Here is a 461,373-nt window from a genome sequence, read left to right on the forward strand (position 1 = left end):
CGCCCTGACCGCCCACTCGGTGGTCTTCCTCGACGAGGATCCGCTGTGGGTACGGAAGACACTGGCCGGGATCGCGGCGGACCCGCTCGCCGCGGCGATGAACCCGGCCTTCCTGGCCGCGCTGATGGCGCGTACCGGCCGCCGGATGAACACCATCGACCTGCTGACGGCCGCCCCCGCGCTGCCGGGCGAACCCCCCGTCGCACTGCGGGAGATCGAGGACCCGGACCACCCGAGGGTGGTCCGGTCCCGGACCTTCCGCGACGGCGTCCGGGTGTGGGCGGCGGACGGCGGGGTGCTGATCATGGGACGCGGGGTCGCGGGGCGCCAGGAGGCCGCCATCGAGGTGGACGAGGCGGCGCGCGGCCGGGGGCTGGGACCACGGCTGGCGGTGGCCGCCCGGCACCTCGTCGAGGGAGATGCCGTGTGGGCGCAGCAGTCGCCGGGCAACGCCCGCAGCGTGCGGGCGTTCCAGCGGGCGGGGTATCTGCCGGTGGGCTCGGAGGCACTGCTGGTGGCGGAGTGACCCCGCTCCCCGATCCGCCCCGATCCGGCCCGATCCGGCCTGATCCGGACGACAGGCCCTAACGGAAGATCCCGGTGTGCCCCAGCGAGTAGCGGCCGGGCTGCGGGTACACCGCGAGGCCGTGCGGGCCGCTGCCGACCGGGATACGGGCGAGCTGCTTGCCGCTGGTGGTGTCGATCGCGTACACCTCCGCGTTGTAACGCCCGGTCAGCCAGAGCACCTTGCCGTCCGCCGAGACACCGCCCATGTCGGGGCTGCCACCGCCGGGCAGGACCCACTTCTTGATGAGCTTGTTCTGCGCGAAGCCGAAGACCGAGATGGTGCCCTCACCCCGGTTGGAGATGTACATGTCCTTGGAGTCCCTGCTGATGTAGAGCCCGTGGCAGCCCTTGCCGGTGTGCACCAGCTTCGGGGTGGTGAACTTGTCCGCCGGGAGCACCCAGACCCCGTCGGCCACCATGTCGGCGATGTAGAAGGTCCGGCCGTCCGGCGAGATCTTCACGTCCTGCGGCATCGCCCCCTTGAAGGGCAGCTTCTGCTGGCCGACCACCTTCATCTTCTCGGTGTCGACCTTGAGCAGTTCGCCGGAGAACTCACAGGAGACGATGAAGTACCGCCCGTCGGCCGAGAAGTCCGCGTGGTTGACGCCGGAACACGTCACCGGGAGCGTCTTCCTGACCTTCATGGTGTGCGGGTCGCGGAAGACGAGCTGGCGGTCGAGCGAGGCCATGACGATGGCGTACTTGCCGTTGGGCGTGAAGTAGAGGTTGTACGGGTCGTGGACGGCGAGCGTCTTCCCGACCTTGCCGTTCGCCGGGTTGATCGGCGTGAGCGTGTTGCCGCGGTCGTTGTTGACCCAGAGCGTCTTCAGGTCCCAGGAGGGCACGACGTGCTGCGGCTGCACACCGACCGGGATGGTGCGGATGACCTTGTACGTCTTGGGGTTGATCACATTGACCGTGTTGGAGTTGGTGTTCGGAACGTAGACCAGGGACGGGAACTTCCGCACGACGGGCGAGAGTTTGCCCGGGCGGTCCGCCGCGTACAGGTCCTTGGGATTGAGGACCGGGGGCATACCGGCCAGCGGCGCGGGTTCCGCCGACTTCGCCATGGTGCCCCGCTGTGCGACGGCTGCGGTGGTAGCCCTGGTGTCGGCTGAGTGTGCACGGTGCCCGTGCCCGGTCCCGCCGGACGACCCGCAGCCGCCGAGTGCGACGGTGAGGCCGGTGGTGACGGTGGCGGCGAACAGCCCGGTGGTGCGTTTGGTGATCATGACGTCAGCAGCTCCGTAGTCGTCACCGCGTGCAGCCCGCGGCGGTCGAAGGCGTCGAGGATGGCGGGCAGCGCGGCGACCGTGTCCGCATAGCCGAAGTGCATCGAGACCACCGACCCCGGCTGGACCGCGCCGGTGACGTTGCGGACGACGGCCGCGCTGCCGGGCGAGGTGAAGTCCTTGGAGTCGGTGTCGTACGAGAGCACGTGCGGGTACCCCGCGCGTTTCGCGAGCCGCTGGACCAGGGGGGTCGCGTACTGGGTGCGCGAGGGGCGGAACCAGGTACCGATGGAGCCCGTGAGCCGCCGCAGCCGGTCGGCGCAGCCGGTGATCTCGGCGTACGCCTCCCGCTCGCCCATCGCCGAGATGGAGGTGTGGTGGAGGGTGTGGTTGCCCAGGTCGTGACCGCCGTCGAGGATCCGGCGGGCCATCGCGGGATACTCGTCGAGCCAGGTACCGACGGCGAGGACGGTGACCCGCGCTCCGGCCCGTTCCGCCTCGGCGAGTACGGACTTGGCGACTGCGGGGCTGCCCTGGCCGTGGAAGGTGAGCGCGACGCGGGGCCGGCCGCGGGGGCCGTGCGCGATCTGGGCCGGTTGCCCGGCGAAGGCGAGGGGGGCCGGGGCGTGGTGCGGGACCGGGGATTTCGCGGGACCGGAAGGGGAGCGTGCGGGGCGGGCCCCGGCCGGGGAAGGGGCCGCGGCGGGTGCGCCACCGCCGGAACAGCCCGCGGTGAACGCCCCGGCGACGGCCGCGCCGGCTCCTGCCCGCAGTGCGCTGCGGCGGCTTATGTCAGTCACGCGACCATTTAATGAGGAATCGCCCGGTCCGGCCTTTTTTGCCTCATTCCGTCCGGCGGCGGCACAAGGCCGCCAGAAGCGGCCGACCGCGTTCCTGATGCGGCAATCACCCGCCGGAACGCGCACTCACTCGCTGATTGCCAGGCGGGTCGACGGCTTCACCTGGGATTCACAGCAGCCACGCCGCGATCCGGATGGGTACAACCGGGTGGCATCCCGGCCGTACGGGGTCCCCTTTCACGGGTACGGACTTCCACCGGCGCGGCGTTCACCGGTAGGGACTTCGACCGGCGCGGCTTCGGCAGACACACAGCTTCGGCAGGCGCAGACCTCGGCAGGCGCAGGATTCGACAGGCACAGGCGTCACGAGGACTGACGGTCGGCGACCCTCATCTCGAACCAGGTGGTCTTGCCGCGCGGCAGCAGATCCACCCCCCAGCGGTCCGAGAGCTTGTCGACCAGGAAGAGGCCGCGGCCGCTGACGTCCATCGGCTGGACCGGCATCAGACAGGGCAGCCCGCGGGACGGATCGCGCACCTCCACCCGGATCCAGCCCCGGCGGCGCAGCATCCGGAGCCCGAAGACCCGGGCGCCGGTGTGGCGGACCGCATTGCCGACGAGCTCCGACACCAGTAACACCGCGTACTCGGCGGTCTGCGCGGAGAGCCCCCACTGACGCAGCACGACACCCCGGGTGAGCCGCCGCGCGGTCGCCGCCGACTCAGGACGGGACGCCAGGTGCACCTCCGCGTCCGTTGGACTGCCGAACAACTCCAGGGCTTTCAGAGCCTGTTCGTCCTCAACGGCCGGTACCCATCGCGCAGCATCCGCATGAACGCGCTGCCGCGGCTGCTCCACACCCTCCAGGCCCGCCATGCCCCCCATCATGGCTGCCCGAAGCGGCCTCCGGGGCCGTTCCGGGGGAATCCGCAGCCAGGGACCGGGGCCGGGCACCCCGCGTTTTGGCATATGCACTTGGCATTGCAGAGGCCGTGACACCCGCCCTGAGCTGCGAAGATTCCCTCCCCATGAACGAAATTCAAGAGCAGTGATCACTCACGCCTTAAGGCTCCCTTAAGGCGCGGCTAATCCACCCAACCGGGTGCCGCTCAGCGGAACTTGGCCTTGCCGGGACCCTCTTCGACGAAGCTGCGCATCCCCAGTTCGCGGTCCTCCGTCGCGAAGAGACCGGCGAACCAGGTGCGCTCGATCGCCAGTCCGGTGTCGAGGTCCGTCTCCAGACCCGCATCGACGGATTCCTTCGCGGCGCGCAGCGCGATGGCCGGTCCCTGGGCGAGCCGTGCCGCCCAGGCGTGCGCCTGCTCGTACACCTCGGCCGCCGGGACGACCCGGTCGACCAGGCCGAGGGCGAGCGCCTCGGGCGCCTTGACCTGACGGCCGGTGAAGATCAGGTCCTTGGCCTTGGAGGGGCCGATCAGCCGGGAGAGCCGCTGGGTGCCGCCGGCGCCGGGGATCAGGCCGAGCAGGATCTCGGGCTGGCCGAGCTTGGCGTTGTCGGCCGCGATACGGAAGTCGGCGCAGAGCGCCAGTTCGCAGCCGCCGCCCAGCGCGTATCCGGTGACCGCGGCCACCACGGGCTTGGGGATCCGGGCCACCGCGGTGAAGGAGTCCTGCAGGGCCCGGGAGCGTACGACCATCGCCGCGTGGTCCATGGCCTGCATCTCCTTGATGTCCGCCCCGGCCGCGAACACCTTCTCACCGCCGTAGAGCACCACGGCGCGTACGTCGTCGCGGTGGGACGCCTCTTCGGCGAGCTCGCGGAGCCGGTCCTGGATCGCGACGTTGAGCGCGTTCATCGGCGGGCGGTCCAGACGGATGGTGCCGACGCCTTCGGAGACTTCGAGGGTGACTGTCATGACAGCAGGTTAACGGCGGCTAACGCGGTGCGGCCCGGTGCACTTGGTCACAGTGCACCGGGCCGCAGAAGGCCGGACGGGAGGGCCGGTGTTACTTCTTCCAGTCCGCCCAGGACATGTTCCAGCCGTTGAGCCCGTTGTCCGGCTGGATCGTCTTGTCGTGCGAGTTCTTGACGATCACCACGTCACCGACGATCGACCTGTTGTAGTACCAGGCGGCCGGGGTCTCCTTGCTCCAGCCACCGCGCACATCGTGCAGACCGACACAGCCGTGGCTGGTGTTGGCGGCGCCGAACGTGCCGCTGGACGCCCAGTAGTTGCCGTGCACGAAGGTGCCGGAGTCGGACAGGCGCATCGCGTGCGGCACGTCCTTGATGTCGTACTCACCGCCGAACCCGACGGTGGCGCCGTTCATCCGGGTCACCGCGTACTTCTCGCTGATCACCATCTGGCCGTTGTACGTCGTGGTCGCCGGGGCGCCCGCGCTGATCGGGATGGTCCTGATCAGCTTGCCGTCCTTGACGACCTTCATGGTGTGGTTGTCCGCGTCCACCGTGGAGACCATCGAGCGGCCGACGGTGAACTTCACGGTCTTGGTCTGCTTCCCGTACACCCCGGGCCGGCCCTCGACCCCGTCGAGGTTCAGCTTCACCGTCACCTTGGTGCCGGCCGCCCAGTACTTCTCGGGGCGGATGTCGAGGCGGTCGTTGCCGAACCAGTGGCCCTCGACCGGTACGGCGGGGTCGGCGGTCACCTTGATCGCGTCCTCGACGTCCGCGGGATGGGTGATCCCACGGGTGAAGTGGATCGATACCGGCATACCGACACCGACGGTCGAGCCGTCCTCCGGTGTGTACTGGCCGAGGAAGGTGTTCTTCGGCACGAGCGTGGTGAAGGCCGTGTCCTTCGCGGACTCCCGGCCCTTGGCGTCCTTGGCGACCGCGTGCACCTTGAACTTGGTGGCTGCGGGCAGGTGCTGGAGCGGCTGCCAGCTGGCGCCGCCCGCCGCGATACGGCCGGCGACCTCGTCGCCCTTGGCGTCCTTGACCGTGACGGAGGTCAGTCTCCCCCGGTCCGCGGTGACCTTGAGCGCGTCGCTGGTGGCCACCGACTCGGCGCCGTCCCGCGGGGTCACGGTCACAACGGCCTGCGAGGCCGCGGGGCCGTCCCCCTTGCCCCCGCTCTGCTTCGCCTTCTCATCGCTGCCGCCGCTCCCCGAACCGCCGCACGCCGTGACGAGCAGCAGCAGCGCGCCCAGCAGGAGGGCCAGCAGGCCGGGCCCGCCGCGCCTCTGCCCGTGCGCAGGCCGGACCCCGGCCGATGTCCCCGATATCGGTCGCCCGTTCAAGATGGTGGTCTCCCCTCGCGCACATCCCGGCGCCGCCGGTGCACGTACCCCCGCGCGCCCTGTCCGCGCGCACTGTTCACAGAATAATCGCAGCGCGGGCCCGCCTGGCTCCCCGCCAATGTCACCGTTCCGTTCCAACCGGGCGCGGGCGCGCAGGTCATGGGGGCACGGCACGGCTCGTACGGGCAGGGCGGGCACAGCGGGAAGGCGGGGGTTCAAGCGGGAAGGCGGGGGTTCAGCCGAGCGCGGAGCCGGACTTCCAGTGGGCCCAGTCCAGGTTCCAGCCGCTGAGCCCGTTGTCCGGTGCGACCTTCGTGTCCGGTGAGTTGACGATCTCGACCACGTCCCCGATCAGTGTGTGGTCGAAGAGCCAGCCGGCCGGGGAGTCGGCGCTGCCGCCGCGCACGTCGCGCAGCCCGACGCAGCCGTGGCTGGTGTTGGACGCGCCGAACGTGTCGCCGGGCGCCCAGTAGTTGCCGTGCAGGAACGTCCCCGAGTTGGTCAGCCGCATCGCGTGCGGGACATCCGGGATGTCGTACTCACCGCCGAAGCCGACCGTCCGGCCGTTCATCCGGGTCACGGCGTGCTTCTCCATGACGACCATCCTGCCGTTGTACGTGGGGTGTTTCGCGGCGCCCGCGGTGACCGGCAGGGTTGCCAGGAGTTCGCCGTCACGGCGTACGGCCATGGTGTGCGCCGCCGTGTCGACCACGGACACCTGGGAGCGGCCCACCGTGAAGCCGATGGTCTTCTGCTGGGTCCCGTACACCCCCGGCGCCGCCTGCACGTCGCGCAGCCGCATCCCGACGGAGACCCGGGTGCCCGGCTTCCAGTACGCGCCCGGCCGGAAGTCCAGACGCCTGCTGCCGAACCAGTGGCCCCCGACCGGGACCGAAGGGGTGGCGGTGACACGGATCGCCCGCTCCACGGCCCGGCGGTTCTCGACGGGGCGGTTGAAGTTGAAGGAGACGATCATGCCGGTGCCGACGGTGGAGCCGTTCTCCGGTGTGAAGTACCCGATGAAGCGGTGCGGGGGAACGAACGTGGTGAAGGTGGTGTGGCGGGCGAGGGTGTGGCCGTCCCCGTCGGAGGCCACCGCGTCCACGGAGTACTCGGATGCGAGCCCCAGCCGGCCGCCGTCCGGCTTCCAGGTCCTGCCGTCGCCGGAGACACTGCCCGGAAGCACCTCGCGGTGTCCGTCGGTGCCGCTGTAGACCGTGACCTGTTCGAGCCGCTTCCCGTCCGGTACCCGCACCTCGACCTTGTCGTGCGCGCGGACGCCCTTCGCGCCGTCGTCCGGCACCACCCGGATCGCCTCTTCGGGGGCCCGCGGTTTTCCGTCCCAGCTGGACCCGCATCCGGTCAGTCCGGCCAGCAGTCCCGCCCATACCAGCGCGGCCGCGACGCCCGCCCGTGTCCGCTTTGTCAGTTGTCTCACAGAGCGCTCAACGACCACCCCCCTGCGGGGGAAACGTGAGATTGCCGGTTGTTGCGGGCAGAACAAGAGCGAGGACCATGCGAGGGAGCCGCGGCCGGGACGCCGGGGCCCGACGCGCCGCCGGTCCCGATGAGCCGCGGGAGGCCGACAGGTGTCGAGCGCAGCCGAGCAGGAGACCGCACCGGAAGCGGTGCAGGAAGCCGTGCCCGACGCGGTGCAGGAAGCCGTGCCGGGCGCCGTACCCGGGGCGGTGTCCGAAGCCGTACCGGACGCGGTGACCGTGTGGCCCGGTACGCCCATGCCGCTGGGGGCGCGGTACCGGGTCGGGCCGGACGGGGTCGCCGGTACCAACTTCGCGCTCTGGGCGGGCGGCGCCGAGGCCGTCGAGCTCTGCCTCTTCGACGGAGCAGGCCAGGAGACGCGCTGCGGACTGACCGAGCTGACCCATGAGATCTGGCACGGATTCCTGCCCGGGGTCCGGCCCGGACAGCGGTACGGCTACCGCGTCCGGGGCCGCTGGGACCCGTGGACGGGGGCCCGCTGGAACGCGGCGAAGCTGCTCCTCGACCCGTACGCGCGCGCCGTGGACGGGGAGTTCCGGCTGCCCCCCGAGGTGTACGGGCATGTCAGGGACTGGCCGGACCAGGGAGTCGCCGACACCGTGCGCGACGACCGGGACTCGGCGCCGTACGTCCCCAAGGGCGTCGTCGTCCACGACGACACCCCCGGCGACGAGTGGGCGGACGACCTGCGGCCCAAGACGCCGTGGGCGGACACCGTCATCTACGAGCTGCATGTGCGCGGCTTCACCATGCGGCACCCCGGGATCCCCGAGGAGCTGCGGGGGACATACGCGGGTCTGGCCCATCCGGCGGCGATCGGCCATCTCGTACGGCTCGGGGTGACGGCCGTCGAGCTGCTGCCGGTGCACCAGTTCGCGCATGAGGACCATCTGCTGCGGCGCGGGCTGCGGAACTACTGGGGCTACAACTCGGTCGGCTACTTCGCCCCGCACGCCGGGTACGCGGCGTCCGGGACCGGCGGCGAGCAGGTCGGCGAGTTCAAGCGGATGGTGCAGGCGCTGCACGCCGCCGGGATCGAGGTCATCCTCGACGTCGTCTACAACCACACGGCGGAGGCCGGTGAGCTGGGGCCGACGCTGTCGCTGCGCGGGGTCGACAACCGCGGCTACTACCGGCTCCAGGACGACCCGCGCCGGTACGCGGACTACACCGGCTGCGGCAACACTCTGCACGTGGTGCAGCCCCATGTGCTGCGGCTGATCACCGACTCGCTGCGGTACTGGGTCACCGAGATGGGCGTGGACGGCTTCCGCTTCGATCTGGCCGCCGCGCTGGCCCGGTCCTTCCACGACGTCGACATGCTCTCCCCCTTCCTGGCGGTGATCGCCCAGGACCCGGTGCTGCGGCGGATGAAGCTGATCGCCGAGCCCTGGGACGTGGGCAATGGCGGCTACCAGGTGGGCGCCTTCCCGCCGCTGTGGACGGAGTGGAACGACCGCTACCGGGATGCCGTACGGGACTTCTGGCGGGGTGCGCTGCCCGACGTACGCGATCTGGGGTACCGGCTCTCCGGTTCCAGCGACCTCTACGCCTGGGGCGGGCGGCGTCCGCAGGCATCCGTCAACTTCATCACGGCGCACGACGGTTTCACCCTGCGCGACCTGGTGTCCTATCAGCACAAGCACAACGAGGCCAACGGGGAGGACAACCGGGACGGCACCGACGACAACCGCTCGTGGAACTGCGGTGCGGAGGGCGGGACGGACGACCCCGGGGTCGGCGCGCTGCGCCGGAGGCAGCTGCGGTCGCTGCTCACGACGCTGCTGGTGTCGACCGGGGTGCCGATGATCGTCGCCGGTGACGAGATGGGGCGGACGCAGGGCGGCAACAACAACGCGTACTGCCAGGACAACGAGGTCAGCTGGGTCGACTGGACGCTGCTCGACGAACCGGGCCCGCGGATGCTGCTCGGCCTCACCTCCCGGCTGCTCGCGCTGCGCCATGCCCATCCGGTGCTGCGCCGCCGGGCGTTCTTCTCCGGGGCGCGCGCGGGCGACGGGCTGCGGGATCTCGCCTGGTTCACCCCGTACGGCCGGGAGATGACCGAGCAGGACTGGTACGCGCCGGCCGCCACGCTCGGGGTCTATCTCTCGGGGGCCGACATCCCCGGCCGGGACGCCAGGGGCGAGCGGATCACCGACGACAGCTTCCTGACGGTTCTGCACTCGGCGGAGCGGCCGGTGGACTTCCTGCTTCCCGGGGCCCCGTGGGCGGACACCTACGAACTGCTGGTCGACACCTCGCTGGAGGACCAGAGCGCGGCGCCGGGCACGCTGCACCGGGGCGGCGCCGTGCTCACGGTGCCGGCCCGGTCGGTGCTGCTGCTGAAGGTGCGGGCCTGAAAGCGGCTGGTGCGTGCCGGGCCCGCGTCAGCCGAGGATCTTGCGGTCGTACGCCACCGCGACCGCCGCTGCCCGGTCCTTGACGTCCAACTTCCCGTAGATATGGGTCAGATGGGTCTTGACCGTCGCCTCGCTGATGAAGAGCTCACGCGCGATGTCGCGGTTGGACGTACCCCTGGCGACCAGTACGAGCACCTCGCGTTCGCGGGCGCTGAGCGCGTCGCGGCCGGGCGCGAGCGGGGTGCGCACCCGCGAGACGAGCCGGGAGGCGACCGCCGGGGAGAGCACCGTACGGCCGTCCGCCGCGGCCCGTACCGCGGTGAAGAGCTCGTCGCGCGGGGCGTCCTTGAGCAGATAGCCGGTGGCGCCCGCCTCGATGGCCGGGAGGGTGTCGGAGTCCGTGTCGTACGTCGTGAGGACGAGCACCTTGGCCCGGCTGCCGCGGCGGGTCAGTTCGGCGATGGCGTCCACGCCGTTGCCGCCCGGCATCCGCAGGTCCATGAGGACCACATCGGGGTCGAGCCGGACGGCCAGCTCGACGCCCGCGACGCCGTCGGCGGCCTCGCCGAGCACCTGGAAGCCGGGGGCCTCGGTGAACATGCCGCGCAGACCGTCCCGGACCACGGGATGGTCGTCGACGATCAGCAGGGTGATGACATCAGAGTTCATGGCGGACCAAAGGTACGCGAGCCGACACCGCCGTGCCGTGCCCCGGCTCGGACTCGACCGCAACCGTGCCCGCGATCCGCTCGGCGCGGGCGCACATCCCACCGAGGCCGAAGCCGCCGTCGGTGCTGCGCGGCGGCAGCGCGAGCGGGTCGAAGCCGCGGCCGTCGTCGCGTACGTCCAGCGTCATCTCGTCGTCCATGTACGAGAGGGTGACCCCGACCCGGGAGGCCGCGGCGTGCCGTCCCGTGTTGGCGAGGGCCTCCTGGGCGATCCGCAGCAGGGTGGCCTCGACCTCGTCGTGCAGCGGCTCGGCGGTGCCGGTGACGGTGAACTCGGCGCGCACGCCGGCCTCCGCCGACCACTCGGCGACCAGCTTCTTCAGCGCCTCCGGGAGCGAGGCCTCGGCCAGGGCGACCGGGCTGAGGTTCTGCACCGAGCGCCGGGCCTCGCCCAGGCTGTGCCGGGCCAACTCCTGGGCGCGGGCCAGGTGTTCACGGGCGGCGTCCGGGGTCCTGGTGACGGCGACGACCTGGAGCTGGGTGATGATGCCCGCGAGCCCCTGCGCGATGGTGTCGTGGATCTCGGCGGCCAGCCTGCGGCGCTCGTCGGCGACCCCGGCCTCCCGCGCCTGGACGAGGAGCTGGGCGTGCAGGGCGGCGTTCTCGTCGAGCGCCTGCTGCAGGCGGACGTTGGTGCGCTCCAGCTCGCCGATGGTCTCGGTCTGCTGCGTCGCGCGCTCCCCCTCCAGATTGGCGAAGTGGGTGAAGACGGTGAGCAGGGTGACGTTGACGCCCAACAGCGCGGGGAACACCATCCAGCCGATGAGGCCGTCCGGTGGCAGCCCGCCGGCCTGGGAGCCCGACACGGTGACCGCGCTGGCGAGCAGCCCGATCCGTACCAGCCTGCGGGGCAGCAGCCTCTCGGCGCCGAAGTAGCCGGTGACCGCGTAGAACGCGTAGAAGGTGTTCAGCCAGGTCAGGGCGAAGGCGATCGCCCAGCGCAGTACGTAGTAGCAGATGCCCGCCGTCGAGGGGGCGGGCCGGGTGCGGACCGCGTTGCCCCACCACAGCTGGAGTACGGCCCCCGCCGCGGTGAGGACCGCCGCCGCGACCAGTTCGGACCGGGTCATGTGCAGCGCACCGGCGGTGGCGGCCGCGGCGAGGGTGCCGATGGCGAGCAGCGCGTAGGGGCCCCAGCGGTAGAAGGCCGCCCACCCGGCGCCGAGCCTGGAGCCGCCGATCACCGGCGCGACGGCCTCGCGGCCGGGCACCGGGCAGGCGGGGCCGGTCAGGTCCGTTGTCATCCATTCAGTCTGCCCGTACCGGCCCATGGTGGCGGTCACTCCCAGCGGAACCAGCGGTTGGCCGCGGCCGACAGCAGCAGCGCCCACAGGGCGAGCACGCCCAGGTGGGTCCAGCCGGGCCAGCTGCCCGTCGCCGCCGTGTTGAGGGCCTGCGCCGCGGCACCGAAGGGGGTCAGTTCGACGACGTGCGCCATGGCGTCCGGCATCGCCTGGACGGGCAGCCAGACCCCGGCGCAGAACATCATCGGGAAGAGGACGGCGGAGCCGACCGCGTTCGCGATCTTCTGGGTGCGTGACAGGGCGGTCACCACGGAGCCCAGGGCGAGCGCGGCGCAGATCGCCAGGACGAGCGAGAGCAGATAGCCGAAGATCTGCTGGGGCAGGGCGACCTTGAAGGCGATCCGCCCGACGACGAGCAGCAGCAGGGTCGAGACGAGTGCCGCGGCACCGTGCAGGCCCATCTGCGCGGTGAGCAGGGCGTGCGGCCTGACCGGTGTGGTGGACATCCGGCGCAGGATGCCGCGCTCGCGGTATCCGGTGATCACCTGGGGCATCGCCTGCAGCCCGGCCAGGATCATCGCGAGCAGCACGGTGACCGGGACGTACACGCTGATCATTGTCTGGCCCCCGATGGAGGAGTCGTGCTCCCGGAAGGACGGGATGGAGCCGAGGATCACCAGCAGGATGGTGGGGAACGCCATGACCCAGAAGAGGGTGGCCGGTTCACGGCGGAAGAGCCTGAACTCGGAGCGCAGGACTGCGGCGGAAGCGCCGGTCCCGGCGGTGGCCTTCGTACGGGTGGTCGCGGTCGCTGTGGTCATGCTGCGGCTCCCGTCAGGTCCAGGAACGCGTCGTCCAGCGTGGCGTCGGTGACCCGGAGTTGGTGTGCGGTGATGTGGTGCCTGGCGAGCAGGGTGATGACGGCGTTGACCGTCTCGTCGGTGCCTTCGATGACCAGCGCGCCGTCCCGGTGCTGTACGGAGGTGGCGCCGGGCAGTGCGTCCAGTTCACTGTCGTCGAGCGGCTGCGAGGGGGTGAAGGAGATGACCGTCGAGCTGGACGAGCGGCGGATGAGGCCCGCCGGTGTGTCGAGCGCGGCGACCCGGCCCCGGTCGATCACGGCGATGCGGTCGCAGAGGCGCTGGGCCTCCTCCATGAAGTGGGTGACGAGCAGGACGGTCACTCCGCTGTCCCTGACGTCCTCGATCAGCGCCCAGGTGTCGCGGCGGGCGCGCGGGTCGAGTCCGGTCGTCAGCTCGTCGAGTACGACCACCTTGGGGTTGCCGATCAGTGCCAGTGCGATGGAGAGCCGCTGCTTCTGGCCGCCGGACAGCTTGGCGAAGCGGGAGCCGGCCTTCTCGGCGAGGCCGAGCCGTTCGGCGAGCGGCCGCCAGTCGGCGGGGTGCGGATAGAAGGACGAGTAGAGCTCCAGCGCCTCACGGACGGTGATCTTCGGCTGGAGTTCGCTCTCCTGGAGCTGGGCGCCGAGGATCCGCGTCACCCTGTTGTGGTCGGCGACCGGATCGAATCCGGCCACCCGCACCACGCCCCCGTCGGGCACCCGCAGCCCCCCGATGCACTCGACTGTCGTGGTCTTCCCCGCGCCGTTCGGCCCGAGAATCCCGAAGATCTCCCCCACCTCGACGGCGAAGGACACGCCGTCGACGACGTGCTTGCCGCCGTATGCCTTACGCAGCCCGTCCACTTCGATGATTGCCATACCCACAGGCTCCCGGGGGACGGCGATCCGCGGCATCCGCCATCACGCTCGAACAGGCATCAGCCGATCGGCTGATGCCGGGGTACGACCTGACGCCGGATCCCCGCCGGGCGGCGCGGACTGCCGCGAAATCCGGTGGGCACTGTCAGTGCCGGACCGTAGGCTCCCGCCCGATGCCCGAAACACATGCAACAGACAGACAACTCTCCGGCGTGCGTTCACTGCTGCGGCTCTGGCCGTATGTGCGGCCGGTGCGAAGACGGCTGGCCGCAGCGGCTCTGGTGGGGATCATCGCCTCCTGTCTGAGCCTGGTCATCCCGCTCGTACTGAAGTGGATCGTCGACGGCCCGGTGTCCGACCGGGACACCCGCGGGGTCTGGGTCGGCGCGCTGATGCTGTTCGGATTCGGGGTCGCCGAGGCGCTGCTCTTCGGCCTGCGGCGGTGGCTGGTGGCCCGGCCGCTCTCCTGGGTCGAGGCGTCGATGCGGGCCGACCTCTACCGCCATCTGCAACGGCTTCCGGTGGCCTTCCACGACCGGTGGCCGTCCGGCCAGTTGCTCTCGCGCGGCACGACCGATCTGATGCTGGTGCGGATGTTCCTCGCCTTCCCGCTGACCTTCCTCCTGGTCAACGGGGTGACGATCGTGGTCGGCTTCGTCATCCTGCTGATGCAGCGGTGGACGCTGGGGCTGGTACTGCTGGCTCCCGCGATTCCGCTGATGATCCTCTGCAAGGTCTTCGAGGAGAAGTACTCCAAGGTCGCCAGGGTCTCCCAGGACCAGGTCGGCGACATCACCACGGTCGTCGAGGAGAGCGTGCTCGGCATCCGCATCATCAAGGGCTTCGGACGCCACCGCAGCCAGGCCCTGGCCTTCCGTGAGCTGTCGGGGCGGCTGCGCTCGACGGAGCTGGTCAAGGCGCGGCTCCTGGCGGGCATCTGGGCGGTGATCACCACCATTCCCGAGCTGGCGATCGGCGCGGCCCTCGTCCTCGGCACGGTCCAGGTCGCCGACGGGCATCTCTCCGCGGGCACCCTGGTCGCCTTCCTCTCCACCGCGCTCGCCCTGCGCTGGCCGGTGGAGTCGATCGGCTTCCTGCTGGCGATCACCCAGGACGCGTCGACCGCCACCCAGCGGTACTTCGAGGTGATCGACGTGGCCGAGGAGGCGGACGAAGCCGGTCCGGCCGCGCTCAGCCCCGGTGCCGGCGGTGCCGGTGACACCGGCGGCCTGCGCTTCGAGGACGTCGAGTTCCGGTATCCCGACGCCGCACCCGGCACCCCGCCCGTCCTCGACGGCATCGATCTGCACATCCGGCCGGGCGAGACGCTGGCCGTGGTGGGCGCCACCGGTTCGGGCAAGACCACGCTCACCGCGCTCGTACCGCGACTGCACGAGATCACCGGGGGCCGCATCACCCTCGACGGTCAGGACATCACCGCACTGCCCCGCGAGCAGCTGCGCGAGCTGGTGTCGGTGGCCTTCGAGGAGCCCACCCTCTTCTCCGCGAGCGTCGCCGAGAACGTCCGGATGGGCGCGGCGGGCGCCGACGACGACGCGCTGCTGCGCGCCCTGTCCACCGCCCAGGCCGACTTCGTGCACGAGCTGCCGCACGGCCCGGACACCCAGGTCGGCGAGCAGGGGCTGAGCCTGTCGGGCGGGCAGCGCCAGCGGCTCGCGCTGGCCCGGGCCGTCGTCGGGCAGCCGCGCTTCCTGGTGCTCGACGATCCGCTGTCCGCGCTGGACGTGCACACCGAGGCGCTGGTGGAGGCCGCCCTGCGCCGGGTGCTCGCGGAGACGACGGCCCTCGTCATCGCGCACCGGCCGTCGACCGTGCTGCTCGCCGACCGGGTCGCGCTGCTCTCCAACGGGCGTATCGACGCGGTGGGCACCCACCACGAACTTCTGCAGAGCAACGCCGAGTACGCCTGGCTGATGTCCGGCGCCGAAGGGGACGGGACCCGATGACCACCACCGTCGACGGCCGGGGGGCCGCGGAACCGGGCCCTGGTGAGGAGCCCGGCTCAGGACCCGCCGCAGGACCCGCGGCCGTACCGCAGAAGGCCGGTGACGACCCGTTCGACAAGGACGAGCTGCCGGCCCCGCCCGGCGCGACCGGCGCCCTGCTGCGCTCGCTCGTCGCGCCGCACCGGACGGCGGCGATCGTCTCCGCCGTGCTGATGCTGATCCAGCAGGCGGCGGTGCAGGCCGGGCCGCTGCTCGTCGCGTACGCCATCGACACCGGTGTCCCCGCCTTCCGCGACCACGACCACGGCCCGCTGATCGCCGTGGCCGTCGGCTACCTCGCCAGCGCGCTGCTCTCCGGCGGCCTGCAGTACGCGTTCGTCCAGGTGTCCGCCCGCGTCAACCAGGGCGCCCTGCTGGACCTGCGGGGCCGGATCTTCCGCCACGCGCAGGCCCTGAGCGTGGACTTCCACGAGCGCTACACGTCGGGCCGGCTGATCTCCCGCTCCACCAGCGATGTGGAGTCGCTGCGCGAACTGCTCAGCGACGGGCTCCAGGAGCTGATCGGCGTCGTGCTCTCCGCCGTCTACATCTGCGCGATGCTGCTGTATCTCGATGCCGGGCTGGGCGCCGTGGCCGTGCTGTCGTTCGCACCGCTGTACCTGCTGATCCGGCGCTACCGGCGGCGGGTCGGCGTCGTGTTCAGCCGGCGTTCCACCGCGGTCGCCGCCGTCATCGTGAAGTTCGCCGAGACGATGAACGGCATCCGGCCGGTGCGGGCCTTCCGCCGGGAGCGCGCCAACGACACCGAGTTCGACCGGCTCAACCACCGCCACGAGCGGGCCAACGGGGACTCCATGCTGGAGATGGCCCGCTATGTGACCGGCTCCCGCCTGATCGCCAACACCGCCGTCGCGTGCATCGTGCTGTGGGGCGCCTACCGGGTCACCCAGGGCGGGCTCGAACTCGGGGTGCTGGCGGCATCGGTGCTGTATCTGCGCAGGCTGTACGACCCGATCGACCGGCTCGGCATGTTCCTCAACTCGTATCAGTCGGCGGCCGCCTCGCTGGAGAAGATCGCCGGGCTGCTGGCCCAGGAGCCGACGGTCCCGGCGCCGGTGAATCCGCGTACGCTGCCCGCCCTCGCGTCCGAACACCCGGGCCGCGAAGTCGTGTTCGACGGCGTCCGGTTCGCGTACCGCACCGGCGGTGAGGTGCTGCCGCGCTTCGACCTCACCATCCCGGCGGGCCAGACCGTCGCGGTCGTCGGCTCGACCGGCGCGGGCAAGTCGACCCTCGCCAAGCTCCTCGCCCGGTTCTACGACCCGACCGAGGGGCAGGTCCGGCTCGACGGCGTCGGCCTGGGCGACCTGGACGTGCCCGAACTGCGGCGCGGGGTCGTCATGGTGACGCAGGAGGCGTTCCTCTTCTCCGGGACGATCGCCGAGAACATCGCCATCGGCCGCCCCGAGGCCACCCCTGCCGAGATCGAACGGGCGGCGAAGGCGATCGGCGCGCACGACTTCATCAGCGCGCTGCCGGACGGGTACGACACGGATGTACGCAAGCGCGGCGGCCGGATCTCCGCCGGCCAGCGGCAGTTGGTGGCGTTCGCCCGCGCGCTGCTCGCCGACCCGGCCGTACTGATCCTGGACGAGGCGACCAGCTCGCTGGACATCCCGGGCGAGCGGGCGGTGCAGCGCGCCATGGACACGGTGCTGCACGGCCGCACGGCCGTGGTCATCGCCCACCGGCTCTCCACGGTGGAGATCGCCGACCGGGTCCTGGTGATGGAGGACGGCCGGATCACCGAGGACGGCACCCCGGACTCGCTCATCGGCGGAAGCGGACAGTTCGCGGGGCTGCACCGGGCCTGGCGGGAGAGCGTGGTGGGGTGAACAGGCAGACAGTGCCGGGGCCGGCACGGTCTGCCTGCCCCGGCACCAGGATCCCGGCTTCGTGACGACGGAGGCGTCTCGTCCGGGCTGACGTGCTCAGCGCATGTCGGCCGGGCGCTCGGCCCCGTCGAAGGGGAAGCGGCTGCGGAAGTCGTCGGCCGCGTTCTCCAGCGTGCAGAGCTGACGCCGTCGTGCGAGGAGACGTAGTCGATGAAGCGCTCCAGCATCAGCAGCACCTGCGGGCGGCCGCTCACATCCGGGTGCAGCGTGATCGGCAGGACCGCGTAGTCCAGCTCCCGGTATACCCAGTCGAACTGGTCCTTCCAGTCCTGTTCCAGGGAGCGCGGGCTGACGTAGCCGTGGCTGTTGTGGGAGTGCTTGTTGAACATCATGGGCGGCAGGTCGTCGACGTACCAGTTGCCGCAGAACTCGACCCGGTCGACCTCGTTGCCGCTGACCCCGGACGGCTCGCCGTCCAGGCTGCAGACGACGCCCTCCCCTGCGTACGTCTCCACGATCCGTTCGGCCACATCGTGGGTGTAGGGCAGGGCGAGACCCAGCCGGGTCACCCCGTACGCGGCGCAGGCGTCGAGCAGCACGAGGGTGGAGGTGGTGGCCGGTACGCCGGTGGCACCTGTGATCGAGGCGCACACCTCGCGGTCGCGGTCGATACCGAGCCAGGAGCCCGAGGTGCCGTTCCAGGCGATCACATCGACCTTGGCATCGGCGAGCTGCCGGGCGCCGGCCAGCATCGGCGCGGTGTCGAACTGCGCGTCGGAGCCGCCGTCGAGGGCGATGCGGGTGACGGGCACGCGAGCGAAGTGCGCCGTCACGTCGGCGCCGGTGGAGCCGATGAGCCGGTACGTCAGCGGTTCCAGGCCGGTGTTGGAGTGCTCGTCAAGGGTGTTGAGGTGAAGGTCCGTTACCAGCCACCACAGGCCGGGCCGACGGCAGCCCCCACTCGCTCCAGGACCCGTCGTACACGGACAGGTCGCGATACCCGGCGAGTTCGGCCCCCAGGGCCAGGACGCAGGCGGTGACTCCCGATCCGCAGCTGAGGACCAACCGCTCGCGGCCGCCCGCGGCTGCGGCGAATGCGGTACGCAGCCGGGCCGCCGGGAGCATCCGGCCGCGGTGCTGGATCTCCCCGAAGGGCAGATTCGCCGCTCCCGGCATATGGCCGCCGCGCAGCCCCGGACGGGGTTCGGCGGCCTCGCCGGAGAACCGGCCGCGGGCCCGGGCGTCGAGGACGGCGGCACCCGGGTCGGCGAGCGCCGCGGCGACCTCGGCACCGTCGGCGAACAGGCCAGGGCGGGGCCGGGCGGTGAAGTCACCACGCAGGCACACGGGTTCGGGTCCATCGCTCACCACCGGCAGCCCCGCATCGGTCCAGGCGGGCAGCCCGCCGTCGAGTACGGCGGCCCGGTCGAAGCCCATCGCCCGCAGCATCCACCAGGCTCTGGCGCTGGAGTAGACGCCCACGGCGTCGTACACCACGACGGCGTCGGTGTCGTTCACGCCAAGGGCGCGCAGCTCGTCGGTGAAGTGACCGGCGCCCGGCATGGTGTGCGGCAGCGGACTCGTGCGGTCGGACAGCGCCCCGTCGATGTCGAAGATCCGGGCGCCCGGGATCGCCGTCCGGCCGTCCCGTACGCGGGGCGCGCCTCCGGGAGCATCCGGTTCGACGCGTCGGTGCGCGCCCACCGACGCGTCGAGCACCACGAGCCCCGGCCCACCGAGCCGGGGAGCGAGCCACTCGACGCCGACCAGCGGGCCGGGCAGCGCACCGGCCGACGGCCCGCCCGGAGTGCCACCACCGACCGGCAGACCGACCGGCGAAGGTGTCTCCCCCGGTGAGTTCCCCGCGCCCATCCGGCACCTCCGTGGATCAGGCAAGGGCCTGTGCGCCCTGCTCAGGGGTCAAGGCTGCCATCTCGCGTACACAGGCGCCCACTTGGACCTCCGCCGCACGCCGGCAAGGAGCAGCACACCAACCGTCAGCAAACATTCCGTATAGCGAACACGACCATGCGGACAACGGACGATTTCCAGCCAACCTTTTGACGCGGTCCTGACACAGGGTCCTCACAGATGTCACTCTCTCCCCGTTCTGCGCACTGCTTGCTCGTCAGAGCGGCCCATCAGGTCGCTCTGTCCACCCATGCAGAAGGAGTCCGCGTGAGACCCACGCACCGTCGTGCCACCGCCACCGGCGCACTCGTCGCCGCTGCGGCACTGCTCGCCGTAGGAGTACAGGCCGGCACAGCCTCCGCATCACCCGGGAACACCGCCGCTTCGGCCGCGATCACCGGCAAGTCCGTCCCCGGCGCCGCCCCGGCAGCCCTCTCGCCCTCCCAGCGGGCCGAGTTGCTGCGCCAGGCGAACGCCACCAAGGCGGACACCGCCCGGAATCTCGGTCTCGGAGCACATGAACAGCTCCAGGTCCACGACGTCACCAAGGACCGTGACGGCACCACGCACACCCGGTACGAGCGCACCTACGACGGACTTCCCGTCCTCGGCGGCGATCTGGTCGTCGACACCTCGAAGGCGGGAGCGACCGAGGGCGTCACCAAGGCGTCCCGCGCGGAACTGAAGAACGTGAACACCAGCGCGGCCGTCGCGCCGGCCACCGCCGAGAAGTCGGCAGTGAAGGCCGCTGCCGCGCAGGGGTCGGCGAAGACCTCGGCCGACCGGGCGCCCCGCAAGGTGGTCTGGATGGCGCAGGGCAAGCCGACGCTCGCCTACGAGACGGTCGTGGGCGGCTTCCAGGACGACGGCACCCCCAGCGAGCTGCACGTCATCACCGACGCCACCACCGGCAAGAAGCTCTTCGAGCGCCAGGCCGTCGAGACCGGCGTCGGCAACACCGAGTACAGCGGCCAGGTCACCCTCGGCACCACCCAGTCGGGGTCGAACTACACGCTGAACGACGGTGCCCGCGGCGGCCACATGACGTACAACCTGAACCACGGGAGCTCCGGCAAGGGCACCCTGTACACCAACACCACGGACACCTGGGGCAACGGCCTGGCCTCCAACTCGGAGACCGCGGCGGCCGACGCCCACTACGGGGCCGCGGAGACCTGGGACTTCTACAAGAACGTCTTCGGCCGCACCGGGATAGCGGGCGACGGCGTCGCCGCCTACTCCCGTGTGCACTACGGCAACGCGTACGTCAACGCCTTCTGGGACGACAGCTGCTTCTGCATGACGTACGGCGACGGCGAGGGCAACGCCGACCCGCTGACCGCTCTCGACGTCGCGGGCCACGAGATGTCGCACGGTGTCACAGCCGCCACCGCCGGACTCAACTACAGCGGTGAGTCCGGCGGGCTGAACGAGGCCACGTCCGACATCTTCGGTACGTCGGTCGAGTTCTACGCCAACAACGCATCGGACCCCGGTGACTACCTCATCGGCGAGAAGATCAACATCAACGGCGACGGCACCCCGCTGCGCTACATGGACAAGCCCAGCAAGGACGGCGCATCGGCCGACAACTGGTCGTCCAGCCTCGGCGGACTCGACGTCCACTACTCGTCGGGCCCGGCCAACCACTTCTTCTACCTGCTCAGCGAGGGCAGCGGCAAGAAGACCATCAACGGCGTCAACTACGACTCGCCGACATCCGACGGTCTGCCCGTGACCGGCATCGGCCGGGACAAGGCCCAGCTGATCTGGTACAAGGCGCTCACCGAGAAGTTCACGTCGACGACCAACTACGCGGCGGCCCGCACCGGGACGCTGGCGGTCGCGAGTGAGCTGTACGGCGCGACGAGTGCCGAGTACAAGTCGGTCGCGGACGCCTGGGCCGGCATCAACGTCGGCAGCAGGCCCGGCGGCGGAGACCCGGGCACGGGCACCGTCTTCCAGTCCACCACGAAGGTCGCCATCCCGGACGGCGGTCCGGCGATCAACTCGCCGATCGCAGTCACGGGCTTGACGGGCAAGGCTCCGGCCACGCTCAAGGTGGACGTCGACATCAGCCACACCTGGCGCGGCGACCTGGTCATCGACCTGGTCGGCCCGAGCGGGAAGACGTACCGGCTGAAGAACTCGAGCCCGTCCGACTCGGCGGACAACGTGGTGGCCTCGTACACGGTCAACGCGTCCACCGAGACGGCCAACGGCACCTGGAAGCTGAAGGTCCAGGATGTCGCCCGACAGGACACCGGAACGCTGAACAGCTGGAAACTGACCTTCTGATTTCCTGCCACAAAGCTGCCCGGCCGCACTAATGTTCCACCGAACGGCGTTTCACAGAAACATCGTTCGACCGCATGGCTGTTTCACAGGACAGTGCTGCCCGGGGGACCCCAATCTCCCCCGGGCGGCGCCACCACCCGCACGTCACCCGCATCTTTCCAACCCCCCACCTCTGAAAGGGAAAATCGAGTGACCTCTCACATATCGCGTTCCCAGCGCATCGCCGGTTCGATCGCCGTCGCGGCGCTGCTGGCCACCGGCCTCACCACCCTCTCCTCCGGCTCCGCGGGCGCGGCGCCCACGCCGGCCGCCTCCGGTGGGCAGGCCCTGGCCCTCTCCACCACCCAGCACGCGGCGCTGATGCGCACAGCGGCGGCCAACACCGCGAGCACCGCGGGCAAGCTCGGCCTGGGCAGCCAGGAGAAGCTCATCGTCCGGGACGTCATCAAGGACGCCAACGGCACGACGCACACGCGGTACGAGCGCACTTACGCCGGACTCCCGGTCCTCGGCGGCGACCTCGTCGTCCACACGCCGAAGTCGGGTGCCGCCACGGTCACCAAGGCGACCAAGGCGACCATCAAGGTCGCCGGCACCACCGCGGCCGTGAAGCCGGCCGCCGCCCAGCAGAAGGCGCTCAGCGCCGCCAAGTCCGCGGGCACCGCCAAGACTTCGGCCGAGAAGGCCCCGCGCAAGGTCATCTGGGCGGCCACTGGCAAGCCCACCCTGGCCTACGAGACCGTGGTCGGCGGCTTCCAGGACGACGGCACCCCCAGCGCGCTGCACGTCGTCACCGACGCCGCCACCGGCAAGAAGCTCTCCCAGTGGCAGGCCATCGAGACCGGCACCGGCACCAGCGAGTACAGCGGCAAGGTCACCCTGGGCACCACCCAGTCGGGGTCGAACTACACGCTCACCGACGGCGCCCGCGGCGGCCACCAGACGTTCAACCTGAACCACGGGACGTCCGGCAAGGGCACCCTGTTCAGCAAGAGCACCGACACCTGGGGCGACGGCACCGCCAAGAACCCGGAGACGGCGGCGGTGGACGCGCACTACGGCGCGGCCGAGACCTGGGACTTCTACAAGGACGTCCTCAAGCGCAACGGCATCGCCGGTGACGGCAAGGCGTCCTACAGCCGGGTGCACTACGGCGACTCGTACGTCAACGCCTTCTGGGACGACAGCTGCTTCTGCATGACGTACGGCGACGGCGAGGGCAACGCCGACCCGCTGACCGCCATCGACGTCGCGGGCCACGAGATGTCGCACGGCCTCACGGCGGCGACCGCCAACCTGGACTACACCGGTGAGTCCGGCGGGCTCAACGAGGCGACGTCGGACATCTTCGGCACCGCCGTCGAGTTCTACGCCAACAACACGTCGGACCCGGGCGACTACCTCATCGGCGAGAAGATCAACATCAACGGCGACGGCACCCCGCTGCGCTACATGGACAAGCCCAGCAAGGACGGCGCATCGGCCGACTACTGGTCCTCCAGCCTCGGCGACCTCGACGTCCACTACTCGTCGGGCCCGGCCAACCACTTCTTCTACCTGCTCAGCGAGGGCAGCGGCAAGAAGACCATCAACGGCGTCGACTACGACTCGCCCACGTCGGACGGCTCCACGGTCACCGGCATCGGCCGGGACAAGGCCATCCAGATCTGGTACAAGGCCCTGACGACGTACATGACGTCGACGACCGACTACGCGGCGGCCCGCACGGCGACGCTGAAGGCGGCGACCGACCTGTACGGCGCGGACAGCGCCGAGTACAAGGCGGTCGGCGCGGCCTGGACCGGCCTCAACGTGAAGTAACAGCCGGGCAGTTGCCCGACCATCCCGACTGCGAAGGCCCCGCTTCCCGCCGCACTCCGGCGGGCGGCGGGGCCTTCCGCGGTCCGGCCGGTCTGCGCGGGCCGGGTCCCCGTCATGCGCTCTCCGAAACAGAGAAGGAACAACCGGACTTTAGGCTGACGCCATGACGGAACCACGACCACGGATACGCGTCCTGCTCGCCGACGACGAGGCGCTGATCCGCGCGGGAATCCGGGCCGTCCTCGCCGCCGCCCCCTCCATCGAGGTCGTCGCGGAGGCGGCCGACGGACATGAGGCGGTCGAACTGGCCCTGAAACACCGGCCGGACGTCGCCCTGCTGGACATCCGGATGCCGCGCCTCGACGGCCTGCGGGCCGCCGGGGAACTACGGACGGCGGCACCGGACACCGCCCTGATCATGCTCACCACCTTCTCCGAGGACGAGTACATCGCGCGGGCACTCGACAGCGGTGTCAGCGGCTTTCTGCTGAAATCCGGCGATCCCCGGGAGCTGATCGCGGGGGTCCAGGCCGTCGCCGACGGCGCCGCTTTCCTCTCCCCCGAGGTGGCCCGGCGAGTCCTCACGCACCTCGGCACCGGGCGGCTCTCCCGCGCGACGGAGGCCCGCACCCGGCTGGACCCGCTCACCGGCCGGGAACGCGAGGTGGTGGCGCGCGTCGGTGCGGGGCTCTCCAACGCGGAGATCGGGGCGGAGCTGCACGTCGTCGAGGGCACCGTCAAAGCCCATGTGAGTTCCGTACTCGCCCGCCTGGAACTCAGGAACCGCGTCCAACTCGCCATCCTCGCCTACGAGGCCGGGCTGGTCACCGGTTCCGGCTGACGAGCCCGGTCCGCAGCCCCGGCACGCCGTGCAACCCGCCGATCCTCCACACCCGTGCGAGCAGCAGGAACACCAGCAGCATGGCTCCGCCGCCCGCGACCAGGGCGAGCGCGGCCGCCCCGGCGGGCGGGCCGGGCGGCACCGGGCAGAGCGCTGCCACCCCCCACCCGGTGACAGCGCCCGCAAGCGCCACCACAACCAGCTTTCCGTAGGTGCGGGCGACCCTCCCGCCGAAAAGCCGCCCACCGAGTCTCCGGCGCAGCAGCCGCGCGGTGACCAGCAGCCCGGCCGCGTAGGCGACCCCGTAGGCGGCCGCCATCCCGGTGACCGCCCACCGCGCGGGCAGCAGCAGATGGCAGCCGGTGGCCAGCGCGACCTGGACCGCGCCGATCCACAGCGCCGTCAGGAACGGGGTACGGGTGTCCCCGAAGGCGTAGAAGCCGCGCAGCAGCACGTACTGCGCGGAAAACGGAATCAGTCCGGGCCCGAACGCCTGGAGCATCTGCCCCAGCGGCCGGGTGGCGGCGGCGTCGGCGGCGCCGTGTGCGAAGAGCAGTTGCGCCAGCTGCGGGCCCAGCGCGAGAAAGAAGAAGGCAGCCGGGACGGTGACGGCGCCACTGGTCCGCAGGGCGTGGGAGAGGTCGCGGCGCAGGTCGTCGCCCCGGTGCTCGGCGACGGCCCGGCTCATCCGGGGCAGCAACGCGGTGACCAGCGTGACCGTGACGACGGACTGCGGCAGCGACCAGATGGTCTGCGCGTATGTGTACGCGGTGAAGCCCACACCGGCCCGGGGCAGTTCCCGGTCGGCCGCGGTGGCGTAGCGGGTCACCACCGTGGCCGCCGCCAGGTTGGCCAGGACGAACAGCAGAGTCCAGCGGGCCGCGCCGAGGCTCGCCCGCATCCCGGTCCCGCGCCAGTCGAAGCGCGGCCGGAAGCGGAATCCGGCGGCGCGGACGAACGGGACCAGGGCGAGGGCCTGGACCGCGAGGGCCGAGGTCGTGCCGGCGCCCAGCAGCGTTACCTGTGTCCTGCCGATGTCGTGCACCCCGTCCGCCGCCGTCATGACCCCGGCGTACCAGCCGAACACCGCGATCAGCAGAACGTTGTTGAGTACCGGCGTCCACATCATCGCGCCGAACCTGCCCCGCGCATTGAGCACTTGGCCGAGGATGCCGTACACCCCGTAGAAGAAGATCTGCGGAAGCAGGAAACGGGCGAAGACCACGGTCAGTTCGAAAGCCGCGTGGTTGCCGGGAGTGTCCCTCTGGTACACGCCGATGATCTGGGGCGCGGCCCACACGGCGAGCAGGGAACCCGTCCCGAGCACCGTCAGCGTGAGCGTCACCAGCCGCTGCTCGAAGGCGCGTCCGCCGTCCGGCTGCTCGACCCGGGCGCGGACCAGCTGCGGCACAAGGACGGAGTTCAGCGCCCCGCCGATGATGAGGAAGTACAGGCTCGCGGGGACGGTGTTGGCCTGGTTGTACGTGGTGGCGAGGAGTCCCGTACCGAGCGCCCCGGCCTGGAGCACCTGTCTGATCAGGCCGGTGGCTCTGGATGCCACGGTCCCCGCGGCCATCAGCAACGCGGGGCGCAGCAGCGCGCGTCGGGCCGGGCCCGGTTTCCTGGCAGCGGCGTGCCGGCCCCGGGCAGCCCTCCCGCGTGGCCGTGTCCCTGCCGCGGGCTCCGTCCCCTCCACGCTGTCTCCCCCGTGCTGCGCTGGTCCGTGCGTGCTGTGCTGCCCCGACGGTAGGCAGCGCGGCCGGCCGGGTTCATGGGGCGAAAGGCAGCCGCCGCCCCCGACTTTCGTCGGGGGCCGGACAGCGGCCGGGTCCGGCAAGCTGGGCGCATGGGGAGCGAGCGGAGAGAGCGGATCACCGACCTGGCACTCTGGGCGCTGATCTGCGCGCCCGTGGTGCTGAGAACCGTGGTGGACGGCGGGAGTACGTGGTGGCGGCCCGTGGCCGGGGTCGCGGTGCTGGGGGCGGGCGTCGGGCTGTCCCGCAGGTGGCCGCTGACCGCGCTGCTGATCGCGGTGGCGCTGGGCCTGACCGTCACGCCGAAGCTCTGGACCCCGGAGTACGCCGCTGCCCTGGCGGTCTTCGGCTATCTGGCCGGCCGGCGGACCGCACTCGCCCGGCCCGCGCTGCACGCCTTCGCGGGGACGGCCGCCGCCGGTCTGCTGATCACGCGGGCCGCGCACCTGGATCTCTGGGCCTGGCTCGTCGAGCTGTCCACCCTGGCCTTCGGGGTGATGGTCCCGTGGCTGCTCGGCCGGTATGTGCGGCAGTACGCCCAACTCGTCGACACCGGCTGGCTGCTGGCCGGCCGGCTGGAGCGCGAGCAGGCCGTCGCCGCGGACCGGGCACGGCTGCTGGAGCGCTCCAGGATCGCGGGCGACATGCACGATTCGCTGGGCCACGATCTGTCGCTGATCGCCGTACGGGCGGCGGCACTTGAGGTCGACCCGTCGCTGACCGGACGACAGCAGAGCGCGGCCGGTGAGCTGCGGGCCGCTGCGGGGGAGGCCACCGCACGGCTGCGCGACATCATCGGTGTCCTGCGGGAGAACGACGGGGCGGCGCCGGTCTCGCCGCCGGGCGAGACCGTGGCGGAACAAGTGGAGCGGGCCCGCAGGTCGGGGATGGACGTGGAGCTGACCGGCGAGGGAGCGGCGGGCGGTCTGGCCCCGATGACCGGCCGCGCGGTGCACCGGACCGTCCAGGAGTCGCTCACCAACGCGGCCGGACACGCGCCGGGCGCACCGGTGGCGGTACGGCTCGTACGGTCGGATTCGGCCCTGACGGTCACCGTCACCAGCGCGGCAGGACCGCCCGGCCTGCCTTCGGGCCCGCCGGCCGAGACCGGCTGGGCGGACGCGGCGGAACTGCCCGGCGGCCCGGGCGGCGGTACGGGGCTGGTCGGCCTGGACGAACGGATCCGTCTCGCAGGCGGGACCCTGCGCCACGGGCCGTTGCCCGGCGGCGGCTTCGAAGTGTCCGCGACCCTGCCTCCGGCGCCCGGCGCCCCTCCTGCGGCTCCCGGCGAAAAGTCCTCTTCCGCACAGGAGTTGGCCAGGGCAAGACAGCAGGTGCGGCGGCGTCTGAAGCAGGCGGTCTGGGTCCCGCTGGCCGCCACCGCCGCACTCGGGGTGCTGATCGGCGCCGTCGGCCTCGCCACCCGGTACGGAACGGTCCTCGACCGCGCCCAGTACGACCTGATCCGGGTCGGCGACCCCGCGGGCCCGGTCGGTGCGCGGCTCCCCCGGCATGCGATGGGCGGTGCGCCGGCGGGTGCGCCGCCCGTGCCTGCCGGTGCGGAGTGCCGGTACTACCGTGCCGGGCCGTTCTCCGGACTGCCTGCGTACCGGCTCTGCTTCAGCGGCGGCACCCTGACGTCCAAGGCGGTGCTCCGCTGACCGGCGGACGGCTCAGGGGCAGGCCGGAAGCCGGCTGTTCGGACGGTATGCGCGACAACCGGACGGGCCCGGCGCCGAAAAGGCGCCGGGCCCGTTCTGATCCTGTGCCGCCTCAGGGGTGTTGCCTCAGGAGACCTGCCTCAGGAGGGTCATCTCAGAAGTACGCCCGCGCCCTCCCCCGTCGCCGCGGTCGGCGCCGCCACGAGTCCCAGTTCGGCGGCGCTCGCCAGCAGGTGATGCGCCGGCAGGATACGGACCGTGTAGCCGTAGGGCCCCGTACGGTCCAGAGCGAGCGGGCCCTCGTACAGCCGCCGTCCGTCCAGGTCGGGGCCGCCCGCCGGTTTCAGTGCGACGGTCCGCGCTTCCGCGATGCGGTCCTGCTCGTCGACCCGGCCCGACACCGCCTGCACCTCCACGTCATCGGGCCCCAGTCCGCCGAGCGCGACCTGGACCCGCAGCGAGAGGGTGGAGCCGAGTTCGGCGGTGCCGTCGGCCGCGGTCGCCGCGACGGCCTCCACATGGTCGACGTGCACCTCCGGCCAGGCGGTCCGCACCCGCGTCTTCCAGCCCGCCAGCTCCCGGGCCGTGTCGGGCCCGAGTGAGCGGTGGGCGAGGGCGGCCGGCGCGTAGAGCCGCTCGACGTACTCGCGCACCATCCGCCCCGCCAAGACCTTCGGCCCCAGCGTTGCCAGCGTGGAGCGGACCATCCCGACCCAGCGCTCGGGCAGGCCGCCGGCCGTACGGTCGTAGAAGCGCGGCGCGACCCGGTCCTCGATCAGCGAGTACAGCGCCGCCGACTCCAGCTCGTCGCGCCGGTCCTCGTCCATCCCCGAGCCGTCCGCGGTGGGAATGGCCCAGCCGAAGTCCGGCTCGAACCACTCGTCCCACCAGCCGTCGAGCACCGAGAGGTTGAGGCAGCCGTTGAGCGCCGCCTTCATCCCGGACGTACCGCACGCCTCCAGCGGGCGCAGCGGGTTGTTCAGCCAGACGTCGCAGCCCGGGTAGAGCCGCTCGGCCATCGCCATGCCGTAGTCCGGCAGGAAGACGATGCGGTGGCGCACCCGCGGGTCGTCCGCGAACCGCACCAGCTCCTGCACCAGCCGCTTCCCGCCGTCGTCGGCCGGGTGCGCCTTGCCCGCGACCACGATCTGGATGGGCCTGTCCGGATGGAGCAGCAGCTCGGTCAGCCGGTCGCGGTCGCGCAGCATCAGTGTGAGGCGCTTGTACGAGGGGACGCGCCGGGCGAAACCGATGGTCAGCACCCCGGGGTCGAGCACCCCGTCGATCCAGCCCAGTTCGGCTTCGGACGCGCCGCGCCCGCGCCAGGAGGCGCGCAGCCGAGTCCGCACCTCGCCGACCAGCTGCTCGCGCAGGGTGCGGCGCAGTTCCCAGATCTCCGCGTCGGGAAAGTCGGCCACCGCGTCCCAGCGGTCGGCGACGCCCACCGACAGCGCGTGCTCGGTGCGTTCGGCGCCGATCCGGCGGACGGCGGTGCGGGTGAGCTCGGGCGCCACCCAGGTCGGGGCGTGTACCCCGTTGGTGATCGAGGTGATCGGCACCTCGTCGGGGTCGAATCCCGGCCACAGCCCGGCGAACATCTCCCGGCTGACGGCGCCGTGCAGAGTGGAGACCCCGTTGGCGCGCTGGGCGAGCCGCAGGCCCATCACCGCCATGTTGAAGAGGCGCGGTTCGCCGCCCGGGTAGGTCTCCCTGCCCAGCTGGAGCACGCGTCCGGCGTCGACGCCCGGCAGTTCGCCGTCGTCCCCGAAGTGCCGGGCGACCAGGTCGCGGTCGAACCGGTCGATCCCGGCGGGTACAGGGGTGTGGGTGGTGAAGACGGTTCCGGCGCGCACGGACTCCAGAGCGGCGTCGAAGTCCAGCCCCGCACCGGCGAGTTCGCGGATGCGCTCCAGTCCGAGGAAGCCCGCGTGCCCCTCGTTGGTGTGGAACACCTCGGGGTCCGGGTGCCCGGTGATCCGGCAGTACGAGCGCAGCGCCCGTACCCCGCCGATGCCGAGGAGCATCTCCTGGAGGAGCCGGTGCTCGCTGCCGCCGCCGTAGAGCCGGTCGGTGACAGCCCGCTCGCCCGGCTCGTTCTCCTCGACGTCGGAGTCGAGCATCAGCAGCGGGACGCGGCCGACCTGGGCCTGCCAGATGTGCGCGTGGAGCGAGCGGCCGCCGGGCAGCGTGAGGGTGACCCGGCAGGGTGAGCCGTCCGCCTCGCACAGCAGCGTGACCGGCAGCTCGTCGGGGTCGAGCACCGGGTAGTGCTCCTGCTGCCAGCCCTCGCGGGAGAGCGACTGCCGGAAGTATCCGTGCCGGTAGAGCAGGCCGACCCCGATGAGCGGTACGCCGAGGTCGCTGGCCGCCTTCAGATGGTCGCCGGCGAGGATGCCGAGGCCGCCGGAGTACTGCGGGAGCGCGGCGGTGACACCGAACTCGGGTGAGAAGTAGCCGATGGCGGCGGGCAGCCCGGCGGGCTGTTCCTGGTACCAGCGCGGTCCGTGCAGATAGGTGTCGAGGCCGTCGGCGGCCTCGGTCAGGGCGCGCAGGAAGCCGGGGTCGGCCGCCAGCTCGGCGAGCCGTGCGGCCGGCACTGTGCCGAGCAGCCGGACGGGGTCACCGCCGGCCGCCTGGAAGCCTTCGGGGTCGACGGCTCTGAACAGGTCCTTGGTCCCGGCGTGCCAGGACCAGCGGAGGTTGCGGGCGAGCTCACCCAGCGGGCGCAGCGGCTCGGGGAGGACGGGGCGGACGGTGAATCGACGAATGGCCTTCACGTGTTCCACCTTCGCAGGGGATGTGCGCATCCAGGGGACGCACAGCGGTGTGTACGTCCGCACTTCACCCCGAAGGTAACCGTCCGCGCTCCCCGCAACCACGGCGCGAGGCCGCGTCCGCGTGCGCCGGTGCGGCCCCGACGCGGAGTGCGCCGGTGCGTGTCACTCCGGGCGGTATGGCCGGTTCTCCCCCCTCGCGTGGGCTTGTGGCACTTCGCACCACGGGTGAGGCTGCTGTGTGACACCTCGCTGTGGCACACAGCGGTGACACCAGGAGCGGGAAGGAGTGTGCCCGGATGGAACGGACCGTCACCTGCCGGGAGGGGCCCTCCCCATGAGGCGCCGTCCGCACCTCCCGTACGCGGAGCACGACCGGCACCTCCCGTACGCGGTGCACGACCCGCGCCGGCCGTGCGCCGTGCGCGGCGCACGCCGCGTCCGGTCCGTCCGGTCCGGCCGGCCGCGGTGGAGCACGCCGGACTCTGCCAAAGGTGTGAAACCGCAGTCACCCGCACGGCCGGGCACGGCCCCTCCGCGACGCGCGGCCCACCTGGTCCTTGCCTTGCACATTACGCACGAGTACTTAACTCAGGAGCCGGATTGCCCACCAGAGGTGTGGGGGAAGGCTCCTCCGGTACCCGCCCGAGCTCACCCCCAGCCCTCACCACAGCCTGAGTGAAAGCGGACAGGAGCGGTCATGCCCGCAGCCCGCAAGCCATCATCGGACAAGCCGGCCAGAGGGACTCTCGCGACGTCCCCGCAGCCGCCGAAGTCCTCGAAGCCGCCGAAGCGGCCCCCCACCGGTCAGCTGATCGGCCGTATCCCGGTGCTCGATGTGCGCCCGCGCGTCGACGGTGGGCACAGGGCCGCCAAGGCTGTGACCGGTGAGACCTTCCAGGTCTCGGCGACGGTCTTCCGTGAGGGCCATGACGCGGTCGCCGCCAATGTCGTCCTGCGCGGCCCGCGCGGCAGAACGGCGCCCTGGGCGCCGATGCGGGAGCTGGCCCCCGGCACCGACCGCTGGGGCGCCGACGTCACCCCGGACCGCGAGGGCCGCTGGACCTACACGGTCGAGGCGTGGAGCGACCCCGTCACCACCTGGCTGCACACCGCCCGGATCAAGGTCCCGGCTGGCATCGACACGGAGCTGGTGCTCGCCGAGGGCGCCGGGCTGTATACGCGTGCGGCGGCCGGGGTGCCGAAGAGCAGGGGCCGCCGGGCGGTCCTCGCGGTGGCGGAGGCGCTGGGCGACACCGCGGCGCCCGCCGGCGACCGCCTCGCCGCCGCGCTCGCGCCGGACGTCATGGCGGCCCTCGCCCGGTATCCGCTGCGCGAACTGGTCAGCGCGTCGGAGCCGCTGCCGCTGCTTGTGGAGCGCGAGCGGGCGCTGTACGGATCCTGGTACGAGCTGTTCCCGCGCTCCGAGGGCGCCGTGGTCGAGGAGGGCAAGCCGCACGTCAGCGGCACCTTCAGGACGGCGGCGAAGCGGCTTTCGGCGGTCGCGGCCATGGGATTCGACGTGGTGTATCTGCCGCCGGTCCACCCCATCGGCACCACCCACCGCAAGGGCCCCAACAACGCGCTGACCGCCGGGCCCGACGACGTGGGGGTGCCGTGGGCCATCGGCTCACCGGCCGGCGGGCACGACGCCGTCCACCCGGACCTCGGCACCCTGGAGGACTTCGACGACTTCGTCGGGCGCGCCCGTGAGCTGGGCCTGGAGATCGCCCTCGACTTCGCACTGCAGTGCTCGCCCGACCACCCCTGGGTGACTCAGCACCCCGAGTGGTTCCACCACCGGCCGGACGGCACGATCGCGTACGCGGAGAACCCGCCGAAGAAGTATCAGGACATCTACCCGATCGCCTTCGACCAGGACATGGACGGCCTGGTCACGGAGACCGTCCGCATCCTGCGCTTCTGGATGGAGCACGGCGTACGGATCTTCCGCGTGGACAATCCGCACACCAAGCCGGTGGTCTTCTGGGAACGGGTCATCGCCGAGGTCAACGGCCGTGATCCGGACGTGGTCTTCCTGGCCGAGGCGTTCACCCGGCCCGCGATGATGCACACCCTGGGCGCCGTCGGGTTCCAGCAGTCGTACACGTACTTCACCTGGCGGACCGGCAAGCAGGAGCTGACCGACTACGTCACCGAGCTGGCCGGGGAGTCCGCCGCCGCCATGCGGCCCAACTTCTTCGTGAACACCCCTGACATCCTGCACGGGTACCTCCAGCACGGCGGCCGCCCCGCCTTCGAGGTCCGTGCGGTGCTCGCGGCGACGATGGCGCCGTCCTGGGGGGTGTACGCCGGGTACGAGCTGTGCGAGAACACCACGGCCCGGGCGGGCAGCGAGGACTACCTGGACTCGGAGAAGTACCAGCTGCGGCCGCGCGACTGGGAGTCCGCCGAGCGGGAGGGGCGGACCATCGCCCCGCTCATCACCACACTGAACGAGTTGCGGCGCCGCCATCCGGCGCTGCGGCAGCTGCGTTCGGTGCACTTCCACCACACCGACAACGACGCGGTGATCGCGTACTCGAAGTCGGTGTCCGTACCGGTCTCCCCAGAGGTCTCCGCAGATGCCTCCACAGTGGTCTCCGCAGAGGCATCCACAGAGGTCTCCACGCCGGACGGAGAGGCAGCCGGAGCCACGACCGGATCGAACACGGTTCTGATTGTCGTCAACCTTGACCCGCACCACACCCAGGAGGCCACGGTCTCGTTGGACATGCCGGATCTCGGCCTGGAATGGCACGAATCCGTCCCGGTGCGCGACGAGCTCACCGGCGAGACCTACCACTGGGGCAGGGCCAACTATGTGCGTCTGGAGCCGGGCAGTACGCCGGCGCACATCCTGGTGCTGCGACCGTCCCCGCCGATCGGAGGGTCACCCACATCATGATTGTCAATGAGCCCGTCCACGACAAATTCGAGGACACTCCCCCCAAGGACCGTGACCCCGACTGGTTCAAACGCGCCGTCTTCTACGAGGTCCTGGTCAGGTCGTTCCAGGACAGCAACGGGGACGGCGTCGGTGACCTCAAGGGCATCACCGCCAAACTGGACTACCTCCAGTGGCTCGGCGTCGACTGCCTCTGGCTGCCGCCGTTCTTCAAGTCGCCCCTGCGGGACGGCGGTTACGACGTGGCGGACTACACGTCCGTACTGCCGGAGTTCGGCGACCTCGCCGACTTCGTCGAGTTCGTCGACGCCACCCACCAGCGCGGGATGCGCGTGATCATCGACTTCGTGATGAACCACACGAGCGACCAGCACGAGTGGTTCCAGGAGTCGCGCAAGGACCCGGACGGCCCGTACGGCGACTACTACATCTGGGCCGACGACGACAAGCAGTTCGCGGACGCCCGGATCATCTTCGTCGACACGGAGAGCTCCAACTGGACCTTCGACCCGGTGCGCAAGCAGTACTACTGGCACCGGTTCTTCTCCCATCAGCCGGATCTCAACTACGAGAACCCGGTGGTGCAGGAGGAGATCATCTCGGCGCTGCGCTTCTGGCTCGACCTGGGCATCGACGGATTCCGCCTCGACGCGGTCCCGTACCTGTACCAGGTCGAGGGCACGAACTGCGAGAACCTCCCGCAGACCCACGCCTTCATGAAGCGGGTGCGCGCCGAGATCGACGCGAGCTACCCGGACACGGTGCTGCTCGCCGAGGCCAACCAGTGGCCGGAGGATGTCGTCGACTACTTCGGCGACTTCAAAAAGGGCGGCGACGAGTGCCACATGGCATTCCACTTCCCGGTGATGCCCCGCATCTTCATGGCCGTACGGCGGGAGTCCCGCTACCCCGTATCGGAGATCCTGGCCAAGACCCCGGCCATTCCGAAGAACGCCCAATGGGGCATCTTCCTGCGCAACCACGACGAGCTGACACTCGAAATGGTCACGGACGAAGAGCGCGACTACATGTACGCGGAGTACGCCAAGGATCCGCGGATGCGGGCGAACATCGGCATCCGCAGGCGGCTCGCGCCCCTGCTGGACAACGACCGCAACCAGATCGAACTGTTCACCGCGCTGCTGCTCTCCCTGCCCGGTTCGCCGATCCTCTACTACGGGGACGAGATCGGGATGGGCGACAACATCTGGCTCGGCGACCGGGACGCGGTCCGTACGCCGATGCAGTGGACCCCCGACCGGAACGCGGGCTTCTCGTCCAGCGACCCCGGGCGGCTCTATCTGCCGACCATCATGGACCCGGTCTACGGCTACCAGGTGACGAACGTCGAGGCCTCCATGGCCTCGCCCGCCTCACTGCTGCACTGGACCCGCCGGATGATCGAGATCCGCAAGCAGAACCCGGCCTTCGGCCTCGGTTCGTACACCGAACTCCCCTCGTCCAACCCGGCCGTCCTCGCCTTCCTCCGGGAGTACAAGGACGACCTGGTGCTGTGCGTGCACAACTTCTCGCGGTTCGCGCAGCCGACGGAGCTCGATCTCAACTCCTTCACCGGACGCCATCCCGTGGAGCTGATCGGCGGGGTGCGCTTCCCCCCGATCGGTGAACTGCCGTATCTGCTGACCCTCGCGGGCCACGGCTTCTACTGGTTCCGCTTGCGCAAGGACGCCCCCACCGTGTGACCACGGGCCCGGGACAGGACGGTTTCCGCCGCTCCGTCCCGGGCACCCTCACTGGTACCGCGGCACCAGCACCCGGCCCACTGAGCCCTGGGGCCTTTCGTTTGGATCAGGCCGGGCTCGTCCATCTGGTCCATCCTCACCCGCACAGTCCCGCACAGCCGGATTCCCGCCCCCATTGCGTTCAGCATGGGAGGCGACCCCACGCAATCCGGGACACTCTGCGCATCGTGTGGTGTGCCCGGGAAAGGACGCGATGCCATGTCCAAGGCTGCATCCACCCGGAACAGCGTGCGCTCCGCCGGGTCGTCCGGCCCCCTCCGCCTCCTCGACTCGCTCGCCCCCCTGCTGCACGAGTGGCTGCCCAGACAGCGCTGGTTCGCGGGCAAGGGGCGGCCCGTCACCGCCTTCTCGCTGGTCTCGGCCACCGAACTGCTGCCGGTCGGCGCGGCTCCGGGGCTGCTCCATCTACTGGTACGCGCCGAACAGGACTCCCCCGCCCCCGCCCATTCGACCGGCGACTGCTACCAGTTGCTGCTCGGCGTACGGACCTCGCTGCCGCCGCGCCTCGCCGCCGCGCTGATCGGCCGGGCCCGCACCGGACCGCTGGCCGGGTCCGTGCTGTACGACGCGCTGCTCGACCCGCGGCTGACCGGGCTGCTCATGGAACGGCTGCGCGCGCCCGGCCGGATCGGGGCGCTGCGCTTCGACCGCGACCCCGAAGCGGAGATTCCCGCCGGGCTGCCCGCACGGCCGCTGGGCGCGGAGCAGTCCAACACCTCGCTGGTCTATGGCGATACGTTCATCCTGAAGGTCTTCCGCCGGGTCCACCCGGGGTCGAACCCCGATCTGGAACTGCCGCTCGCGCTGGCCCAGGCCGGCTGCACCCGGGTGCCCGCACCCGTCGCCTGGTACGAGACGACGGAGCCCGAACCCGCCACGCTGGGTGTGCTCCAGCCGTACCTCGCGGGGTCCGAGGACGGCTGGCAGCTGGCCCTGCTCGCGCTCACCGACGGCCACGACTTCGCGGCGGGCGCGCGGGCGCTGGGCCGGGCGACCGCCGAGGTGCACGGGACGCTGGCGTGCGCTCTGCCCACCGCGGTGCTGCGCAAACAGCAGATACAGCATCTCGCCGCGGAGATGACGGAGCGTCTGGAGGCCACGGCCCAGGCCGTGCCCGCGCTCGCGCCCTACGTGGCGGGGCTGCGCACCGCCTTCGACGCGCTCGCCGACCTGGGCCACGCCGGCCGCACCTGGGCCGCCCAGCGCATCCACGGCGATCTGCATCTGGGCCAGAGCCTGCGGGCCAGGGACGGCGAGTGGTCCGTCATCGACTTCGAGGGCGAACCGGCCCGCCCGCTGGCCGAACGCACCCGCCCGCAGCCGGTGGTCCGCGATGTCGCGGGGATGCTGCGCTCCTTCGACTACGCGGCCCGCACCCACCGCCCCTGGTCCCCGAAGTGGGCGACCGGCTGCCGCGACGCGTACTGCGAGGGGTACGCGTCGGTGGCCGGCGCCGACCCGCGCGCGGAGCCGGAGCTGCTGCGCGCGTACGAGACCGACAAGGCGGTGTACGAGGTCCTCTACGAGGCCAGGAACCGCCCCGACTGGCTGCCCGTACCGATGGCCGCGATCGAGCGGCTGTCGCTTCCCGAACCCCCCGTTTTCCGTGCGTCGAAGCTGCCGAGGAGGCCGCCCCAGTGACCGCCCGTCCCCCGTCCCGCACTCCGTCGCCCGCCGAGCGCGAGCCCGCACCGACCGCACCGACCGCACCGACCGCACCGACCGCACCGACCGCACCGACCATGGATACCGCAGAGCCCGCAGCCGTCCTGCCCTCCCAGCCGGCGCCGGCCGGAGGTGCGCGGCCCCCGGAGACGCTCGGCGCCGGGGACCGCGAGCGGCTGCTCAGCGGCGGCCACCACGACCCGCACGCACTGCTCGGCGCCCATCCGGTCAGCGGTGGCATCGCCGTCCGGGCGCTGCGGCCGTACGCCAGGGCCGTGACCGTGGTCGCGAAGGGGCTCCGCGCCGAACTGCACGACGACGGCCAGGGTTTCTTCTCCGGGCTACTGCCGCTGCGCACCGTGCCGGAGTACGCGCTGCTCGTCACCTACGACGACAGCGAGATCGAGCTCCAGGACCCGTACCGCTTCCTGCCCACCCTCGGTGAGCTCGATCTGCATCTGATCGGCGAGGGCCGCCACGAGGAGCTGTGGAAGGCGCTCGGCGCGCAGCCGATGACCGTCCAGGGCGTCACCGGCACCCGCTTCACCGTCTGGGCACCGGACGCGCGCGGGGTACGGGTCAGCGGGGACTTCAACTACTGGGACGGCGCCGCGTATCCGATGCGTTCGCTCGGGTCGTCCGGTGTGTGGGAGCTGTTCGTGCCGGGCGTCGGCGAGGGCGCGCTCTACAAGTTCGACCTGATGCGCCCGGACGGCAGCCACACCCTGCGCGCCGACCCGATGGCACGGCGCACCGAGGTGCCGCCCGCCACCGCGTCGGTCGTGACGCAGCCGCACCACCGGTGGCAGGACCAGGAGTGGATGGCGCACCGCGCCGACCGGCCGGTCCATGAGGCACCCATGTCGGTGTACGAGGTCCATCTGCCGTCCTGGCGGCCGGGTCTGACGTATCGCCAGCTGGCGACGCAGCTCCCGGCGTACGTACAGGACCTGGGTTTCACGCATGTGGAGCTGATGCCGGTGTCCGAGCATCCCTTCGGCGGCTCGTGGGGGTACCAGGTCACCGGTTTCTACGCGCCGACGTCCCGGATGGGTACGCCCGACGACTTCCGGTATCTGGTGGACGCTCTGCACCGGGCGGGTATCGGCGTTCTGATGGACTGGGTGCCCGCGCACTTCCCGAAGGACGACTGGGCGCTGGCGCAGTTCGACGGGCGCCCGCTGTACGAGCACTCCGACCCGGCCCGCGCGGAACACCCCGACTGGGGCACCCTGGAGTTCGACTACGGGCGCACCGAGGTCCGTAACTTCCTTGTCGCCAACGCCACTTACTGGTGCGAGGAGTTCCACATCGACGGACTCCGGGTGGACGCCGTCGCCTCGATGCTCTACCTGGACTACTCCCGCGAGGAAGGGCAGTGGACGCCGAACGAGCACGGCGGCCGGGAGAACCCGGACGCGGTGGCCTTCCTCCAGGAGATGAACGCGACCGTCTACCGGCGCAACCCCGGCGTGGTGACGATCGCCGAGGAGTCGACCGCCTGGGACGGTGTCACCCGCGCCACCGACCAGGTCGGCGCGGGCGGCTACGGCGGGCTGGGCTTCGGGCTGAAGTGGAACATGGGGTGGATGCACGACTCGCTGGAGTACGTGGCCAAGGAGCCGGTGCACCGCAAGTACCACCACAACGAGATGACGTTCTCGATGGTGTACGCGTTCAGCGAGAACTACGTCCTGCCCATCTCGCACGACGAGGTGGTGCACGGCAAGCAGGCGCTGGTCTCGAAGATGCCGGGCGACTGGTGGCAGCAGCGCGCCACGCACCGCGCGTATCTGGGCTTCATGTGGGCCCACCCGGGCAAACAACTCCTCTTCATGGGGCAGGAGTTCGCACAGGGCGCCGAGTGGTCGGAGGCGCACGGCCCGGACTGGTGGCTGCTGGACCCCTCGTACGGTGCGGCGCACGACCACCGCGGGGTACGGGACCTGGTGCGCGACCTGAACGCGGTGTACACGGCGGCCCCCGCCCTGTGGCAGCGCGACACCGACCCGGGCGGCTTCGCCTGGGTGGCGGGTGACGCGGCGGAGGACAACGTCTTCGCGTTCCTGCGCTACGACGCGCACGGCGCCCCGCTCCTGTCGGTCTCCAACTTCTCGCCGGTGGTGCGGCACCAGTACCGGCTGGGGGTGCCGGAATCGGTGCCCGAGTGGCACGAGGTGCTCAACACCGACACCGGGCTCTACGGCGGTGGCGACATCCGCAACACGGATCCGCTGAAGCCCGAGCCGGTGCCGTACCACGGGCGCCCGTCCAGCATCGGGCTGACGCTGCCGCCGCTGGCGACGGTGTGGTTCAGGCCGGTCTGAGACATGAAGGTGCGGCGGCGTGCAGGTCACACGCCGCCGCACCTCCTCCGTGTCACGGGCGGAGATCCGCCGCGCCGCTGAGGCAGTCCGGCAGTGCGCCGCCGCTGTGCACGATGCCGGCCCGCTGGGTGGCCCGGGTCAGGGCCACGTACAGATCGCTCGTGCCGCGCGGCGAACCGGTCAGGATCAGGCCGGGCTCGACCACGATCACCGTGTCGAACTCAAGCCCCTTAGCCTGCCGGGGGTCGAGCAGGACGACGGGCCGGTGCAGGTCCGGCTCGCCGTCGTCGACGTCCGGGAGGACGGCGGCCAGTTCCCGGTGGAGCACGGCAGGGGCGATCACCGCGAGCCTGCGCTCGTCGGCGCGCTCGTCCGCGACGGCCTCGGCCACGGCGCCGGGCAGGTCGTCAGCGGCCCGCACCCACGGCGCCACCCCGGTGGAGCGGATGGAACGCGGCGGCCGGAACGTCGGGTCCGCTGCGCTCGGGACGGCCGCCGCGACCTCCATGATCTCGGCGGGGGTGCGGTAGTTGATGCCGAGGCGCACCTGCTCGTAGCGGTCCTCGACGTACGGGGCGAGCATCGTCGCCCAGTCGCCCACGCCGCCCGGCTCCGCGGTCTGGGCCGGGTCGCCGACCAGCGTCATCGAGCGGGTCGGGGAGCGCCGCATCAGCAGCCGCCACACCATCGGCGACAGCTCCTGCGCCTCGTCCACGATGATGTGCCCGAAGGCCCAGGTGCGGTCGGCCGCCGCGCGTTCGGCGGCGCTGCGGTGGTCGGCCTCCTCGTGGCGCTCGGCCATCCGCTCGGCGTCGATGATGTCGTGCGCCGCGAGCAGTTCGGACTCCTCGTCCTCGAACTCGAAGGACTCGGAGCCCAGCGACAGGTCGAGGACGCCCTGGGCGAACGCGACCTGCTCCTGACGGGCGGCCTCGGCCGCCGCGCGTACCGCGGAGTCGTCCTCACCGAGCAGTTCGGCGGCCTCGTCGAGCAGCGGGACGTCGGCCGCCGTCCAGTCGCCGCTCTTGCGGCGGATGGCGTCCGCGTCGGTGTCCGGCAGGTGCACCGGGTCGGTGAGGTAGTCGGCGACCACCTGCTGCGGGGTGAGGGTGGGCCACAACTCCTCGATGGCGGCGTGCACTTCGGGGCTGGACGCGACGCCCTTGCTGATCTGGGCGAGATCGTCGGGGCCGAGGAAGTTGGGCCCGCCGTAGGGGTCGGCGCCGAGCCGGTCGGCCAGCTGCGCGGTCAGGTCGTCGATGATCCGGAACGCGAAGTGCGGGCGCGCCAGATTGTGCGGCAGCAGCGTCGAGCGGGCCCGCTCACGGGCGGCGTCGGCGATGGTCCAGTCGAGCAGCAGATCGCCGTCGTCGTGCGGGATCACCAGCGGCCTGCCGGGCTCCGGCGTGCGCTGGAGATCGCGTACGAAGGCGGCCAGCGCCTCCGCCATCTCCGTACGCCCCTTGACGGCGGCGGCCGCCGGGGTGTCCGTGCCGGTGGCGGTCACGCCGGGGAAGAGCTCCGCCGGTGTGGCGAGCAGCACGCCCGTCTCGCCGAGCGAGGGCAGCACCTCGCCGATGTAGCCGAGGAAGGCCGGGTTGGGGCCGACGACGAGTACGGCGCGGCGGGCGAGCTGGTCGCGGTGCGCGTAGAGGAGGTACGCGGCGCGGTGCAGGGCGACCGCGGTCTTGCCGGTGCCGGGGCCGCCCTCGACGACGAGGATCCCGTGGTGCGGGGCCCGGATGATCTCGTCCTGTTCGGCCTGGATGGTCTGCACGATGTCGTGCATCCGGCCGGTGCGCGCGGAGTCCAGGGCCGCGAGGAGCACCGCGTCGGCGTCCGACCCCTCGTGTCCGGTCCGCTCGGTGTCGGTGAGGTCGAGGATCTCGTCGTGGAGCGCGGTGACGGTCCTTCCCTCGGTGGTGAGGTGCCGGCGGCGGCGCAGCCCCATCGGGGAATGTCCGGTGGCGAGGTAGAAAGGCCGCGCGATCCGCGCGCGCCAGTCGATCACCAGTGGGGTGCGTTCGTTGTTCTCGTCGGCCTCTTCGCGGATTCCGATACGGCCGATGTGGTAGCGGGATCCGTCGGTGAAATCAATACGGCCGAAGCAGAGTCCGGATTCCACCGAATTCAGCGCACTGAGCAGCCCGGACCGTTCGGCGACCAGCACATCGCGCTCGACACGCGCCTGCAGCCCCTTGCCCACCTGGGCGAACGAACCCTGGACGGCGGCTTCTGCGCGCTCCCGGAGCGCGTCCAGCCGCTCGTAGAGCCGTGAGACGAATTGCTGCTCGTTCTGCAATTCCTCGGTTGACAATGCAGCTCCTGACGCGATACGGTGCCGTTATAAGATTTCCTCTTGCTTTGCTCTGCGCAGAGACAAGAAGCTCCTACTGTACGCGCCGCAATACCCCGGACGTCAATTCGCCCGGGGTATTTTTGTGCTGTGTTTTCCGTACCGGGCGCCGACCCCCGTTCGCAACCTGGCACGACCACCGCGTCAGAGCACGTCGGCGAGTTCCTGGAGCAGCCGCCGCTTCGGGCGGGCACCCACCATCGACTTCACCGGCTCCCCGTCGCGGAAGACCATCAGTGTCGGCATCGACAGCACCCCGTACCGGACCATCACCTCCGGATTGCTGTCGACGTCGAGCTGGACGACCTTGAGGCGTCCGGCCTCCTCGCCCGCCACCGCGCTCAGCACGGGCGCGAGCTGCCGGCACGGCCCGCACCAGTCGGCGGTGAACTCGACCAGGACCGGCAGTCCTGCCGCGAGCACCTCGGTGTCGAAATCGGCGTCGGTCACAGTGTCGACGCCCTCTGCCTGGATCATCTCCGGTGTTCCTCCCACTCGTCCCACTCGTCCCCGTCGGACATTTCACAGCGCGGCTCCGGGCCGCCCGGCAACTCCGCCTCGGCGCGGGCCAGTTCCGCCCCCACCTGTCGGCGGACCCCCTGGAGCTGCCCGATCAGCGCGTCCAGTTCGGACAGCTTGCGCCGGTACACGGCGAGCGAGGCGGGGCAGACGTCACCGGCCGGGTGGCCGGCGCGCAGGCACTCGACGAACGGCCTGGTCTCCTCCAGGTCGAAACCGAAGTCCTGGAGCGTCCTGATCTGCTGGAGCAGCCGCAGATCGTCCTCGTCATAGGTGCGGTAGCCGTTCACCGCCCGCCGTGCGGGCAGCAGTTCCCGGGACTCGTAGTAGCGCAGAGCACGGGTGGTGGTGCCGGCCCGCTCCGCCAGCTCGCCGATTCGCATGCCTTGACGGTAATCCTTGACGTCGGCGTCAAGGCAAGGGCGAATCCGGCGGCCGGGCCGTACCGGGGTGTCCTGATACCTCAGGCCGCGGTGGTCACCGGCTCTTCCGCCGGTGCCGCCTCCGGCTCCGTACGCCGGCCGCGGCCCGGGATCAGGACGGCGACCAGCACCGTACCCACCCCGAGGATCACCGCGCCGACCAGGCTGGTGTGGGCGACCGCCTGCGAGAAGGCGCTGTTCACCGCGTCCACCAGGGCGTGCGCCTGCTCGGGCCCGGCCTTGGCGCCGACCTTCTCGGCGACCGCGAGCCCGGCACCCACCGAGTCCTGGGCGGTGCTCAGCGCACCGGCCGGCAGCTTGCCGCCGACCGCGTCCGCGAGGTGCGAGGAGTACGCGCCGGAGAGCACCGAGCCGAGAATCGCGATGCCCAGCGAGCCGCCCAGCTCGATCGAGGTGTCATTGACCGCGCCGCCGACACCGAGTTCGGACTCCGGGAACGCGCCCATGATCGCGTCGGTGCACGGCGAGAGGGCGAGGCCGATGGCCAGGCCGAGCAGGACCAGGGGAAGGACGAACTCCCCGTATCCCGAGCCCGCGTCGATCCGGGTGAGCAGCGCCAGCGAGGCCGTGCCGCCGACCATGCCCGCGGTGACCGTGACGCGCATCCCGAGCCGGGGCGTCAGGATCCCGGTCAGCGCGGAGCCGACGAAGACCGCACCGGCCAGCGGCAGCATCCGTACCCCGGTCTCGAAGGCGTTGAAGCCCAGGACGAACTGGAGGTGCTGGGTCAGGTAGTAGAAGGCGCCGAACACGGCCAGGAAGAAGAGCGCGACGGCGAGATTCGACCCGGCGAACCCCCGGTCGAGGTAGCGCCGTACGTCGAGCACCGGGCGCGGGTGCCGCAGCTCCCACAGCACGAACACGACGAATCCGGCGCCCGCCACGACGGCGGCGGTGACGGCCTTGGCGCCCCAGCCGAAGTGCGGACCTTCAATGATCATGTAGACGAGGGCGCCGACGGAGACCACCGAGAGCAGCCCGCCCACGTAGTCGATCCGGCCGTGGTGACCGGCCTTCGACGGGGGTACGAGGACGAAGGCGCCGATGATGGCGAGCACCGCGATCGGCACGTTGATCAGGAACGTCGAGGCCCAGCCGTGGTGCTGGAGCAGCGCCCCGGCGACCAGCGGTCCTGCCGCGATGGCGAGCCCGGCGGTGGCCGTCCACAGGACGATCGCCTTGGCCCGTTCGGCACGCGGGAAGCTCGCGGCGAGCAGTGACAGCGTGGCGGGCATGATCATCGCCGCGCCGATCCCCATGACCGCGCGGGCCGCGATGACGCCCGTCGCACTGCCGACCAGCGACCCGGCGACCGCTCCCCCGCCGAAGACGACGAGCCCCAGCACCAGGGCACCACGCCTGCTGTACTTGTCGCCGATGGCGCCGAGCAGCAGCATCAGTGCCGCGTACGGGACGGTGTAGCCGTCGATGACCCACTGGAGGTCCGCGCTGCTGAGCCCCAGGTCGCGCGTCATGTCGGGGGCCGCGACCGTCAGGGCGGTGTTCGCCATGACGATGATCAGCAGGCTCAGGCAGAGCACCAGCAGCGCCCACCAGCGGCGCCGGTACGGCCCTTCCATCTCCGCCACCGGTTGCTTCACCACGAGATTCATGACGTCCCACCACTCCGATCCACTGACACACGCCTGCTGGCGCATGCCCGCCGGCGCAGGCCCACTGGCGCGCGCCGCCTCACACATCGACTTGCACATCTTTGTGCAATTACACACTGCTGTGCAATTTAGCGCGCTTCCCGGCGCGGTGCAAAATGGGCCCGTGACTTCCGGACGAGCAGACGCCAACCGCCGCCGCATCCTGGATGTGGCGCTCACCGAGCTGCTGCACGACCCGGACGCCTCGATGGACCAGATCGCGCGCGCGGCCGGAGTCGTGCGCCGCACGGTGTACGGCCACTTCCCGAGCCGCGAGGCACTGATCGCCGCACTCGTCGACAACGCGACGGCTGCCGTGATCGAGGCCCACGCCACGGGCCGCGAAGGCGTCAGCGACCCCGCCGAAGCACTGGCCCGCGCGACACTGGCGGTCTGGGAGATCGCCGACCGCTACCGGCTGCTGGTCGCACTGGCTCAGCGAAGCGTCACGATGGCGGGCATCAAACAGCGCCTCACCCCGGTACGCGAGATCTGCACGGCGCTGATCCAACACGGCCTGGACGAGGGCGCGTTCACCTCACCTCTGAGCGCCGCCGCCCTGTCGTACGTCCATGAGCAGGCGCTGTTCGGCCTGATGGAGGCCGTCAACGAAGGGGCCCTCCCGGCGGAGGAGGGCGGAGCGGCGGCAGCCAGCACCCTGCTGATGACAGCGGGCGTACCGGCATCACGGGCGGCCACGGTGGTGCGCGCGGCGGTGGGGCGGGGAGACGGGGCGTGAGGGCCTCCGTCAGAGGACCATGGGGATCAGCAGCGACGGCAGCTCCCCGGCCTGGACAGCCTCCTGGTCGATGGACAGTTCGCAGTAGTTGCCGACGGCAGTGAACACAGCCGGGAAGAGCTTCTCCCGGTGCTCCTCGTAGTACGCCGCCACGATGGCTGCGTCCGTGTCCCCAATGGACGGGAAGACAGCGCCCGCTGCGTGAAGTGCCGCATCCAGGGCGGATCCCTGGCCGGCACCCTCCCCGAATTCGGCCCGCCAGACACACCCGTCACCGGGCGCATGGATGACCGTCCTCGGGGGGCACTCCCAGTTGAGCGTCACACAGACGACCTCCTCCGGGCCGGGCCGCATCGACTCCACCTCCCGGTATCCGGTGGACCAGGTCGCCATGCCCCAGTCCTCCAGCACGTACACCCAGTCCCCGCACGTCCCGTACATGACGGGGTTGATGTGGGGCAAGGCCCTGCCCCGCCGGTCCACCGGCAGGGCGAGATCCTTGTACGGGGTGCGCTCCGCAAGCTCGTCGAGGTCGGCGCCCAGCGCGATGAGGAACTCGTCCGCGTCGACGCCGCGGGCGCAGGTCAGCGATATCCCTCCGAGCATTCCGGACACGGAGGCGGATCTGTCGGTGGTGCTGTGTGCGCCTATCCAGGCGATCCCGTTGGACATGCCCGTCACAGTAATGGCGGATCAGGCAACGTTTGCTCGGTTCATGACTGTGGCTGAGCACGGCAGTCGGCCGCGAAGACGCTGCCTGATCCGAGAGGTTCTAGCGGCCCGTGGTGAGCACCATGCGGAAGCGTGCCGAACCCGACAGCATCCTGGTGAACGCCTCGTCCGCCTCCTCCAGTGGTGCCTCCTCGGTCCACGAGCGGACTCCGGTCTGCTCGGCGAAGCGCAGGGTGTCCTCGGTGTCCACGGCGGTGCCCGACGCGTGGCCGTAGACCTTCTTCGTGTCGGTGATGAACTGCAGGCCGGTGAAGGTCATTTCGTCGGGGGTGGCCCCGACCACGATGAGTTCGCCCCGCCGTCCCAGACCGTCGAAGGTCTCCGTCATCGCCGGGCCGTGGGTGACCGTGGCGAGGACGACCTTCGCGCCGCCCAGATTCTGCAGCGCGTCCGGGACGTTCCCGGCCGTGCTGTCGATGTAGTGCCTGGCCCCGAGGCCGTGCGCCAGCTTCGCCTTCTCCGCGCCACGGGCGATGGCCACCGTACGGAACCCCATCTTCGACGCGAACTGCACACCGAGGTGGCCCAGTCCGCCGATTCCGAGGATCGCGACCAGGTCGCCCGGGCCGGCCGCGCTGCGCCGCAGCGCGTTGAAGACCGTGACGCCCGCGCAGGCCAGCGGGGCCGCCTCGACGGAGGTCAGTGCGTCGGGGACGCGGGCCAGGGCGACCGCCGGTACGACGACCGTGTCGGCATACCCGCCGGGGTAGGCGGCACCGGGAATCTCCAGCCGGTCGCAGTTGACGCCGTCGCCCTCCCGGCATGCGTCGCAGTAGCCGCAGCTGCCGCCGTACCAGCCGACGGCGACCCGGTCCCCGGCCTCCCAGCCCTCGACACCCGCGCCGATCGCATCGATCCGGCCCGCGATCTCATGGCCGGTGGTCACGGGGAACGTCACCCCGGGCAGCATTCCGCCGGTGATCATCGCGTCGGAGTGGCAGATCCCGCACGCCTCCACCGCGATCCTGACGCGGCCAGGTCCCGGTTCCGGGAGTTCGGTCCGTACGAGCGTGAAGGGGCCGCCGGGCTCGGTGACCTGCATGGCGCGGGATGTGGGCGTGGATGTCATGGGGCCTTCCTTGCCTTCCGCGAGGTGGGGGTACGACGACTGCTCGGGGGCGTCGGTGGGCGTCGGTAGGCGTCGGCGTTGCGTCCGCCCCTCCCAGTGTGGGCATTCCGCGTCATATCGGCACGCGCGCCGGACGGCGTGGCTCCGTGCTGCGCGTTTTACCAGGTCAGCGGAGGTGCACGGGAGGGGGAGCCGGGTGTGAGCCGCCGAGATGGCTGTCACCACCGGGGTATGGGAGCGCCCCGGCGGACGAGAGCCGGCCGGTGGCTTTTCGCCCGCGTCTCACTCTCCGGTGGCGGTGCGCAGGCGTAGCAGGCGGTCGACCAGTTCGTCGGTGTAGGCGGGGGTGAGCGGGCCCGTTCCGAACAGGGCGCGGATGTACAGGGGGGACAGGATGAGATCGAGCACGTGGAGGACGTCCGGCGGGTGTTCGCCCCGGTCGCGGGCCCGGTCGAGCATGGCCTGCAGCTGGCTGGCGCGTTCCGCGAGGAACGCGTCGCGGGCCTCCAGGCCCGGCCGTCCCGAGTTGGACAGGGAGATGGCCAGGCGCAGTATCGCCATCCCGTCCGGCCCGGCGACATCGCGGGCGACGGTGGCCGCGTAGGTGCGCAGATCACCCTCCAGGCTGCCGGTGTCGGGGGCGGGAGAGGTGACGGCGAGCCGGGTGGAGGCCACGTCCGAGAGGAGGGCTTCCAGGTTTCCCCAGCGGCGGTAGATGCTCGTGTCGGCCACGCCCGCGCGGGTGGCGACATCACCGACGGTGAAGTTCCCGTATCCACGGTCGCCGACCAGGTCCGCGACCGCCTGATGCACTGCCGCGCGGACGCGGGCCGCACGGCCACCGGGCCGGCGGGCCGGCTCTCGTTCCTTCTCCATGCCCTCACCTTAACGCAGCCAGGAGTTGCGTTTGCCGTTTCGGTGACCCTACAGTGCCGCTAAACGCAGCCATCAACTGCTTTAGGAGTCCCAGTGGAGCCCCTGTTCTTCCCGCACAACCCCTCGTTCTGGTTCGAGACGCTCCGGGCCTTCGGCCACATCACCTACGGTGGCGCCGACTTCGGCGAGGTCGTGGTGACCACTCAGCGGATCACCGCCGGCGACTACGACAGCTGGCACGACGAGTGGCTCGCCACCGCCGACAGGGTGGCCGATGAGGGACGTACGGCCCTGGCCGGCGGTCACCGTGTCAGCGCCCGGGACGCCTTCCTGCGCGCTTCGAACTACTACCGAAGCGCCGAGTTCTTCCTGCACGGCGATGCCACGGACCCGCGCATCCTGCACGCGTACGACGCGTCGGTGAGGTGTTTCCGCCAGGCAGCCGCGCTGTTCACCCCGGCCATCGAGCCGGTGGAGATCCCCTACGAGAACACCACACTGCCCGGGTACCTGTACCGCGCCGACGACTCGGGCGCCGCCCGGCCGACCGTGGTCATGTTCAACGGATTCGACGGCACGGCCGAGGAAATGCACTTCGGCGGCGCCGCAGCGGCAGTCGAGCGCGGCTACAACGTCCTGTCCTTCGACGGCCCCGGCCAGCCGGGCACCCGCCACCACCACGGCCTGGTGTTCCGTCCCGACTGGGAGAACGTGGTCGGCCCCGTCCTCGACCACGTCCTCGCCCGCCCCGAAGTCGATCCCGCCCGGACCGCCCTGCTGGGCAACAGCATGGGCGGCCTGCTCGCGCCGCGTGCCGCGGCATTCGACCACCGCCTCGCCGCAGTCATCGCCCTCGACGGTGTCTACGACCTGGGCGACCTGTCCGCCGGCTTCCTGTCCCTCGACCGCACCGAAGCCGAACGGCGGCTGCGCGCCGGCCACGACCCCGAGCTCGACTCCGCCGTGGCGGCGGCCGTGGCCCGCGACCCCAAGATCCGCTGGCTCGTCGGGCAGGGCATGTACGTCATGGGCGCCGACACTCCGCGCGGGGTCTTCGCCGCCTTCCTCGACTACCACCTGCGCGACGGCGTCGCCCAGAAGGTCACGTGCCCCACCCTGGTGTGCTCGGCCCAGGACGACGTGTTCTTCGAGGGCCAGCCCGAACTGCTCCACTCGCAGCTGACCTGCCCGAAGACGCTGCTGGAGTTCACCGCCGAACTGGGCGCGGACGCGCACTGCCAGGCCGGCGCCCAGCGCCTGGCCTTCGCCCGCGTGTACGACTGGCTGGACGACGTCATGGCCGAAACCGCCTGAGCCCGTCCCGCCGTTCCAGTCCCCCGGCCGGTCCGCGCAGCCGTCAGGGTCTCCCGGCCCGTTCGCCGCGCCCCCGGGCGGCCGGTCCGGCGGGCCCGACCCGGCCTGTGCGGGCCCGACCCGGCCTGTCCCGCACCGCGCGCCTTCCGGACGCGACGGACCCGGAGAGTTGTCAGTGGTGGGTGGCAGCATGTGAACCGACCGCCTGTCCGCACTCCGCGACCCGACCGCACGCCCCGACCCGACCGCACCCGTATCCCGACCGCGCCTCCAGGGAATCCGTATGAAGCACGCCGAACACCGCTGCGTCTGGGCGGACAGCTCCGAGCTGATGGCCGCCTACCACGACGAGGAGTGGGGCCGTCCCTCGCACGACGACCGCTATCTCTTCGAGTTCCTCGTCCTGGAGGGCGCCCAGGCCGGGCTCTCCTGGTCGACCGTGCTCAACAAGCGGGCCAACTACCGGCGGCTGCTGGACGGGTTCGACCCGGTACGGATCGCCGGGTACGACGAGGACAAGCTGGCGGAGCTGCTCGGCGACCCGGGCATCGTACGGAACCGGCTGAAGGTCGCCTCGCTGGTCAAGAACGCCCGGGCCTTCCTCGCCGTACAGAAGGAGTTCGGCTCGTTCGACACGTACCTCTGGCAGTGGACCGACGGGAAGCCGGTCGTCAACCGGCCGGGGCCCGGCGACCCTCTTGCGACCAGCACCGAGCTCTCCGACCGGATCAGCAAGGACCTCAAGCGGCGCGGCTTCACCTTTGTCGGCACCACCATCGTCTACGCCTATCTCGAAGCCGTGGGCGTCGTCGACGACCACTGGACGGGCTGCCCGGCAGCGGTCGCGCCACTGCCGGGCTGAGCCGCCCCCGCGGCTGCCGCACGCGGGTGTCAGGCCCGGGGCGCCGCCTCCTTGCCGCCCTCCCGGGACACGGGCACGGGTACCTCCTGCGGCTCCCGGGATCCGTCGCCCTCTCCGTCACGGCCAGCACCGGCACCAGCAGCGCCATCGGCCTCAGCGCCCTCCGGCCGGTCGTCCATCAGCGTCGCCTCGTCGAACGGCAGCCGGCCGGACAGCACCTCCGCCGCCCGCGCCTTGTCGATCTCCTTCGTCCAGGTGCCCACCAGCACCGTCGCGACCGCGTTCCCCGCGAAGTTCGTCATCGCCCGCGCCTCACTCATGAAACGGTCGATGCCCACGATCAGGCCGACCCCGTCGACCAGGTCCGGGCGGTGCGACTGGAGACCTCCGGCCAGCGTGGCGAGGCCCGCGCCGGTAACACCCGCCGCGCCCTTCGACGCGACGATCATGAAGAGCAGGAGCGAGATCTGCTCGCCGCCGCTCAGCGGCTTGTCCATCGCGTTGGCGACGAAGAGGGACGACATCGTCAGATAGATCGCGGTGCCGTCGAGGTTGAAGGAGTACCCCGTCGGGACCGTGATCCCGGCGACCGGCCTGCTCACGCCCAGGTGCTCCATCTTCGCGATCAGCCGCGCCAGCGCCGACTCCGACGACGAGGTCGAGAGGATCAGCAGGAACTCGCGGCCCAGGTACTTCAGCAGCATGAAGATGTTCATGCCGGCGATCAGCCGCAGCAGCGCGCCGAGCACGACGAAGACGAAGAGCGCGCAGGTCAGATAGAAGCCGATCATGATGACGGCCAGCGACTTCAGCGCGTCGACGCCGGTCTCGCCGACCACCGCGGCCATCGCGCCGAACGCGCCCACCGGGGCCGCCCACATGATCATGGCGAGGATCCGGAACACCAGCCGCTGGATGTGCTCGATACCGCGCAGCACCGGCCGCCCCGCCGGGCCGATCGCCTGGAGGGCGAACCCGCAGAGCAGCGCGATCAGCAGGGTCTGCAGGACCTGGCCCTCGGTGAAGGCGGAGACCATCGTCGTCGGAATGATCCCGAGCAGGAAGTCCGCGGTGGAATCCCCTCCGCCGGTGGCCTGCGCGGCGCCCGCGTGCCGCACCGCCTCGGTCAGATGCAGCCCGGAGCCGGGCTCCAGCACGTTCCCGACGACGAGGCCGATGGCGAGCGCCACCGTCGACATCACCAGGAAGTAGCCGAGTGCCAGACCGCCGACCGCGCCGACCTTGGCCGCCTTGCGGACCGAGCCGACTCCCAGCACGATCGTGCAGAAGATGATCGGCGAGATCATCATCTTGATGAGATTCACGAACCCGGTGCCCAGCGGCTTGAGTTCGACGGCGACCCCGGGTGCGGCGAAGCCGACCACGATGCCGAGCACCACCGCGGCGATCACCGCGAGATACAGATAGTGCGTACGGTCCCGCTTCTTTGCGGACACGCTTGCCTCCTCGTACAGGTCTGGTCCAGGTCCGGTACAGGCCCGGGCCAGGTCCGATCCACGTCCGATCCACATCCCTGACCATCCCGGTGGATCCCCGCGACTCTCCAACAGCCTGTGACCGCGGTCACCCTTGCGTGCATTTCGTTCACACATTTCGCAGCGTGCAGACTGTCGGCCATGCACATACGCACCCCACGGCCCCGCAGCCTGGCCGGCCAGCTCTTCGCGATGCAGGTCGTGCTGGTCGCGGTGATCGTGGCCGGGTGCGCGGTGTTCAGCTATGTGTCGGACCAGCGCCAGGCCCGGGACGCCGCCCGGCGCCAGGCCACCGCCGCCGCGACCGCCGTGGCGCTCTCCCCCTCCGTGCGCCGGGCGACCGTCTCCGACGACCCGTCGGCGGTGCTGCAGCCGTACGCCGAGCAGGTGCGCCGCTCCACCGGAGTGGCCTTCGTGACGATCATGGACGTGCACGGGATCCGCTGGACGCACCCCGACCCGGCCCGGATCGGTGAGCACTATCTGGGCCACACCGCGGAGGCGCTGCACGGCAGGACGTACGCCGAGACGTACACCGGCACGCTCGGCCCGTCCGCCCGGGTCGTCACCCCGATCCGGGCCGACGGCAGCGCGCACGGCAAGGTCACCGGCCTGGTCAGCGCGGGCATCACCGTGGACCGGATCGACGCGCAGCTCCAGGCGCAGGTGAGTGTGCTGCTCTGGTTCGCGGGGGTCGCCCTCGCGCTGGGCGGCATCGGCACGTACGTCATCAACGCGCGGCTGCGCCGGCACACGCACGGGATGAACCCGGCCGAGCTGAGCCGGATGCACGACTACCACCAGGCCACCCTGCACGCCGTACGGGAGGGGCTGCTGATGCTGGACAGCGGCCGCCGTATCGCGCTCATCAACGACGGCGGCCGGGAACTGCTGGGGCTCAGCGGCGACGTGGTGGGCCGCAGCGCCGCCGAACTGGGGCTGCCCGCCCCGCTCACCGGGCTGCTGCTCGCCGACGGGCCCCGGGTGGACGAGGTGCATCTGACCGCCGACCGGGTCGTGGTCGTCAACAGCCGTCCGGTCTCGTCGGGCGAGCACCGGGGCACGGTGGTCACCCTGCGCGACCGCACCGAGCTGCAGGCGCTCGCCGGCGAGCTGGACTCGGAGCGCGGCTTCACCCAGGCGCTGCGCGCGCAGGCCCATGAGGCCGCCAACCGGCTGCACACGGTCGTCTCGCTGATCGAGCTGGGGCGGGCCGCGGAGGCGGTGGAGTTCGCCACCGGTGAGCTGGAGCTGGCGCAGACCCTCACCGACCGGGTGGTGGGCGCCGTGGACGAACCCGTGCTGGCCGCGCTGCTGCTCGGCAAGGCGGCGCAGGCCAACGAGCGCGGGGTCGAACTCGTGCTGGCCGATGACAGCGTCCTGGACGACGGGCTGCTGCCCGCCCGCGACCTGGTCACGGTCCTCGGCAACCTCATCGACAACGCGGTCGACGCCGCCCAGGGCAGCGACGGCGCCCGGGTCACCGTGACGGTGCGCGCCGCGGACGGCGAGCTACTGATCCGGGTCATCGACACCGGACCCGGCGTCACCCCTGGCGACGACGTCTTCCGGCTCGGCTGGTCGACGAAGAGCACCGGCCGGGGCCTCGGCCTGGCCCTGGTCAGGCAGACCGTCCAGCGAAGTGGGGGTACGGTCACGGCGGCGGGCTCCGAGTTCGTCGTACGGCTGCCGGTCCGACAGGAGGTGACCCCGGCGTGATCAGAGTGCTGGTGGTCGAGGACGACCCGGTCGCGGCGGACGCGCACGAGCTGTACGTGGGCCGGGTGCCCGGATTCACGGTGACCGGAAAGGCCCACTCCAGGGCGGAGGCCGTGCGGATCCTGGACCGCGCCCCCGTCGACCTGCTGCTGCTCGATCTGCATCTGCCCGACGGCCACGGCCTCCAGCTGGTCCGCTCGCTGCGCACCGCGGGGCACACCGCTGACGTCATCGCGGTGACCTCGGCGCGCGATCTGGCCGTCGTACGGGAGGGGGTCTCGCTCGGTGTCGTGCAGTACGTGCTGAAGCCGTTCACCTTCGCCACCCTGCGGGACCGCCTGGTGCGGTACGCCGACTTCCGGGGGGCGGCGGCGGGCGAGGCCAGCGGCCAGGAGGAGGTGGACCGGGCGCTCGCCACCCTGCGTACGCCCGAACCGGCCTCGCTTCCCAAGGGGTTGAGCGCGCCGACGCTGGAGGCCGTGACCCGCACGCTGCGGGCGGCGGCCGGCGGGACCACGGCCACCGCGACCGGGGAGGCGGTCGGTATCTCGCGGATCACCGCGCGCCGCTATCTGGAGCATCTGGTGACGACCGGCCGGGCCGAGCGCCGTCCGCAGTACGGGCAGATCGGGCGGCCGGAGCTGCAGTACCGCTGGCTGAGCAGCCCGTAGCGGCGCGTACCGGCCTTTCGCGCGGCGCGGCAACCAGCGGCTCAACAACGTTGTCATGCACGGGCATTGACCTTGAATTGCGGGCCGCCATACCTTCGCCGGGCAGCCGCTGACCGCGGTTCGCGCCAGAGGAGGTCGTGCCAGTGCGCCCCACCGCCCCGCTCATCCTCGCCGCCGCAGCCACCGTTCTCGCCGCGGGATCGCTCACCGCCTGCGGCAGCGGATCCGGCAGCGATCCAGACACCGTCAAGGTCGTCTACAACCGGTCGACGGACAACAACGTCCGCTTCAAGGACAAGTTCCTGCAGTCCATGAAGAAGCAGTTCGAGAAGGCACACCCCGGCAAGAAGATCGAACTCGTCCCCATCCAGGCGCCGGACGACGACTACGCGACCAAGGCGCAGCAGATGATGCGCTCCCCCAGGACGGCGCCCGACCTGGTCTACGAGGACACGTTCCGGATCAACTCCGACATCAAGGCGGGGTATCTGCGCCCGCTGGACGACTACCTGGCGAAGTGGCCGGCCTGGAGCCATTTCGTGGACACCGCGAAGTCGGCGGCGAAGGCCGGGGACGGGAAGACGTACGGCGTCCCGGACGGGACGGACACCCGCGGACTCTGGTTCAACAAGGACCTGTTCGCCAAGGCGGGGCTGCCCGCCGACTGGCACCCGAGGACCTGGGCGGACGTCCTGGACGCCGCCCGCACCATCAAGAAGAGGCTTCCGGGCGTCATCCCGCTGAACGTCTACACCGGCAAGGCGCCCGGCGAGGTCGCGGTGATGCAGGGCTTCGAGCCCCTGCTGTACGGGACCGGCGACAACCCGCTCTACGACCCGGCGGCGAAGAAGTGGGTCGCCGGGGGCAAGGGCTTCAAGGACGCGCTCGACTTCGTACACACGGTGTACGGCGAGAAGCTGGGCCCCGACCCGTCGGACGCCCTCGATCCCAACATCAGCACGACGGTGGGCACCGAGTGGCTGCCGCAGGGGAAGCTGGCCATCGATCTGGACGGCTCCTGGCTCGGGCAGTTCTGGCTCGCCAAGGGCACCAAGACGTGGCCGCAGTGGAGTACGACGCTCGGGCAGGCGCCGATGCCCACCCAGCACGGGCAGGCGCCGGGTGAGGTCTCGATGTCCGGCGGGTGGACCTGGGCGATCCCGCAGAAGTCCAGGAACGCCGCGCTCGCCTGGGAGTTCCTGCAGCAGATGCAGCAGAAGGAGAACGCCGTCCAGTGGGATGTGGCCGACGCGCAGATCGCGGTGCGCGACGACGTGGCGGCGGACCCGAAGTACCTGAACTCCATGCCGGGCATCAAGTTCTTCACCTCCCTGGTGAAGAACACCCACTACCGGCCCGCGCTGCCCGTCTATCCGCAGGTGTCGTCCGCGATCGGCGAGGCCCTGGAGTCGGTGACCACCGGTGACTCGACCCCGGCCGGTGCGGCGAAGTCGTACGACGACCAGCTGAAGTCGGTCACCGGCGGCGCGGTCGTCGACAGGACCGGATGAGCACCGCGAGCCGGACGAGCACCGTGACGGGAGGGCGGCGGCAGCCGGTCCGCTGGCTGCCGCTGGCCCCCGCCACGCTTCTGCTGGTGCTCTTCCTGGCGGGGCCCATCTGCTACTGCGTCTACATCGCCTTCACCAATATGCAGCTCACCGGCTCGTCCCATACGGATTTCGTGGGCCTGGCCAACTTCCGGCGGGCGCTCGCCGACGCGCGGTTCCGCAACGCCGTGTGGCTCACGCTGGTCTTCACCTTCGTCTCGTCGGTCGTCGGCCAGAACACGCTGGGGCTGGCGCTGGCCGGTCTGATGCGCCGCGCCTCGCGCACCGTCCGCACGCTGACGGGTGCGCTGGTCATCACGGCCTGGGTGCTGCCGGAGATCGTCGCGGCCTTTCTGCTGTACGCGTTCTTCCGCCGCGAGGGCACGCTCAACGCGGTGCTGGGCTGGCTCCATCTCCCGGGCCAGAACTGGCTGTTCACCCTGCCGATCCTCGCCGTGTCGTTCGCCAACGTCTGGCGCGGCACCGCCTTCTCGATGCTCATCTACTCGGCGGCGCTCGCCGAGATCCCCCAGGAGATCACCGAGGCCGCCGAGGTGGACGGCGCGAGCGGCCGGCGTGCGGTGTGGCACATCACGCTGCCGATGATCCGGCGTTCGATCGGCACCAATCTGATGCTCAACACCCTGCAGACGCTCTCGGTGTTCGGACTGATCTGGGCGATGACCCGCGGTGGCCCCGGCGACCGCAGCCAGACGCTGCCGGTCTTCATGTACGACCAGGCGTTCACCAAGAGCCTCATCGGCTACGGCACAGCGGTGGCGCTGCTGCTGCTCCTGGTGGGGTCGCTCTTCTCGGTCGTCTATCTCCGGCTGATGAAGGTGGAGGTCTGATGCGCCCGGTCCACACGGTGCTGACCCGCCGCACCAGGCGCAGGCTGGCCGCTGACGCGGCGCTGCTCGTGGTCGCCGCCGCGTTCGTGCTGCCGCTCGCCTGGCTGGTGCTGGCCTCGTTCGACACCGGGGCGAATCTGCGCGTACGGGTGCCGCCGTCACCGACCCTGGACAACTTCTCGGCGGTCCTCACCGACGAGATCACCTTCACCCCGATGCTCAACAGCCTGGTGCTCTGCGGCAGCGCGACGGTGCTGACGGTGGTCTGCGCGGCTCTCGCGGCGTATCCGCTCTCCCGCTACCGCTCGCGGTTCAACCGGCCGTACCTGCTCACGATCCTCTTCTCGACCTGTCTGCCGATCACCGCGGTCATGGTCCCGGTGTACGGACTCTTCGTCCAGGTCAACCTGATCGACACGATGTACGGCACCGCCCTCTTCCTCGCCACATCCCAGCTCCCGTTCGCCATCTGGCTCATGAAGAACTTCATGGACGGCGTACCGAAGGTGCTGGAGGAGGCGGCCTGGACCGACGGGGCGTCCATGGCGCAGACTCTGCGGCGGGTGGTGCTGCCGCTGATGGGGCCGGGGGCCACGGTCGTGATGATCTACACGTTCATCATGCTCTGGGGGAACTTCTTCGTCCCGTTCATGCTGCTGCTCAGCCCGGACCAACTGCCCGCGTCCGTCACGATCTTCACGCTCTTCGGCAACTACGGATCGGTGGCCTACGGTCAGCTGGCGGCCTTCTCGATCCTCTACTCCACGCCCGTTCTGGTGCTCTACATCCTGATCTCACGGCGGCTGGGCGGCGGCTTCGCACTGGGAGGGGCCGTCAAGGGGTGACCGGCGGCCGGGTGCGGGCGCCCGGCGTGCCCGCACCCCCGTACCTTTCTCCACATATCAAGACTGTGTGAACAAACCGTATTCGCGGACCCCTCCTTGCCCTTACCGTGTGCCCGTGCACCAGACCCCGCCCTTCGATGCTCCCGCCGCACGCCGCCTCCGCGAGGCGCTGGGCATGGCACCCGGCCACGTCGCCTACGGGCTCCGTGCCCAGTACGGACTGCTCGTCACCCCGGATGTGGTGGCCGCCTGGGAACGCGGCCTCCAGTCGCCGACCGCGCGGGAACTCACGGCGCTCGCCGGGGTGCTGTGGTGCTCCCCCGGGGACCTGCTGATGGAGGCGGTCACCCTGCGCGAGCACCGGCTGGCCCGCGGGATGGCCCCCGAGGACGTGGCACGGCAGGTCGGCATGGACACCGGGGCGTATCTCAAGGTCGAGGAGTCGGGCCGCTGGCGTGGCAACGAACGCCAGTCGGCGGCGCTCGCCGAAGCCCTCTCGCTGGCCCCGGCGGCGTTCCTGACGGCGACGGGCCGCGACGGCGAGCTGGCCGGGATCCTGACCAGCGCGGTGACGACCCGCTGGCAGGCCCACGTAAAGGCCACGGCCAAGCTGGTACCGCTGCACCGCCCCGCGCTGGAGCAAGTGCTCGAACGGCTGCACTCCGACTACCAGGCGCTGATGGTGACGACCCTCAACTGGGGGTCGACGGAGGCGGCCGGCACGGGCGACGCGGGGCAGGCGTTCCTGGACTCGATCGTGGTGCGGTTCTGGGAGCTCGCCGGGGACTGAAGCCGCGCGACCGGTGCGGCAGGGTGCACGTCCAGTCCGGGTCGATGTGATGCCGTGACCGCGACCGAGCGCCGGACAACCCGGACAACTCGGCGCCGGACAACTCAGAGCCGGACAACGACGAGGGCCGTGTCGTCGGTGGCGCCCCCGGGCGGGAGCAGGTCGAGGAGGATCGCGTCGGCCAGGGGTTCCGGGTCGGTGCCCCGGTGACGGACGAGGGCGTCGGCAAGGCGGGCGAGGCCGGTGTCGATGTCCTCGCGGCGGCGTTCGATGAGCCCGTCGGTGTAGAGGACGAGGGTGTCGCCCTCGGTGAAGGGGGTGGCGGCCTCGGGCCGTGCCGTGTGGTGGAGTCGGGCGCCGAGCGGGGGATCGGTGGCCTGGTCGAGGAACTCGACGCCGCCGTCGGTACGCAGCAGGGCGGGCGGGGGGTGGCCCGCGCAGCTGTAGGTGAGGGTGTGGGTGCCCCAGTCGACGTAGGCCTCGACCGCGGTGGTGTTCAGGGCACCGTCGACGGAGCGGGCGTACAGCCCGAGGACCTCCAGGGCCCGGGCCGGGCTGTCGGTGACCCGGGAGGCGGCGCTGAGGGCGCTGCGGAGCAGGCCCATGACGCCGGCGGCGCGCAGGCCGTGGCCGACCACGTCGCCGACGGCGATGCCGATGCGGTCGCCGGGCAGGTCGACCAGGTCGTACCAGTCGCCGCACACGTTGAGGGAGCCGACCGCGGGCCGGTAGCGGACGGCGGCGCGGTGGTGCCCGACATCGCCCGCGGCGGGCAGCATGGCCTCCTGCAGGGCGAGGACGACCTCGCGTTCGCGGGCGTGGACCTGGCGCAGACGCTCGTTGACCTCCTGCAGCTCGCGGGCGCGGCTGTAGAGCTCGGCCTCCAGGACGCGGGTCCGGCTGCCGTCCGGGGCGCCGCGGGCCCTGATCAGCTCGGTGACCTCCTCGACCCGGTGCACCAGCAGCACGACCCGGCCGTCCGCGTCGAGCACCGGAGCGTTGACCGGGCTCCAGTACCGCGCCTCCCACTCGCCGGGCCGCTGCGTCGACTCGACGTCGTAGCGCTGCAGGGCCATGGTGTCGCGCTTCCCGGTGGCGAGGACCCGTTGGAGCGAGGCCAGCAGGTTCCGTTTGCCGCTGGCGTCGGCGTCGTTCGGGTTGTCGGGGAACACATCGAACAGATACCGGCCCACCACCTGCCCGCGGCTGCGCCCGGACGCACGCAGGAACGCCTCGTTCACATCCGCGTACACCAGGTCCGGGTGCAGCACCGCGACCATGCCGGGCAGCGCCTGGAACACCGCCGCGTAGTCGATCCCCGCATCCGTCATGTCCAGCCCGCCTCAGCGCCTGCCACCACCGGTGATCTCCACGATAGGGTCCCGCCGGTGTCCGTGCAGGCCCACCGCTCGCGGCCGCCCCTGGCGCAGCGCCCTGCTGCACTGGGAGACCGGCGCTGTACTAGAAGACCGACTCCGCCTCGTACATCCGGCTCTCGTCGACCGTCTTCAGATGGGTCACCGCGTCCGCGAGCGGCACCATCGCGATGTCCGTGCCGCGCAGCGCCGTCATATTGCCGAAGTCGCCGCGGTGCACCGCCTCCACCGCGTGCCAGCCGAAGCGCGTCGCCAGGACGCGGTCGTACGCGGTGGGGGTGCCGCCGCGCTGGACGTGGCCGAGGATGACCGGCCTGGCCTCCTTGCCGAGCCGGGTCTCCAGCTCGACCGCGAGGCGGGCGCCGATGCCGGCGAAGCGCTCGTGGCCGAACTGGTCGATGACGCCCTTCTCGTACGGCATGGAGCCCTCCGCCGGGTGTGCGCCCTCGGCGACGCAGATGACCGCGAACCGCTTCCTGCGGGAGAAGCGCTCCTCGACCATCTTCACCAGGTCGTCGACCTCGAAGCGGCGCTCCGGGAGGCAGATGCCGTGGGCGCCGCCCGCCATGCCGGACTCCAGCGCGATCCAGCCCGCGTGCCGGCCCATGACCTCGACGACCATCACGCGCTGGTGCGACTCGGCGGTGGTCTTCAGCCGGTCGATCGCCTCGGTCGCGACGCCGACGGCAGTGTCGAAGCCGAAGGTGCGGTCGGTGCCCGAGATGTCGTTGTCGATGGTCTTCGGGACGCCCACCACGGGCATCCCGGCGTCGGAGAGCATCCGGGCCGCGGTGAGGGTGCCCTCGCCGCCGATCGGGATGAGCGCGTCGATGCCGTACCGCTCGGTCAGCTCGGCGCAGTTCTCGGCGGCCTCGCGCAGCCGGTCGCGCTCCAGGCGGGCGGAGCCGAGGATGGTGCCGCCGCGGGCGAGGATGCCGCTGACCGCGTTGAGGTCGAGGGGGCGGTAGTGGCCGTCGAGCAGGCCCTTGAAGCCGTCCTCGAAGCCGATGACTTCGTCGTTGTGCCCGGCCACGGCACGGTGCACGACCGACCGGATGACGGCATTGAGACCGGGGCAGTCGCCGCCCGCGGTGAGGACTCCGATGCGCATCGTGCTGATTCTCCTGCTCCTAGTGGTACGTGCGAGCCGTGCCGATTCTTCCACGGCCGGTCGCGCGTGGGCCTTCGCGGCCGTCCCGTACCCAGCCGTGGACAGGCGGCCCGGCCAGCCCCGAGGGTACTGTCAAGAGGGCGCGCGGGGCCGCCGCGAGCGCCCCCCGGGGCCCGCCGCCACTGCCCGGGAGGGCTCGGCGGCACCCTCACGAGGCCCACCGGGAACAGAGCCCGCAGAGACCGTAAAGGCCGCAGAGCCCGCAGAAGACCACGCAGACGACCAGGCAGAGGACGGAGAGCACGCGTGACGCGCAGCGTGTACGTGACCGGGATCGATCGCGGCGACGGCCGTCAGGTCGTCGAGCTGGGGGTCATGGAGCTCCTCACCCGCCAGGTGGACCGGGTCGGGATCTTCCGGCCGCTGGTGCACGACGGTCCTGACCGGATGTTCGAGCTGCTGCGGTCCCGCTACCGGCTGAGCCAGGACCCGGCGTCGGTGTACGGCATGGACTACCACGAGGCGTCCGCCCTCCAGGCCGAGCAGGGCACGGACGAGCTGGTCTCGCACTTGGTCGGCCGCTTCCACGAGGTGGCGCGCGGGTACGAGGTGGTGCTCGTCCTCGGCACCGACTTCGCCGCCACCCAGCTCCCCGACGAGCTGGCCCTGAACGCCCGGCTGGCGAACGAGTTCGGCGCGTCCGTGATCGCGGTCGTCGGCGGCAAGGGCCAGCCGCCCGAGTCCGTACGCTCCGAGACCCGCAACGCCTACCGCGCGTACGAGGCGCTGGGCTGCGACGTCATCACCATGGCGGTGAACCGGGTGGCCCCCGGCGACCGTGCCGGGCTGGCCGCACAGCTCGCCGCCCAGCTTCCGGTGCCGTGCTCGGTGCTGCCCGACGAACCGGCGCTGGCCGCACCGACGGTCGCCCAGATCAGCCACGCGCTGGGCGGCACGGTGCTGCTGGGCGACGAGGCGGGGCTGGCCAGGGACGCGCTGGACTTCGTGTTCGGCGGGGCCATGCTGCCGAACTTCCTGAACGCGCTGACGCCCGGCTGCCTGGTCGTCACCCCCGGCGACCGGTCGGACCTGGTGGTCGGCTCGCTCGCCGCGCACAGCGCGGGCACCCCGCCGATCGCCGGTGTGCTGCTGACACTGGACGAACGCCCTGGCGAGGCGATCCTCAGGCTGGCCGGCCGGCTGGCGCCCGGCACCCCGGTGGTCGCGGTGACGGGCAGTTCGTTCCCGACCGCGGGTGAGCTGTTCGCCCTGGAGGGCCGGATGGACGCGGCGACCCCGCGCAAGGCGGAGACCGCGCTGGGGCTCTTCGAGCGCCATGTGGACAGCGCGGAGCTGCTCGACCGGCTCTCGGTGGCCCGCAGCGGCCGGGTCACCCCGATGATGTTCGAGCACGAGCTGCTGGAGACCGCGCGGGCCGACCGGCGCCGGGTGGTGCTGCCCGAGGGCACCGAGGAGCGGGTGCTGCGCGCCGCCGACATCCTGCTGCGCCGCGGGGTCTGCGACCTGACGCTGCTCGGCGATCCGGAGACCGTCCGCAGGAAGGCGGCCGACCTGGGCATCGATCTGTCGTCGGCCGATGTCGTCGACCCCGTGGCCTCCGGGCTGCGCCAGCGGTTCGCCGAGGTGTACGCGAAGCTCCGCGCGCACAAGGGCGTCAGCTTGGAGCAGGCCCACGACGTCGTCGCCGACCCCTCGTACTTCGGCACGCTGATGGTCCAGGAGGGCCTGGCCGACGGCATGGTCTCGGGCGCGGTGCACTCGACGGCCGCCACGATCCGGCCCGCCTTCGAGATCATCAAGACCAAGCCGGACGCGTCGATCGTCTCGTCGGTGTTCTTCATGTGCCTCGCCGACAAGGTGCTCGTGTACGGCGACTGCGCGGTCAACCCCGACCCGGACGACCGGCAGCTCGCGGACATCGCGATCCAGGCAGCGGCGACCGCCGCCCAGTTCGGTGTGGAGCCGCGCATCGCGATGCTCTCGTACTCGACCGGCACCTCCGGTTCGGGTGCGGACGTCGACAAGGTGCGCCGGGCCACCGAGCTGGTCCGGGCGGCCAGACCGGATCTGCTGATCGAGGGGCCCATCCAGTACGACGCGGCGGTCGAGCCGTCCGTGGCCGCCACCAAACTGCCGGGGTCGGCGGTCGCGGGACAGGCCAGCGTGCTGATCTTTCCCGACCTCAACACCGGCAACAACACCTACAAGGCCGTGCAGCGCTCGGCCGGCGCCGTGGCCGTGGGTCCGGTGCTCCAGGGGCTGCGCAAGCCGGTCAACGACCTGTCGCGGGGCGCGCTCGTCGAGGACATCGTCCACACCGTCGCGATCACCGCGATCCAGGCTCAGGGCGAGGACCGGAGCCGCGCCCAGGAGGAATCCGTATGACCGCCACCCGTGTTCTCGTTCTCAACTCCGGCTCCTCGTCGCTGAAGTACCAGCTCCTGGACATGGCGGACGGCAGCAGGCTGGCGATGGGGCTGGTAGAGCGGATCGGCGAGGCGGCCTCGCGCTGTGTGCACACGCTCCTCGCGCACGGCGGATCCACCCGCGAGCAGAGCGGCCACATCGCCGACCACGCCGCGGCGCTGAAGGCTGTCGCCGCGGAGCTGGACGCCGACGGACTCGGCCTGGACTCCCCCGAGCTGGCGGCGATCGGCCACCGGGTGGTGCACGGCGGGCTGCGGTTCACCGCTCCGACCGTCGTGGACGACGCGGTGCTCCAGGAGATCGAGCGCCTGGTGCCGGTCGCCCCGCTGCACAACCCCGCGAACATCATCGGTATCCGCACCGCCCGCGAGCTGCGCCCCGACCTTCCCCAAGTGGCCGTGTTCGACACCGCGTTCCATACGACGATGCCGGAGTACGCGGCCCGGTACGCCATCGACATGGAGACCGCGGACGCCCACCGCATCCGCCGGTACGGCTTCCACGGCACCTCCCACGCGTACGTCTCGCGGAAGACCGCCGCGCTGCTCGGCCGGACACCCGATGAGGTCAACGTCATCGTGCTGCACCTCGGCAACGGGGCGTCGGCGTCCGCGGTGGCGGGCGGGGTCTGCGTGGACACCTCCATGGGGCTGACGCCGCTGGAGGGTCTGGTGATGGGGACGCGTTCCGGTGACATCGATCCGGCCGTGATCTTCCATCTCACCCGGGTGGCCGGAATGTCCGTCGACGAGATCGACGCGCTGCTCAACAAGAAAAGCGGTCTGGTCGGGCTCTGCGGGGACAATGACATGCGGGAGATCGTCCGCCGGCGGGACGAGGGCGATCAACGCGCGGAACTCGCATTCGCCATCTACGTACAGCGGTTGAAGAAGTACATAGGTGCCTATACCGCGGTACTCGGGCGGGTGGACGCGGTGGCGTTCACCGCGGGTGTCGGTGAGAACTCGGCTCCGGTGCGCGCGGCCGCCGTCGCGGGGCTGGACGGGCTGGGTCTGGCGGTCGACGCCGGGCTCAATGCCGTACGTTCCGACAAAGCCCGGCTGATTTCCCCGGAGGGGTCCCGGGTGGCTGTGGCCGTTGTTCCGACGGACGAAGAACGTGAAATCGCGCAGCAGGTATACGCCTTGGTGAATGACTGACACCTGAGCGCCACGCCGCCCATTTGTACTTTCCGCCAGACGGAATATTCCGTTGCGAAACAAACCGATAGGATCCGCCTCATGCGCCGTTCCAAAATCGTCTGCACACTGGGCCCTGCCGTCGACTCCTATGAGCAGCTGAAAACGCTCATCGAAGCCGGCATGAATGTGGCCCGTCTGAATATGAGCCACGGGTCCCACGCGGAGCACGAGGAGCGGTACCACCGCGTCCGCAAGGCTTCCCAGGACACCGGCCGCGCCGTGGGGGTACTCGCCGACCTCCAGGGCCCCAAGATCCGCCTGGAGACCTTCGCCGAGGGCCCCGTCGAGCTGGTACGCGGTGACGAGTTCACCATCACCGCCGACGACGTCGCGGGTGACAAGACCATCTGCGGCACCACCTACAAGGGCCTGCCCGGCGATGTCGCCAAGGGCGACCCGATCCTGATCAACGACGGCAACGTCGAGCTCAAGGTCGTCGAGGTCGAGGGTTCCGAGGTCAGGACCATCGTCATCGAGGGCGGTGTCATCTCCGACCACAAGGGCATCAACCTGCCCGGCGCCGCGGTGAACGTCCCGGCCCTGTCCGAGAAGGACATCGAGGACCTGCGGTTCGCGCTGCGGATGGGCTGCGACCTGGTCGCGCTCTCCTTCGTACGTGACGCGAGCGACGTCATCGACGTGCACAAGATCATGGACGAGGAGGGCCGCCGGGTCCCCGTCATCGCCAAGGTCGAGAAGCCGCAGGCGGTCGCCCACATGGAGGGTGTCGTCGCGGCCTTCGACGGGGTCATGGTCGCCCGTGGCGACCTGGCCGTCGAGTACCCGCTCGAAAAGGTCCCGATGGTGCAGAAGCGCCTCATCGAGCTCTGCCGCCGCAACGCCAAGCCGGTGATCGTCGCGACCCAGATGATGGAGTCGATGATCACCAACTCGCGCCCGACGCGCGCCGAGGCGTCCGACGTCGCCAACGCCATCCTCGACGGCGCCGACGCGGTCATGCTCTCCGCCGAGTCGAGCGTGGGCGCGTACCCGGTCGAGACCGTCAAGACGATGTCGAAGATCGTGGTCGCCGCCGAGGAGGAGCTGCTCTCCAAGGGCCTCCAGCCGCTGGTGCCCGGCAAGAAGCCGCGTACCCAGGGCGGTTCGGTGGCCCGTGCGGCCTGCGAGATCGCGGACTTCCTGGACGCGAAGGCGCTGGTCGCCTTCACCCAGTCCGGCGACACGGCACGCCGCCTCTCCCGCTACCGCACCTGCCAGCCGATCCTGGCCTTCACCACGGACGAGGCGACCCGCAGCCAGCTCGCGCTGAGCTGGGGCGTCGAGTCGTACGTGGTCCCGCACGTGGACAACACCGACGCGATGGTCGAGCTGGTCGACGCCGAGCTGCTGAAGCTCAAGCGCTACAGCGACGGCGACCGCATGATCATCACCGCGGGCTCGCCCCCCGGTGTCCCCGGCACCACCAACATGGTCCGGGTGCACCACCTGGGCGGCGAGGACAACCAGAGCTGACCTCGCGCTCCGTACGGCTGTGGCCCGCACCCCGCTGACGGGGGTGCGGGCCACAGCCGTGCAGCGGGCACCGGCTGCCCCGCTGCTTCACACGGCGCACGGAGTCGTGTCCGGAAGGCGGCCTGCGCGGAAGGCCCCTGGTGACACCCCTATGAGCGCGCGGAAGTCGGCCGTCATATGGGACTGGTCGTAGTAGCCGGTATCGGATGCGAGGCCCGCCAGCCCCGCGGAGCCCGCCCCGGCCAGCACGGTGCGGACGCGCTGGATCCGGGCGAAGTGCTTGGGCGACAGACCGACCCGGTCGGTGAACAGGTGCCGCAGCCGGCGTTCGCTGACCGACAGCCGCCGGGCGAGCACGGCGACCCGTTCGCCGGTGGTGGACAGCGACTCGACGGCCTCGCGGAGCAGCAGGTCGCGGGCGTCCGTGGCGCGGGGGCCGCGTGCCGCTGAGCCATGGTGCGCGCCTTCGAGCAGTGCGTCTTCGATGCCCCGCAGGGCCGGGCCGGGGCCGGTCAGCTCGTTGAGCCGGTGTGCGAGGCGGGTCGCGCGGTCGCCCCACAGGTCGCTGAGCGGTACGGCCCGGTCCCGCAGTTCGCTGACCGGGACACCGAACACCGGCCTGGCCGCACCAGGATGCAGCCGGACCCTGACGCACATCGGCAGTTCCTTGCCCGGATGGCAGGAGGCGCGGCTGCGCGGGCCGACCACGCGCAGGTCGCCCTCCCGCGCGCCGGTCCTGCGGTAGACGAGTGCGGTGGCGGCGTCGGGCAGGTGCACCAGTGGCAGAGCGCTGTCGGGCCGTATCAGCGTCACGTCCGCGATCCAGGGCCGAAGCGCGGGCGTCGGAAGCATCGGGATCACACCGGCCATTCTGACTGCTCCGCCCGCTTGAGGGGTCTGCCGATTTTTCCTATAGCCGTGCGGCAGCGGACGGCAGAGTGCTCGGCATGATCCTTGTTACGGGTGCGACAGGCACCATCGGCACTGAAGTGGTCCGGATCCTGGCAGAGCGCGGCGAGCGGGTCAGGGCCATGACGCGGAGTCCTCAAAACGCAAATCTGCCCGCGGATGCCGTACAGGTGGTACGGGGGGATTTCGGCGACCGTGACTCCCTCGACGAGGCGGTGGCAGGGGCCGACGCGGTCTTCCTGCTGAACGCGCCGGGCCCCTGGATCGAGCAGCACGACCTGGCGATGCTCGACGCCGTACGGTCCCACGGCGTCGGAAAGGTGGTGAAGTTGTCGGCCATCGGCACCGGCGAGGAGACCGGACTCCGGGTCGGCGGCTGGCACCTTCCCGGGGAGCGGGCGCTGCACGACAGCGGGGCGGCCTGGACGGTCCTGCGGCCCAGCAGCTTCGCCACCAACACCCTGCACTGGGCCGCCACGATCCGGGCGGGGGACCCGATCCCCAATCTGACCGGGGACGGCGCCCAGGGCGTGATCGATCCACGCGACGTCGCCGAGGTCGCGGTCGCGGCGCTGACCACGCCGGACCACGCGGGCAGGACCTACACCCTGACAGGTCCCGAGCTGCTGAGCCTGCCCGACCAGGTGAGCGTTCTGCGGAAGGTGCTCGGCCGCCCGATCGGAATCGTCGACGTGCCGCTGGACGTGGCGAAGCAGCAGATGATCGACGCCGGCCGGGACCCCGAGTTCGCCGAGGCTGCGCTGCACGGCCGGCGGTTCATCGCCGAGGGGGGAAACGCCCGGCTGACCGGTGATGTGCCGGCCGTGCTCGGCCGTGCGGCGCGCACCTACGCAACCTGGGCCGACGACCACCGGGACGCGTTCGGCGCCTGACGGCTGTCCCGCCGCCCGCTCCCTGACGGACATGAGTCGGTCCCCGCCCGCTCAGGAGTGCCGGTGGTAGGCCTTGTTGACGATGCGCCAGCGGTTGTCGGCGCGGGCCAGCAGGAAGACATCGGTGAACGTGTCCGCGCCGTGCCGGAGGGTCATGGTGGCGGTCGCGACGGTGCCGTGGACATCGACGACGTCGATGCGGCGGGAGCGGGCCGGTTCGTCCGGGGCAGGCCGCCCCTGGAAGAGAGCGCAGTACTCCTCCAAGCGCCACGAGACGAATGCGCCCTCCCGGATTCCCTCGATGTGGGCGGTGGGCAGGAACGCGTCGCGGAAGTGGGCGGGGTCACCGGTGGCATGCCCGCGGATGTACGCGCGGAGCGGTTCGAGTACCGCGTCGTCCACGGCGGGGGCCGTGGCGGCGACGGCGATGTCCGCGTCGGGGCCGGCCGGGGCGTGGGCCAGGCCGGCCGCGCTGCGCAGGGGGGTGTCCGACGCGGCGGCCAGCAGGTCCATGTCCTTGGCCAGCGCACCGACGGTGAATTCGGCCGCGCCGGCGGCCGACGGGTCGCTGAGGAAGGGGCGTTTGCGGGCCACCAGCCCGCCGAGCTGGCCGAGTTCGAGGACGTCCAGCACCTGGGCGCGGCGCAGCCCGAGGGCGTCGGCCTGCCGCAGTGAGTCGCGCAGCGCGAGTACGGATCCGGCGAGGCTGTTGTTGGCGATCAGCTTGAGCGCGGCGGCGGTGGCGGCGTCGTCGACGCGTCGTACGGTGCCGAGCGCCGCCAGCACGGGCCGTGCCCGGTCGAGTGCGTCCTGGCCTGCGGCGGCGAGAATCCGCAGGGTACCGGCGGCGACAGCCGGTACGGAGCCGAGCACGGGCGCGTGGATGTAGGACGGGCCGAACTGCCGGGCCAGCTCCGCTGCCTCGGCGGGAGCGACCGTGCTGGTGTTCAGCACCACCGTGTCCGTGCGCAGCGCGTCGCGGACGCCGTCGAGGACCTGCCGGCAGGCGACCCCGTCGAAGAGTGCCAGGAGTACGAGGTCGGCCTTGGCCACGGCTTCGTTCGCGTCGCCGGTCACCTCGACGGTGCCCGGTGTGCGCCCGGAGCGTGTCCAGCCGACGACATTCCAGCCCTGGGCAGCGAGTCGTGCGGCCATCGCGTCGCCCATGCGCCCCAGTCCGAGGACAGCGAGGGTGTGTGGCCTGTGTGGTGCGGTCATGCAGGCCAGCGTGGTGCACGGCGAGGGCTGCGACAAGCGCAGATTTCGCAGGCCCGCCCTGCGAGTTGGGCATACCGGCTGCGCATACTCGACTCCATGGAACTGACTGTGTGGCGAACTTTCGTGACCGTGTGCCGCCTCGGATCGCTGTCGGCGGCGGCTGCGGAACTCAGCCACACGCAATCGGCCGTCTCCCGCCAGATCGCCGGGCTGGAGCGGCAGATCGGCGTGCCCCTGGTGGAGCGTCATGCGCGTGGGGTGCGTCCGACAGCTGCCGGCGAGGTGTTCCGGCGCCACGCCCTGGCCACGCTGAATGAGGCCGACCGCGCCGTACGCGCCGCACGAGACGTGCGCGACGGGGCGTTCAGCCGGCCGCTGGCCGTCGGGGCCGCACCCTCGCTGGCCGCCGGGATCGCCCCCGAGGCCATCCGGGGGCTGCTGCAGCAGGCCGGGCCCATCCGCTGGAGCCTGGTCCCCGGTCTGAGCGCGCAGTTGCACCAGCGCGTGATCGCCGGGGATCTGGACATCGCGGTCGTCACCGACGCGCCACCGGGGCTGGCCCATGACCCGCGAGTCCAACGGCGGTTCCTCGGCCTGGACGAGATGGTCGTCGTCCTGCCGCCAGGCCATCCGCAGGCCGGTGAACACCTGGTGCACATCCGGACGCTGGCCGACCAGATCTGGGTCGAGGACAACGACGGCTCGGCGGCCCTTCTGCGCCAGCACGCCGCCCGTGCCGGAGTCAGCGTCCGCATCGACCTCACCGCGGCCGATCTGCTGGGCAAGCTGGCTCTGGTGGCGACCGGGCACGCCATCGCGCTGATACCCGGGGTGCTGACGTGCGCGCTGCGGACCGATGTCACCGCAGTGGGCCTCGTCGATCCCCCGACCCGCGGCATCTACACGATCGCACCACGCCGAGACCCGCACCCCTCGGCTGAGACCCTCCACAGGCAGCTCGCCACACTGGTCACGGACCGGCCGTGATCAACTTCTGCCTGCCGTGGGGCAGGCCGTCACTCCGGCGCGGGCTCGACGGCCCGCCGGTAGTGCATCAGCACGACGCCGTCGCCGAAGGTCCGGGACTCCGCGAATCCCCGTCACCCCGCCACGGCCGCCGCGGACTTGGCGTCCGTCTGCCGGGAACGTACGGATGCGGCCACCCCGAGGACCAGCGCGAGGCTGACGGCCAGCAGATGCTCGCGCCCCGCGAGGTTCGGCCTGAGCACCGAAGGGACGACGATCACCGCGGTGGTCAGCAGAGCGAGCACCGGGGCGCGCCGGACCACGGCCAGATAGGCGAAGAGTCCGGCCACTGCGGCGGACGGGCCGGTGTCGAGGACGTGCGCGGTCTCGGGCGGCAGCCCCAGCGGGCCGTGCCCCAGCGCGATCATCGCCCGGGCGCCCAGCGTGCCGGCGAGGGACGTGGCGCAGGCGATCAGCAGGGTCCGGGTGCGGCCGAGGACGAGTTCGGCGAGCGCGAAGGCGAGAAACAGCTTGGGCAGCCCCGCCCACACAGGCAGCCCGGGGTCCGTGAGGACCAGTGAGACAGGGGTACGCAGCAGGACCAGCGGGAGGGGCAGATCGCCCCTGACCTCGCCGGTCAGCCGTATCGCGACGGCGCCCGTGCGGGTCCGGATGAGCTCGTGGACGACGATCACGGCGAGGACGACGAGTATGCCGAGTGCGACGCCTGGCACCCCGCGCCGTCTGAACTCCCGCGCGGGCCCGGCCACGATCCGCAGCCACTCGCCGCGCAGAAGTTCCTTGCCGTACGCGATGAACCGCCTTGCGGCAGGGCGCAGTTGTACTCGCCCGGCCGGCGCGGGTATTCGCTCGGCGGGCTCGGGTATCCGCCCGGCGGGCACGCTCCCGTCGTCGTCCGTCGTACGGCAGCCGTCGACAGCCCCCACCGCTCACTCCCCCATGCTCCCGGTCGGCCCGGACCACCATACGGCTGTGGCCCGCGCCCTCTGCTTCGAGGGTGCGGGCCACAGCCGTTTCCGCGGCTCCCGGAAGTTCTCGCGCCGGGGTCAGGCGCCGGTGAAGTAGTTCTGGAGACCGGGCACATGGAGCGTGCCGCCGAACTGGCCCGCCTGCTTCACCGTGACGTTCGTGAAGAACGCGAACGGCACGTTGATCGGCGGCGGGGTGTCCGGGCTGAACGTGATCGGGATGAGGCCGAAGAGGTTGCCCTGCAGCGACTCCGTGTACATCGTGACCTCGCCGTCGCGGATGGTCGACGTCGAGCCCGCCGCGCCCTTCACATGGCCGGTGGACCCGTTCGGGCCGACGGTCATCTGGTGCAGGTCCTTGATATCCAGCGCGGACGCGGTGAACTTCAGGACCTTCTTGATCTTGCCGCTGCCCGTCCTGACCTCGACGATGCCCTTGTAGTCCAGGCCCTTGAGGGTCAGCATCGAGCTCTTCAGCGTCCACGGGTCGTCGGGCAGGGCGGGTATGCCCTTTTCCAGATCGGCCGCGGCGAGCGCCTTCGGGTCGGCGGTCGGGCACGGGTAGGACGGCTTGGCGCCGTCCGGGATGGCCGTGTCCTTCCTGGGGTCCAGGCCCTTGGCGTCCGAGGGGAGTTCCTTGACCGTCTTGCCGGCCTGGGCGGCCGCCTCGCGGATCTTCTCGGCGGTCTTGTCGGCCGCGCTCGTCGCCCCGCCGACGACCTTGCCGGCCGCGTCCGCGACGGAGGCCTTCTTCTCGGCTGCCTTCTTCTCGGCTGCCTTCTTCTCAGCAGCCTTCTTCTCGGCTGCCTTCTTTTCAGCGGCCTTCTTCTCCGCCGCGGTCTCGGACGTCGTGGAGGACGACGGGTCCGCGGACGGGCTCGCCGTCTCCTTGCCCGGGTGCAGCAGGTTCTTGAGCGCGTCACCCACACCCAGCGGGTCCAGCGGGTTCTTCGACTCGGTCGCGGCGGGCGACGGGGACGCCTGGTCCGAAGAGGACGAACCCGACGTGGACTCCGCCGACTTCTTCTTCGTCGAGCCGGTCTCGCCCGCCGACGGCGTGGCCGAAGGGGACGGGGCGTCACCGGCCTTGTCGTCCTTCTTGGCCTTGGCGTCCTTGGCGTCCGTCTTGGCCTTGTCCGACGCGCTGGCCGACGGGCTCGGGGAGTCCGACGCGCTGTCCGACGGGCTCGGCTCGTCGGAGCGGGACACACACGGCCCGGACGCGAACGGGATGTCGCCCTGGTCGTCGGCCATCGCCAGCTTGGGGGTGAGTCCCATCCCGACGAACACCGCGGTGGGCATGGCCGCCAGGGCTATCGCCTTGCTCGCGGGTATGTGCAGCTTCGTCAGCAGCGACTTCCTGGGGGCCGCGTGACGGCCCCCTCTTCTCTCCGGGAAGTCGTCGCCTTCGGTGGTACTCAGCTGCGCTTCGTCACCCCGCACGGTGCCTCCCACCGTTGGCATCCACTGTCGTGTCCTTGTCATACGCCCGGGACGGCTGCTCCGGGACGGCCGGTGCGTGGCCGAAGGGGAGGAACTCGTCTGCGGGAGCGGTGCCTTCGGGCGTGCTTCCGTGCGGAGTCCCGTCCTCGGAACCACCCTGGGCGGGCACCGCCGGGTCGGCGTTCGGCTTCGCGGGCGCCCAGGAGAGCGAGAGCGCCCCGCCGATCATCGACAGCAGGAAGCCGACGACGAAACCGCCGATGTTCGCCACCGGGAGGGAGATCAGCGCCAGCAGGAGCGCCGCTATCCCCGCGAACACCCTGACGGCGGCGTGGAACCACATCGTCACACCGAGCGTGACGAGCAGCACGCCGATGATCAGCGACCCGGCGCCCGCAGTGGTGGACATCGCCAGCGTCACATTGCCGAGGTGCATGTTGGCATACGGGAAGTAGGCGATCGGCACGCCTCCCACCATGGTGAACAGGCCCGCCCAGAAGGGTCGGTTTCCCCGCCATGCGCGGAAGCGAAGCCGCCAGTGGGTGAAATCGCGGGAACCTGTGGACTCGGCGCTCATGGAAAACAGCTCCCTGGTACCGGTGTTGCTCTGAGAAGTAGGGGGTTCGGGCGGCCGCAGCGCCGAGTGCGCGCTCCGGCCACCCGGGCGTGCTTAGTAGCACTCCTTGACGCCCGGCTTGAGCCTCAGGCTCAAGTTGCTGAGCTTGAAGGTGCCGGCCGTGGTCGCCCACGCCGTCTGCCTCACGTGCTTCAGCGTCGCCTCATCGGCGCGCTGCGCGAAGCCGTTCGGATTGACGGCCTTCTCCGTACCGTGCTCGATGCCCGTCTTGTTCGACGGGTCACCGGCCGCCACACCGATGTCGATGTTCTTGAACGTCGCATCGGCGTCGAGGCTCGCGACGTCGAGGTACAGGTTCGTCGCCTCGACCGGCTTCTTGGCGTCGGTGCCCGCGTGCAGCTGCAGCGTGACACTGCCGAGGCCGAACGGCAGGTTGGGCGTGACGACCGACTGGCACATGTTGTTGATCGTCGCGCTGCTGAAGCCCGACACGGCCACCGCGTGCGCGGCGCTCTTGCCGTTCAGGTCCTTGCCCGTCGCGACACTGCCGTACTGGACGAAGTCCTGACCGACCAGCTGGTCGGCACTGACCTTGAAGCTCTGGCCGGACACGCTGAACGAAGCGGCGAGCGCACCCTGCGCGAGGCCGACGCCCACCGCAGCGGTGGCGACCACGCTCGGCACCATGACAAGCGCGAACCGCTTCCATCTGGTTCCGCCACGTACCTGGGAACTCACTTAGTTTCCTCCTTCTCGGACGTACATCTCCGGATCGGACTCGAAGCCCGTCCTGGGATGGGAGAAGTGCTACGTCCTCGGGAAGGAGAGCGCCCGGTTCAGAAGCGCGAACCGCGTCCGAAGCACCGGCGATCACCCCCGAGCGACAACCACTGGCCACGCCTTCGCGTAACCGCTGGACAGGCCCCGCCGGGTGGCAGGAACCCCCCTGTCCCGTCAGCCGGCGCCACTGCCGCCGACCGGCTCGGTGGGGACCCAAGCGGCCACGCCGCGACCGGATGTCGCGCCGGTGCGTGATTGGACCGAGCCTGGCCGATCGTGGTGCATTCGCGGCTGGGAAACAAGGGGCTCGTTACCGGCTAGTAACGGCTCGATAACCGAACCGCGACCCGCCGATATCGCGCGGGCACAGAGGGTGGGGCCGACGCCGGCGCTACATCGGGCGGTAGGCGACCATAACCGGGCAGAAGGAGGTACCTGATTTACTCGGAGTAACAGACGGCCGCAATTGCCAAGTTTTGGCAAAGTACGGCCGCCGGTTATCGCTGTGTCGCCAAATCGTCAGCGGCAACCCGCAGGCGCCGCGCGTTTAGTGACTGTTCAGAACCCTGTCAGAACAGCACACGCGCCAGGGCGGAACGTGCGGCGGTAACCCTCGGATCGTCGGATCCGATCACTTCGAAGAGCTGGAGCAGATGGACCCGTGCGGCCTCGCGGTCGTCACCCACCGTGCGCTGCACCGTCTGGACCAGACGGCCGAAGGCGTCCTCGATATGACCGCCCACCAGATCGAGGTCGGCCGCGGCGATCTGCGCCGGGACGTCGGCGGGCCCGTCGGCCGCGTCCTTCCGGACCTGCTGGGGGTCCAGCCCCTGGACCCGGCCGAGCAGTTCGGCCTGGGCGAGGCCGAGCTTGGCCTCCTCGTTGGCCGGGTCCTGCGAGAGGACGTCCCGGTACGCCTGGACCGCACCGTCGAAGTCATTGGCGTCCAGGGCCTGTACCGCCGCTTCGAGCAGCGCGTCGTAGGGGCCGGCCGGCGCCTCGGCGGGCTCGGCGTCAGCGGCGGGCTGCTCCGCGTCCGGGTCCACCGCGATCCCGGTGATCCCGAAGCGCTCCTCGCCGACCTGGATCAACTGGTCGAGGGTCTGCCGGATCTGGGCCTCGGGCGCCGCGCCCTGGAAGAGCGGGAGGGCCTGCCCGGCGACGACGGCGAAAACGGCCGGAATCCCCTGGATCCCGAACTGCTGCATCAGCATCTGGTTGGCGTCGACGTCGACCTTGGCGAGCAGGAAGCGGCCGTTGTACTCGACGGCGAGACGCTCCAGCAACGGGCCGAGCTGCTTGCAGGGCTCGCACCACTCGGCCCAGAAGTCGATGACGACCGGGACCTCGGCGGAGCGCTGGATGACATCGCGCTCAAAACCGGCTTCGTCGACATCGATCACCAGCGAGACGGGTGAGACGGCCGCGGCGCCGCCCTGCCTGGCGGTCTCGGCGCGCGCCTGCTCCGCTTTCTGCCGGGCCTCGCCGGCGGCCTTCACTGCGGCGAGGTCGACGACGCCGCTCATGGACATGTTCCTAGGCTGCATACGTACATCCTCCCCCCTCTGCCACTCGTTCAGTTAAGCCGTTCGAGAAAGCTGTCGGCGTAATCCGCCGGTGGTGCGGGCCCGGCCCGTCCGTACACCCCCCGCCGGATGCGGGGCGTACGGACGGACACAGGCCGTCGGCCCGACGAGGGGCCCGGTACAGGCGCAGGGTCCCCACCCTGGCGCCAGTGGCTCAGTTGTGCTGTCGTGCTGTTGTGTCACCCGGTTGTCGCGTGGTCGTCGCGTGGTGCTCGTGCAGCCGGGGCGCGCTTGCGCCTCTTTACGCTACGACTCGTAGCGTAACTGGTCGGCCGGGAGCAGTGGGCGCAAATTCTCCACCGGTTTCCCGTGATCTGACTCACGGCAGCTGAGCTACTGACCGGTATGGTCGCGGTCATGCCTTTCAGCAAGCCCACTCGAACGGGTCGCCCACGCTCCACAGAGGCCGATACCGCGATCCTCGTGGCGACAAGAGCCGCGCTGGTCGACGTGGGCTGGTCGAAGCTGACCATGGGCGAGGTGGCGACCCGCGCCGGGGTGGCCAAGACGACGCTCTACCGCCGCTGGTCGCACAAGAACGAACTGGTCGTGGACGCCGTGGCGGTCCTCTTCGACGAACTCGAACTGCCCGACCGTGGCAGCCTGTCCGCCGACATCGAGGGCGTGGTGCTCCAGTTCGCCGCTCTTCTCGCGCGGCCCGAGACCAAAACCGCGCTGATGGCGGTGGTCGCCGAGTCGATCAGTGACGAGGCGCTGCGGGCCCGGATCCGCTCGGCCATCGTCGACCGGCAGAAGCGGCTGGTGACCATCGGCCGCGAGCGGGCCCAGGCCCGGGGCGAACTCCCCTCCGAGGAGGACCCCGAGACCTCGGCCCGCCACACCGACCTGATCTTCGACGTGGTCGCGGGCGCGGTGGTGCACCGGGCGCTGGTGAGCGCGGAGCCGGTGGACGAGGAGTGGGCGCGCGAGTTCACCGTGCTGCTCTGCACCGGGCTGAGCAGCGCCCCGGCCCCGCCCGCGTGATCCCCCGCCTGATCCCCCGCCGGCTCCCCCGGCTCAGACCTGGTAGCGGTCCGCCGCGAACAGGTGCAGGTGCTCCGCGATCCACTCCGATGTCTGCTTCAGACCGTCGGTGAGCGCGACTTCGGGCTGCCAGCCCGCCCACTCGCGGGCCCGCGAGTTGTCCGAGAGCAGCCGCTGGACCTCACTGCCCGAGGGGCGGAGCCTGGCCGGGTCGACGACGACCTCGGCGTCCCGCCCGGAGGCCGCGATCAGCGCCTGCGCAAGGTCCCCGATCGAAATCTCCTGGCCGGTACCGAGATTGACGCTCTCGCCCAGCGCCCGGTCGCAGTCCGCCAGCGCGAGGAAGCCGCGCGCGGTGTCCGTGACATAGGTGAAGTCCCGGGTCGGCGTGAGGGAGCCGAGCTTGATCTCCCGGGCCCCGGAGTGGAGCTGGGCGAGGATGGTGGGGATGACGGCACGGGCGGACTGCCGGGGACCGTACGTGTTGAAGGGCCGCACCACCGTCACCGGCAGCTCGAACGCGTGCCAGTGGGACAGCGCCATCATGTCGGCGCCGATCTTGGACGCTGAGTACGGGGACTGCGGCTGGAGCGGGTGCTGTTCGCTGATCGGGGCGGTGAGCGCGGTCCCGTACACCTCGCTGGTGGAGGTGTGCAGCAGACGGCGTACGGAGTGCCGGCGGCAGGACTCGGCGATGTTCTCGGTGCCGGTGACATTGGTGGCGACGTACGCACCGGGGGCGTCGTAGCTGTACGGGATGCCGATCAGCGCGGCGAGGTGGAAGACCGTGTCGCAGCCCGCCACGGCGTCGTCGACCCGGCCCGCGTCGCGGACGTCACCCGCCACCATCTCGACCTGGGAGCTGCCCAGATGGCGGGCGAGGTGGCCCTTCTCGCCGTACGGCTTGTAGTGGACGAACGCCCGGACCCGCGCCCCCTGCTCCACCAGGAGGTCGACCAGGGTCGAGCCGATGAATCCCTCGGCTCCGGTGACGAGGACGGTGCGGTTCTGCCAGGTGGTGGTCTGTCGGCCGGTGGTCCGTCGGTCGGTGGTCCGTCGGTCGGTCATGGGGTGAACTCCCTTGCGTGGGACAGGACCCGGGCGGCGAGCAGATCGGCTGCCCGGGCGTGGGTGGAGGGGCCGGCCGCACCGCTCATCGCGGCGAGCCGGGCGGGGTCGGCGAGGAGCGGGTCCGCCACTTCGGCGAGCCGTTCCGCCGTCGTCTCCTCGTCGGCGATCAGCACCCCGGCCCCCGCGTCGCTGAGGACGCGGGCGTTGTGGGTCTGGTGGTCGCCCGGCGCGTGCGGATAGGGCACGAGGATCGCGGGCACCCCGGTGGTGGCGAGCTCGGCCACCGTGGCGGAGCCGGCCCGGCAGACCACCAGGTCGGCCGCGGCGTACGCGAGGTCCATCCGGTCCAGGTACGGGACGGCGCGGGCGATCCGGCAGCCGCCCTCCTCGGCGAGCCGGGTCCTGGCCGCCTCCAGGGCTGCCGGGCCGGTCTTGATGAGCAGATGGACGTCCGTACGCGCCTGCCAGCGGGCTGCGAGACCGACCGCGGCGGCGGTGAGCCGGGCCGCGCCGAGGCTGCCGCCGTTGACCAGCAGCAGCCGCGCCCCGGCGGGGACACCGAGCGCCCGGCGGGCCTCGGCGCGCAGCGCGGGACGGTCGAGGGCCGCGATCGGTGCGGCGATCGGCATCCCGACCGTCTCCGCGTTCTCGCCGCCCACGAGGTGAGCCCGGCTGCGGTCGAAGGCGACGGTGAGATGCGGGGTGAGCCGGGCCGCGAACTGGTTGGCGCGGCCCGGCACCGCGTTGGACTCGTGGATGACGCTCGGCACACCGGCCATCCGGGCACCGAGTACCACCGGCGCACTGGGGTAGCCGCCCATGCCGACCGCGACATGGGCCCCCTGCTCGCGCAGGATCGTCCGGCACTGCACACCGGACTTCAGCAGGGCGGCCGGCAGCAGATAGCGCCGGGCGCCGAGCGCCGGGTCGAAGGGGATCATGTCGACGGTGTGCAGCGGGTATCCGGCGCCGGGTATCAGCGTGGATTCGAGGCCGCGTTCGGTGCCGACGAAGGAGATCACCGCGCCGGGTACGGCCCGGCGCAGGGCGTCGGCGAGGGCGAGGCCGGGGTAGATATGGCCGCCGGTGCCGCCCGCACCGATCACGACGGAGAGTGGTGTGCGCATGGGCAGCACACTCGCCCCGTGGGGTAAGAAGGTTCTAAGAGGCAGGTTTGGCAGGCTTTGCTCCATGAACCCGCACCCGCACCCGCCACCCGTGAGCCCCCGGCCGAGAAAGATCCTGGTCGTGGACGACCAGCCGGAGGTGCGGGTGGCCGTCGAGGACGGTCTCAGCGTCGAGGGGTACGAGGTGCGGGGCGCGGCCGACGGTCTCGCCGCCCTGTCGGCCGTCGCCTCCTGGCAGCCGGACGCGGTCGTGCTCGACGTGCTGATGCCGGTGCTCGACGGTCTCGCGGTCTGCCGCCGACTGCGCGCCGTCGGCGACCGTACGCCGGTACTGGTGCTGACCGCGCTGGACTCGGTGAGCGAGCGGGTGGACGGCCTGGAGGCGGGCGCCGACGACTACCTGGTGAAGCCCTTCGCGCTCGACGAACTGATCGCCCGGGTACGGGCGCTGCTGCGGCGGGCCGCGCCGGTGGAGGAGGAGCCGGGCGCGCTGTCGTACGGCGATCTGACCGTGGATCCGGAGACCCGCACCGGGCACCGGGCGGGGCGCCCCATCGAGTTCAGCAGGACCGAGTTCGCCCTGCTCGATCTGCTGCTGCGCCACCCCGGGCAGGTCCTCACCCGAGAACTGATCCAGGAGCGGGTCTGGGGCCAGGACTTCGGCCCCGACTCCAACTCCCTTGCGGTGTACGTCGGTTACCTGCGCCGCAAGCTGGAGGCGGCGGGCGAGCCGCGCCTGGTCCACACCGTGCACGGGGTCGGCTACCGGCTGGACGCGGCGTGAGCGCCCGCGGCGACCGGGGCGGCCCGCGCCGGTCGCCGTCCCACCGGCTCGGTGCGCGCTGGCGCCGCCGCCGTCCACTGCGCACCCGGCTCGCCCTGACCGCTTCGGCGGCCGTGGCCCTGGTGGCGCTCGGGGTGTGCGCTGCGGCCTTCTTCGTCCAGCGGTACGAGATCTACCACCAACTGGACCTCAATCTCATCCAGTCGGCGGCGGTGTCCGGCGGCGGGCGCGGGGGCGGGCAGCCCGGGGTTGTCGAGGGTCAGTGCCAGTTCCTGGCGTCGCCCGCCTGCGCACAGATCGTGCCGGCCGATCCGTCGGCGGACCCCGCCCAGCCGTATCTGCTGCCGGTGTCGGAACCGGTCCGTGAGGTCGCCGCGGGCACGCGCGCACCGTACTTCAGCAACATCACCCTGCAAGGGCGTCCCACCCGGATGCTCACCACCACCTTCGGCCACCGTAAGGCGGTGCAGGTCGCCCTGCGCTCCGACCCGGTGGAGAAGAGTGTGCGGCGGACGGCCCAGCTGCTCGCGGCGGTCGGCGGCGCGGGGGTGCTGGTCGCCGCGGCGCTGGGCTACTGGGTGTCGCGTACCGGTCTGGCGCCCGTCGCCCGGCTCACCCGGGCCGCCGAGCGGATCGCGGCGACCCGGGACCCGCGCCACCGCATCGAGCTGCCGCCGGGCCCCGCGACGCGGGAGGACGAAGTCACCCGGCTGGCCACGACGTTCAACACCATGCTGAGCGAGCTGGAGCAGTCGGTGACCGCCCAGCGCCGGCTGGTGGCTGACGCCTCCCACGAGCTGCGCACCCCGCTCACGGCGCTGCGGACCAACGCGGAACTCCTCGCCCGCGCCGACCGGTTGACCCCCGCTCAGCGCGACCGGGCGGCGGGCGCCCTCACCCGGCAGATCCACGAGGTGACGACCCTGGTGAACGACCTGATCGAACTGGCCCGCGAGGAGGAGCCCGTACCGCTGGTGGAGAGCGTCCGGCTGGCCCCGCTGGTCGAGCACGCGGTGGCGGCGGCCCGCGGCCACTGGCCAGGACTCGCCTTCACCGTGGAGACGGCGGCCGACCCGGTACTGAACGGCGTACCGGCGCGGCTCTCCAGGCTGCTCAGCAATCTGCTCTCGAACGCGGCGAAGTTCTCCGGCGAGGGCGGCGCGGTCGAGATCACCCTCACCGCGACGGAACTGACCGTGCGCGACCACGGGCCGGGGATCTCGCCCGACGACCTGCCGTACGTCTTCGACCGCTTCTACCGGGCCCGCGCCGCCCGCGCGCTGCCCGGCTCCGGCCTGGGTCTCGCGATGGCCCGCCAGATCGCCCGCGCGCACGGCGCGGAACTCACCGCGGAACAGGCACCGGGCGGCGGGGCACTCTTCCGGCTGAGCCTGCCGTGAAGCGGGGCAGGGGCGGGCGGACCGGCACCCGGGCCCCGGGCCCGCCGCCCCCGTTCAGAAGCCCGGCAGCTCCGTTCAGCAGCCGGGCGGCTCCGTTCAGAAGCCCGGCGGCTCCGTGTAAATGCCCCACTCGTCCCGCAGTACCCCGCAGATCTCGCCGAGCGTCGCCTCCACGCGGACGGCGGCCAGCATCGGCTCGATCATGTTGGAGCCGTCCCGGGCGGCCGCGAGCATCGCGTCCAGGGCGGTCCGTACCCGGGCTTCGTCCCTGGCCGCCTTGCGTACCACCAGTTCCTGGACCTGGTCGCGCTCCACCTCGTGGCTGACGCGGAGGATCTCCAGATCGCCGGTGACCGATCCGTGCAGGCAGTTGACGCCGACGACGCGCTTGTCGCCCTTCTCGACCGAGCGCTGGTACTGGAAGGCGGACTCGGCGATCTCGCCGGTGAACCAGCCGTCCTCGATGCCGCGCAGGATGCCCGAGGTGACCGGGCCGATCGGGTGCTGCCCGTCGGGGTGCGCCCGCAGGCCACGCTCCTTGATCTGGTCGAAGATCTTCTCCGCGTCGGCCTCGATGCGGTCCGTGAGCTGCTCGATGTACCAGGAGCCACCCAGCGGGTCCGCCACGTTGGCGACACCCGTCTCCTCCATCAGCACCTGCTGCGTCCGCAGGGCGATCTCCGCGGCCTGCTCGCTCGGCAGCGCGAGCGTCTCGTCCAGGGCGTTGGTGTGCAGGGAGTTGGTGCCGCCGAGGACCGCGGCGAGCGCCTCGACCGCGGTCCGTACGACGTTGTTGTACGGCTGCTGCGCGGTCAGCGAGACCCCGGCTGTCTGGGTGTGGAAGCGGAGCCACTGCGCCTTGTCGGTCCGCGCGCCGTAGACGTCCTTCATCCAGCGCGCCCAGATCCTGCGCGCCGCACGGAACTTGGCGATCTCCTCGAAGAAGTCGACGTGGGCGTCGAAGAAGAAGCTCAGGCCCGGTGCGAAGACGTCCACGTCCATCCCGCGCGAGAGGCCCAGCTCCACGTAGCCGAAGCCGTCCGCGAGGGTGTACGCCAGCTCCTGCGCGGCCGTCGCGCCCGCCTCGCGGATGTGGTACCCGGACACCGAGAGCGGCTTGTACGCGGGGATCGCGTCGGCGCAGTGCTCCATCAGGTCGCCGATCAGGCGCAGATGCGGCTCGGGCTGGAAGAGCCACTCCTTCTGCGCGATGTACTCCTTGAAGATGTCGGTCTGGAGGGTGCCGTTGAGCACGGCCGGGTCGACGCCCTGGCGCTCGGCTGCGACCAGGTACATGCAGAAGACCGGAACGGCCGGGCCGCTGATCGTCATCGAGGTGGTGACATCGCCGAGCGGGATGTCCTGGAAGAGGATCTCCATATCGGCGGCCGAGTCGATGGCGACCCCGCAGTGGCCGACCTCGCCGAGCGCCTTCGGCTCGTCGGAGTCGCGGCCCATCAGCGTCGGCATGTCGAAGGCGACGGAGAGGCCGCCGCCGCCGTTGGCGAGGATCGTCTTGTAGCGGTCGTTCGTCTGTCGGGCGTTGCCGAACCCGGCGAACTGCCTGATCGTCCAGGTGCGGCCGCGGTAGCCGGTGGGGTGCAGACCACGGGTGTACGGATACTCGCCGGGCCAGCCGATCCGCTCGAATCCCTCGTAGGTGTCGCCCGGCCGTGGCCCGTACACCGGGTCCACCGGGTCGCCCGACAGGGTCGAGAAATCGGCGTCCCGCTTGCGGGCCTTGTCGTACCTGGCCTGCCAGCGGCGGCGGCCTTCTTCAATGGCGTGAGCGTCCATACCCTCGAATTTACTAGGACGTCCTAGTAAATGTCGATGGCAGACCGCCCGCACACCGTGCGGGCGGTGGTGTTATGCCTTCGCGGTGACCGGGGCCGGCTCGGTGATCCGGGGCTCCAGCTCGCGGGAGATCCTGCGCTCGACGAAGAAGGCCGCGGTCGGGACCGTACCGGCCAGCAGCACCCAGATCTGCTTGGCGACCGGCCACTTCGCCTTGGAGCCGAGGTCGAAGGCGAAGATCAGGTAGACCACGTACAGCCAGCCGTGCGCGATACCGACCACACTGACGAAACCGGTCGCCCCGTTGATGTCCAGCAGGTACTTGGCGATGACGCCGAGGGTCAGCAGGACCAGCAGCACACCGGTGACATAGGCCATCACGCGATAGCGGGTCAGCACGCTTCGTTTCATGCAGTCGAGCGTATCCGGGCGCTATGGGCGATCTTCGGCGGGGTTGCCCTCCGGGCCGAGGCAGGGCTGCCCCGGGGACCGAGGCGGGGCTGCCCTTGGGCCGGGCACCCGCCGGAGCGCCCGGCAGAGCCGCGCACAGGGCCTGCACGGCCCGCAGCGGCACCCCGCGCCCCTGCCGGTCTGCCGGTCCTGGACGGCCCTACTCCTCGAAGTCGTCCGCCGCCACCCGCAGCGGCCTGAGCATCGAGAAGATCTCGCCGCACCCCTCCGCGTCGTACGCGGAGAGACCGAACTCCATCTTCATCAGATCCGCACTGGCCGCCTCGACGACCTCGCGGCCCTTGTCGGTGATGGAGGCCAGTGTGCCGCGCCCGTCGTTCGGGTTGGGGCGCTTGTCGACCAGACCCGACGTGACCAGCCGGTCGACGGTGTTCGTCACCGATGTGGGGTGCACCATCAGCCGCTCGCCGATCTTGGACATCGGCAGTTCGCCCGCCTTGGAGAAGGTGAGCAGCACCAGGGCCTCGTAGCGCGCGAACGTCAGCCCGTACGGCTTGACGACCGCGTCGACCTCAGCGAGGAGGATCTGGTGGGCGCGCATGATCGAGGTGATGGCGGCCATCGAGGGCACGGGACCCCAGCGCTGCTGCCACAGTTCGTCGGCGCGCGCGATGGGATCGAAGGGAAGGCTGAGCGGCTTCGGCACGGCACCGACCCTACCGGCCGGTCATATGACGGTCAGCCCCGTCTCGCCCTTCGGTCCGCGGACCGAAGGGCGGCTGCCGCACGGCTCCGTACGGCAGGGGGCGCGCGTCAGGGCGCCAGGTGCCGCTCGACCGTTTCGACCTTGGACGTCAGACCGTCGGTGACCCCCGGCCTGATGTCGGCCTTGAGTACGAGCGAGACCCGCGGCGCACGCGCCTCGACGGCCTGGACGGCGCGCCTGACGACATCCATCACCTCGTCCCACTCGCCCTCGATGGAGGTGAACATGGCGTCCGTACGGTTCGGCAGGCCCGACTCGCGTACGACACGGACCGCGTCGGCGACGTACTCGCCGACGTCCTCGCCCACACCCAGCGGGGAGACCGAGAAGGCGACGATCACGACGTCTCCACCACGCCCTCGCGGCGCGCGCGGGAGGCGATGACCGCGTTCTCCGCCTCGCGGCGCAGCTTGCGCTCCGCGAAGAAGCCGCCGGTGGGCAGCACCGACAGGACGAAGTAGAGGATGCCGGTCCCGGCGGACCACTTGGTGCGGTTCCAGGCGTCCGCCCAGAAGATCACGTACAGCACGAAGAGCACGCCGTGCACCATGCCCATGACCGGCACCGCGTTGAAGTCCGTGGTCCGCTTGAGGACCGAGCAGACGAGCAGCAGCAGGAAGGAGACCGCCTCGGGTGCGGAGACCAGGCGGAGGCGGCGGATGGCGGATGCGGTCTTGATGTCCACGGAGGAAACCTTCGGCAGCGGGCGGCGGGAACGGACCGTGCGCGGTGGTGATCACACACGCGCGTGATCTTGTGAAAGTGCGCACAAACTCGGAACCATTGTGGCAGCCCCGCATATCAGGGCTCTTTCAGGGTGCGTCTACGCCCCGGGAACCCTGTGCGCAGCCGCTCCGGCCCGTTACCTTCGGACCGTGGCTCAGTTCCGACTCCAAGGCAGCAAGATGCTCGCCGTCGACATGACAGGCGACGCCGTCAAAGCGAAGAACGGCTCGATGGTCGCCTACGACGGCCAGATGACCTTCAAAAAGATGTCCGGCGGCGGTGAGGGGCTCCGCGGGATGGTGACCCGGCGCCTCACCGGCGAGCAGATGAGCGTGATGGAGGTGCGCGGCAAGGGCACCTGCTACTTCGCCGACCGCGCCACCGAGATCAACCTCGTCGCCCTGCACGGCGAGAAGCTCCATGTGGAGGCGAGCAACCTCCTCTGCACCGACGCGGGGCTGCGCACCGGCACGACCTTCACCGGGCTACGGGGCGCGTCCCAGGGCAACGGCCTGTTCACCACCACCGTCGAGGGGACGGGGCAGGCCGCGGTGATGTCGCACGGCCCGGCGGTCGTCCTGCGGGTCAGTCCGCAGTACCCGCTCCTGGTCGACCCGGGGGCGTACATCGCGCACACCGGCAGCCTCCAGCAGCACTTCCAGACCGGGGTCAGCTTCCGGACCTTCATCGGCGAGGGGTCCGGCGAGTCCTTCCAGATCCGGTTCGAGGGCGAGGGGCTTGTCTATGTGCAGCCCAGCGAGCGCAGCACGATCGGGGGTGATGTCTGATGCCGTTCACCGAGATCAACTCGAAGATGGTCGAGGCCACGGTGGTGCCCGGCCAGAAGCTCTACAGCCAGCGCGGGGCGATGCTCGCGTACCGGGGCGACGTGACCTTCACCCCGAACATCCAGGGCGGTCAGGGCGGTGTGATGTCCATGATCGGACGGCGGGTGGCCAACGAGGCCACGCCGCTGATGACCGTGGAGGGCCGCGGCACGGTGATGTTCGGGCACGGCGGCCACCACATCCAGGTGATCTCGCTGGCCGGCGACACCCTCTATGTGGAGGCGGACCGGCTGCTGGCGTTCGACGGTTCGCTCCAGCAGGGCACGATGTTCATGGGTTCCCAGGGCGGGGTCATGGGGATGGTGCGCGGCCAGGTCACCGGCCAGGGGCTGTTCACCACGACGCTCAAGGGCCACGGGGCGGTGGCGGTGATGGCGCACGGCGGGGTCGTGGAGCTGCCGATCACCCCGCAGGGGCCGGTGCATGTGGACCCGCAGGCGTATGTCGCCCACCACGGGGACGTACGGAACAAGCTGTCGGCGGCGCTCGGCTGGCGGGAGATGGTGGGGCGCGGCTCGGGCGAGGCGTTCCAGCTCGAACTGTCCGGCAGCGGCGCGGTCTATGTGCAGGCATCGGAGGAGAAGCTGTGACGGGACCGGTGGTCCATGACCCGATGACGCTGCCGGCCAACGACAACGTCAACAAGTACACCTTCTGTGTGGAACTCAGCGGCAGCCAGTGGTTCCTGCAGAAGGGCAAGATGATCGCCTACTACGGGCGGATCGAGTACAACGGCTTCGGCAACGGCCGGTTCGACCACCTGCTGCGCAGCAGCTTCCACTCCCCGCTGCACGCATCGGACTGGGTGGTGGCGGAGGGCTCGGGCAAGATGCTGCTCGCTGACCGGGCCTTCGACGTGAACTCGTTCGACCTGGACGACGGCAATCTCACGGTCCGCTCCGGCAACCTGCTGGCGTTCGAGCCGTCACTCTCCCTGAAGCAGTCGATCGTGCCCGGCTTCCTGACCCTGATCGGTACGGGGAAGTTCGTGGCCGCTTCGAACGGTCCGGTCGTCTTCATGGAGCCGCCGATCCGGGTCGATCCGCAGGCCCTGGTCGGCTGGGCGGACTGCCCTTCGCCCTGCCACCACTACGACCACTCCTATCTGACGGGGGTGCTGGGCGGGATCAGGTCGTTCACCGGTCTCGGGGGCGTGTCGGGCGAGGAGCACCAGTTCGAGTTCGTGGGCGCCGGGACGGTGCTGCTCCAGTCGACCGAGGCGCTGCTGCCCGAGAAGCCGACCGGATCCGTGCCGGACGAACCGGGCATTCCCGGTGGACAGGGGCCTCGTTCCGGCCAAAACAGCTCAGGAGCGCGCTTTCCCGGCCAGGTCGGGGATCTTCAGCGCCGCTTCGGGCTGTGAGCACTAGCCTGCGGAGTGTAACGTCGAACATCTGAACCCCCGGCACAGATACCGGATCGGGATCGCCGCCCGCGATCGGGGTCACGGTGGCGCAGTGTGGCGCGCGCCGGGGGTGAGGCCTGAGTGACACCCCCCATGTTGTCCAATATTCAACTTCTTAGGTAGAATTCTCATTATGGAGACCGAGACGGCCACCCGCTGGCTGAACCAGGCGGAGCAGTGTTCCTGGCGCACCTATCTGGACGCCAACAGGCTGCTGACGTACCAGATGGAGAAGGACCTCCAGCCGTTCGGCCTGACGATGAACGACTACGAGATCCTGGTCAATCTCTCCGAGGCCGACGACCGGCGGATGCGGATGAGCGACCTCGCCGCCGCCACCCTTCAGTCGAAGAGCCGCCTGTCCCACCAGATCACCAGGATGGAGAAGGCCGGGCTGGTCCGCAGGGAGAACTGCGAGTCGGACCGGCGCGGGCTGTTCGCCGTTCTCACCGACCTCGGCGGCGAGACCATGCAGAAGGTCGCACCGCACCATGTGGCCTCGGTGCGCAGGCACTTCATCGACATGCTGACGCCCGAGGAACTGGCCGCACTGCGTGAGTCGCTGACGCCGGTCGCCGATCAGCTGCGGGGGCTGCGCAAGAGCTAGAGCCTTCCTCGGGGGCCGGACAAGGGCTGGCGCCCTTCCTCGGGGGCCGGTGCAAGGGTTGGAGCCCTTCATTCGACGCCGTTCGCGCCTCGGGCCGGATACCCGGCGACCGCGGCCCGGTCGGGCAGGCCGGCCCTGGCACCGGGCGCCGTGCAGGACAGGCCGGCCGCCACGGCTGCAAAGCGTGCCGCGTCGACCGGTTCCGCCCCGCGCTCCAGTTCGGCGAGGTAACAGCCCACGAAGCAGTCGCCCGCCCCGGTGGCGTCCTGGACCCGTACGGCGATGGCCGCTCCGGCCCGGGTGTCACCGGTCGGCGTGTGCAGCCGCCAGCCGCGGGCGCCATCGGTGAGCAGCAGATGCGTCCGGTGCGACACCGCGGCCGCGCGTGCGTCCGGGCCGAGCAGCCGCTCCGCCTGCGCCCGGCCGATGATCGCGTGCTCCGCCACCGACAGGGCCGCGTGCGCCGCCTCGGCCGACTCGCAGCCGTCCATGTCGACGACCGTGCGCAGGGCCGGAGCACCGGCCAGCAGCGGAGCGGCCCAGGGAAACCGGTAACCGTCGAGATAGAGCCACCCGCCGCCGGCCCGGGAGAGCGACCGCACCACCTCCGCCACATGGTCCTCGGTGATGTCGTCGTCCTGGCTGATCACGGACCGCTCGCCGTCCGGAGTGACGAGGATGACCGCGGTGGTGAGGTGGCCACGGCGCGAGGTCCACGCCACGTCCACGCCCTGAGCGCGGAGACCGTCGAGGAAGGCGGTGCTCAGCGGATCCGGCCCCACCACACCGGCGAACCTGGCGTCGGCCCCCATCCGCGCCGCGGCCGTCGCCGCGTTCGCACCCATCCCCCCGTCATGGCGCCGGATGCCGAGCGCCTGTACGCGGTCTCCCGGCCCCGGAAGGGCCGGAACGTTCACCGTCAGGTCGCTGTTGCCGTACCCGCAGAAGACGATCATGAAAAAGGCACCCCATTCACCGTGGAACTGCAAATCCGCTGCGCCCAGGCCAAGTGCCGCTCCAGGGAGGCGACTTGAGCCGGATTCCGGTGCGTGATCCCCGGGCCGCCCTCTCCGTACTGCGGCAGCACCGGATTTCCGCGCGAGAGCCCGGCGTCACCGGGCCGTCGACCGGACACCCGAAGTTTTCCAAGCTGACCCGTTGACCAAACGTCATGACGTTCGCATAATTTCGGCATGGCTTGGGATGACGAAGACTTGCTGGACGGCCCCGTACCGAAGTGGCATCAGATCGCCGAGCGTCTGCGATCGGCCATCTCCGACGGCGAGTTCACGGCCGGCGACGCACTGCCGTCCGAGACTCTGCTCACGCGGCGCTTCGGCATCAGCCGGACGACCGCCCGCAGCGCCCTGAACGAGCTGGAGGGCGACCAGCTGGTCAGCCGCCGGTCGGGAAAGGGCACGATCGTGCTCCCGCCCAAGGTGGAGCAGCCGCTCAACCTGCTGGCCTCGTTCTCGGACGACATGCGGGCCCGCGGCCTGGCGCCGGGCTACCGGCTGGTCTCCGTCACCGTGCTGCCGGTTCCGGCACAGGTCGCCAAGGAACTGGGGCTGTGCGAGGGCGACCAGGCGGTCTGCGTGGACCGGGTGCTGCTCGCCGACGGAGAACCGATCGCGTCCAGCCTGTCGTGGCTGTCACCCCAGATCGTCCCCCCGGCCGCCGCACCGCCCGAGGCGGCGCTGCGCGACTCCTCGCTCTACGAGTGGATCGAGCGCACCACAGGTACGCGGATCGGCTCGGGCGAGGAGTACATCGAAGGAGGGGTCGCCGACGCGCAGTTGGCGCAGCGGCTGGCCGTCACCAAGGGCGCTCCGATCCTCATCGCCCGCCGCCGCTCGCTCTCGACGTCCGCCGTCCCTCTGGAGTACGTGGTGATCACCTACCGGGCCGACAGGTACCGCTTCCGGATCGAGCTCACCCGCCCATGAACAAGACAGCGGTCTTCGTCGGAGACACGGTGTTCGACACCACGATCCGAGTGGGCGCCCTTCCCGCCGCCGACGAGAAAGTGGTGAGCGACCACCTCACCGACTCGGTGGGAGGCGTGGTGACCAACGCGGCCGTCGCGTGCTCCCTGACCGGAACCCCGACCACGCTGGTGAGTTCCGTGGGAACGGACGCGGCGGGGCGCGAGTGCGCCGCGCAGGCGGAGAGCCTCGGCCTCGACTTCCGGCCCGAGGTGTCGGCAGGCGCTTCCAGCCGGGCCGTCATCACGATCGCCGAGGACGGCGAGAAGCACCTCATCCTCATACCCGGTGCGCGTATGTACCCCTCCGAAGGCGTCTGCCGACAGCTTTCTCTCGCGCAGGCGGGGTGGCTGCACACGGCCGTCTACGACCCGGAGGCCGCGCGGGCCGTCATCTCCCGGTGTGCGGAGAGCGGTGTTCCGTGGTCGGTCGACCTGGAGCCCGCGACGTTCCCGGACGGGATCGAGACACTCGCCGACCACATCGACGGCGCCGCCGCGGTGTTCTGCAATTCTCATGCCGCGCGGGCCATCGGCCCTTCGGCGGTCCGGATCCTCTTCGAACTGGGCGCCCGCTCGGTGGTGTTCACCGAAGGCTCGCACGGCGCGCGCTGGTGCGCGCCGGGCTGTGCGGAGGTCGCCGTTCCCGTCGTACGCGACACGGCCCCGGTGGCGGACACGACAGGGGCGGGCGACTGCCTCGCCGGGTCGTTCGTCGGCATGATGCTCGACACCGGTGACCCGCTCGAATCGCTGCGCTATGCGGTGACGGCGGCCTCCCGCAGCTGCTCGGGGCTGGGCGGCCACCCGTCCTACGCCACGAGGGCCGAGGTGACGCGGCTGCGCAGGACCGCCGGCACATCTCCCGCTTCCGGCGACGCGACACCGCACCCCGCACCGGTCACGCCGTCGGTCCGGGGAGGTTCGCATGACGCTGATGAGTGAGGAGACGGAAGTCTTCGGAGCGGCCCCCGGACAACGGTGCGCCGTACTGTTCCTGGCCCATTGGCGTACACCCGGTCCCGGCGACGCGGGCCGGTCCGCACGGGCGGTCACCGAGCAGCTCGCAGTGCTCCGGGCGCAGGGCTGGCTGCTCTCGGTCGACGGCATTCTCGCCGGGCACGGCCATCGGGCGCCGGACACACCGTTCGTGGACACACCCACCATGTACGAGACGGGGTTCTCCCACGACGTCGACTTCGTCGGCATGTTCGAGGCCCCGACCACGTCGGACGCCCTCAACGGGACGCTCGCTCTCGAACGGGCGGGGTGGGCCCGTCTGTTGCGGACCGAATGGCTCATCGGGCCGAAGGAGTTCCTGCCCGTGGTCGGCCCCGCGTCCCGGCCCGAGGAGGACGACTGGGGCTTCTTCGCACTCTGGAAGTGGAACAGCGCCTGGCAGGCCGCCACCGCGCAGGAGCGGCGCGCATACGACCTGGAGTGCGACACCGCCTTCTCGTCCGACGTGCGCGACGGCGCCGCCATCGCCGGCCGGTACCGGCTCGACAGCGCGAGCCAGTGGGACCACGTCGGGGTCTGGCGGGTGCCGAGCGTGGCCATGGTGCAGACGGCGATGCGCGAACACACCCGGGTGGCGGACTTCAGGTTCACCACCTCACGCCACTACATCGGTCGTCGGACAGCGCTCGGCGACGCCTTCCGGAGGAAGTGACATGAACGACGTCGTCTGGCTGCACTACTCCCTGCCCCGCACCGCGTGGTTCGACATCGGGCCCGCGGCCCGGGCGCGGTACGAGCAGGCGTTCCAGGAACAGCGTGACGCGTCGGAACGGCTGGGCGGGAGAGGCGGCGGACGCTTCCACGTACGCGGACAGAGCGACTACTCCCAGGTGGAGATCTGGTACTTCCCCACCGCCGAGCACGCTTTCGACCACTGGTCCCGCCTGGTCGCCGCCGGATACACCAGCTGTTTCGAGTTCTCCAACCAGGTGGGGCAGGCCGATCCGGCCGACGCCCCCTTCACCTGAATCAACTGAAAGGACCCCATGAACAACCCGGTTGACAGCACCGCAGCCGAGCGAGCGCTCGGTGTCTTCCCGCCGAAGGAGTCGGCCCTGGGCTCGATCTTCGGCACCGACCGCGTCGTCATCGGTGTCGTGCACTGCCCCCCGCTCCCCGGCAGCCCCCACTACCGCGGCGAGCCGCTCGCGGACGTGATCCGGTTCGCCGTGGAGGAAGCGACGGCGTACCAGCAGGGCGGGGTGCACGGACTGATCGTGGAGAACGCCTGGGACCTGCCCTTCCCCAAGCCGGAGGACCAGGGCTTCGAGACCGCGGCGAACCTGGCGGTGATCAGCGACCATGTGCGCGAGAAGGTGGGCCTGCCGGTCGGTGTGAACGTCCTGGCGAACGGGGCGCACTGCTCGATAGCCACCGCGCAGGCCGCCCAGTCGGCCTTCGTACGCGTCAACCAGTGGGCGAACGCCTATGTGGCCAACGAGGGCTTCATGGAGGGGCTGGCCCCTTCGGCGACGCGCTACCGGGCGACGCTCAGGGCCGAACAGCTGAAGGTGTTCGCGGACGTCCACGTCAAACACGGTTCGCACTCGATCATCGCCGACCGGTCCCTGGCGGAGCAGACGGAGGACGCCGAGTTCTTCGACGCGGACGTGCTCATCGCGACCGGCGGCCGCACCGGTGACGAGGCGGCCGAGAGCGAGGTCCGGGGCATCATGGACGCCACCCGGCTGCCGGTGATCATCGGTTCGGGAATGAACGAGGACAACGCGGAGCGGCTGCTGTCGCTGTGCCACGGTGCCATCGTGGCCTCGTCGTTGAAGGAGAACGGCCGCTGGTGGGGCCGGGTCGACCGGACGAAGGTCAGGGCCTTCACCCGGCACGCCGAGAAGGCGGGCTACCAGCTTCCCTGACGGGCAGCACGATCGGCCCATGAACGGCTGGTGGACCGTACCGGGCCACCGGGCACCCCGCGCCTGCGGGCCGGGCCCACCAGCCGGGCTCCGGCGGCCGCACCGCAGCCGCCGGAAGCGGCACGGCTTGCGGGCGCGGCTTGCGGCACAGCGCGCGGGATCTCGCAGGCCGCCATGAATTTCCGTCCCGGCCGTGTCAGTCCCGGCCGTGTCAGTCCCGGCCGTCAGTCCCGGCCAGAAGCGCGCGTGCGCGGCCGGCTGCCCTGCCTGCGCGGCCCACCAGGACCCACTCACTCACCGGCAGCGCCCGGTTGCGACAGCGGAGGTATGCCCCATGCCAGCACGACATTCAGAACATGCACGACATTCAGCCGCGCTGCCGGCGCAGTCCGGCCCCCTCGGCGGGGCCCTCAGCGAAACCCTCAAGGAGCGGAACGCGGACGTATGGAACGAGGCGCTCACCATGCGGTTCGTCCGCGACGTCACCCAGGACACGGTCAGCGACGCCGTCTTCGCCCGGTACCTGCTGTTCGAGCGGGAGTTCGTGGACACCGCGGCCCGGCTCGCGGGCGCAGCAGTGCGCGAGGCACCCGGCGCCGCCGCGCTGGCCGGGCACGCCCGTACGCTGCACGCCCTGGTGACGGACCAGTACGCGTACTTCTCCCGGGCGTTGGAGACCACGGGTGTGCCGGAGGTCGGTCCGCGGGCGCAGGAGCAGGCATCGGTGCTCACCGAGCAGGTCCTGGACGCCGCCGACGCCCTCGGCTATCCGGCCATCGTGACGTGTATGTACGCGGCGGAGTCGCTGTACGAGAACTGGTGCCGCACGGCCGACCGTTCACCGTCGGCACGCACTGAGGTCGCGGACTGGGTCCACCTGCACACGGTGGAGCCCTTCACCGCTCAAGTGCGTTTCCTGGAGGCCGAGATCGACGCCCTGGAGATCCTCCCCGAGACGGCGGAGGACCTGGTCAAGGTCTTCGGCAGGGTCCTCGAGGCCGAGATCGGTTTTCACGAGGCCGCCTACGCCGAGTAGGACCCGGCCGCTCATGAACGCACATTCCTGACTGGCCGACCTGTCCTGGCCGGCGACAGCCACCGCTACTGATCGCTCGGAGAACACACGGAAGGTGGAGCGATGCCGGACGCACACGGACACAGCAACATCCTCGACAGGATCGGCATTCCGCGAAGTCTGGCGGCGGGATATCTGGCGCTGGCGTTCTTCATGATCGGGGACGGTGTCGAACAGGGCTATCTCTCCGCGTTCCTGAACGACCAGGGTTTCGCCGCCCACCGGGTCGCGCTGATGTTCACTCTCTACGGGGTGACCGCAGGCGTCTCCGCGTGGATGGCCGCCGCCCTCTCCGACGTCTTCGGACCACGCCGGCTCATGGCGGTCGGCGTCGTCGTCTGGGTGGTGTTCCACGTCCTGTTCATCACTCTGGGGGTGACGGAGCACTCCGGGGTGATGCTGCTCGTCTGCTACGGGCTGCGCGGGTTCGGGTATCCCCTGTTCGCCTACGGGTTCCTCATGTGGATCGTACGGACGGCGCGGCCGGAGAAGCTGGGCGTGGCCGTGGGCTGGTTCTGGTTCGCCTACATCGCCGGTTTCTCCACCCTGAGTCCACTGATCGCCAAGGAGAGCATCGCTCTCATCGGGCCGTTGCCGACGCTGTGGTCGGCTCTGCTGGTGATAGCCGTCGGCGCGGTGATCGCCCTCAACGTGCACGCCCCGGGCGGGGACCGCCCGGCCGCCCGGCCGGAGGAGAACCCGCTGCGCGGGCTGGTCAAGGGCGTCTCCGTGCTCTGGCAGGAGCCGAAAGTGGCCGCGGCGGGGCTGATCCGGGTCGTGAACGGTGTCTCCCAGTTCGGGTTCCCGGTCTTCCTGCCGGTCTACTTCACCAAGTCCCTCGGGTTCCCGCTCGGCGACTGGCTCACCATCTACTCCGTGATGTACATGGTGAACCTGGGGTGCAATCTGCTCGCCGGGTACTGGAGCGACAAGTACGGCGTCACCACCGTGCTCCGGTGGATGGGCTGTGTCGGCTGTGCTGTCACCACCGTGGCCTTCTACTACATACCCACCGCGACACACAGTTTCTGGCTGTCCCTGATCACCGGCAGCGCGTTCTGCGCCTGCCTGGCCGGGTTCTCCCCGATGTCCGCTCTGATGCCGCAGATCGCCCCCCGGCGTACCGGCGCCGCCATGGCCGGGCTCAACCTCGGGGCAGGTCTCGGTACGGCGGCCGGTCCTGCCCTGGTCGGCCTCTGCCTCACACCGCTGGGCGTGGCCGGCGTGATGTGGGTGTTCGGCGCCTGCTACCTGGTCGGCGCCCTGCTCACGGCGTTCCTCAGGCTCCCCGCGCAGCAGGGCTCGCCCGTACCCGCCACCGAACCGTCCACTCCCTGAACGGCAACGGTGCCGGCACCGACGGTGTACGGATCCGGCCACGGCGCGGGCACGTGATCAGCAGGGCTGCTGGGAGGAGCCCGGAGCCCCCTGGCTCCGCGCCGCGGGCAGGTCCAGTGCGAAGACGGCGCCGTCGCCGACGGTGAGCGTCCCGCCGTGCCGGTGCGCCACATCGCGGGCGATGGCCAGGCCGAGACCGGCGCCGCCCTCGTCACGGGTCCGGGCGTCGTCGAGCCGTACGAACCGCTCGAAGATCCGCTCGCGCTGCCCGGAAGGCACTCCGGGGCCGTCGTTGGCGACCTCCGCTATGAGGCGGCCGTTCCGCTCCCGTACGGACACCTCGACCCCCGAGCGGGCATGGCGCTGGGCGTTGTCCAGGAGATTGCCGATCACCCGCGCCAACTGCCCACGCGAGCCCTCCACTTCGAGACCCCCGGCGGCATGCACCGTCACCGGGACCCGGCCCGCCTGACGCCGCGACACCTCCTCGCTCACCAGCTCCCCCAGATCGATCCGCGCCGCACCGGGCCGCTCCCCCGCGTCCAGCCGGGCGAGCAGCAGCAGGTCGGCGGCCAGCTCCTGGAGCCGTACGGTGTCCGCGACCGCGCCGTCGACGTCCAGCAGCTCCGGATGCGCGGCGCCGACCTCCAGCTGGATACGGAGACTCGCGATGGGGCTGCGCAGTTCGTGCGAGGCGTCCGCGACGAACCGCCGCTGCCGGTCCACTGATTTCTCCAGCGCGGTGAGGGTCGCGTTGGTCGTACGGGCCAGCCGGGCGACCTCGTCGTGCGAACGTGGCTCCGGGACCCGCCGGGCCAGATCCTCGGACGCCGTGATCGCCGCCATCTCCCGCCGGATGCCCTCGACGGGGCGCAGGGCGCGCCGGGTCACCAGCCAGGTGACACCCGCGACGACCACCAGCAGGGCGGGCAGCCCGATGAGCATCGCACCGCGGAGCGAGCTGACGGCGCTCTCCTCGGTGGTGAGGGGGGCGCCCGCGTAGACGATCAGGGTGTCGTCGCTGCCGTTGGTCACCTCGACGGCGGCGAACCGGTAGTCGGCGGTGTCGCCGTCGACGGTCGCCGTGCCGGAGCTGAACTGGGCGTCGTCGTGCGAGACCTCACCGCGCGGCGGATCGTCGTCGTTGTGGTCGTGGTCCGCCGTGTACGCCACCGGATGCACCGCGGTGGTCGCCGTCCCCGTCACCGCGTCCAGTTCGTCACTGGCGGCGCGCAGCTTGCCGTGCTCGGTGACCACCTGCACCGGATTCTGGTCCGAGTCGGGCAGGTCCAGCTTGTGGAACGGGACGTCGAGCGCGACCTGCGACGCGACGTTCTGGGCGGCGACCTCGGCGCGCAGATCGGTCTGGCCGGTGAGGTTCGACCGCAGGACCAGCAGGAGGGAGACCCCCGCGGCGACCAGCGCCACAGCGACGACGACCGTCGCGCCCAGCGCCGCCCTGGCCCGTACGGAGCCGAATACGCGCGTCATCCGGCGACCAGCCGGTAGCCCGCGCCGCGCACGGTCTGGATGAGGTCGGCGCCCAGTTTGCGGCGCAGGGCGCTCACATAGACCTCGACGATGTTCGGGTCGCCCTCGTAGGCGAAGTCCCAGACGTGCTCCAGTATCTCCGGCTTGCCGACCACCTCGCCCTGGCGTACGACGAGTTGCTCCAGGACCGCGAACTCCTTCGCCGTGAGGGTGACTTCGGCGCCCGCGCGGTGGACGCGGCGGGTGGCGGTGTCGACCGAGAGGCTCCCCGCGGTGAGCACGGGCGACGGCCGGCCGGCGGCGCGTCTGCGGAGCAGTGCCCTGATCCTGGCGACGAGGACCACGTAGGAGAACGGCTTGGTGAGGTAGTCGTCCGCCCCGGTGTCAAGACCCTCGGCCTCGTCGTACTCGCCGTCCTTGGCGGTCAGCATCAGGATAGGGACGTCGTGGCCCGCCGCCCGGAGGGCCGCGCAGACCCGGTAGCCGTTCATCCCGGGCAGCATGATGTCGAGCACGACCAGGTCGTACGGGCCCTCACTGGCCAGGTGCAGCCCTTCGAGCCCGTCGTGCGCGACATCCACGGCGTAACCCTCGGCGGTGAGTCCGCGGGCGAGGGACACCGCGAGCCTCTTCTCGTCCTCCACGATCAACAGGCGCATGGGGACAGCTTCGCAAATGGAAGCTGAAGGCATCTTCAGGCGTCTTCAGGCTGCGTTCAGCACGTCCCCGGCAGATTGGAATCCGTCCGGGGCAGTCGAGCCGGCCAAGGCACCCGCCACACTCGCCACACGGAGGAAATCCCATGAAGCGCACCTACGTCATCGCATGTGTCGCAGCGGCGGCCCTGGCGGCGGGCGGCACGGCCACCGGGGTCGCCCTCGCGGACGGCGGCGGCTCGGGCTCCTCCGCTGCTGCCTCCACGACGGCGTCCGCGCGGACCGCGAGTACGGGGTCCGGTTCGGTTTCCCCGTCTTCAGGCTCAGGCGGCGTGGTGACGGTCGACGGGGTGATCCGCTCGGCCCAGGCGTCCGAGCCCGGCACGGTCACCTCCGCCGAACTCGACCACGGCCGCTGGGAGGTCGACCTCTACGGCAAGGACCGCGTCCGGCACGAGATCCGCCTGGACCGCGAGACCGGCAAGGTCGTCTCGTCGCGCCGGGACGGCGGCGACCAGGACGACCGCAAGGGCGCCCCGGTCACCGCGGTCCGCGCCGCGGCGGCGGCCCGCGGAGCCGTCCCGGGTACGGTCACATCGGTCGAGCTGGACAACGGCCGCTGGGAGGCCGAGGTAACGGCGCACAACGGCTCCCGGCACCAGGTCTACACCGACCTGACCACCGGAAAGGTCACGTCCGCGCACCTGAACCGGCACCAGCACGACGACGCAGGCCACGACGCCGACGACTGATCCGCAGACGACTGATCCGGATCCGGCCCGGCAGGACCGGCAGGGCGGACGCGGCGGAGAGCAGGGCGGGAGCCGCCACCAGCGCGAAACAGAGCGCGAGCGGAACCCGCCCGACCAGGACGCCGACGGCGGCCGTACCCCCCGTCGACCCGGCGTTCACCGCGGTGTTGACCCAGGCACCGGCCCGGGTGCGGGCGTCCGGGGCCGCGCTCTCGTCGGCGATCAGATACGCGGTCGTCAGCGCGGGCGCCACGAAGAGACCGGCCAGGGCGGCGGCAGCGGCCAGCACCGGAAGATCCGGTGCGAGTCCGGCGCCGGCCAGGGTGAGCCCGAGGCCCGCGGCGAGCAGCGCGAGCCGCAGCCGGGCGGGTGCGCGCCAGGCGACCGCCCCGTTGACCAGTCCGCCCGCCACGCTGCCGCCGGAGAGCGCGGCCAGCACCCAGGCGACGGCGCCGGGTTGGCCGTGCTGCCCGGCGTCGGCGACCACCAGCAGATCGACCCCGCCGAGTGCCAGCCCCACCCCCGCGGCCACCACCACGGGCTGCCGGGGCCACCGGGGCCCTACGCCGGCCGGACCGGTGGCGTACGGTCCTGCCTCCGGGCCGGCCGGCCGGAGGCCGCCGGGCGGTGAACCGGCGCTCTCGCGGTGCGGGTCCGCCGCGACCGGCGACGTCACCATGGCCAGGGTTCCCGCCAGCACCAGGAGGGCGCTGACGGCGACTCCCACGGAGGGCGCGGCGCAGATCACCAGGGCGCCGACGAGCAACGGCCCGGCGACGTGGAGCAGTTCCTCCGCGACCCCGTCCAGGCTGTACGCGCTCTGCAACAGCTCCCGGCCGGGGACAAGCCGGCGCCACAGGGTCCGCATGGTCGGCCCGAGCGGTGGCGTCCCCGCACCGGCGGCCGCGGCCAGTGCCGCGATCAGCGGCGGGGACGTGCCGGGGTGCCGGGTGGCGGCGGCGAGCACCAGGAGCAGCGCCGCGTAGCAGCCCGCCATCGGGATGAGCGCCCGGCGGGGGCCGTAGCGGTCGACCAGGGCGGCCCTGGCGGGCGAGAGACAGACGCTGGTCGCCCCGAAGAGCGCCATGGCGGTGCCCGCGAGGGCGAAGGAGCCCGAGGCGTCCTTGACGGCGAGTACGAGGGAGAGGGAGACCGTTCCGTAGGAGAGACGGCCGATCAGGGCGGCGCCGAAGGTGCGGCGGGCGTGCGGGGGCCGCAGGACAGCGGCGTAGGACGGCATGGGGGTTCCTCGGAAGCGGCACGGACAGGACACCGGGTGGTCGGCCGGGTCCTACGCACGAGGGAGGAACATACGATCACGGTAGCAGGGGGCGCTTCCGGCCGCCCGGTTTCGCCGTCGCCCGGCTGCCGCCTTCGGGCGCCGCCCCGCTCGGCCCGACACCCTTGCGCCCGGCGTCAGTTCGACCAGCCGTCAGTACCGGCCGCCCCGTTCGGTCCGACGAGCCCCGCGCCCCGCTTCGGTTCGACCGGCCCGCCGCACCGGCCCGCCCCGCTCAGTCCGACGAGCCCCTGGTACCGACCGCCCCGGCTGTCCCGTCCGGCCCGGCAGCCCCCGCAGCCGCTTCCTTCACGGCGGCCCCCTCCGTCACGGCCTCCACCAGGGTGTCCGCCGCCGCGTACGGGTCCAGGCTGCCCGCGACGATCCGTTCGGCCAGTGCGTCCAGGCGGTGGTCGCCGCGCAGGTCGCCGATCCGTTCGCGCAGGGCCGTGACCGCGATCGTCTCGACCTCGTGCGCCGCGCGTGCCCTGCGGCGCTCGCCCAGGACGCCGTGCTCCTCCATCCAGGCCCGGTGCTTCTCCAGCGCCTCGACGACCTCGTCGACGCCCTCGCCGCGCGCCGCCACGGTCTTCACGATCGGCGGGCGCCAGTCGCCGGGGCCGCGTGCCTCGCCCAGGCCCAGCATGTGGTTGAGCTCGCGCGCGGTCGCGTCGGCGCCGTCCCGGTCGGCCTTGTTGACGACGTACACATCGCCGATCTCCAGGATTCCGGCCTTGGCGGCCTGGATCCCGTCGCCCATCCCGGGCGCGAGCAGCACCACCGATGTGTCGGCCTGCGAGGCGATCTCCACCTCGGACTGGCCGACGCCGACCGTCTCCACCAGCACCACGTCGCACCCGGCCGCGTCCAGCACCCGGATCGCCTGCGGGGCGGCCCAGGCGAGGCCGCCCAGATGGCCCCGGGTGGCCATCGAGCGGATGTAGACGCCCGGGTCGGACGCGTGCTCGGACATCCGGACCCGGTCGCCGAGCAGCGCGCCCCCGGAGAAGGGCGACGAGGGGTCGACGGCGAGCACACCGACCCGCTTGCCGGCCCGCCGGTACGCGGAGACCAGTGCCGAGGTGGAAGTCGACTTACCGACACCCGGTGAACCCGTCAGCCCGACGACGTACGCGCCGCCGGTCAGCGGGGCCAGCCGCGCCATCACCTCGCGCAGCTGCGGGGACGCCCCCTCCACCAGGGAGATCAGCCGGGCGACGGCCCTCGGCCTGCCCTCACGAGCCTGTCCGACCAGGGTGGGGACGTCCATGTCCACGTTCACAGCTCCGCTCAGTCCGATTCCGTATGGGGCCGGTTCCGTATCCGGGTTCCGTATCCGGGTGCCCGTCGCCGACCCGGACCGCTCCTACTTGGGTACGCGCACGATCAGGGCGTCGCCCTGCCCGCCACCGCCGCACAGGGCGGCCGCGCCGACCCCGCCGCCGCGCCGCTTCAGCTCCAGCGCGAGGTGCAGGACCACCCGGGCGCCGGACATCCCGATGGGGTGTCCGAGTGCGATGGCGCCGCCGTTCACGTTCACCTTTTCCGGCGAGACTCCGAGGTCCTTCATTGACTGGACGGCGACGGCCGCGAACGCCTCGTTGATCTCGATCAGATCGAGGTCGCCGACGCCGATGCCCTCCTTGCCCAGCGCGTGCTGGATGGCCCGGGACGGCTGGGACTGCAGGGAGTTGTCGGGGCCCGCCACATTGCCGTGCGCACCGATCTCGGCGATCCAGTCGAGCCCGAGCTCCTCCGCCTTGGCCTTGCTCATCACCACGACCGCGGCCGCGCCGTCGGAGATCTGCGACGACGTGCCGGCGGTGATCGTGCCGTCCTTGGCGAAGGCGGGGCGCAGCTTGCCGAGCGACTCCGCCGTGGTCTCGGCCCTGATGCCCTCGTCCTGCGAGAAGAGCACCGGGTCGCCCTTGCGCTGCGGGATCTCGACCGGCGTGATCTCGGCCTCGAACAGGCCGTTCTTCTGCGCGGCGGCGGCCCGCTGGTGGGAGCCGGCGGCGAAGGCGTCCTGCGGGGCGCGGTCGATGCCGAGGCGGGTGTTGTGCTTCTCGGTGGACTCACCCATAGGGATGGAATCGAAGGAGTCGGTGAGGCCGTCGTACGCCATCGAGTCGAGCATCTCGACCGCGCCGTACTTGTAGCCCGTACGGGACTTCGGCAGCAGATGCGGTGCGTTGGTCATGGACTCCTGGCCGCCGGCCACCACCACGTCGAACTCACCGGCGCGGATCAGCTGGTCGGCGAGGGCGATGGCGTCGAGCCCGGAGAGACAGACCTTGTTGATGGTCAGCGCGGGGACGTTCATGGGGATGCCCGCCTTGACGGCGGCCTGGCGTGCCGGGATCTGCCCTGCCCCGGCCTGGAGCACCTGCCCCATGATCACGTACTGCACCTGGTCTCCGCCGATGCCGGCCCGCTCCATCGCGGCCTTGATCGCGAAGGCGCCGAGGTCGGCACCGGAGAAGGACTTGAGCGAGCCGAGGAGCCGGCCCATCGGGGTCCTGGCTCCGGCGACGATCACGGAAGTGCTGCTGTTCGTTCCAGACATGAGGCGCGGCCCCTTGGATGAGAGTGAACGAGGGTTTACTTGAATGTACTGAGCGGTCCCCCGCCCGTCACCGCCCCACCCATGTGATCGCGCGCACGTTGCGTAACCATGTGTCGGCGCGCTGCACTGGGGGAATGCTGACGCGAATCGACCACATCGGGATCGCCTGCTTCGACCTCGACAGGACCGTCGAGTTCTACCGGGCGACATACGGCTTCGAGGTGTTCCACACCGAGGTCAACGAGGAGCAGGGCGTCCGGGAGGCCATGCTCAAGATCAACGGGACGTCCGACGGCGGTGCCTCCTATCTCCAGCTGCTGGAGTCCGTCCGCGAGGACTCCGCGGTGGGCAAGTGGCTGGCGAAGAACGGCGAGGGCGTCCACCACATCGCCTTCGGCACCGCGGACGTGGACGGTGACTCCCAGGATATTCGGGACAAGGGCGTCCGTGTGCTGTACGACGAGCCGCGCATCGGTTCCATGGGTTCCCGCATCACGTTCCTTCACCCGAAGGACTGCCACGGGGTCCTGACGGAGCTGGTCACGGCGGCCGCACCGCACGGAGCGGCCGCGGAAGCCGATGCGGGGGGACCCTCTGGCTCGTAAGGAGCACTGACCTCCGGATACCTGGGCCGGTAGAGTGGGCGGCTCCGGTCCGGGGCCGGATCGGGGCCTGTGACCCATGCCTCGTCGTTGATCTGACACCATTCCCCCCGGGGGCCCGTCGTCGCCGAGACGACGGTGCTCGTACGGGAAGAGTGTGTTGCGACCAGGGGACGGATGGGACCGCGCAGTGCGGGGCTACGAACGCCAGGAGAGCCACCGGGCTGAAGACGACCATCTTTCGCGGTTCGAGGCCAAGATGGACCGGCTGAAGACCGAGCGGGAGAAGGCCGTACAGCACGCCGAGGACCTCGGTTACCAGGTCGAGGTCTTGCGTGCCAAGCTCCACGAGGCGCGCCGCAGTCTGGCGTCCCGTCCTGCCTACGACCAGGCCGACATCGGTTACCAGGCCGAGCAGTTGCTGCGGAACGCGCAGGTGCAGGCCGACCAGTTGCGCACCGACGCCGAGCGCGAACTGCGCGAAGCACGCGCCCAGACGCAGCGCATCCTCCAGGAGCACGCCGAGCACCAGGCCAGGCTCCAGGCCGAGCTGCACAGCGAGGCGGTCACCCGGCGCCAGCGCCTGGACCAGGAGCTCTCCGAGCGCCGGCAGACCGTCGAGTCGCACGTCAACGAGAACGTGGCCTGGGCCGAACAGCTGCGCGCCCGGACCGAGTCCCAGGCGCGCAGGCTCATGGACGAGTCGCGCACCGAGGCCGAGCAGTCCCTGGCCGCCGCCCGCGCCGAGGCCGAGCGGCTGGTCACCGAGGCCCGCCAGCGCCTCGGCTCCGAGACCGAGTCGGCCCGCAACGAGGCCGACACCATCCTGCGCAGGGCACGCGCCGAGGCGGAGCGGCTGCTCACCGCCGCCTCCACCCAGGCGCAGGAGGCCACCACCCACGCCGAGCAGCTGCGTACGTCCACGACCGCCGAGTCCGACCAGGCCCGCCAGCAGGCAGCGGAGCTCAGCCGCGGTGCCGAGCAGCGGGTCCAGGAGGCCGAGCGCGCGCTGCGCGAGGCGCGGGCCGAGGCCGAGAAGGTCCTCACCGAGGCGAAGGACGCGGCGGCCAAGCAGCTCACCACGGCCGATTCGGTCAACGAGCAGCGCACCCGCACCGCGAAGGCCGAGATCGCCCGGCTCGTCGGTGAGGCGACCAAGGACGCCGAGGCCCTCAAGGCGGAGGCCCAGCAGGCACTTGAGGACGCCCGCGGCACCGCGGAGCGGATGGTCGCCGAGGCGAGCGACAAGGCCAGGACGGCAGCGGCCGAGGACGCAGCCGCGCAGCTGGCCAAGGCGGCCAGGACCGCCGAGGAGGTCCTGACGAAGGCCTCCGAGGACGCCAGGTCGACCACCAGGGCCGCGGCCGACGAGGCCGAGCGGATCCGCCACGAGGCGGAGGCGGAGGCCGCGCGGCTCAGCGACGAGGCCGCCGAGTCGGCCGAGCAGCTCAAGGGTGCGGCCAAGGACGACACCAAGGAGTACCGGGCCAAGACGGTCGAGCTCCAGGACGAGGCGCGCAGGCTCCGCGGCGAGGCCGAGCAGCTGCGCGCCGACGCGGTCGCCGAGGGCGAGCGCATCCGCGGTGAGGCCCGCCGGGAGGCCGTGCAGCAGATCGAGGAAGCGGCGCGGACCGCCGAGGAGCTGCTGGCCAAGGCGAAGGCCGACGCGGACGAGGTGCGCTCGGGAGCCACCGCCGAGTCGGAGCGGGTACGCGCCGAGGCCGTCGAGCGCGCCACGACGCTGCGTACCCAGGCCGAGGAGACGCTGGAGCGTACCCGTACCGAGGCCGGGCGGCTGGCCGCCGAGGCGGAGGAGCACGCCGAGGAGACCCGCACCCAGGCCGAGGAGGCCGCCGGTGTGCTGCGCGAGGAGAACGAACGCGGCATAGAGGCCCGCAGGGCCGACGCGGCCGATGAGCTGGCCCGGCTGCACGCCGAGGCCGAGGAGCGGCTGAGCGGCGCCGAGACGGCGCTTGCCGCCGCCCGCGCCGAGGCGGAGCGGCTCCGCAAGGAGACCGCCGACGAGACCGAGCGACTGCGCACCGAGGCGGCCGAGCGGGTCAGGGCGCTCCAGGCACAGGCCGAGCAGGAGGCCGAGCGGCTGCGCGACGAGGCAGCGGCTGACGCCTCGCAGGCCCGTGCCGAGGGCGAGAACATCGCCGTACGGCTGCGCAGTGAGGCCACCGCGGAGGCGGAGCGGCTCAAGTCCGAGGCGCAGGACAGCGCCGACCGGATGCGCGCCGAGGCCGCGGCGGCGGCCGAACGCGTCGGTACGGAGGCCCAGGAGGCGCTCGCCGCCGCCCAGGAGGAGGCCAACCGGCGTCGCCGGGAGGCCGAGGAGACCCTGTCGTCGGCCCGTGCCGAGGCCGAGCAGGAGCGGGTCCAGGCGCGCGGCCAGAGCGAGGAGTTGCTGGCCTCCGCGCGCAAGCGGGTGGAGGAGGCGCAGGCCGAGGCCGCCCGGCTGGTCGAGGAGGCGGACCGCAGGGCCGCCGAGCTGGTGTCGGCCGCCGAGCAGACCGCCCAGCAGGTACGGGACTCCGTCGCGGGTCTCCAGGACCAGGCCGAGCAGGAGATCACCGGGCTGCGCTCGGCGGCGGAGCACGCGGCCGAGCGGACCAGGACGGAGGCGCAGGAGGAGGCGGACCGGGTCCGTTCCGACGCGCACGCCGAGCGGGAGCGCGCGTCCGAGGACGCGAGCCGGATCCGCAGCGTCGCCCAGGAGGAGTCCGAAGCCGCCAAGTCCCTGGCCGAGCGCACCGTTTCGGAGGCGATCGCCGAGTCGGAGAAGCTGCGTTCCGACACCGCCGAGTACGCCCAGCGGATGCGGACCGAGGCCTCCGACACGGTGGCGTCGGCCGAACAGGACGCGGCCCGCGCCCGGGCCGACGCACGCGAGGACGCCAACCGCATCCGCTCGGACGCGGCGGGCCAGGCGGACGCCCTGATCGCGGAGGCTGCCGGCGAGTCGGAGCGGATGCGGGCCGAGGCGGCCGAGACCGTCGGCTCCGCCCAACAGGCCGCCGAGCGCATCAGGCTGGAGGCCGAGCGGGTCAGGGCCGATGCCGCCGCCACCGCCGAACAGCTGCGTGCCGAGGCCCAGTCGGAGTCCGACCGGATGCTGGACGAGTCCCGCGAGGTCGCGTCCAAGCGCCGTGCGGACGCGGCGGAACAGGCCGACCAGCTGATGTCGAAGGCCCAGGAGGAGGCGCTGCGCACCGCCACCGAGGCCGAGGCGCAGGCCGACACGATGGTCGGAGCGGCGCGTCAGGAGGCGGACCGGATCACCGCCGACGCGACCGTCGAGGGCAACAGCCTGGTGGAGCGGTCCCGTACGGACGCCGATGAACTGCTCGTCGGCGCACGCCGGGACGCGACCGCCATAAGGGAGCGGTCCGAGGAGCTGCGGGACCGGGTGACGGCCGAGATCGAGGAGCTGCACGAGCGGGCCCGCCGCGAGACCGCCGAGCAGCTCAAGTCTGCGGGCGAACGCGTGGACAAGCTGCTGAAGGCGGCAGCCGACCAGCAGGCCGAGGCCGAGGCGAAGGCCAAGGAGCTGGTGTCCGACGCCGAGTCGGAGGCCGCCAGTGTCCGGATCTCCGCCGTCAAACGGGCCGAGGCTCTCCTGAAGGAGGCCGAGCAGAAGAAGGCCGGTCTGATACGGGAGGCGGAGCAGCTCAAGGCGGACGCCACGGCCGAGTCGGAGCATCTCATCGAGGAAGCCACCCGCGAGCACGATGTGCTGATGCGCCGTCGGGCGGACATCCAGGCCGAAATCTCCCGTGTCCAGGACGTGCTGGAGGCGTTGGAATCCTTCGAGGCGCCGACCGGGAGCGGCAAGACCGCAGACGGCGTCAAGGCGGGTGCGGCGGCAGGCGGAACTCGTCCGAGTGGCAAGCCTTCTGATGGCTAGCCACTCAAAAGGCTGGACATTCTCCAGATCAAACGGGCATCCGCTCGATGACACGCCGCTTCGGCCCCTAGGATTCCCCCTATCACCTCACCGGTCTCATTCGACAGGAACCCCATGAGCGACACTTCCTCCCCATTCGGCTTCGAGCTCGTGCGGCGTGGTTACGACCGCGGTCAGGTGGATGACCGCATTACCAAGCTCGTCGCCGACCGTGACAGCGCTCTGGCACGGATCACCTCTCTTGAAAAGCGCATCGAGGAACTCCACCTCGAGACGCAGAACGCGCAGGCCCAGGTCAACGACGCGGAGCCGTCGTACGCGGGTCTCGGCGCGCGCGTCGAGAAGATCCTCCGGCTCGCCGAGGAGGAGGCGAAGGACCTCCGTGAGGAGGCCCGTCGCGCGTCCGAGCAGCACCGCGAGCTCGCCGAGTCGGCCGCCCAGCAGGTCCGCAACGACGCCGAGTCCTTCGCATCCGAGCGCAAGGCGAAGGCCGAGGACGAGGGCGTCCGGATCGTAGAGAAGGCCAAGAACGACGCGTCCTCGCTGCGTTCCGAGGCCCAGAAGGACGCGCAGTCCAAGCGTGAGGAGGCCGACGCGCTCTTCGAGGAGACCCGCGCCAAGGCCGCCCAGGCCGCCGCGGACTTCGAGACGAACCTGGCCAAGCGCCGCGAGCAGTCGGAGCGCGACCTGGCCTCGCGTCAGGCCAAGGCCGAGAAGCGTCTGGCCGAGATCGAGCACCGCGCCGAGCAGCTCCGTCTGGAGGCGGAGAAGCTGCGTACGGACGCCGAGCGCCGCGCCCGTCAGACGGTGGAGACGGCTCAGCGCCAGGCCGAGGACATCGTCGCCGACGCGAACGCCAAGGCCGACCGGATCCGCAGCGAATCGGAGCGCGAGCTGGCGGCGCTCACCAACCGCCGCGACTCGATCAACGCGCAGCTGACCAACGTCCGCGAGATGCTGGCCACGCTGACCGGTGCCGCGGTGGCCGCCGCCGGTGCGCCGGCCGACGAGGAGCCGGCCTCCCACGGAGTCCCGGCGCAGCAGACCCGCTGAGCCACTGAGCCGCAGATACGCTGCTTCTCCCCCGGGGCCGCGTCTCGGTGATCTCAGTACATCCGCGGTCTGCGTACCGCGGGCAAGCCCCCCGTCATTCCGGTGGCGGGGGGCTTGTCGTACGCCTAACGTGGCTGCGTGCTGCCCTCAGGATCCGCGCGGCCCGGCCGGGGGCAGGGGGAAGGCCGGGCGAATCACCAGAAACGACGAGGCGGAACGCAGTGATCGAACTCTCGGGGCTGACCAAACGCTATGGCGAGAAGACGGCGGTCGACCAGCTCACCTTCAATGTGCGACCGGGCATCGTCACCGGCTTCCTGGGGCCCAACGGCGCCGGGAAGTCCACCACGATGCGGATGGTCCTCGGCCTGGACAACCCCACGGGCGGGGACGTCCGGATCGACGGCAAGCACTACAAGGACCTCAAGGACCCGCTGCGGCACATCGGCGCGCTGCTCGACGCCAAGACCATGCACGGCGGGCGTACGGCCCACAACCATCTGCTCTGTCTCGCGCAGAGCAACGGCATCCCGGCGTCCCGGGTCGGCGAGGTGCTGGAGACCGTCGGCCTCTCGGCGGTGGCGAAGAAGCGCGCCAAGGGCTTCTCGCTCGGCATGGGGCAGCGGCTCGGCATCGCGGGGGCGCTGCTCGGGGACCCCGAGATCCTGATGTTCGACGAGCCGGTGAACGGGCTGGACCCCGAGGGCATCCACTGGATCCGCAACCTCATGAAGTCCCTTGCCGCGCAGGGCCGCACGATCTTCGTCTCCTCGCACCTGATGAGCGAGATGGCCCTCACCGCCGACCACCTGGTCGTCATCGGGCAGGGGCGGCTGATGGCCGACACCAGCATGTCCGAGTTCATCGCGGAGAACTCGCGGTCGTACGTGCGGCTGCGCTCCCCGCAGCGGGAGCAGCTCTTCGACGTGCTGCACGAGGCCGGGTACAAGCCGGTCTCGGCGGGCGACGGCACGCTCGAAGTGGACGGCACCGCCGCGGCCGACATCGGCGAACTCGCCGCCCGGCACCAGCTCGTCCTGCATGAGCTGAGTCCCCAACAGGCTTCACTCGAAGAGGCGTTCATGCAGCTCACCGCGGAATCGGTGGAGTACCACGCACACAACGGCGGCGACAGCGCTCCTCCGGTCGCACCTCAGCAGCCTGGGCAGCAGCCCGGGTGGGGCCAGAACCCGCAGCAGCCCAGGTGGGGCCAGAACCCGAAGAGGGGGGCCTGACCATGGCGGCCGCCCAGGTGATGAAGTCGGAGTGGACCAAGATCCGCTCGGTGCAGTCCACCGTCTGGACACTGGCGAGCGCGCTGGTGGTGACGGTGGCGTTCGGGGCGCTGTTCAGCGCGCTGTCGAACTCCCAGTTCAGCAACATGCCCCGCTCGGACCAGCTCACCTTCGACCCGACGTCGGTGAGTTTCGCGGGGATCGTGCTCGGTCAGCTCGCGCTGATCGTCTTCGGGGTGCTCGTGGTGTCGAACGAGTACAGCACCGGAATGATCCGGATGTCGCTGGCCGCCGTCCCGCAGCGTGGCACCTTCTACGTCTCCAAGATCGTGGTGGCCACGGTCCTGGCGTTCGTCATCGGTGTGGTGACGAGCTTCCTGACGTACTTCCTCGGCCAGGCGCTGCTCGGCGTCCACCGCTCCCACATCGGGGACCCCGGTGTGCTGCGTGCCGTGTTCGGCGCCTCGCTGTACATGACACTGATCACGATGTTCTCGATGGGCGTCGCCTCGCTGCTGCGCAGTCCCATGCTGTCGCTGGGCATCCTGATGCCGTTCTTCTTCCTGATCTCCAACATCCTGGGGAGCGTCTCCGCCACCAAGAAGGTCGGGCAGTACCTCCCCGACCAGGCAGGGAGCAAGATCACCCAGGTGGTGTCGAGCAGTGACAGCGCTCCTTACGGGCCCTGGGCCGGGCTGGGCATCATGGCCCTGTGGGTGGCGGCCGCGGTGCTCGCCGGCTATGTGCTGCTGAAGAAACGCGACGCCTGACGGCCGTTCCGGAGCCGGTGGCCGGAAACCACCGACGCTCACGACTTGGCTGGAACCGTAAAGGCCTGGTTATCCTCCTCACTCATACGGGGGTGTTCGGCCGAAAGCGGCCAGGCCCCGACGACACGAAAAACGTCGATGGGGCTGGAGAATGATCGAGGCAGTCGGCCTGACGAAGCGCTACGGCGCCAAGACGGCCGTGTACAACCTTTCCTTCCAGGTGAGGCCCGGCACGGTGACCGGCTTCCTGGGGCCCAACGGCTCCGGGAAGTCGACCACCATGCGCATGATCCTCGGCCTCGACCAGCCGACCTCAGGGCATGTCACGATCGGCGGCCACCCCTTCCGCAAGCTGCCGAACGCCCCCCGGCAGGTCGGCGCACTGCTCGACGCCAAGGCAGTGCACGGCGGCCGCAGCGCGCGCAGCCATCTGCTCTCGCTGGCACAGCTCTCCGGGATCCCGGCGTCCCGGGTCGACGAGGTGCTCGGTGTCGTCGGCCTCCAGGAGGTGGCCCGCAAGCGCTCCAAGGGGTTCTCACTCGGCATGGGGCAGCGCCTGGGCATCGCCGCCGCCCTGCTCGGCGACCCGCAGGTGCTGCTCTTCGACGAGCCGGTCAACGGCCTCGACCCGGAAGGCATCCTCTGGGTCCGCAATCTGATGAAGTCCCTTGCCGCGGAGGGCCGTACCGTCTTCGTCTCGTCGCACCTGATGAGCGAGATGGCCCTCACCGCCGACCATCTGATCGTGATCGGCCGGGGCCAGTTGCTCTCGGACATGAGCATCAAGGACTTCATCTCGCACAACTCGGCCGACTTCGCGCGGGTCCGCACCCCCGACGTGGCGCAGCGCGAGAAGCTGACGGCCGCGCTCACCGAGGCCGGCGGGCAGGTCATGCCGGAGCAGGACCTCGCGCTGCGGGTGACCGGGCTGCCGCTGGCGCGGATCAGCGACCTCGCGCACGACGCCGACGTACGGCTGTGGGAGCTCTCGCCGCACCAGGCCTCGCTGGAGGAGGCGTACATGCGGATGACACAGGGGGCGGTGGACTACCGCTCGACCGCGGACCAGCTGTCCGGCTTCGAGCAGCCCGGCCACCCGCTGCCGGTGCCGCCCGAGATGCCGCAGCAGGACTGGTACGCCCCGCCGCCGCCCGGCCAGAACCCGTACGCCACTCCCCCGGCCGCCGCGCCCGCGCCGCCCGCCGCCGGCCCCACAGCGCCGCAGGCCGCCGCCCCCGCGCCCGCTCCCGCCCCGAAGGACCTCCGATGACGACCCCCGCTTCCGCGCCGTTCCAGCCGCCGCAGCAGCAGCCGCCACTGCCGCACCAGGCTCCGTCCTATGTGTCGCCGATCCCGGTGACCGACGCGCACCTCGGGCACGCCGTCGCTTCGGAGTGGACGAAGATCAGGTCGGTCCGCTCCACGATGTGGACGCTCGGCGTGCTGATCGTGCTCATCTTCGGCATCGGCCTGCTGTCGACGGTCGCCGTCAGGTCGTCCGGTTCCACCATGAACGGCACCCCGGTGCTGAGCATGGGGTTCTTCGGCGTGCTGCTCGGCTCCATGTGCGTCATCACCCTCGGCGTGCTGACGGTGGCGTCCGAGTACGGCACCGGCATGATCCGTACGACCCTGACCGCCTGCCCGAGCCGGGCGCGGGTGCTCACGGCGAAGGCGATCGTCTTCTTCCTGCTGACGTTCGTGATCCTGCTGGTGACGACCGCGCTGGTCGCGATGTTCCAGTACGCGGTGCTCAAGGGGACCGGCGCCCGCACACCGGACGGCGCGGAGTGGATCCGTGCGACGGTGGGCGTCAGTCTCTATGTCGCCCTGCTCGGCCTGCTGGCGCTGGCTGTCGGCTCGCTGATCCGACACTCGGCCGGTGCGATCACGATCATGCTCGGGGTGCTGCTGCTCCCGCTGGTGCTGGCGCTGTTCATGTTCGCGCGGTCGCTGTCCGGCCTGCGCGAGAAGCTCTTCGAGTACTCGATCCCCAACCAGCTCAGCGCCTTCTACAGCACCTCGGTCTCCAGTGGTACGGGACCGTCCGGCTGGGACCCGCTGTGGATCCTGCTCGGGGTGACGGCGGTGGTGTTCGGGGGCGCGGTCGCCGCGCTCAGCAGCCGCGACGTCTGAGACGGCCGGCCGGACACTCAGCCGGTGGGCGAGTCAGTATTTCGGTGCGTTACGGGACCGCTGCACCCGGGAGGTGCGGCGGTCCTTGGCGTTCCAGCAGGCCTTGTGCCAGTGCCTGCGGTCGTCGACCCCGCCGTACTCGGGCCAGGCCACCACATGCGGCACCCCCGAGGGGATCTCCTGGTCGCAGCCGGGGCAGCGGTACCGCTTGCCCTGCGCACTCGCCCCGCTGACCATGCGGACCGACCACTCCTCGCCCTGCCAGGACTCGGTGGCCTGAAGACCGAAGCGGTCGGGCCCCCCACCCCCGCCGACGGACTCGCTCGGCTTCTCGCCCCCACGGGGGCGGTTGCGGCGCGGGGACACGTAACACCTCACGGGGCAGAGCGGACAGTTTCTCGCTCAGTCCAGCCTACGGGCAGCGGAACGCCACATCCGTACCGCTCACCGTGAGAACGTGAAAGCCCTGAGGCCCTGCTTACCGGAAAATCACAACAGCTTTGCGATGGGCCGTGCCTTTGGCACGTGTCAGGCGTTGTTGCCAGTAAGGGGAGAGTCGCGTCGGCGCCGCAAGGAGGCAGTAGGCGATGCGTGTTGGGGCATTTGTACTGGCAGCCCAGTTCCCGGGGCAGGGGCAGGAAGAGGCACTGCACCGCGCGGTGCAGTCGGCCGAGGTGGCCGAGGAGGCCGGGCTCGACGCGGTCTGGCTGGCCGAGCACCACTTCGTACCGTACGGCGTGTGCCCGTCGGCCGTGACGCTGGCCGCGCTGGTGCTGGGCCGCACCCGGCGGATCCAGGTCGGTACGGCGGTGAGCGTACTGCCGACCGTGCACCCGGTCGCGCTGGGCGAGCAGGCGGCGCTGCTGCACATCACATCCGGCGGGCGGTTCAGCCTCGGTGTGGGACGCGGCGGGCCCTGGGTGGACCTGGAGGTCTTCGGCGCGGGGCTCGGTGCGTACGAGAGCGGCTTCCCGGAGTCGCTGGATCTGCTGCTGCGGTGGCTGCGCGAGTCCCGGGTGTCGGCCGGCGGGGAGCGCTTCCGCTTCCGCGAAGTCCCGGTCGTACCAAGGCCGCAGGAGCTGCGGTGCGGTGAAGTGCCGGGGCCCGAGGTCATCGTGGCGTGCACCTCGCCCGCCAGCGTGCGGCTCGCCGCCGAGCGCGGGCTGCCGATGCTGCTCGGGATGCACTCGGACGACGAGGAGAAGGCCGAAATGGTCTCCCTGTGGCGAACGCACGCGCGGGCAGCGGGAGTTCCGGCCGGGAACGTGGCGGAGGCCGGGCATGTGGCGGCCGGGGTGGCGCAGATCGCGGACCGCCGGGCCGAGGCGACGGAGACTCTGGTGAAAGCGATGCCGGGCTGGCTCAAACAGGGACTTGACGCCCATGTGACCGTCGACGGCAGGCACCGTGCGATGCGGGACCCGGTCGCGTACACGGAGATGCTCTGCGGGATCCACCCGGTGGGCCCTCCCCGCCTGGCTGCCGACCGGCTCGCGGCCACGGCGGAGAGGACCGGCATCACACGGTTCGCGATGCTTGTGGAGGGTTCGGGCGATGTCGCGGCCACCGAGGACAACCTCCGGCTGATCGGAGCCGAAGTCCTCCCGAGGTTGCACTGATCCAGTGGAACCGGGCGCTGCCGCTCCGGCAGCCAAGACACCTCCAGTGGTGCGGAGCGGCAGCCCGGCGCGTCAGCAGTCCCTGAGTTCCGGAGACTGGTTCAGCAGCTGGCCCCTGATCGAGGTGAAGCGGCCGAGCCGCTCATCGACCGAGGGATCCAGCGGGAAGACCGCCACACGGTGGCAGTTCTGGAATGCCAGGCGCACCCCGAAATGCCGCTGCAGCGCTCCACGTATCGCGTCACTCGCGAGTGCGCGCAGCAGCTGACCGCGCGCCTGCTCATTGGGGGGAGGCGTCTGGTTGTCGGCGAACTCGCCGCCGTCGACCTTCAGCTGGACCGCCAGAGAGCTGATCATCTCCCATGCGTAGGGCAGGGAGGTCCGGACGCAGTCGATGAAGTCGGCTTCATCGACCTCGCCTCGCTCGGCCTGTTCGAGTAGGGCCGGTGAGACGTCGAGCGACATGGGTTCTCCTCTCGCGGCCCCGGAGTAGCCGGGGCCTTACGGGCAGGGCCGGAGAATCGCGACGCAGAGTACACGCGCGACAACCTCCTGCTTCCACGGTATGCGTGCGCAGGCCCCCGCACCAGGAGAATGGGCACACAACAGGCCAATAACGAAGAGGGTTGTTCAGGGCGAATCGCGTACCAGCGGCAATGTCGAGTAGCGTTGCCGACCATGCGTCTCGTCATCGCCCGCTGCTCCGTCGACTATGCGGGCCGCCTCACCGCCCATCTGCCGTCCGCTCCGCGCCTGATCCTGGTCAAGGCCGACGGAAGCGTCTCGATCCATGCGGACGACAGGGCGTACAAACCCCTCAACTGGATGTCTCCGCCCTGCACTCTGAAGGAGGGGACAGGGGACGACACCGGTCAGTGGACGGTCGTGAACAAGGCGGGCGAGAAGCTCATCATCACGATGGAGGAGGTCCTCCACGACTCCTCGCACGAGCTGGGGGTCGACCCGGGGCTCATCAAGGACGGCGTCGAGGCGCATCTCCAGGAACTCCTCGCCGACCGCATCGAAACCCTCGGTGAGGGCCACACCCTGATTCGGCGTGAATACATGACGGCGATCGGTCCGGTGGACATCCTCTGCCGGGACGCGGAGGGCGGGACCGTGGCGGTCGAGCTCAAGCGGCGTGGCGACATCGACGGCGTGGAGCAGCTCACCCGCTATCTGGAGCTGCTGAACCGGGATCCCCATCTGGCCCCGGTGAAGGGCGTCTTCGCGGCGCAGGAGATCAAGCCGCAGGCCCGGGTGCTGGCCACGGACCGCGGGATCGAGTGTGTGGTGCTCGACTACGACGCGATGCGGGGCATCGAGGACGACAAGCTGCGGCTCTTCTGAGGAACGGGAACAGCCGGCCCGGCCGAGACAACTGAATCTGCTGAACTTGGTGAAGCAGCTGAACCAGCCGAACGGAAGGCCCCGGTGGATGTCCGCCGGGGCCTTCCGCTGTGTGCCGTGCCGTGTCAGCCGTGCCGTGCCGACTGGGTGCCGGGTGAGCCTCAGCCTGCCGAGGGAGACGAGGCGGACGCCGAGGCGTCCCCCGGAGGCGTGGACGGACTCCCGCTGTCCACCGGCCCGCTGGAGGCCGTGGAGGGCCGCATGGCGCTCTGGGTGGTCGAGGGCGAATTGGCGGGCGGCGGGTCCTCGGTCGTGGAGTCCGACGGGCTGGGGGTCGGGCTGCCCGGGCCGCTCGGCGACGTGGACGGGCTGCTGGGCGGCGAGTGCGAGGGCTTGGCCGGCGGCGTCGACGGCTGCGTGGGCGGCTTCCCGCTGGAGTCGGACGGCTTGCCCGACGGTGACGAGGGCTTGTCGCCCGGTGTCGACGCGCCGTCCGACGGTGTGCTGCTCGCGGACGGCCGGTCGCTGCTGGTGGCGCTCGGGCCGGCGGGGGTGGAGGGGGCGGCGGTACTGCCGGTCGAGCCGTCCGAGGTGCCCGGCGTGCTCCGGGTGGGCTCGTCCGCGCTCATGCCGTCCTTGCCGCTGCCGTCGTTGACGGACTGGCCGGGCGTGTCCCCGGGCCCGGAGTCGCTGTTGCCCGTCGCTCCGAGGGTCACCACGGTGCCGAGCACTCCGGCGAGCAGCACCCCGGCTCCGGCCGCGACCAGATTGCGCCGGGCGCCTCCCAGGACCGTACGGCGCCGGGTGTGCGGAGCGGCGCTCGCCGGGGGCACCTGCTGGGTGACCAGTGTGATGTGGTCGTGGGGCGCCGGGGAGAGCGAGACGACCGCGCCCGCCGCGCCGGGGCCCACGGGCAGCGGGGCCACGTCCTCGGGCGCGGGCGGCAGCACCTCGGCCCCCTGCGGCGGGGTGTCGCCCGGGGCGCCCGGCACATAGCCGCCCAGCGATGCGGCTCCCGAGCGGTCGGCGATGAGCGCGAGCGCCCTGCGCCCCGCGACCGTACCCGCCTTGTCGGCCAGCGCACCGCGCAGCGCTATGGAGGCCTCCAGCTCGGCCAGCGCCCGGTCCGGGTTACCGGTGCAGAGCGCCAGTACGCCCAACTCATGGTGGAAATAAGCCTCTTCGGCGACCTCGCCGGAGAGCCTGGCCGCCTCCTGGCCGGTCCGCAGGGCGCGCTCCCAGGCGCTCCAGTGCAGTGCGGCAGCGAAGGCGGGAGCGGCGCTGCGGGCCAGCAGTACGGCGGCGCTGGGGTGTCCGGCCTCCGAGCCGGGCACGAGTGCGCTCATCGCCGCGAGGACGGCGTCGGCCTCGGCGGCCGCCCGCTCCGGTGCCACCGAGGGGTGCCCGGCCCACCAGGCGTAGTGCTGGGCGGTGGTCAGCGCGTGCCCGGCGGAGTCGTCGGCGTACCCGCCGGCCTCCAGCTGCTGGACGACGCCGGCGGCCAGCCGGTAGTGCGAACCGGCCGGGGAGAGCAGCCCGGACCCGGCCAGCTCCCCCATCGCCGCGTCGGCGTGGGTGTCGCCGACCAGCGCCGGCAGATGGGCCTGGTGCGGCACCTCGCCGCCGAGCGCCACGGCGAAGGCCAGCGTGGCCCGTGCCGCGTCGCTGAGCCGCTCAGCGAGCAGCTGGGCGGGTGCCGCCCCCTGGCCGAGGGTGGGCAGCGGCACCTCGGTGGCGTCGCCGGACGGGCCGGCGGCTCCGCCGGGGCCGCCCGCGACGGCGTCGTCGTCACTGGGGCCCGGGTAGGCGCCGAAGGAGTCGGGGCCGGTGCGCAGCAGGTCGCGCTGGCGCAGCAGCGCCCCCGCCTGGACGAAGCGCAGCGGCAGCCCCTCCGACTCGAACCACAGGTCGCCCGCCCAGTTGGACTCCTCCTCGGTGAGCGGCCGTTCCACGGCGCGCTCCAGGAGGTCGAGCGAGGCGCTGCGCCCGAGACCGCCGAGGAAGACCTCCTCCAGGTGGGACTCGGGGAGCGGGGCGGCCACCTCCGGGGTCGCGGCGAGCAGGAAGGCGCACTCGGGGGTGGCGTCGAGCAGCTCCTCCAGTGCGGCCCCGCCGAGCTCCAGATCGTCCAGGACGACGATCGCGCCGATCCCGTTGACCAAGGTGAGGAGCTCGGCCCTGTCGGGCCGGTGCAGGGGGGCGCGGTAGACGGCGGCGAAGAGCCCGTACAGCAGGTCGGCGGCGGTGCGGTGGTACCCGGAGAGCCTGACGACCCCGTCGGGCGCGAAACCCGAGCAGTCCCGGGCCACGGCGTCGAGCAGCGAGGTGCGCCCGGAGCCCGCCGGGCCCGTCAGACGTACGGACCGCCCGCGCGCCAGCAGCCGTACCAGCCGCTCGTGCTCCTCCTGCCGCTCAAGCAGCGGGAGTTCGGGCCCTGCTGGCCCCGGCGGCACCGGCGGGCCCGCCGCGCGCAGCAGGCCCGTACGCTCCTCGGGGCTGTACCGCTCCGGGGCGCCGGGGTGTTCGCCCGGCGGGCAGTGTTCAATCTCACTGCCGTCGACCGGGTTCACGGTGACCAGGAAGTCACCTGTGACGAGCCGCACGGTACGGGCGCGGGCGGGCGCCTGCTGCGCGAGGTCGGGTGCGAGCGGGTCCCGCGGCGGTCTGGGCGAGGCCGGACCACCGGGCCACGCCGGACGGCGGCCGGGATCCTGGCCGTACTCGTCCGGTCTGCTGTTCATCGGGTCCATAGGTGAAAGCCCCCAGCTGGCGTTGCGCGCGGTCTGCCTTCCCGGCCTCGCACACCACGCTGTCGCTTCTGGTCCGGTGCCTACCGCACATGGGTTCGTCAATCAGTAGGCGACCGAACCCTAAACCTTCGGCCAGTATCCGTCACCACTCGGGGTCCCCCGGCGCCGGGGGACGGTCCCCGCAGGACCGCAGGAGTGGTACACGGGCTCCGTCAGACGCGGGGCAGGCACTCGGCGGCGATCCCGCCCTCGATGGCCAGAATGCGGTGCAGCCGGGTCGCCACCAGGAGGCGCTGCATCTGCGGCGGCACCCCGCGCAGGACGAGCCGGCGGCCGCATCTCCCGGCGCGCCGGTGGACGCCCATGATCACCCCGAGTCCGGTGGCGTCCCACGAATCGAGTTCGGTCAGGTCGAGCACCAGATCGCCGACACCGTCGTCGACAGCCGAGTGCAGGACCGTACGGGCGTCCGCCGCGCTGCGAACGTCGAGGCGGCCCCCGACGACCAGCTCGACGTGGTCGCCCCTGATATGCATATGCGCTCCCCGGGAGTTCTCGGACTCCGTCACGTCTTTCACGTCTGTCACTGAACTGACTGCCCCGCCGGGAAAGAAGTTGCCGTCCGTAAGCGAACCGATACCGAATTCACCCAACCAGGTGATCGCAGGGCGAGCTGTGCGATTCAGTGCTTGTAGAACCCCTGCCCGCTCTTCCTGCCGATGTCACCCGCGTCGACCATTCGGCGCATCAGCTCCGGCGGAGCGAACTTCTCATCCTGGGATTCTGTGTAGATATTGCCCGTGGCGTGCAGCAGGATGTCGACGCCGGTCAGGTCCGCGGTGGCCAGCGGGCCCATCGCGTGCCCGAACCCGAGCTTGCAGGCGGTGTCGATGTCCTCGGCGGTGGCCACGCCCGACTCGTACAGCTTCGCCGCCTCGACGACGAGCGCGGAGATGAGCCGGGTGGTGACGAAGCCCGCCACATCGCGGTTGACGACGATGCAGGTCTTTCCGACGGACTCGGCGAACTCCCTTGCGGTGGCCAGGGTTTCGTCGCTCGTCTTGTAGCCGCGGACCAGCTCGCACAGCTGCATCATCGGGACGGGCGAGAAGAAGTGCGCGCCGACGACCCGCTCCGGGCGCTCCGTCACCGCCGCGATCTTGGTGATCGGGATCGCCGAGGTGTTGGAGGCGAGGACCGTGTCCTCCCGTACGAGCTTGTCGAGGGCACGGAAGATCTCGTGCTTGACCTCAAGCTTCTCGAACACCGCCTCCACGACGATGTCGGCGTCGGCGGCCGCGTCCAGATCGGTGGTCGTGGTGATCCGTGCGAGCGCGGCGTCGGCGTCGGCCGCTTCCAGCTTGCCCTTCGCGACGAACCGCGCATAGGACGCCTTGATGGCATCGGTACCGCGGGTCACGGCCGCATCGGTGACATCGCGCAGAACAACGTCCCAGCCGGCCTGGGCCGACACCTGCGCAATTCCGGAACCCATGAGTCCGGCTCCGATGACAGCGAGCTTCCTGGCCAATTGACACCCCTTCAAACGGCTTTCTGCAAACGGCTCTGGGGCGGAGGCTATAGGGAGCGGGGCGCCTTGTGGTGGCTAAGAGATGCGCGTCACGTCCCACATGGCGGACATCACACTCCGAGGCGTCATCCTCAGGCCCTTACTGCGTAGTTGAGCACTTTCTCCCCCAGGACCTCTTCCATCCCTGGTCTTGCATGGGTATCCCCGGCTTCGGCCGGGAGGGGAAACGCATCCTTGGCCCGGAGGCGCGCGGCGCCGTGACGGTGGGCACACGTGTCTTCCGCAGGGCTGGCGGCTGACCGCGCCCGGATAGGCTCGGCCGCATGGTCAATCTGACGCGCATCTACACCCGTACCGGCGACAAGGGCACCACCGCGCTCGGTGACATGAGCCGGACCGCCAAGACCGATCTGCGGATCTCCGCGTACGCCGACGCCAACGAGGCCAACGCGGCCATCGGTACCGCCGTCGCGCTCGGCGGCCTGCCGGACGAGGTGGTGAAGGTACTCGTCCGCGTCCAGAACGACCTGTTCGACGTGGGGGCCGACCTGTGCACGCCCGTGGTGGAGGACCCGAAGTATCCGCCGCTGCGGGTGGAGCAGTCGTACGTCGACAAGCTGGAGGCCGACTGCGACCGTTTCCTGGAAGACCTGGAGAAGCTGCGCAGCTTCATCCTGCCCGGCGGGACGCCCGGGGCGGCGCTGCTGCACCAGGCGTGCACGGTGGTACGCAGGGCCGAGCGGTCGACCTGGGCAGCACTGGAGGTGCACGGCGAGGTGATGAACGTGCTCACCGCGACCTATCTGAACCGGCTGTCCGACCTGCTGTTCATCCTGGCGCGCACAGCGAACAAGGAGATCGGGGATGTCTTGTGGGTGCCGGGCGGCGAGCGGTAGGCGGGCCGGGGCTGACCAACCGGCCTCCTACGTAAGCCAGTTGAGCTAAGCCACATTCACTCTCTGGCCGGGCGGTGCCGCTTCCAGCCAGGCGAGGAAGCCCGTCAGCGCGTCCTCGCTCATCGCGAGTTCGAGCCGGATGCCCTGGTGCGAACATCGCAGCACGATCGCATCAGAAAGGAGCGCCAGTTCCTCCTCGCCCTCCGGCGTACGCCGGGAGACGACTTCGATGGACTGGCGCTCCAGAGTGCGGCGCGGGCGCGGGGCGTACGAGAAGACGCGGAACCACATGATGCGGTCGCCGCTGTACCTGGCCACCCCGTACACCCAGCCTTTGCCGGACACATCCGGTTTCTCCGGAAGGTCCCAGCGCACACTGCAGTCGAAGGTGCCCCCGGAACGCTGGATCAGCCGCCGTCGCAGGCCGAAGACGAAGAGTCCCACCGCTACCAGTACGACGACCAGGCCGCACACAAGCAGAGCGAGGATCATCTACACCGACCTCCTCGCCTCATACCGTAAGGGAACTGGTTCTGCATCGCCTCAGCCGCGACCCGGTCCGGATGGTTCCGGACGGGCCGCGGCTGAGGTCAAATCTCGGTGGGAGGCGTCAGTTCCCCGTCACCGCACGCAGTCGGACGTCGGCGCGCCGCTCGGCGACGGCGTCGTCCTCAGACTTCGCGCTCTCCAGCGCACGCTCGGCGCGCTGGACATCGATCTCGTCCGCCAGCTCCGCGATCTCGGCCAGCAGCGAAAGCTTGTTGTCGGCGAACGAGAGGAAACCGCCGTGCACAGCGGCAACGACCGTCCCGCCCTCGCTCGTACGAATGGTCACCGGGCCCGATTCCAGCACACCGAGCAGCGGCTGGTGATTGGCCATGACCCCGATGTCGCCGGACGCGGTGCGCGCGACAACGAGAGTCGCCTCGCCGGACCAGACATTACGGTCCGCCGCGACCAGCTCGACGTGCAGCTCAGCAGCCAAAGGAGGCTCCTCGGGTCACCACCCGGCACTGCTGCCGGGTGTTGGGTCAAAGTCTAATGGGCGTACAGAGAGGGGCGGGACACACCCGCCCCTCTCCGGGAGTCTGATGACTCACATGGGGCAGCGACTCAGGAGACGCCGAGCTCCTTGGCGTTGGCCTTGAGGTCCTCAATGCCACCGCACATGAAGAACGCCTGCTCGGGGAAGTGGTCGTAGTCCCCGTCGCAGATCGCGTTGAACGCGGTGATCGACTCGTCGAGCGGCACGTCCGAACCGTCCACGCCGGTGAACTGCTTGGCGACGTGGGTGTTCTGCGACAGGAAGCGCTCGACACGCCGGGCACGGTGGACAGTGAGCTTGTCCTCCTCGCCCAGCTCGTCGATACCGAGGATCGCGATGATGTCCTGGAGGTCCTTGTACTTCTGAAGAACACCCTTGACGCGCAGAGCGGCGTCGTAGTGGTCCTTCGCGATGTAACGCGGGTCCAGGATGCGGGACGTCGAGTCCAGCGGGTCGACCGCCGGGTAGATGCCCTTCTCCGAGATCGGACGGGACAGCACGGTCGTCGCGTCCAGGTGGGCGAAGGTGGTCGCCGGCGCCGGGTCGGTCAGGTCGTCCGCGGGGACGTAGATCGCCTGCATCGAGGTGATCGAGTGTCCACGGGTCGAGGTGATGCGCTCCTGCAGCAGACCCATCTCGTCAGCCAGGTTCGGCTGGTAACCCACCGCGGACGGCATACGGCCGAGCAGGGTGGACACCTCGGAACCGGCCTGGGTGTAACGGAAGATGTTGTCGATGAAGAAGAGCACGTCCTGCTTCTGCACATCGCGGAAGTACTCCGCCATGGTCAGACCGGCAAGCGCGACACGGAGACGGGTGCCCGGGGGCTCGTCCATCTGACCGAAGACAAGCGCCGTCTTGTCGATGACGCCGGACTCGGCCATCTCCTCGATGAGGTCGTTGCCCTCACGGGTACGCTCACCGACGCCCGCGAACACCGACACACCGTCGTGGTTGTTGGCGACGCGGTAGATCATTTCCTGGATCAGCACGGTCTTGCCGACACCGGCACCACCGAACAGACCGATCTTTCCGCCCGTGACGTACGGGGTGAGAAGGTCGATGACCTTGATGCCGGTCTCGAACATCTTGGTCTTCGACTCGAGCTGGTCGAAGGCCGGGGCCTTGCGGTGGATCGGCCAGCGCTCGGTGATCTCCGACTCGGCCTCGGGCTGGTTCAGGATCTCACCGAGGGTGTTGAACACCTTGCCCTTGGTGATGTCACCGACCGGCACCGTGATGCCGTTGCCGGTGTCGACCACCGGGGCCTGGCGGACCAGGCCGTCGGTGGGCTGCATCGAGATCGCACGGATCACGCCGTCACCGAGGTGCTGCGCGACTTCGAGGGTCAGCGTCTTGAGCTTGCCGTCCTCGGCCGGGTCAGCGACCTCGACCTTCAGCGCGTTGTAGATCTCCGGCATCGCGTCGACGGGGAACTCCACGTCGACGACCGGGCCGATGACCCGGGCAACGCGGCCCGTGGCGGCGGCGGCCGTCGCCGCCTCGTCGATAGTCGTCGTCATTACTTGTCACTCCCCGCGGTCGCGTCGGCCAGGGCGCTTGAGCCACCGACGATCTCGCTGATTTCCTGGGTGATTTCGGCCTGGCGGGCCGCATTGGCAAGCCGGGAGAGGCTCTTGACGAGGTCCCCGGCGTTGTCGGTGGCCGACTTCATCGCACGGCGGCGGGCGGCGTGCTCGGAAGCAGCCGACTGCAGCAGCGCGTTGTAGACACGGCTCTCGACGTAACGCGGCAGCAGCGCGTCGAGAACGCCCTCCGCCGACGGTTCGAACTCGAACAGCGGAAGCGCTTCGGCCTTCTTGTCCGACTGCTCGGCGGACTCGTCCAGGCTCAGCGGCAGCAGCCGGTTCTCGACCGGCGTCTGCGTCAGCATCGACTGGAACTCGGTGAAGACGATGTGGAGCTCGTCCAGACCGCCCTCGGCCGTGTCCTGCTGGACCGCCGCGATCAGCGGCGCCGACACGCTCTTGGCATCCGCGTACGTCGGGTTGTCGGTGAACCCGCCCCACGACTCCACGACCTTGCGCTCGCGGAAGCCGTAGTAGGCGACGCCCTTGCGGCCGACGACGTAAGTGTCGACGTCCTTGCCCTCACCGCGGAGCCGCTCGGTGAGCCGCTCCGCCGCCTTGATGGCGTTGGAGGAGTACCCGCCGGCCAGACCGCGGTCGCTCGTGATGAGCAGAACTGCGGCCCGCGTCGGGTTCTCGGCCTCCGTGGTCAGCGCGTGCTTCGTGTTGGAGCCGGTCGCCACCGCGGTCACCGCACGGGTGAGCTCGGTCGCGTACGGCATCGATGCCTGCACCTTGCGCTGCGCCTTGACGATGCGCGAGGCGGCGATCATCTCCATCGCCTTGGTGATCTTCTTGGTCGCGGTGACGGATCGGATGCGACGCTTGTAGACCCGGAGCTGGGCTCCCATGAGTCAGGTCCCTTCCGTCGTCACTTGGAGACGCTGACGGCCGGCGCGTCCTCGCCGAGGAGCTTGCCGTCCGAGGTCTCGAACTGCCGCTTGAACCCGGCGATGGCATCACCGATCGCGGTCACGGTGTCGTCCGACATCTTGGCGCCCTCGCGGATGGAGGTGAGGAGCTCCTTGCGCTCGCGGCGCAGGTGGTCCAGCAGCTCTTCCTCGAAGCGGCGGATGTCCTCGACCGGTACGTCGTCCATCTTGCCGGTGGTACCGGCCCAGACGGAGACGACCTGCTCCTCGACGGGCATCGGCTGGTACTGGCCCTGCTTCAGCAGCTCCACCATCCGCTTACCGCGCTCGAGCGAGGCCTTGGAGGCCGCGTCCAGGTCGGAACCGAAGGCGGCGAACGCCTCCAGCTCGCGGTACTGGGCGAGGTCCACACGGAGTCGGCCGGACACCTGGCGCATGGCCTTGTGCTGAGCCGAACCACCGACACGGGAGACCGAGATACCGACGTTCAGCGCGGGCCGCTGGCCGGCGTTGAACAGGTCGGACTCCAGGAAGCACTGACCGTCGGTGATGGAGATGACGTTGGTCGGAATGAACGCCGACACGTCGTTCGCCTTGGTCTCGACGATCGGGAGGCCCGTCATCGAACCGGCACCCATGTCGTCGGAGAGCTTCGCGCAGCGCTCCAGCAGACGGGAGTGCAGGTAGAAGACGTCACCCGGGTAGGCCTCACGGCCCGGCGGGCGGCGCAGCAGAAGCGATACGGCGCGGTAGGCGTCGGCCTGCTTCGAGAGGTCGTCGAAGATGATCAGGACGTGCTTGCCCGCGTACATCCAGTGCTGGCCGATGGCCGAACCGGTGTACGGAGCCAGGTACTTGAAGCCGGCCGGGTCGGAAGCCGGAGCAGCGACGATCGTCGTGTACTCCAGGGCGCCCGCCTCCTCCAGCGCACCGCGCACGGACGCGATGGTGGAGCCCTTCTGGCCGATGGCGACGTAGATGCAGCGGACCTGCTTCTTCTCGTCACCGGAGCGCCAGTTGTCGCGCTGGTTGATGATCGTGTCGACGGCCAGGGCGGTCTTGCCGGTCTGGCGGTCGCCGATGATCAGCTGACGCTGGCCACGGCCGATCGGCACCATCGCGTCGACAGCCTTGTAGCCGGTCTGCATCGGCTCGTGCACCGACTTACGCACCATGACGCCGGGAGCCTGCAGCTCCAGCGCACGGCGGCCGTCGGTCGCGATCTCGCCGAGACCGTCGATCGGGTTGCCGAGCGGGTCGACAACGCGGCCGAGGTAACCCTCGCCTACACCGACCGAGAGCACCTCACCGGTGCGCTGCACCGGCTGGCCCTCCTCGATACCGCTGAACTCACCGAGTACAACAGCACCGATCTCGCGCTCTTCCAGGTTCAGCGCAAGACCGAGCGTGCCGTCCTCGAACTTCAGCAGCTCGTTCGCCATGGCCGAGGGAAGACCCTCGATCTTGGCGATACCGTCGCCGGCCACGCTGACCGTACCGACCTCCTCGCGCGAGGCCGCGTCCGGCTTGTACGACTGGACAAAGTTCTCCAGCGCATCCCGGATCTCCTCCGGCCGGATCGTGAGCTCCGCCATCTGGGTTCCCTGCTCTCCTTGTTGGGCCTGAAGTCTTTGGGGGTCTGGGGGCGGCCCCCAGGAATCTTCTGCAATTTCTGCACGGCCCAACCGGGCCGCTCTTCTTGTTCTGCAGTTGTGCCGACGGTGGTCAGCCGGCGAGCCGCCGGGACGCCTCGTCGAGGCGTTCGGCGATGGTGCCGTCGATGACCTCGTCGCCGACCCGCACCGAGATCCCGCCGAGGACCTCGGGGTCCACGTCCAGGTTCAGGTGCATCTGGCGGCCGTAAAGCTTCGCCAGCGCGGCGCCGAGACGCTGCTTCTGCCCGTCGGTGAGCGGCACCGCCGATGTGACAACGGCGACGACACGGTCCCGGCGTGCGGCAGCGAGCTTGGACAGGGTCTGCAGACCCGTTTCCAGGCTACGTCCCCTGGGGTGTGTCACGAGACGCACGACCAGGCGCTCGGTCACCGGGTTGGCCCGGCCTCCGAGCAGGCTGCGCAGCAGCTCCGTCTTGGCAGCGGCTGTCGCCGCACGGTCGGTGAGCGCGGAGCGCAGTGCGGTGCTCGACTCGACGGTCCGTCCGAACCGGAACAGTTCGTCCTCGACGTCGTCCAGTGCACCGGACTGCTGGGCCGCGGCCAGATCGGCGGTGGCTGCGAGCTCCTCCAGCGAATCGACCAGGTCGCGCGAACGCGACCAGCGGGAACGGACCATACCGGCGACCAGGTCGGCGGCGGGGCCGTCCACCTGTCCGGCCAGCAGCCGTCCCACCAGCTCGGCCTTGGCCTCGCCCTCCTGCGCCGGCTCGGTGAGGACCCGGCGCAGGGTCACCTCGCGGTCGAGCAGCACGGTGACCTGTGCCAGCTGGTCCGCGAGCTGCGCGGCGTCGACCGACGGGGTGTCGGTCAGCGCCTCGAGACGCTCACGTGCAGCGGCCAGCGCCTCGCGGCTCGCACCGTTCATCGTCCGGCCTCGGCCTTCGAAGCGCTGCCCTCGAGGTCGTCGAGGAAGCGGTCGACCGTACGGCTCTGCCGGGCGTGGTCCTCAAGGGACTCGCCGACAAGCTTTCCGGCCAGCTCGGTCGCGAGCTTGCCCACGTCCTGACGGAGCGCGGCGGCCGTGGCCTTGCGGTCCGTCTCGATCTGGGCGTGACCCGCGGCGACGATCTCCTCGCGCTGCCGCTGGCCTTCCGCCCGCATCTCCTCGATGATCGTGGCGCCCTGCTCGGTCGCTTCCTGGCGGAGGCGCGCGGCCTCGTGCCTGGCTTCGGCGAGCTGGGCCTTGTACTGCTCAAGCGTCTGGGTCGCCTCGGCCTGAGCCTCGGCCGCCCGCTCCAGACCGCCCTCGATCGCGTCCTGCCGCTCGTTCAGAGTCTTCTGGATGTTCGGCAGAAGCTTCTTTCCGAGGAAGCCGAAGACGATGAAGAAGCAGAGCAGGCCGACAATCAGTTCCGCCGTATCGGGGATGAGCGGGTTCTCGGAGCCCCCCTCCGCCAGGAAGAGCATCATGTCTGAACCTTTCGTCGAATGTGGCTACCGGTCTGCTTCAGATCAGCTGCTGAAGACAAAGGGAACGACCAGACCGAGCAGCGCGAGCACCTCACAGAGGGCGAAGCCCAGGAACATGTTGGTGCGGATGATCGGCATGGCCTCGGGCTGGCGGGCCATGGCCTCGATGGAGTGGCCGAAGACGACGCCGATGCCGATGCCGGGGCCGATCGCGGCGAGACCATAGGCGATGGCGCCCATGCGGCCGGGGACGGTGGAAGCGGCGAGGTTAACAAGGTCGGCAGACATTTTCCGGTCTTCCTATGTGATGCGGACCGTTGGGAGGATTCCCAGCGGAAGGGCTGTGGGACGGGCAGACGGGTCAGTGACCCTCTTCGAGCGCTCCGCCGATGTAGATGGAGGCGAGCAGCGTGAAGATGTAGGCCTGAAGGAACTGGATCAGCACCTCAAGGGCGGTCATGGCGAGCGCCAGCAGGAACGAGCCGCCCGCGACGGCCGACAGGAGCGACGGCGTCAGCAGGTACCAGCTGGCCACACTGAACATGACGATCAGCATGTGTCCGGCGAACATGTTGGCCCACAGCCGCACCGCGAGGGTGAACGGCTGCAGAATGACCTTCTGCAGGAACTCCAGGACCACGATGAGCGGCGCGATGGGCTTGGGAAGCCCTTCGAGCCACACCAGGTTCTTGATGCCGCCGGCGAAACCGTGCTTCTTGAACGTCAGGAACATGTAGGTGACCCACACCAGGAGCGCGAGCACCACCGGGTACGCGAAGCGCGCCGTGGAGGGGAACTGCGCCAGCGGGATGACCGACATCAGGTTCATGATCCACACGAAGAAGAAGATCGACGTGAGGAAGGGGACGTACTTGTCGCCCTTCTTGCCGATCACTTCCCGCGCGATGCTACGGGCCACGAAGGTGTAGCCGATCTCGCCGACCAACTGCAGCTTCCCGGGCACAAGCTTCGGCTTGTTGAACGCGGCCCAGAAGAAGCCGACAACGAGCAGCATGCAGATGATCGCGAGGAGCATCGGCTTGGTGAAGTCGAAGCTTCCGATGCTGAAGATCGGCTTGAAGTCGAACGAGTGGAGGCCCGGCGCCGGGAACGCGCAGTCCGCATTGATGTGGCACCCGCTTTCAGCGAGCAGCGTTTGGGCACTCACCCGTGACTCCTTCGTCGTGACGCATAAGTAACGGCAACCTTGTGTGTCAGCGCGGCTGCTGGAGCCGCTTTTCGGCACTGGGGACGTGGTGGTGTGGCGGTGCCTCCGCGGTCCGCTGGAAGCATCCACCGAGGACCGGGCATCCCGGGTTCCGCGCCGTGTTCACAGCTGCCGGGCCGAGTACGCCGCCGGTCGTGAGGGCTGCGTCCTCCTCCGCTCATCAAGCGGGAGGGGCCTTCACTGGAAGCGATTCCGGACGATAGCAGACCGGGACGAACTCCCTTTAGGCCCCCCCTACACATGCTCAGGACTCCGTCTTCGCCAGGTCCGCCGTCCCCTTGGCGGGAACGGAAGGCTCGGGGTCCACATAGAGCATGCGGCTGGTGAGACTGTGACGAACCTGGCCTCCCACCCATGCCAGTGCGGTGACCAGCAGAGTGAGGGCGAACGCGCGGCCGTTGAACAGTGTCGTGTGACCGAAGGCGATGACGAAGACACCGATGAGCAGGATCTGCACGGCGTAGACCAGCAGTCCGGCCGTCATCGCCACCTGGGGCTTGTCCCGGGTGATGCGCATCAGGGCGGCGAAACCGGCGACGAAGAAGACACCGACGACGGCCAGTGCCACCACTCCGCCGATCAGGCCCTTCTCGCCTGCGACGAGGGCACTGACAACGGTGGCGACAATACCGACAGGGGCAGCGATGATCGTCGAGCCCCGGAGGATCCGGGCGTCGTTGGACGGCATGCGAACAGCTCCAGAAGGAGTTGGGGGTGGATATGCATGTGGTGACTGACGGCGACTCGTCGATGGTCTTACGTCGATCAGAGGTTAGCGCCGGGAGATGCGCCGGAAGACAGCTGCGGCTCGGTCCAAAAGGCCTTCTTACCAAGGCCTTTCAGTGCTCCAACCGGTGGTAGTGAACGCTATCACAAACTATTTGATGAGGTCTTTACCATGGAAGTGTGCTGCCCGTCACACATGAGAGTTAACCCGCGCGTGTGTGCATGCGGGCCGCTGGTTTGCCTGATATTGGGGGCTGTTGAGCGAAATACTCAACGCCACGTTCCGGCCTCGCGCCGATCGGGAAGCCCGGATCGGGGACCAATTGCGGTCGCCCCGTTGACGCCTGCGGGAATCGGTTCGCTTCCGTTCACATCGATATCCGGGGCGGGATCTTCCATTTCAAGTGAATTGCCCGACTCGTCGCATTTCGCTGCGCCGACTGTCTCCGGTTCCGTTTCGGCGGCCGCGCGACGGCGCCCGCGGTAACGGGGCGGGACGAACCCCTGGGCCCACTTCGGAGCGCGCGGGGTGAAGCGCGGCATGAGCAGCAGTGCGAGACCGACCGCGCTCAGCACGACGACCGCCAGCAGGATCCAGGTGGACGAGGAGCGCACCGAGTAGGCGAGGGCGCCGAAGGCGAACAGCGCCGACCAGAAGTACATGATCAGCACCGCCCTGCTGTGCGAGTGGCCGATCTCCAGGAGCCGGTGGTGGAGGTGGCCGCGGTCGGCGGCGAACGGCGACTGTCCGTTCCAGGTACGCCGGACGATCGCGAGCACCAGGTCCGCGAAGGGGACCGCGATGATCGTCAGCGGCATCAGGAGCGGGATGAAGACCGGCAGCATCGCGTGAGTGGCCTCACGTCCGCCACCGAGGTTGAGGCTCATCGCGTCCGGGTCGACCTGGCCGGTGACCGAGATGGCACCGGCGGCCAGCACCAGGCCGATCATCATCGATCCCGAGTCGCCCATGAAGATCCGGGCCGGATGCATGTTGTGGGGCAGGAAGCCCAGACACATCCCCATCAGTACGGCGGCGAAGAGGGTCGCCGGGGCTGCCGCCTCGATTCCGTACCCGTACCAGATCCGGTACGCGTACATGAAGAAGGCAGCCGCCGCGATGCAGACCATGCCGGCCGCGAGACCGTCCAGGCCGTCCACGAAGTTCACGGCGTTGATGGTGATCACCACCAGTGCGACGGTCAGCAGCGTGCCCTGCCACTGGGTGAGCGAGACGGTGCCGACGCCCGGGATGGGCAGCCACAGGATCGTCAGACCCTGCATGACCATCACGCCTGCCGCGATCATCTGGCCGCCGAGCTTGATCAGGGCGTCGATCTCGAACTTGTCGTCCAGGACGCCGATGATCCAAATCAGTCCGGCGCCGGAGAGCAGCGCGCGCGGTTCGTTCGACAGCGTGAAGACGTTGCCGAGGTTCTGCAGATGGGCCGCTACCAGCAGCCCGGCGCAGAGGCCGCCGAACATGGCGATGCCGCCGAGCCGCGGCGTCGGTTCTCGGTGCACATCACGGGCCCGGATCTCCGGCATCGCCCCGGCCATGATGGCGAACTTCCGCACCGGCCCGGTCAGGAGATACGTCACCGCGGCCGTGACGCAGAGCGTCAGCAGGTATTCACGCACGGGCTGCCCCACAGATATCGCTGGCCATCTCAGCCCCACACCTTAGCTTCGGCCTGCATAAGGTTGAGGACACACGGGTAGCTCCGATGGTTGCACGAGTACCGCTCTAGCCCGAATTCGACGGAAACCTCCTGGCGAGTTCGCGGACTTCTTCACGGGTCCCCCGCTCTTCGCGCAGTGCGGCCGAGAAGAGCCCGGCGATCTCCGCCATCTCCGGCGCCGCCATGCCCTGGGTGGTGACGGCGGCGGTGCCCAGGCGGATGCCCCGCTCGTCACCGTAGGGCAGCGCACAGGTGTCCAGGACCATCCCGGCCGCCGCCAGCAGGGCCCGGGCTGCCCCGCCGCCGGTGCCCAGCGGCCCCGGGTCCGCGGTGATCAGGTGGGTGTCGGTCCCTCCGGTGGTGATCGCGAAACCCTCGGCTGCCAGCCCGGCGGCGAGCACCCGGGCGTTCTCCACCACCTGGTGCGCGTACGCCGCGAACGCCGGGGCCGCGGCCTCGCCGAAGGCGACCGCCTTGGCCGCGATCGTGTGCATCTGGGCGCCGCCCTGGGTGAAGGGGAAGACGGCCCGGTCGATCCGGTCGGCCAGCTCGTCCCCGCAGAGGACGAGACCGCCGCGCGGACCGCGCAGCACCTTGTGGGTGGTGGCGCAGACCACATCGGCGTACGGCACGGGGCTGGGCGCCGCTCCCCCGGCGATCAGGCCCATCGGATGGGCGGCGTCCGCGATGAGATAGGCGCCCGCCTCGTCGGCGATCTCCCGGAAGGCCGCGTAGTCGGGGTGGCGTGGGTACGAGATGGAGCCGCAGACGATCGCCCGGGGCCGGTGCTGCCGCGCCAGTGTCCGTACCTGGTCGTAGTCGATGAGCCCGCTCTCCGCGTCCACGCCGTACCCGACGAAGTCGAACCAGCGGCCGGAGAAGTTGGCGGGCGAACCGTGGGTGAGATGGCCGCCGTGCGGGAGGCCCATGGCCAGCACGGTGTCACCGGGGCGCAGAAGGGCCGCGTACGCCGCCAGGACGGCCGAGGAGCCGGAGTGCGGCTGGACGTTCGCGTGGGCGGCCCCGAAGAGCGCTGTGGCCCGCTCGCAGGCGATCCGCTCGGCGAGATCGGCCAGCTCGCAGCCGCCGTGGTAGCGGGCGCCGGGGTAGCCCTCGGCGTACTTGTTGGCGAGCGAGGAGCCGAGCGCTGCCAGCACGGCGGGCGAGGTGAAGTTCTCGGCTGCGATCAGCTGGAGCGAGGTGGCCTGCCGCTCGTCCTCACCGAGGAGCACATCGGCCATCTCGGGGTCCTGCCTGCGCAGCGCCTCGAAGCCGGCGGGGTGGGTGCCCGCGGGGTGGGGTGCAGGGGTGGTGACCGGCATCGTGGGCTCCTCGGCGTCCCGTCCAATGTAGGACGGGCCGCGCGGGGGCGCCTGCCGGTGTTCTGCCGTACGGCGGACGGCTCCGCCGCGGCGCGCGCTCAGTGCGGCGCCGCGACCCCCGTGAGCGCCGTGACCACCGGGTCCAGCGCCTGGTTGATCTCGTCACCGATCGAGCGGAAGAACGTGATCGGCGCCCCGTACGGGTCGTTCACCTCGTCCGCCTCGACGGTCGGCGCCAGCAGCCACCCCCGCAGCGCGGCAGCGGCCCGGACCAGCGCCCGCGCCCGCTCCACCACGCCCTCGTCGAGCGGGTCCGGCAGCGTCGCCGGGTCTATGGCCCGCACCAGCCGGGTGAACTCCTTCAGCGTGAAGGTCCGCAGCCCCGCCGAGTGACCCATCGAGATGACTTGTGCCCGGTGGTCGCGGGTCGCGGTGAGGACCAGATCGGCGCGGATCACGTGGTCGTCCAGCAGTTCGCGGCCGAGGAAGCCCCCGGCGTCCGCGCCGTAGTCCGCGAGCACGGTCGCCGCGTTGGCCTCCATCGGGGCGCCCTCGTGGCCCCAGGTGCCGGCGGACTCCACGATCAGGCCGTCGGCGAGCCCGGTGCCCAGGCGGTCCGACAGGGCATGGCGGGTCAGCCGCTCGGTGATCGGCGAGCGGCAGACGTTGCCGGTACTGACGTGGAGGATCCTGAACGTGCCGCCGGAGGCGGACGCGCCTATGCCACGCCCCTCAGGGGCTGTCAATTGGCCACCTCAAGGTCAGGTACCACCTTGCGCAGTTCCTCGGCGGAGAGCGCGCCCGCACGGAGCAGGACGGGGACCGTGCCGGTGACGTCGACGATGGACGACGGGATGTTGCCGGGGGTGGGGCCGCCGTCCAGGTAGACGGAGACGGAGTCGCCGAGCATCTCCTGGGCCGCGTCGCAGTCCTCCGGCGCCGGGTGGCCGGTCAGGTTGGCACTGGAGACGGCCATCGGGCCGACCTCCGTGAGCAGCTCGATGGCGACCGGGTGCAGCGGCATCCGTACGGCGACGGTCCCGCGGGTGTCCCCGAGGTCCCACTGCAGCGACGGCTGGTGCTTGGCGACGAGCGTCAGCGCGCCCGGCCAGAACGCGTCGACCAGCTCCCAGGCCTGCTCGGAGAAGTCCGTGACCAGGCCGTGCAGGGTGTTCGGGGAGCCGATGAGGACAGGGCTGGGCATATTGCGGCCGCGCCCCTTGGCGTCCAGCAGATCGGCGACGCCCTCGGAGCTGAAGGCGTCCGCGCCGATGCCGTACACGGTGTCCGTCGGAAGTACGACGAGCTCGCCCCGGCGGACGGCGGACGCGGCTTCACGCAGACCGGTGGTGCGGTCGGTCGCATCGTTGGTGTCGTATCGCCGTGCCATTTAGCGAGCCTCCCTGAGCAAAGCCTGAGCCTGAGAAATCTGGTGCGGAACCGGTCCTGCGATGGTCACGGCAGGGCCTTGCGGGCCGTGGCGAACCGGGGCCGGTTGTTCAGGTCGGGGTGGTCGGCCGCGTCGGCCCAGCCCCGTTCCTCGGTGAAGATCCACGGGACCTGGCCGCCCTGGGTGTCGGCGTGCTCGATGACGACGACGCCGCCGGGCACGAGGAGACGGTGGGCGGTGCGCTCGATACCGCGGATCGTGTCGAGGCCGTCCTCGCCGGAGAAGAGGGCCATCTCCGGGTCGTGGTCACGGGCCTCTGGTGCGACGTACTCCCACTCGGTGAGCGGGATGTACGGCGGGTTGGAGATGACCAGGTCGACCTGGCCGTCGAGTTCGGGCAGGGCGCTGAAGGCGTCGCCCTGGTGGACGGTGACCCTGGACCCCTCGGCGTTCCTGCGGGTCCAGCGCAGCGCGTCGTCGGACAGCTCCACGGCGTGCACGCGCGAGCGCGGCACCTCCTGGGCCATGGCCAGCGCGATGGCGCCGGAGCCCGTGCAGAGGTCGACGATCAGCGGTTCCACGACGTCCATCGCGCGTACGGCGTCTATGGCCCAGCCGACGACCGACTCGGTCTCCGGGCGGGGCACGAACACCCCCGGTCCGACCTGGAGTTCCAGATAGCGGAAGAAGGCACGCCCTGTGATGTGCTGGAGCGGTTCGCGGGCCTCGCGGCGGGCGATGGTCTCCCAGTAGCGGGCGTCGAAGTCCGCGTCCTTGACGTTGTGGAGCTCGCCCCGCTTGACACCGTGCACAAAGGCGGCGAGCTCCTCCGCGTCGAAGCGCGGGGAGGGCACGCCGGCGTCGGCCAGCCGCTGGGTGGCCTGGGCCACCTCGGCAAGCAGCAGGTTCATGCGGTTCTCCAGTACGGGCCGGCTACTACTGGGCGGCGGCGAGCTTGGCCGCGGAGTCCGCGTCCACACACGCCTGGATCACTGCGTCCAGGTCGCCGTCGAGCACCTGGTCCAAGTTGTACGCCTTGAAGCCGACGCGGTGGTCGGAGATCCGGTTTTCGGGGAAGTTGTACGTCCGGATCTTCTCGGACCTGTCGACGGTACGGACCTGGCTGCGGCGCACGTCGGACGCTTCCTGCTCGGCGGCCTCCTGCGCGGCGGCGAGCAGCCGGGAACGCAGGATACGCATGGCCTGCTCCTTGTTCTGGAGCTGGCTCTTCTCGTTCTGGCAGGAGGCGACGACACCGGTCGGCAGGTGGGTGATGCGCACCGCGGAGTCGGTGGTGTTGACCGACTGCCCGCCGGGGCCCGACGAGCGGTAGACGTCGATCCGGAGGTCGTTGGAGTGGATCTCGACATCGACCTCCTCGGCCTCGGGCGTGACGAGCACACCGGCGGCCGAGGTGTGGATGCGGCCCTGCGACTCGGTGGAGGGCACGCGCTGCACCCGGTGCACACCGCCCTCGTACTTCAGCCGCGCCCAGACGCCCTGGCCGGGCTCGGTCGCGCCGTTGCCGCCCTTGGTCTTCACCGCGACCTGGACGTCCTTGTAGCCGCCCAGCTCGGACTCGGTGGCGTCGATGATCTCGGTCTTCCAGCCGACGCGTTCCGCGTAGCGCAGATACATCCGCAGCAGGTCGCCCGCGAACAGCGCGGACTCGTCACCGCCCGCGCCCGCCTTGACCTCGAGGAGCACGTCCTTGTCGTCGCTGGGGTCGCGCGGCACCAGGAGCAGCCGGAGCTTCTCGGTCAGCGCGTCGAGCTGCTTGTCGAGCACCTTGACCTCGGCTGCGAACTCCGGGTCGTCGTAGGAGAGTTCACGCGCCGTCTCGATGTCCTCCCCGGTCTGCTTCCAGGAACGGTACGTGGAGACGATCGGGGTCAGCTCGGCGTAGCGCTTGTTGAGCCTGCGCGCGTTGGCCTGGTCGGCGTGGACCGACGGGTCGGCGAGCTGTTCCTCAAGACCGGCGTGCTCGCCGATCAGTTCCTCGACCGCCTCGAACATCGGGGGTTTCCTGCTTTCGTACGTCAAGAAGGGCGCTTCCAGGACGGCAAAAGCGCCGGTCCGGGCGCTCCGGGAAGGAGCGTCCGTGGACCGGCGCAGTAGCTCGCTACTTGGCGGCGGAGTCCGCGGCCTTCTTGCCGAAGCGGGCCTCGAAGCGGGCCACACGGCCACCGGTGTCGAGGATCTTCTGCTTGCCCGTGTAGAACGGGTGGCACTCGGAGCAGACCTCGGCACGGATGGTGCCCTCGGCGAGGGTGCTGTAAGTGGTGAACGAGGCACCGCAGGTGCAGCTGACCTGGGTCTCGTGGTACTCGGGGTGGATGTCGCGCTTCAAGGTGACTCCTAGTTTCGGGAGGGCGCCGGGTCGTGCGGGCGGAATTGTCCGTACGTGAACCGGGGCCAGCGGACCAGTCTGCCAGGAGTGGCCCGCCCGTCAAAATTTCGGACAGTCGGTGAACCCGGGGTGGACCGGATCTATTCCGCCCGCCGCCGCGTCACCCGGCCCGCCCGGCTGCTCACGAGCCCGTGACGACCTTGCCCGCCTCGCCCTTGTCGCCCGCGGAGCCCTTGGTCGCGGAGGCCGGAATCGGCTTGTCGTGCTTCAGCGCGGCCCACACCTGCTGGGACTCGGCCTCCAGCGGGATGACGCGGTTGGGGTCCGCCGGGTCGTACTCGACCGGCATCGTCACCATCTTCGTGGAGCCCGCACCGATGCCCTTGAGGCCGTCGGCGAAGGACGCCAGGCTCTTCACGGAGTTGATGTCGGAGTCGGTGGTGACGGTCTTGGTCGCGGTGTCCGCGAGGCTGTAGAGCTTGTCGGGGCTGCTGAAGATCCCGACGTGCTTGACCTGGGTGATGAGCGCCTTGATGAAGGCCTGCTGAAGCTGTATTCGCCCGAGGTCGCTGCCGTCGCCGACGCCGTGCCTGGTCCGTACGAGACCGAGCGCGTCCTGCCCGTTGAGGGTGTGGGACCCCGCCGACAGGTGCAGATGGCTCTTGTCGTCGTTGATCGCCTTGCTGGTGGTGACCGGTACGCCGCCCAGGTCGTCGATCAGCTTCTGGAAGCCGGCGAAGTCGACCTCCAGATAGTGGTCCATCCGGATCCCGGACATCTTCTCCACGGTCTTCACCGCGCAGGCCGGGCCGCCGCTCTCGTACGCCGTGTTGAACATCGCCTGCTTGGCTCCCGGGGCGTCCGCGCCCTTGGAGGTGGTGCAGTCGGGGCGGTCGACCAGGGTGTCGCGCGGTATCGAGACCACGCTGGCCTTCTTGTGGCCCTTGTACACGTGGACGACCATCGCGGTGTCCGAGCGCGCGCCGCCCTCGTCCTTGCCGTACTTGGAGTTGGCGCCGGCCCGTGAGTCGGAGCCGAGCACCAGGATGTCCATCGAACCGTTGTCGACGTTGTGCGGGCGGTCGGCACCGAGCTGGGCGTTGATGTCGACGCTCTTGAGGTTGCCGTCGAGCTTGAAGTAGAGGAAGCCGAGGCCACCGCCGCCGAGCACGACCACTCCGGCCGCGACCCATGCCGTGATCACCAGCGCCTTACGGCGCGACGAGGTCCCCTTGCGGCGTTTGCCGCTGCCCCGTATTCGGCTGCCCTTCTGCGGGTCGCCCATGTCCCCTCCAGCTCTCTCGGTGGTCCCGCTACCCCCTGTCCCGAAGTTCAGGCGCGGTCTGTCATCACTTGTGAGACGACGTTTCTCGCGAAAGAGTTGCACAACGCGCTGTGACCCCTGCACGGCCCCGGCGTCACGGACGGTAGCCGGGTTCTCGGCGTAAAAGCGGCCCTCACCTGGGGTTTTCTCTCCGGTGCGGCAGGCTGTCGTGAGCCGGTGCGGGGCGTGCGCTGTGGCGAAGATCTCTGCGGGCCGGGAAGCGGTGCGACAGGCGGGTGAGCAGCACGTGAGCGGTATGTGGAGGCCGCGCGTGGAGACCGTGCGTGAAGACCTGGCGTGCGGGCGGACGGGGCGCCTCACGCGACTGGCCCGCCGCGTCACTTCCGTGACGTGGCGGGCCAGTTGACGTTCCGTGACGGAAGGTCAGTCGTTGCCGTTGCCGGACGAGGGTGTCGTCTTGGCGATCTGCATCAGGAACTCGGCGTTCGACTTGGTCTTCTTCATCTTGTCCAGCAGCAGCTCGATCGCCTGCTGCGAGTCGAGCGCGTGGAGCACCCGGCGCAGCTTCCAGACGATGGCGAGCTCCTCCGCGTTGAGGAGGATCTCTTCCTTACGCGTACCGGACGGGTCGACGTCCACAGCGGGGAAGATGCGCTTGTCGGCGAGCTTCCGGTCGAGCTTGAGCTCCATGTTGCCGGTGCCCTTGAACTCCTCGAAGATCACCTCGTCCATGCGCGAGCCGGTCTCCACCAGCGCGGTGGCGAGGATGGTCAGCGAGCCGCCGTCCTCGATGTTCCGCGCGGCACCGAAGAAGCGCTTCGGCGGGTAGAGGGCGGTCGAGTCGACACCACCGGAGAGGATGCGCCCGGAGGCCGGGGCCGCCAGGTTGTACGCACGGCCCAGGCGGGTGATCGAGTCGAGCAGCACGACCACGTCGTGCCCCAGCTCGACGAGGCGCTTGGCGCGCTCGATGGCCAGCTCGGCGACGGTGGTGTGGTCCTCGGCGGGCCGGTCGAAGGTCGAGGAGATGACCTCGCCCTTCACCGACCGCTGCATGTCGGTGACCTCTTCGGGACGCTCGTCGACGAGGACGACCATCAGGTGACACTCGGGGTTGTTGACCGTGATCGCGTTGGCGATGGCCTGCATGATCATGGTCTTACCGGTCTTCGGCGGGGCCACGATCAGACCGCGCTGGCCCTTGCCGATCGGCGCGACCAGGTCGATGATCCGGGTCGTCAGCACACCCGGGTCGGTCTCCAGACGGAGCCGGTCCTGCGGGTACAGCGGGGTCAGCTTCTGGAACTCCGGGCGCCCGCGGCCGGATTCGGCCGCCATGCCGTTCGCCGAGTCCAGGCGGACGAGCGCGTTGAACTTCTCGCGGCGCTCGCCGTCCTTGGGCTGGCGTACGGCCCCGGTGACGTGGTCGCCCTTGCGCAGGCCGTTCTTACGGACCTGGGCGAGCGAGACGTACACGTCGTTGGGGCCCGGCAGGTAGCCGGAGGTCCGGATGAACGCGTAGTTGTCGAGGATGTCCAGGATGCCCGCGACGGGGATCAGGACGTCGTCGTCGGCGACCTGCGGAGCGTCACCGAACTCCTGACGCTCACCGCGACGGCCACGGCGGTCGCGGTAGCGGCCACGGCGGCCGCGGCGGCCTCCGTCGAAGTCGTCCTCGTTCTCGTCGGCGCGGGGGCCGTTGCCCTGGCTGCCCTGGCGCTGGCCGCGCTGGCCGCCGCCCTGCTGGTCGTCGCCCTTGCCGCCGCGGTCACGGCGGTCACGGCCGCCGCGCTCGCCACGGTCCTGACGGTCGCCACGCTCCTGGCGGTCGCCGCGGTCGCCACGCTCACGCCGGTCACCGCGCTGGCCGCGGTCCTGGCGGTCGCCGCGACGGCCCTCGGCGGTGTCGGTGGCCGCCTCCGCCTTGGCCTCCTTGGAGTCCTTGGCGTCAGCCGGAGCATCGGTCTTCACGCCGGTGGCCACGGACTGCGTCTCGGCCTCGGTCTTGACGGCCTTGGTTCCGACAGCCTTGGTCTCGGCGGCGGAAGCCGCGGGCTCGGGGCTGCCGGCCTGTGCGGTGGCACGGCGACGGCGCCGCTCACCGGCGGGCTGGTCGTCGTTGGCGGGCTGGCCGGGGATGTCGATCTGCTGCTGGGCAGCGGACTTCCCGGCCGCCGCGGGCTCGTCACCCGTACGGGACTTGGAAGTGGCACGGCGCTTCGGCTTGGTTTCGGCCGCGTCGGAGCCGCCTGCATCGGCCTTGGCGCTCTTCGGCGCGGACGAACCGGCCTGCGCCTCCTTGATGACCTCGATCAACTGGCTCTTACGCATCCGCGCAGTGCCCTTGATGCCGAGGCCGGACGCGACCTGCTGCAGCTCGGCCAGGACCATGCCGTCGAGGCCGGTGCCGGAGCGGCGGCGCCGTGCGGTGCTGCCGGTGGCAGCACCGGCGGCGGACGCGGCCTCGACAGAGTTGTCGGCAGTCACGCCCATCAGATCGGTGGTGTCGCTCACGAAGGGTCCTTCCCTGGAGCGGGCGTCGGCCTGTCTGGCTCGGCGACCGGTTGTGCTGTCCGACTGCGGTTCTGATCTTGACTGATCGCGAACCGACGCCGGGGCGGTGGTCCGCCGGGAAACGGCGGAGGGCAAGACGTGCATGGGGTCCGGCAGAGGCCGGTTCCGGAGCGTGCTCGAAACTGCTCAGGCAGGCTGTCAGGCAGTTGGGGAGGCTCCCGGAAGAAAAGGCGGTCCCTGATGGGGACACTGAGCACCGCGCCACAAAGACGTCGAGTGCAGACTTGAGGTTAACACTACCGGGTCCAACAAATATTCCCCCTCTCCGTCACCGGCAACCGGACGGCGTCTAGGTACCCAGTGGCAGGACGCTCGTACCGGTGGCGTCGAGTGGCAGCCGGTTGGCGGCCCACCCTTCGCCGGCCAGGCGTGCGACCTTGTCGGCCGCACTGTTCTCGACCAGCGCGAGCACCGTGGGGCCCGCGCCGGAGATGACCGCGGGGACGCCGTCCGCCCGCAGTCGGTTGACCAGGGCCACGCTCTCGGGCATCGCCGGAGCACGGTACTCCTGGTGGAGTCGGTCCTCTGTGGCGGCCAGCAGCAGCTCGGGGCGCCTGGTCAGCGCCTCTACGAGCAGGGCCGCGCGGCCCGCGTTGGCGGCCGCGTCCACATGGGGGACGGACCGCGGCAGGAGGCCCCGGGCCGTCTCGGTGAGCACCGGCCTGCCGGGGACGAAGACCACCGGAACGATGGAGTCCGCCGGATCCATCCTGATGGCGCGGGCGGTTCCGCCGTCGGTCCAGGCCAGGGTGAAGCCGCCGAGGAGGCAGGCGGCGACGTTGTCGGGGTGGCCCTCGATCTCGGTGGCGAGTTCGAGCAGGGCCTCGTCGTCGAGTTTCTCGGCCCCGCCTATGGTCACGGCGCGGGCGGCGACGATACCGGCGCAGATGGCGGCGGATGAGGAGCCGAGGCCGCGGCCGTGCGGGATGCGGTTGGCGCAGACGACTTCGAGGCCGCGCGGCTGCCCGCCGAGCAGGTCGAAGGCGGTGCGCAGCGACCGTACGAGCAGATGGCTCTCGTCGCGCGGGAGCGTCTCGGCGCCCTCGCCGGCGATGTCGACGTGCAGCCCGGTGTCGGCGACCCGGACGACCACGTCGTCGTACAGCCCCAGCGACAGACCGAAGGCGTCGAAGCCCGGTCCGAGGTTGGCGCTGGTGGCAGGGGTGCGCACCCGGACGGCGGCGGCACGGAACGCGGGACCGGCCATCGCTCTGACGACTCTCCTTGTGAGACTGCGTGTCTGGTTTCGACCGCGGGATTGTTACGGGGAACTCGGCTGTGCTTACCGGGAGAACACTCCCCCGGAGCCCCTGGACCGGACAACCCCGACAGGCCGAACGGGCACCTGCGGGCCATCACAGCAGCAACACCGCGGCACATGCGGCGGGGTGGGTTGCCTACAGCTTATCGAAGGAAGGTTCTGTCGCGACATAGGGCGCACAGGAGGCGCACGATGCGTGTCGCACGCTACCCATGCGCTCCAGGCCGGACCGGGCCGCCGGACAGCCCGTCCTGCGGGTGATGCGGCAGCTCAGGGGCACAGCCGGGGCACACCCGGAGCACAGCCCGGGGCCCGGTCCTGACGGACGGGCCCCGGGTGGGCCGGATGCTACGGGACCAGGCCCAGCCGCTCGGCGGCCACCACCGCGTCGACCGGCACGGTGACCGGCTGCGGGGCTCCCGCGACCGCCCAGTCCGGGTCCTTGAGGCCGTTGCCGGTGACCGTGCAGACGATCCGCTGGCCGGGGTCGACCTTGCCCTCTTCGGCCGCCTTCAGCAGACCGGCGACCGAAGCGGCCGACGCGGGCTCCACGAAGACACCCTCCTGCGAGGCCAACAGCCGGTACGCGGAGAGGATCTGACGGTCGGTGACCTCGTCGATGAAGCCGCCCGACTCCTCGCGCGCGTCGAGCGCGAACTGCCAGGAGGCCGGGTTCCCGATCCGGATCGCCGTGGCGATGGTGGAGGGGTCCTTGACGATCTCGCCGCGCACGATGGGGGCGGAGCCGGAGGCCTGGAAGCCCCACATCCGGGGGGTATGGGTGGCCATGCCGTCCGCCGCGTACTCCTTGTAACCCTTCCAGTACGCCGTGATGTTGCCGGCGTTGCCGACGGGCAGCACATGGATGTCGGGGGCGTCGCCGAGCGCGTCGACGATCTCGAAGGCCCCGGTCTTCTGGCCTTCGATACGGGACGGATTGACCGAATTGACCAGTGCCACCGGGTAGTTGTCCGAGAGCGAGCGGGCCAGCGTCAGGCAGTCGTCGAAGTTACCGTCCACCTGGAGGATCTTCGCGCCGTGCACCAGCGCCTGCCCCATCTTGCCGAGGGCGATCTTGCCCTGCGGCACCAGGACCGCGCAGACCATTCCGGCCCGTACGGCATAGGCGGCGGCCGAGGCCGAGGTGTTGCCGGTGGAGGCGCAGATGACGGCCTGCGCGCCCTGTTCCTTGGCGTGGGTGATCGCCATGGTCATGCCCCGGTCCTTGAAGGACCCCGTGGGGTTGGCGCCCTCGACCTTGAGGTGCACCTCGCAGCCGGTGCGCTCGGAAAGGACCTGCGCGGGGACGAGCGGCGTACCGCCCTCACGGAGTGTCACGACCGGCGTCGTGCTCGTGACCGGGAGGCGGTCCCGGTACTCCTCGATGATGCCGCGCCACTGGTGGGTGCCCTTGGTGGTCATGGGTCCTTACTCCCCTTCAACACGCATGATGCTGGCGACACCGAGCACGGTGTCGAGCTTGCGCAGCGCCTCGACGGTCCCCGAAAGGGCGGCGTCGGGCGCGCGGTGGGTGACGACGACGAGGGATGCCTCGCCGCCTCCGCCCGCCCGTCGCCCGCCGCCACCCTGTTCGATGGTGACTTCGTCATCGCTGCCTGGATTTCGGCCCTTCTGACGTACCGTGTCGATCGATACGCCCTGCTCGGCGAAGACCGTGGCCACCTGGGCGAGAACACCCGGTTTGTCGGCCACGTCGAGGCTGATGTGGTAGCGCGTGACGACGTCGCCCATGGGACTCACGGGCAGCATCGTGTACGCCGACTCGCCGGGCCCGGTGGCTTCGTTGAGCCTGTTCCGGCAGACCGCGACCAGGTCGCCGAGTACCGCGGACGCGGTGGGTGAGCCGCCGGCGCCGGGGCCGTAGAACATCAGCTGCCCGGCGGCCTCGGCCTCGACGAACACCGCGTTGTACGCCTCGCGCACCGAGGCCAGCGGGTGGCTGAGCGGGATCATCGCGGGGTGGACCCGGGCGGTGACGGACTTGCCGTCCGCGGCGCGCTCACAGATGGCGAGCAGCTTGACGGTGCAGCCCATGCGCTTGGCGGACGCGATGTCGGCCGCGGTGACCTCGGTGAGGCCCTCGCGGTGGACGTCGTCAAGACGTACGCGCGTGTGGAAGGCGATTCCGGCGAGGATCGCGGCCTTGGCCGCCGCGTCGAACCCCTCGACGTCGGCCGTCGGGTCGGCCTCGGCGTAACCGAGCGCGGTGGCCTCGTCCAGCGCCTCCGAGTAGCCGGCGCCGGTGGTGTCCATCTTGTCGAGGATGAAGTTGGTGGTGCCGTTGACGATGCCCAGGACGCGGTTGACCTTGTCGCCGGCGAGCGATTCGCGCAGCGGGCGTACGAGCGGGATCGCGCCGGCGACGGCGGCCTCGTAGTAGAGGTCCCTGCTGTGCCCCTGTGCGATCGCGTGCAGTGCGGCGCCGTCCTTGGCGAGCAGCGCCTTGTTGGCCGAGACGACGCTCGCGCCGTGCTCGAAGGCGGCGGCGATCAGCGTACGGGCGGGCTCGATGCCACCGATGACCTCGATCACGACGTCGATGTCCCCGCGTTTGACCAGGGCCATCGCGTCCGTGGTGATGAGCGAGGGGTCGATGCCCTCACGGACCTTGGAGGGGCGGCGGACGGCCACACCGGCGAGCTCGACGGGGGCGCCGATGCGCGCCGCGAGGTCGTCGGCGTGCGTCGTCATGATGCGCGCCACCTCTGAGCCGACGACTCCACAGCCCAGCAGCGCCACCTTCAGCGGACGCGTACGCATCATCCGACCTCACTTCTCATACTTCTACGGTTGGACCAGTCTCACTCACCGGACGGGGGTTTCTGTCCCCCGTCCGGATTCTGAGATGACTATTTCACTAGCCGACATCGAGGCGCAGGAGATCTTCCTCCGTCTCACGCCGGACGATCACCCGGGCCTCGCCGTCCCTGACGGCCACGACGGGCGGGCGCAGCGCGTGGTTGTAGTTGCTCGCCATGGCGCGGCAGTACGCGCCGGTGGCCGGGACGGCGAGCAGATCGCCCGGCGCGAGGTCCGCGGGCAGGAACGCGTCCTTGACCACGATGTCGCCACTCTCACAGTGCTTGCCGACCACCCGGGCGAGCATCGGCTCGGCGGTGGAGGTGCGGGAGACCAGGGCCACGCTGTACTCGGCGTCGTAGAGGGCCGTACGGATGTTGTCGGACATCCCGCCGTCGACACTGACGTAGGTGCGCAGCCCTTCGAGCGGCTTGATGGTCCCGACCTCGTACAGCGTGAAGGCCGTGGGCCCGACGATGGCGCGACCCGGCTCGACGGAGATGCGCGGGGTGGCGAGACCGGCCGCCTCGCACTCGCGGGTGACGATCTCGCCGAGCGCCTTGGCGATCTCCTGCGGCTCGCGGGGGTCGTCCTCCGAGGTGTACGCGATACCGAGACCGCCGCCGAGGTCGATCTCGGGAAGCTCCACGCCGTGTTCGTCGCGCACCTCGGCGAGGAGCTGCACGACCCGGCGCGCGGAGACCTCGAAGCCCGCCATGTCGAAGATCTGCGAGCCGATGTGCGAGTGGATGCCGATGAGTTCGAGCCCGTCGAGCTTGAGCGCCCTGCGGACGGCTTCGGCGGCCATACCGTCGGCGAGTGCGATGCCGAACTTCTGGTCCTCGTGGGCGGTGGCGATGAACTCGTGGGTGTGCGCCTCGACGCCGACCGTCACCCGGATCTGGACCCGCTGGCGCAGTCCGCGGCTCTGCGCGATGTGGGCGACCCGGACGATCTCCTGGAACGAGTCGAGCACGATACGGCCGACTCCGGCCTCGACGGCCCGCTCGATCTCCTCGGTGGTCTTGTTGTTGCCGTGGAAGGCGATACGCGCGGCGGGCATCCCCGCGGCGAGCGCGGTGGCCAGCTCGCCACCGGAGCAGACGTCGAGGTTGAGCCCCTCTTCCCGGAGCCACTTCACGACGGCGCGCGAGAGGAAGGCCTTGCCCGCGTAGAACACGTCCGCGTCCGGCCCGAAGGCGTCGGCCCAGGCCCGGCACCTGGCCCGGAAGTCGGCCTCGTCGAGGAAGTAGGCGGGGGTGCCGAACTCCTCGGCCAGCCGGGTCACTTCGATGCCGCCGACGGTGACGACACCGTCCGCGTTACGGCCGACCGTACGCGACCAGACCTTCTCGTCCAGGGAGTTGAGGTCTTCGGCGGGGGCGGAGTAGTGGCCCTCGGTGTAGACATCGGCGTGCCGGGGGCCTGCGGGGTGTGCGGAACGGCTCATCTCTTCGCTCTTTCAGATGTGTTCGGGTGCGCTGATACCGAGCAGGGACAGGCCGCCTGCCAGCACCGTCCCGGCGGCCTCGGTGAGGGCGAGCCGGGAGCGGTGGGCGGCCGAGGGTTTCTCGTCCCCGACGGGGAGCACCGCGACATGGAACGCCAGAAAGGCATCGGCGACCACGACGAGCTGCCGTGCGATCCGGTGACCCGCACCGAAGGACGCGGGGGTGGCAGGGGTCGTGGGGGTGGTCCTGCCGGGGCCGGTCGCGGATTCGACGGCCGCGGGGTAGTCGGCGAGGGCGGCGACCAGCGCCGCGGCCTCGCGGCCCCGCTCGCAGGCCGCGTCGTACTCGGTCCCGTACGCGGCACGGAAGCCGAGGTCGCGGGCGTTGCGGAGCAGGGCGCGGCTGCGGGCGTGGGCGTACTGCACCCGGAACAGCGGATTGCTCTCGCGCCGCGCCAGCAGCTCATCACCACCGCCGCCGAAGAGGGCGCCCCAGCGGGCGGCGTCGAGGCGCGGGTGGTCGGCCGCGGGCGTCCTGGGGGCCGGGCCGGCCGGGGCAGCCGCGTGGTCCGGCTCCGTCCCCCTTCCGCCCGTCCCGTACCGGGCACCCTCCGCGAGGACGGTGCGTACGACCGTGCCGGAGCCGTCCGGCACCAGCGTGAAGTTCAGAAAGCCGGGCCCCGTGATCTCGACCCGTTCGATCCCCCGGGTACCGGCGATCCGCTGCCGCAGGGCCTCGGCCACCGCGCGGGGTGCCATCCCGGCGGGGCCCGCCAGCTGGAGCGCCGCACTGGTCGCGTAGTCGCCGCGCCCGCCGGGCCTGGGCCGCTCGACTCTGACCCGCTCGGGGACGGGCACGGACAGGGCACCCTCGTCGACCGCGCGGCGCACGGCGCGCGCGACGGTACAGGAGAGCTCGGCTGGGGTCACAGGTCCAGCGTATGGGAGAGGGGGGGCCACTCCGCGAACCGGTTTCGCCATCCGGTCAGCCGAGGGTGCTCCCGGCCCACCCTGCGGGCCTGCTGCCGCCGGGGTTGCTCCGGTCCTGCCGGCCGGCGTGCGACCGCTGGCACATCAGCCGGTTCACGAGCCGGACGAGCTCGGCGGGCTCGAAGGGTTTGGCCAGAAAGGCGTCGACGCCGGAGGCGAGCCCGCTCTCCACTTCCTGGTGCGAGCACGCGCTGATGATCGCGAGGGGCAGCCGGCTGGTCCGCGGGTCGGCACGGAGCCGGGCGGCGGTGCGCAGACCGTCGAGACGCGGCATGACGACGTCGAGGGTGATCACATCGGGGGAGACCCGGTGGACGACTTCCAGACATTCGGCACCGTCGGCCGCGGTCACGACCTCGAAGCCCTCCAGTTCGAGATTGACCCTGATCAACTGCCGGATGACCTTGTTGTCGTCGACAACGAGCACCCTGCCGTACGTGCCTGACACACCCACGAGCGTAGAACCACGGCCACCACCGCGTCCGGGTTTTGACCACTTCCACCCCGTGCGGGAACCGAACGCCGGCCGCCGCACAAAGTTGTTCATGGTCACCCCCGCTGAGCTGGTAGGGTTCTACCCGTCGCCGCTTAACGCAGCGACAACGCCCCCGTAGCTCAGGGGATAGAGCATCGGCCTCCGGAGCCGGGTGCGCAGGTTCGAATCCTGCCGGGGGCACTTCCGGAATCAGGCTCTGGCCAGCAGAAATGCTGGCCAGAGCCTTTTTTGCGCACTGCCGGGCTCCGTGGTCGATGCCCAGTAGCCGACGTCCAGGGGTCGACGTCTAGTAGTTGATGTTGACCCAGTACCAGTCGTTGGAGTCGGCGGGGTCAGGCAGCGTCGGGTCCCAGGACAGGATCCGCTCGTGGAGGTAGTAGAGCTTCAGGCGGCTTCCCGCGCTCGCGTTGTCGGAGCGGGGCACGGCTCGTACCGAGAAGTCCCAGTTCGGGTTCGCCGCACCTTCGAGTGTGGCCCGGAAGGGATACTCGTCGCACTGCTCCTGCTTGGTCTTGTCCGGCCGCTTGTCCGGTGGCAGCCCCAGGCCCTTGTAGTCACCCGTGTCGGTGCAGGCCATGTCCTTGTGGCGCTGGTTGTCCTTCCAGCCGGCGTCGGTGTTCTTGATGCGGTGCAGCGGCGCGTTCAGTACGCCGCCGGGAATCTGCTTGGCGGGTGGGTTCGGTGTACCGGGCGGAGCCGTGAGCGGGTACGTGGTTTCGGGGTGGTACTGGGCATCCCCGATGTGCTTGGCGACCATCTCGGTCGGGGAGCCGGGCGTCGCGTAGTAGTTGAGCACCGGCAGCGAATCGGAGAAGAGGCAGGAGCTCTGCTGACCCGCCGAGATGTACGTCGCCGAGTCGCAGCGCATCCGGGTGGCCGCCCCGCGGCCGGGCACCAGCGTGCTGTACCCCTCGCCCTGCGAGGTGAACTGAAGGAACCAGCGGTGGTACGCGATCTTGTCGCGGCCCTGCGCCGAACCGTAGGTGTCGGACGAGTCCGCGATGTCGAAGTGGTACCAGGCCGGGTCGTGGTCCCAGACGTTGAACGGCAGCGTCACTGTTCCCGAAGTGCCGCTGCACTCCAGCTCCGCCCCGTCGCACTCCCCCGACATGGAGAGCTGCACGATCTTCGGGGTCTGCCACAGGTCGTCCCACCAGGGCCAGTCGTAGTCGGCTGAGCCCTGCTTCATACGGCCCCAGACCCGGATGTGCCGGTAGTGGTTGTCGCCCTGAGCGAAGAGCTGGTACGTGAAACGGGTCGTCGCGTGGTACTCCGGCGGCGCGTCCGAGTGGATGACGTAGTACCGCACGGTCACGCGCTGGCTCAGGCAGAAGGCGTACCGGTTGATGTAGTGGCCGTACGCGCCGCTTTCGCTGCCGTCGAGGCACTTGGCCAGGAGTTCCGCGTTCGGGTCGTCCTTGATCGGTGCCGGAGGCGTGGACGACGGCGGTACGTCGGTGAGCCGGCTGGAGACCTGGCTCCTGATCCGGGCGCGAGCGGCCTGGGCCGCCTGCTGGAACGTCTCCTTCGGGAGTGCGCTCCGGGGCGAGGAGAGCGGAACGGTCTTGAGGCCCCCCTTCGGCTTCCCGCCCTTGTGGAGGCGGTCCAGGTCCGCGGCGGAGATACCGACGTTCACGGTGACGGCCTGGTCGGCCGATGGCGCGGCCGGTGTTGACGGCGATGCCGACGCCGATGCCGATGCGTCCGTACGGGACCGATGTCCGGCGTCCGGAGCCGGTGCGGCCGAACTCGTCGTGGGAGTCACCCCGATCAGCACCCCGGCGGCGAGCGCCGCCCCTGCCGATCGGAGTAAGTGACGGCGGTTCCGGTGTCTCATGTGTTCCCCCATGTACTGACCAGAAGCTGGTGCTGAGTCATGGGGCACGTTAGGCGCGGCGGAGAGGCCGGTGCAGGGGCTAGCACTCGGGTCGGGGTGCGGCAACAGCCGGTTGAGTCAGTTAGGTCGTGAGCATGTCAAGTGAAGGCTTGATGAAGGCACACGTGGGCCGGTACGCATCCCGGGGAGCAAGCCGCCTCCGCACGGGGGAAGTTGACCGAAAAGGTCAGAGTTCCGATACGCCGCCCCGCCAAGGGCCTTCGAACGCCTCGGCCGTGAGCCGGAGACCTGCGACGATCTCCACCGCGATCACCAGGAGCTGCGACCCCGGGAGTGGTTCCAGGGCGGCGTCGAGGCGTCCGTCGGCGTCCGGCAGGAACCCGGCCCGCTCCAGGGGGCCCCGGAAACGGTCCGCGCCCTCGCCGGCCAGACTCGCGGTGACCGGCTCGAACCAGATGAGCATCCGGCCGTCCTCCGCGTACAGGACCTCGTCCTGCCCCGGGCCGGCCGTGAGCGAGCAGGCCGCGCCGCCGGCGGCCGACAGCGCCTCCAGCACCTCGCTGCGGGTGCCGGCCCAGCCCGTCATGCCGGAGGTCTCCACCACCAGCGACCACCCGCCGGGCAACGCGCGGGCGGTCAGCCGCGCGGGCGGGTCGGCTTCCGCGCCTTCGCCGTCGAGGGCGTCCACATCGCCCTGGCTGCCGGGCTCCACCCCCATGAGCGCGAGGGTCTCCGTCACCGGGCGCCGGGCCAGGGTGACGCACCAGCCCTCGCCGTACCGCTCGTCGAGATCCACCATGCCGACAGACGCTACTGCGGGAGCCCCTCGCGCGTGACCCCCTCGACCACCTGGAGCGCCTCCCAGCCGCCACTCACCGGACCTGCGGGCAGTGCCGCCCCATGGCCGCGCAGCGTGCTTCGAAGCCCGGGGGCAGCCAGTCGCCCTGGAGCAGCCGGGGGTGCGCGGGAAAGGCGGTGCGTGCGGCCAGGACGAAGACCAACGAGGCCCAGAGCGTGTGCAGTTGTACGGTCATATAGCCCTTGCCGTACGTGTCCTGGAAGCTGCACTGGACGATCTCGGGCGCTATCAGCTCCACCGAGTCCAGGCCCGTCCAGCCCAGATCGAGCGGGTTCTGCTGCTGGCCGAAGACCGCGCGGCGGTCGGTGACCGTGAGTTCGCCGGGGCCGTCCGGCAGCCAGCGGGGCTGCGCGTCGGAGATCGCCCTGTTCCTGCGGGCCGCGTTGCCCACCGCCGAACCGACCATGCTGCCGATCACGAAGGAGGCCGAGCCGAACGCGACCGTGCTGCTGTTCACGTACGAGCCGTTGCCCAGGGCCCGCCAGGTCGAGCGGGCGGCCGGGCCCACCGCCAGGGACAGTTCGCCCTGGTGCAGCCGCGCCCTGGTGGGAATCGGCGCGCGCTCGCCGATACGGCCCGCTGCGACGTCGTGCACCACGCCGCAGGTGTACAGCAGGTGGTCGTCCAGCACGTTCCAGCCGTGCTGCTCCCCGATGTCCGGGCCTTCCCCGCGCCACTTGGATCCCATGGTTCCCCCCGATCTCCCGTTCCCGGCCCCCCAGTTCGGCCGGTGACTGACATCGTAGGGATCGCTCCGCGGCAGCCGTCCTGCGGTTGCCGCGACAGCCGCCCTGCGGTTCGCCGGGGGCCCGGTCGTCGAGCGGGCCCCCGGCTGTCGGCTGTCGGCTGTCGGCTGTCGGCTAAGTGCGCGGCGTACCGCTGCGTCCCGCCGAGGCGGCCCCTCGTCCCGGATCCGCCGGGTGGACGCCCTCCCCGTCCGGTACGACCGGCTCGCTCAGGCCCAGGCCCGCGCCTCCGGAGACACCGGCCATCTCGGAGCCCAGCGACTCCGGCGACAGCACTCGGTGCTTGCGGCCCACCCTGCCCGTCAGCAGCGACGAGAGCGCGGCCACCAGGCAGGCCGCCACCGCGAACCAGAAGGCGATGACCAGGCCCTGGTGGAAGGGGCCGGAAATCAGATGCGGGAAGAACTCCTTGCTGGTGAGGTGCTTGCCGCCGTCCGGCAGCTTGGTCAGCTGGTCCCCGAGGAGCTGCTGGAGGGGGTTGTAGCCGAGGAAGGCGGCGAACAGGACGGCGATCGGCGGGAGTTGGGACACCTGGGTGGCCTCGGCGCCGGGGACGCCCTGCGACACCAGACCGTCGTGCATCGCGCTCGGCAGGGTGTGCGAGAGGCCCGCGATCATCAGGCTGAAGAAGATACCGATCGACAGGACCATCGCGGAGTTCTGGAACGTCGCGGTCATCCCGGATCCGGCGCCGCGGGAATCGGCGGGGACGGAGTTCATGATCTCGGCCCGGTTCGGTGAGGCGAAGAGGCCGGAGCCGACGCCGTTGACCACCAGCAGCAGCGCGAAGATCCAGTAGTGGAAGTCGGTGGGCAGCGTCATCAGCGCCAGGAAGCTCACCGCGGTGAGCAGCGCACCGCCGACCGTGAAGGGCCGCGCCCCGAGCCGGTCGGACAGCCAGCCCGAGAGCGGGGCCGACAGCAGGAAGCCGACGGTCAGCGGGATCATGTAGATGCCCGCCCAGAGGGGGGTCTGCTCGAAGCTGTAGCCGCGCAGGGGCAGCCAGATCCCCTGCAGCCAGATGATGAGCATGAACTGGAGGCCGCCGCGCCCCAGCGCGGTCAGCAGGCTGGCGATGTTGCCCGCGGTGAAGGCCCGCAGGCGGAAGAGCGAGAGCCGGAAGAGCGGCTCGGCCACCCGCGTCTCGATCCAGACGAACACCCCCAGCACGGCCACCCCGCCGATCAGCGCGGCCTGCACCCACGGGTTGAGCCAGCCCATGGTGCTGCCGCCGTAGGGCTGGATGCCGTACGTGATGCCGACCAGCACCGAGATCAGCCCGACGGCGAACGTGACATTGCCCCACCAGTCCATGCGCGCCTTGGCCCGCACCCCGGTGTCGTGCAGCTTCACATAGGCCCAGATGGTGCCGAAGACGCCGAACGGCACCGATACCAGGAAGATCATCTTCCAGTTCACCGGAGCCAGCACACCGCCCAGGATCAGCCCGAGGAACGAACCGGCGATCGCGGCGATGGAGTTGATGCCCAGCGCCGTACCGCGCTGGTTGGCCGGGAACGCGTCGGTCAGGATCGCCGTGGAGTTCGCGAAGAGCAGCGCACCGCCGACCCCCTGCGCGATGCGCCAGCCGATGAGCCAGAGCGCGCCCGCGCTGCCGTCCATCCAGGTGACCGAGAGCATGATGGAGCAGAGCGTGAAGGCGGCGAAGCCGAGGTTGTACATACGGACCCGGCCGAACATGTCGCCGAGCCTGCCGAAGGTGACCACCAGCACCGCGGTGACCACCATGAAGCCCATCAGCATCCAGAGCAGATAGCTGGTGTTCGCCGAGTCCAGCGGGTCAAGGTGAATGCCGCGGAAGATGTCCGGAAGCGCGATCAGCACGATCGACTGATTGATCATCACCATCAGTACGCCGAGCGTGGTGTTCGACAGCGCGATCCACTTGTAGCGCTCCCCCGGTCCGGCCGGGGGCGACGACTCTGCGGGTATGGGTATTCGACCGGTCATGCCCACGATGCACGTTCCCCTCTGCGCGCACCCCTGCCCGCCGACACCGGTGGACACGGGTCGTTAGTTGACGCAAGCAATCTAACTCTTGTAGGCGGCATCCACATTTCGGGGCGGCGGGAAGATCCGCCGACAGGACTGGGGGTACGCCCTCCTCCACCCCTCGCACCCCAGGAGTCACGGGCGGCGGTGCGCGGGCGCGAAATCCGGAGCCTCCAGTGAAGAAGCACGTCAGGTGGTGTGCGATCCGGCGCTCCAGGGACGCGACGGGGGCGCGGGCGCTGGGCGCACGACCCTGCCGCAAACCGTACACATATTCTATTTATGACTCAGGCCACATGCTTGGCATCCGCAGACTTGGCAGAGCGGGCGGTCACTTCCGCCGCCACCAGCCTCCCCATCGGGCCCGCCGCGATGGCGCCGCGGACGAGCATGGCCAGGACCACGCAGCAGCCCATGATCACGAGCCAAGAGCCGTTCCCACGCCGCCGCCTTGTCCGGGCTGCTCTTGACGAGCCAGGGCTTCAGACCGGCGGACATCAGCGGCCTTATGGCGCCAGATGTCACGCCGATGCGCGCTTCTTTCCGCGCGTCCCCGATGCCTCGCTGCCTGCTGCCGTCTTCTTGGACGTACCGCTCCTGGCCGACGTCCTGCCCGTTGAACTCTTCTTCGCTGCGGTCTTCTTCGCCGTGGCCTTCTTCGCCGTGGCCTTCTTCGCCGTGGCCTTCTTCGCCGCAGTTTTCTTCGCAGCGGTCTTCTTCGGGGCCGCCCGGCCCGAAGTGCCCTTCTTCGGGGCGGACTTGGTGGACCCTGACGAGGCTTGCGTACCCTCGCCCCCGCTCTCCGCGTCCGCCTTCCGCTTCCCACCCGGCCGCAGCTCCCGGACCTCGGCGCCCTCCCCGGCCCCGGCCTCTGCTCCGCCTTCGCCCTCCTCGCCCTCATCGCCACGCGAGGACTTGGCCGCCCGCACGCTCTTCTCCAGCGCCGACATCAGGTCGATGACCTTGCCCGCACCTGCGTCCGCCGCGGGCTGGGCGGGTGTCTCCTCGCCGGACGTCTTCGCGGCGATCAGCTCCTCGACCGCCTCCCGGTAGTCGTCGTGCAGCGAGTCCATCTCGACCTCGCCCAGGGTGTCCATCAGGGTGTCGGCCAGGTCGAGTTCGGCGTCGCGCACCGTGACGGAGGTTTCCGGGGCAGCCCCTTCGTACGACCTGATCTCGTCCGGCCAGAGCAGGCCGTGCATCGCGATGGCGTCGCCGACGACCCGCAGCATCCCCAGCCGCTCCCGCCCGCGCAGCGCGAACTTGGCGATGGCGACCCGGCGGCTGCGCTTGAGCGCCTCGCGCAGCAGGGTGTACGGCTTCGCGGCTGTGGGCCCGCCGGCGACGAGGTAGTAGGCCGCACCCATCTGCAACGGGTCGATCGAGTCCAGCGGTACGAACGCCACGATGTCGATCGTCTTCGCGGTCGGCAGCGGCAGTGCGGCCAGGTCCTCATCGGTGATCGGGATCATGGAGCCGTCGTCGACCTCGTACGCCTTGCCGATCTCGTCGGCTGTCAGCTCCTCGCCGTCCAGCTCGCAGACCTTCCGGTAGCGGATACGGCCGCCGTCGGCGGTGTGGATCTGGCGGAAGGAGACCGAGTGGTTCTCGGTGGCGTTCACCAGCTTGATCGGGATGCTGACCAGGCCGAAGGAGATGGCCCCGTTCCAGATGGATCGCACGATGGCTCCTGTCCGTCAGTACGGCTCTGCCCTCCCTGACCAGTCTCCCGACAGTGCGGCTTCTCTGCCACCGGCTCACAGTGCGGCTTCTCTGCCACCGGCTCACTGCGGGGCTACTCCATGGGTGGCGCGCACCGGGCCCGGCCTGTCCGCAGGCCGTGTCCGCGAGGTCCCGCACGCGCCTACGGGTGCTCGGACGTCAGATAGCGCTGGACCGTCGGTGCGAGCCAGTCGACGATCTCGTCGTGGGACATCGCCACTGCGGGCTCGATGCGCAGGACGTACCGGGTGAGCGCCATGCCCAGGATCTGCGACGCGACGAGTGCCGCACGGCGGGGGGCGTCGGCGGGGTCGGGGCAGACACCGGCAGCGACCGGGCCCATCTGCTCGGCGAAGACGGCCCGCATCCGCTCGGCCCCCGCCTCGTTGGTGACGCCGACCCTGAGCAGGGCCATCAGCACATCGTCGCGCTCCCAGCGGTCCAGGAAGTGCCCGACGAGGATCGCACCGATGTGGTCGGCGGGCAGCGCGCCCCGGCCGGGCAGCCGCAGATCGATCGTGGACGCTGCGGCGAACAGCCCGTCCTTGGAGCCGTAGTAACGCATCACCATCGAGGGGTCGATCCGGGCGTCGCGGGCGATGGCCCTGATCGTGGCGCGCTCGTATCCGTCGGCGGCGAACCGCTCCCGGGCGGCTTCGAGGATCACCGCCTTGGTGGTGGCGGCAGACCGGCGCGGGGCGGAGGAAGCAGACATGCCAACAAGCGTAGGCCAACAAGCGTTGACATGCCATCCCGCCCCGCCCTAACCTTGCCAACAAGCGTTGGCCCACAGGTGTTGGCCAACGGAAGCAGGCATGTGCTCTTCGGAGGCCGTCATGACGGACACGCACAGCACCGAAGCAAACCGCACGGATACCACCGACGTACTGATCGTGGGCGCCGGCCCGACCGGGCTGCTCCTGGCGGGTGACCTCGCAGCCCAGCAGCTGTCGGTCACCGTCATCGAGCGGCGCCCGCCCGAGACGGGCAATCTGACCCGCGCCTTCGCCGTGCACGCCCGCACCCTGGAGCTGCTCGACGCGCGCGGTCTCGCCGAAGCCCTGATCAGGACGGGCGCCCGCATGGACCGGATGCGCCTCTTCAATCGCGTCTCGCTCGACCTCACCCGGCTGCGGACCCGTTTCCCCTTCCTCCTGATCACCCCGCAGTACGAGGTCGAACACCTGCTGAAGGCCCGTGCGCTCAACGCCGGCGTGGACTTCCGCTACGGAACGGAACTGACCGGCCTCACCCAGTCCGCCGCTACTGACACCGTCACCGCCGACCTACGTGACGCCGACGGGGTCCGCTCCACCATCGAGGCCCGGTATCTCACGGGAACGGACGGGGTGCACAGCGCGGTTCGCCGGGCTCTCGGGCTGCCGTTCCCCGGTGAGTCCGTGATCAGGTCCATCGTCCTGGCCGATGTCCGGCTCACCGGGACACCCCCCGAGCTGCTCACGGTGGACGGCGCGGGCGACGCCTTCGCCTTCATCGCCCCGTTCGGCGACGGCTGGTACCGCGTCATGGGCTGGGACCGCGCCCGGCAGGCCGACGACAGCGACCCCGTGGAACTCGACGAGCTGCGTGAGATCGCCCGCCTCGCGTTCGGCACCGACTACGGGATGCACGACGCCCGCTGGCTCTCGCGCTTCCACAGCGACGAACGCCAGGTACCCGCCTACCGCACCGGCCGGGTCTTCCTCGCGGGCGACGCCGCCCACGTCCACTCCCCGGCAGGCGGCCAGGGCATGAACACCGGCCTCCAGGACGCGGCGAACCTCTCCTGGAAGCTCGCGGCCGTCCTGCGCGGGGAGTCCGCCGACCCCGAGAAGCTTCTCGACAGCTACCACACGGAGAGGCACCCGGTCGGAACGCAGGTGCTGCGAGCCAGTGGGGCGATCATCCGACTCGCCATGGCCAGGACGCCTTGGCAGCGGACCGTGCGCGCGGCCCTCGCCCATCTGCTCTCCGCGGTGCGGCCGGCCTCGGACAAGGTCATCGGAAGGCTCTCCGGCATCGGCATCTCGTACCCCGCCCCCAAAGGCAGCCACCCCCTGACGGGCACCCGGGCACCCGTCCTGCGCCTGGCCGAGGGGCACCTGCTGGAGCTGTTACGGGAAGGCACTTTCGTCCTGATCACGCCGCCGGACGCCCCCGGACACACCGGGCCGGGCCCACTCGTCCACGCGCACTGGACGGACAACCGTGCCACCACCCTGCTCGTCCGCCCCGACGGATACATCGCCTGGGCGGGGACGCGCCCCGACCCGCAGACCCTGGCCACGGCGCTCGGCCGCTGACCGTTCGCCTCGGCCTCTGACCGTTCACCTCGGCCGGGAGCGCACTGCCCGCATTCCCCGCATTCCCTATGTTTCAAGGGATTCTCGACAGGTTTCATGGGATTCTCGATGTATGTCGCCGATCACCGAGGTGGAGGGGCGGCGCCTGCCGCTCACCCACCTCGACAAGGTCCTCTATCCGGCCACGGGCACCACGAAGGGCGAGGTCCTGCACTACTGCGCCAGCACGGCGGGGGCACTCCTGGCCCATCTGCACGGCCGCCCGGTCTCCTTCCTGCGGTACCCCGACGGCCCCGGCGGCCAGCTGTTCTTCACCAAGAACGTGCCGCCGGGCACCCCCTCCTGGGTGCATACGGCCGAGGTGCCGCGTTCCAGGAGCAGGGACGCGCGCCAGGTGCTGGTGCAGGACCTTTCGAGCCTGATGTGGGCGGCCAATCTGGTGGTCGAGTTCCACACACCGCAGTGGCAGGCCGACGCACCGGCCCTCGCCGACCGGCTCGTCCTCGATCTGGACCCCGGCGCCCCGGCCACCGCCGTCGAGTGCTGCACGGTGGCGCTGTGGCTGCGTGAGCGGCTTTCGGCCGACGGGCTGACCGCGTACGCGAAGACCTCGGGCTCCAAGGGGCTCCATCTGCTGGCACCGCTGGAGCCGACGCCTTCGGACGCGGTGTCGGCGTACGCCAGGAAGCTCGCGGTCGAGGCCGAGGCCGCCCTGCCCGGTCTGGCCCTGCACCGGATGAAGCGGGCGCTGCGGCCGGGCAAGGTCTTCGTGGACCACAGCCAGAACGCGGCGGCGAAGACCACAGCGGCGCCCTACACGGTGCGCGCACGGGCCGAACCGACCGTCTCCACGCCGGTGACCTGGGAGGAGGTCGAGGGGTGCGGGTCCCCCGCCGACCTGGTCTTCAGGATCGACGACATCGGCCCCAGGCTCCAGCGGTACGGCGATCTGCTGGGCCCGCTGATCAACCTCAACCGGGCCAGACCACTCCCCCGCGCCTGACCCGGCAGTCCGGCGGTCCGGCCGCCACGCAACCCCGCCCCGCAATTCGCGACCCCTGCCCGGTCACACCCGCAGCCAGGTCCTCCGGTCGCGGGCCGTCGCGTACAGCGACTCGACGTCAGCCGGCTTGAGTACGCCGCCGAGCCCGGCCAGCGCGCCCACCTCGCCGTCCCGCAGCAGCCGTACGCCCACCTGCCCGCCTTCCCGCAGCAGCCACGCCTCATCCGGCCGCGCACCGGGCCCGCCAGGGCCTCCGTGACCGCCGCGGCTTCCGTGGCCGCCGGGCCCGCCACGCCCTCCGGCGCCCCCCGCCACCGGCTCCGCCCGCGCCGCCGGCTCCACCCGTGCAGCGCCGACGATCCCGAGCACCGGACGTACCGCCGTGGCCAGGGCGAGCGACGCCCGCTCCGCCTCGTGGCGGGCCCAGCGCAGCTGCGGTTCCGGCTGTCCGCGCCCGGCCGCGACCAGCGGATCCGCGATCCGGACCGTCCGCTTCCGGGCGTTCAGGGTCCGCACGGACAACACCCCGGCCGGGCCGATCAGGAGATGGCCGATATGCCCGCCGCCGGGCAGCGGCACCGAGTGCAGCACCCGCCACCCCGCGCCCTCCAGCGTGTCCAGCTCGGCCCCCAGCGCCTCCTGGGCGGCGAGCGCGTTGAGCGCGGCGCGCCGGGGAGCCGGCCGGAAACGGGAGACGGCGATCCCCGCCAGTGCGGTGTGCAGTGCCTCGCCGGGCCGGTTGGGCGCGAGGTCGTCGTCGGGATGGAGGGTGAGCAGCGCGAGTTCCGCCGGAGTGGGGACCGGCGGCGGGCCGATCGAGAGCTCCCCGCTGAGATACGGCGCGAGGGCGTCGAGCACCTCGGTTCTGTACTCGGCCAGCACCAGGCTGACCTGCCCCGAATCCCGGTCGTACCAGGCAGCGGCCGGGCCTCCCGGCAGCGTGACGTACAGCCGTGTCCGGCCCTGGTACCGCCCTGGTGTCACCCTGAGTTCCGGCATACCGCATCACCCCGCCCCGACCATGGGAACAGCCCGGGCACCGCAAGGGCAAGAACCCGGTTACGGTGTACCGCGATTACCGACCCGGAGGGGACCCATCATGATCATTTTTGGCAGCAGAGGCTATCTCTACCAGCTGGCCATACTGACGCTGGTGTGCGGACAGTGCGGGAATCCGTCCGCACACACGCTCCGTAAGCGCGTCACCAAGTTCACGCTGTTCTTCGTGCCGCTCTTCCCGTTCTCCACCAAGTACGCGACGCAGTGCACCTTCTGCGGTGTCGAGAACCGGGCGACCAAGGAGCAGGCCGAGCAGCTTCTCGCACAGAGCGCCGGCCAGCCGCAGGGCCCGCAGCAGGGGTACGGTCAGCCCGCGCCGCAGCAGCAGGGGCAGAACCCGTACCAGCGGTGAGCCGTGCCGCAGGCCCGCGCGGTCGGCGCAGCCGGTCCGGGCGGCCCTGACACAGCGTCACACCGGGGTCGTCCCGCAATGTCCGGTCGCCGCCCCCGCCACGCGCGGCACCGGGCTCCCCATCGGCTCACTGAGACATTAACGGACATAGCGTCAGCGTCTTGCTACGTTTCCTGGCATGACCGCAACGACGGCGGACGCTCCCCCGCCCGAACTACGTCTGCCGAAGCGTCGGGGCGTCGAGCTGGTGCTGCTGATCGGCGCCGTACTGATCTCCGTCTACGGCTACATCAACGTGGGACTCGCCAAGAACGACGCGGTACCGGCGGACACCCTGAACTACGGTGCGGGTCTTGGCCTGCTGGCGCTCCTCGCCCATCTCGCCGTCCGCTTCCGGGCCCCGTACGCGGACCCGCTGCTGCTGCCGATCGCGGTGCTCCTCAACGGCATCGGCCTCGTGCTGATCTACCGCCTCGACCTGGCGACCCCCGGCAACAGCGCGGCCCCCACCCAGCTGATCTGGTCCACGCTCGCCGTGGCGCTCTTCATCTGCTGCGTGCTCTTCCTGCGCGACCACCGGATCCTCCAGCAGTACGCCTACCTCTCGGTCGCCGCCGCCCTGGTCCTGATGATCATCCCGATCTTCTTCCCCGCGGTGAACGGCGCGAAGATCTGGATCCGGGTCGGCGGTTTCTCCATCCAGCCCGGGGAGTTCGCCAAGATCCTGCTCGCGGTCTTCTTCGCCGCGTACCTCTCGGCCAACCGCAACGCGCTCTCGTACACCGGCCGCAGGATCTGGCGGCTCCAACTGCCCACCATGCGCGTGCTGGCACCGGTGCTGGCGATCTGGCTGATCAGTGTGGGCGTCCTCGTCCTGGAGCGCGACCTCGGGACCTCGCTGCTCTTCTTCGGCCTGTTCGTGATCATGCTGTACGTGGCGACGGGCCGTCTCAGCTGGATCGCCATCGGCATGGTGATGGCCGCGTTCGGCGCGTTCGTCGTGGGCAGTCTCGAACCCCATATCCGCGGCCGCGTCGAGGACTGGCTGCACCCCTTCGCCTCCATCGAAGCGGGCCAGGGCGCCAACCAGCTGGCCCAGTCGCTCTTCGCCTTCGCGGCCGGCGGCATCCTCGGCACCGGACTCGGGCTCGGCCACTCGATCCTGATCGGCTTCGCGGTGAAGTCCGACTTCATCCTGGCCACTGCGGGCGAGGAGCTGGGTCTCGCCGGGCTCTCGGCGATCTTCCTGCTGTACACCCTGGCGGTGGCCCGCGGCTACCGGGCCGGGCTCGCACTCCGCGACTCGTTCGGCCGGCTGCTCGCGATCGGTCTCTCCTCGATCCTGGCGATCCAGGTGTTCGTGATCGCGGGCGGGGTGATGGGGCTGATCCCGCTGACGGGTATGGCGATGCCCTTCCTCGCCCAGGGCGGCTCCTCGCTGGTCACCAACTGGGTGATCGTGGCGCTGCTCATCCGGATCAGCGACTCCGCTCGCAGACCGGATCCGGAGTTCGTGGAGACCGGGATCATCGCGCCGATCGTGGAGGACGAGTCGTGATCCGCTACATCCGGCGCGCCGCCGCCTGCTGTCTGCTGCTCCTGGTCGCGCTGCTGGCCAACGCCGCCAGAGTCCAGGTGTTCCAGGCGGACTCGCTGGACAAGAACCAGGCCAACCGCCGCCAGACCATTGCCCGTTACCACCAGCCGCGCGGCAACATCCTGGTCGGCGGGCACAGCGTGACCGGATCGAAGGACACCGGCCAGCAGCTGCGGTACGAGCGCACGTACCGCGAAGGCCCGCTGTACGCGCCGGTCACCGGGTACGCCTCGCAGACCTACGGCACCACCCTGATCGAGAACGCCGAGGACGGCATCCTGTCCGGCACCGACTCGATGCTCACCCCCTTCCCGCTCTGGAACGAACTGACCCGCGCACAGCAGCCGGGCGGCAGCGTGGCCACCACCATCAAGGCGTCGGTGCAGGAGGCCGCGTACAACGGGCTCGGCGGCAGGCGCGGCGCGGTCGCCGCGGTCGAGCCGTCAACGGGGAAGATCCTGGCGCTGGTCAGCAGCCCTTCGTACGATCCGGGGGACCTGTCGGGCACCGGCCCGGCCGTCACCGGCGCCTGGTCTCGGCTGACCGGCTCCGCCGACCAGCCGATGGTCAACCGGGCCATCCGGCAGACCTATCCGCCCGGTTCGACCTTCAAGATCGTGACGGCGGCGGCCGCCCTCGACTCGGGTGTGGTCACCGATATGAACGCGGACACCGACACCCCCGATCCGTACACCCTCCCCAACACCACGACCGTCCTGCCGAACGAGGCGAGCGGCTGCGGTAACGCCTCGCTCGCGTACGCCATCGAGGTCTCCTGCAACACCGTGATGGCCAACCTCGGAGTCGAGGTCGGGCTGAGCGGAATGGCCGACGCGGCCGGGAAGTTCGGCTTCAACGACACCGGTCTGAGGATCCCTTCCGGGGTGGCCAAGAGCAATTTCGACACCGACATGAGCAAGGACCAGCTGGCGCTCTCGTCGATCGGGCAGTTCAACACCTCGGCGACACCGCTGCAGATGGCGATGGTCTCGGCCGCCGTCGCGAACGGCGGGGAGCTGATGTACCCGCATCTGGTCGACGAGACCCGGGCCAAGGGCGGCCGGGTCGTCAGCCGTACCGGGTCGAAGTCCTACCGCCGGGCGATGGATGCCTCCACGGCGGTCCAGCTCCAGCAGATGATGGTCGACGTCGTGACCCAGGGCACCGGGTCCAACGCGGCGATCCCGGGCGCGACGGTGGGCGGCAAGACCGGCACCGCACAGAACGGGGTCAACAACGCCGGTACGCCGTACGCCTGGTTCATCTCCTGGGCGAAGGCCGACGGCGCGAGCCAGCCGGCGGTCGCGGTGGCCGTGGTCGTCGAGGACGCGTCGGCCCACCGTGCCGACATCACGGGCGGCGGCTTCGCGGCCCCGATCGCACGGGCGGTCATGCGGGCGGCGCTGGGACACTGACACCCCGGTTCTCCAGATCTTTAGATGTCTCACGAGACAGCGGGCGCGTCTCCATCTGAGCTTGCTGACGAGCGGGATCACCGTCGTGGCGTAAGAGATTCCGCGGGTAGGGGCGCCCTCGCGAGCGCTGCGATACCGCCGCCCGGACCAGCGGAATGCCCACGCCTCCGAGTTTGCGTTAGTGCGCACTCCAACTCCTAGGTTCGGCGCATGCGATACATCAAACTCGGAACGACCGGACTGGAAGTCTCCGCCATCGCCCTCGGTTGCATGAGCTTCGGCGAGCGGGACCGGGGCGGCGAGCCCTGGTCGCTGGGCGCGGACGCCAGCCGGGACATCATCAAGCAAGCCCTCGAAGGTGGCGTCAACTTCCTCGACACGGCCAATGGGTACAGCGCCGGAAGCAGCGAGGAGATCGTCGGCCAGGCGGTCAAGGACTTCACCCGGCGCGAGGAGGTCGTTCTCTCCACCAAGGTCTGGATGCGGATGCGCCCCGGCCCGAATGGCGCCGGGCTGTCCCGCAAGGCGATCTTCGCCGAGCTCGACGCCTCCCTGAAGCGACTGGGGACCGACTACATCGACCTGTACCAGATCCACCGCTGGGACTATGACACCCCGATTGAGGAAACCCTCGAGGCGCTGCACGACGCGGTCAAGTCCGGGAAGGTCCGCTACATCGGAGCTTCTTCCATGTACGCCTGGCAGTTCGCCAAGGCCCTGTACCTGGCTGACCTGAACGGCTGGACCCGGTTCGTGTCGATGCAGGACCACTACAACCTCATCCACCGAGAAGCAGAGCGGGAGATGCTCCCGCTCTGCGCCGACCAGGGCATCGGCGTGATTCCGTGGAGCCCGCTGGCGCGGGGCAGGCTGACGCGGGTCCGGGACACCGCCACGGCGCGTGCCAGGACCGATGAGGGCGGAAAGATCCTCTACCGCGACGGGGACCAGGCAGTGGCCGAGCGCGTCCACGAGATCGCGGGCAAGCGGGGTCTGTCCCCGGCCCAGGTCGCCCTGGCCTGGGTCATGCGCAAACCGGCGGTGACCTCGCCCATCGTCGGGGTCACCAAGCCGGCCCAGCTTGCCGACGCACTCGCCGCGGTGAACGTCGAACTCGACGAAGACGAGGCTGCCTACTTGGAGGAGCCCTACCAGCCGCACGAGGTCGCCTACCTGGAGGAGTCTTTCTACAAGTCGCGCCCTGTGGCGGGCTCCCGGTAGCCCGGGCTACCGCCGGGCCTTCGACGAGTCCTTGGCCTCGGCCTTCACAGCCCTGTGGTGGGCCCGGCGGTACGTGCGGGCGGTCGCGCGCAACTGCATGATCCGCGCGCTGCCCGCCGGCGCGGTAAGCAGGATGCCCGCCACCTCGGCCAGCAGCAGGGCCACGCGCAGCGGGACGTGCCCGCGGTCACCGAAGTAGCTGACGTCCATCGGCTGCGCGGGCACCGGGATCCGTTTCGACGTGGGACTCCTACATCTCTACATCTGAAAACGGAGCACCGGTGCCCGTCGTCGAAGCATGGGCAATCGAGCCCTTGTGGGCCCAGTTCGAGCCCTCCTGCCACCGCATCTCGAAACACATCCGTGGGGCTGTCACAACCCACGGCTCCCGGACCGGATCGTGTTCGACAAGCTCGTCGCGAAACTCGTCTTCGGCGGCTCGTACGAGAAGCACGCCGATCAATCGTGCTCGGCAACCACGATGAGAACCCGACGCAACGAGTGGATCGCGGCCGGTGTCTTCGCAGGGCTGGAGCAGATCGTGCTGGAGACCTACGGCCGTGTCGTGGGCCTGGACCTGGCCGACATCACCGTCGACGGGCAGATCACCAAAGCGCCCCGCCGTGGCGAGGTCGTGGGGAAATCACCGATTGACCGAGGAAAACTCGGGATCAAGTGGTCGCGGATGTCCGACGGACGCGGGATCCCGCTGGGCTGTGTCGTGACCGGCGCGAACCGGCATGACTCCCCGTTGCTGCGCCCGACGCTGGAGAAGCTCGCGCGTTTCGAGCTCGCGTTGCCCGAGCAGATCATGGTGCACCTTGACGCGGGCTACGACACCACGGTCACCCGCAAACTGCTGACCGATCTCGGCTGCGAGTGGCGGATCCAGCCCAAGGGCGTCGTGATCCCGATCAACCACACTCGCCGCTGGGTCGTCGAGCGCACCAACTCCTGGTACAGCCGCGGCTTCAACTTCACCCTTTCCTGCACGGAACGTCGAGCGGTCGTCATCAACGCGCTGCCCGCGTTGATGACCGCGATCATCGTGATCCGACGCCTCATCCGCGAAGCCTGGACCAGCCAACGCTGGGACGCACGGCCAGCCCGCCGACCATGACGCCTTGTCCTCTACCCGCGGAATCTCTAAGTGGTACGACGATCGCCGACTGGTTCGAGGTCTGCTCACGGAGAGCCGCGTTCTCGGCGTACAGGGCCGGGGCCGTAGCCGATGTTCTCGCGTCGTCCGTCGGCGTCGAAGAGCTCCCTGAGCTGCTCGAAGCGGCGCTGCTGATGGCGGTGGTGAGGTGGCCGGCCCAGGCCGGGGACGGTTCGGTGCAGCCCTGGGTGGTGGTGTTGGCGAGCGCGCGCGTGGCAGCATGTTTGAGCTGCATTCCGACGGCGATCTCCGATCCCGGAAAGTCCCGGGTGAGCATGGCCATGGTGCGTCGGAACATGTGAGGGCTCAGCCTCTGCTCGGGAATGGCCGGCAGACCGGTGATGTACCGGTGGCGATTGACGTGCTGGACGAAGCTCATGATCGCCTGGCAGCTGTCCAGGTGGGCGATGGGCGACTTGGCCTGTACCGAGGCGAAGGCGAGCGTGTCGTGTACGGAGAGCTCGGCGGCCGTCTGGACGGCCTGGGCGACCGGCTCGATGATCCACCAGTGCTTGACGGGCAGGTTGGGGTTGAGTTTGTGCAGCGTCGACTTCACCGCCGGGCTGCCGTAGTGCTCGACGACCGAGTCCTTGAGGATTTCCCGGACCGCGCTGTCCCGCATCATCGACAGCGCGGTGACAAACACCGGAGCCGCATTGCGCAGCGCGGTGAACTCGATCCAGAGGCGCTGCGGATACAGGCTCCTGCGCCAAGATCCCGCGGTGCCGTCCGGCCGGTCGACCTGGGTGAGGTCGCCGAGCAGACCACTCTGCGTACGCCCCTCGGCGACCAGTTCCTCGACATACGCGCGCAGTTGGCGTCCGTGCGGTGCGGTTGCAGGGAAGACGGTGGTGGGCTGCGCGACGCCGACCATCGCGGCCAGCACGGACCAGTTCGCTGACGTGGTGGCGTTCTTGTTCCGCGTCATGTCGTTCGCCAGCCACACCGGAATGCGAAGTCGGCCGTTGACCACTGGCCGAAGTCCTCGGGCAGACCTTCGCCAGCTTCGAACAGAGCCATCGCGCGCAGGATGCCCACGTGCCGCTGCACCGTGCCGACCTTGCACGGCCGGGCTGCAGATGGAGTCCCCGAGCCAGAATCTTGGGGTGGCGTGGGTTGAACTCGATCATTGCCAGCTCGCGGGCGAGAAGGTTCTGCACCTCGGTGAGCTGCATGAGCGTCAGACGCCACTGCCCAGGCAGGAGCCGTGCCGGGCAGCGCAGTACGTCGTTGAAGTCCCAGGCCTGCGGTTCGTTCGTGTCGGCGCCGAAGGCGGTACCGCTCATAAGAACGCCTTCAACCTGATCTTGGTCACGCCACGAGCAAGCTGACCTGCGCCGTATCATCCCCCGAGTTTTCGATGGCAGATGCTCAACCTTTTCCTACGTTGTTGCACGGGTCTGGGCCAGCCTTTCGTATGGTTGGCCCGCCCAGGGGTGTCGGGTGTGGCTTTCAACCTTCTGCCGCTTGTGGCTGCCAACGATTGGCCGTCCGACACCCAACGACGACTCGGCTGCCCATTAGGAATTGCGCACGATCGCTCCGTAGGAGAGATGAAGGTGGTGCCGGTGACCGGGCCGACGAACGTGGCGGTGTCGGAAGCGCTCGGGCGGATCGCGCGGCTCGACCCCGCGCTCAGCGCCTTCACCGAGGTCTGGCCGGAGGCGGCGCCGGACGGCCCACCGCCGGACCACCCCGGGGACGACGGGCCACCGCCCACCGGAGCGCCTCTCCCCGGGGTCCCGTTCGCGGTGAAGGGCCCGTCCGGTATCCGCGGGTACGCGGCCCGGCGGCTGCGGGCCGCGGGCGCCGTCCCGGTCGGCTCGACGGCGGTGCCGGGGCCCGGGACGCACTGGCAGACCTGGGGCCTCGGCGCACACGGCCCCACCCGCAATCCATGGCGCCCGGACCGCACCCCGGGCGGTTCGTCGGCCGGGTCGGCGGTGGCGGTCGCCACCGGCATGATCCCGCTGGCCACCGGGAGCGACGGCGCGGGATCGGTGCGGATACCGGCCGCGTGGTGCGGCGTGCTGGGCCTCAGGACGACGGCGGGGCTGCTGCCGTCGCCGGACAGGACCGGGCTGGCGTCGGCGGGCGTCCTGGCGGCGGACGCCGCCACGGCGCAGGCGTATCTGCGTGCGGTGACGGGCCGGTACGAACCGTCCCTGCCGGAGTTCCCGGTGCCCGCCGTCTGGTCGCCCGACCTGGGCTTCGCCGCGGTGGACGACGAGGTGGAACGGGTCGCGCGGCGGGCGGCGGAGCGGATGGCGGCGGCCGGTCTCGTACGCCTCGACGCCACCTCGTACGACCTGCTCGACCCGTGCGACACCTGGCTTGCGGTGCGCGGCGGGCAGCCGGACCTGGCCACGGCCGTCCGTGCGGAGAACGACCACCGGCTGGCGTCCCTCTTCGCCCGCGCCCCCTTGCTGCTCACACCGGTGACGCCGAACCGCCCGCATGGCCACGAAGGGCCGGGCGAGCGGTACTCGACCTCGCTGACCTGGGCTTTCAACCTCAGCGGCCATCCGGCGGCGAGCATCCCTGCGGGGTTCGACCCTGACGGGTGCCCGGTGGGGCTGCAGATCGTGGCGGCGCACGGGCAGGACGCCTCGCTGGTGGAGATGGCCCGGGCGGCCGAGACGATCATGGACAGGAGCACTTGGTCCGCTTCGCCCCACTAAGGGATCAATGCTATGAAACGAGAGTGACCGCACACCGCCGCAGCCCCGTGCCGCACCCGTCCCGCTGGGCGCTGCGCCGGAGTGTCGCCATGCAGGTGTTCGGTATGCAGGTGTTCCTGATCGTCCTGCTGGTCGCAGCCGCCGCGGCGGTGCTGGTGCTGCAGTCCAGGTCCGACAGCGTGAACACGGCGCGGAGCCGTTCACTGGCCGCTGCCGAGGCGTTCGCGCACGCTCCCGGGCTGCCGCGGGCACTGCGCTCACGCGATCCGACAGCCGCGCTGGAGCCGCTGGCGGAGGGCGCCCGCAAAGGGGCCGGGATCGACTTCATCACCGTGACGGACACCCGGGGGATCCGCATCACGGACCCCCAGCGCGGGCTGATCGGCAAGCGCTCCATGGGTGATCTGAGCAGGGCCCTTGCGGGGCACTCCTTCACCGAGATCTTCTACGGGGCCCCGTCCGACGCCGTGCGTGCCGTCGTCCCCGTGACCGATGCGGGCGGCCACGTCGTCGGCCTGGTCGCGGCCGGAATCGAGATCAGCAATGTGACGGACCTGGTCAGCCGGAGGCTGCCACTCTTCCTCGGCACCACCGCGGCCGCACTCGCTGTGGCCACCGTCGGGGCGGCGCTCGTCAGCCGTCGGCTCAGCCGCCAGACCCACGGTCTGGGGCCTGCCGAGATGACCCGGATGTACGAGCACAACGACGCCGTTCTGCACGCGGTGCGCGAGGGCGTGCTGATCATCGGCAGCGACGGACAGGTCCTGCTGGCGAACGACGAGGCACGCCGGCTGCTCTCGCTGCCGCCCGATGCCGAGCTCGGCCGGGTCGCGGACCTCGGACTCGGCGAGGCCACGGAGCGGCTGCTGACCCGGGGCGAGGCGGTGACCGACGCCGTACACCTGACCGGGGACCGGCTGCTGGCGGTCAATATGCGGCTCATCCGGACGCGGGCCGGACTCGGCAGCAGAGTGGTGACCCTGCGGGACACCACCGAGCTGCGCGCTCTGACCGGCCGCGCGGAAGTGGCCCGGGAACGGCTGCAGTTGCTGTACGACGCGAGCGGGCGGGTCGGCACCTCGCTGGACGCCGTACGGACGGCCGAGGAGCTGGCGGAAGTGGCCGTGCCGCGGTTCGCCGACTTCGTCACGGTGGACCTGACGGAGCCCGTGCTGTCCGGCGGGGAGCCGGGCGGCGCCTTCACCACGATGCGGCGGGCCGCCGTGCGGGGTGTCCGCGACAGCGAAGCGCTGGACCCGGCCGGCACCCGGATCGAGGTGGAGCCCGGGACCCCGCTGGCGCAGTACCTGGCCTCCGGTGAGCCCACGCTGGAGGCCGATCTCCCCGGTACGTACGACTGGCGGCAGCAGGACCCGGCCGGCGGTCTGCGCGCCGTCGCCGAGGGGTTCGGCTCGCTGATCCGGATGCCGCTCACGGCGCGCGGGGTCGTGCTGGGTCTGGTGAGCTTCTGGCGCGCCCTGGAGCGTGACCCGTACGAGGAGGACGACCTCTCCTTCGCCGAGGAGCTGGCCCTGCGAGCCGCGCTGAGCGTCGACAACGCCCGCCGGTTCACCCGCGAGCACACCACGGCGGTCACCCTCCAGCAGAGCCTGCTCCCCCACGACCTGCCGGAGAACCGGGCCCTGGACGTGGCCCACCGCTACGTTCCCGCCCGCGCGGGGGTGGGCGGTGACTGGTTCGACGTCATCCCGCTGCCCGGCGCCCGGGTCGCGCTGGTCATCGGCGACGTCGTCGGGCACGGCCTGCACGCCGCCGTGACCATGGGCCGGCTCCGTACAGCGGTCCACAACTTCTCCTCGCTGGACCTGTCCCCGGACGAGATCCTGGGCCATCTCAACGACCTGGTCCACTCCATGGACGAGGGGAACAGCTCGCTGGGCGACGGCACCGTCGTCACCGGGGCCACCTGTATGTACGCGGTGTACGAGTCCGTGTCGGGCCGCTGCACGGTGGCCAGCGCCGGCCACCTCGGACCGGCGCTCGTCGACCCCGACGGAACGGCGCGGTTCCCGGCCGTCCCCCTGGGCCCGCCGCTGGGCACCGCCAGCCTGCCCTTCGAGACCGCAGTGCTCGACCTGGCCGCCGGGAGCAGCCTGGTGCTGTACACCGACGGCCTGGTGGAGGAGCGGGGCCGGGACATGGATGTGGGCCTTGAGCTGCTGCGCACCGCCCTGGAGGAACAGGCCGGGCTCGACACGGAGCCTCGCGAGATGTGCCGGAGCGTGTTCGACGCGCTGTCGCCCTCGCACCGGGAGGACGATGTCGCCCTCCTCGTGGCCAGGACCCGGCTGCTCGACCCGTCGTCGGTCGCGGACTGGGAACTGGACGCAGAAGACGCCGATCCGGCGGCGGTCGCCACCGTACGGTCCCAGGCGGCCCGCAGGCTCAGCGAATGGGGCCTGGACGAGATCGCGTTCAACACCGAGCTCATCCTGAGCGAACTGCTTACCAACGCGGTCCGCTACGGCACCGCCCCGATCCGGGTGCGGCTGCTCCACAGTGCGACCCTGACCTGCGAGGTCGCGGACAGCAGCAGTACCTCACCGCATCTGAAGCGGGCGGCGGCGATGGACGAGGGCGGGCGCGGGCTCTACCTCGTCGCGCAGTTCGCGGAGCGCTGGGGCACCCGGTATCCGCCGCACGGAAAGATCATCTGGGCTGAGCAGCTCCTCACCGGACCGCAGGCACAGCCCCAGCAGTGGTCCGTGGATCTGGACGACCTCGACGACCTCGAGGGCTTGGAGGGCCCGGACCCGTAAGCGTGTCAGGCATCACGGGCGTCACGGGCGCCGGAGGCGTTCCACGCGTATCAGGCTCCGTCCGCGATGGCCGACTGCACCTCGGCGACCCGCTCCTGCTCCTCCTGCGCGAACCGTTCCCGGTCGAGCTGCTCGGCTATCTCCTCGTCCTGCGACATCAGCAGGTCCAGATTCGAGTTGCCCATCTCGAAGACGCCCATGTCGACGTACGCCTTCTGCAGCCGCTTGCCCCAGAGACCGATGTCCTTGACGCAGGGGACGATCCGGCTGAACAGCAACTGCCGGAAGAGTGTCAGGAATTCGGACTGCTCCGAGAGCTCCTCGGCCTCCTTGCGCGCGATACCGAAGTTCTCCAGGACCTCCACACCGCGCAGCCGGTCGCGCATCAGGTAGCAGCCCTCGATCACGAACTCCTCGCGCTCGCGCAGTTCGGCGTCGGTGAGCTGCTTGTAGTAGTCGCGCAGCGCCATCCGCCCGAAGGCCACATGGCGGGCCTCGTCCTGCATGACGTACGCCAGGATCTGCTTGGGCAGCGGTTTGTCGGTGGTGTCGCGGATCATGCCGAAGGCGGCGAGCGCCAGCCCCTCGATGAGGACCTGCATCCCCAGGTACGGCATGTCCCAGCGGGAGTCGCGCAGGGTGTCGCCGAGGAGGGCCTGGAGGTTGTCGTTGATCGGGTAGAGCATCCCGATCTTCTCGTGCAGGAAGCGGCCGTATATCTCGGCGTGCCTGGCCTCGTCCATGGTCTGGGTGGCCGAGTAGAACTTGGCGTCCATGTCGGGCGCGGACTCCACGATCCGGGCCGCGCACACCATCGCGCCCTGCTCACCATGGAGGAACTGGCTGAACTGCCAGGACGTGTAGTGCTTGCGCAGCTCGCCCCGGTCGCGGTCGGTCATCTTCGCCCAGTGGGGCGTCCCGTACAGGGTCATCGCCTCGTCGGGCGTACCGAGCGGGTCGTACGGGTCCACTTCGAGCGACCAGTCGATGCGCTTCGCGCCGTCCCACTGCTTGTCCTTGCCCTTCTGGTACAGGGCGAGGAGACGGTCGCGCCCTTCGTCGTACTCCCAGCTGAATCGGGCCGAACCCGACGCGGGTATCTGCCAGTTGGACTCGGCCGGTCCCTTGGTATAGAGCTCATGCGTCGACATACCTCGCAGGCTCACACGTTGGTAGACGCCGGGTCAACAAGTCGCGTGCAAGGGATTGACCATCTTACTGACACGCAGTCTCATAAGAGGTGACCACCGGTAACCCCAAGCGCGAGGTACCTCAGAGATGACGACAGCGACCGAACGCGAAGTGCTCCGTGACGCCCTCGGCCTGCTCAGGGACCGCGAACAAGTGGCCGAGCGCCTCCTCCAATCGTCCGCCAAGCACTCCTTCGACCCGGACAAGGAACTGGACTGGGTGGCGCCGATCGAGGACGGCAAGTGGTTCTGGCCGCCGGAGCTCGTATCGCTCTACGACACCCCGCTCTGGCGGAAGATGTCCGAGGACCAGCGGATGGAACTCGCCCGGCACGAAGCAGCCTCGCTCGCCTCACTCGGCATCTGGTTCGAGATCATCCTGATGCAGCTGCTCGTCCGGCACATCTACGACAAGTCGGTGACCAGCAATCACGTGCGGTACGCGCTCACCGAGATAGCCGACGAGTGCCGGCACTCGATGATGTTCGCCAGGATGATCCAGAAGGGCGGGGCGCCGTCGTACCCGGTGCCGCGGATGTACCACAACCTGGCGCGGGTACTGAAGACCGTCTCGACGACCCCGGGCTCCTTCGCGGCGACCCTGCTGGGCGAGGAGATCCTCGACTACATGCAGCGGCTGACGTTCCCCGACGAGCGCGTACAGACCCTGGTCCGCGGGGTGACCCGGATCCATGTGGTCGAAGAGGCACGTCATGTCCGTTACGCGCGTGAGGAGTTGCGCCGCCAGATGGTCACGGCGCCACGCTGGGAACAGCACTTCACGAGGCTCAGCTGCGGTGAGGCGGCGCGGGTCTTCTCCACCTGCTTCATCAACCCCCAGGTGTACACGAACACCGGCCTGGACCGCCGCGAGGCAGTCGCCCAGGTCAAGGCGAGCGGCCACCGCGCGGAGGTCATGCAGAGCGGAGCCAAGCGCCTGACGGACTTCCTGGACGACATCGGCGTACTGCGGGGCGCGGGGCGGAAGTTGTGGGTGAGTTCGGGGCTGCTGGCGAAGTAGCGGGGCGGGCGGGCCTGGCGAGTGGGCTTGGCGAGCGGGTGAGGCCCGCGGCGAGGCGGGGTACGGACTGCTGCCGTCGTACCGCGAGGAGAGCACCGGGGCGCCCTGCCCAATGCCACGACCCGCTCGGGCGTCGCGCAAGTGGCATTACGGGGACCGCCCGGGCCGGGCGGGGGGGCGCGCCGGGGCGCCGTTGCCGCTGGAGGTGGACAGTTGGGCCACCAACCGCGCGAGGGCCGGGTCCCGCATAGCAGGCGTGGAGCCATAGATCACATCCCTCCTGACGGTTCATTCGACCGATGGGCCGACAGCTGACGAGGGAGTGGCGCTCTCGGGGCGTGCGGGCGGGCCGGACCAGTATCCGAGCACCGCGGGCACCTCCCGATCGGCCAGCTGCAGGGCGGGATCGAACCCGACGCCCTCGATCGACCCGATGTCAGCGAGACCGTGCGACGAACCCCACAGCAGGTCGCAATGGCGTCCCGCGTGAACGCGAGCACTCTTGGGCGCTGAAGCCGATCTCGGCGGCGATCCGCCGGATCGTCACGGCCTGCAGCTCTACGCACCCGCCTTGAGGGTAGCCAAGAACATAGAGCTTCACGAGAAATACACAACATCCTTAAAATCTCCTCTACTCTGCCTCGGGGTGACAAGCGAGAACAAGAACAAGGTGGGGGTTGCATGTCTCTCAGGAACGCACTGAGACCGGGGGAATCCAAGGGTGCGCAGGGCAGGGGGAAAAGCAGAAAAATGGGACTCCGGCTCCCCGGGCGGCTGATGGTCGGGGTGGTGGCCCTGTCCATGGGCGTCGCGGCATGCTCAACCGGGGAGCAGAACAACAAGTCAGCGGCCGGCCACGTAAGTTCGGCGACCATATCCGCTTCCCCGCACATCGCTTCTCCAACGCCCCCGCCCACCTCCCCCTCGCCCACGGCTCCTTCGACGAAGCCGATTGCCAGGGAGACGGTGGGCGACCACACTGACTGGAACCTTCAGAAAGCCGTGGCAGACGCCCACGGGCACCACGTCAAGTCTGTGGCGTACGCGGACGCGAGCGAGTTGAGACGCTCAGTGGTGCACACCTCCAACTGGAAGGTGTGCACCCAGACACCTTCGGCCGGTACATACAGCACCACCACGGAGCTCGCGTTCAAGGTCGTGGAGTCGGGCGAGTCGTGCGCGCACCCACCGCGCGCCTCATCGGGTAGTGCGTCCAGCAGCGGCGGGTCGCACTCGTCGGCCAGCTCCGGCTCCAGCTCGGGCGGGAGTACGTCGACCGGCGGCAGCTCCACCAAGACTGAGCTGTGCAGCATCCGGTCCAACGCGGGCAATTGCTACCGCGCCGGCCAGTTCTGCCGGAGCGCGGACGTGGGCGCGACAACCACAGATGCGGCAGGCCGGAAGATCGCTTGCGGCTACCAGGGCTCTGCCAACCGCTGGCACTACTGAGCAGCGTGCAGCCCTCCGGCAAGTAGCCGGAATTCGGGGGCAAGCTCCGGCTCCTACCCGCTGAGGGCCTGGATGTGTTGACGGCTGGTCTGAGCCGCGGCCCGGGGGCTGACCGCGCCAAGCACGCTTCCCGCAGCCCTCGTACGATGACGGGCGTGCCCCTCTGACCGCTCTCGCCACCGACCCCGGCACGGACGGCGATTGCCCGGAGCCGATCACTGACACCTACCGGCACGGCACCGACCATCTGGCCGGCATCGCTCTGACCGGCGGTATGCGGGGAAGCCGAAGCCGTACAGCCGTACTGCGTGTCGCCGAGAGGTCGGTGACCGGCCTGGGTGGCCTGGTTCAGCGACAGTGACTATCTGCGAGCACGGGCAGCAGTTGTGTCTCCAGGCCCGCGGATGTTCACGAGAAATATGTCGCCAGGGCGTGACTGTTGAATCGTCCGGTCAACGGTCTATCCAGTCCGGCACCCACACGTCGTCCGGGGTGCGCGGCCCTGACGTGCGCAGATGGTCGCGTAGCGCGGTCAGCACGGGGTGCTGGTCTCCGGCCCGGGACAACAGCATGTGCGTGTACACCGGGGTCGGTTCGCGCAAGGGGATGCGCCGCAGGTCGTGGCTCTGGGGCCACAGGTACCGGTCCCCGCTTCCGACGAGGGTGGCCAGCGAGGCCGAGTCGGCCAGCGCGTCCATCAGGGCCTCGTCACCGAAGTTGGGGCCGAGCGCGTCGATGCTCAGATCGAAGGCCTCGGACAGCGCCTGGTAGAACGCCGCCCACTCCGTGCCTGGACGGATCCCAGGGATCCAGATGCGGTGGCCGGCCAGGTCCGCAGGCCTGACCCAAGGCGCGTTCGCCAAGGGGTGGCCGGGCCCGACCAGGAGCTCCAGGGGCGCGTCCAGGAGTCGTTCGGCGCTGATCCCGGCTGGGACCTGGTCTGCCGGCAGGGCGCGGAAGGACGCGTCGACGGTTCCTTCGAGCACCGCCTGGGCGGCCCGGGCGGCGTTCTCGTTGCTCAGTGTGACCGCGTCCAGGTTCATCTCGGGGTGGGGGCGGTAGAACCGGTAGACGGCCTGGGCCGGAGCGATGCGCCGGTTGAGGACGTCGACGCGCAAGGGCCGGCTGCCGGGGCGTACGGCCTGCTCGGCCTGCTCGACGGCTGCAAGGACCTTCTTGGCGTGCGGCAGGAAGACCTGCCCGTCCAGGCTCAGCCGGGAGCCTCGCGAGGTTCGCACCAGGAGCATGACCTTCAGGTGTCTCTCAAGGGTCGCGATCCGCTTGGAGACCGCCTGCTGGCTGATCCCGAGCTCGTCCGCCGCTGCCTGGAACTGGCCGGTCCCGGCGACGGCCACGAACGTCCGTAGGGCTTCAACATCCACATCCTCAATTTACTTCCACAACGAGTGGTTGTGTCCGGTGGATGGGGCGGTTGTTTGATCACGCGCTCTTCAGGGTGGTGGGATCGCCGCATGTCTACCCGCACAGAGCAGGTCATGTACGTCAGGACAACCGAGTTCGCGCGCCATGCGGAGCGCATCGTGGAGGTGACCGACGCGACGTCCCGACTGAACGTGCTGCCGTTCAGCGACACCGAAGGCCGTGCAGAACTACTTTCTGTTGTGTTCGGTGGCCCGCTCCCGGAGTCCGTGACGATCTACCCGCCGTTCTTCACCGAGCACGGGCTGAACACGACGTTTGGGGAGAACGTCTTCGTCAACCAGGAATGCACGTTCATGGACAAGGGCGGGATCCGCATCGGCGACGCAGTCATGATCGCCCCGAAGGTCAGCCTCATCACCGGCGGGCACCCTCTGCCGCTTGCCGAGCGTCGCGAGTACCTCTCCTTCGCCCCGATCGTCATCGAGGACGACGTCTGGATCGGGACGTCCGCCGTGATCTTGCAAGGAGTGACCATCGGTGCCGGTGCGGTGGTCGCCGCCGGTGCGGTGGTCAGTCGTGATGTTCCTGCCGGCACCCTGGTCGCGGGAGTCCCCGCCCGGGTGATCAAGACGATCGACTGAGCCCGGGCGGGCCACCGGCCCAACGGTGAGCAGCACGTCTGCGGTCTGATTTCGATGCCCCCCACGCCGTCCTGATAACGGCCGGGCGCGGTCAGTGGAGCTGTCGCTCCCAGTCCCCAGGGACTTTGTCCCGGGGGCCCGGAGTGGGCTGCGAAGCGGGGTGCGCGGTGGGCGGGGCCAGCTCCGGCCCCTCGTAGTACTGATCGGTCTCGATGTTCCAGAACCAGTCCTCACCCGGTTCGAAGCTGGTCAGCAGAGGGTGTCCCGCCTCGCGCGCGTGTTGCGTGCCGTGCTGCCCGGGCGAGGAGTCGCAGCATCCGATGTTCCCGCAGGCGGCGCAGCGCCGCAGGTGGAACCACCATCCCGGCCCGTCCCCCGCCAAGCAGTCCGCGCACCCGGTCCCGCTGGGTGTCGCGGTCGGATCGAGACCTGGGATCTGCTCCTGTGCCATGAGGGATGCCTCTCTCGTGAAACGCCGTTCAGCGGTCGGGTTGCTTGTCGGTGCGTGCCAGGATGCCCTTCAGCAGGCCGGTGGACTGTCCGACCTCGATGAGGTAGCCGTCCGGGTCGCGCATGTAGCAGCGCAGCTCGGCAAGCCGGTCGATGGGCGGGGTGAGGAACTCGGCTCCCTGGGCGCGGGCCGCTTCGTAGAACTCCTGGATGTTCGCTACCCGTACGTTCAGGAAGCTGGAGACGGTGTGGGGGTCGTCCGGTGTGCGCAGAACGACGTCGGGTTTGTCGTCGGTGGGCCCGCCGCCGGGGTTCATGATGATCCAGCTGTTGGCGACCTTGACGATGCAGGGGTTCTCATCCAGCACCACCTTTCCCCCCAGTACGGCGGCGTAGAACGCCCGCGAGCGGGGGACGTCGCTGACCGTGAGGAAGTGCGTGAGCACCAGGCCCTCGGCGGGTGCGGGAAGGTCCTCGGCCGACATGCCTTCGGAGATGAAATCGGACATATGCCGAGCGTATGGCGCGGGCGGCGGCCCGGCATCCTGATCGCCGCCCACCACATGCCCCTGTCTCCCAGAGGGAGACACGGGCGAGCCGTCCGATCAGAGGCCCAGCCGCACTGGCCCTGCTGGAACACCAGAGGTGATCAGCGCCGTCAGAGGAGTCGCGAGGTCGCGGGGGGAGAAGAGGTCGGCACCTGCGTAGGAAGCGACTTCACGCGGGTGCCACCACTTCAGACCGCTGATGTTCTCCGCGGCAAGCTGCTCATCGGACAGAGTCCCTCGCGGTGTGAACGTGGCGGTGCGCACGAGGTAGTAGTCGTTGATGACCCCGTCGTAGCCTGCGGCATGAGCAGCCACGACTTCCTGGTGCCAGACGTGCGACGGATCGGCCCCGAGGGCAAGGCCCACCTCCTCCCGCAGTTCGCGGCGCAGCGCGGCAAGCGGTGTCTCGCCGGGCTCGATCCCTCCGCCGGGAGCTGCCCAGACCACCGTTCCCGCCGGCTCTGGAATCGCGAATCGGCACAGCAGGATGCGGTCGTCCTCGTCGAGCACGACCGCACGCACTGAATGACGCAGGTTCACTGACGGCCTCCGCAGGCACTCCACACAGCGCGGTCGCCCCACAGCCGGGTCACCGTCCGCCTTCCTCCCCCATGTAGGGCCCCGCGAACGCCCTGGCCGCCGTGTCCGATTCCAGGAGCCGGCGCAGCCGGGCCCGCGCGGTGCCCGCCCGGAAGCGGTCGCCGGACGACGCCCCGTGCAGTACGTCCGAGAGCCACTGCGAGAACTCCTGGTACTGCCAGACCCGCCGCAGGGCTGCCTGTGAGTATCCCGCGAGCCCGCCGTCGTCGCCGGTGCCGCCCTCGCCCGGGACGGCCGCGATCAGCGCGTCCGCGAGCAGCAGCGCGTCGTGGATCGCGAGGTTCATCCCCTTCGCCGCGATCGGTGCGATCAGGTGCGCCGAGTCGCCCGCGAGGTGGAGGCGGCCGTAGGACATCGGCTCCACCACGTAGTTGTGCATGTCCAGCACCACCTTCTCCACGAGCGGCCCCTCCGTGAGGGGCGGAGAACCCTCCGCGGCGAGGCGGGTCCGCAGCTCGTGCCAGACGCGCTCGTGCGGCCAGTCCTCCGGGGTGTCACCGGGCGGGACCTGGAGGTAGTAGCGGGTGACCTCGGGACTGCGGGCCATATGGGCGCCGAACCCGCGCTCGTGGATGCCGAAGACCACGCCGTCCGCCGACGGCGGTGCCTGGGCGAGCAGCGCCAGCCAGGCCACCCCGTCGTCGCGGCGGCTGACCGTGACCTGGCCGTCGGGTATCGCCGTCCTCGCGACCCCCCGCGCGCCGTCGCAGCCCGCGACGTAGTCGCACACGACGCGGTGCCGGGAGCCGGTCAGCGGATCGGTGTAGGAGATCACCGGCCGGTCGCCGCCGATGCCGTCCAGCCGTACGTCCCGGACGCCGAAGCGGGCGTCGCCCGCGCCCTTGTCCGCGTACGAGGCGATCAGGTCGGTCACCAACTGCGGCTGCGGATAGACGAAGTGGCGCCGCCCGGACAGCTCGGCCGTCGGCACGGTGTGCCGCTCGCCGTCGAACCGGAACTCGAACTCGCCCTGGGTCTCGGCCTGGACGAGGATCCGCTCCGCGAGGCCGTGCCCGGCGAGCGACCGTACCGCCCACTCCTCCATGAACCCGGCACGCGGACGGCGCTCGATGAAGTCTCTGCTCTCCGCTTCCAGAAGCACGCAGTCGACGCCGCTGTCCTGCAGCCGGTTCGCCACGACGAGCCCGGCGGGACCGGCCCCTATGACGACGACGGAGGTGTGCGTGAGGACGGGAAGAGCCGAGGACACGTGGGGGTTCCCTTCAGGTTCGGGCGGGAGAGCGCCCAGGAGGACACGGGCCGGAACTGCGGTGTGACCAGTCGAAGTATGGCGGTGGCGCCGCGGCGGCCGGATCCGGGGCACTCCCCGTAACGTGCCCCGTCGTGAACACCGGGATTACGCTGCGGTCATGACCCCCGCAGCGATCCCCGCGTACCGACGCCTCAGCGTCGAGGAGCGCCGTGTCCAGCTCCTCGACGCGGCCCTGTCGCTCTTCGCGCACCGGGCGCCCGACGAGGTCTCGCTCGACGACGTCGCCGAGGCGGCAGGGGTCTCCCGGCCGCTCGTCTACCGCTACTTCCCCGGTGGGAAGCAGCAGTTGTACGAGAAGGCGCTGCGCTCGGCGGCCGACCAGCTCGAACTCTGCTTCGCCGAGCCGCAGACCGGCCCGCTCACCGTACGGCTGGCCCGGGTGCTCGACCGCTATCTCGCCTTCGTGGACGAGCACGACGCCGGGTTCTCCGCGCTGCTCCAGGGCGGCACCGTCGCCGAGACATCCCGCACCGGGGCGATCGTGGACGAGGTGCGGCGGGCCGCGGCCGAGCAGATCCTCGTCCACCTCGGAGTCGGCACACCGGGTCCGCGGCTGCGCATGATGGTGCGGACCTGGATCGCGGCCGTCGAGGCCGCTTCGCTGATCTGGCTGGACGAGGAGAAGCAGCCGCCCGTCGGCGAGCTGCGCGACTGGCTGATCGACCATCTCATCGCGCTCCTCGCGGCGACGGCCGGGACGGACCCTCAGACCGCGGCGGCCGTCAGGACCGCGCTGGCCGGTGAACGGCCCGAAGGCGCGGTCGGAGCCCTGGCCCACCGGCTGCTGCCCGTGGTGGACGAGGCCGCGCGGCTGCTGGGCGGCGGCTGAGGGGGACTGCGCCGGTGGCCTCGCCGGGCGGGCCGGCGTACGGCCTGCGTCAGACTGGCCCGGTGAAGAGCGAAGAGACCCTGTTCGAGGGCGGTCCGCTGGACGGGCGGATCCTGCCCGTCCTGCTCGGCCCGACCGGCCACCCGCCCAAGGTGTACGAGGTTCCCGTCCCGGACGCCGGGGGCGGGCCGCCGACGGTACTGGTCTATGTCCGCACCCCGGCCGGCCATACCAGGCGTCTCGGCATTCAGCGCGGCTGGAAGTACGTGTACGCACCGGACGGCCGGCCCCGCACCCTGAAGTGGCCCTGGTCGAAACCGGACGGGCAACCGGAGGCGTGAGACCGGGAGCAGAGACGTGACGCCGGAGGGGAGGCCTGAAGCCGGGCAGCACGCCGGACAAGGCGCCTGATACCAAGTCAGGCGGCGGGCCCCGCAACCGTTCCGCCCTGTATGGGTGACGGGATTGAGCCGATCCGCCCACCCCGGAGGTGACAACGACGGCTTCGCCCCATGCTCGGCCCGGGGCGGACGGTCCGCCCCGGAAGCAGAGGTGTTGTGGTGTCAGGCAGACTGCTGCGGTTCATCTGTACGACGGCACTGGCCACGGTGGTGGTCGGTGCGACCCCCGCACTCGCCGTTCCGGTCGGCCTCCACGGCCCCGTCCCTGAACCGGGCCCGGCAGCATCGCCCGCCCCCACCGGCCCCGCAACTCCTGTCGGTCCCACCGGTCCCACTGGTCCCACCAGTCCCGGTGGCACTGCGGCGGACCCGGGCCCGACCGCCCCCGGAGGGACCGACCCGGCACCGGGCGCGCCCGCTGCCGCGCCCGCCGCTCCCCGTACCCCCGCCGAGGCCACCCTGACCCGGCTCCGGACCCTCTACCAGCAGTCCGAGCAGGCCGGGCAGACCTACCGCGCCACCACGGAGGCGCTCAAGCGCCAGCAGGTCAAGGCGAAGAGCGTCGGGGCCGGTCTGGTGAAGGCGCGGATGGAGCTCGCCCAGAGCCGTAACGCCGCGGGCCGGCTGGCGCGCGAGCAGTACCAGGAGCAGTCCGGGCTGTCCCCCTATCTGGATCTGATGCTGGGCGGCGACCCCCAGCAGGCTCTCGACGCGGGCCACCAGTTCCGGCGGGCATCGGCCGATCTGATGGCCAAGGCCCGCCGGCTGGAGAAGGCCGAGGCGCACGCCGGGGCACTCGACACCGCGTCACGTGCCGCGCTGCAGAAGAAGCAGGCACTCGTCGCCCGGCAGAAGCAGCAGTACAGGACGGCCCAGGCCCGTCTGCGCGAGGCGGAGGCACTGCTCGCCGGGCTCTCCCCGGGCGAGGTCTCCGACGTACAGGCGCAGGACGCCGCCGATACGACCGCTGCCCAGGGCGCGCTGGACGCCTCCGGGGCGCTGAGCGGACCGCAGGCCTCGGCGTCGAAGCGCGGCACCCGGGCCGTGGCGTACGGACTCGCCCAGGTCGGCAAGCCGTACCTCTGGGGCGCCGAGGGCCCCCGCTCCTTCGACTGCTCGGGGCTGACCTGGCGTGCCTGGGCGCACGCCGGGCGCACGATTCCCCGGACCAGCCAGGCGCAGTGGCGCCGGCTGCCCAGGGTCTCGCTGCGGTCACTGCGCCCGGGTGACCTGATCGTCTACTTCCCGAAGGCCACCCATGTCGCGCTGTACATCGGCGGCGGCAAGGTCGTCCAGGCACCCCGCCCCGGAGCCGACGTGAAGGTCTCCCCCATCGCGGCCAACCCGATCCTCGGCGCGGTCCGCCCGGACGCCTGAACGCCGGACGCCTGAACGCCCGGCGCCTGGCCTCAGGCTCCGGTGACCGAGGCCAGGTACGCGTTCGTCTTCTCCGGGTCGAAGAAGAAGTTCTCGAAGTCGGCGGGGTTGTTGAACCCGTTGGCGAAACGATCCGCCACGGGCTGGAGCTGGCCCGCCGCCCCGATGAGGTTCAGTACGTGCTCCGGAGGGACGCCCAGCATCGCGTTCGTCCACTTGGTGACGTGCTGTGCCGTCTCCCAGTAGCGGTCGAACGTCTGCTGCATCCACGCCTCGTCGAAGGGCTGGTCGCCGCGCTCGACGATGGAGCCGAGGTAGGCCGCCGCGCACTTCGACGCCGAGTTGGAGCCCTGGCCGGTGATCGGGTCGTTGGCCACGACCACGTCGGCGACGCCGAGGACCAGACCGCCGCCGGGCAGCCGCCCGATGGGGTTGCGGACCGTGGGGGCGTACCTGCCGGAGAGGGTGCCGCCCGCGTCGGTCAGCTCGACCTTGGTGGCCCGCGCGTACTCCCAGGGCGTGAACTTCTCCATCAGTTCGAGCGTGAGGGCCAGGTGCTCGGAGGGGTCCTTGATGCCCTGGAAGGCATCCAGCGGGCCGCCGGGCACGCCCTCCCAGAAGAGGATGTCCGCGCGGCCGCTGTTGGTGAGGGTGGGCATCACGAAGAGCTCGCCGACGCCGGGGACCAGATTGCAGCGCACCGCGTCGAAGTCGGGGTGCTCGGGGCGTACGCCCATGCCGTGCACGTACGAAACCGCCAGCGCGCGCTGGGGCACGGTGAACGGCGAGCGCGCCGCGTCCCGGCCGAACATCGAGACCAGCTCGCCCTTGCCCGCCGAGATCATCACCAGGTCGTACGTCCGGGCGAAGAAGTCCAGGTCGGAGACTGCCGCGCCGTGGATGACCAACTGGCCGCCGCGCCGCGCGAAGGACTCCATCCAGCCGGCCATCTTCACGCGCTGGTCGACGGACTGGGCGTAACCGTCGAGCTTGCCGACCCAGTCGATGGCGCGGGAGGAGTCGGGCGCGGCGACCGAGACGCCCAGGCCCTCGATCTTCGGCGCCTGGGACTCCCAGAAGTTGAGCTGGAGGTCGCGCTCGTGCTGGAGGGCCGTGTGGAACATGCACTGCGTGGACATGACCCTGCCGGAGCGGATCTCGTCGGCCGTGCGGTTGGACATGAGCGTGACCTCGTAGCCCTGGGACTGGAGGCCGAGAGCCAGCTGGAGCCCGGACTGGCCGGCTCCGACGATGAGTATCTTCCGCATGGCGGGTTGTTCTCCTATTCGGGGGTGGCGTCGAGTGCGTGGCCCACCAGGGCCAACAGGGACTCGACCACCGTCATTCTGTTACGCGCGTCCATGATCAGTACAGGCACGTGCGGGGGAATCGTCAGAGCCTCCCGCACGTCCTGCGCCTCGAAGTCGGGGGTGCCCTCGAAGTGGTTGACCGAGACGATGTACGGGAGCCCGCAGCTCTCGAAGTAGTCGAGAGCGGGGAAGCAGTCGGCGAGTCTGCGGGTGTCGGCGAGGACTATCGCGCCGATCGCGCCGCGCACCAGGTCGTCCCACATGAACCAGAAGCGCTGCTGCCCCGGCGTGCCGAACACATAGAGCACGAGGTCGTCGTCGAGCGTCAGCCGGCCGAAGTCCATGGCGACCGTGGTGGTCACCTTGTCCGGCGTGGCGCTGAGGTCGTCGGTCTCCTCGCTCGCCTGGGTCATCAGGGCCTCGGTCTGGAGCGGGGTGATCTCCGAGACCGAGCTGACGAAGGTCGTCTTGCCCACGCCGAAGCCGCCCGCCACCACGATCTTGGTGGATATGGGGGCCCGGGTGCGGTCGTTCTGCCAGGCCTGGACGGACTCATCGGCCTCGGCGGGGATCAGCGTCTCAGAGACGGCGGAGTCCACTCAGCACCCTTTCGAGCAAGGCGCGGTCGGGCTGGCCTTCGCCGTGCCCGGTACCGTACACACGGATCTTTCCCTGGTCTGCGAGGTCGCTGAGCAGGACGCGGACGACCCCCAGCCGCATCTTGAGCAGCGCCGAGATCTCCGCGACGGTACGCATCCGGCGGCAGATCTCGACGATGGCGCGCATCTCCGGCATGAGGCGCGCGGGGCCGTTGGCCAGCTCCGGGCGCTCCGGGGATGCTTCGATCGCGGCCACGAAGGTCTCAACGAAGAGGATGTGGCCGAACTTGGTGCGGCCGCCGGTGAGTGAGTACGGGCGTACTCGCGCGGGGCGGCGATCCGGGTTGCGGGCCGGGAGGGCCGGAGTCACTGGGCGCTCTCCATCGATTTGCGCAGCTCGCTGCGGAGTTCGGGGGTGAGGACATGACCGGCACGGCCGACGAAGAGGGCCATGTGGTACGCGACGACGCTCATGTCGCAGTCCGGTGTGGCGTGCACGCCCAGCAGTGAACCGTCGCTGATGGACATCACGAAGACGCTGCCCTCCTCCATCGCGACCATCGTCTGCTTGACGCTGCCACCGTCCATCAGCTTGGCGGCGCCGATGGTGAGGCTGCCGATGCCGGAGACAATGGTGGCGAGGTCGGCGGCCGACCCCTTGGGGCCGCCCTGCCGGACAACCGGGACCGAACCGGCCGCCGAGACCCCGGGGTCCGACGAGAGCAGCATCAGCCCGTCGGACGAGACGACGGCGATGGAACGGAGCCCTGGGACCTCCTCCACGAGATTCTTCAACAGCCAGTGCAGGTTCCGGGCTTCACTGCTGAGTCCGAATGTGCTGGGCGCAGTCAACTGCGTGCCTCCTCGACACTGTCCCCCGCGTCATCGGTACGTACAACATCCGATCTCTGCTCCGAGATCTCTGTTTCGACGTCCTTGCGGCCGTCCTTCGCTCCTTGGTGGAAGCCGCCGAGCCTACTGCGCAGGGCCGCGGCGTCCACCCTGCTGGTGCGCTGTTTCGGGGCCGTGTCCGCGGGCTTGGTGACCTTGGGGACGCGCTTGGGCAGCCCCTTGTCGGTGATGCGCCCGGCCCCCTGCTCCGGGATACCGCCGGTGGCCGGGTCCGGGTCGGGTCCGGCGGCCGCCGGGCCGGGCCGGTACGCGGGCTCGTGTGCGGGCCCGCGTACGGGTTCCGGCTCCGGTACGGGGCTGGGGCGCCGCATCGTGAAGGTCGGCTCGTCCACCTCGTCGGCGGTGCGCTCGTGGGCTTCGGGCCCTATCTCGTAACGCGACCTGGTCGGGATCGTGTTGGAGTTGGACTCGGCCATCGAGCCCGGCAGGCTGATCGCGGGTGCCGTACCGGATTCGGGGACGAAGTGCGGCGGGGGGACCGGGGGTCCGTCCGGCAGCAGCGCGCTGGGCAGCACGACCACTGCGGCCACCCCGCCCTGCTTCTGCTCGCGCAGCTCGACCCGTACGCCGTGCCGCCTGGCCAGCAGCGAGGCCACGTGGAGGCCGAGGCCGGACTGCTCGTCGCCGGGTGCGCCGGGACGGGAGGCGTCGGGGTTGGCGAGAAGCGCGTTGAGTTCGGTGCGCCGGCCGGGCGACATGCCGATGCCCTCGTCCTGGACGGAGAGCATCACCTCGCCGTTCTCCAGGAGCCAGCCGGAGAGCTGGACATGGGCTTCCGGCGGCGAGAACGCGGTGGCGTTCTCCAGCAGTTCGGCCACGAGGTGGCTGATGTCGTCGGCGGCGAAGCCCGCGATCTGGGCGTGCGGCGGCAGGGACTGGATGGCGACCCGCTCGTACCGCTCGATCTCACTGACCGAGGCACGCAGCACGTCCACCAGGGGTACCGGTCCCGCGCCCTGTCCGTGGCCGTGCTCGGTGCCCGCGAGGACCAGCAGGTTCTCGCTGTGGCGGCGCAGCACGGTCGCCATGTGGTCGAGCTTGAAGAGGGTGGCGAGCGCCTCGGGGTCCTGCTCGCGCTCCTCCAGGCTCTCGATGACGGTGAGCTGACGCTCGACCAGGCCGAGGGAGCGCAGCGACAGGTTGACGAAGGTCGCGCGGACGGTGTGGCGCAGCCGGTCGAGGCGGGCGGTGACCTCGGCGGTGTCCGCCTCCAGCATGGCGCGCTCGGCGTCGAACCGGTCCCGGCTGCCCCGCAGGTCGCGCCGGTCGCCCGCGAGGGCTTCGGCGCGGGCGTCCGCGGTCACCACCCTGGTGTGCAGGGCGTTGATGGACCGGACGACCTGGGCGAACTCGTCGTTGCGGCCGGTGAAGACGATCGGCTCCTCCGACTCGGGGGCGCCGGCCAGGCGCGCGGCGCCGATCCGGAGCACCGCGAGCGGGCGGGTGAGCGTACGGGCGACGGCGGCGCCGACGCCGATGGTGAGGAGCAGCAGGAATCCGGCGAGGGCGATGCGCAGTTCGAGAGCGGTCACGGCGTCGTCGCGGAGCGCGGCGGTCCGTTTGGCCTGCCGGATGCCGAGCGAGGCCTCGACGCCGCGCATCTGATCGGTGCGTGCCGCGAGTGCGGCGCCCGCCTTGACCGGGTTGGTCTTGAGGTCGGACGCGGAGAGCGTGGGCTGGTCGGCCAGGCGCGAGAGATAGCTCTCGGCGGTGCTGACCTCCGGTCCCGAGACCGTGGAGGCGAGCGACTCCTGGTCGGCCGGGCCGGCGGCCTGGTCGAAGTCGGCGAGGGCGGCGAGTTCGCGGACCCTGGCCTGCTGGGCCGCCGCGCTCAGCGCGTCCCGGGTGCGGCCGTCCGCGCCGCCGTTGCCGCCGGACTGGACGTAGGTGCCGGTCACCGGGTCGTACACGGAGGTCGTGACGGGGCGCGGGACGGCCAGCGCCCCGAGCAGCAGCCCGCGGGTCTGCGAGGCCTGCCCGACCGCCTGGCCGAGGTCGGCCACGGCGCGGGTGGCCGCCGCGTCCTCGGGCGGTGTGCGGTCGGCGAGTTGGCCGGAGATCTCCTGGACCTTCTCGATCAGGTCGGAGTACGCCTTGTTGGCTTCGAGCGCGGTGCTCTTACCGGTCAGCGCCGTCCTGCGGACGGAGGGGAGGGTGGCGAGCTCATGCCGGAGAGCGGCCGGTGCCGACGCGCCGATCTCCTCGATGTCGCTGTCGACACGGGTGGCCCGGTCGGCCGCCAGTCTGTCCTTCTTGGCGCGCCCGCCCGCGATGTAGACCGTGACGTCGTCCCGCTCGTCCGCGAGGTCGTGCGCCAGGGAGACGGTCTGCTGGTCCAGGTCGGAGAGGGTGACCAGACGCTGGGCGTCGGTCAGTTCGGCCGACGCGCTGTAGACCGCCGGAGCGCCGGCCGCGAGGACCGCGAGGCCGACGACGGCCACACCCGCGACCAGGCGCCTGCGTACCCGGGTGGTGCGCTCGGGTGGCACGCCTCTGTTGCCCCGAAGCCGCTTGTTCTGCACCGGTGCTCACAATCTTGACTCGTCCACGCATGACGCCGAGATGATGACTGATCACAAGGATGCACTCCCACCTCTGGTACGGCTTCTGACCATTCCAGTGGTTTTGGGAGGGGAGTGCGCATCACCAGGTCAGCCACCTGAACGAGTGAACATCAACAGCAAGTTGGCGAACAACTCTGCGACCCGCGCACGCGGGGCGCACGCGGAGCGCCGGTTGGAACTTCCGGACCGGCTTTGGCAGGATGCCCGCCCGCAGAGGGCCGACGGAGTTACGGAGTCGTACATTCCGTGCCAAGTTCCCCCGCCCGCACGGCGGTCCGTACCTTTCGACCGTGCCTGTGCGCCCCTCGTGAAGGCATCGGGCAGACTGACCGGTATGCGGATCGAACTCGCCTCCACCCCCGGCACCCCCGAACGCCCCAACGAGGACTGGACCGGAGCCGTCCTGCCTGCCTCGGGGCGGGGCGGGCTGCTCGTACTGCTGGACGGCGTGACTCCGCCCGCGGGGACCGACGGATGTGTACACGGCGTGCCGTGGTTCACCGCCCGGCTCGGCGGTTCTCTGGTCGAACTGTCCGGTTCGCGGGGGGATATGAGTCTGCGTGAGGTACTTGCGGAGGCGATTCGCCTTACCGCCGAAGCGCACAGCTCAATCTGTGACCTTTCTCACGTGCGCACCCCGCAGGCAACCGTCGTCATGGCGCGCTGGTCCGCCGAGACCGTCGAGCACTTGGTGCTGTCCGACTCGGTCCTGCTGGTCGAGGACGTGTCGGGGGCCGTACGGGCGGTGCTGGACGACCGCCTGGACCGGCTGCCGCGCGAGGTGCTGGCGACCGAGGCGACGGCCGACGCGGCACGGAACCAGGAGGGCGGGTTCTTCACGGCGGCCGCCGATCCGGCGGTGGCGGAGCGCGCGGTGACCGGGCGCACGCCTCTGGCGGAGGTACGGGCACTGGCCGCGCTCAGCGACGGCGCGAGCCGGTGGGTCGAGGTCTTCCGGGAGGGCGACTGGGCGGAGTGCCTGGCGGTGCTGCGCAAGGAGGGTCCGCAGGCGCTGATCGGGCGGGTGCGGGCGCTGGAGGACGCGGACACGGACCGCGCGTTCCTGCGGAACAGCAAGACGCACGACGACGCGTCGGCCGTGCTGCTGGAGCTGTAGGGGTCCGGGTGGGGCTGTGGGATACGGGTGAGGCGTGGGGATCCGGGTGGGGCTGCGGGGGTCCCTCCGCGGGCCGCGCAGAGCCTTCGGCCCCGGCTCGGTGCCAGTCGGCCGGCCACCCGGGCAGACCCGGCCCCCACCCCCCGGTTCAGCTCTCCGCGCGGGCGTTCAAGTGGTGCAGCAGACGGGCCAGTTCCGCGACCTCGGTCCGGTCCCAGCCGTCCAGCTTGCGTACGTACTCGGCCCGGCGCGCGTCCCGCACCCGCCGCATCCGTTCGCGCCCCTCGCCGGTGAGCTGCACCAGGAAGGCGCGGCCGTCGCCGGGGTCCTGCTCACGGGTGACCAGCCCGAGGACCTCGAGGGACCGCAGTTGACGGCTTATGGTCGCCCGGCCGACTCCGATGTAGGCGGCCAGGTCGGTGGCCCGCTGCCCGCCCCACTCGTCGAGGCAGACCAGCAGCCCGTAGGCGGCGGCCTCCAGATCAGGGTGGACGGCGCGCGACATCTCGCCGGACGAGGCCCGCGCACGGCGCAGAAAGACGGCCAACTCCCGTTCCAGCGCCAGGAATTCATGGTCCACACCATTCCCCGGCGGGACGGGGAGTTCACTTTCAGTACCGCTGTCGTGCACGTCAGCACCCCTTACGAGCTTTCCCGATCCTGAAAGTTTCTTTCAGCGTCTGCCATCGCCGCAGCTGGGCCAGTATTTCGCAGGAGTAGACCAACGGCAGCACCCAGGCCCCCTTCCGCCGCACGGGTCTACGTGCGTAGCGTCGACATCGCTGACATGTCCACACCACGACATGCCGGCGATGACTGAGCTCTCCCAGCTCCCCCACCGAGCCTTTCGGAGGCACGCACATGCCCGTGCTCAGATCCGGAACGGCCCGACGCGGACGTATCGCCGCAGTCGGGATCCTTCTCGCCTTCCTCACCTCCCTGCTGGCCCTGCCCGGCTCGGCCTCCGCGGCCGACACCCCCGCCCGCGGCACGGCCACCATGGGGATGGGCGTCATCGCCCACGACGGCCGGGGCGGCACCCCTCGCAACACCGGTTCGGCGGTCCAGACCGAAGGCGTCGACGTCTCCGGTTACCAGGGCAACGTCAACTGGGCGACGCTGTGGAGCAGCGGCGTGCGGTGGGCCTACACCAAGGCCACCGAGGGCAACTACTACACGAACCCCTCCTTCGCCCAGCAGTACAACGGCTCGTACAACGTCGGGATGATCCGCGGCGCGTACCACTTCGCGACGCCGAACGACTCCAGCGGTGCGAACCAGGCGAACTACTTCGTCAGCCACGGCGGCGGCTGGTCCCGCGACGGCAAGACCCTGCCCGGTGTGCTGGACATCGAGTGGAATCCGTACGGCGACGCCTGCTACGGCCTGAGCGCGGCATCGATGGTCGCCTGGATCCACGACTTCGCCAACACCTACAAGTCGCTCACCGGGCGCGACGCGGTCATCTACACCGCGACCAGCTGGTGGACGCAGTGCACGGGGAACAACAGCAGCTTCGGGGCCACCAACCCGCTCTGGATCGCCCGTTACGACTCGGCGCCGGGCGCGCTGCCCGCCGGCTGGGGCTACCAGACGATGTGGCAGTACACCTCGACCGGACCGACGGTCGGCGACCATGACAAGTTCAACGGCGCGCTGGACCGGGTCCAGGCACTCGCCAACGGCTGACGCCCGCGCACCGCACCGTGACCAGCGCAAGGCCCCCGGAGTGCTGCCGGGGGCCCTGCGTTTTCCTTCAGCCGTTCTCCAGTACGGCACCGGGCCGTCAGGCGGCCGCCGGAACCCGTACCTCCGCGGGGGACAGCGCGATCTCCAGGACCTGGCGTACGTCCGTCACCGGGTGCACCTCCAGCGTGTCGAGCACCTCGGCCGGCACGTCGTCCAGATCGGCCTCGTTCCGCTTGGGGATCACCACGGTCGTGATGCCCGCCCGGTGCGCGGCCAGCAGCTTCTGCTTCAGACCGCCGATCGGCAGCACCCGCCCGGTCAGCGACACCTCACCGGTCATGGCCACGTCCGTACGGACCTGCCGGCCGGAGAGCAGCGACGCCAGCGCCGTCGTCATCGTGATGCCCGCGCTCGGGCCGTCCTTGGGCACCGAGCCCGCCGGGAAGTGGATGTGCACTCCGCGTTCCTTCAGATCCGCGACGGGCAGCTCCAGTTCGGCGCCGCGCGAGCGCAGGAAGGAGAGCGCGATCTGCGCCGACTCCTTCATGACGTCGCCGAGCTGGCCGGTCAGGGTCAGCCCCGCCGCGCCGGTCTCGGGGTCGGCCAGCGACGCCTCGACGAAGAGGACGTCGCCGCCCGCGCCGGTCACCGCGAGTCCGGTGGCCACACCGGGCACCGCCGTACGGCGCTCCGCCGGGTCCTGCGCGGACTCCGGCACATGGTGGGGCCGCCCGATCAGCGGCCGCAGTCCGGCGTCGGTGACGGTCAGCGGCAGCTCCTGCTCGCCCAGCTCGTGCTGGGCCGCGACCTTCCGCAGCAGCCTGGCGACGGCCCGCTCCAGGTTCCGTACGCCCGCCTCGCGGGTGTACTCCCCCGCCAGCTTGCGCAGCGCGGAGTCGTCGAGCGCCACCTCGCCGGGCTCCAGACCCGCGCGCTCCAGCTGCCTGGGCAGCAGGTGGTCGCGGGCGATGACGACCTTCTCGTCCTCGGTGTAGCCGTCGAGCCTGACCAGCTCCATACGGTCGAGCAGCGCCTCCGGGATGGCTTCCAGCACGTTCGCGGTGGCCAGGAACACCACATCGGACAGGTCGAGTTCGACCTCCAGGTAGTGGTCCCGGAAGGTGTGGTTCTGGGCCGGGTCGAGCACTTCGAGCAGGGCGGCCGCCGGGTCGCCCCGGAAGTCCGAGCCGACCTTGTCGATCTCGTCGAGCAGGACGACCGGGTTCATCGAGCCGGCCTCCTTGATCGCCCGCACGATCCGTCCGGGCAGCGCGCCGACGTACGTACGCCGGTGTCCGCGGATCTCGGCCTCGTCCCGTACGCCGCCGAGCGCGACGCGGACGAACTTGCGGCCCATGGCGTGCGCGACTCCCTCGCCGAGTGAGGTCTTCCCGACCCCGGGCGGGCCGACGAGCGCCAGTACGGCGCCGCCGCGCCGGCCGCCGACGATGCCCATGCCGCGGTCGGCACGGCGCTTGCGTACGGCCAGGTACTCGGTGATGCGCTCCTTCACGTCCTCCAGGCCGGAGTGCTCCGCGTCCAGGACGGCCTTGGCGCCCCTGATGTCGTACTCGTCCTCGGTGCGTTCGTTCCACGGCAGTTCGAGGACGGTGTCCAGCCAGGTCCGGATCCAGGAGCCCTCGGGGCTCTGGTCGGACGAGCGCTCCAGCTTCTCGACCTCCTTGAGCGCGGCCTCCCTGACGTACCCGGGGAGCGCGGCGGCCTCGACGCGGGCCCGGTAGTCGTCGGACTCGTCGTCCGCCTCGCCGTTGAGCTCGGAGAGCTCCTTGCGTACGGCCTCCAGCTGGCGGCGGAGCAGGAACTCGCGCTGCTGCTTGTCCACGCCCTCCTGGACGTCCTTGGCGATGGACTCGGCGACGTCCTGTTCGGCGAGGTGCTCGCCCAGCCACTGGACGGCGAGCTTCAGCCGGGCCACCGGGTCGGCGGTCTCCAGGAGCTCGGTCTTCTGGGCGAGGGTGAGGAACGGCGAGTAGCCGGAGTTGTCCGCGAGGGCCGACACGCCCTCGATCTGCTGGACGCGGTCGACGACCTGCCAGGCTCCGCGCTTCTTCAGCCAGTCGGTGGCGAGCGCCTTGTACTCCTTGACCAGCGCGGTGACGGCGCCGGGCAGCGGCTCGGGGTCGGTCTCGTCGACGTGGATCCCCTCGACCCAGAGCGCGGTGCCCGGACCGGTGGTGCCGGCGCCGATACGGACCCGGCCCCGGCCGCGGACCAGGGCTCCGGGGTCTCCGTCGGAGAGCCTGCCGACCTGTTCGACGGTGCCGAGGACGCCGGTGCTCGCGTAACTGCCGTCGAGCCGCGGAACGAGCAGGACCAGCGGCTTGTTGCCGCTGGAGCGGGCGGGAGACGCCTGGGCGGCCTCCACGGCGGCGCTTACGTCCGCGTCGGAAAGGTCCAGCGGCACCACCATTCCGGGCAGCACGACCTCGTCGTCGAGCGGCAGCACGGGCAGGGTGAGCGGTGTGGACGTGTCAGCCATGATCTCCCCTTAGGCAGTGAAGTTGAGCTATGCAGACTCAATGCCGAGAGGGGCGCTGGTGTTCCCGGGCGGCCGTTCGCTCTCAGCGATCGGGTCCGCCACCAGGTCAGGAGGCCGGAGCCGAGGCGTCGGCGGGGCTGCCGGGCTCGCCCGTGGAGGGGCTCGCGCCGACCGGTACGGACGGCTCGGACCCTGCGAGTGGAGCGGGTGCCGTGGCCGCCCGGGATGTGCGGCCGGTCCTGGCGGCGGCCCAGCGGCGCACCAGCGGCCAGCAGGCCACCCCGATGGCGAGCGACAGCGGATGGCCCCAGTCGGTGAGAGGGTCGCCGAGGGCCAGCAGCGCCTGGACGAGCGCCGTGGCGACGGCCCCCAGGAGGGGCCAGCGCAGCAGTGGCGGGAGCAGCCCGGCCAGGGCCCCGACACCGGTCATCAGTCCGAAGCTGATGCCATAGTCCAAACGGTGGAGCGAGGAGTCGGGGAGATGGCCGGCGGCGACCGCGACACCGACCGGGATCTCGGTCGCCAGAGTCGCCAGGACGTGCCCCGTCAGGAACACCGCGCCGGTGTGCAGCGCGCCTATTCGGCGCTCCAGGGCGGTGAGGACGAGCAGGAAGCCGGCCGCGGACACCGACAGCAGGCCGCCGGCTATCCACAGGGCGCTGCCCACCAGGACGAGCAGCGGGGTACGGGCCAGATGGGCCATGTCGGTACTGGAGTCGCGCAGCAGGGCGGTGACGGTGTGCGGGTCGGCGTGCTCGGCGAAGAGCGAGGTGGCGACCAGCACCAGGACGTAGACGAAGGTGAAGGGCGTTCCGGTGGGGGTGGGCAGCAGGCGCAGCAAGGGCAGCAGGGCCCGGCCCGGGCCACCGGCCGGGCGTCGCGTCCGCTGCGTGTGGTGCACTCTGTCTGTCCCGTCGGCCGTCGGTCTGTCCGTTCGACTCACTCCCCCAACGTTCACTCTCCGGGATAGCCTCCGACGGCGCCTATGACATCCACCACGCGAAGCAACCCCCGCACCCCCCGTGGCGTCCGGGGCCGGCCCGGGAGGAGACCCCCCATCGACATCAGCGACATCGGCGACGTACGCACGCTTGACCGGCGCGAGGGCCCGTACGGCGAGGTCGTGCTGCGCGAGCGCGGGGAGCACTTCGAGATCATCGCCAACGGGTGCTTCCTGATGGACACATCGGACGGCCGCTCGGAGCGGCTGCTGATCGACGCGGCACTGGCCGCACTGCCGGCCGGCCGCGACCGCCCCTCCGTGCTCATCGGCGGACTCGGCGTCGGATTCTCACTCGCACACGCCGCTGCGGACCCCCGCTGGGGCCGGATCACGGTCGTCGAACGCGAGCAGGCCGTCATCGACTGGCACCTGGAGGGTCCGCTCGCCCGGATCTCGGGAACGGCGCTCGCCGATCCCCGGACTGTGATCCTGCCCACCGATCTGGTCGCACACATGCGCGGATCCACATCGGCATATGACGCTTTGTGCCTGGACATCGACAACGGGCCAGGATGGACGGTCACCGACGACAACGGCGGGCTGTACACCGCGGACGGCCTCACCGCTTGTATGGAACGGCTCAAACCGGGAGGAATCCTGGCCGTCTGGTCGGCTCAGCCATCGGCGACTTTTGAGGAAGCCTTGCGGAATGCCGGATTCAGTGGGGTAAGGACCGAAGAGATCCCAGTTGCCCGGGGCGTGCCTGACGTGGTCCATCTCGGTGTTCGCCCTGCGTAGCCGGGACGGCGTCCGGGCATCTAGTCTGCTGACCGGCAGATGAGATCTGGACGCTTTGTCCAAGAACGCAGCTGGGACACAGCCGCGTACGCAGCAGAACGTACATTCGAGAGCGCACTTCCAGGGGCGGGCGATGGAGCAGACACACACCACCCACAACGGCGTCGCGGCCACCCCGGGCGCCCAGCGCCGGGTGCTGGTGGTCGAGGACGACCCGACAATCGTCGACGCCATCGCCGCACGGCTGCGGGCCGAGGGTTTCCAGGTGCAGACGGCAACGGACGGCCCGGCCGCGGTGGACGCGGCCCAGGGCTGGCAGCCGGACCTGATGGTCCTCGACGTGATGCTGCCCGGCTTCGACGGCCTTGAGGTCTGCCGCCGCGTCCAGGCGCAGCGGCCGGTGCCGGTCCTGATGCTGACGGCCCGCGACGACGAGACCGACATGCTGGTCGGGCTCGGTGTCGGCGCCGACGACTACATGACCAAGCCGTTCTCCATGCGCGAGCTGGCGGCGCGCGTCCATGTCCTGCTGCGGCGGGTGGAGCGGGCGACCATCGCCGCCTCGACGCCGCGCAGCGGCATCCTGCGCCTCGGCGAGCTGGAGATCGACCACGCGCAGCGGCGGGTGCGGGTGCGCAACGAGGACGTGCATCTGACGCCCACCGAGTTCGATCTGCTGGTCTGCCTGGCGAACACCCCGCGTGCCGTCCTCTCGCGCGAGCAGCTGCTCGCCGAGGTCTGGGACTGGGCCGACGCGTCCGGCACCCGGACCGTGGACAGCCACATCAAGGCGCTCCGCCGGAAGATCGGGGCGGAGCGCATCCGTACGGTGCACGGTGTCGGGTACGCGCTGGAGACCCCGGCACCATGACCGGTCCGCGGTGGGGGCGGACCTGGAGCGGTGTCCGGCCCCGGGACCTGGGCCGGGAACTGGGCCGGGATCTGGGCCGGCTGCTGGCCCGGCCCCGGCCGTGGAACCGGCAGCGCCCCTTCCCGGTCTCGATCAAGGCCAAGCTGGGCACGCTCGTGGTGGTGTCGGTCTTCATCACCACGGGGCTGCTCCTGGTGGCGCTGCGCACGAAGACGGAGCTGCGGTTCATCACGGTGTTCTCGGTGATCGCCTCGATGCTGATCACCCAGTTCGTGGCGCACAGCCTGACCTCGCCGCTGGACGAGATGAACACCGTGGCCCGGTCGATCTCGCACGGTGACTACACCCGGCGGGTCAGCGGCGCCGACCGCAGGGACGAGCTGGGCGACCTGGCCACGACCATCAACCGGATGGCCGAGGATCTGGAGGCGGTGGACCGGCACCGCAAGGAGCTGGTCGCGAACGTCTCCCATGAGCTGCGGACCCCGATCGCGGCCCTGCGGGCGGTGCTGGAGAACGTCGTGGACGGGGTGTCGGCCGCCGACCCCGAGACGATGCGCACCGCGCTCAAGCAGACCGAGCGGCTCGGCCGGCTGGTCGAGACGCTGCTCGACCTCTCCCGCCTGGACAACGGCGTGGTGCCGCTCAAGGCCGCCCGTTTCGAGGTGTGGCCGTATCTCTCGGGCGTGCTGAAGGAGGCGAACCTGGCAGCCGCGCAGCGCGCGGGCGCTTCGGGCTCCGGCGGCCAGCACACCCGGACGGACGTCCATCTCCATCTGGATGTCTCGCCGCCCGAGCTGACCGCGCACGCGGACGCCGAGCGGCTCCACCAGGTGGTCGCCAACCTCATCGACAACGCGGTCAAGCACTCCCCGCCGCACGGCCGGGTCACGGTACGGGCCCGGCGCGGCCAGCAGCCGGAGTCGCTGGACCTGGAGGTCACGGACGAGGGCCCGGGCATCCCCGAGGCCGAGCGGCACCGGGTCTTCGAGCGCTTCAACCGGGGCCGCGCCCCGTCCCCGCACGGCCCGGGCAGCGACGGCGGTACCGGGCTCGGTCTGGCCATCGCCCGCTGGGCCGTCGATCTGCACGGCGGGCGGATCGGGGTGGCCGAATCGTCCCGTGGTTGCCGGATACGCGTCACTCTTCCGGGCGTATCGAGAACACCAAGTTGACGTAAAGTCTTCAGCGGAAGCCCGCGTTCCGTACAGAACCCGCGGGTAGGCGCGTCAGAGGGTGTCGGCCAAGGGGCGGCAGCTGTGATGCGCCATACCCGCATAACGCGGAACCACGCTTGTTTCCCGCCATTTCAAGCCGTGAAACCAGCTTTCGAGTGTGACTTACACGACGTTGGACCGCCCAGCCTGCGCCTCCAGGCCGGGGAGGCGTAGCCTTTATTTCCGCTGTCCATCACCTTGTGAAGCGGAAGAGGGCGGTTAACGCCGTGTCGTCTCAGTCCCCCAGTAATTCGAGCATCTCGACCGACCAGGAGGGGCAGGACAAGAGTCCTGCTGACGCTTTTGGTCCCAATGAGTGGCTCGTCGACGAGATCTACCAGCAGTACCTCCAGGACCCGAATTCGGTTGACCGTGCCTGGTGGGACTTCTTCGCCGACTACAAGCCAGGTTCTGCCGGTGCTCCCACCGCGGGTGCGGAACCGGTGAGCCCGAACCCTCCACACCAGTCGGGCGAGAGCGGCCGGGCGGCCGCCGCGCACGGTGGCGCAGCCGCGGGGGCTGCTCCCACCACCGCAGCGCCCGTCACGCCTCCGGCTGCCGCGCCCGCAGCGCCGCAGGCCCCGGCTCCGGCCGCGCCTGCCGCCGCGAAGCCCGCGGCCGCCGCCAAGCCCGCGGCGAAGGCCGAGCCCGCCGCCGCGCCCGAGGCGCCCGAGGCGCCGGCCGGCCCCGAGCTGGTGACACTGCGCGGCCCGTCCGCCGCGGTCGCGAAGAACATGAACGCCTCGCTGGAGCTGCCGACGGCCACGTCCGTCCGCGCGGTCCCGGTGAAGCTGCTCTTCGACAACCGCATCGTCATCAACAACCACCTGAAGCGCGCCAGGGGCGGGAAGGTCTCCTTCACCCACCTCATCGGCTTCGCGATGGTGCAGGCCCTCAAGGCCATGCCGTCGATGAACCACTCCTTCGCGGTGAAGGACGGCAAGCCGACGCTGGTCAAGCCGGCCCACGTCAACCTCGGCCTCGCCATCGACCTGGTGAAGCCGAACGGCGACCGCCAGCTCGTCGTCGCGGCCATCAAGAAGGCCGAGACGCTCAACTTCTTCGAGTTCTGGCAGGCGTACGAGGACATCGTCCGCCGCGCCCGCGCGAACAAGCTGACGATGGACGACTTCACCGGGGTCACCGCGTCGCTCACCAACCCCGGCGGTATCGGCACCGTCCACTCCGTGCCCCGTCTGATGCCCGGCCAGGGCCTCATCATGGGCGTCGGCGCGATGGACTACCCGGCCGAGTTCCAGGGCACTTCGCAGGACACCCTGAACAGGCTGGGCGTCTCGAAGGTCATGACCCTGACCTCGACCTACGACCACCGGGTCATCCAGGGCGCCGCGTCCGGCGAGTTCCTGCGGATCCTCGCCAACCTGCTGCTCGGCGAGAACGGCTTCTACGACGACCTGTTCGAGGCGCTGCGCATCCCGTACGAGCCGGTCCGCTGGCTCCGGGACATCGACGTCTCGCACGACAATGACGTCACCAAGGCCGCCCGCGTCTTCGAGCTGATCCACTCCTACCGGGTCCGCGGCCATGTCATGGCCGACACCGACCCGCTGGAGTACAAGCAGCGCAAGCACCCCGACCTGGACATCATCGAGCACGGGCTCACCCTCTGGGACCTGGAGCGCGAGTTCGCCGTCGGCGGCTTCGCCGGCAAGTCGATGATGAAGCTCCGCGACATCCTGGGCGTGCTGCGCGACTCGTACTGCCGCACCACCGGCGTCGAGTTCATGCACATCCAGGACCCCAAGCAGCGCAAGTGGATCCAGGACCGCATCGAGCGCGGCGCGCACGCCAAGCCCGAGCGCGAGGAGCAGCTGCGCATCCTGCGCCGGCTGAACTCGGCGGAGGCGTTCGAGACCTTCCTGCAGACCAAGTACGTCGGCCAGAAGCGCTTCTCGCTCGAAGGCGGCGAGTCCGTCATCCCGCTGCTCGACGCGGTCATCGACTCGGCCGCCGAGTCGCGCCTCGACGAGGTCGTCATCGGGATGGCCCACCGCGGCCGTCTCAACGTGCTGGCCAACATCGTCGGCAAGTCGTACGCGCAGATCTTCCGCGAGTTCGAGGGCAACCTCGACCCGAAGTCGATGCACGGCTCCGGCGACGTGAAGTACCACCTCGGCTCCGAGGGCACCTTCACCGGTCTGGACGGCGAGCAGATCAAGGTCTCGCTGGCCGCCAACCCGTCGCACCTGGAGACCGTCGACCCGGTCGTCGAGGGCATCGCGCGCGCCAAGCAGGACATCATCAACAAGGGCGGCACGGACTTCACCGTGCTCCCGGTGGCGCTGCACGGCGACGCGGCCTTCGCGGGCCAGGGCGTCGTCGCCGAGACGCTCAACATGTCGCAGCTGCGCGGCTACCGCACCGGCGGCACCGTGCACATCGTGATCAACAACCAGGTCGGCTTCACCGCCGCCCCGGAGTCGTCGCGCTCGTCGATGTACGCCACCGACGTGGCCCGCATGATCGAGGCGCCGATCTTCCATGTGAACGGCGACGACCCGGAGGCCGTGGTGCGCGTCGCGCGCCTCGCGTTCGAGTTCCGCCAGGCGTTCAACAAGGACGTCGTCATCGACCTGATCTGCTACCGCCGCCGCGGTCACAACGAGGCCGACAACCCCTCGTTCACGCAGCCGCTGATGTACGACCTGATCGACAAGAAGCGCTCGGTGCGCAAGCTCTACACCGAGTCCCTCATCGGTCGCGGCGACATCACCCTGGAAGAGGCGGAGCAGGCGCTCCAGGACTTCCAGGGCCAGCTGGAGAAGGTCTTCGCGGAGGTCCGCGAGGCCACATCCGAGCCCGCCGAGGCGACGGTGCCGGTCCCTCAGGCCGAGTTCCCGGTCGCCGTGGACACCTCGATCTCCCAGGAGGTCGTGAAGCGGATCGCCGAGTCGCAGGTCAACATCCCGGACCGGATCACCGTGCACCCGCGGCTGCTGCCGCAGGTCCAGCGCCGGGCCGCGATGATCGACGAGGGCACGATCGACTGGGCGATGGGCGAGACCCTCGCCATCGGCTCGCTGCTCCTGGAGGGCACCCCGGTGCGCCTCTCCGGCCAGGACTCGCGCCGCGGGACCTTCGGCCAGCGGCACGCGGTGCTCATCGACCGCAAGACCGGCGAGGACTTCACCCCGCTGCTCTACCTCTCCGACGACCAGGCGCGTTACAACGTCTACGACTCGCTGCTCAGCGAGTACGCGGTGATGGGCTTCGAGTACGGCTACTCGCTGGCCCGCCCGGAGTCGCTGGTCATGTGGGAAGCGCAGTTCGGTGACTTCGTCAACGGCGCGCAGACCGTGGTGGACGAGTACATCTCGGCCGCCGAGCAGAAGTGGGGCCAGACGTCCGGCGTCACCCTGCTCCTCCCGCACGGCTACGAGGGCCAGGGCCCGGACCACTCGTCCGCCCGCCCGGAGCGCTTCCTCCAGCTGTGCGCGCAGAACAACATGACGGTCGCCATGCCGACGCTCCCGTCGAACTACTTCCACCTCCTGCGGTGGCAGGTGCACAACCCGCACCACAAGCCGCTGGTCGTCTTCACCCCGAAGTCGATGCTCCGCCTCAAGGCGGCCGCGTCGAAGGCGGACGAGTTCACCACGGGCGGCTTCCGTCCGGTCATCGGGGACGACAGCGTCGACCCGAGCGCCGTGCGCAAGGTCGTCTTCACGGCCGGCAAGGTCTACTACGACCTGGACGCGGAGCGCACCAAGCGCGGCGTCACGGACACCGCGATCATCCGTCTTGAGCGCCTGTACCCGCTGCCGGGTGCCGAACTCCAGGCGGAGATCGCCAAGTTCCCGAACGCCGAGAAGTACCTCTGGGCGCAGGAGGAGCCGGCGAACCAGGGTGCGTGGCCGTTCATCGCGCTCAACCTGATCGACCACCTGGACCTGGCGGTCGGCGCCGACGTCCCGCACGGTGAGCGCCTGCGCCGCATCTCGCGGCCGCACGGTTCCTCGCCCGCGGTCGGCTCCGCCAAGCGCCACCAGGCCGAGCAGGCCCAGCTGGTCGCCGAGGTCTTCGAGGCCTAGGCGGTACCGGCAGGTTCACCCCGTGGGGCCCGTACGCATCACACGATGCGTACGGGCCCCACGGCGTACCGGCCCCACGGCGTCCCGCGGGTGGCTCGCGGCTCAGACGAACTGCGGCTCGAAGTCCCAGTACCGGACCGCGCCGTCCCGGATGCTCCGGGTGTGCTGGTGGTCGTCCCCGAGCAGTTCGGTGATCCGTGCCAGTGCCTCCGCGTGCAGCCGGCCGGCGCGCGCCGTCTCGCCGGCCGCCCGCAGATCACGGGCGAGCGCGGTCTGGGCGGTGGTGGTCAGCGGGTGCCCGGGGCCGAGTGTCCGCTCGGCCCGGTCCACCAGGTCGTGTCCCAGCCGTACGGCGCCTTCGGCGTCTCCCGCCCGCTGCCGGGCCGTCGCGGTGTTGAAGGCGCAGCCCAGCGTCCACGGATGGTCCGCACCCACGGCACCGGTCATCTGCCGCAGGGTCTGTTCGGCGAGTTCCAGGGCGCCGTCGTGGTCCCCCGCGTCGCCCTGCAGCAGCGCCAGGTTGGCCCGGGTGCCCACCGCGTACGGGTGCAGCTCACCGAGCTGCAGCGCGTACAGCGAGGCCGTCTCGTCCGCGAGGTCGTAGGCCTCACGGAACTCGCCCGCCTCGCGGAGCAGCATCGCGAAGTCCGCGCCCGCCCGCAGGGTGTCGGGGTGGCGGCGGCCGCGCCGGGCGACCCGGCGCTTGCGGACGCTGAGCAGCAGCGCTCTGGCCTGGAGCAGCTTCCCGTCGCGGCGCAGGCACAGGGCGAGGTTGTGGTCGGCGTTCAAGGTCTGCCCGTGGTTGCGGTCCAGTTCCTGGCCGTGCAGCCGTGAGTTGTGCTGCTGGATCTCCAGGGCCTCCCGGTAGCGGCCGAGCAGCCGCAGCATGGTCGCGGTGCGCAGCGCCGAGTGCAGGGTGAGCGGATTGCGGCCGCCGAGGAGGGCGACCCGCGCGGTCAGGATGTCCCGGTGCAGGTCCAGCGACGCCTGGTACTTGCCCTGCAGGCCCATCGCCTCGGCCAGGTTGTTCCGTATGGAGAGGGTGCGCGGCACCTCGGCGTCGCCCAGCGAGGTGACGGCTTCCCGGTCCGCCTGCTCGAAGAGCGTCCTGGCCTCGTCGTAGCGGCCGAGCGCGAGCAGGGTGCCGCCGAGCCCGTCCCTGGCCCTGATCACCTCGATCGGTTCGGCTCCGGGGCTGCTCAGCAGCCGTTCGAGCACCTGCCGTCCGACCGCCTCGGCCTCGGCGTAACGGCCCAGCCTGCGCTCCATGTTGGCGCGCTGGTGCACGGCGACCAGGACGGCGGTGCTGGTGCCGCCGGACACCGGCTCCCAGTGCTCGACGGCCGCCCGGCTGAGCCGCCCGCCCTCCTCGTACTCGCCGCGCATCCGCAGGTACTCGATGCAGTTGAGCACCAGCCTGCGCACGTCGTCGTCGGCCGACTCCAGGGCGCCCGCGATCTCCAGATGCGGAATCAGCTCGGCGTAGCGGGACCAGTTGCGGGACGAAGCCGGGTCCCGCGGGTCGGCCGTGACGAGCACCTTGAGTGCGGCCCCGGTCAGTTCGGCGCGCTCACCGGGGGTCTGGGCGTGCCGTACGAAGGAGTGGAAGATCCGGTGCATCCGCAGGGCGGAGACGGTGACGGAGCCGCCCATCCGCGGGACGGGGTCGTACTCCAGCCGCATGGAGGTCACTTCGGAGAGCTTGCGCAGCGCGGAGTTCCAGCTGCTCGGCTCCGGTACGACCCGGTCGAGAGGCTTGGGGAGGTCGGCGGCGCGCGCCGACTGGAGCAGCCGCAGCGGCAGCGTCCCCGGCGAGAAGCGGGCGAGCAGATTGAGCAGCTTCCAGGCACCCGGGTCCTGTTCGCGCAGGCTGCCGAGGGTCCTGGCCCAGGCGATCTGGAAGGAGACCGGGTAGTCCTGGGAGGCCAGCACCCCGAAGCGGTCGGGGTTGCTCTCCGTCAGCTCCCTGATGTACTCGGGGATGTCGACGGTGGGGTTGATGTCGAGCCAGGCCGCCGTCTGGTCGAGCAGCAGCGGCAGGTCCTCGACGGCTTCGGCGAGCAGCCCGGCCTCGTACGGGGAGAGCCTTTGGGAGCGGCGGCCGGCGAAGGCGACGGACTCCTCGCGCTCGAAGTGCTCCACCTGGAACAGCTCGGCCAGGGCCGACCACTCCTGGTGGTTGGTGGTGACCAGGACGTCGCCCGCCCCTTCGGGCAGCAGAGCGGCCAGCTTCTCCGGATCTCCGGCGCCGTCGAGGACGATCAGCCAGCTGTCCCCGGTGGCGCGCAGCTTTCCGGCGGCCGCGGCTATGGACTGGTCGAGCTTGCTGCCGACTCCCACGCCGAGTGCTTCGGCGAGGGTGCCGAGCTGCTCGCGGGCGGTGCCGGTGGTGGTCGCGTCCAGCCACCAGACGATGTCGTACTCGCCCTTGAAGCGGTGGACGTACTCCAGCGCGATCTGGGTCTTGCCGATCCCGCCGGGGCCGCACAGCGCGAAGACCGCGCCCTCGCCGCGGCCGGCCGCGAAGCTGTCGTGGATCCGGTCGAGCAGGACGCCGCGGCCGGTGAACCTGCGGTTGCGGCGCGGTACGTTCTGGACGTCGGGCGGGTCGTCGGGGAACCGCGGGACGCGGTCCAGGGTGACCGGGCGGACCGCACCGTCCGACGTGCCGGCGACTTCGAGCACCCGCCTGCGGGCCGCGTCGGCGCTCAGGCCGCGCAGCGCGACCGGGCCCAGGGCGATGATCGCCTCGGGCAGCGGGCGGGTGGTGACGCTGACTCCGGCGATCCGGTCGGGGTGGTCGGCGAGCATCTGGCGCAGCGCGTCGGCCCACCCCGTGCGGAGGCCGTCGTCGAACCGCTCGAACCAGTCGTCGATGACGAGCAGGACCCGCCCGGGCGCGGTCAGCATCCCGGTGAGTGCGTCGGCTGTCGGGGAGCTCCGGGCAGGGTTCCAGCGGACCAGGGCGGTGGCGGTCCCCACCTCCGTGAGCTGCCGGGCGATCCAGTGGGCCCAGGGCTCGCTCTGCCCGGCGAAGACCACCGTGACGTGGGGAGTCGGCTCCGCCATCGTCACTCCCTCAACCAGTTGCGTCACTGTCGTGCACCTACCACTCAAGTGTGAACAGAAGTCGCCATGTTGACGGCCAGTCGGCGCCACGATACGTCACGTGACGAAAGCGCTCAGCCGGTGGGCGATATACCGGATGAGGTACTCCAAATCGGCGCAGTAGACGCTGGGATGGCGGAAGCCGGCCCCGGCCGCGTACCGGTGGATGTAGTTGCCGCCGCCGCACACCCGGAGCACCGGGCAGCTCAGGCAGACTCCGGGGAGCGCCTTCTCTCCGAGCTGCCTGGCGGCGATCCCGGGGTGCGCGAGCGCGGTGTCGAAGGGGTCGCTGAAGACGTCCAGTCCGGTCGAAGGGGCACCCTCGTAGGCGGACTTGAGCGCGTCGACCTGCTCGATGGCTCCGTCGGTGTCCACCACGACGACGGCCAGCGGGGCCAGCCCCACCGCCTCGGCCGCCGCGGGTTCGCCGAGGAGCAGCGCGACGAGGGTGTGGAAGAGCCGGATGCGCGGCTGGCCGGGCCCGCCGTCCCACCAGCGGTCGAAGGCGGTGGCGAGCCAGTGGCCGTACGGGGCGGGGTGCGGCCGGTGCCGGCCCGGTGTCCCCGGCTCGGTCCCCGGTGGCGGCGCGGACCAGTTGCCGTGCGGCAGCAGCAGATCGAGCCCCGGCGGGCGCAGCGCGCGCAGGCTGTCGTACACCTCGACGGGGTCGGCCGCGAGGTCGATGGTGCAGAGGATCCCGGCGTAGGTTCCGGGGTGCGGGTACTCGGCGAGCAGCCGGGCGGCGCGGTGGGCGGCGGGCCAGGAGGGGCGGCCCGCGTGGTCCCGGCGGCGGGAGTTGAGTGCGGCGCTGCCGCCGTCGAGGGAGAGCCCGACGCGGATTCCGGCGGCGGCGAGCGCGTCGAGCGTACGGGCGGTGAGCAGGGTCCCGTTGGTCTGTACGGTCGCGGTCACCTCGCACCCCGCGGGCACCGCGTCCCGTACGGCGCGGGTGTACTCGATCACCGGCCCCGGCCCGGACAGCAGCGGTTCACCGCCGTGCAGTTCGATCCGGATACGGGGGAGCCGGTGCGCGGTGACGTGCTCGGCGATCCGCGCGGCGGTCCTGCGGACGGTCTCACCGGTGGCGCGGCGGGGGCGGTCGCGCCAGCTGCTGTCCCGGCCGCGGTAGACGTAGCAGTACGAGCAGTCGAGGTTGCAGCGGCTGTGCACCTTCAGGACGAACTGCCGGAAGGGCACGGGCCGCTGGACGACGGTCCGGTCGCGGACCGCGGGGGTCATGGCGCGTCCTCGTAGTAGGCGATGAGCGGTTCGCGCGGGTCGCGCTGCCTGGTCTCGGCGAGTACGGCCGCCAGCACCGGGTGAGCGGTGTCCCGCGGCGGGGTCAGCCGGGGCAGCGGGTCGCCGGGCAGCGCTTCGGTGTCCTGGGTCAACGGCCGGCCGCCCCGTCCGTCAGCCGGGCGACGGCGTCGCGGACACCGGCCGCGGCGCTGTCCCCGGCGGGCCCGGCGGACTCAAGCAGCGCCAGGGCCGCCCGGTACTCACGGAGGGCTTCCAGTGGCCCCGCGAGCTCCTCCAGCACAGCGGCGCGCGCCGCCCGCGCCGCGCCGGCCCGCCCGTCGTCGTCCACGTCGGTGGCGCGCAGATAGTGCTCGGCGGCCTGCTGGAGCCGGTCGGGGGTGCCGGTGTGCCGGGCGAGCAGCACCGCGATATCGCCCCGGGCCTGCCAGGCACGTGAGGCCGCGTACGGGTCGGGGGCCCCTCGCGCGGCGGCTCCGTGGGCCCAGTCGGCCTCGTAGAGGTCGGTGAGCCCGCCGGTGGCCCGGTAGCGCGCCAGATACAGCGCCCCGAGCAGTGCCCGGCGCGCGGCCAGTTCGGGGTCCGACTCGGCCGTCTCGTCGACGGCCTCGCGCAGCCGGCGTACGGCGGTGTCGAGTTCGGCGGGCGTGCCGTCCCGCTCGGCACGCTGTCCCAGCGCCCGGCCCAGCCGGGTGAGAAGCCTGGCCGGCCGGTCCGGGGTCCCGGTGGCGAGGGCGGCGGTCCAGTGCTCGATGGCGCCGTCGAGGTGCGTGGCGGGCCGGGGGGCCGTTCCCGGGCCGTCCTCGTGGCCGCGCCCGGGGCGGGCGTTCTCCCGATGGCTGGTCTCCGGGCGGGCGCTCTCCCCATGGCCGCTCTCCGGGACCCCGGGAGCGGCGGGGTCGATGTGCCCCTGCCAGTGCACGTCCCCCATGCGCTGGTGGCAGGAGTGGCGTACGGCGTCGTCGTCGGCCGCCGCCAGGGCCGCGGCGAGCGCGTCCAGCACCTCCCAGCGCCACGACACGTCGCCGCCCTCCAGCTGGGCCAGCTCCAGCGCACTGGCGATCTTCAGCCAGATGTCGGCCCGTTCGGCGCCCCCGGTGGCCTCGGCCGCCGCGGGGCGCAGCGCGCGCAACGCACGCAGCGCGTAGTGCCGTACGACGTCGTCGCTCACCACATGGCGGGCCAGATCCAGTTCCAGGGTGCCGTGCAGCACCCGGTCCCCGACCCGGTCCGCCGTGTCCGCGAGCCGCTCCGCGAGGGCCGCCGCCGCGTACAGGGGCGTGGTGTCCACCGCCGGGCCGCCCGACCTGGACAGCCGCCGCAGCACCTCGATGTGGAGTGCGGCGGCCGCCGGCCACTCCTCCGACGGCTGTACGGCCTCGGTCAGCCCGCGGAGCCGGTCGGACGCCGCGCTCAGCAGCTCGGCCACGGTGTCCGCGTCGCCGGGACGGGCGTCGACGGGGTACGGGCCGCGGGTCTCGCGCAGTACGTTCCCGGCCAGCTCCTGGCCGAGTTGGCCTTCATCGGCCGCCACCGCCATGGCGTACAGCACCTCGGCTGCCGCGAACCCGTCCGAGGACTTCGCGGATTCCCAGGCCTCCGCCAGGTCCTCGTCCAGCGCGCGCAGCCGCCAGCGCAGCAGCAGCGCCCGGGACAGCTCCGCCCGGCGGGCCGGCAGCGAATCGCCGCGCCGCTCCCCGGCGGCGGCCAGGCGCAGCAGCCCGATCGCGCTGTCGAGGTCCCGTACGCCGCCGTACCGCTCGTAGCGCCGGGCGAACTCACCCGCGCGCGCGGCGAGTTCTCCCGGGGTGCCGGGATCGGGCGGCGGGACGGGAGGGCCGCCGCGACGTCTGATGGTGTCCGCCGCGACCTCGGCGAAGACCCGCAGCCCCGCGGGCATCGCGCCGCCGCCCGCCGGGACAGGCAGCCGCTCGCCGAGCGCGACGGCGGCCATGGCGGGGAAGTTGCGCGCGCTGCGGCCGAAGCGCCGCTGGACGTAGCTCGAACTGTGCCGTAGCACGAGCCGCTCGTCCCCCCGGTCGAGCCGGGCGGCGAGCAACACCTTCACCCCGTCGAGGAATTCGTAGTACGGACCGTCCGCGGGGCCGATGTCGGGCCGCTCGGCGCGCCGTACGATGCCGCCGAGCAGCACCTCGGCCAGCGCCTCGGGCCCGGTGCCGGCCAGCATCGTGTGCTGGACGATCCGCATCACCGGCAGCACCAGCGGCACCGCCGTCAGATACTCGGCCAGCCGCTGCGCGGTGGGGGACGCGGTCCGCCGGAACGCTCCGACCCGCTCCTGCCCGGTGAGCGCGGCCTCGGCCCGTACCGGTGCACGGGAGGGCGGTTGGTCGCGGCGCACCCAGGCAGCCGCGGTGGACACCGACTGGCCGGTGGCGCCCGAGACCAGCCCGGCCCAGCCCTCCACGGAGGTACGCCGCAGCGCGAGCACCGGGACCGGTCTGCCGTCGCGCGGGTCGGCACCGCGCGGCGCGGCGCTGAACTCCAGCCGCCCCAGCGGGCCTTCGTGCCGTCGCAGCACTCCCCCGTACGCGGGCAGATGGGTACGCCGCCACAGCCGCTGCGGCAGCGGCTGGACGACCGCGACCGGGGTGGTGGCCGACCAGTGGTACAGCAGCCGCTGCAGGACGCCGGACCGCCACATGGGTCCTGAGCAGTCCGAGAGCAGCAGGATGATGCGGCGGCCGGTGGGGTCGCCGAGCTGGGCGGCGCGGCGCAGCGGGCCCGCCGGGACGCGCCCGGCCGCGTATCCGGCGCCCGATTCGCCGTCCGGGTGCAGATAGCGCAGCTGGACGTCCTGGAAGACCCCGGCGCCCGCGCAGATGCCGGCCAGCTCCTCCAGCGCGCTCTCCCAGGCGACCGTCGACGTGGAGACGTCCATCAGGAGCAGCAGCCGCGCCTTCTGCCGCCGCGCGGCGCGCAGTACGGGAATGACCAGCCCGGTGTCGGCGGCCCGGCCCGCGGTGGCCTCCTCGTCGAGGGTGCGGCCCTGCGGCATGGCCGGTGACCGGTAGCGGCTCAGCGGCCGTAACGCGCGCTGGAGTGCGTGCGGATCGGCGAGCGCGGGCGCCGCGGGCACCAGGACCGGCGAAGTCTCCACGGCGGCGGGCGCGCCGTCCGGGTCCGGCGCGGTCAGCAGGGCGGCGGGCGCGCCGGGTGTGTCATCGGGCGGCTCGACGGGGCGGGTGGCGGCGGCCGGCGGGGTGGCGGGGGTCTCCTGCGGGGGGCCGGCCGGGCGGCAGGGCCCAGGGGGGACGGGGGCTCCGGTGCGGGCGGCCAGCCACAGGGCGTCCGCGAGTTCCCGCGCGTCGACATCGCGGCCGGACTCCCGCAGCCGGGCGACCAGGGTGGTCAGTGCCACACCCCGGCCGCTCTCGTCCCGCCCGTCGCCCACCGGGTCACCTCGGTCCGTTGTCGAGGGGCCGCATCAGGAGATCGGCGACGGCATCCTGGTCCGCGGGGTGGCGGCCCGCGGTGTGCTGGACGAGGTAGATCGCGTTCAGCAGCTGGTCGGTCGGGCGCACCCCGCCGTCCGCCTCGGTACGGACGAACCGGTCGACGAGGCCTATGTACTCGTCGTAGGACCCGGCACCGAAGTGTGCCTGGACCATGGCGGCGAGCCGTTCGTCCCGGGGCGCGGCCAGGTCCAGGTGGATGCACCGGCGCAGCAGCGGGGCGGGGAAGTCCCGTTCGCGGTTGCTGGTCATGACGACCACCGGGAAGGCCCGGCAGCGCACCCGTCCGCCGGTGACGGGGGCGCGCAGCCCGTCGTCGGTGAGGACCTGGACGGTCTGCTGCCCCGGCCGGTCGGCGACCCGCTCCAGCTCGGGCAGGGTGAACTCGCCCTCCTCCAGCACGTTGAGCAGGTCGTTGGGGAGGTCGATGTCGCTCTTGTCCAGCTCGTCGATGAGCAGCACCCGGGGCCGTTCGGCGGCGAGCAGCGCGGTACCGAGCGGGCCGAGCCGCAGATAGCGCCCGATGTCCCCGGCCGGGTGCGGGCCGCCGTCCGGGCCGCCCTCGCCGCCCTCCAGCCGGGCGAGCTGCGCGTCCTGGAGGCGGCCGATGGCGTCGTACGAGTAGAGGCCGTCGCGGAGTTCGCTGCGGCTGACGACGGGCCACTGCAGGACGCGGCCGAGGCCGAGTTCGAAGGCGAGGTCGTGGGCGAGCGTGCTCTTGCCCGAGCCCGGCTCGCCGGTGATCAGCAGCGGACGGCGCAGATACAGCGCGGCGTTGATGAGCCGCAGCGCCTCGCTGCCGGGCACCGCGAGGGGGACGGCCCGGGTGCCCAGCCGCCGCGTGGTCGCGGAGTCGGCCTCCGGCACCCGGTATCCGATGGGCGGGGCGCCGAAGTCGCGCCAGGGCGGTGGCGCGGGCCTCCGGTCGATCCGCTCGGGATCGGGGTCACCGGTGCCGCGGTAGATGAACCATTCGCTCATCGCTGGTTCGCTCCTCATCGGCGCCGGGCGTCCCGGGATACGTACCCGTCCGGCGCATCGTCAAAGTCGTTTTCAGGCCATTGCTTCCGGGTGGGACTCCGCCGGGGAACGGTCACGGGGAGTCCAGGGTGTGTTCGTCGTCGGTGGGCAGGGGCCGCCCGGGATCGTCGTACAGCAGCATCAGCGGTTCCGGCCAGTGGGTCTCGGGGTGCCGGCGGTCGATGTCCTCCCGCAGATGGCGCAGCCGGTCCGGGAGTTCCGCCGTTGTGCCGGACGCGTCGAACAACTTCTGCACCCGCGCCCGCAGTTCGTCGCAGCCCTCCCCGCAACTGTGCCCGCCGCCGCGGCCGATGTGCCAGAGCGCGATGCCGTGACCGGCCCGCAGCGTCAGCTCCAGGGCGGCGGCTCCGGCGCCCTGCCCCGCGGGGCGGCACAGCACGGGGACGGCGCCGGCCGGGAGCGACTCGTAGTACGCGGGCCGCTGCGCGGTACCCGGTTCCGGGATCCGCGCCACGGTCAGCCGCTGGGCCCCGGCGGTGTCCTGCCAGCGGCTCTCCCGCCCGGCCTCGTCCCGCCACCGGCCGCGGCGCCCCAGATCACGCACCACCAGACGGCGCTGCGCCCCGAGTTGGGTGGGTCCGCCCATCGGCGGGGCGTCGTGGAGCTGCCAGCGGTGGACGGGGGTGTCGAACCGGCTGAGCGGCAGGGCGATCTCCACCGGCACCGGATGGTCCTCGTCGGGGTCCTCGGCGTGCAGCACCTCATGGAGCCTGCGCCGCAGCGTCTGGTGGTTGTGCCAGACCGCGTCGCCACCGTGCCTGCGGGGCGCCGGCCCCTCGTACGCACCGATCTGCTCGCTGCCCCCTTCCCCGCCGAACAGGTGGATCGTCCACTCGAAGAGGGCGGGGTCGTCGTGCAGCGGATCCATCACGACCGTGACCACCGGCCCCTCCTTCGGGCCCGGGTACGGCAGGACGATGCGTTCGGGACGCACGGGGTCGGGGAGCAGCGCCGGCGGCAGCCTGACCCCGGTGACCAGTTCGTGCAGGAGCGGGTCCGCCACCTGCTCCAGCCTGCGGTCGATCCAGTCGGAGAGCGGGCCGGTCGCGCCACCGCGCGCCCCGACGTACTGGGCGGCCAGCCGGAGGTAGCTGAGCTGGACGAGCGGGCCGAGTGGCTGGTCGCCGTCGTACAGCAGGCCGTGGCCGTCCCGCCAGCTCCGCAGTACGGCCCTGGCCGGGGGCAGCAGGCCGCGGGCGGCCTTGCCCGCGATGGCCCCGACGGGCGCTCCGGTGGCGGGGCCGGGCAGTTCGGCGAGCAGGGCCAGCGCCTCGCGCCGGTCGCGCGGGGTCCAGTCGCCGCCTCCGCCGGGCCCGGCGGAGCCCGTCACGGGCTGCCGGGCGGTCCAGGTGTGGCGCCCGGTCCGTGCCGCGTGCCAGCGGTCGTGTGCGGCCATCACCTCCCGGTAGCGGTCGCCGAATCCGCGCAGCGCCCCGGCCGCGACGGCGAGGCCGCCCTCCTTGTCCTTCCGGCGGGACTTGATGATGCCGACGACCTCGCCGGTGACCGGGTCGAGGAGCGGGCCGCCGGACACGCCCTTGGGGTACTCGGCGCCGGGCTCGATCAGCAGTCCGTGAGTCCCACTGAGCACGTTGATACCGGCCCTGGCCACGAAGGACTCCGGGCCGCCCCCGGGCGCCGTCTGCGGTTCCGGCCGGTAGCCGTGTACGACGACCGTGTGCATCGGCCGTACGTCACGGTCGGTGAACCACACACACTCGTGCTCCGTCTCCGGGTCCAGCAGCCGGACGAGGGCGAGGTCCCGCTCCGGCGGGATCACGGCCCCCTCGTTCTCGGCCAGCTGCCAGGCCACCACCTCGGCGGGGACCGGGATCCCGTCGTTGAAGCCGTCGCCGCGGACCGCGAGGTGCCCGCCCGGCCCGGTCGGCAGATGCGGGCGCAGCACATGGGCGCAGGTCAGCACCCAGCCGGGGGCGATGAAGAAGCCGCTGCCCCAGAAGTCGGCGGCGGCGCCGTCGGCGGGCAGCAGCTGGACGGTCGCGGCAGCCGTGAGGGAGTTGACGACGGGGTCGGGCTCATTCATCGGCGGGCCGGGGCGCGGCGGGCGGAGGCGTGAGGGGCTGCTGTGCGTCCGGCTGCTGTGCGGCCGCGGCGGGCTGCTGCGCGGGATTCCCGGCGAGTTTCCAGGTGAGGGACACCTGGAGGGCCGTCTTCGCCTCGGCCCCCGCCAGGACGGAGATGACCTTCCCCTCCTTGACGCTGAACTCAAGGCCGAACGTGACGGTGGCCTCGTCGGGGCACGCGGCACGCGCGGCGTCCAGCACGGAGCTTCCGACGCCGGCGATCACCCGCCGGAGGTCGTCCACCCGGTTCTGCAGCACCTCCGCGACGCCGACGTCCTCGTATCCGTCGCCGTGCGCGCCGGACGTAGTCAGCCGGGCGTGCACGACCGCACCTCCCGGCAGGACGATTTCCTGTACCTCGGCCGCCATGACTCCCCCGTATCGCTCAAGTCACCTCACCAACAGGTTACTTGGACCATGACGAGGGTACTGGCCCGACCGGTTGCGGAGGAGTCCGTAACCCGCCACGCAGCGGACGGACGGGCGCCGCGCATAATCTGAAAGGGAACATCCGGAACGCAACAGGAGCGACACGTGTACTTCACCGACCGCGGCATCGAGGAACTGGAGAAGCGGCGGGGCGAGGAGGAAGTCACCTTCGAGTGGCTCGCCGAGCAGCTGCGTACGTTCGTCGACCTGAACCCGGACTTCGAAGTTCCGGTCGAGCGCCTGGCGACCTGGCTGGCCCGGCTGGACGACGAGGACGAGGACGACGACGCATAGGGACTTCCGTCTGGATCAGGCCGGGCTCGCGGGCGCCCGCGCGTAGGCGCCGACGCGTGAGGCGCCCCCGCGTAACGGAGCGGCAGGCGAGCGGCCCGGCGGCCCCGGGTTCAGGCGCCCGCCCGCATCCGGTCGTACGCCAGGCCCAGCACCCCGTGCGCCATCAGCAGTGCGGCCGCCACCGTCCAGCCTCCCCTGCGGCGGCTGAAGCCCCAGAGCGCGAGCGGGACACCGGCCGCCAGCTGGACCGCACCGAGCGCGCGGGCCCGCGGGCCACGCAGCCAGGGGCCGAGCGCACTGTCCTCGAAAGCGGCGAGCTCCGCCCGCACGGTCTCCCGCAGGCCCGTCGGATCGATCCGCCCGGTGGCCGGGTGGACCCTGGCCACCTCGCGCAGCCGGTCGGCGGGGTCGCCGGGGGTGAGGCCGGTGGGCAGGGCGAGGCCGGCCCGGACGAGGACCGCGGTGAGACCGGTCAGCCGGGAGCGTGAGTCGGCGAGCGGGTCCGGAAGGGTGAGTTCGGTCAGCGCCTGGAGATCCAGTACGGGATCGAGCCGCAGCCGTGCGCCGAACGTGCGCATCGCCCCGTCCTCACCGACCGGCGTACCGTCCGCGCGCCAGACATAGCCGACCGGCCGCCGGAATCCGGAGGCCAGCGTGAGACCCGCCCGGTCGCAGTCCCACCAGAGGGCGAGCACCGGCCAGTCCGACGAGACCGCGAGCGTGGTGACCCAGCCACCGGCCACCCGGTCGACCGGTTCCTCCCCGTGCAGCCAGGGCTTCCCCTCGGGGACGAGCACACTCCACCGCTCGCCCGCCGGGGCGAGGAGCAGCTGCTCCCCCAGCACGTGGGCCGCTGCCCGTACGGCGGCCGGCTCCGCCCGGCAGAGCAGCAGGGCACCTGTGGCGTTCTCTGACATGGCCCCACGCTAGGACAGATCCACGCATTCCACCTGCGCACTTGACTTCGCCAATCCGCGATATATCGTGTTCTGCAGAAGACGCGATATGTTGCGTCGCATCCGACCCGTGGAGGTCAGTCCCATGTCCGAGAGGTCAGTGTCGGAGCCGCGGAAGCTCTCCTTCGACGAACCAGTGACGGCATTGAACGTGCGCATCGTGAACGGCACGGTCAATGTCGTGGGCACCGACGACGCGGTGCTGAACGAGCAGGGCGGCACCCGTCTGGAGATCTCCGGGATCGACGGGCCGCCGCTGGAAGTGACGCTGGAGAACGGCACGCTGACCGTGGCCTACGAGGACCTGCCCTGGAAGGGCTTCCTGAAGTGGCTGGACCGCAAGGGCTGGAAGCGCACCGCCGTCGTCTCGGTCGCCGTACCCGCGTCGGCACGGGTGGAGGTCGGCGTGGTGGGTGCGGGCGCTGTCGTCTCCGGGGTCCGGGGACGTACGGAGGTCCGCGGGGTCTCCGGCGACACCGCCCTGGTCGGCCTCTCCGGCACCGTTCTCGCCGAGACCGTGTCGGGGAACGTCGAGGCCCAGGCCGTCAGCGGCGATCTGCGCTTCCACTCGGTCTCCGGGGACCTCACCGTGATCGAGGGGGCCGGCTCGTCCGTACGGGGAGAATCGGTCAGCGGCGACATGGTCGTCGACCTCGACGCGACCGGCGGGCCGACCGACATCGCCCTGACCACCGTCTCCGGCGAGGTCGCCATCAGGCTGGCCCCGCTGGCGGACGCCAAGGTCAGCGCGAACACCACGAGCGGCGCCGTGTCGAACGCCTTCGAGGATCTGCGGGTCAGCGGCCAGTGGGGTGCCAAGAAGATCACCGGTACCCTCGGCGCGGGCACCGGCAGCCTCCGGGCGACCACCGTGAGCGGGGCCATCGCCCTGCTGCGCAGGCCCGCACAGGACGACATCGCCGAGAAGGTGCTCTGACATGGCCCCCGTTTTCGCCCACGGCCGACTGCGGCTCTACCTCCTCAAGCTGCTGGACGAGGCCCCGCGCCACGGCTACGAGGTGATCAGACTCCTGGAGGAGCGCTTCCAGGGGCTGTACGCGCCGAGCGCGGGCACCGTGTATCCGCGCCTCGCCAAGCTGGAGGCGGAGGGGCTGGTCACCCACGCGTCGGAGGGCGGCCGGAAGGTGTACTCGATCACCGAGGCCGGGCGCGCCGAACTGGCGGGCCGCAGCGGCGAACTGGCCGACCTGGAGATGGAGATCCGCGAGTCGGTCTCCGAGCTCGCCGCGGAGATCCGGGCCGACGTCAGCGGCTCGGCGAACGACCTGCGGCGCGAGATCCGCCAGGCCGCGAAGGAGGCACGCAGGACTTCGGCCGGTACGGCGGGCGGTGGCCGGACGGCGGGCGCGGGCGGCGGCTCCGGCGCGGGGAAGCCGTTCCCCGGATTCCCTGACGCCTCCGACTTCCTCGACGGGAACTGGACCGACAAGGAGGGCTGGCGCCAGGCCAAGGAGGACTTCAAGCGCGCCAAGCAGGAGTGGAAGGAGCAGGCGCGCCGGGCGAAGGACGAGTCGCGCCGCGCCCGCGAGGACGCCCAGCAGGCACGCCGCCAGGCCAGGGAGGCCCAGGACTACGCCCGCGAACAGCTGCAGCGGGTCGCCGAGCAGGTCCAGGACCACTTCGCACGCGGCGACTGGCCGGCCGGGGTGCGCGAAGGTCTCGCCGAATTCACCCGGGAGCTGGGCCGCTTCGGACGGACCGCGGAGCCGGTGGCGGGAACCCGTACGGACACCGACTCCGGTGCGCACACCACGGCCGGCACGGGCACGGATCCCGGCTCCGGCTCCGGCTCCGGTACGGAAGCGACCGCCGGCCCGGACGCCGCGGTCCCCGTCGACCTGGGCAGGATCGACCTGGACAAGGGGGACGGCCACCCGGCGCCCGAGCCGGAGTGGGCGCACGAGGAGCCGTCCGGCAACCCGGCCCGCGACCTGGACCGGCTGCTCGACCGCTTCCGCGACGACATCCGGGACGCGGCCCGCGACCACGGCGTCACGGACGGCCAGCTCCGGGACGCCAGGCGGCATCTGTCGGCGGCGGCAGCCCACATCGGCGCGGCACTGCGCGGCCCCGGGGCATAGGCCGGGGACGAGAGAGTCCAGGCCCGAGCGCCCGCTCCCCCGGCAACCGCCGGAGGGGCGGGCGCCGTTCCGTCACGCCGCGCCGGGCAGGCCGCCGACCCGCAGCACACGCTCCACGTCCTCGTACGACACCCCGCACGCCGCCAGGGCGTCCGCGGCCACCCCGCCCCGCTCGATGAGCGCCAACAGCAGGTGCTCGTCGCCGAGATGGCGCTCCCGGTGCGCCACCGCGGTCCGCAGGGCGATCCGCAGCGTCTCCTTCGCGCCCGGCGCGAGGGTCCGGCGGAGCGTTCTGGCCCCGGTCCGGCCCGGCGCCGGCGCGTCCGGCCCGTGCTCCTCCTCGATCCGCCCGACGATCTCGTCGATGTCGATACCGAGACCCGCCAGCGCATCCGCGTCGGCCCGGGAGATCCCGCCCCGGCGCCGGGCGTCCGCCAGCGCCCCGGCCACCTGCTCGCGCCGGCCGGTGACCCCGAGCGAGGAGAGGACGGAGGACGCCTTCGTACCGCGCGCGTCGAGCAGCGCCAGCAGCAGGTGCTCCTCGGTGATCCGGGGCTCGCCCGCGCGCCCGGCGTACCCGACCGCACCGCTGACCACGTCCCTGGCCCCCTGCGTGAAGCGTTCGAACATCACTGCCTCCCGTGCTTCTTGTGGACTGCCTGCCTGCTGACACCGAGCTCCGCGGCGATGTCCTGCCACGACCAGCCCTGGTTGCGGGCGCTGCGCACCTGTACGGATTCGAGCCGCTCCAGCAGCCGCCGCAGCGCGGCCACCGCCCGCAGCCCGACGCGTGGGTCACTGTCGCTCGCCCGGGCGGCGAGTTCCGTTGCCTCGGTCATGATGTCAACTTACGTTGACACCCTGAATACTGTCAACCTTCATTGACATCCGGACGGCCCGGTCCACCCCGGAATTCCGGAAGACCCGGGCGGCGGACGGGAGTACGGTGCCGACCGTGATCGACTACCTCCACGGCGCACCCGTATCCGGCAGCCTCGACGTCGACTGGCACCACGGCGGGCCCTCCCCGAAGCACGATTCCGCGCCGGAGATCCAGGTCCACGCATACTCCGAACACACCCTGATCCTGCGGCAGAACAAGTCCGTGCACTTCGAAGCGCCCTTCCTCTTCCTGCTCTTCGGGAACGACAGGGCGCTGCTCCTGGACACCGGAGCCTCGGCCGACCCGGCGCACTTCCCGCTGCGCGCCACCGTCGACGCACTGATCAGCCAGTGGCTGCTGCGCAATCCGCGCGAGGGACGCGGGGGGGTACGGGCTGCTGGTCGCCCACACACATGGCCACGGCGACCACGTGGCGGGCGACGCGCAGTTCGCCGGACGGCCGCTGACCACCGTCGTGGGCAAGGACCAGGGATCGGTCGCCACATTATTCGGGCTGACCGACTGGCCGCACCGGAAGGGCGAACTCGACCTCGGTGGGCGGATCCTCGATCTGATCCCCGGCCCCGGCCACCAGAGTGCGGCGGTCGTCTTCCACGACCGGCACACCGGACTGCTGCTGACCGGCGACTCGCTCTATCCCGGCCGGATCTACGTAGCCGACGAGGCGGCTTTCACCGCCACGGTCGAGCGGCTGCTGGCGTTCTGCGAGGAGCACCCGGTGACGCATGTGCTCGGCTGCCACATCGAGATGACGTCCACGCCGCACGAGGACTACCCGCGCGGCACCACATACCAGCCGGACGAGCCGCCGCTCCAGCTCACGGCCGGGCATCTGCGGCGGCTGCGGCAGGCGCTGGCGGAGGGAACGGACGACCCGCAGGGCGAGTTCCTCGTCGTCACCGGCTGACCGCCGCCAGGGGCGGGCCGACCGGTGAGGAGCGGGACGGCGGCCCGCCGGGCCCGGTCAGGCCCCGGTCAGCACGACCTTGCCGAAGAGCTCGCCCGACGCCATCTTCTCGAAGCCCTCGCGGGCCCGGTCGAGCGGCAGCACCTCGTCGATGACGGGCCGTACCCCGGTGGCCGCGCAGAACGAGAGCAGGTCCTCCAGCTCGTCCTTGGACCCCATGGTCGAGCCGACGACCCTCAGCTCCAGGAAGAAGATCCGGGTGAGCTCGGCCGACACCGGATCGGAGCCGCTGGTGGCACCCGAGATCACCAGGGTGCCGCCCGGCTTGAGCGACTTGACGGAGTGCGACCAGGTGGCGGCCCCCACCGTCTCGATGACGGCGTCCACCCGCCGGGGCAGCCGCGCACCCGGCTCGAAGGCGTCCACCGCGCCGAGCTCTACGGCCCGTTGGCGCTTGGCCTCGTCCCGGCTGGTGGCGTACACGAGCAGGCCCGCCGCCTTCCCCAGCACGATGGCGGCCGTCGCCACACCGCCGCCCGCACCCTGGACGAGTACGGAGTCGCCGGGCCGCACACCGGCGTTGGTGAAGAGCATCCGGTACGCCGTGAGCCAGGCGGTGGGCAGGCAGGCGGCCTGCTCGAAGCTCAGCTCCTTCGGCTTGCGGAGCACATTCCACTCGGGGACGGTGACCCGCTCGGCGAACGTGCCCTGGTACTTCTCCGTCAGGATGGACCGCCCTTCCTTCGGCCCGACCCCGTACCCGCTCTGCCCGATGACGGAGTGCAGGACGACCTCGTTGCCGTCCTGGTCGGTCCCCGCGGCGTCGCAGCCGAGGATCATCGGCAGCTTGTCGGCTGCGAGCCCCACACCGCGGAGCGACCAGAGGTCGTGATGGTTGAGGGAGGCGGCTCTGACGTCGACGGTCGTCCAGCCCGGCCGGGCCACGGGGGCCGGACGCTCCCCCAGTTCAAGGCCGTTGAGGGGGTGGTCGCGATCGATGCGGGCTGCGTAGGCGGCGAACATGTCCCGACCATAGGCGTGGCCGGTTCCGTACGGAACCGGCCACAGGTGTGACGCTGCCTGCACTGGTCCGGGGTGAAGGGGCCGGCCGGCCCCTCACTCCCCGGGGCGGCTCAGCGCCGGGCCACGCCCTCCGCGCGGGCCGCTGCCGCCACCGCCGCGGTGACCGCCGGAGCGACCCGCTCGTCGAACGGCGACGGGATCACGCAGTCCGCGCTCAGCTCATCGGCCACCACGGCCGCCAGCGCCTCGGCCGCGGCGAGCTTCATGCCCTCCGTGATCCGCGAGGCCCGCACCTGGAGCGCCCCGGCGAAGATGCCCGGGAACGCCAGCACGTTGTTGATCTGGTTCGGGAAGTCGCTGCGCCCGGTGGCGACGACCGCCGCGTACTTGGCGGCGACCGTGGGGTGGATCTCCGGGTTCGGGTTGGCCATCGCGAAGATGAACGAGCCCTCGGCCATCGAGGCGACCGCGGGCTCGGGGACCGTACCGCCCGAAACCCCGATGAAGACATCCGCACCGGACATCGCGGTCTCCAGCGAGCCGGTCAGGCCCGCCTTGTTGGTGAAGCCCGCGACCTCCCGCTTGATCTCGGTCAGGTCCCCGCGGTCCGCCGAGACGATGCCCTTGCGGTCGCACACCGCGACATCGCCGATGCCGGCCTCGATGAGGATCTTCGCGATGGCGACACCCGCCGCGCCCGCACCCGAGATGACCGCGCGCAGCTGCCCCAGCGAGCGTCCGGTGAGGGTGGCCGCGTTCCGCAGGGCCGCCAGGGTGACGACGGCGGTGCCGTGCTGGTCGTCGTGGAAGACCGGGATGTCCAGCTGCTCCTGGAGCCTGCGCTCGATCTCGAAGCAGCGCGGCGCGGAGATGTCCTCCAGGTTCACGCCGCCGAAGGACGGGGCGAGCCGCACGACGGTCTCGATGATCTCGTCCGTGTCGGTCGTCGCCAGCGCGATCGGAACGGCGTCGACGCCACCGAACTGCTTGAAGAGGATGGCTTTGCCCTCCATCACAGGAAGGGATGCCTCCGGGCCGATGTCACCCAGCCCCAGCACCGCCGTACCGTCCGTCACGACGGCCACGACCTGCGACTTCCAGGTGTAGTCATGGACGAGCTCCGGCTGCTCGGCGATGGCGCTGCACACCTTGGCGACTCCGGGCGTGTACGCGAGGGACAGGTCGTCCCGGTCGCGCACCGGCACCGTGGCCTGGATGGCCATCTTGCCACCGCGATGCAGGGCGAACACCGGGTCGAAGGGCTCCCCGTCCTGCGAGGAAGTGCTGAAACTTTCGCTGCGAGGATTGACGATCTCCGCTGCCATTGGTTGTTACCCCTTAGGTCTTCATCAGTTGAGGGTGGCCACTCCTGGTTGAGGAGGGGTGGGCGGGCACCGCGTATGTGCCCCGCACGGCCGGTTGGCCCGCCGGGCGGGGGGAGGTACATACGCGCGGGCGCGCCGCACACGCGCCCTGAGCCCCGGATGAGGGGTGTAACCGTCTGTTCTACCGGATGGACCGCACATCGGACGAGTCCATATCGAGTCCGCACCGACGCGGTGAGATGGCTCATAGCGGGATATCCGGGCAGGTGGGCCCGCTTCCACGGTACAAGTCCATCCTTCGAGACGCGCCCCGGAACGGCGCGGGGCAGACCGGAGATCCTCCGGCGGAAGGCGCGTTTGCCAGCAGATGGTCCGGTCGTGCCGTACCGGCCAAGTGGAGAACGGGGGTGACCCGTTACCCGATTTTGACATGCCCGGCCCCCTGATTGGGCCAGTGCGGCTGGCAAGATGCCGTCATCCACACATGGTCGTGGCACCGGAACACCGTTGCCGCGGCGCCAGCTGTCCGATCCGCCGGAGGACCACCACCATGACCGCACGCTCCACGCGCCGCACGGCCGCAATGAAGTCCCGGACAGCCGCGGTCGGCGCGATCGCGGTCGCCGGCGCACTGCTGCTGACCGCCTGCGGCGACCAGACCAAGAACGACAGCACGGGTTCGTCCGCCGCACCGCTCGCGCATCTGCTGCCGCAGGCCATCCGGGCCAAGGGCACCGTCAAGGTCGGCTCCGACATCGCGTACGCGCCCGTCGAGTTCAAGGACAGCTCCGGCAAGGTCTCCGGGATCGACCCCGACCTGGGCGCGGCGCTCGGCAAGCAGCTCGGGGTGTCGTTCCAGTTCGAGAACGGCACCTTCGACACCCTGGTCACCGGTCTGCGCGCCAAGCGCTACGACGTCGCGATGTCGGCGATGACCGACACCAAGGACCGGCAGAACGGTGTGGAGAACGGCAAGAAGGTCGGCACCGGCGTCGACTTCGTCGACTACTACAGCGCCGGCGTCTCCATCTACACCCGGAAGGGCAAGGACGAGGGCATCAAGAACTGGACCGACCTCTGCGGCAAGACGATCGTCATGGAGCGCGGCACGGTCTCCAACGACCTCGCCAAGGCGCAGGCGAAGAAGTGTCCGGCCGGCAAGAAGCTCTCCATCCAGGCCTTCGACGACGACCAGCAGGCCCAGACCCGGCTCCGTTCGGGCGGCGCCGACGCCGGATCGGCCGACTCCCCCATCGCCGCGTACGCGGTGAAGACCTCGGGCGGCGGCAAAGACTTCCAGATCGTCGGCCCGACGGTCCAGGCAGCCCCGTACGGCATCGCGGTCGCCAAGGGGAACGACCAGCTCACCAAGGCCATCCAGCAGGCTATGAACGCCATCATCAAGAACGGCACGTACGACAAGATCCTGGCGAAGTGGGGCGCCCAGCAGGGCGCGGTCACCACGGCCAAGGTCAACGGCGGATCCTGACCGGACGCCGGCGCTGAGAGGTATCACCTATGACTGCTGACATGGAAAAGGTGGGCGGCGCGGTCGACGCACCGCCCGCCGGACCGCAAGCCATCAGGGCCATCCCGGTCAGGCACTTCGGACGGTACGTCGCCGCGGTGGTCGCCGTGGCCCTGCTGGCCTCGATCGTCTACGCGTTCTCCCAGGGCAAGATCAACTGGGGCGCGGTACCGGACTACTTCTTCGACCACCGGATCATCCACGGTGTGGGCCAGACGCTGCTGCTCACCGTGCTCTCCATGGCGATCGGCATCGTCGGGGGCATCATCCTCGCGGTGATGCGGCTGTCGAAGAACCCGGTGACGTCGTCGATCGCGTGGTTCTACATCTGGTTCTTCCGGGGCACACCGGTCCTCGTCCAGCTGATGGTCTGGTTCAACCTGGGCCTGGTCTTCACGTACATCAACCTCGGTCCGATCTACAAGGACTACTGGTCGAGCTTTATGACGCCGCTGCTGACGGCGCTGCTCGGTCTCGGCCTGAACGAGGCCGCGTACATGGCGGAGATCTGCCGGGCCGGGCTGCTCGCGGTCGACGAGGGCCAGACGGAGGCCGCGCACGCGCTCGGCATGAGCCATGCCAGGACGCTGCGGCGGATCGTGGTCCCGCAGGCGATGCGGGTCATCGTGCCGCCGACCGGCAACGAGGTCATCAACATGCTGAAGACCACCTCGCTGGTGGCCGCGGTGCAGTTCTACGAACTGCTGAGGACGGCCCAGGACATCGGGCAGACATCCGGGGCCGCGGTGGAGATGCTGTTCCTGGCCGCCGCCTGGTATCTGGTGCTCACGACCATCTTCTCCATCGGCCAGTTCTATCTGGAGCGCTACTACGCGCGCGGCTCCAGCCGCAGCCTGCCGCTGACCCCGCTCCAGCGGATCAAGGCGAACCTGGCTTCCTTCAGCAACCGCTCGGGGGTGTCCGCATGACGGCGATGGTGAAGGCCGAGGACGTCCACAAGTCCTTCGGACCGACTCAGGTACTCAAGGGGATCGACCTCGAGGTCGCCCCGCGCGAGGTGTTCTGCCTCATCGGCCCTTCGGGTTCCGGCAAGTCGACGTTCCTCCGGTGCATCAACCACCTGGAGAAGGTCAACGCCGGACGGCTGTACGTCGACGGGGACCTGGTCGGCTACCGCCAGAAGGGCGAGAAGCTCTACGAGCTGAAGGACAGCGAAGTCGCTCTGAAGCGCCGGGACATCGGCATGGTCTTCCAGCGCTTCAACCTCTTCCCGCACATGACCGCCATCGAGAACGTGATGGAGGCACCGGTCCAGGTGCGCGGTGAGACCAAGGCCGTCGCGCGCGCCCGCGCGGAGCGGCTGCTGGACCGGGTCGGGCTCTCCGACAAGGCGGGCAGCTACCCGACGCAGCTCTCGGGCGGCCAGCAGCAGCGGGTGGCCATCGCCCGTGCGCTGGCGATGGAGCCGAAGCTGATGCTCTTCGACGAGCCGACGTCGGCGCTCGACCCGGAGCTGGTGGGTGACGTCCTGGACGTGATGCGCGGCCTCGCGGACGACGGCATGACGATGATCGTCGTGACCCACGAGATGGGCTTCGCCCGGGAGGTCGGCGACGCGCTGGTCTTCATGGACGACGGCGTGGTGGTCGAGTCGGGGCACCCGCGGGACGTCCTGACCAACCCGCAGCACGACCGGACGAAGTCGTTCCTGTCGAAGGTGCTGTGAGCGGTCGCAACCAGACGTACGTGAGTCGCACCAGGCGTATGTGAAGGGGGTACGGGCCGACGCGCCCGTACCCCCTTCACCTGTTCCCGTACGTCGCTCTCCGGCCGGCGGCGCCCTACTTCACGGCGAGCACCAGGGTGTCGGACGGCGAGGCCCAGACGCCACGCGCCTCCGCGAAGCCCGCCGCACGCAGGGTGTCCGCGTGCCACCGTACGGACGGCATGTCCCCGTCCGCGTGCTCGCCGTAGATCCGGTACCGCTCGGCGGTCGGTCCGGCGAGGACCGGGTCCTTGGCGGCGAGGGCCCACCAGTCCGCCCAGTCGAGGGCGCCCGCCGCCCTGGCGCGGTCCATGGCGGCGTGCCGGTGGGCGCGCTCGGCCGCGTTGATCCGCGGCGTCTCGTCGTCGATCATGTGGTCGGCGTTCATGAACACGCCTCCGTCCACGACGAGGGAGCCGATCTGCCCGTAGAGCGCGGCCAGCGGCTCGGTGTGCAGCCAGTGCAGCGCGGTCGCGGTGAGCACCGCGTCGTACTCCTGGTGCGGCAGCAGCCCGGTCCAGCCGGGGTCCTTGAGATCGGCGGCCACCAGGGTGACGCGCTCGTCACCGGCGAAGCAGCCCTCCGCGATGGCGAGCAGCGCGGGGTCGAGATCCACGCCCGTGCTGGTGGCTCCGGGGAACCGCTTCAGCAGCCGATCCGTGATACTTCCCGTACCGCATGCGAGATCCAGCACCCGGGGAGCAGGGCCCACCAGCGCCTCCACCATGTCCAGCATCACCCGGAACCGCTCCTCACGGTCGGGCATGTACCACTCCTGCTGCCGGTCCCAGCTCTCCTGCCAGGACTGCCAGTCCGTACCCGCCACCGACTCCGCCACTGCTTCCTCCACCCAAGTAATACCCTCGAATCGTAAGCAGCCATTACGGCCACACGCTCGTCGACACTAGACCGCCTCCGTAAGGACTACAAGTGGAACTGGCCTATTACTCGGACTACGCCGTGCGCCTGGTGAACACCGAGGAGCCGGCCCGCAACAAGGACTCCCTCACCTCGGTCGAAGCGGTACGCGAGCTCTTCGGCACGAACGCGTCCGCGGCCCGGCGCGCCACGGACGCCGACGTCACCCGCTTCCGCTCGGTCAGGGGCAGGCTGCGTGCCGTGTTCAAGGCGGCGGACGAAGGGGACGAGACGCTCGCGGTGGACCTGCTGAACTCCCTGCTGCTGGAGTTCCCGGTCTCGCCGCAGATCTCGGGCCACGACCACCGTGACGACGACGACCGGCCGCTGTGGCACATGCACCTGGCCGACCACCCGTCCAACGCGACGTCCGGTTACGCGGCCATCGCCTCGATGGGGCTCGCCTTCCATCTCACCGAGTACGGGGTGGACAGGCTCGGCCTGTGCGAGGCAGCGCCGTGCCGCAACGCCTATCTCGACACATCGACAAACCGGTCCCGGCGCTACTGCTCGGACCGCTGCGCGACCCGCGCCAACGTGGCCGCCTACCGCGCGCGCAAGCGTCTGGAGACGTCACGGTCCGCCAGCACCGGCCGCACCGCCGACGCCAGCCAGGAGAGCACCACAGCGGCCGAGCGCTGACGGCCCGGCATGATGGGCCGGTATCTGGCCCGCACCCTCCCGAGCAGCAACTCCTCGGGAACGGTGCCGAACGCGCGGCTGTCCACGCCTTCGGCGTGCGCGTTGTCCCCCAGCACCCACCAGCCGCCCTCACGCCGCTCGATCAGCCGCTTCACGATCAGCAGATCCTGCTGCAGCGGATGGCGCAGCACAGCCACGTCACCGGGCCTGAGACCGGCGCCGTAGTGCACCAGCAGCTGGTCACCGTGGAGCAGGGTGGGCACCATGGACGGCCCCGTCACCTCCGCCAAACCCAACGGAGCCCGCGTCTCCCGCCCCTGATCCGTCATCCGGCACCTCCCGGTCCGATCGTCCACCAGTCCCATACTGACCCTGGACTTTTGTCCTAAGCACCAGGGGGCACTCGCGAAATCAGGCCTCTCACGGAGTAATGTCCCACCCGAGAAGACGATCACGAGGAAGGACAGCTCCATGCTTTCCCGCCTGTTTGCCCCCAAGGTGAAGGTCAGCGCCCACTGCGACCTCCCCTGCGGCGTGTACGACCCGGCCCAGGCCCGCATCGAGGCCGAGTCGGTCAAGGCCGTACAGGAGAAGTACCAGGCCAACGAGGACCCGCACTTCCGGGCCCGCGCCACGGTCATCAAGGAAGAGCGCGCGGAGCTCGCCAAGCACCACGTATCGGTGCTGTGGAGCGACTACTTCAAGCCGCCGCACTTCGAGAAGTACCCCGAGCTCCACCAGCTCGTCAATGACACCCTCAAGGCGCTGTCGGCGGCCAAGGGCTCGACTGACCCGGCCACGGGCCAGAAGGCGCTGGACTACATCGCCCAGATCGACAAGATCTTCTGGGAGACCAAGAAGGCCTGACCGCGGTGTTCGCACCCGACGGTCCGCGATGCGGACCGGAGCAGAAAGCTGTGGGGCCCGACCGGGACAACCGGTCGGGCCCCACGGTCGTTCAGGATCCCGCAGGAGCAGGTTCCAGCAGGTTCCGTCGCAGCGCGGCCACCGTGCCGTCCGCGAGGTCCAGCTGGTCGGCGATGTAGCCGCCAACGGACCCGTACCGCTCGGTCAGGGCGGCCAGGAAGAGGCGCATCACGTCCTCGGGCGCGCGGCCGTATCCGGGCCAGACCGGCCCCCGCTCGGGGTGTTCGGCCCGCCAGTCGGCGAGCAGGCGTTCGCTGGCCAGTCCGGTGAGGGCGAAGTCCTCGATGATGTCGGCCTCGGACACCCCCAGAAGCGTCAGCACCAGCGCCGCCAGCAGGCCGGTGCGGTCCTTCCCCGAGGTGCAGTGGAAGACGGCGGGGCGGTCCCCGGCGGCGGCAATCACCTCGATGGCCCGGCTCAGTTCCCTGACGCCGTCGTGGGCGACCTCCAGGTACCGCTCGGCGAGGTACGGGCCGGTTGCGACCTCCGGGCCGAGGCTCGGCTGGTCATAGGGGCGGTGCTCGACGCTGAGGTGGTGGTACGTGAACGACGGGTGCTCGGGGACGCGGCCCTTGGCGTCGATCTCCCAGGAGTAGCGCAGGTCGATGACGGTGCCGATATCCAGGGTGAGGAAGCGCTCCCAGTCCGCACCGCCGAGCTTGGCCAGCGAGTCTGCGCGGAACAGCCGCCCCGTGCGTACGGTGCTGCCGGCTTCGGCAGGACGGCCGCCCAGGTCACGGAAGTTGTGCAGCCGCTGGAAAGGTATGTGTCCGTTCATGGGGCGGGAGCCTATGCCGTGGACCAGGGCACGCACACGTGAACGAGCAGATGCAGAAGGAGTCTTCCGGAATGACTCTTCTGCTTCTACGGTGTTGTCATGGCCGAAGCACCCGCCCCGCCGGCGCCCGACCCCCTCGCACCCGGTCCCGCGCATGACGTCACGCTGGACGCCGCTGCCCTGCGGGTTCTCGCCCATCCGGTGCGGCTGAATCTGCTGAGCCGGCTGCGGCAGTACGGGCCCGCCACCGCACGGCAGCTCGCCGCGCACTTCGCGCTCGACCCGGGGTCGGCCAGCTACCATCTGCGCCGCCTGGCCGCTGGCGGGCTGATCGAGGAGGACCGCGGGCGCGGCACCCGCCGGGACCGCTGGTGGCAGGCGCGGCACCGGACCTCCTTCCACGATCCCGGCGCCAACAGCCCGTCGGAGCAGGCGGACAGCCGCGCCTACGCCCAGTCCCTGCTGCTCGCCTACAGCGACCGGCTGCGCAGGCTGGCGGGTACGGTGCCGCTGCTGCCCGACGACTGGTACGCCGCCTCGGTCTTCAGCGACTACACCCTGCATCTGACGCCGGACGAACTCAACGCGATGAAAGCCGAGTTGGTGGAAGTCGTCGGCCGATACCGGCAGCTCGGGCCCCGTGAGCCGCAGCACAGCGCAGACGATTCGGATACTGGGGACAGCGCGGACGGTACGGAAGAAGTCGGCGTCCCCGTCCCCACCCCCGTCTCGGTCCAGTTGCAGTCGTTCCCGCTGCTCGACCGCTGATGACGGTCGCGCGACCGCTGATCACCGCCGCCCACCGGGACGCCAACGTCCTGCGCTGGCTGGGCGCCTACACCGCGTCCGTGACCGGCGATGTGACCTACTTTCTCGCCCTGACCTGGGCGGCCACCCGTACCGCGGGCCCCGCGCAGGCCGGTGCGGTGCTGGCCGCCGGAGCCGTGCCCCGGGCCCTGCTGATGCTCGGCGGCGGTGTCGTCGCCGACCGGTTCGGGGCGCGCCGTGTCGTCGTCGGCAGCGATCTGGTGCGGTGCGTGGTGATCCTCACCGCCGCCGCGTTCACCTGGCTCACGGGCACCCAACTCTGGCTGCTCTACGTCCTGGCGGTCGTCTTCGGCACCGTGGACGCACTGTTCATGCCCGCTGTCGGGGCGCTGCCGCCGCAGCTCACAGGCCCGGACCAGCTCGCCCGGGTGCAGGGCATGCGCACCCTGTCCGTCCGGTTCAGCAACGCCGTGGGGCCGACGGCCGGTGCCCTGGTGCTGGCCGCCGGCGGTGCGGCCGGTGCCTTCGGGGCGTCCGGGCTGCTCTTCTGCGGATCGCTGGTGCTGCTCATCGCCGTACGGGTACGCCCGGTACCGGACGCCCCGGCCGGGCCCGGCCGCACGACCGCCGGGCAGGACTTCCGGGCCGGCCTGCGCTACCTGCGGGAGAACCCGCACCTCGGCCGGCTGGTGCTCGTCATCGGCCTCGGCGAGATGTGCTTCAGCGGGCCGGTCGGAACCGGGATGCTGCTGCTCACCGACGAGCGCGGCTGGGGTGCGGGCGCGCTCGGCTGGATCCTCACCGCCTTCTCCGTCGGCGGCGCCGCGTCCGGCCTCCTGCTGACCGCCGTGCGCCGCGTCCCGTACGCACGTGCCGTGCTGTTCTGCGCGCTGCTCCTCACCGCCGTGCTGGTCGCCGCCGTCGGCCGGGTGCCGGGGCCCGGACCGGCCGTGGCGGTGGGCGCGCTGCTCGGGGCGGCGAGCGGTGCGGCCATGGTGGTGAGCAACGCGCTGCTCCAGGAACGCACCGAGGTCCGCTTTCTGGGCCGGGTCTCCTCGCTCACGAGCCTGTGCACGGTGGGGCTCAGCCCGCTGCTGTATCCGCTCGCCGGTCTGGTCGCCGCCGCCTGGGGCGCCGGGGTGTTCTTCGCGGGGTGCGGGGCGGTCTGCCTGCTGGCCGCGGGCGTCAGCCTCTCCGTACGTCCTGTACATCCTGTACGTCCCGCACACCCCGTTCGCGCCGACAGCGGTCAGCCGTCACCGTCAGCCGTGCAGCCGCCGGTCGGCGGGGCCGACCGCGAAGCGGGTGAAGCGGACCCGCAGCCCCGCCCGCTGCGGTGAGCAGCAGTACGGGCCCGCCGACGCCTTCGCCGCGGGGTCGAGCGGCGTCAGCCGGATCATCCGCCACGGCTCGCCGTCGGCGCGCGCCCGCACCGTCACCGCGTCCCCCGAGCGGCTGGCCCGGACCGTGACCGGCCGGCCCGCCCACTCCGGGACCGGCGCCATGGACCAGTCCGACACACCGCGGGTGGCGACCGCGCCCACCTGTGGTGCGCCGTCCGTCATCTCGACGCCCGCCTTGATCCAGTTCTCCTCGTCGGTGCGGACAAGGACGCCCGCCTGGTCGTAGAGCGTGTCGAAATCGGCCAGGAAGGTCACCTCGACCGCCGATCCCGCACTCAGCTCGGTCAGCAGCGCGTGCCCGTCGTCACGGACGAAGCCGTAGCTGGTCGTACGCCAGAAGTCGGTGCTGTCGCGGGTGGTCACCACCAGCTCCGCGCCGTCGGTCGCGGTGTGCGCGGGCGGGTTGAGCCAGGTCCCGTCCGACCAGTCGAGCGCGTAACCGTCCTGCCAGGGCACGACTTTGGTGACCGCCTCCACCGGAAGCGGCCCGTAGATGTGCGGGAAGGCGTCGGCGCCGGGCGCGGGGAACTCGTAGCGCAGCGGTACGGAGAGCAGGCCGCTGTCGATGACGAGCACGACCAGCTCACCGTGGCCGCCGTCGCCCTCCGTCCCGCTCCCGGCGCCGTAGAGGAAGTCGGCGACCGCGACGAGCTGGCCGCGCGTCGAGCAGTGGATGAAGCCCTCCTCCTGGAGGGTGCGGCCGCGCGTCGACATCTCGTACGTGCCGACCGCGCGGGCCGCCTCCCACAGGGAACGCTCGGTGATGTGCAGCAGTTCGGTCATGCGCCAACGCTATGCGTTACCGGTGCCGCCCTGCCCGGGGAAACGCTGCTCCGGAACGCTGTGCGCCGACCCGCCGGGCTTCTCCGGTTCGGTGAGCAGGCCCTGTTCGGCGAACACCTTCTTCGCCACGGCGGTGGCGTTGAGCGCCTTGGGCATCCCGCAGTAGACCGCGGAGTGCAGCAGCGCCTCGATGATCTCCTCCGCGCTGAGGCCGACGTTGAGCGCGGCGTTGATGTGGACGTCGAGCTGCGGTTCGCAGCCGCCGAGGGCCGTGAGCATGCCCAGGGTCACCAACTGCCGGTCACGCAGCGCCAGCTGGGGCCTGCTGTAGATGTCGCCGAAGGCCCAGGCGACGATGTGATGCCCCAGGTCGGGTGAGATGTCGGCCAGGGAGTCGATGACCTGCCGACCGCCCTCACCGACGACGCGGTCGAGCATCCCCATCCCCCGCTGTAGACGGTCCTGCCGGGTCTCGGCGACAGTGTCGGACGAGAGTGCCGTGGCGGCCTCCGGGGTGGCCGGATCGCTCGGGGTACTCATGGCTGCTCCGTTCCGGGCTGCCCGTCGGGTATCGGGCAGCCGTGCAAGGTGACCGCAAGGGGTGGCCGTACGGGTAGTCCGCACAAGGTGGTTGAACATTCGCCGTTCTGAGGAAGACGGTAAGTGCTGGACCTTGAACGGGACCCCGCCGGGGCCCGACAGACTGCGCGGGACCAGCAGACGGCAGTGGATGTGCGGCGCCGCAGTGGCGACGGGCCGCCGCTGCGCGGCCTTACAGAGCCTCGCGTACGAGTGCCAGTACGGCTTCGTCCGTGAGGCCCAGCTCCCTTGCCTCCGCGGCGAATTCCCGTACCCGTACGAGCAGTCGCGCCCGCGCCCGGGAGGGCCCCCCGACGACCACCGCACCTCTCCCCCGGCGCAGTTCGATCAGGCCCTCCTCGCGCAGCCGCTGGTAACCGCGCAGCACCGTATGGACGTTGACCCCGAGCGAGTCGGCGAGGACGCGGGCGGCGGGCAGCCGCTCGCCCGCGTCCACCCGGCCGTCCGCGACGGCGCCCCGGACACACGCGGCGATCTGGTCCCCGAGCGGGATCGCGGACGACGGGTCGATCCGGAAGAGCATCAGCGGTTCTCCTGCCGCTCGGCCAGGGTGTTGAGCAGTGCGGCGGCGTCGGACGAGCCGTCGACGGTGACGGCGAAGTCGCGGCCGCTCCTGCGCCGGACCACGATGGCCTCCCCCGACCGGAGGATCAGCCCGGAGCGGCCCGCGCGGAAACGGTAGCCCCAGCCACCGAAGTCCTTCAGGGCGTCGATATCGCGGCTGGTCGCCTGCTCGACCTGGTCCAGTGGTATCCGGATACGCGGCCAGGGCAGCCAGCCGGTGGAGATGGTCAGGCCCCTGCGGTCCACGGTGACGTACGGCCTGGCGAAGGCCATCAGCACCAGGCCGACCACGACAGGGGCCACGGCGGCCTGCGGGCCGGAGACGGACAGCACGACGACTCCGGTGACGACGACGGCCACCGCGAGCACCAGCAGGGGGCGGGCGCCCGCGTGGCGCGCCCAGCCGGCGGTCTCGCCTGCCGCGAGGTCGATCCGCTCGACGGGCCCCTCGGCGGGAGGCGGCAGCACGGCCGGTACGAAACGGGCCAGCCACCAGCCGGCCCCGCCCGCCAGGACCGCCACCCCGGCGGCGGTGGCGAACCGCCGGAACGGGAAGTCGACCGGGGTGTGGAGGTTGGCGTACAGGATCCCGGCCATCAGCGCACCGATGAAGCCGGCGAGCGCCCAGCCCGTGACGATCAGGCCCCGCACCCCGCGGGCGATCAGCATCCAGACCACCCCGAGGCCGATCAGCAGGCCAGTGGTGACGAGTACGTACTCCAGGTGCCCCGCCGTGTCGTCGGGCCGGCCGCCGCTCCCGAAGTGGCTGGCCAGACGGTGCGGCAGCCGGTCCCGCAGCTGGATGAAGACCGCCAGATCGACGGCGTACGCGAGCAGGAAGGGCAGCCCGGCGACTACCGCGCGCCGGATGCGGCCGGGAGTGGTCGGGACCCCTGTGGCGTTCTCCATCATTCCCCCCATTGTTTGCATTCAAGTAGAACAATGACCCAGCGGGTCGTCAAGGGGAGGGAGTGCCGAGGGGGGCTGGTCGAGGAGAGAGCGGGCCGTTCCGACGGAACGAGCAGCGGCTCCTCACCGGCACATGAGCATGAGTGCCGATCCGATGAGGGCCGCTTACCGGGGTTGACGGGAGAGTGACGGGTTGAGCGGTGACGGGTGGGGCGGTGACGGCCTAGACGGCTGCGGAGAAGGGCGCCTGGAGCGTGGAACCGGGCGGAAGTTGCTGCTGGATCAGGGCGACCGCGGCGCCGAAGTCGCCCTGATCGTTGCCCGATACGTAACTCGTGCCGCCGTAGTGCAGTGTCACGCCGAGATCGGTGGCCGGGCGGCGCAGGGCCAGCAGGCAGCTCAGCGTGGCCTGCTGGGCCGTGCTGTCACCGGCCACGACCGGGAGCGGCATGTCCCACTCCAGGACGCAGTCGCTCAACGGCTCGGCCCCCTCCGGTACGTCGCCCACCGGCGTGAACGAGTCGAACGAAGCTCCGGCGTAGTCGACTCCCCTGATCCGGGTGCGGAGTTGACGCTCAACGGCACTGATCACTAGGGCATCTGATCCATGGCTGTCCCGGTACCAGCCGGCCCATGACTGTGGTGTCATGAGCGCGACTGTAGCGCCGCCACCAGCCCGGCGTCACCAAGAGTGATCAAGTCCGGAATTACTGGTTCCTGGTGCACTTCGCGCCTGGCATCCCTTTCCTGACGGCCCGAAAGGTGCCGGACTGCGCCCGCCCGCACCACCCGACGAGCGCACGTACGAGGGCACGTACGAGTGATCGGCCGGACCACCGAACGGGTGAGCAGCCCCGCCCCTCGGCGCACCGCCGCCTCGGCGCACCGCCGCCTCGGCGTACCGCCGCCCAGGATCAGCCGCCCGGGGGATCAGCTGCGCGGCTCACGCCACATCGGCCACATCTGCGGGCCGTCGGGCAGCTGGACCGCGGTGCCCGTGAACACGAACCCGAGCCGCTCGTACAGCCTGCGGCTGCGCGCGCTGCTCGCCTCCAGATACGCCGGGATCCCTTCCCGGTCGCAGCGCTCAAGGACGGGGGCCATCAGCGTGGTGCCCAGGCCCTCGCCCTGCCGCTCCGGTGTCACACCGATCATCAGCAGGTAGGCGTGCGCCCGGTCGTGCGGATGGAGCTCACCCGTCAACCGGCCCACCAGTTCGGCCCGTTCGTTGTCCGGGTCGGCGGCCTCCCGCATCCGGGCGGGCGTGTCGTCCTCCTCCTCCGGTTCGCCGGCCGGAATGTGCAGCCAGAGAGCCATCGCCGTGTGGTCCTCGGCGAGGTCGACCCAGCCCTCGGCGAGAGCCACGTCGATGAAGACCCCGAGGAACTTGCCGTGCACATCCCTGCGGTGCGCCTCGTCGGGGAACACCCAGTTGCTCACCGGGTCCCGCATGAAGGCCTCATCGAGAAGCCGTACGAGCACCTCGCGGTCGGCCTCGCCCGCCTGTCGTATCGCCACGCCCATGGTCCGGTCCCTCTTCTCTCGCCGTTCACGTCGCTCGCTCGCTCGTTGCTCGCTTGCTTGCGTGCCCGCTCGCTCGATGGATGGATGAGCCATCGATAACTCGCGTACGTGATACTAGAGTTGGCCGGACCGGACCATGGGCGGTACAGGGGTACGCGGGTACGGCAGCACAGCAGTACGGCAGTGCAGCGGCACAGCAGTGCAGCGGTACGGCTCAGCGGCTGCGCCGCGTCACATACTCCGCGAGGGAGAGCAGACCTCCCGCCGCCGCCAGGTCGGGAACCGCGCGGGAGAGATGACCCACGGCTCTGGCCATCCGGTCGGCCGCCTCGGCCTGCGCCCAGTCCCGGCCACCGGCCCGGTCGACCGCGTCGGCGGCCCGCCTGATGCCGTGCTCGTCGAGCGGTCCGCCGTACAGCTCCGCCAGCTCAGCCGCCGCCCCGGTACCCGAGCTCAGCGCGGCCACCACCGGCAGCGACTTCTTGTGGGCGGCCAGATCCGCGCCCGCCGGCTTGCCGGTGTGGGACGGCTCGCCCCAGATGCCGATCAGGTCGTCGATCAGCTGAAAGGCGAGCCCGGCCTCCCGGCCGAACGCGTCCATCGCCGCTGCCGCTTCGGGCCCGGCGCCCGCGTAGAGCGCACCCATCGCGCAGGCGCAGCCGAGGAGTGCCCCGGTCTTGGCCTCGGCCATGACCAGGCACTCGTCCAGCGTGACCTCCGCACGGGCCTCGAAGGCGCAGTCCGCCTGCTGCCCCGCGCAGAGCTCGATGACGCAGGCCGTGAGCCGCCCGGTGGCCGCCTTCGCCGCGGGGTGCGGGTCCTCCGCGAGCAGCCGCAGAGCCAGTGCCTGCATCGCGTCCCCCACTATCACCGCGTCGGGTATGCCGAAGACGGTCCAGGCCGTCGCCCGGTGCCTCCGGGTGGCATCCCGGTCGATGACGTCGTCGTGCAGCAGGGTGAAGTTGTGCACCAACTCCACGGCGGTGGCCGCCCGTACCGCCTGCCGGATATCTCCGTTCAGCGCCTGGACGGCGGCGAGAACGAGCGCGGGTCTGATCGCCTTGCCCGCCTGTCCCGTGGTCGGCGAGCCGTCCGACTGCTCCCAGCCGAAGTGGTACATCCCGATGTTCCGCATGGGGCCGGGCAGGGACTCCAGCGCGGAGCGGAGTTCCGGGTCGACGACGGTGCGGGTGCGTTCCAGGAGCGCTGCGGCCTCATGTCCCTCGGTCGCGGCGTCCGTTCTGATCGTGGTCATGGTCGCTTCCTCTGCGGCGTGCGTACGGCTCGGTCGCCACGGACGCCCCGGACGTACCGGTCCCCGCGGCGCCTGAGCACCGTCGGAGCCGGCCGGTCCGGGGCGTCGCCTCACCGCCAGCGGCTGACTTCGACGTTCTCCAGCACTCCCAGGGCGTCGGGCACCAGCACGGCCGCGGAGTAGTAGGCCGTCACCAGGTAGGAGATGATCGCCTTCTCGTCGATGCCCATGAAGCGGACCGACAGGCTCGGCTCGATCTCGTCGGGGATACCGCTCTGCTGGAGCCCGATGACGCCCTGATCGGACTCGCCGGTCCTCATGCAGATGATCGACGTGGTGCGGGCGTCACTGACCGGGATCTTGTTGCACGGGAAGATCGGCACCCCGCGCCAGGCGGGCACATGGTGGCCCCCCATGTCGACGCTCTCCGGTACGAGGCCGCGCTTGTTGCACTCGCGGCCGAAAGCGGCGATGGCCTTCGGGTGGGCGAGGAAGAGCTTCGATCCGCGTCGGCGCGAGAGGAGTTCGTCCATGTCGTCCGGGCTGGGCACTCCGTCGTGCGGCTGGAGCCGCTGGCCGTAGTCGCAGTTGTGGAGCAGGCCGAACTCGCGGTTGTTGACCAGTTCGTGCTCCTGGCGCTCCCGCAGCGCCTCGACAGTGAGCCGCAGCTGGTGCTCGGTCTGGTTCATCGGCTGGTTGTAGAGGTCGGCGACCCTGCTGTGGACCTTCAGCACGGTCTGGGCGACGCTCAGTTCGTACTCGCGGGGCGCGCCCTCGTAGTCGACGTACGTGTGCGGGACGAGCGCCTCACCGACATGGCCCGCCGAGAGGTCGATCGCCGCTTCGCCATAGCTGTTGGTGCGCTGTGCGGGCAGCGATGTCAGCCCCGCGAGATGCTCGCGCAGCGAGTCGGCGCGCTCCGCCAGGTTCAGCACGTCCGCCCTGGTCAGCTCAAGTGCGACACACGCGGTGTCGGCGCGGGCCGTGTAGTCCCAGGTGGCACCCTCGTCCAGCAGCGCCTGGTCGCCGAAGTACGCCCCGTCGGCCAGCGAACCGAGGACGGTCTCGTCCCCGTAGGGCCCGGTGCCGACCTTCTGGACCCTGCCGTGTGCGAGCAGGAACACCCGGTCCGCCCTGTCCCCCGCGGCGGCCAGCACATCGCCCGCCGCGAACTCCCGCTGAGTGCAGCGCTGCGCCAGTTCGGCAAGGGCCGCCTCGTCCGCGTAGTCCCGCAGGGCCGGCAGCTCACCGAGCTCGGCCGGGATGACCTGGACACGGTCGCCGGTCTGCACAAACGTCACGCGGCCGTCACCGACCGAGTAGCTCAGCCGTCGGTTCACCCGGTACGTACCACCCTGCACCTGAACCCACGGGAGCATCTTCAGCAGCCACCGTGAGGTGATCTCCTGCATCTGCGGTGCGGACTTGGTGGTCGTTGCGAGGTTCCGCGCAGCTGCCGTGCCCAGACTCTGCTGCGGCGGTGCCTGCGTGTCGCGAACCTCTTCACCAACGGACATCTGGCGCCCCTTCGATCTTCGACTGACGTGCCTGCAGAGCCTTTCAGTGGGAACCGGCGGCGCGCCATTACACAAAAGAGTGTGACTAATAGGGCTTTGAGTTGGGCACGTTGTCGTTTGCTGTCCAGGACGGTCATAACTTGCATCCTCTATGCAAGTTATCTAACGTGACGCCCATGCGGCTGACGAGATTCACCGACGTGGCACTGCGCGTACTGATGCGCCTCGCCGTCACGGAGGAAGGCGAGGCGCCTGCGACCCGGGAGGTCGCGGCGGCCATGAGCGTGCCGTACAGCCACGCCGCGAAGATCGTCGCCCGCCTCCAGCACCTCGGCCTGATCGAGGCGCGCCGGGGCCGCGGCGGCGGCCTCAGCCTCACCGGAGCAGGCCGCTCCGCCTCCATCGGCGGACTGGTCCGCGAGCTCGAAGGGCCCGGCGACGTCGTGGAGTGCGAGGGCACCGCCCCGTGCCCGCTCCGCTCGGCCTGTCTGCTGCGTGGCGCCCTGAGCCGGGCACAGGAGGCGTTCTACGTGGCACTGGATCCGCTCACCATCGCCGACCTGGTCGCCTCCCCCACCGGGCCGCTGCTGATCGGCATCGGCAGCCGCCCCGACGACGGCTGACCCGCCGGCACCGCGCCAACCCCGCAGGCGACAGCCCACACAGCCCCTGGACGGCATCGACCGGCATCGACCGGCACCGGCCCGCACAAACCGGTGCAGCCACCGCAAACCACCACATCCACCCGCAGCCCACCCGTAGCCAAAAATACGCATCCCACATACCAATTCAAGAGCCAGAGCCAGAGCTGGAACCAGAGCAGGAACCAGGAGTCACCGATGCTCAGCGAGCCGTCGACCGCCACCGTACGAGCCACCCTCCCCGCCGTCGGCGCGGCCATCGGGGACATCGCCGACCTCTTCTACCGCAAGCTGTTCGACGCCCACCCGGAGCTGCTGCGCGACCTCTTCAACCGCGGCAACCAGGCATCCGGCGCCCAGCGGCAGGCACTCGCCGGCTCCATCGCCGCCTTCGCCACCCAGCTGGTGGAGCACCCGGACACCCGCCCCGACGTCATGCTCGGCCGTATCGCCCACAAGCACGCCTCACTCGGGATCACGCCCGCCCAGTACTCCGTCGTGCACACGCACCTCTTCGCCGCCATCGCCGAGGTGCTGGGCGACGCGGTCACGCCGGAGGTCGCCGCCGCCTGGGACGAGGTCTACTGGCTGATGGCCAACGCCCTGATCGCCCTGGAGGCCCGGCTCTACGCGGAGCGGCAGGCCGTCGCCGGCGACGTCTGGCGCGAGTGGGACGTGGTGTCCAGGACCGAGGAGACCGCCGACACCGCCACCTTCCGGCTCCGCCCCGCCGACGGCTCGCCCGCTCCGGACTTCCGGCCCGGCCAGTACGTCTCCGTCCAGGTCCGGCTCCCCGACGGGGCCCGCCAGATCCGGCAGTACAGCCTCTCCGGCGCCCCCGGCGGACAGCTCCACTCGATCACCGTGAAGCGCGTGAGCGGCCGCACTTCCCCCGCCGGCGCCTCCCCGGACGGCGCCTCCCCGCACAGCCACGCGGCCTCCCCCGACGGCGAGGTCTCGCACCACCTCCACACCCATGTACGGGCCGGCGACCGGCTCCGGGTCTCGCTCCCGTACGGCGATCTCGTCATCGGCCCGGACGCGGCGGAAGCCCCGCTCGTGCTCGCGTCGGCCGGAATCGGCTGCACCCCGATGCTGGCGATGCTGGAACACCTCGCGGACACCGGGCACCCCGCCCCGGTCACCGTCGTGCACGGCGACCGCACCCCGGCGGATCACGCGCTGCGCGCCGAACACGCCCTCCTCACCGAGAAGCTGCCGGATGCCGCCGCACACTTCTGGTACGAGCACCCCGCGCCCGGGCACCCGGCCGACCGCACCGGCCTGGTCGATCTGAGCGTCCTGCCCCTCGCGCCGGGGACCCGCGCGTACCTCTGCGGACCGCTGCCCTTCATGCGCTCCGTACGGGCCCAGCTGCTGGCCGGTGGCGTGCGGGCCGCCGACATCCACTACGAGGTGTTCGGCCCGGACCTCTGGCTCGCCGCGGGCTGACGGACGGACCGGCCCTGTCCGCCCGGACCTCCGGGGGCGGACAACGCGCCGGACCCCGGGGACGGACAATGGCCCCATGTCCCCTGGAGTCTCCGGCCACGACCGGCTGCGACCGCTGCGGCCGCTGCTGCCGTCGCCGCTGGAGCCGCTCGACGACGAGCGCTTCGCCCGGCACCACGTACAGCTGCTGCTCAAACGTGACGACCTCATCCACCCGGATCTGCCGGGCAACAAATGGCGGAAACTCGCGCCCAATCTGACGGCAGCCGCCGGACGGACCGTGCTGACCTTCGGCGGCGCGTACTCCAACCATCTGCGGGCCACCGCCGCCGCGGGCCGGCTGCTCGGCTTCCCGACCGTCGGCGTCGTACGCGGGGACGAGCTGGCCCACCGCCCGCTCAACCCCTCCCTCGCGCAGTGCGCGGCCGACGGTATGCGGCTGTACTTCGTGGACCGCGCGGCCTACCGCGCCAAGGCGGTACCGGCCGGTCTCGACACCACCGGGATGTACGTGGTGCCCGAGGGCGGCAGCAACACCGACGCCGTGCACGGCTGCGGCGCGCTCGGCCGGGAACTGCACGGGCTCGCCGACACCGTCGCGGTGGCCGTCGGCACCGGCGGCACCCTCGCGGGACTGGCGGCCGGCCTCACCGCGGACCAGCGCGCCATCGGCTTCCCCGTCCTGAAGGGCGGCTTCCTCGCCACCGAGGTCGCGGCGCTCCAGCAGGCCGCTTTCGGGGCCAGGACCGGTGACTGGCGGCTCGACGACCGCTTCCACTTCGGCGGGTACGCCCGCACGGCACCCGAACTCGAAGCCTTCGCCGCCGGGTTCGAGGAGCTGCACGGACTCCGCGTCGAGCGGGTCTATGTCGCCAAGATGCTGTACGGGCTGACGCAGCTGGCCGCCGAAGGTGCCTTCCCGCCTGGCACCCGGATCGCCGCCGTCATCACGGGTCAGCCCGCCTCCTCCTCGCGGTAGGCGGCCGCCTCCTCCAGATCGAGCCTGCGCAGCAGCGTCCTGAGCAGCTCGTCGTCGATGCTCCGCCGGTCGCGCAGCTCCACGAAGACCTCACGCTCGGCGCCGATCATCGCCCGTGCGAGCCGCCGGTAGGTGTCGTCGGCGCTCTCGCCGGTGTGCTCGTTCACCGTGCCGAGCCGCTCCCAGACCGCGTTCCTGCGCCGCGCCATCACGGTGCGCAGCCGGTCCGCGAGCGGTTCCGGGAGTTCGTTGTCCTCGTCGGCGAGCATCGAGTTCAGCAGGTTCTCGGCCGCCTGCGACGCCTCGTTCTGGGCCTGGGCCTCGGCGAGCGTCTCGGCGTGCGTGTCACGGCCCGGGATCCTCAGCAGCCGGATCAGCGGCGGCAGCGAGAGCCCCTGGACGACCAGGGTCGCGATCACCGTCGTGAAGGTCAGGAAGAGCACCAGGTTCCTGGCCGGGAACGGTGCACCGTGCGCGGTCAGCGGGATCGAGAAGGCGATGGCGAGCGAGACCACCCCGCGCATTCCGGCCCAGCCGACGACGACCGGCGCGGTCCAGTCCGTATCGGGTTCGCGTTCCCGGATCCTGCTGGAGATCATGCGCGGCAGGAATGTGGCGGGAAAGACCCAGACGAAGCGCACCACCACGACCACCACGAAAACGGCCGCCGCATACCAGGCGGCTTCCCCTCCGCTGTAAGTGCCAAGGCCCCGGAGCACAAAGGGCAATTGCAGTCCGATCAGCGCGAAGACCGTCGATTCCAGAATGAAGGAGACCATTTTCCAAACGGCCTCCTCCTGGAGCCGGGTGGCGAAGTCGACCTGCCAGGAACGGTGTCCCAGATAGAGCGCGACGACCACCACGGCGAGCACCCCCGAAGCGTGCACCCGCTCCGCCGCCGCATAGGCGACGAACGGAATGAGCAGCGAGAGGGTGTTCTGCAGCAGCGCCTCCTTGAGATGCGTACGCAGCCAGTGCAGCGGCACCATCAGGACCAGGCCGACGCCGATTCCGCCGACCGACGCCAGTGCGAATTCCCCGAACCCCTCCGCCCAGGAGACCCCGGCGCCGACCGCGGCCGCGAGCGCCACCTTGTAGGCGGTGATCGCGGTCGCGTCGTTGACGAGTGATTCGCCCTGCAGGACCGTCGTGAGGCGGGAGGGCAGCCCGAGGCGCCGGGCGATGGCCGTGGCCGCCACCGCGTCGGGCGGCGCGATCACCGCACCGAGCACCAGAGCCGCGGTGAGCGGGAGATCCGGCACGAGCAGATAGGCGAGCCAGCCCACCGCGACGGTCGCGAAGAGCACATAGCCGACCGAGAGCAGCGCGACGGGCCGCAGATTGGCCCGCAGATCCAGGTACGAGGAGTCGACGGCCGCCGTGTGGAGCAGCGGCGGCAGCACCAGCGGCAGGACGACCCCGGGATCCAGCGTGTACTCGGGCACCCACGGCAGATACGCGGCGCCCAGCCCGACCGCGACCAGCAGCAGCGGCGCCGCCACCGGTGTCCGGCGTGCGACACCCGCCACCGCCGCGCTGCCCGCCACCAGTGCCACCAGCGGCAATGCGTCCATGGGGTCTCCCCGCCCTCGGTCCTGGTCCGTCGTAACCTGGCAATCATGAGCGAGTGCCAGCATGTTGCAGAACTGCCGCGCCCCCAGCCGGTCCCGTTGAGTGACACCTGTCCCGAGTGCCTGGCCATCGGGAGCCATCCCGTACAGCTGCGCCTGTGCCTGGTGTGCGGACACGTGGGCTGCTGCGACTCGTCCCCGTACCAGCACGCCACCGGGCACTTCAAGGAGACCGGGCACACGGTGATGCGGAGTTTCGAGCCGGGAGAGAGCTGGCGGTGGTGCTTTGTCGACGGTTCGATCGTCTGACTCTGGGTACGTCAACCGTTCGCTGCGTCTTTCCAGTTGGCCGAAGCACCCGGGGAACCCCGCGGAGCCGCCGGACATTCCGGAGAATCACAGCGCCGCAATCGGATGTGCACACCCCTGGCGACCGTACGTACTCATGGGCTTACCATGAGTGACAGTCGTGGGGTGGGGGTCCTGGCGACAGGGAACCATGGATCGCGATAGCGTCACGGCGTCAGGAAGCGACCATGTCACGCACGGTTGCGGGAGCAGAATTTCCCCGACCATGAACGAGCTTGTGCCACCTTGGAGGTGAGGGTGTCCCAGATCGCAGGCGAGCCCGGGACCCAGGACTTCGTGGAAGTCCGGCTGCCCGCTGCGGGTGCCTACCTGTCTGTGCTGCGTACGGCCACGGCCGGCCTCGCAGCACGCTTGGACTTCACCCTCGACGAGATCGAGGATCTGCGCATCGCGGTCGACGAGGCCTGCGCGATCCTGCTTCAGCAGGCCGTGCCCGGCTCCGTACTGAGCTGCGTGTTCCGTCTCATCGAGGACTCCCTCGAAGTGACGGTGTCCGCACCCACCACGGACGGCCGCGCACCGGAGCGCGACACCTTCGCCTGGACGGTGCTCTCGGCACTGGCGGGCAAGGTCGAGTCGACGGTGGCCGACGACCGCACGGTCAGCATCAGTCTGTACAAACAGCGCGGCGCTGGACCTGGACCGGCGTGAACGGGGACGGACCGGTGCGGGACGACGAGCGCGGCGCGCGGGCGCTGGGCACGGGGGACATCCCGGAGCAACAGGCCCGGCCGCATCCGGTGGAAGGCCTTTTGGAGTCGGCGGATCAGGCGGGCCTCATGAGCGAGCATCACGAGCACCACGAGCAGCACAACCCGCGGGACCGCAGCGGGGCGCGGGCGCTCTTCATCGAGCTGCGCGAGCTCCCGGACGGTTCGCCCGCCAAGGCCGAACTGCGCAACAGGCTGGTGCGGATGCATCTGCCGCTGGTCGAGCATCTGGCCCGCCGCTTCCGTAACCGCGGAGAGCCGCTGGACGATCTGACCCAGGTCGCCACGATCGGCCTGATCAAGTCGGTGGACCGGTTCGACCCGGACCGCGGGGTGGAGTTCTCCACGTACGCGACACCGACGGTGGTCGGCGAGATCAAGCGGCACTTCCGCGACAAGGGCTGGGCGGTCCGGGTGCCGCGCCGCCTCCAGGAGCTGCGGCTGTCGCTGACCACGGCCACGGCGGAGCTCTCCCAGCAGCACGGCCGGGCGCCCACGGTCCATGAGCTGGCGGAGCGGCTTGGCATCTCGGAGGAAGAGGTCCTGGAGGGCCTGGAATCCGCGAACGCCTACTCGACCCTCTCGCTGGACGTACCCGACACGGACGACGAGTCGCCCGCGGTGGCGGACACCCTGGGCTCGGAGGACGAGGCGCTCGAAGGCGTCGAGTACCGCGAGTCGCTCAAGCCGCTGCTGGAGGATCTGCCCCCGCGCGAGAAGCGGATTCTGCTGCTCCGGTTCTTCGGGAACATGACGCAGTCGCAGATCGCCCAGGAAGTGGGGATCTCGCAGATGCATGTCTCGCGGCTGCTGGCCAGGACACTGGCGCAGCTGCGGGAGCGCCTGCTGGTCGAGGAGTAGACACACTCACCGAGGAGCGGACACAGCAGCCGGGGGGCCAGGCCCCTAGGCCCCCCGCGCGCTCCTGATTCCCAGCGCCTTGGCCGTCGTCGGGTTCACCAGCAGGACGAGCGCCGCCAGGGCCACCACCGCGAGCACCGCACCCGCCGGAATCAGCACGCCCTGCGCGGAGAGCAGTGTCCATGCCACGGGCAACGCGATGAGCTGGGTGACGATCGCGGGGCCCCGGCTCCAGCTGCGGCGGAGCAGCAGCCCGCGGGCCGCGATCAGCGGGATGAGGGCGAGCACGATCAGCGTCAGGCCGGCCAGTGCGGACTGCCCGGGGCTGTCGCCGCCGAACACGCCCCTGCCGATCACGTAGAGCCCCCCGGCGGCCAGCGCCGCCCCTTCCAGCGCTGCCAGCGCCGCGGCGGTGGTCAGACGGGTGGGGCGGGGTCCGCTGGGCTGCTCTGCGGTCTGGTCGGTACTCACCCCTGCAGGGTAGCGGGCACCCCCGGGGCGGGATCGAGGCCGGGGCTGGGCCCGGTTCCAAGCGGTAGGTAATCTTCTGGTCATGCGCGCACTCCTCGTGGTCAATCCGGCAGCAACCACCACCAGTGCCCGCACACGTGACGTACTTCTCCACGCACTCGCCAGCGAGATGAAGCTGGAGGCCGTCACGACCGAGTACCGGGGGCACGCCCGTGACCTGGGCAGGCGGGCCGCGGAGAGCGACGACATCGACCTGGTCGTCGCGCTCGGCGGCGACGGCACGGTCAACGAGGTGGTCAACGGACTCCTCCACCACGGGCCGGACCCCGACAGGCTGCCCGGCCTGGCGGTCGTCCCCGGCGGCTCCACCAATGTCTTCGCCCGCGCGCTCGGCCTGCCCAACGACGCGGTGGAGGCGACCGGCGCCCTTCTGGACGCGCTGCGTGAGCGCCGCGAGCGGACGGTGAGCCTGGGCCTGGCGGCCGGCACCCCGGGCACGGCGGACGAGGGGGTCCCCTCGCGCTGGTTCACGTTCTGTGCCGGACTCGGGTTCGACGCGGGTGTCGTCGGCCGGGTCGAACAGCAGCGGGAACGCGGAAAGCGGTCCACCCACGCCCTCTATGTGCGTCAGGTCGTCCGCCAGTTCCTGGAGGAGCCGAGCCGCAGGCATGGCGCGATCACTCTGGAACGCCCGGGCCAGGACCCGATCACGGACCTCGTGATGTCCATAATCTGCAACACCTCTCCCTATACCTACCTGGGCAATCGCCCGATGTACGCCTCCCCCGAGGCCTCCTTCGACACCGCGCTCGATGTGCTGGGACTGTCGAAAATGTCACCCGCTCATGTGGCACGTTTCGCTACTCAATTGCTCACTTCGACGCCCGAACGAGGCCCCCACGGAAAGCACGCGGTTTCGCTGCACGACCTGACGGACTTCTCCTTGCATTCCAAGGTCCGGCTCCCCTTCCAGATGGACGGCGACCACCTGGGACTGCGTACCAGCGTGACGTTCACAGGCGTACGCCGTGCACTGCGTGTGATTGTGTGAGTGGAAGGACCCAAAGTCCTTTAACTCGAACGTTTGGGCTGGGATCCACCCCATGGAAGTACGGCTGTGACCTAGCCGACACCGAGGAATCAAAAAAAACTTTCCAGAAGGGGTTGTATCCGCCGCCGAGGTTTGCGAATCTCTACATGGCGCTCGGGACGGCCCGCAACACCGGCCTCCCTGAAAGCCAGAACCCCTCCTCAACACACAGGACCGCAACCAGGTCATCTGGAAGCAGGCCCTTCACTTGTCGGGGGATTCGTGAAAGCGTTCACATTCACAAGCACCCACACGTAACACCCTAAGAGAGGTAGCAGCCATGGACTGGCGTCACAACGCCGTTTGTCGTGAGGAAGACCCGGAGCTGTTCTTCCCCATCGGCAACACCGGTCCCGCGCTGCTGCAGATCGAGGAAGCCAAGGCCGTCTGCCGCCGCTGCCCCGTCATGGAGCAGTGCCTGCAGTGGGCGCTCGAGTCCGGCCAGGACTCCGGCGTCTGGGGTGGCCTCAGCGAGGACGAGCGCCGCGCGATGAAGCGCCGTGCCGCTCGCAACCGGGCGCGTAACGCGACCGCCTGACCACCCTGTTCACGAGCTTGAGCCAGGCGGCGCGCGTACAGCGAGTACGCACCACCGTCGCCCCCGAAACGCAGCGCGCAGTACCCCCGATGCGCACGCAGTAAGAGAACGCCGGGAGAGTTCCTCTCCCCCAGCACACAGTGAGCCCCGGACCACTTCGGTCCGGGGCTCGTTGCTGTGCTGGGAGGGGAAGGGGCTACGCGTCGCCCGGAACCGGTATGTCGAGCACCACATGGGTGCCGCGCTCCGGAGCCGGGACCATGTCGAACGAGCCGCCCAACTCCCCCTCCACCAGTGTCCGTACGATCTGGAGCCCCAGGTTCCCCGCCGTCTTCGCGTCGAACCCGTCGGGCAGTCCACGGCCGTCGTCCTGCACCGTGATGAGCAGCCTGGCATCCTCGCGCAGCCCGCCCCGGACGGCGGAGACCTCGACGGTGCCCAGCTCGCCCGGTCCGAAGGCGTGCTCCAGCGCGTTCTGCAGGACTTCGGTCAGCACCATGGCGAGCGGGGTGGCGACCTCGGCGTCCAGGATGCCGAAGCGGCCGGTACGGCGGCAGTCGACCTTTCCCGGTGAGATCTCGGACACCATCGCGATGACGCGGTCGGCGATCTCGTCGAACTCGACGCGTTCGTCCAGGTTCTGCGAGAGCGTCTCGTGGACGATCGCGATGGAACCGACGCGCCGCACCGCCTCGTTGAGCGCTTCCCTGCCGCGGTCCGAGTCCATCCGCCTGGCCTGGAGGCGCAGAAGTGCCGCCACCGTCTGGAGGTTGTTCTTCACCCGGTGGTGGATCTCCCGGATGGTGGCGTCCTTGGTGATCAACTCGCGTTCGCGGCGGCGCAGTTCCGTGACGTCCCGCAGCAGCACCAGCGAGCCGATCCGGGTGCCCTTCGGGGAGAGCGGGATGGCGCGGAGCTGGATCACCCCGTCGTTCCCCTCGACCTCGGTCTCCCTCGGCGCGTAGCCGCTGGCCAGTTTGACCATGGCCTCGTCGACGGGGCCGCGGGACGGCGCGAGGTCGGTGGTCAGCTGGCCGAGGTGCTGGCCCACCAGGTCGGACGCGAGCCCGAGGCGGTGATAGGCGGAGAGGCCGTTGGGGCTGGCGTACAGGACCACCCCGTCCGCGTCGAGGCGGATCATCCCGTCCCCGACCCGGGGGGACGCGTCCATGTCGACCTGCTGGCCCGGGAAGGGGAACGACCCCGCGGCGATCATCTGGGCCAGGTCGGACGCCGACTGGAGGTAGGTGAGTTCGAGGCGCGACGGGGTGCGGACGGTGAGCAGGTTGGTGTTGCGGGCGATCACTCCGAGCACCCGGCCCTCCCGGCGTACGGGGATGGACTCCACCCGTACCGGCACCTCCTCGCGCCACTCCGGGTCGCCCTCGCGCACGATCCGGCCCTCGTCGAGAGCGGCGTCGAGCAGCGGACGCCGGCCACGTGGAACGAGATGGCCGACCATGTCGTCCTGATAGGAGGTGGGGCCGGTGTTCGGCCGCATCTGTGCCACGGAGACATAGCGGGTGCCGTCGCGGGTGGGCACCCACAGCACCAGGTCGGCGAAGGACAGGTCGGAGAGCAGCTGCCACTCCGAGACCAGCAGGTGCAGCCACTCGAGGTCGGTGTCGCTCAGAGCGGTGTGCTGGCGTACGAGATCGTTCATGGAGGGCACGTGTGTGAGCGTACCCGCCGGATTCTTTCTGCCGTACGCATGGACAGAGGAGAATGGTCTAGTCCACAATGTGCGTGCAAAGACTTCTGCTCTCCCCGCACAGGAGAGTGGAGACGAGGTACGAGGCGCTCTCTGCCCTGACTGCGCCAAGTCCTCCCCACGGCCGCCGGGCACCGCACACCTGACGGCCGATGCAGCTGAGGGCTGCGGTGCCGTACGGCCGGGCCGAGGGTCCCGACCACACCGGCGCCGCGGCCCACAGTCGTTTCCGGGGCGGTGCCGGGCGGCTCACCCCGCCACGACACCCGCACCCCGCCCGGGCCAGGCCCGCATCGCGGTCTCCGCGAGCAGTTCGAGAGCGTGCACGGGAGCGCCGCGATCCACATGCGGTCCACGCGCCTTCAGCCGAACATGAGATGAGGACATGAGGCAGGGGGAACCCCTGGCGGGAAAGGCGCGCTCTGCTAGATTGGTCTATACCACATGTTTGCACTCTCCAGATCGGCAGGCCCAGCGTGGAAGTTGTCATCGTCCCGGACGCCAAGGCAGGCGGCGAAGTCATCGCGGAGGCCATCGCCGGCCTGCTGCGCCGCAAGCCCGACGCTCTGCTCGGTGTCGCCACCGGATCGACCCCGCTGCCCGTCTACGAGGCGCTGACCGACAAGGTGCGCGCGGGGGCCGTCGACGCGGCGCGGGCGCGGATCTGCCAGCTCGACGAGTACGTGGGGCTGCCGGCCGGGCACCCCGAGTCGTACCGCTCGGTGGTGCTGCGCGAGGTCGTGGAGCCGCTCGGGCTGACCGAGGCCTCCTTCATGGGCCCCGACGGCTCGGCCGAGGACATTCCGGCGGCCTGCGCGGCGTACGACAGGGCGCTCGCCGAGGCCGGCGGGGTCGACCTCCAGCTCCTGGGCATCGGCACCGACGGGCACATAGGCTTCAACGAGCCCTGCTCCTCGCTCGCCTCCCGTACCCGGATCAAGACGCTCACCGAGCAGACCCGGGTCGACAACGCCCGGTTCTTCGACGGTGACATCGACCAGGTACCGCACCACGTCGTCACCCAGGGCATCGGGACGATCCTGGAGGCCCGCCATGTGGTGCTGCTGGCCACCGGCGAGGGCAAGGCCGAGGCCGTGGCGCAGACCGTCGAGGGGCCGGTGGCCGCCGTGGTGCCTGCCTCCGCGCTCCAGTTGCACCGGCACGTGACGGTCGTCGTGGACGAGGCGGCCGCGTCCAAGCTGAAGCTGGCCGACTACTTCCGTGCGACGTACGCGTCGAAGCCGGAGTGGCAGGGCCTGTAGCGGTATCCGAGCAGCGAAAGGGCCGGGCACCCCGTGGGTGTCCGGCCCTTTCGTTCGTTCCGCTCCGCCGGTTCGTTGCGCTCCGCCCGGTTCGCTACCGTCCGGCGCCCGTGATGAACTCGGCCGCCGCGCGGCCGCAGACCCGCGCCGCGCCGTGGGTCGCCAGATACAGCGCCCCGCGCGGCTCCGCCCGCGGCACGCCCATCTCGACCACGACGGTGTCGGGGCGGGCCGCGAGCAGCGCGTCCAGCGCCTCCGTCATCCACGGGTGGCGGTGGGCGTCGCGGACGACCGCGACGATCGTGCGCTCCCCCGCGGCCGAGAGCACATCGGCCGGTGCGCTGTCCGCGCCGTACCTGCCGGTCCCGGTGCCGGGCAGCAGCGCGGCCAGCTCGGCGGCGATGCCCCACGGGGTCTCGTCGCCGACGGCGATGTTCGCCCCCGGTGTGAAGGCGGCGACGTACGGGGCGGTGGTCAGCGGCCGGTGGTCGGACGGGGTGGCGCGGAGCGCCCTGCGGGCCGCGACGAGCCCGATACCGGAGCCGGGCGCGGTCCCCTCCTGCGACGCCGCGCCCGGCTCCGAAGCCCCCCTGGCCCGGTGGGTCCACCCCGCGAGCTCACGTACGCGCGCGGCGGCGTCCGCCAGCCGTTCCTCGGGCAGTTCGCCCGTCCGTACCGCCGCCACCAGGGCGTCACGCAGCCGCAGTACGGTGCCCTCGTCCGAGAGACCGCCGCCCACGCAGATGGCGTCGGCGCCCGCCGCGACGGCGAGGACGCTGCCGCGCTCGATCCCGTACGTCGACGCGATGGCACGCATCTCCATACCGTCGGTGACGATCAGCCCCTCGTAACCGAGTTCGTGGCGCAGCAGCCCGGTGAGGATCTGCGGGCTCAGCGTCGCCGGGCGCTCGCGATCGAGTGCGGGAAGCAGGATATGCGCACTCATGACCGACTTGGAACCCGCGGCGATCGCGGCCCTGAAGGGCACGAGTTCGCGGGCGTGCAGCGTCGCGAGGTCCACGTCGATCAGGGGCATGGCGTGGTGCGAGTCGACGGCGGTGTCGCCGTGGCCCGGGAAGTGCTTGGTGCAGGCGGCGACTCCGGCGGCCTGCAGCCCCTCGACGTACGCGGCGGTGTGCCGGGCGACCAGCGCGGTGTCGGCGCCGAAGGACCGTACGCCGATGACCGGGTTGTCCGGATTGGAGTTGACGTCCGCGGACGGGGCCCAGTTGAGGTTGACCCCGCAGTCGGCCAGCCGCCGGCCCAGCTCACGGGCGACGGCCCGGGTCAGCTCCGGGTCGTCGACCGCGCCGAGCGCGAGATTGCCGGGAAAGGAGGACCCGGTGCGCACTTCGAGGCGGGTCACGTCGCCGCCCTCCTCGTCGATCGCGACGAGGACGTCGTCCCGCTCGGCCCGCAGCTGGGCGGTGAGCGCGGCGACCTGGGGGGCGCTGGTGACGTTGCGGCCGAACAGGCCGACGGATGCGAGCCCTTCGCCGATCCTGCGCAGCAGCCAGTCGGGGGCGGTGGTGCCCGCGAAGCCGGGCTGGAGGACGGCGAGGGCGTCGCGGGTGAGCTTGTCCGTGCCCGTCGTGATGGTGGTCATGGAGCGCCGTTATCCCTTCACTGCACCGGAGGTGAGACCACTGACCGCCTTGCGCTGCAAGTAGACGAAGAGGACCAGGATCGGGATGGCGAAGAGCGAGGAGGCCGCCATGGTCGCACCCCAGTCGTCGCCGAACGCCGTCTGGAACTGGGAGAGCCACAGCGGGAGCGTCTGCGAGCCGATGTCCTTGTTGAGAATGAGCACCAGCGGGAACTCGTTCCACGCGGTGATGAAGCCGAAGAGCGAGGTGGCCATCAGCCCTGGGCCGAGCAGCGGGAGGATCACCTTCATGAAGGCCTGGGGGCGGGTACAGCCGTCGACCATGGCGGACTCCTCCAGCTCCTTGGGCACCGCGGCCACATAGCCCCGCAGCGTGAGGATCGTGAAGGGCAGCACCATCATCATGTAGAAAACCGTCAGCGGGACCAGGCTGTCCAGCATGTCCGCGTCCCGGACCAGCATGTAGACCGCGATGACCATGACCTCCCAGGGCGCCATCTGCGCGACCATGAAGGTCAGGAGCACCCCGCGCTTGCCCTTGAAGCGCATCCGCGCCATGGCGAACGACGCGAGGAGCGCGATCACCAGCGACGAGAGCACCGAAACCACCGTGACCACCACGGAGTTGCGCACCAGCGTCCAGAAGTGGTCCGCGCTGAGGACCTTGCTGAAGTGCGAGAAGGTGAAGTCCGTCGGGAACCACACGGGGGTGTCGGTGATGATGTCGCCGGTCGGCTTGAAGGCCGTGCTGAACATCCAGTAGACGGGGAAGGCGAAGCCTATGAAGAGGATGATCGCCGTTGCGTTGGGCCAGAACCGGCTGAACAGTGAGCGCCTCACAGTTCGTCCTCCTCTTGCTTCAGTACGGTGCGAAGGTAGTAGCCGGTCAGCACGAGCAACGCGATGATCGTCAGGAACGAGATCGCGGCGCCCATGCCGAAGTGCTGGTTCCCGACGCCCTCGACGAAGGCGTACACGGGCAGCGTCTCGGTGAGCCGGTCGGGGCCGCCGCCGTTGATCGCGAAGAGCTGGGCGAAGGACTTGAAGACCCAGATGACTTCGAGGAACGTCGTGGCCAGCAGGAACGGCTTGAGGAACGGGAACGTCACCGAGGTGAAGCTCTTCCAGGTCCCGGCGCCGTCCAGCGACGCGGCCTCGTACAGCTCCTTCGGGATGGTGGTCGACGCGGCGTAGAGGTTGATCGCCACGAAGGGGATCGACTGCCAGACGATCAGCAGGGTCACCACCGAGAAGGTGGAGAACTGGCTGCCGGTCCAGTTGAAGTCGGCCATCGAGTGCCAGCCGAGGGTGTCGAGTACGTAGTTGACGACACCGAAGCGCTGGGCGAACAGCCACTGGTAGACGGTGGTGGCGGCGATGACCGGCATGGCCCAGGCGAGCACCAGGCCCAGCATCAGGAGCAGCCGCATCTTCTTGCCGAGGCGGGCGAGCAGCAGGCCGGTCAGCGCGCCGAGGACCATGATCAGTACGACGTTCGCGGCGGTGAAGAAGACCGACCGCTCGACGACCTTCCAGAAGTCCGAGCCGCCCAGGACGTCCTGGTAGTTGGAGAAGCCGTTCCACTCGGTCAGGTGGAGGATGAGCTGGCGCGGGTTGAGGTTCTGGAACGACAGCATGCCGTTCTTGACCAGGGGGTATCCCAGCAGCACCACGGTGGCGAGCAGTGCGGGCAGCAGGAGCAGATAGGGGCCCGCGCTCCCGGCTCTCCTCCTGGGCGCCGCCGCCGGGCCGCCGGGTGGCGCGTCTTCCTTGCGGGGGCCGGCCTCCGGGACCGAGTCCGCTTGTTCGGTCTGCACTGACATGCTCGCCATCTCTTCTTGAGCCGTACGGTCGAGATCCACGCGGGGACGCCGGGGCGGTGGCCCGCCCCGGCGTCTGCGGTCAGTTCTTCTGCGCCAGGCGCTTGTTGATCTCACCCTCGACGGCGGACGCGGCGGCGGCCGGCGACTTCCCGGAGAGGACCGAGGTCATGTAGTTCTTGATCGGGTTGGGCTCGTTCTCCACGGCGGCCCACTCGGGGATGAGCGGGGTGGTGCCACCGACTGCGGCGGCGGGGGCAGCGGCTTCACCAGCGGCATTGCCCTTGAGGTTGGAGTTGAGCGACTCCTTGTTCGGGATGATGCCGCTCTCCTTGGCGAGCGCGCCCTCGAACTTGTCCCCGAGCGCCATCTTCAGGAACTCCTTGGCCAGGTCCTGCTTCTTGCTGGCCGCGGCCACCGCGAAGTTCGAGCCGCCGAGGAAGACGCCCTCGGGCTTGGCGGCCGTCTCACCGGGGATGGTGAAGTAGCCGATGTCCTTGGCGATCTTCTTGTTGGCCGCGATGGCCGTACCGGCCTCCCAGCCCATGCCGATGAAGGCGCCGACGTTGCCCTTGGCGAAGACCTGGGCCTGCTGCGGGGTGGCCTCGTCCTTGTCCTTGGGCGCCTGGGAGTACGACTGGTACTTCTTGTAGAGCTCCATGGCGGCGGAGACCTTGGGGTCGGCGAGGTTGGAGACGTACTTGTCGCCGTCCTTCTTGACGAGGTCCGCGCCCTGGCCGATGGTGAGGCCGTCGAAGAAGTACCAGTTCTGGCCGGGCAGGTAGATCGGCTCGGCCTTGCCCTTCTTCTTGATCGCGTCGAGGTCCTTGAAGAACTCGGCGCGGGTCTTCGGGGTGCCGGTGATGCCGGCGTCCGCCCAGACCTTCTTGTTGTAGATGACCACGCGGTTGGCGAAGTACCAGGGCGCGGCGTACGACTTGCCCTGGTAGACCGAGGACTTGCTGAGCGACGGCGTCCAGTCGGCGCCGATCTCGCTCTTCAGGTCGCTGAGGTCGGCGAGGCCGCCGGTCGCCGCGTACGCCGGGGTCTGTGTGTTGCCGACCTCGATGACGTCCGGCGGGGTCGACTCGGAGAGGGCGGTGGTGATCTTCTGCTGGATCCCGTCCCACTTCTGCGTCTGGAAGTTGACCGTGGCGCCGGTCTTCTTCTTGAAGGCGGCCTGGAGGTTCTTGGTCCAGCCGGGAGGCGTGGAGCCGTCCATCGCCCAGACGGTCAGGGTCTGCCCCTTGTAGCCGTCGGCCCCCGCCTTCTTGCTGCTGTCCTTACTGTCCGAGCCACAGGCCGCGACGCTTGCCAGCATTGCCGCCACACCGATCGCCGCGATGAGTCCGCGCTTCACGACACCCTCCTCAGGGATGCAAAAAACACTTCCCCCCACCACCCGAGAACGCCGTTCTGCCGCAACAAGTGCGACCGGTACTGCCCGTGGGGCTGGGACCTGGTCTTTAATGGTTTAGACCAGTACCGGGAGCTTGGCCTAGACCTATTGGGGTGTCAAGGGTGTATAAGAAAGGCTGTCGTGTCCGTTATCGGACCGACACCTGAGGGAGGGCGTCGTCCCGTGACCGGACCGTGCCACCATGTGAGCCGCGACAGACGGAGGAGCCGGTGACGGCAGCAGCGCAGCACTCGGGAAGGCAGGCCATGGGCACCAGCGGGGGGACAGCCGAGACGGAGACCGCGGCGCCCGGACGTACCGCCCGGGTGCCCAAGTACTACCGGCTCAAGCGTCACTTGCTCGACATGACCGAGACCCTGCCGCCGGGCACCCCGGTGCCACCGGAGCGGACGCTGGCCGCCGAGTTCGACACCTCGCGCACGACCGTGCGGCAGGCGCTCCAGGAGCTGGTCGTGGAGGGCCGGCTGGAACGCATCCAGGGCAAGGGCACCTTTGTGGCCAAGCCCAAGGTCTCGCAGGCCCTGCAGCTCACCTCATACACCGAGGACATGCGGGCGCAGGGTCTTGAGCCCACGTCCCAGCTGCTCGACATCGGCTATGTCACCGCGGACGACACCCTCGCGGGACTGCTCGACATCACGGCCGGCGGGCGGGTGCTGCGCATCGAGCGGCTGCGGCTCGCGAGCGGTGAGCCGATGGCCATCGAGACGACGCACCTGTCGGCCAAGCGCTTCCCCGCGCTGCGCCGATCGCTCGTGAAGTACGCCTCGCTCTACACTGCGCTGTCCGAGGTGTACGACGTCCGGCTGGCCGAGGCCGAGGAGACGATCGAGACCTCACTGGCCACCCCGCGGGAGGCCGGGCTGCTCGGTACGGACGTGGGGCTTCCGATGCTGATGCTCTCGCGCCACTCGGTCGACGAGCGGGGCGAGCCGGTGGAGTGGGTGCGCTCGGTCTACCGCGGCGACCGCTACAAGTTCGTCGCCAGGCTGCGGCGGCCCACCGACTGAGGCGGCGGGGCGGTCCCGGTGAGGGGACACTCGCGGGCCTGGTCCGGCGCAGCCCAGCACCTGCGGAATCGGCACTCTCCGCCGAAATCCCCCAGGATGACCGGTGTTGCCATTCCGGTATGCGGATAGGGGTTACGTCGAATGAGCATCCTCGCCTAGATTTCCTGCGCGTTGTACCAGGTGCTCAGTGAGGGGACGGACCGCACCATGCCCGAGAAAAGACCCGTGATCACGCCGGTGCGCGTGATCATCGCGGTATGCCTGATCGCACCCTTTGTCGCCATGCTCTGGGTGAGTTCGTACGCGAAGGTGGACCCGGCCTTCATCGGCATCCCGTTCTTCTACTGGTACCAGATGCTCTGGGTGCTCATTTCGACGGCGCTCACGATGACCGCGTACAAGCTGTGGCAGCGTGACCAGCGCGCCCGCAAGGGGGGTGCGTCCGCATGAAGGACGGTGTGAACGGCGTCGCGCTCGGCGTCTTCATCTTCTTCTTCGTGGCCGTCACGGTCGTCGGCTTCCTGGCCGCCCGCTGGCGCCGCGCCGACAACGCTGCCACCCTCGACGAATGGGGCCTGGGCGGGCGGTCGTTCGGCACCTGGGTCACCTGGTTCCTGCTGGGCGGCGACCTCTACACGGCGTACACCTTCGTCGCCGTACCCGCGGCCATCTACGCTGCGGGCGCGGCCGGGTTCTTCGCCGTGCCGTACACGATCCTGGTCTACCCGCTGATCTTCACCTTCCTGCCGCGGCTCTGGTCGGTCTCGCACAAGCACGGGTACGTGACGACGTCGGACTTCGTCCGGGGGCGGTTCGGCTCGAAGGGGCTCTCGCTGGCCGTCGCGGTCACCGGCATCCTCGCCACGATGCCGTACATCGCCCTCCAACTGGTCGGCATCCAGGCCGTGCTCGACGTCATGGGCGTCGGCGGCGAGGGCAGCAACTGGTTCATCAAGGACCTCCCGCTGCTGATCGCGTTCGCGGTGCTCGCCGCGTACACGTACTCGTCGGGGCTGCGGGCCCCCGCCCTGATCGCGTTCGTCAAGGACGGCCTGATCTACATCGTCATCCTGGTGGCGATCATCTACATCCCGATCAAGCTCGGCGGCTTCGACGACATCTTCGCCAAGGCCGGCCACGCGTTCTCGCAGACCAACCCGGCGACGGGCAAGCCGCGCGGGGCGCTCGCACCGGGCGCGGCGGGTCAGTGGGGTTACGCGACGCTGGCGCTCGGGTCGGCGCTCGCGCTGTTCATGTACCCGCACTCGATCACGGCGACGCTCTCCTCGCGCAGCCGCAACGTGATCCGCCGCAACACCGCGATCCTGCCGCTGTACTCGCTGATGCTGGGGCTGCTCGCGCTGCTCGGCTTCATGGCGATCGCCGCCGGCATCAAGGTGAAGAACGGCCAGCTGGCGATCCCGCAGCTGTTCGAGAACATGTTCCCCGACTGGTTCGCGGGCGTGGCCTTCGCGGCCATCGGCATCGGTGCGCTGGTGCCGGCCGCGATCATGTCCATCGCGGCGGCGAACCTCTTCACCCGCAACATCTACAAGGACTTCATCAAACCGGGCGCGACACCCGCCCAGGAGGCCAAGGTCTCCAAGCTGGTCTCGCTCGTGGTGAAGGTCGGCGCGCTGATCTTCGTGCTCGCCATGGACCCGACGGTGGCGATCAACTTCCAGCTGCTCGGCGGTATCTGGATCCTCCAGACGATGCCGGCGCTGGTCGGCGGGCTCTTCACCCGGTGGTTCCACCGCTGGGCGCTGCTCGCGGGCTGGGCGGTCGGCATGGTGTACGGCACGCTCGCCGCGTACGGTGTGGCGAGCCCGACCCAGGCGCACTTCGGCGGCTCCTCCAAGGAGATCCCGGGCATCGGCCAGATCGGCTACATCGGTCTGACGGCGTTCGTGCTGAACGTCGTGGTGACGCTGGTGCTCACCCTCGTGCTCAACGCGCTGAAGGCACCGGCCGGAATCGACGAGACCTCCCCGGAGGACTACACGGCGGACGCCGGTGACGAGGGCGTCCAGGTGGAGCTCCCGCCGGCCACAGAGGCGGCCCCGGCCGCCCACTAGCCACCGGCCGCACACTGGGCCGCACGCTCCGCCAGGGGCCGCCGCACCTCCCTCCCAGGGGGCTGCGGCGGCCCTTCGTCATGCCCCTCCGCCCCTCCCTTCCGCCCTCCACGACACAACATATGGGGGGTGCTTTCCGACGGGCACCCCACATGTATGCTCATGCTCGCTGTCGCCGCAGGGGAATCCGGTGCGAATCCGGAACTGTCCCGCAACGGTGTGATCAGTGCGCTTTCGCGCACCGTGGAGTCCGAGGACCTGTCGACGGCGCATCCGGCTCGACCGAACCGGATGGGAATCGTCCGGGCCTCGCGGTTGGGCCTGCGGATGCTGTGCGGTGTGCTGCTCTGCTGTGCCCGTACGCACCCGTGCCCCCGCCGGCCCCCAGCCGAGCGAGGGAGAGCGCACCGTGACCATCGCGCCCACCGCACCTGTCTCCGAGCAGGTGGCGGACGCCCCGGGAACCGTACTTCTGCGGACCCTGACCGACCTCACCGCCGATCTCACCGACACCGACCCCGGCAAGGTCGCCGCGGCCGCCCTGCGCGGGCGCAACGCGGCGTCGGACGCGGCCGAGTTGCGGGAGCTGGCCACCGAGGCGGCAGCCGGTCTGATCTCCGAGGACCCCGCGTACTCGCGGCTCGCGGCCAGGCTGCTCACCCGCACCATCGCGGACGAGGCGGCGGGACAGGGCGCGGTGTCGTTCTCCTCATCGGTCGCCACCGGGCACCGCGAGGGCCTGATCGCCGACCGCACGGCCGACTTCGTACGGCTCCACGCGGAGCGGCTCGACGCGACCATCGACACCGGGGCCGACGACCGCTTCGGGTACTTCGGGCTGCGCACCCTCTACAGCCGCTACCTGCTGCGCCATCCCCTCACCCGCCAGGTCATCGAGACGCCCCAGCACTTCATGCTCCGGGTCGCCTGCGGTCTCGCCGCCGACGAGTCCGCGGCCGCCCTGGACGAAGTGGCCTCGCTGTACGGGCTGATGAGCCGCCTCGACTACCTGCCCTCCTCCCCCACGCTCTTCAACTCGGGCACCCGCCACCCGCAGATGTCCTCCTGCTATCTGCTGGACTCGCCGCTCGACCAGCTGGACTCGATCTACGGGCGCTACCACGAGGTGGCACGGCTCTCGAAGCACGCGGGCGGCATCGGCCTCTCGTATTCCCGTATCCGCTCCCGCGGTTCGCTGATCCGCGGCACCAACGGGCACTCCAACGGCATCGTCCCCTTCCTCAAGACCCTGGACGCCTCGGTCGCCGCGGTGAACCAGGGCGGCCGGCGCAAGGGCGCAGCCGCCGTCTACCTGGAGACCTGGCACTCGGACATCGAGGAGTTCCTGGAGCTGCGCGACAACACCGGTGAGGACGCCCGGCGTACGCACAACCTCAACCTGGCCCACTGGGTGCCCGACGAGTTCATGCGCCGGGTCGACGCGGACGGCACCTGGTCGCTGTTCTCGCCCGCCGACGTGCCGGAACTGACCGACCTCTGGGGCGACGCCTTCGACGCCGCCTACCGCAAGGCCGAGGCCGACGGGCTGGCCAGGAAGACCATCTCCGCACGGGAGCTGTACGGGCGGATGATGCGCACCCTCGCGCAGACCGGCCAGGGCTGGATGACCTTCAAGGACGCGTCGAACCGTACAGCCAACCAGACGGCCGAGCCCGGCTCGGTCGTCCACTCGTCGAACCTGTGCACCGAGATCCTGGAGGTGACGGACGACGGCGAGACCGCGGTCTGTAACCTGGGCTCGGTCAACGTCGGCGCGTTCGTCTCGGACGGCTCGCTCGACTGGGAGCGCCTCGACGCGACCGTCCGCACCGCGGTCACCTTCCTCGACCGGGTCGTGGACATCAACTTCTACCCGACCGAGCAGGCGGGCCGCTCCAACGCCAAGTGGCGGCCGGTGGGCCTGGGCCTGATGGGGCTCCAGGACGTCTTCTTCCAGCTGCGGCTGCCCTTCGACTCACCGCAGGCGAAGGCGCTCTCCACCCGGATCTCCGAGCGGATCATGCTCGCCGCCTACGAGGCGTCCTGCGACCTCGCCGAGAAGAGCGGCCCGCTGCCCGCCTGGGAGAAGACCCGGGCGGCGCGCGGTGTGCTGCACCCCGACCACTACGCGACCGAGCTGACCTGGCCGGAGCGGTGGGACGCGCTGCGCGCCCGGATCGCGAGGACCGGGATGCGCAACTCGCTGCTGCTGGCCATCGCGCCCACGGCGACCATCGCCTCGATCGCCGGGGTGTACGAGTGCATCGAGCCGCAGGTCTCCAACCTCTTCAAGCGCGAGACGCTCTCGGGTGAGTTCCTCCAGGTCAACGCGTACCTGGTGAACGAGCTGAAGGAACTGGGCGTCTGGGACGCGCAGTCCCGTGAGGCGCTGCGCGAGGCCAGCGGGTCGGTGCAGGGATTCAGCTGGATCCCCGAGGAGGTCCGGGCGCTGTACCGCACGGCGTGGGAGATCCCGCAGCGCGGTCTGATCGACATGGCGGCGGCCCGTACTCCGTACATCGACCAGAGCCAGTCGCTGAACCTCTTCCTGGAGACGCCCACCATCGGGAAGCTCTCCTCGATGTACGCGTACGCGTGGAAGCAGGGCATCAAGACCACGTACTACCTGCGTTCGCGTCCGGCGACGCGTATCGCACGGGCGGCGCGCTCCACCGCCGTGCCCGTCCCCATCCCCGCACAGCAGGATCCGGCCGCCGCCGACGCGGACGCCATCGCCTGCTCCCTTGAGAACCCCGAGTCCTGCGAGGCCTGCCAGTAATGAGCGACGAAATCCAGAAGCCCGCGAAGAACCTGCTCGACCCGGGCTTCGAACTGACGCTGCGTCCGATGCGCTACCCGGACTTCTACGAGCGCTACCGCGACGCGATCAAGAACACCTGGACGGTCGAGGAGGTCGACCTCCACTCGGACGTGACCGACCTGGCCAAGCTCTCGCCGGGTGAGCAGCACATGATCGGCCGACTGGTCGCGTTCTTCGCGACGGGCGACTCGATCGTCTCCAACAACCTGGTGCTGACGCTCTACAAGCACATCAACTCCCCCGAGGCGCGGCTGTATCTCTCGCGCCAGCTGTTCGAGGAGGCCGTGCACGTCCAGTTCTATCTGACGCTGCTCGACACCTATCTGCCCGACCCGGAGGACCGCGCGGCGGCCTTCGACGCGGTCGAGGAGATCCCCTCCATCCGCGAGAAGGCGCAGTTCTGCTTCCGCTGGATGGACTCCGTGGAAAAGATCGAACGGCTGGAGACGCAGGCGGACCGCCGCCGCTTCCTGCTGAACCTGATCTGCTTCGCCGCGTGCATCGAGGGGCTGTTCTTCTACGGCGCCTTCGCGTACGTGTACTGGTTCCGCTCGCGGGGGCTGCTGCACGGTCTGGCGACCGGCACCAACTGGGTGTTCCGGGACGAGACCATGCACATGAACTTCGCGTTCGAGGTGGTCGACACGGTCCGCAAGGAGGAGCCCGAGCTCTTCGACGACGCGCTGCGCCAGCAGGTCACCGACATGATGCGCGAGGCGGTCGAGGCGGAGCTGCAGTTCGGCCGGGACCTGTGCGGCGACGGGCTGCCGGGGATGAACACCGAGTCGATGCGCGAGTACCTCCAGTGCGTCGCCGACCAGCGGCTGACCCGGCTGGGCTTCGCTCCGGTGTACGGCTCGGAGAACCCGTTCTCCTTCATGGAGCTGCAGGGCGTGCAGGAGCTGACGAACTTCTTCGAGCGGCGCCCTTCGGCGTACCAGGTCGCCGTCGAGGGCTCGGTCTCCTTCGACGACGACTTCTGAGCCGGACCGGTTCTGAGCCGGACCGGTTCCGAGCCGGACCGGTTCCGAGCCGCTCCGGGCAGTTCGAGGGCAACTACGGCTGGGGGGTCAGTGTCAGTGCGCAACCCCCCGGCTCCCGCTCGGTGAAGCACGGTCCGGGGTCGGGGCGGCGCTGGGCGAGCTGGCGGTCGATGCGGCGCTCGTAGGCGTGCCAGATCAGTGAGGGCAGCGCCAGGATGACGAAGACGGCGAGCACGGTCAGGTAGTCCAGGAATGTGTTCATGCGTCAACTGTGGCGCCGGACGCCCGGGAAAATCAGTGGCAGGACTGACATGCACCGTCGAATTGCTGCCACACTGGGGCCATGATGAAGAACGTCGTCGTGGTCCTGATGGAGGGCGTCAATCCGTTCGAACTCGGCGTGGTCTGCGAGGTGTTCGGCCTCGACCGGAGTGACGAGGGGCTGCCGGTGTACGACTTCGCGGTGGCGTCCGCCGAAGGGCCCGTACTGGAGACGCACGCCGGGTTCACGCTCAGCACCGAACACGGCCTGGAACGCCTCGAAGAGGCCGATCTGATCGCGGTGCCGGCCGCCGAGTCCCGGGGGAACCGCGACTACCCGCCGGCCCTCCTCGACGCGCTGTGCCGGGCGGTGGACCGCGGCGCCCGGGTGCTCAGCGTCTGCTCGGGTGTGTTCGTGCTCGGTTCGGCGGGACTGCTCGACGGCCGCCGCTGCGCCGCGCACTGGCGCCACGCGGACGAGCTGGCCCGCGCCTTCCCGCTGGCCAGGGTCGAACCCGATGTGCTGTACGTGGACGAGGGGTCCGTCATCACATCGGCCGGGACGGCGGCCGGCATCGACGCCTGCCTGCACATCGTCCGCAAGGAGCACGGGCCGCACGTCGCCAACAGGATCGCCCGGCGGATGGTGGTCCCGCCCCATCGCGACGGCGGCCAGGCCCAGTTCGTCGAGCGTCCGGTGAGCCCGGAGCGGGCGGACAGCGTCGCCGGTGTACTCGGCTGGATGGAACAGCATCTGAACGAGGAGCAGACCGTGGAGCAGCTGGCGGCCCGCGCCCTGATGTCACCGCGCACCTTCGCCCGCCGCTTCCAGCAGGAGACGGGGACGACGCCGTACCGCTGGCTGCTGCGTCAACGGGTGCTGCTGGCCCAGGAGTTGCTGGAGGCGTCCGACGAGACGGTGGACTCGATCGCGGGCCGGGTCGGCTTCGGTACGGGTGCGGGGCTGCGCCACCACTTCCTCCGTACACTCGGCACCACCCCGAACGCCTACCGGCGGACGTTCCGGGGCCCGGTCGGCGCGGCCTGACCGGGCCCGGGCCCGCCGGGTGAGGTCAGAGGTTGGGGATGGTCTCGTAGCGCGGCGTGCCGTCCTCCATCTGCCGCAGCGCGTCCTTGCGGTCGCGCTTGGACAGGCGGTCGATGTACAGGTAGCCGTACAGGTGGTCCGTCTCGTGCTGGAGGCAGCGGGCGAAGTAGCCGGTGCCGCGCACCTTCACCGGGTTGCCTTCGGCGTCCTGTCCGGTGACCTCCGCGTAGTCCGGGCGGGCCAGCTCGGCGTACGCGGTCGGGACCGAGAGGCAGCCCTCGTTGGACTCGTCGAGCCGGCGGCGGTCGGCCGGGGTCTCGGCGAGCACCGGGTTGCAGACGGCTCCGACATGGCGATTGCCGTCGTCGTCGAGGCAGTCGTAGACGAAGACCTTGAGGTCGACACCGATCTGGTTCGCGGCCAGGCCCACGCCTTCGGCGGCCTTCTGGCTGGCGAACATGTCGTCGATCAGCTGGGCGAGCTCGGCGTCGAACGACGTGACGTCCTTGCACTCCCGGTGGAGCACCGGATTGCCCACGACGGTGATGGGACGGGCGGTGCCACGGGCGCGGTGGGCCTCCTCGCGCTCCTCGCAGTCCTCGGTGTCCACGACGAAACCGTCATTTACCTGCTGGTCCGTCTGCTCCTGCGACATGTCCGCCGTACGCCTTCCTCAAAAACCCGGATCGATCCCGTACAGCTTAGACCGACCGTCCGTTGGGGTGCGGCCGGCAAGAGGAAGCGTGCTCAGCAGACCTCTTCCAGGTCCCGCCACTCCCGGCTGTCGGGGCTGTCGGCGACCCAGCCGTCGAGCAGTCCGCGCACCAGTCCCGCCGGGGCGGCTATGCCGCACTCGCGCTCCGCGACCCAGAGCCCGCCCGCCGTGCGGTACCCGAGCGGGCCGGGGTGGCCGGGCTCGCTGTGGTCGTGCGGGTCGGGGGGCTGCTCGCCCTCGCTCTCGTCGCTCTCCATCTGCGACTCGGAGCAGGCGCGACAGAGCAGCCGGACGGAGGACGACCAGTCCTCGGCGGCGAACCCGGCGTCGGCCGCCAGCTGCTCCAGGGCGTCCCGGTCGGCCTCGGTCGCCGCTTCGAGCAGCACCACCCAGGTCGGCACCGGCGAGGGCGCCCACAGCTCGATCTCGTCGAAGACGGGGTAGGAGGGGCCCGCTGCGGTGACGCGCTCGCCGTTGGGGACGCCGTCGTGCAGGACGACCTCGCCCCAGCGCCTGCCGGACGACGGCAGCGGGATGGAGAGCACCTCGATGCGGGCGGGGTCGAGCCGGCGGCCCCAGACCACCTCGGCCTCCCCCTCGGGGGAGAGCCGCACGGCGGCCGAGCCGAGGTCCATACCGACCGGCTCACCGCTGGCCGCGGGCTCGCCCGGGACCCGCAGCCCGTACGCCTGCCAGGCCCGGCGGGCCAGCGGCCAGTCCTGCAGCGCTGTGGCCGCGATCCCGACGTTCCACCAGTCCGGGGCGCCCGCCTCGCGGTCCAGGAGCGCCACGGCGCGCAGGCCCGCGGTCCGCGCCCGGTCCCAGTCGTGCCGGAACTTGTGCAGCAGGGCCAGATTGAACCAGGACTCGGACAGCCACGGTTCGAGATCGGCCGCGCGGGTGAGCAGCGCTCCCGCGTCGTCGTACCGACCGTCGCCGATCAGCGTGAACGCGCGGTCCGTGGCCTGCCGCCAGGATGCGGAGGGCCGATGCCGTACCTTCCCGAAGATCCTCACGATTCCCGCCTGCCGGTAGCTGAAGGTCTCTGCTTCCCGGGCTCCGATTCCCCCGGACGCCCTCTCTTCGCATCCAACCATGCCCGGTCGGAGCGGCGCTCATTACCCACTGGTTACCCGCTCCGGGGCCCGGATTCCGCCCCCGGGACACCGTCAGGCGACACCGCCCCGGGAGAGCACACGGGCCAGGGATTCCACGACTTCCGGCTGGTAGTCGTGGGCGGTCCCCAGACGCAGCCGCTCCAGCGCACCGAGCGGTCCGCCCGCACCTCTCACTCCTTCACTTTCCCCTGCCAGGTCCTCGTACGCATTGACGGCCCGGACAATCCGGGCGGTGAGCGGCTGCTCCCGGTACGGATCCGCCTGCCGCTCCACGATCACGGCGACCTTCGCGTCGACCCCGGTCTGGCGGACCACGGCGCCGCCGAGCAGCGCGATCCTGCGCTGCTCGGCGGGCGGCAGCGGTGCGGTGGCGCCGCCGGGTACCGGGTCGACGAGGGAGAGCTGGCCGATGTCGTGCATCAGGGCCGCGTACTCCAGGACGGTCAGTACCGGTTCGGACAGCCCCAGCTCGCGGCCGACGGCCCGGCTGAGCCCGGCGACCCTGCGGGCGTGGCCGTGCGGGGTGTATCCGGCGATCTCGGTGGCGCGGGCGAGGGAGGTGATGGTCTGCCGGTAGGTCGTGCGGACCAGCGCGTGGCGGCGCAGCGAGAGCTGGGTGAGCAGCAGCGGTACGGAGAACACGGGCAGCGCCCAAAGACCGGCGACCGCGACGCCGAGCGCCATCACGACACCGGTGGCGCAGACGGCCGAGCCGATGCCCGCGAGTGCGCGCAGTTCGTCGCGGAGCAGCGGCCCGATGGGGACCCCGCCGGTCGAGCGGGGGCCGGAGCCCGGGGACGGGCAGCAGGTGCGTGCGTGGGCCATCGCGGCGGCCAGGACGGCGTCGCAGAGGGCGGTGAGGCCGAGCAGCAGGAGCAGTACGACGGCGTACCAGGGGCCGCGCACCGCCCAGGCGGCTGTCCGCCCCGGGCCGCACAGGGGCTGGAAGCAGGCGGCGGCGAAGGCCACCGTGAGCATCCGGCGGGCCATCTGGTCGGCGGTGGGACCACGGCCGCGCGCGACGTGCGGGGCGGTGCCGGCGAGCGTGCCCGCCACGACGACGGCGACGACCTGGGGGACGCCGTGGACGGTGGGGTGGCCGCCGTTCTGGCCGAGCAGTGCGTAGGCGAGGGCTCCGGCGGCGCCGAGCGGGGCGGGTTCGCGCTCGCTGCCGGGGCCGGTGCGGCGGGTGAGTTCGCCCGCCGCGACGAGTATCCCGAAGGCGAGCGCGGTGTCCGCGTCGCCGACGCCGTGCCAGAGGGTCCAGCCGAGACCGGCCGCGGCGACCAGGGCGGCGGCTCCGTGGACGAGGCGCACGGGGCAGGGCGTACGGGCGCTCACGCGGGATGCTCCACATCGGCGGGCGGGCCGGGCGCCGCGGCCCGGGCGGGGGCGGGCGGTACCTCGCCGTGCGGGCAGGCGTCCGGTTCGTCGGCGGTGACGGCGGGGTGCCAGCCGTGCCGGGCCAGCGCCCGTACGAAAGCCTGGACCATCAGCGGGTCGAACTGCGTCCCCGCGCACCGCAGCAGCTCCCGCAGGGCGGCGTCGACGGGTCTGGCCCGCCGGTAGGAGCGGGTGGACGTCATGGCGTCGAAGGCGTCGGCGATGGCGACGACCCGGGCGAACTCGGGGATCTGCTGCCCGGAGAGCCCGTACGGGTAGCCGGAGCCGTCGAGCCGTTCGTGGTGGTGGAGGATGGCGGCCCTGGCCTCCCCCAGGAAGCCGATGCCGCGGACCATCTCGTGCCCGTACTCGGGGTGCAGCTCGATGACGCGGCGCTCGTCGGGCGTCAGCGGCCCGTCCTTCCTGAGCAGCCTGGTGGGTACCCCGAGCTTGCCCACGTCGTGCAGGATCCCGGCGAAGCGCAGCGCCTCCAGCCGGTCCCCGGCCATGCCCAGCTCCCCGGCGATCATCGCGGATGCCTGGCCGACGCGTTCGCTGTGGCCGCGGGTGTACTGGTCCTTGATGTCGACGGCCTGGACCAGCGCCCGGATCGTCGCCCGGTGGGCGGCGCGCTCGCGGTGGTACTGCGCGAAGACCCAGCTGGAGATGTACATGGGCAGCAGTACGAAGAGGGCGGCGGGCGGCCCGAAGGGGCTGCGCCACAGAACCGCCATCATGAGCCCGGCCAGCCCGTGCACGGTGTACGGGGCGAGTGAGCGCGGCAGCGCCCGGCGTGCGGTGCGGACGGGCAGCCGCTCGGCGGTGGCCCGTACGGCGCCGTCCAGTGCGGTCAGGGCCAGGCAGAGGACCAGCGCGGCGGCGAGGGCGGGCAGCAGGGCGTACGGGAGGCCGGGGGTACCGCGCTCCCCGCCGAAGAGCGCGGAACCCCCGACTTCCGCGGCGGCCCGTACGGCGATGGCGAGCTGCGCGGCGTGCCAGACGCGCCGGACGCCGTACGGAGAGTGCTCGGTGGCGCCGAGCAGCGCCCCGGGCACGGCGGTGAGGGCGGCGGCAGCGGGCGGCAGGAGCAGCGCGGCGGCGAGGAGTACGGCGAAGAACGACCCGGCCCCCGGCGACCTGCGGGCGAGCAGCTCGCATCCGGCGTACACGGCGGCGAGCAGGGCCACGGCCGTCCAGGGCGTGGCGGGGTCGGTGACGGCGGGCAGCACACAGCCGGCGGCGCCCAGGACCGCGCACAGGATGCAGGCACGCGCGGTCCGCGGCAGTGCCCGCATGGCGGCCCCTTCCTCCGGGATCCGTACGGCTCCGGCGTCCGTACAGGTTGGGGAGAATAGGCGCGGGCGGGCGGCCGGGGGGCCGCATCGGCGGATCAGCAGCCCATCGGGTGACAGCCCGGGGCGGAAACGGGGCGGCCACAGGGCGGGCGCATCACGACACGGAGCGGGACCGCGGCTCATGCGCCGCGGTCCCGCTCCCGCTGTGTCCGTGTGCGCCGGTTGCCCGGCCGGGCGGCGCCGCCGTCCCGGCGGCCGGTCACTCCTGGGCGGCCGCCGACCGGTCGGTGACGGTGATGTCCTGGTCGGACACCGCCTGCCCCGAGCGGATCAGATCGATGCGTCCCATGACCTTGGACCGGAGGTCCGCGGGTACGTCGTCACTGCCGCAGCAGCGCTTCACCAGCTTCTTGACGGCCTGCTCCAGGCCGTACTTCTCCAGGCACGGGGAGCATTCCTCGAAGTGCACCTCGAACTTGGTGCAGTCGTTGTCCGGCATCTCGTGGTCGAGGAACTCGTAAAGATGGTCCAGGACCTCGGAGCAGTCCGTTTCGTGCGGCTCTCCGCAGCTCATGAGCCCGAACCTTTCGCTTCGTTCGACTCTCCGGCGCCCGCGGGGACCAGCCCGCGGTCGCGTGCGTAGTCCTCCAGCATGCCGCGCAGCTGGCGGCGGCCCCGGTGCAGCCGGGACATGACCGTCCCGATGGGTGTCCCCATGATGTCTGCGATCTCCTTGTACGCAAAGCCCTCGACATCGGCGAGATACACCGCGATGCGGAACTCCTCGGGGATCGCCTGGAGCGCGGACTTCACGTCCGAGTCGGGCAGGTGGTCGAGCGCCTGCGACTCGGCGGAGCGCAGCCCCGTGGACATGTGCGACTCGGCCCGGGCGAGCTGCCAGTCCTCGATCTCCTCGGCGGCACTGCGCTGAGGTTCACGCTGCTTCTTGCGGTACGAGTTGATGAACGTGTTCGTGAGGATGCGGTACATCCACGCCTTGAGGTTGGTCCCCTCCCGGAACTGGTGGAACGAGCCGTACGCCTTCGCGTAGGTCTCCTGCACCAGGTCCTCGGCATCGGCCGGATTGCGCGTCATACGCAGCGCGGCCGAGTACATCTGGTCGAGGTAGCCGAGGGCATCCCGCTCGAAGCGGGCATTGCGCTCCGCGGCCGTCTCTTCCGCATGGCCGTCTTCGGTCCCTGTGTCGGTCCCAGTGACCGGACCCACCTCCTCCAACGCCTTGGCGGATCCGAATGCGGACCCACTCGAATCGGAGGATAGACGACGATCCGGTCCGCCCGCCGCCCGGGAAGGAGCGCCCTGCGCTGCCGAAAGCACGGTCCACTCCAGGTCAGCGGCGTTCGGGCGGCGCGGGCAGATGGTCGAACCCATGCGACGGACTCCCTCTCCACGTACAAGCTTGTGTGTACCGGTGTCCAGCACCGATGTTCCCCACAACAGCGCTCCCCGACTCAGCATTCCCGCAGGCGCACGGCCCAGCCGCCCACCGCGTCGGTGATGGTCCTGAGCGCCTGCTCCTGACTGGTGGCGGCCCGCTTCGGCACCGCGAAGCCGTGGTCGGCGTCCGCCACCTCCACCAGCTCGAAGTCCCCCGCGGCGAATCCGGCGGCGCCCGGGAACTCGGCGGGCTTCCCGAACGGATCCTTGGCGCCCTGTACGACCAGGGTGCTGACCCCGGTCCCGGTCAGCTCCTTCTGGCGGGACTTCTCCGGCTTTCCCGGCGGGTGCAGCGGAAAGCTCAGCGCCAGGACACCGCGGGCGCCCAGCTCCCCCGCGGTCCGGCAGGCCACCCGCGCCCCGGCGCTGCGCCCGCCCGCGACCACCGGCAGTCCGGGTCTGCGCAGCGCGGGCCAGACCGCGCGCCACCCGGTGTCCAGGGTCTTCGGCGCGGGCGCGACCTTCCGGCCGGCGACCCGCCAGGGCTGCTCGACGAGCGCGACGCCGACCCCGAGCGGCGGCAGCGCGGCGGCCAGCGCCTGGAGGTCGCGCGCCTCGATACCGCCGCCGGCGCCATGGCCGAGGGCGATCACGAGGTGCGGGCGGGCGGCGGGATGCCAGGTGATGCGGGCTTCACCGGCGGGGGTGTCGACACTCTCCACGATCATGCTCTGAGTCACATCAGAAGAGTGTGCCCTCCTCGGGGCCCTCCAGTGCGGTCAGCAGCTCCGGGCCGTTGTTGCGAACATTGCTGACCGCCGTCGACACCGGGTACGCCCGTACGAGTCCGGCGGGCGGCGGATCGAGCAGCGGGGTCAGCCCGGCCGGGTCCGTGTGTGCGGGATCCAGCCAGTCGTCCCAGCGGTCCGGGGGCAGTACGAGCGGCATCCGGGGGTGTATCGCGGCCAGCGACCGCGGGGCCGCGCCCTCGTCCCCCGCCGCCTGTCCCTGCACTTGTACCTGTCCCTGTCCTTGTTGTCCCTGCCCTTGTCCCGTCCCGGCAAGCGCGAGCGGGGTGGTCTCCGCCTCGGTGGTGAGGATCGTGCAGGTCGCCCACCATGCCTGCGGGTCGTCGCCGGGCAGCGCCGGATCCCGCCAGAACTCGTACAGACCGGCGAAGGCCATCACCGAACCGTCGGCGGGCGTCACGAAGTAGGGCTGCTTGCGTGCCCGCTTCTTCTTGCCCTCGACCTCGAGCTGCCGCTCGTCCGGCTCGGTCATCCACTCGTAATAGCCATCGGCGGGGACGATGCAGCGGCGCGCGGTGAAGGCCCGGCGGAACGACGGCTTCTCCTGGACCGTCTCGGCCCGTGCGTTGATCATCCGGGCGGCGCCCTCGGGCGATTTCGCCCACGACGGGACCAGTCCCCACTTGAGATTCCGGAGCTGGCGAACCGGACGGCGCGATGCCGCGTCTTTCAAGGGACGCTCCAGTACCGCCTGGACCGTCTTCGTCGGTGCCACGTTCCAGTCCGGGGCCACCGTCTCAGCGGGGTCCCCCTTCTCCACCCCGAAGACCTCTGCGAGATCCTCAGGTCCACGACTCGCTGCAAACCGTCCGCACATATGTGCCAGACTGCCACGCCCCCCATCTCCCGAGGAGCCCCTCCCCACCATGGACCGCGTCTTCGCCGCTCAGTCCGACCCCGACCAGTGGCTGGTGATCGTCACCGGCGTCGTCGCACTGCTCGCGGTCCTCCCGCACCGCATATGGCGGCTCACCCGCAACGCCGTGACCATCGCCCACGAGGGCGGGCACGGGCTGATCGCCCTGGTCACCGGGCGCCGTCTGGACGGCATCCGGCTGCACTCCGACACCAGTGGCCTCACCGTCAGCCGCGGCAAGCCGTCCGGCCTCGGCATGATCCTCACCGCGGGCGCCGGATACACGGCGCCGCCGCTGCTGGGGCTCGGCGGTGCCTGGCTGCTCGCCGCGGACCACATCACGCTCTTCCTCTGGGCCGCCTGCGTCCTCCTTCTCGCGATGCTGGTGATGATCCGCAACGCGTACGGGGCGCTCACCGTGATCGTCACGGGCGCCGCGTTCGTCCTGATCTCCTGGCTGACCAGCGCCGAAGTGCAGGCGGCGTTCGCGTACACGGCCGTCTGGTTCCTGCTCATCGGCGGGGTGCGCCCGGCCTTCGAGCTCCAGCGCAAGCGGGTGCGCGGCCATGCGGGCGATTCGGACGCCGACCAGCTCGGCCGGCTCACCCATCTCCCGCCGACGGTGTGGCTGCTGGTCTTCCACCTCGTCTCGCTCTGCTCGCTCATCGGCGGCGGGCGCTGGCTGCTGGGCCTGTGAGGCGGGCGGCTCCCCGGCCGTCCGGCCATCAGTAAAGTGAGGGCATGACCGAAAGTTCCGTGCACACCGCTCACTGGCCCGCCCCGTACGCGTCCGGAGCCGTCGACGCGACGGTGACCGTGCCCGGATCGAAGTCGGTCACCAACCGCGGACTCGTGCTGGCGGCCCTGGCCGCCGAACCGGGCTGGCTGCGCCGCCCGCTGCGCTCCCGCGACACGCTCCTGATGGCCGACGCCCTGCGGGCGCTCGGCGTCCGTATCGAGGAGACCGTGTCGTCCAGCTCGGCCGCTGTGGACGCGACGGGCGGTACGGGCGAGGCCTGGCGGGTGATCCCGGCGGGGCTGCACGGCCCGGCCACCATCGACGTCGGCAACGCCGGTACGGTCATGCGCTTCCTGCCGCCGGTCGCCGCGCTCGCCGACGGCCCCGTCCGCTTCGACGGCGACCCCCGGTCGTACGAACGCCCGCTGCACGGCGTCGTCGACGCGCTGCGCGCGCTGGGTACCCGCATCGACGACGACGGGCGCGGGGCGCTCCCGCTGACGGTGCACGGCGGCGGGGCGCTGGACGGCGGCCGTGTCGAGATCGACGCGTCGTCCTCGTCCCAGTTCATCTCGGCGCTGCTGCTCTCGGCGCCGCGCTTCAACCAGGGCGTCGAGGTCCGGCACACCGGTGCCACGCTGCCCTCGCTGCCGCACATCCGGATGACCGTGGACATGCTGCGCGGGGTCGGCGCCCAGGTGGACGAGCCGGAGACGGGCGGCGAGCCGAATGTCTGGCGGGTCTCCCCGAGCGCCCTGCTCGGCCGGGACCTGACCGTCGAGCCCGACCTCTCCAACGCCCAGCCGTTCCTGGCGGCCGCCCTGGTCACCGGCGGCCGGGTCACCGTCCCCGACTGGCCCGCGCGCACCACGCAGCCGGGGGACGCGCTGCGGGAGATCTTCACCGCGATGGGAGGCGGCTGCGAACTGACCGAGGGCGGCCTGGTGTTCACCGGCTCCGGCCGGATCCACGGCATCGACGTGGATCTGAGCGAGGTCGGCGAGCTCACCCCGGGCATCGCGGCCGTCGCGGCCCTCGCCGACTCGCCGTCCACGCTGCGCGGCGTGGCCCATCTGCGGCTGCACGAGACCGACCGGCTGGCCGCGCTGACCGCGGAGATCAACGGGCTCGGCGGCGATGTCAGCGAGACCGCCGACGGGCTCCGGATCCGCCCGCGCCCGCTGCACGGCGGCGTCTTCCACACGTACGACGACCACCGCATGGCCACGGCCGGCGCGGTCATCGGGCTCGCCGTCGACGGCGTAAAGATCGAGAATGTGGCGACAACCGCCAAAACACTCCCCGACTTCACTGAGATGTGGACCGAAATGCTCAAGGCCTGACGCGATGCGCCGATACGGCAAGAACCCCGACGAGGACGACATCCGCGTCCGCCCCAACCCCAAGGGCAACCGCCCCCGTACGAACATCCGCCCCAAGCACGAGGAAGCCGCCGAGGGCATGGTCCTCACGGTCGACCGCGGCCGGCTCACCTGTCTGGTCGAGGGGCGCGCGGTGACCGCGATGAAGGCCCGTGAGCTGGGCCGCAAGGCCGCCGTGGTGGGCGACCAGGTCATGATCGTCGGGGATCTCTCCGGCGCCAAGGACACCCTGGCGCGCATCGTGCGCATCCAGCCGCGGACGTCGGTGCTGCGCCGCACGGCCGACGACGACGATCCGTTCGAGCGGGTCGTCGTCGCCAACGCCGACCAGCTGGCGATCGTCACCGCCCTGGCCCACCCCGAACCGCGCCCCCGCATGATCGACCGCTGCCTGGTGGCCGCGTACGACGGCGGGCTCTCGCCGCTGCTCGTCCTCACCAAGTCCGATCTGGCCTCGCCGGACGAACTGCTGGCCTCCTACGGGGCGCTCGACATCCCGTACGTCGTGACCAGCCGCGACGAGCTGGCGAAGGGGACGGCGGCCGACCGGGTCAGGGACTTCCTGAACGACAAGGTCACCGCGTTCGTCGGGCACTCGGGCGTCGGCAAGACGACCCTGGTCAACGCGCTGGTACCGGAGGACAGGCGGCGAAGCACCGGCCATGTCAACGCGGTCACCGGCCGCGGCCGGCACACCACGACCTCGGCCCTGGCCCTCCCGCTGCCGGACGATCGCGGCTGGGTCGTCGACACCCCTGGGGTGCGCTCCTTCGGGCTGCACCACGTGGACCCGTCGCGGGTCATCCTCGCGTTCCCCGATCTGGTGCCGGGTACGGAGGAGTGCCCGCGCGGCTGCAGCCACGACGAGCCGGAGTGCGCCCTGGACGCCTGGGTGGCCGGGGGGCACGCCGACCCGGCGCGGCTGGACTCGCTGCGCAGACTGCTGGCGACCCGGGAGCGGCGCGAGGGCGACTGATCCACCGGGTTTGCCGCCCGGCCGACCTGGCTGAATGCATAATCGCTGCATATGAGGCCGAGCGGGGCATGATCCGGACGACAGGCCCCAAGGGGAGGCACTGAATGGCGTGGCTGCTGGTCGTGGTCGCGGGACTGCTGGAGACCGGCTTCGCCGTGTGTCTCAAGCTCTCGCACGGATTCACCCGGCTCTGGCCGACGGTCGCCTTCGCCGCCTTCGCGCTGGGCAGCTTCGGGCTGCTGACGCTCTCGCTGCGGAAGCTGGACGTCGGGCCCGCCTACGCCGTGTGGACCGGCATCGGCGCGGCGGGCACCGCCATCTACGGGATGGTCTTCCTCGGCGACATCGTCTCGACCCTGAAGCTCGTCTCGATCGCCTTCGTGATCGTGGGCGTGATCGGGCTTCAGATCTCCGGGTCGGCGCACTGAGACCTGTCCGGCCGGCTCACACCACCTCGCGCACCGCCGGGAAGTGACAGGCCGCCACATGGTCGGCCGCGTGCTCCTGGTCGGCCGGCACCTCGTTCTCGCAACGCGCCCGCTCGTCCGCGCCGAGCCCCGCGAAGACCGGGCAGCGGGCCCGGAAGCGGCAGCCCTCGTAGCGGTGGGTGGGGCTGGGCGGGTCACCGGGCAGCAGGATCCTGGTGCGCTGCCGCTCGCGTTCGCGCACCGGGTCGGGCAGCGGCACGGCGGAGAGCAGCGCCTGGGTGTACGGGTGTCGGGGCCGCTCGAAGACCTCGTCGACCGTCCCGGACTCGACGGTGCGCCCGAGGTAGACAACGCTCACCCGGTCCGCGATGTGCCGCACCACCGACAGGTCGTGCGAGACGAAGAGATAGGCGAGACCCAGCTCGGACTTGAGCCGTCGCAGCAGGTTGAGGACGCCCGCCTGTACGGACACGTCGAGCGCGGAGACCGGTTCGTCCAGGACCAGCAGCTTCGGCCCGACGGACAGGGCGCGGGCGATACCGATGCGCTGCCGCTGGCCGCCGGAGAACTCGTGCGGGAAGCGAGCTGCGTGCGCCGGGTCGAGGCCGACCTGTCCGAGCAGTCCGGGGACGTGCCCGGCCGCCGTCCTGCGGTCCGTGCCCTGGGCGCGCAGCGGCTCGGCGACGATGTCGCCGACCGTCATACGGGGGTCGAGGCTGGCCATCGGGTCCTGGAAGACGATCTGCACCTGCCCGCGCAGCGCCCGGCGGGCGGATGCGCCGAGCCCGTCGAGCGACTGCCCGAAGAGCTCGATCTCGCCGCCCTCGGGGCGGACCAGGTTGAGCAGCTCGAAGAGCGTGGTGGACTTGCCGGAACCGGACTCCCCGACGAGCGCCAGGGTCTCGCCGCGGCTGATCCGCAGATCGACCCCGTCCACGGCGTGCACGGTGCCGACCCGCCGTTTGAAGGCGCTCCCCTTCAGCACGGGGAACGTCTTGACGAGCCCGCGCACGCTCAGCACGGTGGCGGGCTCGGTACCGGTGGTCTCCAAAGCCGCCGCCTCGCCCGCCGGCGGGATGTCCGGGACCGGGAACACATCGAGCGGGCGCAGCCGCTTCGCCGCGATCTCGTCGGCCCGTACGCACGCGACCGCGTGCCCGTCCACGGTCCGCAGGGCGGGCTCCTCCGTCAGACAGGGCTCCCCGGCCAGCGGGCAGCGCGGCGCGAACGGACAGCCGGGGCCTGTGCTCCCGGCCGTGGGCGGTGAACCGGGGATCGGCACCAGCACCTCACCTGCGGTGTCCAGCCGGGGCACCGCGCCGATCAGGCCCAGCGTGTACGGCATCCGGGGCCGCTCGAAGAGCTCTTCGGCCGGCGCGCTCTCCACGATCCGCCCCGCGTACATCACCGCCACCCGGTCCGCCGCGCCCGCGATCACCCCGAGGTCATGGCTGACCAGCACCAGCGCGGCGCCGGTCTCGCGCTGCGCGGTGCGCAGCACATCGAGCACCTGCGCCTGGATGGTGACGTCGAGTGCCGTGGTCGGCTCGTCGGCGAGGATCACGTCGGGGTCGTTCGCCATCGCCATCGCGATCATGGCGCGCTGGCGCATCCCGCCGGAGAACTCGTGCGGATACGACCGCGCCCTGAGCGCGGGCTCCGGGATGCCGACGAGGTCGAGCAGTTCGACGGCGCGCGCCCTGGCCGCCTCACGCGGAACGTCCTGGTGGGCGCGGACCGCCTCGGCGATCTGGTCGCCGATCCGGTAGACGGGGGTGAAGGCGGAGAGCGGGTCCTGGAAAACCATGCCGATCCGGCTGCCGCGCACCGCGGACAGCGCGCGATCGGACGCGCCGACCAGCTCCGTGCCGTCGAGCCTGACCGATCCGCGTACGGCCGCGTTCCCGGGCAGCAGTCCGAGTACGGCGAGGGCGGTCGCGGACTTCCCCGACCCCGACTCCCCCACCAGGCCCAGCACTTCGCCACGTTGGAGCGAGAAGCTCACACCGCGTACGGCGGGAGTGCCGTCGAAGTCGACCTCCAGGCCGCTCACTTCGAGTACCGGGGTACCGGGTGCCGATGTGTCACGTACAGCAGTGTCGGATACCGGGGTACGGGATTCCGAGGTCATCGCTTTGCCCCCTTGCGGCTGCGGCGCCGGCGCGAGGTCGGGTCCAGCGCGTCGCGCAGCCCGTCGCCCACCAGGTTCACCGCGAGTACGAAAATGATCAGAAGCCCCGCTGCGAAGAAGAACATCCAGGGGTAGGTCACGGCCGCCCCCGTCGTGGAGGCGATGAGCGTGCCCAGCGAGACGTCGGGCGACTGGACGCCGAACCCGAAGTACGACAGCGCGGTCTCGCTCATCACCGCGCCGCCCACCGCGACGGTCGCGTCGATGATGAGGAAGGAGGCGATGTTGGGCACCACATGGCGCCAGATGATCCGGAACGGCCCGACGCCCATGTACTGCGCGGCGCGCACGAATTCACGCTCCTTCAGCGACAGCGTCATCGATCTGACCACCCGTGCGGTGATCATCCAGCCGAAGACGGCGAGCAGCCCGACGAAGGCGAACCAGCCGCCGTCCTGCAGCCGCGGCGAGATGATCGCGATGATCAGGAAGGACGGGAAGATCAGCAGCAGATCGACGAAGAACATCAGGATCCGGTCGGTCCAGCCGCCGAAGTACCCGGCGCAGGCACCGGTCAGCGAGGCCAGGACGGTGGAGAACAGCGCCACCAGCAGGCCGATCAGCAGGGACTTCTGGAGCCCCCGGATGGTCTGCGCGAAGACGTCCTGCCCGATGCGGTTGGTGCCCCACCAGTGCCGGGCACTCGGGCCCTGCCGCAGTGCGGTGTAGTCGATGTGGCTGTAGTCCCAGCGGCTGACCAGCGGGCCCGCGAAGGCCAGCACGAAGAGCAGCAGCAGGACGACACCTCCGGCGAGCGCACCCGGGTTGTGTACGAAACGGCGCAGCACCACACCGGCACGCCCGGCGGGACGTATCGGCTCCGCACCCTGGCCTGCCGCGTCGGCGGCGGCGGTCTCTATGACAGCGGTCATGGTGTCCGTACTCCTCAGGCGTTCCGGATGCGCGGGTCGAGTGCGGCGTGCAGGACGTCCGCGAGGAAGCCGGAGAGCAGCACCAGCACGGCGGCGAACACATTGACGGCGACGACCGAGTTGACGTCGTTCTTGCCGATGGAGGAGACGAACCACTCGCCCATGCCGTGCCAGCCGAAGATCGTCTCGGTGAAGGTGGCACCGGTGAACAGCGCCAGGAACCCGAAGCTGAAGTACGTCGACATGGGGATCAGCGCGGTCCGCAGCCCGTGTTTGAGCAGGGCCGTGCGCCGGCTGAGGCCCTTGGCGCGGGCGGTGCGCAGATAGTCCGAGCCGAGGACGTCGAGCATCGTGGAGCGCTGGTAGCGGCTGTAACTGGCGATGGTGCCGAGCGCGATGGAGACGGTCGGCAGCAGCAGGTGCACCGACCGGTCCTTCAGTACGGCCAGGAAACCGGAGTCCAGACCGGGGGTCTTCTCGCCGGTGAACTCGATGACGTCGGTGCCGGTCTTCTGGTTGAACCAGATCGCGCCGATCTTCAGCAGTACCGCGAGCAGGAACACCGGTGTGGAGAGCAGTACGAAGGAGATCAGGGTGACCACGCGGTCGGAGAGCCGGTACTGGCGTACGGCGGTCCAGGCCCCGGCCAGGACGCCGATGACCGTGCCGAGAATGCTGCCCAGGAGCAGCAGCCGCAGGCTGACCCCGATCCGGCGGCCGAACTCCGCGTCCACGGAGGTCCCGTCGATGGTCTGCCCGAGATCACCGCGCAGGGCGTGTCCGGCCCAGCTGGTGAAGCGGGTGAGGAGCGGCATGTGGTCGTTCACGCCGAGCACGGTGAGGTGGTGGTCGACGGCGCTGGGCGAGAGGGGCGGCTGACGCCCCTCGTAGTACGCGCGCGGATCGAGCGCGAGCGATGCCAGCAGGTACGACAGACAGATGGCGACAAGCAACAGGACGGCGTAGTAGCCGAGTCGCTTGGCCAGGAAGGCGGCCACGGGTGTTGGTCCTCCGCTGGGTTCGGGCGCTGGAGATCGTCGTGGGATCACGGCCGCGGCAGGCCCCATGGGTACCTTTGTCCGGTGTTGATCGGTTTCCGATCGCCCGGTGCTATGTATCGGGTGCTTTTCGTCGGCTTGTTGATCCAGCTTGACCATAATTTGTTGCGCGCATGCAAAGAATGCATAACAGCATCACCGTTGGTCTCCCCTTGCACAACAGGATCGCCTTACCGTCTCGGAAGCCTGTGGCCTCGATCAGGTCACCTTGAACCGGAGGAAGAACACCGATGCGCAGAACCAGCGTTGTCGCCATCGCCGCAGCACTGTCGGCCACCCTGGCGGTGGCGGGCTGCAGTTCTTCCGACGACGGAGGCGACTCGGCCAAGAAGCAGGCCGCTCCGCAGGTCGACGGCCAGAGCATCAACGCGCATCCGGTGAGCGACCTGAAGCAGGGCGGGTCGCTGCGGTTCGGGATCGACCAGTGGATCGCGCAGTACAACGTCAACCAGGTCGACGGCCAGCAGGGTGACGGCGCGGACCTCGCCGCGGCGATCCTGCCCGACCTGTTCGACCTGGACGCCAAGGGGGTCGGCCACCCCAACCCGAACTTCGTGGTCTCGGCGAAGGTCACGTCCACCAGCCCCCAGGTGGTGACCTACCAGCTGAACCCGAAGGCGAAGTGGTCCGACGGAAAGCCGCTGAGCTGGAAGGACTTCCATGCCCAGTGGAAGGCGCTGAACGGCACCGACAAGGCGTACGAGGCCGCGGACACCACGGGATACAGCCAGATATCCAAGGTCGAGCAGGGCGCCGACGCCCATGGCGTGAAGATCACCTTCGCCACGCCGTACGCCGACTGGCAGCGCCTCTTCGACCCGCTGTATCCGGCCGCGTACATCGACACCCCGCAGAAGTTCAACACGGGCTGGACGCAGAAGGCCCCGGTCACCGGCGCCGCGTTCAAGGTCGGCTCGTACGACAAGACCGGACAGACCGTCACCCTGGTCCCGGACCCCAAGTGGTGGGGGAACAAGCCCAGGCTCGCCTCGATCGTCTACCGGGTTCTCGACCTCAGCGCGAACACGGAGGCCTACCTCAACAAGGAGGTGGACGAGGCCCCCGCGCTGCTGCCCGAGGACTACAAGCGGCTGGCCAAGGACCCGGACACCGACATCCGGCGGGGAGCGCGCTGGGACGAGGTGCACATCACGCTGAACGGCGGACGCGGCCCGCTCAAGGACGTGAAGGTGCGCAACGCCCTCCAGGCGGCCACCGACCGCAAGGGCATCAACGCCAGCTTCGCGAAGGACCTCGCCTTCGAACTCAAGCCGCTGAACAACCACTTCTACATGCCCAACCAGCAGGGCTACCAGGACAACAGCAGCGAGTTCGACAAGTACGACCCCGAGAAGGCGAAGAAGCTGCTGGACGAGGCGGGCTGGAAGAGCGCGGGCGAGGGCAAGCCGCGCACCAAGGACGGCAAGAAGCTCACCCTCGACTACGTACTGAGCGCGGGCGGCAGTTCGTCGCAGACGGACCAGGCCGAACTGGTGCAGCAGATGTACGCCGCGGTGGGCGTCCAGGTCAACATCAAGAAGGTCCCGGCCAACGACTACTTCACCAAGTTCGTGAACACCGGCAACTTCGACCTCGCCAGCTTCCGCAACGTCGACGAGGTCTACACGAGCAGGATCTACCCGGTCTTCCAGCAGCCGAAGGGCAAGAACCTCTTCCAGAACTTCGGCTCGGTCGGCTCCCCGAAGATCGACTCGCTGATGAAGCAGGCCGGTGAGGCCACCGACCACGCCCAGGCCGTCAAGCTCTACAACGAGGCCGACGCGGAGATCTGGAAGCTCGGCCACTCCATCGAGCTGTACCAGCGCCCGCAGATCGACGCCGTCCGCAAGGGCCTGGCCAACTACGGCGCCTCCGGCCTCGCGGACCTCGACTACACCAAGGTCGGCTGGCTCAAGAAGTAGTCGCGCCGCTCACGCCGCGCGCACCACCGCGTCGCGCACCAGGTGGCCGAGGGTCAGATCACCCGGTGCGACGATGTGCGAGAGCGCGAGGCGTACGGCCACCTCGCAGCGGTACACGAGGTCGGCCGCCTCCTCGTCGAGATGCCCGGCCGCCAGCACCAGGGCCGCCCGGTGCCGCACCGCCGCGATCAGCTCGCCGGGGGCGGGCGGCCCCGAGTCCGCACGGCGCTGCGCGGGGGCATACGGCGCGGCGGGGCGCCCGGCCCGGTGGGGCGAGGGGCCGGGCGCGGGCAGCCGCCCGGACCAGCAGCCGGTCAGCAGCGCCCGCACCAGCGGGTGCGAGCGGGCTGCGGCGACCGTCCACTCGGCGACAGCCACCATCCGCTCGCGCTCCGCGGCCGGTCCGGCCAGCGCACGGTCCACGCCCGCGAGGTACCGGTCGGCCTCGCGCCGCACCAGGGCGCGGAACAGGCCGTCCTTGGAACCGAACTCGTTGTAGAGGGTCTGCCGGGAGACCCCCGCCGCCGACGCCACATCCACCATGCGCACAACGGACCAGTCGCGGTCGGTGAGGGCCGCGAGGGCGGAGTCGAGCAGGGATTCGCGCGCTGCGGGCATCGTCGCCTCCGGGGGCGGTACGGCTCCGCACTCAGAGCGGTACGGCACTGCGCTCAGAGTTGACGCGGGCCACTGGAGTGTCAATACCTCGCGCGGCAGCGCGGCCGGCAGGGCCCTGTGGCTCGATCGGGGGCCCGGTGGATACTGTGACGCCATGCCCGACTACCACGATGATCTGCGCCTCGCCCATGTCCTCGCGGACGCCGCCGACGCGGCGACCATGGACCGGTTCAAGGCCCTCGACCTGAAGGTCGAGACGAAGCCGGACATGACCCCCGTGACAGAGGCCGACAAGGGCGCCGAGGAGCTGATCCGCGGACAGCTCCAGCGTGCCAGGCCCCGCGACGCGATCCTCGGTGAGGAGTACGGCCTGTCGGGCACGGGCCCCCGCCGCTGGATCATCGACCCGATCGACGGCACCAAGAACTACGTACGCGGGGTCCCGGTCTGGGCCACGCTGATCTCCCTGGCCGTGGCGGGCGACGAAGGCCACGAACCGGTGGTCGGCGTGGTCTCCGCGCCCGCGCTGGGCCGCCGCTGGTGGGCGGCGAAGGGCGGCGGCGCGTACACCGGACGCAGCCTGACCTCGGCCACCCGGCTGCACGTCTCCAAGGTCTCCAAGGTCTCGGACGCCTCGTTCGCGTACGCATCGCTGAGCGGCTGGGAGGCGCAGGGGCGCCTCGACGGCTTCCTCGACCTGACCCGGGACTGCTGGCGGACCCGGGGGTACGGGGACTTCTGGCCGTACATGATGGTCGCCGAGGGCTCGGTGGACATCTGCGCCGAGCCGGAGCTGTCGCTCTGGGACATGGCGGCCACCGCCATCGTCGTCCAGGAGGCCGGCGGCGAGTTCACCAGCCTGGACGGGGTGCGCGGGGTCGAGGGCGGCAACGCGGCCGCGTCGAACGGGCTGCTCCACCAGGATCTGCTGGGCTATCTCAACCAGCGGTACTGAACGCCGAACAACCGCCCAGGACTTCACCCTCCCGGACCCTTGCCGGGTTCATGAGCTGATGCGACTCTGAGAGTCCCCCCACTTGTGAACTTGTGAATTCACGCGCATGCTGGATTCCCCAGGAGGTGGCACTCGCCATGTTCGTCCGCGACGCCATGAGCACGGTGGTCCTCACCATCGGCCCCGCGCACACGCTCCGACAGTCCGCCGCTCTGATGTCCGCACGCCGTATCGGCGCGGCTGTCGTCTTCGACCCCGACACCTGCGGAGTCGGCATTCTGACCGAGCGCGACATCCTCAACGCCGTCGGCGGCGGCCTGGACCCCGACCGGGAGACCGCGGGCGCCCACACCACCACGGACGTCGTCTTCGCCGCACCCTCCTGGACGCTGGAGGAAGCGGCCGAGGCGATGTCGAACGGCGGCTTCCGCCATCTGATCGTGCTCGACGGCGTCGGCCCGGTCGGCATCGTGTCGGTGCGCGACATCATCCGCTGCTGGACGCCGGACAGGCGCGAAGCGGCGGCGCTGGTCTCCTCCTGACCCACCCCGCACCGCCCGATCCCGCCCCGCACAGCCAGAAGGGCCGGACCCCCACGGGGATCCGGCCCTCATCGGGCTCGCTGCTCAGCCGGGGCACCGGCCGGCCGCCGCAGTTCAGGCGCGCAGGGCCTGGACCGCCGCCTCCAGCCGCTTGCCGAAGTCACCGTCGGCCCGGCGGAAGTTGTTCACCGCGCGCTCGGCGATGTCGTCGCGCGAGACCTGCGAGATGAAGCCGGCCAGGTTCTCGATGAGCCTGCCCTTCTCGTCCTCTGTCATCTGGCGGTACAGGTTGCCGGGCTGGACGAAGTCGTCGTCCTCCGCGTGGCTGGGCGCGGGGTGGTTGCCCGTGGCACCGCTGACCTGGGTGGACTTCCAGAGCGGCTGGTCCGTCTGGAAGGGTCCGCCGAAGCTGTTCGGCTCGTAGTTCTTGGCGCCCTTGTGACGGCCGTCGTACAGCACGCCGTCCCGGTAGTTGGTGTTCGCCTCGGCGGCGTGCGGGCGGTTCACCGGCAGGTGGTCGGCGTTGATGCCGACGCGGTAGCGGTGCGCGTCGCCGTACGCGAAGAGACGGCCCTGGAGCATCTTGTCCGGCGAAGGACCGATGCCCGGAACGAAGTTGGCCGGCGAGAAGGTGGACTGCTCGACCTCGGCGAAGATGTTCTCCGGGTTGCGGTTGAGCTCCAGCTTCCCGATCTCGACCGGCGGATAGTCCTCGTGCGGCCAGACCTTGGTCAGGTCGAACGGGTTGAAGCGGTAGTTGGCCGCGTCGGCTGCCGGCATCACCTGGATCTGCACGGTCCAGGACGGGAACTCACCGCGCTCGATGGACTCACGCAGGTCGCGCTGGTGGCTGTCCGGGTCCGCACCCGCGAGGCGCGCGGCCTCCTCGGCGCCCAGGTTCTTGATCCCCTGGTCGGTCTTGAAGTGGTACTTGACCCAGAAGGCCTCACCGGCCGCGTTGTTCCACTGGTACGTGTGCGAGCCGTACCCGTTCATGTGGCGGAACGACGCCGGGATGCCGCGGTCGCCGAAGAGCCACGTCACCTGGTGGGTCGACTCGGGGCTGAGACCCCAGAAGTCCCAGACGTTGTCGGCCTCCTGCGAACCGGTGTACGGGTCGCGCTTCTGGGTGTGGATGAAGTCGGGGAACTTGATGGCGTCCTTGATGAAGAAGACGGGCGTGTTGTTGCCGACCAGGTCGTAGTTCCCCTCCTCCGTGTAGAACTTCAGCGCGAAGCCGCGGGGGTCACGCACCGCGTCCGCCGAGCCGAGGTTGCCCGCCACGGTCGAGAAGCGCAGGAAGGTCTCGGTCTGCTTGCCGACCTCGGAGAGGAACTTCGCGCGCGTCCACTGCGAGACGTCACGGGTCAGCGTGAAGGTGCCGTACGCGCCGGCGCCGCGGGCGTGCACGATGCGCTCCGGGATGCGCTCACGGTTGAAGTGCGCGAGCTTTTCGAGGAGCAGCTGGTCCTGCACCAGAACGGGACCGCCGGCGCCCGCGGTCTCACTGTTCTGGTTGTCGCCCACCGGAGCCCCGGTCTCCGTGGTGAGTGGTCCCTGTGTCGCGTGCGGTGTCACGAGCGCCTCCTGCGTCATACCTGCTGGGTCCTGTCCCTTGGCCTGTGCCTTCCCCATCCTAAGATGGACTTTGTCCAAGTCAAGTGACAGTCCAAAGTCACATCCGTTCGGGACTCGACCCCTCTCCTGTTAGGCTGGGCCTTATGAGTGACCTGTTGGAACGCCTGCGCGAGCGCGGCTGGCGGATGACCGCCCAGCGCCGCGTCGTGGCCGAGGTCCTCGACGGGGACCACGTTCATCTGACCGCCGACGAGGTGCACGCGCGCGCCGCGTCGAGACTGCCGGAGATCTCCCGGGCGACGGTCTACAACACCCTGGGCGAGATGGTCGTCCTCGGCGAGGTGATCGAGGTCTCCACGGACCGCCGGGCCAAGCGTTACGACCCGAACGCGCACCGGCCGCACCAGCACCTGGTCTGCGCCCAGTGCGGCTCCATCCGCGACGTGCACCCCGCGGGCAACCCCCTGCGGGACCTCCCGGACGCGGAGCGCTTCGGCTTCACGATCTCCGACGTAGAGGTGACATACCGGGGCATCTGCCCGGCCTGCGCGGCAGCCTGACCCGTACATCCAGCCGAGCCCCGGGGTGAGCACCCCGGGGCTCGGTCGTGTGCACACCTCTTCCAGTATCTGACTACCCGTCATATCCTGCGGCGATCACCCGTCCCCTTCCGTAAGGAGACACCCCGTGGGAGACCCGCACCCGACCCCACTCACGCCGCTCGCCCCGCACAGCCCGCACGCCCCGCTCACCCCCGAACCGGCGCCCGGCCAATCCGCCAAACTCCACGTCCAGTCCCTCACTCGCACCTTCGGCCGCGGCCGCACCGCCCTGAACGCACTCGGGCCGGTGGATCTGGACATCGCCCCCGGCGAGTTCACCTGCATCGTCGGCCCTTCGGGCTGCGGCAAGTCCACCCTGCTGCGGATCGCGGCCGGGCTGCTGCGGCCCAGCACCGGCGAGCTGGCCATCCGTACCTCGTCCGCCCGCCCGGCCGCGATGATCTTCCAGGACTACGGCATCTACGACTGGAAGAACGTCCTGGCCAACGTCCGGTTCGGCCTCGACATCCAGCGCGTCCCGCGCAAGGATGCCGACCGCCGCGCCCGCGACTGGCTGGCGCGCATCGGCCTCGCCGACTTCGCCGACGCCTACCCCGCAGCCCTCTCCGGCGGTATGCGCCAGCGCGTCGCCATCGCCCGCGCCCTCGCCGTGGAGCCCGAGATCCTGCTGATGGACGAGCCGTTCGCGGCCCTGGACGCACAGCTGCGCACCATCCTCCAGGACGAACTGCTCGAACTCACCCAGACCACCCGCACCACGGCCCTCTTCATCACCCACAGCCTCGAAGAGGCGATCGTCCTGGGCGACCGCGTCCTGGTGATGTCGGCGCGCCCCGGCCGGATCATCGCCGAGCGCCGGCCGCCGTTCCCCCGGCCCCGGACCGGCGACATGCGGTCGGCCCCCGAGTTCACCGAGCTGAAGTCCGAGCTGTGGGAGCTGCTGCGCGGCGAGGTACGCGGAGAGGCGGTCCCCGCATGAGCACCGCGGTCAAGGCACCGAAGGACGGGCTGCTGGTCAGACGGCCGGGCCCGCAGGAGCTGCACCCCGTACGCACGCACCGCAGGCGCCGCACTCTGGAACTGGCACTCGCCGTCGCCGTACCCGTCGTCCTGGTCCTGCTCTGGCAGCTGGCGGCCGACCGGTCCTGGATCGACGACCGGGTCTACCCGGCGCCCTCCACCATCCTCTCCGACGGCTGGGACCGCGCCGCTCAGGGCGCACTCTGGCCGGATGTGTGGGCCACCCTCAAGCGGGTGCTCGGCGGCTATGCGATCGGCACCGTGTCGGGATACGTCCTCGGCCTGCTGATGGGGTCGCTCGCGCTCGTACGGGCGGCCCTGGAACCACTGCTCGACGCGCTCTACGTGGTCCCGAAGCTCGCCCTGCTGCCGGTCTTCCTCAACATGTTCGGACTCGGCGAGGGCCCGCAGATCGCGCTGGTCGCCGCTACGGTCTTCTTCTTCGTCTGGATCTCCACGATGGCCGCGGTGCTCGCCGTCCCCGCAGGCCATCGCGATGCCGGGCAGGTATTCGGCGCGTCACCGTGGCAGATGTTCCGGCACGTCCTGCTGCCCGCCTCGCTGCCCGCGGTGCTCGTCGGGGCCCGGATCGCGGCGGGGGTGGCGGTGCTCGTCATCGTCGCGTCGGAGCAGATCGCGGCGTCCAACGGCCTCGGGCATCTGATCTTCGACTCCCGCGCGCTCTTCCAGAACGACGTGATGTTCGTCGGGATCGTCTGTGTGGCCGTCCTCGGGGTGCTCTTCTCCGAGCTGGTGCGGATCGCCGGACGGCTGCTCACTCCATGGGCCCCGCGCGACCGCGGCCGCAGCCAGTCCTGAGCCAGTCCTCAACACCGGTCCGTCCACCGACGGGACCCCCCGCAGCCCCCATGTCCGTACGTACGGAGGCTCCATGCGTATCAGCACGCTCTGCACGACCCTGCTCGCCGCCGGTTCCCTGCTCGCCGCCGCCGGGTGTGCGAAACACGACGACAGCGGCTCGGCACCCGCAGCGAAGCCCCGCCCGGTGAGAGCCGTCGCGGGCTGCGCCAAGGGGTGGACCGACCCGGCCGATCTCGCCCCCGGCCGGGCACCGGCCCGCTGCGTGAAGGGTGCGCCCGCCCCCCGGCCGCTGGCGAAGCAGCGCAAGCTGGTCGTGGCGACCGGCACGCTGGCAGCGGAGTACGTCGCACCGCTCGAAGTGGCCGTGGAGAAGGGCGAGTTCAAGAAGGAGGGACTGGACGTCCAGCTGAAGGTGCTGCCGACACCGGACGGGCTCCCGCTCCTCGCCAAGGGCGATATCGACGCGCAGTGGGCGGCGCCCGAGGCAGCCGTGATGAACGGCATCAGAGGCGGGTTCGACATCAAGTGGGTCGCCGGGAACTTCACCCCCGACCCGGCGTCCAAGAGCGGCCTGTGGGCCCGGCTCAAGAGCGGTGAGACCCCTTCGTCGGTGACCATGAAGGGCAGCAGGATGGGCACGATGATCGGCAAGGGGTCGGTCGTCACCTACGCGATGGAGAAGGCCCTCCAGAAGCACGGGGGCGGACTGAACTCGATCAGCTTCCAGCAGCTCGGCTCGGCGGACGTCCTGACAGCGCTGCAGAACGGCGGAGTCGACTCGGCCTGGCTGCTCGACCCCGTCTGGCGGAAGGTCGACGGGAACCCCAAGTACACCTTCCTGGGCGGCCAGCCGCAGGGCGAACCGCTCGGCGGGCTGCTCTTCGGCCCGAACCTGCTGGCCAAGGACCCGGACGCGGGCGTCGCCTTCCTGCGGGCGTACATCCGGACGGTGAACACGTATTTCGCCGGCGACTACAAGGCCGACAAGGGCTTCACGGCCTCGCTGGCCAAGCTGCTGAAGACCGACAAGTCGGTGCTGACCTCGACGCCGTCGCTCCGGATGGACTGGGAGATCCGCAAGGGGACGACGGACCGGCTGCAGAAGACGTACCGGGACGCCGGGGTCGAGCAGGGGGACCCGCTGCCCGAGGACAAGGTGGTGGACCGCTCGCTGTACTCGGAGGCGGTGGGCCACAAGTCCTGATACACGGGAGTCCTCATACACGGGGCCGGCACCCGAACATGCCGAAGGCCCGGACTCTTCCGAGTCCGGGCCTTCGGTCTTCAGTAGCGGGGACAGGATTTGAACCTGCGACCTCTGGGTTATGAGCCCAGCGAGCTACCGAGCTGCTCCACCCCGCGCCGTTGTGTTTGTAACTCTACGTGGGAACGGACGACCAGTGCAAATCCGTTCCCACGGGCAGGACGGCACCGGTCGCGCACCACCCCGCCGGAACGCGCACGCCCGGCCGCCGCGCACGCCCGGCCGCACTGTGGGACGCGCACGGCCGGCCGTGCTGTTACGCGGTGAGCTCCTGGCGCAGGGCCTCGCTGAGCCGCGCCGCACGCTCGGCGACCTCGGCGGGGCCGAGCTCCACGGCGCGGTTGCACCACTTCTGCCCCTCGCCCAGCTCACCCCGGCGGATGGCGAGCAGCGCGAGGCGCAGGGCGGCCCGGCCGTGCCCGGCGTTGGCGGCCCTGGCCCACCAGAGACCGGCCTCACGCTCGTTGCCCTCGCGGGCCAGCAGCAGCCCGAGGTTGAAGGCACCGTTGCGGCTGCCCGCCTCGGCGGCCTCGCGGTACCAGCCCGCCGCCGCCTCGACGTCGTTGCGGGAGGCGGCGAGCATGCCGACCCGGACCTGGGCACGGCGGTGCCCCTGCTCGGCGGCGCGCTCGTACCACTCCTCGCACTCGCTCTTCTCGGTGACGGGCTCGCCGAGCACAGGCGGGCCCGGCGGCGGCATCCTGGCGTCGAGCAGCGCACCGAGCCGGAAGGCCGCCTCGGTACTGCCGCCGCCCGCCGCGCAGCGCAGATGGCGCTCCGCGGTGTGCTCCTCGCCGTCCCTGAGCAGCGCTATGCCGACCTGGAGCGCGGCCTCGGTGTGCCCGGCGGCCGCCGCCCGCTCATACCAGACGAAGGCGCCGCGGTCGTCGTCCCGTCCCGCGTGCAGGATGCCCAGGTTGAAGGCGGCGTCGACGCTGCCCGCCTCGGCCGCCTTGGAGAACCACGGCTCGGCGCCGGCCGGGTCGCCGTTCTGCAGGAGCAGGACGGCGAGCGCGTTGGCCGCCTCACGGTGCCCGGCATAGGCGGCGCGGCGGTACCACTGCTCGGCCTGCGCCGTCCGCTCCTGCGCGGCGCAGAGCAGCGCCAGGTTGTACGCGCCGTTGACGTCGCCCGCGTCCATGGCGGCCCGGTACCAGCGCTCAGCGGTCTGCTTCTCGCCGCGGGCGGCGTGCAGCGCACCCAGCGCGTTGGCGGCGTTCCCGTCGCCGTCCTGGGCAGCGCGCAGCCACCAGACGGCGGCGCTCTCCTCGTCGCCCGCGTCGCGCAGCAGGAAGCCGAGCGCGCAGGCCGCGCGGGCCTCGCCGTCCTTTGCGGACGTCAGATACCAGCGGCCGGCCTCCTTGAGGTCGCCGCGCTTCTCCAGGATCACGCCGAGGTGCAGCGCGGCGCGCCGGTGACCGCGCGCGGCGGCCTGCCGGTACCAGCGCTCGGCCTCGGCCGCCGGAGCCTTGCCCGTGGCGGCCCGGTCCAGCGCGCGCGCCAGCCGGTACGCGGCCTCCCGGTGGCCCTGCTCGGCGGCGGCGCGCAGCCAGCGGTCCGCGCCGATGTCACCGCGGTGCTCCAGCAGGTCCGCCAGGGCGTACGCCCCCAGCGCGTGGCCCGACTCGGCGGACTGGCGCAGCCAGTACTCGGCGGCCGGCTCGTCGCCGCGTTCCCGGTGGTGCCTGCCCAGCGCGTGGGCCGCTGCGGCGGAGCCCGCGACAGCGGCGATGCGCCACCAGCCGGCCGCCTCGTCCGCGTAGCCGCGCTGGTGCAGCAGCACGCCCAGGTTGTTGGCCGCGGCCCGGTCCCCCTCCCCGGTGGCGGCGCGCAGCCAGCGCTCCGCGCCGTCGAGGTCCCCTCGGCGCAGCAGCAGCGCACCCAGTACGCTCATCGACGCGGTCTCACCGCTCTCGGCACCGCTCCGGTGCCGTGCCTCCGTCTCGGCGTCAGCCGTTTCCTCCACGTCGACGCCGTCGTGGCCGTCTTCGGCGTGCTTCTGCACAAACCGCCCTGTCTCCAACAGAGTTGCCCTGTCCCCCATAAGCACCATCGTCCCACTACGTGCAACTCGCGCACACCTGGTATATCGCAGTCGACTAGGTCACTACAGCGCTTTGTCGACTTCCCGTAGCGCGGTAAGTGAAACATGAACGAGTCCCAACTTCCCGTAGGCAACGCCTTCTTCACAGGAGTCGCACGTACGGGCAACCGGGCAGCCGCCTCGGACACGCATGAAGAAGGCCCGGATCTCTTTCGAGATCCGGGCCTTCGACTTCAGTAGCGGGGACAGGATTTGAACCTGCGACCTCTGGGTTATGAGCCCAGCGAGCTACCGAGCTGCTCCACCCCGCGCCGTTGTGTTGCAACCGTACCACGGCACGGAGGGCTGCTTTACCGGCCCGCGATCGGGCCTGATCAGGGCTTTTACCCCCCGATCAGGCCCGGGCCCGGACAGCGGTCAGCCGGTCTTGCCGCTCGGCTTGACCTTGGCCCCGGCGTCGGAGGCCCGCTGGAGGGCGTCCTGCAGGTCCTTCTGCGCCTTGCCGTAGGCGGTCCAGTCCTGCGGGTTCTTCGCCAGCGCGGCCTGACCGTCCTCGTACGCCTGCTGGGCGTCGGCGATGGCCTTCTTCACCGTGCCGTTCGCCGGCGGTCTCGTGGTGTTGCCGGTCGGCGGCGGGTTCGTCTCCTGACCTGTCACCCCGAAGACCTTGTCCAGCGCCTGGCCCAGGGTGTTCTCGAACGCCGTGGTGTCCCCGTCCGGTGAGTCGGCGTCCGCGAACGAGACGGCCACCTTCTTCAGCAGCGGATAGTGCGCGTTGTTGCCCTGGGCGTACACCGGCTCGACGTAGAGGAACCCGCCGTCCAGCGGCACCGTGAGCAGGTTCCCGTACTCGATGTCGGAGTCGGCGCCCTTCATGTCCCGGACGAACGTGCCGACATCCGACGAACCGTTGAGCTTGTTCTGCACCTGTTCGGGGCCCGGCACTTCGGAGTTGACTCTGAGGAGTCTGATCTTGCCGTAGTCAGGACTCGCGGCGTCCGCGTCCACCGCCATGAAGCCGCCCAGGTTGGGGCGCCCGCTGGGGGTGAACGTCGTGGTGAGCGAGAACTGCTGCTTGTCGCCCTTCTGGCCCGGCATCTTCAGCGACAGATAGTAGGGCGGTACGGCCCTGTTGTCCCTGGTGGTCGGGTCGTTGGGCACCTGCCAGGCGTCACTGCCGCTGTAGAACTGCTTGGGATCCGTGACGTGGTAGCGCGCCAGCAGCTCCCGCTGCACCTTGAACATGTCCTGCGGATAACGCAGATGCGCCTTCAGGTCGGCCGGGATGTCCGCCTTCGGCTCGACCGTGTTCGGGAACGCCTTCATCCAGGTCTTGAGAACCGGGTCCTTGGTGTCCCACTGGTACAGCTTCACCTGGCCGGTGTAGGCGTCGACCGTGGCCTTCACCGAGTTGCGGATGTAGTTGACCCGGTTCTGCTGGGCGACCACCGACCGCTGGTTGTCGGTCAGCGAGTCGGCCGTGCTGTCACCCAGCGTCGTACGCGAGGCGTACGGATATCCGTTGGTGGTGGTGTACGCGTCGACGACCCACTGGATTTTCCCGTCCACCACCGCCGGATAGGAGTCGCCGTCGATGGTCAGCCAGGGGGCGACCGCCTCGACGCGCTGCTTCGGCGTGCGGTTGTAGAGGATCTTCGAACCCTTGCCGATGGCTCCCGAGTAGAGCATCTGCGGCTCGTTGAAGGCCACCGCGTACGCGGCGCGGTTCAGCGGGTTGGAGATGTCCACCCCGCTCCTGCCCGTGTAACTGGTGTTCTTCTCACCGTTGTTCTCGTAGTCGAGTTCCTTCTGCGGGCCCCCGACGATCGAGTACTGGGTGGTCTTCTCGCCGTAGTAGATCCGCTGCTGGTAGGCGGGGAGAGAGCCCGAGGTCGGCAGGCCGGACTCGGTGAAGACCGGGGCTCCGTTGCTGTCCGTCGCCGTGCCCTTGGCCGTGATGGCGCCGTAGCCGTGCGTGTACGTGAAGTGGTCGTTGATCCAGTTGTGCTTCGGGATGCCCGCGATGTTCAGCTCACGCAGGCCGATCACCGTGTCCTGGCCGTTGTACCTGTCCACGTCAAGCGTCGCCGGGAAGCCGTAGTACTTCCGCTTCTGTTCCTGCTGCTGGAAGGTCGGCGAGACGACGTTCGGGTCGTTCAGCCGGTAGCTGGCCGCCGAGTTCGCGTCGTTGCGCTGCTTGGTCGTGTCCTTGGTGTTGCTCTTGCCCGAGTACTGGTCGACGTGGGTGTTGTCGATGTCGTACGCCTGGCGTGTGGCCTTGATGTTCTTCTTGATGTACGGCGCTTCGTTGGCCTGCTCGTTCGGCTGGACCGTGAACTTCTGCACGATCGCCGGGTAGAGCCCGCCGATCAGGATCGCCGAGAGCACCATCAGACCGAAGCCGATCACCGGCAGCTGCCAGGTGCGGCGCCAGAGCGTCGCGAAGAACAGCAGGGCGCAGATGACCGCGATGCAGAACAGGATCGTCTTCGCCGGGAGATAGGCGTTGGCGTCCACATACCGCAGGCCCGTCCAGTTGCCCGTGGCCTTGAAGTCGCTGGACTTGACCGCGAGTCCGTACCGGTCGAGCCAGTACGCCACGGCCTTGAACGCCACGAAGATGCCGAGCAGCACCGACAGATGGCCGGTGGCCGCCGATGTGGCGCGCGCGCCGGGGCTCGTGACGCGCAGCCCTCCGTACAGGTAGTGCACCAGTGCGGCGGCGATCAGCGAGAGCACCGCGGCGGCGAAGCCGAAGCCCAGCAGGAAGCGGTACCAGGGCAGATCGAAGGTGTAGAACGACACATCCAGCTTGAACTGGGGGTCCTTCTGACCGAACGGCACACCGTTGACGAACATCAGCCAGGTGCGCCACTGCCCGGAGGCGGAGGCACCCGCGATCAGCCCGACGACCGCCGTCACCCCGAGCAGCAGCCACTTCTTGTACGGGGCGATGCCCATCCGGTAGCGGTCGAGGTTCTGCTGCTCCAGCGACATCGCGCTCAGCGGCGGCCGGAGCCGGTGCGCCAGCCAGATGTTGAGGCCGACGGCGGCCCCCATCAGCACGCCGAAGACGAGGAAGAGCCCGATCTTCGTCCACAGGGTGGTGGTGAAGACGGATGAGTAGTGGACGGATCGGTACCAGAGCCAGTCGGTCCAGAACCCGGCGAACATGATGAACGCCATAGCCAGGACGATCAGTACGCCCAGGGTCATCAGCAGGGTCCGGGCGCGGCGGGACGGCCGTCCCACCCTGATCCGTGGCCCGGTCGGGCCTCCGCCGCGGTCCGGCATCTGGAAAGCCAACGTGCGCACCTCGAAGTTTGCGGTTGTGTGGAGCAGGCCCCGCGATCGTAGGGCCCACTCATGCAACTTACTGAGGCTTTACCCAGTTCCCGTTCCCGGGGTGGAAGAGGGCAGGATATTGCCCATGCCCAACCTTTCTTCGCCCTCAGGCCCTCCGATGGCCGCCAGTCCGCTCACCGTGGCCGTACTCGAAATCGACGAGTACGCGTCCGGTCTCGGCTGGGACCAGCCCGCCCGACTCTTCGCACTCGTGGACACCGCGAAGCTCCGTACCCAGGAACCGGGCCTGGCCGCCCAGCTCGGTCTCGACGACGGCGAGCCCGCCGCGTCGCTGACCCCCGTCGAGCAGGACGAGATCCCGGACACCACCCCGCTCGACGAGTTCCTCGCCACCATCGCCTGGCCCGACGCGGTGGCCGGCTGCGCGATGACGGTGGAGCGGCTGATGCTGCCGCCGTCGGCGGAGGCGTCCGTACCGGAGGGGATGGACGAGGCGCAGCTGACGGCCTGGGTGGCCCAGCACCCGGACCGGCAGGAGGTGCGGATGACCGTGGCGGTACTGCGGGACGGCACCCGGGAGTCGGCCCTGCGGCTGCGCGCGAAGGACTCGCCGAACGAGGTGCTCACAGGATCGGAGCTGGTCCCCGGCCTCGCCGAGGCGCTCTCGGTGACGTTCGAGGCCTGAGCGGCCGGACGGGGCGGCCGGGCCGCTCCGCCACGAGGCCATGCGACTGTGTGCGTACGCGCCTGTTCACGCGCGTACGCACACAGCCTGCGTGGCTACGTGGCTACTTGGCTACTTGGCAGAGCAGCTGGGCAGCCCGGCGGTGTCCCCGGCGCGGATCTTGTCCATCGCCTGCTTCGCGTCCTTCATCGCCTTCACCTTCACCAGGGTGAGGCCGGAGGGGGTGTCGGCTGCCGCGGCAGCGCAGTTGTCGCTGGGCGTCAGGAAGTACTGGGCGCCCGCCTGACGCGCGGCGACGAGCTTCATCTCGATGCCGCCGATCGGCCCGACCACGCCCTTGTCGTCGATGGTGCCCGTACCCGCGACGAACTTGCCGCCGGTCAGGTCGCCCGGCGTCAGCTTGTCGACGAGGCCGAGGGAGAACATCAGCCCGGCGCTGGGGCCGCCCACATCGGCGAGCTTGATGTCGATGTGGAACGGGAAGGTGTGGTCGGTGCCCGCCGTGATGCCGACGATGGCCCGGCCCGGGTCCGGAGCGGGGGCCTTCTCGGTGACGATGGACACGTTCTTCGTGCCCTTCGGCTCGGCGCCCGCCTTCTCCGCGGCCGCGGCGGTACTGGCCGGCACGACGGTGAAGACGACCGACTGGCCCGGCTTGTGCTGGGTGACCAGCTTCGCCACGTCACCGGGCTCGGTCACGGCCTTGCCGTCCACGGCCTTGATCACGTCGCCCGCGTGCAGCTTGCCCTGCGCGGGGCTGCCCTTGACCACCGTGGAGACCACGGTCCGGGACTTCACGGGGATACCCAGCTCGTCCAGGGCCGCGACCTTGGCGTTCTCCTGGGACTGGCTGAACTCCTCGGCGTTCTGCTGGGTCGACTGCTGCTCGGTCGTGCCTTGCGGGTACAGGGTGTCGTGCGGAACGACCAAGCTGTCGTGCGCGAGCCAGCCGTAGACCGCCTCGACCAGGTTCATCCGGTAGTCGGACCGCGTGACCCTGACCGTCACCATGTTGAGGTGGCCGCTCGTCGGGTACGTCTTGTGGCCGGAGATCTGCAGAACCGGCTGGCCGCCCGCCTTGCCGAGTGTGTTCACGGTCGGCCCCGGGCCCATCTCGGCGTACGGGACGGTGAGGAACACTCCACCGCACAGCAGCGCGATCAGCACAAGAGTGGACGTGAGCAGCGTCAGGGTGCGGCGTGGCATGGAACGACAGTACGGGACCAGTCTGTGACGCACCGCTCGGGGCCGGGGAGCGGATCCCGACCGGGCCGGACCAGGCCGCGCCACCAGGGAGGTCAGACGGTGTCGGACCCGGCGTCCGCCTTGTCCATCGCCTCTCGGAACCGGGCGTAACCGGCGAGTTCGGCGCCGTCACCGGCCTTGCGCTGCCGCGCGGCCCACTTGCCCCACAGGGCGGCTCCGACCGCAGCGAAGAGCGGAATCAGCAGCCAGGCGAGTGCACCCATACCGACCTCCGGACCCCCGTGAACAGTCGCGAATCGACTGATCAGCAGATTAGCCATCTGCCGATCCAACGCTCGCGGCAGGGGTCCGGTTACGCAAATCGATCACATGGCGGAAAGAGTCACCCGATAGTGGCGGCCCGGCCCCTGAACGGGGGCAGATGAACGGGGTCAGATGAACGGGGTCAGATGAACGGGGTCAGATGCCGACCCACTCCTCCGTGCCGTTCGAGAACGTCTGATGCTTCCAGATCGGCACTTCGTGCTTCAGATCGTCGATGAGCATCCGGCACGCCTCGAACGCCTCGCTGCGGTGCGCGCACGACACAGCGGCCACCACGGCGAGGTCGCCCACCCCGAGATCGCCCACCCGGTGGACCGCGGCCAGCGCCCGCACCGGGAACTTCTCGGCGACCCGCTCGGCGACCCGGCGCATCTCGTCCTCGGCGGAGGGGTGACAGGAGTAACCGAGGGCGTCGACATCGGTGCCGCCGTCGTGGTTGCGCACCGTGCCGACGAAGAGCGCCGTGCCGCCTGCCGCCTCGTCGCCCACGGCCTTGAACACCTCGTCGATGCTGAGCGGGGTGTCACGGATCGCCAGCAGCCGGATGGGGTCCTGAGCCGCGTGTTCGCCGGGGTGGTCGTCGGTGAGTGCCATGACGTCAATGGTGCCGTACGGGGCCGACAGCACGTAAGGGCGCTTTCGACCGGTAGCGGCGCGTGCCCATTGGAGCGTCCTACAGGTGGTGCCCGCGGGACGGCCTGCCTGCCGGCCCGGCCGCGGGCGGGGCGCGGGCACCGCACCGTCAGATACGGCCCCGCCGCGCCCGGCGTGCCCGGCGCACCAGCGCCGCCGTACCGAGCAGAGCGACCGTCGCGCCTGCCGCACCCGCGGCCGTCGCGTCCTTGCGGCCGAGCCTGCGGCCGGCGACGGTGTGCCGCCCGGCGACCTCCTCCAGAAGCTCCGCGAGGACCTCCTCGTTGGTCCACCGGGGCCGCCAGCCCGCGTCGTGCAGCCTGCCGACGCTGACCACCCAGGGGTGCATCGTGTACGCCAGGTCACCGGCGGGCGACGGGGTGAGACCGATCCGGTGCAGCCGGGCGGCGGCGCCGAGGGCGACGGCGGACGGCAGTTCCATCCGGCGGATACCGCTGAGCTCCTCGACCTCGTCCTGCTCTAGCCAGCCGTCGCAGCCGACCGCGAACTCCCCGTCGACCTTTTCGAGCGCGGCGTACTCCAGCGCGCTGACCAGGTCGTCCACATGGCAGAACTGCCAGGTGGGGCGCGTTCCCGCGACCACGAGGAGACGTGGGGACTCGAAGTAGCGGGTCAGCGCGGTGTCCGTACCGCCCACCAGGACCGCGGGCCTGACCACGGTGACGTTCAGACCCGGGTGCGCACGCGGCGCGCGGCGGCCGAGCCGCTCGATCTCCAGCAGGTCACCGACGCCGGTGGCCTCGGCGGTCGCCCGCAGCTCGGCGTCCTCGGAGAGCGGGATGTCGTTGTCCGGCAGCGCGCCGTAGACCATCGCCGACGTGCAGAGCACCACGCGGTGGACACCGGCGGCAGCGGCGGCCGTCAGGACCGTCTGGGTGCCGCGGACGTTGTAGGCGGACCGGGCGGCCGCGTCGGTCTCCAGATCGAGGTCCAGCGCGAGGTGCACCACGACGTCTGCGCCACGCAGCTTCTCGGCGATCGCCGGGTCGCGGACGTCGAGGATGTGCCAGTGGGCCTCGGCCACGTCGCCGCGCCGCTCGTCCATGGCCACGACCCGCTTGACCTCGTCGGACTCGGCCAGCCGCCGGGTCAGCAGGGCACCGATACCGGAGGCGGCTCCGGTGACCGCGATGACGGGTCCTCGGGAGGGCTTGGTTGAGAGGTTTCGCGCTGCGCGAACCTGCGGATCTGGGGAACTCACCGGGCGTCTCCAGCGGTTGTCTTCAGTACGTACGCGAACTGACACGTACGGACCAGGTGGCGTCCATCCTGCCGCAGCCCATGCGTCAGCCAAGCACTGAGCCCTCATCGGGCACCGGTGTCTGTGGACAGCCGCCCGGTCGGACCCGGCTTGACCGGGCGGTCACCCTCTACCCTGGGTGGTGTTGTCGGGCAATCGCTGTCGGCCAGTCGGCCGACGGCCCTACGAGCCGAGGAAACCCGTGAGTGACACTCCATTCGGATTCGGCCTTCCGCCGGAGGAGCCGGAGGACGGCGACGAGGGCAAGAGCAAGGGCAGCCAGGGCGGCGGAAGCTCCCCGCAGAATCCACTCGGGTTCGGTCCCGGCAGCGGCGGTGACAATCCGTTCGCGGCGATGTTCGGTTCGATGAACCCGAACGACCTCGGCGCGGCCTTCCAGCAGCTCGGCCAGATGCTGAGCTACGAGGGCGGCCCGGTCAACTGGGACATGGCCAAGGACATCGCACGGCAGACGGTCGCCCAGGGCACGTCCGACGGCACCAAGGACACCAGTGTGGGCCCGGCCGAGCGGTCGGCGGTCGAGGAGGCCGTACGCCTGGCCGATCTGTGGCTGGACGGCGTGACCTCGCTGCCCTCCGGGGCCGGTACGGCCGTCGCGTGGAGCCGCGCCGAGTGGGTCGAGGCGACGCTGCCGGTGTGGAAGGAACTCGTCGACCCGGTCGCGGAGCGTGTCGGCGCGGCCATGGGCGGTGTGCTGCCCGAGGAGATGCAGGCCATGGCGGGCCCGCTGCTCGGGATGATGCGGTCCATGGGCGGAGCCATGTTCGGCCAGCAGATCGGGCAGGCCGTCGGTGTCCTCGCGGGTGAGGTGGTCGGCTCCACCGACATCGGTCTGCCGCTCGGCCCGGCCGGCAAGGCGGCGCTGCTCCCGCTGAACATCGAGGCCTTCGGCAAGGACCTGGGCATCGACAAGAACGAGGTGCGGCTCTATCTGGCGCTGCGCGAGGCCGCCCATCAGCGGCTCTTCGCGCACGTGCCGTGGCTGCGCTCGCATCTGTTCGGCGCGGTGGAGGGGTACGCCCGCGGCATCAAGGTCGACACCTCGAAGCTGGAGGACGTCGTCGGCCAGCTCGACCCCTCGCACCCCGAGCAGTTGCAGGAAGCCCTTCAGCAGGGCATGTTCCAACCGGAGGACACCCCGGAGCAGAAGGCCGCGCTGGCCCGCCTCGAGACGGCGCTCGCGCTGGTCGAGGGCTGGGTGGACGCCGTGGTCCACGAGGCCGCGAAGTCCCGTCTGACCTCGGCGGACGCGCTGCGCGAGACGCTGCGCAGGCGCCGCGCGTCCGGTGGTCCGGCCGAGCAGACCTTCGCCACACTGATCGGCCTTGAGCTCCGTCCGCGCCGGCTGCGGGACGCCTCGCGGCTGTGGGCCTCGCTCACGGACGCACGGGGTGTCGACGGCCGCGACGGCCTGTGGGAGCACCCGGACATGCTGCCGACCGCTTCCGACCTGGACGACCCGGACGGTTTCGTCCACCACGAGCACCTGGACTTCTCCGAGCTGGACAAGATGCTCGGCGAGGCCGCAGGCGGCACAGCCGGTACCGGCAAGACCGATCTGACCAAGGACGGCGGCGACACGGACGCCGGACCGGAGAACAGCACCGGCGAGAAGCCCGGCACCAAGGACGACAACGACGAGAAGAAGGACGACTCCGGCCAGTGACTCACCAGGGCACCCTGCAGGACGACGCGGTCCGCGTACTGAAGGGTCACCAGGGCCAGGACGAGCTGCGCCAGAGCTATCTGGAACATTTGTCGGCCCACCCGGACGGGATGTGGAAGGCCTGCGGGTCCGGGCATCTCACCGCGAGCGCTCTGGTCCTGGCCCCGGAGCGCGGGCAGGTGCTGCTCACCCTGCACCGGAAGCTGCGGATGTGGCTTCAGATGGGTGGGCACTGCGAGCCGGGCGACTCGACGGTGGCGGGAGCCGCCCTGCGCGAGGCGACCGAGGAGTCCGGCATCGAGGGACTGACGCTGCTGCCCGGCGGCCCGCTGCGGCTGGACCGGCACCCGATTCCGCCGCCCTGCACCCAGCACTTCGATGTGCAGTACGCGGCCCTGGTCCCGCCGGGAGCGGTGGAACTGATCAGCGACGAGTCGCTGGACCTGCGGTGGTTCGCCTACGACGAGGTCGCGGCAGTCGCCGACCTGTCGGTCCGGCAGCTGGTGGACGCCGCTCGCACGGCACTCGGAAAAACGACGTTCTGAGCAGCGGCGGTCTGAGCAGGGACGAGCTGCACTACGACGTTCTGAACCGCGCCGGCAGCCACTGACGGATGAGGGGCGGTCTCCGAGGAGACCGCCCCCGTCCGGTTCTTCGCGTCCTCGCGTTCTCCGCGTCCTCGCGTCCTCGCGTTCTTCGCGTCCTCCGCGGTGCTCAGTTCCAGACGTTGCCCTGGTTCTGGCCGTGCGCGCCCTGCTGCCCCATGCCGAACTGCGCCAGCACCCCGTCCCCGATGTTCGCGTGCTGCGGCGGCATCACCTCGCTGGGCTGGACGAGCGCGAAGCCCTGGCCCAGGAAGCTGAGCTCCCAGCCCTCACCGGTGCTGCCGCGCCGCCGCCGTACCCCCGACGAGTGCGTCTGCGCCTGCATCTGCACCCGCAGACCGGACGACCAGGCGACCACCGCGTCCGCATCGGCGTTGATGTACTTGTCCGGCGTGACCTGCATCATCAGCGGCTGCCCGGAGGTCATCAGCGCGACCCTGCCCCGGCCGGTGATGTTGAGCTGGTACTTGCCCGATCCCGAGATGCCGTACTGGCTGTCGACCGCGACGACCGTGTGGTTCAGGCTGGAGTCCATCGCGAGGACATAGGCGCTGTCCACCGTCAGCCCGTCCTGGTCGACGTCGACCAGATGCACGTGCTGCGCCAGGTTGGCGAAGTAGACCGTGCCCTGCCCGTGGCAGCGCATCAGGTCGAGCCCCTCGCCCGTGTACGCCCGCGCGCGCTGCTGCTGGTTCGACTGGTACTCACCGTCGAATTCGATCAACCCCTGGTACGCGACCATGGCGCCCTTGCGGGCGAGTACGTCGTCGTGCCCGGTCAGCGCGACCCGCAGCAACTGCGGGTTCTGCACCGTGTACCGGTCCTGGGTCTGCTGTTCCGTATAGCTGAAAAGCGGGCTCTGCATGGTGTTCTGGCTCCCCTCAGTTCCGGATCCGCAGACGGTCGGTGCTGTCCTCGCTGGGCTGTACGACGACGATGCCCTGCCCGGAGAAAGCCATCTGGTACGCCTCCCCGCTGCCCCGCCCGATCAGCGAACCGGCCTTGAAGCTGCGCTTGCCCTTCACCTTGAGATTCGGCGACCAGGCGACCAGGGCGTCCGGGTCGACGTACGTCTCGTCCTCGCCCCTTCCGCAGTCGACGACGATCGGGGTGCCGCGCGAGGTGATGGCGACCCAGCCGCTGCCGGACACCTGGATGTTCCACAGGCCCTGGCCGGCGAACTTCGCCATGCCCTTGACCCGCTCCACACCCCAGGTGAGGCTCGCGTCGAAGGCGAGCAGATTGCTGCCGTTGACCGACAGCGCGTCGTTGTCGAGGTTGATGATGACGACATCCGCGCCGTAGTCGGCGAGGTAGAGCAGGCCGTCGCCCGAGCACTTCATGAGCGGAGCGCCCTCGCCGGTGATCCAGTCGCGGGCGATCTGGCGGACGGCAGGCGGATTCGGCTCGTACTGTACGAAGCCCTCGTACGCGACCATCGATCCGGTCCGTGCGAGCAGGTCCTGGCCTGTCTGCATGGCGACCTTCAGCATCTTGCTGCCGTGGTTCTCCATGCGGGCCGTGACGGGGGTCGGGGCGTAGCCCGCGAGCTGCTGGTTCATGACGGGCTCCCTCAGACCTCGTACGGCTGGACGATGATGAAGTTCCCGGGGGCGCCCCGGAACTGGAGGTTCACGCTCTCGCCGCTGTCGCCCGCGTAGGCGTTCTGCCGCAGCCGCACCTGGCTGGAGACGATCACCTGCGAGGCGGACGACCAGGCGACGACCGCGTTGCAGTCGGCGAAGGTGGTCGGGGTGACCGGCAGGACCACCGGCACACCGTGTGTCTTGACGATCACCGTGCCGGTGCCCTGGAACTGCATGGTGAACAGCGCCCCGCCGGGAATGCCGTGGCCCTCGATCCTGCGGACCTCGTACTGCAGGGTCTCGTCGAAGGCGAGCACGTTCTCCGCGGAGACGCAGATGCCGTCGCCCTGGAGCTCGATGGGGTGCAGATGGGTGCTGTTCTCAGCGAAGAAGACCTGACCGCGGCCGGTGCAGCGCATCAGCTGCATCTCCTGGCCGGTGGCATGGCCCACGATCCGCCCGGCGAAGCCGGCTCCCTTGTAGCTGAAGTCGACCTTGCCCTGGTACATCACCATGCTGCCCTGCCGGGCGAGGACGGGGGTGTCACTGACGGTCAGATCGGCCCGCATCAGGTACTTGTTCTGCGGGGTCCAGCGCTGACCCGTGTCCGTTTCGCGGTACTTCTCGAAGGCGGCCTGCAGCCCGGGGCCCGCGAGGGTCGGCTGATGCTGCCCGTAGGGGGCGAGCTGTCCGTACGGGGCGGGCTGCCCGGGGGGCGGCTGCTGGCCGTAGGCCTGCGGCTGGCCCGGGGGGCCTCCGTACGGGGCCGGGGCGCCCGGCGGCTGGGCCTGGCCCGGGAACTGGCCGAACTGCGGCGGCTGTTGCTGCTGCGGAAGCTGGGGCGGCTGCGCGTACGGAGCAGGGGCGGGCGGCGGGGCGGCCCCTTGCAGGTGCATCGGCGCGGCCATGGTGGGCGCCGAGTGGATCGGCGGCGGGGCCGGGGCAGGCAGTGGAGGCGGTGTCGGCAGCGGAGGCGGGGTCGCCGCTCCCCCGGACGAGGGTGCGGGCTGGGGTGTCTGAGCCGGCGGGGCCTGGGGCGGAGCGGCCGGTGCGCCGAAGGAGGGGGCCGGGTCGGGAGCGGCGGCGGGCGGAGCGAAAGCGGGCGCGGCGAAAGCGGGTGGGGCGGCGGCCTGTTGCGGTGCGGCGGGCTCCTCTTCGGCGACCTCACCGCCGAAGTTCCGCAGCAGCGCGTCGAGTCCGCCGTCGAAGCCCTGGCCGACGGCGGCGAACCGCCAGACATCCTTCAGATAGAAGTCGCCCAGCATGACGGCGCGCTCGGTGGTGAACTCGGAGCCGGTGAAGGCGTATCTGACGACCTCCTCGCCACCGGCGACGATACGGATGTACCCGGGCCCGATCTGCGACATCTGGCCTGCGCCGTCGAGCGTCGCGGTGAACGAGAGCTTCTGGACGCTCGCGGGGATGCGGTCGAGCGTGACCCGGAAGGACTCGGTGTCACCGGCCTGTGCGCCGAGGAGCTGGATCGACTCCTCCGGGGACTTCGGCTGGTTGAAGAAGATGAAGTACCGGTCGTCCGAGAGCTGTTCGTCGGCGTCGAGTCCGAAACAGCTGATGTCGAAGGTCAGTCCGGCGCCCGCGATCTGCACACCCACATACAGATCCGTGCCCGCTGTCAGGTCACTGACCTTGGCCTTGTGGCCGCGTTGGAATTGCCTGGCCATACGTAACGACCGTCCCCCATCCCGAATATGATTCCGTCGCGCCAGGCTAACGGCTGGGACCGACATCCGGCCAAGCCGGGACGGACCCGGTACGCAGCCGGTACAGAGTCGCCGGGGCAGCCGGTACGAAGCCGCCCTGGTCACTCGTGGATGGCGGCGGGCGTCACCCCGGGGTCACGGGCGCCGGGGCGAGCGGCGCTGTCACTCCCCGCGGGCGGCGGGCAGATGCGGCAGCCGCTCGGCGGCCACCACCCCTTCGAGATAGCCCCGGGCCCGCTCGGTTCGCGGATACGCATCCAGAAGCCGCCAGAAACTGGGCCCGTGCCCGGGCACCAGAAGATGGGCCAGCTCGTGGAGCAGCACATAGTCGACGACGTACTCCGGCATGCCCTGGAGCCGGTGCGAGAGCCGGATACTGCCTTCCGCCGGGGTGCAGGAGCCCCACCGGGTGTTCTGGTTGGTCACCCAGCGCACGGAATCGGGGCGGGCCCGGCCCGCGAAGTACTGCTCGGACAGCCGCGCCGCGCGGTCGGCGAGCTCGGTGTCACCGAGGACGCGCTTGCTCTCCTGAGCCGCGAGTTTGTCGAGCATCACGGTGACCCAGCGCCGTTCCTCGGCGTCCGACATCCGGGCGGGGATGAGCACGATGGTGCGGTCGCCCTCCCGGTACGCGGAGACCGTTCTGTTGCGCCGGGAACTCCTGCGGACCTCCACCGGGCTCGTCGCCGGGCCGCGGGGCGGCTGGCTCTTCGCGCTGCGCGGTGGATTTCCGGCGGTGTGCAGAGGGTCGACGGGCACGCCTCGACGTTACCCGCTGTCAGTGGCGGAAGTCCCGTGCCCTTGGCGGTTGAACCTTGATCCATTCCACAGAGTGCAGCATTCGAATGATCAGCCCACCGGCCCTGTGGATAACTTTCCGCACCGTCCGCGACCTGAGGGCATTCTGACAACAGAGCCGCTGGGGCAGCCCGGCGGACCGTGAACGGGCACAGGCACAGGCACAGGCACGGAAAAGGAAACGGGGGGCGTGCGATGCATCCGATGGTGAAGCCCGCGCTGCGGCGCGCATGGCGGGACCGGCAGGCCGTGCAGTTCGGGGTGACTCCCGCACAGGCGGTGGTGCTCGGCCCGGTGGACCCGGCGACCGGCTGCCTCCTCGGGCTGCTGGACGGCACTCGCGGGATGGAGCTGCTGCGGGAGGAGGCACGGGCGATGCGGTTGCCGGACGGCCAGGCGGACGAGCTGGTGGCCCGGCTGGCGAAGGCGGGGCTGATCGACGATGCGACAGCCGGGGGCGCGGCGGTCGATGCGTTACGGAAACGGCCCGGCACCCTGGACCGGCTCCGCCCCGATCTGGCATCACTCTCGCTGGTCCATCCGGAACCGGGCGGCGGTACGGCCCGCCTCGCGGCCCGGCGGGCCATACAGGTCCAGGTGCGGGGTGCGGGCCGGGTCGGGGCCACTGTGGCGGGGCTGCTCTCGGCCTCCGGGGTGGGGCGGGTCGAGGTGCTGGACGGCGGCTCGGTCACCCCGGGGGACGTGGCACCGGGCGGCCTTCCGGCCGAGGCCGTCGGGGAGCGGCGGGACTCGGCGGCGCGTCAGCTGGTCCGGCGTGTCGCGCCCGGGCCGCCACCACGGGCCTCGGCCGCCGCACCGGGCGGCGACGGCGGACCGGGGCTGTCCCTGATCGTCGTCGCACCACGTGACGGACTCGATGCCTACGTGCCCGACCCGGCACTCTCCGCGGAGTGGATCACATCGGGCACGCCTCACCTCTATGCGGGTGTGCTCGAAGGGACGGGAGTGGTGGGGCCGCTCGTCCTGCCGGGAGGCACAGCGTGCTCGGGCTGCCTGGCGCTGCGGCGGGGCGAGCGTGATCCGGGCTGGCCACGGATGGTCGCGCAGTGGCGCTCGGGCAGGCGCGGCTCCGTGCCTGCGTGCGATCTCGGCCTGGCCACAGCGGTGGCAGGGCTGGCAGCAGCGCACGTACTGGCGTTTCTCGACGGCGAGCTGCCGGCGTCGACCGGATCGCGGTGGGAGGCGTCCCTGCCCCTGCTCGACTGGCGATCGGCCCGTATCGCACCCCATCCCGACTGCCGTTGTGGTGCGGGTGGGCAGACTGAAGGGGAGCGCGCCTCGGCGGCCGGGGCTCCGCACGACACAATGGCCGGGTAACCGCCGTACGCTCCACGGCAGTCTGGGATTTGGAGGGGCGCATGTCTGATCTTCCCCGGAAAGCGGTCACACGTACCGCCAAGCTGGCGGCACTCCCACTCGGTTTCGCCGGCCGCGCCACCTGGGGCCTGGGCAAGCGCATCGGCGGCAGATCCGCGGAGATCGTGGCACGCGAGGTGCAGCAGCGCACGGCCGAGCAGCTCTTCAAGGTCCTGGGCGAGCTGAAGGGCGGGGCCATGAAAATGGGCCAGGCCCTGTCGGTCTTCGAGTCGGCCCTGCCCGAGGAGGTGGCGGGGCCCTACCGGGCGGCGCTGACCAAGCTCCAGGAATCCGCCCCTCCCATGCCGGTGCAGACGGTGCATGGCGTGCTGGAGGCTCAGCTGGGCACGGAATGGCGCGAACTGTTCGTCGAATTCGACGACAAGCCATCCGCTGCCGCGTCCATCGGCCAGGTGCACCGCGCGGTGTGGCACGACGGGCGCCGGGTGGCGGTCAAGGTGCAGTATCCGGGGGCCGGTGAGGCCCTGCTGTCGGATCTCACCCAGCTGAGCCGCTTCGCCCGGCTGCTCGGGCCGCTGATCCCCGGCATGGACATCAAGCCGCTCATCGCCGAGCTGCGCGACCGGGTGTCGGAGGAGCTGGACTACGAGCTGGAGGCGGAGGCGCAGCGGGAGCACGCGGAGGAGTTCGCCGGGGATCCGGACGTGGTGGTGCCCGATGTGGTCCACCAGAGCGACCAGGTGCTGGTGACCGAGTGGATCGACGGAATCCCGCTGGCCGACGTGATCTCGGACGGCACGGACGAACAGCGGGACCGGGCCGGGCAGCTGCTCGCGCGGTTCCTCTTCTCGGGCCCGGCCCGCACGGGACTGCTGCACGCCGACCCGCATCCCGGCAACTTCCGACTGCTGCCCGCCGAGGAGGCCGGAGCCGCTGGGAACGGAGCCGCTGGGGACGGGGGCACGGAGGACGCGGTCCAGGAGGACGGTGACGGGACCGCTGAGGACGGGGGTACCGCAGAGGGGGACGCGGCGCGGTGGCGGTTGGGGGTGCTCGACTTCGGGACCGTGGACCGGTTGCCGGGCGGGCTTCCCGCCACGATCGGGCACGCCCTGCGGATGACCATCGAGGGCGAGGCCTCCGCCGTCTACGAGATGCTGTGCGAGGAGGGGTTCGTCAAGGAGTCCATCGATCTCGATCCGGAGGCGGTGCTGGAGTATCTGGTACCGATCATCGAGCCGGTGCAGGCCGACGAATTCACGTTCAGCCGGGGGTGGATGCGGGCGCAGGCGGCCAGGATCGCCGATCCCCGCTCCCCCGCCCACCAGTTGGGCAAGCAGCTCAATCTGCCGCCGTCCTATCTGCTGATCCACCGGGTGACACTGAGCACCATCGGGGTGCTCTGCCAGCTGGGTGCGACCGTGCGGCTCCGGGACGAACTCGAAGCCTGGCTGCCGGGGTTCCTACCGGAGACCACGGAAGCCGAGTTCCCGGATCAGGTCGCAGGGCAACTCCCGGAACAGGCCACGGACGCAGTCCCTGAGGAGGAACTGCCTCCCGCCCAGGCGCATGCCTGACCGGACCGGTATCGGCGACTCCCGGACCTGCCCGGGGCCGGACCGGACATACCTGTGGCCCGACCGGACATACCTGGGGGCCGGTCGCGCCGACCGGCCCCCGATGTTCCTTCTTCGCCGCTGTACGACGGCTGTTGCTGCGTGGCGCCTGCTACTGCATGACACCTGCTACTGCATGACACCTGGTACTGCGTGGCGCCTGTTACTGCATTACGCCTGATTACTGCATGACGGCCATGGCCAGCGCACGCCGGGCGCGCAACGACACGCGCTCGGCGCGGCGTTGCATACGGCGGGCGGTCATCAGGCGCAGGGCCTGACGCTCGACGTCGGCCTCCCTGCGGCGCTCGTGCATATGAGCACGAGCCATGGCTTCTGGGATGAGTTGCATCTCACGGGTCCTGTTCTGACGCGACGCGGTCGCGCCGATGGTGGTGACGACTGGTGTGGCGGAGCCGGACGGCTCGCTGGTGGAAGTGGTCATCGGGTCCTGCTTCTGGGGATCGAGCTTGTGGGGGCGGTCAATCGTTCCGGGGCCGGTGAGTTTCATGCCGCGACCGGGTTCTTGCGCGGACGGCCACGCGGCCTCTTGCGAGCGACGACGACGCCCTGGACGAAGAGCTCGCCACCCCAGACACCCCACGGCTCGCGGCGCTCCTTGGCGCCGGCGAGGCAGGCCTCGACGAGCGGGCAGGTACGGCAGAGCGATTTGGCGTACTCGACGTCGGCCGGGGTCTCGGCGAAGAAGACCTCCGGGTCGTAGGCACGGCAGGGAACGGGCACATCGAGGTTCTCGATGGCGTCGTCGAGAACGGTCAGCGCGGTGAGCGGGAACACGGTGGGATCCTCCGGGGCAACAGGGGGCGAGAGCGTCTGTGAGGGCGGTACGGACGGGGCGTGCGCTTCGATTTGCACGGTGGTTTCATTCCTCGTCTGGTCGTTCCGGTCTGTTTGACCGAAGGTCGTCTGGTGGCCCAGTACAAACAAAAGGGCCGCGGATCCCGGGTGGGGTTCCGCGGCCCTGAAGGCGCCTGCCTGATGCTGAATCAGACTGGATCACTCCAGGGTTCGAGCCCACGGAAGGCCCACATCGTGTGATGCTGCGTTGCCTGCGTCCCGAACTCGGCACCGGCTGCCGCAAACGCATAGGACGGCATCCCCGCGATTGCTACTGCTGCTTCCGGTGCCTGGGTCGGTCGCTCATTACGGTCCCGAATGGGAAGGCTCGCCAGGGAAACAGGGCTGACGGCAGAGACGCCGGACAGACCGGTTCCACGGAGAGAAGAGCCGAGCAGGCAGGTGACGACGACCGAGCGGTCGGTCATTTTGGTCTTCGTGATGGTTGCCACTGGTCTCGCCTCCTCTCGGCGTCTCGGGGAGCTGGGCCCGGGGGCCTCGTCCCATTCGTATGTAGGTCAGGTACAGCTGTAGTGAAGTACAGCACGGAACCAGGGCTTCAGAGAAGTCGCTGTTCCCGTGGTTAAGAACCTAAGGGGGTTCCCGGGGCGTGCGCAAACTATTTTTTCAACGAGTTTCGGTCAGTCTTCCCCGTCGTCGCCCGCAAGCTCCTGGCCTGCACAGATCTTCAGCACATCGGCCCCGAACCGCGCGATCTTCCGGGCCGGGACGCCGGCGATCCGGGTCAGCTCGGTCTCGCTGGACGGCACGGCCTCCGCGATGGCCATCAGGGTCTTGTCGGTGAACACGCAGAACGCGGGCTGTCCCGTCTCCACCGCCTGGACCGAGCGCCACTCGTGCAGCCGCTCGTACAGCGCCTCGTCCATGTCGGAGGGGCAGTCCTCGCACCGCATCAGCTTCATCTCGCCGCCGTCGGTCAGGCTCTTGCCGCAGACCCGGCACCGCACCGGCCCGCGGTGCTTGCGGCGGACCGCCGCGCCCCGCTCGATCCCGCCCGCGCCACCGGCGCCGCCGCGCAGTCCGGCGGCGGGACCGCCCGCCGAGCCCGGTCGCAGCCCGCTGAGGAAGCGGCTGGGGCGGCGGGAGGCCCTGCCACCGGGCGACCTGGACAGCGCCCAGGAGAGCGTGAGGTGCAGCCGGGCCCTGGTGACGCCCACATAGAGCAGCCGGCGCTCCTCCTCGACCTGCTCATCGGTCTTGGCATAGGTGATCGGCATCATGCCCTCGGTCAGCCCGACCAGGAACACCGCGTCCCACTCCAGGCCCTTCGCCGAGTGCAGCGAGGCCAGGGTGACGCCCTGGATGGTCGGGGCGTGCTGCGCGGCCGCCCGCTCGTCCAGCTCGGCCACGAGGTCCGAGAGGGTCGCTCCCTCCCTGGCCCTGGCAAAGTCCTCGGCCAGACGCACCAGCGCGGCCAGCGACTCCCAGCGGTCCCGGACCGCCCCGGACCCGGCCGGGGCCTCCGCCCGCCACCCCTTGGTGCCGAGCACCGCCCGCACCTGGGACGGCAGATCCACCGCGTCGTCGAGCAGCGGGTCATTTCCGCCGGCCCGGGCGGCTCCGCGGAGCGCGACGCCGGCCTCCCGCACCTCGGGCCGTTCGAAGAACCGCTCGGCTCCGCGCAGCTGGTAGGGCACCCCCGCGTCGGCCAGCGCCTGTTCGTAGACCTCGGACTGGGCGTTGATCCGGTACAGCACGGCGATCTCGGACGCGGGGACGCCCGCGGCGATCAGGTCCCGGATCCGGCGCGCGGTGCCCTCGGCCTCGGTGGGTTCGTCCCTGTACTCCTTGTAGACGGGCTCGGGCCCCGGGGAGCGCTGCGAGATCAGCTCCAGGCGGTGCTCGGCGGCGCGGCCGCGCGCCTGGGCCAGCAGCCCGTTGGCCAGGTGGACGACCTGCGGTGTCGAGCGGTAGTCCCGGACCAGCTTCACCACTGTGGCCTGCGGATGGCGGACCCGGAAGTTGAGCAGGTGGTCGGGGGTGGCCCCGGTGAAGGAGTAGATCGTCTGGCTGGCGTCGCCCACGACGCACAGATCCTCCCGGTCGCCCACCCACAGTTCGAGAAGCCGCTGCTGCAGGGGGCTGACGTCCTGGTACTCGTCGACCACGAAGTGCTGGTACTGGCTGCGGATCCGGTCGGCGATGTCGTGCCGGTCCTGGAGGATGCCGACGGTCAGCAGCAGCACGTCCTCGAAGTCGATCACTCCGCGGTCGCGCTTGAGCTGCTCGTACATCGCGTAGATCTGGGAGATCTCGGCCGGGCCCCGGGGCGCCTCGCGGGCCGACTTCGCGATGGCCGCCGGATAGTCGGCGGGCACGGTCTGGGTGACCTTGGACCACTCGATCTCGCCCGTCACGTCCCGCAGCTCGTTGCGGTCGAGCCGGACACCGCAGCGTGCCGCGGCCTCGGCGACCAGCTGGACCTTGCGCTCGACGAGTCGGGGCACCTCGCCGCCGACCGCCTTGGGCCAGAAGAACTGGAGCTGGCGCAGCGCCGCCGAGTGGAACGTGCGCGCCTGGACACCGCCCGCACCGAGCTGGCGCAGCCGCCCGCGCATCTCGCCGGCCGCGCGGTTGGTGAAGGTGACGGCGAGCACCGTGGAGGGCTGCAGGATCCCGGCGCGCACCCCGTAGGCGATGCGGTGCGTGATCGCGCGCGTCTTGCCCGTACCGGCTCCGGCCAGCACACACACCGGACCGTGCAGGGCCGTCGCGACCTCGCGCTGCTCGGGGTCGAGACCTTCGAGCACCGCGTCGGCGGAGTCCGGAACCTGCGGGAAGAGAGAGGCGTGCGTTGCTGCTGTCACCCCGCCATGCTGCCAGGTCCCATGAGACCGGCGGGTCCGTTGTCCACAGGGGACCGGTCGCAGTCGTACTAATGCGGAACGGCGGGAACGGCGGGAATGGTGGACGGGTCACTTACGTTCTACGCCATGTGACTTCCCGGGGCCGACCCCCGGGAATCCTTATATATCGGACGAAGCGGCACATATGGCTGCGGGCGAAGCAGTAGTAGAGGAGTGCGAGAGACATGCCGGGCACTGTGACGATGTACAGCACCACGTGGTGCGGCTACTGCCGTCGGCTGAAGGGCCAGATGGACCGCGAGGGCATCGCGTACACCGAGGTGAACATCGAGCACGACGCCGACTCCGCGGCCTTCGTGGAGAAGGCGAACGGTGGCAACCAGACCGTTCCCACCGTCCTCTTCCCCGACGGTTCGACGCTGACCAACCCCTCGCTGGCCCAGGTGAAGCAGAAGCTCGCCTAGGTCTGTCCGGTGCTGGGTTGCCTGTACTGGAGGTTGCCGGTACTGAAGGCTGCCGGTTCTAGGTCGCCGGGCTCCCGCACACGCCCGGCAACAGGTCCGTGCCCGCCAGCCTGAGGCGTTCCTGTTCGAGCTGTGTCAGCAGTCTGTTCTCGGTGGCGCTGTCGGGTGTGCTGAGGAATTTCAGCACCGCGTGCTGAAAGGCGTCGCGCAGGGTGGGCGGCATCGCGTCCGAGGCGTCGAAGCACAGCTTGTGCGTCGGCGCCTCGCTCGTTCCACCGGTGAGGAGCGTCGCCGCCTTGCGGCCGAGCAGGTCGGTGGGCTGGGGGTCCGACGCGCTGGGGAAGTGCGGTTTCAGCTTCGGTGCGGCCTGGGCCAGCCAGATCCTGCGCCCCTCGGGCCCGGCCAGTTTGCCGAGCAGCTGCATCGCCGCCGGGCTGTCGCGGAACACCGCGGCCATGTCGGCCGACACCTCGTACGCGTCCTTGTTGCGGCCCAGCCCGGGAATCGTGTCGGCCGACGGCTTGAATGTGATGTCGGGGCCGTACAGATAGCGGATGAAGGTCCCCGCGTGCTCCTCCGTGCAGCTGCCGGAGTTGAGCAGCCCCTTGCCGCCCACCCCGGTGTACGGGATGTCGAGCGCGCTCCTGGTGTTCTGCCCGGCCATCAGCGAGGCCCAGGTGCTCCACGCGTCCCGCACCTCGCGGCTGGTCCAGGGCAGTTGGCCGGTGGCCCACTGCTCGTACCGGTCGGGACCGGACCTGTGCAGCAGGATGTCCTCGATCCAGTCGGTGCCCGGCCAGCCAGTGGTGGCCTGTGCGCTCATACCGAGGCACCAGCTGTGCGGCCTGACCGGCTGGGTCGTCCTGGTCCACACCAGGCTCTTGATGTCGACCTTGAGCGGGACCCAGTAGGTGTGCCTGGCGCCGTTGACGACCAGTTCGGGGGCCCAGGGCGGGTACGCCCTGCTCGCCAGGTCCCCGGTCAGCGGGGTCAGTGCCCCCTCGCGTGCGTACTCCTGGAGTTCGCCCTGGCTGTTGAGGATCGCCACGTCCGGCGGCGCGTCCGCCTCCAGCTGCGCGACCAGCGTCTCGCGCAGCGAGCTGGTGCCCTGGTAGCTGTAGGTGTACGGGGTGCCGTTGTCCAGCAGGTCCAGCGTCCTGGTGAAGGCGGCCGCTTCGTTCCCCGTCCACGGTCCGAGTACGACGACCGTCTGCTTCCCGCCGCCGGAGCAGCCGCCGCTGAGCGCGGCGCCGAGCACGGTCAGCGTGGCGGCCAGCAGCAGCCGCAGACCGCGCCGAGGGCGCGGGCCGGTCCCGGCGCGCCTCGCCGCAGGCGTCCGGCCCGCGCCCCCGCCGGAAGGTCCCCTGCGGGTGCCGCGATTCGTCCGCATCACCGGTAGTCCTCCCGCCTCGGGACCCGTACGTAGTCGCGCCGGTAGGCCAGGAGCGCCCAGCCGGTGACCGCTGCGCCGAGCAGGCCGGCCGGCAGGATGAACCCGGTCACCGACGCCCAGCCCGCGCTGTGCGCCCGGCGCATCGCGCCGGCGATCCGCTGCTGCAGCTCGTCGATCGAGCCCGGTGCGGCCGCCGTGCCGGCGGTCCGTGACAGCTGGACCGCCGGTGCGGCGGAGGACACCCGGGCCAGTTCCCCGTCGGCGATCCGCCGCACGTCCGCCTGTCCGTGCTGCACCTGCACGGTGCCCAGTACCAGCACCGGCACGGCGAGCAGCGGCAGTACGGTCGCTGCCAGCGGCAGGCTCAGCAGCCGGAACCGCGCCTTCAGGAAGGTGAGCGTCCGGAACAGGCCGACCGCCAGCAGGGCGTACGCGGCGCAGGCGACGGCGGCGAGGATCACCGGACCGGTGTCCCAGCCCGCCTCGTGGTCCAGGTCCGCGCGCAGGCTCCGCTCCAGCGAGCCGATGCGGTCCTGGATGGTGGTCGCCTCGTATCCGCGTACGGTGCGGTCGGCGCAGCCCGCCGGGGTGCCCGCGCCACCGCCGCTGCCCGTACTGCCCGTACTGCTCGTGCCGCCCGTGCCACCGGCGCCGTCCGCACGGCCGCCCGTGCCGCCGTCCGTCGTCTCGCAGAGCATGCTGAGCGCGTACGAGAGATACGCCTTCTTGAGCGTGGGGTCGTCCCGGTTGCGGTCGGCGGTGCCGATGTAGCCGTTGTAGTCGACCACCAGCCCCGACACCACCTGGAGGCCCTGCCGCTGGGATGCGCTGAGCGCCGGTGACTGGGCGGCCTCGTTGAGGTTCTGGGTGGCCCTGGTGATCAGGGTCGGATAGGTCTGGCCGAGTCCGATCAGTTCCGGCCCCTGGAGGACCGAGTCGGCTTCCTTCTGCGCCTGGTCCAGGGCGACTTCGGCCCGGGTCAGCTCCACCAGGGCCGGGGCTGTGCGGTCGGCGATCCGGGACGAGTCGCCGTGCACGTCCCCGTACGCCAGGGACAGCGACCCGAACGCGATCACCGTCAGCAGGGGCAGCGCGATCAGCCGGTCGCGGAGGAAGGCGGGGCTCTGCCCGGCCGGTACGGGGGCCAGGCAGAGCAGACGGCGCAGCGCCCCGAGTGCCGGGGCCGCCGGGCCCGCGCCCCTCACCGGTGGCTCTTCGTGTAGCTGGTGCGGATCCGGGCGGTCTCGATGTCGAACCGTCTGATGCGGGCGTGCAGTTCCACCGCACCGTCCGCACGGGGCTCGACCAGTTTCTCCAGGTGCTCCCGCATGGCGTCGTCGCCGACCTCCACCGCGAGCTGCCAGGCCCGGCCGAGGGCCCGGCGGGCGGTCCCGTCGTCCTGGGCGCGCAGCGCGGCGCAGCCCTCCTCGAAGTACCGGACCAGGTCCTCCTGGTGCAGGAAGTGGCCGACGTCGGGGTGCACCCTGCTGTACAGCCCGTGGTCGCCCGACCAGCGGACCACCACGGGCCGGGACGGCGGCAGTTCGACGGTGGGCCGGGCAGCGGCGTCCCGTACCAGCTCCACCTCGGTGAGCATCAGCTCCGCGCCCCCGGCCCCGGCGGTGTGCCGGGCGCTGAGCGAGAGCAGGTACGAGCGGGTCTCGTCGCCCCAGGGTTCGGTGGCGAACTCCCGCAGGAACTCGGTCTCCTCCACCGGCCGCAGCGTCCGCCGCGTCGGATGGACCTGCGCGAAGGAGCGCAGTTCGGCGTTGTCACTGCGGTAGAGCCGCAGCCGCAGTCCGGTGAGGTCGCGCTCCGCCGCCTGTCTGGTGAGGTCGTGCAGCCTGGCGGGGAGCGGGCCGGTCGGGTCTGACTCCTCGAAGGCGTGCGCCGTGCCGTTGAGACCGGTGGTGATCAGGAGCAGTTCACCGGTGTCCCAGCCGTCGCCGATACCGACCGCGTCGCAGGTGAACTGCCCGGCGCAGTCCGCGATCGCGGCGGTCAGCTCCTCACGGGACTCGTAGCCCGGTTCGTTCCTGCCGTCGGTGAGCAGCAGGGCGTGGCGTACGAAGTCGGCGCCGCCGCCGGGGAGTCCGGCGAAGAGCTCCCGGGCCCGCCCCAGCCAGCTGCCGATCGCGGTGCCGCCGCCCGGGTGGCAGGCGCGCAGGGCGTCCTCCGCCGCCCGCCGGGTCATGTCGTCGGCGAGGGCGAGGGTGCGCCCGCCGGGCGGCTGCTCCGGGTAGACGGTGGCGGGCCGGTCGCGGCCCGCGACGACCGCGAAGTACGCACCGTCGGGCACGGCCTGTACGGCGGCGGCCGCCGCGTTCCTGGCGGTCGCCATCCGGGTGGGCGGGTTCACCATCGATGACGAGTGGTCGATGAGGAACACCACCGCGTGGCGCGGTCCCTGGTCGGGCGCCGGTGCCCGCCGGGTGTCCGGGCCGGCCGGGCGCCGGACGGTCACGGTGACGACGGCGTACATCCGCGCCTCGTGTCCCGGGTCGGGCACCGGCAGTTCGGGGACCTGGCTCACTTCGAGGAGGACCGGAGGCTCAACCGGTCCCGGATGCGCTGCCGGTGTGCCTTCCCCAGCCATGGGTGCCTCCTGTCGTGGCGGAAGCCCAGCGGGCGGACGCTGTTGGCCCGGTCGATGAGGGCTTCCGCGATCTCGTTGCTGTCCGGCAGGTCGGAGCGTCTGGCCTGGTCGGCGAGGCCGCGGTAGAGCAGGGAGAGCATCTCGGCCAGCTCCTGCGGGCTCTCCGGAGCCGTGAGGCGGCTGTCGAGCTCCGCGGTGAACTCGGCCAGCGGCCGGTGCGGAACGCGTGCCATGACCGTCTCCCAGAGCTCCGTCTCCAGGCGCTGCCGGCCCCGGTGGTCCGTCAGGCCGTGCTCGTGGAAGAGCGGTCCGAGCCGGTGCAGGGCGTCCTTGAGCGCGTCGTCGTCGGGTGGCGAGTTCCGTGCCCGGGCCGCCTTGATCCGGACGATGGCGGTCCTGGCCGCGGTCAGATGGCGCGAGTGCGCCGGTACGAGTTCGAGCGCGGCCAGGGCACCGGCCAGCCCTTCGCCCCGGTCGGCGGTGCCGGTCGCGGCCACGGTGCCGGTGGTGCCCGCTGCCGTACCGGTGCCGCCAGCCGTGCCGGTGACGCTCGCCGTACCGGTGGCACCCTCCGTACCAGTGCCACCCTCCGTACCAGTGCCACCCTCCGTACCGGTGGCACCCGCCGACGTGTCGTTCGCCGCGGCCAGCAGCACCCTGGCGCACCCGAAGGCCGCGCCGCCGAGGGAGTGGTTCCGGCGGCGGACCGCGTCGTAGAGCCGCAGCGCCTGCGGCCACTCCCGCCGTCGCTCCGCGCAGTAGCCGAGCGCGATCTTGGGCGCGTACTCGCCGGGGATCGCGTGGTAGATGGCGTCGAACCGCCGGCCCGCGCCGTCGGTGTCCCCGGCCGCGAGCGCCAGCAGGCCCAGATGCCAGTCGATCCGCCAGTCGTACGGGGCCCAGCCCGGGGCGATGGCGCGCCGGGCCCGGCTGACCTCCGCGTACGCCCGCCGCAACGGCCGGGTGTCGTCGGCGGCGACCGCCAGCGCCAGGTACAGCCGGCAGCGCAGCAGATGGAGTTCGGCCGACGGCTCCCAGCCGCTGGTGCGCTGGAGCAGCGCGGTCGCGTCGTCCTCGGCGAGCCGGCCGAGCCGGGGCGCGTTCCGGTCGTTCGGGTCGGGCTTCGGTACGGGCAGTCCGCAGGCCATCTCGCCCGGCTCCGGCGGCACCGGGCCCAGCGGGGCCGGGGGCGCCCCGCTCGCCCAGTGGCCGAGCGGGGGCGGTGAGCCGATCGCGCCGTCGAGGGCGTGGGCGGACTGGACGAAGACGGGGGACGGTTCGAAGGACTCCTGGGACGTACGGAGGGAGCGCAGTTCGCGCAGCACCCCGCGGAGCTGGAGCGCCATCTCGTCGGCGGTGGCGAATCTGGCCCTGCGGTCGGCATGGGTGGCGCGGTCCAGTGCCCGGCGCAGCGACTCGGGCCCCAGGCCCTGCGCGGGCGGCGCGGCGGCGCTGAGTTCGCGCAGGGTCACGCCGAGGCTGAACAGGTCGTCCTGGAAGCGGGACTCCCCGTCCGCTCCGACGCCCGGCGCGAAGTAGCCGGGGGTGACCGGTCCCTCGGCCAGCTCCTGACGGACGCTCCCCACATCGACGATCTTTATCTCGGTGCCGCAGTGCATGACGTTGTGCGGTTTGAGATCGCCGTACACCTTGCCCTTCTGCTGGTGGAGATAGCTCAGGGCGTTCAGGATGCGGATGCCGTAGCCGAGCACGAACTCGTGGAAGCGCACTCCGCCGAAGGCGCCCGGATCGTTGACGACCCGGACCCTGACGTCCTCCAGCGTCAGCCCGTTCGCGTATTCGAGCACCAGGAACTCGCCCGCGGGGTCGTGGCTGCCGTAGTTGAACACCCGGATGAGATCAGGGTGGTTGAGAGCGACGAGCTCCTGGCGTTCGCTGCGCATCGCCTTCTCGTTGAGCCTGATGTCCCCGCGGCGCGCGCTGGGCGAGTCCCCGTCGTCCTCGTCGTGCTGCTGGTGCAGGAACTTGACCGCCACCGGCCGGTTCTCCAGCCGGGTGTCCTCGGCCAGATGTACTTCGCCCATGCCCCCGTACCCGATGCTCCTGATCAGCCGGTACTGCCCGGCGAGCATCCGGCCGGGGCCGAGGCCCAGCCTCCGCAGCCGGCCGGTGTCGTACGGAACGGCCACCGGCGCCACCGGCCGCACCTCGGGGAGTACCAGCGGGTCGTGGTCCTTCTCCGGCGGTGGGAGCAGCACAGCGGCGTCGGCCGGGGCCGTGGACCGCTCCGGGCGCGGGCCGGGCGGCCGGGCGGCTCCGGCATGGTGGCCGGTCGCGGAGTCGATGCGTCTGCCGCTGCGCTGGCAGTAGCCGGCGGGGGTGACCCGGCTGCCGCAGCCGGGGTGGGGGCACGGGGTCAACGGGTCCGCTCCTCTCCGGCAGCGGCAGCGGCAGCCGTGCCGTCGTCGCCGTCGTCGCTGTCGCTGTCGCTGTCGCTGTCGCTGTCGCCGTTGCCTCGGTCGCCGCCGTCACCCGGCCGAGGGGCTCCTTCCGGGCCTGGGCCGCCGTCCAGCCGCGCGTGCACGGTCCTGACGAACGCCGTCACCGCCCGCTCCACGTCGTCGAGGCTGCTCGGCCCCTCCGTCAGCAACTGCTGCGCCCGCCGGTACTGGTCCACCGCCACGGCGTCCTCGGCCCGCTGATGGTCGGCGAGCCTGGCCTGCTCGGCGGCGAGCAGACCACGCAGGTCCAGCATCCGGTCGAGGGCGGCGCGCAGCCGCTGTTCGACGTCCTCCGCCCGCAACAGCGCACCCAGAACGGACTGTTCGGCGTACGACAGCATCTGGAGCAGCGCGGCCACGTCCGCCTCACTCCCGGAGGGCACCCCCTCCTGCTCCCGCGTCCGCTCCAGTTCGGCCGCCAGCTGCGTCGTCCACAGCTGGGCCCGGGCGCCGTGCCGTGCGGGCGGTGCCGGCAGCCCGGTGACGCGCGGCTCCAGCCTCCGGAACAGGTCCCTGACGGTGCGTTCGGTGCCGGAGAGCCGGTCCGCGCGGTCCGCCAGCCGCTCGAGCCACTGCGCGGCGCGTCCGGCGGGCAGCAGTTCACCGGTGAGTACGGGCGCCGGGCCGTGCAGTACGAGCAGGAGCCTGGCCCCGCGGCCCGCCAGCCGGCGCAGCAGTCCGGCCGTCTCGCCGGGGTCCGCGGCAGCCCGGTCGGGCAGCGAGACGACGACGGAGGTCAACTGCCGTGGTGGCTGCGGTTCCAGGTCCCGGGCGAGCTGGTCCCGGGAACGCCCCGCCGCGGCCACCGCCAGGCTGATGCTGCCGCGGCGCGGAACCGCTGGACCGCCCGGCCGGCTGCTCGCCGTGGTCGAGAGCCCGGGCGAACGCTCACGGTCGGCCAGGCCCAGGGTCGTCCGGAGCGCGACATCGGCTTCCTTGTCGTCCTCGCGCAGGAAGACGGTCTCGATGTCCCAGCTGCCGTCGTCGCCGTTCAGCCAGCAGGTCAGGGTCTGCTGGAGGCCCAGCGGGCGGCCGGTCCGCTGGTCTCCCGGTGCCACCGACAGCTGGGGCGGGATGACTCGGGGGCCCGTCATGTGGTGTTCCGCGACGAGCGGAAGATGGCCGGCGATGGTCGCGGCCGGGATCATATAGAAGTGGAAGAACGGACTCCGGTCGGCCGGGGTGTCATACACCGCGACCATGATCCCGAGCAGTCGGCCGGTCCCGGCCTCGGCGACTCCGGCGCCGCTGAAGCCGCGGGGGTCCGGGTCGTGGAAGTCGACCGGGTTGATCTGCACCCACTCGTCGCCGTGGCCCCCGGGCCCCTTGAGCAGGGCGTCCACCCAGAGGCCGCCCGAGCGGTGCCTGGGGAACCCGTCGACCGTCACCCGGGTGTCGTACGGGACGGGGTCGCGGTGGAGTACGGCCGTGGAGGTCACCGGGGCGGGCTCGGTGAGCCGCAGCAGCGCCAGATCACCCTCATCGCGCCCGTACCGCTCCACCCAGTGCCCTTCGACCACCCGCGCCGAGCGCGACACTCCGTTCGGCCCGCCGGTCAGGACAGGGAACTCGACCCGTACCGGCTCGGTGGGGCCCGGCACCACATGGGCACAGGTCAGCACCAGGTCCCGGCCGAGCAGGACCCCGGCGCCGAGCACGTCCCCCGGCTCGCCCCCGACCGGCTCCGCACGCAGTCGCAGCCGCCAACTCTGTTGATCCATAAGCGTGTTGAACCGTATCGGCTCCCCCTCCATGCTTCCCCAGAGTAGGGGCAGGGCGCGACAATGGGACCCGGGCTGCACAAGGGGGAGCAATGAACGACGGGACGGGAGCCGCACCAGTGGCGGGTCTGGCGGATCTGATCAGCCAGGTCAGGTCCGAGCTGGCCGAGGCGCAGCGCCGGATCGGGGACAGCACGCTGCGCCTGAGCGTGGAGCGGGTGACGCTGGAGATCGCGGTGCAGGTGGGCCGGGAGGCCGGCGGCGAGGGCAAGCTGCGGATCGGCGTGGTCACCGTGGGCGGCAGCGGGTCGGTGACCCGCGACAACACCCACCACATCAAAGTCGAACTGCAGCCCCGCAACGAGGACGACACCCCGGGGTGGATCCCGGTGGGCCGCTTGGACCACTGAGGCCGTCCCCTTGCGGGGCCGCTCCGTACTTCTGCCGGGTCAGGACTCCTGACTCCTGCCGGGTCAGACCAGCGGCTTCGGCAGCGGCTTGCCGTACCAGAGCTCGACCAGCCGGGCCGCGATCGAGATACCGGCCGGGGGCAGCACATCCCCGGACTCGATCGCCGACCGCAGGTCGTCCCGCGAGAACCAGCGGGCCTCGCTGATCTCCTCGCCGTCCACGGTGATCTCGGAGGTCGTGGCCTGCGCCATGAAGCCGAGCATCAGACTGGACGGGAAGGGCCAGGGCTGGCTGGCGATGTACTGGACCGAGCCGACCGTGACGCCCGCCTCCTCGAACACCTCGCGTCCCACCGCTGCCTCGATGGACTCGCCCGGCTCGACGAAACCGGCGAGCGTGGAGAACCGGCCCTCGGGCCAGTGCACCTGCCGGCCGAGCAGCGCCCTGTCGTGCTCGTCGGTGACGAGCATGATCACGGCCGGGTCGGTACGCGGGTAGTGCTCAGCCCCGCAGGCCTGGCAGCGCCGGATGTGACCGGCGGCGGCGATGACGGTGCGCTCGCCGCAGCGGGAGCAGAACCGGTGCAGCCGCTGCCAGTTCTCCAGCGCCACCGCGTGCACCAGCAGTCCGGCGTCGAGCGGCGAGAGCAGCAGCCCCGCCTCCCGCAGCCCGGCCGGCCGGGCGGACTGGTCCATCCGGCCGGGGAGGGTGTCCTTCTGGAGCGCGAAGTACCGGACTCCGTCCGCGTCCGTGCCGAGGAAGTAGCGGTGTTCCTCGGTGAGAGGGGCCTCGAACGACGGGGTCTTGAGCAGTTCGGTACGGCCGTCGGACGTCTCGTCGATCAGCGCCTGACCGCCGGAGACCACGAACACCCGGGTCGTCGGGTGGCTCCAGGCCGCCGCGAGCCACGCCTCGTCGAGGCGGTGGTGGGCGGCCCGGTCGATGCCGCTCGGGTCCGTCAGACCGATCGGCCGGTGCGGATCCGTGGCGGTACCGGGCTCGGCGCCAGGGGTCTGGGCGGCAGGGGTCCGGGCGGAACCGGTCCGGGCGGCAGGGCCGTCGGTGGCCCGGCCATCAGTGGTCCCGCCTTCGCTCGCGTGACCCTCGGTGGCATTACTGAAGTTGCTCACAGGTGCTTCCAACTCCCCCTCATGGACTGGGTGGTTCGGTTCAGCGTTGTCATCGCAGGGCGGCGGCCATATCGCCCCACAGATGGGCGGTGGTCTCCACGCCCTTGAACAGCAGGCCGAGTTCGACCTTCTCGTTCGGTGCGTGCCAGCCGTCGGACGGCACAGAGATGCCCAGGAAGAGCACCGGGGCGCCGAGGACGTCCTGGAGATCGGCGGCGGGGCCCGAGCCGCCCTCCCGGGTGAAGCGGATCTTCTCGCCGAACGCCCGGCCCATGGCCCGTACGACCGACTGGAGCGCCGGGTGGTCCAGCGGGGTCAGACACGGGCGGGTGCCGGCGCTGAACGTGATCGTCTGGCGGATACCGGGCTCCGCCCGGCCGGCCGCCCACTCGGTGACCAGCTTCTCGGTCCGGACCGGGTCCTGGCCCGCGACCAGCCGGAACGAGAGCTTCACCATGGCCGACGACGGGACGACCGTCTTGCCGCCCACGCCCTGGTAGCCGCCGCCGATGCCGTTGACCTCGGCGGTGGGGCGGGCCCAGATCCGCTCCAGCGTGGTGTGGCCACGCTCACCGGCCGCCGCACGGGACTTGGCGGTACGCAGCCACTCGGCCTCGTCGAAGGGCAACTCCGCGAAGAGCTCGCGCTCGGCGTCCGTGAGCTCGGCGACACCGTCGTAGAAACCGGGGACGGTGACGCGCCCGTCGGCGTCGTGCAGCGCGGCGACCAGCCGGGCCGCCGCGGTGGCCGGGTTCGGGACGGCGCCGCCGAACGAGCCCGAGTGGATGTCCTGGTCGGGACCCTCGAAGGTGATCTCGCACTCGGCGAGGCCGCGCATTCCGGTGCAGACGGTCGGGGTCGTCTCGGACCACATACCGGTGTCCGAGACGATCACCACGTCGGCCGCGAAACGCTCGGCCTGCTGCTCGACCAGCGCCCTGAAGTGCGGGGAGCCGGACTCCTCCTCGCCTTCGACGAGCAGCTTGAGGTTGACGGCGGGGGCCGTGCGGCCGGTGGCGGCGAGGTGGGCCCGGACTCCGAGTGTGTGGAAGAACACCTGCCCCTTGTCGTCGGCTGCGCCCCTGCCGTACATCCGGCCGTCCTTGACGACCGGCTCGAAGGGGTCGGTGTGCCAGCCGTCGTCGACTGCCGCGGGCTGGACGTCGTGGTGACCGTAGACGAGGACGGTCGGCGCTTCCGGGTCGCCCGAAGGCCACTCGGCGAAGACCGCGGGGGCACCGGGCGTATCGAGGATCTCGGTGACCGGGAAGCCTGTCTCCTTGAGTTTGGCGGCCAGCCAGTCGGCGCTGCGGCGTACATCGGCTGCGTGATCCGGCTGCGCGGAGACGGAGGGGATACGCAGCCAGTCGGCCAGGTCTTCGAGGAAGGGCCCACGGTGCTGGTCTATGTACGTGCGGACAGCGCTGTCCGGGGTGTCGCTCATGCTGTCGAGCCTAACCGGCCGGTCGGGGTGGCTCGCCCGGTGGATCTCCCAGCAGGATCTGCTCAAGACCGGCCCGGCCCGGCAGCGGTGTGGGCCTGATCACTTCGCCGGTCCGTACGTAGAGGAACGCGGCCGTGACCGAGGTGAGCGGGATGTGGTGCTGCTCGGCCCAGGCCAGACGGTAGACGGCCAGCTGGAGCGGGTCGGCGGTGTGGGCGCGGTGGGTCTTCCAGTCGACGATCTCGTAGGTGTCGCGGGAGGTGCGGTAGACGGCGTCCATCCGGCCGCGGATCACCCGGCCGGCGAGGGTGAGCGTGAAGGGGGCCTCGACCCGGTGAGGCGTGCGCCCGGCGTACGGGGTGCGCTCGAAGGCCGCCTTCAGTCCGGCCAGATCGCGCTCGTCGGCGATCTCCGGTTCGTCGTCGTCACCCCCCGGCAGCTCGTCGGGGCCGAGCATGGGCAGCGGCAGTTCCTCGAAGCGCGACTCGACCCAGGCGTGGAAGCGGGTGCCGCGGCGGGCGGCGGGCTGTGGGGGGCGCGGCATGGGGCGGGCCAGCTCGTGCGCGAACGCGTCGGGGTCTTCGGCGAGGCGCAGCAGCTGGGTGGCGGTGAGGGTGAGCGGTACGGGGACGTCGCGCACGGTGTGTCTGGCGCGCAGCAGTTCGGCGGTGAGGGCGTCGAGATCGCGGTCCCAGGAGGTGATGGTGCGGGCGTCCTCGGGGGTGAGCGGGGCCCGGGCGTGGGGCACGGGCAGGGGGGCGGAGGCCGGAATGCCGTGCGGGCCGGGGTCGTCGGACGGGCCGGGTGCCACGGAGTGGTCCGGGTGGTCCGGGTCGTTCAGGCGGTCCGGGTCGTTCAGATGATCCTGGTCGTTCAGGTGATCCTGGTCAGCCATGTCGTTGAGCTGGTCCAGGACCAGTTCGGCCGCTGCCCTGCGGCGGTGCAGGGACGTCTCGTCCAGCGGCAGGGGCCAGGCATGGTCCGCCGCCGCGTCCCGCAGCGCCGGGTTCTCCTCGTCCTCCTCCGGGGCGTCCGCCCAGACCTCCGTCTCTCCGTACCCCGCAGCGCAGTGCTCCTGGAGCGCGAGCAGGAAGTCCGACGGGCCGCGCGGGCGCTTCTGGCTCGGGCCCCACCAGTGGGCCGAGCCGAGCAGCAGCGAGCGGGGGCGGGTGAACGTGACGTAACCGAGGCGGAGTTCCTCCGTGTGCTGGTGGGACTTCATCGCCGCCTTGAACGCGGCCAGCCCCTTGGCATCCCACGCCCCGACCCCGGGGAGCGTCGCAGCGTCGCCGCGCAGCGCGTGCGGCAGCACCTTCGGCTGCGCCGTCCACGACTCACGGGACTGCTCGCTCGGGAACTGCCTGGCCACCAGGCCGGGGACGGCGACCACATCCCATTCGAGGCCCTTGGACTTGTGCGCGGTGAGGACCTTCACGGTGTTCTCGCCGCCGGGCAGCGCGTTGTCCAGGCCCTTCTCGTACTGGGCCGCCGTCCGCAGAAAGGCCAGGAAGGCCAGCAGGCTCGCCTCACCGTCCAGGGACGCGAAGCCGGCCGCTATGTCCAGGAAGTGGGAGAGGGTCTCGCGCCGACGGGCGGCCAGGGCGTGCGGGGAGGCCGAGAGCTCGACCTCCAGGCCCGTCGTGGCGAGCACCCGGTGCAGTACGTCCATCAGCGGGTCGGCCAGCGAGCGCCGCAGATCGCGCAGTTCGGCGGCGAGGCGGGCGAACCTCACCCGGGCGTCGGCGGAGAACGGAAGCCCGTCGTCCGCCCGGCCGCCGCCGGTCACGTCCACGCCACCCTGGTCCGCGCCACCGGTCAGGAACGTGTCCAGCGCGTCCGCCAGCGAGACCACCTCTGCCGGGTCGACCCCTTCGACTGCCTCGGCGAGCCGCTGGTCCGGGTCGGGCCCCTCGTCGCCCGCCGCGCTGTCGTACCGCACAAGCAGCCGCGCCCGGCGGCCCAGCAGCGCCAGGTCGCGCGGGCCGATCCGCCAGCGCGGCCCGGTCAGCAGCCGGACCAGCGACGCGTTGGCCCCCGGGTCCTGGAGCACCTCGCAGACCGCGACCAGGTCGGCGACCTCGGGCAGGTGCAGCAGTCCCGAGAGGCCGACCACCTCGACCGGCACGTCCCGCGCCACCAGGGCGCCCTGGATCTCCGCGAAGTCACCGGCGGTACGGCAGAGCACCGCGATCTCGCCCGGGTCCTTGCCCGTACGCACCAGATGCGCGATCGAGTCCGCCAGCCAGCCGATCTCCTCCCCGTGCGTACGGAGCAGGGCGCACCGCACCATGCCGTCCCGCTCGGCGCCCGGCGCGGGGCGCAGCGCCTCGACGCCCGCGTGCATCGCGCGCAGCGGCGCGGCCAGGCCGTTGGCCAGGTCGAGGAGGCGGCCGCCGCTGCGCCGGTTCTCGCTCAGCGAGAAGCGGGTGGCCGGGCTCCCGTCGGCGTACGGGAAGTGCTCGGGGAAGTCGTCCAGGTTGGCGACGGAGGCGCCGCGCCAGCCGTAGATCGCCTGGCAGGGGTCGCCCACGGCGGTCACCGCATGGCCGCTGCCGCCCCCGAAGAGGCCGGAGAGCAGCAGCCGCTGGGCGACGGAGGTGTCCTGGTACTCGTCGAGCAGGACCACCCGGAACTCGTCGCGCAGGATGGTGCCCACCTCGGGCCTGGTCAGCGCCAGTTCGGCGGAGAGCGCGATCTGGTCACCGAAGTCGAGCAGATCGCGGCTGCGCTTGGCCGCGCGGTAGCGGCTCACCAGGTCGAGCAGTTCACGACGGGCCCCGGCGGCCTCCGGGACCTTGCGCAGCTCCGCGTTGGAGAGCCGGACGCCCTCCAGGGTGGCCAGCAGCCCGGCGTCGTACGCGTGCAGCGCCTCCGGGGTCACCAGATGCTCGGCCAGCTCGCCGTCCAGCGCCAGCAGGTCGCTCACCAGCGAGGAGAAGGACTTCGTCAGCGCCGGATAGGGTCCCGGCGCCTCCTTGAGCACCCGCGCGGCCAGCTGGTAGCGGGTGGCGTCGGCGAGCAGCCGGGAGGACGGCTCCAGACCGATCCGCAGCCCGTGGTCGGTGAGCAGCTGTCCGGCGAAGGCGTGGTAGGTCGAGATGCGCGGCTCGCCCGGCGAGTAGTACGGGTCGGCGCTCTCCGTCGGCACGGAGGGGTGGCGGCCGGACGACGATCCCGGCGGGCCGGTACCGATGGCGTCCGGGTCGGTGACGCCGGCGCGGACCAGTGCCTTGCGGACCCGCTCGGCCAGCTCGCCCGCCGCCTTGTTGGTGAAGGTCAGCCCGAGCACCTGCTCCGGCGCGACCTGCCCGGTCCCCACCAGCCACACCACCCGCGCGGCCATCACCGTGGTCTTCCCCGAACCGGCTCCGGCCACGATGACCTGCGGGGCGGGCGGCGCCGTGATGCAGGCCGTCTGCTCCGGGGTGAAGGGGATGCCGAGAAGCTCCTTGAGCTGCTCGGCGTCGGTGATACGCGGGGTCACCTCAGAAAGGCTAACGGCGCCCTGTGACATTCAGTCCGGGCAGCACAGCCCGGTGCCCGTCACTCCACGATGTGGCGGCCCTCGGGCAGGGCGCTGCAGGAGGCGCGGAACGCGCAGTGCGTGCAGTGGCTGCCCGTCGTCGGGGTGAAGCGCTCGTCCAGCACCTTTCCGGCGGCGGTGGCCAGCAGATCGCCGACCCACTCCCCCGCGAGCGGTTCCTGGGACTGGACCTTGGGCAGCGCGTCGCCGCCCTCCTTCTTGGCGGCGGCCTGCCGCAGCTGTACGAGTTCGGCGCCGCCCGCGTCGGGGCGCCGGCCGCCGAAGACCTCGTCCACCGCGCCCTCGCGCACCGCGAGCTGGTACACCGCCAGCTGCGGATGGCGGGCCACCTCGTCCTTCGTGGGCGCCTGCTTGCCGGTCTTGAAGTCGACGACGTACGCACGGCCCTCCGCGTCCTGCTCGACCCGGTCCATGGAGCCCCGGATCCGGACCTGGTACTCACCGGCCTCCAGCGTCACGTCGAAGGGGTGCTCGGTCGCGGCCGGGGTGCGGCCCGCACGGTCCATGACGTGCCAGCGCAGGAAGCGTTCCAGCGCGGCGCGGGCGTTCTCCTTCTCCTGGCCGGACTTCCAGGGGGCGTCGAAGGCGAGCGAGTTCCAGACCGAGTCGAGCCGTTCCATCAGGACGGCCAGGTCGGCGGGGGTACGCCCGGACGCCACCTCGTCCGCGAGGACGTGCACCACGTTGCCGAAGCCCTGCGCGGCGGTGGCGGGCGCGTCCGCCTTCACCTCGCGGCCCAGGAACCACTGGAGCGAGCAGGTGTGCGCGAGCTGGTCCAGCGCGCTGCCGGAGAGCGCGACCGGCTGCGCGGGGTCGCGCACCGGGACCGCGGAGTGCGTCGGCTCGTACAGCCCCCACCAGCGGTACGGGTGCGCGGCGGGCACCAGCGGCTGGCCCTCCTCGTCCGCGAGCGCGGCCAGCCGGGCGAGCCGGTGGGCGGCGGCCTCGCGCAGCTCGGGGGACGCCTTCGGGTCGACGGTCGTGGCGCGCAGCTCCGCGACCAGCGGGGCCACCGCGAGGGGGCGCCGGGGGCGGCCCGTGACGTCCTTCGGCTCCACCCCGAGCTCGGTGAGGAAGCGCGACGGCTGGTCCCCGTCGTCGGCCGGCGCCTTCACCGCGGTCACGACGACCCGGTCGCGGGCGCGGGTGGCCGCGACGTAGAAGAGCCTGCGTTCCTCGGCGAGCAGCGCACCGGGGCTGAGCGGTTCGGCCAGCCCGTCGCGCCCGATCCGGTCCGCCTCCAGCAGGGAGCCGCGCCGTCTGAGGTCGGGCCACAGCCCTTCCTGCACACCGGCGACGACGACCAGGCCCCACTCCAGGCCCTTGGCGCGGTGTGCGGTCATGAGCTGGACCGCCTCGGGGCGCACGGTCCGCTTCGACAGGGTGTCGGCGGCGATGTCCTGGGCGTCGACCTCTTCGAGGAAGTTCAGCGCGCCGCGCCCGCCGGTGCGTTCCTCGGCGCGGGCCGCGGTGTCGAAGAGCGCGCAGACGGCGTCCAGGTCCCGGTCGGCGTTGCGCCCGGCGGCGCCGCCCCGCAGCGTGGCGCGCTCCAGGCGCCGGGGCCAGCCGGTGCCGCTCCACAGCTCCCAGAGGGCCTGTTCGGCGGTGCCGCCGTTCTCCAGGAGCGCGCGGGTCCTGGTCAGGAGCTTGCCCAGCTGCTGGGCGCCCCTGGCGTACGCCGGGTCGTGCGCGATCAGCCGTCCGGGCTCGGCCAGCGCGCGGGCGAGCAGTTCGTCGGACGGCGCGGGCAGCCGGTTCCCGCCCGCCCGTTCCTCGTCGCGCAGGGCGCGGCCGAGCCGTCGCAGGTCGGCGGTGTCCATGCCGCCGAGCGGTGAGGTGAGGAGCGCGATGGCCGCATCGGTGGTCAGCCGGGCGGCGCGGGCGTCGGCCGGCGGGCCCTCGTCGCCCGTGTCGGGGCCGGTACGAGAGCCGGCGCCGGTCCTGTCCAGCGCCGCCTCCGCCACCGCCCGCAGCGCCGTCAGCAGCGGGGTGACCGCGGGCTCGTGGCGCAGCGGTACGTCGTCGCCCGCGATGTCCAGCGGGACCCCGGCCGAGGTCAGCGCGCGGCGCACCGCCGGGATCGAGCGGCCACCCGCACGGACCAGGACCGCCATGTCGTTCCACGGCACGCCCTCCTCCAGGTGGGCCCGGCGCAGGATGTCCGCGATGTTGTCCAGTTCGGTGCCGGCCGTCGGATAGGTGTACGCCTCGACCCGGCCCCCGGCCCGTACCGCCGAGAGCTCCCGGTGCGCGCGGACCTTCGCGGCGGGCAGCCGGGGCAGCGGCATCCGCTGGGTGAGCAGCCGGGTCGCCGTCAGCAGGGCCGCGGCTGAGCGGCGTGAGGTGGTCAGCACCTCGACGGGGGCCGGGCGGCCGTCGGTACGGGCGAAGGCGTCGGGGAAGTCCAGGATGCCGTTCACGTCGGCGCCGCGGAACGCGTAGATCGACTGGTCCGGGTCGCCGAACGCGACCAGGGTCCGGCCGCCGCCCGCCAGCGCGTGCAGCAGCCGGACCTGGGCCGGGTCCGTGTCCTGGTACTCGTCGACGAAGACCGCGTCGTAGCGGAGGTCGGCGCGTTCGGCCAGCGGCACCGCGCGGTGCACCAGCTCCGCGTAGTCGACGACGCCCTGCGCGTCGAGGACGTCCAGGTACTCGGCGAGGAACCCGGCCGCCGCGTGCCAGTCGGGTCGGCCCGTGCGGTCCGCGAACGCGGCCAGGGTCTCCGGGCCGAGGCCCAGCTCCCGGCTGCGGGCGAGCACCGCGCGCACCTCGTCGGCGAAGCCGCGCGTCGTCAGGCAGGCCCGCAGCTCGTCGGGCCAGCGGATCCGGCCCAGGTCGAGCTGTCCGGCCAGCAGCTCCCGTACCGCGACGTCCTGCTCGGGTCCTGACAGCAGCCGCAGCGGTTCGGCGAAGAGGTCGGCGTCCTGGTGGGCGCGGACCAGGGCGTAGCAGAAGGAGTGGAAGGTGGTCGCCTGCGGGCCGTACGTGCCGATCCTGGATCCGGCGGCGGGCACCCCGGCGTCGGGGAGCGGCACGGGCCCGCTTCCCTGGATCCGTACGGCCAGCCGGTCGCGCAGTTCCACCGCGGCCCGGCGGCTGAAGGTGAGGACGAGAATCCGTTCGGGGTCCGTCCCCTCGGCGATGCGCCGGGCGACGGCCTCCACCAGCGTGGTGGATTTCCCGGTGCCCGGCCCGGCGAGGACCAGCAGCGGTCCGGTGCGGTGATCAACCACCGCACGCTGCCGTGCGTCCAGTACGGGTGGATCCACGGTGCCCGGCGGGGTGCGCACCAGTCGGTACGCGCCCGGGGCCCGTTGCCGTACCCGGTGGGAAGTGGAGGTGCTCACGTGGATCGCCGGTCCTGGAAGGGGTGCGTGGATGTGCGGAGGGGAAGAACGGGTGCGGAGTGTGTGCCGCCCTGCCCGCGGTGCCCCGCCGACGCTACGCCGCCGGGCAGGGCGACCGGGACGGCAGTGGCCGGGACAGCTGTGACAAGGACGACAGTGGCCGGGGCCTGTACTCCGTACGGGTCTCAGACCACCCGTGGGAGGGCCGAATGGCGGAAGCTGTCAGACATGAGCCCCGTCGCCGCCGTCCCACCGCGCCCGCCGCATGTCCAGGCGCGGCAGGTGGCCGTCCGCTTCGCGTGCGGCCCGCGAGGCGTCCCGCAGCGGGGTGGACTCCGCGCGGTAGTGCTCCAGCGCCCGCACCTCGTGGCCCGCGAGCAGCGCACCGTCCGAGCGCACCACACGCCACCACGGAGCTGCGCCGCCGTAGAGAGCCATCACCCGGCCCACCTGGCGCGGGCCGCCCTCCCCCAGCCATTCGGCGATGTCCCCGTACGTCATGACGCGGCCGGGCGGGATCAGCTCCGCGACGTCCAGCACCCGTTCCGCGTACTCCGGCAGCTCAGCACTCACCCGGTCCATCCTGCACCACAGCGCCGACAACGCGCCGGGCCTGCCCCAGAGCGGGCCATTTTCCGCAAAGGGGCCCTGATGCCCTCCCGTGCCGCCCGGACATGCCACCATCGTCCGGGCGGTGGCCGGGCTTCCCGCGAGCAGCGCCCAGCCGCTCTGCCCGCGGGCCCAGCACCCCGAGGTGGAGCGCAGTGATACGAGACAAGAAGGAACCGACGGAGGGGCCAGGCGTGCAGGAGCCACCGGAGGCGGCGAACGCCCCCGACTCCGAAACCCCTCCGGGCGGACCGGAGCCGGGCCCGGGGCCGGGCGACGGCCCGGGCGGCCGGGGCAGGCCGGGGGCTGACCCCGGCGCGGCCGACGGGACGGAAACCGGGCCCGGATCACAGCCGGAGCCGGGCTCGCAGCCGGAGCCGGGCTCGCGCCAGGAGCCGGGCTCGCAGCCCGCCACCGGCGCCCGTCCCGGGCCGGAATCCGGGCCGGAATCACAGCCCGCGACCGGATCACACCCCGGCCCGGCCGCACCGCCCGAGTTCGGTGGGGCGACACCCATCGACCGGGTCTCCGGGGACGAGCCGCTGCTCGCCGCCCGGGTGCACCGCCCGTCCGATCTGCTGCGCCTGCTCACCGGCATCCTGGCCATCGCGCTGGTCCTCGCCATCGCCGCCTTCGCCCACGGCACGACATCGGGGCTCGCCCAGGACATCCACAACGGCACCGTCCAGACACCCGATCTGCTCCTCAAGCTCGCCGGGCTCTTCTCGTCCATCGCCATACTGATCCTGCCGGTCGCCTTCGCGATCGAACGGCTGGTCAAACGCGACGGTCTGCGGATCGCGGACGGCGTGCTGGCCGCCGTACTCGCCCACGGCGCGGCGCTCGCCACCGACCTCTGGGTCGCCAAGGCCGCACCCAAGTCGATCACCGAGGCACTCACCCAGTCCCTCGCCAACGGCACGCTCACCGACCCCGTGCACGGCTATCTCGCCCCCGTCATCGCCTATATGACGGCGGTCGGCATGGCCCGCAGACCGCGCTGGCGGGTGGCGCTCTGGGTGGTGCTGCTGGTCAACGCCTTCGCTGTGCTGGTCGGCCGGCAGACCACCCCGTTCTCGATCATCGTGACGATCCTGCTGGGCTGGACCGTCGCCTACGGCACGCTGTACGCCGTCGGCTCGCCCAACGTCCGCCCGACCGGCCGCCAGCTGCTCGCCGGGCTGCGGCACGTCGGCTTCAACCCGGTCAGCGCGATGCGCGCCGAGGACATCCCCGACTCCGCCGAGCAGGGCGACCGGGGCCGCCGCTACTTCGTCACGCTGGAGGACGGCGGGCCGCTGGACGTCACCGTCGTCGACCGGGAACAGCAGGCGCAGGGCTTCTTCTACCGGGTGTGGCGCCGCCTCACCCTGCGGTCCATCTCCACCGGCCGCTCCATCCAGTCGCTGCGCCAGGCCCTGGAGCAGGAGGCGCTCCTCGCGTACGCCGCCATCGCCGCCGGGGCCAACGCGCCGAAGCTGATCGCCACGTCCGAGCTGGGCCCCGACGCGGTGATGCTCGTGTACGAGCACACCGGCGGCCGCTCCCTCGACTCGCTGCCCGACGAGGAGATCACCGACGAGCTGATGCGGAACGCCTGGCGCCAGATGCAGGCTCTGCAGTCCCGCCGCATCGCGCACCGCAGGCTCGTCGGTGACGCGATCCTGGTGGACCGGTCGGGCCGTCTGATCCTCACCGATCTGCGCGGCGGCGAGATCGCGGCGAGCGACATCGTGCTGCGCATGGACATCGCGCAGCTGCTCACCACGCTGGGGCTGCGGGCCGGGGCGGAGCGCTCGGTCGCGTCCGCCGTGGCGGTCATCGGTCCCGACAAGGTGGCCGACAGCCTGCCGCTGCTCCAGCCGCTGGCGCTGAGCCGGTCGACCCGGGCGACCTTGCGCCAGCTGGCGCGCGAGCGGGCGAAGCGCGAGCGCGAAGCCGTGATCGAGGCGTCGGAGTCGGCGAAGCGGGCGAAGGCCGGGCCCGAGGCGCCGGGCGACAGCCGCAAGGCCGCACGTGCCGAGAAGAAGGCCGAGAAGGAGGCCATCGACGACGCGCTGGACGAGGCGCGTGAGGAGGACCTGCTCTCGCAGATCCGCCACCAGGTGCTGCTGGTCCGTCCGCAGGCGCACGCCGAGCCGGTACGGCTCGAACGCGTCAAGGTCCGCACCCTGTTCACGGTCATCGCCGGGTCCGTCGCCGCGTACTTCCTGCTCTCGCAGCTCGCCAACATCCCGTACCACCAGCTGATCACCACCACGCGCTGGGGCTGGGTCGCGCTGGCGGTGCTGTTCTCCGCGGTGAGTTACGTGGCGGCGGCGATGAGCCTGCTCGGCTTCGTGCCGGAGAAGGTGCCATTCCTGCGGGCCGTGTCGGCGCAGGTCGCCGGGTCCTTCGTGAAGCTGGTGGCGCCCGCGGCGGTCGGCGGAGTGGCGCTCAACACCCGTTTCCTGCAACGCGCCGGCGTGCGCCCCGGGCTCGCGGTGGCCAGTGTCGGCGCTTCGCAACTCTTCGGGCTGGCCAGCCACATCCTGCTGCTGATGATCTTCGGCTATGTGACGGGCACCGAACAGACCCCGTCTCTGACCCCGTCCCGTACGGTGATCGCCGGTCTGCTGACGGCCGCGGTGCTCGCCCTGGTGGTGACGGCGGTGCCGTTCCTGCGGAAGTTCGTTGTCACGCGGGTGCGTTCGCTGTTCGCCGGGGTGGTGCCGCGGATGCTGGACGTGCTCCAGCAGCCCCGCAAGCTGCTCACCGGTATCGGCGGGATGCTGCTGCTCACCGGCACGTTCGTGATGTGCCTCGACGCCTCGATCCGGGCCTTCGGCGGCGGCTCGACCATAAGTTACGCCAGCGTCGCGGTGGTCTTCCTGACCGCGAACGCGGTGGGCTCCGCCGTACCGACCCCCGGCGGGGTCGGGGCCGTCGAGACGGCACTGACCGGTGCGCTGATCATCGCCCGTGTCGACCCGGGGACCGCCGCTGCCGCCGTGCTGCTCTTCCGGCTGCTGACCTTCTGGCTTCCGGTGCTGCCCGGCTGGCTGTGCTTCAACTATCTGACGCGCAGAGGGGCTCTCTAGGCGGACACGGCCTGGCCCCCTCGTTCAGGCGGTGCCCTGCGTCCGGGTCCGCTCCAGCGTCCGCAGGATCAGCCACTGGTCGCCCCACGCCATCGCCGTGCCCAGTACGGCCATCACCACACCGATCAGTACGCTGCCGACGGCCGCGCCCACCGCGAATCCGGCGAGCCCCAGCGCACCGCGGACCGCGAACCGCAGCGCGACCAGGCCCACCGCCAGCAGCCGGGTGCGCTTGTTCTTCCAGAGCGCCCGCATGAAGCGCATCCGGGTCCGCAGAACCGTGAGCGAGAGCGTCAGGTTCAGCACGGCGACGACCGGGATCAGCCAGTACGCGACCGGGTAGGCCCGGGCGATGTCGAAGACACCCGCGAAGGTGCCGACGATCGGGAAGTACCAGTTGGGCAGCGGCTTGATCTCCACCGGGGCCGCTGCGGTGACCGGTGCGGAGGCGCTCGGCGCCATGACCATTCCGGTGTCCCGTCCGGTGCTCTGTGCGGTGATCTTCGACGTGCTCTGTGCGGTGATCTGCTCCGTGCTCACTGCGGTCATTTCCGGTTCCCCCTGAGGCTTCGTTTTCCGACACGAGAAGCTTCCCGCGCCGGGCGCCTCCGGCGGCAGAGCGAACCGTCCGTACTCCGGCAGGACAAATGTCCCGGCGCGGCGGGCACGGTGCCCGAAGTGCGGCCCGCCCCAGCCCACTTGTCACCCCGTGCCCCGGACCGGCTCAGCGGGCGGTGATCACCATGATCGCCGCGTCGTCCTGGAGCCGCCCGCCGACGTACCGGTGGAGATCCTGCTCGATCTCCCGTACCAGAGCGGCCGGTTCCAGGCGGGTCCAGCCCTCCAGCCGCCGGGGCAGCGGATAGAACACCCCGTGGCCGTCCCGGGCCTCCGTGACCCCGTCCGTGAACAGCAGCAGCCGGGCCCCGTACGGCAGCCGCGTCTCCACCACGGCCCGCGCGCGTTCCTCATCGGGGACCAGGAAGCCCAGCCCCAGCGGCAGCCCGGCCTCGCCCAGACCGATCTGCCGCGCACCGGAGTCGCAGACGGCGAACGGCTCCAGATGACCGCAGTTCACCAGCCGCATCCGCTGCCGGTCCGGGGCGAACTCCACCAGCAGCGCGGTGACATGGCGCGGCTCCTGGCCGATGGTCTCGGCGTACTCGTTGTAGCGGTCCAGTATGTTCTCCATGCGCCGGGTCAGGTCCGACAGGCCCGGCTCCTCGTACCCCGCCACCCGGAACGCGCTGAGCACAGCCGCGCCCGCGTTGATGGCGTCCAGCCCCTTGCCGCGCACATCGGCGACGAGCACCCGGGTCCCGAACGGCGACTCGATCAGTTCGTACAGGTCGCCGCCGACCCGCGCGTACTCCTCCGCCGCGAGGTAGACCCCGTATGCCTCGAAGTCCTTGGTACGCAGCGGGAACGGCCGCAGCAACGCGAGCTGGACCGCCTCGGCGGCTCCGCGGGTCCGCTCCAGGAGGGACTGCCGCTGGGAGCCGAGCCGCGCGATCAGCAGCGCGAGCATCCCGACCGTCCAGGTCGCGGCGAGCACCACGGCCATCTGCGCGGGGTCGCGCTCGTGCGGTGCGAACAGGGGGTACGAGACGGCGATGCTGATACCGGCGAGGGTGGCGAGCGCGGCGGTCGCCAGGACGCTCAGCACGAGGGCCCCGACGAGCGGGACCAGACTCGCGAAGAGCACCACCCGCAGGTCGCCGGGGGTGACGGACTCCACGCCCACGATCGCGGCCAGCACCACGAGGAGAAATACCAGGAACGCGGCGCGCTCCCTCCGCGTCGTGTCCCGCTCCACGAGCAGACGCGTGAGGCTGCGGGCGAGCGGCATGGACAGATCCCATCTGGTCTAATATGCGAGCTATGTTGCTTTTGTCGTCCCTCTCCCACACAGTAGCGCCGACCCGGGGGCAGCACAGGGGCACGGGCCGGCTCCCGGAGCGCAGAGAGCCTGAGCGCGCAGAGCCTGAGCACACACAGAAGGGGCGGCCCGCACATCCCGTGCGGGCCGCCCCTCCGACGCGGTGGTGCCGCGGTCTAGTAGACCGGCTTCTCCGGCTCGATCTGGTTGACCCAGCCGATCACGCCGCCGCCCACGTGGACGGCGTCCGCGAAGCCCGCGGACTTCAGCACGGCCAGCACCTCGGCCGAGCGGACACCCGTCTTGCAGTGCAGGACGATCTTCTTGTCCTGCGGAAGGTCCGACAGGGCGGAGCCCATGATGAACTCGTTCTTCGGGATCAGCTTCGCGCCCGGAATCGAGACGATCTCGTACTCGTTCGGCTCACGGACGTCGATGATCTCGATCTTCTCGTCGGTGTCGATCCACTCCTTGAGCTGCTTGGGAGTGATCGTCGAACCGGCCGCCGCCTCCTGGGCCTCCTCGGACACGACGCCGCAGAAGGCCTCGTAGTCGATGAGCTCGGTGACGGTGGGGTTCTCACCGCAGACCGCGCAGTCGGGGTCCTTGCGGACCTTGACCTGGCGGTACTGCATCTCCAGGGCGTCGTAGATCATCAGCCGCCCGACCAGCGGGTCACCGATGCCGGCGAGCAGCTTGATCGCCTCGTTGACCTGGATGGAGCCGATCGACGCGCAGAGCACGCCGAGCACGCCGCCCTCGGCGCAGGAGGGGACCATGCCGGGGGGCGGCGGCTCCGGGTAGAGGCAGCGGTAGCAGGGACCGTGCTCGGACCAGAAGACCGACGCCTGGCCGTCGAAGCGGTAGATCGAGCCCCAGACGTACGGCTTGTTGAGCAGCACGCACGCGTCGTTGACCAGGTAGCGGGTGGCGAAGTTGTCCGTGCCGTCCACGATCAGGTCGTACTGGGAGAAGATGTCCATCACGTTCTCGGCTTCGAGCCGCTCCTCGTGAAGGATCACATTCACCAGGGGGTTGATCCCGAGGACCGTGTCCTTGGCCGACTGGGCCTTGGAACGGCCGATGTCGGCCTGGCTGTGGATGATCTGGCGCTGCAGGTTCGACTCGTCGACCTCGTCGAATTCCACAATGCCCAGCGTGCCCACACCGGCAGCGGCCAGGTACATGAGGGCGGGCGAACCGAGGCCGCCCGCGCCCACGGCGAGCACCTTGGCGTTCTTCAGCCGCTTCTGCCCGTCCATCCCCACGTCGGGGATGATCAGGTGGCGGGAGTACCTGCGGACCTCATCGACGGTGAGTTCAGCAGCTGGCTCGACCAGGGGTGGCAGCGACACGGGGACTCCGTTGGTCGGTATCTACGTACGATGGTTCTTCCGTAACACTGCCACGCCCCTCCTCATTCCGAGACACCAGGTCCGATCCGCGAGACGATTTCGTCCCAGTAGCCGGGCAGCGCCTCGAACGGCGCGCTCTCCTCCGGCCGGCCTGCGGCGGAGCCGTCGGCCCCGTCCACGGGATCGGTCCCGCCGGTGCGGTCGGTCCGGTCCGTCCGGTCGGTGAAGAAGATCGTGCCCGCCCCCTGCCAGCGGGCGATCCGGACGGCCTCCTCCAGGTGTGTGCGCGGGACGCCGTGCACGAAGTGGGCGAACCGCGACGGGTCGTAATCGGCGGTCCACTCCGCCACCTGCGACCAGCGGTAGTCCGTCCAGGGGCCGCTGAAGGTGACCAACTGGTCGGCGGTCTCGGCGTATCCGGGGTACGGATGCACTCCGTGTCCGAGCACGAGACGGCCGCCGGGCCCCGTCACCGACCTGAGGGCGTCCGCGATCCGCCGGGTCTCGGGCAGGTCGGCGCGGTCGGCCGGGGCCCGGTCGAGGAAGAACCCCTCGGTGCGGTACCAGTCGGCGAACCGGTGGGCCTCCGCGATCAGTTCCCCGAAGGCACGGGTGCCGTGGGCCATGTCGAGATGGCCGAGCACGCGCGTCCCCGCGTTGCGGAGCCGGCCCGCCGCCGCCAGGCAGTGCGGGTCGGGCCGGTCGCCGGGGCCGTTGTCGACGTTGAGGACGACCCAGTGCAACGGCGTGCCCGGGCGCGCCAGTTCGGCCCATTCGACCGGCGCGACCAGCGGGTGCGCGTACCCCGGCACGCCGAAGCCCAGTTCGGCCGAGAGGGTCGCGCCCGGGGTCAGATGCGGCATGCCGCCTCCATCCAGATGTCGGCGAGCGACTCCTCCAGGTTGATGCGCGGGCGCCAGCCGAGCCGGTCGCGGGCGGTGCGCACGTCCGCCTGCTGCCAGCCTCCGCAGCCGTCCGGGTACGGGGACGGCGCGGCCAGATGATCCATGACCGGCTCGGACGGGCGCGGCGAGACCAGGCCCGAGTGGCGGTGCTGGGGCGCGTCGAGCTCGTGGAGCGTGCCGCCGAATCCGGCGACCCTGGCCAGGACTGCGGCGGCGTCGCGCAGCTTCACCGCGTGGCCCGTACCGATGTTGACGACGCCCTGGGCCGCGGAGAGCGACGCGGCGTGGACGGCGCGCGCCACGTCCCGTACGTCGACGAAGTCACGCTGGACGCCGAGCCCGGAGAGCTTCAGCTCCTTGTCCCCCGCCTGCATCGCACGGCGCATCGCCTCGGCGAGACGGCCCAGCGGGGAGCCCGCGGGGGTGCCGGGGCCGACCGGTGAGAAGACCCGCAGGACGATCGCGTCGAGGCCCGAGTTGAGCACGAGCTCGCTGGCCGCCAGCTTGGAGACCCCGTACGGCCCGCCGGGGCGCGGGACCGCGTCCTCCGCGGTGGACGAACCGGGCTGGCTCGGTCCGTACTCGGCGGCGCAACCGAGCTGCACCATCCGCGCGTTGCAGGTGCTGCGGCGCAGCGCCTCGCAGACGGAGGCGACGGCGACGGTGTTGTGCCGGGTCAGATCGCGGGCGCCGCCACGGGTGGCTCCGGCGCAGTTGATGACGACCCCGGGGTGGACGGCGTCCAGGAAGCGGGTGAGCGCTCCCGGGCTGCCGCTGGCGAGGTCGAAGCGGACGTCGGCGTCGTCACCGCGTCCGAGGGCCGTGAGGTGCACGGCGGGGTCGGCGAGCAGGCGGTCGGCCACATAGCGGCCGAGGTATCCGTTGGCTCCGAGCAGCAGCACCCTCATCGCGCGGCCGCCTCTCGATACCGACGGGACGGTGCTGGAAGGTCGGGGCTCATTTTTCGTTCTCCTTCTGAGTGTTACGGGTGGTCGGCCCGCGGCGTCGGCTCCGCGGGAGTTTCGGGGGCGGCGGTCCGGCGGGTGGCCGGCCGCCGCTTCAGGTGTGCGCCGAGGCGCGGGAGAGCGCGGCGGTGGCGTGCGCCAGCAGGGCGAGCGCCACCGCTCCGCAGACGACGGCGGGTACGGCCGCCGCGCCCAGGGCGTCGACGGGCGCGGAGATGAAGCGGCAGCCGGGGAGGCGGCCGATGAGGACGGACGCCAGGGCGAGCGCCTCTCCCGTGCAGGCGGTGGCGAGCGCGGCGGCCGCGCCGTCGGGGAGGCCGTGGACGGTGAGCAGCCGGGAGAGGAGGAGCAGCACGGCGAGGGCCGCCGCTCCCGGGTTGAAGCCGGGGACGAACAGCAGGGCTGCGGGCACGGCCGCGTACAGCAGGGTGACGGCGGCCACGAGCGGCCTGGTGTGCGCGGCGAACTCGGCGGTGCCGCGGCTGGCCGCGAGCTTCCGCCCGGTCAGCTGCGCGAAGAGCCGGGCACACCAGGCGGCGGGTGCGACGGCCACGGCGAGACCCACTACGGCGATCCAGGACAGCGGCCACGGACCGTCGGGGCCGCCCCGCTGGAACTGGTCGAGGAGCCCGTCGCCGCAGAGCGCGTAGCCGATCAGCCAGCAGACGTACAGGCGCGCGGCCGGCACCGTACGCCCCCCGGCACGGAGCGGGCCCCGGCGCAGGGTGACGGCGAGGGCGAGACCGGTGAGGGCCGTACCGGCCGCCACGGCCGCGAGCCTGCCGCCGCCGTGGGTCAGTCCGGCACCGACTGCTGTCGCGACGGCGCAGGCGCCGGGCAGCAGTCCGTCGAAGGGGGCGCGCGGAACGGCGGCCGGAGTGCGCGCCGGTTCGGCACCGTCGGCCTCCGCGCCCCGGGGGACCCGGGCGTACAGCTCGTCGGCGAGCGAGAAGACGTCCCGGTGCCGGAAGCGGGCGGCGGTCCGGTCGGTGATCCCGTGCGCTTCGAGACCTGCGGCGATCTCCAGCGGGTCGACGGCCTGCTCGCACAGTTCGCGGTGCCGGTGCATCAGCGCCCGTACGGGGTCGGCGGGACCGCGTACGCCTTTGCGCACCGGGGATTCCGGCAGCCCGGCTGCTTCGCCGGTCACGGCTTCGGAGCGGGCGTCCCAGGCATCGGCGCCGACGGGCGGACGCGGTCCGTCGAGAGGCTGAGGCCCGCCGAGAGACCGGGGTCCATCGTGAGACTGCGGCCCGCCGAGAGGCTCCGGCCCGTCAAAAGACTGCGGCCCGTCAAAAGACTGCGGTCCGGTGGTACGGGGGGTGCTCATACGGCGACCTCTCGGCGCTGGCAGGTGCGTGGGGGCCGGAGTGGGAGACCGGAGGGTGCGGGAGCGGGCCCGCGCCGAGGTGCGCCCTCGGGGCTGGACCTGAGCCGGAGCGTGCGCCGGAGCGGCGGCCAGGGCGTGCGGGGATCCGTACCGGCGGTGCCGCCGCAGCCAAACGCGCTCCGGCGTACGCCCCCGCTCATCGGCTGCCCTCCCCCATCGCGGCCGCCGCACCGGCAGCCCGCGACACCGGCACGGCACCGGCCTGCACAGCACCCGGCACACCATCGGCACCACCACCAGCACCAGAGCGCGCGCCACCAGCACCCGGCCCCGGCTCCGGCTCCGCCCAGCTCGGCGTATGGGAAGCGCCACCGCCCCCCGCCGTCCAGTTCCCCGGGACATGCGACTCCGCCGGATACGCGAACGGCCTCGGCTCCCCGGTGTCGTGCTCCGGCGCACGCCGGACCGGGCAGTGCGAGATCACGTCGAGATAAATGCCGTGAAATGCCGTGAGGTTCTGTTCGACCGTGAACAGTTCGAGCGCCCGCGCACGCGCCGCCGCCCCCAGCCGCTCCCGGCGCGCGGGGTCGCGCAGCAGCGCGAGACAGGCGTCGGCCAGGGCCCGGGGGTTGCGCGGCGGCACCACGAGCCCGGTACCGCCGATGACTTCGACCACGGCCCCGACGTCCGTGGAGACCGTCGCCCGGCCGCAGAACATCGCTTCCACCAGGCTCACCGGGAACCCCTCCACCACACTGGAGAGCACGACGACCGCGCCCCCCGCGTAGGCGTCGGCGAGTTCGGGGGTCTCCGGGCCGCCGATCTCGTCGAAGGCCACGGGGTTGGAGCCGACGGCGTGCGCGCCGGCCGCCTCGTCGGGGAACAACTGCGCGGCCAGCGCCCGGCAGTGGGCGAGATAGGCGGCGCCATCGGGGCCTTCTGCGGGGGCTCCGACGATCCGCAGCACCGCACCCGGCTCCTCCCTGCGCACCTCGGCGAAGGCGTGCAGCAGCGAGATCAGATCCTTGGCGGGTTCGATGCGCCCGACCCAGACCAGGGTCGCCGGGTCGCCCGTGTCCAAGCCGTCGCCCACGGCGGCGAAGCGTGCGGCCTCCATGCCGGGGTAGACCGTGCGCAGCTTCGCGGGGTCGGCGCCGCACTTCTCCTGCCAGCGGCGCGCGTGCGTGTTGCCGGGTGTGATCACCGCGGCCTGTCCGTACACCTCGGCGGCGAGTGCGCGGTGGAAGGCGGCGAGCAGGGCCCGTACCGGCGCGCTCCGGTCGCCGCCCGCGAGGAAGTGCGAGCGGAGCTGGACCCCGTACTCGGTGACCAGCAGCGGAACCCCGAAGAAGCGTTTGGCCAGCAGCCCCGGCAGCGCGGCCGTGCCGCCCGCCGTGGCGTGGCAGAGGTCCACCGCCCCCAGGCCGTCCTCGGTGTACCAGTCGAGGGAGAGCGGCCGCAGCGCGCGTTCGACGAGACCGGCGAAGACGAGGTGGTCGGGGACCCCGGCGGCCTGCACGGTGCGGTTCGCGCCGGGCGCGCGGCAGGCGGACTCCAGGGTGCGCAGGGCGGTTTCGGAGCGGAGTGCCGTATGCAGCCCGCCGCGTTCCCTGGCCAGTTCGGCCAAGCCGTAGAGACCGGCCGCGAAGTCCGGTCCGCCGGCGCTGACGGCGGCCGCCAGTTCGCCGAAGTGTCCGGCGAAGCGGCGCCGGTCGCGGCGCCCGTAGGGGCGGCCCGCCACGGGCTCCGTCCAGAGCGGGGCGGTGCGCACCCGCCGTACCTGGGGCGGCAGTTCGACCCGGCCGGCTGCCTCCTGGTGCGCGCTGCGGCTCAGGGCGTAGACATCGAACTCGTGCTGATCGAGACCGCGCACCAGCCGGTCGCACCAGAGCCGTGACTCACCTGTCGCATACGGATAACCACCGTCCGTAAGCAGTCCTGTCCGCACGAGCACACCCCCGCTCTCCCTTCAGGCGGCCGCCGATGGTGACGGCGACTCACAGCGGGACGACCGTAAGCGGACAGAGAGGTGGCGCGATGGACGGTTGTCCATCGCGCCACCAGAAGGGGTGAACCGTCGTAACTTTCTCCCACCGATAGCGTTCTGTGGCGCTACGGTGCCTTTCGGTCACTCGGGGTCAGGCCGGAGCGAGCTCCGTACGGGCCGCGCGGCGCACCGCGGCGAGCACCGGGTCGAGCGTCGGGACGGCGGCCAGCAGCTGCTTGGTGTACGGGTCCTGCGGGGCGCCGTACACGGTGTCCGCCTCACCCTCCTCGACGATCCGGCCCTGCCGCATCACGGCGACCCGGTCGCTGACCTGCCGTACCACCGCGAGGTCGTGCGCGATGAAGACCAGGGCGAGCCCCAGCTCCCGCTGCAACTCGGCCAGCAGGGCGGTGACCTGGGCCTGGGTCGTGACATCGAGCGCGGAGACCGCCTCGTCGCAGACGATCAGCTCCGGCTCGGCGGCGAGCGCCCGCGCGATCCCGACCCGCTGGCGCTGGCCCCCGCTGAACTCGTGCGGATAGCGGCCGTACTGGGCGGCGTCCAGACCGACCCGGCCCAGCAGATCGCTGACCCGGTCCCGGATCAGCGACTCGTCCCGGTCGCCGCGCGCCCGCAGCGGGTCCGCGACCGATTCGCCGATGGAGCGGCGGGGGTTGAGCGAGGACACCGGGTCCTGGAAGACCATCTGCACCCGGCCGGCCCGGTGCAGGCGCCCCGATGTGGGCTCCAGGAGCCCGACGAGCATCCGTCCGAGTGTCGTCTTGCCGCTGCCGCTCTCGCCGACGATGCCCAGGGTCTCGCCGCGGTGGACGGCGAGGGACACCCCGTCGACGGCCGCGAGCGCGGACCTGCCCCGGCCGAACACCCGCCGTACGTCGACGGCTTCGACCAGCGGGCGGTCCCCGGCGCCGGCGGCCACCCGCTCCGGAACACCACCGGCTGCCACCCGCCGGCCTTCCCCCCGCGGTACGCGCACCGGCCGCGCCTCCACCCGATGAGCCCGCTGATCCTGCTGAGCCCGCTGATCCTGGTGATCCTGCTGAGCCTCCGCGTCCGTTGCTCGCACACGCTGCTGAGCCTCCACCCGTGGCACCGCGGCCAGCAGCGCCCTGGTGTACGGCTCGCGCGGTGATCCGAGCACCCCGGCCACCGGCCCGCGCTCGACCGCCCGCCCCTCCTTCATCACCAGCACCTCGTCGACCGACCCCGCAGCGACACCCACGTCATGGGTGACGAGCAGCAGCCCCATCCCCGTCTCCTGCCGCAGCCCGTGCAGCAGATCGAGGATCTGCGCCTGCACGGTGACATCCAGCGCGGTCGTCGGCTCGTCCGCGATCAGCAGCTGCGGCTCGCAGGCCAGCGCCATCGCGATCAGTGCCCGCTGGCGCATCCCGCCGCTGAACTCGTGCGGGCGCGACCTGGCGCGCCGGGCGGCATCCGGGATGCCCACCCGGTCGAGCACCTCGACCGCCCGCGCGCGGGCGGCCCGGCGTGAGGTCTTCACATGGACCCGGTACACCTCGGAGATCTGGTCGCCGATCGCGTAGTAGGGGTCCAGTGAGGAGAGCGGGTCCTGGAAGACCATCGCGGCCTTCCCGCCGCGCAGTCCGCGCAGTTCCGCGTCCGACGCGGTCCGCACATCCACCCCGGCCACCGTCACCGACCCGGTGACCTGCGCGCCGCTCCCCCGGTGCAGCCCGAGCAGGGCGTAGGCGGACGCGCTCTTGCCGGAGCCGGACTCACCGACGACGCCGAGCGCGCCGCCCGCCTCCAGCGTGAACGACAGCCCGTCGACGGCCCGTACGGACCCGTCGAAGGTGACCGAGAGATCCCTGACATCGACCAGACTCGTGGCAGGACTCACGGCGGGGCTCACGGCAGGACTCGTGACGGAACCAGCGCTCATGACAGGACCACCCGTCGGTCGGCCACCGCGTACAGCACGTCCGCTGCGGCATTGGCGAGTACCACGAAGAAGCCGGTGACCAGCACCATGCCGACCACCACCGGCAGGTCCACCACATTGACGGCGTGGACGAGTTCGCGCCCGATCCCGGGGATGCCGAAGAGCGACTCGGTCAGTACGGCGCCCCCGAACATCGAGCCGAAGTCATTGGCGTTGAGCGCGATGACAGGAGCGAGGGCCCCGCGCAGCGCGTGCCGTCCGATGATGCGGCGCTCGCTGACCCCGTACGCGCGGAAGGTCCGCACATGGTCGTCGGCCAGCGTCTCCAGCATCGAGGCCCGGGTCAGCCGTGCGTACTTGGCGGACTCGATCAGCGCGAGCGAGAGCCAGGGCAGCAGCAGGTTCCACGCCCACTGCTGCGGGTCGTCGGAGAACGGCACGTACTGCGGATACGGCAGCCAGCCCAGCGTCCCGCACACCACGATCATCAGCACCAGGCCGATGACGAAGACGGGTGTCGCGGTACCGGCCAGGGTGACCCCGGTGAGCAGCCGCTCCGTGGGCCGCCCGCGCCGCCAGGCGGAGAGCACGCCGGTGCCGACCCCGAGGATCAGCCACATCACCATCGCGCCGAGCGTGAGGGAGGCGGTGACCGGCAGCTTGGTGAGGATCAGCTGGGTGACCTGCTGGTCGGTGCGGTACGAGAGGCCGAGGCAGGGCGCGTTGCAGTGCAGCACCGAGGTGCCGGTGGAGAAGTCCCGCCCGGCGAAGATGCCCTGGAGGAAGTGCCCGTACTGCACATAGAGGGGGTCGCCGAGCCGCAGTTGCTCGCTGACCTGGTGCACCTGGACCGGTGAGCAGCGCGGACCGCAGGTGATCTGCGCGACGTCGCCCGGTGCGACGTAGAAGACCGCGTAGATGATCACGGAGATCGCGAGGAGGGTGACGGCGGCGCCGGTGAGGCGCCGCAGCAGGAAGCCCGTCATGTTCACGCCGCCGCTCCCTTCTCGCGCTTGCGTCCGGTGCCGATGCGCAGCCGGGAGGCGGCCCGCGGGTCGAGTGCGGTCCGTACGCCGTCGCCGAGCACGGTCAGCGAGACGACGGTGAGGAAGAGCATCCCGGCCGGGAGCAGCAGATACTGCGGCGCGGCCTGGTACCAGACGTCGGCCGATGTGAGCATCTGTCCCCAGGACGGGGTGGGCGGTTTGACGCCGACCCCGAGGAAGGACAGCGCGGCCTCGGCCGAGATGTTGCTGGGGAAGAGCAGCGCGGCGTAGGTGATGACGGGCGCTGCCAGCGACGGCAGCAGTTCGCGGCGGGCGATCTGCCACTGGTTCCAGCCGCTGAGCCGGGCCGACGCGACATGGTCGAGCGACTTGAGGCTCAGTGTCGCGGCCCGGACGATCTTCGCCGTACCGCCCCAGGCGACGAGGCCGATGACGAGCGCGACCAGCACCGGACGAGGGAAGGTGTCGGGGACGATCGCCATCAGCGCGAGCGAGAGCACCATCAGCGGCATCGCCACGACGACGTCGGTGATCCGGCTGAGGACGTTGTCGACGAGCTTGTTGCCGAGTCCCGCCGCGACCCCGAAGGCGACGCCGAGCAGCACCTGTACGAGCGTCGCGGCGAACGCGACGGAGAGCGAGACCCGGGCCCCGTAGACCAGCCGGGCGAAGAGGTCGCGTCCGGTCTGCGGTTCGATGCCGAGCCAGTGCTCGGCGCTCATGCCGCCGAGCGGACCGACGGGGACGCCGCCGCGCGCCGAGTCGATCAGATCCGGGTGGTAGACGTTGGGATCCTGGCCCTCCAGGGCGGTGAGCAGCGGCGCGGCGAGCGCGGCCAGGACGAGCAGGGCGACGACGACCGCCGCCGCGGTGGCGGCGCGCTGTCCCCGCAGCCGCCGCCAGAACTGACGGGCCCCGGAGGCGGGGACCGCGGCCGCGGTCCCCGCTTCCTTGGCCAACAGGGCTTCCGTCATGGTTACTTGACCGCCACCTGAGAGATGTCCAGCACGCCGGTCCAGTCGCTGATCACGACGTTCCTGATGTCCTGGCCGTAGAGCCGCTTGTAGACCGGGTGGAAGAGCGGCACGGTCAGCGCCTGCTCACCGATCTTCTTGTCGAGCGCGCCCCAGCGCCGGGCCGCCGCCTTCAGGTCGGTCTGCTTGTTGATCGCGTCGATCTCCTTGTTGACCGAAGGGTCGTTCAGGAAGCCGGTGTTGAAGTTGGCGCCGTCCTTGACGATCTGGCGGCCGTCGAAGATCGGGGCGAGGAAGGGGCCGCCGGACGGCCAGTCGGCGCCCCAGTGGGCGAGGAAGAAGCCCGGCTCGGTCTTCGCGTTCTTGGTCTTGTCCTTGTAGTCGTTGTCCTCAAGGCCCTGGAGCCTGACCGTGATACCGGCCTTCTTCAGGGACTCCTGGAGTGCGGTGGCGATCTCCGGGCTGGTCTCGAAGTCCTTGGCATTGGAGTGCGTCAGGGTGACGGTCAGGCCCTTGGCATAGCCGGCCTCCTTCAGCAGCGCCTTCGCCCTGGCCGGGTTGCCGGTGGCGCCTGCCGGGAAGTGGTCGTACGGCGTGTAGCCGAAGGACTTCTGGTGGGGCAGATAGGTGGTGGCGGGCTCGGCGAGCGCGGAGCCGCCCGCCGCGTTGATCACCGAGGAGCGGTCCACCGCGTACGAGATGGCCTGGCGCACCTTCGGGTTGTCGAACGGCTTCACCTTCGGGTTGAAGGCGATGTAGTTCGTGTAGCCGAAGTGGCCAGTGCCGACGCGCGCGGCGAGCTTCCTGTCGCCGGTGACCTTCGCCAGCTCGGCCGGGCCGAGGTTGGTGTCGGTGGTCACGGCGGCGGCGTCCGCGCCCTGGGAGCTTGCGAGCCGCTGGTTGATGACGGAGGAGTCGAGCCCGGAGCGGACGTCGATGGTGTCGGGGTAGGCCTTGCGCTCGCTGTCGGTCTTCGCCGACCACTGGGTGTTGCGCGCGAGCGTGATCCGCTCACCGTCGTTCTCGTTCTTGACGACCTTGTACGGGCCCGAGGAGAGCGGGTGTTCCTCGTACTTGGTGCCGGTGTCCTTGGCCTTCGGTACGGGGGTCGTCTGGGTCTGTGTCGCCAGATACGGGAACTCGCCCTCGGGCTTGTTCAGATGGAAGACGATGGTGCGGTCGTCGGGCGTCACGATCGCGTCGAGGCCCTTGCCCTTCTTCCCATCGGCTCCCGCCTTGTACGGGCCCTGGTACTGGGCCCCGCCGATGAGCCAGTCGCGCAGATAGGGCGCCCCGCCGGACAGTTCGGCGGCGAAGGACCGCTCGATGCCGTACTTGATGTCCCCGGACGTGATGGGGGTGCCGTCCTCGTACCGCAGCCCCTTCTTGAGGGTGTACGTCCAGACGGTGGCGTCCTTGCTGGGCCTGCCGGTGTCGGTCGCGAGGTCGGGGACGACCTTCGCGCCGTCGGCGCCGTTGGCGCGGTGGCGGGTGGTGAGCGTACGGAAGACCAGCGAGGGGACGTTGCCGCCGCCCGATGTGTAGAGGCGCGCGGGGTCGAAGTCCTCCTGCGGCGCGCTGTTGAGGACGGTGAGCTTGCCGCCCTTGTGGGGCGTGCCCTGGGCTCCGGACGTGGCGGCGGCGCTGTCCTTGGGCCCGGCGCAGGCGGCAGCGCCCAGGGCCAGAACCAGACTCGCGGCCGCCACGGACGCTGTGCGCGGGGACAGATGACGCATCGGAGAAGCACCTCTCGGTGTGCTGAACGCGGAAAGTGACAGGGGTCCGCACAGGCAGCAGCGCCGGAAGAGAGCACCGGGGAAGACAGAAAATGCCGCGCCTGCGGGTGGAAGAGGCCCGGGCGCGGCAGGGGAAAAGGCCGACACACGCCGGGGCAGGCGGTGTCAGCGACAGAGAATGTCGGCGACGCAGTGCCCGGTCACGCCGAACAGCACCAGCTCAAAGGCGGTGTGATCGGGGGACTCGGGGCGCGACATGCCGAGAAATATGAACGACCCGCCGACTGATGTCAACGTGGATGGACGCCGGGGCGAGACGGCCGTCTCAGCCAGTGGGATACACCCAGGGGTTGGCCCGGCACTTGATCCCGTCGATGTCCAGCGACTTGGTCTGCTGCTGCATGACCGGCGCGAGCGCACCCGGGGTCTTGCAGCTCACATGGTTGTGGCCGAGCCGGTGGCCGACCTCGTGGTTGATCAGCATCTGCCGGTACGAGTAGATCTTGCTGTCGCCGTAGGTCTTCGATCCCTGGGCCCAGCGATAGGCATTGATCATTACCCGGTCGGTGGCAGCCGAATCGCAGGACACATTCTCTTCGAGCGTGTCGAGACCGGATTTGGCGCACCAGTCGGCGGTGGTGACGGGACTTGCCAGCGTAATCAGGAAATCCGGGTGCCCGGAGGAAATACGCTCGAATGTCTTGGCCCCGTTGTGCGCCCAACTCCGCTTGTCGTTCAGGGTCTTCTGGATCGCGTCGGCGAACAGCGTGCCGTCGAGCCCCATTCCCTTCTCGATCTCCACCTGGTAGCGGTATGTGCGCCCATGGCCCGGCGCCTTGGCCGATCCCCCGACCACGGAGAAATCACCCGACGCCTTGAGTTTCGGGGAGAGGGGATACAGCTTGGACATTTTCTGCGTGTAGGTCAGCGGCGCCGGGGCGACCTTCGGCTTCACCCGGTTGTCGCCGCGCGAGGCGGCCCCTTCACCGGCCGCCCGCTTGCCCGTACCCGTGGCCCGGGTGTCGCTGTGGCTGTCGCCGCCGCCGATGACCTGGCCTGCGACCACGACCGCGAGGACGGTGATCACGGCGGCAGCGGCGATCCCGGCGAAGGTGCGGCCCTTGCCGCCCTTGCCCTCGGCGCTGTCCTGACTGGTTCCGGTGCCACCGGTTCCGTCGCCGCTGACGCCGGAACCGTCGAGGGTCCCGGAGCTGTCGGGCGGCCCGGAGGTATCGAGAGTCCTCGAACTGGCGACCAGGGTGGAACCGGCGGCAGCGCCGGTACTGCCGGTCCCCCTCGCGGGGGCGCCGGTGTCGGTACCGGTCGCCGTGGCAGCAGCGCCGCCGGTACCCGGCTCCGTACCGGCCAGATCCGTGAAGGCGTCGACGAACTCCTTGCGGGGGCCGGTTACTTGGGGGCGCCGCGGCTGGACGCCCTGCCAGGACCCGTACCGCTCGGGACCCGGCGCGTCCCACTCGGGCTGCTGGGGATGGCCGCCGCGCACCTGCGGCGGCGCCGCCTCGCCGGGGGTCCTCCTGCGACGCCCGGTCCCCGCACGCGCCTGGGCGCCGGGGCCCCCGCCGTCACCGGCGGTATCGCCGGAGATGTCTTCCACGCGCTGAGGCGCACTCTGAGGCGCACCTTGAGGCACACCTTGCGGTGCACCGTCCCGACGGCTGTGACGTCCCACTCCCCGGATCAGCTCCCACTGCTGTTGTTGTCGTCCAGCAACTCCCGGAAGGCAGTCGCGACCAGCTCCGGGTACTCCATCATGGCCACATGCCCGGCATCGGGCAGCGACAGCAGCCGGGATCCGCGGAACGCGGCAGCCGCCTTGCGGGCCATACGGTACGAGACGAGCTGGTCCCGGACTCCGTACACCAGCAGCGTAGGGGCCAGCACCCGCTGCGCCTGACGCCACAGCCCGTGCTGCCCGCCCAGTGTGTACGCGTCGACGATGCCGCGTGCCGACCGGGTCATGGCATCCCAGAAGTACGGCAGCTGCAGGCGCCGCTCCATCTCCTCGACCGCGTTGCGCAGGCCCTCGTCGCTCACGCGCGACGGGTCGCCGTAGCAGAGCCCGAGCATGCCGCGGGTGCGCATCTCGGGTGTCCAGTCCCTGGTGAGCCGCTGGAAGAGACCGGCGACCCCGGGGACCGCGAGCAGCGCGGTGGGCGCGGCCGTGGGCTGGACGCGCAGGTCGGGCAGTGCGGGCGAGATCAGTGTGAGGGTGCGCACCAGGTCGGGGCGGAGCGCGGCGACGCGGGTGGTGACCGCGCCGCCCAGCGAGTTGCCGATGAGGTGGACCGGGCCCCGGCCGCTCGCGTCGAGCACCCGGATCACCGCACGTGCGTGCCCGGTGACCGAGTAGTTCCCGTCGTCCGGCGGCGGCGAGTCGCCGAAACCGGGCAGGTCGAGCGCCTCGCTGTCCACGATGTCGTCGATGAGGGGCATCAGCGCCGACCAGTTCTGCGAGGAGCCGCCGAGCCCGTGCACGAGGAGCGCGGGCGGCAGCCCGGCACGCGCCGGGGGCCGGGAACGCACGGTCAGCGTCAGCCCGGGCAGCGTGACGGTCCGCAGGGCCTCTCCCGCCGCGATCCGTACGGTGCTCGCCCCGGTGGCCGGGACGGCGGCCGCGATTCCGGGCAGCTCGGTCGAAGACATAAGGCGATGTTACGAGACGATCACACGGGTATCCGTGTGTTCGCCGTCACAGACACATCGCGCTACGGGGCGCGTGCTCCTACTCTCGGTAGAGAGGGAAGGGAAGCAATCATGCCGACCGAGCCGAGCGACAGGGCTGACCCCCGCTACTCCGATGCCGAGAACGCCGGGAACGCCAGGAACACAGCGGGCCCCGGGACGGACCCGGAGAACCACGACCCCGAGGCCGATCCGGCCGACACCGCGGAGCAGCGGAAGGATCTCACTCCGCAGGAGGACGACCCGCTGACCGGCATTGATCCCGCGAAGGCCAACGAGGCCGACGCCAGCGAGCAGGCCCGGGTGGTCCCCGTCGACGAGGACGACTACCGCTGACACCGCTTCCCCAGCGGTCCGGTCCGTGAAATTCTGCGTCCGCACCACACACAGCCGGGTTACCCAAAAGTACGATGGCGGGCAGCGACGCACCAGCGTGTGCTTGTTCAACTGAGCTTGTTCAATCATTGGGAGGCGGCGTGACAGCCATCGAGCAGACCGAGGCAGCACGTCCGCGGGGTACGCGGCTGCCGCGCCGCGCACGACGGAATCAGCTGCTGGGCGCCGCCCAGGAGGTGTTTGTCGCGCAGGGCTACCACTCTGCGGCGATGGACGACATCGCCGAGCGTGCCGGTGTCAGCAAGCCCGTGCTCTACCAGCACTTCCCGGGCAAGCTCGATCTCTACCTGGCCCTGCTGGACCAGCACTGCGAGTCGCTGCTCCAGGCGGTCCGTACGGCCCTGGCGTCGACCACGGACAACAAACTGCGCGTGGCGGCGACGATGGACGCCTACTTCGTGTACGTCCAGGACGAGGGCGGCGCGTTCCGGCTGGTCTTCGAGTCCGACCTGACGAACGAGCCGGCCGTGCGCGAGCGCGTCGACCGGGTCTCGCTCCAGTGCGCCGAGGCGATCTCGGACGTCATCGCCGGGGACACCGGGCTCTCCAAGGACGAGTCGATGCTGCTGGCCGTGGCTCTCGGCGGCGTCTCCCAGGTGGTGGCCCGCTACTGGCTCTCCAGCGAGTCGGGCATCCCGCGCGACACCGCGGTGCAGCTGCTCACCTCGCTGGCCTGGCGCGGCATCGCGGGCTTCCCGCTGCACGGCAGCGACCAGAGCTGACCCGGGCCGGGCCCCGTGTTCGCTGCCGGCGTGCGGTGCTGACGTCTTACGGGCCGCCGGGCCCGGCTAATGTGTGCTGCGTACGGCGCGGCTGACCGCGCACCGCACGACCGTCGGAGGGACATAGCCGTGGAGGTCAAGATCGGGGTTCAGCACGCACCCCGGGAGATCGTTCTGGAGAGCGGGCAGTCCGCCGAGGAGGTCGAGCGCTCGGTTGCCGACGCGCTGGCCGGCAAGGCGCAGCTGCTCAGCCTCACGGACGACAAGGGCCGCAAGGTCCTGGTACCTGCCGACCGCATCGCGTACGTGGAGCTCGGCGAGCCCGCGGCCCGCCGGGTCGGGTTCGGCGCTCTGTAGGCAGAGTTCCGCAGGCACCACAGCAGCAGGACGAACGACGGGAACGGCCCGGCGGTCAACACGACCGCCGGGCCGTTCCCGTGCGTGTGGTCCGGCGGCGCCCAGGATTGCGCTCCAGGGCCACCGGGTAAGACCGACATCAGTAAAGGATCAGTCAGCTCACACCTGACTCACAGCGGCGCGCGGAAGGGACGACATGCTCTGGGAAGCCCTCGCATCAGTACTGCTCGGCCTGGCGCTGGCCTGGTACGCGACACGGAAGCTGCCCACCCGCCTGCCGTCCCGGCACGTGGTCCTGGCCACCGGCCCGGTCGGCGCCCTCTTCGGCGCCTTCCTCACCCGCTCGGCACTCGGCCCCGGCCACGGCCCGGTGGTCCTGCTGGGCGCGGTGGTGATCGGAGCGGTGGTGCTCTCCCTGCTGCTCCGCCCGGTCCACCGGATCCGACGGTCTGCGGCGGTGTAGCCGGGACTCCCTGGACGGCGTGTCCGCCCAGGCCCGGAAAAGCCTGGTTGCGCGGGCCGGGTTCTCCGGTCAGGCAGCCAGGCCCAGTGCGGCCATCCGCTTGGTGTGGGCCTCGGTGATCCTCGTGAACATCCGGCCGACCTCCGCGAGGTCGAAGCCGTCGGAGACGCCGCCCACCAGCATCGTGGAGAGCGCGTCCCGGTCGGCCACCACCCGCTGGGCCTGGCTCAGGGCCTCGCCCATCAGCCGGCGGGCCCACAGCGCCAGGCGGCCGCCGACCCGGGGCTCCGCCTCGATCGCCGCGCGTACCTTCTCGACGGCGAAGTTGCCGTGGCCCGTGTCGTCGAGCACACCGAGCACCAGCTCGCGGGTGTCGGTGTCCAGCCGGGCCGCCACCTCACGGTAGAAGTCACTCGCGATCGAGTCGCCGACGTACGCCTTGACCAGGCCCTCCAGCCAGTCCGACGGCGCGGTCTGGCGGTGGAAGTCGTCCAGGGCCTGGGCGAACGGCTCCATGGACGCCGTGGGCTCCACATCGATCGCGGCCAGCCGGTCGGACAGCCGCTCGAAGTGGGAGAACTCGGCGGACGCCATCTTCGCCAGGGCCGCCTTGTCACCCAGCGTCGGCGCGAGCTTGGCGTCCTCGGCGAGGCGCTCGAAGGCAGCCAGCTCGCCGTACGCGAGCGCGCCGAGCAGGTCCACGACCGCGGCGTGGTACCTCGGGTCGGCCGACGCCGTGTCCCAGTTCTGCGCGGCGATACCGGTCTGTTCCTTGGCGGTGTCAGGCGTCTGCATGGACCGCACAATAGCGCTCCGTCCGCCAGGGATGAATTGCCGAGCGCAGCCCCGGCGGGATGGGGGCCGGGATGTGTGTGAGGTGTGCGTGCGCCCCCGGTGAAAATCGGGCGGACAGTCAGACCGAGAGCGGTCCGGGGCCCTTGTGACCGGGGGGAACGCGGTGCCGGGAGAGGCCACTGCGGGTGCGGAGGACCACTGTGGCTTTGGTCTCCTGATGAATTCACCCAACGCACCTGCGGGATTTGGGGGTACAGTGGTAATGCGCCTGTCGAATGTTCAGCATGTTCGGTGGGTCATCCCAATGAGGATGCCCGGTCGGTGGCCCGATCGGCTCCATCTGACCGCCCTCACCAATTCGATGTGAGGGGCCCCCTCAGCGGCACGAGCGCTTGAGCGAAGGCAGTGGTCCCGCGCCAGTCGGCACGGTACGACCCCCTTGTTCGCCTCGGTCCGCGTCTCACAGAAGAGGCAGCACCCTGACTACGTTCCGAGACCTCGGTATTCTCACCGAGACCGCCGAAGCCCTTGAAGCCGTCGGCATCACGTCCCCCTTCCCCATCCAGGAGATGACGCTTCCCGTCGCGCTCTCCGGCTCCGACGTCATCGGCCAGGCCAAGACCGGCACCGGCAAGACGCTCGGCTTCGGACTGCCGCTCCTGGAGCGCGTCACCGTCCCCGCGGACGTCGAGGCGGGCCGGGCCAAGCCCGAGCTGCTGACCGACGCCCCCCAGGCGCTCGTCGTCGTCCCCACCCGCGAGCTGTGCCAGCAGGTCACCAATGACCTGCAGACCGCCGGCAAGGTCCGTAACGTCCGGGTGCTCGCCATCTACGGCGGCCGGGCCTACGAGCCGCAGGTCGAAGCGCTGAAGAAGGGCGTCGACATCATCGTCGGCACCCCGGGACGGCTGCTCGACCTGGCGGGTCAGAAGAAGCTCAACCTCGGCCACATCCGCGCGCTCGTCCTGGACGAGGCCGACGAGATGCTGGACCTGGGCTTCCTCCCCGACGTCGAGCGCATCATGAGCATGCTGCCGGCGCGCCGCCAGACGATGCTGTTCTCGGCGACCATGCCCGGCGCGGTCATCAGCCTGGCCCGCCGCTACATGTCGCAGCCCACACACATCCGCGCCACCTCGCCGGACGGCGAGGGCCAGACGGTCGCGAACATCACGCAGCACATCTTCCGCGCGCACTCCATGGACAAGCCCGAGCTCGTCTCGCGCATCCTCCAGGCGGACGGCCGCGGTCTGGCGATGATCTTCTGCCGTACGAAGCGGACGGCAGCCGACATCGCCGAGCAGCTCGCCACCCGCGGTTTCGCTTCGGGCGCGGTCCACGGCGACCTCGGCCAGGGCGCCCGCGAGCAGGCACTGCGCGCCTTCCGCAACGGCAAGGTGGACGTTCTCGTCTGCACCGACGTCGCCGCCCGCGGTATCGACGTCGACGATGTGACGCACGTCATCAACTACCAGTCCCCCGAGGACGAGAAGACGTATCTGCACCGCATCGGCCGCACCGGCCGCGCGGGCAAGTCGGGTACGGCGATCACCCTGGTCGACTGGGACGACATCCCCCGCTGGAAGCTGATCAACAAGGCGCTGGACCTGCCGTTCGACGAGCCGGAGGAGACCTACTCCACCTCGGCGCACCTCTACGAGCTGCTGGGTATCCCCACCGGCACGAAGGGTGTCCTGCCGCGCGCGGACCGTACCCGTGCCGGGCTCGGCGCGGAAGCGGTCGAGGACCTGGGCGAGACCGGTGGCCGTGGCCGCAAGGCGTCCGTGCCCGCGCCCGCCGTGAAGGAGGAGCGCGCCCCGCGTACGCCCCGCCAGCGCAGGCGCACCCGCAACGGCGCACCGCTCACGGAGTCCGGCGCCGCCGCACCCGCGGCGGAGGCCGTGACCGAGCGGTCCGCCCCGGCGGGCCAGGCCGACAGCGCCGACGAGGTACGCGCACCGCGCCGCCGCCGTCGTACGCGGTCGAGCAGCGCGGACACGCAGACCGCCGTGGTCGAGGCAGCTGTGGTGGCTCCGGCCGCACCGGTGGCCGACCCCGCCGGCGCCGACGCGCCTGCCGTGGTCAAGCCGAAGCGGACCCGGACCCGGACGGCCAAGGCCACCGGTACGAAGGCCACCGAGGCCGAGGCTCCGGCAGCCGCGGCGGCCGAGCCGGAGACGGCTGAGGCGAAGCCGAGGCGCCGCCGCACGAGGGCGCCGAAGGCGGCACAGCCCGAGAGCTGAGACCGACCGCCGGTGGCCCGGACCCTGTGAGCGGGGTCCGGGCCACCGGTGCGTCCGGCTCCGGGGCTCCGGCCTCTCCAGGGCTCCCGCCTCTCCAGGGCTCCGGCCTCTCCAGGGCTCCGGCCTCTCCAGGGCTTCCGGCCGCTCCGGGGAACGGCGCTGCCGGAGACGCTAGCCTCGTGGCATGAGCAGGCCCCTCTCCTTCGCGCCGCCCCCCGGCACTCACGCCGGCCCCCTGCGGACCTCCCGCGGCACCTTCGCATCGCTGGTGACTCCCGCCGCCGGGTCCGCTGCCCCGGGTACCCGGCCCACCGTCCTCCTGCTCCCCGGGTTCACCGGGAGCAAGGAGGACTTCACCGCGATGCTTCAACCGCTCGCCGCCGCCGGCTACCGTGTGGTCGCCGTCGACGGCCGCGGGCAGTACGAGACCCCTGGTCCCGACGACCAAGAGGCTTACGCACAGGGCGAGTTGGCCCGGGACGTACTCGCTCAGGCAGCGGCGGTCGGCACCCCCGTCCATCTCGTCGGGCACTCGCTCGGCGGCCAGATCGCCCGTGCGGCGGTGCTGCTCGACCCGGCGCCGTTCGCGTCGCTGACGCTGATCTCGTCCGGCCCCGCAGAGGTCACCGCCGCCCAGCAGCAGAAGATCGAGCTGTTGAGTGACGCGCTCGCCAGGTGGGAGATGGGACAGGTGTGGGAGGCGATGCGCGCGATGGGTCCACCGCAGGACGCCGAAACGGACGGCGAACCGGCCCTGCGCCGACGCTGGTTGATGCACAATCCGGCCCAGCTCATAGCAACGGGGCGGCAGTTGGCGACCGAACCGGACCGGGTGGACGAGCTCGCCGCCCTCCCGCTCGCCCGGCATGTCGTGTCGGGGGAGAGCGACGACACCTGGCCGGTGCCGCTGCTGGACGAGATGGCCGTACGGCTCGGGGCGGTACGGAGCGTCATCGCCGGCGCCGAACACTCCCCCAACACCGACCGGCCCGAGCGGACGGCCGAGGTCCTGACCGCGTTCTGGGGCCGGCACTGCGACTGATCGGTACTGCGGCTGATCAGTACTGCGACTGAAGGTGGTTCCAGAAGCCGTCCCGCAGCGCCCGCCGCAGGTCGCCGTGGCCGCGCAGCGACCGCTGGAGCAGCCGCTCCGCGTCGACCAGCAGATCCTGGTCCACCGGACCCGGCAGATAGGGGCGCCCCGGCAGCAGCTCGGCCAGCGTCTGGCGGCCGCGTTCGGAGAGCCAGGTCGCCGCGATCTGCGCACCGACGAAGCGGACGTCCTCGCGGGACGGCGGCGGCGTCCCCTCCTCGTACACCGTGACCGGGCGGCGCCCCACGTACGGCTTCCAGAAGTCCAGGTCGAAGGTCCGCTGGCTGTCGACCTCCCAGAGCAGCGGCTCGGCCTGGTTGCGGCCCTCCCCCGCCTCGATGCCCCAGAGGTGGACCCGCGCCCCGTACCCCTGCGCGGCCTCGACGGCGGAGACCAGGTCCTCATCGCCGCCGACCAGCGCGGCATCGCTGATCGCGCGGTGCCTGGCGAGCGATTCCAGATCCGTGCGGATCAGGGAATCGACGCCCTTCTGCTGGTTGTTGGCGTTCAGATTGCCGAGGCGGACCTTGACGTCCGGGAGTTCGGCGATGGACTGCTGCTCGGGGGTGTGGATACGGCGCCGGGCGCCGTCGTACCAGTACACGCGGAGCAGCCGGCTGTCCGCGAAGATGGTCCGCGCCCTGTCGATGAACGCCTCGATCAGGCCCTCCGCGTCCAGGTCGAACGATCTGCGGTCCTCATTCCCGGTGACCAGCAGGCCGGCGGCTGCGTACACATATCCGGCGTCGACGAAGATCGCGTGCGTGGAGGGTGTCTTGGACACCTCGGAGAGCACGCGCTGGAGGAGCGCGTTGGTGCGCTCCAGCTGGGCGCTGATATCTGGATCGTTCATACGAGGTTCATTCTCTGTGGCGTCACGGAGTGAGCACAACCTGCGGCCCGACCCATCGGTCGTTAGGCTGCCGAAAATTTTATTTAGCGTAGGGAATGTTTGCCGGGGGCAACGCGTTGTCACCTACGGAACGTGTTGCACGCTAACGACGCAATCACCTCTTAACGGATGGGCAACCGTCCGGACTCAGCGCGGGACGAGACTGTGGGAGCCCGCACCAGTAGTTCTCCTAGCAGGAGGATCAGACGAAGGGAGAAGCCTTGCGCTTCGAAATCATGCGACTCGATGATGTCGATGGCTCCGCCATGGACAGCACCGTCGTAGACGCCGCCTCCGTCAACCGGATCGTGCAGCAGGCCGCCGCAATCGGCCAGCGCATCTACATCCGGCCGGCCGAATCCTCGGCCTCGTAACACCGGAAGATTTTCCTGAGGAAGCGCCCCCGTGCAGATGCACGGGGGCGCTGTGCGTCCGGGCGGCGGGGGACGGACGCCGGACGAAGTTATGGCCGGGCGACGGGGTTCAGGCGACGGCCGCGCTCGTCCGGCCTTGATGAACGGCCGCGCTCATCCGGCCTTGATGACCTGCGTGATGCCGTTGATGATCTGCTGCACCGCGATCGCGGACAGCATCATTCCGGCGAGCCGGGTCACCAGCACCACACCGCCGTCCTTGATGACCCGGATGATCAGCAGCGAGTACCGCATGGTCACCCAGAGCACCACGTGCATGGCGACGATCGCGGCCCACACGGACACCTGCTGCGCCCCGGTGGACGCGTGCTGCACCGCGAGGATCACCGAGACGATCGCGCCGGGCCCCGCCAGCAGCGGCATCCCCAGCGGTACGAGAGCGACATTGACGTCCTTCGTCTGCGTCGGCTCGTCGGTCTTGCCGGTGAGCAGGTCGAGCGCGATGAGCAGCAGGAGCAGCCCGCCGGCGATCATCAGCGCCGGTACGGAGACATGCAGGTAGTCCAGGATCTGCTGGCCCAGCAGACCGAAGACGGTGATCACCCCGAGGGCCACCGCCACCGCCTGCCCGGCCATCCGGCGCTGGACCTTGGCGGGGCGGCCGGCGGTGAGGGCCAGGAAGATCGGGGTGATACCCGGGGGGTCCATGATCACGAAAAGCGTGACAAAGAGGGATCCGAAAACGGCGACGTCGAACACAGTGAGGGCCTTGCTTGCGTGGTGAGAGTGAGCGGGGAAGGTGGTACCGGAGCGCGGACGCGGGCCGGTACGGAGGTGGCACCGCGGAGCGCCGCCGGAAAGCGGCACACCGGAAGGTGACAGAACGGGAGAGGGCGGGCGGCGCCGGGCACCGGACCCGCTTACGATCCGGGGGCGGCGCGGCGCGTTACCGGGCGGAGTGTCCGCCGGCGCCCGGCACCGGGAACGCCCCGGTCGCGCGCCGGGTGATCTCGCCGTAGACCTCGGGATGCGTCGTGCACGCCCCGAGCTCCACGAACTTCCGGCTGCCGTGGTAGTCGCTGGAGCCCGTGACCAGCAGCCCAAGGTCGGCGGCGAGCCCCCGCAGCCTGGCGCGGGTGGGCTCGTCGTGGTCCATGTGGTCGACCTCGATGCCGTCGAGGCCGCAGGCGGCCAGATCCGCGATCACGGACTCGGGCACCACCCTGCCCCGCTTGACGGCCTGCGGGTGGGCGAAGACGGTGACGCCGCCGGCCTGCTTGACCAGCCGGACCGCGGTGAAGGGGTCGAGTTCGTGCTTCTCGGCGTACGCGCGCCCGCCGTCGGCCAGCCACTCGGCGGTGAAGGCGTCGGACACGGTCTCGACGACTCCCAGCTCCACCAGGGCGGTGGCCACGTGCGGGCGGCCCAGCGAGGCGTCACCCGCGATGCGCGCCACCTGCTCCCAGGTGATCGGGACGCCCAGGTCCTGGAGCTTGCGGACCATGGTGCGCGCACGCGGGACCCGGTCGTCCCGTACGAGTTCGCGCTCGCGCAGGAACTCCGGCTCGTCGGGGTCGAAGAGGTACGCGAGCATATGCAGGCCGATGCCGTCGGCCTCCGCGGTGCCGGCCAGCCGGCAGGAGAGCTCGGCGCCCGTGACGAGGGTCAGCCCTGCGGGCAGCGCCGCGCGGGCCTCCGCGTGACCGCGGGTCGAGTCGTGGTCGGTGAGCGCGACGACGTCGAGTCCGGCGGCGGACGCGTTGCGCATCAGCTCGGCGGGGGTGTCCGTACCGTCCGAGGCCGTGGAGTGGGTGTGCAGATCGATGCGCACGACGCGGGACTCCGGAGCTCGGGGACGTAAGACGGTCCGTCCACCAGGGGACGTTCAAGGGTAACCGGCGTACGAGGTTGTCCGGGCCGGGTCACGGAGCGGTCCCGGCCGGGCCTGGACGGCCTGCCCGGATCACGGCGCGGGGCCGCACAGCCCCGTCCCGCACCTCACCACTGGGCCCGGCCCAGGCAGGCCCGTCGGCCCGCCGTCAGCCGAGGATGCGCGGGGAGAGCGCCCCGCACGGCAGCAGTTCCACTTCCGTGCCCACCTCGCGCAGGTCCGTCAGGACCAGCTCGTCGTACATCAGCAGCCCCGACTGCTCGGGCCAGAGGATCGCCCACAGCCAGAGACCGCGCGCCTCCCCCGCGAAGACCGCACGGTCGGTGGGGGACTCGATGCGCCAGAGCGGGGTGGGGCGGCCCGCGGCGAGCACCTTGGCCTGCGGGGGTTTGCCGACGTCGATGTACTGACCGGGGTCGGGGCCCTCGATGCCCGCGTACCGCGCGCCGAGCCCGACGCCCAGCTCCTCGGCCACCAGCAGCAGCTCCCCCGGGCCTTCGAGCGGGCCTGGGCCCGAGCAGGCCACGGCGGTGGCGCGGCCTCCGCTGCGGTCGTCGCCCGCGCTGACCACGCCCGTGAAGAGCCAGCCGATGGGCAGCGGCCACGGCATCCACACGGGCACCTGCGCCCGACTGGCCACGACCTCCAGCGCGTCGACGCTCGGCGGGAGAACCGGCTGCAGCGGATAGATGACGCCGTGCACGTCACACTGCCACGCGTCGGCGAAGAGGCCGGGTGCCCTGACCCGGCCGCCACACTTCGGGCAACTGGGTTCGCCCCTCATACCTCCCAACGGTCCTCCCCGGCGGTCATCACGTCAAGGACGATCACCCGTCCGCCGCGCACACGTGCGGAAACTAGATGCATGTTGCATTCATTAGCCTCACTAACTTATTATGTGTATAACACAACGATCTGGCGCGGCGATCAAGCGCCAGGATCCGGCCGAGAGCCGGAATCCAACCGAGAGTGAGGGCGTCCCATGCCAGGAGAGGATCCGTTCGACGAAGGGGCCGGAAGCATCCTGCGCCAGCCGATGGCCGTCTGGGCCACGGCGGGAGCTTCGGTCGTGGCCTTCATGGGGATCGGGCTCGTCGACCCGATCCTGCCGTCCATCGCCAAGGGCCTGCAGGCGACACCGAGCCAGGTCTCGCTGCTCTTCACCTCCTACTTCCTGATCACCGCCGTCGCGATGCTGGTCACCGGCTGGGTCTCCAGCCGGATCGGCGGCAAGAAGACCCTGCTGGCCGGGCTCGCCCTGGTCGTGGTCTTCGCCGCCCTCTCGGGCACCTCGGGCTCCGTCGGTGAACTGGTCGGCTTCCGGGCCGGCTGGGGGCTGGGCAACGCGCTCTTCGTCTCCACCGCACTCGCCGTCATCGTCGGCGCGGCAGCGGGCGGCAGTGCCGCCGCGATCCTGCTGTACGAATCCGCGCTCGGCCTCGGGATGGCCTGCGGGCCGCTGGTCGGCGCGCTGCTCGGAAACGCCAGCTGGCGCTACCCGTTCTTCGGCACCGCGGCCCTGATGGCCATCGGCTTCATCTGCATCTCGTTCCTGCTCAAGGAACAGCCCAGGCCCGCCAGGAAGACCAGGCTGCTCGACCCCATCAGGGCGCTCGGCCACGGCGGGCTCGCCTCCGTCGCCGGATCGGCCTTCTTCTACAACTACGCGTTCTTCACGGTGCTGGCCTTCACGCCGTTCGTGCTGAACATGACGCCGTACAAGTCGGGCGCGGTCTTCTTCGGCTGGGGCCTGCTGCTCGCGGTGTTCTCCGTACTCGTGGCGCCCCGGCTCCAGAAGCGCTTCGGCACCCTCAAGGTGCTGGGTGCCTCACTGGTACTGCTCGCCGCCGACCTGGTGGTCCTCGGCTACGGCAGCCACACGACGGCCATCGTCTGCACGATCCTGTCCGGTGCCTTCATCGGCCTCAACAACACCGTCTACACCGAGCTGGCGCTCGGCGTCTCGGACGCGCCGCGCCCGGTGGCGAGTGCGGGCTACAACTTCGTCCGCTGGTTCGCGGCGGCCGCCGCACCCTTCCTCGCCCCGCACATCGAGGGCTGGACCGACATCCACATCCCCTTCGTGGTGGCCGCGGCCGCCGCGGTGCTGGGTGCGCTGGTCGTATGGGTACGGCGTGCGGCGCTGACCCACGAGGCCGAGGAGCTGGAACCGGTCCACGCGACCGAGGACGGCGTGTCCGCCTTCGTGAACTGAACCGGCCGGGCCGGTCCGGCCGAACCGGAACCGACCGGACAGTCAGTCCGGCGGAACCGAACCGGACGGTCAGTCCAGCGGAACGGACCTGCGCAGCGGATCGCGCAGGTCCGTTCCGCGTGCCAGCCACCGTTCCTGGAGTTCCGCGGCGCCGTGCACCCGCTTCCACGCCGCCTCGTTGTCCGTCATCGGCAGCAGCGGCAGGAAGCGGACCGGGTCCAGCGGCGGGTCAAGCTCCAGGTCCTCGACGAGCCCGCCGGGCTCCTCGACCAGCACCGAGCTGAACGGCGCGCCGCTCCACAGCGGTTCACCGAGATCGAGCGAGGCACCCGGCGCGACGATGACGCCCTCGACCGCCGGCGAAGCGGCCAGCACCGCCAGCGGGCGGAGCACCTTGTCGGTGTCGGCGAGTCCGGCACGCACCGAGAGGACCAGCTCCGCGCGCGGCCCCTGCACCGGGTCGGCGAGCGAGACGGACAGGGGCGCCGCGAAGCGGCTCGTTGAGGGGCGGTGGTCGGGTGAGGGGCCGGCCGGGTCGGACATGGGGTGCGCGGACATCCCGAGCGTGGCGTAGCGGACGACGGCCGGGTCCCGGGCATCCACGAAGCGCAGCACCTCGATCCGGTCCGTACCGAGGAACGTCACGGCCGCGCGGGCGTCCGGCTCGCCCAGCGCTGAACGCAGCCGGGCTTCGACCAGAGCGAGAACATCTGCCATGAGCCCGAGCATAGAGCGCGTATCGAACAGGCAAAGTGGGGGCTTGACGCTTCAGCCGACTGATAGTCTTGGCCGCTGGTCAGGGCAGCATCATCGTCCCCCACGGGGGACCGGCCGGAGGAGGTGGGACTGCGATGGATCGAGATCCGAGTCGACCGTGCAGTACAAGCCGCTCTTCCGCGCATTGTCCGTGTTCTCTGTGACCTGAGACCCTGCATACCCGGCCCCAACACCGGGAAACCTCCTGAGTCTCATGGCATTTCGCACGCCGGAAGAGCACCTCGCTTCTGTCTGATCCGTGTCTGTAGCGAACGCCGTCACCGCGACGCCGCGGTTCCGCCCGCTTTGCGGACGTATGAGACCAACACCTCGATACGCCCCCATTCCGGGCAGTGCCACGCCCGCCGACGGCCTCTCCGTGAAGGAGTCCCGCCATGTCGATGATCCGTGACCTGCGCGCAGCGGTCCGTCCCTCCCTGCGCAAGAGCAGCTCCACGCACAGCAATTACGACCCGACCCGCGACCCCTCGGCCAGCAGCGCGGTCGTGGACTGCGCCGTCTACCGGGACGGCGTACGCGAATCGGGCAAGAAGTGCCTGACGCCGCGTGAGGCACTGAAGCGCGCCCACGAGTCCGGCGGTTTCACCTGGATCGGCCTCCACGAGCCGACCGAGGAGGAGTTCTCCGGTATCGCGGCCGAGTTCGGGCTGCACCCGCTCGCGGTCGAGGACGCGGTGCACGCACACCAGCGGCCGAAGCTGGAGCGGTACGACGACACCCTCTTCACCGTCTTCAAGACCATCCACTACGTCGAGCACACCGAACTCACCTCCACCAGCGAGGTGGTCGAGACCGGCGAGGTGATGTGTTTCACCGGCCGGGACTTCGTCATCACCGTCCGGCACGGCGGCCAGGGCTCGCTGCGCGCGCTGCGCCACCGGCTCCAGGAGGACACCGAACTGCTCGCCAAGGGCCCGTCGGCCGTGCTGCACGCCATCGCCGACCAGGTGGTCGACGGTTATCTGGCGGTCGCGTCCGCTGTGCAGGACGACATCGACGAGGTCGAGATCGATGTCTTCTCCGAGCCCGCGAAAGGGACTTCGCGCGGCACCGACGCGGGGCGCATCTACCAGCTGAAGCGTGAGGTGCTGGAGTTCAAGCGGGCGGTCTCGCCGCTGCTGCGCCCGATGCAGCAGCTCAGCGAGCGGCCGATGCGGCTCGTCGACCCGGACATCCAGAAGTACTTCCGCGATGTCGCCGACCACCTGGCCCGGGTCCAGGAGCAGGTCGTCGGCTTCGACGACCTGCTCAACTCGATCCTCCAGGCGAACCTGGCGCAGGCGACCGTCGCGCAGAACGAGGACATGCGCAAGATCACCGCGTGGGCCGCCATCATCGCCGTGCCGACGATGATCACGGGCGTGTACGGCATGAACTTCACGTACATGCCCGAACTCCACTGGCGGTACGGCTATCCCATGGTGATGGTGGGGATCCTGGCCCTGTGCGTGGGCATCCACCGCACCCTGAAGCGGAACGGCTGGCTCTGAAAGAACATCACAGGCCGGCCGGGCCGGCCGGCTCACACCGCGCGGCGCTCGCCCGCCCCCGGAAGGCGCGGCGATAGCTCTGGGGGGAGAGCCCGACCTGCCGGGTGAAGTGGCGCCGCAGGTTCGCCGCGCTGCCCAGACCGCTGTCGGCCGCCACACGGTCGACAGGCAGTGCGGTGGTCTCCAGCAGGTGCTGGGCATGCCGGATGCGCTCCTGCTGGAGCCAGCGCAGGGGCGACATCTCAACGGTCTCCTCGAAGCGGCGGGCCAGCGTGCGGCGGCTGAGGTTCGCCCGCTGTGCGAGGTCGTCGAGGGTGAGGGGCAGGTCGAGCTGTGCGCGTGCCCACTCCAGCAGGGGCGCCAGATGAGTGTCATTGCGCGCTACAGCGGGCAATTCGACGTACTGGGCCTGACCGCCCTCACGGTGCGGTGGCGTAACAACCCGCCGGGCCAACGCGTTCACGACGGTCACCCCGTGATCGAGGCGTACGAGCTCCAGGCACAAGTCAATACCCGCGGCGGTGCCGGCCGAGGTGAACACACCGCCGTCCTCCACGTACAGCACCCTGGGGTCGACATGGACCCCGGGATGACGCCGGGCGAGTTCCTCCGCGTGCATCCAGTGGGTGGTGGCCCGTCGGCCCTCCAGCAGCCCTGCCGCGGCCAGAACGAACGCGCCGGAGCAGATCGCGGCAATACGGGCTCCGGCAGCGTGGGCGGCGCGCACGGCTTCCACCAGTGGTGCGGGAGGCGACTCATGCACATTCGCGCAGCTGGGGACCACCACCGTGTCGGCCTGCGCCAGATCGGCCATGTCACCCGTCCCCTGAGCGACGAATCCGCAGGCGACAGGGGTGTCCGGATCGGTACCGCACAGACGCAGGTCGTACCAGGGATCGGCCAGGTCCGCCCGGTCGATGCCGAAGACCTCGCACGGCACAGCGAGTTCGAAGATCGGCGCGCCCGGGGTGACGGCGACGGCCACCTTGTGTGCGGCAAAATGTTTGCGCATACCGGCAAACATGCCACTGTCCGTGGTGTCGATGTAAGCCTCATCCTGGTCACCGGCAGCGCTTCAAGCCGACTTCGAACCCCGCCAGGGAGGCACAGAGGTGAGCTCCGCCGAGCAGACACCCACGGTGGCACCGCAGCAGGAGCCGGGCAGCCCGCCGACGCGCCACCGCATCGGCTTCGGGCAGGCGGTAGCGCTGTACGTCGGGGCGGTACTCGGAGCCGGCGTCCTGGTCCTCCCCGGCCAGGCCGCCTCGATGGCGGGTCCGGCGTCGTTGCTCTCCTGGCTCTTCATGGGACTCCTCGGGCTGCCGTTGGCCATGACGTTCGCTGCCCTGGCCACCAGGTACCCGGATGCCGGGGGGATCGCCACATACGCCACCCGGGCCTTCGGCCCGACAGCCGGCGGCCTCGCCGGCTGGTTCTATTTCACAGCCGGCTCGATCGGCCAGACGATCGTGCCACTGACCGGTGGTTACTACGTCGCCACGGCGCTGCGGATCAACCAGTCCTACGCCTTCCTGATCGCCGCAGCCATACTGGCGCTGGCGGTCGGCGCCAACCTGGTGGGTCTGCGGCTCAGCGGCCGCGTCCAGCTCGGCCTGGCCGGCGGAGTGGCGCTCCTGCTCCTGGCGGCCACGCTTGCGGCGATTCCCCACGTCAAGGCGGACGCCTTCACTTCGTTCGCCCCGCACGGCCTGTCCGGAGTGGCACGGACCGCAGTCGTTCTGTTCTTCGCTTTCGCAGGCTGGGAAGCGGTCGCCCATCTCGCCGGAGAGTTCCGCGACGTCCGGCGAGACCTGACCCGGGCCACGCTGACCACGGTCGTCGTAGTGATCGTGCTCTACCTGGGCGTCTCCTTCGCCGTAGTCGGCACCGGTACCTACGGCAACAGCGAACTGGACCGCATCGCGGTCGGCCAAGTGCTGGGTACTGGGCTGGGCTTCAGCGCGACCGTCGCAGCGGCAGTTCTCGCGACGGTGATCAGCCTGGGTACCACCAACGCTTTCATCGCCGCCGTTTCCCGGCTGGGATACGCACTCGGCCGTGACGGCTGGCTCCCCCGCCCTCTGAGCCGGCTCAGCACCCGCGAGGTGCCGGCGAACGGGGTGTTCCTGGTGGGCGGGATCGGCGCCGCCGGCCTGCTCGTCAGCTACCTCGGCAGCTGGGGGACCGAGGACATCGTAGGAATCCCATCATCGCTCGTGCTGGTCACCTATCTGATCGGAACGGCGGCAGGCGCCCGGCTCCTCACCGGACGTGCACGCGGCTATGCGGTGATCGCACTCGTGCTCACTCTTCTTGTCACGCCTTTCGCCACCTCCTACGCCCTCGTCCCAGTGATCGTCGCGGCGGTAGCCCTGGTGTACCGGTGGGCGAAGGGCAAGATGAGCGGTCTACCGAAACCGTCCTGACGTCGGCCTGCCGTCAACCGCACCGAAAGCCTGCGCAGTTGTGTTTCCTGCCCGGGCTTTGCGGCAAGGCCACCCGGCGCTGGCCCGGGCGACCCGGACGGGCACAGGCGCAAGGGCTCCTTATCCTGGGCGCATGACACAGACCTTCCTTGAGCGGGCCCTCGTCGAGGAGGCCACCAAGAAGTCCGGCCTCATCTGGGTGCGGGGTACCGGACCGGTGCGGGCGCTCTGGCACGTCTGGCACGACGGTGCCGCGTTGCTCGTCGGGGACGGCCCCGGGGAGCAGCCGCTGCCGGGGCTGGCCGACGGCGCGGCGGCCGAGGTCACGGTGCGCAGCAAGGACAAGGGCGGCCGGCTGGTCGCCTGGAGCGCGGTGACGGCGGAGCTCGCGCCCCGCTCGGACGCGTGGGAGGCGGCCGTCGCCGAGCTCAAGGGGAAGCGGCTGAACGCCCCGGACGGCGAGGCGATGGTGGAGCGCTGGGCGCGGGAGTGCCGCGTGGTGCGGCTCGTACCGCACGAGGCGAGCACGGAGCTGCCGGACGGATCGCTCGCCGCCGTTCCCCTGCCGACACCGGCGACGACCCGTCAGGAGATCCCGGCGGGCCTCCCGAAGCTGCTGCTCAAGCGCAAGCGCCGCCAGTAGGGCCGCCCTGACGACTTGGCCTTACGACTCGGGCTGACGACTTGGGCCTTACGACTTGGGCAGCTCCTGGCCGTAGTCCACGGTGTAGCCCTTGTCCGGCGCCTTCAGCGTGACGCTCCTGTTCCACTCCGTCAGCTGCACCGTGCCCGCGCCACCCGCCCGCTCGAACCGCAGTGGGTACGGGGTCCCCTTCAGCGACACATCGAGCGTGCCGCCCTGCCCGCCGCCCCCGGTGACCTGGATCGCCGGGACACCGCCCACCTTGGTCCGGTCGCCCTTGCCCAGCGGGCCGCGCAGCCCCAGCAGCCCGTCCAGCAGCGTGTGCATGTCGGTGAACCCGCGGAACTGCCCGTACGCCGGGTCCCGCTTCGGCACCTTGACGTACTTGTCGTCGAGCTTGCCCGCGGCGGCGGCGCCGCCCTTGCCGTCGGTCTGCTTCCAGAAGCCCGCGCCGGCCTTCACATAGAGCGCGTCGCCGATCCGCAGCAGCGCGAACGTGCTGCTCTTCGAGGTGACCGAGCCGGTGCCGCCGTCCGCGGTGAGCCGCATGTTCAGCTGGTACGAGCCGCCCTTGCCGATCAGCGTGCCGGCGATCCGTACCGCCTTGGCCGCGTCCGCCGCCGTGCGCGCCCTGGTCTCGATCTCCTTCGCGGAGAGCTTGCCGGCGCCGTTGGTGCCCGCGTCCGGGTCATCGCCCGAGCAGGCCGCGAGCGACACCGCCAGGGCGGCGCAGAGCGCGCCTGCGAGTCCTGCCCTGCGGGCCCGGGCGGCCAGCGGAAATGCAGCCACGTGCACTGCCTCTCTTACGAGTGTCCTCACCAGGAGACCGCAGCGTACCCGGGTACCACCGGTGAACAGGCACAGAGCCATCCGGACCCGCTGCCGGGGCGGCCCGGAACGGGACGGGCTAACGTGAAGCCCGGACAAGGCGCCGCAAGGACACGAAATGGGCACCGTACGGAGCGTACGAAGGGGAGGCGCGGATGGCGGCAGGCGTCCCCCGGATCTTCGTCTCGCACCTCGCCGGAGTCTCCGTCTTCGACCCCAACGGCGACCAGGTGGGCCGGGTACGCGACCTCGTGGCGATGCTCCGCGTCGGCACCCGCCCGCCCCGGCTGCTCGGACTGGTCGTCGAGGTGGTCGGCCGCCGCCGGATCTTCCTGCCGATGACCCGCGTCACCGGTATCGAGTCGGGCCAGGTCATCACCACCGGAGTGGTCAATGTGCGGCGCTTCGAACAGCGCCCCACCGAGCGGCTGGTCCTCGGCGAGCTGCTCGACCGGCGGGTGCGGCTGACCGGGACGGACGAGCAGGTGACCGTCCTCGACGTGTCCGTGCAGCAGCTTCCGGCCCGCCGCGACTGGGAGATCGACAAGGTCTTCGTACGGAAGGGGAAGGCCGGCGCGCTGCGGCGCAAGGGCGAGACCCTGACCGTCGAGTGGTCGGGCGTCACCGGCTTCTCGCTGGAGGAGGAGGGACAGGGCGCGGAGAGCCTGGTCGCCACCTTCGAGGAGCTGCGCCCGGCCGACCTCGCCAACGTGATGCACCATCTGTCGCCCAAGCGCCGGGCGGAGGTGGCCGCCGCCCTCGACGACGACCGGCTCGCCGACGTACTGGAGGAGCTGCCCGAGGACGACCAGGTGGAGATCCTCGGCAAGCTCCAGGAGGAGCGCGCCGCCGACGTGCTGGAGGCGATGGACCCGGACGACGCCGCCGACCTGCTGAGCGAGCTGCCCGAGGAGGACAAGGAACGGCTGCTGACGCTGATGCGGCCGGACGACGCGGCCGATGTGCGGCGGCTGCTCTCCTACGAGGAGCGGACCGCGGGCGGTCTGATGACGACCGAGCCGATCGTGCTGCGCCCGGACGCGACGATCGCCGACGCGCTGGCCCGCGTACGCAAGGAGGACCTCTCCCCTGCGCTGGCCGCCCAGGTGTACGTGTGCCGGCCGCCGGACGAGACGCCGACCGGGAAGTACCTGGGCGCGGTGCACTTCCAGCGGCTGCTGCGCGATCCGCCGTTCACCCTGGTCGGCGCGATCGTCGACAGTGACCTCCCGCCGCTGCCGCCGCAGGCCACGCTGCCGGTGCTGACCAGCTATCTCGCCGCGTACAACCTGCTCGCGGCGCCCGTCGTGGACGTGAGCGGTTCGCTGCTCGGGGTGGTCACCGTCGACGACGTGCTCGACCACCTGCTGCCGAGCGACTGGCGCGAGACCGACTTCCACCAGGAGTCCGGAGTGCCCGACGACCGGCAGCTGGAGGACGACCGGCCCGCCGAGGACGACGACCGCCCCGGCCCGGACGACCGCCCCGGCCCGGATGACCGCCCCGCGGAGGCCGCCGATGACCGCTGAGCCGACGTCCAGGGGCCGCCTCGACCAGCCGCTGACACCGAAGCGGCGCTGGCTGCCGGAGTACGACCCGGAGTCCTTCGGGCGGACATCGGAGCGGGTCGCACGGTTCCTGGGGACCGGACGGTTCATCGTCTGGATGACGGTCGTCATCGTCATCTGGGTGGTGTGGAACACCTGGGCGCCGCACGCGCTGCGCTTCGACCCGTTCCCCTTCATCTTCCTGACCCTGGTGCTCTCGCTCCAGGCGTCGTACGCGGCCCCGCTGATCCTTCTCGCGCAGAACCGCCAGGACGACAGGGACCGGGTCAATCTGGAGCAGGACCGCAACCAGAACGAACGGTCCATCGCCGACACCGAGTACCTCACCCGGGAGATCGCCGCGCTCCGGATGGGCCTGGGCGAGGTCGCCACCCGTGACTGGATCCGGTCCGAACTCCAGGACCTGGTGAAGGACATGGCGGAGCGGCGTCAGATATTCCCGCGGGAAAGTGACGAAGCCGACCACTGACCGCCCTTTCCCGGGCCCGCTGTGAGCGCCGTACCATCGACGCATGGCTATGGAAGACGCGGTGCGTGAAGCACTGGCGACAGTGAACGACCCCGAGATCCACCGTCCGATCACCGAACTCGGCATGGTCAAATCGGTCGACATCGGAGCGGACGGGGCGGTCGCTGTCACGGTCTACCTCACCGTCTCCGGCTGCCCGATGCGCGAGACCATCACCACCAACGTCACCGACGCGGTCGCCCGTGTCGAGGGTGTGACAGCGGTCAGCGTCGAACTGGACGTGATGAGCGACGAGCAGCGCAAGGAGCTCGCCGCCTCGCTGCGCGGCGGCACCGCGGAGCGCGAGGTGCCCTTCGCCAAGCCCGGCTCGCTGACCCGGGTGTACGCGGTCGCGTCCGGGAAGGGCGGCGTCGGCAAGTCGTCGGTCACGGTCAACCTGGCCGCCGCGCTGGCCGCCGACGGTCTGAAGGTCGGCGTGGTCGACGCGGACATCTACGGGCACAGCGTGCCGCGGATGCTCGGTGCGGACGGCCGGCCCACCCAGGTCGAGAACATGATCATGCCGCCGTCGGCGCACGGCGTGAAGGTCATCTCGATCGGCATGTTCACCCCGGGCAACGCCCCGGTGGTGTGGCGCGGGCCGATGCTGCACCGCGCGCTCCAGCAGTTCCTGGCGGACGTGTACTGGGGCGACCTCGACGTGCTCCTGCTCGACCTGCCGCCGGGCACCGGCGACATCGCGATCTCGGTGGCGCAGCTCGTGCCGAACGCTGAGATCCTGGTGGTCACCACCCCGCAGCAGGCCGCGGCCGAGGTGGCCGAGCGGGCCGGCTCCATCGCCGTACAGACGCACCAGAAGATCGTCGGTGTCGTCGAGAACATGTCGGGCCTGCCCTGCCCGCACTGCGACGAGATGGTCGACGTCTTCGGTACGGGCGGCGGGCAGCGGGTCGCCGATGGGCTGACGAAGACCACCGGGGCGACCGTGCCGGTGCTCGGCTCCATCCCGATCGACGTACGGCTGCGCGAGGGCGGCGACGAGGGCAAGCCCGTCGTGCTGACCGACCCGGACTCCCCGGCGGGCGCCGCGCTGCGCGCGATCGCGGGCAAGCTGAGCAGCCGTCAGCGCGGTCTTGCGGGCATGTCGCTCGGGGTCACTCCGCGCAACAAGTTCTAGCCGGACACGTCTAGCGGGACACACAGCACACCCGGGGGCGGCCCGCTTCGGCGGCCGCCCCCGGGTGTGTGCCGCTGTCGCGGTTCATTCCCCGGCCCATGCCTGATGTGGCCGCTGTCGCGGTACTTCGGTACTTACCGTGACCGGTGCCCGATGTGGCCGCTGTCGCGTCACACGTACGTGATGATGTCCTTGACCACGGCGAAGCCCAGCCCGTACGCACTCATCCCGCGCCCGTACGCCCCCAGGTGCACCCCGGTCTCGGTCGCCCCGGCCAGTACCCAGCCGAACTCGGTCTCGCGGTAGGCGAACGGCGTCGGCACCCCGTCCACCGGCAGCGTCAGCTCCGACCACTCCGGGCCCGACAGGTCGTCCGCCAGCTCGAACGCGGCCTCGGTCTGCTGGTCGAGCCAGTCGTCGCGCAGGGTGTGGTCCAGGTGCGCGGGCCAGGTGCAGGCCAGCAGGCCGGAGCCCGCGAGCCAGGCCGCGGAGGAGACCGTGGTGGCCTCCAGCACACCCGTACCGTCCCCGCTGCGCCGTACGGGGCTGGACGCGATGGTGATCACGGCGGCGAAGTGTTCCTTCTCCGGTTGCGCGTCCGGTCTCACAGCGGGCTCGTCACCGTGCCCCAGGGAGCCGTGCTGGACCGTGCCGTCCGCAGCGACGCCCACCTGCATCAGCCGCCGCGGGCCGGTGAACGCCTCGTCCAGTCCGTACCAGGAAAAGGGCGCCCTCAGATAGTCGTCGACCGCGTGGGTCCCTGTCCGACTCGTCGTCTCCATGTGCCGGCCGCCTCCTCGATCCTCAGCGTCCGAAGCGGCCCACCCCCACGGGCGCCCTCACTGCCGGACAGATGGAGAATACTCAGGTGGCGTCGGCGTCGAACGGCGGACGCACTTCGGTGTCGACCGTCACACTCTTCTTCTGCAGGTCAGGGCCACTCTTCTTCAGCAGGTCCGGGCCTGTCGATGAGCCATTGGCACTACTCGGGGCGATCTCGGCCGGAGTCTCCGCGTCACTCTCGTCGCTGCTCGACCTGCCGTTCACCACGTCGGTGATCTCGGAGATCTCCTTCTTCAGGTCGAAGCTGCTGCGGATCTCCTTGAGCCCGAGTTCGTCACTGCCGTCCATGAGCTGCTTGCGCACGAACGTCTTGGGGTTCAGGTCCTCGAACTCGAAGTCCTTGAACTCGGGGCCGAGTTCGGTGCGGATGTCCTCCTTGGCGCTCTCGGAGAACTCGCGGATCTTCCGGATCGTACGAGTGACGTCCTGGATCATCTTCGGCAGCTTGTCCGGGCCGAAGACGATCACGGCGAGGACCACGAGCGTCACGATCTCGAGGGGGCCTACGTCATTGAACACTTTTGCTCCTGGTGTTCTCCGCGGCCCGCAGGTCGGGGTGTGGTCCGGGCCCCGACCACGGTACCCGGCGAAGACGTCCGGACGGTACCTTCCACCGGTCTTTCATCTGCCGTCGGCCGATCCAAGAGTCAAGGTCACAGGCCGGTCCCGGCTGTCCCGGCGGACGGTGAGGGCCAGCTTGTCGCCCGGCCGGTGTGCCCGGATCCTGACGATCAGGTCGGGTGCGCTGTGCACCGGTTCACCGTCCACACCTGTGACGATGTCCCCCGGCTTGATACCGGCCGCGGCCCCCGCGCCCCCCGCCGCCACTGCCGGGCCGCCGTCGTTCGCCCGGTCCGCCACCCGGGCGCCGTCACCCGCGTACTTCATGTCGAGTGTGACACCGATCACGGGGTGCGCGGCCTTGCCGTTGTTGATGAGCTCCTCGGCGACGCGCTTCGCCTGGTTGATGGGGATCGCGAACCCGAGCCCGATCGAGCCGCCCTGGCCGCTCTCGGAGTCCGAGCTGCCGTCGGCGGCGCGGATGGCGCTGTTGATGCCGATGACGCGGGCCCTGGCGTCGACCAGCGGGCCACCCGAGTTGCCCGGGTTTATCGGGGCGTCGGTCTGGAGCGCGTCGACATAGCTGACGTCGCTGCCGTCGTTCTTCCCGCTGCTCGACGTGATCGGGCGGTCCTTGGCGCTGATGATGCCGGAGGTCACCGTGTTGGGGAGGTCGAAGGGCGCACCGATGGCGACGACCGGGTCGCCGACCTGCGCGTTGTCGGAGTTGCCCAGCGGCAGCGGGGTGAGCCCGGAGACCCCGGTGACCTTGACCACGGCCAGGTCGTAGCCGCTGTCCCGGCCGACGACCTGGGCCTTGGCGGTCTCGCCGCTGCTGAAGGTGACGGTGATGTCGCCGGTGGAGCCGGCGGGTTCGACCACGTGGTTGTTGGTGAGGATGCGTCCATCGCGGTCGAGGACGAAGCCGGTACCGGTGTCCGCCTGGGCGCTTCCCCTCACATGCAGGGTGACCACGCTGGGCAGCGCGCTCGCCGCGATCCCCGCCACGGTGCCCGGCGCACGGGCGGGGCTCTCCTTGCCGGCCTGCGGGAGCCGGACGTCCGAGAACGAGCCGTTCAGCACGGAGTACGCGCCGAGACCGCCGCCGATGACACCGGTGACCAGCGCGACCACCACCATGACCACGACCGCTCGCCGCCGGTGCCGCTTCTCGCCGACGGGCGGCGGAGGCGGTGACGGGGACGTGCCCCACGGGTCGTGGCGCAGCCACGGCGAGGGCTGCTGTACGGGGAACTGGGCGGGGTGCTGTACCGGTTGGTGCGGTGGTTGCGGGTGGTGTTGCTGTGGCTGGTGCGGTTGCTGTGAGTACTGCGGCTGTTGTGCCGGGTGTGGGTGGTGCGGTTGCTGTGGTGGGAGGGGTTGATGGTGCGCCTGCGGTGTGTGGTGCTGCGGAGGCTGCGCGGCACCCGTGTAGGGCGGTGGGACGGGAGTGCCGCCTGCGGGGGTGGGGACGGGCCGCTGGACGGGCGGTGCGGGGGCCCAGGGGCCCGGACCACCGTAGGGCGGGGTGCCGTAGGGGTCGGGGTCATGCAGGGGCCGTGGGCGACCGGCAGGGCCTTCGCTCCGTACGGGCGGCGCGTGAGTACCGCCCGCCGGGGTCTCCGCAGGTGCCGGGGGCTCGGCCAGAGGCAGCGGGCGGGCCGACGGCAGCGGCTGGGCCCGGGACTCGGGCTGGACCCGGGACCACAGCTCGGGCAGAGACCCGGACGACGGCTCGTCCTGGGGCGGTGCCTCGGGCAGCGGCTCGGGCCGGGGTTGGGACGGCGGCTGGGGTTGGGGCAGCAGCTCGCGGAGGGGCGATCCGGCCCCGGATATGTGTCCCGCCAGGGCCCCGGGTATGTGTCCTGCCACGGCACCGGCCGAAGTCCCGTCGGCCGGCCGCGGCGGCAACGGCGGTGTGCCCTGCGGCAGTTCCGGCGGAAGGCCCGGCTGCGGGGATGGTGGCGGCGCCGGATGTCCCTGCTTGAGGTGTCCCTGCGCAGGATGTCCCGCCGCGGGCTCGCTCCACCAGTTGACGTCCGGCCCGGTGGGCTTCCCGTCGTCCATGCTCTCCCCGCACCTGCCCCGCGCTCCGCGTGCCCTGTGACGGGCAGCCTTTCAGGGATTCAACCAGGTTTCCAGGTGCCGGAGCCCGCTCAGTGCCCGGCGGAAGCCGGCAGACCCGAGGCGCCCGGAGCTGCCGGCAGAACCGCCGGAGGCGTGGCTGTGGGGCTCGACTGCGCGGGCGGGGTGGCTGCCGCCATCGGGGGGCGTACGGCGGACAGCGACGAGACGGTGACCAGGGGCGTCGTGAGCGAGTACAGCGACTGTCGGGCGCCGGATGCGGACGTCGAGTGCCGCCCGGCGAAGGCGGTGGGCAGAACCGGGGCCCGCCCGCTGTTGGCCGGCTGGGCGCCGTCGCCGGTGCGGCGGCGGTGCAGGGCCGCGCCGATGCCGACCGGGTCCGTGGCGCTCAGCGGTGTCACGTTGTTGGGCGGGCCGTCGGTGTGCGACACCGGGGACTCCGCGCCGTCGAACGGCAGCGTGCCGCCCAGCGCGATGGCGGCCAGCGAGAACGCGCTGGCGGCCGCGAACGCGAATCTCCGTCCGCGCCAGGCCGACCGCTCCTGATCGCTCCGGCCCACGGGGTGCACCCGGAATCCGCCGACCGGGCCACCGTCCGGAATCGTGGTGGCGTGCGGTCCGACGGGCACATAGCCGAAAGTGTCGATCCGGGGGTCCGACGGGCGCCCGTCGGACGACCGGGGTCCGAAGAACTCGTCGGCGAAGCGGCCGCTGAGAGGTCCGCGCTGACCGGGGTCGCCGCCGGGCCCGCCGGGCAGTCCCTGGAGGCGGGCGAGCAGCCCTTCGGAGGGCGGCGGGGGCGCGGTCTCGGCGAAGACGCTCTTCAGCCGGCGCTGCGCGTCGGCCTCGGTCTTGCACTTCGCACAGGTGGCCAGGTGCGCGAGCACCCGCTCGCGGGCGTCGTGCTTCAGCTCACCGTCGACCAGTGCGGCGAGCCGGTCCCCGAGGTGCTGCTCGGCCGGGGTCGGACTGGATCCACTCACGCGGTCCCATCCTCTCCGTCCAGGCCGGGTGCCACCCCGGCCAGCGCGCGCTGCTCTGCGCGACGGGCCTCGGGCGAACGGTGCTTGAGGGCCTTGCGCAGGTGGGAGCGGCCGCGGTGGATCCTGCTGCGTACGGTGCCGAGCTTGACGCCCAGCGTCGCGGCGATCTCCTCGTACGACAGCCCCTCGATGTCGCAGAGGACCACGGCCGCACGGAACTCCGGAGCCAGGGTGTCCAGCGCCTGCTGGACGTCCGCGTCGAAGTGGGTGTCGTGGAAGACCTGCTGCGGCGACGGCTCACGGCTCGGCAGCCGCTCGGCCGCGTCGTCCCCGAGGGCGTCGAAGCGGATCCGCTGCTTGCGGCGGACCATGTCCAGGAAGAGGTTGGTGGTGATGCGGTGCAGCCAGCCCTCGAAAGTGCCCGGGGTGTACGTCGACAGCGAGCGGAAGACGCGGACGAAGACTTCCTGAGTGAGGTCCTCGGCGTCGTGCTGGTTGCCGGTCAGGCGGTAGGCGAGCCGGTAGACCCGGCCGCTGTGCGTACTGACGATCTCCTCCCACGAGGGCGGAGTCCATGTCTGCGCGTCCGCGTCTGAGGCGAAGGTCGCGGTCTGTACGGAGTCAGCAGCGCTGGAGCTGTCAGCAATGTCGGTCACGGATTTCGGCTCACCCGCCGACCTGAGAAAGCGCCGCAGCACTCCTCCCCGATCCACGGGCGCAGCCGCACCTCCCCTGTCGGCTCTGGTGGTGTCCAGTGGAACCCCTACCATAGCCACCTCGCCCGTTAGCTCCGGATAAGACTGATTGCCGGAATCCTCGTACATCCGCATCCCCCCTGCCCTCCTACAACGCCCGGTCCCATCTGCGGGTTCCCGGGCGCAGCGGATACAGTCACGAGTGCGCCAACTACGGGGACAGGAGAGGGCCATTACCGCCAACCGGCAGACCAGCTGGGCCTTCGCCGACGCATTTGTCGCCGAGGACGAAGCCCTGCGCTGGGCCCGCGACCGGGCACGCGACTCAGGCCTGCCCTCGGTCTCGCCCGGCACCGGTGCGGCGCTGCGGCTGCTCGCCGCCACCACGGACGCGAAAGCGGTGGCCGAAATCGGCACGGGCACCGGCGTATCGGGCATCTATCTGCTCCAGGGCATGCGGCCGGACGGCGTGCTGACCACCGTCGACCCGGAGCCCGAGCGCCAGGGCTTCGCCCGGCAGGCGTTCCGCTCGGCCGGCTTCGCGGCGAACCGCTCGCGCTTCATCCCCGGCCGCGCCCTCGACGTACTGCCGCGCCTCGCGGACGGCGGGTACGACCTCGTGTTCTGCGACGGCGACCGGCTGGAGTCGCTCGATGTGCTCGCTGAATCGCTGCGCCTGCTGCGGCCCGGTGGACTGGTGTGCTTCGAGGGGGTCTTCGCGGACGGCCGCACGGTCGACTCCGCCGCCCAGCCCGCCGAAGTGCTGCACCTGCGCGACCTGCTGCGCACGGTCCGCGAGAGCCAGGAACTGCTGCCCTCGCTGCTCCCGGTCGGCGACGGGCTGCTCTGCGCCGTACGCCTGGCCTGACCGCGCGGCGGCCCCGGAAAGAGCGGCAGCCCCGGAAAGTACAGATTTCAGAGCCCCTCACACCACTGCCCCGGCCGGAGCCGGGGCAGTGGAGAGAACATTGGGGGCGTCCGCGTCAGCCGACGACCTTCTTCAGCGCGTCGCCGAGTGCATCGGCCTCGTCCGGAGTCAGCTCGACAACGAGTCGTCCGCCGCCTTCGAGCGGAACGCGCATGACGATGCCCCGCCCCTCCTTGGTCACCTCGAGCGGGCCGTCGCCCGTCCGCGGCTTCATGGCCGCCATGCTCGTTCCCCTTCCTGAAACCAGCTCATCGCAGCCGACAACCCAGGTGTCACCGGCATCGAACATATTGCTTCCCAGCCATTATCCCGCATCCCAGGACCCGATGACCAACATCGGTCTGCATCGCTTGCGCAACGCACTTCCCCAAAACCACTCAATTCGGCGTTCCCCCTGCGATACTGCGCCGCCTCGTCCACCATTCTTGACCAGCATTGTTTGACGCAGGTCACATGTTCGCCGCCGATGATCTCCGGCATGCTGAGCTGCGGACGACGAATCAGCACCATCAGCAGCCGACATCCAGCAGTGGAGGGCCCCATGGCGGACACCGTGCTCTACGAGGTGACCGACGGACTCGCGACGGTCACCATCAACCGTCCCGACTCGATGAACGCGATGAACACCGAGGCGAAGGTCGCGCTGCGCGACGCGGTGCAGACCGCGGCGGCGGCCTCCGAGGTACGGGCCGTACTGCTCACCGCCACCGGGCGCGCCTTCTGTGTCGGGCAGGACCTCAAGGAGCACATCTCCTCGCTGACGGCCGACCGCGAGGCGGGCACCGGGCGCACCATGTCCACCGTGCAGGAGCACTACAACCCCATCGTGCGGGCCCTCACGGAGATGCCGAAGCCGGTCGTGGCCGGGGTCAACGGCGTCGCCGCCGGGGCGGGCCTCGGGTTCGCGCTCGCCGCCGACTACCGGGTCGTGGCCGACACCGCGAAATTCACGACCTCGTTCGCGGGTGTCGCGCTCACCGCGGACTCGGGCGTCTCCTGGACGCTGCCCCGGCTGATCGGCCAGAGCCGCGCGGCCGATCTGCTGCTGTTCCCGCGCTCGTTCGGCGCGCAGGAGGCGTACGAGCTGGGCATCGCCAACAAGCTGGTGCCGGAGGCCGATCTGGCGTCGGAGGCACTGGCCGTGGCCCGCGCGCTCGCCGACGGCCCGACGGTCGCGTACGCCGCGATCAAGGAGTCCCTCGCCTACGGGGCCGGCCACCCGCTCCGCGAGGCGCTGGAGAAGGAGGACGAACTCCAGACGCGTGCGGGGGCGTCGGAGGACCACCTCATCGCGGTCGAGGCCTTCGTCGGCAAGACGAAGCCGCGGTATCTGGGGCGCTGAGCACCGCCGGTGCGGGTCGGCTGCCGGTGCGGATCAGCCGCCCGCGTCAGCCCGCCGACGCGGATCGCCCGCCCCCGCGCGTCAGCCGCCCGCGGGGGCCCGCCGGGCGAAGCAGTCCGCCAGGTGGTCGTCGACCAGGCCGCACGCCTGTATCAGGGCGTAGGCCGTGGTCGGGCCGATGAAGCGCAGGCCGCGTTTCTTGAGCTCCCTGGCCAGCGCCGTGGACTCCGCTGTCACCGCCGGGATGTCGGCGATGCGGCGGGGCGCCCGGCGGGTGGCCGGATCCGGGGCGTACGACCAGATCAGCTCGGAGAGTGTGCCGGGCTCCCAGCCCGCGAGCTCACGGGCGTTGGCGAGGGTCGCGTCGATCTTGGCGCGGTTGCGGATGATCCCGGGGTCGGCGAGCAGCCGGTCCCGGTCTCCGCCGGTGAACGCGGCCACCTCGGCGATGGCGAACCCGGAGAAGGCCTTACGGAACCCCTCGCGGCGGCGCAGGATGGTGATCCAGGAGAGCCCCGACTGGAACGCCTCCAGGCAGAGCCGCTCGTACAGGGCGTCGTCGCCGTGGACCGGGCGGCCCCACTCGTTGTCGTGGTACTCGACGTAGTCCCCGGTGGACACCCCCCACGGGCAGCGCAGCTTCCCGTCGGCTCCCGGGACGGCGTCCGAACTCATCGCCCCGGGTCCTCGTCGTTGACGGCAGCGGCCCGCGCACCGGCGAGCGCTGCTTCCAGCTCGGCGATCCGTGCGTCGCGCTCGGCCAGTTCGGCGCCCAGCCTGCCCAGTACATCGTCCACGTCGGACATCCGGTAGCCGCGCACCACCATGGGCAGCCGCAGCGCCTCGATGTCCGCGCGGCCGACCGGGCGTGCGGCGGGCAGCGGATCGACGGGCAGTTCGGGGGAAACGTCGGACAGTACGGCGTCGTCACCGCCGCCGATCACCGCGAGGGTGACCGCGGCGACCACCACGACCATCGCGATCAGCAAGAACCAGAACACGAGTGAGCCTCTCCCCGGATAACGGAACCGTCCGGGTCCGATCGTGCCATGCGCACCTGGCCGTTACGGCCCGCCCCTCGGTCGGCAGTTAGGGTCGCAGGCGACTCAGCGGGTGAACTCAGAGGGTGAGGAACAGACGGATGCTGCGGTTGGGACGGCGCGAGTTCGACGCACACGAACCGGTGATCATGGCGATTGTGAACCGGACCCCGGACTCGTTCTACGACCAGGGAGCGACCTTCCGCGACGAGCCGGCGCTCTCCCGCGTGGAGCAGGCGGTGTCCGAAGGGGCGGCCATCATCGACATCGGCGGGGTCAAGGCGGGCCCCGGCGAGGAGGTGACGGCCGAGGAGGAGGCCCGGCGTACGGTCGGATTCGTCGCCGAGGTGCGGCGCCGCCACCCCGATGTGGTGATCAGCGTGGACACCTGGCGCCACGACGTCGGTGCGGCGGTGTGCGAGGCGGGCGCGGATGTGCTGAACGACGCGTGGGGCGGGGTCGATCCTGAACTGGCCGCTGTCGCCGCCCGGTTCGGCGCGGGCCTGGTCTGTACGCACGCGGGCGGCGCCGAACCGCGCACCAGGCCGCACCGGGTCACGTACGACGACGTCATGGACGACATCCTGCGGGTCACGGTCGGCCTCGCGGAGCGGGCCGTCTCGCTGGGCGTCAGGCCGGACGGGATCATGATCGACCCCGGCCACGACTTCGGGAAGAACACCCGGCACTCGCTGGAGGCCACCCGCAGACTGGACGAGATGACCGCGACGGGGTGGCCGGTTCTGGTCTCCCTGTCGAACAAGGACTTCGTGGGCGAGACGCTCGACAAGCCGGTCAAGGAACGGCTGCTCGGGACGCTGGCCACGACGGCGGTGTCGGCGTGGCTGGGGGCGCAGGTGTACCGGGTGCACGAAGTGGCCGAGACCCGGCAGGTGCTGGACATGGTGGCGACGATCGCGGGCCACCGGGCGCCGGCGGTGGCGCGGCGGGGGCTCGCCTAGCACCTCTCGTCCGGATCATGCCGGGCCTGCGAGCCCGGCATGATCCGGACGACAGGGCGTGATCCGGACGAGAGGCCTTGGCGGCGGTCGGCGATCGGGAGAACGCGCCTACAGCCCGGTCTCCTTGGTCACCAGGGCCACCGCCTCGTCCACGTCGTCCGTGAGGTGGAACAGCATCAGATCGTGCTCCGACGCCTTGCCCTGGCCCACCACCGTCCCGCGCAGCCAGTCGACCAGCCCGCCCCAGTACTCCGTACCGAAGAGCACGATCGGGAACCGGGTCACCTTCCGGGTCTGGACCAGGGTCAATGCTTCGAACAGCTCGTCCAGGGTGCCGAGACCGCCCGGCAGGACCACGAAGCCCTGCGCGTACTTCACGAACATCGTCTTGCGGACGAAGAAGTAGCGGAAGTTCACGCCGATGTCGACGTGCTGGTTGAGGCCCTGCTCGAAGGGCAGCTCGATCCCGAGCCCGACCGAGACGCCGTTGGCCTCCCTGGCGCCCTTGTTGGCCGCCTCCATCGCGCCGGGGCCACCGCCGGTGATCACCGCGAAGCCCGCGTCGACCAGCGCGCGGCCGATCCGTACCCCCGCCTCGTACTCCGGCGAACCCGCTTGGGTACGGGCCGACCCGAAGACGCTGATCGCGCTGGGCAGTTCGGCCAGTGCGCCGAAGCCTTCCACGAATTCCGACTGGATGCGCATGACCCGCCAGGGGTCGGTGTGCAGCCAGTCGGCCGGGCCCTTCTCCGTGGTGTCGAGCAGCCGCTGGTCGGTGGTGCCGGGCTGAACCTGGTCCCGGCGGCGCACCACCGGGCCGAGCCGCTGTTCCTCCGGCGCCGGTGCTCCCTCAGGGTTGCCCATGTTGTGCTCCCTCTCCGCTGTACGTGTCCCGACAGCCTAGGTCCGCACATGTGACGCACGGGGAAATTCAGGCAGTCAGCCAGGAACGGAGTCGCTCCTCGGTCTGCGAGATCCTCGTGATGTCGACCCGCTCGTCGCGCTTGTGCGCGAGCAGCGGGTTGCCGGGGCCGTAGTTCACCGCGGGAACGCCGAGCGCGCTGAAGCGCGAGACGTCCGTCCAGCCGAACTTCGGGCGGGCCTCGCCGCCGACCGCCGCCATGAAGGCCGCCGCCGCCGGGTGCGAGAGGCCGGGGAGCGCGCCGCCGGTGTGGTCGTCGACGATGAACTCGTCGATGTCGCAGCCGGCGAAGAACTCCTTCACGTACGCCAGCGCCTGCTCCTCGCTGCGGTCGGGCGCGTAACGGAAGTTGACCACTACCGTGCAGGCGTCCGGGATGACGTTGTTGGCCACGCCGCCCTCGATCCGTACGGCGTTGAGGCCCTCGTGGAACTCCAGGCCGTCGATCACCGGCCTGCGCGGCTCGTACGCGGCCAGCTTCGCCAGGATCGGGGCTGCGGAGTGGATCGCGTTGGACCCCATCCAGGCGCGTGCCGAGTGGGAGCGCTCGCCCTTGGTGCGCAGGATGACCCGGAGCGTGCCCTGGCAGCCGCCCTCGACCTCGCCGTCGGAGGATTCGAGCAGGACGGCGAAGTCCGCCGCGAGCCAGTCGGGGTGCGCCTCGGACACGTGCTTGAGGCCGTTGAGTTCGGCCGCGACCTCTTCGTTGTCGTAGAAGACGAAGGTGAGGTCCCGGTTGGGCTCGGGCACCGTCGCGGCGATCCGCAGCTGTACCGCCACGCCCGACTTCATGTCACAGCTTCCGCAGCCCCACAGGACGCCGTCCTCGTCGAGCCGCGACGGGACGTTGTCCGCGATCGGCACGGTGTCGAGGTGTCCGGCCAGCACGACACGCTCGGCGCGCCCGAGGTGCGTCCGGGCGACGACGTTGTTGCCGTACCGGTCGACGGTCAGGTGCGGCAGCTCCCTCAGCGCCGCCTCCACCGCGTCGGCGAGCGGCTTCTCGGTGCCGCTCACGGACGGGAAATCGACCAGCTGTGCGGTCAGGGCCGGGGCGTCGAGTGCGAGGTCAAGCGGGGTCTCTGACATGGCTCCGACCCTAACCCGGGCTCCAGTACGGTGGGCCTCGTGCCCCAGCCCTCCGCCGCGCCACGCCGCGGCCGCTTCTTCCGGATCGTGGCCGCCCTCGCCGTGCTGCTGGCGCTGGCGGGCTATGTCCTGGTGCAGTACATCAGCGGTGGCAGCAGCGGCCCGCGCTGCACTGCGCAGGCCGGCAACGGGAGCAGCTATCGGCTCAGCCCCGAGCAGGCCGTCAACGCGGCGACGATCTCGGCAGTGGGAACCTCGCGCGGAATGCCGGAGCGCGCGGTGACCATCGCGCTGGCGACCGCGATCCAGGAGTCGGAGCTGCACAATCTCGACCACGGCGACCGTGACTCGCTCGGCCTCTTCCAGCAGCGGCCGTCGCAGGGCTGGGGCACGGCCGCGCAGGTCATGGACCCGGTCTACGCGGCCGGCAAGTTCTACCAGCACCTGGGGAAGATCCCCGGCTACTCGCGGCTGCCGCTGACGGTCGCCGCGCAGGAGGTGCAGCGCAGCGGCTTCCCGCAGGCGTACGCGAAGCACGAGCCGGACGCCGAGCTGCTCGCGGCCGCGCTGACCGGCCGGGCGCCCGCCTCGTTCTCCTGCGCGGCGACGAAGAGCAGCGTGGCGGGTGATCCGGCCGCGGTGCGCGCCGCGCTGAAGCGGGACTTCGGGGGCGGCGTGCTGCCCGCCGGGAAGCCGGCGCAGCCGTCAGCGCCGTCGGAGGTGCGGCTGCCGGTCAGTACGACCACGGCGCGGGCCGTCGGAGGGCCCGGTGCCGGGTCCGTCCAGGAGCGCGGCTGGGAGCTGGCGTACTGGGCGGTGGCCAACTCGGCCGCGCTCCACATCCAGCAGGTCTCCTACGCGGGCCAGGAGTGGACCGCGGCGACGAGCCACGCACCCTGGCGCAGGACGGAGACCACGCAGGCCGTTTCGACGGGGCGGAGTGCCGGCCAGGGCGCCGCCGAAGTCCGTATCACCCTCACGAAATAGCGCCGGAAGCGATCCGTACAGACGCACGGGCCCTCACTCGGAAGCGGCTCCCCCGGCCCGCCGGGAACGTCTTTCGCGCCCCCTCCGGGCGCCCTCGCCCGTTCTCCGGTGACCCCATGGGGGCCAAGGGGAGTGACGGTTCAGCAGCCTCGCCGGCGAGCCACCGTTTGTCCGTTTTTATCCGAAACCGATAATGCGACGCATTGCAGACTCTTTACCTTGGTGCACCGCAACTTCCCCCTCCCCCCGAGCGGTTGTCACAGCGTCCGAACGCCGGACAGTCACGTCCCCTCCCGCTCAAGGAGCACCATGTCCCTCTCCCTGACCCGTCGGATCGCCCGTACCGCGCTGCTGATCGCGGCGGGCGCAGCCCCCGTGGTCGGTGCGGCCGGCGTCGCAAGCGCCGCGGAACTCCCGCAGGCCCCGAACCTGGGCGGCGTGACCGCACTCGACGGCGCCGGCCTGGGCAACTCCGTCGACGGTGCGGCCCGGACCACCACCGGTATGGCCGGTGACACCGGCAGCAAGGCCGTCAAGAAGACCGTCCCGGCCGCAGGCCGGACGGTCGGCGCCGTCGGCAAGACCGCCGCTCCGGCCGCCCAGAAGGCCGCCGGCGACACCGCGGGCACCGCAGGCACCCTGGTCGGCGGCACCGCGCAGAGCGCCGGCGGCACCCTGCCGTCCGCGGGCAAGCTGCCGGTCGGCGGCCTGCCGCTCGGCCAGTAGAAATCGGCCGACAGCACTCGGCCGACAGGCAGGGGCCCCGGGGAGTTCACAGCTCACTCCCCGGGGCCCCTGCCACGTACGGACCGTTACCGCCGGCGGGCTACTTCTCGCCCAGCCGCTTCACCGCGGCGGCCACCCGCTCGTCCGTGGCCGTCAGCGCGACGCGGACGAAGCGCTCGCCCGCCGCTCCGTAGAAGTCACCGGGCGCCACCAGGATGCCCAGCTCCGCGAGGTGGGCGACGGTGTCCCAGCACTCTTCGTCGCGGGTCGCCCACAGGTAGAGGCTGGCCTCGCTGTGCTCGATCCGGAAGCCGTGCGCCTCCAGCGCGGTCCGCAGGGCGGTGCGCCGGGCCAGGTACCGCGCCCGCTGCTCCGTCACATGGGCGTCGTCGCCGAGCGCGGCGACCACCGCGGCCTGCACGGGCGCGGCCGTCATCATCCCGCCGTGCTTGCGGATCTGCAGCAGCTCGCCGAGTACGGCGGCGTCGCCCGCGATGAACGCGGCACGGTAACCGGCCAGGTTGGAGCGCTTGGAGAGCGAGTGGACGGCGATCAGACCCTCGTACGTACCGCCGCAGACATCCGGGTGGAGCACGGAGACCGGCTCGGCCTCCCAGCCCAGCTCGAAGTAGCACTCGTCGCTCGCGATCAGGATGCCGTGCTCCCGCGCCCAGGCGACGGTCCGGACCAGTTCGTCGCGGCCGAGTACCTGGCCGGTCGGGTTCGACGGCGAGTTGAGCCAGAGCAGCCTGAGCCCCTCGGGGTCCAGCTCCGTCGGGTCGTCGTACACGACCGGCTCCGCGCCGCAGAGCCGCGCGCCCACCTCGTACGTCGGGTAGGCGAGCCGCGGGTACGCCACCCGGTCACCGGCCCCCAGGCCGAGCTGCGTGGGCAGCCAGGCCACCAGCTCCTTGGAGCCGACGACGGGCAGCACGTTGGTGTGTGCGACCTCGCGCGCGCCGAGCCTGCGCTCGCACCAGCCGCTGATCGCGTCGCGCAGCGCGGGGGTCCCCCACACCGTGGGATACCCCGGCGAGTCCGCCGCCGCGACGAGCGCCTCGCGCACGATCAGGGGGACCGGGTCGACCGGTGTGCCGACGGAGAGGTCCACGATGCCGTCCGGGTGGGCGGCGGCCGTCGCCTTGTACGGCTCCAGCTTGTCCCAGGGGAAGGCGGGGAGGCGCGATGAGAGTGCGGACACGGGCTTCACTTTCTCGTACGTACGGAGCTGCGCGGGCGTGGAACCGCGCGGTCTTGGGCTGCGCGGGCCGGGGCGCCGTGGGGTGCACGGCAGCCCCGGACAGACCGGCCTCCACAGCAAATGCCGCGGTCCCGTACGGCGAAGAGTGCCGTACGGGACCGGGTCGCTACGGGGTCAGCCGTTCTGCGGAGGCAGCGCCGCGATGAAGGGGTGGTCGCGCTCGATCAGGCCGAGCTTGGAGGCGCCACCGGGCGAGCCGAGCTCGTCGAAGTATTCGACGTTCGCCTTGTAGTAGTCCTTCCACTCCTCCGGGGTGTCGTCCTCGTAGAAGATCGCTTCCACCGGACAGACCGGCTCACAGGCACCACAGTCGACGCATTCGTCCGGGTGGATGTACAAGGACCGGGAGCCCTCGTAGATGCAGTCGACGGGGCACTCCTCGATGCACGCCTTGTCCTTGACGTCGACACAAGGCTGCGCGATGACGTAAGTCACGCTGTCGTTCCTCCTCGGTAGGGCTGCTCTGCGCGGGAGCGCGGCGTCGTCGATGCCCGCACCTAGTATCTCCGTTCCTGGGCGCGATCCGAACAGGAGGGGCGGAGAGAGCTGTGGAATTCACTACCGGCGGACGGCTCGAGGTCCGAATTACACCTGTTGACGTGGGCAAACGGGTATCAGTCAGGCAGCTGGCCAACGAGGCCGCACCAGGTGCGAAGTTCACCGACACGGTGGGTGTTCTCACATCATGGGACGCGGGTGTGCTGTCCATCACACAGCGGTCGGGCGTGTCGGTCCGCATCCCGGAATCGGCGCTCGTGGCCGGAAAAGTCGTGCCATCGGCGCCCGCGCGCAGGCGCGGCCCGTCGGCGACCTTCCCCGAACTGGCGCGCGCGACGGCCCGCGCCTGGCAGCCGGTGGAGAGCGAACAGCTCGGCGACTGGCAGCTGCGGGCCGCAGTCGATGAGGCGCCGCGCGAAGCGCGTCGTCGGGGGGCGGAGGCCGGGCGACGGGAGGGCTTCACCCGCCGCGCCAACTCCGTACTGCCGCTCGGCGATCCGGGCCGGCCGCTGGACGAGGCGCTGGAGCGGGTGACCACTTGGTACGCGGAGCGCGGCCTGCCCGCGTACATCCAGGTCGCCACCGGGAACGAGGGCACCCAGGAACTGCTCGCCGCCGCCCTCGATGAGCGCGGCTGGACCCGCGAGGTGAGCGCGCTGGTCAGGATCGGGGCGCTGGCCCCGCTCGGCGATCCGGCCCGCCCGCTGGAGGACACGGTCTCCCGGGTCACGCTCTCCCGGTCCTGCGACGCGTCCTGGCTCGCCCGCTACCAGCGCTTCACGACCCCGTACCCGGCCGTGCTGAAGGTGCTCGGCAGCGGTCCTTCGACCTGGTTCGCCTCGGTCGCCGGTCCCGGCGGGGTGCCCGTGGCGATCGGCCGCTGTGTGGTCGACGGCCGGTGGGCGGGGTTCATGGCGGTGGAGGTGGACCCGGCGGCCCGCCGCCAGGGGCTGGCGAGCGCCGTCATGACCGCGCTGGCCCGCCGGGCGCTCGACGAGGGCGCTTCGGCGGCCTGGCTCCAGGTCGAGGAGGAGAACGCCGGGGCCCGTGCGCTCTACGACGGTATGGGCTTCCGGACCCACCACGGTTACCACCACTACCGGCACATCCCCACGGCATAGGCGGGTACGAGAGCGATATGGACGAGCAATCCACCGACTGGCGCCAGCAGTTCGCCGAGGAGGCCCGCGCCGAGCGGCCCGATCTCGCCCTGCTGTGCCTGCTGGTGGGCACCGAGGCCGATCCCTCGCTCGGCCAGGACGGCATCGACACGGCGCAGATCGAACTGGACCGGCTGGCGGGGATGGTGCCGTTCGGGGTGACCGGAGCCCGTGACTGGGCCGTGGCGCTCGGCGAACTCCTCGGCGTACAGCACGACTTCAGAGGGGGCGCGGCCGACTACCAGCGGCTGGAGTCCTCACTGCTGCACGAGGTGCTGCGGCGCAGGCGCGGGCTGCCGATCCTGCTCTCGGTGGTGTGGACCGAGGTGGCGCGTCGGGCCGGGGCCCCGGTGTACGGGGTGGCTCTGCCGGGCCACTTCGTGGTCGGCTTCGGCGATCCGTCGGGCCCGCCGGACGAGCAGGTGCTCGTGGATCCCTTCGGGGGCGGCCGGCTGCTGAGCGGCGAGGACGCGGGCGCCCTGGTTGCCGGGGCGACCGGGGCGCCCTTCGACCCGTCCATGCTCGCCCCGGCGGGCCCACTGGAGATCATCCTGCGGGTCCTGAACAACATCCGCGCCTGGGCGGCGGCCCGCCCGGAGCGCACGGACGTCCAGCTCTGGGCCATCGAACTCTCCCTGCTGCTGCCCGCCCACCCGGCGCGGCTGCGCTACGAGCACGCCCAGCTCCTGGTCGAGCGGGGCGACTTCGTGCGGGGCGCGGTGGAGATGGAGGAGTACGCGGAGATGGTCGCGGCGGTCGACCCGGGAGCGGCCGAGGCGGTACGCGGACGGGCGAGGTCGGCCCGCGCGATGCTCAACTGACGGTGGCCCCTTCCTTTCGTCCGGATGAGGCCGGTCCGTTACGGGCGTAGCGGCCCGGCGCGATGCCCACGACGCGCTTGAAGTGCCGGTTCAGATGGGACTGGTCGTAGAACCCGGTGGCCACGGCCACCTCGCCGGGCCGCTGCCCTTCGAGCAGCAGCCCCCGGGCCCGGTCCACCCGGCGCGACGTCAGGTACTGGTGCGGGGTGATACCGAAGGCGCCGCTGAACGCCCGTACCAGATGGGCGGGGTGGGCGTGCACCTCTGCGGCGGCCTCCTGCAGGGTCACCCCCTGGACCAGCCGTTCGTCGAGCAGCTCCCGCAGCCGGTACGCGACGGACCTGCCGTCGTCCTCCCGGCGGCGGGCCGCGGTGCCGGGCCGCAGGTGTCCGCGCAGCCGCTCGCTGATCAGGGCCAGCCGGCTCTCCGCCTCCAGCTCGTCGCCCCGGGAGGCCAGGGCCGTGTGCAGCCGGCCGACGCCGCTGCGCAGCACCGGGTCGACGAGGTCGGGCCGGTCGACGGCGGCGCCGATGTACCCGGCGTCCAGCTGCGTCATGTCCAGATAGAGCACCCGCTTGCGGAAGCCGCGCGGGGTGGCGGGCGAACCGTTGTGGGGCACGTGCGGAGGCAGCAGCGAGACGGTGTCGTGCGGGGTGCCGTGCTCATGGCGGTCGAGGTCGTACCGCACCGCCCCGTCGTCGACGATCAGCAGCGTCCAGGCGTCATGGACATGCATCGGGTAGGCGTGCTCGGTGAAGTGGGCGTGGAAGACCTCCACGACACCCGCCACGGGCGGGCGCCACGCGGAGACCTCCGGCCCGGACACCATGCAAAGAACGTACAAGACGGTGCGCGGGACCACTCGGCAGTCTCGGAGCATGAGAACCGAGACCGCCCCCGGCCACAACCCTCCCGCCCCCGCCGCCGCTGACAGCCCTGTCCCCGGCCACGCTGCCCTCGGCCACGCTGTCCCCGACCCCGGCCCTGCCGCCGACGGCCTGGCGGGCAGCAGCGCCCGCGACGGCGCACCGGTCCGCTTCGACACCAAGATCGCCGTACTGCTGCACGAGGACCTGGAGACCTGGCAGCGGCTGAATGTCACCGCTTTCCTGGTCAGCGGCCTCGGCCCGACGGTCCCCGAGGTGATCGGCGCACCGTACGCCGACGCCGACGACACCGCCTATCTGCCGATGTTCCGGCAGCCCGTGCTGGTCTTCGAGGGCGCCGGGCGGACGCTGACCACCGCGCACTCCCGGGCCCTGTCCCGCGCACTCCCCCGGGCCGTCTTCACCCGCGACCTGTTCCGTACGGGCAACGACCGGGACAACCGGGCGGCGGTCCGGGCGGTCGGGCGTGACCAGCTCGATCTGGTGGGGCTTGCCGTGTACGGACCGCGCAACGCGGTGGACAAGGTGCTGAAGGGCGCCCGGATGCACCCGTAGCCGCTCCGCTTCTCCGGTCCGTACCGACCATCCGCCGGACGGCGTCCGGGGGTTGTCATCACAGGGGCCGCACAGGCGAATATCGCAAGTGCTTACGATTCGTACCGGGGAGGTGCCTTCGCGGCGCTCACCCTCCGCCCTGTGCCGCAGCCGCTCCGGGAGCCCTCCTTCATGTCCCTTGCCCACATATCGCGTTCGTCGCCCAGCGTCCCGGAGGCCGGACCGGCGTCCGCCGCAGCTCCGAGCAGCCCGGACCGTCGCCGCGTTCTCGTCTGGTCGATACCGATGCTGTGGACCTTCTGTCTTGGCCTGTGGGGCCTGTCGCGACAGGACAGTCTGTGGCGGGACGAGGCCGCGACCTGGCAGGTCGCCCAGCGCTCCACGGCCGAGATATGGCACATGCTGGGGAACGTCGACGTCGTCCACGGGTGCTACTACCTCCTGATGCACTTGCTGTTCGAGTGCTTCGGACCCAGCACCACAACGCTGCGGCTGCCCTCGGTACTCGCCACCGGCGTGGCGGCGGCGTGCGTGGCGGTCGTCGGCCGCCGGCTGGCCGGTATGTGGGCGGGCCTGGCGGGCGGGATGGCCTTCGGGCTGCTTCCGGCCGTGCAGTTCTACCTCCAGGAGGGACGGCCGTACGCACTGGTCGCGGCCGGGGCCGGGATCTCCACAGCGCTACTCGTGACGCTGCTCCAGGGGCGGGGCAGGGCGGCGTACTGGGCTGTCTACGGCGGCACCGTCCTGCTGGGCGGGCTCCTCAACTGGCTCTCGCTCATGATCCTCCCGGCACATATGGCGACGCTGGCCTGGAGCCGGGCCGGCCGCACGGTGTGGACACGCTGGGTCACCGCCGCAGCGGCCGCCACGGTCTGTGTGCTGCCGTTGATCCTCTTCAGCCGGGGCCAGTCCGCACAGGTGTCCTGGATACCGCCGCTGACCTGGCACATGCTGATCGGCCCGGCGATTCTGCTGCTGATCGGCGGAGCCTGCGTACTCCTCGACCGGCCCCGGGCGAGCCGACTGTCGGTGACAGCCGTCGGGCTGCCGCTGCTGGCGGTGCCGCAGATCGGCCTCATCGGTCTCTCGCTGATCCAGCCGCTGTTCCTGGACCGGTACATCCTCTTCAGTCTGCTGGGTCTCGCGCTGCTGATCGGTACGGGCATCGGCTCGGCGGTACGGGCGGTGAGGCCCCGGCACCCGAGAGCGTCGTCGTGGGTCCTCCCCGCGGTGATCGCCGTGGCGATGGTGGCACTGCTGCCGCAGTCGCTGGCCAAGCGGTCCCCGTCGAGCCGGGTGGACGACGTCCTGGCGGTGGCGTCGGACGTACAGCGGCTGAAGCAGACCGGGAACGCCGTGCTCTTCGTCCCGTCGGCGCGCCGGGACACCAAGTCCGTTTCCCCGAGCGCCTTTTCGGGGCTGCAGGACATAGCTCTGGTCCAGAGCCCGGAGGAGTCCGGGACGCTGAAGGGCCTGGAGGCCGACCCCGGCCGGATACGTACGGCGATGCTGGCCCAGCAGTGGATCCTGCTGGTGACGGACTCACCGGAGGTGGCGAAACCGGTGGCGGGCGCACGGGACAGGACGAAGACCGCCGTGCTGCGGAAGTACTTCAGGCCCGTGGCCGACAAACAGGACCGCGGACGCAGGGTGACGGTGTACGAGCGGCGCACCCCGGCTCACTGAGTCGCGGGTGAGGGGCTGTTCCACCGTCGCACCGTCGCACCCGGCCACGACGCGGCGGAACAGCCCCTCAGAGCCAGCCCTTCTCGCGGGCGATCCGCACCGCCTCGGCCCGGTTGCGGGCCGTCAGTTTCTGGATCGCCGTCGAGAGGTAGTTGCGGACAGTCCCCTGCGACAGGTGCAGCGCCGCGGCCAGTTCCGCGTTGGTCGAGCCGTCCGCCGCCGCGCGCAGCACCTCGCGCTCGCGGTCCGTCAGCGGGTTCGCGCCGTCCGAGAGCGCCGCGGCCGCCAGGGTGGGGTCGATGACCCGCTCACCGTCGAGCACCTTCCGTACCGCGGTGGCCAGTTGGGCCGCGGGGGCGTCCTTGACCAGGAAGGCGTGGGCGCCCGACTCCATGGCCCGGCGCAGATAGCCGGGGCGGCCGAAGGTGGTCAGCACGACGACCTTGAGCGCGGGCAGTTCACGGTGGAGCTGGGCCGCCGCCTCGATGCCGGTCATGCCCGGCATCTCGATGTCGAGCAGCGCGACATCCACGGCGTGGGCCCGGGCGGCGGCCAGGACCTCGTCGCCGCGGGCCACCTGGGCCACGACCTCGAAATCCGGCTCCAGGCCGAGCAGCGCGGCCAGGGCCTCCCGGACCATGGCCTGGTCCTCGGCGAGCAAGAGCCTGATCATGCCCCGGATCCTATGGGGACGCGGGCGGTGAGGGTGAAGCCAGGACCGGCCTGCGTACCGAGGGTGCCGCCGGCCTTGGCGAGGCGCTCGGCCAGGCCGGTGAGCCCGTTGCCGTGCGGACCGGCGACGGCGGTCCTGCCGTCGTCGCGCACCATGAGTTCGAGGTGGCGGCCGTCGAGGGTCTGCCGGGAGCTGAGCACGACCGTGCAGTGCCGGGCCGCGCTGTGGCGTACGACATTGGTGACGCCCTCGCGCAGCGCCCAGGCCAGGGCGGCCTCCTGGTCCTCGTCCAGGTCGCCGGTCCAGCAGTCGTCCGGCACATCGGCGGGCACATCGGCCGCGATGCCGGCGGCGGCCAACGCGGTGCGGGCGCCCGCCAGTTCGCCGGGCAGGGTGGGGCGCCGGTAGCCGGTGACCGCTTGCCGTACGTCCGTCAGCGCCTCTCTGCTGACCTGCTCGATGTCCGCGATCTGGGCGGCCGCCTGCCCCGGCTGATCGGGGAGCATCCGGCCGGCCAGCTCGGACTTGAGGGTGATCAGCGACAGGGAGTGGCCGAGGAGGTCGTGGAGGTCGCGGGCCATCCGCAGCCGCTCCTCGTTGGCGGCGAGCTGGGCGACCGTGGCGCGGGCCTCCTTCAGCTCGACCGTCGTACGGACCAGCTGCCGCACCCCCGTCATCGCGAACCCGCCGAGCAGCGCCGGGATGAGCAGCGGTCCCACGAGCCCCGGTGCATGGTCGTCGCGGAGCGCGAGGAGGCACATCAGTGCCGTGGTCCCGAGGATTCCCCAGGTCGCGCTGCGCAGCGGCAGGACCGCGCCGCAGTTCACCGCCACGTACACGAAGAGCACGAGCCAGGGGGAGCCGAGGGTGAGGTTGAGCCCGATGGCGAGGGCGCCGAGGACGGCCAGGCTGAGGTGGACCGTCCCCGGCGAGAGCGTGCGGCTGGTGTTCCGGAAGACCATGACGAGATACAGGCCGACGAAGACGGTCAGCCCGGTCCAGCCGAGCACCTGCCCGGCGACCGGGTAGCGGCCGTCGAGCAGCGCGTTCAGCGGGGTGCCCAGGAAGATCAGCCAGATGCCGATCCAGAGCATCTTCCTGGCCGCTTCCCGGGTGTTCTCCGGTACTTTCCCGATACCGACCGCTCGTTCCTGGTTCACGCCTTCAGGGTGTCCTTCCGGTACAGCCAGGCTGCGCCGCCCGCGAAGATCAGGAAGTACACGAAGAGGATGGCGACGTCCTTGGCGTGCGGGGCGTTGCCCAGCTCGATGGCCTGGCCGAGACCGGCGTACGCGTGGGTGGGCAGCCACTCCGCGATGTTCTGCAGCCACTGCGGGAAGGCCGTCGTGGGGATCCAGAGGCCGCCGAGGATGGAGAGGCCGAAGTAGATGATCATCGTGATCGGCCGGACCGCGTCACCGCTGGCGATGTACCCGATGGCGACCCCGAGTGCGGCGAAGACCAGGCTGCCGGCCCAGATGACCCCGGTCAGGGCGAGCCACTGCCAGGCGTCGAACCGTACGTTCTTGGCGAGCGCCGCCACGATGAAGACCACGACGATGCACGGCAGCGTGACCACCGCCGCACTGCCGATCTTCGAGAGGACATAGCCGCGGCCCGGCAGCGAGGTGAGGCGCAGCTGGCGCACCCAGCCCTTCTCGCGCTCCTTCGCGATGCGCTCGCTGTTGCCCATGAGGACGGCGGTGAGCGCGCCGAAGGAGGCCATCGCCACCACGTAGAAGTTCTGCAGGGTGAGGCCGGTGCCGCTCACCCGGCCCGACGACGCCCCGCTGGAGATGATCAAGTAGAGGATCGAGGGGTAGAGGATCGAGAAGAACATGAACTTCCGGTTCCGCAGCGTCCGGATGATTTCGAGCTTGACCAGGGTCCTCATGCTGCTTTGGCCTCCTCGGCCTCGGTGATGGCGACGAAGGCCTGCTCCAGGCCGAGGCCCGCGACTTCGAGATTGCGGGGGAAGAGCCCGAGTCCGTACAGCGCGTGGACGGTGGCGTCGGCGTCGGACGACTGGATACGGACGGTGCGGCCGGAGACGTCGAAGGCGGTCAGGAACGGGAGACCGCGCAGCGCGTCCTCGTCGATGGTGCCCTCCAGGTCGAAGGCGATCCGCCGGGCACCGGCCTTGGCCTTGATCTCGGAAGCGGTGCCGTCGGCGAGCAGCCGGCCCTTGTGGAGGACCAGGACGCGGTCGGCGATGGCGTCCGCCTCCTCCAGGTAGTGCGTGGCGAAGAGGACCGTACGGCCCTGGTCGGCCTGTTCGCGCATGGTGGCCCAGAAGGCGTGCCGCGCGGAGACGTCCATGCCGGTCGTCGGCTCGTCGAGGACGATCAGGTCGTTGTCCCCGGCCGTCGCCAGCGCGAAGCGGACTCGCTGCTCCTGGCCGCCGGAGAGCTTGTTGACCATGCGGTCGGCGATCTGCGTGATGCCCGCGCGGTCGAGTACGTCGGCGACCGGGCGCGGATGGCGGTGCAGGTCGCAGGCCAGCTGGACCAGCTCGCGGACCTTGACCTCCTCCATCAGGCCGCCGCTCTGCAGCATCGCGCCGACGCGGCCGTCCCTGATGGCCTGCTCGGGGGTGGTGCCGAAGACCCGGACGGTGCCCGAGTCGGCATTGCGCAGTCCGAGCAGGAGGTCGAGCGCCGACGACTTGCCCGCCCCGTTGGGGCCGAGGAGTGCGACGGTCTCGCCGGCGTGCAGATCAAGGGTGAGGTCGGCCACGGCGTGTACCGCGCCGTAGGTCTTGTTCACGTTCTCGAAGCTCGCCACGGTGGTGGGCGGTGCTGTCGTCTTCGTCATGGGAACAGCGTCGCTCAGCAACGGGCCCAGCGGCAGAGCAGCCTGTCGTAAGTCGTCGATGACAGATGTCATACCGAGTCCATGACACGGGCACGGCCCCCGCCGATGTGGTGACGCTGTCGGTCGGCGTCAGGTGGTCGGCGGGGGCCGGGCGGTCCGGGCGGGACGTCGCTGCTGCCGCGGTCAGCTCGGGTTGAGGCTGATCGTGGCGGTGCGCTCCGCGGGCGTCTTGCCGAGCAGCGCGGTCTGCATGGCCTGTGCGACGTCCGTCGCCGAGACCGGGTGCTTCTGCCCGTCGCCCTTGGTGATCATGATGCCGTCGAAGACGCCTTCCAGGAGCTGGGTGATGGCCGTCCGGTTGTAGGTCTGTTCCAGCCGGCCGTTGACGGGCTTCATGGAGAGGATCTTGGGGAGCGACTTCTCCGGCCCGAACTGGATCTGCTTGCTACCCGCCTTGATCGTGATCAGACCGGACATCGCGGGCTGCGCGAAGTCCTTCATGGCCCGGTCGATCTCGGTCTTGCTGATCGTCGGCTGCCTGGCCGCGACGGGGAGTTGGACGGTGTGCGGCTTCCCGGTCTGGACCTGCGCGCGGAACGCGTCCCGGACGGCGACCATCGATTTGTTGACGTCCAGCGTCTTGCCCGCCTTGCCGGGTACGGCGACGGCCTTGCCGGGTACGAACTTGATCGTGCCGTCGGACGCGGAGCCGGAGACACCCGCCAGATCGGTGAGCGCGACGCCGAGCTTCTCGTTGTCGGTCGGCAGGACGGGCTCGACCTGGCGTTGGCCGCCGAAGAGCGAACCGATCACCGAGACCGGGTTGTAGTCACTGCCCGCGGCACCGCGCACGGTGGCCTGGGTGTCCAGGGTGAGCCCCGCCGTGGCCGGCCTGAGCTCGGTCCTGCGGCCGTCGACGCTCAGCTGGATCGGGGAGTTGACCCGGGTGCCGAGCGTGCTGTCGAGCTTGTTGACAGCCTCGTCCCTGGTGCCGCCGCCGATGTCGACGCCGAGCACGGTGGTGCCCTTGGGCACGTCGGAGTGGTTCATCAGCAGCCCGGCGCCGTACGCCACACCGGCGAGCACGACGACACCGACGCCGATGAGGCCCAGCTTCGAGCGGCCCTTCCTGGCCGGTGCGGCCTGGCGGACCGGGGCGGGCGCCGGGGTGGGGACCACGCCGGGGTGCTCGGACGGGCTGTACGGAGCGGGGCCGCCGGAGAGCCCCGGCCCGTCGGGGCCTTCCGTACCGGGAGCCGCACCGCCGCCGGGACCGGGCGGGAACGGCGCACGGCGCTCGGACGGGGCCACCGGGACACCGCTGCTGAGCGTGGAGCCCGAGACGTTACCGCCGGCCGGCGGGCCGCCCTGGCCGCCGGGGCCGGCGCCGAACTCCGGCGCGAGCTGCTGCGGTGTCAGTACGGCGGTGTCGTCCGACAGTGGCGTCCCGGTGCCCCGGGGAGCGGACGGGGCGCCGCCGAGCGGCGGCGTCAGCGGGCTGGTGCCGGTGGCGGGTCCGGTGGTCGGCCCGGAGGGGCCTCCGAACCCGGCGGCACCGAGCGGCCCGAGCGAGCCGAGGGCTCCGGGAGGACCGGGAGGACCGGAGAGACCTGATGTACCGGGCGCACCGGGTCCGCCGGTGTTCCGCTGCGGCGGCTCGGAGAAGTAGGGCAGGCCGGTGCCGGGCGCCCCGCCGTCCTGCGCTCCGGGCCCGCGCGGGGCGGCGGGTGCGGACGGGCCTGCCGGGCCCGACAGGCCCGACGGTGCGGCGGAACGCGGCGTTCCGACCGCTCCGTTGGACCCGGACGGCGTGGAAGGCGCCGCGGGCGCGGCGGGCTTGCGCGGCGCGAACCAGTCACTGGTGGGCCGCCCGGCCGGCGGCTGCTCGGCCTCCGGCTCAGGAGCGGGCTCGGGCGGCAGCTGCATCGCCGCGGTGCGCTCCTGGTCGCTACCGCCGGCACCGGCAGTACCGGCAGCACCATCGATGGGTTCGCTCTCGCCCATGGGCGTCCGCATGACGACCGGCGGAATCGGCCGCGAGCCAGGGATGTTGATCCGGATACGCGTCGTCAGCGTGGTCTCGGTCCTGGGCTCGTCCGGCTGCGGCTCGGGGGCCGGCGCTGAGGCCTCCTCCGGAGACTGGCGGGTTCCGTACGGCGGCGTGCCCGAGGGGTACGCGGCCCCGCCACGTCGCTGGGGACCGGTGGACGAACTGTCAGTTTCACGACTCAAGGCAGGTTCTCCCGGTTGGCTCCGCCGCCCGTTCTTACTTGTGCGGGAGGTTCGGCGGCGCGCACCACCATACTGGCCACGGCGCGATGACACCCCCCACCCAGTGGAATGCGACGTTCCGAGAGCCCCGCGGCCGCGCCCGGTTCACCGGGCGAAGCGGCACATCACTTGCCAGGTCGGGCGGAATCCGGCCCGGGCCGCGGCACTTTGCGCACGGTGGCGCAGATCACAGCGGCCACCATCCCGCCCAGCAGGAAGACGTACGAGGCCGTTCCCGCGCCGAAGACGAAGTCGCCCTCCGGACGGGTGGCGGTCAGCAGCATGACGGCCACCAGCCAGCCGACGGCGGGGGCGCCGGCCCCGATCGCCGTACCGGTCGCCACCCGGCCGCCGTAGAAGACGGCAGCGGCGCCCAGCAGGGCGAGCACCAGGCCGCCGGGGAACCAGCCCGCCTGCACGAGCGCGCCCGCGAGTCCGGTCAGCGCCCCGAGGACGGCCAGCCCGAAGTAGGCAGCGATACGGCGGGGGTTCGGCGGCGCCGCCATGCCTGTATAGCCCTGGTTCATACTCATTCGTCCGCTCCTGTGCTGCCCGTGGTGCTGGTTGCCGCTCCGGTGCTGCCGGCTGGTGGGCCTGCCGCGCCGTCCGCCGCGATGCCCGCGAAGAGGTCCGTCTCGCGCTCGCCGTCCGGCGCTCCCGGCGTGCCCCGCACCAGTTCGTAGCACTCATGCGTGAAGAGCGGCTGGCCCAGGTCGTTGGAGAGCGCGAAGAACGGGCCGTCCACCGCGATCTGGGTGGCGTGCGCGCGCATCGCGGCCGACTTGGCGGCGGCGTACGCGGTGCCGTCGATCTCGGCGGTGATGACCGCGTCGTCCACGACCCCCGGCACATCACCGACATCCGCGATCCCAGGGAACGCGGCACCGGCCGCCCGCAGCCGGGCGAAGCCCTCCTCGGCCGCCGACCGCGGCACCCGGTTCCAGTAGATCTTCGCGATCGTGTGCGGTTCGCCGAGGTCCGGACGGAAGGCGGGCTCGGCCGCGAGTGCGGCGCCGCGCATCGCGACGCGGTGCGCCTGGATGTGGTCGGGGTGGCCGTAGCCGCCGTCGGTGTCGTACGTCACCAGGACCTGCGGCCGTACCGAACGGATCACCTCGACGAGGTACGCGGCCGCGTCATCCACCGGCGTGTTCCAGAAGGCGCCCTCGCGGTGGTTCTGCGCGACGCCCATCATCCCCGAGTCCCGGAAGCGGCCGGGGCCGCCGAGGAAGCGGTGGTCCGTGACGCCCAGCTCCCGCATCGCGGCGGCCAGTTCGCCGATGCGATGGGCTCCCAGAGCGTCCTCGTGGTCCGACGCCAGATGTGCGAGCCCGGGCGGGATGATCTCGCCCTCCTCGCCGAGAGTGCAGGTCACCAGGGTGACGTGGGCACCCTCGGCGGCGTACGCGGCCATGGTGGCGCCGTTGTTGATCGACTCGTCGTCGGGGTGCGCGTGCACCAGGAGCAGGCGCCTGCCGGGGAGGCCCTTCGGCGGGTCGGGGAGGTCCGTCATGGGAACAGCCTACGAGCCGCGTCCCCTCCCAGGGCCGCCCACCCGCTGTCTCCGGCGCCTCAGAACTTGATACCGCCGATCATCCCGGCCACATTGGTCGTGAGCGAGTGAATGGTGGGCGCCACGGACGAGCTGGCCAGATAGAAGCCCAGGAGCGCGCAGACCGCCGCATGCCCCGCTTTGAGCCCCGACTTCCTGACCATGAGCACGACGATGATCGTCAGCAGCACCACCGCCGAGATCGAGAGCGCCATGACGGTTCACCTCCACTTCCGTACGGTCCAAGGGCATGCCACAACTGCCGGTAGCCTCATACCCACCTAGCGCTACGGATCATAACTATCCGGCGGCGTGCATGATCGATGCACGGCAGCACGAGGGGCGCATGGACGTACGCCCCCGGCAGAACCGGTCGGCACATGCCCGGCGTCGGAGACGCTCCGCGGCCCCTGCCCCCCGTCCTCTAGGTTCAGTCGCATGACATCGAACGAACACTCCTTTCCGCGCCGGTTCGCCAGGACCCAGCGCTTCACGCTCGGTGCTCCGCGTGCCTTCACGGTGTCGTCCGACGGCAACCGGGTCGTCTACCTGCGCTCCCCCACCGGAACGGACCGGGCGAACCGGCTCTGGGTGCTCGACCTCGCACAGGGCGCACAGGAGCGCGTCGCCGCCGACCCTGAGGAACTGCTCGGCGGTGCGGCCGAGCAGCTCTCGGCCCGGGAGCGGGCACGCCGCGAGCGGAGCAGGGAGGGCTCGGCCGGCATCGTCGGGTACGCGGTCGACGACGCGGCCGAACTGGCCGTGTTCGCCCTGTCCGGGCGGCTGTTCACGGCCGGGTTGCGGGCGGAAGGCACCCGGGAGATCCCGGTTCCGGGGCCGGTCATCGACCCCAGGCCGTCCCCGGACGGCAGCCTGATCGCCTATGTGACCGGTGGCGCGCTGCGCATCGTGGGGGCGGACGGTGCGGACGACAGGGCACTCGCCGAGCCGGAGGACGCGCACACCACGTACGGGCTCGCCGAGTTCGTCGCGGCCGAGGAGATGCAGCGCTCGCGCGGCTTCTGGTGGGCGCCCGACTCGCGGAGCCTGCTGGTGGCGCGGGCCGACGACAGCGCCGTACAGCGCTGGTGGATCGCCGATCCTGCGCACCCCGAGCGGGAGCCCGCGCAGGTCGGATATCCGGCGGCCGGCACCCCCAACGCCGAGGTGCGGCTCTTCCATTACGGCCTCGACGGCACCCGCACCGAGGTGGTCTGGGACCGCGCCCGGTATCCGTATCTGGCGGCCGTGCACTGGTCGTCCGACGGCGCGCCGCTGCTGCTCGTCCAGGCCCGCGACCAGCGCAGCCAGCGCTATCTGGGGGTCGACACGGAGTCCGGCACCACCAGGACCCTGCATGTCGACGAGGACCCGGTGTGGCTCGACCTCTTCCCCGGGGTGCCCGCCAGGTCGCCCGCCGGCGGGCTGGTCCGGATCGCCGACGAGGGCGGCGCCCGGGTGCTGGCGGTCGGCGACCGGCTGCTCACAGGACCGGAGTTGCACGTACGGGCGGTGCTGGACATCTCCGTTGACGACGTGCTGGTCTCCGCTTCGGCGGGCGAGGCCGCCGACGACCCCGAGACCGGCGAGATCCATGTCTACCGGGTCAACGAGCTGGGGGTGGAGCGTCTTTCGGCGGGGCCCGGCGTGCACTCGGCGGTGCGTTCCGGCGGTGTCACGGTGCTCCTGTCGGCCCGTACGGAGCGGCCGGGCACGGACGTCCGGGTGCTGCGGGACGGCAAGGAGGTGGCGACGGTCGCCTCCTACGCGGAGACGCCGGGCCTCACCCCCCGCGTGAAGTTCACCGAGGGGGGCGCACGAAAAATTCCGTGCGCCGTCCTGCTCCCCAGCGGCCACCGGGAATCCGACGGCGTGCTCCCGGTGCTCCTCGACCCGTACGGCGGCCCGCACGGCCAGCGGGTGGTCGCCGCACACAACGCGCACCTCACGTCGCAGTGGTTCGCGGACCAGGGATTCGCGGTGGTCGTCGCGGACGGCCGGGGCACCCCGGGCCGCTCCCCCGCGTGGGAGAAGGCCATCAGGGACGACTTCACGCTCACGCTCGACGACCAGATCGACGCCCTGCACGGCCTGGCCGCCCAGGGCTTCCCACTGGACCTGGACCGGGTGGCCATCCGCGGCTGGTCGTACGGCGGCTATCTCGCCGCACTCGCGGTGCTGCGCCGCCCCGACGTGTTCCACGCGGGTGTCGCCGGCGCCCCGGTCACCGACTGGCGGCTGTACGACACGCACTACACCGAGCGCTACCTCGGCGATCCGGGAGAGCAGCCCGGGGTGTACGCGGCGAGCGCGCTCGTCACCGACGACGGCCTCTCGGCCCCCGAGAACCCTGCCAGGCCGCTGATGGTCATCCACGGCCTGGCGGACGACAACGTCGTCGCGGCCCACACCCTGCGCCTCTCGTCGGCGCTGCTCGCCGCCGGCCGCCCGCACGAGGTGCTGCCGCTCTCCGGTGTGACCCATATGACGCCGCAGGAACAGGTGGCGGAGAATCTGCTGCTGCTCCAGGTCGACTTCATCCGGCGATCCCTGGGCCTGGCACCGCACGAGGCCCGCTGAACGAGCGCGGCACCAGCGGGATACGAGCGGGGTACCGGCAGGGCACGACCGGCCGGGGCGAGGTGTCGCCCCGGCCGGTCCACGGCACCCGCACGCCGTACGCTCTCCAGCCTGGCGGCTCCGCATATCGGTCTCATGACAGCCGAGTTGCCGTCATGTCAAACATTTCGATCGTGCTTTGTCGGCCTTTGTCGCCGGTCAGGACAACACGTCAAGCACGCACCCGCATCAGTCCGCAAAACCTTCGCCCAAGAAGCACGGGGACTGCGCCCCCGACGCCGCCAGGCCCTTGACTCGCATCGTCGCGCCGGGCCACGCTCCGCTCAGCTGCGATGATTCCGGACAGCGGGGGCGGAGCAACGAAGAGCCCATATCGCACCGCTGGCAAGGGAGTTGATGGATCAAGCCACGGCCGGACCCACCGGCCGGGGCCAGGGCACCACACCTAGGAAGCGATACGACATGGCGCACGAGGCCACCATTCCCGCTCCCCGCGACAAGGCGCCCCGCCAGGGTGAGGTACTGCTCTCCGCCGAGGGGCTGACCAAGCACTTCCCCATCATGGGCGGCTTTCCCTTCAAGCGCAGGATCGGCGCCGTCCAGGCCGTCGACGGCATCGATCTTTCGCTGCACGTCGGCGAGAGCTTCGGCCTGGTGGGCGAGTCGGGGTGCGGCAAGTCCACCACCGGACGGGTGCTGACCCGGCTGCTCGAACCGACCGCGGGCCGGCTGGTCTACCAGGGCCAGGACATCACCCGCGCGGGCCGCAGGCAGCTGGCACCGGTCCGCCCCGAGATCCAGATGATCTTCCAGGACCCCTACTCGTCACTCAACCCCCGCCAGACCGTCGGCAAGATCATCGGCGGCCCGATGGAGATCAACGGCATTCACCCCAAGGGCGGCCGGGAGCACCGGATCCGTGAGCTCCTGGAGATCGTGGGCCTCAACCCGGAGCACTACAACCGCTTCCCGCACGAGTTCTCCGGCGGCCAGCGCCAGCGCATCGGCGTCGCCCGCGCCCTCGCCCTCGAACCGAAACTCATCGTCGCGGACGAACCGGTCTCGGCGCTCGACGTCTCGATCCAGGCGCAGGTCGTCAACCTCCTCCAGGAACTCCAGCGCGAGCTGGACATCGCGTTCCTCTTCATCGCCCACGACCTGGCGGTCGTCCGGCACTTCTCGGACCGCGTCGCCGTCATGTACCTCGGCAAGATCGTCGAGGTGGGCGACCGGGACTCCATCTACCAGCAGCCGCGCCACCCGTACACACACGCCCTGCTCTCGGCGGTCCCGGAGGCCGCGCTCGTCAGCGACGAGGAGCGCGCGGCCCACCAGCGCATCCGGCTCGCGGGCGACGTCCCGTCCCCGATCTCGCCGCCGTCGGGCTGCCGGTTCCGTACCCGCTGCTGGAAGGCGCAGGAGAAGTGCGCGACCGAGGAGCCCCCGCTGGTACGGATCGACGGCAGCCGGGACGGGCACCTGACGGCCTGCCACTTCCCCGAGGACCCGACGACGGAGCGCGAGGAGGAGATCATCCTCGACCCGGCGCTGCGGGAGCTGGAGGCGGACCAGGGCGGCCCGGACGCACCCGGGGTGGAGGCGGCCCAGGACCCCTCGTAGGGACGGCCCCGAACGGGCCTCGCGAGGGCCCTGAGCGGGCGTCGCGCCGGAGGACGGCCCCTAGGCGGGCGTCGCGCCGGAGCCCGGTCCGGCCGGCGTCGCGCCGGAGGGCCCCGGCGTACCACCGGACGGGCCCGGCGTGCCGGAAGGCCCCGAGGTGTCGTCCGGCGGCCAGGTCGGGCCCTCCGGCCCGCCCGCGGTGTCCGGCACGACCTGGATCTCCTCGGCGAAGTGGCAGGCCGAGTCGTGGTGCGCCGGCCCCTCCACGGTCCGGAACAGCTCGGGCACCGCCAGCGCCGGCACCTCCTGCGCGCACCGCTCCTGCGCCTTCCAGCAGCGGGTACGGAAGCGGCAGCCGGACGGCGGGTTGGCGGGCGACGGCACATCGCCGACCAGGATGATCCGCTCGCGCCGGTCCCGTGCCGCCGGGTCGGGCACCGGCACCGCCGAGAGCAGCGCCTGGGTGTACGGGTGGGTGGGGTGCTCGTAGATCTCCGCGTCCGAGCCGACCTCGACGATCCGCCCCAGGTACATCACGCCGACCCGGTTGGAGATGTGCCGGACGATCGACAGGTCGTGCGCGATGAACACGTACGCCAGGTCGAACTCCTTCTGGAGCCGCCCCAGCAGGTTGATCACCTGCGCCTGCACGGACACGTCGAGCGCGGAGACCGGCTCGTCGGCCACGATGATCTCGGGGTTGAGGGCGAGGCCGCGCGCGATGCCGATGCGCTGGCGCTGGCCGCCCGAGAACTGGTGCGGATAGCGGTTGATGTACTCCGGGTTGAGCCCGACGACGTCAAGCAGGTCCTGGACCTTCTGGCGCCGGTTGCCCTTGGGCGCGGCCTCGGGGTGGATCTCGTACGGCTCCCCGATGATGTCGCCGACCGTCATCCGGGGGTTGAGCGAGGTGTAGGGGTCCTGGAAGACCATCTGGATGTTCCGGCGTGCGGCCTTGAGGGCGCGCCCGGACATCTTGGTGATGTCCTCGCCCTTGTACCGGATCGAACCGTGCGTCGGGGCCTCCAGGTTGACCAGCATCCTGGCCACGGTCGACTTGCCGCAGCCGGACTCGCCCACGATGCCGAGTGTCTCGCCCTGGCTGAGCGCGAACGACACTCCGTCGACGGCCTTGACCGCGCCGATCTGCTTCTTGAACAGGATTCCCTGCGTGAGCGGGTAGTGCTTGAACAGGTCGCGGACTTCGAGGATGGGCTCCTTCTCGTGGAAGGCGATCTCCGCGTGCGACTTCTCCATCAGGTCGCGTAGCGCCTCGGCCTCCTCACGTGCCGCGTCACGTGCCGTGTCGCGCCGCGCGTGCTCAGCGTGCATTGAGCGTCTCCTTCCAGAAGTGGCAGGCGCTCCGGCGCTCCGGGGACACTTCGTACAGGGGCGGTACGTCGGTCCGGCACACCTGCTGGGCCAGCGGGCAGCGGGGGTTGAAGGCGCAGCCGGGTGGGATGTGCAGCAGGTTCGGGGGCAGGCCCTTGATCGCGTAGAGCTCCTGGCCCTTCTGGTCGAGGCGTGGGATCGATTCGAGGAGGCCCTTGGTGTACGGGTGCGCCGGCGCCTCGTAGATCTGGTGGACCGGCGACGTCTCGACGATCCGGCCCGCGTACATGACCGCGATCTTGTCCGCGACGTCCGCCACCACGCCCAGGTCGTGGGTGATCAGGATCAGCCCCATGTTGAACTCCCGCTGGAGTTCGCCGAGCAGGTCCATCACCTGGGCCTGCACGGTCACGTCGAGGGCGGTGGTCGGTTCGTCGGCGATGATCAGGTCCGGCTCCAGGGCCAGCGCCATGGCGATCATGATGCGCTGGCGCATCCCGCCGGAGAACTGGTGCGGGTACTGGCCGACCCGCTCCTTGGCCGCCGGGATCCGTACGGTGTCCATCAGCTCGACGGCCTTGGCCTTGGCGTCCTTGCGGGACATGCCCTTGTGGACGGTGAACATCTCACCGAGCTGCTCCCCCACGCTGAGCACCGGGTTGAGCGAGGAGAGGGCGTCCTGGAAGATCATCGCCATCTTCGCACCGCGGATCTTGCGCCGCTCCTCCTCCTTGAGCTTCAGCAGATCCTGCCCCTGGAAGATGACCTCGCCGCCCGCGATCTTCCCCGGTGGCACATCGAGGATGCCCATGATGGCCTGCGCGGTCACCGACTTGCCGGAGCCCGATTCGCCGAGGACGGCGAGCGTCTCACCGGAGTCCACCGTGTAGTCGACGCCGTTCACCGCCTTCGCGACCCCGTCGCGGGTGTGGAACTCCACGTGCAGATCGCGTACTTCGAGCAGCATGGTCCGGACTCCTCAGCGCAGCTTGGGGTCGAGGGCGTCGCGCACCGCGTCGCCGAGCATGATGAAGGCGAGCACCGTGATCGCCAGCGCCCCGGCCGGCCAGAGCAGCATGTGCGGGGCGTTGCGGATGTACGGGGAGGCCGCGGAGATGTCGATGCCCCAGGAGACGGTGGGGGGCTTCAGGCCGACGCCGAGGTAGGACAGGGTCGCCTCCAGCGAGATGTACGTACCGAGGGCGATGGTCGCCACGACGATCACCGGGGCGACCGCGTTCGGCGCGATGTGGCGCAGCAGCATCCGGGAGTTGGAGGCGCCGAGTGCCCGGGCGGCCTGGACGTAGTCGTTCTGTTTGGCGGTGATGACGGAGCCGCGCGCGATCCGGGCGATCTGCGGCCAGCCGAGGAGCACCATGAAGCCGATCACCGGCCAGACGGTGCTGCTGGTGACCACGGACAGCAGCACCAGACCGCCGAGCACCACCGGGATACCGAAGAAGATGTCGGTGATCCGGGAGAGGACCGCGTCGCCCGCGCCACCGAAGAAGCCGGCGAGACCGCCCAGGATGCTGCCGATGATGGCCACTCCGACGGTCGCGCAGACACCGACCGTCACGGACTGCCGGGCGCCGTAGACCGTACGGGTGTAGACGTCGCAGCCCTGTCCGGTGAAGCCGAAGGGGTGGCCGGGCTCGGGACCGTCCTGAGCCTTGCTCAGGTTGCAGGAGAGCGGGTTCTGGTCGGTGATGAGCTGCGGCCAGATCGAAATCACCACGAGGAACACGATGATCAGGCCCGAGATGATGAAGACCGGGTTGCGGCGCAGGTCGCGCCAGGCATCGGACCAGAGACTGCGGGCCGGTTCCTCGGGCCCCCCGTCCCCGCCGTCCTTCGGGTTCTCCAGCGTGACGCCCTCGCTCATGGCGAGGTCGGTGGCCCCGCCGGCCCCGGCGGCGGAGATGGCTTCGTCGGAATTCTGCGGCTCAGGCATACCGGATCCTCGGGTCGAGAACGGCGTAGAGGAGGTCGACGATGAGGTTCGCCACCAGGAAGACGATGACGAGGACGGTGACGAAGCCGACGACGGTCTGGCTGTTCTGGCGGACGATGCCCTGGTAGAGCTGGTAGCCGACGCCGTGGATGTTGAAGATGCGCTCGGTGACGATGGCACCGCCCATCAGGCCCCCGATGTCGGTCCCGATGAAGGTCACGACGGGGATCAGCGAGTTGCGCAGCAGGTGCCGGACGATGATGCGGCGTTTGCGGAGCCCTTTGGCGGTGGCCGTTCTGACGTAGTCGGCGCGCCGGTTCTCCGCGATCGAGGTCCTGGTCAGCCGGGTGACGTACGCGAGTGACACGGACGCGAGCACCAGGCCGGGAAGGATCAGTTCGTTGAACGGGGCCTGCGGTGAGACGGCGGGCGTGATCAGCCCCCACTGCACGCCGAACAGCAGCTGGGCCAGCAGGCCGGTGACGAAGGTCGGTACGGAGATCACGATCAGGGTGAGCAGCAGGACGCTGGAGTCGATCGGGCGGCCGCGTTTGAGCCCGGTGATCACGCCGAACGAGATGCCGATGATCACCTCGAAGATGATGGCGACGATGGTGAGCCGGATGGTGACGGGGAAGGCGCTGCCCATCAGGTCGGTGACCTTCTGACCGTTGAACGCGGTGCCGAAGTCGCCGGTGAAGACGTTGCCCATGTAGGTCAGGTACTGCTGCCACACGGGCTTGTCGAGGCCGAACTCGCTGCGCAGCTGGGCGGCGGTCGCCGGGTCGCAGGCGCGGTCGCCGCAGAGTCCCGCGACGGGGTCTCCCATCACGTTCACCATCAGGAAGATCAGCAGCGTCGCGCCGATGAAGACCGGGATCATCTGCAGCAGACGCCTGATCACATAACGTCCCATGAGGGGCTCCGGGGGTCGTCGTTCCGGGAAGGTGTGCGGCCCGGCGCGCGTCGCGGCGCGCCGGGCCGTGCTTCCTCAGGCGTCAGTGGACCTTGATCTCGTTGTAGACCGGCACGCTGAACGGGTTCAGTGCGACGTTCGAGATGCGGTCGGAGTAGCCGGCGCTGCCGTTCTGGTACCAGAGCGGGATGGCCGCCATGTTGTCCCTGACCACGCCTTCGGCATCCTGGAACTTCTTGACGGCTGTGGCCTTGTTCGTCTCCGCGTTGGCCTGGTTGACGAGGTTGTCGAACGACTTGTTGCTCCAGTGGCCGTCGTTGGAGGAGGCGTTGGTGTAGTACAGCGGCTGCAGGAAGTTCTGGATCAGCGGGTAGTCCATCTGCCAGCCGGCCCGGAACGGGCCCGTCATCTTCTTCGCCGTGATCTGGTTGCGGAAGTCGGCGAAGGTACCGATCGGGTTGCCGACACACGCCTTGTCGTTGCCGAGGGTGTTGTTGATGTTGTTGCAGATGGCGTCGATCCACTCCTTGTGCGAGCCGGTGTCCGCGTTGTACGAGAGCTTCAGCTGGCCGCCCGGGATGCCGCCGCCCTCCTTGACCAGCTTCTTCGCCTCGGTGGGGTTGTACGTGCAGGAGGAGCCGCAGAGCCCGGCCTTGTATCCGCCGCTGGCGCCGAGGACCGGGGAGGTCCAGTCGGTGGCCGGGGTCCTGGTGTTCTGGAAGATCGTCTTGGTGATCTGCGGCCGGTTGATCGCCATCGAGAGCCCGATCCGCACCTTCTTGGCGCCCGCGGTGTTCCAGTCGGGGCGGTAGAAGGGGAACGCGAGGGTCTGGATGATGCCCGCGGGGGTGTTGATGTAGCGCCCGTTCAGGTCGGCCTTGACGTTCTTCAGCTGCGCGGCGGGTACGTCGTCGACCAGGTCGAGGTTGCCCGCGGTCAGGTCGGTGTAGGCGGTGTTGTTGTCCGTGTAGACCTTGAGGTCGACGCCGCCGTTCTGCGCCTTGTCGGGGCCCGGGTACCCGTCCCACTTGCGCAGGCTCATCTGCGAGCCCTTGGTGTACGAATCCACGGTGTACGGGCCGTTGCCGATCGGCTTGGACAGCCAGGCGGAGTGGTTCTTGTAGAACGCCGTGGGCAGCGGGGCGAAGGCCGGGTACCCGAGGGTGTCCGGGAACGTGGAGAACTTCTGGTTCAGCTTCACCGTGAAGGTCGTGTCGTTGACCACCTTGAGCCCGGAGAGCGTGGAGGCCGTGGCGCTGCCGGAGTCCGGGTGGACCTTGTCGTAGCCGTCGATGTAGGCGAAGAAGTAGGCGTCCTTCTGGTTGTGCTTCAGATCCGCGCCGTAGTTCCAGGCGTCGACGAAGGACTTGGCGGTGATCTTCTCGCCGTTGCTGAACGTCCAGCCCTTCTTGATCGTGATCTTGAAGTTGACCGAGTCGCTGGTCGTGACGCTGGTGGCCAGCATGTTCTCGGCCTTGCCGGTCTTCGGGTCGTACTTCTTGAGACCCCGGAAGATCATGTCGAGGACCTTGCCGCCCTGGACCTCGTTGGTGTTCGCCGGCTCCAGCGGGTTCTGCGGATCGCCCCAGGAGGAGCTGAGGACACCGTTCGCCCCGCCACTTCCGCCACTGCTTCCCCCGCCGCCGCAGGCCGTCGCCGCGAGTGCGACGGCGACCGCGCATACGGCCCACTTGGCGTGTGTGGCTCCGCGCATGGAGTGCCTCCTCTAGGTCCTAAATCACGCTTAGGGCCCAATATCACTGGATAGCAGTACCAATGCACCTTCTCTGCGGCCGTCTGTGTCCATCCGTCACCAGAAACGCCCGGATGCCCCGCATAACGAAATGGACACACCTTTGACCGGACGCAGCTGTCCACGATCGCACGATTTGCGGTTTTAGGAAATCACCTGTCCACCCAGAGGGCACCTTTTCTTTCTCAAAAAAACGTCAATAACCTAAAGACCAGGTGTGGAGTTGCTACGCGCATTGACCGTTGTCAACTCGATTGATTGGGTCCGTTCCAACCCCTTAGCTCCTCCTGCCCGGAGGATGCCGCTTTCCGTACGGGGACAGGAGTTCGATGACCACGCCATCCCCGGCCCCCCTCGTTCCGGTGGACACCACTTCCATCGGCATCGTTGAGGAGTCCCGGCAGCCCGACAGCCCCAACAAGGGCGCCGAAGCCCGGAGCCCGAGCCAACTGGCTTGGCGGCGATTCAAACGCGACAAGACAGGCTTCGTGTCTGCCTGCATCGTCGTGTTCTTCTTCGTGATCGCCCTTGCCGCACCGCTGATCGCGAAGCTGTACGGGAAGAACCCGTACGACACGTACGGCCAGGACATCCCCGGGCTGCTCAACGGTTTCGGCTATCCGGTGAAGCCCAACGGTGGTATCAGCAGCGAGTACTGGTTCGGCCTTGAGCCGTCGCTCGGACGGGACGTCTTCACGTTCCTGCTCTACGGCATCCGCACCTCGCTGATGATCGCCTCGGCGATCACGATCCTGCTGACCATCGTCGGTGTGGTCGTCGGCGTCACAGCCGGTTATCTGGGCGGCAAGACGGACTACCTCATCGGCCGGATCATCGACATCCTGCTGTCGTTCCCGTCCACGCTGTTCTTCATCGCCTTCATGCCGGTGATGTACGGGCTCTTCGTCGGCCCGGACGACGACATCCCGACCTCGCTGCGGGCGATATCGCTGATCATCGTCCTCGCGGGCTTCGGCTGGGCATCGATGGCACGTCTGCTGCGCGGTCAGGTACTGGCCCTGCGTGAACGCGAGTTCGTGGAAGCCGCGAAGGTGACCGGCGCGTCCCCGGCCCGGATCATCTTCAAGGAACTGCTTCCGAACCTCTGGACGCCGATCCTGATCCAGTCCACCCTGGCCCTGCCCGCCATGGTGACGGCAGAGGCGGGCCTCGCCTTCCTCGGCGTCGGCATGATCGACCCGACCCCCGACTGGGGCGTCATGATCGCGCGTGGTTCGTCCTACTACACGAACGACATCACCTTCATGCTCTTCCCCGGCATCTCCATGGTCATCTTCGTGCTCGCCTTCAATCTGCTCGGCGACTCGGTACGCGACGCGCTCGACCCCAAGTCGAGGCGCTGACCCTCCGCTCCAACAGCCCGGCCGCTGTGGTCCGGCCTGTCGCACCTGCCTCGTCCACCGATCCCAAGGACCGATACGCCATGCCTTTCTCCCGTAGAAACTTCCTCATCGCCACCGGAGTGGCCGCGGCCAGCTCCACCGTCCTCAGCGCATGCAGCAGCGGCGGCGGTGGCGGTGGCGGTGGTGACAAGGGCGCCCCGAACGTCAGCAAGGGCAAGGCCAGCAAGATCGTCATAGGCACCAAGGCCGACTCCGTCGGTCCGGCTCCCGAGGTTCCGGGCGCGGTCAAGGGCGGCACGATCTGGACGATGGACCAGCTCGACTGCGACCACCTGGACCCGGCGCAGATCTGGTCGAGCTACGAGGGCTGGATCACCCCGCTCTTCATGCGCGGCCTGGTCGGCTACAAGGTCTCCGAGGACGGCACCTCCACCCTGGTGGGCGACCTCGCCACCGACGCCGGCACGATGAAGGACGGCGGCAAGACCTGGTCCTTCACGCTGAAGGACGGCGGCAAGTGGGAGGACGGCTCCGACGTCACGATCGAGGACGTCCGCCACACCTTCGAGCGGCTCTTCGCCACCTTCATCACGTACGGTCCGCGCTACCCGCAGCAGTGGCTGGTCGGCGGAAAGGGCTACAAGGGCCCCTACGAGGGCAAGCACCTCGACTCCATCGAGATCAGCGGCAAGACCGTCACCTTCCACCTGAACACGGCCCGCGCCGACTTCAACCTGTGCCTCGGTATGCGCGCCTTCTCTCTCGTGCCCAAGAAGCACGACACCAAGGCGGAGTACGACAAGAAGCCGTTCTCCTGCGGCCCGTACAAGATCGACAGCCGTCAGCCGGGCAAGTCGATGTCGATCTCCCGCAACCCGCACTGGGACCCGAAGACGGACCCGATCCGTAACGCGTACCCCGACAAGTGGCAGCTCCAGTTCGGCTTCCAGCTGCTCGCGTCCACGGACCGCTACATCGCCGACCAGGGCAACGACCAGCACACCGTGTCGATGTTCAACGAGGTCGCCCCCGAGCGCATGCAGAAGGTGCTCGGCGACCCGGCGATGAAGAAGCGTGTCTTCACGCACCTCGACAACGCGACGTACTACTACGCCATCAACACGACGCGGATCAAGGACGTCAAGGTCCGCCAGGCGCTCAACTACGCGTGGCCGTCGCAGCAGTGCCAGCTGATCCGCGGTGGCACCGCGTCCTCCGAGATCGCCACCACGATCATCAGCCCGCTCACCCCGGGCCACACCGACTTCGACCTCTACGGCAAGCGCAAGAAGCCGACCGGGGACCCGGAGAAGGCCAAGGCCATGCTGAAGGAGGCCGGCAAGCTCGGCCAGAAGGTCGTCATCGCCTTCCAGGCGTCGGACTACGCCGTCAAGACGGCCGTGGCCATCAAGAACGCCCTCACCAAGGCGGGCTTCACCCCGATCACCAAGCAGGTCGACAAGACCACCTTCTACACACAGATCGCCCAGATCGACAACACCTACGACATGTTCGCGGCCGGCTGGTCCGCCGACTGGCCGGGCGGCTACACCGCCCTGCAGCCCACCTTCGACGGCCGTGTGATCGCCAACGGCGCCTCGAACTGGCCCCAGCTGAACAACGCGAGCGTCAACAAGGCAATCGACGCGGCGGCCCTGATCACGGACCAGAAGAAGGCCGACGCGGCCTTCGGCGCCATCGACCGCCAGATCATGGAACTGGCGGCCGTCGTCCCGGACTACTGGCCGATCCGTAACTGGTTCCACGGCTCCAAGATCGGCGGTCTGTACTACGACGCCGGCGCGACCGGTATGGCGATCTGCAAGATCTACACCACGGCGTAGTACGTCGTCCGGGGGCGGGCGGCCCGATCGGCTGCCCGCCCCCGGCCCCCGGCCCTCCCCCGCTCCCTACACCTCGGCGACGGCGCCCCACCCGGAAAGTCACGACCCCATGCTTCGATTTCTTCTCCGCCGCGTGACCGGCGCTATCGTCATCCTGCTGGTCATCAGCGCCATCGTCTTCTACCTCTTCTACGCGATCCCCCGTGACCCGGCGCGCATGGCCTGCGGCAAGACCTGCACGCCCGAGCTGCTCACTCAGATCCGGCACAACCTGGGGATAGCCGACCCGATGCCAGTCCAGTACTGGCACTATCTGGTCGGTATCGTCATGGGCCGTGACTACGGCAACTACGGCCACTGCCCGGCCCCTTGCCTCGGTTACTCCTTCACCAACCGCCAGCCCGTCCTCGGCACGATCCTGGACCGGCTGCCGCTGACGATCTCGCTCGCGCTGGGCTCCGCCTTCTTCTTCCTGATCATCGGCGTCGGCGCCGGCATGATCGCCGCCGTCAAGCAGGGCAAGGCGCTCGACAAGATCGCCAGCTCCATCTCGCTGCTCGGATCCTCGCTGCAGATCTACTTCGTCGGCTACATCGCGATGTTCATCCTGGTCCAGCAGATGGGGCTGCTCGACCAGCCCTCGTACACGCCGCTGACGGAGAACCCGGTCAAGTGGGCGTCCGGGCTGCTGCTGCCGTGGCTGGTGCTCTCCATCATCTTCACGGCGAACTACACGCGTATGACCCGCTCGCAGCTGGTCGAACAGCTCACCGAGGACTACGTCCGCACGGCGCGCGCCAAGGGACTCTCCCGGTCTTCGGTCTTCTTCCGCTTCGCGTGGCGCGGTGCCATGGGGCCGATCGTCACCATCTTCGGCATCGACCTGGGCACGCTGATCGGCGGCGCGATCATCACCGAACAGGTCTTCAGCATCCAGGGGATCGGCCGGCTCGCGGTGCAGTCCGTCGACACGAGCGACCTGCCCATGCTCCTGGGCGTCACGCTCGTGGCGGCCGCGGCGATCGTCTTCTTCAACATCTTCGTGGACGCCATCTACGGCCTCATCGACCCGCGGATCCGTCTCGCCTGACCCGCTCCCGCCGTCTCCGCCCCACCCCCGATCCCCGCAACACTTCCTGGAGCGTCCTCGTGACGAGCACCGATCAGCAGCCCTTCCTCTCTGTCAGGGACCTACAGGTCCACTTCTCGACCGAGGACGGCACAGTCAAGGCCGTCGACGGCCTCTCCTTCGACGTGGAGAAGGGCAAGACGCTCGGCATCGTCGGCGAGTCCGGCTCCGGCAAGTCCGTCACCAACCTGACGATCCTGGGCCTGCACGACCGAGAGCGCACCCAGATCAACGGCGAGATCACCCTCGACGGCAAGGAGCTGCTCGGCGCCAGTGAGCGCGAGCTGGAGCAGCTGCGCGGCAACAAGATGGCGATGATCTTCCAGGACGCCCTGGCCTCGCTGTCGCCGTTCCACACCGTCGGCCGGCAGATCGGCGAGACATACCGGAAGCACACCGGTGCCTCCAAGCAGGAGGCCCGGAAGCGGGCGATCGAGATGCTCACCCGGGTCGGCATCCCACAGCCGGACCTGCGGGTCGACGACTTCCCGCACCAGTTCTCCGGCGGTATGCGCCAGCGCGCGATGATCGCGATGGCGCTGGTCTGCGACCCCGAGCTGCTGATCGCCGACGAGCCGACGACCGCGCTGGACGTCACCGTCCAGGCGCAGATCATGGACCTCCTCAAGGACCTCCAGCAGGAGTTCGGCACGGCCATCGTCTTCATCACCCACGACCTCGGCGTGATCGCCGACATCGCGGACGACGTGCTGGTGATGTACGGCGGCCGCTGCGTGGAGCGGGGCACCAAGCGTGAGGTGCTCCGGGCGCCCCAGCACCCGTACACCTGGGGGCTGCTCGGCTCGATGCCGAGCCTGAAGGGTCCGGTCGACATCCCGCTGATGCCGATCCCGGGCTCGCCGCCCAGCCTGCTGAACCCGCCGACGGGCTGCCGCTTCCACCCCCGGTGCACCTTCAAGGACCAGGTCGAGGGCGACATCTGCTCCAGCGAGCGGCCGCCTCTGGAACTCGCCGCGGGGCGCGGTTCCGCCTGTCACCTCAGCCCAGCCCAGAAGAAGGACATCTTCGCCGACCAGATCCAGCCCCGGCTGAGCTGACCCAGAGCCAAAGGGAAACGAACGAACATGACCACCGACACCCCCCTGCTCGAAGTCACCGGCCTGACCAAGTACTTCCCGGTGATGGGCGGATTCCCGTTCAAGCGCAAGGTCGCGGACGTCCAAGCGGTCGACGGCCTCGACTTCGCCGTCCACCAGGGCGAGTCGCTCGGCCTGGTGGGCGAGTCCGGCTGCGGCAAGTCGACCACCGGACGGCTGATAACCCGGCTGATGGAGCCGACGTCCGGCAAGATCACGTACCAGGGCCAGGACATCACGCACGCCTCCCGCAAGGAACTGGCGCCGGTCCGCTCCGAGATCCAGATGATCTTCCAGGACCCCTACTCGTCGCTCAACCCCCGTCAGACCGTCGGCAAGATCGTCGGTGGTCCGATGGAGGTCAACGACATCAACCCCAAGGGCGGCCGGGAGCACCGGATCCGTGAGCTCCTGGAGATCGTCGGTCTCAACCCGGAGCACTACAACCGCTTCCCGCACGAGTTCTCCGGCGGCCAGCGCCAGCGCATCGGCGTCGCCCGCGCCCTCGCCCTGGAGCCCAAGCTCATCGTCGCGGACGAGCCGGTCTCGGCGCTCGACGTCTCGATCCAGGCGCAGGTCGTCAACCTCCTTCAGAAGCTCCAGAAGGAGATGGGGATCTCCTTCCTCTTCATCGCCCACGACCTGGCGATCGTCCGGCACTTCTCGCACCGCGTCGCCGTCATGTACCTCGGCAAGATCGTCGAGATCGCCGACCGCGAGACGCTCTACAGCGCCCCGCGGCACCCGTACACCCGGGCGCTGCTCTCCGCCGTCCCGGAGGCCACGGTCGCCGACGAGGGCACGGAGAAGGAGGACAACCGCATCCGTCTGGTCGGTGACGTCCCGTCGCCGCTGAACCCGCCGAGCGGCTGCCGGTTCCGTACGCGCTGCTGGAAGGCCACCGAGAAGTGCGCCACCGACGAGCCGCCGCTCGTCCAGCTGACGGACAGCAAGCCCGGCCACCTGACGGCGTGCCACTTCCCCGAGGAGCCCACGGCCGCGGCCTGATCGCCTCGCTACGGGCTACGTCCCCTCCCGGCCGCTGACCGGTCCGGCCCGGAGCGCCCAAGCCCCGCCCGGACAGCGCCCCGCACCGCCGTGCGGGGCGCTGCGCTGTGTGCTGTCCTGTGCTGTCGCCGCGCGGCCACCGGCACTGCCCGGCCTCCCCGCTGTACGGCTGACGCGGGCCGCCGCGGCGCTACGTTCCGCAGTCAGAATTCGGACATCGGGGAGATTAGTCGGCGCGGTGTGACGCTCGGTGAAACAGAAAGCCGGGTCATAAAAACGGGCTCAAGCCGGTGCGTGACGGACTCGCTATCCGTTCCGGCGCTATCCGTCCTCGCGCTATCCGTTCCGCGCACCGGGCGTCAGCATCCGGTCCCGCAACTGCCGGAAGGCAGTCAGCCGCGGGCGGACCGGCAGCAGCTCGGCGGCGATGCTCGACTTCCCTGAACTGGACGTCCCGTTCAGGAAGATGACCGTTCCGCCCGGTGCCGGCGGGGTGCGTATCGGACCGTGGTCGTCGATGGTGCCGGTGCCGGTAGCCATCCACTCATCCAACAGGGAGGGCTCAGGCCCCGCAAGCACTCTGTGTTTCGATGACCCGATGACCGCACACGTACGCCTCCGCCGGAACTCCGACCTGGACGCCTGCGTCCGGATCCTCGCCGATGTGCACGCCGGGGACCGCTATCCGCTCCACTGGCCCGCCGACCCCGCCGCCTGGATCACACCGGACGGCCTGCTCGGCGCCTGGGTGGCCGAACTCGACGGCGAGGTGGCCGGGCACGCGGTGCTGTCGCCGGGTGAGAAGGCGGGCACCTGCGAGGTGAACCGGCTGTACGTCTCCCCGGCCGCACGCGGCCACCGCATAGGTGAGCTGCTGATGGCCCGTCTCACCGGTGCGGCAAGGGAATCGGGGCTGCGCCCGCTCCTGGACGTGGTCACCACCAACACCACGGCGATCGCGCTGTACGAGCGGCTGGGATGGACCCGGACGGCCACCGTGCACGCGTACTGGACCCCGGACCCGGCGGTGATGATGCACCAGTACCGCGGCCCGGCCTGACGGCGGTCCCGGACGGAGGCCGCCGGGGCCGAAGCTGCCTGGATCGCTCTCGCTACCCTTCGCGCAGGGACTGGCTCCCGGCGGTACGGGAAGGCGGCGGGCCAGGAACGCCGACTGCGTTCCGGTGGTCGGTACGGCGGTGGGCGGAGGCGGTAATGGGTGCGACAGCCGGCTGTGGGCGGGTTCTGCTGGTGGACGACGACATCTCGATCCGGCGGTCGCTGGGGCGCGGCCTGCGGTTGAACGGGTTCACCGTCGACCTGGCGGACGGTGGCCGGAGCGCGCTGGCCAAGGTGGCGGACGAGGCTCCGGATGTCGTGGTCCTGGATATCTCGATGCCCGGCCTCGACGGCATCGGGGTCTGCCGCCACCTGCGGGCCGCCGGCAACGACATACCGGTGCTGATGCTTTCCGCCCTGGACGAGGTGGCGGACCGGGTGGCAGGGCTTCAGGCCGGCGGAGACGACTACCTGGTCAAGCCGTTCGCCCTGGATGAGCTGGTACTGCGACTGCACGCGCTGCTTCGCCGCCGGCCGCCCGCCGCCACCGGCTCCGTACGCGTCGGTGGCCTGCTGCTCGATGCCGCGGCGCGCACCGCCAGTCTGGACGGCAGGCCGGTGGAGCTGACCCGGCGAGAGTTCGAACTGCTCGAAGTCCTGGCCCGCAACGCCGGTCTGGTCCTCTCCCGCGAACAGCTGCTGGACCGGGTGTGGGGCTACGACTTCGAGGTCCGCAACGACGCGGTGGACACCTTCGTCAGCTATCTGCGCCGCAAGCTGGAAGCGGGCGCACGCCCTCGCATCGTGCACACCGTGCGTGGCGTCGGCTTCGTGCTGCGCGATGACGGGATGGGCGGGAGCAGCGGGAGCAGCGGGAGCAGCGGGAAGAGGTACGGGTCGTGAGGTTGTCCACCCGCATCGCGATCGTGGTGGGGGCTGTGGTGCCCCTCCTGGTGGCGGCAGCGGGCTGGGTGCTGGTGGGCCTGGTCAGCAGGGATCTGCACACGCAGGCCGACCGCCTGCTCGACAAGCGTGCGCACAGTGTCGCGTCGGCGGCACGCGGTCTGCTCCGCGCCACCTCCAAGGACCACCCGCGCGCCGAACAGGCCCGCCAGCACACGCTGTTCACCTCGGCTCTGGACATCGGTATCCGCCTGACCGGCCCGGACGGCACCGTCATGGACGGCCCGCAACCCGGCCCCGCCGTGCACCTGCCGACCCGGACAGGCCATCCCGTCACGGTCCGCTCCCGCGGCAGGACATGGCGCGCCCTGACGGTCCCCGTGGCCGACCCCCAGGACGGCGTCCGGGGAACGCTGTGGCTCTTCTCGCCCGAGGCCGCGAGCCAGGGGCAGCTCCAGCTCGTACGCAGCCGGGTGATCACCGTCTCGCTGCTCGCCGCACCACTGTCCGCAGCCCTGGCGTGGGCCCTGGCTGCCGGAGCGGCGCGACCGCTGCGGCGCCTGCAGCAGCGCACCAGCGGCCTGGACCCGCATACCAGTGCGGCCCGCCTGGAGCACACGCCGACCCGGATCACCGAAGTCGACGACCTCGCGCGCACGCTCCAGACGTTTCTCGCACGCTACGACGAACAAGCGGCCCGCACCGCTGAGGCACTGGCCACCGCGCGTTCGTTCTCCGCCGCCGCGTCCCACGAGCTGCGGACCCCGCTGATGAGCATGCAGACCAACCTCGACATCCTCGACGCCTTCCAGGACCTCGATCCCACCGACCGTGCCGAGACCGTGGCGGAACTACGGCGGGGGCACGCACGGTTGCTGGGGCTGCTGTTGATGCTGCGGGCTCTCGCTCAGGGAGACCTGGTCGGGGCGGACGCGTTCACTCCGGTCGACCTGGCCGAGCTGGCCGACGCGGCCGTGTCCGACCTGCGCCGCACACATCCCGACGCGGAGGTGACGTTCGAGAGCGATCCGGGTCTGACGGTGCAGGGATGGCAGCCCGGGCTGCGTTCACTGCTGGACAATCTGCTCGCCAACGCCCTGGCGCACGGCCGGTCCGCGGACGGCAGCGCACACGTGGCCGTGGCGCTGCGGGCAGCCGGTGACAGCGGCGCCCCGACGGTCGTTCTCACGGTGGACGACCAGGGGACAGGCGTGCCGCCCGAGCAGCGGAAGGCGATCTTCCAGCGCTTCCACCGCCGCTCCGACAGCCCGGGGTCGGGTCTGGGCCTGACGTTGGTCGCCCAGCAGATCGACCTGCACCACGCGGGTCTTCAGGTGCTGGAAGGCCCCGCCGGCCGCGGGGCCCGGTTCGAGATCACCTTCTCCCTCGCCCGCCCCGACGGGCCCGGCGCGGTGGTGCCGCAGCGCCGGGACTGGTTGTCGGGCAGCACCACGGCGAGATCGGGAGCCGGCTGATCCGGCTCACAAAGAAACCACAAGAACGGCTCCTACCTTCACTCTCACGCAGCCCGCCGCTGTGTCCCACACCTGGGGCGGGCTCAGCCGTATCCGGGCAGTTGAAGAGAGTGGAGCCATCTCATGCAGCGTCGCACAGCAACCATGACCGCGGCCTTCGCCGGCCTCGTCCTCGCCGCGACGGCAGCCGCGGCGCCCTCGTACGCCGCCGACAGCACGGCCCCCGCCAGGACGGGCTCCGCCGCCGCACACGCCAAGGGCCCCAAGGGTGACGGGGCGAAGAAGCTCTGCCGTCGGGTCCCCAAGCTGGAGAAGCGGATCGACAGGCGGCTGAAGCGGATGGAGGGCCCCGTCGGCACCCGCGGTTCCCTCGCGTACCTGGAACAGCGCATCGCCGACGCCAAGAAGGCCGATGACACAGCCATCGCCAAGTTTCTCGGCGACCGCCTCACCGCCCGCGAGGGGCTTCTGAACACCCTCAAGGAGAAGCAGCCCGACCTCAAGTCCGTCGCCACCTGGTGCGCGGCGAACAACGGCGGCGCGAAGGACAAGGCGGCACCCACCGCATGAACCGCCGACGTCTGTCCGTACTGGTGACGGCTGCCGCCGTCGCGGCGCCGCTCCTGGCCACCACGGCCTGCTCGTCCGCTGCCACGCCGGGCAAGGCGGCCCCGGCCGCATCCAGCAGCAGCTCCCCGGCCGCTCCGGACCAGCTCCCGCAGATGCAGAAGAAGGTCGACGACGCCGAGCACGCCGTCGCTTCGGCCGACGCCAACGGCGACGCCGACAACTCCGGAAACTGACACCTGCCGCATCACCCGGACACGACGACGGCCTGTGTGCCCCTCACCGGGGTCACACAGGCCGTCGTCACGCGGGCGCTACGGCAAAGCAGGTGTCAGCGCTTGGCGCGCGAGGCGCTGCGGCCGCGCTCCTTCTGGTCCAGGACGACCTTGCGGATACGCACGGTCTCCGGGGTCACCTCGATGCACTCGTCGTCGCGGCAGAACTCCAGCGACTGCTCCAGCGACAGCTTCCTGGCCGGCACCACGTTCTCCGTGGTGTCCGCGGAGGCGGCACGCATGTTGGTGAGCTTCTTCTCCTTGGTGATGTTCACGTCCATGTCGTCGGCGCGCGAGTTCTCGCCGATGATCATGCCCTCGTAGACCTCCGTGGTGGCCTCCGTGAAGATGACACCGCGCTCCTGGAGGTTGACCATCGCGAACGGCGTCACGACGCCCGCGCGGTCCGCGACCAGCGAACCGTTGTGGCGGGTGCGCAGGTCACCGAACCACGGCTCGTGGCCCTCGAAGATCGAGTGCGCGATGCCGGTGCCACGGGTCTGGGTGAGGAACTCCGTACGGAACCCGATCAGGCCGCGGGACGGCACGATCCACTCCATGCGGACCCAGCCCGAACCGTGGTTCGTCATGGTCTCCATACGGCCCTTGCGGGTCGCCATCAGCTGGGTGATGGCGCCGAGGTGCTCCTCGGGCGAGTCGATCGTCATGCGCTCGATCGGCTCGTGCGTCTTGCCGTCGATCTGCTTGGTGACGACCTCCGGCTTGCCGACGGTCAGCTCGAAGCCCTCGCGGCGCATCTGCTCGACCAGGATGGCCAGCGCGAGCTCACCACGGCCCTGGACCTCCCAGGCGTCGGGGCGCTCGGTGTCCAGGACGCGGAGCGAGACGTTACCGACCAGCTCACGGTCCAGACGGTCCTTGATCTGCCGGGCGGTGACCTTGTGGCCCTTGCCGCCCTTGCCGACCAGCGGCGAGGTGTTCGCACCGATGGTCATCGAGATGGCCGGCTCGTCCACGGTGATCAGCGGCAGCGCGATCGGGTTCTCCGGGTCGGCCAGCGTCTCGCCGATCATGATGTCCGGGATACCGGCGATGGCGCAGATGTCGCCCGGACCGGCCTTCTCGGCCGGCTTGCGGGTGAGCGCCTCGGTCATCAGCAGCTCGGTGATGCGGACGTTGGAGATCGTGCCGTCCCGCTTGATCCACGCGACGGTCTGGCCCTTGCGCAGCTCGCCCTGCTCGACGCGGCAGAGCGCGATACGGCCGAGGAAGTTGTCCGCGTCGAGGTTGGTGACGTGCGCCTGGAGCGGGGCGTCCGCGTCGTACTCCGGCGCCGGGACGCTGGAGAGGATCGTGGAGAAGAACGGCTCCAGGTTGTCGCTGTCCTGCGGGACGGTGCCGTCCTCGGGCTTGGTCAGCGAGGCGACGCCGTCACGGGCGCACGCGTAGACGATCGGGAACTCGATCTGGTCCTCGTCGGCGTCCAGGTCCAGGAAGAGGTCGTACGTCTCGTTGACGATCTCGTCGATCCGGGAGTCCGGGCGGTCCGTCTTGTTCACGCAGAGGATGACCGGCAGCTTGGCGTCCAGGGCCTTGCGGAGCACGAAGCGGGTCTGCGGCAGCGGTCCCTCGGAGGCGTCGACGAGGAGAACGACCGCGTCCACCATCGAGAGACCGCGCTCGACCTCACCGCCGAAGTCGGCGTGGCCGGGGGTGTCGATGATGTTGATCGTGATGACGTCGCCGCCATCCTTGGGGTGGTACTTCACGGCCGTGTTCTTGGCCAGGATCGTGATGCCCTTCTCACGCTCCAGGTCGTTCGAGTCCATCATGCGGTCGTCGAGGTGCTCGGCGGCGTGCGCGGCGAAGGCGCCGGCCTGCTTGAGCATGGCGTCGACCAGGGTGGTCTTGCCGTGGTCGACGTGGGCGACGATGGCTACGTTACGGATGTCGTGGCGCGTGGGCATGGGTGGCTTGCGCTTCTCTCAGCTCGTGGGATGCGGCGTCTGTCCTGGTACGCCCGCCGGGCGGACGCGCCACGGCCAGTCCCATGGTACGGGGCCTGCGCGCCCGGGGCTTCCCGGGCGACGCCTACCGGCCCCCCGCCCTTGCGTACCAAGGGTCGTGCGGGGGCGGGACCGGTCTCGCCGGCCGGCCTGCGGCGCGGAACACCAGCTTGCCCGCCGACAGGGCCGGCGGGCAAGTGGAGGCGCTGGGTCCGGATCCCGGCCAGGGCTTGCGATCACCGCCATGACCTGCGGCGATCCGGGATTACGGCAGGGCTACGAGGTCGGTCCCGGTAGATGCTCAGGACCTCTTGGCGGACTTCAGGAAGCCGATGTCCTGATAGTCGGGGGTGGCGAAACCGAAGGCTCCGGCGTTCGCGACGCCCCGCTTCGCCGCGACGAGTTCCGGGCGCTGATAGAGCGGAATCGATCCTGCGGTGGCCCAGATATGGGCGTCGGCCTGCTTCACCAGGTCCCGTGCGGCCTTCTCGTTCAGCTCGCCGGACGCGCGGTCGAAGAGCTGGTCGATGCGCTCGGTGCCGACCCGGGTGTAGTTCTGGTCGACCATGAGCGAGCCGTCGGACGCGACAGCGGGCTTGGCGTAGATCGGCCGGGCGTCGGTGGCCGGGTAGGCGGTGGCGGGCCAGGAGTAGATGGCCAGGTCGTAGTCGCCGGACGCGATGTGATCCTTGAAGTAACCGGCGCTGTCGACCTTGCTGACCACCGTACGGATACCGACCGCGTCCAGCTCCTGGGTGATCTTGGCGCCGACGCTGTTGATCACCTCCGAGCCGGGTCCCGACGGCAGCACGAGGCGCAGGGTCAGCGACTTGCCGTTCTTGCCGAGCGCCGCGGCCGGTGCGGCGGCGGCCGGGGCCGCGGTGCCCTTGGGGGCGTACGCGCCTGCCACCTGGTGCTTCTCGTCGCCGTTCGCGGCACCGGACTTCGAGTCACCGCCGGCCTTCGAGTCGTCGCCCGGCTTCGATTCGTCGCCGGCCTTCGAGTCGTCGAGGAAGCCCTCCGCGGGCTTCCCGGCCGCCTGGGGCTTCGCGGAGTCCTGCGACTGGGCGGACTCCTGGGGCTTCGCGGACTCCTGCGGCCTGCCCGACGCGGCAGGCTGGCCCGAGGCCTCCGGCTTGCCGGACTCCGCGGGCTTGCCGGATGCGTCCGGCTTGCTGCCCGCCTTGGTGCCCTGGTCCGTCTCCCGCGCGCCCTGGGCCGTCCAGCCCGCGTCGGCCAGCAGCGCCTGGGCCTGCCGGGGGTCATGGCCGCCGACGGCCCCGCTGTTGTCCGCGTAGTCCTCCTGGCCCGCCAGCGCCAGATGGCTGCCGGGCGGCAGGGCGGGCAGCCCGAGCGGCTTGAGTACGTCGGACGCGATCTCCTTGCGGTCCAGCGCCCTGGCGACCGCCCTGCGCACCCGCTCGTCCTGGAGCGGGCCTGAACTGCCGTTCATGGCCAGCTGGGTGTAGGCCGGACCCAGGGACTTGCGGACCACATAGCCGTGCAGGGCCGCCTGCTGCCGCGCGTACTCCTGGCGGTCCTTGCGGGTCTGCTCGGCGGCCCTGCTCGCGGCCTCCTGGGCCTGCGGGCCGTCCGCGCCGTGCGCCGCCGCCCAGTTCAGCAGGGCGTCGGCGGGCTGCACATCGCTGCCGGGGCCGTGGGTCAGCGGCTGTCCGTTGCTGCCGTCCTTGTCCGCGAGGGTGATCCGGCCGGCACCCTGTCCGTCGATGTCCGCCAGGTCCAGGGAGCCCGCCGTGAGAGCCGCGGTGCGCTCCTCGGCCGGTACGGCGGTCAGCACGAGCGAGTCGAGCTTGGCCTCCCGCCCCCACCAGTGCGGGTTGCGGACCAGCTTGACCTGCTTGTCGTCCGCGTCCACGCTCTTGATGGCGAACGGCCCCGCCGTCGCCGCGAGCGTCTTGCGCGCCCCGTCGTTGAAGGTGTCCGGGGTGCTCATGACCTCCTTCGGATACAGCGGCGTGAAGAGCGAACGCCAGTCCGCGTACGGCTTGTTGAAGGTGACCTGGACCTCCAGGTCGTTCTTGCCCTTCTCGATCTTCTCGATCCGGTCGTACCCGGCGTTGCGCGCGGTCCAGAACCCCGAGTCCCTGCCGCTGAGCGCCCGCCACTGGGCCACGAAGTCGGGCGCCCCGATCTCCCGGCCGTTGCTCCAGACCGCCTTCTGGTTGATCCGGTAGCGGACCACCTGCTTCGGTTCCTTCTTGATGACGTCGGCCGACTCCAGGTAGTCGCCGTTGAGCTTCGGCCGCCCCGAGCGGTCGAGCGTGAACAGCGAGGGCAGCGTCGCGCCCGCGATCCGCGAGGTGGACGCGTCGGCGTCGGCCTGGAAGGAGTTCAGGGTGGCGGGCATCGCGTCGACCGCCCAGCGCAGGGTGCCGCCGTCGGCGACCCGGGCCCGCGACGCCGTCGCGATGTCCGGCCCCACCGTCTTCGCGTTACTGCTGTGGTCATCACTCGAACCGCACCCGGCCAGCACGGGCAGCGCGAGTACACCGGTGGCGAGGAGCGCGACGCTGCGACGCTTCGCTCTCCCGTGTGGGACGCCGACGTGGGACATGGCTGATACCTCCGGGGCCGACCCCGCTCAGTCCTGCTGGGATTGAACGTGAATCTTCGGGTTTGGTGGCATTTCATGTTGATCACACCTATGACCCCTTCACTGAAGGGGAGGCCCCGAGCCGTCCGTGGGAGACACGGCGGGACACCGCCCGAACCCCACCCGTGCGGAGCAATCGCGGTGTTCTCAAGGGCCACCGGGGCCATGAGGGGAGGCTCGTGCGGGCCGCGCCGAGCCATGAGGGGGCGCTCGCACGCGCCGCGCGCCGCCGGGGCGCACCCCTGGCTCCGGCGGATCCGTCCGTATCCCTTCACAAGCGTGATGTGACGCGCGACACTCTCCGACGCGCGATCGTTTGCCGTCCGCACCGGCGGAAGTGAGGCAAGTCATGCCCCTGCACGACGATTTGACCGCTGCACAGCGCTCTCTCGATGAGCTGGTCCGCTCGCTCGGCCTGCTGGAGGAGCGGCTCGGCAGCGGCCTGGAGGTCCGCCGGGTCCGTACGGACGCCGGCCATCTGCGCGAGAGCCTCGCCCTGCTGCGTGCAGCCGTACCGGCCGCGTACCCCGCGGCCGGACCCGATCTGGTCACCATCTCCGACGCCCCGTACGACGCGGCCCTCTGGTCGTCCGCCGCGTCCTCCGCGGCCGGCGACTACGTGGACGACGAGGGGATCGGCGCTCGCGACCGGCACGCCCCCTGACCCCAGATCGGCCGACGAAGTGGAGTCCCCGTTGGCAACAGGTACGGAACCCCGGCCCCGCTCCGGCACGGGCGTGCACGACGCGTCGCGCGCCGCCATCGCCGCCCGCCATCTGCGGACCGACCGCTGGTGGCTCTCACCCGCGGCGACCGCCGCCGGACTGCTCGCCTTCGTCGTCTACTCGACCTGGCGGGCCTTCGCGAACGCCGACTACTACACGGCGCCCTACGTCTCGCCCTTCTACTCCCCCTGCCTGGCGCAGAAGTGCGTGCCCATGCGGCACGGACCGAACTGGGACCTCTTCGGCAGCTGGTGGGGCATCTCCCCCGCCATTCTGATCCTGATCTTCCCGCTGGGCTTCCGGCTGACCTGCTACTACTACCGCAAGGCCTACTACCGGGGCTTCTGGGCGTCCCCGCCGGCCTGCGCGGTCGCCGAACCGCACAAGAAGTACAGCGGCGAGACCCGCTTCCCGCTGATCATGCAGAACATCCACCGGTACTTCTTCTACGCGGCCGTGATCATCGCCGGGATCCTGACGTACGACACGGTGATGACCTTCCGCGACGAGCGGTACCACTGGGGCCATATGGGCCTCGGCTCCGTGGTCTTCCTGGTCAACGCCGCACTGATCTGGGCGTACACCGCCTCCTGCCACTCCTGCCGGCACATCGTGGGCGGCCGGCTGAAGCACTTCTCCCGGCATCCGGTGCGCTACCGGCTCTGGGGCTGGGCCAGTGCGCTGAATGCCCGTCATATGCAGCTCGCCTGGGCTTCGTTGGTCAGCATCGCGGTCGCCGACTTCTACGTCTATCTGGTCGCTTCCGGTGTCTTCGACGATCCGAGGTTCTTCTAGATGAGGTTTTTTGCATGACGACTCAGCTCGACCGGCAGCAGTGGGACGTCGTGGTCGTGGGCGCGGGCGGCGCCGGGCTGCGCGCCGCCATCGCCGCCCGCGAACAGGGCGCCAGGACGGCCGTGATCTGCAAGTCGCTCTTCGGCAAGGCCCATACGGTCATGGCCGAGGGCGGGATCGCGGCCTCCATGGGCAATGTGAACTCGGGTGACAACTGGCAGGTGCACTTCCGCGACACCCTGCGCGGCGGGAAGTTCCTCAACCAGTGGCGGATGGCCGAGCTGCACGCCCAGGAGGCCCCCGACCGGGTCTGGGAGCTGGAGACCTGGGGCGCGCTCTTCGACCGCACACCCGAGGGGAAGATCTCCCAGCGCAACTTCGGCGGCCACGAGTACCCGCGCCTCGCGCATGTCGGCGACCGTACCGGCCTGGAGCTCATCCGCACCCTCCAGCAGAAGATCGTCTCGCTCCAGCAGGAGGACGCGCGCGAATTCGGCGACCCCGAGGCGCGGTTGAAGGTCTTCCAGGAGTGCACGGTCACCCGGATCCTCACCTCCGCGCCGGACGGCGCCTCCCCCACGACCGCCTCCTCGACGGCCGTGCCGGACAGCGGCCCCGCCACGGGCGAGCGGGTCGCGGGCACCTTCTGCTACCAGCGCGAGTCGGGCCGGTTCTTCGTCCTGGAAGCGCCCAGCGTGGTCCTCGCCACCGGCGGCATCGGCAAGTCCTTCAAGGTCACGTCGAACTCCTGGGAGTACACCGGCGACGGTCACGCGCTGGCGCTGCTGGCGGGCGCGCCACTGCTGAACATGGAGTTCGTGCAGTTCCACCCGACCGGGATGATCTGGCCGCCCTCGGTGAAGGGTCTCCTTGTCACCGAGTCGGTGCGCGGCGACGGCGGGGTGCTGCGCAACAGCGAGGGCAAGCGGTTCATGTTCGACTACATCCCCGATGTCTTCAAGGAGAAGTACGCGGAGTCCGAGGAGGAGGGCGACCGCTGGTACGAGGACCCGGACAGCAACCGCCGCCCGCCCGAGCTGCTGCCGCGCGACGAGGTGGCCCGCGCCATCAACTCCGAGGTCAAGGCGGGCCGCGGCTCACCGCACGGCGGGGTCTACCTCGATGTGTCGACGCGGATGTCCGCCGAGGTCATCAAACGCCGGCTGCCGTCGATGTACCACCAGTTCAGGGAGCTGGCCGATGTCGACATCACCGCGGAGGCGATGGAGGTCGGCCCCACCTGCCACTACGTGATGGGCGGGATCGCGGTCGACTCCGAGACCGCGGCCGCGCTCGGTGTGCCGGGACTCTACGCGGCGGGCGAGGTCGCGGGCGGGATGCACGGGTCCAACCGGCTCGGCGGGAACTCCCTCTCCGACCTGCTGGTCTTCGGCCGCCGCGCCGGGCTCCACGCGGCGCGGCACTCGGCGTCGCTCACCGTACGGCCGCAGGTCGACGAGGACCGGATCGACGCGGCGGCCGCCGAAGCACTGCGGCCCTTCAGCGCAGAGCCCGACGTCGAGAGCCCCGGGGCCGAGTCGGCAGCGGCGGAGAATCCGTACACCCTCCACCAGGAGCTCCAGCAGACCATGAACGACCTGGTCGGCATCATCCGCCGCGAGGCCGAGATGGAACAGGCCCTGGAGAAGCTGGCGGCGCTGCGGGTACGGGCCCGCCGGGCCGGGGTCGAGGGACACCGGCAGTTCAACCCGGGCTGGCACCTCGCCCTGGATCTGCGGAACATGCTGCTGGTCAGCGAGTGCATCGCGCGCGCCGCGCTGGAGCGGACCGAGAGCCGCGGCGGGCACACCCGCGAGGACTGGCCCGACATGGACCGCGGCTGGCGCGGGATCAATCTGCTGTGCCGGCTGGCCGGCCCGGCGGTGGCCGATCCGGCCCCGGCCGAGCCGGACGCGGGCCAGATCGTGCTGGTCCGCAAGCAGACCGTGCCGATCCGTCAGGACCTGCTCGCCCTCTTCGAGCGGGATGAGCTGGTCAAGTACCTCGCCGAAGAGGAGTTGTACGAGTGAGTTCGTACGAAGCACGCTTCAGGGTCTGGCGCGGGGACACGGACGGCGGGGAGCTGCGGGACTTCACCGTCGAGGTGAACGACGGCGAGGTGGTCCTCGACATCATCCACCGCATCCAGGCGACCCAGGCGTCCGATCTGGCGGTGCGCTGGAACTGCAAGGCCGGCAAGTGCGGTTCGTGCAGCGCGGAGGTCAACGGGCGGCCGAGGCTGATGTGCATGACGCGGATGTCCGTCTTCGCGCGGACGGACACGGTCACGGTGACCCCGCTGCGGGCCTTCCCGGTCGTCCGGGACCTGGTGACGGATGTGTCCTTCAACTACGCGAAGGCCCGGGAGGTGCCGGCGTTCGTACCGCCGGAGGGGGTGAAGCCGGGCGAGTACCGGATGCAGCAGATGGATGTGGAGCGCTCGCAGGAGTTCCGCAAGTGCATCGAGTGCTTCCTCTGCCAGGACACCTGCCATGTGGTGCGCGACCACGAGGAGAACAAGGCGGCCTTCGCCGGTCCGCGGTTCCTGATGCGGGTCGCCGAGCTGGACATGCATCCGCTGGACGCCGCGGCCGAGGCGGGGCTCGACCGGAAGCGGACCGCACAGGAGGAGCACGGTCTTGGCTACTGCAACATCACCAAGTGCTGCACGGATGTCTGCCCGGAGGGCATCAAGATCACCGACAACGCCCTGATCCCCCTGAAGGAGCGGGCCGTCGACCGGAAGTACGACCCGCTGGTCTGGCTGGGGAACAAGATCGGCCGCCGCCGCGAGTGAGTGCGGTCCGGGCCGGTGCCCCCGCCCGCCCCGCTCCGGCACCCTCAGCTCCAGCCCTTCCTTCCGGTACGCCGTCACTTCCAGCCTTCCGGTACGCCGTCAGCTCCAGCCCCTCCGGTACGCCGTCCAGTCGGCCTCCGTCGCCGCGAAGTCGACGTACAGCGCGACCCCGAAGTGCTCCCGGTCGTGGTCCTGCCTGCCGAGCGCGAGCCGCACCCCGCGCACCGCTGCCGCGACCGTCTCCGCGGACGCCAGGTGACCGGGCTTGGTCTCGTGGTAGAAGGGCAGCCCCATCAGCAAGTCGGTTGATTGCGGGGTGACTTCGAGGGCCAGCGTGGTCTGCTCGGCGACATAGCCGCCGTACAGGCTCTGGAGCGGCTGCGCGGTGTCGTACGACATGACGGCGATCTGGTCCACCCGGCGGGCCACCTCGCCGAAGAACTTCTGCGACCAGTACTTGGGGTGCCCGGTGAGCGTGCCCGCGACGCTGTGCAGGGCGGGCAGCGGGTCTATCTGGTGGGAGGCGACCGAGAGCAGCACGCCCCGGTCCCTGGTGAGTGCGCTCAGCCGGTCGAGGAGCGCCAGGTAGTCGCGGTCGCCCGAGTGCAGTGGCTCCAGGTCGAAGTGCGTCCCCTCGAAGCCCGCGTCGATGACCCCGCGCGCGGAGTCCACGATCGCGCTGCGGGACGCGGCCCGGGTGAGGTCGAGTCCTTCCGGGCCCTCGGTGGCCAGCTCGTCGCCGAGCCAGGCCTGGACGCGTACGCCGGGGAGCTCGCGGTGCACGGCGCCGATGAGCCACTTCGCCCTGGTGTAGCGGGCGGGCGGCAGGGTGCCGTCGTGCTCCAGGGGCCCCGCGTGCACATAGAGGTCCCGCAGACCGGTCCCCCGCAGCCGGGCCGCGAGCGCGTCCACGTCGGCGTCCTTCTTCCGGCCGTCGACCCAGGCGTGGCCGAGCCAGATGGCGTCCCGGCCGCGGGTGCGGGTGCCGTCGCGGTAGTCGCCCGCGTAGTTCGCGCGCAGCGCGATGCCCGCGGTGAGCGCGGGGACGAGGAGGAGTACGGCGACCCCGAGTGCGGTCCGCTTCAGCCAGGTGAGCCAGGTGCGGCGCGGTCCTCGCGGCGTTCTTCCGCTCCGGACGCCCCATTTCCGGACTGCCCCGTTCCGGACTGCCCCGTTCCGGACTCCCCAGTTCCGGACGTCGAAGTGTCGTACCTGCACCCATGCCCCCCACGAGCTCGTACGGTAGGCCCCACAGAGTAGCTGCGGTCGCGGGGCACCCAGTACGGCCATACGCTCCCAAATGTGACGCCGTACGAGCCCTCCGCCCGGCCGCACGCCGCCGTCATCGCCACGCTGGCCGCGGCGCTCACGGCGGTGCTCCTGCTGGCGGCCCCGGCACCGGCGGCGCACGCGGCCGACCCGCCCGTCCTCTCGGCGAACGGGCAGATCACCGACCAGGTCAATGCCCTCGGCGACCGTAAGGGCGAGGTGGCGCGCGCCCTCGACGCGCTGTACGAGAAGCGGCACATCCAGCTCTTCGTCGTCTACGTCAAGGACTTCTCCGGGCGACCCGCGCAGGACTGGGTACGGGCCACGGCGACCCGTAACGGCCTCGGCCAGGACGACATCCTGCTGGCGGTCGGCACGCAGGCGCGCCAGTACGCGTACACGGGACAGAGCGGCACCACCAAGTTCAGCAACGCCCAGCTGCAGGCCGTCGCCCGTACGGCCATCGATCCGCCGCTCGCCCAGCACGACTGGGCGGGCACCGCGATCGGCGCCGCGAACGGATACAGCGCGATCGTCGCCGGGCAGCCCGTGCCCACCCCGGCCATCACTCCGGGTGCCTCCGATCCCGGCGGCCACAGCACCGTCGGCATGGGCAACGGCGCCCTGCTGGTGCCTCTCGCGCTGGTGGTCGTGGTCGGCGGCCTGGCGATCTACGCGTACACCCGCAGAAGGCGGCGCGCCGAGACCAGGACCACCCCGGCGGGCAGCGCGCAGCAGCAGGGCTGGAGCGGTACCGAGGGGATCGCACTGGCACAGCTCGAAACGGAGGCCGGGAAGCTGCTGGTCGGGACGGATGACGCGGTCCGGACGAGTACGGAGGAACTCGGCCTGGCCGTCGCCCGGTTCGGGGAAGGGGCTGCGGAGCCGTACACGGCGGCGCTGACGTATGCCAGGACCGAGCTGGCCACGGCGTTCCGGCTGCGCCAGCAGCTCGACGACTCGTATCCCGAGGACGAAGCGGCCCGGCGGCAGATGCTGGAGGAAATCGTCGCGCGGTGCACGGAAGCCGGCCGGCGCCTCGACGAGGAGTCGGACGACTTCGACCGGCTGCGCGCCCTGGAAACGGAAACCCCCGAGGCGCTGGCAGCGGCGGAGACGGCCTTCCGGGCGGCGGCTGGACGTACCGGAGCAGCCGAGTCCACCCTGACCGCGCTGCGTGAGCGGTACGCGGAACCGGCGTCCGCACCGGTCGCCGGGAACGTCGAACAGGCCAAGGACCGGCTGCTCTTCGCGACCAACGGCCTCAACCGGGCCCGGCAGGCGACGGACACCGGGGAGCACGCGGAGGCCGCGCTGTACGTACGGGCCGCGGAGAGCGCGGTGGGCCAGGCGGCCACGCTCATCGACGCGGTCGACCGGCTGGCCCGGGAGGTGGCCGAGGCGGAGGTCCGGCTGACCGGTGCGCTCACCGAGACGGATGCGGACCTGACGGAGGCCCGCGCCCTGCCGGGGGCCACCGCGGCCGGGGCCGCCGGGGCCGATCTGCAGAGCCGGATCGCGCGCGCCGAGACGGTCACGGCGGGCGTACGGCAGGAACAGTCGGCGGGCCCGTACGACCCGGTCGACGCGCTGCGCCGGGTCGGGGAGGCCGACGTGTCACTGGACAAGGCGCTGGCGGGCGGTACACCCGGCGCGGGCCCCCGCCGGGCAGCCGAACTCCTCGAAGCGGCCACGCTGACGGCGCGCTCCAGGACCGGGGCCGCGGCCGACTACACCACGACCCGCCGCGGCGCGGTCGGCAGCCAGGCCCGCACCCGGCTGGCGGAGGCCGAGCGCCACCTGGAGGAGTCCGCCACCCTGGCCGCCGCCGAGCCCCGGCGGGCCCTCTCCAGCGCCCAGCAGGCCGACGCGCTGGCGGGACAGGCCCAGTACCTGGCCGAACAGGACGTACGGACCTACGGAACCCGGCCCGGCGGTGACCCGGGCGGCGCGGTACTCGGCGGCATCGTCCTCGGCGGCCCGCTCGGGGCGGGCGGCGCCCCGGGCCGCTTCGGCGGCGCCGGAACCCGCGGCCGGATGAACCGCGGCCTCTGATCAGGCGCGCAACTCGCCATTTTTGACAGCGGAGACGAACGACGCCCAGCCGCCCGTCCCGAACGGGATCACGGGTCCGTGCGGGTTCTTGCTGTCCCGGACGGGAACGACGGCGACGAAGTCATCAGCGACCTCCAGGCACTGGCCGCCATCCTGGTTGCTGTAGCTGCTCTTGCGCCAAGTCACTGCGGTCAGGTCGAGGGATCGCACGGTACTTCCTCCAGAGTGCGCAGAATGAACTTCCGCGACTCGGCCGGTGAGAGAGCCAGGTCGCGTACCGAATCGTACGCACGTTGCAGCCGCTCGACCGGGGCACTTTCCTCGATGAGTTCTCCCCTGTACCCATTTTCGGCGTAGGCCACCGTACGTCCCTCGGGCAGGCGGAGAAACATCACATCGGTGTTGGTGAGCCCGTGCAGTCCTGTCCCGAACGGCGCTACCTGCACGGTCACTTCGTCTCTGTCCCCAACCTCCAGCAGATACTCCAACTGCTGCCGCCACTGACTCGGATCTCTCAGCGGCGTCCGCAACACTGCCTCCGACAGAATGGTCCGGAACTGCGGTGGGTCTTCACCGGCCAGCAGTTCCCGCCGCCCCATCCGCGCCTCAACCTGTTGGTCCAGGGCCTCGCCCTTGATGCCGCCCGCCGCCAGCACCTCCCGCGCGTACCCCGGCGTCTGCAACAGCCCAGGCAGGACGCTCACAGCAAAGTGCCACAGGCTGCTCGCATCCGACTCCAGGGCCATGTACTGCCGGTACCGCTCACGGAACTGCGTACGGTCCCTCATCGCCAGCTCCCACAGGACGAGCAACATCCCCTGCGTGCCGAAGTAGTGGTCCAATGCCTGGGCCACCTCGGGCCCGCCCAGGGTCTCGCCCTTCTCCATCTTGCCGAAGAGCGAATAGTCCCAGCCGACCCGCTCACCGAGCTGCCGCAGACTGACCCCGCGTTCGACACGCAGTTTCCGTAACTCCTCCGCGAACCGCTGACGCGGCTCCTGGCTGCGGCTGGTGACGAGGCGTCGCTGCGGCATGGCGCTCCTTCCGGGGCGCCCGTCCCGCTCGGACGGTTCTTCCCGTAACGCCCCCGCTACGCACCGTAGTTCATCGCAGGTGAGCCCGTCAGCGGAACCGCACAGCGAAGGCGATGAGCAGGAGCACGCACACCGCTATGCACGCGCCCCCGGCGACCGCCCACACCGCCCTCAGCCGGGGCTGGCCGCGCCACCAGTTCTGCACCGTGGGCGTACTCCACGCCCAGACCACGCACAGCAGGGAGGCCATCACCGCGCCCAGCACGCACACCCCGTTCCATCCGGCGTGCGAGTGGGCCGCGCCGACCAGGGCCGAGCCGAGCGCGCCGCCGACGAAGTAGCACGTCATGTACGCGGAGGTGATGCGGCCACGGGAATCCGGCCGCAGGGCGTAGATCAGCGACTGGTTGGTGATGTGTACGCCCTGGTGCGCCAGGTCGAGCAGCACGATCCCGGCGATCAGCGCAGCCAGGCTGTGGGCCCCCAGCGCCAGCAGCCCCCAGGAGCCGAGCAGCAGCAGCGCGCTCGCCACCGTGGTCAGGGTGGTCCTTCCGCGGTCGGCCAGCCGGCCGGCCAGCTGAGCGGCGATCGCGCCTGCCGCGCCGGCCAGGCCGAGCAGCCCGATCTCGGCGTCCGACCAGCCGTAGCCGGGTCCGGAGAGCAGGAAGGCGAGGGACGTCCAGAGCGCGCTGAAGCAGGCGAAGGCCAGCAGGCCGATCAACGCCCTTGTCCGCAGCACCGGTTCGTCCGCCAGCAGCCGGGCGGTGGAGCGCAGCAGCTGCCCGTAGTTGAGACCGGCGGATCCCCGGTACTGCGGGAGCGCCCGGTGGAGTGCCGCGGTCAGGACGAGCATCGCCAGGGCGGCGGCCCAGTACACCGTGCGCCAGCCGCCGATCTCGGCCAGCGCGCCGGACGCGGTGCGGGCGAGCAGCATGCCCAGGACCAGGCCGCTCATCACCGTTCCCACGGCGCGACCGCGCTGGTGCGGGGCGGCCAGGTCCGCGGCGAACGGCACCAGGACCTGCGCCGTCACCGACAGCAGGCCGGTGAGTGCGGTACCGGCCAGGAGCAGTCCGGTGTTCGGCGCGATCGCGGTCAGGACCAGCGAGCACGCCGTCGCCAGGGTCAGGCCGCACACCAGTCGGCGGCGTTCCAGCAGGTCGCCCAGCGGGAGCAGCAGGACGAGCCCCAGGGCGTAGCCGATCTGGGAGACCGTCACCACGAGCGAGGCGCCGGTGGCCGACAGGTGCAGATCGCGGGCGATGGTGTCGAGCAGCGGCTGTGCGTAGTAGTTGCTCGCCACGCACAGTCCCACGGCCACGGACATCAGCAGGAGCGTGCCGCGTCCCGCGCCGTCGGCGGTGTCCGTGCCCGGACGGAGGTCCGGGGCGTCCGAAGGGGACAGCGGCTGGGGGGACGGGGAGGAGGCTGGGGAGGGGGCCACGTCCGTTTCCTTCCGGGAGTGCTCGTACGCGGGCCCTCTCGGAGCACCTGCGGAGCGGGGCGGTTACGGCTCCTGTTCATGCTGGCTGAGCAGCAAGGATGAGTCCAACAGATGGTTGCCATCACAGCGATCGCGTATCACGATGGATCGATGGAACTCCGCCAGCTCACGTACGCCGTCGCTGTCGCCGAGACCGGCAGTTTCACCCGCGCCGCACACCGCTGTTTCGTGGTGCAGTCCGCGCTCAGCCACCAGATCGCCCGCCTGGAGGACGAGTTGGGCACCCGGCTGTTCGAACGCACCAGCCGCCGGGTGCAGATCACTCCGGCCGGTGAGGTGTTCCTGGGGCCTGCCAGGGAGGCGCTCGCGGCCGTCGAGCGGGCCCGCAGTGAGGTGATCGCGTGCGGCAGCGAGGTGCGCGGCCGGCTGAGCATCGGCACGATCACGCCGCTGGCCGCGGTGGACCTGCCCGACCTGCTCGCCGCCTACCGGGACCGGTATCCGGCGGTACGCGTCACACTCCGCGCCCGCATGGTCAGGGACCTGCTGAGCGAGGTGCGCGAACACGCCTGCGACATCGCCTTCGTGGACAGCAGGCCGGAGAGGACGACCGGGCTCGCCGTGCGGGTCCTGGCGCACGAGGACCTGGTCGCCATCGTCCCGCACGGGCACCGGCTGGCCGGGGCGCCGCGGGTCGCCCCGGCCCGGCTGGCGGAGGAGCCCATGGTCGACATGCCGCCCGGCTCGGGCATCCGCCGCCACAACGACGCCGCTTTCGCCGCGGCCGGCGTCCCCCGCACGGTCGCCTTCGAGGCCGACACGATGGCACTGCTGGAACAGCTGGTGGCGCGCGGCCTCGGCATCAGCCTCGTCTCCGCTCCGACGGCCGCCCGGATGCCCGCGGTGAGCACGGTGGCGCTGACCGGTGTGCCGCCCAGGGCGGTCCAGGCGGTGTGGCGCGCCGCCGGGGCCTCACCGGCGGCGCGCGCCTTCCTCCAGCTCCTGCGGGAACGGACGCCGGAGGCCCCGGGGGCGGAGGGATCGGAGGCGTCGGAGTAGGGGGTCCGGCAGGAACGGACCGGAGAACCGGCGTTGCTGTCGGACGTTTTGCCGGTGTCGGATTTCAGGCGTCGGATTTCAGGCGTCGGATTTCAGGCGTCGGGCCCGAGTGCTTTCCCGTGGCTGCGGCCGGAGCCTGCCCGGCGGATGTCCCGGGCGGCCAGGGCGATCATGACGGCGGGAATGAGAACGTCGTTGGCCAGGATGCCGCCCGTGTTCCCGGCGGCGTGGTCGCCGTTGGCGAACCACTGGTAGACGTGGCCGATCACGGCTCCCCACAAGAACGCGGCTGCCGCCAGCCCGCTGGTGAGGCGCTCGCGCGGCGACGCGGACGCGCCACGGAAGCCCAGCACGGCGAGGCCGAGGTTGGCGAAGGCGATCTCGAACTGGAACGGCGAGTGGGCGAAGCCGATGGTGTCGGCCATGGCGTTCGGGACGGCCAGGAACGAGATCGTGATCCAGAGACTTCCGATGCCGAGGGCGCCGACGGCCCACCAGCGCTGCCAGATCTCCGCCGCCGACCGGTCCGCGCTGCGGCGGCGGCAGCTCAGCAGCGCTCCGATGGCGGGCACCAGCACGAAGAGCAGCGGAAACGTGGTCTGCACGGCGTAAGGGAGAGTGTCCATGCTTTTGAGTGTTGCATGGTTAATATTAACCGCGCAAGTATCCGGTAGGGTGGGCGCATGGACGAAGGACTGGCAGAGCTCCTGTACCGCGTGGACATGCTGATGAGCGAGGCGGCCCGGCGCCGCTCCGGCCCGGACCAGCGCCTCTCCCACAGCCAACTGCGGCTGCTGGGCACCCTTGAGGAGATCCAACCCGCCACCCAGCACCAGCTCGCCGAGGCCCTGGCCCTGTCCGACCCCGCCGTCAGCCGCGCCCTGCGCCCACTGGAGGCGGAGGGGTACGTGACGGTCAGCGTCGACCCCGCGCACCGGCGCCGCCGGCTGGTCACCCTCACCCCGACGGGCCAGGCCACCTTCCTTGCCGAGGGCAAGCCCCTTGAGGAGGAACTCCGCACCGCCCTGCTGAAGGCCGGCTTCCCCTACGACCGCTACCTCGCGGACACCCACCGGCTCGCCGAGCTGCTGACCCCCGAGGAGCCACGGCGCGGAGCCACGGCCCGGCAGCCGCACGGCACACCGGAACCATCGCCGGCAGACGACGCGTAACACGCCGGTGGCCCGCCCCGGCCCGCCCGGACGCATCGAGTCCGAACAGGACCGACCGGGGCGGGCCACCGGACGGACGCCGAGCCCTAGTACATGCTCAGCAGCTGCTCCACACTCAGCTCCGGCGCCGGAGCGCCGTCCGGCAGGGCCAGTTCGAACCAGACCGTCTTGCCGCGCGGGGTCCTCCGTGAGCCCCAGGCCGCGCTGAGCATTCCGACCAGCTGGAGCCCCCGGCCGCCCTCGTCCGTATCGCGGGCGCGGCGTCGGCGCGGCTGGACCAGGCCCGCGTCCCAGACCTCGCAGACCAGGGTGCGGTCGAGCAGCAGCCGGAGCCTGATCTCGCCCTCGCCGTACCGCAGGGCGTTGGTGACCAGTTCGCTGACCAGGAGTTCGGTCGTGTCGACCAGATCCTCCAGGCCCCAGGCGACCAGCTGTCCCCGGGCCAGCTCACGGGCCCGGCCCACCGAGCGCGGCTCGCGGGGCAGCTGCCAGTCGCCGACCGCGTCGGACGGCAGGCCCTGGATACGGGCCATCAGCAGGGCGATGTCGTCCTCGCCGTGCTGGGTGTCCAGCGTGTTGAGCACATGGTCGCAGACGTCCTCGAGCGGGCGCTCCGAGTGGGTGAGGGCGTCGCGGAAGGCACTCAGGCCCTCGTCCAGCGGATGTTCGCGGGACTCGACCAGGCCGTCGGTGTAGAGCGCGAGGAGTGCGCCCTCGGGGATCTCTACCTCGACCTCCTCGAACGGTTCGCCGCCGACCCCCAGCGGCATACCGGGCGGCACGTCGAGCAGCAGCGCCTGTTCGCCGGGTTCGACCAGGACGGGGGGCAGATGCCCGGCGTTGGCGAAGGTACAGCGCCGGGTGACCGGGTCGTACACCGCGTAGACGGCGGTCGCGAGATAGACCTCGGAGAGGTCGGCCTCACGTGTCTTGCGCGCGGCGCGCGAGGCCTGCTGGGTGCCGCTCGGGGTGCCGAGGCCGCGGGCGATCTCGTCCAGCGCTTCGAGTACTTCGGCGGGCTCCAGGTCCAGCAGGGCCAGCGTCCTTACGGCGGTGCGCAGTTCACCCATCGCGACGGCGGCCCGCAGCCCGTGGCCCATGACGTCGCCGACGACCAGCGCGGTGCGGTGTCCGGGCAGCTCGATGACGTCGAACCAGTCGCCGCCGACCTCGCTCGCCGTGTTGCCGGGCAGATAGCGGCAGGCGATGTCGAGCCCGGCCGCCTCGGGATCGCCGGGCGGCAGCAGGGAACGCTGCAGTATCAGGGCCCGTTCGTGTTCACGCCGGTACAGCCGGGCGTTGTCCATACAGACCGCGGCGCGCGCGGCCAGCTCCACGGCCAGCGAACGGTCCCGCTCCCCGAACGGCTCGCTCCCCTTCGTACGGGAGAACTGCACCAGACCGACCACGGTGTCGTGGGCGACCATCGGCACGGCGAGGGTGGACTGTACGTGGCTGCCCGGGGCGCCCGGTACGGAGCGCACCTTTCCGGTGCGCAGGGCGCTCGCACACGGCGAGTGGAAGGCGTAGCGGTGGACGGCGCCGAGCACCGGCCCGTCGTCCGATTCCTTCAGCAGGACGTCGGACACCGCGCTGGCGTAGGCGACGCGGCGCAGCTCGGCGCTGCCGTCCGCGCTGCCCTTCGGGGACTCGTCACCGGCCAGCAGGCCCTGGTACAGGTCGACCGACGCCAGGTCACAGAAGCCGGGGACGGACACGTCGAGGAGTTCCCGGGCGGTGGTCTCCAGATCGAGCGAGTTCCCTATCCTGGAGCCCGCCTCGTTGAGCAGGGCGAGATTGCGCCGGGCGTTGGCGGCCTCGCGGGCCGCGACATGACGGCGCGTGACATCGGTGCCCAGACCGGCGACACCGATGGGGACGCCCGCCCCGCTGTGCACGCGGTAGAGGTTGACCGACCAGTGCCTGCGCTCGGGGCTGCCCGGCGCCGAGCCGATCAGCTGGAGGTCGGTGACGGGACGCCCGGACTCCAGGACCCGCTTCAGCGCCGCGGTCATCCGGTCGGCCTCGGCGCGGGCGAGATAGTCGTGGACCGTACGGCCGCGGTGCTCCGCCACCTCGTCCCCGAAGAGCTCCGCGAACCGCTTGTTGACCCGGCGCACCGTGAGGTCCGTACCGAAGAGCAGGAAGCCGAACGGAGATTGGCCGAATATGGCCTGCGAGGACGCGAGGTCGGTTTCGATCCGCCGCAGCACCCTGACATCAACAATGATGCAGACAGCGGCCCTTCCGCCGTCGGCCGTCTCGGTGGGCATCACATAGAGCTCGGCGAGCCCCTGCGTCTCCGGGCGGTCCGGCATCCGGAAGGGGACCAGACCGGTCCACTCCTTGCCGTCGAGGATCTCGCTGACTCTGCCGTGTCCTCTGCCGCGCACCTCCGCGGGCAAAAAAACCTCGACCGGGTCCACGCCCACGGCATCGCGTGCGTCCACCCCGAACAGCTCTTCGGCCCGCTTGCTCCACTGCTCCACCAGCCCGTCGGCCCCGATCGAGAACGACGCAACCCTGATGTAGTCATAGATCGAACCGGGCGGACTGCTCTGCCATACGACATCGCCCGTCGCACCGGATATATCGCTCACGCGACCGTCCCCTCCAGCTCACCACGCACCGAACCGACCAAGGTGGCACCCGCAGTATTCAGCACTACGGACCCCAGCGGCACGGCGTTCACGATCACAGCACGGTCTCAGTCACTTTCGGACACTCCGGCCGCGATCGATTCCCACCCTTCTCCTAACCAGGCTGAGCCAGCTCGAACCACACCGTCTTGCCCGATCTGCCGCGCGCAGTCCCCCAGCGCTGCGCCGAACAGGCCACGAGCTGCAGCCCCCGGCCGCCCTCGTCATCGGGCCCCGCCGTCCTCTCACGGGGCGGATCCGGAAGCGGATCGGAAACCTCCACCCGGAGCGTGGCTTGATCCAGTCGCGCGACCCTGACCCCGATCGGGCCGGACGCGTGCCGCATCGAGTTGGTCACCAGCTCACTCACGAGCAGCATGGCGACGTCACCGAACGAGCCGTCGAGCTCCCAGGTGCGCAGAGTGTCCCGAACCGCCCGGCGCGCGAGGCGTACGGCATCGGGCTCGGCGGGGAAGATCCACTCGGCACATCCGCCTTCGGTGTCGATCAAGCGATCACTTCCCCAGGCCGACCACGGACATACGCGCTGACGCGCTGATAAACAGCTACTAACCAGCACATACCCTGTATCGCTTGCAGATATCGACTACGCCGTGCCATATGCCGCACAGGGCCACGAACGGCGCACATCAGCGCGGGTATATCCGTGTGGCGTATCAGCATGGGTGCTATGGGTGCCGGCGCGTGAGTGTGAGCGCGTGCGTATCAGTGGGCGCGTATCAGCACGTGCGCGTCAGCGCCTGCGCATCAGCGCGATGCGCGAGGTGCCGGCCCGCCCCGTGTCACCCCTGGAGCCGGGCCCTCAGACGGCGCGCCGCCTCGGCCACCGCGGGGCGGTCCTGGTCCAGCCAGTCGACGGTGTCGATCTCGTCAGGTCCGAGCCAGCGCAGCGCGTCGTGATCCTCCAGCGGACGCGCCTCACCGGAGATCAGCCGCGCGGTCCACACCTGGAGCACGAGACCGCGGCCGAGCGGCCATTCGCCGGGGATGCGCTCCAGCGGCTCCGTCTCGACGCCCAGTTCCTCGCGCAGCTCACGCACCAGCGCCTGCCCGGCGCTCTCCCCCGGCTCCAGCTTCCCGCCGGGCAGCTCCCAGCGGCCCGCCAGCTCGGGCGGCGCGCTGCGGCGCGCGGCGAGCAGCCGCCCCTGGTCGTACAACGCTCCACCCACGACGACGCGATCAGCCATGGGCCGAGCCTATCGAGACCCCGGCGGGGCCCCGGCCCACCAGGACCCGGACGCCCGCCGCGGGGCCACTACCGCGCTCTACTGCACACTCTGGCCGATGCGTTCGATCCAGTACATCTGCCGGTGCCCGCTGACACCGAGGGTGTCGGCGGTCTGCTGTGCCTCGTCTCTCGTCGCGTACCTTCCGACGCGATAGCGATTGCCGTTGTCGTCCTCACGTATCACCTGCCACAGGAGCATGGCGTTCCCGCTGTCCGTCATCGCGTGCCCCCGTCGTACGCCGGCGTGCAGGCCATCTCTAATCCCCAGGAAACCGCAGTCTGCATATGCCCGAGCGTACGCCTGACCCTTACTGAGCGAATACGTATTCTCACAAAGAGGTACGCATCAAGCCACTCTGCAATTTCCATTGAGTACACGACGGAGCGTCAGGCCACCGCAGGGCCCACTCCGGGCCGCACCACGGACACCCTTCAGCTACCCAAGAGAGCAGGCACCGCAACGGATTCGGGCATGGCTCCGCCCAACTCCCGCCCGGGAAGCGGCATCGACCGGTCCGGCCACGTCAACTGCCCAGGCACCGACCGGCCCGGCGTCACCGGGCCCGGCGGCTCACTTCACCGGCAAGTGGTACGCGATCCGGTAGCGGTCGGCCGGGACGACGATGTCCGCCGTCTCCACCGCCCGCCCCGACGCGTAGTACGTACGGGAGATGACCACCACCACATGGCCGGGCACCCCGCCGAGCGCGAGCAGCTCCTCGGCCAGACCGGGCCGGGCGCCGACCTCCTCGACGACGTTGTCGACGACGATGTCGATCGCGGCCATCCGTTCGACGACGCCGCAGCCGCCGAGCGGCCCCTCTTCGGGGAGCATCACCGGTGTACGCCCGGTGATCGCCAGCGGCTCCCAGGAGGTGGACAGCATCATCGTTTCGCCTGAGTCGCGGTAGACGTACCGCGTGCGCATCACCCGCTCACCCGACGGGATGGCGAGCCGCAGCGCGATGTCGGTGTCGGCGACGTCCTGCTCACTGCTGGACTCCCAGGTGCCGCGCACGCTCTCGTCGGCCTGCTCCTGCCGGAACGGCGTCGCGCCGTCGGGCAGCCGGTAGCCGGAGCGGGCGATGCGGCGCGGGACGAGCCGCTCCCGGACATACGTGCCCGATCCCGAGCGGCCCTCGACCAGGCCCTCGGCCATCAGCACCTTGCGCGCTTCGAGGGCGACCGTGTCGGAGACCCCGTACTCCTCGCGGATGCGGGCCTGTGAGGGCAGCCTCGTGTGCGGTGGCAGCGAGCCGTCGGTGATCTTCTGCCGAAGATCACTCGCGACGCGCAAATAGGCCGGCTGCTCACCGAAAGTCACTGGCCACTCCCCATGCAGGTTGACAGACCGCAACAGCGTGACAACCGTGGGTTGTTGGCCGCAAGCAGGGGCCTGAGTTTCACCCGAAGTGATGAAGAGTGCCCGGCGAAACCCTCCGTCGGCAGGGCACAGTTGGTCGACTTCGTTCGGCGTTCGGCGTTCGGCGTTCGGCGTTCAGCGCGCGGGTGGTGCCGTGAGGTACGACGAACGCGGCTGCGGCGCAGCCGCGTTGAAGGGCGGCGCGCCGCAACCGCGGTGCGTGATCGGGCGGGTGATCAGCCGAGCAGCTTGATGACCGCGTCGGTGGTGTCCGTCTCGCCGAGGCGCGGGAAGATCCGCTCGACGGCGTTGCGGTGGGCCTCCGGGTCCATGTCGGTGACGGCGTCGGTGGCGACGGTCACGTGGTACCCGTGCTCATGCGCCGAGCGGGCCGTCGACTCGACGCCGATGGCTGTGGCGATCCCGGCCAGGACGACCTGAGTGACGCCCTGGCGGCGCAGCTGCATGTCGAGGTCGGTGCCGTGGAAGGCGCCCCAGGTCTGCTTGGTGACGACGATGTCACTGTCCTGCCGGTTCAGCTCGGGCACCAGCTCGGCCCAGTCCGCCGGGGGCGTGCCGCCGCCGGCGGGCGACTCATTGCGGCCGGGCGCACCGCCCGTGACGCGTACGAGGACGACCGGCAGGTCGTGCGCGCGGAAGGCGTCGGCCAGCCGCGCGGCACGCTCGACGATCTCGGCGGCGGGGTGCGCGGTCGGCAGGCCGACGATGCCCTTCTGGAGATCGACGAGGATCAGCGCGGTCCGGGTGTCGAGGGTGGTGGCTGTCATGGAGTGGCTCACTTTCGGTTACGGGCACGGAGCGCCCGGTCGGAGACGGTCAGTGCGACGAGCACCAGACCGAGGACAACGGAGACGGCAGCCATCAGATGCAGTCCGCCGTCGCTCGCCCGCTGCCCGTAGGCGAGGGCGATGAGGCTGGAGGCCGTGATGGCGCCGATGTACTGGGCGGTCCGCTGGAGGCCGGCGGCCGAGCCGACGGCGTCGGCGGGGGCGTACTGGTAGACGGCGGCCTGGTTGCTGGTGCCGATCAGCCCCTGCGGGATGCCGAAGCAGGCCCCGGTGATGAGCAGTACGGCGACCGGGGTGGCGCCGCTGGCGAGGATCAGCAGGGCGCTGCCCGCCGTGACCAGGACGGCGGCGGTGGTGAGCGGGGCCCGGATCCCCTTCGTACGGGCCCCGAGCAGCGAACACACCAGCGCGGCCACGGACATGGGAAGCATCAGCAGACCGGTGTGCAGGGAGGAGAAGCCGCGGCCCTCCTCCAGCCACTGGGTGAATCCGTACATCACGCAGTAGATGACGAGATAGCTCAGGCCGTGCCGGAGGTAGGTGCGGGCGAGTGCGTGGTTGCGGCCGAGCATCCGCAGATCGATGAAGGGGTCCGGGCACCGCAGCTGCCACCAGGTGAGGACGGCGGCGAGGACGGCGACGGGGCCGAGCAGCCACCACACCGGGTGGGACAGGTCGAGGAGGAAGAAGACCAGGGCGGTGAGGGTGCCGGTGAAGAGCACGATGCCGAGCGGGTCGAGCCCGGCGGGTTCGCGGGTCGCGCCGGCGCCCGCGGCCGCCCGCTGTCCGTCGTCCTTCGGGATCCACCACATGGCACAGACGAAGGCGACGAACGCGAGCGGCACATTGACAGCGAAGATCGCCCGCCAGCCCCAGGTCGCGACGAGCAGCCCGCCGAGAGTGGGGCCGACGGCGGCGCTGCCGAGCGCGGCGAAGGAGAGGCGGCCCAGGACGGTACGGGGGGTGGGGCGGCCGAGCCTGCGGGACTCGGAACGCAGTACGGCCATGGCAGCCGGATAGGCGGCGGACGTGCCGATTCCGAGCAGCAGCCGGGAGGCGATCAGCCAGCCGAAGCCGGGTGCGAAAGCACCGACGAGCCCGGAGGCGGCCACGACCGCGAGCCCGGCGAGGAAGACCCGGCGCGGACCGATGGAATCGGCGAGCCTGCCGAGCACGGGCTGGGCGACGGCGCTGGCCAGGTAGAGCACCGACACCAGCCAGACGGTGCTGGAGGCGCCGATCCCGAAGTGGTGGCCGATCGACACCAGGGCGGTGGAGATCATGGTGGTGTTGAGCGGATTGAGCAGCGAGCCGAGCAGCAGGGGGGCGGTGAGGCGGGCCCCGAATCCGGCCTCGGGGGCGGGGCCGGTGGCGGAGGCGGGGCCGGTTACGGAGGCCGGACCGGTGGCGGGACGGGGGTCCGCGTCCCGGCCCGTACCTATGCCGGAGGCCGCATCCGCGCCTATGTCCGCGTCCGTCACCTCTGCACCAGCCGTTCGAGCAGCGCGACGGCGTCGGCGAGCGTGCGCCGCTCCGCCGGGTCCAGTTCGTCACTGATGGCGAGCGCGAGCCAGCCCTGCTTGTCGGCGCGTACGCCTTCGAGCGTGCGGCGGCCGAGATCGGTGAGCGACATGACGGACTGCCGTCCGTCCGTCGGGTCGGGGGCACGCTCCACCAGGGCACGGGCCTCCAGGGCTGCGACGGTGAGCCGCATGGACTGGGGCCTGACCAGTTCGGCGCGGGCCAGCGCGGCCGTGGTCATCGATCCCTCCCGGTCCAGCAGGGAGAGGGCCGACCGCTGCGACTGCGTCAGCTCAAGCCCGGGAGACGTCCGCCGCAGCCGCCGCGCGACGTGCCCGAGAACGACCGCGAGCTCGGCTGCGATCTGCTCGGGGCTGGGTTCGTCGTGGGAGGTGGCCATGACATCACCGTAAAAGATAGACAGGCAGCCTTGCAAGTTCCCCTGTCCATCTATCCCCCTCTCCCGTATCCCACTCCCCCGCCCTCGCACCGCCGCGCCCTTGCGCCCTTGCGCCTCCGCGCCCGCATCCGCGTGGCGTTCCGGCCGCCGGGTACCCGTACCCCCATGGACATCCACTCGAAAGCGCTGCTGGCAGTCGTCGCGCTCGTACTCCTGGCGACGCTGGCGGTCACGGTCGTCCTCGCCGTACGCCTGTTCCGCGCCCGGCGCTTCCTGCGCGACGCGGGCATCCCCCTCCAGAACAAGCTCGCCTTCTGGGGTGCGCTGATCTACACGATCAGCCCGGTGGACCTGCTCCCCGACCCCGTCTACCTGGACGACATCGGCGTACTGCTGCTCGCACTGCGCTCACTGGAGCGGGCGGCCCGCCGGGGAGCCCCGCGGAAGCCCGGACACCCGGCGGGAAAAGCGGGAAAAGACGCGACCGTTCGGCCCGGGTGGTGAACTTTTCGGCCGTTTCGATCATCGGATCCTGTGATGCCAGAAACGGAAGGGCACCATCCAGAGGCGGGGAGTTGAGGAGTTGGCGTGCCGTACGACCTGTCGGCGCGGCAGCCCAGTTGGCGAGAACCCGCCCTCCCCGGGCCCTTGATCGACTGACCGGCCGACCACTGGAACCTTCTGCCCCCCGGACGCCGTCCTTCCCACCGTACGGGCTCGCCGCCACGCAGTCCCGTGCCTGCCCGTTGCGGCCACCGCGCCGCCCGTCCATGACACAGGACAGACTCAAGTGAACTCCATGTCTTCTTCCGACACCCTCGACACCTTCGAAAGCATCAGCACCCTCGAAAGCATCGACACAGTCGAAACCATCGACGACATACGCAACCGCTTCTTCCCCGTGCGGCTCCCGGGCGCGGGCAGCGGAACCGGCCGGTGCGTCGACGAAGCGACGTTCCGGGAGGCGGTCGGACAGATCTACGCCACCGTCTTCCCCGACCGGGACGCCTACCCGTACCGCCCCAAGTCCGAGGAGCTGGCCGCGGAATACCGGACGCTCCACCAGGAGCGGATCCTCATCGAGGACGGCGACGGAAAGGTGATGGGGTGGATGAAGGGCCGGATGGCGGACCCCGACACCTTCTACCTGGGCACCAGCGGAATGCTGCCCGAATACCGCGCACAGCGCGTCGCCGCCCTCTGCTACGTCAAGCTGCTGGAGTACCTGCAGGCGCTCGGATACGAGCGGGTGGTGTCCGAGCACCACCCGAGCAACCGCAGCGCGATGATCTTCCAGCTCAAGCACGGATTCAGCATCGAGGGCATGAGCCTGGACGAGCGCTGGGGACCGATGGTCAAGATGGTGCGCTTCTTCGACAAGGACCGCCAGGCCGAGTTCGACCGGCGCTTCGGCTTCGAGCAGTACCCGAAGGGCGCCTGACCGCGCCCTCCTCCCACGCGCCGCACACCGCGGCCGACGCCTGATCCCCCGACAGGACACCCCGCCACCACCGCCCGTGACCGAGCGGCGGCTCACTACCGAGCCGCCGCCCCGGGGCGTGCCCGGAACAGGGGACCGTCCACGCCCCCCACACACTCAGCAACCCGATGAGGAAGCGTGCACATCACCTACCTGCTCGCCACTGGCAGCAACGCGATCTACGACGGAAAGTACAGCCAGCACGGGCGCTTCCACACCTACGGCCAGCAAAGCTTCGTCCTCGACCTGATCGGGACCATGAGCAGAGCGGGCCACACCGTGCTGCTCATCGTCGACACCCCCGCCAGCTTCGCGCTGACCTCGACGTTCCGCGGCATGGACTCCGTCACCGTGACGGAGGAGATCGACCCGTCGGGCAAGACCGATCTGATCCTGGTCGACGAAGTGCCCGACGAGATGCTGATGCACTTCGACGAGGGCATACCGGCGTTCAGGATCGTCCACCACGCGGGCCGCCGCTCGTCCGACTACCTCGTCTCGCGCTGCGCGCGCTTCCTCTGCATGACGGAGAACGCGCTGTCACTGCAGCAGAAGTACCTTCCCCCGGACCGGGCGGTCCTCCTCCACCAAGGCATCGACCTGGAGCGCTTCCCCGCCGTCCTCACCAAGAGCAGCGCGCGGCGGCCGCGGGTCCTGCTCTACTGCCGGATGGACTCCGGGCGCGAGGCCCTCCTCGGCCGGATCATCGAGAACATGGACCGCGAGGAGCTCCTCGTGTACGTGGCGGGCGACGGCCCGGGGTTCTGGGACACGAGCGACCGCTTCGGCAGCGAGATCATCCTCATCAACCACGTGCCGTGCCAGTCGATACCCAACCTGCTCGGGGAGATGGACGTGGTCATCTCGCTCGGGCGCGGTGCGATGGAGGCCATGGCGACCGGCATTCCGACCCTCTGCGCGGGCCACCACTACGCCGGCCCCGTCACGGCGGACAACATCGCCTCCCTCCTGCGGTACAACCTCACCGGCGCCGACAGCGACCGCGACCCGTCCCTCGTCATGACGGACATCCGCGAGGCACTGGACAGCGACCGGCGGGCCGTGCGGGCGCTGGCGGAGGAACGGCTGTCCGCCGACGCCTTCATGGAGGGAGTGTCCGACCTGTACGCGCAGGTCGCCGGATGACGAACGGGACAACCGGGCTCCTCGCGACCCGCAATCCACGGCTCTACTACGCCGGGTTGATCGTCTCCCAGATCGGCACCAACACCCAGCTCGTGGCGCTGGGCTGGTTCACGTACCAGCTCAGCCACAACGCGCTGGTGCTCGGTGTCGTCACCGCGGCGCCGATCTTCACGATGCTGCTGTTCAGCCAGGTGGGCGGACTGGCCGCCGACCGCTTCCCGCCGCGCCGGGTACTGCTGTGCACCCACTCCCTGCTCGCCCTGCTGGCCCTGCTGCTCGGCCTGTTGGCGCGCAGCGGTTCGCTCGCGGTGTGGCATCTCGTGGTCAGCGCGCTCTGCGTCGGCAGCATCAACGCGATCGGTCTGCCGACGGAGCAGGTCTTCGTCTCGGAAGTCGCGGGCGATGCCCTGCTCAAGCGGGCGGTCACGCTCAACAACGTCATCCTCAACCTGTCGTTGGTCGTCGGCTCCTCCCTCGCCGGCCCCCTCATGGGGGCGGTCGGCCTGGGCGGGGTGATGCTGCTGAACGGGCTCTCCTATCTGACGATGCTCACCGCGCTCCTCCTCGTCCGCCCGGCACAACTCCACGTCCGTCCCCGGCGTACGGGCGGACGGCCTCAGGTGCGCAGCGCGTGGGGGTACGTGCGGCACAGTCCCGGCCTCACGCTCCTGCTGCTCGTCATCGGCACCGTCGGCCTCTTCGGTACGAGTCTCCCCTCGCTGCTGCTCCTGCTGACGTCCAGTGAACTCGCGGGGCAGGCAGGGGCGTACGGCATCCTGCTCGCCGTCATCTCCGTCGGCTCCCTCATCGGGGGCTGGCTGACCTGGCGGACCAACGTCGTGCTGGGCACGGTGCTGGTGGGCAGTCTCCTGCTCGGGATCCTCGAACTCGCCACGGCGGCCATGCCGTCCCTGCTGACCCTCGGCATCGTGCTGCTGCCGGTCGGAATGGTCTCCCTCGTCCTGCGGGCGGGTCTGCTCAGCCTGGCGCAGCTCCAGACGATGCCGCAGTTCCGCGGCCGGGTGATGGCGATCTTCCAACTCGTCTACCGGACGGGCTGGTTCCTCGGCACCCTGGCCGCGAGCTGGGTGGCGCAGACATGGGGCCCCCGTCCGGCGATCGCGTGGGGCGGGGTGGCGGTGACGTCGGTCGTCGCGGTGATCATCCTGGTGATGACGGCGTCCCGGGCGATGTCGGTGTCGCTGGTCGCTCGGCGCGTTCCCCGCGTCAGCATCGCCCTCGTACCGGAGCCCGAGGGCCGCCACCGGCGTCCCCCGCGCCACCTGGCCGCGGATTCCTGAGGGGCTGCGGAGGGCTGCGGGGGGGGCGCGGGGGAATCCCGCCAGCCGGAAATTCGACCACTGGGAAGGCTATCCGGGCGCGACACCGGGCGATTATGCTCGCGCAGTATCGCAGGCCCGATGGTGGCCGACCCAGGGGGAATCAACGCGTGCGCGATCCCTTTTCCCCGTTCCTGCTCGCGACCGGATGGGCGCAGCACGACGGGGTTTTCGCGCCGACGCTGTGAGACACGATGCCGGAAAGGCATTTCCGGGTGTCTCCTCCCTTTCTCCGAATACGGAACAGCGATAACGGCAATGGCCGGACCGGTCCGATCGGTCCGGCCGGCACCTGCCGTCAGTCACGACAGATTCGACGAAGTGAGGACGAACTCGATGAAGAAGCGGACGGTCTCCGCATTACGGCGCGTCGCGGCGGTATCTGCCGCGGTGACGCTTCTCTCGGTGGGCGTCGCGGGTTCCGCCACCGCCACCACCGGCGCCTCCGGATCGGCCACCCCGGACTGCCAGGCCACCACCGTCACCGTCCCCCTGGGCTCGGGCACCGGGAAGATGTGGGGCGAGCTGTGCCGTCCGGCCGGGACGTCGCCGAGCACCGTGGTGACGATGGTGCACGGCGCCACCTACAACCACAACTACTGGGACTTCCCTTACAAGCCGGACACCTACTCGTTCAGCCGGATGCTGAACCGGGCCGGGTACGCCACCTTCGTCGTCGACCGGCTCGGCGCGGGTAACAGCACCGTCCCGCCGAGCTCCCAGTTGAACCTGACCGTCGAGGCCGGCCAGCTGCACAAGGTCGTACAGGACCTGCGGGCCGGCCGAATAGGCGGAACCGGCTTCAAGAAGGTGGTGATGGGCGGGTACTCCCTCGGCTCCGCGGTGTCGGAGATCGAGGCATCGACGTACCACGACGTCGACGCGTTGCTGGTCACCGCCCTGGGCCACTACAACAACCCGGCGGGCACGCAGGCGATCATCGAGAACGGCCAGGACCCGAACACCGACCCGGTGATCGGCGGCCGGCACCAGTACGACGCCGGCTACGCCACCACCAAGCCGGGCAGCCGCAAGACCATCTTCTACGCCGACCAGCCGATGGACCCGGGTGTGCTCGCCACGGACGAACTCCTCAAGGACGCCAACGTCTTCGGCGAGGCGAGCGACCCGCTGATCACCGATCCTTCGGTCAGCAAGGCGATCAACGTCCCGGTCATGTTCGCCCTCGGCGACCACGACCCGCTGATGTGCGGTGCCGGCTACGAGGACTGCACGTCGACGGCGGCCCTGCGCGCCCAGGAGTTGCCGTTCTGGAGCTCCGCGCCCAGCTTCGACGCGCTCCTGCTCCCGAACTCCGGGCACGGTCTGAACCTGGTGCCCAACACCGGTGTCTACCAGACGGCGGCCAGGTCCTGGCTGGACCGGGTCGTCGGACACGGCTGACAGCCGTCCGGCTCCCTGAGCGCATGGGGCGCCGGCACTCCTGAACCGAAGCCCCCGGTCCGCCGTGCCCAGTGGCACGGCGCCCGGGGGCTTCGGTACGGGCACCGCGACCGGACACACGAAATGCCCGATGGCCCCCGGTCAAGGGGTGCCATCGGGCATGACGTACGCGCTGACATCGAGCGGAGCCCAGGCGGAGCCCAGGCAGCGGGGGGTCACCCGCTCAACCGGCCGGCTCGCCCCCGTCCGGGCCCGGCGACCGGTCCTTGAAGAGGAACACCGCGTTGGCGGGGCAGACCCGCGCCGCTTCGCGTACGGATTCGGCCAGTTCGGGTCCTGGCTCGGACCGCAGCACCTCGGCGACCTCCGCGACGTCGCTCATCCGGAAGACCTCGGGAGCGGCGTCCACGCAGTGGCCGTACCCCGCGCAACGGGTCAGATCCACCTCGACGCGCGCCACCCGCCTCTCCCCGCCCTGCTCCCGGCGCAGCGGCATCAGAGCAGTACGCCCATGTTGCCGGGCAGGGTCTCGGGGTCGAGGACGACGCGGTGCTCGACGAAGCGGAGCCCGTCGTCCGTCCGCGTGAGGACGTCGTCGTAGCGACCGCAGACATGGAAGCGGGACATCTCGATGCGGTCGGTGACGTACAGGACGACATACGCCTCGGCCTTGATCAGGCCGTCCCCGGTCTCCCGGGCGCGCACGTTGGTGACGGTGTGCAGGGTCCGGGTCGGGTTGTGGCGCAGATAGCCGTTCATGTAGGCGGCGCGCTCCTTCAGAGCGCCCAGTCCCCGGTCGGTGTACCACCACATGCCGGTCGTCGAGACGTTGTTGTGCGTGCCGACGGCGTACAGCCCGGTGCCGAGGAACAGGCCGACCCAGTCATTGGGGCGCTTGTCGTCCATCGTCAGGGCGTAGGACACGTAATGGTCCTCGACCTCGCTACGCAGGCCGGGTGAGGCCGTTACCACTGTGGACATGGCGGCGTCGCGCCTTCCTTCCGTCGTCGGGCTGCTCACGACTCGTCCTGGAGGTACTGCTGGTAGACCCGGAAGAACTCGCGCTGCGAGTACTCGTCGCGTACGTCGGCGCCCTCACCGCCGCGGCCGGGCGCGACCCCGCGGGTGAAGAGGTTGTACTGGCCGCCCTCACCGCGCACACCGATCTGGCAGCGGGCCGCCGCCTCGGTGTCGTCGCAGCTGAGCTTGCCCCACGAGCCCTGGGTGTCGGCGAGGTTCTCCAGCAGCTCCTGGCGCGTCGCCTCGTCGTCCTCGATGTCCGAGTAGACGGTGATGTCGACCCGGGCGCTGTCGACGCTGAGCGGGGTGACCGTCTGGATGTACCCCGCCTTCATGCCGCGCGGGGTGTCCTTGGGGCCGGGCTGGACGTCGAGGTTGGGGAAGAGCGCGAGCACTTCCTGCCGGATCTCCGGCGGTCCGCCGCCCTCGAAGCCCCCGAAGCCCTCCGGCGGTCCGCCGCCCTCGAAGCCCTCGAAGCCCTCGGGCGGGCCGGGCGGTCCCTGGGCGAGCATGCTGCTCCAGCCGACCGGCATGGTGCCGTCCGAGAAGTCCACGCCGCTGAATCGCTGGAGGGCGCGGGCGTACTTCGGCGGGTCGAGCGGAGGGAAGGCCCACTGGAGGACCGAGTGCCCCGGCGACGCGCCCCAGTTCCAGCCGCGCGCGGTGGTGCCGGCCAGCAGGTCGCGGATGCTGCGGTGGGTGAATTCGGCGTGGTAGTCATCCTGGAAGTTCTCGTGCCAGAACTTCCAGTTGCCCTGGTAGATCCAGCTGTTGCGGCCGATCGGCTCGATGCCCCGCACATACGGCGCGAGGTGGTCGCTCATCTCGCCGAGGAAGTCGGTGAGCGACGGCACCGCCGGCCGGAGCGCGACGAAGACCAGGTCCTCGAAGGTGTCGCAGTGCACCGGCTTCAGGCCGTACGCGCCGCGGTCGAAGTCCGGTCCGTAGCCCTCCTCGTAGGGCACGCCGGTGAGGTCGCCCTTCAGGTTGAACGACCAGGCGTGGTACATGCACTTGAGGACCTGGCCCTGGTTTCCGCACCGCTCGCCGGTCAGGACCGCACCGCGGTGGGTGCAGGCGTTGTGGAACGCGCGGATCTCCCCGTCATTGCCCCGTATCACGAGCACCGGCTGGTCGGCGATGGAAACCGTGAAGTAATCGCCGGGCTTCTTCAGGTCGCGGGTGAGGCAGGCATAGTGCCAACTCCGGGCGAATATCCTTTCCTTCTCCAGCGCGAAGATCTTCTCGCTGGTGTAGATTTCCCGGTCCACCACCCCCGTGGCGAGATCGGTGCGAAAATCCGGGCTCAACTTCATGTTGCGACCTCCATATGGGCACGCGAACGTCGGCATGCCCGCACAAGATTCGTGACGATTGTGGCAACCGCGTGAGTTCATCGTCAATGATCAGCGAAGCGCCGGACCCCCTTGTCCGACTGGGGAAATTTCCCAGTCGGACAAACCCCTGGAACATTTCCCGCCTTCATTGACAGGCAACGGATTCCCGATGACTCTCGGACGGGGCATCGACCTGCGCATCGCCCTGCTCATCGACCTGCGCAGGCGAACACCGACCAGCCGCCTCCAGCCGTTCGCGGACGCCGCCCGCAGGGGCGGGGGCTGATGTTCCCGACGCGCCCGCACCCACCCGACCTCGGAGTTCGTGATGTCTCTCTTCCGGCTGGACACCAGCATCCTCGGCACCCAGTCCAGCACCGGCACGCTCGCCGACCTCGTGGAGCAGGAGTGGCGCGCCGCCGCCCCGGACGTGCCGGTGGTCCGGCGCCACCTCGGTGAGGCCCCGCTGCCGCCGACCGCCTGGGCCGCCGCGGTGGCCACCCAGTTCGCTCCCCCGGACCGGCACACACCCGAGCAACGGGACGCCGTGGCGCTGGCCGCGTCGCTGGCCGACGAGCTGATCGCCGCCGATGCCCTGATCCTCGCGGCGCCGCTCTACAACTTCGGTGTCTCCCAGCACCTGAAGACCTGGGTGGACCTCGTCATCACCGATCCGCGGATGGCCCCCAGCGGGGACAAACCGCTGACGGGCAAGCCGGCGGTGCTGCTGACCGCCCGGGGCGGCGCCTACGGGCCGGGGACCCCGCGGGACGGCTGGGACCACGCCATCGGCTGGATGCGCCGCATTTTCAGCGATGTCTGGAATCTGCAACTCACCGTGGTGGAACGCGAGTTGACCCTCGTCGGATTCGATCCGGCGCTGGACCGGTTCACCGAGCTGGCCTCTCGCATCCGGATCACCGCCGAGGAACAGGCCCGCGCTGCGGGCCGGGACCTCGCCCAGCGCGAGGGCGCCTTCCCCGGCTGAGCCGTAACTCCCACCCACCGCCCGACAAGGAGGACATCGTGCCCGCACGCACGGGTAGGCAGTACCTCGACAACCTGAAGTCGCTCAACCCCGAGATCTATCTCAACGGCCGCCGCATCGCGCACGTCACCGAGGAGCCGGTCTTCGCCGGCCCGCTGCGGACCATCGCGGAGCAGTACGACCTCCAGCTGGACCCGCGGTACGTCGACGTCTGCACCTATGTGTCCCCCACGACGGGCGAACGGCTGTCGCGCTCGTTCCAGCCGTGCCGGACCAAGGAGGAACTGGTCGCCAAGCGGCGGCACTTCCAGCTCCGCGCCGACCACACCTTCGGGATGATGGGCCGGACGCCGGACTTCATGAACGCCTTCGTCCTGGGCTGGAACACCAACGCCCCGGTGTTCGGTGAACTGGACGAGCGATTCGGCGAGAACGCCCGCCGGTACTACGAGCGGGTGCGGGACAACGACCTCTTCATGACGCATGTGCTGATCAACCCGGCGATCGACCGGTCCAAGACCTCGTCCCAGCAGGAGGACCCGTTCCTGCACCTGGGGAAGGTACGGGAGACCGACGAGGGAATCGTCGTCCGCGGCGCGAAGATGCTCAGCACCATGGCACCGTTCGCGGAGGAGCTCGTGGTCGTCCCCTTCGGGGGCATCGCCCCGGGCGACGACGACTACGCGGTGGTGTTCACGGTCCCCATCGACACACCAGGGCTGAAGTTCATCTGCCGCGAACCGGTGGCACCGGCCGGCCGGACGGAGTTCGACCACCCGCTCAGCAGCCGGTTCGAGGAGATGGACTGCATCGCCGTCTTCGACGACGTGCTGGTCCCGTGGGACCGGGTCGTCGTCGACGGCCGGCCCGGCAGCCGTGATCTGGTCAACCGGGTGCTCGGCAGCGACCCGAGCGTCCTGGTGGTCAACGGCGCCCGGAGCCTGGCCTCGCTTGAGCTGCTGTGCGGCATCGCGACAAAGATCGCCGACGCGACCGGGATCGACAACTTCCTGCATGTCCAGGAGAAGCTCGGTGACCTGATCTCCCGGCTCGACACCCTGCGGACGCTGTTCTACGGCGCCGAAGCCATGGCCGCGCCACTGCCGGACGGCACCTGGGTGCCGTACCTGCCGGGGATCATGGCCTTCCATATGCAGACCGCGCCGACGCACCGCCGGATGGTCGAGGTCATCCAGATCCTGGCGGCGGGCAACTTCTTCTACGCGCCGTCCGGCGGGGACTTCGCCAACGAGGAACTGCGCCCGTTCATCGACCGGTTCGTGCGGGGCCGTCCGGGTGTCCCGGCGGAGGAGCGGGTCCGGCTGTTCAAGCTCGCCTGGGACGTGGCAGGCGACGGGTTCGGCCAGCGGCTCATGCAGTACGTGAACTACTACAGCGGCGACCCGGTGCGGCTGACCGCCGGGCTCTACCTCGGCGCGGACAAGAGCGAGATCCACCGGGCGGTCGAACGGGCGCTGGCCGGCTCGGACCGGAGCCTGGACATCCCGCTCCCGCCCGAGGTGCTGGAAATGGCGGCCCCGCCGCAGCCGACCAAGCCGCTCACCGGGATGTACCCGGCGAAGAGCCAGCCGTCGTCGTAGTGGCCGCCGTGGTGTGCGAGCGGGGAATCTCCCCACTCGCACACCACGATCACCGGGCGGCCCGGAGGCCTGGGTATTAGCATTCAGGGGTCCTTGCACTCGTAGTGCAGGGACCCCTCACAGCCTCCGGCCACTTCCCGGCCGGCGCACGGCGGACACCTCGATTCCCGGCGCGGCCGGGAACACGGAAGGACGACGATGGCGAGCACGGGCCGGTTGATCATCAGGGGCGTCGTCGGCGGACTGGCCATCGGCTTCGGCGGCCGGAAGCTGTTCGGCTGGTTCGGCGGCGCGGGCCACGAGCGGACGGCGGAGACCTTCGAGTCGTTCGGTTACCGCAACGGCCGGGTGATGGCCACCCTGGCCGGAGTCACCGAACTGGCCGCGGGTGTGGGCCTGGTGACCGGGACGGCCACCCCGCTGGCCGCGTCCGCCCTCATCGGGGAGATGGTCAACGCCGCGGCGGTGCACCGGCGGCAGGGCCTGTGGGCCGAGAACGGCGGCTACGAGTACCCGCTGGTGCTGGCCACGGCCGCGACCTGCCTGGCCTGGGACGGCCCGGGGTCGCTCTCCGTCGACCGCGCGCTCGGCCGCGAGCGGACCGGTCCCGCCTGGGGGCTGGGCGCTCTCGCGCTCGGCGTCACCACCGGGACGGCCGTGTGGCGTCTGCTCCGCGACGAACAGAAGTGATCTCACGGTGCCCGGCTCCCGCGCGGGAGCCGGGCAGCGTCATCCCATCGGGTGAACGCGGCAGGGTGGTGCGCGCGGCCGGAACACCGTCCGGGCAGGGTGGATCCGCCCCCTCACGGACGGCGCGGGCGCGGTGCCTGCCCTGACGTGATCGGTGACCCCGAACCGAGAGCGAGTACGTCATGCCTGCCCAGCGAACCATCGCGCCCGAGTCGACAGCCGCGCGAGTGGCCCTGTGGCGGGCCATGCACGTCCAGGTCGACGAGCCTCCGTATGTCCTGGAGGACGAGATCGGCCTGGAACTCGTCGGGCCGGGCGAGAACTGGCGCCGCCGCCCCGACATGGGCAGGAACGCCACCAGCGGGTTCCGCGCGGGCGTCGTCGCCCGGGCCCGGTTCGTGGAGGACCTGGTCGCCGAACGGTTCGCCGACGGCGTGCGGCAGTACGTGATCCTCGGCGCCGGTCTGGACACCTTCGCCCAGCGGCAGCCGGAACGTGCCGCCGAGATGCGGGTGTTCGAGATCGACCAGTACGGCCCGCAGGAGTGGAAGCGGAAGCGGCTGAGCGAGCTCGGCTACGGCGTACCCGAGTGGCTGCGGATGGTGCCGGTCGACTTCGAGGCGGACGAGGACTGGTGGGAGCGGCTGGTCGAGGCCGGCTTCGACCCGGACCGGCCGGCGGTGCTGGCGAGTACCGGAGTCAGCATGTACCTCACCAAGGACGCGGTCGCGGACACCCTGGCCAAGGCGGCGAAGACGGCCCCGGGCTCCGATTTCGCCATGACCTTCCTGCTGCCGCCCGAGACGGTCACCGCCGATGGCGGGAAGCCGCGGCACCCGATCCGGTTCCGCAGCTGCTTCACCGCCGACGAGATGCTTCGGCTGGCGCGCGAGTCCGGCTTCCGCGAGGTGCGGCACCTGTCGACGGCGGACCTCACCGAGCGCTACTTCACCGGGCGCCCGGACGGTCTGCTGCCGGAAGTCGGCGAGTCGTTCCTGCTGGCCCGGAGCTAGGGGCTGGAGTTGGGGCCCGGAGCTGGGGTCTGGCGGCACCTTGGCGACGGGCCCTGAGCTCTGAGCTCTGAGCTCTGAGCTCTGGCCGCACTTTGACGACAGGCCCCTAGCTGTACTGCCCTCGTACCCCGGTGCCCGGCTTGCCCGCAGGCGCCGCCGGTTCCGCCGGTTCCGCCCGCGGCGGCTGGGGGCCGGCGAAGTCCCGGCTGCGGATCAGTACGGTGGCCAGCGCGCCGCCCACCAGTGCCAGCAGACCGCCGGCGAGCAGCACGGCGTTGAGGGAGTCGGCGTATCCGGTACGGATCGCGTCGGCCAGCACGCCACGGACGTCCGACGGTGCGAGTGCCACCGCGTGATCGGCGACTCCCCGGTGCACCGCGCCGGCGATCTGCCCGGCTTGGCCGCGCAGCGCCGGCACTCCGGCCAGCCGCTGCTGGAGCGTCGTGTGCAGGGACGCCGAGAAGACCGTGCCGTAGCAGGCGACCCCGACCGCGATACCGATCTGCCGGAAGGTCTGGTTGGCTCCCGAGGCCATCCCGGACCGCTGCGGCGGCACAACGCCCACCGCCGTCGAGGCGAGCGGCGGATTGACCAGGCCGGCGCCGATGCCGGAGACGACGAGCCCGGGTATGAGATGGGTCCAGTCGGACCCCGCGGTCAGGCCCCGCATCAGCAGCAGTCCCGCGCCCACCAGGCCAAGACCCGGGCCGATCAGCCACCGCACCGGCACCCGGCTGCTCAGCCGGCCGGCGGCGAAGGCGGCGACGAAGGTGAAGGCGGAACCGGCCAGCAGCCGTACGCCGGTGACCAGCGGGCTGCCGCCGAGGCCGTTCTGCAGATAGAGGACGAGGTAGAGGAAGACCGCGTACAGGGAGGCGTTCATCGCGAAGGCCGCCACCGAGCCGCCGACAAAGGTCGGGATGCGCAGCAGCGACAGGCTGAACATCGGCTCCGTCACCCGCAGTTCGATCACCGCGAACGCCACCAGGCAGAGCGCCGCCAGGCCGAGCCAGAGGGGCACGCCGTGCCCGCCCCAGCCGGTTCCGCTCGCCGTGATCAGCCCGTAGACCAGACTGAACAGCCCGGCGGTCAGGGTCACCACGCCCGGCCAGTCGATCCGGCCGCCCCGCGGGACGCGGGACTCGTCCACCCTGCACACCGTGATGACCAGCGCGGCGATACCGACCGGCACGTTCACCAGGAAGATCCCCCGCCAGCCGACGCTGCCGGTGAGCACGCCGCCGAGTACCGGACCCAGACCGGTCGCGACACCCGCGACCGCGCCCCAGACACCGAAGGCCACCCCCCGTTGCCTGCCCTGGAAGGACCCGGCGAGCAGGGCGAGGGAAGTGGCCGACAGGATCGCGCCGCCGATCCCCTGCACCGCGCGGCACAGGACCAGCATCGACGCGTTCGGCGCGAGGCCGCAGAGCAGCGAGCCGCCGGTGAAGACCACCAGGCCGATGACGAACAGCCGCCGCCTGCCGTACTTGTCGGCGAGGAATCCTGCGGTGAGCAGCAGCGCGGCCAGCGTGAGGGCGTAGGCGTCCGTCATCCACTGCAGGCTGCCGAAGCCCGCGTCGAGCGCGTGCTGGATGTCCGGCAGGGCGACGACGACCACGTTGACGTCGATCAGCAGCATGAACATCGACGCGCACACCACCAGCAGCGTCCACCATCGGCGTTCCATCGGGCGGGGCCTCCTCGAATCGCTCGCTGGCGATTCTGGCACCGGCGCCCACCGGCGCCACCGCACGCGGGAAAACAGCCCGATGCTTCGTCAACTCGTATAGGAGAGGCCGACTTGACGCACCCACGGCTGCTTCTTTGACTGTCGGCGGCACCCGCACGAAATTCGGACCCATGACCCCAACGAATACCGAGAGCCCGCTGTTGTTCGATGTCCGGGCGCGTATACAGATCGCCGCGACGCCAGCCGAGGTATACGCGGTGGTCAGCGATTTGCCGCGGAGTACCGAGTGGAGCCCGGAGTGCACGGGCGGTGCGTGGGTGTCCGGCCGGCCGGCGACGGTGGGCGCCGTCTTCCGCGGCGAGAACCTGCGCGCCGATGACGTCGTCGCGTGGGCGCCCGTCGTACGCGGCACCTGGCGCACCGAGTCACAGGTGGTCGCCGCCGAGCCCGGACGAGTCTTCCGCTGGGCCATGCGGGACAGCACCGGGACCCCGCAGGACAGCGTCTGGTCGTACGAGATCGCGCCGGACGGCGACGGCTGCGTCCTGGTGCACGGGCTGCGCATGGGCACCGCGACCGAGGGGATCCGGGGGATCACCGCGGAGATGGACGAGGCCACCAGGAAGAAGTTCTTCGCCGACTGGACCGAGAAACTGGCCGGCGACCTTCAGGTCACGCTGCGCCGCGTCAAGGCAATCGTCGAGAAGGCGTGACCGGGCGGAGGGGCGGAACATGCTGCTGCAACGAGTGGGAAATCACGGAATCCGGCTGGGCACGCTCTTCGACCGGGCGGCCGCCCGCCATCCGGCCAACGTCGTGGCCCTCGACCACGATCTGGACCTGGCACCCGATATGGGCCGCCGGCTGACCGTCGCCGAAGCAGCGGACCTGGTCGACGACTTCGCGTCCCGGCTGTGGGCGGCCGGGGTCCGCGCGGGGGACCGGGTGGTCGTCTACAAGACGAACAGCTTCGACATCACCCTGCTGGCCTGCATGGTGGCCCGGATCGGCGCGGTTCCGGTGCTGCTGTCGCCGAAGCTCGACGGCGCGACCGTCGCCGAGCTGGTGCGCCGGGTCGACCGGCCCTATCTCGTCACGGACCAGGCCAAGTTGGACGGCGAACTGCCCGCCGCGGTCTTCGGGCACGCACGCCGGGTGCTGCTCGCCGCGGGCGACCACCCCGACGCCCTGCGGCTGCACGACCTGGCCGGTGCGGAGCGGGTGGCGCCGGTCGCCATGTCCGCCCACCATCCGACACTGATCACTCACACGTCCGGCACCACCGGCCTCCCGAAGCTGGCCGTGCACACCGGATGGACGCTGCAGGCCCGTTACCGGCCGCAGGCCGCCGCGGTCGCCCCGGTCCGCAAGCGGCGCCCGGTGGCCATGCATGTGTCCTTCGTGCACTCCCGGCTCTTCACCGCGATGGCCATCGCGCTGCTGCGCGGCTTCCCGCTCGTCCTGCTGGCCGACGACGACCCGCGGCGGGCCGCCGACCTGTTCGCACGGCTGCGCCCGGGTGTGGTCGAGGCCCACCCCAACACGTTCATGCGGTGGGAGGAGTTGGCGGACGACCCGCGGCGGCCGCTGGCACAGGTGAAGTACTTCAGCAGTACCTTCGACGCCATCCACCCCCGGACCGTGCGGCGGATGCTGCGGGCCTCCCGGCACCGGATGCCGGTCTTCGCCCAGCTCTACGGCCAGAGCGAGGCCGGACCGGTGGTCGGACGGATCTTCACCCGCTGGCGCGGCAAGGGCGCCGACGGCCGCTGTGTCGGGCACGCGTTCCCCGGCATGACCACGGTCCGGGTGGTCAGCCAGGACGGGCAGCCGGTGTCCGAGTCGTCCCCCGGATACATCGAGGTCCGCACCAACGGCAGGGTCCTGACGTACCTGGGCGAATCCGAGCGGTACGCCCAGCAGGAGCACGACACCTGGTGGCGGATGGGCGACGTGGGCTACCGCACCCGGTGGGGCTGTCTGCACCTGCTCGACCGCGAGGTCGATGTCATCCCCGGCTTCGGCAGCACACTGGCCGCCGAGGACGCCCTCTTCTCCGCGCTGGACGAGCTGGTGGAGGTCATCATCGTGCCCGGCCCTGACGGCGCGCCGGTCCCGGTGGTGTGCACCCGGGACAACAAACCGCTCGACATGATCGCGTGGGCCCGCGCCACGGCCGGTCTGGCCCCGATGGCCGAGCCTGTCCAGTGGTCCCAGGCCGACCTGCCGCAGACCGCCACCACCAAGATCAAGCGGCTGGAGCTGGCAGCGGCTCTGAGCAACGGGAACCGGGGCCGATAGCCATGGCGAAGGTAGTCGTCGCAGGCGGCGGCATCGGTGGGCTGGCCGCCGCGCTGAGCATCGCGCGGTGCGGCCACGACGTGGTGGTACTCGAACGCGCCGAGCACTTCGCCGAACTCGGCGCCGGGCTCCAGCTGGCGCCGAACGGGATGCACGCCCTGGCCCGCCTCGGGCTGGGCGCCGAGGTCCGGGCCCACGCGGTGCACGTGGACGAGCTGCGGCTGATGGACGGCGTCACCGGTGAGCACGTCACCAGCGTGCCCCTCACCGAGGGCTACCGGCAGCGGTTCGACAACCCGTACGTGGTCGTGCACCGCGGCGAGCTCCACGGGCTGCTGCTCGCGGCCTGCCGCGACGCGGCGCGGGTCGAGCTGTGCCCGAGCCGGTCGGTCGCCGGGTACGAGCACGACGGCGCATCCGCGACAGCCGTCCTCGACAGCGGCGAGCGGATCACCGGCGACGCGCTGATCGGGGCGGACGGTATCCACTCCGCGCTCCGCGGACAGCTGGTCGGCGACGGTCCGCCACGCGTCTCCGGCATCACCGTGTACCGCGCGGTCATCCCGATGGACCAGGTGCCGGAGCAGCTGCGGTGGAACGCCGTGACGTGGTGGGCGGGGCCCCGGTGCCACTTCGTGCACTACTCGATCGCCGGGGGCAAGTACCTGAACCTGGCGGCCAGTTACGACGGTGGCGCCACCCGGGCGCTCGCCGGCGTCCCGGTGGGGGAGCACGTCGTCCACGACCTGTTCATGGTGCTCGACAGGACACCGCGGCAGCTCCTCGCCCTCGGTGAGGACTGGAAGTCCTGGGTGCTGATCGACCGCGCGCCGGTCGACAACTGGACCGACGGCCCGGTCGCCCTGCTCGGGGACGCGGCCCATCCGATGCTGCACTACGCGGCCCAGGGCGCCTGCCAGGCACTCGAGGACGCGGTGGTACTGGGCGACCTGCTGGACGGCGGCGGAGCGGATTTCGCCGGGTGCTTCGCGGAGTACAACCGGCTGCGGCGCGACCGCACCGCGGCGGTGCAGCGGATCTCCCGCGCCAGCATCGCGCTCTGGCACCCGGCCGGGGAGGCGGCCGCGGCCAGGAACGCGGCGCTGTCCGGGATGTCGCCGGCCGACCTGCACGACCACCTCGCGTGGATGCACGGCGCACGGGACTTCACCGCCGCACCACCCGCCCTCCCCCACCAGGAGGAGGCCCGGTGACCGGCCGGCACCTGGAGCTGTGCATCATCGGCGCCGGTCCCCGCGGCCTGTCCGTCCTGGAGCGGCTGTGCGCCAACGCCCGGCACGCCCCGGGGCTCCCCGCGGTCACCGTGCACGTCGTGGACCCGGAGGCCCCCGGCGCCGGCGCCGTCTGGCGGACCGGGCAGTCCCGGCATCTGCTGGCGAACACCGTGGCCTCGCAGATCACCGTGTACACCGACGCCAGCGTGCGGGCCGACGGGCCGGTCGAGCCGGGCCCCAGCCTCCACACCTGGGCACAGGACGTGGCGCTGCTGGGTTCGCCTGCCGACTACGAGGAGGACATCCTCGCGGAGGCACGGCAGTTGGGCCCCGACTCGTACCCCACCCGGGCCCTGTACGGGCACTACCTCCGGGACGCCTTCCGGCGGGTGGTCTCCCGCGCCCCCGGGCAGGTGCGCGTCCAGGTGCACCGGTCGCGTGCCGTGGCCATGGCCGACACCCACGGCCTGCCCGGCGGCGCGCAGGGGGTCCGGCTGGAGAACCGGACCCGGCTCGACAACCTGGACGCCGTGGTGCTGGCCCAGGGCCACCTCCCGGCCCGGCTGACCCCGCGGGAGGAGCGGACCGCCAGCCTGGCCCGCATCCATCACCTCACCTATCTGCCGCCCGGCAACCCCGCGGACACCGATCTGGACGCGGTGGCGCCGGGCCGCCCGGTGCTGTTGCGCGGCCTCGGGCTGAACTTCTTCGACCACCTGGCGCTGCTCACCGCCGGCCGCGGCGGCGTCTTCGTACGCGACGGCGGCCGGCTGCGGTACCGGCCGTCCGGGGAGGAGCCCCGGCTCCACGCCTTCTCCCGCCGCGGGGTCCCCCACCACGCCCGCGGGGAGAACGAGAAGGGCGCCTTCGGCCGGTACCGGTCCCGGCTGCTGACACCCGGATTCCTCGACGGGCTGCGCAGCCGTACCCGCGCGGGCGGCCGGGTCCGCTTCGGCACCGATCTGTGGCCGCTGATCTCCCGGGAGGTGGAAGCGGTCTACTACGGCGCCCTGTTGGCGTCCCGGGGGCGGCAGGCCGAGGGGGACGCACTCTCGGAGCAGTACGTGGCGCTGCCCGACCGGGCGGAGCGGGCCCGGGTGCTGGACGCCCACGGCATCGCCCCTGCGGACCGGTGGGACTGGGAGCGGATCGCCAATCCCTGCGCCGGTACGGAGTTCGGCGGGCGTGCCGAGTTCCGGAGCTGGCTGCTGGCGTATCTCGCCCGGGACGTGGCGGAGGCGAAGGCGGGCAACGTCAGCGGCCCGCTGAAGGCCGCTCTGGACGTGCTCCGCGACCTGCGCAACGAGATCCGGCTCGCGGTGGACCACGGCGGTCTGGAGGGCAACTCGCAGCGGGACGAGCTCGACGGCTGGTACACCCCGCTCAACGCCTTCCTCTCCATCGGCCCGCCGGTGTCACGCGTCGAGGAGATGATCGCCCTGATCGAGGCGGGCGTCCTGGACCTGCTGGGGCCCGGCACCCAGGTGCGCATCGACACCGCCACACCGGGCTTCGTCGCCAACTCGCCCCTCGCCCCGGGGCCGGCGGTGCGGTCCGGGGTACTCATCGAGGCCCGGCTGCCCGCCCCCGACCTCCGCCGTACCGCGGATCCGCTCCTGCTCCATCTGCTGCGCACCGAGCAGTGTGCCGCCTACCGCGTCCCGGACGCCCACGGCGGCAGCCACGAGACCGGTGGGCTCGCCGTCACCGAGCGCCCCTACCGGCTGCTCGACGCGCGCGGGCAGGCCCACCCGCGCCGCTTCGCCTACGGCGTCCCCACCGAGGCGGTGCACTGGGTCACCGCGGCCGGTATCCGCCCCGGGGTCGACTCGGTGACCCTCGGCGACGCCGACGCCATCGCCCGCGCCCTCCTCGCCGTGCCGCCGGTGGTACGTGAACCGGCCGCGGCCGGCCAGGTGAGCGATCCGACCGACCTGACGGGCGTGCCGATATGACGTGCCGATATGACGGGAGTTCCCTATGACGACGCCGCCGCCCGACCCCGATGCCGGCCTGCTCTCACCCGTGCGGGCCGGCACACCCGTCGAGGCCGCCGTCGGCGACCGGGCGTGGCTCCAGGCCATGCTCGACGCCGAGGCGGCCCTGGCCCGCGCCCAGGCCCGGCTGGGCACCCTGCCCGCGCCGGCCGCCGCCGCGATCACCGCCGCGGCCCGGGCCGACCGCTTCGACCTGCGCCAACTCGCCGTACAGGCAAGGGAAACGGCCAATCCGGTGGTGGGTCTGGTGAAGGCGCTCACCGCGGTCGTCGCCGCCGACGACCCCGTCGCCGCCGGGTATGTGCACCTGGGCTCCACCAGCCAGGACATCTTCGACACCGCCGCCATGCTGGTCGCCGGCCGGGCGCTGCGCCTGGTCCGGCGGGACCTCGGGCGGACGGCGGAGGCGCTGGCCCGTCTCGCCGGGCGGCACCGGGACACCGTGATGGCCGGGCGGACCCTGGCCCTGCACGCGGTGCCCACCACCTTCGGGCTGAAGGCCGCGGGCTGGCGGAGCCTGGTGCTGGACGCCGCCGAACGGGTGGACCGGGTGCTGCGGGACGGTCTGCCGGTGGCGCTCGGCGGAGCGGCCGGCACCCTCGCCGGCTACCTCACCCACGCGGGCACGGAGGGTGCGGCCGACCCCGGCGGGTACGCCGACGCCCTGGCCGGCGCGTTCGCCGATGAGACCGGGCTCGCCCGGTCGCGGCTGCCCTGGCACGCGCTGCGCACCCCGGTCGCGGACCTCGCCGCCGTGCTCTCGTTCACCGCCGGCGCGCTGGGCAAGATCGCGCTCGATGTGCAGACCCTCGCCCGTACCGAGATCGCGGAGCTGACCGAGCCGGGGGCTCCCGGCCGCGGCGGTTCGTCCGCCATGCCGCACAAGCGCAATCCGGTGCTCGCCACGCTCATGCGGAGCGCGGCGCTCCAGGTCCCGGTGCTGTCGGCCGGGCTGACGCAGTGCCTGTCCGTCGAGGACGAGCGGTCGGCCGGCGGCTGGCACGCGGAGTGGCAGCTGCTGCGCGAGTGCCTGCGGCTGACCGGCGGATCGGCGCACACGGCGGTGGAGCTGGCCGAAGGGCTGCAGGTGCGGCCGGACCGGATGCGCGGCAATCTCGCCCTCACCGGGGGGCAGATCGTCTCGGAACGGATCGCCGCCGTGCTGGGCGGCACCCTCGGCAGGGCCGCCGCACGGGACCTGCTGACCGAGGCCGCCGCAGCCGCCGAACGGTCCGGCCGCCCCCTGTCCGCGGTGCTCGCCGAGGTCCCGGATCTCGACGGGCTGCTGACCGCCGCGGAGTTGGAGGGGCTGTGCGACCCGGCCCACTACACGGGCGCCGCCGGGCCGTTGGTCGACCGGGCCCTGAAGGAGTGAGGGCTTGGCGTCCCGCGGACGCCGCCCCGGAAGGGGGCCCGCCCCGGCCCTCGCCGAGGGCGGGCCCCCTTCCGCCGTCCCCTTCGTACGTCACTGCCGCAGGACTTCTTCTTACGTCAGTGCCCCAGGACTTCACCGATGCGGTCGGCGGTGATCCGGACGCCGTCGACGGTGAGCACCGACTCCGCGTGGAACTGCACCGAGGCGAACCGGGGCCCGCGCAGCGCGTGCACCTCCCCCGTCACCGGATCGCGGCTGATCTCCACCACACCGGTCCCCGGGCACTCCCTCTTGTCGTCGTCGCTGCGGGCGGCGAAGGAGTTGTAGAAGCCGACCCGTTCCGGGCGGCCGAACAGGTCGATGTCCTGCTGGAGGCCCTGGTTCGGCACCTCCTTGCGGATCACATCGAGCCCGAGCCGGGCGCTGAGCACCTGGTGGCTGAGGCACACCGCGAGGAACGGCCGCCGCTCCGCCAGCAGCCGGCCGATCGCGTCGCGCAGCCGGTCGATCTTGGGGTGTCCGGCCTCCAGCGGGTCGCCAGGACCCGGGCCCATGACGACCAGGTCGTATCCGTCGAAGGTGTACGGGTCGTCGAACCGACGCACCGTCACATCGAGGCCCAGTGCGCCGAGTTGGTGGTACAGCATGGCGGTGAAGGTGTCCTCGGCGTCGACCACCAGCACCCGGCGGCCCCGCATCTCGGGCCAGGGGCTCTTCCGCCGGTCCGCGTGGGTCAGCCAGAAGTCGGCGATGCCGGTGTTGCGGCGGGCCAGCGCGGCCTGGACGCGCGGGTCGTCGGCGAGGCGCGCGGGCCGGTCGGCCTGCAACGCGGCGAGCAGCCCCGCGGCCTTGGCCCGCGTCTCGGCGACCTCCGACGCCGGGTCGGAGTGGCGGACCAGGGTCGCCCCGACCCCGATCCGGAGCCGGCCGCCCCGGTCGATGTCGGCGGTGCGGATCAGGATGGCGGAGTCCAGCGTGCAGTCGCCGTCACTGTCGCGGCCGATGAGTGCGACGGCCCCGCTGTAGTAGCCGCGGCCCGTCGGCTCGTACCGGTTGATGATCCGGCAGGCGTTCTCCAGCGGGCTCCCGGTCACGGTGGGGGCGAACATCGTCTGCCGGAGGATCTCGCGGGGGTCGCGGGTGGTGCGCCCCTCGATGAAGTACTCGGTGTGCGCCAGCCGGGCCATTTCCTTGAGGTACGGGCCGACGACGCGGCCCCCGCCGTCGCAGATCCCGGCCATCATCTTGAGCTCCTCGTCGAGGACCATGTAGAGCTCGTCGGTCTCCTTGCGGTCGTCGAGGAAGGACAGCACCTCCGGCAGGTCCGGGCCGCTCGGCGGGTAGCGGTAGGTGCCGCTGATCGGGTTCATCACCGCGGCGCCGCCGTGCACGCTGATGTGCCGCTCCGGGGTGGCGCCGACGAACGTCCGGTCGCCGGTGTGCACGATGAACGTCCAGTACGCGCCGCTCTCCTGCTGGAGCAGCCGGCGGAACAGCGACAGGCCGTGCCGGGGCGTGTAGTCCGTGATCTCCGCGACGTAGGAGCGCTTGAGGACGAAGTTGCCGCCCTCGCCCCGGCCGATCTCCTCGCTGACCACCGTACGCACCAGGTCGGCGTAGGCGTCGTCGGAGATGTCGAAGTGCTCGCCGGAGAGGCGGGTCGGCAGGTCGGGCAGGTGTGCCAGCGCCTCGTGGCAGGGCACCGCGGCCTGTGCGGTGACGGTCATCGCGAGCAGCGGCTCGCCGTCGTCGGTGCAGGCGAAGCCCCGCTCGGCGAGCTGCCGGAACGGCACCATCACCAGCACGGCGTGCCCCGGGCCTGCGGCCCGTCCGGGCAGCGGGATGTCGGCCAGGGCCGCCACCTCGGACACCTCGCCGACGAGGACGTCCAGGACCGTGCCGTCGGTCCGCTCCGGGCGGTGGATCAGCGCGAACGCCGGTGGCCGCGGCGACAGGACGAGGTCGAGCAGGTCCTGTGCCGCGGGTGTGGTGGGCTCGGTCATGCGCAGAGCTCCTTGACCGTGGTGACCACCGCGCAGCGCTGGGCGGCGTAGCTGAGGGTCATCCGGTGGTGGTCCGCGGAGAAGTCCCCGATCGCGTCGGCGACGAGGAACGTCTGGAGGTCGTGGGTGAACGCCTCGACCGCGGTCATCAGCACCCCGACGTGTCCGTACACACCGCAGATGACGAGTTGGTCGCGGCCGTGCCGCGCCATGCGCTCGCGCAGGTCCGACCGGAAGAAGGCGCTGTAGCGCCACTTGGTGAACTGCCAGTCGTCCGGCGCCGCCGCCAGTTCGTCGACGATCCGGCGGTCGGCGGGGTCGACCTGCATACCGGGTCCCCAGAAGTCCTTGAGCAGACCGCGGTCGTCGTCGGTCATCCCGCCCGGCTGGGCGGTGTAGGCGACCGGCATGCCGAGGCTCACGCAGTGTTCCCGGAGCTGCGCCGTGTTGCGCACCAGTTGTTTGCGGACGGTGTCCGGGAACGGGCGCAGAAAGTAGCGCTGCATGTCGTGGATGAGCAGTACCGCCCGGTCCGGGTCGGCCTCCCACCCGGCGACGTTCTCGGGCAGGTCGCCCGCGGCCGGCATCGGGTAGGGCTCAATGGGGGGTATTCCTGCCATGACCATCTCCTTCACGCCCAAGGTTCCTCACACGCCCAAGGTGGCGCCGCCGTCGACGGTCAGGTCGTGCATGGTGATGTGCCCGGCCTGTTCGGAGAGCAGGAAGACCACGGCGTCCGCGATGTCCGCGGGCCGGGCCAGCTTGCCCAGCGGGATGCCCACCTTGTACGTGTCGGGACGGCCGTCGATCGTCGCCTGCGGGCCGGTCTCGTCGTGCCACATGGACCGGAGCATCGCGGTGTCGGTGGAGCCGGGGGCGACGACGTTGCAGCGGATGCCGTGGCCGGCGACCTCCAGGGCCAGGCACTTGGTGAACATCGTCGCGGCGGCCTTCGACGCGGCGTAGGCCGCCATGTCCATACGGGGCGTGCCGGCCGCGTTGGACGCAACGGTGACGATCGCACCCCGGGAGCGGGGCACCATGCGGTTGACCACCGCGCGCGACACCTGCATCACTCCGGTGGTGTTGACCGCGAAGGTGGCGGCCCAGTCATCGTCGGCCTGCCGGCGCACCGGGCTCAGGCGCAGCACACCGGCGGCGTTGACCAGCTGATCCACCGGTCCCAGCGCGCTCTCCACGCCGTCCACCAGTTCTTCCACCTCGGCGGCGCGGGTGACGTCGGCGGGGAACGCCTCGACGGACAGGCCGTCGGCGACCATCTTCCCCACCACCTCGTTCAGCCGTCCGGCGTCCCGGTCCACCGCGGCCACCCGTACGCCGCGCCGGCCCAGCGCGCGGACGACAGCGGCGCCGATCCCGCCCGCTGCCCCGGTGACCAGGGCAATTGCGTCCTCCATGGTTCAGACCTCCATTGCTGGGTGTGCACGAGGAAGTTCCGTTCGGTGCCGGCCCGTCGGGAGCCGGCCGGTGGTCACGCCCGCCACGCCGCGACCACCTCGACGGCCTGGTCCGGGTTGAGGCGCGGATCGCAGAGGCTGGTGTACTTGTCCCCGACGTGCGGGACGTCCTCCCAGGTCCGGGCGCACTCCGTGACGTCGTCCGGGGTGGTCTCCAGGTGGAGTCCACCGGCGACGCCGCCGCCGTCACCGACCGCGTCCTGGAAGCAGGTCACCTCCTGCACGATCCGGTGCAGGAGCCGGGTCTTGAACCCGTCCGGGGTGGCGAAGGTGTTGCCGTGCATCGGGTCGCACAGCCAGATCACCGGGTGCCCCGCGGCCCGCACCGCCGCGACGAGGGCGGGCAGCCGGCCACTGATCTCGTCGGCTCCCATCCGGGTGATCAGGGTGAGCCGTCCCGGCTCCCGGCTCGGGTCGAGCCGTTCGCACAGGGCCAGCAGCTCACCGGTCGTCATGGTGGGGCCGACCTTGCAGGCCACCGGGTTGACGACCTGCGCGAGCAGCGCGACATGGGCCCCGTCGACCTGCCGGGTGCGCTCGCCGATCCACGGCCAGTGCGTGGACGACAGCCACGCCCGGCCCGACGCCGAGCGGCGCACCATCGGCAGTTCGTAGTCGAGCAGCAGGGCCTCGTGGCTGGTCCACACCTCGGTCCCGGGGTGCGGGTGCGCGCCCCGGTCGGCCCAGCCCAGGTAGCGCATGACGGCGTCGGCGAGCCGGTAGCCGGAGAGGATCCGGGTCGGATCGGGGCGCCGGCGCTCCGGGGTGGGTTCGGGTCCGTTCACCATGTGCCCGTGGTACGGCGGGAGTTCGAGGTCGCCGACCCGTTCGGTCCGTGCGGAACGGGGCTTGGCGAACTGGCCGGCCAGCCGGCCGGCCCGCAGCACCGGCCGGCCGGTGTTCTCCTCCATCCGGCCCGCGAGCAGTTCCAGCAGCCCGGACTTGCGGGCGATGTCGGCGGGGGTGCAGTCGGCGGGGTCCTCCGCGCAGTCGCCCGCCTGCACCACCTGGGCCGCACCGGTGGCGACG

409 protein-coding genes, 3 tRNA genes, 4 pseudogenes and 1 riboswitch (2 of these 417 cut by a window edge) are annotated in these 461,373 nt (G+C 70.8%); of the genes and pseudogenes, 175 read left to right on the forward strand and 241 right to left on the reverse strand.

Going from position 1 to position 461,373, the window contains the following annotated elements; translation table 11 throughout:
- Positions 1-526: the 3' portion of a GNAT family N-acetyltransferase gene (locus tag OG210_RS06270; RefSeq protein WP_328331651.1), read on the forward strand. Its footprint begins 137 nt before the window's first position; the window shows 526 of its 663 coding nt (coding positions 138-663); its start codon lies beyond the left edge, outside the window; its stop codon occupies positions 524-526.
- A gap of 58 nt (positions 527-584) precedes the next feature.
- Here the strand turns inward: OG210_RS06270 and OG210_RS06275 are convergent, their stop codons facing one another.
- The 6 genes from OG210_RS06275 to OG210_RS06300 all read right to left on the reverse strand — a co-directional run bounded on the left by OG210_RS06275 (position 585) and on the right by OG210_RS06300 (position 7,253).
- Positions 585-1,799, reverse strand: coding sequence for a YncE family protein (locus OG210_RS06275; RefSeq protein ID WP_328331649.1), 1,215 nt, complete (start codon positions 1,797-1,799; stop codon positions 585-587).
- On the reverse strand, positions 1,796-2,599 hold the full coding sequence (locus tag OG210_RS06280; RefSeq protein WP_328331647.1) for a polysaccharide deacetylase family protein: 804 nt from the start codon (positions 2,597-2,599) through the stop codon (positions 1,796-1,798). The genes OG210_RS06275 and OG210_RS06280 overlap by 4 nt, the downstream gene beginning before the upstream one ends.
- Positions 2,600-2,962: 363 nt before the next feature.
- Entirely contained in the window at positions 2,963-3,487 is a 525-nt protein-coding gene (locus OG210_RS06285; RefSeq protein WP_328331645.1) for an ATP-binding protein, read from the reverse strand.
- A 221-nt stretch (positions 3,488-3,708) separates the two neighbouring features.
- On the reverse strand, positions 3,709-4,476 hold the full coding sequence (locus tag OG210_RS06290) for an enoyl-CoA hydratase/isomerase family protein (RefSeq protein WP_371535221.1): 768 nt from the start codon (positions 4,474-4,476) through the stop codon (positions 3,709-3,711).
- 91 nt (positions 4,477-4,567) lie between these two features.
- Positions 4,568-5,824, reverse strand: a complete 1,257-nt coding sequence (locus OG210_RS06295; RefSeq protein ID WP_328331641.1) for an Ig-like domain-containing protein — start codon at positions 5,822-5,824, stop codon at positions 4,568-4,570.
- Between the two features lie 235 nt (positions 5,825-6,059).
- Entirely contained in the window at positions 6,060-7,253 is a 1,194-nt protein-coding gene (locus OG210_RS06300) for an Ig-like domain-containing protein (protein ID WP_371540192.1), read from the reverse strand.
- A 160-nt stretch (positions 7,254-7,413) separates the two neighbouring features.
- On the opposite strand from OG210_RS06300, the gene glgX reads away from it, so the two are divergent.
- On the forward strand, positions 7,414-9,687 hold the full coding sequence (gene glgX / locus OG210_RS06305) for a glycogen debranching protein GlgX (protein WP_371535223.1): 2,274 nt from the start codon (positions 7,414-7,416) through the stop codon (positions 9,685-9,687).
- Positions 9,688-9,714: 27 nt separating this feature from the next.
- Here the strand turns inward: glgX and OG210_RS06310 are convergent, their stop codons facing one another.
- From OG210_RS06310 to OG210_RS06325, 4 genes are read right to left on the reverse strand one after another with little or no spacing between them, the layout of a single operon-like run.
- A complete protein-coding gene (locus tag OG210_RS06310) occupies positions 9,715-10,356 on the reverse strand; it encodes a response regulator transcription factor (protein WP_328331637.1) in 642 nt (213 codons plus the stop codon).
- Positions 10,346-11,659 (reverse strand): sensor histidine kinase, encoded by a 1,314-nt coding sequence (locus OG210_RS06315; protein WP_328331635.1) that lies wholly within the window; start codon positions 11,657-11,659, stop codon positions 10,346-10,348. The genes OG210_RS06310 and OG210_RS06315 overlap by 11 nt, the downstream gene beginning before the upstream one ends.
- Before the next feature lie 35 nt (positions 11,660-11,694).
- Complete coding sequence (locus OG210_RS06320; protein ID WP_328331633.1) at positions 11,695-12,480, reverse strand: ABC transporter permease; 786 nt, start codon at positions 12,478-12,480, stop codon at positions 11,695-11,697.
- A complete protein-coding gene (locus OG210_RS06325; RefSeq protein ID WP_328331631.1) occupies positions 12,477-13,379 on the reverse strand; it encodes an ABC transporter ATP-binding protein in 903 nt (300 codons plus the stop codon). The genes OG210_RS06320 and OG210_RS06325 overlap by 4 nt, the downstream gene beginning before the upstream one ends.
- A gap of 173 nt (positions 13,380-13,552) precedes the next feature.
- Between OG210_RS06325 and OG210_RS06330 the strand changes: the two genes are divergently transcribed.
- The 3 genes from OG210_RS06330 to OG210_RS06340 all read left to right on the forward strand — a co-directional run bounded on the left by OG210_RS06330 (position 13,553) and on the right by OG210_RS06340 (position 17,784).
- The gene (locus tag OG210_RS06330; RefSeq protein ID WP_371535227.1) at positions 13,553-15,346 is read left to right on the forward strand and encodes an ABC transporter ATP-binding protein; all 1,794 of its coding nucleotides are present in this window, start codon (positions 13,553-13,555) and stop codon (positions 15,344-15,346) included.
- Complete coding sequence (locus tag OG210_RS06335) at positions 15,343-17,241, forward strand: ABC transporter ATP-binding protein (RefSeq protein WP_371535229.1); 1,899 nt, start codon at positions 15,343-15,345, stop codon at positions 17,239-17,241. The genes OG210_RS06330 and OG210_RS06335 overlap by 4 nt, the downstream gene beginning before the upstream one ends.
- A gap of 381 nt (positions 17,242-17,622) precedes the next feature.
- Positions 17,623-17,784 (forward strand): hypothetical protein, encoded by a 162-nt coding sequence (locus OG210_RS06340; protein WP_371540579.1) that lies wholly within the window; start codon positions 17,623-17,625, stop codon positions 17,782-17,784.
- 8 nt (positions 17,785-17,792) lie between these two features.
- Here the strand turns inward: OG210_RS06340 and OG210_RS06345 are convergent.
- Positions 17,793-17,993 (reverse strand): annotated as a pseudogene (locus OG210_RS06345) (hypothetical protein); the annotation flags it as partial.
- A gap of 145 nt (positions 17,994-18,138) precedes the next feature.
- A complete protein-coding gene (locus tag OG210_RS06350) occupies positions 18,139-19,113 on the reverse strand; it encodes a sulfurtransferase (RefSeq protein WP_328331625.1) in 975 nt (324 codons plus the stop codon).
- Positions 19,114-19,419: 306 nt separating this feature from the next.
- On the opposite strand from OG210_RS06350, the gene OG210_RS06355 reads away from it, so the two are divergent.
- The 3 genes from OG210_RS06355 to OG210_RS06365 all read left to right on the forward strand — a co-directional run bounded on the left by OG210_RS06355 (position 19,420) and on the right by OG210_RS06365 (position 24,112).
- On the forward strand, positions 19,420-21,450 hold the full coding sequence (locus OG210_RS06355) for a M4 family metallopeptidase (protein WP_371535231.1): 2,031 nt from the start codon (positions 19,420-19,422) through the stop codon (positions 21,448-21,450).
- Between the two features lie 189 nt (positions 21,451-21,639).
- Positions 21,640-23,271, forward strand: a complete 1,632-nt coding sequence (locus tag OG210_RS06360; protein WP_328331621.1) for a M4 family metallopeptidase — start codon at positions 21,640-21,642, stop codon at positions 23,269-23,271.
- 163 nt (positions 23,272-23,434) lie between these two features.
- Positions 23,435-24,112: a response regulator gene (locus OG210_RS06365; RefSeq protein ID WP_371535233.1), complete on the forward strand. Its 678-nt coding sequence runs from the start codon at positions 23,435-23,437 to the stop codon at positions 24,110-24,112.
- Here OG210_RS06365 and murJ read toward each other — a convergent pair.
- Positions 24,096-25,688, reverse strand: coding sequence for a murein biosynthesis integral membrane protein MurJ (gene murJ, locus OG210_RS06370; RefSeq protein ID WP_371540196.1), 1,593 nt, complete (start codon positions 25,686-25,688; stop codon positions 24,096-24,098). The two genes, OG210_RS06365 and murJ, sit on opposite strands and share 17 nt — an antisense overlap.
- Positions 25,689-25,958: 270 nt before the next feature.
- Here murJ and OG210_RS06375 point away from each other — a divergent pair, with 270 nt between their 5' ends.
- Positions 25,959-27,527, forward strand: a complete 1,569-nt coding sequence (locus OG210_RS06375; RefSeq protein WP_328331617.1) for a histidine kinase — start codon at positions 25,959-25,961, stop codon at positions 27,525-27,527.
- 149 nt (positions 27,528-27,676) lie between these two features.
- On the opposite strand, the gene glgP is transcribed toward OG210_RS06375, so the two are convergent.
- A complete protein-coding gene (glgP, locus tag OG210_RS06380; RefSeq protein WP_371535236.1) occupies positions 27,677-30,304 on the reverse strand; it encodes an alpha-glucan family phosphorylase in 2,628 nt (875 codons plus the stop codon).
- Positions 30,305-31,112: 808 nt separating this feature from the next.
- On the opposite strand from glgP, the gene OG210_RS06385 reads away from it, so the two are divergent.
- From OG210_RS06385 to glgB, 4 genes are all read left to right on the forward strand, one after another.
- Positions 31,113-33,209 (forward strand): alpha-1,4-glucan--maltose-1-phosphate maltosyltransferase, encoded by a 2,097-nt coding sequence (locus tag OG210_RS06385; protein ID WP_371540198.1) that lies wholly within the window; start codon positions 31,113-31,115, stop codon positions 33,207-33,209.
- Positions 33,206-34,912 (forward strand): maltose alpha-D-glucosyltransferase, encoded by a 1,707-nt coding sequence (treS, locus tag OG210_RS06390; protein WP_328331613.1) that lies wholly within the window; start codon positions 33,206-33,208, stop codon positions 34,910-34,912. The genes OG210_RS06385 and treS overlap by 4 nt, the downstream gene beginning before the upstream one ends.
- Before the next feature lie 258 nt (positions 34,913-35,170).
- Complete coding sequence (locus tag OG210_RS06395; protein ID WP_328331611.1) at positions 35,171-36,613, forward strand: maltokinase; 1,443 nt, start codon at positions 35,171-35,173, stop codon at positions 36,611-36,613.
- Positions 36,610-38,964, forward strand: coding sequence for a 1,4-alpha-glucan branching enzyme (glgB, locus tag OG210_RS06400; protein WP_371535239.1), 2,355 nt, complete (start codon positions 36,610-36,612; stop codon positions 38,962-38,964). The genes OG210_RS06395 and glgB overlap by 4 nt, the downstream gene beginning before the upstream one ends.
- A 52-nt stretch (positions 38,965-39,016) precedes the next feature.
- On the opposite strand, the gene OG210_RS06405 is transcribed toward glgB, so the two are convergent.
- From OG210_RS06405 to OG210_RS06420, 4 genes are all read right to left on the reverse strand, one after another.
- The gene (locus tag OG210_RS06405) at positions 39,017-41,266 is read right to left on the reverse strand and encodes a helicase (protein ID WP_371540200.1); all 2,250 of its coding nucleotides are present in this window, start codon (positions 41,264-41,266) and stop codon (positions 39,017-39,019) included.
- A gap of 198 nt (positions 41,267-41,464) precedes the next feature.
- A complete protein-coding gene (gene trxA, locus OG210_RS06410; RefSeq protein ID WP_328331605.1) occupies positions 41,465-41,797 on the reverse strand; it encodes a thioredoxin in 333 nt (110 codons plus the stop codon).
- Positions 41,794-42,222, reverse strand: a complete 429-nt coding sequence (locus tag OG210_RS06415; protein WP_328331603.1) for a MerR family transcriptional regulator — start codon at positions 42,220-42,222, stop codon at positions 41,794-41,796. The genes trxA and OG210_RS06415 overlap by 4 nt, the downstream gene beginning before the upstream one ends.
- 80 nt (positions 42,223-42,302) lie before the next feature.
- Entirely contained in the window at positions 42,303-43,895 is a 1,593-nt protein-coding gene (locus OG210_RS06420) for an MFS transporter (RefSeq protein ID WP_328331601.1), read from the reverse strand.
- Positions 43,896-44,058: 163 nt separating this feature from the next.
- Between OG210_RS06420 and OG210_RS06425 the strand changes: the two genes are divergently transcribed.
- Positions 44,059-44,673 (forward strand): TetR/AcrR family transcriptional regulator, encoded by a 615-nt coding sequence (locus OG210_RS06425; RefSeq protein ID WP_328331599.1) that lies wholly within the window; start codon positions 44,059-44,061, stop codon positions 44,671-44,673.
- A 9-nt stretch (positions 44,674-44,682) separates the two neighbouring features.
- Here OG210_RS06425 and OG210_RS06430 read toward each other — a convergent pair whose 3' ends face one another.
- The 3 genes from OG210_RS06430 to OG210_RS06440 all read right to left on the reverse strand — a co-directional run bounded on the left by OG210_RS06430 (position 44,683) and on the right by OG210_RS06440 (position 47,350).
- On the reverse strand, positions 44,683-45,345 hold the full coding sequence (locus OG210_RS06430; RefSeq protein WP_328331597.1) for a hypothetical protein: 663 nt from the start codon (positions 45,343-45,345) through the stop codon (positions 44,683-44,685).
- Between the two features lie 100 nt (positions 45,346-45,445).
- Positions 45,446-46,474: an alcohol dehydrogenase catalytic domain-containing protein gene (locus OG210_RS06435; RefSeq protein WP_328331595.1), complete on the reverse strand. Its 1,029-nt coding sequence runs from the start codon at positions 46,472-46,474 to the stop codon at positions 45,446-45,448.
- Positions 46,475-46,756: 282 nt separating this feature from the next.
- Positions 46,757-47,350 (reverse strand): TetR/AcrR family transcriptional regulator, encoded by a 594-nt coding sequence (locus OG210_RS06440; RefSeq protein WP_328331593.1) that lies wholly within the window; start codon positions 47,348-47,350, stop codon positions 46,757-46,759.
- A 93-nt stretch (positions 47,351-47,443) separates the two neighbouring features.
- Here OG210_RS06440 and OG210_RS06445 point away from each other — a divergent pair, with 93 nt between their 5' ends.
- Both OG210_RS06445 and OG210_RS06450 read left to right on the forward strand, forming a co-directional pair.
- Positions 47,444-48,664, forward strand: a complete 1,221-nt coding sequence (locus OG210_RS06445) for an alpha/beta fold hydrolase (protein ID WP_328331591.1) — start codon at positions 47,444-47,446, stop codon at positions 48,662-48,664.
- Positions 48,665-48,947: 283 nt separating this feature from the next.
- Complete coding sequence (locus OG210_RS06450; RefSeq protein ID WP_328331589.1) at positions 48,948-49,526, forward strand: DNA-3-methyladenine glycosylase I; 579 nt, start codon at positions 48,948-48,950, stop codon at positions 49,524-49,526.
- A gap of 29 nt (positions 49,527-49,555) precedes the next feature.
- On the opposite strand, the gene OG210_RS06455 is transcribed toward OG210_RS06450, so the two are convergent.
- Entirely contained in the window at positions 49,556-50,983 is a 1,428-nt protein-coding gene (locus OG210_RS06455) for a cation:dicarboxylate symporter family transporter (RefSeq protein WP_328331587.1), read from the reverse strand.
- Positions 50,984-51,163: 180 nt separating this feature from the next.
- On the opposite strand from OG210_RS06455, the gene OG210_RS06460 reads away from it, so the two are divergent.
- The 6 genes from OG210_RS06460 (at position 51,164) to OG210_RS06485 (ending at position 57,448) form a co-directional block, all read left to right on the forward strand.
- The gene (locus tag OG210_RS06460) at positions 51,164-52,741 is read left to right on the forward strand and encodes an ATP-binding protein (RefSeq protein ID WP_371535244.1); all 1,578 of its coding nucleotides are present in this window, start codon (positions 51,164-51,166) and stop codon (positions 52,739-52,741) included.
- Positions 52,738-53,412, forward strand: a complete 675-nt coding sequence (locus tag OG210_RS06465; RefSeq protein ID WP_328331583.1) for a response regulator — start codon at positions 52,738-52,740, stop codon at positions 53,410-53,412. The genes OG210_RS06460 and OG210_RS06465 overlap by 4 nt, the downstream gene beginning before the upstream one ends.
- A 143-nt stretch (positions 53,413-53,555) precedes the next feature.
- A complete protein-coding gene (locus OG210_RS06470) occupies positions 53,556-54,923 on the forward strand; it encodes an extracellular solute-binding protein (protein ID WP_328331581.1) in 1,368 nt (455 codons plus the stop codon).
- Positions 54,920-55,813, forward strand: a complete 894-nt coding sequence (locus OG210_RS06475; protein WP_328331579.1) for a sugar ABC transporter permease — start codon at positions 54,920-54,922, stop codon at positions 55,811-55,813. Before OG210_RS06470 ends, OG210_RS06475 begins: the two co-directional genes overlap by 4 nt.
- Positions 55,813-56,658 (forward strand): carbohydrate ABC transporter permease, encoded by an 846-nt coding sequence (locus OG210_RS06480; protein WP_328331577.1) that lies wholly within the window; start codon positions 55,813-55,815, stop codon positions 56,656-56,658. The genes OG210_RS06475 and OG210_RS06480 overlap by 1 nt, the downstream gene beginning before the upstream one ends.
- A gap of 115 nt (positions 56,659-56,773) precedes the next feature.
- A complete protein-coding gene (locus OG210_RS06485; protein ID WP_328331574.1) occupies positions 56,774-57,448 on the forward strand; it encodes a helix-turn-helix transcriptional regulator in 675 nt (224 codons plus the stop codon).
- Positions 57,449-57,552: 104 nt separating this feature from the next.
- Here the strand turns inward: OG210_RS06485 and OG210_RS06490 are convergent, their stop codons facing one another.
- Positions 57,553-58,779 carry a SpoIIE family protein phosphatase gene (locus OG210_RS06490; protein ID WP_328331572.1) on the reverse strand — a complete coding sequence of 409 codons (1,227 nt, stop codon included), beginning with the start codon at positions 58,777-58,779 and terminating at the stop codon, positions 57,553-57,555.
- Positions 58,780-58,909: 130 nt separating this feature from the next.
- Positions 58,910-59,935, reverse strand: a complete 1,026-nt coding sequence (locus tag OG210_RS06495) for an ATP-dependent 6-phosphofructokinase (RefSeq protein WP_328331570.1) — start codon at positions 59,933-59,935, stop codon at positions 58,910-58,912.
- Positions 59,936-60,241: 306 nt separating this feature from the next.
- Between OG210_RS06495 and pta the strand changes: the two genes are divergently transcribed.
- The 3 genes from pta to pyk all read left to right on the forward strand — a co-directional run bounded on the left by pta (position 60,242) and on the right by pyk (position 65,058).
- Positions 60,242-62,341 (forward strand): phosphate acetyltransferase, encoded by a 2,100-nt coding sequence (gene pta / locus OG210_RS06500; RefSeq protein ID WP_371535249.1) that lies wholly within the window; start codon positions 60,242-60,244, stop codon positions 62,339-62,341.
- Positions 62,338-63,543, forward strand: coding sequence for an acetate kinase (locus OG210_RS06505; protein ID WP_371535251.1), 1,206 nt, complete (start codon positions 62,338-62,340; stop codon positions 63,541-63,543). Before pta ends, OG210_RS06505 begins: the two co-directional genes overlap by 4 nt.
- 81 nt (positions 63,544-63,624) lie before the next feature.
- On the forward strand, positions 63,625-65,058 hold the full coding sequence (pyk, locus tag OG210_RS06510; RefSeq protein ID WP_328331564.1) for a pyruvate kinase: 1,434 nt from the start codon (positions 63,625-63,627) through the stop codon (positions 65,056-65,058).
- Positions 65,059-65,145: 87 nt separating this feature from the next.
- Here the strand turns inward: pyk and OG210_RS06515 are convergent, their stop codons facing one another.
- Positions 65,146-65,928 carry a helix-turn-helix domain-containing protein gene (locus OG210_RS06515; RefSeq protein ID WP_371535253.1) on the reverse strand — a complete coding sequence of 261 codons (783 nt, stop codon included), beginning with the start codon at positions 65,926-65,928 and terminating at the stop codon, positions 65,146-65,148.
- Positions 65,929-66,005: 77 nt separating this feature from the next.
- On the opposite strand from OG210_RS06515, the gene OG210_RS06520 reads away from it, so the two are divergent.
- Complete coding sequence (locus OG210_RS06520) at positions 66,006-66,860, forward strand: NAD(P)H-binding protein (protein ID WP_328331562.1); 855 nt, start codon at positions 66,006-66,008, stop codon at positions 66,858-66,860.
- Positions 66,861-66,911: 51 nt separating this feature from the next.
- Here OG210_RS06520 and OG210_RS06525 read toward each other — a convergent pair whose 3' ends face one another.
- Positions 66,912-68,078: a nuclear transport factor 2 family protein gene (locus tag OG210_RS06525; protein WP_371535256.1), complete on the reverse strand. Its 1,167-nt coding sequence runs from the start codon at positions 68,076-68,078 to the stop codon at positions 66,912-66,914.
- 96 nt (positions 68,079-68,174) lie between these two features.
- Here OG210_RS06525 and OG210_RS06530 point away from each other — a divergent pair, with 96 nt between their 5' ends.
- Positions 68,175-69,065: a LysR family transcriptional regulator gene (locus OG210_RS06530; protein ID WP_371535258.1), complete on the forward strand. Its 891-nt coding sequence runs from the start codon at positions 68,175-68,177 to the stop codon at positions 69,063-69,065.
- A gap of 113 nt (positions 69,066-69,178) precedes the next feature.
- Here OG210_RS06530 and OG210_RS06535 read toward each other — a convergent pair whose 3' ends face one another.
- From OG210_RS06535 to OG210_RS06555, 5 genes are all read right to left on the reverse strand, one after another.
- Complete coding sequence (locus OG210_RS06535; protein WP_371535260.1) at positions 69,179-69,991, reverse strand: hypothetical protein; 813 nt, start codon at positions 69,989-69,991, stop codon at positions 69,179-69,181.
- Between the two features lie 120 nt (positions 69,992-70,111).
- Positions 70,112-71,476 (reverse strand): hypothetical protein, encoded by a 1,365-nt coding sequence (locus OG210_RS06540; protein WP_328331553.1) that lies wholly within the window; start codon positions 71,474-71,476, stop codon positions 70,112-70,114.
- The gene (locus tag OG210_RS06545) at positions 71,466-72,053 is read right to left on the reverse strand and encodes a DUF6114 domain-containing protein (protein WP_328331551.1); all 588 of its coding nucleotides are present in this window, start codon (positions 72,051-72,053) and stop codon (positions 71,466-71,468) included. The genes OG210_RS06540 and OG210_RS06545 overlap by 11 nt, the downstream gene beginning before the upstream one ends.
- A gap of 93 nt (positions 72,054-72,146) precedes the next feature.
- Positions 72,147-72,791, reverse strand: a complete 645-nt coding sequence (locus tag OG210_RS06550) for a DUF6230 family protein (protein ID WP_328331549.1) — start codon at positions 72,789-72,791, stop codon at positions 72,147-72,149.
- A 611-nt stretch (positions 72,792-73,402) separates the two neighbouring features.
- Entirely contained in the window at positions 73,403-74,380 is a 978-nt protein-coding gene (locus OG210_RS06555) for a tetratricopeptide repeat protein (RefSeq protein WP_328331547.1), read from the reverse strand.
- Between the two features lie 396 nt (positions 74,381-74,776).
- On the opposite strand from OG210_RS06555, the gene OG210_RS06560 reads away from it, so the two are divergent.
- On the forward strand, positions 74,777-75,403 hold the full coding sequence (locus tag OG210_RS06560; protein WP_328331545.1) for a TetR/AcrR family transcriptional regulator: 627 nt from the start codon (positions 74,777-74,779) through the stop codon (positions 75,401-75,403).
- Positions 75,404-75,436: 33 nt separating this feature from the next.
- Here the strand turns inward: OG210_RS06560 and OG210_RS06565 are convergent, their stop codons facing one another.
- Both OG210_RS06565 and OG210_RS06570 read right to left on the reverse strand, forming a co-directional pair.
- Positions 75,437-76,471: an SDR family NAD(P)-dependent oxidoreductase gene (locus OG210_RS06565; RefSeq protein WP_328331543.1), complete on the reverse strand. Its 1,035-nt coding sequence runs from the start codon at positions 76,469-76,471 to the stop codon at positions 75,437-75,439.
- The gene (locus tag OG210_RS06570; RefSeq protein WP_328331541.1) at positions 76,468-77,601 is read right to left on the reverse strand and encodes a UDP-N-acetylglucosamine--N-acetylmuramyl-(pentapeptide) pyrophosphoryl-undecaprenol N-acetylglucosamine transferase; all 1,134 of its coding nucleotides are present in this window, start codon (positions 77,599-77,601) and stop codon (positions 76,468-76,470) included. The genes OG210_RS06565 and OG210_RS06570 overlap by 4 nt, the downstream gene beginning before the upstream one ends.
- A 64-nt stretch (positions 77,602-77,665) precedes the next feature.
- Here OG210_RS06570 and OG210_RS06575 point away from each other — a divergent pair, with 64 nt between their 5' ends.
- Together OG210_RS06575 and OG210_RS06580 are read left to right on the forward strand one after the other, a co-directional pair.
- Positions 77,666-78,385 carry a response regulator transcription factor gene (locus OG210_RS06575; RefSeq protein WP_328331539.1) on the forward strand — a complete coding sequence of 240 codons (720 nt, stop codon included), beginning with the start codon at positions 77,666-77,668 and terminating at the stop codon, positions 78,383-78,385.
- Positions 78,382-79,785 carry a HAMP domain-containing sensor histidine kinase gene (locus tag OG210_RS06580; RefSeq protein ID WP_328331537.1) on the forward strand — a complete coding sequence of 468 codons (1,404 nt, stop codon included), beginning with the start codon at positions 78,382-78,384 and terminating at the stop codon, positions 79,783-79,785. Before OG210_RS06575 ends, OG210_RS06580 begins: the two co-directional genes overlap by 4 nt.
- Before the next feature lie 96 nt (positions 79,786-79,881).
- Here the strand turns inward: OG210_RS06580 and OG210_RS06585 are convergent, their stop codons facing one another.
- The 5 genes from OG210_RS06585 to OG210_RS06605 form a co-directional block, all read right to left on the reverse strand.
- Entirely contained in the window at positions 79,882-81,582 is a 1,701-nt protein-coding gene (locus tag OG210_RS06585) for a methylmalonyl-CoA mutase family protein (protein WP_328331535.1), read from the reverse strand.
- A 72-nt stretch (positions 81,583-81,654) separates the two neighbouring features.
- Positions 81,655-81,993 (reverse strand): DUF3817 domain-containing protein, encoded by a 339-nt coding sequence (locus OG210_RS06590; protein WP_328331533.1) that lies wholly within the window; start codon positions 81,991-81,993, stop codon positions 81,655-81,657.
- Positions 81,994-82,192: 199 nt separating this feature from the next.
- Positions 82,193-82,699 carry a MarR family winged helix-turn-helix transcriptional regulator gene (locus OG210_RS06595; RefSeq protein WP_266852950.1) on the reverse strand — a complete coding sequence of 169 codons (507 nt, stop codon included), beginning with the start codon at positions 82,697-82,699 and terminating at the stop codon, positions 82,193-82,195.
- A gap of 107 nt (positions 82,700-82,806) precedes the next feature.
- Entirely contained in the window at positions 82,807-83,100 is a 294-nt protein-coding gene (locus tag OG210_RS06600) for an MTH1187 family thiamine-binding protein (RefSeq protein WP_164266645.1), read from the reverse strand.
- Entirely contained in the window at positions 83,097-83,444 is a 348-nt protein-coding gene (locus tag OG210_RS06605; RefSeq protein ID WP_328331531.1) for a DUF3817 domain-containing protein, read from the reverse strand. The genes OG210_RS06600 and OG210_RS06605 overlap by 4 nt, the downstream gene beginning before the upstream one ends.
- 190 nt (positions 83,445-83,634) lie before the next feature.
- On the opposite strand from OG210_RS06605, the gene OG210_RS06610 reads away from it, so the two are divergent.
- From OG210_RS06610 to OG210_RS06625, 4 genes are all read left to right on the forward strand, one after another.
- Positions 83,635-84,273, forward strand: coding sequence for an AIM24 family protein (locus tag OG210_RS06610; RefSeq protein WP_328331529.1), 639 nt, complete (start codon positions 83,635-83,637; stop codon positions 84,271-84,273).
- Entirely contained in the window at positions 84,273-84,923 is a 651-nt protein-coding gene (locus tag OG210_RS06615) for an AIM24 family protein (protein WP_266852956.1), read from the forward strand. The genes OG210_RS06610 and OG210_RS06615 overlap by 1 nt, the downstream gene beginning before the upstream one ends.
- Entirely contained in the window at positions 84,920-85,696 is a 777-nt protein-coding gene (locus OG210_RS06620) for an AIM24 family protein (protein WP_328331527.1), read from the forward strand. Before OG210_RS06615 ends, OG210_RS06620 begins: the two co-directional genes overlap by 4 nt.
- Before the next feature lie 175 nt (positions 85,697-85,871).
- Entirely contained in the window at positions 85,872-86,345 is a 474-nt protein-coding gene (locus tag OG210_RS06625; RefSeq protein ID WP_328331525.1) for a MarR family transcriptional regulator, read from the forward strand.
- 68 nt (positions 86,346-86,413) lie between these two features.
- Here the strand turns inward: OG210_RS06625 and OG210_RS06630 are convergent, their stop codons facing one another.
- Positions 86,414-87,301, reverse strand: coding sequence for a carbohydrate kinase family protein (locus OG210_RS06630; RefSeq protein ID WP_328331523.1), 888 nt, complete (start codon positions 87,299-87,301; stop codon positions 86,414-86,416).
- Positions 87,302-87,538: 237 nt separating this feature from the next.
- Here OG210_RS06630 and OG210_RS06635 point away from each other — a divergent pair, with 237 nt between their 5' ends.
- The 7 genes from OG210_RS06635 to OG210_RS06665 all read left to right on the forward strand — a co-directional run bounded on the left by OG210_RS06635 (position 87,539) and on the right by OG210_RS06665 (position 93,633).
- Complete coding sequence (locus tag OG210_RS06635; RefSeq protein WP_328331521.1) at positions 87,539-88,291, forward strand: GntR family transcriptional regulator; 753 nt, start codon at positions 87,539-87,541, stop codon at positions 88,289-88,291.
- The gene (locus OG210_RS06640; protein WP_371535270.1) at positions 88,288-89,274 is read left to right on the forward strand and encodes a carbohydrate kinase family protein; all 987 of its coding nucleotides are present in this window, start codon (positions 88,288-88,290) and stop codon (positions 89,272-89,274) included. The genes OG210_RS06635 and OG210_RS06640 overlap by 4 nt, the downstream gene beginning before the upstream one ends.
- Positions 89,258-90,001, forward strand: a complete 744-nt coding sequence (locus OG210_RS06645) for a hypothetical protein (RefSeq protein WP_371535272.1) — start codon at positions 89,258-89,260, stop codon at positions 89,999-90,001. Before OG210_RS06640 ends, OG210_RS06645 begins: the two co-directional genes overlap by 17 nt.
- A 1-nt stretch (position 90,002) precedes the next feature.
- Positions 90,003-90,317: a hypothetical protein gene (locus OG210_RS06650; protein WP_371535274.1), complete on the forward strand. Its 315-nt coding sequence runs from the start codon at positions 90,003-90,005 to the stop codon at positions 90,315-90,317.
- Between the two features lie 18 nt (positions 90,318-90,335).
- Entirely contained in the window at positions 90,336-91,220 is an 885-nt protein-coding gene (locus OG210_RS06655; protein ID WP_328331513.1) for a BtpA/SgcQ family protein, read from the forward strand.
- A 334-nt stretch (positions 91,221-91,554) separates the two neighbouring features.
- Positions 91,555-92,256 carry a TenA family protein gene (locus tag OG210_RS06660; RefSeq protein WP_371535276.1) on the forward strand — a complete coding sequence of 234 codons (702 nt, stop codon included), beginning with the start codon at positions 91,555-91,557 and terminating at the stop codon, positions 92,254-92,256.
- Positions 92,257-92,358: 102 nt separating this feature from the next.
- A complete protein-coding gene (locus tag OG210_RS06665) occupies positions 92,359-93,633 on the forward strand; it encodes an MFS transporter (protein WP_328331509.1) in 1,275 nt (424 codons plus the stop codon).
- A 57-nt stretch (positions 93,634-93,690) separates the two neighbouring features.
- On the opposite strand, the gene OG210_RS06670 is transcribed toward OG210_RS06665, so the two are convergent.
- Both OG210_RS06670 and OG210_RS06675 read right to left on the reverse strand, forming a co-directional pair.
- Positions 93,691-95,124 carry a HAMP domain-containing sensor histidine kinase gene (locus tag OG210_RS06670; protein WP_328331507.1) on the reverse strand — a complete coding sequence of 478 codons (1,434 nt, stop codon included), beginning with the start codon at positions 95,122-95,124 and terminating at the stop codon, positions 93,691-93,693.
- Complete coding sequence (locus tag OG210_RS06675) at positions 95,121-95,783, reverse strand: response regulator transcription factor (protein WP_328331505.1); 663 nt, start codon at positions 95,781-95,783, stop codon at positions 95,121-95,123. Before OG210_RS06675 ends, OG210_RS06670 begins: the two co-directional genes overlap by 4 nt.
- Positions 95,784-95,926: 143 nt before the next feature.
- Between OG210_RS06675 and OG210_RS06680 the strand changes: the two genes are divergently transcribed.
- Entirely contained in the window at positions 95,927-96,532 is a 606-nt protein-coding gene (locus OG210_RS06680; protein ID WP_371535279.1) for a PepSY domain-containing protein, read from the forward strand.
- Here OG210_RS06680 and OG210_RS06685 read toward each other — a convergent pair.
- From OG210_RS06685 to OG210_RS06695, 3 genes and pseudogenes are all read right to left on the reverse strand, one after another.
- Entirely contained in the window at positions 96,471-97,772 is a 1,302-nt protein-coding gene (locus OG210_RS06685) for an MFS transporter (protein WP_371535281.1), read from the reverse strand. The two genes, OG210_RS06680 and OG210_RS06685, sit on opposite strands and share 62 nt — an antisense overlap.
- Before the next feature lie 358 nt (positions 97,773-98,130).
- Positions 98,131-99,081: pseudogene (meaB, locus tag OG210_RS06690) on the reverse strand (methylmalonyl Co-A mutase-associated GTPase MeaB); the annotation flags it as partial.
- Between the two features lie 96 nt (positions 99,082-99,177).
- Positions 99,178-100,377: an acetyl-CoA C-acetyltransferase gene (locus OG210_RS06695; RefSeq protein WP_328331499.1), complete on the reverse strand. Its 1,200-nt coding sequence runs from the start codon at positions 100,375-100,377 to the stop codon at positions 99,178-99,180.
- 134 nt (positions 100,378-100,511) lie between these two features.
- Between OG210_RS06695 and mce the strand changes: the two genes are divergently transcribed.
- From mce to OG210_RS06730, 7 genes are all read left to right on the forward strand, one after another.
- Positions 100,512-100,982, forward strand: a complete 471-nt coding sequence (gene mce / locus OG210_RS06700) for a methylmalonyl-CoA epimerase (protein WP_328331497.1) — start codon at positions 100,512-100,514, stop codon at positions 100,980-100,982.
- Positions 100,983-101,169: 187 nt separating this feature from the next.
- Positions 101,170-104,889 (forward strand): polarized growth protein Scy, encoded by a 3,720-nt coding sequence (gene scy / locus OG210_RS06705; RefSeq protein WP_371535284.1) that lies wholly within the window; start codon positions 101,170-101,172, stop codon positions 104,887-104,889.
- A gap of 114 nt (positions 104,890-105,003) precedes the next feature.
- Positions 105,004-105,942, forward strand: a complete 939-nt coding sequence (locus tag OG210_RS06710) for a cellulose-binding protein (RefSeq protein WP_328331495.1) — start codon at positions 105,004-105,006, stop codon at positions 105,940-105,942.
- A 221-nt stretch (positions 105,943-106,163) separates the two neighbouring features.
- Positions 106,164-107,177 (forward strand): ABC transporter ATP-binding protein, encoded by a 1,014-nt coding sequence (locus OG210_RS06715; protein ID WP_328331494.1) that lies wholly within the window; start codon positions 106,164-106,166, stop codon positions 107,175-107,177.
- Positions 107,178-107,179: 2 nt separating this feature from the next.
- Positions 107,180-107,947, forward strand: coding sequence for an ABC transporter permease subunit (locus OG210_RS06720; RefSeq protein ID WP_328331493.1), 768 nt, complete (start codon positions 107,180-107,182; stop codon positions 107,945-107,947).
- 151 nt (positions 107,948-108,098) lie between these two features.
- On the forward strand, positions 108,099-109,217 hold the full coding sequence (locus OG210_RS06725; RefSeq protein ID WP_328331491.1) for an ABC transporter ATP-binding protein: 1,119 nt from the start codon (positions 108,099-108,101) through the stop codon (positions 109,215-109,217).
- The gene (locus tag OG210_RS06730; RefSeq protein ID WP_328331489.1) at positions 109,214-110,083 is read left to right on the forward strand and encodes an ABC transporter permease subunit; all 870 of its coding nucleotides are present in this window, start codon (positions 109,214-109,216) and stop codon (positions 110,081-110,083) included. Before OG210_RS06725 ends, OG210_RS06730 begins: the two co-directional genes overlap by 4 nt.
- Before the next feature lie 33 nt (positions 110,084-110,116).
- Here OG210_RS06730 and OG210_RS06735 read toward each other — a convergent pair whose 3' ends face one another.
- Positions 110,117-110,449, reverse strand: a complete 333-nt coding sequence (locus OG210_RS06735; protein ID WP_327299570.1) for an ATP/GTP-binding protein — start codon at positions 110,447-110,449, stop codon at positions 110,117-110,119.
- Between the two features lie 221 nt (positions 110,450-110,670).
- Here OG210_RS06735 and OG210_RS06740 point away from each other — a divergent pair, with 221 nt between their 5' ends.
- Positions 110,671-111,702: an LLM class flavin-dependent oxidoreductase gene (locus tag OG210_RS06740; protein WP_328331487.1), complete on the forward strand. Its 1,032-nt coding sequence runs from the start codon at positions 110,671-110,673 to the stop codon at positions 111,700-111,702.
- 72 nt (positions 111,703-111,774) lie between these two features.
- Here OG210_RS06740 and OG210_RS06745 read toward each other — a convergent pair whose 3' ends face one another.
- On the reverse strand, positions 111,775-112,167 hold the full coding sequence (locus OG210_RS06745) for an SCO5389 family protein (RefSeq protein ID WP_164267472.1): 393 nt from the start codon (positions 112,165-112,167) through the stop codon (positions 111,775-111,777).
- Between the two features lie 213 nt (positions 112,168-112,380).
- On the opposite strand from OG210_RS06745, the gene nucS reads away from it, so the two are divergent.
- Entirely contained in the window at positions 112,381-113,052 is a 672-nt protein-coding gene (gene nucS / locus OG210_RS06750; protein ID WP_328331485.1) for an endonuclease NucS, read from the forward strand.
- Positions 113,053-113,213: 161 nt separating this feature from the next.
- Here the strand turns inward: nucS and OG210_RS06755 are convergent, their stop codons facing one another.
- The 3 genes from OG210_RS06755 to OG210_RS06765 form a co-directional block, all read right to left on the reverse strand.
- A complete protein-coding gene (locus tag OG210_RS06755; RefSeq protein ID WP_328331483.1) occupies positions 113,214-115,802 on the reverse strand; it encodes an ATP-binding protein in 2,589 nt (862 codons plus the stop codon).
- Between the two features lie 212 nt (positions 115,803-116,014).
- Complete coding sequence (locus OG210_RS06760) at positions 116,015-116,338, reverse strand: STAS domain-containing protein (protein ID WP_164264323.1); 324 nt, start codon at positions 116,336-116,338, stop codon at positions 116,015-116,017.
- Positions 116,339-116,484: 146 nt separating this feature from the next.
- Complete coding sequence (locus tag OG210_RS06765) at positions 116,485-117,333, reverse strand: 3-hydroxyacyl-CoA dehydrogenase family protein (protein ID WP_327295213.1); 849 nt, start codon at positions 117,331-117,333, stop codon at positions 116,485-116,487.
- Positions 117,334-117,656: 323 nt separating this feature from the next.
- On the opposite strand from OG210_RS06765, the gene OG210_RS06770 reads away from it, so the two are divergent.
- Positions 117,657-118,229: a cob(I)yrinic acid a,c-diamide adenosyltransferase gene (locus OG210_RS06770; RefSeq protein ID WP_328331481.1), complete on the forward strand. Its 573-nt coding sequence runs from the start codon at positions 117,657-117,659 to the stop codon at positions 118,227-118,229.
- A gap of 45 nt (positions 118,230-118,274) precedes the next feature.
- On the opposite strand, the gene OG210_RS06775 is transcribed toward OG210_RS06770, so the two are convergent.
- From OG210_RS06775 to OG210_RS06895, 25 genes are all read right to left on the reverse strand, one after another.
- Positions 118,275-118,721, reverse strand: coding sequence for a DUF2550 domain-containing protein (locus OG210_RS06775; protein ID WP_328331479.1), 447 nt, complete (start codon positions 118,719-118,721; stop codon positions 118,275-118,277).
- Positions 118,722-118,839: 118 nt separating this feature from the next.
- The gene (locus tag OG210_RS06780; protein ID WP_266853021.1) at positions 118,840-119,214 is read right to left on the reverse strand and encodes a F0F1 ATP synthase subunit epsilon; all 375 of its coding nucleotides are present in this window, start codon (positions 119,212-119,214) and stop codon (positions 118,840-118,842) included.
- A 128-nt stretch (positions 119,215-119,342) separates the two neighbouring features.
- Positions 119,343-120,797 (reverse strand): F0F1 ATP synthase subunit beta, encoded by a 1,455-nt coding sequence (gene atpD / locus OG210_RS06785; protein WP_328331477.1) that lies wholly within the window; start codon positions 120,795-120,797, stop codon positions 119,343-119,345.
- On the reverse strand, positions 120,797-121,714 hold the full coding sequence (locus tag OG210_RS06790; protein WP_328331475.1) for a F0F1 ATP synthase subunit gamma: 918 nt from the start codon (positions 121,712-121,714) through the stop codon (positions 120,797-120,799). Before OG210_RS06790 ends, atpD begins: the two co-directional genes overlap by 1 nt.
- A gap of 20 nt (positions 121,715-121,734) precedes the next feature.
- Entirely contained in the window at positions 121,735-123,330 is a 1,596-nt protein-coding gene (gene atpA, locus OG210_RS06795) for a F0F1 ATP synthase subunit alpha (RefSeq protein WP_328331473.1), read from the reverse strand.
- Between the two features lie 130 nt (positions 123,331-123,460).
- Positions 123,461-124,276, reverse strand: coding sequence for a F0F1 ATP synthase subunit delta (locus tag OG210_RS06800; RefSeq protein ID WP_328331471.1), 816 nt, complete (start codon positions 124,274-124,276; stop codon positions 123,461-123,463).
- Entirely contained in the window at positions 124,273-124,821 is a 549-nt protein-coding gene (locus OG210_RS06805; protein ID WP_371535293.1) for a F0F1 ATP synthase subunit B, read from the reverse strand. The genes OG210_RS06800 and OG210_RS06805 overlap by 4 nt, the downstream gene beginning before the upstream one ends.
- A 42-nt stretch (positions 124,822-124,863) precedes the next feature.
- A complete protein-coding gene (gene atpE / locus OG210_RS06810) occupies positions 124,864-125,109 on the reverse strand; it encodes an ATP synthase F0 subunit C (RefSeq protein WP_266853030.1) in 246 nt (81 codons plus the stop codon).
- Between the two features lie 73 nt (positions 125,110-125,182).
- Positions 125,183-125,989: a F0F1 ATP synthase subunit A gene (gene atpB, locus OG210_RS06815; protein ID WP_327295222.1), complete on the reverse strand. Its 807-nt coding sequence runs from the start codon at positions 125,987-125,989 to the stop codon at positions 125,183-125,185.
- Positions 125,990-126,293: 304 nt separating this feature from the next.
- Entirely contained in the window at positions 126,294-126,737 is a 444-nt protein-coding gene (locus OG210_RS06820) for a hypothetical protein (RefSeq protein ID WP_328331469.1), read from the reverse strand.
- Positions 126,738-127,045: 308 nt separating this feature from the next.
- Positions 127,046-128,416 (reverse strand): MraY family glycosyltransferase, encoded by a 1,371-nt coding sequence (locus OG210_RS06825; RefSeq protein WP_328331467.1) that lies wholly within the window; start codon positions 128,414-128,416, stop codon positions 127,046-127,048.
- A 106-nt stretch (positions 128,417-128,522) separates the two neighbouring features.
- Positions 128,523-129,779 (reverse strand): serine hydroxymethyltransferase, encoded by a 1,257-nt coding sequence (glyA, locus tag OG210_RS06830; RefSeq protein ID WP_328331465.1) that lies wholly within the window; start codon positions 129,777-129,779, stop codon positions 128,523-128,525.
- Positions 129,780-129,877: 98 nt separating this feature from the next.
- Complete coding sequence (locus tag OG210_RS06835; RefSeq protein ID WP_327295226.1) at positions 129,878-130,525, reverse strand: protein-tyrosine-phosphatase; 648 nt, start codon at positions 130,523-130,525, stop codon at positions 129,878-129,880.
- Entirely contained in the window at positions 130,522-131,169 is a 648-nt protein-coding gene (locus tag OG210_RS06840) for an L-threonylcarbamoyladenylate synthase (RefSeq protein ID WP_328331463.1), read from the reverse strand. Before OG210_RS06840 ends, OG210_RS06835 begins: the two co-directional genes overlap by 4 nt.
- A gap of 65 nt (positions 131,170-131,234) precedes the next feature.
- Entirely contained in the window at positions 131,235-132,080 is an 846-nt protein-coding gene (prmC, locus tag OG210_RS06845; RefSeq protein WP_328331461.1) for a peptide chain release factor N(5)-glutamine methyltransferase, read from the reverse strand.
- Positions 132,081-132,105: 25 nt separating this feature from the next.
- Positions 132,106-133,185 (reverse strand): peptide chain release factor 1, encoded by a 1,080-nt coding sequence (prfA, locus tag OG210_RS06850; protein ID WP_371535299.1) that lies wholly within the window; start codon positions 133,183-133,185, stop codon positions 132,106-132,108.
- A 106-nt stretch (positions 133,186-133,291) separates the two neighbouring features.
- A complete protein-coding gene (gene rpmE, locus OG210_RS06855; protein WP_327295230.1) occupies positions 133,292-133,519 on the reverse strand; it encodes a 50S ribosomal protein L31 in 228 nt (75 codons plus the stop codon).
- A gap of 181 nt (positions 133,520-133,700) precedes the next feature.
- A complete protein-coding gene (locus OG210_RS06860) occupies positions 133,701-134,804 on the reverse strand; it encodes an LCP family protein (protein ID WP_328331457.1) in 1,104 nt (367 codons plus the stop codon).
- Between the two features lie 423 nt (positions 134,805-135,227).
- Positions 135,228-137,318, reverse strand: a complete 2,091-nt coding sequence (gene rho / locus OG210_RS06865) for a transcription termination factor Rho (RefSeq protein WP_371535302.1) — start codon at positions 137,316-137,318, stop codon at positions 135,228-135,230.
- A gap of 349 nt (positions 137,319-137,667) precedes the next feature.
- Positions 137,668-138,585, reverse strand: a complete 918-nt coding sequence (thrB, locus tag OG210_RS06870; RefSeq protein WP_328331453.1) for a homoserine kinase — start codon at positions 138,583-138,585, stop codon at positions 137,668-137,670.
- Positions 138,586-138,987: 402 nt separating this feature from the next.
- Positions 138,988-140,061 (reverse strand): threonine synthase, encoded by a 1,074-nt coding sequence (thrC, locus tag OG210_RS06875; protein ID WP_328331451.1) that lies wholly within the window; start codon positions 140,059-140,061, stop codon positions 138,988-138,990.
- 6 nt (positions 140,062-140,067) lie between these two features.
- Entirely contained in the window at positions 140,068-141,423 is a 1,356-nt protein-coding gene (locus tag OG210_RS06880; protein ID WP_328331449.1) for a homoserine dehydrogenase, read from the reverse strand.
- 94 nt (positions 141,424-141,517) lie between these two features.
- Positions 141,518-142,909 (reverse strand): diaminopimelate decarboxylase, encoded by a 1,392-nt coding sequence (gene lysA, locus OG210_RS06885; protein WP_328331447.1) that lies wholly within the window; start codon positions 142,907-142,909, stop codon positions 141,518-141,520.
- A gap of 12 nt (positions 142,910-142,921) precedes the next feature.
- Positions 142,922-143,839 carry a DALR anticodon-binding domain-containing protein gene (locus OG210_RS06890; RefSeq protein WP_328331445.1) on the reverse strand — a complete coding sequence of 306 codons (918 nt, stop codon included), beginning with the start codon at positions 143,837-143,839 and terminating at the stop codon, positions 142,922-142,924.
- Between the two features lie 55 nt (positions 143,840-143,894).
- A complete protein-coding gene (locus tag OG210_RS06895; RefSeq protein ID WP_328331443.1) occupies positions 143,895-144,347 on the reverse strand; it encodes a response regulator in 453 nt (150 codons plus the stop codon).
- Between the two features lie 156 nt (positions 144,348-144,503).
- Between OG210_RS06895 and OG210_RS06900 the strand changes: the two genes are divergently transcribed.
- Positions 144,504-144,575: transfer RNA gene (locus OG210_RS06900), tRNA-Arg, on the forward strand.
- Between the two features lie 106 nt (positions 144,576-144,681).
- Here OG210_RS06900 and OG210_RS06905 read toward each other — a convergent pair.
- From OG210_RS06905 to OG210_RS06930, 6 genes are all read right to left on the reverse strand, one after another.
- Positions 144,682-146,160, reverse strand: a complete 1,479-nt coding sequence (locus tag OG210_RS06905) for a hypothetical protein (RefSeq protein WP_328331441.1) — start codon at positions 146,158-146,160, stop codon at positions 144,682-144,684.
- 298 nt (positions 146,161-146,458) lie between these two features.
- Complete coding sequence (locus OG210_RS06910) at positions 146,459-147,031, reverse strand: DUF6461 domain-containing protein (protein WP_328331439.1); 573 nt, start codon at positions 147,029-147,031, stop codon at positions 146,459-146,461.
- A 73-nt stretch (positions 147,032-147,104) separates the two neighbouring features.
- Positions 147,105-147,779: a hypothetical protein gene (locus tag OG210_RS06915; protein ID WP_371535307.1), complete on the reverse strand. Its 675-nt coding sequence runs from the start codon at positions 147,777-147,779 to the stop codon at positions 147,105-147,107.
- Between the two features lie 172 nt (positions 147,780-147,951).
- Positions 147,952-149,808 carry an MFS transporter gene (locus OG210_RS06920; protein WP_328331435.1) on the reverse strand — a complete coding sequence of 619 codons (1,857 nt, stop codon included), beginning with the start codon at positions 149,806-149,808 and terminating at the stop codon, positions 147,952-147,954.
- Between the two features lie 563 nt (positions 149,809-150,371).
- A complete protein-coding gene (locus OG210_RS06925) occupies positions 150,372-151,532 on the reverse strand; it encodes a Ku protein (protein WP_371535310.1) in 1,161 nt (386 codons plus the stop codon).
- 182 nt (positions 151,533-151,714) lie between these two features.
- Positions 151,715-152,287: a TetR family transcriptional regulator gene (locus OG210_RS06930; RefSeq protein WP_371535312.1), complete on the reverse strand. Its 573-nt coding sequence runs from the start codon at positions 152,285-152,287 to the stop codon at positions 151,715-151,717.
- Positions 152,288-152,408: 121 nt separating this feature from the next.
- Here OG210_RS06930 and OG210_RS06935 point away from each other — a divergent pair, with 121 nt between their 5' ends.
- The gene (locus OG210_RS06935) at positions 152,409-153,875 is read left to right on the forward strand and encodes an FAD-dependent monooxygenase (RefSeq protein WP_371535314.1); all 1,467 of its coding nucleotides are present in this window, start codon (positions 152,409-152,411) and stop codon (positions 153,873-153,875) included.
- Between the two features lie 112 nt (positions 153,876-153,987).
- The gene (ligD, locus tag OG210_RS06940; protein WP_328331427.1) at positions 153,988-154,878 is read left to right on the forward strand and encodes a non-homologous end-joining DNA ligase; all 891 of its coding nucleotides are present in this window, start codon (positions 153,988-153,990) and stop codon (positions 154,876-154,878) included.
- A gap of 63 nt (positions 154,879-154,941) precedes the next feature.
- Here the strand turns inward: ligD and OG210_RS06945 are convergent, their stop codons facing one another.
- Positions 154,942-155,877, reverse strand: coding sequence for an NERD domain-containing protein (locus tag OG210_RS06945; RefSeq protein WP_371535316.1), 936 nt, complete (start codon positions 155,875-155,877; stop codon positions 154,942-154,944).
- Between the two features lie 100 nt (positions 155,878-155,977).
- Between OG210_RS06945 and OG210_RS06950 the strand changes: the two genes are divergently transcribed.
- From OG210_RS06950 to OG210_RS06965, 4 genes are all read left to right on the forward strand, one after another.
- Complete coding sequence (locus OG210_RS06950; RefSeq protein ID WP_328331423.1) at positions 155,978-156,289, forward strand: zinc-ribbon domain-containing protein; 312 nt, start codon at positions 155,978-155,980, stop codon at positions 156,287-156,289.
- Between the two features lie 178 nt (positions 156,290-156,467).
- The gene (locus OG210_RS06955; protein WP_328331421.1) at positions 156,468-157,847 is read left to right on the forward strand and encodes an FtsW/RodA/SpoVE family cell cycle protein; all 1,380 of its coding nucleotides are present in this window, start codon (positions 156,468-156,470) and stop codon (positions 157,845-157,847) included.
- Positions 157,844-159,301, forward strand: a complete 1,458-nt coding sequence (locus OG210_RS06960; protein WP_328331419.1) for a penicillin-binding transpeptidase domain-containing protein — start codon at positions 157,844-157,846, stop codon at positions 159,299-159,301. Before OG210_RS06955 ends, OG210_RS06960 begins: the two co-directional genes overlap by 4 nt.
- Before the next feature lie 210 nt (positions 159,302-159,511).
- Positions 159,512-160,522: an aldo/keto reductase gene (locus OG210_RS06965; protein ID WP_371535319.1), complete on the forward strand. Its 1,011-nt coding sequence runs from the start codon at positions 159,512-159,514 to the stop codon at positions 160,520-160,522.
- Between the two features lie 6 nt (positions 160,523-160,528).
- On the opposite strand, the gene OG210_RS06970 is transcribed toward OG210_RS06965, so the two are convergent.
- Entirely contained in the window at positions 160,529-160,747 is a 219-nt protein-coding gene (locus OG210_RS06970) for a hypothetical protein (RefSeq protein ID WP_371535321.1), read from the reverse strand.
- 56 nt (positions 160,748-160,803) lie between these two features.
- On the opposite strand from OG210_RS06970, the pseudogene OG210_RS06975 reads away from it, so the two are divergent.
- A pseudogene (locus tag OG210_RS06975) lies at positions 160,804-161,642 on the forward strand (IS5 family transposase).
- Here the strand turns inward: OG210_RS06975 and OG210_RS06980 are convergent.
- Positions 161,584-162,609: a hypothetical protein gene (locus OG210_RS06980; RefSeq protein WP_328331413.1), complete on the reverse strand. Its 1,026-nt coding sequence runs from the start codon at positions 162,607-162,609 to the stop codon at positions 161,584-161,586. The pseudogene OG210_RS06975 and the gene OG210_RS06980 sit on opposite strands and share 59 nt — an antisense overlap.
- A gap of 178 nt (positions 162,610-162,787) precedes the next feature.
- Here OG210_RS06980 and OG210_RS06985 point away from each other — a divergent pair, with 178 nt between their 5' ends.
- The 3 genes from OG210_RS06985 (at position 162,788) to OG210_RS06995 (ending at position 167,142) form a co-directional block, all read left to right on the forward strand.
- Complete coding sequence (locus OG210_RS06985) at positions 162,788-163,012, forward strand: hypothetical protein (protein WP_371535324.1); 225 nt, start codon at positions 162,788-162,790, stop codon at positions 163,010-163,012.
- Between the two features lie 222 nt (positions 163,013-163,234).
- Positions 163,235-164,362, forward strand: a complete 1,128-nt coding sequence (locus OG210_RS06990) for an amidase family protein (protein WP_371535326.1) — start codon at positions 163,235-163,237, stop codon at positions 164,360-164,362.
- An 89-nt stretch (positions 164,363-164,451) separates the two neighbouring features.
- On the forward strand, positions 164,452-167,142 hold the full coding sequence (locus tag OG210_RS06995; protein ID WP_371540203.1) for a SpoIIE family protein phosphatase: 2,691 nt from the start codon (positions 164,452-164,454) through the stop codon (positions 167,140-167,142).
- A 50-nt stretch (positions 167,143-167,192) separates the two neighbouring features.
- On the opposite strand, the gene OG210_RS07000 is transcribed toward OG210_RS06995, so the two are convergent.
- Positions 167,193-168,293 carry a ferritin-like domain-containing protein gene (locus tag OG210_RS07000; RefSeq protein ID WP_371535328.1) on the reverse strand — a complete coding sequence of 367 codons (1,101 nt, stop codon included), beginning with the start codon at positions 168,291-168,293 and terminating at the stop codon, positions 167,193-167,195.
- 127 nt (positions 168,294-168,420) lie between these two features.
- On the opposite strand from OG210_RS07000, the gene OG210_RS07005 reads away from it, so the two are divergent.
- Positions 168,421-169,353, forward strand: coding sequence for a diiron oxygenase (locus tag OG210_RS07005; RefSeq protein ID WP_328331405.1), 933 nt, complete (start codon positions 168,421-168,423; stop codon positions 169,351-169,353).
- Between the two features lie 992 nt (positions 169,354-170,345).
- Here OG210_RS07005 and OG210_RS07010 read toward each other — a convergent pair.
- Both OG210_RS07010 and OG210_RS07015 read right to left on the reverse strand, forming a co-directional pair.
- Positions 170,346-170,648 (reverse strand): hypothetical protein, encoded by a 303-nt coding sequence (locus OG210_RS07010; RefSeq protein ID WP_371535330.1) that lies wholly within the window; start codon positions 170,646-170,648, stop codon positions 170,346-170,348.
- Positions 170,649-171,254: 606 nt separating this feature from the next.
- Entirely contained in the window at positions 171,255-172,184 is a 930-nt protein-coding gene (locus OG210_RS07015; protein ID WP_328331401.1) for a LysR family transcriptional regulator, read from the reverse strand.
- A gap of 114 nt (positions 172,185-172,298) precedes the next feature.
- Here OG210_RS07015 and OG210_RS07020 point away from each other — a divergent pair, with 114 nt between their 5' ends.
- The gene (locus OG210_RS07020; RefSeq protein WP_328335611.1) at positions 172,299-172,826 is read left to right on the forward strand and encodes a DapH/DapD/GlmU-related protein; all 528 of its coding nucleotides are present in this window, start codon (positions 172,299-172,301) and stop codon (positions 172,824-172,826) included.
- A gap of 91 nt (positions 172,827-172,917) precedes the next feature.
- On the opposite strand, the gene OG210_RS07025 is transcribed toward OG210_RS07020, so the two are convergent.
- From OG210_RS07025 to OG210_RS07040, 4 genes are all read right to left on the reverse strand, one after another.
- Positions 172,918-173,277 carry a UBP-type zinc finger domain-containing protein gene (locus OG210_RS07025; protein ID WP_371535332.1) on the reverse strand — a complete coding sequence of 120 codons (360 nt, stop codon included), beginning with the start codon at positions 173,275-173,277 and terminating at the stop codon, positions 172,918-172,920.
- Positions 173,278-173,305: 28 nt separating this feature from the next.
- A complete protein-coding gene (locus tag OG210_RS07030) occupies positions 173,306-173,761 on the reverse strand; it encodes a VOC family protein (protein WP_328335610.1) in 456 nt (151 codons plus the stop codon).
- Positions 173,762-173,881: 120 nt separating this feature from the next.
- Positions 173,882-174,364, reverse strand: coding sequence for an NUDIX domain-containing protein (locus OG210_RS07035; protein WP_328331397.1), 483 nt, complete (start codon positions 174,362-174,364; stop codon positions 173,882-173,884).
- 49 nt (positions 174,365-174,413) lie between these two features.
- Positions 174,414-175,634: a 4-hydroxybenzoate 3-monooxygenase gene (locus OG210_RS07040; protein WP_328331395.1), complete on the reverse strand. Its 1,221-nt coding sequence runs from the start codon at positions 175,632-175,634 to the stop codon at positions 174,414-174,416.
- Between the two features lie 160 nt (positions 175,635-175,794).
- On the opposite strand from OG210_RS07040, the gene OG210_RS07045 reads away from it, so the two are divergent.
- The 3 genes from OG210_RS07045 to OG210_RS07055 all read left to right on the forward strand — a co-directional run bounded on the left by OG210_RS07045 (position 175,795) and on the right by OG210_RS07055 (position 178,304).
- The gene (locus OG210_RS07045; protein WP_328331393.1) at positions 175,795-176,526 is read left to right on the forward strand and encodes a helix-turn-helix domain-containing protein; all 732 of its coding nucleotides are present in this window, start codon (positions 175,795-175,797) and stop codon (positions 176,524-176,526) included.
- Positions 176,527-176,588: 62 nt separating this feature from the next.
- Positions 176,589-176,867: a hypothetical protein gene (locus tag OG210_RS07050; protein ID WP_328331391.1), complete on the forward strand. Its 279-nt coding sequence runs from the start codon at positions 176,589-176,591 to the stop codon at positions 176,865-176,867.
- A gap of 219 nt (positions 176,868-177,086) precedes the next feature.
- Complete coding sequence (locus OG210_RS07055; protein ID WP_328331390.1) at positions 177,087-178,304, forward strand: NlpC/P60 family protein; 1,218 nt, start codon at positions 177,087-177,089, stop codon at positions 178,302-178,304.
- Between the two features lie 32 nt (positions 178,305-178,336).
- On the opposite strand, the gene OG210_RS07060 is transcribed toward OG210_RS07055, so the two are convergent.
- From OG210_RS07060 to OG210_RS07080, 5 genes are read right to left on the reverse strand one after another with little or no spacing between them, the layout of a single operon-like run.
- On the reverse strand, positions 178,337-179,572 hold the full coding sequence (locus OG210_RS07060) for a styrene monooxygenase/indole monooxygenase family protein (RefSeq protein WP_328331388.1): 1,236 nt from the start codon (positions 179,570-179,572) through the stop codon (positions 178,337-178,339).
- 14 nt (positions 179,573-179,586) lie between these two features.
- Complete coding sequence (locus OG210_RS07065) at positions 179,587-180,213, reverse strand: ATP/GTP-binding protein (protein WP_328331386.1); 627 nt, start codon at positions 180,211-180,213, stop codon at positions 179,587-179,589.
- Positions 180,194-180,583, reverse strand: a complete 390-nt coding sequence (locus OG210_RS07070; protein ID WP_371535337.1) for a DUF742 domain-containing protein — start codon at positions 180,581-180,583, stop codon at positions 180,194-180,196. Before OG210_RS07070 ends, OG210_RS07065 begins: the two co-directional genes overlap by 20 nt.
- Positions 180,580-181,065 carry a roadblock/LC7 domain-containing protein gene (locus OG210_RS07075; RefSeq protein WP_328331382.1) on the reverse strand — a complete coding sequence of 162 codons (486 nt, stop codon included), beginning with the start codon at positions 181,063-181,065 and terminating at the stop codon, positions 180,580-180,582. Before OG210_RS07075 ends, OG210_RS07070 begins: the two co-directional genes overlap by 4 nt.
- Positions 181,062-183,614: a nitrate- and nitrite sensing domain-containing protein gene (locus OG210_RS07080; RefSeq protein WP_371535339.1), complete on the reverse strand. Its 2,553-nt coding sequence runs from the start codon at positions 183,612-183,614 to the stop codon at positions 181,062-181,064. The genes OG210_RS07075 and OG210_RS07080 overlap by 4 nt, the downstream gene beginning before the upstream one ends.
- A 409-nt stretch (positions 183,615-184,023) precedes the next feature.
- Between OG210_RS07080 and OG210_RS07085 the strand changes: the two genes are divergently transcribed.
- Positions 184,024-184,806: a hypothetical protein gene (locus OG210_RS07085; protein ID WP_328331378.1), complete on the forward strand. Its 783-nt coding sequence runs from the start codon at positions 184,024-184,026 to the stop codon at positions 184,804-184,806.
- A 148-nt stretch (positions 184,807-184,954) separates the two neighbouring features.
- Here the strand turns inward: OG210_RS07085 and OG210_RS07090 are convergent, their stop codons facing one another.
- On the reverse strand, positions 184,955-185,437 hold the full coding sequence (locus OG210_RS07090; RefSeq protein WP_371535340.1) for a MarR family winged helix-turn-helix transcriptional regulator: 483 nt from the start codon (positions 185,435-185,437) through the stop codon (positions 184,955-184,957).
- A 230-nt stretch (positions 185,438-185,667) separates the two neighbouring features.
- Here OG210_RS07090 and OG210_RS07095 point away from each other — a divergent pair, with 230 nt between their 5' ends.
- Positions 185,668-186,495 (forward strand): lysozyme, encoded by an 828-nt coding sequence (locus tag OG210_RS07095; protein ID WP_328331374.1) that lies wholly within the window; start codon positions 185,668-185,670, stop codon positions 186,493-186,495.
- A gap of 97 nt (positions 186,496-186,592) precedes the next feature.
- Here OG210_RS07095 and lon read toward each other — a convergent pair whose 3' ends face one another.
- Both lon and OG210_RS07105 read right to left on the reverse strand, forming a co-directional pair.
- Complete coding sequence (gene lon / locus OG210_RS07100; protein ID WP_371535341.1) at positions 186,593-188,995, reverse strand: endopeptidase La; 2,403 nt, start codon at positions 188,993-188,995, stop codon at positions 186,593-186,595.
- A 106-nt stretch (positions 188,996-189,101) separates the two neighbouring features.
- Positions 189,102-189,896, reverse strand: a complete 795-nt coding sequence (locus OG210_RS07105; RefSeq protein ID WP_371535342.1) for a rhomboid-like protein — start codon at positions 189,894-189,896, stop codon at positions 189,102-189,104.
- Positions 189,897-189,980: 84 nt separating this feature from the next.
- Here OG210_RS07105 and OG210_RS07110 point away from each other — a divergent pair, with 84 nt between their 5' ends.
- The 4 genes from OG210_RS07110 to OG210_RS07125 all read left to right on the forward strand — a co-directional run bounded on the left by OG210_RS07110 (position 189,981) and on the right by OG210_RS07125 (position 196,876).
- Positions 189,981-190,736, forward strand: a complete 756-nt coding sequence (locus tag OG210_RS07110) for a spermidine synthase (protein ID WP_328331370.1) — start codon at positions 189,981-189,983, stop codon at positions 190,734-190,736.
- Positions 190,737-190,869: 133 nt separating this feature from the next.
- Positions 190,870-191,607 carry a response regulator transcription factor gene (locus tag OG210_RS07115; protein WP_266853138.1) on the forward strand — a complete coding sequence of 246 codons (738 nt, stop codon included), beginning with the start codon at positions 190,870-190,872 and terminating at the stop codon, positions 191,605-191,607.
- Complete coding sequence (locus OG210_RS07120) at positions 191,604-192,782, forward strand: ATP-binding protein (protein WP_371535343.1); 1,179 nt, start codon at positions 191,604-191,606, stop codon at positions 192,780-192,782. Before OG210_RS07115 ends, OG210_RS07120 begins: the two co-directional genes overlap by 4 nt.
- A 269-nt stretch (positions 192,783-193,051) precedes the next feature.
- A complete protein-coding gene (locus OG210_RS07125; RefSeq protein ID WP_328331366.1) occupies positions 193,052-196,876 on the forward strand; it encodes a multifunctional oxoglutarate decarboxylase/oxoglutarate dehydrogenase thiamine pyrophosphate-binding subunit/dihydrolipoyllysine-residue succinyltransferase subunit in 3,825 nt (1,274 codons plus the stop codon).
- 102 nt (positions 196,877-196,978) lie between these two features.
- Here OG210_RS07125 and fxsT read toward each other — a convergent pair whose 3' ends face one another.
- The 7 genes from fxsT to OG210_RS07160 form a co-directional block, all read right to left on the reverse strand.
- A complete protein-coding gene (gene fxsT, locus OG210_RS07130; RefSeq protein ID WP_371535344.1) occupies positions 196,979-199,945 on the reverse strand; it encodes an FxSxx-COOH system tetratricopeptide repeat protein in 2,967 nt (988 codons plus the stop codon).
- 96 nt (positions 199,946-200,041) lie between these two features.
- Positions 200,042-201,223 (reverse strand): FxsB family cyclophane-forming radical SAM/SPASM peptide maturase, encoded by a 1,182-nt coding sequence (locus tag OG210_RS07135; protein WP_328331362.1) that lies wholly within the window; start codon positions 201,221-201,223, stop codon positions 200,042-200,044.
- The gene (locus OG210_RS07140) at positions 201,220-201,375 is read right to left on the reverse strand and encodes a hypothetical protein (RefSeq protein ID WP_328331360.1); all 156 of its coding nucleotides are present in this window, start codon (positions 201,373-201,375) and stop codon (positions 201,220-201,222) included. The genes OG210_RS07135 and OG210_RS07140 overlap by 4 nt, the downstream gene beginning before the upstream one ends.
- A complete protein-coding gene (locus tag OG210_RS07145) occupies positions 201,372-204,656 on the reverse strand; it encodes an SAV_2336 N-terminal domain-related protein (RefSeq protein WP_328331358.1) in 3,285 nt (1,094 codons plus the stop codon). The genes OG210_RS07140 and OG210_RS07145 overlap by 4 nt, the downstream gene beginning before the upstream one ends.
- A 4-nt stretch (positions 204,657-204,660) precedes the next feature.
- A complete protein-coding gene (locus OG210_RS07150) occupies positions 204,661-205,698 on the reverse strand; it encodes an AAA family ATPase (protein ID WP_371535345.1) in 1,038 nt (345 codons plus the stop codon).
- Positions 205,699-205,810: 112 nt separating this feature from the next.
- The gene (locus OG210_RS07155) at positions 205,811-207,802 is read right to left on the reverse strand and encodes a trypsin-like peptidase domain-containing protein (protein ID WP_371535347.1); all 1,992 of its coding nucleotides are present in this window, start codon (positions 207,800-207,802) and stop codon (positions 205,811-205,813) included.
- Positions 207,795-208,211, reverse strand: coding sequence for a CU044_2847 family protein (locus OG210_RS07160; RefSeq protein WP_371535349.1), 417 nt, complete (start codon positions 208,209-208,211; stop codon positions 207,795-207,797). The genes OG210_RS07155 and OG210_RS07160 overlap by 8 nt, the downstream gene beginning before the upstream one ends.
- Positions 208,212-208,376: 165 nt before the next feature.
- Between OG210_RS07160 and OG210_RS07165 the strand changes: the two genes are divergently transcribed.
- Entirely contained in the window at positions 208,377-208,565 is a 189-nt protein-coding gene (locus OG210_RS07165; RefSeq protein WP_327295275.1) for a DUF6104 family protein, read from the forward strand.
- A 110-nt stretch (positions 208,566-208,675) separates the two neighbouring features.
- Here the strand turns inward: OG210_RS07165 and OG210_RS07170 are convergent, their stop codons facing one another.
- Positions 208,676-209,482, reverse strand: coding sequence for a hypothetical protein (locus OG210_RS07170; RefSeq protein WP_328331350.1), 807 nt, complete (start codon positions 209,480-209,482; stop codon positions 208,676-208,678).
- Positions 209,483-209,606: 124 nt separating this feature from the next.
- Between OG210_RS07170 and OG210_RS07175 the strand changes: the two genes are divergently transcribed.
- Positions 209,607-210,458: a DUF4097 family beta strand repeat-containing protein gene (locus tag OG210_RS07175; protein WP_328331348.1), complete on the forward strand. Its 852-nt coding sequence runs from the start codon at positions 209,607-209,609 to the stop codon at positions 210,456-210,458.
- Position 210,459: 1 nt separating this feature from the next.
- On the forward strand, positions 210,460-211,623 hold the full coding sequence (locus OG210_RS07180; RefSeq protein ID WP_371535351.1) for a helix-turn-helix transcriptional regulator: 1,164 nt from the start codon (positions 210,460-210,462) through the stop codon (positions 211,621-211,623).
- Positions 211,624-211,695: 72 nt separating this feature from the next.
- On the opposite strand, the gene OG210_RS07185 is transcribed toward OG210_RS07180, so the two are convergent.
- Together OG210_RS07185 and OG210_RS07190 are read right to left on the reverse strand one after the other, a co-directional pair.
- Positions 211,696-212,253 (reverse strand): Clp protease N-terminal domain-containing protein, encoded by a 558-nt coding sequence (locus tag OG210_RS07185; RefSeq protein ID WP_328331344.1) that lies wholly within the window; start codon positions 212,251-212,253, stop codon positions 211,696-211,698.
- Positions 212,253-212,462 (reverse strand): helix-turn-helix domain-containing protein, encoded by a 210-nt coding sequence (locus OG210_RS07190; protein ID WP_328331342.1) that lies wholly within the window; start codon positions 212,460-212,462, stop codon positions 212,253-212,255. The genes OG210_RS07185 and OG210_RS07190 overlap by 1 nt, the downstream gene beginning before the upstream one ends.
- Positions 212,463-212,936: 474 nt before the next feature.
- Between OG210_RS07190 and OG210_RS07195 the strand changes: the two genes are divergently transcribed.
- On the forward strand, positions 212,937-213,434 hold the full coding sequence (locus OG210_RS07195) for an MBL fold metallo-hydrolase (RefSeq protein ID WP_371535354.1): 498 nt from the start codon (positions 212,937-212,939) through the stop codon (positions 213,432-213,434).
- Between the two features lie 57 nt (positions 213,435-213,491).
- Here OG210_RS07195 and OG210_RS07200 read toward each other — a convergent pair whose 3' ends face one another.
- Both OG210_RS07200 and OG210_RS07205 read right to left on the reverse strand, forming a co-directional pair.
- The gene (locus tag OG210_RS07200) at positions 213,492-214,457 is read right to left on the reverse strand and encodes a zinc-binding dehydrogenase (RefSeq protein ID WP_328331338.1); all 966 of its coding nucleotides are present in this window, start codon (positions 214,455-214,457) and stop codon (positions 213,492-213,494) included.
- A gap of 110 nt (positions 214,458-214,567) precedes the next feature.
- Complete coding sequence (locus OG210_RS07205; protein WP_328331336.1) at positions 214,568-215,782, reverse strand: NADP-dependent malic enzyme; 1,215 nt, start codon at positions 215,780-215,782, stop codon at positions 214,568-214,570.
- A gap of 550 nt (positions 215,783-216,332) precedes the next feature.
- Between OG210_RS07205 and OG210_RS07210 the strand changes: the two genes are divergently transcribed.
- The 3 genes from OG210_RS07210 to OG210_RS07220 are packed head-to-tail and all read left to right on the forward strand — an operon-like array spanning position 216,333 to position 218,997.
- On the forward strand, positions 216,333-217,271 hold the full coding sequence (locus tag OG210_RS07210) for an ABC transporter substrate-binding protein (RefSeq protein ID WP_328331334.1): 939 nt from the start codon (positions 216,333-216,335) through the stop codon (positions 217,269-217,271).
- Positions 217,272-217,300: 29 nt separating this feature from the next.
- Positions 217,301-218,239 carry an amino acid ABC transporter permease gene (locus OG210_RS07215; RefSeq protein WP_328331332.1) on the forward strand — a complete coding sequence of 313 codons (939 nt, stop codon included), beginning with the start codon at positions 217,301-217,303 and terminating at the stop codon, positions 218,237-218,239.
- Positions 218,236-218,997 carry an amino acid ABC transporter ATP-binding protein gene (locus OG210_RS07220; RefSeq protein WP_371535357.1) on the forward strand — a complete coding sequence of 254 codons (762 nt, stop codon included), beginning with the start codon at positions 218,236-218,238 and terminating at the stop codon, positions 218,995-218,997. The genes OG210_RS07215 and OG210_RS07220 overlap by 4 nt, the downstream gene beginning before the upstream one ends.
- 115 nt (positions 218,998-219,112) lie before the next feature.
- Here OG210_RS07220 and OG210_RS07225 read toward each other — a convergent pair whose 3' ends face one another.
- On the reverse strand, positions 219,113-219,802 hold the full coding sequence (locus OG210_RS07225) for a class I SAM-dependent methyltransferase (protein ID WP_328335608.1): 690 nt from the start codon (positions 219,800-219,802) through the stop codon (positions 219,113-219,115).
- A gap of 164 nt (positions 219,803-219,966) precedes the next feature.
- Here OG210_RS07225 and OG210_RS07230 point away from each other — a divergent pair, with 164 nt between their 5' ends.
- Entirely contained in the window at positions 219,967-220,596 is a 630-nt protein-coding gene (locus tag OG210_RS07230) for a CGNR zinc finger domain-containing protein (protein WP_328331328.1), read from the forward strand.
- Here the strand turns inward: OG210_RS07230 and sodX are convergent.
- Entirely contained in the window at positions 220,500-220,925 is a 426-nt protein-coding gene (gene sodX / locus OG210_RS07235; protein WP_328331326.1) for a nickel-type superoxide dismutase maturation protease, read from the reverse strand. The genes OG210_RS07230 and sodX overlap by 97 nt on opposite strands.
- 142 nt (positions 220,926-221,067) lie before the next feature.
- Between sodX and sodN the strand changes: the two genes are divergently transcribed.
- Positions 221,068-221,463, forward strand: a complete 396-nt coding sequence (gene sodN / locus OG210_RS07240) for a superoxide dismutase, Ni (RefSeq protein WP_266853175.1) — start codon at positions 221,068-221,070, stop codon at positions 221,461-221,463.
- A gap of 91 nt (positions 221,464-221,554) precedes the next feature.
- Here the strand turns inward: sodN and OG210_RS07245 are convergent, their stop codons facing one another.
- On the reverse strand, positions 221,555-222,301 hold the full coding sequence (locus OG210_RS07245) for a tyrosine-protein phosphatase (protein ID WP_328331322.1): 747 nt from the start codon (positions 222,299-222,301) through the stop codon (positions 221,555-221,557).
- 99 nt (positions 222,302-222,400) lie between these two features.
- On the opposite strand from OG210_RS07245, the gene OG210_RS07250 reads away from it, so the two are divergent.
- Positions 222,401-223,069, forward strand: coding sequence for a helix-turn-helix domain-containing protein (locus OG210_RS07250; RefSeq protein WP_328331320.1), 669 nt, complete (start codon positions 222,401-222,403; stop codon positions 223,067-223,069).
- Positions 223,069-224,409, forward strand: coding sequence for an MFS transporter (locus OG210_RS07255; protein WP_328331318.1), 1,341 nt, complete (start codon positions 223,069-223,071; stop codon positions 224,407-224,409). The genes OG210_RS07250 and OG210_RS07255 overlap by 1 nt, the downstream gene beginning before the upstream one ends.
- On the opposite strand, the gene OG210_RS07260 is transcribed toward OG210_RS07255, so the two are convergent.
- The 9 genes and pseudogenes from OG210_RS07260 to OG210_RS07300 all read right to left on the reverse strand — a co-directional run bounded on the left by OG210_RS07260 (position 224,332) and on the right by OG210_RS07300 (position 231,624).
- Entirely contained in the window at positions 224,332-224,928 is a 597-nt protein-coding gene (locus OG210_RS07260) for a DUF1349 domain-containing protein (RefSeq protein WP_371540206.1), read from the reverse strand. The genes OG210_RS07255 and OG210_RS07260 overlap by 78 nt on opposite strands.
- Positions 224,917-225,255, reverse strand: a pseudogene (locus tag OG210_RS07265) (DUF952 domain-containing protein); the annotation flags it as partial. The gene OG210_RS07260 and the pseudogene OG210_RS07265, both read right to left, overlap by 12 nt.
- Before the next feature lie 9 nt (positions 225,256-225,264).
- Complete coding sequence (locus OG210_RS07270; RefSeq protein ID WP_328335606.1) at positions 225,265-225,699, reverse strand: carboxymuconolactone decarboxylase family protein; 435 nt, start codon at positions 225,697-225,699, stop codon at positions 225,265-225,267.
- 328 nt (positions 225,700-226,027) lie between these two features.
- On the reverse strand, positions 226,028-226,378 hold the full coding sequence (locus OG210_RS07275) for a GntR family transcriptional regulator (protein WP_328331316.1): 351 nt from the start codon (positions 226,376-226,378) through the stop codon (positions 226,028-226,030).
- Positions 226,378-227,331 carry a DUF1648 domain-containing protein gene (locus tag OG210_RS07280; RefSeq protein WP_328331314.1) on the reverse strand — a complete coding sequence of 318 codons (954 nt, stop codon included), beginning with the start codon at positions 227,329-227,331 and terminating at the stop codon, positions 226,378-226,380. Before OG210_RS07280 ends, OG210_RS07275 begins: the two co-directional genes overlap by 1 nt.
- Before the next feature lie 220 nt (positions 227,332-227,551).
- The gene (locus OG210_RS07285) at positions 227,552-227,977 is read right to left on the reverse strand and encodes a DUF6304 family protein (RefSeq protein WP_328331312.1); all 426 of its coding nucleotides are present in this window, start codon (positions 227,975-227,977) and stop codon (positions 227,552-227,554) included.
- A 281-nt stretch (positions 227,978-228,258) separates the two neighbouring features.
- Positions 228,259-228,852, reverse strand: coding sequence for a GNAT family N-acetyltransferase (locus OG210_RS07290; protein WP_328331310.1), 594 nt, complete (start codon positions 228,850-228,852; stop codon positions 228,259-228,261).
- Positions 228,853-229,066: 214 nt separating this feature from the next.
- Complete coding sequence (locus OG210_RS07295; protein WP_328331308.1) at positions 229,067-230,107, reverse strand: family 2 encapsulin nanocompartment cargo protein polyprenyl transferase; 1,041 nt, start codon at positions 230,105-230,107, stop codon at positions 229,067-229,069.
- Positions 230,108-230,217: 110 nt separating this feature from the next.
- A complete protein-coding gene (locus OG210_RS07300; RefSeq protein WP_328331306.1) occupies positions 230,218-231,624 on the reverse strand; it encodes a family 2B encapsulin nanocompartment shell protein in 1,407 nt (468 codons plus the stop codon).
- A gap of 176 nt (positions 231,625-231,800) precedes the next feature.
- On the opposite strand from OG210_RS07300, the gene OG210_RS07305 reads away from it, so the two are divergent.
- From OG210_RS07305 to OG210_RS07315, 3 genes are all read left to right on the forward strand, one after another.
- The gene (locus tag OG210_RS07305; protein WP_328331304.1) at positions 231,801-232,247 is read left to right on the forward strand and encodes an Rrf2 family transcriptional regulator; all 447 of its coding nucleotides are present in this window, start codon (positions 231,801-231,803) and stop codon (positions 232,245-232,247) included.
- Between the two features lie 216 nt (positions 232,248-232,463).
- On the forward strand, positions 232,464-233,717 hold the full coding sequence (locus tag OG210_RS07310; protein ID WP_328331302.1) for a globin domain-containing protein: 1,254 nt from the start codon (positions 232,464-232,466) through the stop codon (positions 233,715-233,717).
- A 76-nt stretch (positions 233,718-233,793) separates the two neighbouring features.
- The gene (locus OG210_RS07315) at positions 233,794-234,696 is read left to right on the forward strand and encodes a pyridoxal-phosphate dependent enzyme (RefSeq protein WP_328331300.1); all 903 of its coding nucleotides are present in this window, start codon (positions 233,794-233,796) and stop codon (positions 234,694-234,696) included.
- Here the strand turns inward: OG210_RS07315 and OG210_RS07320 are convergent.
- Entirely contained in the window at positions 234,672-236,270 is a 1,599-nt protein-coding gene (locus tag OG210_RS07320) for a Na+/H+ antiporter (RefSeq protein WP_328331299.1), read from the reverse strand. The genes OG210_RS07315 and OG210_RS07320 overlap by 25 nt on opposite strands.
- Positions 236,271-236,315: 45 nt before the next feature.
- Here OG210_RS07320 and OG210_RS07325 point away from each other — a divergent pair, with 45 nt between their 5' ends.
- From OG210_RS07325 to OG210_RS07335, 3 genes are all read left to right on the forward strand, one after another.
- Positions 236,316-236,576 carry a UBP-type zinc finger domain-containing protein gene (locus tag OG210_RS07325; protein ID WP_328331298.1) on the forward strand — a complete coding sequence of 87 codons (261 nt, stop codon included), beginning with the start codon at positions 236,316-236,318 and terminating at the stop codon, positions 236,574-236,576.
- 297 nt (positions 236,577-236,873) lie between these two features.
- Positions 236,874-237,287 carry an anti-sigma regulatory factor gene (locus OG210_RS07330; protein ID WP_164265750.1) on the forward strand — a complete coding sequence of 138 codons (414 nt, stop codon included), beginning with the start codon at positions 236,874-236,876 and terminating at the stop codon, positions 237,285-237,287.
- Positions 237,284-238,207, forward strand: coding sequence for an RNA polymerase sigma factor SigF (locus OG210_RS07335; protein WP_371535369.1), 924 nt, complete (start codon positions 237,284-237,286; stop codon positions 238,205-238,207). Before OG210_RS07330 ends, OG210_RS07335 begins: the two co-directional genes overlap by 4 nt.
- Before the next feature lie 45 nt (positions 238,208-238,252).
- On the opposite strand, the gene OG210_RS07340 is transcribed toward OG210_RS07335, so the two are convergent.
- Positions 238,253-238,678, reverse strand: a complete 426-nt coding sequence (locus OG210_RS07340) for a hypothetical protein (protein WP_328331297.1) — start codon at positions 238,676-238,678, stop codon at positions 238,253-238,255.
- Positions 238,679-238,760: 82 nt separating this feature from the next.
- On the opposite strand from OG210_RS07340, the gene OG210_RS07345 reads away from it, so the two are divergent.
- Together OG210_RS07345 and OG210_RS07350 are read left to right on the forward strand one after the other, a co-directional pair.
- Positions 238,761-239,729 carry a diacylglycerol kinase family protein gene (locus OG210_RS07345; protein ID WP_371535372.1) on the forward strand — a complete coding sequence of 323 codons (969 nt, stop codon included), beginning with the start codon at positions 238,761-238,763 and terminating at the stop codon, positions 239,727-239,729.
- A gap of 319 nt (positions 239,730-240,048) precedes the next feature.
- The gene (locus OG210_RS07350; protein WP_004937597.1) at positions 240,049-240,306 is read left to right on the forward strand and encodes a WhiB family transcriptional regulator; all 258 of its coding nucleotides are present in this window, start codon (positions 240,049-240,051) and stop codon (positions 240,304-240,306) included.
- A 196-nt stretch (positions 240,307-240,502) separates the two neighbouring features.
- Here OG210_RS07350 and OG210_RS07355 read toward each other — a convergent pair whose 3' ends face one another.
- Positions 240,503-241,969, reverse strand: a complete 1,467-nt coding sequence (locus tag OG210_RS07355; RefSeq protein ID WP_328335605.1) for a histidine kinase N-terminal domain-containing protein — start codon at positions 241,967-241,969, stop codon at positions 240,503-240,505.
- Positions 241,970-242,493: 524 nt separating this feature from the next.
- Between OG210_RS07355 and nagB the strand changes: the two genes are divergently transcribed.
- Positions 242,494-243,279 (forward strand): glucosamine-6-phosphate deaminase, encoded by a 786-nt coding sequence (nagB, locus tag OG210_RS07360; RefSeq protein ID WP_371535380.1) that lies wholly within the window; start codon positions 242,494-242,496, stop codon positions 243,277-243,279.
- A gap of 94 nt (positions 243,280-243,373) precedes the next feature.
- On the opposite strand, the gene OG210_RS07365 is transcribed toward nagB, so the two are convergent.
- From OG210_RS07365 to OG210_RS07380, 4 genes are all read right to left on the reverse strand, one after another.
- Positions 243,374-244,885: a glycoside hydrolase family 3 protein gene (locus OG210_RS07365; RefSeq protein ID WP_371535383.1), complete on the reverse strand. Its 1,512-nt coding sequence runs from the start codon at positions 244,883-244,885 to the stop codon at positions 243,374-243,376.
- Between the two features lie 9 nt (positions 244,886-244,894).
- Positions 244,895-245,725 carry a carbohydrate ABC transporter permease gene (locus OG210_RS07370; protein ID WP_328331291.1) on the reverse strand — a complete coding sequence of 277 codons (831 nt, stop codon included), beginning with the start codon at positions 245,723-245,725 and terminating at the stop codon, positions 244,895-244,897.
- A complete protein-coding gene (locus tag OG210_RS07375) occupies positions 245,722-246,708 on the reverse strand; it encodes a sugar ABC transporter permease (protein WP_328331289.1) in 987 nt (328 codons plus the stop codon). The genes OG210_RS07370 and OG210_RS07375 overlap by 4 nt, the downstream gene beginning before the upstream one ends.
- 79 nt (positions 246,709-246,787) lie before the next feature.
- Positions 246,788-248,065 carry an extracellular solute-binding protein gene (locus OG210_RS07380; protein ID WP_328331287.1) on the reverse strand — a complete coding sequence of 426 codons (1,278 nt, stop codon included), beginning with the start codon at positions 248,063-248,065 and terminating at the stop codon, positions 246,788-246,790.
- Between the two features lie 305 nt (positions 248,066-248,370).
- Here OG210_RS07380 and OG210_RS07385 point away from each other — a divergent pair, with 305 nt between their 5' ends.
- The 5 genes from OG210_RS07385 to OG210_RS07405 all read left to right on the forward strand — a co-directional run bounded on the left by OG210_RS07385 (position 248,371) and on the right by OG210_RS07405 (position 255,017).
- Complete coding sequence (locus tag OG210_RS07385) at positions 248,371-249,135, forward strand: GntR family transcriptional regulator (protein ID WP_328335604.1); 765 nt, start codon at positions 248,371-248,373, stop codon at positions 249,133-249,135.
- A gap of 207 nt (positions 249,136-249,342) precedes the next feature.
- Positions 249,343-249,585, forward strand: a complete 243-nt coding sequence (locus OG210_RS07390; protein ID WP_328331285.1) for a DUF3311 domain-containing protein — start codon at positions 249,343-249,345, stop codon at positions 249,583-249,585.
- On the forward strand, positions 249,582-251,213 hold the full coding sequence (gene mctP / locus OG210_RS07395) for a monocarboxylate uptake permease MctP (protein ID WP_328331283.1): 1,632 nt from the start codon (positions 249,582-249,584) through the stop codon (positions 251,211-251,213). Before OG210_RS07390 ends, mctP begins: the two co-directional genes overlap by 4 nt.
- Before the next feature lie 181 nt (positions 251,214-251,394).
- A riboswitch (cobalamin riboswitch) is annotated at positions 251,395-251,472 on the forward strand.
- Between the two features lie 150 nt (positions 251,473-251,622).
- The gene (locus OG210_RS07400) at positions 251,623-253,992 is read left to right on the forward strand and encodes a ribonucleoside-diphosphate reductase subunit alpha (protein ID WP_371535387.1); all 2,370 of its coding nucleotides are present in this window, start codon (positions 251,623-251,625) and stop codon (positions 253,990-253,992) included.
- A complete protein-coding gene (locus OG210_RS07405) occupies positions 253,992-255,017 on the forward strand; it encodes a ribonucleotide-diphosphate reductase subunit beta (protein WP_328331279.1) in 1,026 nt (341 codons plus the stop codon). Before OG210_RS07400 ends, OG210_RS07405 begins: the two co-directional genes overlap by 1 nt.
- Positions 255,018-255,090: 73 nt before the next feature.
- On the opposite strand, the gene OG210_RS07410 is transcribed toward OG210_RS07405, so the two are convergent.
- Positions 255,091-255,279, reverse strand: a complete 189-nt coding sequence (locus OG210_RS07410) for a hypothetical protein (protein ID WP_328331277.1) — start codon at positions 255,277-255,279, stop codon at positions 255,091-255,093.
- An 81-nt stretch (positions 255,280-255,360) separates the two neighbouring features.
- On the opposite strand from OG210_RS07410, the gene OG210_RS07415 reads away from it, so the two are divergent.
- On the forward strand, positions 255,361-256,326 hold the full coding sequence (locus OG210_RS07415) for a helix-turn-helix domain-containing protein (RefSeq protein ID WP_328331275.1): 966 nt from the start codon (positions 255,361-255,363) through the stop codon (positions 256,324-256,326).
- Between the two features lie 25 nt (positions 256,327-256,351).
- Here OG210_RS07415 and def read toward each other — a convergent pair whose 3' ends face one another.
- From def to OG210_RS07455, 8 genes are all read right to left on the reverse strand, one after another.
- The gene (def, locus tag OG210_RS07420; protein WP_328331274.1) at positions 256,352-256,981 is read right to left on the reverse strand and encodes a peptide deformylase; all 630 of its coding nucleotides are present in this window, start codon (positions 256,979-256,981) and stop codon (positions 256,352-256,354) included.
- Between the two features lie 92 nt (positions 256,982-257,073).
- Positions 257,074-258,057, reverse strand: coding sequence for a hypothetical protein (locus OG210_RS07425; RefSeq protein WP_328331272.1), 984 nt, complete (start codon positions 258,055-258,057; stop codon positions 257,074-257,076).
- A 153-nt stretch (positions 258,058-258,210) separates the two neighbouring features.
- Positions 258,211-259,500 (reverse strand): metal-dependent phosphohydrolase, encoded by a 1,290-nt coding sequence (locus tag OG210_RS07430; RefSeq protein WP_328331270.1) that lies wholly within the window; start codon positions 259,498-259,500, stop codon positions 258,211-258,213.
- Complete coding sequence (locus OG210_RS07435) at positions 259,497-260,837, reverse strand: HD-GYP domain-containing protein (protein WP_328331268.1); 1,341 nt, start codon at positions 260,835-260,837, stop codon at positions 259,497-259,499. Before OG210_RS07435 ends, OG210_RS07430 begins: the two co-directional genes overlap by 4 nt.
- A 259-nt stretch (positions 260,838-261,096) precedes the next feature.
- A complete protein-coding gene (gene rsrA / locus OG210_RS07440; protein ID WP_328331266.1) occupies positions 261,097-261,411 on the reverse strand; it encodes a mycothiol system anti-sigma-R factor in 315 nt (104 codons plus the stop codon).
- On the reverse strand, positions 261,408-262,064 hold the full coding sequence (locus OG210_RS07445; protein ID WP_250297961.1) for a sigma-70 family RNA polymerase sigma factor: 657 nt from the start codon (positions 262,062-262,064) through the stop codon (positions 261,408-261,410). The genes rsrA and OG210_RS07445 overlap by 4 nt, the downstream gene beginning before the upstream one ends.
- Positions 262,065-262,309: 245 nt before the next feature.
- Entirely contained in the window at positions 262,310-262,963 is a 654-nt protein-coding gene (locus OG210_RS07450) for an alpha/beta family hydrolase (RefSeq protein WP_328335603.1), read from the reverse strand.
- Positions 262,964-262,976: 13 nt separating this feature from the next.
- Positions 262,977-263,861 (reverse strand): SOS response-associated peptidase, encoded by an 885-nt coding sequence (locus OG210_RS07455; RefSeq protein WP_328331261.1) that lies wholly within the window; start codon positions 263,859-263,861, stop codon positions 262,977-262,979.
- Between the two features lie 49 nt (positions 263,862-263,910).
- Here OG210_RS07455 and OG210_RS07460 point away from each other — a divergent pair, with 49 nt between their 5' ends.
- The 4 genes from OG210_RS07460 to OG210_RS07475 all read left to right on the forward strand — a co-directional run bounded on the left by OG210_RS07460 (position 263,911) and on the right by OG210_RS07475 (position 267,425).
- Positions 263,911-264,597: a M50 family metallopeptidase gene (locus tag OG210_RS07460; protein WP_328331259.1), complete on the forward strand. Its 687-nt coding sequence runs from the start codon at positions 263,911-263,913 to the stop codon at positions 264,595-264,597.
- A gap of 44 nt (positions 264,598-264,641) precedes the next feature.
- Positions 264,642-265,982, forward strand: a complete 1,341-nt coding sequence (gene aroA / locus OG210_RS07465) for a 3-phosphoshikimate 1-carboxyvinyltransferase (RefSeq protein ID WP_328331256.1) — start codon at positions 264,642-264,644, stop codon at positions 265,980-265,982.
- A gap of 4 nt (positions 265,983-265,986) precedes the next feature.
- Positions 265,987-266,997 (forward strand): ribosome small subunit-dependent GTPase A, encoded by a 1,011-nt coding sequence (gene rsgA / locus OG210_RS07470; RefSeq protein WP_371535394.1) that lies wholly within the window; start codon positions 265,987-265,989, stop codon positions 266,995-266,997.
- A 104-nt stretch (positions 266,998-267,101) separates the two neighbouring features.
- Positions 267,102-267,425, forward strand: a complete 324-nt coding sequence (locus OG210_RS07475; protein WP_266853266.1) for a multidrug efflux SMR transporter — start codon at positions 267,102-267,104, stop codon at positions 267,423-267,425.
- 16 nt (positions 267,426-267,441) lie between these two features.
- On the opposite strand, the gene OG210_RS07480 is transcribed toward OG210_RS07475, so the two are convergent.
- Genes OG210_RS07480 through OG210_RS07490 form a run of 3 tightly spaced genes read right to left on the reverse strand, consistent with a single transcriptional unit; the run spans position 267,442 to position 271,486 of the window.
- Positions 267,442-269,556 (reverse strand): ABC transporter ATP-binding protein, encoded by a 2,115-nt coding sequence (locus tag OG210_RS07480; RefSeq protein WP_328331251.1) that lies wholly within the window; start codon positions 269,554-269,556, stop codon positions 267,442-267,444.
- Complete coding sequence (locus OG210_RS07485) at positions 269,553-270,488, reverse strand: ABC transporter permease (protein ID WP_328331249.1); 936 nt, start codon at positions 270,486-270,488, stop codon at positions 269,553-269,555. Before OG210_RS07485 ends, OG210_RS07480 begins: the two co-directional genes overlap by 4 nt.
- Before the next feature lie 14 nt (positions 270,489-270,502).
- The gene (locus OG210_RS07490; RefSeq protein WP_328331247.1) at positions 270,503-271,486 is read right to left on the reverse strand and encodes an ABC transporter permease; all 984 of its coding nucleotides are present in this window, start codon (positions 271,484-271,486) and stop codon (positions 270,503-270,505) included.
- Positions 271,487-271,776: 290 nt separating this feature from the next.
- On the opposite strand from OG210_RS07490, the gene OG210_RS07495 reads away from it, so the two are divergent.
- Complete coding sequence (locus OG210_RS07495) at positions 271,777-273,468, forward strand: ABC transporter family substrate-binding protein (protein ID WP_328331245.1); 1,692 nt, start codon at positions 271,777-271,779, stop codon at positions 273,466-273,468.
- Between the two features lie 9 nt (positions 273,469-273,477).
- Here OG210_RS07495 and OG210_RS07500 read toward each other — a convergent pair whose 3' ends face one another.
- Positions 273,478-274,086 (reverse strand): helix-turn-helix domain-containing protein, encoded by a 609-nt coding sequence (locus OG210_RS07500; protein ID WP_328331243.1) that lies wholly within the window; start codon positions 274,084-274,086, stop codon positions 273,478-273,480.
- 154 nt (positions 274,087-274,240) lie between these two features.
- On the opposite strand from OG210_RS07500, the gene hisN reads away from it, so the two are divergent.
- Positions 274,241-275,041, forward strand: coding sequence for a histidinol-phosphatase (hisN, locus tag OG210_RS07505; RefSeq protein ID WP_328331241.1), 801 nt, complete (start codon positions 274,241-274,243; stop codon positions 275,039-275,041).
- Positions 275,042-275,178: 137 nt separating this feature from the next.
- Positions 275,179-275,583 carry a CBS domain-containing protein gene (locus tag OG210_RS07510; RefSeq protein WP_328331239.1) on the forward strand — a complete coding sequence of 135 codons (405 nt, stop codon included), beginning with the start codon at positions 275,179-275,181 and terminating at the stop codon, positions 275,581-275,583.
- Positions 275,584-275,697: 114 nt separating this feature from the next.
- On the opposite strand, the gene OG210_RS07515 is transcribed toward OG210_RS07510, so the two are convergent.
- A complete protein-coding gene (locus tag OG210_RS07515; RefSeq protein ID WP_328331237.1) occupies positions 275,698-277,179 on the reverse strand; it encodes a catalase in 1,482 nt (493 codons plus the stop codon).
- A gap of 125 nt (positions 277,180-277,304) precedes the next feature.
- On the opposite strand from OG210_RS07515, the gene OG210_RS07520 reads away from it, so the two are divergent.
- The 4 genes from OG210_RS07520 to OG210_RS07535 all read left to right on the forward strand — a co-directional run bounded on the left by OG210_RS07520 (position 277,305) and on the right by OG210_RS07535 (position 280,770).
- Positions 277,305-277,721, forward strand: coding sequence for a Fur family transcriptional regulator (locus OG210_RS07520; RefSeq protein ID WP_328331235.1), 417 nt, complete (start codon positions 277,305-277,307; stop codon positions 277,719-277,721).
- 127 nt (positions 277,722-277,848) lie between these two features.
- A complete protein-coding gene (locus tag OG210_RS07525; protein ID WP_371535402.1) occupies positions 277,849-278,703 on the forward strand; it encodes an ABC transporter ATP-binding protein in 855 nt (284 codons plus the stop codon).
- Positions 278,700-279,563 (forward strand): ABC transporter permease, encoded by an 864-nt coding sequence (locus OG210_RS07530; protein ID WP_328331233.1) that lies wholly within the window; start codon positions 278,700-278,702, stop codon positions 279,561-279,563. The genes OG210_RS07525 and OG210_RS07530 overlap by 4 nt, the downstream gene beginning before the upstream one ends.
- Positions 279,564-279,636: 73 nt before the next feature.
- Positions 279,637-280,770 carry an ABC transporter substrate-binding protein gene (locus tag OG210_RS07535; RefSeq protein ID WP_328331231.1) on the forward strand — a complete coding sequence of 378 codons (1,134 nt, stop codon included), beginning with the start codon at positions 279,637-279,639 and terminating at the stop codon, positions 280,768-280,770.
- A gap of 84 nt (positions 280,771-280,854) precedes the next feature.
- On the opposite strand, the gene OG210_RS07540 is transcribed toward OG210_RS07535, so the two are convergent.
- The 4 genes from OG210_RS07540 to OG210_RS07555 form a co-directional block, all read right to left on the reverse strand.
- Positions 280,855-280,928: transfer RNA gene (locus tag OG210_RS07540), tRNA-Met, on the reverse strand.
- A gap of 158 nt (positions 280,929-281,086) precedes the next feature.
- Positions 281,087-282,883, reverse strand: coding sequence for a tetratricopeptide repeat protein (locus tag OG210_RS07545; protein ID WP_328331229.1), 1,797 nt, complete (start codon positions 282,881-282,883; stop codon positions 281,087-281,089).
- A 228-nt stretch (positions 282,884-283,111) separates the two neighbouring features.
- Positions 283,112-283,185: transfer RNA gene (locus tag OG210_RS07550), tRNA-Met, on the reverse strand.
- 106 nt (positions 283,186-283,291) lie between these two features.
- Positions 283,292-286,168: a UPF0182 family protein gene (locus OG210_RS07555; RefSeq protein WP_328335601.1), complete on the reverse strand. Its 2,877-nt coding sequence runs from the start codon at positions 286,166-286,168 to the stop codon at positions 283,292-283,294.
- Positions 286,169-286,304: 136 nt separating this feature from the next.
- On the opposite strand from OG210_RS07555, the gene OG210_RS07560 reads away from it, so the two are divergent.
- Complete coding sequence (locus OG210_RS07560; protein ID WP_328331227.1) at positions 286,305-286,865, forward strand: PPA1309 family protein; 561 nt, start codon at positions 286,305-286,307, stop codon at positions 286,863-286,865.
- A 111-nt stretch (positions 286,866-286,976) separates the two neighbouring features.
- On the opposite strand, the gene OG210_RS07565 is transcribed toward OG210_RS07560, so the two are convergent.
- The 4 genes from OG210_RS07565 to OG210_RS07580 all read right to left on the reverse strand — a co-directional run bounded on the left by OG210_RS07565 (position 286,977) and on the right by OG210_RS07580 (position 290,250).
- Positions 286,977-288,071, reverse strand: coding sequence for a PDZ domain-containing protein (locus tag OG210_RS07565; RefSeq protein ID WP_328331225.1), 1,095 nt, complete (start codon positions 288,069-288,071; stop codon positions 286,977-286,979).
- Positions 288,072-288,163: 92 nt separating this feature from the next.
- Positions 288,164-288,334, reverse strand: coding sequence for a hypothetical protein (locus OG210_RS07570; protein WP_328331223.1), 171 nt, complete (start codon positions 288,332-288,334; stop codon positions 288,164-288,166).
- A gap of 196 nt (positions 288,335-288,530) precedes the next feature.
- A complete protein-coding gene (locus tag OG210_RS07575; protein WP_328331221.1) occupies positions 288,531-288,989 on the reverse strand; it encodes a molybdenum cofactor biosynthesis protein MoaE in 459 nt (152 codons plus the stop codon).
- A gap of 148 nt (positions 288,990-289,137) precedes the next feature.
- A complete protein-coding gene (locus tag OG210_RS07580) occupies positions 289,138-290,250 on the reverse strand; it encodes an SDR family oxidoreductase (protein WP_328331219.1) in 1,113 nt (370 codons plus the stop codon).
- A 241-nt stretch (positions 290,251-290,491) separates the two neighbouring features.
- On the opposite strand from OG210_RS07580, the gene OG210_RS07585 reads away from it, so the two are divergent.
- Both OG210_RS07585 and OG210_RS07590 read left to right on the forward strand, forming a co-directional pair.
- A complete protein-coding gene (locus OG210_RS07585) occupies positions 290,492-291,976 on the forward strand; it encodes a zinc-dependent metalloprotease (protein ID WP_328331217.1) in 1,485 nt (494 codons plus the stop codon).
- A complete protein-coding gene (locus OG210_RS07590; RefSeq protein WP_328331215.1) occupies positions 291,973-292,521 on the forward strand; it encodes an NUDIX hydrolase in 549 nt (182 codons plus the stop codon). The genes OG210_RS07585 and OG210_RS07590 overlap by 4 nt, the downstream gene beginning before the upstream one ends.
- 169 nt (positions 292,522-292,690) lie before the next feature.
- On the opposite strand, the gene OG210_RS07595 is transcribed toward OG210_RS07590, so the two are convergent.
- The 4 genes from OG210_RS07595 to OG210_RS07610 form a co-directional block, all read right to left on the reverse strand.
- Positions 292,691-293,446 (reverse strand): AIM24 family protein, encoded by a 756-nt coding sequence (locus tag OG210_RS07595; RefSeq protein WP_328331213.1) that lies wholly within the window; start codon positions 293,444-293,446, stop codon positions 292,691-292,693.
- Between the two features lie 16 nt (positions 293,447-293,462).
- On the reverse strand, positions 293,463-294,143 hold the full coding sequence (locus OG210_RS07600; protein WP_371535410.1) for an AIM24 family protein: 681 nt from the start codon (positions 294,141-294,143) through the stop codon (positions 293,463-293,465).
- An 11-nt stretch (positions 294,144-294,154) separates the two neighbouring features.
- Positions 294,155-295,849 (reverse strand): TerD family protein, encoded by a 1,695-nt coding sequence (locus tag OG210_RS07605; RefSeq protein WP_328331209.1) that lies wholly within the window; start codon positions 295,847-295,849, stop codon positions 294,155-294,157.
- Positions 295,850-296,050: 201 nt separating this feature from the next.
- Positions 296,051-296,647: a M48 family metallopeptidase gene (locus OG210_RS07610; RefSeq protein WP_328331207.1), complete on the reverse strand. Its 597-nt coding sequence runs from the start codon at positions 296,645-296,647 to the stop codon at positions 296,051-296,053.
- Between the two features lie 234 nt (positions 296,648-296,881).
- Here OG210_RS07610 and OG210_RS07615 point away from each other — a divergent pair, with 234 nt between their 5' ends.
- Together OG210_RS07615 and OG210_RS07620 are read left to right on the forward strand one after the other, a co-directional pair.
- Positions 296,882-298,024, forward strand: coding sequence for a TOMM precursor leader peptide-binding protein (locus tag OG210_RS07615; protein ID WP_328331205.1), 1,143 nt, complete (start codon positions 296,882-296,884; stop codon positions 298,022-298,024).
- A 41-nt stretch (positions 298,025-298,065) separates the two neighbouring features.
- Positions 298,066-299,601 carry an ABC1 kinase family protein gene (locus OG210_RS07620; protein WP_371535414.1) on the forward strand — a complete coding sequence of 512 codons (1,536 nt, stop codon included), beginning with the start codon at positions 298,066-298,068 and terminating at the stop codon, positions 299,599-299,601.
- A gap of 220 nt (positions 299,602-299,821) precedes the next feature.
- On the opposite strand, the gene OG210_RS07625 is transcribed toward OG210_RS07620, so the two are convergent.
- The 4 genes from OG210_RS07625 to OG210_RS07640 all read right to left on the reverse strand — a co-directional run bounded on the left by OG210_RS07625 (position 299,822) and on the right by OG210_RS07640 (position 303,326).
- The gene (locus OG210_RS07625; RefSeq protein WP_328331201.1) at positions 299,822-300,151 is read right to left on the reverse strand and encodes a hypothetical protein; all 330 of its coding nucleotides are present in this window, start codon (positions 300,149-300,151) and stop codon (positions 299,822-299,824) included.
- Positions 300,148-300,516 carry a WhiB family transcriptional regulator gene (locus OG210_RS07630; RefSeq protein ID WP_266853311.1) on the reverse strand — a complete coding sequence of 123 codons (369 nt, stop codon included), beginning with the start codon at positions 300,514-300,516 and terminating at the stop codon, positions 300,148-300,150. Before OG210_RS07630 ends, OG210_RS07625 begins: the two co-directional genes overlap by 4 nt.
- Before the next feature lie 131 nt (positions 300,517-300,647).
- Complete coding sequence (locus OG210_RS07635; protein WP_327299585.1) at positions 300,648-300,926, reverse strand: hypothetical protein; 279 nt, start codon at positions 300,924-300,926, stop codon at positions 300,648-300,650.
- Between the two features lie 213 nt (positions 300,927-301,139).
- On the reverse strand, positions 301,140-303,326 hold the full coding sequence (locus OG210_RS07640; RefSeq protein WP_371535418.1) for an ATP-dependent DNA helicase UvrD2: 2,187 nt from the start codon (positions 303,324-303,326) through the stop codon (positions 301,140-301,142).
- 224 nt (positions 303,327-303,550) lie between these two features.
- Here OG210_RS07640 and OG210_RS07645 point away from each other — a divergent pair, with 224 nt between their 5' ends.
- Positions 303,551-303,790 carry a mycoredoxin gene (locus tag OG210_RS07645; RefSeq protein WP_328331197.1) on the forward strand — a complete coding sequence of 80 codons (240 nt, stop codon included), beginning with the start codon at positions 303,551-303,553 and terminating at the stop codon, positions 303,788-303,790.
- A gap of 58 nt (positions 303,791-303,848) precedes the next feature.
- Here OG210_RS07645 and OG210_RS07650 read toward each other — a convergent pair whose 3' ends face one another.
- Genes OG210_RS07650 through OG210_RS07670 form a run of 5 tightly spaced genes read right to left on the reverse strand, consistent with a single transcriptional unit; the run spans position 303,849 to position 311,962 of the window.
- The gene (locus OG210_RS07650; protein WP_371535421.1) at positions 303,849-305,180 is read right to left on the reverse strand and encodes an extracellular solute-binding protein; all 1,332 of its coding nucleotides are present in this window, start codon (positions 305,178-305,180) and stop codon (positions 303,849-303,851) included.
- The gene (locus tag OG210_RS07655) at positions 305,180-306,388 is read right to left on the reverse strand and encodes a hypothetical protein (RefSeq protein ID WP_371535424.1); all 1,209 of its coding nucleotides are present in this window, start codon (positions 306,386-306,388) and stop codon (positions 305,180-305,182) included. Before OG210_RS07655 ends, OG210_RS07650 begins: the two co-directional genes overlap by 1 nt.
- Complete coding sequence (locus OG210_RS07660; RefSeq protein WP_371535427.1) at positions 306,385-307,716, reverse strand: VWA domain-containing protein; 1,332 nt, start codon at positions 307,714-307,716, stop codon at positions 306,385-306,387. The genes OG210_RS07655 and OG210_RS07660 overlap by 4 nt, the downstream gene beginning before the upstream one ends.
- Entirely contained in the window at positions 307,713-310,160 is a 2,448-nt protein-coding gene (locus OG210_RS07665; RefSeq protein ID WP_371535429.1) for a tetratricopeptide repeat protein, read from the reverse strand. Before OG210_RS07665 ends, OG210_RS07660 begins: the two co-directional genes overlap by 4 nt.
- Positions 310,157-311,962: a trypsin-like peptidase domain-containing protein gene (locus tag OG210_RS07670; protein WP_371535432.1), complete on the reverse strand. Its 1,806-nt coding sequence runs from the start codon at positions 311,960-311,962 to the stop codon at positions 310,157-310,159. The genes OG210_RS07665 and OG210_RS07670 overlap by 4 nt, the downstream gene beginning before the upstream one ends.
- Positions 311,963-312,054: 92 nt before the next feature.
- Here OG210_RS07670 and OG210_RS07675 point away from each other — a divergent pair, with 92 nt between their 5' ends.
- Positions 312,055-312,372, forward strand: a complete 318-nt coding sequence (locus OG210_RS07675) for a trypco2 family protein (RefSeq protein WP_371535435.1) — start codon at positions 312,055-312,057, stop codon at positions 312,370-312,372.
- Between the two features lie 63 nt (positions 312,373-312,435).
- On the opposite strand, the gene nudC is transcribed toward OG210_RS07675, so the two are convergent.
- From nudC to OG210_RS07700, 5 genes are all read right to left on the reverse strand, one after another.
- Entirely contained in the window at positions 312,436-313,341 is a 906-nt protein-coding gene (nudC, locus tag OG210_RS07680; protein ID WP_328335600.1) for an NAD(+) diphosphatase, read from the reverse strand.
- A 211-nt stretch (positions 313,342-313,552) separates the two neighbouring features.
- A complete protein-coding gene (locus tag OG210_RS07685) occupies positions 313,553-314,947 on the reverse strand; it encodes a dipeptidase (RefSeq protein ID WP_328331183.1) in 1,395 nt (464 codons plus the stop codon).
- Positions 314,948-314,957: 10 nt separating this feature from the next.
- Complete coding sequence (locus OG210_RS07690; protein ID WP_371535438.1) at positions 314,958-318,431, reverse strand: ATP-dependent helicase; 3,474 nt, start codon at positions 318,429-318,431, stop codon at positions 314,958-314,960.
- 59 nt (positions 318,432-318,490) lie between these two features.
- Positions 318,491-321,838: an ATP-dependent helicase gene (locus OG210_RS07695; RefSeq protein WP_371535440.1), complete on the reverse strand. Its 3,348-nt coding sequence runs from the start codon at positions 321,836-321,838 to the stop codon at positions 318,491-318,493.
- A 222-nt stretch (positions 321,839-322,060) separates the two neighbouring features.
- Entirely contained in the window at positions 322,061-322,420 is a 360-nt protein-coding gene (locus OG210_RS07700) for an MGMT family protein (RefSeq protein WP_328331177.1), read from the reverse strand.
- A gap of 221 nt (positions 322,421-322,641) precedes the next feature.
- On the opposite strand from OG210_RS07700, the gene OG210_RS07705 reads away from it, so the two are divergent.
- Positions 322,642-325,527, forward strand: coding sequence for a flippase-like domain-containing protein (locus OG210_RS07705; protein ID WP_328331176.1), 2,886 nt, complete (start codon positions 322,642-322,644; stop codon positions 325,525-325,527).
- A 24-nt stretch (positions 325,528-325,551) separates the two neighbouring features.
- Here the strand turns inward: OG210_RS07705 and OG210_RS07710 are convergent, their stop codons facing one another.
- The 14 genes from OG210_RS07710 to OG210_RS07775 all read right to left on the reverse strand — a co-directional run bounded on the left by OG210_RS07710 (position 325,552) and on the right by OG210_RS07775 (position 342,256).
- Entirely contained in the window at positions 325,552-326,076 is a 525-nt protein-coding gene (locus OG210_RS07710; protein ID WP_328331175.1) for a hypothetical protein, read from the reverse strand.
- 175 nt (positions 326,077-326,251) lie between these two features.
- A complete protein-coding gene (locus OG210_RS07715) occupies positions 326,252-327,376 on the reverse strand; it encodes a PP2C family protein-serine/threonine phosphatase (protein WP_328331173.1) in 1,125 nt (374 codons plus the stop codon).
- A gap of 206 nt (positions 327,377-327,582) precedes the next feature.
- A complete protein-coding gene (gene moeZ, locus OG210_RS07720) occupies positions 327,583-328,761 on the reverse strand; it encodes an adenylyltransferase/sulfurtransferase MoeZ (protein ID WP_328331171.1) in 1,179 nt (392 codons plus the stop codon).
- A gap of 62 nt (positions 328,762-328,823) precedes the next feature.
- On the reverse strand, positions 328,824-329,624 hold the full coding sequence (locus tag OG210_RS07725; RefSeq protein ID WP_328331169.1) for a spherulation-specific family 4 protein: 801 nt from the start codon (positions 329,622-329,624) through the stop codon (positions 328,824-328,826).
- On the reverse strand, positions 329,612-330,574 hold the full coding sequence (locus OG210_RS07730) for an NAD(P)-dependent oxidoreductase (RefSeq protein WP_266853347.1): 963 nt from the start codon (positions 330,572-330,574) through the stop codon (positions 329,612-329,614). The genes OG210_RS07725 and OG210_RS07730 overlap by 13 nt, the downstream gene beginning before the upstream one ends.
- A gap of 151 nt (positions 330,575-330,725) precedes the next feature.
- A complete protein-coding gene (locus tag OG210_RS07735) occupies positions 330,726-331,781 on the reverse strand; it encodes a hypothetical protein (RefSeq protein ID WP_371535445.1) in 1,056 nt (351 codons plus the stop codon).
- Positions 331,782-332,157: 376 nt separating this feature from the next.
- The gene (locus OG210_RS07740; protein WP_371540210.1) at positions 332,158-333,909 is read right to left on the reverse strand and encodes a DUF3492 domain-containing protein; all 1,752 of its coding nucleotides are present in this window, start codon (positions 333,907-333,909) and stop codon (positions 332,158-332,160) included.
- A gap of 190 nt (positions 333,910-334,099) precedes the next feature.
- Positions 334,100-335,875, reverse strand: coding sequence for a dipeptide ABC transporter ATP-binding protein (locus OG210_RS07745; protein ID WP_371535448.1), 1,776 nt, complete (start codon positions 335,873-335,875; stop codon positions 334,100-334,102).
- Entirely contained in the window at positions 335,872-336,861 is a 990-nt protein-coding gene (locus tag OG210_RS07750; protein ID WP_371540212.1) for an ABC transporter permease, read from the reverse strand. The genes OG210_RS07745 and OG210_RS07750 overlap by 4 nt, the downstream gene beginning before the upstream one ends.
- 2 nt (positions 336,862-336,863) lie before the next feature.
- A complete protein-coding gene (locus tag OG210_RS07755; protein ID WP_328331161.1) occupies positions 336,864-337,856 on the reverse strand; it encodes an ABC transporter permease in 993 nt (330 codons plus the stop codon).
- Between the two features lie 2 nt (positions 337,857-337,858).
- Positions 337,859-339,592 (reverse strand): ABC transporter substrate-binding protein, encoded by a 1,734-nt coding sequence (locus OG210_RS07760; RefSeq protein WP_328331159.1) that lies wholly within the window; start codon positions 339,590-339,592, stop codon positions 337,859-337,861.
- Between the two features lie 165 nt (positions 339,593-339,757).
- A complete protein-coding gene (locus OG210_RS07765; RefSeq protein WP_327295399.1) occupies positions 339,758-339,850 on the reverse strand; it encodes an Ms4533A family Cys-rich leader peptide in 93 nt (30 codons plus the stop codon).
- A 67-nt stretch (positions 339,851-339,917) separates the two neighbouring features.
- Positions 339,918-341,207, reverse strand: coding sequence for a DUF3152 domain-containing protein (locus OG210_RS07770; protein ID WP_328331157.1), 1,290 nt, complete (start codon positions 341,205-341,207; stop codon positions 339,918-339,920).
- An 83-nt stretch (positions 341,208-341,290) separates the two neighbouring features.
- Positions 341,291-342,256 carry an alpha/beta fold hydrolase gene (locus OG210_RS07775; RefSeq protein ID WP_371535452.1) on the reverse strand — a complete coding sequence of 322 codons (966 nt, stop codon included), beginning with the start codon at positions 342,254-342,256 and terminating at the stop codon, positions 341,291-341,293.
- Positions 342,257-342,367: 111 nt separating this feature from the next.
- Here OG210_RS07775 and OG210_RS07780 point away from each other — a divergent pair, with 111 nt between their 5' ends.
- The 4 genes from OG210_RS07780 (at position 342,368) to OG210_RS07795 (ending at position 344,233) form a co-directional block, all read left to right on the forward strand.
- A complete protein-coding gene (locus tag OG210_RS07780) occupies positions 342,368-342,631 on the forward strand; it encodes a hypothetical protein (protein WP_371535455.1) in 264 nt (87 codons plus the stop codon).
- Positions 342,632-342,771: 140 nt separating this feature from the next.
- Positions 342,772-343,413: a TetR/AcrR family transcriptional regulator gene (locus OG210_RS07785; RefSeq protein ID WP_371535458.1), complete on the forward strand. Its 642-nt coding sequence runs from the start codon at positions 342,772-342,774 to the stop codon at positions 343,411-343,413.
- Positions 343,414-343,542: 129 nt separating this feature from the next.
- Positions 343,543-343,770 (forward strand): DUF3107 domain-containing protein, encoded by a 228-nt coding sequence (locus OG210_RS07790; RefSeq protein ID WP_328331149.1) that lies wholly within the window; start codon positions 343,543-343,545, stop codon positions 343,768-343,770.
- A 196-nt stretch (positions 343,771-343,966) separates the two neighbouring features.
- Positions 343,967-344,233 (forward strand): hypothetical protein, encoded by a 267-nt coding sequence (locus OG210_RS07795; protein ID WP_328331147.1) that lies wholly within the window; start codon positions 343,967-343,969, stop codon positions 344,231-344,233.
- Positions 344,234-344,302: 69 nt separating this feature from the next.
- Here OG210_RS07795 and OG210_RS07800 read toward each other — a convergent pair whose 3' ends face one another.
- Complete coding sequence (locus tag OG210_RS07800; protein WP_328331145.1) at positions 344,303-345,028, reverse strand: ferritin-like fold-containing protein; 726 nt, start codon at positions 345,026-345,028, stop codon at positions 344,303-344,305.
- 569 nt (positions 345,029-345,597) lie between these two features.
- Here OG210_RS07800 and OG210_RS07805 point away from each other — a divergent pair.
- Positions 345,598-347,271 (forward strand): DEAD/DEAH box helicase, encoded by a 1,674-nt coding sequence (locus OG210_RS07805; RefSeq protein WP_328331143.1) that lies wholly within the window; start codon positions 345,598-345,600, stop codon positions 347,269-347,271.
- 184 nt (positions 347,272-347,455) lie between these two features.
- Positions 347,456-348,313: an alpha/beta hydrolase gene (locus OG210_RS07810; RefSeq protein WP_328331141.1), complete on the forward strand. Its 858-nt coding sequence runs from the start codon at positions 347,456-347,458 to the stop codon at positions 348,311-348,313.
- A 16-nt stretch (positions 348,314-348,329) separates the two neighbouring features.
- Here the strand turns inward: OG210_RS07810 and OG210_RS07815 are convergent, their stop codons facing one another.
- Positions 348,330-349,217, reverse strand: coding sequence for an NYN domain-containing protein (locus tag OG210_RS07815; protein ID WP_328331139.1), 888 nt, complete (start codon positions 349,215-349,217; stop codon positions 348,330-348,332).
- A 260-nt stretch (positions 349,218-349,477) separates the two neighbouring features.
- Here OG210_RS07815 and OG210_RS07820 point away from each other — a divergent pair, with 260 nt between their 5' ends.
- Complete coding sequence (locus OG210_RS07820) at positions 349,478-349,630, forward strand: hypothetical protein (protein ID WP_266853372.1); 153 nt, start codon at positions 349,478-349,480, stop codon at positions 349,628-349,630.
- 153 nt (positions 349,631-349,783) lie between these two features.
- Here the strand turns inward: OG210_RS07820 and OG210_RS07825 are convergent, their stop codons facing one another.
- The 3 genes from OG210_RS07825 to OG210_RS07835 form a co-directional block, all read right to left on the reverse strand.
- On the reverse strand, positions 349,784-350,389 hold the full coding sequence (locus OG210_RS07825) for a MarC family protein (protein WP_371535465.1): 606 nt from the start codon (positions 350,387-350,389) through the stop codon (positions 349,784-349,786).
- Positions 350,390-350,576: 187 nt separating this feature from the next.
- Positions 350,577-351,461 carry a PHP domain-containing protein gene (locus tag OG210_RS07830; protein WP_328331134.1) on the reverse strand — a complete coding sequence of 295 codons (885 nt, stop codon included), beginning with the start codon at positions 351,459-351,461 and terminating at the stop codon, positions 350,577-350,579.
- A 208-nt stretch (positions 351,462-351,669) separates the two neighbouring features.
- Complete coding sequence (locus OG210_RS07835) at positions 351,670-352,305, reverse strand: DUF6758 family protein (protein WP_328331132.1); 636 nt, start codon at positions 352,303-352,305, stop codon at positions 351,670-351,672.
- A gap of 198 nt (positions 352,306-352,503) precedes the next feature.
- Here OG210_RS07835 and OG210_RS07840 point away from each other — a divergent pair, with 198 nt between their 5' ends.
- On the forward strand, positions 352,504-353,736 hold the full coding sequence (locus OG210_RS07840) for an MFS transporter (RefSeq protein WP_328331130.1): 1,233 nt from the start codon (positions 352,504-352,506) through the stop codon (positions 353,734-353,736).
- 69 nt (positions 353,737-353,805) lie between these two features.
- On the opposite strand, the gene OG210_RS07845 is transcribed toward OG210_RS07840, so the two are convergent.
- Positions 353,806-354,453, reverse strand: coding sequence for a suppressor of fused domain protein (locus OG210_RS07845; protein ID WP_371535469.1), 648 nt, complete (start codon positions 354,451-354,453; stop codon positions 353,806-353,808).
- Positions 354,454-354,887: 434 nt separating this feature from the next.
- On the opposite strand from OG210_RS07845, the gene OG210_RS07850 reads away from it, so the two are divergent.
- Positions 354,888-356,003, forward strand: coding sequence for a magnesium and cobalt transport protein CorA (locus tag OG210_RS07850; protein ID WP_328331126.1), 1,116 nt, complete (start codon positions 354,888-354,890; stop codon positions 356,001-356,003).
- 7 nt (positions 356,004-356,010) lie between these two features.
- Here the strand turns inward: OG210_RS07850 and OG210_RS07855 are convergent, their stop codons facing one another.
- Positions 356,011-357,015, reverse strand: coding sequence for a helix-turn-helix domain-containing protein (locus tag OG210_RS07855; protein WP_371535472.1), 1,005 nt, complete (start codon positions 357,013-357,015; stop codon positions 356,011-356,013).
- A 100-nt stretch (positions 357,016-357,115) separates the two neighbouring features.
- Between OG210_RS07855 and OG210_RS07860 the strand changes: the two genes are divergently transcribed.
- Together OG210_RS07860 and OG210_RS07865 are read left to right on the forward strand one after the other, a co-directional pair.
- Positions 357,116-358,429: an APC family permease gene (locus tag OG210_RS07860; protein ID WP_371535475.1), complete on the forward strand. Its 1,314-nt coding sequence runs from the start codon at positions 357,116-357,118 to the stop codon at positions 358,427-358,429.
- Between the two features lie 133 nt (positions 358,430-358,562).
- Entirely contained in the window at positions 358,563-359,072 is a 510-nt protein-coding gene (locus tag OG210_RS07865) for a hypothetical protein (protein ID WP_328331121.1), read from the forward strand.
- A 48-nt stretch (positions 359,073-359,120) separates the two neighbouring features.
- Here OG210_RS07865 and OG210_RS07870 read toward each other — a convergent pair whose 3' ends face one another.
- Positions 359,121-359,861, reverse strand: a complete 741-nt coding sequence (locus OG210_RS07870; protein WP_328331119.1) for a hypothetical protein — start codon at positions 359,859-359,861, stop codon at positions 359,121-359,123.
- Between the two features lie 194 nt (positions 359,862-360,055).
- Between OG210_RS07870 and OG210_RS07875 the strand changes: the two genes are divergently transcribed.
- Genes OG210_RS07875 through OG210_RS07885 form a run of 3 tightly spaced genes read left to right on the forward strand, consistent with a single transcriptional unit; the run spans position 360,056 to position 363,114 of the window.
- A complete protein-coding gene (locus OG210_RS07875; protein ID WP_371535479.1) occupies positions 360,056-361,429 on the forward strand; it encodes a magnesium transporter MgtE N-terminal domain-containing protein in 1,374 nt (457 codons plus the stop codon).
- Complete coding sequence (locus OG210_RS07880; protein ID WP_371535482.1) at positions 361,395-361,937, forward strand: DUF1003 domain-containing protein; 543 nt, start codon at positions 361,395-361,397, stop codon at positions 361,935-361,937. The genes OG210_RS07875 and OG210_RS07880 overlap by 35 nt, the downstream gene beginning before the upstream one ends.
- A gap of 43 nt (positions 361,938-361,980) precedes the next feature.
- Positions 361,981-363,114 carry an Mrp/NBP35 family ATP-binding protein gene (locus tag OG210_RS07885; RefSeq protein WP_328331113.1) on the forward strand — a complete coding sequence of 378 codons (1,134 nt, stop codon included), beginning with the start codon at positions 361,981-361,983 and terminating at the stop codon, positions 363,112-363,114.
- A 170-nt stretch (positions 363,115-363,284) separates the two neighbouring features.
- On the opposite strand, the gene OG210_RS07890 is transcribed toward OG210_RS07885, so the two are convergent.
- From OG210_RS07890 to sigE, 5 genes are all read right to left on the reverse strand, one after another.
- The gene (locus OG210_RS07890) at positions 363,285-363,896 is read right to left on the reverse strand and encodes a hypothetical protein (RefSeq protein ID WP_328331111.1); all 612 of its coding nucleotides are present in this window, start codon (positions 363,894-363,896) and stop codon (positions 363,285-363,287) included.
- Positions 363,897-363,978: 82 nt separating this feature from the next.
- Positions 363,979-364,476 carry a sec-independent translocase gene (locus tag OG210_RS07895; RefSeq protein WP_328331109.1) on the reverse strand — a complete coding sequence of 166 codons (498 nt, stop codon included), beginning with the start codon at positions 364,474-364,476 and terminating at the stop codon, positions 363,979-363,981.
- 102 nt (positions 364,477-364,578) lie between these two features.
- Positions 364,579-365,658, reverse strand: coding sequence for a S1C family serine protease (locus OG210_RS07900; protein WP_371535486.1), 1,080 nt, complete (start codon positions 365,656-365,658; stop codon positions 364,579-364,581).
- A gap of 1,016 nt (positions 365,659-366,674) precedes the next feature.
- On the reverse strand, positions 366,675-367,586 hold the full coding sequence (locus OG210_RS07905; protein ID WP_328331105.1) for a zf-HC2 domain-containing protein: 912 nt from the start codon (positions 367,584-367,586) through the stop codon (positions 366,675-366,677).
- Complete coding sequence (gene sigE, locus OG210_RS07910; protein WP_328331103.1) at positions 367,583-368,356, reverse strand: RNA polymerase sigma factor SigE; 774 nt, start codon at positions 368,354-368,356, stop codon at positions 367,583-367,585. The genes OG210_RS07905 and sigE overlap by 4 nt, the downstream gene beginning before the upstream one ends.
- Positions 368,357-368,483: 127 nt before the next feature.
- Between sigE and OG210_RS07915 the strand changes: the two genes are divergently transcribed.
- Positions 368,484-369,149, forward strand: a complete 666-nt coding sequence (locus OG210_RS07915; RefSeq protein ID WP_327295425.1) for an O-methyltransferase — start codon at positions 368,484-368,486, stop codon at positions 369,147-369,149.
- 115 nt (positions 369,150-369,264) lie between these two features.
- Here OG210_RS07915 and OG210_RS07920 read toward each other — a convergent pair whose 3' ends face one another.
- The gene (locus OG210_RS07920) at positions 369,265-369,432 is read right to left on the reverse strand and encodes a DUF3117 domain-containing protein (RefSeq protein WP_003966491.1); all 168 of its coding nucleotides are present in this window, start codon (positions 369,430-369,432) and stop codon (positions 369,265-369,267) included.
- A gap of 318 nt (positions 369,433-369,750) precedes the next feature.
- Here OG210_RS07920 and OG210_RS07925 point away from each other — a divergent pair, with 318 nt between their 5' ends.
- The gene (locus OG210_RS07925) at positions 369,751-370,551 is read left to right on the forward strand and encodes an enoyl-CoA hydratase-related protein (protein ID WP_328331101.1); all 801 of its coding nucleotides are present in this window, start codon (positions 369,751-369,753) and stop codon (positions 370,549-370,551) included.
- A gap of 81 nt (positions 370,552-370,632) precedes the next feature.
- Here the strand turns inward: OG210_RS07925 and OG210_RS07930 are convergent, their stop codons facing one another.
- Together OG210_RS07930 and OG210_RS07935 are read right to left on the reverse strand one after the other, a co-directional pair.
- Positions 370,633-371,226 (reverse strand): DNA-3-methyladenine glycosylase I, encoded by a 594-nt coding sequence (locus OG210_RS07930; protein ID WP_328331099.1) that lies wholly within the window; start codon positions 371,224-371,226, stop codon positions 370,633-370,635.
- On the reverse strand, positions 371,223-371,552 hold the full coding sequence (locus OG210_RS07935; RefSeq protein ID WP_371535493.1) for a DivIVA domain-containing protein: 330 nt from the start codon (positions 371,550-371,552) through the stop codon (positions 371,223-371,225). Before OG210_RS07935 ends, OG210_RS07930 begins: the two co-directional genes overlap by 4 nt.
- 140 nt (positions 371,553-371,692) lie before the next feature.
- Here OG210_RS07935 and folP point away from each other — a divergent pair, with 140 nt between their 5' ends.
- On the forward strand, positions 371,693-372,553 hold the full coding sequence (folP, locus tag OG210_RS07940; RefSeq protein ID WP_328331097.1) for a dihydropteroate synthase: 861 nt from the start codon (positions 371,693-371,695) through the stop codon (positions 372,551-372,553).
- 108 nt (positions 372,554-372,661) lie between these two features.
- Here the strand turns inward: folP and OG210_RS07945 are convergent, their stop codons facing one another.
- Both OG210_RS07945 and dapE read right to left on the reverse strand, forming a co-directional pair.
- Positions 372,662-373,417 (reverse strand): TIGR00730 family Rossman fold protein, encoded by a 756-nt coding sequence (locus OG210_RS07945; RefSeq protein WP_328331095.1) that lies wholly within the window; start codon positions 373,415-373,417, stop codon positions 372,662-372,664.
- 67 nt (positions 373,418-373,484) lie between these two features.
- Positions 373,485-374,564, reverse strand: coding sequence for a succinyl-diaminopimelate desuccinylase (dapE, locus tag OG210_RS07950; protein ID WP_328331093.1), 1,080 nt, complete (start codon positions 374,562-374,564; stop codon positions 373,485-373,487).
- Positions 374,565-374,603: 39 nt separating this feature from the next.
- On the opposite strand from dapE, the gene OG210_RS07955 reads away from it, so the two are divergent.
- Both OG210_RS07955 and OG210_RS07960 read left to right on the forward strand, forming a co-directional pair.
- A complete protein-coding gene (locus OG210_RS07955) occupies positions 374,604-375,551 on the forward strand; it encodes a heavy metal transporter (RefSeq protein WP_328331091.1) in 948 nt (315 codons plus the stop codon).
- A gap of 309 nt (positions 375,552-375,860) precedes the next feature.
- Entirely contained in the window at positions 375,861-376,277 is a 417-nt protein-coding gene (locus tag OG210_RS07960; protein ID WP_328331089.1) for an ATP-binding protein, read from the forward strand.
- Between the two features lie 100 nt (positions 376,278-376,377).
- On the opposite strand, the gene dapC is transcribed toward OG210_RS07960, so the two are convergent.
- Together dapC and fdxA are read right to left on the reverse strand one after the other, a co-directional pair.
- Positions 376,378-377,478, reverse strand: coding sequence for a succinyldiaminopimelate transaminase (gene dapC, locus OG210_RS07965; protein ID WP_328331087.1), 1,101 nt, complete (start codon positions 377,476-377,478; stop codon positions 376,378-376,380).
- 174 nt (positions 377,479-377,652) lie between these two features.
- Positions 377,653-377,973 (reverse strand): ferredoxin, encoded by a 321-nt coding sequence (gene fdxA / locus OG210_RS07970; RefSeq protein ID WP_164267011.1) that lies wholly within the window; start codon positions 377,971-377,973, stop codon positions 377,653-377,655.
- A gap of 113 nt (positions 377,974-378,086) precedes the next feature.
- Here fdxA and OG210_RS07975 point away from each other — a divergent pair, with 113 nt between their 5' ends.
- Both OG210_RS07975 and OG210_RS07980 read left to right on the forward strand, forming a co-directional pair.
- Complete coding sequence (locus OG210_RS07975) at positions 378,087-379,157, forward strand: GNAT family N-acetyltransferase (RefSeq protein WP_371535499.1); 1,071 nt, start codon at positions 378,087-378,089, stop codon at positions 379,155-379,157.
- A gap of 17 nt (positions 379,158-379,174) precedes the next feature.
- Positions 379,175-380,017 carry a transglutaminase-like domain-containing protein gene (locus OG210_RS07980; RefSeq protein WP_328331083.1) on the forward strand — a complete coding sequence of 281 codons (843 nt, stop codon included), beginning with the start codon at positions 379,175-379,177 and terminating at the stop codon, positions 380,015-380,017.
- Here OG210_RS07980 and OG210_RS07985 read toward each other — a convergent pair.
- Positions 380,010-380,846, reverse strand: a complete 837-nt coding sequence (locus OG210_RS07985; RefSeq protein ID WP_371535502.1) for a helix-turn-helix domain-containing protein — start codon at positions 380,844-380,846, stop codon at positions 380,010-380,012. The genes OG210_RS07980 and OG210_RS07985 overlap by 8 nt on opposite strands.
- Before the next feature lie 169 nt (positions 380,847-381,015).
- On the opposite strand from OG210_RS07985, the gene OG210_RS07990 reads away from it, so the two are divergent.
- Both OG210_RS07990 and OG210_RS07995 read left to right on the forward strand, forming a co-directional pair.
- Positions 381,016-381,459, forward strand: coding sequence for a DUF2000 domain-containing protein (locus OG210_RS07990; protein WP_328335597.1), 444 nt, complete (start codon positions 381,016-381,018; stop codon positions 381,457-381,459).
- A gap of 285 nt (positions 381,460-381,744) precedes the next feature.
- On the forward strand, positions 381,745-383,145 hold the full coding sequence (locus OG210_RS07995) for a hypothetical protein (protein ID WP_371540214.1): 1,401 nt from the start codon (positions 381,745-381,747) through the stop codon (positions 383,143-383,145).
- A 67-nt stretch (positions 383,146-383,212) separates the two neighbouring features.
- Here OG210_RS07995 and OG210_RS08000 read toward each other — a convergent pair whose 3' ends face one another.
- From OG210_RS08000 to OG210_RS08035, 8 genes are all read right to left on the reverse strand, one after another.
- Positions 383,213-383,818: a response regulator transcription factor gene (locus tag OG210_RS08000; RefSeq protein ID WP_371535506.1), complete on the reverse strand. Its 606-nt coding sequence runs from the start codon at positions 383,816-383,818 to the stop codon at positions 383,213-383,215.
- Positions 383,815-384,978 (reverse strand): sensor histidine kinase, encoded by a 1,164-nt coding sequence (locus tag OG210_RS08005; protein WP_371535509.1) that lies wholly within the window; start codon positions 384,976-384,978, stop codon positions 383,815-383,817. Before OG210_RS08005 ends, OG210_RS08000 begins: the two co-directional genes overlap by 4 nt.
- Complete coding sequence (locus OG210_RS08010; protein ID WP_328331077.1) at positions 384,975-385,712, reverse strand: ABC transporter permease; 738 nt, start codon at positions 385,710-385,712, stop codon at positions 384,975-384,977. Before OG210_RS08010 ends, OG210_RS08005 begins: the two co-directional genes overlap by 4 nt.
- Positions 385,709-386,632 (reverse strand): ABC transporter ATP-binding protein, encoded by a 924-nt coding sequence (locus tag OG210_RS08015; protein ID WP_328331075.1) that lies wholly within the window; start codon positions 386,630-386,632, stop codon positions 385,709-385,711. The genes OG210_RS08010 and OG210_RS08015 overlap by 4 nt, the downstream gene beginning before the upstream one ends.
- A 183-nt stretch (positions 386,633-386,815) precedes the next feature.
- Positions 386,816-388,864 (reverse strand): hypothetical protein, encoded by a 2,049-nt coding sequence (locus OG210_RS08020; protein WP_328331073.1) that lies wholly within the window; start codon positions 388,862-388,864, stop codon positions 386,816-386,818.
- Positions 388,865-389,028: 164 nt separating this feature from the next.
- A complete protein-coding gene (locus tag OG210_RS08025; protein WP_328331071.1) occupies positions 389,029-389,436 on the reverse strand; it encodes a DUF6113 family protein in 408 nt (135 codons plus the stop codon).
- Positions 389,433-390,416, reverse strand: coding sequence for an N-acetyl-1-D-myo-inositol-2-amino-2-deoxy-alpha-D-glucopyranoside deacetylase (mshB, locus tag OG210_RS08030; protein WP_328331069.1), 984 nt, complete (start codon positions 390,414-390,416; stop codon positions 389,433-389,435). Before mshB ends, OG210_RS08025 begins: the two co-directional genes overlap by 4 nt.
- A gap of 59 nt (positions 390,417-390,475) precedes the next feature.
- Entirely contained in the window at positions 390,476-390,670 is a 195-nt protein-coding gene (locus OG210_RS08035; RefSeq protein WP_328331067.1) for a hypothetical protein, read from the reverse strand.
- Positions 390,671-390,893: 223 nt separating this feature from the next.
- Between OG210_RS08035 and OG210_RS08040 the strand changes: the two genes are divergently transcribed.
- Positions 390,894-393,035: a prolyl oligopeptidase family serine peptidase gene (locus tag OG210_RS08040; protein WP_371535513.1), complete on the forward strand. Its 2,142-nt coding sequence runs from the start codon at positions 390,894-390,896 to the stop codon at positions 393,033-393,035.
- Between the two features lie 462 nt (positions 393,036-393,497).
- Positions 393,498-394,655 (forward strand): dipeptide ABC transporter ATP-binding protein, encoded by a 1,158-nt coding sequence (locus tag OG210_RS08045; RefSeq protein WP_328335594.1) that lies wholly within the window; start codon positions 393,498-393,500, stop codon positions 394,653-394,655.
- A gap of 60 nt (positions 394,656-394,715) precedes the next feature.
- Here the strand turns inward: OG210_RS08045 and OG210_RS08050 are convergent, their stop codons facing one another.
- The 5 genes from OG210_RS08050 to OG210_RS08070 form a co-directional block, all read right to left on the reverse strand.
- On the reverse strand, positions 394,716-395,987 hold the full coding sequence (locus tag OG210_RS08050; protein ID WP_371535516.1) for an ABC transporter ATP-binding protein: 1,272 nt from the start codon (positions 395,985-395,987) through the stop codon (positions 394,716-394,718).
- Positions 395,977-396,954: an ABC transporter ATP-binding protein gene (locus OG210_RS08055; RefSeq protein WP_328331061.1), complete on the reverse strand. Its 978-nt coding sequence runs from the start codon at positions 396,952-396,954 to the stop codon at positions 395,977-395,979. The genes OG210_RS08050 and OG210_RS08055 overlap by 11 nt, the downstream gene beginning before the upstream one ends.
- Before the next feature lie 12 nt (positions 396,955-396,966).
- Positions 396,967-397,941, reverse strand: coding sequence for an ABC transporter permease (locus tag OG210_RS08060; protein WP_371535519.1), 975 nt, complete (start codon positions 397,939-397,941; stop codon positions 396,967-396,969).
- Positions 397,934-398,857 (reverse strand): ABC transporter permease, encoded by a 924-nt coding sequence (locus OG210_RS08065; RefSeq protein WP_328331057.1) that lies wholly within the window; start codon positions 398,855-398,857, stop codon positions 397,934-397,936. The genes OG210_RS08060 and OG210_RS08065 overlap by 8 nt, the downstream gene beginning before the upstream one ends.
- 82 nt (positions 398,858-398,939) lie before the next feature.
- The gene (locus OG210_RS08070) at positions 398,940-400,571 is read right to left on the reverse strand and encodes an ABC transporter substrate-binding protein (protein WP_371535522.1); all 1,632 of its coding nucleotides are present in this window, start codon (positions 400,569-400,571) and stop codon (positions 398,940-398,942) included.
- Positions 400,572-400,939: 368 nt separating this feature from the next.
- Between OG210_RS08070 and OG210_RS08075 the strand changes: the two genes are divergently transcribed.
- The 5 genes from OG210_RS08075 (at position 400,940) to OG210_RS08095 (ending at position 407,052) form a co-directional block, all read left to right on the forward strand.
- On the forward strand, positions 400,940-401,974 hold the full coding sequence (locus OG210_RS08075; RefSeq protein ID WP_328331053.1) for an ABC transporter permease: 1,035 nt from the start codon (positions 400,940-400,942) through the stop codon (positions 401,972-401,974).
- Positions 401,975-402,054: 80 nt separating this feature from the next.
- Positions 402,055-403,818, forward strand: a complete 1,764-nt coding sequence (locus OG210_RS08080; protein WP_328331051.1) for an ABC transporter substrate-binding protein — start codon at positions 402,055-402,057, stop codon at positions 403,816-403,818.
- Between the two features lie 109 nt (positions 403,819-403,927).
- Positions 403,928-404,908, forward strand: a complete 981-nt coding sequence (locus OG210_RS08085; RefSeq protein ID WP_328331049.1) for an ABC transporter permease — start codon at positions 403,928-403,930, stop codon at positions 404,906-404,908.
- A gap of 59 nt (positions 404,909-404,967) precedes the next feature.
- Positions 404,968-406,005, forward strand: a complete 1,038-nt coding sequence (locus OG210_RS08090) for an ABC transporter ATP-binding protein (protein ID WP_328331047.1) — start codon at positions 404,968-404,970, stop codon at positions 406,003-406,005.
- A 27-nt stretch (positions 406,006-406,032) separates the two neighbouring features.
- Positions 406,033-407,052, forward strand: coding sequence for a dipeptide ABC transporter ATP-binding protein (locus OG210_RS08095; RefSeq protein ID WP_328331045.1), 1,020 nt, complete (start codon positions 406,033-406,035; stop codon positions 407,050-407,052).
- 336 nt (positions 407,053-407,388) lie between these two features.
- Here OG210_RS08095 and OG210_RS08100 read toward each other — a convergent pair whose 3' ends face one another.
- Positions 407,389-407,592, reverse strand: a complete 204-nt coding sequence (locus OG210_RS08100) for a hypothetical protein (protein WP_371535527.1) — start codon at positions 407,590-407,592, stop codon at positions 407,389-407,391.
- A gap of 58 nt (positions 407,593-407,650) precedes the next feature.
- Between OG210_RS08100 and OG210_RS08105 the strand changes: the two genes are divergently transcribed.
- From OG210_RS08105 to OG210_RS08125, 5 genes are all read left to right on the forward strand, one after another.
- Positions 407,651-408,112 carry a GNAT family N-acetyltransferase gene (locus OG210_RS08105; protein ID WP_328331042.1) on the forward strand — a complete coding sequence of 154 codons (462 nt, stop codon included), beginning with the start codon at positions 407,651-407,653 and terminating at the stop codon, positions 408,110-408,112.
- Positions 408,113-408,267: 155 nt separating this feature from the next.
- On the forward strand, positions 408,268-409,014 hold the full coding sequence (locus OG210_RS08110; protein ID WP_371535530.1) for a response regulator transcription factor: 747 nt from the start codon (positions 408,268-408,270) through the stop codon (positions 409,012-409,014).
- Complete coding sequence (locus OG210_RS08115; protein WP_328331038.1) at positions 409,011-410,489, forward strand: HAMP domain-containing sensor histidine kinase; 1,479 nt, start codon at positions 409,011-409,013, stop codon at positions 410,487-410,489. Before OG210_RS08110 ends, OG210_RS08115 begins: the two co-directional genes overlap by 4 nt.
- A gap of 123 nt (positions 410,490-410,612) precedes the next feature.
- Positions 410,613-411,059 carry a hypothetical protein gene (locus OG210_RS08120; protein WP_371535533.1) on the forward strand — a complete coding sequence of 149 codons (447 nt, stop codon included), beginning with the start codon at positions 410,613-410,615 and terminating at the stop codon, positions 411,057-411,059.
- Positions 411,056-411,292: a hypothetical protein gene (locus tag OG210_RS08125; protein ID WP_328331033.1), complete on the forward strand. Its 237-nt coding sequence runs from the start codon at positions 411,056-411,058 to the stop codon at positions 411,290-411,292. Before OG210_RS08120 ends, OG210_RS08125 begins: the two co-directional genes overlap by 4 nt.
- A 95-nt stretch (positions 411,293-411,387) precedes the next feature.
- Here the strand turns inward: OG210_RS08125 and typA are convergent, their stop codons facing one another.
- Both typA and OG210_RS08135 read right to left on the reverse strand, forming a co-directional pair.
- Positions 411,388-413,259 carry a translational GTPase TypA gene (typA, locus tag OG210_RS08130; RefSeq protein WP_328331031.1) on the reverse strand — a complete coding sequence of 624 codons (1,872 nt, stop codon included), beginning with the start codon at positions 413,257-413,259 and terminating at the stop codon, positions 411,388-411,390.
- A 340-nt stretch (positions 413,260-413,599) separates the two neighbouring features.
- Positions 413,600-415,873 (reverse strand): ABC transporter substrate-binding protein, encoded by a 2,274-nt coding sequence (locus OG210_RS08135; RefSeq protein ID WP_371535537.1) that lies wholly within the window; start codon positions 415,871-415,873, stop codon positions 413,600-413,602.
- Between the two features lie 388 nt (positions 415,874-416,261).
- On the opposite strand from OG210_RS08135, the gene OG210_RS08140 reads away from it, so the two are divergent.
- From OG210_RS08140 to OG210_RS08155, 4 genes are read left to right on the forward strand one after another with little or no spacing between them, the layout of a single operon-like run.
- The gene (locus OG210_RS08140; protein ID WP_327295463.1) at positions 416,262-416,576 is read left to right on the forward strand and encodes a hypothetical protein; all 315 of its coding nucleotides are present in this window, start codon (positions 416,262-416,264) and stop codon (positions 416,574-416,576) included.
- 31 nt (positions 416,577-416,607) lie between these two features.
- Positions 416,608-417,432, forward strand: a complete 825-nt coding sequence (locus OG210_RS08145; RefSeq protein ID WP_328331027.1) for a hypothetical protein — start codon at positions 416,608-416,610, stop codon at positions 417,430-417,432.
- A 14-nt stretch (positions 417,433-417,446) separates the two neighbouring features.
- Positions 417,447-419,462 carry a fumarate reductase/succinate dehydrogenase flavoprotein subunit gene (locus tag OG210_RS08150; RefSeq protein ID WP_328331025.1) on the forward strand — a complete coding sequence of 672 codons (2,016 nt, stop codon included), beginning with the start codon at positions 417,447-417,449 and terminating at the stop codon, positions 419,460-419,462.
- Positions 419,459-420,229: a succinate dehydrogenase/fumarate reductase iron-sulfur subunit gene (locus OG210_RS08155; RefSeq protein ID WP_328331023.1), complete on the forward strand. Its 771-nt coding sequence runs from the start codon at positions 419,459-419,461 to the stop codon at positions 420,227-420,229. The genes OG210_RS08150 and OG210_RS08155 overlap by 4 nt, the downstream gene beginning before the upstream one ends.
- Before the next feature lie 99 nt (positions 420,230-420,328).
- Here the strand turns inward: OG210_RS08155 and OG210_RS08160 are convergent, their stop codons facing one another.
- A complete protein-coding gene (locus OG210_RS08160) occupies positions 420,329-421,447 on the reverse strand; it encodes a hypothetical protein (protein WP_328331021.1) in 1,119 nt (372 codons plus the stop codon).
- A gap of 84 nt (positions 421,448-421,531) precedes the next feature.
- On the opposite strand from OG210_RS08160, the gene OG210_RS08165 reads away from it, so the two are divergent.
- Positions 421,532-423,553, forward strand: coding sequence for a YgcG family protein (locus tag OG210_RS08165; RefSeq protein ID WP_371535544.1), 2,022 nt, complete (start codon positions 421,532-421,534; stop codon positions 423,551-423,553).
- On the opposite strand, the gene OG210_RS08170 is transcribed toward OG210_RS08165, so the two are convergent.
- From OG210_RS08170 to OG210_RS08180, 3 genes are all read right to left on the reverse strand, one after another.
- Entirely contained in the window at positions 423,554-423,763 is a 210-nt protein-coding gene (locus tag OG210_RS08170; RefSeq protein WP_328331019.1) for a DUF397 domain-containing protein, read from the reverse strand.
- Positions 423,745-424,587 (reverse strand): helix-turn-helix transcriptional regulator, encoded by an 843-nt coding sequence (locus OG210_RS08175; protein ID WP_328331017.1) that lies wholly within the window; start codon positions 424,585-424,587, stop codon positions 423,745-423,747. Before OG210_RS08175 ends, OG210_RS08170 begins: the two co-directional genes overlap by 19 nt.
- An 88-nt stretch (positions 424,588-424,675) precedes the next feature.
- Positions 424,676-426,031, reverse strand: a complete 1,356-nt coding sequence (locus tag OG210_RS08180; RefSeq protein WP_328331015.1) for an MFS transporter — start codon at positions 426,029-426,031, stop codon at positions 424,676-424,678.
- 150 nt (positions 426,032-426,181) lie between these two features.
- On the opposite strand from OG210_RS08180, the gene OG210_RS08185 reads away from it, so the two are divergent.
- A complete protein-coding gene (locus OG210_RS08185; protein ID WP_371535548.1) occupies positions 426,182-427,090 on the forward strand; it encodes a LysR family transcriptional regulator in 909 nt (302 codons plus the stop codon).
- 92 nt (positions 427,091-427,182) lie between these two features.
- Here OG210_RS08185 and OG210_RS08190 read toward each other — a convergent pair whose 3' ends face one another.
- Positions 427,183-427,716: a DUF6790 family protein gene (locus OG210_RS08190; RefSeq protein ID WP_371535551.1), complete on the reverse strand. Its 534-nt coding sequence runs from the start codon at positions 427,714-427,716 to the stop codon at positions 427,183-427,185.
- A gap of 57 nt (positions 427,717-427,773) precedes the next feature.
- On the opposite strand from OG210_RS08190, the gene OG210_RS08195 reads away from it, so the two are divergent.
- Positions 427,774-428,262, forward strand: a complete 489-nt coding sequence (locus OG210_RS08195; RefSeq protein WP_371535555.1) for a MarR family winged helix-turn-helix transcriptional regulator — start codon at positions 427,774-427,776, stop codon at positions 428,260-428,262.
- An 86-nt stretch (positions 428,263-428,348) separates the two neighbouring features.
- Here the strand turns inward: OG210_RS08195 and OG210_RS08200 are convergent, their stop codons facing one another.
- The 8 genes from OG210_RS08200 to OG210_RS08235 all read right to left on the reverse strand — a co-directional run bounded on the left by OG210_RS08200 (position 428,349) and on the right by OG210_RS08235 (position 436,243).
- Complete coding sequence (locus OG210_RS08200) at positions 428,349-430,862, reverse strand: SpoIIE family protein phosphatase (protein ID WP_328331007.1); 2,514 nt, start codon at positions 430,860-430,862, stop codon at positions 428,349-428,351.
- A gap of 154 nt (positions 430,863-431,016) precedes the next feature.
- Positions 431,017-431,412, reverse strand: a complete 396-nt coding sequence (locus OG210_RS08205; protein ID WP_328331005.1) for an ATP-binding protein — start codon at positions 431,410-431,412, stop codon at positions 431,017-431,019.
- Between the two features lie 292 nt (positions 431,413-431,704).
- Positions 431,705-432,109 (reverse strand): (deoxy)nucleoside triphosphate pyrophosphohydrolase, encoded by a 405-nt coding sequence (locus OG210_RS08210; protein ID WP_328331003.1) that lies wholly within the window; start codon positions 432,107-432,109, stop codon positions 431,705-431,707.
- 78 nt (positions 432,110-432,187) lie between these two features.
- Entirely contained in the window at positions 432,188-432,370 is a 183-nt protein-coding gene (locus OG210_RS08215; RefSeq protein ID WP_328331001.1) for an SPOR domain-containing protein, read from the reverse strand.
- Positions 432,371-432,721: 351 nt separating this feature from the next.
- Positions 432,722-433,474 carry a GntR family transcriptional regulator gene (locus OG210_RS08220; RefSeq protein WP_328330999.1) on the reverse strand — a complete coding sequence of 251 codons (753 nt, stop codon included), beginning with the start codon at positions 433,472-433,474 and terminating at the stop codon, positions 432,722-432,724.
- Between the two features lie 275 nt (positions 433,475-433,749).
- Positions 433,750-434,301 (reverse strand): isochorismatase family protein, encoded by a 552-nt coding sequence (locus tag OG210_RS08225; RefSeq protein WP_328330997.1) that lies wholly within the window; start codon positions 434,299-434,301, stop codon positions 433,750-433,752.
- An 8-nt stretch (positions 434,302-434,309) separates the two neighbouring features.
- Positions 434,310-435,764, reverse strand: a complete 1,455-nt coding sequence (locus OG210_RS08230) for an MFS transporter (RefSeq protein WP_371540216.1) — start codon at positions 435,762-435,764, stop codon at positions 434,310-434,312.
- 35 nt (positions 435,765-435,799) lie between these two features.
- The gene (locus OG210_RS08235) at positions 435,800-436,243 is read right to left on the reverse strand and encodes a MarR family winged helix-turn-helix transcriptional regulator (protein ID WP_371535561.1); all 444 of its coding nucleotides are present in this window, start codon (positions 436,241-436,243) and stop codon (positions 435,800-435,802) included.
- A 165-nt stretch (positions 436,244-436,408) separates the two neighbouring features.
- On the opposite strand from OG210_RS08235, the gene OG210_RS08240 reads away from it, so the two are divergent.
- The 5 genes from OG210_RS08240 (at position 436,409) to OG210_RS08260 (ending at position 441,613) form a co-directional block, all read left to right on the forward strand.
- Positions 436,409-436,747, forward strand: coding sequence for a YkvA family protein (locus OG210_RS08240; protein WP_328330993.1), 339 nt, complete (start codon positions 436,409-436,411; stop codon positions 436,745-436,747).
- Positions 436,748-437,042: 295 nt separating this feature from the next.
- Positions 437,043-437,684, forward strand: coding sequence for a GNAT family N-acetyltransferase (locus OG210_RS08245; RefSeq protein ID WP_328330991.1), 642 nt, complete (start codon positions 437,043-437,045; stop codon positions 437,682-437,684).
- A gap of 177 nt (positions 437,685-437,861) precedes the next feature.
- Positions 437,862-438,869: a hypothetical protein gene (locus OG210_RS08250; protein ID WP_328330989.1), complete on the forward strand. Its 1,008-nt coding sequence runs from the start codon at positions 437,862-437,864 to the stop codon at positions 438,867-438,869.
- Positions 438,866-440,170, forward strand: a complete 1,305-nt coding sequence (locus OG210_RS08255) for an MFS transporter (protein WP_328330987.1) — start codon at positions 438,866-438,868, stop codon at positions 440,168-440,170. The genes OG210_RS08250 and OG210_RS08255 overlap by 4 nt, the downstream gene beginning before the upstream one ends.
- A gap of 375 nt (positions 440,171-440,545) precedes the next feature.
- Complete coding sequence (locus tag OG210_RS08260; protein ID WP_328330985.1) at positions 440,546-441,613, forward strand: alpha/beta hydrolase; 1,068 nt, start codon at positions 440,546-440,548, stop codon at positions 441,611-441,613.
- A 223-nt stretch (positions 441,614-441,836) separates the two neighbouring features.
- On the opposite strand, the gene OG210_RS08265 is transcribed toward OG210_RS08260, so the two are convergent.
- Genes OG210_RS08265 through OG210_RS08275 form a run of 3 tightly spaced genes read right to left on the reverse strand, consistent with a single transcriptional unit; the run spans position 441,837 to position 443,949 of the window.
- Complete coding sequence (locus OG210_RS08265; RefSeq protein WP_328330983.1) at positions 441,837-442,109, reverse strand: ferredoxin; 273 nt, start codon at positions 442,107-442,109, stop codon at positions 441,837-441,839.
- Positions 442,109-442,594 carry a nuclear transport factor 2 family protein gene (locus OG210_RS08270; protein ID WP_328330981.1) on the reverse strand — a complete coding sequence of 162 codons (486 nt, stop codon included), beginning with the start codon at positions 442,592-442,594 and terminating at the stop codon, positions 442,109-442,111. Before OG210_RS08270 ends, OG210_RS08265 begins: the two co-directional genes overlap by 1 nt.
- 35 nt (positions 442,595-442,629) lie before the next feature.
- On the reverse strand, positions 442,630-443,949 hold the full coding sequence (locus OG210_RS08275; protein ID WP_328330979.1) for a Rieske 2Fe-2S domain-containing protein: 1,320 nt from the start codon (positions 443,947-443,949) through the stop codon (positions 442,630-442,632).
- Positions 443,950-444,298: 349 nt separating this feature from the next.
- Between OG210_RS08275 and OG210_RS08280 the strand changes: the two genes are divergently transcribed.
- The 4 genes from OG210_RS08280 (at position 444,299) to OG210_RS08295 (ending at position 448,262) form a co-directional block, all read left to right on the forward strand.
- Positions 444,299-444,958, forward strand: a complete 660-nt coding sequence (locus OG210_RS08280; protein WP_328330977.1) for an NAD(P)H-dependent oxidoreductase — start codon at positions 444,299-444,301, stop codon at positions 444,956-444,958.
- Positions 444,959-444,996: 38 nt separating this feature from the next.
- Entirely contained in the window at positions 444,997-446,559 is a 1,563-nt protein-coding gene (locus OG210_RS08285) for a 4-hydroxyphenylacetate 3-hydroxylase N-terminal domain-containing protein (protein ID WP_328330975.1), read from the forward strand.
- A gap of 198 nt (positions 446,560-446,757) precedes the next feature.
- Positions 446,758-447,249 (forward strand): DoxX family protein, encoded by a 492-nt coding sequence (locus OG210_RS08290; RefSeq protein ID WP_371535570.1) that lies wholly within the window; start codon positions 446,758-446,760, stop codon positions 447,247-447,249.
- 182 nt (positions 447,250-447,431) lie between these two features.
- Entirely contained in the window at positions 447,432-448,262 is an 831-nt protein-coding gene (locus OG210_RS08295; RefSeq protein ID WP_328330971.1) for a class I SAM-dependent methyltransferase, read from the forward strand.
- Between the two features lie 106 nt (positions 448,263-448,368).
- On the opposite strand, the gene OG210_RS08300 is transcribed toward OG210_RS08295, so the two are convergent.
- A complete protein-coding gene (locus OG210_RS08300) occupies positions 448,369-449,952 on the reverse strand; it encodes an MFS transporter (protein WP_371535574.1) in 1,584 nt (527 codons plus the stop codon).
- A 173-nt stretch (positions 449,953-450,125) separates the two neighbouring features.
- On the opposite strand from OG210_RS08300, the gene OG210_RS08305 reads away from it, so the two are divergent.
- The 5 genes from OG210_RS08305 to pcaB are packed head-to-tail and all read left to right on the forward strand — an operon-like array spanning position 450,126 to position 456,863.
- Complete coding sequence (locus tag OG210_RS08305) at positions 450,126-450,668, forward strand: SRPBCC family protein (RefSeq protein WP_328330967.1); 543 nt, start codon at positions 450,126-450,128, stop codon at positions 450,666-450,668.
- Between the two features lie 19 nt (positions 450,669-450,687).
- Entirely contained in the window at positions 450,688-452,256 is a 1,569-nt protein-coding gene (locus OG210_RS08310; RefSeq protein ID WP_371535577.1) for a class I adenylate-forming enzyme family protein, read from the forward strand.
- A gap of 2 nt (positions 452,257-452,258) precedes the next feature.
- Complete coding sequence (locus OG210_RS08315) at positions 452,259-453,470, forward strand: FAD-dependent monooxygenase (protein ID WP_371535579.1); 1,212 nt, start codon at positions 452,259-452,261, stop codon at positions 453,468-453,470.
- Positions 453,467-455,446: an FAD/NAD(P)-binding protein gene (locus OG210_RS08320; RefSeq protein ID WP_371535582.1), complete on the forward strand. Its 1,980-nt coding sequence runs from the start codon at positions 453,467-453,469 to the stop codon at positions 455,444-455,446. The genes OG210_RS08315 and OG210_RS08320 overlap by 4 nt, the downstream gene beginning before the upstream one ends.
- Before the next feature lie 25 nt (positions 455,447-455,471).
- Positions 455,472-456,863 (forward strand): 3-carboxy-cis,cis-muconate cycloisomerase, encoded by a 1,392-nt coding sequence (gene pcaB, locus OG210_RS08325; protein WP_371535585.1) that lies wholly within the window; start codon positions 455,472-455,474, stop codon positions 456,861-456,863.
- 116 nt (positions 456,864-456,979) lie between these two features.
- Here pcaB and OG210_RS08330 read toward each other — a convergent pair whose 3' ends face one another.
- From OG210_RS08330 to OG210_RS08345, 4 genes are all read right to left on the reverse strand, one after another.
- On the reverse strand, positions 456,980-458,866 hold the full coding sequence (locus tag OG210_RS08330) for an anthranilate synthase family protein (protein WP_328330957.1): 1,887 nt from the start codon (positions 458,864-458,866) through the stop codon (positions 456,980-456,982).
- On the reverse strand, positions 458,863-459,486 hold the full coding sequence (locus tag OG210_RS08335; protein WP_328330955.1) for an isochorismatase family protein: 624 nt from the start codon (positions 459,484-459,486) through the stop codon (positions 458,863-458,865). Before OG210_RS08335 ends, OG210_RS08330 begins: the two co-directional genes overlap by 4 nt.
- A 27-nt stretch (positions 459,487-459,513) precedes the next feature.
- Complete coding sequence (locus OG210_RS08340; RefSeq protein ID WP_328330953.1) at positions 459,514-460,284, reverse strand: 2,3-dihydro-2,3-dihydroxybenzoate dehydrogenase; 771 nt, start codon at positions 460,282-460,284, stop codon at positions 459,514-459,516.
- A 74-nt stretch (positions 460,285-460,358) separates the two neighbouring features.
- Positions 460,359-461,373: the 3' portion of a 3-deoxy-7-phosphoheptulonate synthase gene (locus OG210_RS08345; RefSeq protein ID WP_371535590.1), read on the reverse strand. 188 nt of this gene lie beyond the right edge of the window; only the last 1,015 of its 1,203 coding nucleotides appear in the window; its start codon lies beyond the right edge, outside the window; its stop codon occupies positions 460,359-460,361.

The organism is Streptomyces sp. NBC_00466 (genome assembly GCF_041433995.1).
Classification (GTDB): Bacteria; Actinomycetota; Actinomycetes; order Streptomycetales; family Streptomycetaceae; genus Streptomyces.

Coding starts and splice junctions, on each gene's coding strand:
- OG210_RS06275 (WP_328331649.1), bottom strand. CDS start 1,799: ATGATCACCAAACGCACCACCGGGCTGTTCGCCGCCACCGTCACCACC.
- OG210_RS06285 (WP_328331645.1), bottom strand. CDS start 3,487: ATGATGGGGGGCATGGCGGGCCTGGAGGGTGTGGAGCAGCCGCGGCAG.
- OG210_RS06290 (WP_371535221.1), bottom strand. CDS start 4,476: ATGACAGTCACCCTCGAAGTCTCCGAAGGCGTCGGCACCATCCGTCTG.
- OG210_RS06310 (WP_328331637.1), bottom strand. CDS start 10,356: ATGAACTCTGATGTCATCACCCTGCTGATCGTCGACGACCATCCCGTG.
- OG210_RS06315 (WP_328331635.1), bottom strand. CDS start 11,659: ATGACAACGGACCTGACCGGCCCCGCCTGCCCGGTGCCCGGCCGCGAG.
- OG210_RS06320 (WP_328331633.1), bottom strand. CDS start 12,480: ATGACCACAGCGACCGCGACCACCCGTACGAAGGCCACCGCCGGGACC.
- OG210_RS06325 (WP_328331631.1), bottom strand. CDS start 13,379: ATGGCAATCATCGAAGTGGACGGGCTGCGTAAGGCATACGGCGGCAAG.
- OG210_RS06330 (WP_371535227.1), top strand. CDS start 13,553: ATGCCCGAAACACATGCAACAGACAGACAACTCTCCGGCGTGCGTTCA.
- OG210_RS06335 (WP_371535229.1), top strand. CDS start 15,343: ATGACCACCACCGTCGACGGCCGGGGGGCCGCGGAACCGGGCCCTGGT.
- OG210_RS06350 (WP_328331625.1), bottom strand. CDS start 19,113: ATGGGCGCGGGGAACTCACCGGGGGAGACACCTTCGCCGGTCGGTCTG.
- OG210_RS06365 (WP_371535233.1), top strand. CDS start 23,435: ATGACGGAACCACGACCACGGATACGCGTCCTGCTCGCCGACGACGAG.
- murJ (WP_371540196.1), bottom strand. CDS start 25,688: ATGGCCGCGGGGACCGTGGCATCCAGAGCCACCGGCCTGATCAGACAG.
- OG210_RS06375 (WP_328331617.1), top strand. CDS start 25,959: ATGGGGAGCGAGCGGAGAGAGCGGATCACCGACCTGGCACTCTGGGCG.
- treS (WP_328331613.1), top strand. CDS start 33,206: ATGATTGTCAATGAGCCCGTCCACGACAAATTCGAGGACACTCCCCCC.
- OG210_RS06395 (WP_328331611.1), top strand. CDS start 35,171: ATGTCCAAGGCTGCATCCACCCGGAACAGCGTGCGCTCCGCCGGGTCG.
- trxA (WP_328331605.1), bottom strand. CDS start 41,797: ATGATCCAGGCAGAGGGCGTCGACACTGTGACCGACGCCGATTTCGAC.
- OG210_RS06415 (WP_328331603.1), bottom strand. CDS start 42,222: ATGCGAATCGGCGAGCTGGCGGAGCGGGCCGGCACCACCACCCGTGCT.
- OG210_RS06420 (WP_328331601.1), bottom strand. CDS start 43,895: ATGAATCTCGTGGTGAAGCAACCGGTGGCGGAGATGGAAGGGCCGTAC.
- OG210_RS06430 (WP_328331597.1), bottom strand. CDS start 45,345: ATGTCCAACGGGATCGCCTGGATAGGCGCACACAGCACCACCGACAGA.
- OG210_RS06435 (WP_328331595.1), bottom strand. CDS start 46,474: ATGACATCCACGCCCACATCCCGCGCCATGCAGGTCACCGAGCCCGGC.
- OG210_RS06440 (WP_328331593.1), bottom strand. CDS start 47,350: ATGGAGAAGGAACGAGAGCCGGCCCGCCGGCCCGGTGGCCGTGCGGCC.
- OG210_RS06450 (WP_328331589.1), top strand. CDS start 48,948: ATGAAGCACGCCGAACACCGCTGCGTCTGGGCGGACAGCTCCGAGCTG.
- OG210_RS06460 (WP_371535244.1), top strand. CDS start 51,164: ATGCACATACGCACCCCACGGCCCCGCAGCCTGGCCGGCCAGCTCTTC.
- OG210_RS06475 (WP_328331579.1), top strand. CDS start 54,920: ATGAGCACCGCGAGCCGGACGAGCACCGTGACGGGAGGGCGGCGGCAG.
- OG210_RS06480 (WP_328331577.1), top strand. CDS start 55,813: ATGCGCCCGGTCCACACGGTGCTGACCCGCCGCACCAGGCGCAGGCTG.
- OG210_RS06490 (WP_328331572.1), bottom strand. CDS start 58,779: ATGACGGATGCGGGGATCGACTACGCGGCGGTGTTCCAGGCGCTGCCC.
- OG210_RS06495 (WP_328331570.1), bottom strand. CDS start 59,935: ATGCGCATCGGAGTCCTCACCGCGGGCGGCGACTGCCCCGGTCTCAAT.
- OG210_RS06505 (WP_371535251.1), top strand. CDS start 62,338: ATGACCGCCACCCGTGTTCTCGTTCTCAACTCCGGCTCCTCGTCGCTG.
- pyk (WP_328331564.1), top strand. CDS start 63,625: ATGCGCCGTTCCAAAATCGTCTGCACACTGGGCCCTGCCGTCGACTCC.
- OG210_RS06515 (WP_371535253.1), bottom strand. CDS start 65,928: ATGGCCGGTGTGATCCCGATGCTTCCGACGCCCGCGCTTCGGCCCTGG.
- OG210_RS06520 (WP_328331562.1), top strand. CDS start 66,006: ATGATCCTTGTTACGGGTGCGACAGGCACCATCGGCACTGAAGTGGTC.
- OG210_RS06525 (WP_371535256.1), bottom strand. CDS start 68,078: ATGACCGCACCACACAGGCCACACACCCTCGCTGTCCTCGGACTGGGG.
- OG210_RS06530 (WP_371535258.1), top strand. CDS start 68,175: ATGGAACTGACTGTGTGGCGAACTTTCGTGACCGTGTGCCGCCTCGGA.
- OG210_RS06545 (WP_328331551.1), bottom strand. CDS start 72,053: ATGAGCGCCGAGTCCACAGGTTCCCGCGATTTCACCCACTGGCGGCTT.
- OG210_RS06555 (WP_328331547.1), bottom strand. CDS start 74,380: ATGCAGCCTAGGAACATGTCCATGAGCGGCGTCGTCGACCTCGCCGCA.
- OG210_RS06560 (WP_328331545.1), top strand. CDS start 74,777: ATGCCTTTCAGCAAGCCCACTCGAACGGGTCGCCCACGCTCCACAGAG.
- OG210_RS06565 (WP_328331543.1), bottom strand. CDS start 76,471: ATGACCGACCGACGGACCACCGACCGACGGACCACCGGCCGACAGACC.
- OG210_RS06570 (WP_328331541.1), bottom strand. CDS start 77,601: ATGCGCACACCACTCTCCGTCGTGATCGGTGCGGGCGGCACCGGCGGC.
- OG210_RS06575 (WP_328331539.1), top strand. CDS start 77,666: ATGAACCCGCACCCGCACCCGCCACCCGTGAGCCCCCGGCCGAGAAAG.
- OG210_RS06585 (WP_328331535.1), bottom strand. CDS start 81,582: ATGGACGCTCACGCCATTGAAGAAGGCCGCCGCCGCTGGCAGGCCAGG.
- OG210_RS06590 (WP_328331533.1), bottom strand. CDS start 81,993: ATGAAACGAAGCGTGCTGACCCGCTATCGCGTGATGGCCTATGTCACC.
- OG210_RS06615 (WP_266852956.1), top strand. CDS start 84,273: ATGCCGTTCACCGAGATCAACTCGAAGATGGTCGAGGCCACGGTGGTG.
- OG210_RS06625 (WP_328331525.1), top strand. CDS start 85,872: ATGGAGACCGAGACGGCCACCCGCTGGCTGAACCAGGCGGAGCAGTGT.
- OG210_RS06630 (WP_328331523.1), bottom strand. CDS start 87,301: ATGATCGTCTTCTGCGGGTACGGCAACAGCGACCTGACGGTGAACGTT.
- OG210_RS06635 (WP_328331521.1), top strand. CDS start 87,539: ATGGCTTGGGATGACGAAGACTTGCTGGACGGCCCCGTACCGAAGTGG.
- OG210_RS06640 (WP_371535270.1), top strand. CDS start 88,288: ATGAACAAGACAGCGGTCTTCGTCGGAGACACGGTGTTCGACACCACG.
- OG210_RS06645 (WP_371535272.1), top strand. CDS start 89,258: ATGACGCTGATGAGTGAGGAGACGGAAGTCTTCGGAGCGGCCCCCGGA.
- OG210_RS06650 (WP_371535274.1), top strand. CDS start 90,003: ATGAACGACGTCGTCTGGCTGCACTACTCCCTGCCCCGCACCGCGTGG.
- OG210_RS06655 (WP_328331513.1), top strand. CDS start 90,336: ATGAACAACCCGGTTGACAGCACCGCAGCCGAGCGAGCGCTCGGTGTC.
- OG210_RS06660 (WP_371535276.1), top strand. CDS start 91,555: ATGCCAGCACGACATTCAGAACATGCACGACATTCAGCCGCGCTGCCG.
- OG210_RS06665 (WP_328331509.1), top strand. CDS start 92,359: ATGCCGGACGCACACGGACACAGCAACATCCTCGACAGGATCGGCATT.
- OG210_RS06670 (WP_328331507.1), bottom strand. CDS start 95,124: ATGACGCGCGTATTCGGCTCCGTACGGGCCAGGGCGGCGCTGGGCGCG.
- OG210_RS06675 (WP_328331505.1), bottom strand. CDS start 95,783: ATGCGCCTGTTGATCGTGGAGGACGAGAAGAGGCTCGCGGTGTCCCTC.
- OG210_RS06680 (WP_371535279.1), top strand. CDS start 95,927: ATGAAGCGCACCTACGTCATCGCATGTGTCGCAGCGGCGGCCCTGGCG.
- OG210_RS06685 (WP_371535281.1), bottom strand. CDS start 97,772: ATGCCGTCCTACGCCGCTGTCCTGCGGCCCCCGCACGCCCGCCGCACC.
- OG210_RS06695 (WP_328331499.1), bottom strand. CDS start 100,377: ATGTCTGGAACGAACAGCAGCACTTCCGTGATCGTCGCCGGAGCCAGG.
- mce (WP_328331497.1), top strand. CDS start 100,512: ATGCTGACGCGAATCGACCACATCGGGATCGCCTGCTTCGACCTCGAC.
- OG210_RS06710 (WP_328331495.1), top strand. CDS start 105,004: ATGAGCGACACTTCCTCCCCATTCGGCTTCGAGCTCGTGCGGCGTGGT.
- OG210_RS06720 (WP_328331493.1), top strand. CDS start 107,180: ATGGCGGCCGCCCAGGTGATGAAGTCGGAGTGGACCAAGATCCGCTCG.
- OG210_RS06725 (WP_328331491.1), top strand. CDS start 108,099: ATGATCGAGGCAGTCGGCCTGACGAAGCGCTACGGCGCCAAGACGGCC.
- OG210_RS06730 (WP_328331489.1), top strand. CDS start 109,214: ATGACGACCCCCGCTTCCGCGCCGTTCCAGCCGCCGCAGCAGCAGCCG.
- OG210_RS06740 (WP_328331487.1), top strand. CDS start 110,671: ATGCGTGTTGGGGCATTTGTACTGGCAGCCCAGTTCCCGGGGCAGGGG.
- OG210_RS06745 (WP_164267472.1), bottom strand. CDS start 112,167: ATGTCGCTCGACGTCTCACCGGCCCTACTCGAACAGGCCGAGCGAGGC.
- nucS (WP_328331485.1), top strand. CDS start 112,381: ATGCGTCTCGTCATCGCCCGCTGCTCCGTCGACTATGCGGGCCGCCTC.
- OG210_RS06755 (WP_328331483.1), bottom strand. CDS start 115,802: ATGGACCCGATGAACAGCAGACCGGACGAGTACGGCCAGGATCCCGGC.
- OG210_RS06760 (WP_164264323.1), bottom strand. CDS start 116,338: ATGCATATCAGGGGCGACCACGTCGAGCTGGTCGTCGGGGGCCGCCTC.
- OG210_RS06770 (WP_328331481.1), top strand. CDS start 117,657: ATGGTCAATCTGACGCGCATCTACACCCGTACCGGCGACAAGGGCACC.
- OG210_RS06775 (WP_328331479.1), bottom strand. CDS start 118,721: ATGATCCTCGCTCTGCTTGTGTGCGGCCTGGTCGTCGTACTGGTAGCG.
- atpD (WP_328331477.1), bottom strand. CDS start 120,797: ATGACGACGACTATCGACGAGGCGGCGACGGCCGCCGCCGCCACGGGC.
- OG210_RS06790 (WP_328331475.1), bottom strand. CDS start 121,714: ATGGGAGCCCAGCTCCGGGTCTACAAGCGTCGCATCCGATCCGTCACC.
- atpA (WP_328331473.1), bottom strand. CDS start 123,330: ATGGCGGAGCTCACGATCCGGCCGGAGGAGATCCGGGATGCGCTGGAG.
- OG210_RS06800 (WP_328331471.1), bottom strand. CDS start 124,276: ATGAACGGTGCGAGCCGCGAGGCGCTGGCCGCTGCACGTGAGCGTCTC.
- OG210_RS06805 (WP_371535293.1), bottom strand. CDS start 124,821: ATGATGCTCTTCCTGGCGGAGGGGGGCTCCGAGAACCCGCTCATCCCC.
- atpE (WP_266853030.1), bottom strand. CDS start 125,109: ATGTCTGCCGACCTTGTTAACCTCGCCGCTTCCACCGTCCCCGGCCGC.
- OG210_RS06820 (WP_328331469.1), bottom strand. CDS start 126,737: ATGCCGTCCAACGACGCCCGGATCCTCCGGGGCTCGACGATCATCGCT.
- glyA (WP_328331465.1), bottom strand. CDS start 129,779: ATGCCGGTCACCACCCCTGCACCCCACCCCGCGGGCACCCACCCCGCC.
- OG210_RS06840 (WP_328331463.1), bottom strand. CDS start 131,169: ATGGCACGGCGATACGACACCAACGATGCGACCGACCGCACCACCGGT.
- prmC (WP_328331461.1), bottom strand. CDS start 132,080: ATGAACCTGCTGCTTGCCGAGGTGGCCCAGGCCACCCAGCGGCTGGCC.
- prfA (WP_371535299.1), bottom strand. CDS start 133,185: ATGTTCGAGGCGGTCGAGGAACTGATCGGCGAGCACGCCGGTCTTGAG.
- OG210_RS06860 (WP_328331457.1), bottom strand. CDS start 134,804: ATGGGCGACCCGCAGAAGGGCAGCCGAATACGGGGCAGCGGCAAACGC.
- thrB (WP_328331453.1), bottom strand. CDS start 138,585: ATGGCCGGTCCCGCGTTCCGTGCCGCCGCCGTCCGGGTGCGCACCCCT.
- thrC (WP_328331451.1), bottom strand. CDS start 140,061: ATGACCACCAAGGGCACCCACCAGTGGCGCGGCATCATCGAGGAGTAC.
- OG210_RS06880 (WP_328331449.1), bottom strand. CDS start 141,423: ATGATGCGTACGCGTCCGCTGAAGGTGGCGCTGCTGGGCTGTGGAGTC.
- lysA (WP_328331447.1), bottom strand. CDS start 142,909: ATGAGCCGTTCCGCACACCCCGCAGGCCCCCGGCACGCCGATGTCTAC.
- OG210_RS06910 (WP_328331439.1), bottom strand. CDS start 147,031: ATGGTGGATCTCGACGAGCGGTACGGCGAGGGCTGGTGCGTCACCCTG.
- OG210_RS06915 (WP_371535307.1), bottom strand. CDS start 147,779: ATGGGATCCAAGTGGCGCGGGGAAGGCCCGGACATCGGGGAGCAGCAC.
- OG210_RS06920 (WP_328331435.1), bottom strand. CDS start 149,808: ATGACCGGTCGAATACCCATACCCGCAGAGTCGTCGCCCCCGGCCGGA.
- OG210_RS06930 (WP_371535312.1), bottom strand. CDS start 152,287: ATGTCTGCTTCCTCCGCCCCGCGCCGGTCTGCCGCCACCACCAAGGCG.
- OG210_RS06935 (WP_371535314.1), top strand. CDS start 152,409: ATGACGGACACGCACAGCACCGAAGCAAACCGCACGGATACCACCGAC.
- ligD (WP_328331427.1), top strand. CDS start 153,988: ATGTCGCCGATCACCGAGGTGGAGGGGCGGCGCCTGCCGCTCACCCAC.
- OG210_RS06945 (WP_371535316.1), bottom strand. CDS start 155,877: ATGCCGGAACTCAGGGTGACACCAGGGCGGTACCAGGGCCGGACACGG.
- OG210_RS06950 (WP_328331423.1), top strand. CDS start 155,978: ATGATCATTTTTGGCAGCAGAGGCTATCTCTACCAGCTGGCCATACTG.
- OG210_RS06955 (WP_328331421.1), top strand. CDS start 156,468: ATGACCGCAACGACGGCGGACGCTCCCCCGCCCGAACTACGTCTGCCG.
- OG210_RS06965 (WP_371535319.1), top strand. CDS start 159,512: ATGCGATACATCAAACTCGGAACGACCGGACTGGAAGTCTCCGCCATC.
- OG210_RS06980 (WP_328331413.1), bottom strand. CDS start 162,609: ATGACGCGGAACAAGAACGCCACCACGTCAGCGAACTGGTCCGTGCTG.
- OG210_RS06990 (WP_371535326.1), top strand. CDS start 163,235: ATGAAGGTGGTGCCGGTGACCGGGCCGACGAACGTGGCGGTGTCGGAA.
- OG210_RS06995 (WP_371540203.1), top strand. CDS start 164,452: ATGCAGGTGTTCGGTATGCAGGTGTTCCTGATCGTCCTGCTGGTCGCA.
- OG210_RS07000 (WP_371535328.1), bottom strand. CDS start 168,293: ATGTCGACGCATGAGCTCTATACCAAGGGACCGGCCGAGTCCAACTGG.
- OG210_RS07005 (WP_328331405.1), top strand. CDS start 168,421: ATGACGACAGCGACCGAACGCGAAGTGCTCCGTGACGCCCTCGGCCTG.
- OG210_RS07020 (WP_328335611.1), top strand. CDS start 172,299: ATGTACGTCAGGACAACCGAGTTCGCGCGCCATGCGGAGCGCATCGTG.
- OG210_RS07025 (WP_371535332.1), bottom strand. CDS start 173,277: ATGGCACAGGAGCAGATCCCAGGTCTCGATCCGACCGCGACACCCAGC.
- OG210_RS07030 (WP_328335610.1), bottom strand. CDS start 173,761: ATGTCGGCCGAGGACCTTCCCGCACCCGCCGAGGGCCTGGTGCTCACG.
- OG210_RS07045 (WP_328331393.1), top strand. CDS start 175,795: ATGACCCCCGCAGCGATCCCCGCGTACCGACGCCTCAGCGTCGAGGAG.
- OG210_RS07060 (WP_328331388.1), bottom strand. CDS start 179,572: ATGCGGAAGATACTCATCGTCGGAGCCGGCCAGTCCGGGCTCCAGCTG.
- OG210_RS07085 (WP_328331378.1), top strand. CDS start 184,024: ATGCGGATCGAACTCGCCTCCACCCCCGGCACCCCCGAACGCCCCAAC.
- OG210_RS07095 (WP_328331374.1), top strand. CDS start 185,668: ATGCCCGTGCTCAGATCCGGAACGGCCCGACGCGGACGTATCGCCGCA.
- lon (WP_371535341.1), bottom strand. CDS start 188,995: ATGGCTGACACGTCCACACCGCTCACCCTGCCCGTGCTGCCGCTCGAC.
- OG210_RS07110 (WP_328331370.1), top strand. CDS start 189,981: ATGACATCCACCACGCGAAGCAACCCCCGCACCCCCCGTGGCGTCCGG.
- OG210_RS07115 (WP_266853138.1), top strand. CDS start 190,870: ATGGAGCAGACACACACCACCCACAACGGCGTCGCGGCCACCCCGGGC.
- OG210_RS07120 (WP_371535343.1), top strand. CDS start 191,604: ATGACCGGTCCGCGGTGGGGGCGGACCTGGAGCGGTGTCCGGCCCCGG.
- fxsT (WP_371535344.1), bottom strand. CDS start 199,945: ATGGCGGAGCCGACTCCCCACGTCACGGTGGTCTTCGCCGGGCAGAGC.
- OG210_RS07135 (WP_328331362.1), bottom strand. CDS start 201,223: ATGACCCCCGCGGTCCGCGACCGGACCGTCGTCCAGCGGCCCGTGCCC.
- OG210_RS07150 (WP_371535345.1), bottom strand. CDS start 205,698: ATGAGCGAATGGTTCATCTACCGCGGCACCGGTGACCCCGATCCCGAG.
- OG210_RS07155 (WP_371535347.1), bottom strand. CDS start 207,802: ATGAATGAGCCCGACCCCGTCGTCAACTCCCTCACGGCTGCCGCGACC.
- OG210_RS07160 (WP_371535349.1), bottom strand. CDS start 208,211: ATGGCGGCCGAGGTACAGGAAATCGTCCTGCCGGGAGGTGCGGTCGTG.
- OG210_RS07170 (WP_328331350.1), bottom strand. CDS start 209,482: ATGTCAGAGAACGCCACAGGTGCCCTGCTGCTCTGCCGGGCGGAGCCG.
- OG210_RS07175 (WP_328331348.1), top strand. CDS start 209,607: ATGTCCGAGAGGTCAGTGTCGGAGCCGCGGAAGCTCTCCTTCGACGAA.
- OG210_RS07180 (WP_371535351.1), top strand. CDS start 210,460: ATGGCCCCCGTTTTCGCCCACGGCCGACTGCGGCTCTACCTCCTCAAG.
- OG210_RS07185 (WP_328331344.1), bottom strand. CDS start 212,253: ATGTTCGAACGCTTCACGCAGGGGGCCAGGGACGTGGTCAGCGGTGCG.
- OG210_RS07190 (WP_328331342.1), bottom strand. CDS start 212,462: ATGACCGAGGCAACGGAACTCGCCGCCCGGGCGAGCGACAGTGACCCA.
- OG210_RS07200 (WP_328331338.1), bottom strand. CDS start 214,457: ATGTTCGCCGCCTACGCAGCCCGCATCGATCGCGACCACCCCCTCAAC.
- OG210_RS07205 (WP_328331336.1), bottom strand. CDS start 215,782: ATGGCAGCGGAGATCGTCAATCCTCGCAGCGAAAGTTTCAGCACTTCC.
- OG210_RS07210 (WP_328331334.1), top strand. CDS start 216,333: ATGACCGCACGCTCCACGCGCCGCACGGCCGCAATGAAGTCCCGGACA.
- OG210_RS07215 (WP_328331332.1), top strand. CDS start 217,301: ATGACTGCTGACATGGAAAAGGTGGGCGGCGCGGTCGACGCACCGCCC.
- OG210_RS07220 (WP_371535357.1), top strand. CDS start 218,236: ATGACGGCGATGGTGAAGGCCGAGGACGTCCACAAGTCCTTCGGACCG.
- OG210_RS07225 (WP_328335608.1), bottom strand. CDS start 219,802: ATGCCCGACCGTGAGGAGCGGTTCCGGGTGATGCTGGACATGGTGGAG.
- sodX (WP_328331326.1), bottom strand. CDS start 220,925: ATGACGGATCAGGGGCGGGAGACGCGGGCTCCGTTGGGTTTGGCGGAG.
- sodN (WP_266853175.1), top strand. CDS start 221,068: ATGCTTTCCCGCCTGTTTGCCCCCAAGGTGAAGGTCAGCGCCCACTGC.
- OG210_RS07245 (WP_328331322.1), bottom strand. CDS start 222,301: ATGAACGGACACATACCTTTCCAGCGGCTGCACAACTTCCGTGACCTG.
- OG210_RS07250 (WP_328331320.1), top strand. CDS start 222,401: ATGGCCGAAGCACCCGCCCCGCCGGCGCCCGACCCCCTCGCACCCGGT.
- OG210_RS07255 (WP_328331318.1), top strand. CDS start 223,069: ATGACGGTCGCGCGACCGCTGATCACCGCCGCCCACCGGGACGCCAAC.
- OG210_RS07270 (WP_328335606.1), bottom strand. CDS start 225,699: ATGGGGATGCTCGACCGCGTCGTCGGTGAGGGCGGTCGGCAGGTCATC.
- OG210_RS07275 (WP_328331316.1), bottom strand. CDS start 226,378: ATGCTCTTCCGGATCGACCCGTCGTCCGCGATCCCGCTCGGGGACCAG.
- OG210_RS07280 (WP_328331314.1), bottom strand. CDS start 227,331: ATGATGGAGAACGCCACAGGGGTCCCGACCACTCCCGGCCGCATCCGG.
- OG210_RS07285 (WP_328331312.1), bottom strand. CDS start 227,977: ATGACACCACAGTCATGGGCCGGCTGGTACCGGGACAGCCATGGATCA.
- OG210_RS07290 (WP_328331310.1), bottom strand. CDS start 228,852: ATGGGCGTGGCGATACGACAGGCGGGCGAGGCCGACCGCGAGGTGCTC.
- OG210_RS07295 (WP_328331308.1), bottom strand. CDS start 230,107: ATGACCACGATCAGAACGGACGCCGCGACCGAGGGACATGAGGCCGCA.
- OG210_RS07300 (WP_328331306.1), bottom strand. CDS start 231,624: ATGTCCGTTGGTGAAGAGGTTCGCGACACGCAGGCACCGCCGCAGCAG.
- OG210_RS07305 (WP_328331304.1), top strand. CDS start 231,801: ATGCGGCTGACGAGATTCACCGACGTGGCACTGCGCGTACTGATGCGC.
- OG210_RS07310 (WP_328331302.1), top strand. CDS start 232,464: ATGCTCAGCGAGCCGTCGACCGCCACCGTACGAGCCACCCTCCCCGCC.
- OG210_RS07315 (WP_328331300.1), top strand. CDS start 233,794: ATGTCCCCTGGAGTCTCCGGCCACGACCGGCTGCGACCGCTGCGGCCG.
- OG210_RS07320 (WP_328331299.1), bottom strand. CDS start 236,270: ATGGACGCATTGCCGCTGGTGGCACTGGTGGCGGGCAGCGCGGCGGTG.
- OG210_RS07325 (WP_328331298.1), top strand. CDS start 236,316: ATGAGCGAGTGCCAGCATGTTGCAGAACTGCCGCGCCCCCAGCCGGTC.
- OG210_RS07345 (WP_371535372.1), top strand. CDS start 238,761: ATGCGCGCACTCCTCGTGGTCAATCCGGCAGCAACCACCACCAGTGCC.
- OG210_RS07350 (WP_004937597.1), top strand. CDS start 240,049: ATGGACTGGCGTCACAACGCCGTTTGTCGTGAGGAAGACCCGGAGCTG.
- OG210_RS07355 (WP_328335605.1), bottom strand. CDS start 241,969: ATGAACGATCTCGTACGCCAGCACACCGCTCTGAGCGACACCGACCTC.
- OG210_RS07365 (WP_371535383.1), bottom strand. CDS start 244,885: ATGACCACCATCACGACGGGCACGGACAAGCTCACCCGCGACGCCCTC.
- OG210_RS07375 (WP_328331289.1), bottom strand. CDS start 246,708: ATGTCAGTGCAGACCGAACAAGCGGACTCGGTCCCGGAGGCCGGCCCC.
- OG210_RS07385 (WP_328335604.1), top strand. CDS start 248,371: ATGGGCACCAGCGGGGGGACAGCCGAGACGGAGACCGCGGCGCCCGGA.
- OG210_RS07390 (WP_328331285.1), top strand. CDS start 249,343: ATGCCCGAGAAAAGACCCGTGATCACGCCGGTGCGCGTGATCATCGCG.
- mctP (WP_328331283.1), top strand. CDS start 249,582: ATGAAGGACGGTGTGAACGGCGTCGCGCTCGGCGTCTTCATCTTCTTC.
- OG210_RS07405 (WP_328331279.1), top strand. CDS start 253,992: ATGAGCGACGAAATCCAGAAGCCCGCGAAGAACCTGCTCGACCCGGGC.
- OG210_RS07410 (WP_328331277.1), bottom strand. CDS start 255,279: ATGAACACATTCCTGGACTACCTGACCGTGCTCGCCGTCTTCGTCATC.
- OG210_RS07415 (WP_328331275.1), top strand. CDS start 255,361: ATGATGAAGAACGTCGTCGTGGTCCTGATGGAGGGCGTCAATCCGTTC.
- def (WP_328331274.1), bottom strand. CDS start 256,981: ATGTCGCAGGAGCAGACGGACCAGCAGGTAAATGACGGTTTCGTCGTG.
- OG210_RS07435 (WP_328331268.1), bottom strand. CDS start 260,837: ATGCGGGCACTGCCGCGGACCGCGCGTGCCTGCATCCTGTGCGCGGTC.
- rsrA (WP_328331266.1), bottom strand. CDS start 261,411: ATGAGCTGCGGAGAGCCGCACGAAACGGACTGCTCCGAGGTCCTGGAC.
- OG210_RS07450 (WP_328335603.1), bottom strand. CDS start 262,963: ATGATCGTGGAGAGTGTCGACACCCCCGCCGGTGAAGCCCGCATCACC.
- OG210_RS07455 (WP_328331261.1), bottom strand. CDS start 263,861: ATGTGCGGACGGTTTGCAGCGAGTCGTGGACCTGAGGATCTCGCAGAG.
- OG210_RS07460 (WP_328331259.1), top strand. CDS start 263,911: ATGGACCGCGTCTTCGCCGCTCAGTCCGACCCCGACCAGTGGCTGGTG.
- aroA (WP_328331256.1), top strand. CDS start 264,642: ATGACCGAAAGTTCCGTGCACACCGCTCACTGGCCCGCCCCGTACGCG.
- rsgA (WP_371535394.1), top strand. CDS start 265,987: ATGCGCCGATACGGCAAGAACCCCGACGAGGACGACATCCGCGTCCGC.
- OG210_RS07475 (WP_266853266.1), top strand. CDS start 267,102: ATGGCGTGGCTGCTGGTCGTGGTCGCGGGACTGCTGGAGACCGGCTTC.
- OG210_RS07480 (WP_328331251.1), bottom strand. CDS start 269,556: ATGACCTCGGAATCCCGTACCCCGGTATCCGACACTGCTGTACGTGAC.
- OG210_RS07485 (WP_328331249.1), bottom strand. CDS start 270,488: ATGACCGCTGTCATAGAGACCGCCGCCGCCGACGCGGCAGGCCAGGGT.
- OG210_RS07495 (WP_328331245.1), top strand. CDS start 271,777: ATGCGCAGAACCAGCGTTGTCGCCATCGCCGCAGCACTGTCGGCCACC.
- OG210_RS07500 (WP_328331243.1), bottom strand. CDS start 274,086: ATGCCCGCAGCGCGCGAATCCCTGCTCGACTCCGCCCTCGCGGCCCTC.
- hisN (WP_328331241.1), top strand. CDS start 274,241: ATGCCCGACTACCACGATGATCTGCGCCTCGCCCATGTCCTCGCGGAC.
- OG210_RS07510 (WP_328331239.1), top strand. CDS start 275,179: ATGTTCGTCCGCGACGCCATGAGCACGGTGGTCCTCACCATCGGCCCC.
- OG210_RS07515 (WP_328331237.1), bottom strand. CDS start 277,179: ATGACGCAGGAGGCGCTCGTGACACCGCACGCGACACAGGGACCACTC.
- OG210_RS07520 (WP_328331235.1), top strand. CDS start 277,305: ATGAGTGACCTGTTGGAACGCCTGCGCGAGCGCGGCTGGCGGATGACC.
- OG210_RS07530 (WP_328331233.1), top strand. CDS start 278,700: ATGAGCACCGCGGTCAAGGCACCGAAGGACGGGCTGCTGGTCAGACGG.
- OG210_RS07535 (WP_328331231.1), top strand. CDS start 279,637: ATGCGTATCAGCACGCTCTGCACGACCCTGCTCGCCGCCGGTTCCCTG.
- OG210_RS07545 (WP_328331229.1), bottom strand. CDS start 282,883: ATGGTGCTTATGGGGGACAGGGCAACTCTGTTGGAGACAGGGCGGTTT.
- OG210_RS07555 (WP_328335601.1), bottom strand. CDS start 286,168: ATGCCGGACCGCGGCGGAGGCCCGACCGGGCCACGGATCAGGGTGGGA.
- OG210_RS07560 (WP_328331227.1), top strand. CDS start 286,305: ATGCCCAACCTTTCTTCGCCCTCAGGCCCTCCGATGGCCGCCAGTCCG.
- OG210_RS07565 (WP_328331225.1), bottom strand. CDS start 288,071: ATGCCACGCCGCACCCTGACGCTGCTCACGTCCACTCTTGTGCTGATC.
- OG210_RS07570 (WP_328331223.1), bottom strand. CDS start 288,334: ATGGGTGCACTCGCCTGGCTGCTGATTCCGCTCTTCGCTGCGGTCGGA.
- OG210_RS07575 (WP_328331221.1), bottom strand. CDS start 288,989: ATGGCACTCACCGACGACCACCCCGGCGAACACGCGGCTCAGGACCCC.
- OG210_RS07595 (WP_328331213.1), bottom strand. CDS start 293,446: ATGCAGAGCCCGCTTTTCAGCTATACGGAACAGCAGACCCAGGACCGG.
- OG210_RS07600 (WP_371535410.1), bottom strand. CDS start 294,143: ATGAACCAGCAGCTCGCGGGCTACGCCCCGACCCCCGTCACGGCCCGC.
- OG210_RS07605 (WP_328331209.1), bottom strand. CDS start 295,849: ATGGCCAGGCAATTCCAACGCGGCCACAAGGCCAAGGTCAGTGACCTG.
- OG210_RS07615 (WP_328331205.1), top strand. CDS start 296,882: ATGCATCCGATGGTGAAGCCCGCGCTGCGGCGCGCATGGCGGGACCGG.
- OG210_RS07620 (WP_371535414.1), top strand. CDS start 298,066: ATGTCTGATCTTCCCCGGAAAGCGGTCACACGTACCGCCAAGCTGGCG.
- OG210_RS07625 (WP_328331201.1), bottom strand. CDS start 300,151: ATGAAACTCACCGGCCCCGGAACGATTGACCGCCCCCACAAGCTCGAT.
- OG210_RS07635 (WP_327299585.1), bottom strand. CDS start 300,926: ATGACCGACCGCTCGGTCGTCGTCACCTGCCTGCTCGGCTCTTCTCTC.
- OG210_RS07645 (WP_328331197.1), top strand. CDS start 303,551: ATGCCGGGCACTGTGACGATGTACAGCACCACGTGGTGCGGCTACTGC.
- OG210_RS07650 (WP_371535421.1), bottom strand. CDS start 305,180: ATGCGGACGAATCGCGGCACCCGCAGGGGACCTTCCGGCGGGGGCGCG.
- OG210_RS07670 (WP_371535432.1), bottom strand. CDS start 311,962: ATGGATCAACAGAGTTGGCGGCTGCGACTGCGTGCGGAGCCGGTCGGG.
- OG210_RS07675 (WP_371535435.1), top strand. CDS start 312,055: ATGAACGACGGGACGGGAGCCGCACCAGTGGCGGGTCTGGCGGATCTG.
- OG210_RS07685 (WP_328331183.1), bottom strand. CDS start 314,947: ATGAGCGACACCCCGGACAGCGCTGTCCGCACGTACATAGACCAGCAC.
- OG210_RS07700 (WP_328331177.1), bottom strand. CDS start 322,420: ATGGACCGGGTGAGTGCTGAGCTGCCGGAGTACGCGGAACGGGTGCTG.
- OG210_RS07710 (WP_328331175.1), bottom strand. CDS start 326,076: ATGACCGCAGTGAGCACGGAGCAGATCACCGCACAGAGCACGTCGAAG.
- OG210_RS07715 (WP_328331173.1), bottom strand. CDS start 327,376: ATGCCGCTCGCCCGCAGCCTCACGCGTCTGCTCGTGGAGCGGGACACG.
- OG210_RS07725 (WP_328331169.1), bottom strand. CDS start 329,624: ATGCCGCATCTGACCCCGGGCGCGACCCTCTCGGCCGAACTGGGCTTC.
- OG210_RS07730 (WP_266853347.1), bottom strand. CDS start 330,574: ATGAGGGTGCTGCTGCTCGGAGCCAACGGATACCTCGGCCGCTATGTG.
- OG210_RS07745 (WP_371535448.1), bottom strand. CDS start 335,875: ATGAGCGCTGGTTCCGTCACGAGTCCTGCCGTGAGCCCCGCCGTGAGT.
- OG210_RS07750 (WP_371540212.1), bottom strand. CDS start 336,861: ATGACGGGCTTCCTGCTGCGGCGCCTCACCGGCGCCGCCGTCACCCTC.
- OG210_RS07755 (WP_328331161.1), bottom strand. CDS start 337,856: ATGACGGAAGCCCTGTTGGCCAAGGAAGCGGGGACCGCGGCCGCGGTC.
- OG210_RS07760 (WP_328331159.1), bottom strand. CDS start 339,592: ATGCGTCATCTGTCCCCGCGCACAGCGTCCGTGGCGGCCGCGAGTCTG.
- OG210_RS07765 (WP_327295399.1), bottom strand. CDS start 339,850: ATGTCGCGCCCCGAGTCCCCCGATCACACCGCCTTTGAGCTGGTGCTG.
- OG210_RS07775 (WP_371535452.1), bottom strand. CDS start 342,256: ATGTCTTCGACCGAGCTGCCCGGAATCGCGGCCGCCGTCCCGGCCACC.
- OG210_RS07780 (WP_371535455.1), top strand. CDS start 342,368: ATGCCGACCGAGCCGAGCGACAGGGCTGACCCCCGCTACTCCGATGCC.
- OG210_RS07795 (WP_328331147.1), top strand. CDS start 343,967: ATGCTCTGGGAAGCCCTCGCATCAGTACTGCTCGGCCTGGCGCTGGCC.
- OG210_RS07800 (WP_328331145.1), bottom strand. CDS start 345,028: ATGCAGACGCCTGACACCGCCAAGGAACAGACCGGTATCGCCGCGCAG.
- OG210_RS07805 (WP_328331143.1), top strand. CDS start 345,598: ATGACGCTTCCCGTCGCGCTCTCCGGCTCCGACGTCATCGGCCAGGCC.
- OG210_RS07810 (WP_328331141.1), top strand. CDS start 347,456: ATGAGCAGGCCCCTCTCCTTCGCGCCGCCCCCCGGCACTCACGCCGGC.
- OG210_RS07815 (WP_328331139.1), bottom strand. CDS start 349,217: ATGAACGATCCAGATATCAGCGCCCAGCTGGAGCGCACCAACGCGCTC.
- OG210_RS07835 (WP_328331132.1), bottom strand. CDS start 352,305: ATGAGGGGCGAACCCAGTTGCCCGAAGTGTGGCGGCCGGGTCAGGGCA.
- OG210_RS07840 (WP_328331130.1), top strand. CDS start 352,504: ATGCCAGGAGAGGATCCGTTCGACGAAGGGGCCGGAAGCATCCTGCGC.
- OG210_RS07845 (WP_371535469.1), bottom strand. CDS start 354,453: ATGGCAGATGTTCTCGCTCTGGTCGAAGCCCGGCTGCGTTCAGCGCTG.
- OG210_RS07850 (WP_328331126.1), top strand. CDS start 354,888: ATGTCGATGATCCGTGACCTGCGCGCAGCGGTCCGTCCCTCCCTGCGC.
- OG210_RS07855 (WP_371535472.1), bottom strand. CDS start 357,015: ATGCGCAAACATTTTGCCGCACACAAGGTGGCCGTCGCCGTCACCCCG.
- OG210_RS07865 (WP_328331121.1), top strand. CDS start 358,563: ATGACACAGACCTTCCTTGAGCGGGCCCTCGTCGAGGAGGCCACCAAG.
- OG210_RS07875 (WP_371535479.1), top strand. CDS start 360,056: ATGGCGGCAGGCGTCCCCCGGATCTTCGTCTCGCACCTCGCCGGAGTC.
- OG210_RS07880 (WP_371535482.1), top strand. CDS start 361,395: ATGACCGCCCCGCGGAGGCCGCCGATGACCGCTGAGCCGACGTCCAGG.
- OG210_RS07885 (WP_328331113.1), top strand. CDS start 361,981: ATGGCTATGGAAGACGCGGTGCGTGAAGCACTGGCGACAGTGAACGAC.
- OG210_RS07890 (WP_328331111.1), bottom strand. CDS start 363,896: ATGGAGACGACGAGTCGGACAGGGACCCACGCGGTCGACGACTATCTG.
- OG210_RS07900 (WP_371535486.1), bottom strand. CDS start 365,658: ATGGTGGTGGTCGCGCTGGTCACCGGTGTCATCGGCGGCGGTCTCGGC.
- sigE (WP_328331103.1), bottom strand. CDS start 368,356: ATGGTAGGGGTTCCACTGGACACCACCAGAGCCGACAGGGGAGGTGCG.
- OG210_RS07920 (WP_003966491.1), bottom strand. CDS start 369,432: ATGGCGGCCATGAAGCCGCGGACGGGCGACGGCCCGCTCGAGGTGACC.
- OG210_RS07925 (WP_328331101.1), top strand. CDS start 369,751: ATGGCGGACACCGTGCTCTACGAGGTGACCGACGGACTCGCGACGGTC.
- OG210_RS07930 (WP_328331099.1), bottom strand. CDS start 371,226: ATGAGTTCGGACGCCGTCCCGGGAGCCGACGGGAAGCTGCGCTGCCCG.
- folP (WP_328331097.1), top strand. CDS start 371,693: ATGCTGCGGTTGGGACGGCGCGAGTTCGACGCACACGAACCGGTGATC.
- OG210_RS07945 (WP_328331095.1), bottom strand. CDS start 373,417: ATGGGCAACCCTGAGGGAGCACCGGCGCCGGAGGAACAGCGGCTCGGC.
- dapE (WP_328331093.1), bottom strand. CDS start 374,564: ATGTCAGAGACCCCGCTTGACCTCGCACTCGACGCCCCGGCCCTGACC.
- OG210_RS07960 (WP_328331089.1), top strand. CDS start 375,861: ATGTCCCTCTCCCTGACCCGTCGGATCGCCCGTACCGCGCTGCTGATC.
- OG210_RS07980 (WP_328331083.1), top strand. CDS start 379,175: ATGGACGAGCAATCCACCGACTGGCGCCAGCAGTTCGCCGAGGAGGCC.
- OG210_RS07985 (WP_371535502.1), bottom strand. CDS start 380,846: ATGGTGTCCGGGCCGGAGGTCTCCGCGTGGCGCCCGCCCGTGGCGGGT.
- OG210_RS07995 (WP_371540214.1), top strand. CDS start 381,745: ATGCTGTGGACCTTCTGTCTTGGCCTGTGGGGCCTGTCGCGACAGGAC.
- OG210_RS08000 (WP_371535506.1), bottom strand. CDS start 383,818: ATGATCAGGCTCTTGCTCGCCGAGGACCAGGCCATGGTCCGGGAGGCC.
- OG210_RS08010 (WP_328331077.1), bottom strand. CDS start 385,712: ATGAGGACCCTGGTCAAGCTCGAAATCATCCGGACGCTGCGGAACCGG.
- OG210_RS08015 (WP_328331075.1), bottom strand. CDS start 386,632: ATGACGAAGACGACAGCACCGCCCACCACCGTGGCGAGCTTCGAGAAC.
- OG210_RS08025 (WP_328331071.1), bottom strand. CDS start 389,436: ATGAGTATGAACCAGGGCTATACAGGCATGGCGGCGCCGCCGAACCCC.
- mshB (WP_328331069.1), bottom strand. CDS start 390,416: ATGACGGACCTCCCCGACCCGCCGAAGGGCCTCCCCGGCAGGCGCCTG.
- OG210_RS08035 (WP_328331067.1), bottom strand. CDS start 390,670: ATGGCGCTCTCGATCTCGGCGGTGGTGCTGCTGACGATCATCGTCGTG.
- OG210_RS08040 (WP_371535513.1), top strand. CDS start 390,894: ATGACATCGAACGAACACTCCTTTCCGCGCCGGTTCGCCAGGACCCAG.
- OG210_RS08045 (WP_328335594.1), top strand. CDS start 393,498: ATGGCGCACGAGGCCACCATTCCCGCTCCCCGCGACAAGGCGCCCCGC.
- OG210_RS08050 (WP_371535516.1), bottom strand. CDS start 395,987: ATGCACGCTGAGCACGCGCGGCGCGACACGGCACGTGACGCGGCACGT.
- OG210_RS08055 (WP_328331061.1), bottom strand. CDS start 396,954: ATGCTGCTCGAAGTACGCGATCTGCACGTGGAGTTCCACACCCGCGAC.
- OG210_RS08060 (WP_371535519.1), bottom strand. CDS start 397,941: ATGCCTGAGCCGCAGAATTCCGACGAAGCCATCTCCGCCGCCGGGGCC.
- OG210_RS08065 (WP_328331057.1), bottom strand. CDS start 398,857: ATGGGACGTTATGTGATCAGGCGTCTGCTGCAGATGATCCCGGTCTTC.
- OG210_RS08070 (WP_371535522.1), bottom strand. CDS start 400,571: ATGCGCGGAGCCACACACGCCAAGTGGGCCGTATGCGCGGTCGCCGTC.
- OG210_RS08075 (WP_328331053.1), top strand. CDS start 400,940: ATGACCACGCCATCCCCGGCCCCCCTCGTTCCGGTGGACACCACTTCC.
- OG210_RS08080 (WP_328331051.1), top strand. CDS start 402,055: ATGCCTTTCTCCCGTAGAAACTTCCTCATCGCCACCGGAGTGGCCGCG.
- OG210_RS08085 (WP_328331049.1), top strand. CDS start 403,928: ATGCTTCGATTTCTTCTCCGCCGCGTGACCGGCGCTATCGTCATCCTG.
- OG210_RS08095 (WP_328331045.1), top strand. CDS start 406,033: ATGACCACCGACACCCCCCTGCTCGAAGTCACCGGCCTGACCAAGTAC.
- OG210_RS08100 (WP_371535527.1), bottom strand. CDS start 407,592: ATGGCTACCGGCACCGGCACCATCGACGACCACGGTCCGATACGCACC.
- OG210_RS08105 (WP_328331042.1), top strand. CDS start 407,651: ATGACCGCACACGTACGCCTCCGCCGGAACTCCGACCTGGACGCCTGC.
- OG210_RS08110 (WP_371535530.1), top strand. CDS start 408,268: ATGGGTGCGACAGCCGGCTGTGGGCGGGTTCTGCTGGTGGACGACGAC.
- OG210_RS08120 (WP_371535533.1), top strand. CDS start 410,613: ATGCAGCGTCGCACAGCAACCATGACCGCGGCCTTCGCCGGCCTCGTC.
- OG210_RS08125 (WP_328331033.1), top strand. CDS start 411,056: ATGAACCGCCGACGTCTGTCCGTACTGGTGACGGCTGCCGCCGTCGCG.
- typA (WP_328331031.1), bottom strand. CDS start 413,259: ATGCCCACGCGCCACGACATCCGTAACGTAGCCATCGTCGCCCACGTC.
- OG210_RS08135 (WP_371535537.1), bottom strand. CDS start 415,873: ATGTCCCACGTCGGCGTCCCACACGGGAGAGCGAAGCGTCGCAGCGTC.
- OG210_RS08140 (WP_327295463.1), top strand. CDS start 416,262: ATGCCCCTGCACGACGATTTGACCGCTGCACAGCGCTCTCTCGATGAG.
- OG210_RS08150 (WP_328331025.1), top strand. CDS start 417,447: ATGACGACTCAGCTCGACCGGCAGCAGTGGGACGTCGTGGTCGTGGGC.
- OG210_RS08175 (WP_328331017.1), bottom strand. CDS start 424,587: ATGCCGCAGCGACGCCTCGTCACCAGCCGCAGCCAGGAGCCGCGTCAG.
- OG210_RS08185 (WP_371535548.1), top strand. CDS start 426,182: ATGGAACTCCGCCAGCTCACGTACGCCGTCGCTGTCGCCGAGACCGGC.
- OG210_RS08190 (WP_371535551.1), bottom strand. CDS start 427,716: ATGGACACTCTCCCTTACGCCGTGCAGACCACGTTTCCGCTGCTCTTC.
- OG210_RS08195 (WP_371535555.1), top strand. CDS start 427,774: ATGGACGAAGGACTGGCAGAGCTCCTGTACCGCGTGGACATGCTGATG.
- OG210_RS08210 (WP_328331003.1), bottom strand. CDS start 432,109: ATGGCTGATCGCGTCGTCGTGGGTGGAGCGTTGTACGACCAGGGGCGG.
- OG210_RS08215 (WP_328331001.1), bottom strand. CDS start 432,370: ATGACGGACAGCGGGAACGCCATGCTCCTGTGGCAGGTGATACGTGAG.
- OG210_RS08225 (WP_328330997.1), bottom strand. CDS start 434,301: ATGACAGCCACCACCCTCGACACCCGGACCGCGCTGATCCTCGTCGAT.
- OG210_RS08235 (WP_371535561.1), bottom strand. CDS start 436,243: ATGGCCACCTCCCACGACGAACCCAGCCCCGAGCAGATCGCAGCCGAG.
- OG210_RS08240 (WP_328330993.1), top strand. CDS start 436,409: ATGGACATCCACTCGAAAGCGCTGCTGGCAGTCGTCGCGCTCGTACTC.
- OG210_RS08245 (WP_328330991.1), top strand. CDS start 437,043: ATGTCTTCTTCCGACACCCTCGACACCTTCGAAAGCATCAGCACCCTC.
- OG210_RS08255 (WP_328330987.1), top strand. CDS start 438,866: ATGACGAACGGGACAACCGGGCTCCTCGCGACCCGCAATCCACGGCTC.
- OG210_RS08260 (WP_328330985.1), top strand. CDS start 440,546: ATGAAGAAGCGGACGGTCTCCGCATTACGGCGCGTCGCGGCGGTATCT.
- OG210_RS08265 (WP_328330983.1), bottom strand. CDS start 442,109: ATGCCGCTGCGCCGGGAGCAGGGCGGGGAGAGGCGGGTGGCGCGCGTC.
- OG210_RS08270 (WP_328330981.1), bottom strand. CDS start 442,594: ATGTCCACAGTGGTAACGGCCTCACCCGGCCTGCGTAGCGAGGTCGAG.
- OG210_RS08275 (WP_328330979.1), bottom strand. CDS start 443,949: ATGAAGTTGAGCCCGGATTTTCGCACCGATCTCGCCACGGGGGTGGTG.
- OG210_RS08280 (WP_328330977.1), top strand. CDS start 444,299: ATGTCTCTCTTCCGGCTGGACACCAGCATCCTCGGCACCCAGTCCAGC.
- OG210_RS08290 (WP_371535570.1), top strand. CDS start 446,758: ATGGCGAGCACGGGCCGGTTGATCATCAGGGGCGTCGTCGGCGGACTG.
- OG210_RS08295 (WP_328330971.1), top strand. CDS start 447,432: ATGCCTGCCCAGCGAACCATCGCGCCCGAGTCGACAGCCGCGCGAGTG.
- OG210_RS08300 (WP_371535574.1), bottom strand. CDS start 449,952: ATGGAACGCCGATGGTGGACGCTGCTGGTGGTGTGCGCGTCGATGTTC.
- OG210_RS08305 (WP_328330967.1), top strand. CDS start 450,126: ATGACCCCAACGAATACCGAGAGCCCGCTGTTGTTCGATGTCCGGGCG.
- OG210_RS08310 (WP_371535577.1), top strand. CDS start 450,688: ATGCTGCTGCAACGAGTGGGAAATCACGGAATCCGGCTGGGCACGCTC.
- OG210_RS08315 (WP_371535579.1), top strand. CDS start 452,259: ATGGCGAAGGTAGTCGTCGCAGGCGGCGGCATCGGTGGGCTGGCCGCC.
- pcaB (WP_371535585.1), top strand. CDS start 455,472: ATGACGACGCCGCCGCCCGACCCCGATGCCGGCCTGCTCTCACCCGTG.
- OG210_RS08330 (WP_328330957.1), bottom strand. CDS start 458,866: ATGACCGAGCCCACCACACCCGCGGCACAGGACCTGCTCGACCTCGTC.
- OG210_RS08335 (WP_328330955.1), bottom strand. CDS start 459,486: ATGGCAGGAATACCCCCCATTGAGCCCTACCCGATGCCGGCCGCGGGC.
- OG210_RS08340 (WP_328330953.1), bottom strand. CDS start 460,284: ATGGAGGACGCAATTGCCCTGGTCACCGGGGCAGCGGGCGGGATCGGC.